The following is a 461373-nucleotide window of genomic DNA, read 5'->3' as shown; positions in this document are numbered from 1 at the left end:
TAACAAGCGGGTTGCGATCTCATATGCATCTGAACGGTTATCTGATTGAACCCTCGAAAAAACCGCAAGATCCGGCACACCGCGTTGTGCCTTCATACAATCTGCTTCCCGTTCCGTTATGCGTGACTTAGCTGGGTATACAAATCACCCAAGGTCTCCACATTTTTACGCATCATGTCCTCCAAATAACAGGACCATAATTGTGCAGTCATTTTGGAATCTTCCAGTGCATGGTGACGCCCATAGATCGGAATGCCTCTGGATTCCAGCAATTCATCCAGACCATACCCCGGCCTGCTCGGTTCAAGCCAGCGGGCCAACATCATCGTATCGATTAAACGATGTGTCAGCCTTACCTTTGAAGTCCGCCACAGAGCCGCATTCAGAAAAGCTCGGTCATGCGCACTTGCGTGCGCAATCAGAACATTTCCACCTACAAAAGACATGAAATCATGCAGCCCTTCCAGCAAAGTTGGTGCGTCCAGCGTCATCTCCTGCGTAATACCTGTAAGTTCAGTAATATGTTCCGGAACCGCAGTCTTGGACTGCACCACCGTATAGAACTGTTCTCCTTCCAGTACCACACCACCATGTATACGGACCGCACCAAATGAGATAATCTCATCCCCATGCTGGGGCGAAAAACCCGTCGTTTCCAGATCAAATACAACTGCGTCCAGCTCATTTAGAGGCGTATGCAGAACCTCAGGTCTGCGCTGTTCTCTCATCATAGAGCGGATAAACGCCATGTGTTGCGCCGTAGGGGCTCCCATAATGGAAGCGATGGCGGAAGGAACCCCTCCCTGACGCAGCGAATTCCAGAATCCTGTATTGCCCCTTGCCGGCTCTCTCATGGACGTCTCCTTTCTGCAAAACGCAACTGTCTTTGCAAAGCACGATGCACTCGTCGTACCAACCCGAGCGTATCCCTGAGCTCATAATGAATCTGCTTTTGTTTCATCTGTTTCTCATCCAGGAACCCGCTGCTATGTTGCAAATCTCCTTGGATGACAACCGGTGTACTTCGGCGAAACTTCAAAGCGGCTAAGAAGGCCCGCTGGCATGCATCCAGTAATGTAAACGGAACAGCTTCAAGTGAAGTCAATCTCTCCATTCTTTTTAACGTCGATGACTCCTTGATCCCATGTTGCAAAGCCAAATAACGTGCACTGTTCACCAGCGGAATGTACAAACCATACTTAACATCAAATCCGCCTGCATGTTCACCAAATCGTTCAGTAACCACACGTCCAAGTACATTTAATGTAGCTTTATGTTTAACCGTATTGCGAAGAACTGCATCCGAAAGTTCAGGAACCAGTCTGAACTGTTCATAAAAACTCGTGATCCATTCCTCCGCCAGACTTTGCTCACCTGCAACAAAACGCATGTCTGAAGCAATAATGAGATTACGAACGGGCTCCCAATTCAGATCCGAGCTCCAATCTGCTAATTGATGCTTCCATGACGCCAGCGTTTTTCTCCAGAGTGGCTCAGAGCACATGACTTTGCCTTCGCATTTGGCGTAACCAAGCTCTTCCAACATATCCGTCATTCGCTGTCCGAGCTGAGCAAAATATTCCTCTTTACCTTCATGCGGAGTATCGCTAATGATCATGCCATTATCCTGATCACTCCATAACGTTGCTTCTTCCCTGCCGGAACTGCCAAATACGATAAAGGCATAGGGGACGGGAGGTTGGCCGAAGCCTTCCTCAACCATCCCCTGAATGCATAACTCTACTGCTTTCCGTGCAATCCGGTCATGCAGTTCATTTACCGTTTGGTACCACTCGATCGGCGACAAGGAAGCGGACAACAATTCCTGGAGCTCGTTCTGTAATATCACACGTGCCTGGCGCAGTTCTTGAGAAGACACCGCACCATCGATTCCCTGATAAGACCAGGAATAGTTTGTATACGAGATGGGTTCCATCATGTCCAGCCTCCTTGAAGCATGATTCAGCATCATTCACCTCAGGAGCTGAACGTACCACCATTGGATTTAGAATCTACATTTTTCATTTGTTCAGGGTATCCGTAAGTACCGTGCTCACTGATATCCAGACCCATTGTTTCTTCTTCTTCAGTAACACGGATGCCCATGATTGCTTTCATTCCGCCCAGAATAATGAAGGACATTACCAGTACGAAGGCAAAAGCACCTGCCAGACCGAGAAGCTGTACGCCCAATTGGTGGAATCCACCGCCATAGAACAGACCCGCTTGACCTACACCAGCATTCTCGGCAAGTTCAGGAGTAGCGAACAAGCCCGTGGAGATCGCACCCCACATACCCGCAATACCATGCACGGAGAAAGCGTAGATTGGATCGTCAATTCCTTTACGATCGAAGTACTGTGCTGTGAAGAATGTGATGATACCCGCCAGAGCACCGATAACCAGCGCTGCCCAAGGTTCAACGAATGCACATGCTCCTGTAATTGCAACGAGTGCCGCAAGCACACCGTTTAACATGCTAGGAATATCAGACTTACCAAGTACTGCCCATGAGATCAACAGCGCAGCAACACCACCGGCTGCAGCAGCTACGTTAGTAGTTAATGCAACATAACCGAAGAATCCATCCCCCATGGCAGATAATGTACTACCTGGGTTGAATCCGAACCAACCGATCCAGAGGATAATAACCCCGAGTACGGAATACACTTGGTTGTGACCTGGAATGATGTTAGGTTTGCCGTCTTTGTTATATTTACCAATACGTGGTTTCAACAAGATGGTCGCTACCAATGCTGCAGTCGCACCAGTCAAGTGAACAACCGTCGATCCTGCAAAGTCTTGCATACCCAGCTCAGCCAACCAGCCGCCGCCCCATACCCAGTGAGCAACAACCGGATACATGATAATGGTATAAAGAGTACCGAAAACAATATATACGCTCATCTTTGCACGTTCAGCCATACCACCGCAGGCAATGGCCAGAGATACCGCCGCAAAGGCGAGGTGGAATACGAATTTAATAGTCAGTGGAACATCGGAGAAAGCCAGTGATTCGAAGGAAGCAGCCATCTTGTCACCACTCAGGAAGAATCCTGTTGTTCCAAAGAAGCTGTTACCATTACCGAAACCAAGACCGAAACCCAAAGCCCAGAAGGCAATAACTGAAATTCCTAATGTCAGGATGGTCTTACCCGCAATGTGTCCTGCATTCTTCATTCGTGTTGAACCCGCTTCGAGTAAAGCAAATCCCCCTTGCATCAAGAACACCAGTACAACAGCCAGAAACGTAAAGGCTGAGTTCAAACCACTTTGAAGTTCAATGTTAGTCGGACCCTCCGCAGCCGCAAATGCGCTGACCGGAAAAGCGAACAAAGTAAGCATTACTAACATGGAAACCAACCATTTCTTTCTCATATACCCCACTCCCTCTTATGTTAAGTTTCTTCACATAACGTGAAACTCTTAATGTCATTATAAGCAGAAGAGAGGAAAGTTGACAAGAGTATTTTCATCAAAACTGAAAATTATTTCTGGGAATAAAGTCATACGTCTTTTTCTTGCACTTAAGTACATAATCACATTCTATGAGTACATAGATATAGAAATGCAGTATGCTGATTGCCAAAGCATAACGTTTGACTGTACGGTTAAAGATCATGTATCATACTTATTAGTAAGAAAAATTGGGCGTAGTCTAGAAATTCACAAGTGGAAACTACAATTCCCTACATTTGAACTTGCAAGCGAGGTGAATATCATTGGGGATATGAAACTTTTTCGGATTGGCGAACTTGCCAAGACCGCTGGTGTTAGTGAACGGACGATTGATTATTACACAAAGCTTGGACTAATCGCTCCCGAAGAACGTACACAAAAAAATTATCGTCTCTATAGTAATGAAACTTTAACGAGGCTTGAACGTATTGTACAGATGAAACAAGAGAAGTATAGTCTCGACGAGATTAAGCAATCTCTTGAGAAGTGGCGTCTGGTTAGTACAGAAGAACAAGTTGCCAGCAAACTGACAACGTTGGAGCTTCATGTACAACAACTTGAGCGAGAGGTTAACGAACTCAAACCGCTACTTGGAGAGATGAAACCTGTACAAGCACGTAAAATGATGGCAGGACTCCTCACCAAAAGTGCCGGTACAATGGAGGCACTAAAAATCTTGCTTGAGAACACCATGATGTAGCTTATTTTTAGAAAGCGGAGGAATGAATATGAGTTTTAATAACGGTATGTTCGTATTGATCATTATCGCCTTTTTGCTCTCTTTATGGGCGCAATTTCGCGTTAAAGGTACGTTTAGACGTTGGTCGGAGGTACCGAACCAGAACGGAATGACTGGTTACGATGCCGCTCGCCAGATGCTTGATGCTAACGGCCTGCACGATGTTCCAATTGAACCTGTACGCGGCACGCTCTCTGATCACTATGATCCGATCAATCGGATTGTACGTTTATCAGAACCAGTATATTATGAAAACTCAATTTCAGCTGTTTCGGTAGCGTGTCACGAAGTTGGCCACGCCATTCAGCATAAAGAAAGTTATCCGATGCTGGCACTGCGTCACCGGATCTTCCCAATTGTGAACTTTGCATCCGGATTAGCTCCATTCCTGTTGATTGCAGGATTCATCTTCAATGCCATGAACCTTGTAGGTATCGGTATCATCTTCTTCTCCGTAACTGTAGCATTCCAACTCATCACTTTACCGGTTGAGTTCAATGCAAGTAATCGCGCTAGAGAGATTATGGTATCCGAAGGGTACATTCGTAATGAAGAAGAAAAAGGTGTTGCAAAAGTTCTGAATGCCGCAGCCTTGACTTATGTTGCTGCAGCGTTGATCTCACTGCTTGAGTTGATTCGTTACATCGGAATCTTCAACAGCCGCGATTAATCAGATACCTAATACAACAAAAACAAAAAACAATACCCCACCGTTAATCGGATGGGGTATTGTTTTGTTGTAAACCAAAATAATGAAGCAAAAATGAACGAAAGGACTGGGCAACCAGCGGCAGCTTGTCATCCGCACGGTGAATCAACCCAATGGTCCGTGTTACTTTGGGATGAGAGATGGCCACATGTGCCGGTTGCAACGGGTTCGTCTGGAATAACGCCATCTCAGGCAGCAGACTGACCCCCATGCCCGCAGCAACCAATCCGCGGATAGTGTCGGTCTCTTCCCCTTCAAAAGCAATCTTGGGTGTAAAACCAGCTTCCAGACAGGCATGCCACACAATAGGACGAAGAGAATAACCTTTGCTAAACAATACAAATTTATCATCCTTGAGCTGTTCAAGCGCAATTGTCTCTTCACCAGCTAACGGGTGATTGGGGGGAAGGATGGCATGTAATTCTTCCGTAAGTACAATATCACCATCTACTTGATCATGCTTCTCTGGAAAAGGAGAAATAAATGCCAAGTCTACCTCACCCGATAATACATCACGAATCAGTGTAGGGAACATCCCCTGCTTAAATCTGAATTTCACGTTGGGGTAGCGCTGACGGAAAGCAGCCACCACGGAAGGAATGAGATGAATCCCCAGGCTATGCGGAAATCCAATTCGAATCTCCCCATGCTCCGGGTCCAGAAACTCATGAACTTCCCCGACTGCCTTGTCCAAATCTTTCAAGATACCTTCAATTCGTTTGCAAAAAAGCTGCCCTACTGCAGTCAACTGCAGATTTCGTCCCTTTTGCATAAAAAGATCCACGCCCAGTTCTTCTTCCAGCTGATGAATCTGACGACTCACCGCCGACTGTGCCACATGCAACTCTTCAGCAGCCTGTGTTACATGTTCCTTCTGTGCCACTTTCAAAAAGTAATGCAACTGTCTTAATTCCACTCGCCTGATCGCTCCAATCTGTTATACCCTACTTATCCTTGATTGCATTCCATCTTGAGAACGTTCTGACTACCGCTTTAAGCTACGGGGTTTCCACAACCTGATCAACAGTCCGTAAATAAAGAATCCACCCAACAATCCTCCGAGGTGAGCCATCCAATTGATGCCCGACATGGCGAAGGAGAATATGATTCCGAACAAAAGCAATGTGTACATCGTTTTGCGCGAAGCCTCATCCATCATCGTTCGCTGGAACAGTGCTACATACAGGAATGCACCATAGACAGCATAGATCGCTCCTGAAGCCCCTACCGAGATGGTAATACTCCCAACGGAGTTGTACCACGCAACAGCAAGAATATTACCCAATACACCGCCACCCAGGTACAATACACCATACCTTACCGACCCGAGCAACCGCTCCATCGGTGGTGCAAATACGATTAACGCAAAGCTGTTAAACAATAAATGACTGAAGCCCGCATGCAGGAACATGGATGTAATGTAACGCCACCATTCATGTGCGAACAGTTCATGATTCGTGAGTGCCCCAAATTTCAGCAGCACCATATTGTTCGTTGATCCACCGTTCACCGTTAATACAATAAACATGACTACATTGGCAATTAAAAAAAGCGACGTCAAAGGGAAATACTTCAAATAACCTTTCCAGTTCTCATAGCGAATAAATATCATAAATTTCTTCTTTCACTCCACCCTGTTCAGATCGGACTTACATCTCTGATCCATCGTAATGGTACATGCCCGAATTGGACAATGCCTTTCATAAAAGATTATAATGGATTTTGGCACGGATCACCAATTTATAAGGAGGAACATTATTATGACACAAGAACGTACAGGCGCAGCCACATTTAAAGGCAACCCTATTACATTGATCGGACCCGAACTGAAAGTGGGCGATCAAGCACCTGATTTTACACTGAGCAAGAACCTGGTTGAGGATGCTTCCCTGAAAGACTTCGCAGGCAAAATCAAATTAATCAGCGTTGTTCCTTCCCTGGATACTGGCGTATGCGATGCGCAAACTCGTCGTTTCAACGTGGAAGCTGGAGAACTCGGAGACAATGTTGTTGTCTTGACAGTCAGCGTTGACCTTCCGTTCGCTCAGGCCCGTTGGTGTGGAGCAGCTGGTGTTGACCGCGTAGTTACATTGTCAGACTACAAAACACGTTCTTTCGGTGAAGACTACGGCGTTCTGATCAAAGAATTCCAACTCGACATGCGCTCCATTTTTGTTTTGGATGCCGAAGACCGGATTACATATGTGGAGTATTTGCCTGAAATGACAGACTCCCCTAACTTCGAACAAGCAATTGCTGCTGTAAAAGCTTTGCTGTAGAAGTTATCATACGTTCAGAACAAAAGCGAGGAAGGTTAACCTTCACTCGCTTTTTGTTATTTATCATCTATTTCAATCATTTGCTTTATACTTGCTTAGCTTTTTATCGAGTACAGAGAATAAATTCATAATCGTGCGATAATTGGAACCCAAGTCTCCAAGTGAACCACGTGAAGCTGAATACATATCCACCGCACTACGAACAGGACTTACCGAGATAATGGAAACTGTAATATCCATCGTCCGTCCAAAGGTAGTCCGCTTCTCCAGAATAACTTCTCCAACAGAAGGCACTTCATGCAGCACTTTATAACCCGGAATCTTTTTGAGTGTCGAAGAGACCTCTTCCCAGGCTCTGTCTTTGGATAAGTTATAATACCGTGTTTTTAATTTGGGATCCTTGGCTCGATCGCTGGTCCCCTCCATGCTGCGGATGATACCGACGAGCGTTCTCTTTAAGGTCAAGACCCTTCCTCCTTTGAATGTAACCGTTCCATTTATGTATCTTAGTGTAACATTGTTCAAGTAGTAACAAAAGGGCAAGCATCATATTTATCGTAAAACCAATCAAAAACATTCATTACAACTTAAAAACACCCTGAAATTCCTTCTGAAGAGGAAAAGTCAGGGTGCTGTACATAAGATTTAGGAACCCGCCTATGCCGTCCGGCTACATTGTCTTATGAACCTGCTTGGCAGGTGGGTGACCGCAAAAATGCTTTTTGAAGTCCCCATGTCGTATAGACAGGGCTTTTCAGCAACATTCTGTGTTGATCTCCCGAAGACATCATCATTGGTTCAAAACAACGAATAACCGAAACGTACATCGCAGGATGTACAATTATTATATCCCTAACTGTGTAAAAAGTAAATGGCGATCCATCATGTTTTATTTTTGCAATGTAATGTTTTTGTCGTCTGATGGCTCAGATGTTTCACCATTCTCTGCTGATTGTTCAGCCAGCGCAGCAGCTTCCTCTTCTTCCTTCTTGAGTTGCAACTTCTCCATCTGCTCCTGCATCTTGTTGAAGGTTGCGTAGAAGTTAAAGAAAGCGAACCAAGCAATGATGCTGATAATGAAGAAAACGAACAAGACCGGATAACGGAAACCGATGTAGAACAGCAATCCACTTCCCAGCAATGTGGAAAATACACGGAATGGTCTGATCAGCGTAAGCAATACCGCGTTTTTGATAATGAGTCCGATGGACATATGATAGTGTACAACCATCGAGAAAAAGTTAAAGAGTGATACAAATAACAAGAGAAGCAGTACTAACATGATGATTCCCACGAGCTGCATATTGCGGAACTGCGTCATGTACACTGTATAATCCAGATACATAATCGCGAACAGCAGTGTGTAAAAAATGCCCCCAATTAAACTTTGCTTGTAGTTTTCCTTGTAACCTACAAAGAAAGTACGGAAGATCGGTACATCCGTATCGCCCATATTCCATTTACGAACAACCGTAAACAGCGCCGAAGTCGCCGGGAACAGTGTAAGCGGTGCCACAATAGCTATAGCCCAGTTCATTTGCAATGATTCGTTTGCGAGGTTCTGCTGCATCACGAGCAGTTTCATAATCAAGAAAAACAAGAACGGAGACGAACAAATAGCCCACAACAGATTGGTTGCGGCCAGTCTCGTAATCCACTCTGTAAGCCGGTAGATCCCACCCATAGCTCCTTTAAATTCCAAACATTTCTCCTCCTCTGCAGCCTTGCGTATTACCTGAAGTCTAATATTAATATACCTTATTATAGATAGGAAAAGCCAGTACTTCCCGAAAAGAGATCGTCATTGTCCTTAACTAGCGCTTCTAGCCGCTTCTGGCAGTGAAATAAATGATGCAGTAATTTTGAAAATAAAAAAATGGAGCAGTTGCCCGCTCCATTTTTCAGATTATACGTTTATATTACTCGAAAGAAGAATCTTTGGCTGGACGACGTCCTTCGTTACTGCTTGGACGTGGTTTGCGGTCACGGTTGTAACCACCTTCTCTGCTTCCACCACCAGTGCTGCTGCCGCTGTTACGATCACGGTTGTAGCCACCACGTCCGCCACCACTGCTGTTGCGATCACGATTGTAACCACCACCACTGCCGCCGCTACCACTTGTGCGGTTACCGCTGTAACCTGATGGTTTACGTCCGCCAGAGCGAACATCCGGTTTACGACGTTTTGCACGGATTGGATCTTCAGGAGTCAGATCAACTTGAGCATCTTTCTTGTCACCTGTCAGGAGCTTCAGTGCAGCCGACAACAGTTGAACAGAATCATATTGCTCAAGCATTTGAATCGCAATACCTTTGTATTCGTTCAGTTCACCTGATTGTACGATTTCCAGCAAGCGCTCTGCTGTCAAACGTTGTTTACCTTCAACCGCTTCTGCCATTGTTGGCAGTGGTTTACGTGGAATACGGTGACGTGTTACACGCTCGATGAAGTGCAAGTGATCAATCTCACGCGGTGTAACGAAGGACCAAGCAGCACCCTCTTTACCCGCACGACCTGTACGACCGATACGGTGAACATAACTCTCCGGATCTTGCGGAAGGTCAAAGTTAACAACGTGAGTTACACCAGATACGTCGAGACCACGTGCAGCCACGTCTGTTGCAACGAGTACGTCAATGCTGCCGTCACGGAACTTACGCATTACCGCATCACGTTGATTCTGGGACAAGTCACCATGAAGACCGTCTGCAGAATATCCACGTTTTTGCAAAGCTTCAGCCAATTCGTCAACACGACGTTTTGTACGTCCGAATACGATCGCCAGTTCAGGAGATTCCATATCCAACAAACGGCTCAATGCTTCGAATTTTTGACGCTCAGGTACTTCGATATAGGATTGGTCAATCAATGGTGCACTAACATGTTTCGGAATCACAGAAATGTGTTCAGGATTGTTCAAGAATTGTTGTGCCAATTTTTGAATGTTAGGAGGCATTGTTGCTGAGAACAGCATGGTTTGACGCTCGTCTGGAACTTGTTTCAGGATGGATTGGATATCCTCCATGAAACCCATGTCGAGCATTTCATCTGCTTCATCCAGTACAACAGTTTGTACATCATCTAGTTTGATTGTTTTGCGGTTGATGTGGTCAAGGAGACGTCCAGGTGTACCAATGATGATCTGTGGTTTTCTTTTCAGTGCACGGATTTGACGCACGATATCTTGTCCGCCGTAGATTGGCAGGGAGCGAAGACCTTTGAAGCGAGTGAGTTTTTCGATCTCTTCAGCAACTTGAATGGCAAGTTCACGTGTAGGTGCCATAATAAGGGCGCGGATTTTCTCATCACTTTTTGTGATTTTGCTGATCAACGGAATACCGAATGCAGCTGTTTTACCCGTACCTGTTTGAGCTTGACCAATCAAATCTCTGCCTTCGAGTGCCAAAGGAATCGCTTTGGATTGGATCGGTGTTGCTTCTTCAAACCCGAGCTCAGTGATGGCTTGCAGCACCAGTGGTTCAAGATTGAAATCTGTAAAGTTTAAATTTGTCAAAATTATTCATGCTCCTTTTATATGGTGGACATGGTGGACAATCCACTTTGTTGTCTGTATTCTTAAGTAGCGTTAATATTTATAGGGTATCCCAACGGGACGAATTATTTTCATAACGAATATAATTCCATGAATGGGTCCCCAACATAAGACTAAAACTACATACATGTGTTTGAAACATTTCAAAATTTTATTGCTCCATTTAGGAAAAGTTTCCTACTCAAGAATATCCACAAATTATTATATCACAAAACAATTCAAGATTACCAGCAATCTGGTTTTAAATATAAATGAGGTGATTAAATTGCCCAAAATAATTTGGCACTCTTTAGTGATCATTTTGGGTGCTGCAGCTATTGCCTGCGGCTTTAACTGGTTTTTGGTCCCCCATCAGCTTTTAAGCGGCGGGGTGTCCGGTATTTCAATGCTTCTGGGTTATTTTACAACGTTGAATCTTAGTATAATGTATTTTGTTCTTAACATTCCCCTGCTCATTGCAGGTTGGTTTATTCTTGGACGACGCTTCATTACATTAAGTATTCTTTCGGTAGCAGCCACCTCCTGGTTCATTGCGCTTCTGCCTGTTTTTGCTGTGGCTACAGACCCTTTACTTAGTTCTGTATTTGGCGGTGTGCTTATTGGAATGGGCACTGGTGTTTCCTTCCGAGTCGGCGGCTCCACAGGAGGACTCGACATTGTTGGGTCCATTTTCACGCGTAAACGAGACTTTCCGATTGGTACAGTGATGGCCGGTATGAACGGTACGATCATTATGCTTGCAGGATACCTGAGTGACAATTGGAATACAGCCTTGGCCTCCATGGTATCCATCTACATCACAGGCAAAGTGCTTGATCTGATCCATATCAGTCACGTCAAAGTAACACTGTACATCATTACAAACGAAACCGAAGCCATGTTAAAAAAATTACTTGTTCGGCCTCGTGGAGTTACCAAAATTAAGACTCAGGGAGCATACACGGATATTGAAAAGGACATGCTCATGACCGTAACTACCCGCTACGAGTTGGTTGAAATTAAACGTATTATCAAGGATACAGATCCAAACGCTTTTGTTAACATTGTGGAAACGGTTGGTGTTATGGGTTCATTTCGCAGAAGTTGAGACACCTGTACGGTTAACAATTCACAACATTGTGGTATAATAACGGTGTACGGCTCCTAAATATGTTGTATAGCAGGTTCAACCCTTCAATTTCACAGGCCATATGCTTTCCCGAATCGCGCCGAATGACTTACCATTTTGGAATTCGAGTAGGAAAGGGTGATTATTGTGGATATGGAAACGGTAAAACTGTTTGAGATTGTCAACAGATGGTGCCCGGAAATGCTCCCTTTCTTGAAACCGAATGAACTCGACTCACTGATTGTCCTCCGGGATGGGCTGGGCATCCTGGAACAGGGAGACGCAATGGAAATCATTCAGTACAGTATTTGTGAGCATCAAAATGAGATTTACATTCAATAATTTTTTTCAGATTGATCACGCCGCTTCTTGCAGGGGATTTCCTCAGCAGGAAGCGGTTTTCATTTTTTCCATGTGTTTCATTACTTGATTAATATGGTTAAAAGCCCAGAGGCTTTAATGTATAATTCATACATGGAATGCACACATAAGGGAGTGGAAATGAATGAACATGTTTTGGGCTTTACTGGCTATGGCCTTTGGAAGCTTTGGTGGTGCCCCCGCAGTGGCAGACCAGGGAAACCCTAAATTCCAATCGTTAACCAACAGTTTTAACACCGCAATTATTCAATCTCAAAAAGATCAGGTTGTAATCGATGCCGATAACCCACCTGCCAAAATGGATCCTCAACCTGATGCACCTGTGGTCAAAGGTATTTATGTAACGGCCTACAGCGCAGGCGGCGCACGTATGAAAGAATTGCTGGAACTGACAGACAGTACAGAACTGAATGCCATGGTCATTGATATCAAAGACGATCTCGGATACATAACTTACCCCACAGAAAACAAAGCGCTTCAGAAAATGGGTAAATCCCAACCTTTTATTCGGGATATCGATGCCTTGATGAAACGATTGCAAAAACATGAGGTCTACCCGATTGCACGTGTCGTTGTATTCAAAGATACGATTCTTGCCAAGAAAAATCCGGAGCTCTCCTTCCGTAACAAGGATGGATCTGTCTGGGCAAATGGCAAAGGCGATAGCTTTGTGAATCCGTACAGCAAGGAAGTATGGGACTATAACATTGAGATTGCCAAGGAAGCTGCCAAGCTTGGATTTAAAGAGATTCAATTTGACTACGTTCGTTTCCCGGAAGGTTTCGAAAATCGAGCCGATGTACTGAAATATACCAAATCCGACAAGTCACGAGTGGATGTTGTGGCTGAATTCGTGCAATATGCACGCAAGGAGTTGGCCCCGCTAGGGGTCCGTGTCTCAGTTGATATTTTCGGTTATGCCGCTTCTGTACCTGCGGCTGAAGGCATTGGACAGGATTTTGTTAAAATATCCGAAAACGTGGACGTGATCTCACCGATGGTATACCCTAGTCACTATTCAACTGGCTGGTATGGGGTCAAGGACCCTGACAAAGATCCTTACACAACCATCAAGGGCTCAATGGAAGATACACACAAGAAACTAGACCCTACCAAAGAACTCAAACCCGTCATTCGTCCGTGGATTCAGGACTTCACAGCAAGCTGGCTGGGCAGTGGGCATTATATCAAGTATGGCAAGAAACAAGTGGAAGACCAGATTAGAGCGATGAAGGACATGGATGTGCATGAATATCTGCTCTGGAATGCGTCCAACCGTTATACATCAGGTGTACAATATAAGTAATCCGCACTCTTTCATACTTTTCATTTCATCCAACCTCGTTCTGCTTGAAGCGGAGCGAGGTTTTTTGGTGTTCATTTTTCTCTGTACACCCCTACTCTGCTTCTGTCCCTATTCAAATTGAACAAAATCCTCTACAATAAGTAGCTGTCCATATATGACACTTGGATGACATCTATTAAGAATAGCGAGGCACTGCCAGTGAACATGAACACAACAAGTTTTTCCCAAAAAGTGAAGCAATTCCTGATTATATTTTTGCCCATCTTCACCACTCAAATCGCCCTCTCTGCCATGTCGTTCTTCGACACCAATATGTCAGGCAAGTTTTCTCCGGCCGACCTTGCAGGAGTTGCAATTGGTACAAGTCTATGGATGCCAGTTCAAACTGGACTAAGCGGGATTCTAATTGGCATAACGCCTGTTGTTTCCCATCTGCTGGGTTCCAAACGTAATGATCAGATCGGGTATAACGTCATCCAGGCGTTGTATCTCGGGATTGCTGTCAGTCTCGTAGTGATCGGAGCCGGGGCGTTGTTACTTGGCCCTATACTGAACGGAATGCCTCTTGAACCCCGAGTTGCCCAAGTTGCCTTCTATTTTTTGTGCGCACTTGCTTTTGGCATTATCCCGCTCTTCGGATATACGGTGCTGCGCAGCTTCATGGATGCGCTGGGCCAGACAAGGACTACGATGTTCATTACGTTGGTTTCCCTGCCCGTTAACATCTTTCTAAATTATCTGCTGATATTCGGCCGCTGGGGCTTTCCACAATTGGGCGGTGTTGGTGCTAGTGTTGCTACAGCATGTACATACTGGCTGATCTTTCTTATTAGTCTCTGTTTTGTCCATCGGGTCGAACCTTTCGCTCAGTATGGCATTTTCCGTCAATGGACCCGTGTATCATTGTCCAAATGGAAAGAGTTACTTAAGATTGGAGTGCCCATCGGATTTGCGACTTTTTTCGAAACGTCCATCTTCGCTGCTGTGACTTTAATGATGAGCCGTTTCGATACCACAACAATTGCTGCCCACCAGGCGGCGCTGAATTTCGCTTCTACGCTCTACATGTTGCCTGTGAGCATATGTATGGCTCTTACGATCCTTGTGGGCTATGAGGCAGGTGCGGGACGTCTGAGAGATGCCAAACAATACAGTCTGCTTGGAATTGGTGGAGCCATCGGCCTCTCACTGCTGACAGCGATCGTGTTGATTGTGTTCGGCGAACAGATTGCAGGCGTGTATTCAAACGATCGAGAGGTCATTGCACTTACGCAGCATTTCCTCATCTACGCCATTTTCTTTCAGATCTCGGATGCGATTGCTACACCGACCCAAGGAGCATTGCGTGGCTACAAAGACGTTAATCCTGCACTGATCATCACGTTCGTAGCGTATTGGATCATTGGCTTGCCTGTAGGTTATCTAACTGCTACGTATACTTCACTCGGTGCCTTCGGATACTGGATCGGCCTCATTGCCGGCCTTGCTGTAGGAGCAACAGCGCTTCTCTGGAGACTCTTCCTGGTACAAAAACAAGCCGTACTCCGCAAGGCGTAGTATTAATATACTCACTCTGTGAAACAACAAAAAGAGCACAATCCACGTTAATGCGGGATTGTGCTCTTTGTTTTTGAATCGAATTATTGGGACAAACGTTGTGCGAGCTGGTACGTTTCCATATCGAAATCTTTTTTTGTGTTAACCACTTTATCAATATCTGTCAGGGTAAGTTCACCCTTAATAATGCCACAACCTTTGTCTGTCTCGCCTGCGATCAGACTACGAACAGCGAAGTCGCCAAGACGACTTGCCAGGTTACGGTCGAAAGGTGTTGGCGTACCCCCACGCTGAATGTGACCTAGAACGGTTACACGTGGCTCATACGTTGGGCAACGTTCCATCAGTTCTTTTGCTACATCCTCACCTTTGCCTACGCCTTCTGCAACGATGATAATACTGTGACGTTTGCCATGTGCAAAGTTAGCTTTCATCCGATCTGCTACTTCGTCCATGTCAAATGGAACTTCTGGGACAAGAATCGTTTCAGCACCGGAAGCAAGTCCGGCATGCAGAGCGATATCTCCACAGTGGCGACCCATAACTTCAACGATGGAAGAACGTTCGTGTGAAGACATCGTATCACGTAATTTGTTTACTGCATCAACTACTATGCTTACAGCTGTATCAAATCCGATGGTATAGTCGGTGAAAGAAACATCGTTATCAATCGTTCCTGGCAGACCCATGGTGTTAATGCCCAGCTTGCTCAGTTTATTCGCTCCGTTGTAGGAACCATCCCCACCGATAACAACCAGACCGTCAATGCCACGCGCACGCAGAATGTCCGCACCTTTTTGCTGACCTTCAGCGGTATAGAACTCCTTGCAACGTGCCGATTGAAGAACCGTTCCCCCACGTTGGATGATATCCCCTACACTCCGCAAATCCATTGGGAAAATGTCATTATTCAAAAGACCCTGGTATCCACGTTGAACTCCAAATACTTCGAGACCGTGAAACAGTCCGCTGCGAACAACCGCACGAACAGCCGCGTTCATCCCCTGTGAATCACCACCGCTCGTTAATACTGCGATTTTCTTTACTGCTGTCATGATGTTTCTTCCTCCTCTAGTTTCACTTCAGGCTCCGCAATATCACACCTGACTTACATATTTTTCCGTATCCAGCGACTGAAAATGAAGAAAAATATTCTTGTGATCGGACTATTTTTCAGCAGACGTTTGGATACAACGCGAACTTCCTGTTGTTCGCTGACTTTGGGATCAGACAGGTAAATGGCAATCAGTCCTTCGATGATCATCCGGTGAAAGGAGCTTCCCGGAATCTTCTGCACATCGCTGCGTGCCATCTCCACAATAAAAGCAATTCGGTCCAGCATTGTCTCTACATTCTCATAATAGTTGCAGAAGTTGAGATCTCCCCCGATGCGGTCCTCATCCTGATCAATTAAATAATCGAGCATAATGTGCAATGCGCATACATGTGGGAAATAGGCCGTGTGGATCGAGGCCGCTTGCTCTTCAGTCAACTGATCGTCACTCGCAGCCAGAAACAGCATGAAAACGCCCAGTGTAGAGCCAGTTGCAGCAGCAAATTCGTTCCAACGAAACTGAGGTGTGCGATGCCGATGCTCCGACCACCATTCGAGCAGTGCCGTTTCTCTCAGTTCCGGCTTGATATGCTTATATACCTGCAGGTCCGTGTATAGGCCTGCCAGATCCTGAATTTGGGGCTTGGCGGACGTATAGCCCGGTAACTGACGGGTCAGTTCCTGACATGTGGTCACCAGATTCCGCAGATATCCACCGTCATCTTGCTCCTCACGAAGGGCATAATAATTGACGGGAATTGCTTCGGGATCTACCGCATCAAGCATGGATTGATGGAGAAGACGAAAGTCATCCGGGTCCATCGACGTGCTGCGGTCGCACAGATTGTCCAAATAATCACTAATAGTTTGATATGAAACGATCAGCGGAATCAGAATGTGTCTGTTGGGCAAATCAGCTAATGCGTAGACGGTTCCGCCTTCACAGTGAAACTGTTTATCCTTCAGACTGGCAAGTGCCTGTGTACGCAATTCCTCATTCGGAATCGCCTCAGCTTGAGCACGCCATCCATTCAGTGCCTCCCGTGTTTCCGGAATGGTGTATTTGTACACCCCTCTCATCAATGCCAGCGGTCCACGCGGATATTGATGACGTTTTCGATTTGATTGGCTCAAAATAAATGTGCCTCCACTTGGTTGAATACGTATTAGAGCGATTTTTAACCATTCCTATTATAATATGATCCCCTTAATTGTACAAATGATCTGCCGCATATTCCGCATAAAAAATCGCATCGGCGTTCAATGCTTTGTGATATACTAGGCATATTTCATCCATCAAAGGAGTCGTTGACATGTCGTCAAGTGAATCACTTTCGTGGAGACGGTTATTTTCTTTTTTTGTGCCACTTGGCATTTCCGCCTCTCTCGTCACCATTTCTCACGTCATCATAAACAGCACATTAGCACGTTCCGCTCATCCCGAGACGGTTATTGCCAGCTATGCCATCGCCGGTAGCTTGTTAACCCTCACGGAACGCCCCTCCACCCTGCTGCGGCAAACCTGTTCCGCACTGGTTCGCGATCGCCTATCCTTTCAGGCCCTCACGTTTGTGACCAAAATATTTCTTGCCTGTGTGCTTCTCATTGGGTTTCTCATCGTATACTCTCCCGTTGGTACCGGGGTGTTCAAATACTTGTTTGGTGTAAGTCCGGATCTGCTGAACAAAGTCATCGACGTATATGAAATTCTCATGTATGTGAGTATCTTTTCAGTGATCCGCAACATCTATCAGGGGATCATCATTACGAATAACCGCACCAAGTGGTTAACAATCGGCATGGTATTCCGTTTAGCCGGCATGTACGGCCTATCCCTCTACTTCATATATACAGACAGCATTGACAGTGGACGTGTAGGCGCTATCATTTTTGCTGCTGGCATGATGATTGAAGCGCTGGTCAGCTTTCTGGAGGGAAACAGCATCAAACGCAAGATGCCAGCCAAGCTTGAGGATCATCCCGTCGAGAGCAAGGGAGACGTATTTCGCTTTTATAAGCCGCTGTTGTTATCCAGCTTTGTAGCGCTGTTCATAGGACCGGTTATTAACATCGTACTTGGCAAAACGACCGGGATCGCACTAGCCATTTCGTCCTTTGCCATAGCAAGCAGTCTGATGCAGTTGATGCTAAGCTTCTTTACATACATCCATCAGATCGTGCTGAATTTCTACCTTGTGGACGCCAAACTGGTACGGAAATTCGCACTTGTCACCGGATTTATTCCGTTTGCGATGATAGTGTCGATTGCCTATACCCCCTTGGGACCTTGGGTACTCGAAAATGTCATGAGCGTTCAGGGTGAACTGTTGGAACAAAGTCTGTGGACACTGCGTGCGTTTGTCTTATTTCCGCTGATCTTCCCTTTTCTGGATTTCAGCAATGGTCTTATTCTGCTTCGCGGTCAGACAAAAACGATGTTTCGTTCGCAAACGGCGAATGCAATCTGCACGGTAATTGTGCTGCTTATACTGGTTAGTATTTTCCCTGCGTGGAACGGTATGATTGGCGCTGTAGCCCAATCCCTTGGCCTGCTCGCCGAACTTATCATTGTCTGGCTTGTCATCCGGCGCACGAAGCAGGAACCTACGATGTCTGTGCCGAAAGCCCGTAAATCAACATCCCTGAAAGGGTAATAAAATCATTGAATTGTTATCAGGATTGGAGTCTCTCATCATGAAATTAAGTCACAACGCCCGCCCGGACCAGAACTGGTTGCGGGCTCTCATGTTCACCATCTTTGGTTCCACCGTTCTGGTGGTATCCTACTTCCAGCTTTACTTCAGTCATCTGGGCTTCACTCGGGCTGAGATTGGATATCTTTACGGAATTGGCCCCCTCATCTCCGTGTTCTCCAATATGTTCTGGAGCATGGCCAGCGACCGCTACCAAACGGTACGCAAAGTGATGATCATTCTGCTTGGTGGCCAATTGATCACAGGGATCATGCTTGCCAACGCAACAACTTTCGGTCAGGTATTTGTACTCGTAACCCTGTTTTACTTTTTCTATTATCCGGTCTATCCACTCTCCGATACGATGGCTATTACAACGGCCAGCAAGTACGGCCGAAATTTCACTTCCATTCGAGTCTTCGGATCGATTGGTTATGCCTTCTTTGCATTAAGTATCGGGTATTTCCTTGGATCTTTTGGTCCAGCATGGACGATATGGGTCTGCGTTGGTCTTGCTGCCACTACACTATTGATCAGTTTTCAATTGAAGGATCAACCTTCGGGGAGTAGTAGCAAAATGGACCTATCGGGGTTATGGGCTATTTTGAAACGCAGAGATGTGCTCACCTTTTTTGGCTGTGTATTTTTGCTTGCCATGGGACATCGCATGAACGAAGCTTTTCTTACCATCACGCTAAAAGATCTGGGTGCCAGCGAGGGGCTGATCGGCTGGTCTTTGCTGATCTCTTCCGTAAGTGAAATCCCTATATTTCTACTGCTCAGCAAGTATGGAAACCGTTATAAAGAACTGCCGCTAATCGCTTTTGCTGCACTGATGTATACGGTTCGTTTGCTTCTCATGTCCATCTCCGATACACCTGCAGCTGTCGTTGCAATTCAGACGATGCACAGTGTTACCTTTGGTATTTTCTACGTTACGGCGGTCCGCTACATCATTCGCCTAGTTCCGGACGGCTACAGAGCTACAGGTATGGCTTTGTTCACCATTGTCTGGTCCAGTGCTTCGGGACTTCTTAGTGGAACGTTGGGCGGACTGCTGCTGGAACATGCAGGCAGACAAACCTTCTATCTCACCGCTATGGCTTTCTCCCTGGCTGCACTGATCGGTTTCGGATTGAAGTTATGGTCCAGCATGACCAATCGTGTATCCTGAACACACAGGGAACATACACCATATTCAACCGTTATTTACACTTAAAATTTTAGAATCAAAAAAAGCACAGCCTCCCTTGGGGGACTGTGCTTATGTTCTTAATATTCAGCTATAAATTTATCATAATATAAGAAGTCCGTTGACCGGAAAAATTCTTACAGTTTGTTTACGTTAGCTGCTTGAGGACCACGGTTTCCATCAGTGATTTCGAATTCTACCGCTTGACCTTCTTCCAATGTTTTGAAGCCATCTCCTTGGATTGCGGAGAAATGTACGAATACGTCCTCGCCGCCTTCAACTGAAATAAAGCCATAGCCTTTTTCTGCGTTAAACCATTTAACTGTACCTTTCAAATGAAAAACCTCCTAAAAATATCGCCATCTATGGCGAATACCCTTATTATACTGTATGGGCTTCCATTTTGCAATTTATCTTTCCATAAATGTCGAAAAAATTTGCTTTGAATCGTAGGGTACGGTATCATTTTACCAAAACCGTTAGTTTGGAGACTACCTATGATAAAAAAACATGAAATATACAAAACAGACAAGTGGAATATGATGACCGTAGAAGTTCAAGGCAAATATCTCGTACTGCGAGAAATTTCGGAAGAGTGGGGCGAAGAATGCCATACTTTCCTAAGCCGTCCTGCCTTAATGCACTGGGCTGAACGCCGTTTCCCAAAAGCAGATTTTGAGAACCGTGAGGATGAATGGCGTCAATTGATGGCTGCCTTCAAAGGGGTCTAACCCATGCAGCTTGACTCAAGCAATGTCGTCATCTTTATTATCCTTGCCTTCTCTCTTGGTATTGTGCTAATTCTGGGACGCAATTCCATCCCGGATCGACTGAGACGGGGAATGGCGCTTATTGCTACCCTGCTCATTTGTTTCGCCTTTTTCCTGATCGTTTATTTTCTGTATAACATGGGAACCTAATCACGGGGACCCAGATGCTCAAATATTTCAACGTGCCTAAGGTCATACTATACGAGATTATTCGTATTGTAAGGAGGAAGGCCGTTGAAATACCAGAAATCGCTATCTGTTATCCTGGTACTTAGTCTGATTCCTTCGTCTCTCTCCGCACAGGCAAGCGAGACGAAGGCAGCTTCGTCCATACATTCATTAGATCATCAAAGGAGGATTTCCATGAGTCAATTATTGAAACGTTCCGAGGTGCCAGCTGAGCATAGCTGGAAACTGGAAGATTTATTTGCCGATCAGAAAGCCTGGGATCAGGAATATGAAGAAGTATCGTCTTTGACCAAGAAGGCCTCCGAATTCCAAGGCAAATTGAATCAACCTGATGTACTCAAATCTTGCTTCGAGTTCGAAGATGAGATCAGCCTCAAAATAGAACGCCTCTTTGTGTACGCACGTATGCATCAAGATGAAGACACAGCGAATCCTACATATCAAAACCTGTCCCAAAAAGCCCAGAAATTAGGCGTACGGGTTGGTGAAGCACTTTCTTTTGTCACACCGGAGATTCTTTCCCTGCCGGATGATCAGTTGGACGCATTTATTGCGAACGAAAAACTCTCTGCTTACACGTTTACATTGGAAGAGATGAAACGCGAAAAAGCCCACGTTCTTAGCCAAGCTGAAGAGGCTTTGCTTGCACAGGTAGGCAACCTTTCACAAGCACCACAGACAATCTTTAGCATGCTGAATAACGCAGATCTCAAGTTTCCAAGAATCAAGGATGAACATGGTAACGAAGTTGAGCTGACACACGGCAGCTACATTCAGTTCCTGGAGAATCCTAATCGTGAAGTTCGCGAACGTGCCTTCAAAGCGGTATACGAAACCTATGCCAAACAGAAGAACACAATTGCCGCTGCCTTGAATGCAAATGTAACCAAAAATATGTTCTATGCTAATGTTCGGAAGTACCCTTCCGTGATGGAAATGTCCCTATATGGAGATAACATCCCAACGGATGTGTATACCAATCTGGTAGACACCATTCACGAGAGCCTTCCGTTATTGCATCGTTATATGGACCTGCGCAAAAAGTTGCTGGGTGTGGATCAATTGCACATGTACGATCTGTTCGCTCCACTCGTAGACGAATACAAAATGGATATTACCTATGAGGAAGCGAAACAAACGGTCAAAGACGGTCTGAAACCACTCGGCAAGGACTATGCAGACGCATTGCAGACTGGATATGATAACCGCTGGATCGATATATATGAGAATGAAAATAAACGTTCAGGCGCATATGCCTGGGGCGCTTACGGCACTCACCCGTATGTCTTGTTGAATCACAAAGATAACCTGAACAGTATGTTCACACTCGCACATGAAATGGGTCACGCTTTGCATTCACATTACTCGGATACAACACTTCCGTATCGTGATGCCCAGTACACCATCTTCCTGGCTGAGGTTGCATCCACAACCAACGAAGCGTTGCTGATGGATTATCTGCTTAACAAATCAACAGATCCAAAGGAAAAATTGTATCTGTTAACCTATTATGCCGACCAATTCCGTACAACGGTATTCCGTCAGACCATGTTTGCTGAATTCGAGAAAATCATTCATGAACGTGCGGAACAAGGTGACGCATTAACACCACAATTGTTATCCGAGATCTATTATGATCTGAACGTTAAATATCACGGAGAAGGCATGGCTGTCGACAAAGAAATTGAAATGGAATGGGCTCGTATTCCCCACTTCTATAACAGCTTCTACGTTTACAAATATGCTACTGGCTTCTCCGCAGCAACAAGCTTTTCCAAGCAAATCCTGGAAGAAGGCCAACCGGCTGTTGACCGATATCTTGGCTTCCTGAAGAGCGGTGGCAGTGATTATTCCATCAACATTCTGAAAAAAGCCGGTGTGGATATGTCTACACCACAGCCAATTCGTGAAGCTATGAGTGTGTTCAAGGAATTGATTGAACAGATGGAGCAACTAACCAAATAAGGTTGTCTTTCCATGTGACCTGCATCCCTTGCCCGTTTGGGCAGGGGATTTTATCATCATTGCAAGATGCAACATACCCGAATATGGGTAATGCATATCTAGTTCTCAATTGTTCAACAAGGAGGCAACACCATGAAAATGCAATGGGCACTCATAGCAGGTCTTGTTTTTGCACTGCTCACGGGAATCTTTGCGGTCATTAATGTGGATTCCGTACAAGTCAACCTGTTATTTAACACGGTACAAATCCCGCTGATCTTGCTCATTCTCGGCTGTACCCTGATCGGTGGAATTATTGTAGGGTCATATGGCATTTATCGCCAATACAGACTGCAACGTGAAAATAAACAACTGAAATTGCGTGTATCTGAATTGGAAAGTTCCGCGACAAGCAACTCTTCGCTCGATTCTTTCAAAACGATGGATTCGCTTGACTCAAATGAATCCAACAGCCTATTGGAGAAAGATTCGATCCAGAGTCAGCGCAAAGGAAACCCTACGGGAACACTGTAACCAATCAGAGACAGCCTGCTGGCGAGTCAGGAATGGTAGTATCACATTCTCTCCCCCAGACAGGCTGTATTTTGTTTCACACCATACCCACGATCCGAGGAGGAAATTACACAATGAGTTTTACAATTGATGAATCATACGTTCTGTCTTTCCTGAAAAAATTGCTGGATACCCCAAGCCCAAGTGGTTACACACATCATATTATCGAGATGATCCGGAAGGAAGCAGCAGCACTGGGCATCGCCTGTGAGCTGAATAACAAGGGCGGTGCGGTACTTACATTGCCCGGACAGGACTCTTCCAAGACAATCGCTTTAAGCGCCCACGTGGATACGCTAGGAGCCATGGTACGCTCGGTTACATCCTATGGCACATTGAAGCTTACCTCTGTCGGTGGATTTTCGATGCAAAGTATTGAAAACGAATATTGCAGCATCCATACTCGGGATGGAAAAACATACACAGGCACCATTCTCTCCCTTCATCCATCTGTCCACGTTTATCCGGATGCACGTACCTTTGAACGGTCCGAGAGCCATATGGAAGTTCGAATCGATGAGGTCGTCTCCTCCAAGGAAGATGTGTTGAAACTCGGGATCTCTGTAGGCGACTTTATCTCCTTCGATGCTCGCGCAGTCATCACGCCGAGTGGTTATATCAAGTCACGTCATCTGGACGACAAAGCCAGCGTGGCTGCTCTCTTCGGCATCCTTGAGTCTGCACATCGTGAAGGCTGGAAACCATTACATAACGTCTCTCTGCTTATCTCGAACTATGAAGAAGTTGGACATGGCGCATCCTATATCCCTGCGGAAATCAGTGAAATGATCGCTGTAGACATGGGAGCCATGGGTGATGACCTGAGTTGTAAAGAAACCGACGTTTCCATATGTGCCAAAGATTCTTCTGGCCCGTATGACTACGATATGACCAGTCGTCTCATTGAACTGGCCAAACAGGATGGAATGGATTACGTCGTCGACATTTATCCCCACTATGGCTCAGATGGCAGTGCAGCATTACGCGGAGGAAACAATATCCGTGCAGCACTGATCGGTCCTGGAGTTCACGCATCTCATTCCATGGAGCGTACACATAAGGATGCTGTCCTGAATACGGCACGATTGCTCGCAGCTTACATTACAACCAAGTAAAACAGAATCATTGATCGACGAAATTATCATGGATAACATCCACATGTTCTTCTAAGCAAACGGCCCCTTCCAAGCACAGCAATTCGGTGTGCTTGGAAGGGGCCTTTGTTGTCATATCTCTTAATCTGCCTGTTCGACATATGCATGATATTTACGCTCCAATATCTCTAACTCTGCCTTATGGTCACGCATTTCATTTCTCAATACATGCATGGTTTTCCGAACCGCGCTCAGTCCATCCTTCACCTGACGTTCGGCTTTGCGAATTTTGTCCTGAACCATCCAGTCCACAAAGAGGTTATCGAAGAAATAGTCTGCGAATGAAAGCAGACCTCCCAGATGTAGATCCGCGTGTACAGCCATCTCTACATCCTCCAGTTCCTTCTGAAAACGTCGTAGACGCTTACCTGCATCCATGATGGCGACCTGAGCGTCATCCATTCTTCCTCGCTTGATATGCGTGGAGATGACCCCACCGCCCATCATGTCATATACACCCCAATTACCTGCCGAAGACAAAGCCTTCTCGGCACGTTCAAGGGCATAGAGCAGATATTCTCCCTCCCGGAAAGCTTCATCCAGTTCCTGTAGCTCGCTCGCCAGATGTTCCCGATTCTCAGCCATCTGTTGCAATTCCGCATCCTGGTCCAGCAGACGACCTTCCTTCTTCCCCCACAGCGCGTTGTAATCGCTTTGCCAGTACTGATACTGCCGGCCGCCCTCCAACTCCTGCTCCACATGAATTCTTTGCTCCTGTACGTCTTGTAACATGCGACAAGCGGTGTCGTATGCAGCCTTGCTCTCCATCAGTTCCAGCTCTTCCTTCTCCAGACGTTCTGTCTTCTTGCCAATCAGTTGATAGAAAAATGCTGACAATGTCATACTGTTCAGTCGATCAACATCCTTCTGTTCCTTCTGAAGATGCTCCAGACGACGCTTTACCTTTGCTTCCCATTCACTTTCCTCCGTTTGAAGCTTCTCCAGACGCTTGGTCCATTTCTCGTAAATTCTCCCCTTTTCCTTGAGCACTGCCAACTGTTGATTAATTTCCTTATACATAAGTGTGGTGTTCTCTCCCTTCTATGGAATTCTTTACTTATACAACGTAATGAACATACAGAACGTTTCACATAAAAGCGCAAATTCGCAGACAAAACTTCGCCCTTTCCTCCAATGCGACATAAAGTCACTATGGAAAAAAGGGCGATGTTTAGTTATAAATCAAGACTTGCTCTGTTCAATCTGCTCTGCAAGTTCATTCAGAACGGTCCAGCGTTCCATCAATTCATCCAGATGACGCTCAGCCTCAACCTGCTCCGCCATCAACTCCTGCAGACGGGCAGAATCACTAAATGACTCTTCCATCTCTTTGTTAATCCGGACAAGATTAGCTTCAGCCTTCTCAATATTTTCATCGATCTGGTCGTATTCACGTTGCTCTTTGAAGCTGAATTTCAACTTCGGTTTAGCCGCTGACACAGCAGGAGTCGTTTTCTCCGATGACTGCTTCACCTTCGCTGTTCCTGTGTCACTCTCTTGAGTAGCTCCAGGCGCATTTTTCAGCATCCATTCCGCGTACTCACTGTAGTCGCCGACGTGTACACGTACAGCACCGTTGCCCTCAAAAGACAGCACTTTATCCACAGTACGATCAAGGAAATAGCGATCATGGGAGACCACAAAGACAACACCCGGGAAATCGTCCAGGTAGTCTTCCAGTACAGCGAGTGTCTGGATGTCCAGATCATTCGTCGGCTCATCCAGCAGCAATACATTCGGCGCAGCCATCAGCACACGCAGCAGATATAGACGACGCTTCTCTCCACCAGACAGGCGGGAGATTGGCGTCCACTGGGATGCCGGGGTAAACAGGAATCGCTCCAGCATCTGGGATGCTGTAATCAGAGAGCCATCGGCTGTTTTCACATTCTCAGCCACTTCCTTGATGTACTCAATAACACGAAGAGATTCATCCATCTCCTGATGTTCCTGTGTGAAATAGCCCAGATTGACCGTAGGACCAACGTCAACCACGCCTGCATCGGGTTCCAACTTGCCAGATATCATCTGTAACAACGTGGACTTACCACTACCATTCGGTCCGACAATCCCTACCCGATCTCCAGGTACAGCAATATAACTCAGATCTTCGATCAGTTTGCGACCACCGACGGATTTGGAAAGATGCTCGATCTCCAGAATCTTTTTCCCCAGACGCGTGGAGCCAACCGATACTTCCAATGAACCCGAGCGCTGGATCCCTTGTTGGTCTTTAAGTTGTTCGAAGCGATCAATTCTCGCTTTTTGTTTTGTTGTCCGTGCCTTGGCACCGCGACGAATCCATGCGAGCTCCGTTCGAAGCAAGTTCTTGCGTTTCTGTTCGGAAGAGGCTTCCCGTTCTTCACGTTCTGCCTTCAGTTCAAGAAAACGTGTATAGTTGGCTTCATAGCGGAACAAACGACCATGATCCAATTCCAGCATGACATTCGCCACACGATCCAGGAAATACCGATCATGCGTAATCATAAGCAGTGCGCCGCGGCGCTTCTGCAAGTACTGCTCGAGCCATACGACCGAATCATTATCAATATGGTTCGTCGGCTCATCCAGAATGAGCAGTTCGCAAGGATGAATCAGTGCAGCGGCAAGTGCTACCCTTTTGCGTTGTCCACCAGACAATGTGCCCATCAGTGCATCGAATTGACGAATACCCAGTTTGGACAAAATGCTCTTCGCTTCACTCTCCATCTGCCAGAGTTGAAGCTGCTCCATTTGCTGATTCAAACGTAATAACCGCTCTTGCAATGCTGGATCGGACGAATTCAGTTCCAATAATTCCATCGTTTCCGTATATTCACGCACGGTTTTCATTTCCATGCTGTCACCTTCGAATACTTGTTGCAGTACCGTATTATCCGGATTGAAGTCCGGATTTTGCGCCAGGAACTGAATACGTACATCATTACCGATCGAGATCTGTCCCGCGTCTGCAGGCTCCATACCGGATATCACACGCAAAAACGTGGATTTACCGGTTCCATTTACCCCAACGACACCAATCTTGTCCTGATCAGCCATACCAAATGAAGCATCCTTGAACAATATTTTTTCGCCATAACTTTTTGCAATTTGTTCTACCGTCATTATGTTCATTGCTCGTACCCACTTCTCTGTAAATTAAAATTCAATATTACGTACATCCGCGCACTTACTTTACACTTGTAAAAAAGAACGGCATCCGTCCAGAAACAATGCTGCTGCAAAAGCAATTCGTTTGTTCAGATGTTCCTCATTAAACTCCGGATTCAACATGATATCCATCTTCAGCCGGTCCAGAATTCCGATATAGGCTTCAGCGAGCAATACAGGCTCAGGTACACTTGCACTCTCCAGTACCTCACACACCATACTCATGTATTGATTCATGAATGCCTTCATGAATTTCATCAGATCCGGATCATTATTGGGTGCCATAAAAAAGAGCTTGGTATGATTGCGACGCTCATAATAATACGTAAGGTGGGTCTTGGCTATTGCTCCAAGTTTATCACCTGTGTTCTCATGCGAGTTCAAAGCATATTCAAGACGGCTGATAAAACTGTTACAATCCCGCTTGGATACTGCGATAAAAAGTTGTTCCTTGCTTTTGAAATATAAATAAATGGTGCCTTTTGCGATGCCGGCTTCGTCTGCAATATCAGACATTTTGGTCTCATAAAAACCTTTCGAGCCAAAAATACCATAGGCCGCATCCAAAATAGCCTCCGATTTGTCTCCCTGTACAGTGCTCAAAATGTACTCCCCCCTACAACGCCAAAATGTTACCTAAACCAATCGCCACACATCCGCCGATCACCGAGCTAAGCACGTTCACCAGGTCGTTACTCATCCATGCCCAGCCACGAGCCCGAACCGTCGGATGCCCGCAATGTTCATGTACCTCAACTTCACGGCCACACACGGTACAACGATACATCATCTGCACCGTTGCGCCAAGATAAGAATCAGCAAAAGCGCCTGCCAATCCACCTACAAGGCCCACAAAAGTCCAACTAAACAGAACAAGCCCTTCTATCCCGGCGATCCAGGAAAACAAGAATGCTCCCGCACCAATCAGAGCCCCGCCTAAGGCTGCAGCCCCGGTGCCAAGAAGTGAGACACCTCCTGAAGCACCTGGCGTAAGTACCTTCCACGTGAGCACAGAGCGCGGCGGCTTGCGACTAAGACTCCCAATTTCGGTTGCCCATGTATCGGATGTAACGGTAGCCATTACACCAATGAAAGCATACACCCATGCCGGATGCGGAAATATCCAGTATCCCAGACATAGGAACATGCCCATTCCACCATTAGCCATCACTTGCCCGGCATCCCGATTTCCTGACTTGGCATAGGATTTCTCCAGCTCCTGCTTCCGATCTTTACGGAACCTGGAGAGCAACGTTGAAGTAATGAAAAACAACAATAACGTGCCAAACCAGAACAGGTTCCCCGCTCCGTAATATATCGTTCCCATCATGATTGCTGCCAGGCAGCCAGACAGGGTTAGCGACTTTTTCGCATAGGCAGCACCTGCCACCATAGAAGCGCATACGGCGCCAATAATCCAATCCATAATGTCTCCTGCATGCAGCGTATGTACAGCCCGCATGACGTTTATTGTATTTTTGAAATTCAATTATACCACGGTTTGATCCCAATGCCGAAACTCCTTACGCCAGCACACAAAAAACCTGTTTTGGCCTCGTGTAGAAGTGCCAAAACAGGTTATCGATCAAACGTCAAAACAAGATAACTTCCCTTTTCAAGTAACGTCTGGAATTCAATGTTCCTATGTTCTAATTCAGACCCGCTTCGCTCCGCCAATTACCCCATATCGGTAGAGTACTCTGCGACCAAACCAGTTGAACAATCGATCCGTCAGGAATCCCATAAAACCCAGGGAAATCAGCCCGACAAAGATCCAATCTGTTCGGAAAAAGAGTCTGGAATTCCAGATCAAGTAACCGACTCCCTCATTCGAGGCAATCATCTCAGCACCGATTATGGCCATATAAGAAGTTCCCATCGCCAGTCGCACACCCGTGAAGATATACGGGGTTGTCGCCGGAACAATCACATGCAGCAGAATCTGCCGTTCATTGGCTCCCATACTGCGGGCCGACCGGATTTTATCTTCTTCAACGGAGAGTACACCTGTCAGTGTATTCAATACAACAATGAAGAAGGTTGCGTACATAATGAGCGCGATCTTGGATTGCTCACCAATTCCGAACCACACCAGAAATAAGGTAATAAAGGCGATCGGCGGGATAAAACGTATAAAGTTAAGGAACGGTTCGGCGAACAGCCGGATGAGATGAACTTTGCCAATAATCAGCCCTACCGGAATAGCAATGATGCTTCCGAGTACCCAGCCGGCCAGTACACGAGTGAAGCTGATTCCGATATACTCCATCAGCGTACCGTCAGCTATCAGTTCGCGTGCTCCCAGGATCGTGTGCCACGGACCAGGGATTACGTCAGGCCCATAGATAAGGGCACCAAGCTGCCAGATTAAGATGACCGTTACCCATAGAAGCGGGATAGACACCCATTTTTTCTCCAACCATTTCATCTTGTATATCACCTCAATCATTCTTCAAAGTGGCCTTGAATTCGGTCATACAAAGTGTTGAACTCAGACGAGGCGATGTTCCTCGGGTAAGGTAACGTGTTGTGGTAAATATCCGTGATATTCGAAGACGGACCTACAGACATAATGCCTATGCGCTCACCAAGCAATAACGCCTCCTGAATATCGTGTGTGACAAAGATAACGGTTTTATGGGTTTCTTTCCAGATATTCACCAGTTCCTTCTGCATGGTCCGTCTCGTCATCGCGTCCAGTGCACCGAATGGCTCATCCATCAACAAGATCGCCGAGTCATTCGCAAGTACGCGGGCCAATTGAACCCGCTGCTTCATGCCACCCGAGAGTTCTTTTGGAAATTTTCCCTCATGAGCACTCAGTCCAACAAGCTGGATGTATCGATCAGAGATCTCACGTCGTTGTGTCTTAGGCACCTTGGACATTCGAAGTCCGAATTCAACATTTTCCCTCACAGTTAGCCATGGAAAGAGAGAAGAATCCGCCTGCTGGAATACCATTGCCCGATCCCTGCCTGGTCTTTCGATCTCCTTGTTGTCTACCTTGAGCTGCCCACCCGACTTGGAAATAAAACCAGCGATCATGTTCAGCAGCGTTGACTTCCCGCACCCACTGGGACCAAGCAGGACAAAGAACTCCCCTCCCTTGATAACCAGATCAACATCCTTAATGATATAATGCACATCCCCATTGGTCGGGGCATGATACGTTTTCCGAAGCTGTTCAATATGAATGGTATGCTGAGTTGCAGGTAAGGACATAACGGACACCTCCCATTTCAATAAGAATTATTTACTGTATGTCACTTTTTTCGGCAACGCCTGCTGGAGAGAAGTCAGATTGAGTTTGGTGTCGAGATCAAAATCCTGTTCGATGATTCCGGTGTCCACCATATATTGCTTCTGACCTGCCAAACTATCATAAGCGGCCTGCGTAAATCCAACTTCCCATGGATTGATCGGAAGGTCTTTCAAGGTGGCATCTTTAGGCTGTTTGGTCTCTTGATACATCAGATCCGCCACTTCTTCAGGATGCGCTTGGGCATACGTGGATGCCTCATCAAGAGCCGCGAGGAAGTCACTGATCTTTTCGGGGTTTGCCTGGATGAAGTCATTACTCGATACCAGCCCCATACCAAGGCGTATAGGCGTCTGAGACATATCCGTCAGCTGATGTACTCCTTCGAGTGCATCGAATTTATCGGTTAACGCTGAACCTATAACCCAAGCGGCATCAAGGTCTCCCTGTTTCAGTGCGATGTAGGCTTCATCAAAAGCCCCCTGACCAATTTGCGTCACATCACTCAGCGCCACCCCCTGATCTTTCAAATATTCATCCCATAGATATGGAATAAATGTACCTCGAATGAAACTCACTTTCTTGCCCTTCAAATCCGCTCCACTCTGAATATCATCCCTTGCATACAGTTTCCAGGCGGCTGCCGCTTCATCCGTAGTCTGACCTGCAGAAGCGATGACTGAATATTCCCCTTTAGCCAAAGCATTTAATACAGGAAAGTCCGCCCCGTACGCAATATCTACCTGTTTGATAAATAGTGCATTTACACCTTCAGCCGGTGAGCCAAAGGTAATACTCTCTGCATCAATGCCCCTGTTTTCAAAAAAACCTTTGGCAATGGCTACCCTGAACGTTGGGTTCGTACTTGTATCTGCGATGCGAATTTTTACATTATCGGCATTCTTGCCGGTAGTGTCTTTGGCTCCAGATCCTGCTGCATTTGAGCTGCATCCGGATAATAGGAGTGCCGTGGCCAGAAATAATATCAATACGCCAGTTACTATGGATGGTTTTCTCAAAATATACACCCCATTCGATCTAGTCATGATTCTTGACGCTTAACCGCCTGACTTGCCTTCATCCGACGTTGCCACACAGGCTGCACCCTCCACAAATGGAAGAGTTGTCTCTACGCTCACGATGGATGCAGAACCTTTGGGTGCTGCTCCCGGCACTCTGTAGTTGGAGACATCAATAGCTTCGATCGCAACTTCCTGCGGCTTCTCCAACTGCGGAACCCACTGATAAGGAACTCGATACGAGCGATAGACCATATTGGTATTCCGCCGATCGGTGTAAGGAGAGACATACTCCCATACCAGCTCATGCTCCGCTGTGACTTCGAACAATCTGCCATTGGAACCCTCGGTTATCAGGGTGTTGCCGTTAGGTAAACGCTGGGCGGAACTGATGTATGGGCTATAAAATTTATAAGAATCCGTCGGAACCGAGAAACCTGCTTCTGCCGAGGTATACTGCCAGACAATCTCCAGGGTGACCGGGTTAATCTCCAGTACACGGGAGTGATCCCGAATCGCATGTTTCAATCCAAATGGAGAAGCCGGATTGGGGAGGCCATAACCTGCCCAGCCGCCATTGTCGAATACAAGCAAGTTGCCTTCTCCCGGTAGACCTTGGGGAATGATATGTGCATGATGCTGCCCGATAATTGTGCCGATGTGTTTCACTTCAGGTGAAGTATAGTCTGGCCCTAATCTCCACACGATCTTTCCACTCTGTCTGTCTGTGATGGCGATTATGTTGGCCTCTCTGGCATCCCAGATAATATTGTCGGGGTGGAACCGTTCGTCTCCTTCTTCATAGAAGCGGTTGGGTCCAACATAAGAAGCAGAATTAATATGTAACCAGTCACCAACACCACCACCCAGATGACCGAAAGAGCGTGTATTCGGGTCACGGAACAGAACATTTCGAGCAGCTTCATCAAAACCTAATTCTTCAAAGTGTTCGTTAGGCAGCCACTCCCAGAGTACCTTCCCCTCCCAATCCACTTCGATAATGGCATCATCAAGCAATGGCTTATCTGAAATTTGCGGGTTACTCACATTTTTGTGTGCCAGAATAAGTGTTTTGCCACTCTTCGTCTTTGGCGCAAGGCCAGGTGCATAATAACCTACCGGATTTCCCTCACGCTGATAATCATGATGCTGGCGGGCATACCATAATGGCTCATACCCCGGATCTTCGATGTGTTCGTAGCTATTGTATTTCCATACAATGTTGCCGTCCCAATCCACCTGAACCAGATCGACATTATCCTGAATACCGAACTTCGGATCTCTCCGGCCTGTGCTGCCCAGCACGTAGCCGCCAGGTAATATTTTAGCCGGAAAACCTAACAATCCTTTCCACAGGTGAACCTCCTTGCCATTCATATCGATCAACACTACGCCTTCCTCACCTGCCTGATAAACGGTATAACCGCCCCAAGCCTTATCCGGATTGTATAACGTCGCTCCAGTTGGATATATTGTTGAGTGTCCCATTGATCATCTCTCCCCTAGAATGTTTGTGGTATATCAAATGTCCTTACTGTAACCCAACCTCAATAACTGAGATAGTTACTCTTCCCGGTATTGTCCCGCTGCTTCTGCTCAAGGTTACTTGTGGAGGACCGATCATGTTCTTGTATCCCGTTGTTCTCCGCCAATTCCAGTACCGTGTCCGAAAATCCCTCCAGATTCGCTACTACCCGCTCGTAGAATTGACTTTGCTGCTCCAGTTCCTCACTCGTAAAACCCTCAAACAGAAGCGTGATACATCGGGCACCGATATTACTGTTTCTCGCATACATCTCCCGCCCGCTGGATGTGATGTCCAGTAAAACCGTCCGGCGGTCGTCTTCCTTTCGTCTGCGGATGGTGAGTCCCTTTTTCTCCAACTTATCGGTCAGAGCTGTAATGGCACCCGATGTGAAGTCCAATTGTTCCGCCAAATCCCCAAGCCTCTGTTCTCCCTCACGAATGATCTTGTGCAGGATAAGCATGCCTGGCAGGCTGATGCCTTCTACAGAGATGCGATCCCGCTCTTTGACAAATCGTCTGACCATTTTGCGAAATAACCAATCCGTCCGCTCCAACGCTTCCCAGTCTCTATCACTCATTCCATAACCTCCTTGATCGTCTGAAACCCCAACAGCATAGGAAAAAGGCCCCCGAGGACATTCCTTAGAGGAGTAGTCCCGGGAGCCTTTGGTGGTCCAATCAGCTCAATGCAGTTTTCAGTTCAAATTATTTCACTGTTCATTTAATGAGTATTAAAATAATTGAGATTATCATATAACCAACTAACCCAACCTGTCAAGTGTGAATTATATTAGTGATCTTTTCTTTTTGCAGCCATTCTCCGCTAGGTTGAAATTACTTATCCTGTTTTAAGTTTCACTTCAGGTTTCCCGTTTACACTATTCTCAGATCGAAACATCTACAAATACATCAACGACAAGTTACGATTCAGTTCGTACTCAACTACAGAAATGAGGATTATCCATATGAATATGAAAAGAGTCATTATTATAGGCACAATGATTGTCACCATGTCCTTCGCCGGAACAGCATGGGGCCAATCCGCCATCTCTCCCATACCTACTGCTAAATGGTCCATCGTTGACTTGGACACTCGTGAGGGAAGTAGCGACGAGCTGCTCAGCGCTCTGAATCAGCCTTCAGAAGCGGATCTGTATCATGAACTGTACAACGGCAAATCACTGAGGATGATTACGGAAGAAAACAACGGGAATTTGGATGAGGTCATTGCTATACAAGTAAGACAGCTCAGAGAGCAGTTGGATGAACGGCTCGCAAGTGGAAGTATCAGCTCGGAGCAACATGCTGCACAACAAGCTGAACTGGAAGAGTTGGTCACACAGAGCGCAAATACAGCATACAGCTTGGCGTAAATTAGTAGCGTATCCGTACGATGAAGATATAAACATATATCCACGATAACACAGCAAAAAGGAGCGTATGCACGCCCCTTTCTTGTACCCTATTCATCTCAAGCAGGTATGATGTGTAATCCTTATTGCGCTGCCCCAATCGTGCAGGCACCCAAGGATTCGCCGTCCCATGCCAGTTCGAGCACATCTCCTGCTTGTGTTGGTCCAACACCTTCGGGTGTTCCTGTAAAAATGACATCGCCCGGCCCCAAGCCGTAATGGTGACCTACATATTCCACAATATCCTGTAAACTGAAGATCATGTTACGAATGTTACCACGCTGGACTTCCTCACCATTTTTGGTCAATGTAAAGTCTTTCTCCAGTAATGCTGCCGCACCCGGGAATGCCTGAAATGCAGTAACCGGAGCGGAATTTCTGAACCCTTTGGCCGCTGTCCACGGGTGGCCCTTTTTCTTAATCACGGTCTGTACGTCACGTAATGTAAAATCAATACCAAACGCATACGCATCCACCAGCTCATCTACCGCCATACCTGGCTCATAACTCCGGCCGATTTGCACGACCAGTTCAGCTTCATAGTGAACTTCACCCTTGGTAGCAGGCAATTCAAGCGTTTCACCATTCAGGGACACGACTGCATGAGAAGGTTTCATAAAGATCATTGGCTCATCCGGAACCGCGTTACCCAATTCTTCCGCATGAAGTTTATAATTGCGTCCTACACAGTATACATTGCGAATGTTAGTCAACATGGGTATATAACCACCTTTATTGGATTCATTAGTGTGTATGGTGTAAATTAGGGTCTGAAAAATCGGCTGCTCGTCTCCTGAAATGCCAGCTCCCATACGTCAGGACTGTTCGTACATAACATGAGTTCTGGATCAACTGCCGCCAGTTTCTTCATAATGGTCTTGTCATCCACTGTCCAAGCCATCACCCGAATGCCTGCACTCCTCATCTCGTTCATTAAGGATTTGTCCACATTGGTGTATCCAATCGAGAGGAATGTACAATTCATCTGCCGCAGGGCGGTTAACAGATCACCTGGTCGTGCATCGATAATCAGCCCCGTCTGGATCTCCGGTGCAAGTTTCTTCACTTCGATCAGAGCGGCTGGTTCAAATGAGGTGATCACAACATCATTTTGCATATGTCTTTTTCTCACTTCATGTATAACAGCCGCAGGCAGACCCGGGTACATGTCTCCCTGCGTTTTCAGTTCAATGTTCAAACGTACTCTGCCGCACGAGCGATCTAACAATTCACTTAGCGCCGGAATCCGTTCGCCTTTGTAAGACTTATTTTTCCACGATCCGGCATCCAGTCGTTGCAGATCTGCCCAATCGGTTTCCCGAACCAGGCCCTTGCCATTTGTCGTGCGATCCACTGTAAAATCATGAATGACCACCGGTACACCATCACGCGACAACTGCACATCCAGCTCCATCCACTGAACTTCAGGCCGTTCCATGGCCATCAGGAATGCAGCCATCGTATTCTCTGGTGCAATAGAAGAAAATCCACGGTGCGCTACACAAAGGTTGTTCATTCGATTCCCTCCTCAAAAAGGTTTTTAATTAGGTGAAGCGACTCCATTCCCATCATATCGAATACCCGGGGAGAGCTTTGCCATCTGTTCCAACAGCAGTTTGTTCGCCTCATCGATCATCGGAATGGCCTGACCTAGCCCGGCCTCATAAGGGATAACTTTCATGCTGCAAGCTGCATCTTGACTACAACGAGCCTGAAATACCGCCGTTTTCCATGTCTCTTCGGTTGTTGATCTGGAGAAAATGAAATTTCCCGTACTGTATGCAATCCACTTCCCCTTATAGTACTCCAACCCTTGCAACACATGAGGATGACCACCTATGACCAGATCAGCGCCAGCATCTACAAACTCATGAGCCAATCGGGTCTGGTCACTATTCGGGGTACTTACACGTTCCTCTCCCCAATGTGCAACCACGATCACCAGATCAGCCTTCTTACGGGCCTCCTGGATCGCTTTGACTGCTCCTGTGGAATCATAGGCTTCAGCCACGCCAGCCCGATTGCCTTCCGCCTTCCAACTCGTTTCCGGTACCACTCGGGAGAATCCAAGCAATGCAATCTTCATACCTTTGCGTTCCAGATATGCTGGTGCATAGGCCTCATCCCTGTTCATCCCTGCCCCGGTGTGAGCTATGCCATATTCCTTGAGATAAGTTAACGTATCCACCAAACCCTCTACGCCCTGATCCAGAATATGATTGTTAGCCAAATTGACAGCATCAAACCCCGCAGAGGCCATCGCCGCCAATGCTTTGGGCGAAGATTTGTATACATAGGTTTTGTCGACTGCACCAGTACCACCCAGGGTTATCGGTGTCTCCAAGTTGCCGATGGTAAGATCATCATCCTTGAATAATCTGCCGAGTTTGGCAAAGGGATAATCATAACCGTTCTTATCCAACAGCTCAGCAACTTTGCCCGAGAATTGAATATCACCCACAAAGTTAATCGTGACATCCTTCGCTGAATTGGAAGGTTTCGATGTCCCTGATTCCTGATCCACACCTGCATTTCCCTTGGTGCCGGACGGTGTAGAATCTGCCGCAGGTTTTTTCGTTCCGGATTCTGCTTTCCCACTATTGGTATTGCCTGAAGTGTCAGGTGTCGCTACTCCAGATGTCTTATCTGCATCCGCTGTTGTCTCTTCATCCGAAGCTTCGGGTTCTTCTTCCGAAGTCTCATCAGATTCCGAGTCTGGAGAACTTACTTGATCCCCGCCTTTGGCATCGTCTCCAATGGAAGGCTTATCCTGATCGACGATTTCTTGTTTCACTGGCTGGTCTGCCTGTTGCTGACGTGTATTAATAACATAAAAAATGCCCACCAGACCAATTGCCATGATCAATACAATATTAACTGTCCAGATGATTGTATTGCGCGTGCGTTTGCCTTTTTTCTTCTTTACACTTCGCTCTGATCTTGGGGGATACATAAGCAACTCCTCTTCTTCTTCACAGCCATACATACCATTATATCAGGCATATTCTGGATTTCCATCATTCCTTGGAACTGTATCGATTGAAAGGGTATTAACTCGGTTAGCTTCCAGATCTTCATATAAAAAAAGCCATCTCTCCAGTAGATAATTCTACGTTTGAGACAGCTCTCTTGCTGTACTTAATCTGCTGCAAGCTCTTGTGTAGCCTGGACAGACATTTCCTTCGCTTGTCTGATGCAATCAGGCAAACCTACACCCTCATAACCTGCACCCGCAATGTACACACCCGGTAATTTGCTGCCAAGCTCCTCACGGAGGGCGGCAATATGTTGGAGGTGTCCCACCGGATACTGTGGCATGGACTTACGAAGCCTTGTAATCTCGGAGAAGATTGGCACTGCTTCAATACCCATCGTCTCTCTCAGATCCTTGAGAACCAGATTCGTCAGCGCTTCATCCGGAAGCTCCACATTCTGTTCGTCACCGGAGCGACCAACATAACAGCGGAGCAGTACTTTATCATCCGGGCTGGTATGCAGCCATTTCGTCGATGTCCACGTGCAAGCCGTAATATTCCGCCCCTCTTTCCGCGGAACGAGGAAACCCGACCCGTCGAATACATGCTCCACCTCTTTTTTCTCAAAAGCGAGCACGACATTGGCTACAGACACATAGTTAATCGCATCCAGTGCCGCTGTGTCCACGTGAGGCTTCAACAGCTCCGACGCGACATAGGTCGGCACAGTAATCACTACATCATCGGCTTCAAGCATTTCGCCATTACCAAGTTCAACACTGTATCTGGTCTGCGCTCCATCAAGGCGTTGCAGCGACTTCACCGCAGTGTTCAGACGTTGATCCACATCCTGCAACTCATGGACGAGTGCATGAACAAGGCTCTGAAGTCCCTGGCGAAAGTTCAAAAAAGCGCTCCGTTTTGTTCCGGTATGCGTCTCAGCCGGTTTGCGACCCGTCATCATACCCCGGATCAAGCTGCCGTAATCGCGCTCTACTTCTCCGAACTGCGGGAAGGTAGCCTGGAGGCTCAATCGCCGCATATCACCTGCATAGATTCCTGCGAGCAGTGGTTCCGTCAAGTTCTCCAGCACTTCTGCTCCAAGACGGCGTTCAATCATATAACCGAGCGATTCATCCTCTGTTGTACGACGCGGCGGGATGACAAAATCCATCAACGCCCGCAGTTTGCCTGCCGGAGAGACCAGACCACTTCTCAAGAATGGTCTTAGTTCTGTAGGAATACCAAGAACAAGTCCTGCTGGCATAGGATGAAGTTTGCCACGCTGCATGATATACGTTTTCTTCGACTCCGGATTCTGACTGACCAGCTCATGATCAATCTCCAATTCTTTAGCAAGGTCAATCATTGCTGTTTTGCGAGCCAGGAAAGAATCGGGCCCTTTTTCAATCACAAATCCATCCCGGTGCAGTGTCTCAATCATGCCTCCCATGGACGAGCTTTTCTCGACCAAAGTAATCACGGGTTCAACTCCTGCTTCCCGGTAATGCTTGCGGATATAAAATGCCGCGCTGAGGCCGGTAAGGCCACCGCCGACAACAACAACACGGCGTTTCTTATCACCCATTACTCATCCGACCCTTGCTGCCATTGGCTTATAATAACGTCGCTTAACGTCTCCATGTATAGAGGATCGCTATTGAGAGAATCAATACGCATCAGGCGCATGTCGATCTCTTTGGCAATCGATTTGGCCTCAATATCGAGATCATAGAGCACTTCGAGATGATCCGAGACAAACCCGATTGGTGCCACTAGCACATCCTCTACCTGTTCACGCGAAAGCTCCTGTAACGTATCCAGAATATCCGGTCCAAGCCAAGGCTCAGCTGTTCGTCCGGCACTCTGCCACGTAAATTGCCAATTGGTTATGCCTACACGTGAGGCAATCACTTCCGAAGTCTCCAGCAATTGTTGCGGGTATGGATCACCCATCTCCACAATACGTGCCGGCAGACTGTGCGCACTAAACAACACCTTCACATCTCCGCGTTTTGCTCCAGCTTCTTCGAACGCATCCAACTTGGCACTGACACGTGTGGACAACGCCTGAATTAACTTCGGATGCAGATGATAACTCTCAATAAAGGACATATGAACGCCCAACTCTTCTGCTTTTTCACGCGCACGTTTGATATAACTGCCTACACTCATCGTGGAAAAATGAGGAGCCAGTACAATACCAATCGCTGTCTGAATTCCATCCTTCGCCATCTGCTCCACGCCATCCTCAATAAACGGATAGGCATGCTTCAGTCCTTGATAACAACGGAATTCCACATCCGTGCTACGCTCATCACGGTTTAATGTCTCTTGAAGGGCCTTGACCTGATTGTCTGTGTTCTCCCGAAGGGGGAAAACACCGCCAACAATGGCTTCATAACGATCCGTCAGTTCTTTCAATTGCTCCGGTTCAGGCGGACGTCCTCTGCGGATATGTGTGTAATACGCTTCAACACTCTCCATATTTTCGGGTGTGCCATACGACATCACCAGTACACCTACAGTATTAGTCATTAGTTACCGTCACCCCAGTCTTCATTGCTTCGGCAGAATATTCATGAATATACGCCGTTAGTTCTCTGAGCTTCTCTAGCGATGCTTCAGGAAACAATCCGTGTCCCAGGTTGAAAATATAACCCGGCTCCTTGATTCCTTCGTCAATAATCACTTTGGCTTGCTCTTTAATCAGTTCCATCGGGGCAGTCAGCACATATGGGTCCAGGTTACCCTGTACTGCAAACTTGCCACCAAGACGTTGACGCCCTTCTGAAATGGATACTCTCCAGTCCAATCCAATTACATCGACTTGCAGATTATGCAGTGCTGGCAACAACTCACCCGATGCAACACCAGGGAAATAAATCTTCGGTACATTCAAATCCGATAATTCGGTAAAGATACGGGTAATCGTAGGCAACACATATGTTCTGAAGTCTTTGGGAGAAAGTGCTCCAACCCAGCTGTCAAACAACTGGAATGCCTTACCGCCATTCGCAATATGCGCACGGACATATGTAATAACCATATCACCAAGCTTCTGCATCAGCTTATGCCACACCTCAGGCTCGCTGTACATCATCGTTTTGGTGCGGATATAACCTTTCGAAGGTCGGCCTTCAATCAGATAACTCGCAATCGTGAATGGTGCGCCCGCAAACGTAATAAGAGGCACATCAAGCTCCTTATCCAGAATTCGAATGGTTTCCAGAATATGTGACAGATCTCCTTCTACGTCGATGGGACGGAGCCGATCCACATCTGCAGCAGACCGAATAGGATTATCGATAACTGGACCAATATTTTTTACAATGTCAAAATCAATGCCCAATGAGGCAACCGGATTCATAATATCGGAATACAAAATAGCCGCATCTACACCAAGTTTGCGTACCGGCATAAGTGTAACTTCAGCCGCCAGCTCGGGTTGTTTGCAGATTTCTAACAAGGAGTATTTTTCTTTGATTTTGCGATATTCAGGATCGTAACGTCCAGCTTGACGCATGTACCACACCGGGACACGGTCTACCTGTTGTTTGAAACTTGCCCGAATCAGTCGATCATTATAGCTCATGTAAGAAGCCTCCAATAGTTTTTGGACTCATAATTACCATTATGCCCTTTTTAAACAGCCGTAACAACCACATGCAGATGCGTTCTACGTGACAATACTATGACATTCCTTACACCCATCCCTCATATGCCAATTATGTTATAATGAAAGAATGGTGTTTTTTTGAGAATTACAGAAATATCTTTGAAAGGAAGTGAAAGCACTTTGAAAACGTGGAAAGTAAACCTCATTGTGCTTTGGTTCGGACAATTTTTGGTCAATTCGGGCATGACCATGATTACCCCATTTTTGTCTCTTTATCTCGCAAGAGATCTGGGCGTTGTTGGCGAACATGAAATTGGCATATGGGCGGGATTTATTTTTGCAGCCAATTTCCTCACCTCATTTTTGTTCCAACCGCTCTGGGGCAAGTTATCGGACAAGTATGGCCGAAAAGTTATGCTGCTGCGTTCGGGATTCGGGATGGCCATCGTAATTGCCCTTATGGGTCTGGCACAGAATCCTTGGCAGCTTCTCTTATTGCGTTTGCTTAACGGTACCATCTCCGGTTTCAATCCTGCAGCTGTTGCGCTGATATCGGGTACCACACCGAAAGACCGCATGGGTTTTGCCATGGGAATCAGTCAGTCCGGGCAGGTTGCCGGCACAATCCTGGGTCCACTCATTGGTGGTTTGTTAGCGGATGCGGTAGGCTTCCGCCCCATTTTCTATATTACAGGTGGACTGATCTTTGTCGCTTCCATGCTCGCCATGTTCCTGGTGAGGGAGAAGTTCGACCGTCAAGAAGCAGCCAAACTGCCGGCACAATCCGTATTGTCCGGTCTGAAGGAATTGAATAAGTCACCTCAACTGCCCGCACTGTTTGCTGTGACGTTTCTGTTGCAGTTTGCGATGATTAGCCCCATGTCACTCTTGCCGTTGTATGTGCAAAAATTGCATGGTTCGGATGTAAATGTGGCCTTCTGGGCAGGACTTGTCGGTGCAGTTACGGGACTATCCAATATGGCGATGTCTCCGATTCTCGGGAAGCTGAGTGACCGGATTGGTCCTCACAAGGTGCTGACGTTCTCCCTCATAGGTACAGGACTCATGCTAATTCCGCAGGCATTTGTTCAGACCGTATGGCAACTCATTCTTGTTCGTTTCATGATGGGTGTGTTCATGGGTGGACTGCTTCCGAGCGTTAATGCCCTGATCCGTTCCTATACATCCGATAGCATGATCAGCCGTGCATTCAGCTTTAATACGAGTACTCTGGCGCTGGGCAACATGCTTGGAGCGATCATTGGAGGATTTATGGCAGGATTCATCGGAATCGAAGGTCTGTTTATCGTATCTGGCGGACTGCTGCTGCTTAATATGGTTTGGGTCCGATTCAAATTGTATAACAAACCTGCTTCTATTCGGGAATCCTGATTCCCTATCCATTTCTTAATTAGTACATCTTAACTTTTTCATTTGAAAAAGCCGCTTCCAGCGCCTAATTGGCCTGAGAGCGGCTTTTGTCATTCATGCGCCATTCATCATTTATTTATTAGATTGAATTGTATCGGATAATGTTTCACACCAAATACAAAAGCACTTTGTATCGGTTGCAGAGCCGTTCCCGGAACAAGTTGAATGTTTCCCATGTGCTGAAGCAATGTATGAAGAACTACCCTTGCCTCCAATCGAGCGAGTGGTGCACCCAGACAAAAATGAATGCCAAAACCAAAGCCCATATGCCTGTTCGGCTTGCGATCAGAGATGAAATCTTCCGGGTTTTCAAATTGGGCACTGTCCCGATTGGCTGCTCCAACCCAGGAAATCACCTGCTCCCCGGCTTGAATCATCTGACCATTCAACTCTACAGTTTCCTTGGCGACCCGCCCAATCGCGACAATTGGCGGATAATATCTCAGCGTCTCTTCAATCGCAGAAGTAATCCGTTCAGGATGTTCGCGCAACTCCTGTTGTAGCTCGGGTTGTTCAGACAGAATACGAACCGCATTGGTAATCAGGTTGGTTGTTGTTTCATTACCGGCAGCAAGTAAGAGAATACAGAAGCCCACGACTTCATCTGCGGTCAACTTCTGATCATCAATCTCCGCAGCAAGCAGTAACGAGATCAGATCATCCTTTGGCTGCAACCGACGTTCTTCCATAATGCCAGTGAAATAGATATGCAACTCCTGCATATTTCTTTTTTTCTCCTCCAATAACTCCTGGAAAGCCTGCTCACTATCATCACGTGCGCCTTTCACCAATACATCAGACCAGTCCTTGAACTTTTGACGATCCGCCGCAGGGACTCCGATCAATTCCGCAATGACAATGACGGGCAATGGTGTTGCAAGGTCATCAATAAGTTCCATATGTCCTTCTGACAGGTGTGGAGCAATTAACTCATCTGTGATTTCCTGAATACGTGGAGCCAATGCTTCAATTGCCTTGGGTGTAAACGCCTGGTTCACCAGATCACGTAGCTGTTTGTGTTTGGGAGGATCTGTCGTCAACATGCTCGTATTGGCACGATCACGTGCAGAAGAGAACAGTTTGGGATTTTTCAGAACGTACTTCACATCTTCATACCCGAAAACATCCCAACATTCTCGATGCTCATCATATCGGACTGGAGTGTTATCACGAAGTTCTGCATACACCTTGAAGGGAGATAACCTCTCTTCCAAAGTCTCCAGTTCCCGAATCGGAATGTAATTTGCATACTTTCTCGGTGCCTGTTTCATCGTTTCTCCTCCAATCAATTATTATATATTTATTTACATATGTTGACCCCCCTATTATAAACATAACTCTATAACGAAACCACTCTTTAGACCGTAATTGAGCCCCATTACCTAATATGCGTTACTATCATCCTCTCATTCTGTTACCTACTTCTGATATGAGTCCCAATTCGACATTCTTTTATTAAAATACATCGTTTTATCAGGACAAAAGACTCAATATGTAATATTAACTAACACAATGAAGGCGTATTTCTCTTCAAAACAACTAAAATCAACTCTTATATATCTCTATCAGACTGAATATTCTTTCGTAATTCCTCATAAATAATCATTTTACTCTCATTATCTACTAATGTAACCGATTACTCTACCATTATCTATGTTTGTCATATTACTTAACATGAAATACAATCAATTTGAAATGGTATACATATTCTTCTTAACAAACTTAACATCACATTTACTTGAAGGAGAGTGCTATTCATGAGTAAAACATCCAATCTTCGTCCCTGGGCCGTATGGAGTACCGCAGCTTTAACAGCACTAACCATCTCGTTGTCCCCCATTGGAACCTACGCTGCGCACGCAGCTACGGTAGAGGTGAAAGGCACAACAGGCGCTGTTCAGACAGCAACCACTACTCCGGCTCGCAATACTTCCATTCCTGCAATACCAGACTCTTCCAAACAATCTGCACTTCCTAATGTATTGGTGATCGGAACTGGCGGAACGATTGCCGGTCAATCCGAGGATGCCACCAGCTTCCAGAATTACAAGGCAGGTACACTTCCGATTGGAGAGATGGTAGACGCCTTACCGGATAAACAGAAGATTGCTGATGTTAGCACGCTCCAATTCGGAAACTCAGGTTCAGGTTCCTATAGCATGGCCGACCTCTATGACTTGTCGCAGACGGTAGACAAAGCTCTTGCAACGTACGACAGTGTTGTCGTTACCACGGGTACAGATACAATGGAAGAAATCGCTTATTTCCTCGATATGACTGTTCAGAGTGACAAACCGGTCGTGATCACAGGCTCCATGCGGCCATGGACTGTCATCGGTTCTGACGCTCAAGCCAATCTGTACAACGCAATCAAACTTGCAGGTAGTGGTCGTACCACTTCATTTGGCACAGTGCTCATGTTGAATGACACAATCCAGCTTGCTCGCGGTGTAACCAAGACAAATGATTATCGGACAGATACGTTTGAAACGCCGATGCTCGGCGCTGTAGGATATATTGATGAAGAAAACATCCGAATCTACCGCGCTCCTGCACGTGCCTTGAAACCTGAAGGCACAGCAAAGCCCGTATTTGATCTAAGTAAAATCACAAAGGCAGATCTGGCCAAAGTAGAAATTGCGATCTCATATCAAGAAGCTGGCGGCGGAGCCATCGAAGGATTCGTGAGCAGTGGTGCCAAAGGAATCGTGACTTCCGGTACTGGAGCTGGCGGTATCTCCAGAGCTATGGGACAAGCTCGTACCAAAGCCATTGAAGAAGGTGTTATCTTTGTGACCACCACTCGGACGGGTTCAGGAAGTGTGTACGGCGGTGGCAAAGGTATCATTGCAGGCGACAACCTGAGTCCACAACAAGCTCGTGTATTATTGATGCTGGGCTTGTCCTTCAGTGATGATTTTGACACCATCAAAAAATGGTTTGAAACGTACGGAACACCTGAAGTATAAATAGAACGACTACAACGATATCTGTAAATACAAAGAAAGAGACGACACATTTTTGATCATTCAAAATGTTGTCATCTCTTTCTTTGTGTGTTTTTAGAAAACTCCGTACAGAATCACGATCCCCCTCACAAACATAAAAGGTGAGATCGTGTTCCGTCGGAGTTTTATTTATCTTTAGGAAATTTTCACTTTCACTTCACCCAGGCAAGTACCAGCCCATCGTAATCCGGCAACATCGTCGTCACCAGACGCGGGTCACTTGCCATCTGTTCATTGAAACGGCGAACAGCAAGCACGGCCGGGCCCTGCTTGTCCGGATTCAGCGTACGACCACGCAGGAAACAATTATCACCTACAATGACCGCACCTGGCCGGGCCAGCTTAATGGCATAGTCAAGATATACCGGATAATTCTCCTTGTCTGCATCAATAAAGAAAAAATCGAATGTGCGACCTTCCTGCTCCAATTGCTCTAGGCTGTCTGCCGCCGGGCCAATGCGATACTCTACCTTTTCGCCAAAACCGCCTTCTTCCAGATGACCACGCGCCATTGCCGCATATTCCTCTTTCAGTTCCAGCGAAGTCAGGGTTCCATTCTCACGCAAACCTCGTGCAATGCAGATCCCACTGTAACCGCCCAGCACGCCGATTTCGAGCGCAGCTTCTGCTTTGGATGTCTTCGCTAGAAACGTGAGCAATCGTCCATATGCCGCCGCAACCGAAACCTCAGGCATGTCGTTCGAACGGATGGCCTCTTTCACTTTCAGCAAAAGGTCATCCTCTTGAAATAATTGATTTACATATTCATCAGGGGTCAGATTCACCACTAAAATCCTCCTTGGACACTTGGACTGCTTTCCATATGGATGCCAATGTTCTATAATAAATGTTTGTTATCAACACAGGCGGTTGACTGATGCATCACCTCGAAAGAGGAGTGCATACGTTCACCGCATTTCTCATTGTAAGTTTTTTCACGGAAAGCGGCAAGGCCGCACCGTTACTATACAGCAGAGAGAAGGATCTCCCTTCTCCAGCTTGAAATGGAGTTGAAATGAATCACATGGCTCAATTGCAATTGATTGCAACCTCGGCGATGGGACTCGAGGCTGTTGTTGCCCGGGAACTGAAGCAACTGGGGTATGAAGATGTTACGATCGACAACGGCCGGGTTTTCTTTACAGGAGATTATATTGATATATGCCGTTGTAATCTGTGGCTGAGAAGTTCGGATCGCGTATTGGTGAAAATGGGTGAATTCCCTGCCACAACTTTCGACGAATTGTTTGAAGGCACCAAAGCACTGCCTTGGGAAGAGTGGATTCCAGCCGACGGCGAATTCCCTGTAGAGGGTCGCTCTCAAAAATCCCAGTTAAGCAGTGTGCCTGCATCACAAGGAATCGTGAAAAAAGCAATCGTAGAGAAACTGAAGCTGACTTATGACACAGAGTGGTTCCCAGAGGATGGATCTCGTTATGTGATTGAGGTTATTCTGCTGAACGATCGCGCCCTGCTTACTTTAGATACAACGGGACCAGGTCTGCATAAACGGGGGTATCGTAAACTCGTCACCGAAGCACCACTCAAAGAAACACTTGCTGCCGCTCTTATTCAGCTCAGTCGCTGGAATGTATCCCGTCCATTCTATGACCCATGCTGTGGATCAGGCACAATGCTGATCGAAGCCGCTATGATCGGCTGGAACATTGCACCAGGACTTCGTCGTACCTTCAACTCCGAGGACTGGGCTGTCATTCCTGAAGAATTGTGGGAACAGGCGCGCGAAGAAGCATTCGATGCTGTACGTGACGATGTCCCGTTACAGATTTCAGGTAGCGATATTGATCCTGAAGCGATTGAAGTTGCTATGGCAGCGATTAAAAGTGCTGGCTTCGCCAAAGATATTGAAGTCAGCGTCCTGCCCGCTCATCGCGCAAGACCACAGGGTGAATATGGTGTCATCATTACCAATCCCCCATATGGTGAACGTTTGAGTGAAGAAAAAGAAGTTCAGAAGTTGCTCCGCTCATTAGGGCGCAGTTACCTCGACATGCCAACATGGTCCTTTTTTGCAATTACGTCGACCAAAGCTTTCGAGGAGTATTTCGGTCATAAGGCAGACAAACGTCGCAAGTTGTTTAACGGACGAATTGAAACCCAGTACTATCAGTATTTGGGCCCACTGCCCCCACGAAATAAAGCACCACAATCTTCATAATTATTTCGAATCTAAAGTGCTCCTGCCATTCATGGCCGGCGCACTTTTTTTATGCGCTTTTCTGGTCATAAGAATTCACCGACTTCGCTCTTCGCTTCAGCAGAAATCAATTCTTCTGAGGCATAGTTGAAAACACATGAGGCCACGCTATAATGAATGGAGCCCTATTTTACATTCCGATAACAAAACAACAAAAAGCAAGGGGGACATACATATGGTTGTCACTCGGCCTACGCGCAGTTCCATGCCACGCGGGCTTCTAAATCATCCATTAATGTTATATCTTATTTTTCTAGCACTTATGCTGCTCAAACTCATGTGGCTCCATCACAATCTTCACGCTTATAACATTACGATGGGACTGCTGGATAAAGTCATTGCCATTGGATCTTTACTACTCTTGTCCTTCTGGACCTGGTTGCTGCCACGTAGAGGCATGATCGTGTCTCTCGCCGTCCTTAACATGCTGCTTACCGCACTAATCTACGCCGATATGGTGTATTATCGCTATTTCCAGGATTTCTTGACCATCCCGGTATTGTTGCAGGCAAGACAAGTTGACGCATTGGGTGACAGCATCGCCACATTGATCTACACAAGCGATCTCTGGTTCTTTGCCGACTGGCTTGTCGTCATTCCGTTCGCAGCTATCGTACTGTTCAGCAGACGTTACCGTTCGAAGCACTCCAGCACGTCTATTACTGGTTACGGGAGTTATTCGTATAACGATGTCAAGGCACGGTTGCGCCGCCGTCTCACGGCTGGCAGCATTGCCCTTGTGCTGGGACTTGGCCTCGCCGTCGGCCCGATTTATTTTTATAGCAAAACATGGGCCAAAGGCCTGTTTGATAACAACTGGTGGAATGTATCCATGTACAATGTGACCGGACTGCTCGCTTTTCACGGTTATGATCTGTACAACTATGCCAAAGACCACATCGGCTCCGGGCCGCAGGCTGAACCCGCTGATGTTGAGCAAGCAAAGGCATTCTTCGCTGAAAGACAAGGAACTGCCCCGCAGAATGATGCCTTGTTTGGCAAATATAAAGACAGCAATGTGATCATTGTCCAGGGTGAGGCTTTTATGAACTTCATGATTGGCCAGAGCATTGGCGGTCAGGAGATCACGCCCCATTTTAATGAACTGATGAAGGAAAGTCAGTATTATAGTCACTTTTATCACCAGACCGGTCAGGGCAGAACGTCAGATGCCGATTTTGGCGCAAATATTTCCCTACATCCACTTCCGGTTGGATCAGCCTTTGTACGATATGCAGACCATACGTATGATTCCCTTCCTTCCATTCTGAAGGACAACGGGTACAGCACCAACGTATTTCACGCTTATGAGAGTGGCTTCTGGAATCGGTATACGATGTATCAGAACATGAAGTACGACAAGTTTTATAGTAAAAATGATTTTGCACAGGATGACCCGCTTGGCTGGTCCCTGTCTGATGAATCCTTTTTCCGGCAATCCGTTGAGAAAATGAGTAGTGAGGTGACCGAACCGTTCTATTCCTTCCTCATTACACTCAGCAGTCACCACCCATACGCCCTGCCAAAAGAGAAGCAGCAACTGGATGTAGGCGAGTTCCAGGGAACGATGTTCGGTGATTATCTGCAATCCGTTCATTACGTGGATTCGGCGCTTGGCAAGATGGTGGAGGATCTGAAAAATCGGGGATTATGGGAAAATACCATTTTTATGTTCTACGGAGACCACGACAACTCGATCAAGGAACAATCACAATACGAACAGTTCCTGGGACGTTCGCTGAACGAACTGGATATGGCACAAATCATGAACGAGGTTCCCCTGCTCGTGCATTTACCGGACGGAGCAGATGCCGGAACCATCGACGAACCTTCGGGACAACTGGACATCACGCCATCCGTATTGCATCTGCTCGGCGTGTCCGACCAGTCCTATTATCATATGGGCAACGACGTATATGACGGGTCTGCACGTACGGTTGTGCTGCGTAATGGCGCATTCTCGGATGGTTCTGAATTTTATATTCCATCGGATGATTATATCTACGAGAATGGCGCTTGTTATGACCTGTCAACACGTGACAAAACAGATATCAATGCTTGCCGTCCAGGTCATGATGAAGCAGCCAAGCGATTACATGTCTCGGACACCGTGATTACCTATGATTTGATTCAGCGCTTTCGAGAGGAAGACAGTGGAGCAGCAACATCTCAATGATTAATATCGTAATGACAAACTAAACAATACACGAAATGAATTGAATTTGTATTTGCATTTAAAAAGGGGAACTTGTATTACATGACATTACACACTGAACCACTTAATATGGAACAGAAATTGTTCGATGCAGCCGCAGAATTTGTGAAGCAACGTTATCCTCAGGGATGGGGTGGCGCAGGTGCCGTCTATACTGAAGCCGGTTCCCTACTGATTAGCGTAGCGCCAGAGGTCATCAACGATGCCACACATCTATGTATGGAAACAGGGGCTTATCTGGAAGCTCACAAATTGAACGAACGTGTCACCCACTCCCTCTGTATCGCTCGTGATGACGAGCATTCAGAATTTAAGGTCCTTACACCTTGCGGTGTATGCCAGGAACGATTATTTTACTGGGGCGAAGAAGTCAAAGCTGCCGTATACGACCCTTCTGGTCAACTGGTCTTCAAGAGACTGGATGAGATCCAACCGTACCATTGGTCCAAGGCATATCGGGATAAAAAGTAATCTCCTTGCGAATTATAGAAAGTGGCTTTATAATTGTAACCATATTGGTTTCAACTAAAAGGATGATGGAGGTTATAATAAAATGAATATTGAGATATGGTCTGATTTTCTGTGCCCTTTCTGTTATATCGGTAAACGCCGCCTGGAGAATGTACTGGAACAGTTTCCACACCGTGATGAAGTGAAGCTGCAATTCAAAAGCTTCGAGCTTGATCCAAACGCAGCATTGAACCCAGGCAAAACCAATTCGGAATATCTGGCTGCCAAATATAATATGAGCGTGGAACAGGCCAAAGGTATGAATGCCCAGATGAATGCCAATGCTCGTACGGCAGGACTGGAATACAATATCGATGCCATGATCCCTACGAACTCCTTCTCAGCTCACCGCTTGACACACTGGGCGGATACACAAGGCAAAGCGCTTGAACTGAGTGAACGGATATTCCAAGCTGTGTTCATTGAAGGTAAACACTCCGGCGACCCTGAAGTGTTGGCTCAGTTAGCAGAAGAAGTCGGCTTGGATCGAAATGCAGCTACGGCAGTGCTGTCCAGTGATCAATTCACCGACAATGTCCGCGCTGACCAAGCAGAAGGCGAGCAACTCGGTATCCGTGGTGTACCTTTTTTCGTATTCGACCGCAAGTTCGCTGTATCGGGCGCTCAGCCTGACGAGGTGTTCCTGGATGCCATTCAAAAAGCATGGGACGAGCGTTCCCCATTCACAATGGTTGAATCCAACACAACAGAAACAGACGGCAGCGGAGTCTGCACAGATGACGGTTGCGAAGTCCCGAAAAAAAATTAAGCCAAGTCACACACACAAAGCAGCAGGATCAGGGGATATTTCCCGATCCTGCTGCTTTTTTTATATGCTTCTTAATTACCCACCAAATCTAAAGATGGATTTATAATTTTCACGATAACGGAGTGGCAGAAAAAAGCTGGAGAAGCGGAGCGCTCGCATTTATCACCGGATTTTCCCCTTGATACAGGGAATTTCAAAAAAATTCGGGGATAACGGCGATCGAAAGATTGTTCTGCACAAGTAGTGTCTTAGCGTGACCGATTATGCTTACATCTTAAACCACAAAGAACGATCCGTAACCGGAACAAACACAAGTAGTTCATCAAACACTTATATTCAATTAGCGCCACCCACTTAATCCCAGAACAGTTGATCTGGATGTGGACCCGTCCGCTTATCCGAATCCAGTGCATCAATTTGTCTCAACTCATCCGGTGTCAATTCAAAGTCAAAGATGTCCGCATTCTCACGAATACGCTCCGGGGTAACGGACTTCGGAATCGTCACAATCTGATTCTGAATGTCCCAACGCAGAATAATCTGTGCTGGCGTTTTCCCATATTTCTGGGCCAGCGCTTTGAGGGTGGACTCTTGGTTCAGCTTGCCTTTCATGATCGGGCTCCAAGCCTCCAGTTGAATTCCCTGCGCCCCACAGAAATCTTGAAGTTCCTGCTGGATCAGACCCGGATGCAGCTCTACCTGATTTACCGCAGGCACCGTTCCGCCCTCATCTATGATATCTTGCAAATGATGTACTTGAAAGTTACTCACACCAATCGCACGGATGCTTCCTTCGCTATATAGACGTTCGAATGCTCTCCACGTCTCCTTATACTGGTCTCTGCCAGGCCAGTGAATTAAGTAAAGATCAATTACATTCAGTCCAAGTGCCTTCTGACTAGCTTCAAATGCTCTCAACGTTGAATCAAATCCCTGATCCTCGTTCCAAAGCTTGGTCGTCACAAACAGTTCGTTACGGGCAACACCACTGCTTGCAATAGCTTGTCCCACTTCTTCTTCATTTCCATAGATGGACGCGGTATCAATACTGCGATATCCAACCTCCAAAGCGGTCTCAACCGCCTGTTGTACTTCCTTACCTTTTGCTTTATATGTTCCAAATCCTAGCCATGGCATCGTTACTCCGTTGTTCAGAATCGTACAATCTGTAATATGTTTTGTCATTCTGTACCTCCCGTATGGAATTTTGCCCGCTCTTGTTCTATTAACCTTCTCACAGAATTTTAAGCGACCATTCGACATACTGTCGGAGTAAACCCATGGACCCAGAGTCTTTGCAAATGATATGAAAAACCCGCAAAGCATTGCTGCCCTGCGGGTTCTGATGTGACAGGAACGTTATAAATTCCCTTGACCGTGCTGACTCTGGATTGAATTCAATCTTCTCTTCTCCTCGATGAACATTTCCCCTGCCAACTCAACACCTTGCCCTCCGAGTGAAAGCTCTGCTTGTCGCATCGCCTGCTCCGTGTGTGCCAGACGACGTTCCGCCTGTACAATGGTCTGTGCCGTCGGATGAGACATGGCCTGAGATACAGCATAATGAAGCTTGTTCACCGCATTTTGCGCCTGAGATACGGTGGTATCTGCTTGCAAACTGGAATCATAACGCTTCGGCATGAGTATTCCTCCTTGGGATTATCATGTTCCTGTTACCCCTTTAGGATGGATAACACAAGCCTTCCTTATTCTTCTTTTGTGTTTTTATCGTAACTTTAGTTGATTTGGCTACGTTTATTAGATAATCATGCCGAATCAGGAGGAATTCATTTGAAGAAAATAATATTGACACTCTGCATGTTGCCCTTCCTCATTTGGGTGCAAGGCTGCGCTCCAGCAACATATGAGATAGAAGGATATACAGGGTCATCCATGAACCCAGACATTCCTGTTCCAACTAATGCAAAGCTTATTGAAAACATAACTTATTCGGATGATCCCAACCTTAAAAAAGGGGCTAAGTATGAACTGAAACATATTGGGGGTGAACAAGGACTCTACCCACCAATGGATTATTTTCAGAAGTTAGCGGATACAGGTTGGGTCGAATTGGAGGAAGAACGACTGGGGCATGTACATTTTCTGAAAAAGGATAATACGGTCATTGCCATTGAAATTCGAGAAGATTCCTTCCAAATTACTGAAATGGTCAAAGGTGCTATGGAGTAACACATCCTTTCACTGCTACCCAAACGCAAAAAAAGGAGAGGCACGCAGCCCCTCCTTTCTGATGTGTGGACAGTTTTCTCCACTCACCTTGTTATATCCTGTTACTTCACGAACTTTGCGACTTTGGCGAGCACTTCTTCTTCTGTCGGCGCACTGATGTACCGACCGTTGATAAAGACAAACGCACGTTTCGCGCAAGGACCGCAATAGGATTTGCACCCAATCTTGATCTCCGTGTCTGGAGCCATTTTTTGCAACTTGGGTACAATCGATTTCAGTCGGACATGATTACACTTTTCGCATACGCGGATATCGTTAGCCATGAGTTCCCCTTCTTCGCGCCCTTAGTGGTCGCCGTGATTACCTTGGGACGGATTCGTAATAACAAATCCCTCTTCCGGGAAGTAGAGGTAATCAATTTTAACACCGTTCAACAAAGGCTGATCATTCGCGAGAATGACATCAATCTCTTTATCCGTAGATACAACCGTATCATTTTCTTTTGGTGTGTCGAGATCAAGCCCGTAGTGAGCATGGTCACCATGTGCATGTGTGATGACAACGCGCAGTTTTTTTCCTTCGTTCTCCGGCTTGTCCAATTCAAGCTTCAATACTTTAGCAGCATTACGCGTAATTTTGCAGTTCATTCTCTTCATCTCCTATATTGTAATTGCAGGTTTCAACAATTTCAGCATTCTTAAACTACAGCATCTATTGTAAAGAAAGTTACCGCTCTTCGCAATAACATTGATGCGAATTCAATGTTAAAATGATCCATCGGGCTGCAAATTAAGAAGGTGTCCCCTCCTGAAGCACAGGATATTTACGTTCTGCCCGGCTTACAAACCAGTTCATCAGAATCAAAGTGACCCCGATATCATCGATGGGCATAAACGGCATGACGTCAGGAAGTACCCAGTATAACAGCGCCGGAATAATAAACAACAACTTTTCTCCCAAAGGAATCTGCGGAGCCCGGAGCAGCCGGGGGAGCCTTTTGAAAACTTGTGTCCATCGTTTGAACGATAGCAGTCTTCTCCACTTCATTTGAATCCCTCCGTAAAATAATATATGTCGCCGAAACGGCACATCCATCATTACCCGTTCAAAAAATTTCAGAACGAATGACGTAGAATGTCATTATAAAAAATAATAAAAACGGAACGTCGCTCATAGCGTCCGTTCCTGTTATACGAATGATCTACTGTTAAGTTTCACACCATCATAATTCGGGGTCTTGCCTCATTGTCCATTGGATAACAGTTCAGCCAGCAACATTCCCACTTCTATACAAATATCATCAAACTGTTCTACGGGAAGCGGATTAACACCTAATCCAACTTCTACCGTGAAGCCCGGTCTACCGAAATCTTGAATAAACCAGTCCTTGTATCCGGCATCACTGCCACCGAGCTTCACCGCCTTGTAGCCGGAAGCTTTGGCGAGTCTACGCGACAACGGTCCACTCTCTCTAGGTTCCAGATCACGGTAGTTCCAATAGATCTCCTGTCCCTGACTATGCAGGGATACAACCGCATCAAATGTATGTTGCTGCGTCCACTGCGCAAGGGCCTGTGCCTCCGGTTCTGTCAATGGCGCTGTCCCTGCATAATCCCTGGGGCCAGGTGAGGTCACACCTCTTCTCGCTGCCTCTTCATCCCAATGGGCTGGAAATTGATCATTCAGATCCACCCCTCTGATGTTGGCCTTCCAATGGGTAAAATGTGATCTGTCGGCATTCCAGGCCAACAACTGCTGTGCATGTGGATGCTGATTGACCACACCTTCCTGAACCAGTTCGACCCCGTCCGGATTAACCATAGGCACGGCCCAGAGTGTCGTCTCTTGCATCCAGCGTTCAGTCTGGTATTGATGCCATGTCCTATGCGCACTATACGCCTCGGCATACTCCTCGATAAACTTCATCAGAACTGCAGTTGTCAACCACTCATTAGCATGAACGGAAGCGTTAACATGGATATGTCTGGACCCTTGCCCAATACGCAAATAAGGCAGCGACTTCCCCATGACACTTGTTCCAATGGACCCCGTCTCGATAAACGGGTATTGATTCTCCAGCTTGTCTATATCCCTGATTAATTCTCGATAACCATACTCTCCCTGAATCTTCACAATAGTTTTTCCATTCGAAGCCGGAATATGAATACAGCGACCAACCCAGTCGGTTACATTGGTGATTTCGGGATTGGCCTGGCGCAATACCTCTTCGTCCAGACCAAATCTGCCTGCAATCTCCCCTACACTTTCTCCAGGTGGTACAGCGTATCTGCGACCTGTCCCGGGGACAATACGCAGCATCTGACCCGCCAGCAAGTATGGCTGGGCAGCTACTTCCGGGTTCAGTGCAGCAAGAAACTCTTTGGTCATATGATGTGCTGACGCAATTCGCGGCAATGTATCTCCCCGCTGAACGATAATCCACTGCAGATCCATGTTGTTCTCCTTTCCACAGGAAAAGACAGTTCTCCTGTCCAGTTCTGACCGATTTCGTGTCTGTAACATATGTATGCAGGTCAGGTTGTCCGTCATGTGACATGAATCATGTTTCTCTCCGGTTAATGCATAATGACGACAAAAAATCCCGGAACTTCACAGTTCCGGGATCGTCCACAACCAAAATACATTAATTAAAAGTCTTATTCATGCATATTTTGAGTATAACTATGATAATTGCGTTACCTGCCAGACAACAGGGGTCTTGGAGATCTGCTCCCCCAACCATCGACGGGTGATATTCTGGAACATTCGCGGGTCACCCGTGCAGAAAAATTGATGCACCGGAGTCTCATCCCCACTGGCCAGCTTTCGTTTATCATATAAAATCGTACTGATTTCACGTGCCGTTTCATCTGCTGAACTGATTAACTTCACTTCCTGCCCCATAACTTCCTGAATCGTGTCCATGAGAAAGGGATAATGCGTACAACCCAGAATAAGACAATCGATTGGCTGTTGTTTAATCTCGCCCAATGATTGTTCCACCGTATGTGTCGTGTGCTCGGAACGAAATTCACCTTGTTCCACCAACGGCACCAGCGCCGGACAAGCCTGACTGACCACATCAATATAGGGGGACAACTGTTTGAGTGCCGATGTATAAGCCCCACTACCTATGGTACCCGTGGTACCAATCACACCAATACGTCCTGTACGTGTCGCTGTGATTGCGGCCCGCGCACCTGGATGTATAACACCAATGACAGGCACATTCACCTTGGCACGGATATACTCCAGCGCGGCTGCTGTTGCTGTGTTACAGGCGATAACGATAACCTTCGGATCGAATTGGATCAAGAAATCAACGATTTGTTCCGTAAATTGTTTTACTTGTTCGGACGAACGGGGTCCGTACGGTGTCCGGGCAGTATCCCCAAAATAAATGATCTTTTCCCGCGGGAGCTGACGCATCACTTCCTTGGCGACGGTCAATCCCCCCACACCGGAGTCTAATATAGCGATTGCTTGCTGCACGAACACACCGCTTCCTTCTTCATTGAATTGGTTCTCAAAACGATTGTTTCTCAAAGCTTTCTTCCTACCGTATGAACATTCCGGCAAAAAGGTACCTACATCTTACCCGATTTCATCGCAGGGTTCAAATTAAATCCACGCGCTACGTCATCTATGTGTGGACACGCAACAAAGCAGGCTCTCCTCTAATAGAGGAAAGCCTGCTTATCAAGCTTTGCTTAGTTGTCGTCCTTGGACTCATCCGCAGGAAGCTTCGCTACGATGTCAATTCCGGGTTCATCCACTGCTTTATCGATATCGTTATCAACAATGGCTGCCGATATGCGAATTTCTTTCCCTTCAGCGCAATTGCGCCAGGATTGAATATCCTGAATCACGACATCTGCGGTCTCTTTAACTTTGGATACGATCTGCGAACTTTGTTCTCCCACGATACCAGCCAGTTCCTGACCTTTCTCCGATACCTGACGAGCACCTTCTGTAATATCCTGACGAAGTTCACGTCCCGATTTCGGCGCCAGCAATAATGCCGTTACTGAGCCAACCACGGAGCCAATTAGAGCTCCCCACAACAAACTTTTGTTAGAATCCTTCACGTCACATCTCTCCCTTTACTATTGTTTAAGTACCGGACTAGAAGCAACGGTCTGTCGCTCAGCCATCCGGGCGAATGCCTACTCTGTTGATGCATTATAAGCAGCACAGGCTTGACTTGACACTCCAGATGTTAAAAATAATCTGAACGCTCTTTTTGAATGGATGCAGATGACTTGGCTTAAACTCAATTCTGACGAGCCGGCTCGAGATCAGCCGCGGCATGCTCATCCCCCGGGTCCAAATCAATCACATATCGTCCCGGTGCAATCAATGCCGCCTGATGTTCACAACGCCAGCGACGTCCACCTGAAGAACCCAGCGTCTGTCCATCTTGCAGAACATCCCCCTGATCAAATATGTAATACGCTGCACCCAGTAAGGTCTGAGCCACCGTATCTGGATCAAGACCGACGAAGTGACACTGGACATCAGGTACACCCAGCGCAGATAATCCCACGGTATCCATGACCAACCCGCGTTGTTCCTCTGTACCTCCGGCTTGATACATTCGAACGTTCATGGCTGCATACAGATGTTCCTCACGTTCCTGAGCTTGCGTATATGCTTCCGGTTCAACCAGCTTATCACTGCCATACCAATACAGCGCGTCACAGGTGACACTCTCCATGATTGCCAGTACAGTCTTCTGAAACAGCTCCAAGCGCTGTTTACGAGGCATAGCAGCCGTGAACATATCATGTATCCGGATGGAGTAACGTGAAGCTTCTACAACTTGTCCCACTTCCGGCCAATGCCATGCTTGCTGCAGAGCCCCGCCAAAGCGTGCACGATCTGCAATTTTATTCACAGGGAGCATACAGGTCTGCGCAGGGATATTTCCTTCCTGGAAGGATACCTTATGGTCCAGATGATAGAAGACAAGCATCTCATGCTCTTGCTCTCCACTCCCTTGTTTCACATCCAGTCGGACTTGTCCTGTATGACGAATCATCGATTCCTGCAAACGCAGGCGATCCACCTCTGGACGTTCCCGGAACAAGAGTTCAACCATATACACCGGATGGAATCCGGAAGGTGTTTCATTCGTTTCGTTACTTTCAGTATTTACTTCATTAAATTCTTTTGATTCATTTGTCATGCGATTTCCCTCATTCCTTACGCTGTCCCTCGGCCTGTGCCGTATTGAAAGGACCAAGTTCTGTTTCCACGTAGGCGCTAACCTGAGTAGTAAAATGTTCAAGTATACTCGGCAACTCTACGCTAAGCGGATGAAGCTCAGACCGCTCCCAACTGTAATAATCCTGCACCAGTGGTTTGCGTAACGTGACAAGCTGACGCAATATCTCATAGGTCGAATGATCAAAAACCTTTTCTTCATAATTAATCTGAATAATATCATCATAACTGCTCGCATCTCTCATGATGAAGCCGTCTATCAGATAACTTCCCACATCGGTAACAATTTCGATCGCCAGGTGAAGACAACGTTCCTGTACCATCCCCAGCATGAGACCGCCATCCCAAGCCTCTGCTGCCCCACGAAGTCCTTCAGCTACTTCCGGTACAGCAGCAAGCCGGCGGGCAATCTGTTCTCTGTTCACATAATACATTCGTTCACTTCCCGTTCAGTGAGTTATCGGTTCCGTTTCCCTCTTCGCTTAAGCCAGAATACCATCACAGGACAAGCGATTAGAAACACAACAAAAATATATAGAAATTCCATAACGTCTCTTAAATCGCTCATGCAGAGTCCCCTTTATCTCAACGTAGTTTAAATGACAGATCAGATTTCGTAGTCCACTGCAATTGACTGTTCTCTGACTTCGTTCATGTACTTGATAACTTCCTGATGAAGCGGGTGTACCTGATACGCCTGAAGATCTTCCAGTGACGCAAACTCCGCCGTGAGTGAAATGTCGAACGATCTCTCCGAGCGAAGCACATCAATCCCAATTTCAAGTGAAACCAGAACATCAATTTTACCTTCCAGATTGCGAAGCACCTGGGCTGCAGCTTCAATACTTTCTGCTGAGCGATCTTTCATTTTGAACAGGACAATATGTTTTATCATCTGGGCAAGCACCTCGTTTAATATAATAGTAGAAATGAATGAATTTTCATGTATCCAAAATATATCATAACGTTCTCTATTACGAAAGGATACTTGGAAACGTTCTCTTGATAAGAAAAACTAATCCGAACCGTTTCCTTTCGATTCGGATTTCTTTTGCGATCCATCCTCCGTCTGTTTTGCTGAGTCATCCTCCAAAGTTTGTCCTGTTTCAGCCTGCTGCTTGATGTTGTCTGGAGTTTGCTGCGGTTTGGCCCATTCACGATTCATCAGATACTCCTGATCTTCCTGTTTCTTCAACACTGCAATGGCCTGTCTGAGCTTTGCAGGCAATGGAAGACCGATTTTGGCATAATTCTCGGTAATTGAAATGAGTTCATTCACCAGATAGAAATAAATAGCTCCGCCTTTGATAAAATCGGTTCCCATGATCAGATCAATTCGATGAGCAAGCAAAACAACGGTCAGCATGAGCCCTTTGCGAGCAATCCCCCAGAATCCAATGTTGCTATTCAACCCGGTACCTGTTCTTACCGCCGCTGCCAAACCTGTTATATAATCCACAGCCATCGCGACCGCGAGCAGGCTCAGTAACTGATCCCATCCGCCAAAAGCAAACGTAACAAATGCTCCCGAGATGGCAGCAAAGGTATTCACAGATAGATTCACGTCCCTCACCTCTCCCTTACACTTGAGTATCATACAATATATGTAAAAGTAAGAGATTTGACAGGTCACATGTCATGCTGAACATGCGGATTTATCATTTCAGATTTGTGCACATCCTCTTCATAACAGAAGAACGAAAATCACATGCTTTTGGGGAATTCAGGGAAATAAACCGCATCATATCAACAAAAAACAGATAAAAGTTCTTTAGACCTAATAATAAGTAATTAGAACTATATTATTTTTATTCCTGTTCAATTTCTCCCCTCATTTTTAGTGAAACATTGTAATCTAGGAATATACTAGGATGTGAATTGCGCATGGTCTAGTTCGTAGTTCCCTCTTTATCATGAATTGACGCATTGACGCATTTATAACCGGTAAACCCGGCACTTGAAAGTACCCCGTTGTTTATTGTAGTATTTGGTTAAAAAAAATCGGAGGAAATATGCCTAATCAACCAGAACAACATTCCATCCAGGCGTGGTCTCTGATCAACCGTAAATACTTGGGAAAAGGCGTCCGTGTTAAACGATTCCGAAAACCGACACGCTGTCAAATCCGCAATCGGGTTCTTCTTGCCGTGCTGATGGCCAATGATATCAAATTGTCCCAGCTTGCTGAAGACCTCTCCATCTCTTCACGCAGTGTCAGTGCGTGGGTATATGAAGGACGGATACCCGGCAGTACCAATTTGGACAAGACTTGCCAATTACTCGGCTACCCGCGTCATATTCTCTTCAATGAAGAAGTTGTGCGTAATAGCCCTGTCATATGTCAACCCGAGTCATCCCGCTTCATGAAGCGTACGGTGACCCGTTCTCCGGTTAGTAACCGTATTTTGACAGGCTTGTGTATGGTCCATGATTTGTCGGTGACAGATGTCAGCCACTGGATCGGGGTTCATCCCGGCACTTTCCGCAAATGGCTGCATCAGGGAACACTGCCTTCTGCTGCGTTTCAGGAACAAGCGGAGCAATTTTTCCGTATCCCGAAAACTATTTTGTTCGCAGATGTCATCTTGAAAGATCGTCGCAACAACTAAATAAGCGAACAGCCAAAAGGCTCTGACCTCCTCTTAGGAGGCCAGAGCCTTTTTAAAATGAAATGCATACCTTCTCTCTCGGACTTGAAGCACTGTTCTGGCTATTCCATCAGAAGTGTCAGGTAACCTACCCTTTTTCGCCTTTTGCTCCCAAGGAGAGCCATCACAGCCCGCTACAAGCTAAGTTTATGCATTTCATCATGACCATTCTCACTAAAAGGTCATCCTAACTTCGTGTTCAACACTTCATTGATATATCTCAACCCCGTATATCGAGGACGAAGCGTATGCGCTGTGTTGAACGCATGTTCCACCATCTCCGGGGTTACACCGAGTTGCTCAGTAGTCACAGGTCCACCTACTTGTTCCAACCATGCGATGAGCTGAGAAGCCTCCGGCAATTGGTCATATATCCCAAACACCGGTTCACCCGATGTCTGTGCAAGTTCTTTATATTTTACCGTAAGTAATGCACAAGCTACGCCAACTTTGGCACCATGCAAAACCGGTCTTTCTCCCGCTTGCATCAGATCCATCTCCAAGATGTGAGACAGATGATGCTCACCTCCGGATGCCGGACGGGAATGGTCAATGATCAGCATGGAGATACCGGAAACAATTAATGCATCCATTAATACAGCTACTCCCTCTGCTCGCCCCTCCGCAATAGCTTGTACATGATCTATGCAGGTATTCAACGCTTCTTCTGTCATCCGATAAGCAACTGGACAGAACGGTTCTCCGCCCAGTTCACGAGAAACAATCCAGTCTGCAAGTGAAGTATATTTACCAAGCATATCTCCGAATCCGGCAGCTGTCATCACTTGGGGAGCTTGCTCCAGAATATCCAGGTCGGCAAAGATAGCCTCCGGCGGAACCGCCTGAAATGTTTGTTTGACGCCGCTTACAATTAAGGGTGCACCCGCAGAGGTAAACCCATCCACTGAAGCCGCTGTCGGTATCGACAGAAAGGGCTTGTTCATTTTGGAACAAACAAATCTCACTAGATCATGAATGGTACCTGAACCCACCGCAATTACAGCCTGACTTTCCAGTTTCACACCCAACATGACCTGTACAATAGCTGCTTCATCCGCAATGATATCACCCGTACGTTTCTCCGGTAGAGCGATCTCATCCACATCCATTCCCGCTTCCCGAATACTGCTCAGCACATCAGATCCAGCGGCCAGAAACGTATGTCGATCATAAACAACCGTCACCTGACGATATCCTTGCTCAGACAAATAACCCGGTAACCTCTGAATGGCCCCAGCTTCCAGATGAATCAGCATATCCACCACCCGGTGTTGATGACCGCAAGCACACTGTTGTGCTTCCTCATTCCATGCTGTAATTCGTTCGTTCATATTCATTCGCTCTTACCCTCCCATATGAGATATCATGCATAATTAACGGGTTAAAACCACAAGATAAAAAAGGAAATAAAATGTGATGATTTTCCTGATCACACTTTACTGCCTGTACCCAATATTTGCAAATCCATATCTCACATTTCCAAGTAGGTGAAGCAATGAAATTAACCAAAGAATTAGGAATTTCGCTCGGATTTCTCGCTGGAACCACTTTTGGCAGTGGTATCGCTTTTTTGTTTCGTCTCCAGTCGGTTGAAGTGGTTGCCAGTGTTACGCTATTTGGTATTGCAGGAGCCATTGCCGGAATCATCATGGCAGTCATTCTGCGCCAGCGGCAACATTAGCATTAGCATGCTGGTAGCAAAATGTAGGCTTCACACGAATGATCCACAAAATAAAAAAAGGTTCGTGGATTGCCCTAGAGCAACTCACGAACCTTTTTTGTTAGATGCGGTCGAGAGGACTCGAACCTCCACGGGGGGTTAGCCCACACGGACCTGAACCGTGCGCGTCTGCCAATTCCGCCACGACCGCATAATATGTATCTCCTCATCCATCGATGAAAAGCGTTCCGGTGAAGCAATTCCTTGTTTTACCGTAATTCAGAGTATACATGCTCCAAAATAAAAATGCAACTTCTTTTTTATTCATTCAAGAATAGGACATATGTCCTTTTTTCTTAACTTCAAACACCCTATCGTAACATTAAACAAATATACCATCCATACGAATGCAAAAATGAAGGAGAGATCCACCTTGAAAACAACCCATCTGTGCTTTATCGGTGCCGGGTTTCATGCATCCACAAATATTTACCCTTCTGTTGTTGAAGCCGGAGCGCAGATCCAGGCCATTGCCACACGCAGTATGGAACGCTCTGAAGCAGCTCTGCTGCGATTTGGCAGCAACGGAAAAGCGTATGATAACGCTGGGCTTATGTTACAGCAGGAAACTTGTGACGGTGTCGTTGTGGTCGCACAGCCTGTAGATCAGACCGCTCTTGTCCTTGAATGCATTCGGGCTGGTAAGAATGTATACGTGGATAAGCCGCTCGGATGGAATGCAGCGGAAGCCGCCGCTGTAGCAGAAGCTGCCGAGCAGGCTGGCGTCATTGTCATGGTCGGTTTTATGAAACGTTATGCTCCGGTATATATGAAGCTCAAGGAGCTCATTGATAGTGGTTCGCTAGGTAAAGTACGTTCATTCCAGATGAAATTCGCTGTAGACAGTACCCCATTTTGCAAAGATGAGGAACAATTCATGAAGCTCGCTGCCATACATACGGTCGATCTGATGCGTTACTTATTCGGAGAAGTAATACGGGTTACAGGCACAACCGTGAAGGATGGGGAACACATTAATCAAAGCATTTCCCTTGTGTTTGAGAATAACGTAGTAGGCAGTGCTTATTTTACCGGCATGAGCGCTTGGTCACGGGAGAGTGAAAGTGTACTCGTCACCTTTGACAACGGATTTGCGTCATCTGAAGAAATCAACACACTTACTGTTCATCAATCCCGAAGCTCGACCAACCTTCCCTGGAAATCTCTCGAGGAGCAAGATACTGTATATACACCTTCCGGATCTCCCATGTCAGGAGCTTATCGCGACCTTTATCTACGCGGGTTTGTTGGTGAAATGGTGCACTTCATCAATTGTTGCCAGAATCAGACCGTCCCATATTCCAGCGCCAAGGATAATATTACAACGATGGCTCTATGTGACTCCATTCTATCATCACTAAAGTAGCGTAAATACGCTCATCATCTTATTTTATACATCCAGAGAAGAGGAACTAATCTCATGTTGGACACAGGTCTACTTATCATTCGTCTCGTGATTGGTTTCATTATGATTGGACATGCATGTAAGAAACTGTTTGGCTGGTTTGGAGGCGAGGGTATATCAGGGACGGCTGAATTCTTCGGAGCGATTGGCCTGAAACCCGCTAGACCCTTGTCAGTGTGTGCCGGACTTGCTGAACTGATCGGTGGGTTCCTGTTTGGAGTCGGTCTATGGATTATCGTTGGTGCCGTTCTGCTCATTCTTCCGATGATTGTAGCCATAGCCAAGGTACATGCCGATAAAGGTCTATGGAATCTGAACGGAGGATTCGAATATAACCTTGTGATGATCGGATCATTACTTGGTGTTGCTCTCGCTGGAGCCGGTGCATATTCCCTCGATGCCCTGATATAATGTACAAAATTCATCACATGGAGCCTCAATGTTTCGCAAGACGAAACCGGGGCTCTTTTTTTTTTATTATAGACATCAACACATCTGCCTTCGACTATAATTAGGGTTTATAATCTGCATCATAAATGATATGCTCTTTCATGAACTATACGTACTTTATGTAATGTAACCACCCAAATAGATACCATAGAAAATCACCCTTAAAGTGGAGGTGTACTATAATGAAAAAGGACGCAACCAAGCCATGTCCCGCGCCATACGGCTGTTCCGTAGAAGTTACCCTCAGCGTGATCGGAGGCAAATGGAAAGGTGCCATTTTGTATCATTTATTCTCCGGTCCTTTGAGATTTAACGAGATCCGAAAATTGTTTCCTGACATTACCCAGCGTATGCTCACCCTGCAACTTCGAGAGTTGGAAGGCAGCGGAATTGTTCATCGTGAAATATACCCCCAGATCCCACCTAAAGTGGAGTATTCCCTCACACCATTTGGTGAAACGTTACGGCCGATCATCTTCAGCATGCGAGATTGGGGAGAAACGTATACAAATGAGGTTCTGGCCAGATCCTCACAAGAGGTATAAAACACAAAAGAAGCTGTTCCTAGTTTTTAGGGAACAGCTTCTTTGCTTGCTTATTTAATAACCGTTTGGATCGTAACCGTACGGTTACGCCCCTCTTCCTTCGCTTGATACAGTGCATTATCCGCCAAGTGAAACAGTTCTGTGGATGTTGTGGAGTGTTTCGGATATTCAGCAATTCCAGCCGAGATGGTGACGGAACGATCTATAGGCAATACGCTTTCTTCGACCGTTATTCGGATACGTTCAGCAATCTCAAAAGCTACGTTAGACTCGGAATTTCTTAACAAGACTACAAATTCCTCTCCACCAAACCGTGCGCAGACATCTTCTGGTCGAACAGACAATTGAATGATATTGGCAATGTGTTTCAACACTTCATCCCCAGCATGATGACCGAATGTATCATTAATGGACTTGAAGCGGTCGATATCCAGAACAATAATGGAGAATGGCGCCTCATCCTGAATCCATTCCTGAATAACTTCTTCGAAGGTTCTGCGATTGTTCATACCTGTTAAAACATCTGTTCTGGCATCATAGACAAGCTGGTTTGTCTGTTTCCTAAAGTTCGCCAATGCGCCAACAACTGCTCTTGTTAGAAGGTCTGCCTCTCTATTCCAGTGAGGTTTCATCACCGGTAGATCCACTTGTCCCTTATCGACCTGATTCACCAAATCAGCCAGCATAGCAAAAGGACTGGCCAGCTTGCGTGCAACCCGAACCACAATAAGGGTCAGGATCAGGAAAGGAACTGAGGTGTACAGCAACAACATACGGATATGATGATTCAACTGATCGTACACCGTTTGGGTTGGAGACACGATTACGACACCCCAGTCTGTTGATGGAACTTTGTAATAACCTGCAAGCGAATCCACACCTGCCAGATTTTTGTATTGTTCTTTACCGTGCTTGTTTACTAGCAGCTTTTGCACCACTTCATTTTTACTGACATTTTCACCAATTCGGTTGGTGTTTGGGTGAAATAACAAAGTGCCCTTCTTATCCACAATAAAAAAGTAGGAACCATTACTTGTCTTGAGCTGACTGCCAAAAGACAGACTCAATATATTATTTTCCTGCAGAAAGATATTTCCACCGATTGTTCCTTGGTACTCCCCTGCCGAATCAAAGATCGGTTCACTGACAAATACAATTCTGCGTTTCGTTCTGGGTGTCTGGTACGCTTCGGAGATATACGAAGTCCTCAATTTAACCGCTTCTTTTGCTGCATGGGAACTAACATGGTGACCTACACTAGCCTGTGAGTAGGGTGAGGTAGACTTGATTACTCCCGCTTTATCTACCAAGGAAACGGAATTAAAAAAATTACTGCTATTGCGAACCAAATCCAATGTGGAATTCAACTCTTTTGTATTGGACTGATCCATATCCGGGAAATAATTGGCTGCATATTTCAAGCTCTCCTGCATGGAATAAAAAAGCGAATCCAGCGTTTGGCTCATTTGCACAGCGCTGGCATAGTTTAGCGAAAGGGTGTTATCAATGAGTGACTGTTTCTGAGATGTATAAGATGAGATGACCATGAGGGTCAATGTCATTATAACTGAAATAGTGACCAAACCGCCGAGTAAAGCCGTGAGGCTGATCTTCTTGATGTTTTTTATTTTTTTTCGTAATCTATATCTCTTGATCTGTGCAATCATCGTTTACTTCCCCCGGATTTTCATGAAAAGGCATATTCCTTCTATCTTATACGAAAGTTGTTAAGATCAAATAAAGAATTTGAGAAATCTTAACAATTACATCGTAAGATTGACGATTTAATGACATTTTACTTTCCCTGGAAGAATCACTGTTCAGGATCGCCCTAATCGACAATGATATATCCTTCTTCTGGCTCTTGTTCAACAAACCCTGCCATCTGACGAACCTGAAATTCGATCGGGTGATGACTACCCATTAAAATGCGATTTTGAACTTCATCCGCTGTTTCTGTAGGTAATGCGAATGCACGTGTATAGACAAACTGTGCCTGAAGTGTCGTATAGATCGCATTGACAAGCCGATCGTTGCCCGCACGCCCAAACACATTAAGGATCACAGCTCCGTCCGAGTCCAGCTTGTCCTTGACCATGGCAAAAAAATCACTGGATATAAACTGCTCGGGTGTACCCGTTGCCGTAAAGGCATCAATAATAATATAATCATATGTCGCAGCGGGTTCCTGGCCTAATAATTCACGACCATCCCCAATGAGCACAGGACTTCCCTCATATCCAAAAAAGGTTTGGCTCAACTCCACGACCTCTGCGTCAAGCTCAGCCACCTTTACCTGACGATCAGACAAGTAGGTTGGCAATGTGCCAATACCATGTCCCACCACAAATACGGTATCAAACTCAGGATCATTCCGTTCCATTAGATGCACCATCGCTCTCGGATACTCCAACACCATCCGGTTAGGCTCATCCAAATCCATGGCTCCCTGCACAGCTGCGTTGGAGAATTCTAATACACGAAACCGGCCCTTCTCTCCATAAAGCTTTTTGGTATCATATACCGTCAGCTCATGCTGTTCACTTTTATTTCGATACAGAACTCTCACTAACCGTTCTCCCTTCGTGCTTTCACACCTATTCGACATATACCTTCATTCTATTACACGGGATGACAACATACCACCCTATACTTGAAAGATCGTAGTACAACAAAAAAACCGTTCCGATCATTCGGAAACGGCCTTTTGATGAACCATACAACACCACTAAGACCCTATGGCCTCATGCAGAGCCTGGACATATGCTACGCCCAGATTAGAGAGAGAAGTACTTTTGTGGCTTATCCACCCTACATTAATCGATTCCTCACATTCCAGCGGTACAGGAATTATCTCGTTTCCGTTCAGATCAGCGCTAAGTACACCCGTAGAGATCGTATAACCATTCAGACCAATCAACAGGTTAAACAATGTTGCGCGGTCATTAACCTGTATGCTTTTGGGGTGAGATAACGTACTTAGGATTTCTTCGGAAAAATGAAAGGAATTGTACTCCCCCTGATCAAATGACAAGTACGGATAATCCTGCAGTTGCTCGATTGCAACCGACTCCTGCTTCGCCAGCGGGTTCTTCACACTGATAAAGATATGGGGCTTGGCTATGAACAAACTCGTGAAAACCAATCCCGCATCTTTTAACAATTTGTTAATGACCTTGGCATTGAACTCATTCAAATACAGGATGCCAATTTCACTCCGCAGGCTTTTCACGTCCTGAATAATCTCGTAGGTCTTTGTCTCCCGAAGCGCCAACTCGTATTCATCCTGACCATACTGCTGTACCAGACGAACAAAGGCATTTACTGCAAACGCATAATGCTGCGTCGATACGGAGAAGTGCTGAGGGGATGGCTTGGCGTTCAGATAACGATTCTCCAGCAGTTCAGCTTGTTCTACCACCTGACGTGCATAACTCAGAAACTCAACGCCTTCTTTAGACAGAGATATCCCCTTATTGGTACGTTCAAAAATAGTAATTCGCAACTCCTGCTCCAGATCCCGAATGGCGTTCGAAAGGCTGGGTTGCGAGATAAACAACCTCTTGGCTGCTTCATTCATGGAACCGCGCGTGGCAACTTCGATCACATATTTTAGTTGTTGTAATGTCACTGCACTATTCCTCTTTTCGTATCAATTGAACCTATTATATACCAAAAGAGGATCCAAGCTTAAGCCATGCTTGCTGTCGGTCTGACTACAATCTCATTTACGTCCACCTCTGCCGGCTGGCTAATGGCATACAAGATACTTTGCGCAATCGCCGAGGCGGGAATGGATATGCGCCGATACTCTTTCATGAGATCACGTGCTTCTTCATCAGAAATCGTATCCGCGAGTTCCGATTCCGTCACGCCCGGTGATACAAGGGTTACACGGATATCTCCGCCTACTTCCTGTCGCAACCCCTCCGAGATGGCGCGGACCGCGTATTTGGTTGCACAATACACCGCTGCCGTTGGTGACACGGCATAGGCTCCAATAGAGGCGATGTTAATAAACTGGCCGAAACCCTGCTTTTTCATGACGGGTAGTCCAGCCGCAATGCCATGCAGAACACCACGAATGTTAACATCTATCATGCGATTCCACTCATCTACTTTTAACGATTCAAGGGGAGATAGCGGCATGACTCCAGCGTTATTTAAAATAACATCGACACGTCCATAGCGAGTTTGAGCGAGGTCAACGATCGTATGCATCTCTTCCAATCTGGTAACATCCAGCGAATGATACTCCACCGATCCGCCTTCCATACGAATCGAGGAGGCCAATGCCTCCAAACGTTCCATACGTCTAGCTCCAATAACTACGTGTGCTCCATGCTGTGCAAGCAATCGAGCTGTTGACTCACCAATTCCACTACTCGCACCGGTAATGACAACAACTTTCCCTTTTACATTGGACATATTAAATCGCTCCTTATTTGGTTGTTATTGTACATTTTCTCTATACAAAACCATGCCTGCATGATACAAAACGCCGCCCCTGAAGTCTCCATCCGCTGTAAATCCCGTATCATCCACGTATTCTATATGTTTCTCATGAACAAAGTAGCGACCCTGATATGCACTTTGCCGATCTCCTCTCGCTTCATCATATCTACCGCAAGGAAGAAGTTCGTGTCTGATATATCCATCCTTCGTGACCCACATCCCCACATACGGGTGTTTTGGTTCCTGTTGGTCACCCATTGAATTGCGTCCCATCGTTTCTCACTCCTCTCTGCTTCAAAAGATTCCGTTGCTTATCTCCATTATGTAGAGGATCAGTCGTTGTGCGATAGAAAAATCCCACAGTATTCTTGCCTATTCCTCCAGAGCATTTTAAAATAATAGTAATAGCGGTTTACAAGGGGGGCTACCATTCATGCTTATCAAAACAAATGAAACGGATACGGGCATCACGGAGCAGCAGCAACAATTGGCTCAACTTATTGAGCATTTCACCCCAAATGATGGGATACATACAACAGCAATTCCATCCCTTGCCTTAATCCGTGCCTCCGAGATCTCACAACCCATATATTCCGTTCATCAGCCTGCCCTCTGCATTGTCGCCCAAGGTTCCAAATTAGTTATACTCGGCCGCGAGAGCTACACCTACGACTTGTCACAATACTTGGTAGCTTCCGTAAACTTGCCTATTTCAGGGCAGGTTGTAAAGGCTACAATCAAACATCCCTATCTATGTATTCGACTCGATTTTGATTCAGGACAGATTTTCGATCTGATTCAGGATACGCCTTCTGCACAACCCAAACCTGACCATTCAACACGAAGAGGACTGTTTGTTAGTTCAACCAAACCTTCCCTTCTTGAAGCTGTGATCCGATTGGTTCGGCTGCTGGATACACCTGAAGACATTCCCGTCCTTGCCCCTATGTTTATCCGCGAGATTCTATATCGTATTATTCAGGATGAACATGGACATTCCATCAAGCAGTTTGCGATTCAGGACAGTCATGCACAGCACATCGCCGAGGTGATCGAAGTCATCCAATCCGATTACGCCAAGCCACTTCGGATTGAGCAACTTGCTGCCATGATCAACATGAGTTCTTCCTCATTACATCATCATTTCAAAGCCATTACCGCCATGAGCCCTTTGCAATTCCAGAAACAAATTCGATTGCATGAAGCCCGGCGAATGCTGCTTGCAGGTTCAACCGATGCCGCCGACGCTGCGTTCCAGGTTGGCTATGAAAGTCCGTCTCAATTCAGCCGGGAGTATGCCCGCATGTATGGTCTCCCTCCCAAAAGCGATATCAAACGACTTCGTCATACACTCGATATTTAAAACTAGAAACAACAAAAAGACCCGCGTCATCATGACGTGGGTTTTCAGTTTTAAATAGGCAGCAGCGCCATCAAGAGAATATGTTCTGTTTTTCAAAAACAGACAACTGGTTCTCCCTGGTAATAGGACATTCATCAGGATACATACTTCGTTTCTCCAACTTCTCATCGATAAAATCAACGACTTGCTGTAGCGAAGCAATCTGTGCTTCAACTTTCTTTCGGTGATTCACCAGCATCTCCCGTTCATCCGGGAAATCTGCGAGATCGGAATCCATGGACATTTGTAAATAAGGCTTCATTTCCTCCAGAGACATTCCTGTTTTTTTCAGGCAAGTGATCAACTTCATCGTATGGATATCCTCCGAGCGATATACCCGATGGCGATTGGCTTTGCGTTCCGCTCGGGGAAGCAACCCAATCTTCTCATAATAACGAATTGTATCTTCCGATAATCCGGCCTGTTCTGACGTTTCTTTAATGGAGAATACTTCTTTCTCGCTCATCATATGGGCCTCCTCCACATTCATTTCTCTCCATATTACAACTTGGAGCTGACTCCAAGTCAAGCATGATCCATTCAATCCCAACACCTCTTGACTTGGAGTCGACTCCAAGTTATAGAATGAGCGCAGCATACAGATTCGTTCTGTAATCCCATTCTATCTGGAGGTATATATGAATATACAAAATCAGGTTCGCACCGCTCTCATCACAGGTTCAACGTCAGGAATTGGTCTTGAACTGACACGCAAGTTACTGGCTGAAGGATGGCAGGTAATCGGCCTCAACCGTTCTGCTTTCCCAGCCGAGGATACCGATATTCAGAACGCCTTACGTTCAGGAGAGCTTCGTTGGGTTCAGGCTAATCTGACCAACTACGACAGTCTGAGAACTGCACTGGATCAGATTAAATCCGATACCGATTCGATCGATGTCTTGTTTAACAATGCGGGTGGCAGCGCTTCGGAGCTTCGTTTCTCTGATCAGGGGCATGAACTGCACTTTGAACTTCAGACGGTAGTCCCTTACATCATCTACATGGAATTAGTGGAGCTATTGCTTAAAGGACAGATGAAAACAGTCGTCAATACTTCCACCACCGCGTTCAGTATGGTCAAACAATTTGATCTAAACATCCTGGAACGTCCAGCTGAATTCAAAAAGCTGTTTGGTCCCTATGCTGTCTCGAAGCTCGGTCTATCTCTGTGGACACGTGAGGTTGCCAAGTCTGCCAAAGCGAATGGCATACAACTGCTAAGCGTAGATCCCGGTGGAAATAATACGCTAAGGGGCAACAAAACATCCGGCCTGCCCTTCTATATCAAACCCATTATGAAATGGTTCTTTCCCCATCCAAGTCATGGCGCTTCATTACTCTACAGTGCGGCTTTATCACCCACCAGACATGAATCCGGTACATTTCTGGTGAAAAATAAAGCGACAGCACTTCGTTTTACAGAGCAAGGCCCTGCTGTTCTCCACCGGGTAAACGAGATTTATGAGCAGCGTTTTCGTACAACGAAGTCTGGAAAGCCCACAACCAACCCATCTTAACCATGATGGATGTTGGGCACTATATTATCAGTGCCTTTCCTCATTGAAGATCATCTTCAATTCGATCTGGAATTCTGCCTTCATTTGATTCGATAACCGGATTCATGGATTTTTCGACTTTCTCACATCCGTATAAAGACGTGACCGCATGCGGTCACGTCTTTATTTTTCGTTTGTCCCTCATATTATCCAGGCCCTGATTCATAGGTGTAAACATAACGATACAATGTCGCGTGTGACATGTTATTGAATCTGGAGGGATTACCTAATGACTAAAGGACAGCAACCTAACGAAAAACCATTTATCATCCCGCAACCCATTCGCAGTGATGGCGCTGGTGGACCTGATCTGGGACCAAGAGACGTCATGAGAGATATACAAAACCCCGATATGTTGGTACCTCCGGCAACCGATAACGGGTTATTGCCCAATCTGAGAGTGTCTTTTTCCGATACACATATGCAATTGAACCATGGGGGCTGGTCACGTGAAATCACCGTACGGGATCTCCCTATTGCCACTACACTGGCTGGTGTGAACATGAGCCTGACACCGGGAGGTGTACGGGAATTGCACTGGCATCAACAATCCGAGTGGGCCTATATGATCTGGGGAACGGCAAGAATCACTTCGGTAGATCAGAACGGACGTAATTTTATTGCGGATGTCGGGCCCGGTGATCTGTGGTTTTTTCCTAAAGGTCTACCCCATTCCATTCAGGGACTGGAGGATGGTTGTGAATTTCTGCTTGTGTTTGATGACGGGTCCTTCTCCGATCTGAATACGTTATCCATATCGGATTGGTTTGCCCATACCCCACCAGAGGTATTGTCTGTCAATTTCGGCGTGCCCGAATCCGCTTTTCAGTCGATGCCGAAGGAACAAGTGTACATTTTCCAAGATACCGTCCCGGGTTCCATCGAAAGCCAGGAAGTTCAATCCCCATACGGCACCGTTCCTCTCACATTCAAACACCGATTGCTGGCCCAAGAACCACTCATCACACCCGGCGGAAGCGTACGGATTGTCGACTCCACCAACTTCCCCATCTCAACTACCGTTGCAGCAGCACTTGTTGAGATCCGACCTGGCGCCATGCGTGAGCTGCACTGGCATCCCAATGCGGATGAATGGCAATATTATCTGACAGGACAAGGAAGAATGACAGTGTTTGGAGGCAATGGCATTGCTCGTACCTTTGATTATCGGGCTGGAGATGTCGGATATGTTCCTGTCGCTATGGGACACTATATACAGAATACCGGCACAGACACTTTATGGTTTTTGGAGATATTCCGAAGTGATCGATTCGAGGATGTATCGCTGAATCAGTGGATGGCGTTAACCCCGCGGGATCTGGTCCGTGACAATCTGAATGCGCCACCCGAGTTACTCGATGCCTTGCGTAAAATAAAATGGCCTGTCGTTTAATTTAATATGTATATCTATCATTTATGCTGAAATGGGGTAATTGTCAGAGAATCCCACTATATAAGGAGGAATATGAAAGATGAGAGCCGTTACGTTTCAGGGAATAAAGGACATTCAAGTCAAAGAGGTTGAAGATCCCCAACTGCAACAGAAGGATGACATTATCGTTCGTATTACTTCCACAGCTATATGTGGATCCGATTTGCATATTTATCAGGGAGCTCTGCCTGCTGCCAAAGATTATGTTATCGGTCATGAACCGATGGGCATTGTGGAAGAAGTAGGTCCGGAAGTGACACGTGTGAAGAAGGGGGACCGTGTGGTCCTGCCTTTTAACATCGCTTGTGGTGAATGCTTCTATTGCAATCATGACATGGAGAGCCAGTGCGATAATTCCAATGGCAATCCGGATATTCATACAGGTGGTTATTTTGGGTTCACCGAACGCTACGGAAATCACCCCGGAGGTCAGGCTGAATTATTGCGTGTTCCCTTCGGGAACTTCACTCCGTTTGTGATTCCGGAATCCTGTGAACTGGAAGATGAAGCCTTATTGTTCCTGTCCGATGTTCTTCCAACGGCTTACTGGAGCGTCGAGAATGCCGGGGTTAAACCGGGAGATACGGTCACTGTACTCGGTAGTGGACCCATTGGACTGATGACGCAGAAGTTCGCCTGGATGAAAGGTGCCAAACGCGTTATTGCTGTGGATCGCCTGCCCTATCGACTGGAGAAAGCCAAACGTTTGAATGACGCAGAGATCTTTAATTTCGAAGATTACGATGATATGGGTGAGCACATTCGTGAGATTACACAAGGCGGAACCGACGTTGTTATCGACTGTGTAGGTATGGATGGTAAAAAAACCACGCTGGAGGAGATCGGACAGAAGCTAAAACTTCATGGCGGTTCACTGAGTGCGATCGAAATCGGCATGAAAGCAATCCGCAAATTCGGTACACTCCAACTTACGGGTGTATACGGCTCTTCCTACAACATGTTTCCGTTAGGCAACCTGTTTGAACGCAATATCAATCTTAAAATGGGACAAGCTCCTGTTATACATTACATGCCTGAATTGTTCCGCAAAATCACTGCTGGTGAATTTGATCCAACGGAGATCATCTCCCATCGAATTTCACTGGAGAATGCAAGCGATGCGTATCGCATTTTCAACGATCATGAAGACGAGTGCACCAAAGTTATACTAAAACCCTGAACCGTTGCTTTGATTATAAATATGCAAAATAAAACAAGCAGATCTACCTGTTCAAGGTACTCTGCTTGTTTTATTTTATCGACATTCATCCATTAACTCTTTCATAAACTGCTCAGCTAAATCATTTGTTTTACCTAATCAGACATGAGTTGGTTTAATCGCTTGGATATACACACTTTCTCCTTGGAAGCTGTCGAGCTTCCCGTTCGTTGTCACTTCAAAATTAAAAAATTTTCTGATGATGGATGGTGCGCTCAACATGCTCGCTTCAAGTTCCCTTCTCTCCCGTTCCGGCAGTGCTGCACGGTTACACCACTCTTCAAACTTAAAGCGCTTCTGGAAGGAAACCATCGTTTCCATTCGGAAGCCGGCATACTCCAGCATATGAATCCATTCTGTCTTGCGCCATGCTCGAACATGGCTTGCATCTCGGCACTTCTCCACTTCATTGTAAAACTGGTCATTCTCATCACGTTCAGGTGCCACGTTGTCAATGAATAACAACCTTCCACCGGGCTTCATAACTCGTAATGCCTCATGAACAAACGAAGAAACGTCCGGAAAATGGTGAGCAGCGATTCGGCAGGTTACAAGGTCAAAGATATCATCATCAAACGGCAGCTTCTCTGCATCCCCGGCAACAAAATCTACATTACCGTGTCCATTCCCCTGGATAAATCGTTCAGCTGCCTGAAGCATTTCCTCCGTTAGATCGAGGGCTGTCACCCGCTGAACAAGTGGAGCCAATGCATTAGCGACATGCCCTCCTCCAGTGGCGATATCCAGCACGTTCATATCCGGAGTGGCTTGAGATGAAGCCACGAGCAACGCGAGATCCTCACCTTTGGCATGCCCCGCACTCGTCACGTATTTTCCTGCATTTTTCGCAAACTGCTTCTGCACCTGACTTTTAATTACATCAGACATTCCAATTCCTCCTGCATAAGTTTCATTAGACGAAACATAGTTTCAAAATATAATTATATTTAGTTTACCACACATGAATGTAAAATCTAAATAAGCATTTTACACAAATCCGGAGGCAACTTTCCACTACCTGACGAAAAAGCTGAAATAAAAAACATCCCCCAAGTGAGTTTCACCCAGGAGATGTTTCTTATATTTGTTACTTCACAAGCGTTGGTGACTTCTTCCACAGTCCCAGAATCAGACCGGAGATCACAGAACCAATCGCAACAGCGAGCAGGAACAATAATGCGTGGTTCGCCAGTGCTGCAACAAAAATCCCGCCGTGCGGAGCTGGTACATTAATGCTCCACAGTTGTGTCAATCCGCCAGCAACAGCGGAACCCAGAATACAAGAAGTCAATACACGCAATGGATCAGCCGCAGCAAATGGAATTGCACCTTCTGTAATGAAAGAGAATCCAAGTACATAGTTAGTCAGGCCTGATTTACGTTCTTGCTCTGTGAATTTGGATTTGAAGAACGTTGTTGCAAGTGCAATCGCCAGAGGAGGCACCATACCGCCTGCCATAACCGCTGCCATCCATGCACCGTCTGTGTTACCACTGGATGTGAATACGCCGATAGCGAACGTATAAGCCGCTTTGTTGAACGGTCCACCCATATCGATGGACATCATACCGCCAAGCAACAAGCCCAACAATACCGCATTACCTGTACCCAAGTTACCAAGTGCATCTACAAGCCATGTGTTCAGGGAACCAAAGATTGGATCAAAGACATAGAAACTGATGGCACCCACGATCAGCAAACCAAATACCGGATACAGCAAGATTGGTTTCAAGCCATCAATCGCTTTTGGCAATCCTTTGAACAACTTACGGAGACCAATAACTACATAACCCGCCAGGAAACCGGCAGCCAAACCACCAAGGAAACCGGCGTTTGAGTTAACCGCCATCAATCCACCGACCATACCAGGCATCAGGGCCGGGCGATCACCAATGCTCATCGCGATAAATCCGGCAAGTACCGGAATCAGGAAGTGGAATGCACCTGTTCCGCCACCGATCGTTTGAAGCAGTTGCACAATCGGATTCTCAGGGCTAGCAAGCTGTTCGAACAAGAAGGAGATTGCTAGCAGGATACCGCCACCTACAACGAATGGCAGCATATGCGAGATACCATTCATCAGATCTTTATAGATTTTGCTACCTACACTGATTTTGCCACCGCTTGCGCCCTCTTCTTTGGCATTTCCGCCTTGGCTGCGATAGATCGGTGCATCACCGTTAACGGCCTTGCGAATCAGCTCTTCGGATTTACGGATTCCATCACTCACCGGTCTTTGCAATACCGGTTTGCCATCGAAACGTGCCATCTCCACATTTTTGTCTGCGGCAACGATAACCCCTTTAGCCCGAGCGATCTCATCAGCAGTCAGAACATTCTGCGCTCCTTCAGAGCCGTTTGTCTCTACGCGAATATTGATGCCCATTTCCTGAGCTTTCTTTTTAAGTGCATCTTCAGCCATAAACGTATGCGCTATACCAGTTGGACAGGCTGTAACCGCAACAACAAAATCTTCCGAATTTGCATTACCTACAATCACACCAGAGGTATTCTGTTGCTGACCAGTAGTAGAAGTGGATGCAACATTTGCTGCTTTTTCAGCTTTTGCTTTTTCTTTGGCTGCTTCCTTCACCGCTGCTTCTGCCTGTTTGGCATCAAACAAGGCACTAACTTCGGCAGGTGTATCTGTACTCATCAATTGTGAGATGAAATCGCTATCAATCAACAACCTGGAAAGAGCTGCAAGCGTACGCAGATGGGTATTACCTGCGCCTTCTGGAGCTGCAATCATGAAGAACACATGAGCTGGCTGATCATCCAACGCTTCAAAATCAAGCCCTTTTCTACTTTTGGCAAATACAACTGTTGGTTCGTTCACCGCTGTTGTTTTGGCATGTGGCATTGCAATTCCGCCACCAATCCCCGTGCTGGACTCAGCTTCTCTTTTATAGATCATTTCCTTGAACAGGACCGGATCATTAATTCGTCCGCTTCGGTTCAGGCTTGCAATTAGTTCATCAATAGCCTCATCTTTGGTTGTGGCTTGCAGGTCCATGATCATCGTTTCCTGGATCATCAAGTCTGTTATTCTCATCTTGGTACACTCCCTTAAGTTCAGTCGGCCTGCATAGGCAGGCCTCACTACATTACAATTACAATGAAAACCTTTTATATGGCCTTTAGACTAGATTGTCGTAATGGTTACTTGATTGCGCAATTCATCAATCAATTCACGTGTTGCCAGATCATCCGAGAACGCAGTCGCGCTTCCAGATGCAACCCCTGTGCGAAAAGCTTCCAGCAAATCTCCGCTCTGTACATAGGTACCTACGAATCCGCCAATCATGGAGTCACCGGCACCAACCGAGTTTTTCACAATGCCTTTTGGCACATTCGCATGATGAACTTCCGCTTTGGTAATGAATAATGCACCCTCACCTGCCATGGAGATCAACACATGTTTGGCACCGGCTTCCAGCAACTTACGCCCGTATAACACCAGTTCCTCGCGAGTATCAATCGTTACACCGAACAGTTCAGCCAGTTCATGATGATTTGGCTTCACCAGCAATGGTGCATGTTCAAGAGCTTCCATTAACGCAGGGCCAGTTGTATCAATCACAAATTCAGCACCCGTTTGCTTGCAGACTTTAATGAGACGATCATAAAAATCCGTTCCAAGTGAAGGCGGTACACTTCCGGAGAGAATGACAATATCTCCTTTTTCCAACGAAGACAATTTGTGAAGCAACTGCTCTGCCTCTTCTGCACTTATTGCAGGTCCAAGACCATTAATCTCTGTCTCTTCTCCATGCTTCAGCTTGATGTTAATGCGAGTATCGTCTGCAATCGTGACAAAGTCTGTCCGAATGTTATCTTCTTGCAACTTGTCATTAATGAAACGTCCAGTAAATCCACCAAGGAAACCAATGGCCGTGTTATCTGCTCCAAGTTGATTCAGTATGCGAGAGACATTAATGCCTTTGCCGCCAGGGAGCTTCAAATCCCGATTCATTCGATTCAATCCGCCAAGCTTCAGCTCATCAATTTCCACGATGTAATCAATGGACGGGTTAAGTGTTATCGTATATATCATCGTTATCCCTCAATTATTTTAGTTTTCTGGGCGATTCCAGGCCGCCAGTGTTCTGGCATCTGCTCGGTAATCAAATCGGCCTCCTCCAAATCAAACAATTTGGCAAAAGTAATTTCCCCTATTTTGCTGGAATCAGCCAGCACATAAGATTTTCCCGACAATTGATGTGCACGCCTTTTAATCAAGGCTTCCTCTGGATCCGGTGTTGTATACCCCATTTCGGGATCTACTCCGTTGCTTCCAAGAAAACATTTATCAAAACGGAAATTATCCATGTTCTGTAATGCGATACTGCCAATGACTGCTTTTGTATGAATTTTCATCATACCTCCAAGCAAATAACTGCGAATACGTTTGCTTACCAAAGCTTCAACATGTGAAAGTCCGTTGGTAACAACCGTTACGTCCTTAGCTTCAATAAAAGGAATCATGGCTAACGTTGTCGTTCCTGCATCCAAATAGATGCATTCGCCATTTTCGATCTCCTGTGCAGCCAAACGGGCAATCGTCGTTTTTTGTTGAATGTTTTTGAACGTTTTTTCTTCCATGCCCGGTTCCAGCGTTTTTTCATTCACCAGTGCGGCACCGCCGTGGATGCGTTTGAGCATCTGACGACTCTCCAGATCAATCAAATCACGCCTAATCGTTGATTCAGAAGCACCCAACACATCAACAAGCTCTTGTAACTTCACAATTCCCTGTAAATGTAAGCGCTCTATAATTGCAGCATATCGTTCTTCAGTCAGCATCTTCATTCCTCCAACTGCTTCTATAGTATCATAATCCACTCAAAAAACAACCACTTTCATTCAAAATAATTTAAAAACATTCAAAAACACGCATCTTTCGACTTATTTCCTTGTCCAATTGTCCCTTTCTCTGACGCCTGAACGCACATCTGATATTTTAGTCCCTATTTTATCGAATGGTGGTAACCTGACTTACTTCATGTTCTTAAAGTTGCAATTCCTTGCCCTTCGTGTCTCCATTAAAAATCCTGCAGCCTCCAGCGCTTGATGCGCGGCGTTGCAGGATTTTGCTTATCATGGGAACTTTATGACGTTTATGAATCTACAAACATTGCATCCGGTTTGGGTTTAAGCCATTTTCCATCTTCATTAATAAAAGCCCCCTTGAAGCGGCCCATCTCCAATTGTTCAATCAGCCTCTCCTCATCCATGGCCAAAATTTCAGCGAGCTGCCCCGAGGTGTAATAATGAGCGGGGTTGTAATCGAGCAGCACAGGAACAGACGTATCATATAGTTCTTTGATCAGATTCTCAAAAGAATGCCGACCCAGGTTCTCCATGTCTCTATAAAACTGCAAATGTTGGGACACCATATTACGGAAAGATTTATTCTCCAGATGCATCCACAACGTATTGCAGGCCTGAACACTCATATGATTTTGTTCCACATCGTAAAATTGAACTTCTTCAATCTTCATGTATTTCTCTTGAAATGCAACGATCTTAATCAAAGGTACATTCCGTTTACGTGACGCTTTCTTCAAATGGGCTCTAAATTGTTCATAGTTCATTTCATTCATCTATTATCCCTGCCTTTAACATGTTCCAACCGACATTTTACAACAAATTAAAGGCAAGTGTAACCTTCATCATATGAAAAACAAAAAAACGTGCAGCAACAGATGCCACACGTTCACAATATTATAGAGTGCGATTACTCAGCGAGGGCACCACTTTTCACCCACGTAGCCGTAAATTCCTGTTCTTCATATGCATAGAATTGTTGCAAAATAACCTCCCGATCATCGAGGAACAACTGATCCGCTATGGCAGAGACCAGTTTGGGCACCGCGCTCTTGGTTCCCGATATTGCCGATGCCGACAGACCACAGCTGGCAAGTGCAGAGTAATTGAATACAAACAGTCCATGCAACTGCTTCTCACCCTGTTCACTCCTGCTTGTCATTGCAAACCCGGAACTCAGGTATGGATGTGCGTCCAGCAACGCATTGCGATGCTCTGGCGGAGCCTGGTAACAGTCCTCCCAGCGCGCGATGTATGGCTCCACAAGCTTCAGTTCAGGACGGAGTGCCGGATCACTGAGAAGACCTGTGCTAATAATTAGAAAATCAAACTCATATGCTCCCTGTGCGGTATGCACAATCGCGCCTTGGTCCGTCGCTTCTACACTCAGCCATGGAGCGTTCAGATGCAGCTCGAATCCTGGCCAAGCTGCCGCACGATTAAACGTATCGTTGGTTGGCGGTTGATTGAATTTGAAGAAATGAGAGATCACTTCATATTTATCAGCAACCGGAAGAGCGTGGTATCGCTCGATCATACCGGATTGTTCCATCTGGCGAATAGGATTAACACTAGGCAGCTGTTCCCGCCGCACAAATACATGAGCTTCTGCCACACCAGTGGCAAGCGCATAACTGGCATTATCAAAAGCAGAAGCGCCGCCGCCAAGCACAGCAACCCTTTTACCTTTTAACCGATCAAAATCAATCGCTTCCGACGTATGGGCATACCGATCCCGAGGTAATCTATCCGCAATCATGGATGGCACATGCCACTCTCCACCACCTTGTATTCCCGTAGCAAACACTACTTTGCGAGCAAGTATAACATCCATCTGAGTTCCTGCCTTGTTCACATGAAGTCGATGTATTCCGTCCTCTGTTGGCTCAACCAGTGTCAATTTCACCTCATTAAGCACAGGCAGCTTCAATACTTCCCGATACCAGCGCAAATAATTCATCCAGTCTCCACGCGGGATCTTGTCTACCTCTTCCCAACCTTCGGGCCCAACCTGTGCTTCCCACCATGAGCGAAAGGTTAACGAGGGGATCCCCAGATCGATGGAAGTCAGATGCTTGGGTGTACGCAAAGTAACCATACGCGCATATGTCTCCCAAGGTCCCTCAAGCCCCGATGTATTCTCGTCAATGACGACAATATTGGAGATCCGTTCACGAAGAAGTCCAAATGCCGCCCCTAATCCACTCTGGCCTCCGCCCACAATGACAACATCATAGACATGACCATCCGCATGTTCTCTTGGACGCACCCAATTCGCGCCACCAAATGACAAATAAGCTAGATCTTTCTTCACACGTTCATTCAAAGCCTCCAGACTCATGATTCATCAACCCTTTCGAGATACATATATGAACTAGTCTTTCTTTAATTATTTGATGTGAGTTTTTTGTCAGTTATATTGAGGGGAATTGTGCTTTTTGTTTGTTTTCTGAAATATATTAGCGTTATTATATGAGTTATCAGAGATCATTTGAAGTTCGCGGTAGCTTTATTGTCATCAACACTAAAAATATCTAACATGCTTGTTAATTCGCACGAAATCCGAACTAGATTTTTGATGCAGTTCGTGCTGAACGAATGATTTGCAGAAAAAAAAGACAGACCAAGATGTAACCTTGGTCTGTCTTATTAAAGGAATGCTATTGGCCGGCTTGTTCACGGCGCTGCAATTTTTCATTGGTTAATTTCTCAGGGGTCACATCATGCCCCAGTGGGTCCACAACGGATACTGCCAGCATGGTTGTCAGTACCTGACCTCGAATAGCCTGCAAATATTGTTTTCTAAGCTCCTGCTGCTCGCTTTTTTCTGCTTTTGTCAAGCCCACGCTGCTGCGTTGTTTTCGACTTAATTCATTGATGCGTCCCAAAATAGGAATCATGTAATCCACCTCACTTGTTAGTCCAATTTCCGAAGATATTTCGAATATCTTCAAACTAACTTATTACAACTTTACGAATTTGTCCATAGGCGCAATCCGTTGAGAAGTGTTTAGGTGATCTCATGCACAGACCACACAATGCCATTTGTAGCACCACTGCCCAGATTCAACGTAATCGTCAGCCCGTTTGCAGCATAGAACAGTCCAATCACATCTCCCGCATTCAATGCCACTTCTACCGCCAAAGTAACTGCACCGCTTCCCAGCACTGCCCGCAGTGTTAGTAGTGTAACTGCTATATTGAGTACGGGCAATAAACCACTAACTAGCGTTGTAACTGTCGGTGATGTCCTCTGGACTAGAAAGGCTGGGTTAACTCCAGCACCCAGTGATAGGGCGATCGCTGCGGTCGTTGCATAATTGATCGTGGCCACAATGGAATATCTCCCTGTCACCGGGACCGTATAATTTCCTGTTGTTGCATTGAAGTTGGCATTACCGTAATAAGGACTCGTTGTCGTCCAGTTGGTTAACTGTGCGCTCGTTGCTGTCGAAAGTGTAGCCAGGAAGGCCGAGAACCCTTGTGTTGCAAAATTGGGGCCGGTTGGTCCAGTGGCTCCTGTCAATCCCGTGGCCCCTGTTGTTCCTGTAATTCCTGTTGCTCCCGTAGCTCCGGTTGCACTAGTTACACCAGTTATGCCGGTAGCTCCTGTAAGTCCGTTAGCACCAGTTGGTCCAGTCGGGCCGGTTGGACCTGTGATGCCTGTAACCCCAGTAGTTCCAGTAGCTCCGGCAACCCCAGTGACCCCAGTTGCACCTGTAGAACCAGTAGCTCCCGTTATTCCTGTTTCTCCAGTTGCTCCGGTCGCGCCAGTTATACCTGTAACTCCTGTTGTGCCTGTGGCTCCTGATACACCTGTGAGCCCTGTAGCCCCAGCTGCTCCGGTCGCGCCGGTCGGTCCCGTTACACCTGTCGTGCCGGTTACGCCTGTTAAACCCGTCTCTCCTGTAATACCCGTGGTTCCTGTTGCTCCAGTCGTACCTGTTGTACCCGTAACACCAGTTACGCCAGTTGTGCCGGTGGCACCTGTAATTCCAGTAGCTCCAGTCACACCCGTAATGCCAGTTACGCCGGTCGTGCCGGTTGGTCCTGTTTCACCAGTAATACCCGTTGGACCGGTGGCCCCTGTAGCACCAGTCGTACCTGTGACTCCGGTTGTACCTGTCGTGCCGGTTACTCCAGTAACTCCCGTAGATCCGGTCGCCCCAGTCGTTCCTGCACCCCCTGTTATACCTGTTTCCCCAGTGGCTCCGGTCGCACCGGTTGTACCCGTAACTCCAGTTAAACCAGTCGTGCCGGTTGGTCCTGTGGAACCAGTGGGTCCCGTCTCCCCAGTGCCACCAGTTGCTCCCGTCGCACCGGTACTGCCCGTAAATCCCGTAATACCGGTCGTCCCGGTGGCGCCAGTGATTCCTGTGATACCCGTACTCCCCGATGCTCCTGTTACCCCAGTCAGACCTGACACACCAGTCGTACCGGTTGGTCCCGTTACACCTGTCGTACCTGTAACGCCTGTTACACCCGTTTCTCCTGTAATGCCCGTGTTTCCTGTTGCTCCAGTTAATCCGGTAACTCCAGTTGGACCAGTGATTCCTGTCAGACCTGTTTCCCCTGTGATGCCAGTTGTGCCCGTTACGCCAGTAGCTCCGGTTGTTCCAGTCACACCTGTGATACCCGTAGTTCCGGTTATGCCGGTTATGCCAGTGGCTCCGGTGGGTCCCGATACACCTGTCGTACCGGTTGCGCCTGTTACACCAGTCTCTCCTGTAATGCCCGTGGTTCCTGTTGCTCCAGTAGCCCCGGTGGGTCCCGTCACACCAGTCGTACCTGTGACCCCTGTTAGACCCGTCTCACCAGTTTGGCCAGTTGTGCCGGTTATTCCTGTTTCACCAGTAATACCCGTTGGACCAGTGATTCCTGTTAGACCTGTTTCCCCTGTGATGCCAGTTATGCCAGTTATGCCAGTTATGCCTGTTACACCAGTAGCTCCCGTAGTACCCGTACTTCCCGTTGCTCCAGTCGTACCCGTTTCCCCTGTGACCCCAGTGGCTCCGGTCGCACCGGTTGGTCCTGTGAACCCTGTTTCTCCAGTTGATCCCGTCACACCAGTCGTACCTGTCACCCCTGTTGGACCTGTAGCTCCAGTAGTTCCGGTTGCACCAGTAACTCCCGTGATACCCGTTGCCCCAATCGTACCTGTTGGTCCTGTTTCACCAGTAATCCCTGTTAGTCCAGTAGTGCCTGTCGGACCGGTTATACCAGTAACTCCAGTCGTACCTGTCACCCCTGTTAGCCCCGTCTCTCCAGTTGTACCAATTGTTCCGGTTGCGCCGGTTACTCCTGTGGCACCGGTACTTCCTGTTTCTCCAGTCGCACCCGTAGGACCTGTAATACCAGTTGCACCTGTACCTCCTGTTAGACCCGTCTCTCCAGTGACGCCAGTAGCTCCGGTGGTACCCGTAATCCCCGTCGTTCCGGTGTTTCCTGTAGCACCCGTACTTCCGGTTGCTCCAGTAATTCCTGTTGAGCCACTAACTCCGGTTGCACCTGTGACCCCTGTTGGACCTATATCTCCAGTAGCTCCGGTCTCTCCAGTGAGGCCTGTTGCACCGGTCACACCAATTGTACCCGTAACGCCAGTTAAGCCAGTCGAACCGGTTGGCCCTGTTTCGCCAGTGACCCCGGTTATGCCAGTAGCTCCGGTGAGTCCTGTCGCGCCAGTTACACCAGCAATTCCTGTTGTGCCACTAACTCCGGTTGCACCTGTAACACCAGTTGTTCCCGTCGCACCCGTAGGACCTGTAATACCAGTTGCACCTGTACCTCCTGTTAGACCCGTCTCTCCAGTGACACCAGTGGCCCCGGTTGCTCCAGTTGCTCCAGTCACCCCAGTCGGTCCCGTCGCTCCTGTCGTGCCTGTGAATCCTGTTAGACCCGTTTCCCCAGTGACACCAGTCAGTCCGGTAGCTCCGGTCACGCCTGTGATACCCGTGGTTCCAGTAAAGCCAGTTAGTCCAGTTGTACCTGTAATCCCTGTGGCTCCGGTCTCACCGGTGATTCCGGTTCCCCCTGTTGGACCGGTATCTCCAGTAGTTCCAGTTGCACCAGTAATTCCTGTGGCTCCTGTTACACCAGTATTGCCGGTTATGCCAGTAACGCCGGTTGAACCTGTACTTCCCGTTGCCCCTATTGCCCCAGTAGATCCTGTAGCACCTGTAACTCCGGTTGTACCTGTCGTACCTGTAATTCCTATTTCTCCAGTAGCGCCGGTCGGTCCTGTCTCACCTGTCGTGCCGGTGATCCCTGATAGACCCGTCTCTCCAGTGGCACCGGTATTTCCCGTTACTCCTATATCCCCAGTGAGTCCTGTCACACCAGTCGTACCTGTGACTCCGGTTGTGCCAGTGGCACCAGTTGCTCCGATCGCACCTGTGCTACCTGTAAATCCAGTAATACCTGTTGCACCGGTCACTCCAGTCGTTCCTGTTGTGCCCGCAATTCCAGTAACGCCAGTCAATCCGGTTGTACCTGTTGGTCCTGTTTCACCAGTGACCCCGGTGGGTCCCGTTAGACCAGTCGTACCTGTAACTCCTGTTAGCCCCGCCTCACCAGTACTTCCTGTCGCTCCGGTGAACCCTGTCAAACCAGTCGTGCCGGTCGCACCTGTACTGCCCGTAGATCCAGTAATCCCTGAAGCACCAGTATTTCCAGTAACGCCAGTGATGCCTGTCGTGCCTGTTTCGCCAGTTGCTCCCGTCACACTCTCACCAGTACTTCCAGTAGATCCGGTTACACCCGTAATTCCAGTAACTCCCGAAGACCCAATCCCCCCAGTGGCACCAGTTGCGCCGATCGCACCTGTAATCCCTGTCGTGCCGGTTATGCCAGTATTTCCAGTTGGACCCGTACTTCCCGTTGCTCCTATCGCCCCAGTAAATCCTGTAGCGCCTGTAACTCCGGTGATACCTGTTTCTCCAGTAGATCCAGTCAAACCAGTCTCACCGGTTGAGCCGGTCGTACCTGTAATCCCAGTTTCGCCTGTAGTCCCTGTCGGTCCCGTTACACCAGCCGGACCCATAGCTCCTGTAGTACCGGTTATGCCTGTTGCTCCAGTAGCCCCGATTGGTCCCGTCACACCAGTCGAACCGGTAATTCCCGCCACTCCAGTCACGCCCGTGATCCCTGTGAATCCAGTAATACCGGTTACTCCAGTCGGTCCTGTTAAGCCCGTTGCTCCAGTAAATCCTGTTTCACCAGTAGATCCTGTTAGTCCCATCACACCAATTCCAGTTGGACCAGTTGCTCCAGTGAACCCGGTAGCCCCAGCTAATCCTGCAACTCCAGTTGGACCTGTAACTCCGGTGCTGCCCGTAAAGCCGGTTATACCTGTATTTCCTGTAGCCCCGGTCATGCCTGTAACACCAAATCCGGTATTTCCAGTTGCGCCGGTTGTTCCTGTGACTCCAGTCGATCCAGTCCCAGTCGCACCTGTAACTCCTGTGCTTCCTGTAGATCCAGTTGCTCCCGCTTCACCCGTTGGACCGGTCTGACCTGTAGATCCTGTAGTTCCAGTCACACCTGTCGTGCCCATCAGTCCGGTAGCTCCGGTTAACCCAGTAGCACCTGTTGCTCCCGTGTATCCTCTCATTCCCCGATAACCCCGTGGGCCGCGAAGGAAAGGAATCCTGTGACTTTTCTTTTTTTTGCATTTACGTCTGCTTTTCTTACAAGACTTACTCTTCTTCTTTGGGATAGAGTGTTTTTTTGCTTTTTTTGCTTTCCGTTTACCTGTACTGATTGAGGAAATTTTGCGTTTCCTTTTGGACATACCGCTCACAAGAAAATCCCCCCTCCTTGTACACCACGTCAAATCCCCGCATTTTACAATAGTACACTCTATGCCCCGGACTAGCTTTGTGCGCCCCCAATTGAATATACCTATGAAACCTTCAAAGTTAGTGATCAATCAATTACTTTTCTCCAAAAAAATATATTCCCCTCTACTCCCCCCGCAACTCCAACTCCTTAATCGTCAACTTAATTCCTTCTTCAAAAGATGTTGCCACAACTGGGCCAATCCGTTCCACATACTTCTGTCTACTCAAGATCAGGGGTTCCTCGGTCAGATATAACATCTCTACAATTTCTTTCATAACGGGTACACCTAGTCCAATCAAAGACAATCCCACTCTTCCTAACGCCATCACAGGTTTGCTTCTTCCAGCAGCCTTCTGTGCCAATCGCACGATGTCATGACCCGAGATGATCCCCGATCCAGGAATGTTCCAGTTCTGTCCATACGTCTTCTCTCTGCTTGCCAGCTCCACCACCATGACCGCAGCATCCGGTAAATAGATGTACTCTCTGGGTACCTTCATATTCCCGATAAAAAAAGCCATCTTTCCTTTTGCTATTGCTTCAAGTGTTGAACCCAGATAGGAAGCTTGATTGGCCGATGGGCCATAATAGTCTGGCAAGCGAACAATCATCACCTGAGCTCTGGTCCATCTTGTGCTGAATAACATCTGTTCATATGCAAGTCGTGTCTTGCCTTTGCGGGTATGTGGCTGTTTCGGATGTTCTTCGGTTACTTCCTTCATTTGTCTTCTGCCATAAGGGTAGATTCCGTCTATTACCACCACATTCAGACCCAAGTGTTCTGCTGCCGCCATCACGGATTCGCCGAGCGGAATCAGCCTGCTCTCCATCTCGTTATAAGGGACATTCGCACAATGAAATATGACATCGCATTCCTGTGTAGCAGCAATAATATCATCCGACCGAAATGCATCTCCAACTCCGATTAACAGGTGATCCGGAGATCCCAATTTTACCGCAAGCTGCTCCAGTTTTTGACGGGAGCGCCCAAATGCGATCGTAGAAATCCCTCGTCTAATCAATTCCTCCGTAATCGCTGCACCTGTTCCACCTGTGGCTCCAATCACAATAGCTTTTTTCATCATATATCAACCTCTCTCACCCATTTAGTTATTGATCAATTACTTACCTGAAAACAATATAAACCATAATTAGTGATTGATCAATAACTAAAATTCAAAAAGGGACTTTCCCTCCCCCTCTATCGTTCCTTCAGCTCCGGCATATCCAGTGCATTAGATACATTACACAACATCCCGATTGCCAGAAAAATCATGGTTCTTTTCAGCGGTTCAGCCATTCCTGCAACGGTGAAAGCTTCCAGTACCATACTTCGTACATCACTAATGCCTTTTTGCATGGCCTGACGAATGACTTCCTCCCGGATCGTTTGCGCCTGCATCTGAAGCAAGATTTCGCTCTTGTGCGATTCCAGAATCTTATCATAGGCTTCTATGAGATCATTCTCTAACTGATCTGGCGTCGCCGTCTCCACCACAATTCGAAACGAATCAATCACCCGTGTCCATGAGACCTCAATTGCAGTTAATAATAAAGCTTCTTTTGTTTTGAAAAAACGAAATATATACGGCTGTGAGATCTGTGCCCGTTCAGCCACCTGAGCTGTAGTCGCACGATAATAGCCAATTTCCGCGAAGACGTCAATTGCTGCAGAGATAATATCATTTCGCCGGTTAACTGACGCTATTGTTTCCTTAGCCATGATAATCCTCCCTCCAATAGTTAGTGATTAATTGATCAATAGCTTGAAGTATAACGAATACTATCCCTCAATGCAAAGGTATCTTGACCTTGTACAAAGCCAACAAACCCGCAGACGCTGGCTCAAGCCGCTGCAGGTGTAGCTTGTCGATCATAGATTCTACCCACTGGAAACCGAAGAGAACATGGATTGTCTGAAACAGTTTCGTACCATGCATTACAAGAGTGTCTGTTCACTGATGGAGAAGTTTGCGCAATCGGGATTCCGAATCCAGCTTCGGACAACTATTACAATATCCATGTGCGTGACTGCCGCTCCCAACCTGATATGCCAAACAACAATATCGGCGTATCAGGAACGGCGGTCCCTGCCACTTGGGATGATCAAAGCGATGCAGCTCGAAGGCAAATGAAAATGCATTTTCATTTTGTTGTTTGTCAAGCCATATGCTTTGATCTTCCTTGATCTGTTCAAGCCGTTCATCTGTCTTCCAAATGCTCCGATCATTGATCATTCGTGCATACAATTGTTGCACATTATGGGCAACCAGAGACCACATGACCTTATCGCTCGCTCCTGTACTAACGGCTACTGCTCGCAGAACAGGTTCCAGATGTAACAGCATTCTCTTCTTGAGCAAGCCACTCTCTGATCTGCGCTGAACAGGATCTCCACCCTCCAGAAAGGAGCTCTTCAGCCGAGTCTCATATCGCATGCCACCTGCTCCATTCAATTCAAACCGAACATCATCGTCTGCAATGCTAAGTATAGTATCGTATAGACTGAATGCTGAGATTACGGACATAACAAATACGGAGTAACGTTTGGCAAAAAGTGTACCGACGGCCACACTTCCTTTGCCGCCCAGTTGAAGCCCTTGCTGCACAGCCTGTTCATGCAATATCGAGTTTCGTTTCTCATCATTCAGCACATCCTTCACACGAATAGGATACTTGGAATCATCGCAGTCCACTCGAATCGTCGTCACAAAAAATTGCTGTAATGCTTCAGACATCTCTGAAAAATCATGTCTTAGATAACGTCTCATCTATTAATCATGTCTTCAACTTCGTTGATAATCTCGCTTCGCCCAATTGCTCCCCAGCCCTTAAACAACCAGAACGAATCTGTCGTATAGACCTGATCTGCACCAACAGCCGGTACTCCCTTCCAGAGTGAGCTTGCATTGATGTTGTTTAAATACTCATCGGCATTCGGGTCAATCTCCAGAACTACGAAATCAGCATCCACATCTGCAATTTTCTCCATGGACAGGTCCTCACGTTGTTCGGCAGGTGTCACAGTCGTTGGCACAAATCCAAGATCATGATACAAAAGTGTGTTGGTTGGATGTCCTTTTGCCGCGTAAATCTGCAAGGTCTTCTCTCTTACACGCAGATAAGCCAGCTTTTTTTGATCCAGTTGTTCGATCTTCGCCTTTAGTTGCTGCGTCTGCTGCTCTACCTCGGCTATCTTTTCTTTTGCCAGATCCACTTTGTTGTACATCCCGGCAATGGTCAACAGATCCTGTGTCCAATAAGTTGTATCATCTGCATAATCCAGCCATTCAGTACCAAGTACAATCGTCGGAGCGATTTTCTCCAACTGTTCATACGTGCTCTCCGCAGTTCGACTCTCAACAACGATGACATCCGGATCAATCTGAAGGATAGCCTCCAGGTTAGGACTATCTGCCGACCCTACCGTTGCAACGCCGGCAAGCTGATCTGCAAGGTAAGGCAAATAATCTCCTCCGTAACGAACTTCTACATTAACGCCTGCTGGTTTCTCACCAATCGTCAACATGTGATCGATGTAAGCAGCAGATAATACCACCATACGCTCTATCTTTTGCGGTACAACCGCTTTTCCTTTAAGATGCTCAATCGTTTGCGTACCACTCTCTTCCACAGGTGTATCCTGTTGCGGAGGCGTTGCTTCCGTTACTTCTGATGCCTTGCTACATGCCGTCAGAACAAGCACAAGCAGGGCCAACAGTATCATCGTTGCTGCTCTCTGTCTTACCATTTGTAGTGAATCCCCTCTACTATTTAATAATAATAATCATTATCACTATAGTAGGGAAAAGCGTACAGGCTTACCATGGATTATTCCACTCTCTTCTCTTGCACAATATCACCGTAAGGTAACCCCAAGTTGCTCTGCCACATATTGCATGGCCCACATGCGTCCGGTTGGACCCAGCGTTTTGAAGAAAATATCTCCTGCATTATATACATGGCCTACTTGAACAGCCTTTAATGCCAACCATGCGCTGGATTGCTGCAATTGCCTCAGTTGAGCACGTGCCTCTTCTGTGGGATCGACCATTACAAACACATGATCCGCGTCGTATAAATGCAAATCGCGAACTTTACTCTCTACAGCCCACTGTTGTTCCGGAAAATCACGAGGCAAATAAAATCCCAGATCATCATACAACAGGGCCCCTGTCTGATTATTCAATCCATACATTCGGTAGAAATGAGAAGTCACCCGGATGAACATGGCACTCTGTTTCCCCCACCTCGATTGAATGCGCCCTCGAAGAACCCGGCTCAGTTCAGCATGTTGTTCTATCCACTGTACAGCCTGCTCGGTGCGGCCCATAATATCCGCCATATACAGGAGCCTCTCGCCAAAATGGTTGGTGTGCTCCAGCATGGTGGTAGGCGCAATACGATGCAGGGAGTCATTTGGCTCCAAACGATCACTTGTAATGATCAGGTCCGGTTGGACTCGCCTCAAATCATCATAGTTCTGATTGAAGCTATCCAGGATAAGTCCCTGATGACTGTGTGCTTGAAGCGCAGGTATGGCAATATGACGAGCCACCCTCTGACCATAGGATAAAGCGGATACTGGCCTCAAACCGAGCGTTATCACATAATCGTCCAACCCGTAATACAAGGTAGCAATGCGATTCACTTTATTTTTCATATACAACGTTGGGGCGATTCCTTCGTTTTTCTTGAAGACTCTGCTGAAATAGTGCTCGTCCTTATAACCCACTTGCTCCGCAATTTCCTTGATCTTATCTGAAGAAAATAACAGTCGCTTGGCCTTTGCCATACGTAGTTTCAGTATATATTCAATCGGGGTCATATTTAATTGTCGTTTGAATGTTCTTATAAAATGATTCACACTAAGCCCTGCCATGCGGGCCATCTGATCAATTCGAATGTCTTCCGTATACTGATGCGTCATATACTCAAGTGCCAAATCCATCCCTGCTACAGGGGGAGTTGCTTCTTTCACGTGCATCATTAACTGAATCAACAACTGATGCAAAAGATGTTTCCTGCGCGTCTTTTCCAGACTCGTGATGGAGTACTTTCCACTCACCAGGGTATCCATCATCTCCTGAATATCACGTGTATTGGAAGGAACATTAAGTTTGCCCGTCACAGGGAGATCAAATGCCCCGGTATGCCAAGCATTCTTACGCCGGGTAAGTGTAACACAGGAAAATAAAATGATCTGATATCGGACAGGTGCTTCCATATCCGTCTGAAACTCCACATGCATTCCTGGCTTCAACAAAAACCACTCGTCTTGAGACACTGTATGTACAATGTTATCCATAGACAAAGATCCCTTGCCAGCGATGACCCTGCAAATGGCGAACCTTTTCCAGATCCGACGCTGAACAGCCCCCGGATTGCTAGAGTAATGGCAGACGTGGACAGCAGAGAAATGTAGTTGCTCCAGTTGTTTGATCCAATCATTTTCCTCCATGATGACGTCACCTCCCTGTTTGGATCGAACCCTGTAATCGTCTGATTAAACCATATTTTTTGCCTTTCATTTAATTATAGATAGATTGATAACAATTCTCAATAACATAAACAATCAATATTAACTTATCTATTTGGACATCCTATACGGACTACAATGTAACGTAGCGGGATAATAACGCTAGAATCAGCAACATTTTCTAACCTGTTGCAAAATCATAAAAGGCATGATATATTAATTGAGCCATCAATGATTGACGCATCAAATATTGATACATCAATGATCGAGAGCATCCAAATAATCATTAGGCAATGGCATTGTATACTGCAACATTAATCATTGGTTAACATACGCCGTTGTTCATGATTCAGATTCACCCGGGAGGTCTAGTCATGACACGTATTGTTTCCAAAGAAGAACAAATCATCAATCTGTTGAACGTGTTGGGTAATAAAATCAGTCCCAAGTTTGAACGCTGTACAGGTATCAGTTCCTCTCGCTTTGAAATTCTGCATGAGCTGGATCAGGTGGATGAGATTAACCAATCCATGTTGCAGAAAATCATTAATATTGATAGTGCTGCGATTACACGCCACTTGAAACAGCTTGAGGCGGACCTGATGGTTACAAGACGTAAGAATCCCGATGATAATCGGGTCACTTTTGTTCGTTTGACGGACCACGGTCGGAAGCAGATTGAAGGCTACAAAGCAGAGAAGACCAATTTTATCAATCAGATTTTACAGGATTTTAGTGAAGACGAAGTTCAGTCACTCGCCGATTTCCTGGAACGTATGCAGAACAATTTCTAAACCCATATATATAGAGGAGAGATCCATTCATGAGTACAATTCAAAGCAAATTCCAAAAAACCAATGATTTTAACGAAATTACCTACGGCCGCCGTTCTGTTAAGCTTTACGATCCTGAAGTAAAAATCAGCCGTGAAGAAATGACTGAAATTCTGGCAGAAGCTTCCCGTGCACCATCTTCGATCAATTTGCAGCCTTGGCGTTTTCTGGTTGTAGATACGGCTGAAGGTAAAGAAAAACTTGCTCCACTTGCAAGATTCAATCAAAATCAAGTGTTGACTTCCTCCGCAGTCATTGGCGTATTCATTGACATGAAAAACGCGGAACATATGGAAGAAATTTTTGGTAAAGCTGTAGAACTCGGTTATATGCCACAAGAAGTCAAAGATATGCAACTCTCAAAAGTATTGCCTTATTATGAAAGTATGCCTGCTTCCGCTATTCGCGAAGTTAATATGATCGACGCTGGCCTTGCTTCCATGCAATTAATGCTTGTAGCACGTGCTCACGGTTATGATACCAACCCAATCGGTGGTTACGAAAAAGATCAAATTGCAGAAGCATTTGGCATGGACAAAGAGCGTTATCAAGCGGTTATGCTGATCTCGATCGGTAAATCGGCCAAAGAAGGTCACCCATCCTACCGTCTGCCTGTAGAAACAATCACAACTTGGGCATAATATCAGGGACGGTTTCCCTGTAAGTCACGATTTTACTAGTTAATAAGCATACATTCTTAACACATTCCAAACAAACACAATATGGAGGTTTTACATTATGATTATCATTCACGCTCATCTGCAAGTTAAACCGGATCAAGAGCAAGCATTCCTCGCAGCTGCGAAAGAACTGATTGCTGCTACACGTCAAGAAGAAGATAACATCAGCTACGATTTGGCAAAAAGCACAGAACGCGAACAACAATACACGATGATCGAGCTGTGGAAAGATGAAGCTGCTACAGCATCCCACAACACAAGCGCGCATTTCCAAGCTTTTGTTCAACAAGCAGCAGCATTCATGGCCGCTCCAATGAACGTTGAAGTATTTGCTGGAGAACAAGTTAAAGCTTAATAGCTCATTAACTGCCATGCGTATCTTGCATGTGAATAAGCTGCTCTTGGTCATATGACCGAGGGCAGCTTTTTGTATTATCAGGTTAGCCAGTAATTACTGGTTGGCCTTATAAAATGTTCTTTCAGCAAAACCAGTAATTCTACGATCCTCAGATTGACTAAGATAGCTGATTGGGAGCTAAATCATTTCCATTAGAAGATCATCCCCCGTGTATGACGTCGTTTAGTTCTCATGTTTGACCGTAATCACGACATTTCCCCTCTTTCGCCCTGTTTCCACATAACGATAAGCTTCCTGAATTTGCTCCAAGGCATAACGTCTGTCAATCACTGCTTGCATCTCACCAGCCTCCATCAACTCTTTAAGAAGTAGCAGATCCTTTGCAGTGACCCTTGCGATGCCTTGCCCCTCAACAGTGACATATGTGCCGTTAGGTGCCAATAGGTGCCGACACTGACCTTTCGAGACTTTGCCAACTGCATCCAATATCAGATCATACCGCTGACTTGTTTTTGTAAAGTCTTCCTTCATATAATCTATAACATGCTCGGCACCAAGTGACTTCGCGAACTCCACATTCGTTGTACTGCATACCCCCGTCACTTCTGCTCCAAAATATTTCGCAAGCTGTACAGCAGCAGTTCCTACGGCTCCCGAAGCTCCATAGATGAGCACTTTCATTCCCCGTTTAATGTTTCCTTTGCGCAGAAAATATAAGGCCGTAGTTCCACCGAACGGAATTGCTGCTGCTTCCTCATACGTTGCGTTGAGCGGTTTCAGAGCGACTGGATCCTCTTCGGATAGACATATATACTGAGCATGGGCACCAAAAGACAATCCATTGATGGCATACACCTGATCACCTAACTTAAATTGCTTTACTTCCTTGCCAATCGCCGTAACTTCTCCTGCCAACTCTACGCCCAGGACCGAATTTCGAGGTTTTCGGAATCCCAAAAAAAGACGCATCGGTACCCAGTACAGAAACGGAACATTGGAACCACGAACTCTGCAGTCCCCGGATGTTACAGTTGTTGCGTGTATTTTAATCTGAATCTCATGATCTTTGGGTGATGGCTTCGCTATGTCTCTAAGCTGCAACACATCTGGTGATCCATACTTCGTACATATGATAGCTCTCATATCTTTCCCCCCACATGTTCCTGTTTGCCAAGAGTATATCTGGAAGTGGGTTCGGCCCCTAGATACTAAAGTATCGTTTCAAAGATACACCCGTTACAGGAGTTTCCATTCACGTGCTTTTGCCACTGCTTCGGTTCGTCGCTTCACCTGCATTTTGTCAAAAATAATCCGGTTATGTCCTTTCACGGTAGGCAGTGCAATATGAAGTATCTCACTAATCTCCCGATTGGATCTTCCCTGCGCAATGAGATGTAATACTTCGAGCTCTCTCACACTTAACGGATCAATTCGCAGTTCAGAAACGTACGGATATACATCTGTCTCTTCCGAAATCATTTCTATTCTGTTGTCCTCAGCTTCATCAAATGCAGCCAGTAATTGAAGCAAATATAAACGTGAGTCACCGCGTGCTGTTATCCTCTTCAAAAGGCTGTACACAACAACACCTTCGTCTACAAATACACGAATGAAGCCTGCTGGCTCTGCCATCATCATTGCCTCAGTCAGGAGCTCCATACCTTGTGTTCTATTTCCATGTTCCTCATGGATAACCGCCAGAAGGATTGTTGCCTTGAGCTGTTCATCCTTGAAGCCTTTGGTTATGGCCAAGCGAAGACAGGATTCCATCATACCAAGTGCCTCCAAGGTGTTCCCCTGCTTCAGCAATACTCTGGCCTGACTAAGCGCATGATTTCTGTCCCATGATAATCGCATTGCTTTTTTCAGATCGCCCTGACGAAGGAGCACAAGAACGTATGCAGCAGTAATATCAGGGATCACCTTTGTAAAATTTAACCGTTGGGCCGTTTCGTTGATTCTATCTAACATGATAGCGGCTTTATGAAGATCCGCCTTCGCAAGCGTCACTCGGGCGAGCCATAATTCACTTGCAACAACCCTGTCCGTCTGGACAAATTGATGTGCCAACTGCACGCTCTGTTGAGCGTGCAACATCGCCACATCAAGGTTATTCCATTCATAATGAACTCGCGCCAGACCAAAATGGGCTTCACATGCAATGGGCAGCGGTGGCTTACCTGCCATATGTACCACCTGCTGATAGGCTTCAGCCGCCAGGTGTAGCTGATTGTTGGATTCCTGCATATTCCCCATGCCCAGTGTCGCCATCATCGTGATGATATGATGTCCGATCCTGGTACTGTTCGCTAATGATTCCTCGTAGGACAATTCGGCTTCCACACGTTTTCCCTGAAGCTGATATGCATATCCTAATGTCCAAGCTGTTGCTGCACGAATGGGCAGATTATGAGGATGCAAATATTTGAGTGCTCGAAGTGACTCCGTAATAATTGTATCCGCATCGTGCCGGCTGACAGCCAGCGTGGCTCGGATGGAAGCGATATGTCCGATGAGATCAGAATTGATCTTTTCAGGTTCCGTATTTTGTAACGCTTGTTCAGCAGACTGCAATCTGGGTTCCACGTCTATCATATGTCCTGACACTAATAACGCAGCCGCATGCATCACCCATAGGGAAGGTATTGAATCCTTTTCTGCTGAGGATAGAGAACTCAACCATTGCAAGGCAGGAACAGCACCCCCGCGAAAAAGAAGTGGTATACCTTTACCTTCCAACAGATTCGATGCCCGATGAGTATCTGCCGCAGCTACAGCATGATTGAAAGCCTCCAGCTCCATTTGGTGCTTCTCATACCAGATGCTCGCTCGCTTATGTATCTCAGTAACAGACAGATCGGTCTCAGCTGAGCCGGCGTAATTTGAATTTTGGTGTACTCTTGTACGCAATAAATCTGCAAACAGATGATGGTAACGATACCATCGCCTCTCATTATCTAGGGGAACGATGAAAAGATTGGCTTGCTCCAGCCACTCCAACATGTCCTGTCCGGTAAAATCAACGGATTCATGTTCCTTTGGTTCATCTATATCAAAGATCGCATCACACAATGAACCGCATAATCGATCCAACATGCACGTTTTCAACAAAAAGTTCTGTACCTGTTCGGTTAGCCCTTGTAATATTTCTTCCATTAGATAGTCCAGTACAAATGGGTCCCTGCCACTGAACGTTTCCATAAAGTGATTTGGATCAGAAGAACCCTGCATGGATAAGGCCGCTAACTGCAACCCGGCAACCCAGCCTTCTGTTCGTTTTTCAAGGAGAGCGACATGTTCCTCTGAAAGTTTCAATCCCATGACCCGATCCAAAAACTCACTGCTTTCGGCAGAAGTAAAACGCAGATCACTACCACGTATTTCAATCAATTCCCCCTTTGCCCGTAGTCGAGCCAAAGGTAACTTGGGTTGCTGACGCGTAGTCATGACGATATGCATATGCGGGGGCATGTGCCTCAGTAAGTAGACAAGCGCTTGATTGATCACTTCTGAAGTCATGAGATGATAATCATCCAGAACAAGTACAAAATGATTTGTTATTTCAGAAACTTCATTAAGAAGGTATGTAATAATGGTCTCGAGAGGTGGCGGCTCGGAAGATTGAACAAATCCCATGATTCCTTCAGCAAGTTGGGGGACAATCGTCTGTAACGAAGCACATATATATGTCAAAAAACGTGAAGGATCGTTATCCGCTTCTTCCAGCGAAAGCCAAGCTGTATCTATTGAAGAAGACTTAACCCATTGATTGACTAGTAGTGTTTTTCCTGATCCTGCAGGAGCAGAGACCAGTATAAGTTTAGCGTGCATCCCCTCGCCCAAACGGACATACAGGCGGGGACGATCGACTACATGGGAGCGCTGAACTGGAATGGTTAATTTCGTAGATAAGATCGGTGCATACATGAGCCAAACCTCCATTCAAGGGTCTCGAACAGCAACTGTATCGTTTCATATATCGTTTTGGCATCTATACTACCATAAAAATCAAAAAGACACGCCATAAAAGACGTGTCTTTATTATTAGTAGTACATCGATGAATTTAACTTCTGATTAGCACTAGCTGCTAGTATAAATGAATGGCTCTACCTTATACTCTCCGAGCCGGCGTGATGCTTTGCGGATTGTTAAACACATTTTTCGGGTCATACTTGGCTTTGACTCTCCGCAGTCTGGCATAGTTGGCTCCATAGTACACTGGACCGGAATTCTTGATCCCTTGGTCTGGAACGTTGATATAGGAACCCACAATGTATGGTTGCAATTTCTTGCGAGTATTACGAGCGAGTGCAATATTTTTGGCGGCATGGGATGGTTTGAGCCACGTACTGGTCCATTCCACATAGAACTTCTCTTTGCGCCAGAAGAACGCGGTAGATCTAGGTGATTTGCGACTTACCGCTCCGCCCCAGTTGAGGAAATAGAACCCGCCTGGTCCCTCTTCCAAGTTCTCCAAAAATGCGCGCATCGATTTAATCGCTTTGTCGGGGAATGGTTTTCGTCCAAAACCGGACGAGAACTGGTTGCTATACCGTTGAGTCTCGGTCGGATCAGGTTGTAATAAGAACTTCACAACTTCTGTGTAAGGTAACAAACGAACAATGGAACTTGTCGGTTTGCCAACACTCGTAATTGGCTGTAATAAACGGAGAGCCTCTGTTTTAGAGCCTAAGAACAGCCCTTCCATAAGGACGTTGCCACCCTTTTTCGGTCCGATGGACAACTCGCTGCCCAGTCTCGTATCCACAGAGGGAGCCCACCTCTGCCATACTTTAAGTACCTCCTCGAATTGAGACCATAGCCAGGTGATTTTAAATACAGTCGCCTTCGCTGGAGCACGGCGCACTTTGAATTTGTAGCGGGTGTATACTCCGAAGTTACCACCGCCTCCTCCCCGAGAGGCCCAGAAGAGATCTGCATTACGATTTTTATTGGCCCGAATCACTTTTCCTTTGGCGTCCACCATCTCTACCTCAAGCAGGTTATCACTGATAAGACCGATGGTACGCTGGAGAGGTCCAATTCCCCCACCTAATGTAATTCCACCGATCCCTACAGTAGGGCTGTCACCAAAAGGAGCTATGAAACCTTGCTTGGCAAGGGTATTCGCAATTCTTCCAACTCGGTTTCCTGTTCCAACAACAACCGTTCCATTTTTTTTATCAAGTTTGATGGAATTCAGATCACTCACATCAATCACAATTCCGCCGTTAACCTGTGAAAGATTAACCTCAAGTGCATGCCTGCCGCTTCGCGGCCTGATCGGTACATTATTTTCACGAGCCCATCGGATAGCGTTGGAAACATCTTTCGTCTTTTGGGCAAAAACAAAAACTTTAGGATATTTGTCGGTATGCGGGTCCCAGTTCTTGCGCGCGGCTTCATATCCTGGATCACCCTTGTAAATAACCCGTCCGGTAAGCTTTGTTGATGATTTCACACGTCCCACTCCCTGCTGAATAATCGTCCTACAGCCTCTACTGCATCAAGCACTTTATACTGTATGACGGACATTCGCGGAGGGAATGGGCTGGTGCCCTTAATTTCAAGGTTCGTGTTTCGGATTGAGTTAGGCCACAGAACAGCCTTGAGGAAAATCCCTTTTATCTCGAAACTAGTCGCTGCCCGAATCGGAATCAATTCTGATTAACTTGCGTGCTTCCTGTTCTTTTTCACCATACCAGACGAGCACGTCGGCAAATAAATCCATGATGCGAACAAAGTTCTGCTTATCCACTTCTGAAATCTGATCTGCATACTTGAAAATCTCATCAAAGCAAAGCTCCCTTACAAATTCGGTATACTTCGCATATACCTCGCGACCTTTCGGCGAAGGTTTGACGTATATGTCTTTGCGGTTACCGCTTAGATGAAATTTTTCGAGCAGGCCTTTTTCCGTCAGATTCTTCACGTTCTTGGAAAATGTACTGCGGCTTACGCCCAGGCGTGCCGCCATTTCCGACATCTTCTCTTCTTTGTCCTCGGCTTCCAGAATGTATTCCAGCGTCTGAATCTGTGAAGCCGAGAACATCATGTCTGTACCATAACTTCGCTGCAGCTTATAGGTATTCGAGTACGCATTACCGTATTTGATAATTTTCTCAATCAGTTCCCGATGGTCGCCCATCCAATCTAATTTCATGAGTAATCCCTTTCATATTCAGATTCTCTCTTACTCTACTGAAATCAGATTCGTTTTTCAATCCATGTAATTGCTTCTTCAATAACATCATCACGAGTTGGTTCATTAAATATCTCATGCATCAGATGAGCATATATTTTGAGTGTTTTATCCGTCGAAGCGATATCGCCGTAAAAATCACGGGAATCCTTTTCGCTGACCAGTCCATCATTGGCTCCATGCAGTACAAGCACGGGATCTGTAAACTGTTTGGCGTTCTCCTTGAGCCATGTTATGCCATTTCCCAGACTGTTAAATAAATCTACAGAGATCTGCTTTTCCACCAGCGGGTCATTTGCGTAAGCGGATACAACTTCAGGATCGCTGCATACACCGCTGCCCAGCTCATTTGGGAAATACGTGCCTGTAGGAAGATCCATCGGCAGTTCTCCGGCAACTTTTGTATTGTAACGAGTGAGCGCTCCGGATAGCACGATGCCTTTAACCTTGCCAGGATATTTCGTTCCAAAGGATGAGGTTGCAAAACCGCCCATACTATGTCCGATGACAAACAGCGGAAGATCTCCGCTCTCTTGCAATGCCGCCTCGACAATGACATGAACATCTTCAATAAGATGATCAAATTCTTTATAAAACGTTCGCTGTCCTTCCGATCTGGCATGACCGCGATGGTCAAACCGATATACGTTAAACCCGCGCTGGCTCAGCTTCTCTGTCACATAAACGTAGCGCCCTGCATGCTCAGCTAGTCCGTGTACAATAACGACAGCGGCTTTTGCATTTTCTACTGTATCCTTGCTGAAATAAAGCTGTGTACCGTCAAAGGATTGAATCTTTGTCTCAATTTTAGTCATCGTTTCCCCGTCCTTTTTGTGATGTCCAAGCTTAAGCTCCGAGAGATCATTTCCTCCGCCCTACCATGGACACGCTTATTATTATTTCACTTAAAAATGATATTGTTTCTCACAGAAACAATATATCATCCGACATAACTGTTGTCCACAGTAATTTTAAAGCGTTTTCAAACAAATAAGTATCACTGCTATGAATCATAAAAAAACCACTAAACACTCGAGAATCCTTGTGTTTAGTGGGAGGCTTTTAGTTCATTTCATCAACAGCAGTCTTACCTGCGATTCGTCCAAAAGTAAATATGTCTGTCAAGGCATTACCACCTAAACGGTTGCCTGCATGTATACCTCCTGCTACTTCCCCAGCGGCATACAGATGTGCAATCGGCTGACCGTTTTCATCCAATACGCGAGTTTGGGTGTCGATCTTAATTCCGCCCATGGTATGGTGAACCGCCGGTTTTCTAGGTGTGGCATAGAATGGAGACTTCTCGACTTTTAAGCTAAACGTATCCTTATGAAACTCCGGATCAAAGCCCGCATCCACATATGAGTTATACTTATCAATCGTATTTCTAAGAACTTCAGGTTCCATATTGATTTTCACTGCCAGTTCTTCTATGGTATCGGCTCTGAACAAGGTACCTGCTTCGACTTGACGGTCTATCTTTTCCTGACTTGTATTCGCTGCGGTTTTCTTGATCTCGTCATCCGCAATCAGGTAAAATAAACTTCCCTGCTCGATTGCCGCTTTTGTTAAGACATCTCGTCCAGAGAATTCATTAACAAATCGTTCTCCCTTTTTGTTCACAATGACAAAGTTCTCAGGTGGTACTTGCAGTCCACTGAAGAGTTCGCCCGTTTCCGGATCGGCTACCGGCATCATTTGAGTGAAGCCCATGCCTGTCAGTGCTGCTCCTGCACTCTTACCAAGCGATATTCCATCACCAGTCATCGCATAGGAATTTGTTGTTTTGATATCATCGTCAATATGGCTCCAGTACGTGTTATATTCCTTGAGCATCTGTGTATTTGCACCAAAACCACCACTAGCAAGAACAACCGCTTTAGCATGAATGGTAATTCTCTGTCCGTTAACTCCGGTTGCGATGACACCTGTTATTTTTCCATCTTCGATGATCAGTTGTTTGACCGGGCTATCTGTAATAATTTTTCCTGAATGCTCTTCTACATATTTGCTAAGTGCAATGATAAATGCAGAGCCATAACTTTTCACAGGTTTATGACCACGGCGCCAAAGGGCACCCACTGGAGCAAACACGATGCTTTTATCGTATTCAACACCGATATCCTCAAGCCATTGCACACTTTCCAAGGCATAGTCTGTAAGTACTTTAACCAGATCGTACTGTCCATAGATCGTGTTTCCATTCAGGTCCGTTCGTTTGCCCCCGAAATACGTTTGCATTCTGTGAAGCAGCGGGGAATCAAATAAATAAGCCTTTTCTGTGCCGAACTTATCCTGATACGCAGTAAACTCTTCTTTGAGTGCATGAAAATCATCGATATATTCCGGATGGATCAAGCTCTCATCGGTACTTAATAAATTCTCAATCGTCTGTCTTTCCCCTGGATTCTCAGTGAACTGTTGTTGCCATACAGGATCTGCAGCATTAACAGGACCACCTGAACGGATCGTGTTTCCCCCAACAGCAGGATATTTCTCAAGCACAATCGCACTTGCTCCATACTGTAAAGCTGTAGCAGCCGCACTGAGTCCAGCGCCGCCGCCTCCTACAACGACTACATCACAAATATATTCCTCATCATTCTTCATCTGACTGCTGGCAGGTTTTGGACGTCTTTTCAGAATATCCGGGTTAACTCCGGCAAGTTTAACCGCTTTGGATACACCGTTAATCACAGCGTTACTTGTTTCAGAAGCACCAGAGAGAGCATCCACATTCAGCGTCTGACCCTCGATAATTTTATTCGGAATTCTTACAAAAACAACATCCGCGATACCTTCGGTTTCTCCCGTGGAATCAATATCGATGCTTTCGATCCGATTTTCACTAAAGGATACCTTCATCGGCAGATTGCCACTATGACCTATGGCATTGACCTCATACACACCGGGATTATAAGTGAATTCTTCTTCTTCGTTCAGCTGATTTGAAATTTTGGCAAACCGAAGGAACCGCAGGAAACATGTTTCCAGGAAATCGATCGTTCCTTCATTGTTCAGGTTGCCTGATTCGTCAAATGCTTTATGTGCGCTGCCAAGCAAAAATTCATACCCTGGCATCACATTAGCTTCGACACCTGGTGCATCCAGAATTTGACGAAGATGCAGCTGTGCACGCGAGGAACCTTGTGTTCCCTGTGACGCACCTATGATCATCACGGGTTTTCCAGCCAGCGGATGGATTTCAAAGCTCAACCATTCCAGCAGGCTTTTAAGGGATGAAGGGATGGAATGGTTATATTCTGGAGTCGCAATAATGACACCATCACTTGCCATAATTTTTTCATTAAACGATTGTATAATTGCACTGTTTGTTTGGTTATCGGACTGATTAAACATCGGAACATCTGTAATATCGAGGATTTCAATGGCTGCTCTGGACTCAAAATGCTTTTGTATGAATTGAAGCAGCTTGCGATTATACGATTTCTTTGCATTTGTGCCAACGATCGCTATGATTTTCATTGTGATTAGCCCCCTACTCTTGCCAGGAAAATTTCTTCGTTTTTTTCTTCAACGTCCGTTTTGACAGCAGTTCCGTAGTGATCTCCGTAAACAAAACAAACTCCCTGAAGATTTCGTCAAGCTCCGCTACTTTGTCAGCGTCAATGAGATTACCACTGCTATCAAATGCACTCTGTGATTTTCCCAAAAGAAACTCGCTGCTAGGCATCATTCTCGCACCAAGCTCAGGCGAATCCAGGATTTGTCTAAGATGTGCTTGTGCCCTGGAAGAACCGAGTGCACCATGTGAAGCACCCACAATCAGAACCGGCTTGTCTTTCAAGGTTTGAGTGGTATAACTGATCCATTCCAGCGCACTTTTCAGAACGGCAGGAATCGCATGGTCATACTCAGGAGTAGCGATAATGACACCTTTCGCTCTAGAGATTTGATCTAATAAGTCTTGTACCTTCACAGGAATATCAACTTCAGCATCCTCTAATTCATCTTTTTCAATAAAAGCAGGCAAATCCTTAATTTCAAACAAGTCAATCTGGGCTTCACTAAAAAAATGCTTTTGCATAAATTGAAGTAACGTCCGGTTGGTTGACACATCTGAATTTGTGCCTACGATTGCTAAATAGTTCATCATAATCCCCTCTCTGTCATTCAAGATGATGTTCGTAAATGTCAGACTCGTTCTTTCGGCATAACTCTAACATTCAAAGCTCAAATGATCTAATAGTTATTCATTGCAGTTTGATAACTAATTTGTTATAATCACCTCAAATTCAAAGTTTGTTACTTTTTTCACAAAGGGTGAGGAACATGTCTAAGTTAGAATCTCAAGATATCTTGTGTTACATTGACAGCCTATTGAAATACAGTAACTATAGCAGGGCCGCACAATCCCTTTACATATCTCAGCCCTACCTCACTAAGGTTATCAAGAAAATCGAAAGTGAATTGGGCTGTGAGCTAATCACTCGCAACAAACTTCCGTACCGATTAACCGAGCAGGGAAAAATATATTATCAATACCTAACGTCACTCGAACATAGCTACGCCAAGCTTATGAGGGAAATCTCATATGTATCGGATCTCGACAATAAAGTGTTACGGATCGGCATTCTTCCGAGCCTCGGTGCGTACTTAACGCCCCTTTTTTTACCAGCTTTTCTGGAGCTTCATCCTGCTTATAAAATTAATCTTGTCGAGGATTTACCTGAAAAAAATGAGAAACGTCTCCAAAATAATGAGTTGGACTTCTGGATCGGGCAAAATTCAAGCAGTATCTCCCCTAACTTGAACTCGTTTAACTGGGGCAGGCACAGTTACCAGGCCATCATTCCGCGTTGCTGTGAATTATATCAAGAGAATGTTGCAATTATCCCGGAGGGCACGATTGAGATTAGCACCATTTTGAATCAACAGCTTATTCTAACGTCCAAGGGTTCGGCAATCCGAAAACAGATTGATCAATTGCTCAGTGTCTACAAGATACAGCCTAATATCGTGATGGAGAGCAAAGAAATTTACACGGTACTGAAGCTGGCAAAGCATAATTTAGGTCTGACCTTTGTGCCTGAAAGTATCCATATCAAGGAGTGCCCTTCGGAATACAACATCTATCCAATCCCTATAGAGAAGATGAGTCTGGATTATTTTATAGCCCATCATGGAGAAAAAAAGCTGAATAGCGTGGATCATGACCTCATCCATACTTTTCTCAATCACGGACAACAATGTGCAATATAGGAGGCTATCATGAAACCTTTTACGAGAACGATATCGCTTATGGGAACTAACATATCCCTCTATATCGAGGGGACAGATGCTGAAGAGCTTGCCGAGGAAGCCGTGAATATGCTCGTCCGTTATGAACAAGTGTTTAGTGCCAACAGTGAGCAATCGCAGCTTGCCATGCTAAAAAAAGAAGCCGCATCACATCCGCTTAGAGTAGACAAGGAACTGTATGATCTTATTAAGATAGGCAAAGAACACAGCCTGAATAAGGATTCTTTTCTGAATATTGCGATAGGGCCTTTGATCAAATTGTGGAGAATTGGTTTCCGCGAGGCACATGTGCCGGAGGATACAGAGATTAAAGCGGTGCTGGAGCTCTTGAATCCGGAGCATATACAGCTTGACGATGAGCAGCAAACGGTTCATTTATTCAAAAAGGGCATGGAAATTGACCTTGGAGCGATTGCTAAAGGTTATTTTGCCGATCAAGTTATGTCATTTTTCAAAAAAAACGGAGCTGCATCAGCTATGGTCGATATGGGCGGCAATGTTTTGGTTCATGGCGATTCTCCTACCGGGTCCAGTCACTGGAAGGTTGGAATTCAAAATCCCTTTTTACCTAGAGGAAATGCAGCAGCACTCGTTAGTATACGCGAGCAATCCGTTGTTACATCAGGAATATACGAGAGAGTTTTAGAGAAGGAAGGGAGTCAGTACCATCATATATTTAACAGCAGAACAGGTTATCCCATCAAAAGTAATATTGCTTCGTTAACGATTATTGCGGATAAATCGCTGGACTGCGACATATATACTACAGAATTGTTTGGGTTAGATGCGGTCTCGATTATTCATAAAGTAAATAATATGAAGGATATCGAAGCTGCCGTAATTACGACGGATGGAAATCTGGCCTATACCGATAATCTTAGGGGAAGAATTGAGCCTGTATTAAGGTAAGTTAACAGCTACTTCTTTAAGCCAGGATCTAACGGCTTTTTGCGTTATACATTACAAATATCGTGCCGTTCTTTTACAAAGAAAAAGCCCCCTGCAAAGCGGCAGGAGCCTCACCTCAATCCAGTTCAACATATCTCTCGTCAGCAACTTAGATATATTTAAACAGATAAATTTTGTAGGAATCGAATAAACTCTACTGCCGCTCCACTAATGAATACAAAGATAATAGCCCAAAACATAATGTCACCTTTAAACAAAGTCTTAATTGGTTGAAGAGGTTTGCTTGCTAGTATCTTATAGATTAATTTAAAGTAAGTAGCCAAATAGAATACTATCATTATTAATCCACCAATTTGAAACGTTAAAAAAAGTGATGCATTAGGGTTGCTATTATGAAGTTCCCATAATGTTTTAGGTGCAGAACTCACTTCAATTTGACTAAATTTACTTAATGCACTATCAAGTTGATCTGGTGGGTATATCGGATGATTCGATAGAATAATAAGCCCAGACAGGATAATCCAAACAAGCAGTATGTAAACTTTATACCCTCTTGAAAGAGAAACTTTCAGAGTAACTACTAACAAAGCTGTCAACACCCCAACTATCATAACTATAGAAGATATGTCGATAATAAAAGCTCTGTACTTAACATAATAAAATATCAGTATCGCTGACACAACTGATGCTGCAATTCCACCAGCAATTTTCATAGCTGAGTCATCTTCTTGATTTATTAGTTGGGGCTGAGCTATTGGGGTAACAGTAACATGATTATGATTTTCATACGTAGTCTTACTTTTATCAATGATCTTTGTCTTATTAAAACTACCATTAACATTACTATTATGACTATTCCTGTAACTTACTTTGTTTACTGTAACCAACAAACCAATACACGAGATAACGATACTTATTATACCTAACCACGTACTTAAATCCATTTGTGTCCCTCCGATTACTTTTTCGTCCGTTAGAAGTTATATAGTTATAGTATCCTATTCCCTTGGGGGAATCCAGAAATTATCCCCCCTACGCCAAAACCCCAGCACCTTAGGAGCCACTTTACGGCGTTAAATTAAACAGATAAAAAAGTGGACGGAAAAAGTTCTTCCGCCCAACTTTTTTTGTATCAAGTATTTATTAGAGCACCCACATTTCATATTATCAGAGTGAATCAATAGCAACTGCCCTATACTTAACGTGTCTACATCAAACCCAACACATTATAGATCATCACTGCTGCTTCTGCACGGCTAGCATTCTTCTTCGGTGCAAACTCATCGTTGCCTACACCGTTTATTATGCCCGCCCCCTGAATTGCCTCTACCGCTTGCTTCGCATAACTTGCGATGTTTGCTTCATCCTTGAAGGCTGTAACTTCACCACTTGCTAACGCTAGTTGCTTCATTTGGATCGCCTTGTATACCATAACCGCCATATCTTCTCGTGTAATGTTCTCATGAACTCCGAATCTTCCATTTGGTTTCCCATTCACAATCCCCAGCTTCTGCGCGGTTGCGATATTTCCATGGTACCATTCTCCTTGCTTCACATCACTAAAACTTGTCGTTGCGCTCTCATCCGATAACTCAAACATATTCATCAGCATGGTGATGAATTCTGCTCTTGTCACTTGACCATTCGGATTAAACTCGCCGTCACCTACACCCTTCACAATACCTCTTGCTCCCAATGCTGAGATTGCATCCTTCGCCCAGTCTTGGGTCACATCCTTAAAGCTCGTTGCAACATATGCTACCGTATACTTGCTTAGATACGTTGGCTTGAACTCTACTTTTCCTGTCGCTGCATTGTATTTACCATTCGTCACCACTCTTAACTCTCCGTTGTCCTTCACATCGTATACGACGACGTTGTTTGGATTTTCGTTAGCCTTTAGTGTGTATGGCAATTCAATCACGAGATCATCTCTGCCATCAAACTCTGTAAGTTTCTTACCATCCATCGTTAGCTCGATATCGTATACGACTTCACCGTTCAGCTGAGCTGAGGCGCCAGCTGGCAGTTGATTAGCTGCGATTTTCTTAATCGACAATCCTAACGTTTTCCCCGCATTTGTTCCTGTTCCAAGCAGTTCGGTTGCCACGGTTACGACTGCAGAGCCTGTGTTGATCTCGATGCGATCTACCGTAGAAGATCCACTTGTTAAACGCGGATCTACGGCTAGCTCAATCGTTAGCCCGTTCAAGCTTGCATCAGCTTCAACTCGCATGTGTAACTTACCGCCTGTCGTTTGATCAAGCGCACGCTTCATTGTATCCGCACTTAACTTCACTTCAGAAGTACCGCTCTCATTTACAACTGGCTTAATGTTTATTTGACCATTGTCCATGACCACTGGCTCACTTCCACCTGGAGCTGTTGGTACTGTAGGTGCAGGGATGTTACCGTCACCGCCACCATTTCCATTACCACTGCTTGGTGCTTGTGGTGTTCCATCAACCGATGATGTTACCGTTACCGTAGCGCTGGATGATAAACCACCATCCACTGTAGTTACTGTAATCCTTGCTGTTCCTGGTGCCACGGCTGTTACTTGACCTGTCGCACTTACAGTGGCTACAGCTGTATTGCTTGAGCTCCATGTTACTGCTTTTTTCGTTGCATTAGCTGGTGTTACCGTAGCTGTCAATTGCCCTGATTGACCTTCTACGATGGACAACGTCGTTTTGTCCAAGCTAATTCCGCTAACGGGTACGTTCTTCCCATTGAGTGCATCATACTCACTTTGTGTAATTGGAATTACCGTTCCGTGACGCGGACTAGCTGGTAAGTTGTAGTTAGAAGATAATGTCCAGGCACCTGATGCAAGATTGGTTGTCTCGAATGGAACATAACCTCTTCCACCAAACTCATCTACTAATAAATACCATTTTTCATCTGTATTCGATTTGAAGATCGTTGGACCCTCGACCCATTTGATGTTACCAACGCCTTGATTAATCATCTTGAAGGTTGGATCTAAGATCGAGTCACCCACCTCTTGGAAGATCATCTTGCCAAATGGAGCAGAAGCTCCGTTGTTTTGCTCATCCTTCGTAAAGCGATACACTTTTCCTTCATGCTCAATCATCGTTGTGTCAATGATGGAATATCCATAATCCAAATATACTTGCGGTTCCGTAAACGTATAGAAATCTCTTGTCTTGCTATACATCATTTTTTGATAAGCACTGCCTGTATGAGATGCATCCTCAAACATTCTTGATGCCCAAAATACGATATATTCACCCGTTGTCTTGTCGTACATAATTTCTGGTGCCCATGTATTACCCGCTTCTTCCGGTGCAACCTCTACCATGCGTTGATCTGTCCAGTTGACTAGATCATTCGATTCCCAAACCATAATGGAACGACTGCCCCATGTCTGTGCTCTACCCCAGTCACCATTGCCGTTAATTTTCAGATCGGTAGCGATCATGTAGAACTTATCACCTTCAGGCGAACGAATAATGAACGGATCACGTACACCCTTTTCCCCTAAGGTAGAGGTCAATACAGGTTTACCATTATTCAATTCTCGCCAGTCCAACGGATCATTACCGTTACTTAGTGCAAAGTAAACTTGCTCGCCTGTTGCAGTACCTTCTCCAGTGAAATATGTGAAAAAGTATCCCGCATAATTTTCATCAGCAGGCAGTTCCTTCACCTTTGCAATGAATTCCTTCGTAGTGGATGCTGAATTTAATGTAATCGTAGCTGTAAGCTTCACGTCTACATTTCCACTACCGTGTGCCGGACGTTTTACTTCTCCAGTAACTGAAACGACGTTTGTTTGTACAGAAGCCCAAGTAATTGTTGTTCCATATAGTCCGGATGTTGGTAATTCGATATGGCCTCTTACATCATTAATGTTATGAACGACTAGTGCTGCTTTTGCTTCATCTACAGAAGTGCCATCGTTTGGCAATGCCTTAACCGTCAACTGAAAAGTTTTGTTAACTGTCTCTGTACCATCTGTAAATACTGCTGTTAACGTTACAACTTGATCACCTTTTGCGTTAGCTGGTCTAGTTACGGCACCTGTAGTTGAGATGACATTCCCCTTATCTGAAGTCCAGCTTATTGTTGTGCCATAAGCACCTGATGTTGGCAATGTTACATTGCTTATAATCGTATCTTTTGATGCATTAGAAGCAAGAAGATCATTAATCGTTAATTTCTCTGTCGCAGCCGATACAAGCATGCCCTCCATTAAAGCAATCTTCTGATCTGAATGGGCCTTAAGTGATGTAATATCTGCCGCAGTCATAGCACCATCATAGATTTGGAAGTCTGCAATCATACCACCGAAGTATGGATCAGCTGGATAGAATGACTTACCGATATATCCACTACTGCCTGAAGTATTTTTTATTTGTTCTAGTGTCATTCCATTCGTTGAGCTTGATGCAACAGCAACACCATCAATATAAAGCGTTAGTGTACCATCCGTGCCTGAAACAACAGTTGTAACTACTTTCCATTCATTATTCTTTAAGCCCGTGGTAGAAGTTGATGACTCATTATTCCAAGCATTCGTCGCGATACCAAGGCGAGCTAGACCGTTAGCGTTATAACGTGGTGTGAAATACGTATAGTGCGTGTTATTGTCTGGTCTTCCTAATGCATACAACCACTCCGCAGCGTTTTTACCGCTCCAGTTCACAATGGATGAAACGGTCATATCCGTTAATCCATCGAGTACTCCTTGTGGTAGCTCTACATAAGAGTTAGTTGTGCCACCAGTAAAGCTTAGTACACCAGCATCTTGTGTACGAATCCATTCAGCTTTAGACGGATTCATCCATTTTCCGTTGAAGTTTCCTGTTTGGTCAATAACCATGGCACCATCGATATCATTCATATCGTAGTGAAGAATGAGCTCTGCCCCAGATGGCTGCTCTACTGGAGGAGTAACGTCTTCATCAGCTAATGTTGCAATCTCTTCAACGGATAATGCACGATTATAAATACGGAAATCATCCAATTTACCATCAAATAAACTATGAGAGCTGTTTCTCGATTTACCAATATAATTCATCGTTGTTTCCAGTAACATTCTCGGCTCAACGTTAAATGTCGAGCTACGTTTAACCTCTTGACCATTCACATACAATACTGCATCAAATTCATCCATTGTAATGGCAATATGCTGCCAAGTCTTCGTTGGTAATAGCCCGGAATTTCTCACCGCATATTTATATTCTGATCCCAGTCGCGTGCTGTCACTGCTAAATTTCTCTGTAAAAGGTGTTACGACAGCAAACTCCAGACTACCTGTATCCCCTTGTGTGCTCAAGTACATGGTATTGCGGTTAACCTGTCTGCCTGTTTCAGAAGCAAAATCAAATATTCTTTGATTTGCTTGATTTCTGTCCATTTGAACCCATGTAGAGAACGTAGCCTTCTCAAGATTCAAGGATTGAATCAAGTTATCTGGCAGCTTCACATATCCTGTTGATCCATTAAGTTCTAGTGCACCACCAGCTTTACCGATACGATCCTCTTCATTAATCGTTGCTCCACCTACTAGTGTTGCGTGATGACCATTACCAGAAATGTCATTCAACGTTGTACCATTCACTGTATTTGCATCAAATGAGTAATGTACAACCGGGTCTGTTGAAGGTGCTGGACCTTTCCATGCATACTTCTCTTGCAAAGCATCATACTCTGCACGTGAGATTGGAATTACCGTTCCGTGTCGTGGTCCTGGCGGAAGTGCATATTGATCACTACTTAATACATTGTTCATATATTGCGTGCTACTATCCAGATCTGTTGTATACCGGGCATGATATGGCCATGAATCAAGGAACAGATACCATTTGTCTTTATTATTATCCTTAAAAATCGTCTGCCCTTCGTTGTTTCCATTATTTCCGATCAAGCCAAGTTTATTATCACGTGTACCAGGAACAGCGTCGTATTGAAGGCCGTTAGCTGCAATATTGTCCTTGTCATCGTAAAAAGTTGGTGCTTTCTCCACATACACTTTAGTATTCACTTCTGACTTGGTGAATCGGTACAACATATCATTATGCTCAATAAACGTCGTATCAATGGTTGGAAGTGACTCATCAATCATGACCTTTGGCTCAGAGAAGTTGTAGAAGTCTCTTGTTGTTGCGTAATACATCACATTGTACTGACCTACAGGTCTTCCGTTATAATCACCATATGTCTCTGTGTTTTTCATCGATGATGCCCAAAATACGATATACTCTCCAGTTACTGGATCATAGATAGCTTCTGGTGCCCACGTATTTCCTCCAGTCTTAGGAGCAACCTCGATCATACGCTGCTCACTCCAATTTACGAGATCCTCCGACTCCCAAATCATCATGTAATGACTACCCGTAATTTGAGCTTGGTCGAAATTTGTACTTTCACCCATTTTCAAATCGGTTGCCAGCATATAGAATTTATCACCTTCTGGTGACCGAATAACGAATGGATCACGAAGTCCTTTTTCACCCATATCGGATTGAAGGATCGACTTACCATTATTCAGCGCTTTCCAGAACAATGGATCTTCAGCTGTAGCGAAGGATATCTCTTCACCACCCTCATATTCACCTGTAAAGTATGCAAAGAAGTAAGCATCATGCTGTACTGGCGCAATTGCTTGTTTAATCGTAACGTTAAACGTAAGCTCTTTAGAAGCTGCACCATTCGTAATTGTAGCTATTAGCGTAACGGGCGTATCCGTAGCTTGACGGCTTACCCAGCCTAGCTGTGTAGTATTACCAGCCGCTTCAGCCGTTCCTTTAACAACTGCCGGTCTGCTAGATACCCATGTGATTGCGGAGCCTTGTTCACCTGTAGTGACAAGACGTAAGTTACCTTTAACGTTGTCAGCATTGTAGATCTCTATCTGTTCAGCGTCTAAATCAACCTTCTGCTGATCATCGAATTGCTTCAAGATCGTAACAGGGAATATAGCTGTAGTCGATACGCCTTGATACGTTAAAGTAGCCGTAAGCTCTGCCTGAACATTACCTTCCTGAACAGCTGGACGTTTTACAGTGCCACTGTTAGAAATGACATCAGGATGACTAGAGCTCCAAGTAATGCTCACACCGTTTTTACCACTTGTCGGTAATGTAACGTTTCTCGTTATCTTATCGGTGCTCTTATCGCCTTCACCTAAGTAACGACTGATGTCAAGTTGATTCGCGGCATCATCAACAGTGAGCTGACGTATTTTTGAGATGTGAGTTGCTCCTTCTTGTTGATATAACTCGCCTACTTCTTGCTCCGTCAAGGCGCGATCATATACTTGAAAATCAGCTACGCTACCTTGAAGATACGGATCGTTCGAGAAGATTGACTTACCGATAAAACCAGAGAACGGAGCATCCGAATTAATAATTTCTGACAGCTTTAGTCCCTTCGCATTACCTGAAGCAACCTTAACTCCATCCACGAATAACGTTATCCTATTGCTAGCTTCGGACAAGGACACCGTTACATGCTTCCACTGCCCACCGATCAGGTTTGAGTTTGCGCTACCTGTAACTAATGCTTCGTTTGGCCAGCCATTTTTAGAGATACCTGTAGCAATCATATTACCTGATCCACTACCGTGACGTGGTGTTACGAAGAAATATTTGTTCGTTTCTGGTGTTAACACAGTACCCAAACCGAAGATCCAGCGATTCGTCCCATCATTCGTCCAGTTCACGATTGAAGATACTGTAATCTCATTCAGACCGTGTAGTAGATCTAGTCCATTTGAGCCCTTAGGAATCTCAACATGCCCACTATTAGATGTAGAGCTTCCACCATTGAAGGAAACAAAGCCAACCTCACTGTTTGAAATGAATTGTCCATTGTTTGGATTTCTAAATATTCCGTCAAATGTAACTGCCTTATTGGCAACATCCTTCAGTACGAGTTGACCGTCTACTTCTTCAGTTGTCTTCATGTTGTAATGAAGAATAAGATCATCTTTTAGCGATTTTCCCTTAACGGTAAGGGCTGATGAAGCTGTAAACTCTCCATCTTCCGTCTGTACCGTAATTGTGGCTGTACCTTCACTAACAGCTGTAACTTTACCCGTTGAATTGACAATCGCTACACTGGAGTCACTAGATGTCCAGATAACTCTTTTATTCGTTGCATTTGAAGGTGAAATAGTAGCCACTAATGTTTCGCTGTCCCCCACTGATAAAATAAATGTAGGTTCATTAAGCGAAACATTCTTAACGGCAATCTGCTCAATAGAGTCATCCTTAGGTAGTAAGGTAACAATAAACTCCTTCGTTGCCTGGCTTCCACCTAAAGAAATGGTTGCAGTTAACGTCACTTGTTGTTCCATTTCTCGTAAGAACACTTCACCAGTTGGACTAACCGCACTCTCATCACTAGAAGTCCATGAGATCATTGCGCCATTCTTATCTTCAGTAGGTAGTTCAAGAGATTCTGTAACTGCCGATATATCACCTAACGTTAGCTCTATTTTGCCTTTTTGTACTTGCTTGTCATTAAATGATTGTTCATATACTACAGCGATATCTTCATTATTTAGTGCCTCTCCGTAAATTCTTAAATCTTGAAAGCTGCCCGCAAAAGTAGCATCCCCTAAATAATTGGAGCGACCGATGTAAGCATGCAAATCCGTACCAAAACTTGCTGTTGTTTTCTCTTTGGCGGTCGTGCCTATATGAACACCGTTAATATAACCTGTAATAGAGCGTTCTGTAATAACCGTCGTATAGTGAACCCATTGACCTTTGTACTGTGACGTAGAAGTGCCTGATACCCCTACCTCAGTCGTCCAAGGCTGGTCAACATTATTGCTATTCGTAAATACTGACTTAAAATCACCACTTGGATTCGATGGATTCAACATCCAGTAATTTGTTGGCAAGTTATTGCCAGCTGCTGGCGTACCGTAGAATAATGCTGAGTAGTTCCCACTCCCCGTGTTGCTCTTGATCCATACAGAAATCGTTGTATTTTCTTGATGATCAAACAAACCCGTAGGAAGCTGAACGTAGTTCGTATTACTATCTGTTCCCCCAGGTAGAGTGAGACCATCGGTGTACGTAATATTTCCTACGGCCGTTCCATGCTTTTTATTACCTGATATATCCTGTACATCCTCAAGCAATGGATAATGCGCCAACATCGTTGGTGTTATTGTGTCCGCTGAAGCTTGATTGCTAAATGGCAGAACAAGACTAAAACAGCTACTAAAGGTCAAAAGAAAAGCTAACATTATGATTGATATTCGCTTCCGCATAGCATTCTTCCCCTCGTTTAATATTCAAAAGCACGTAATCCTTATTTCATCTTTAAAACAAGACCACCTCGTTTCAAGGAGCTAAAGAAACACCCTGAAATGAATGCGCTTACATTTCTCCTCATATTACGTCTTCAACACTTCTAATTCAATGTAGTTTCTTGTTAATAAGGTGGATTTTTTTATTGCAATTTGAAATGAATGCAGACTGCAACACTATTGATATGAAGCAATCTACATGCACAGATGCGTACAAGATTATCAAAACAATAAAACGGCATCTCTGCCGTTCTAGATGTTTACGTATGGTTTATGTGTAAATTAAAGGATTGAACCCCTGATAAACTTAATATATATAGTTGGGCGCTTGTCATATGGACAACGTGTCCGAAATCGATGCGGTAAGCCGTGGGCGCACCGGATCGAAAAATAAGGAGGATTTTCATTTATGCCAAAACGATTTAGCAGAATGCTCGCGTTCCTCTGTTGCTTGGTAATGGTGGCGTCGCTAATGCCTACCAGCTATGCCGCCGCCACTGACAACATCGAGAACGCAGAAGCGAATGAAACACCCACCGCCATTTTTGGAACTCCCGAACTCGGGTCAAACGACCCACTCTGGGGCCAGACCATGGAGCATCACATCAACAAAAGCACTGTGCCCACCGACCCAAGACCCCATGCCACGGGCACAGCCAGAATCCTTTGGGATCATGACTATCTGTATGCCCGCGTAGTTGTACAAGACAGTAATCTATATCAGGGAGCCGGTGGAGATCACCGATACGACAGTCTGGAGTTTTATGTTGGCACCGGAACCTCAGGCTCAAACCAATGGCGCGTCAGCGCGACGGGTGTGTTTTCAGGGCAGGCCGCTCCAGGCAGAGCTGCATGGACCCAGATCACGGAAACAGGATATATCGTGGAGATGAGAATACCCAAAAGAAATTTGATCTTACAGGAGGGAATGCTTACCTTTGAGGTTTACATTAATAACTCAACGGAAAAGGGCGGTGACCGCTATGAAGTCGTTTCCAGTTTCGGAGATCCGGACGCGGCTTATACCAGCTCTGTTTCATTTACAGACAGCCTGCAGCTCACCTTAGCCAATGAAGTGGACAACAGATTATCAATCACCGCAACTGCAGGACCGGGGGGCCGAATAACGTTGAACCCACCCGGCGATGTTCTGAGAATAGATCGAGGCTCTAACAAAGAAATTACGTTTACCCCCGATTACGGCAAAGTTGTGGATACTGTAACGGTAGACGGCGAGATCGTAACTCTATCTGCTGGCACGTATACCTTTACGAATATTGAAACAGACCATACCATTCATGTGACATTCAAAAATGATCCGGACGCGGGGATACTCCCCTTTATCGTATGGAATGACAACTTCGCCAGTGGCGAATACACAACGGCTGTCATCATTGACTTAGGCGAGGGGAAGGCTGCGTTAGGCTCCGAGCTTAATCCGGGCTTGTTTACTTTGTCAGCTAGGAACACGACTCTGAACGGCGAAGCGGTGACCTTTGAAGGACCACGCAAAATCACAAGGGTATACGCTAATGACGAGCCAAAAGTACGCGGCTATGTGGGGCAGGTTAACAATTCACCAGATTATCAAGACGGACTGGCGAGCGGTCGTTACATCGTCGTTGAGTCTGAGTTTTATTCAGAGAGCGGCGGCAATACAACGCTGGATGGCAGCAGTAACTCGACAAAGCAGGTTTACACCATTGTCCAAAAAGGCGAAATCATACTGACAGAAGGAAATCCGCTTCACAACGTGGTTTTTGAACAGGAAAAGGTTGCGAATCCAATCCTCGATAAGTTCACTACTTTCACGGACAATTCGGTCAATCGTTCGCTCTACCTTCACAGGGATGATGATGGTAAGGTGATGAAAGGATTGCCACTGTATGTTTATACTCACGGCATGTCACGCGGCGGCACAAACGCTGCGACAGACCAAAAAGCGGCCATGAAATCCGCCAACGGCTCAGTCGCTCTAATGAAAAAGATGGAGCAAAATCCCGATAAGTACGCCAGCCATGTACTGAATATTTCCTATAATGGCGTATCTGTTCCCTCAACAGAAAATGTTAAGAAGGTCATAGACGCCTTGATTGCTAGCGGCGAAGTAGACCCTAACCGTGTTTACGCGGCGGGCTTCTCCTGGGGCGGCCAGTATACCAACAACTTAGTTAACAGCTATCCTGGCTTCTTCGCTGCCGCTGCACCTATGGCCCCGGTAAGCGGTTCACCGAACGCTAAGGACAATGACGCTCACAACAACCTGGCCTATTGGATGTTTTTAAATGCTCATAATGTTGGAGGCTACCAGACTAACCTCAATAACTTCATCAATAACAATATTCCGAAAATGATCAACGCAAGGGCTTCACGCTTTGAGAGTAATGAGGCTCTTACGTGGCCCTACAATCAATTTGATCAGCCGAATCTGAGGCCTAATCCTGCCAATACACCTGTTATGGCTGATTATATAGCGCATGAAGTTGAAGCAGCGGTTCTTTACAATCAGATAACTATGGGAACTTGGAGTATAGCTCCCACGGCGCAGTCCTCTAACTTGCCGGCTTGGAACAATGACTACACAGATGTCTTTGATTGGATGTTCGCGCAGAGAAAACCGGTCGTACCCGGTGCACCGAGCGGCTTCAAGGCGACAGCCGGTGACGGACAGGTCACATTAAGCTGGACCGCCCCTGCTGACGACGGCGGCAGTGCGATCTTGGGCTACAAGGTATGGTATGGCAACGTGACGCCGGTCACACTGGATGCGGCGGAGACCAAATATACCTTCAAGAACCTGACAAACGGTCAAGGCTACAGCTTCACCATCATCGCGCTGAACGCAAAGGGCGACGGCGCGGAGATCAGTGCGACGACGACGCCGATGAAGACGACGAACCCCACTGTGCCTGATTCTGGCGGCAATACGGGCAACACCGGAAATACCGGCAACATCGGTAATACGGGCAACACTGACAATACGGCCACCGGGACAGACGCTGGAACGCCAAAGTCGACCTACACAGTGAATACACCGAAGGATAAACCCGCGGTCACAGACAAAAACGGCAACACCACCCTCCCCGGCGGCGGCGAGATTGCAACCAAAGGCGGGACGAAGATTAAGGTGCCCGAAGGCACAACGATAGACTCAAACGGTAAGGTAACCATTCCGGCAGACAAGAGCGCCGAAGTGACACTACCCGGCGGCGACAGCACAGTGACCATTTCGGGCGGCTCGACGATCGCGAGCGACGGTACGGTTACAGTAGGTGGCAAAGACGCGCATGTGAACCTGCCCAATGGCAACCGTGTGGATATCCACGGCGGATCGAAGATACGGAGCGGCGGAGCGGTTGTGATAGGACCGAGTGGCGCAAGAGTTGGCTTAGACAACGGCATCTCGCTGAACATCCGTGAGGCTACGGAGCTGGCGTTTGATGACGCCACCCCACTGGGCTTCCTCGTGATAACAGGCAATCCTTTCAGGGATGCCAACATGGACGACTGGTTCTACAACGATATAAATTTCGCCTACACATACGATCTTTTCAACGGCACGACGTCCACAACGTTCTCACCCGGCACCGCAATGACGCGTGCAATGTTCGTGCAGGTACTGGCCAATCTTGAGAACGTAAACCTCTCCAGCTATACGAGTTCCCGCTTTAGCGACGTGACGGACGGACAGTGGTACACGGCGGCAGCCGAGTGGGCGGCCGAAAAAGGCATAGTCAACGGTACAAACGCAGACCTGTTTGACCCCAATTCACCGATGACGCGCGAGCAGATGCTGGTGATACTGTACAACTACATGAAGTACAAGGGCTATGAGATACCTCAAAGACACTCTAAGTCCTTCACGGACGAGAGTGAAATTAGTTCCTGGGCGTTGGAGGCCGTTCAGGCACTGCGGGACATCGGCATTGTATTAGGCAAGCCGGACAACTTTTTTGCTCCCAAAACCACCGCCACCCGCGCCGAAGTAGCCACGATCTTTGTAAGGTTCGTCGAATATCTGGCTAAGTGAAAGCGTATACATAAAAATACAAACCCCTCCGGTTGGACAATATCCAGCCGGAAGGGTCTCCTTGTTTTCAAACTGTACTTTTTTGACAACTCTACGATCAGGACTTTAAACCCTCGATTTTTGCATCTAGAATATTCGTCCCCAAGCTCGACCCCAAGTCCAAAATTCTACTTCATTAATAAATGTTCTGATTTATTTCACCACAAAAAAACGCCATCGCAATAATGTGATGGCGTTCTTGATTATGGAGCCTAGGGGGATCGAACCCCTGACCTCATCGCTGCCAGCGATGCGCTCTCCCAGCTGAGCTAAGGCCCCAGGATATGAAATAGATAACTTGTCCAACACTGCTACGTTCCACAGGCGACTCCTATATCATATAAAATCCAGCTTTCGCTGTCAATCACTTTTTCATGATCCAAAGTGTTTGGAGAAGAACAACCGATTTCACTGGCACATACGGACTGGAACTCCAGACTGCTCTTCTCCCTTTACCCACTTCACTAATCCTCCAGATCGTCTTTGGACAACAGGGATTTCAGTTCTTTCATGAACATATTGATATCTTTGAACTGGCGATATACCGATGCAAAACGGACATACGCCACTTCATCGACTGGAAACAACTGTTCCATCAATAACTCACCAATCTGGCGACTCTCCACTTCAGCATCAGCTGTATTACGCAGAGATTTCTCCACTTCAGATACCATCATCTCCAAGGTCTCTACTGAGACTGGACGTTTCTCACAGGCACGAATAAGCCCGCGAAGGATCTTGTCCCGGCTGAACTCTTCACGACTGCCATCTTTCTTAATGACAATCAGTGGAGTCTCCTCAATCATCTCAAACGTTGTAAATCTTCGGGCACACTGCTCACACTCACGGCGACGACGAATGGATTTTGCTTCGTTGGCCGGACGCGAATCAAGCACTTTGGTACCCATATAACCGCAATAAGGACACTTCAAATCAGATCACTTCCCACGTTTTACTTTTTACCACATATTCCCTGTACTGATTTTGTAATGAAAAACGCATTGCCGACACATAATACTTTTACCAACCCGCGAGGAGGTGAACAGCAATGGCACAAAGCAACGGTAACTCCAACAACCTGGTGGTAACTAGAGCTTCCGCAGCCCTCGAACAACTGAAATACGAAGTTGCTCAAGAACTCGGAATCAGCATCCCACAAGACGGATACCAAGGTAACATGACTTCTTACGAGAACGGTTCGATCGGTGGATACATCACGAAGCGTCTGGTAACAATTGCAGAACAGCAATTGGCAGGTCAATACCAATAATATCTGCATCGTAATACGCTACAAGAGGAGCATGGAGCGGCCGGTGAATAACCGGCCTGCTCTGTGCTTCTACTTATATACTTAGAACGTATTATAGATCTTTACATACTGATTATAATAGTAAATGACTCTTTGTACATAGTGACGCGTTTCACCAAACGGAATATCTTTCACCGTATCGAACGAGCCATCCCATACACCATCTCTAAGCCAACTGTTCACTTTGCCTGGACCCGCATTATAGGCAGCGATCATAACTGCTTCATTGCCATCGAATTGATCGGACAGATTTCGCAGATACCATGTACCTAACTGAATATTGCGTTCAGGCTCGTGCTTTAATTCCTCCAGCGAAGTGTCGGGAATTTTGGCTTGTTCCAGTATCCAGTTGGCCGTGTCTGGCATCAGTTGCATGAGCCCAATGGCTCCTCGTTTGGATTCCTTGCTTGTCTTAAAATTGGTCTCCACCTTGATAATGGAAGCAATCAGAAACGGATCAACCTCATAGCTCTGAGATTGGGTACGAATCTCTTCCTTATAATGAATGGGATAGAACCATGCCATCCAGTTAGTATTCAGAAATAATACCAGTACAAAGGACACAAACATCAACAGCAGTACACGTTTCTTGCGTAATACTCTCATAACAAACCCTTACGCTGTAGAAATGAGTCAATTTGCTGCTCCGTCGCAGACCATAAGCCGCTGTTATCAATGACAATGTCTGCCAGCTGTTTTTTGCGCTCAATATCCATCTGAACATTCATTCGTGCCTCAGCCTGTGCTGCAGTCATTCCATCCCGACTCATCAAGCGATCTCGTTGGATCGACCTTGGAACATATACAACCATGACTTCCTCGAAACCATCTTCCAGACCTGATTCATAGAGCAAAGGAATATCTGACACCACAAGTTTATCCGGATGTTGCAATTCGTATGCAGCAGCCCGTTCACGCATCTCTCTTCGAATCGCCGGATGTGTAATAGCCTCCAGTGCCTTTCGTTCCTCGGGTTGTTGAAAAACAATGCTTCCGAGCTTTTTTCGATCCAGTGTTCCATCCTCGTTCAGTATGGCTTGTCCAAACCGCTTAACAGCGGCGGCCAACACGGGATGCCCGGGCATCATAACTTCCCGGGCAATAACGTCTGCATCGATGAGCAACGCTCCCTTACTGGCGAGATAGGCGGAAACACTGCTTTTGCCTGTCGCGATCCCGCCGGTTAAGCCTATATTCATCGTTTCACCTCATAACAGCTTCATTATTCCCATAATCATTAACAATAGTGCTGGCAATACAGACAGTCTTCGCATCCAGCGCAGAGCTGAGAATCGTAGGCCAACCTTCATGCCGAGTGACAGAAACGCCCCACTAAACAGTGCAATAATGAGTGCTGTCCATAGTGTAGGGAATCCCAGAAGTGCCGCTCCCAATCCTGCTCCAAACGCATCCAGAGACAGGGCAATACCAAGCCACATCGCTTCCTGGGCAGATATACTCCCCGAGTTATCCATATCCGCCTTGGAGGGACTGCGAAGGATCTGAATGACAACGCCCAGCTTGCGCAGCTCCAGTGTAAATACCATTCGTTCCAGTGATCCACTTGAAGCCGACTGTTCCAGATCCAGCGCGAGCACCTGATTCCTGCCCTTTGAATCCGACAGTTTCTCTTGTGCTTCTCCCATCCCAGTTACCGTTGCTTCTCTTCCCTCACCCGTTCCAGTGTCTGTTTCCAGCTGTTCTTTGCCTTGCTTTCGAATAAGTTGCAACAATGACCATGCGCCAATACCTATCAATATGACGGCTCCCACAATCGAAGCGATATCCGGTGACACCACATGGGACAACAACACACCTACTTGCATCGACAAGGCAATAACCAATCCCGAACAGATCGAAATAACAGCGATAGATAACAGGGGAATCTTAGTCCTCCGTAACCCATATGTAATCCCGACTCCAAAACCATCTAAACTAAGCGCCAAAGCAAGCGCCAGCAATGAAATAAAATGATGCAGCACCCCGGACTCCTCCTCTGTGCGGTACTCGTGCCAACTGAAGATGCCAGTATGGGTATACGCCCGCTTATTTCTGCCATATCAGTATATGGAGGGAGGAATCCAAGGGTGCTATGATTTCATCATTTCGTTCATTCAGTTCATGTTACAGCAGCTGACAGTTCGGACAAAAATGCGTGCCACGGCCACCAACCACCGTTTTTTCAATTAACGTACCACATGTTGTACAAGGTTCTGATTTGCGTCCATAGATTTTCAGTTGATGCTGGAACATCCCCATCTCACCCTGTCCATTCACATAGGACTTGATGGAAGATCCCCCTGCATTCACTGCATCTTGCAACGTAGCTACAATCGCTTCATGCAGCACCGTTAACTGAGTTTCGGTCAGTGTCTTGGCGATGGTCTCGGGATGGATACCTGCGCGAAATAGAGCCTCGTCCACATAAATATTCCCGATACCGACCACATATGCCTGATTTAAAAGCACTGCCTTGATTTTGGTTGTGCGCTTGCCAACCGCCTCACGGAATGCAGTTACCGTAAAGGCGGGATCAAGCGGCTCCAGTCCCAGCTTCAGCAAAGGTTTGGACACCAGTTCCTCACCTGCATTGAACAGATGCATCGTACCGAACTGACGCACATCCTTATAACGCAATTCCGTACCATCATTAAAATGGAAGATCACATGTGTATGCTTCTCCACATCTTCATGCTGCTCGTACACACCGTACCTTCCTTCCATCCGCAGATGAGAGACAAGCACCAGCCCGTCCAGCAAAATACGCAAAAACTTGCCTCGACGCTCCACACCAATGACGGTATGTCCCGCGAGTTCCATTGCAAATGCATCTATGTCGTCCGGCCGCTGAATAATCCGCGGCAAGCTAACGGTAACATGATCAATCGTTTTGCCCACAATAAGTTGATTCAATGTTCTTCTGACTGTTTCGACTTCCGGTAATTCCGGCATGATGTTCTCACCTCCCCTATATTATAACGGAAGATGGCGCTCAGCGGGACCCTTTTCTTATATCTCAAACATGGAAAGGCCTTTTGTAAAATACCGGAAAAACCGCGCAGCACTTGATTTATTTCGCTTCGTACCAGTTATCACCAAAGCTGACTTCGGCTTTCAGCGGAACCGACAGTGCCAATGCTTTTTCCATAACTGAAGGCACTAACTCTTTCATCAGTTCCAATTCATCGGCAGGAACTTCGAATACAAGCTCATCGTGCACCTGAAGCAACATACGGCTCTTCAGCTGGCGTTCCCGCAACGCTTCATCCATCTGTACCATGGCCAGCTTGATGATATCTGCCGCAGTTCCCTGAATCGGTGTATTCATCGCCGTACGCTCTGCGAAGGAACGCAGATTGAAGTTACTGGCGTTAATCTCTGGCAGGTAACGACGTCGTTCCAACAACGTTTTGACGTAACCATCCTGACGAGCTTCCTTCACAATGTCATCCATATATCGGCGGACACCCTGGAAAACTTCAAAATACTGATCAATAAACTGCGCGGCCTCTTTACGTGTAATATGCAGGTTCTGTGATAAGCCATAATCACTTATTCCATACACGATACCAAAGTTAACTGCCTTGGCGGAACGACGCATATCCCCATCCACATCCTCAGGCTTCACGCCGAATACATCCGAAGCGGTCTTTGTATGAATATCCATATCATTCACAAATGCTTCCTTCAAGCGCTCATCGTCCGAAATGTGTGCCAGAACACGCAGTTCAATCTGGGAATAGTCTGCTGCCAAAATGGACCATCCGGGATCGGAAGGAACAAATACCTTCCGGATTTTGCGACCTTCCTCCATCCGAATCGGAATGTTCTGCAAGTTCGGGAATTGACTGCTAAGTCGTCCCGTTGCAGCAATGGTCTGACGATAATACGTATGCACCTTGCCATCCCGATCGGATATCTCTTTGAGTAATCCTTCCACATAAGTGGATTGCAGCTTGGCAAGCTGACGATATTGCAGAATATGCTTGACCACATCATTATAAGGAGCCAATTTCTCCAATACTTCAGCATCTGTGGAATAACCCGTTTTGGTTTTCTTCACTACCGGCAAGCCCAGTCTATCAAATAAAATCTCACCCAGTTGCTTCGGTGAATTCAGATTAAATTCCGTTCCTGACAGCTTGTAGATCTCAGCCATCAACCTGCTGATCTGTTCTTCAAACTCACTGCCCAAAGCCTGTAGATCGGCTGTATTGGCCTTAATGCCCTGTTTCTCCATGTCCGCCAATATGCGTGACAACGGCATCTCCAGTTCATGGAACAGCGAATTCATCTCATCCGTTTCCAACACCTGCTCCTGAAGTGGAATAATGGCTGCGACAGCAGCAGCTTTGCGGCATAGGAAATCACCCAAGATCTCTACTTCCGGCACCTTGTACTTGGCCCCTTTGCCCATAACCGTGTCATCCTCCACAAGTGATGGCAGACCATACTTGGTCGTGAGTCCACTAATCGTCTGGTTGGATTCCGTTGGATCAAGCAAATAAGCTGCCAGTTGTACATCAAATGACGCACCAGCGAATTCAATGCCATGCGCATGCAGGGCCAGATCTACACGATGAAGATCATACCCGCGCTTGGGCTGCTCTGAATTACCAAGCCATGCCCGCACTGGAGCCGCAGCCTCGGAATGAAGCAATTCGGGAGATATGAACGTATACGTTCCAGCGGAACCTAGAGCTAGTCCAACCAATTTCGCTTGGTGCGGGTTATCCCCATGTGTCTCCACGTGGAGGACATCAATGGAATCCAGTGAACTGAACAGCTCACTGATGTTGTCCTCTGTTGCAATGGAGGATTCAACTTCGGCAGCAGGGACCGCTTCCTGTTCAGAACCAGTGCTGCCACTGAACGACAGGCGTTCGAGCAAGGATTTGAATTCCAGCTTAGCTAGTGCAGGGCCAGCATGTTCTTCTTGTAATCCAGCAAATTGCATATCCTCCCACGTCTGCTCCAGCGGAACTTCCCGGTGAATCGTCGCGAGTTGTTTGCTCATCCGGGCATCTTCGGCATGGGCCTCGATCTTTTCTTTCATCTTGCCTTTCAGCTCACTTGTGCCGTTCAGCACATCCTCTACCGATCCGAACTGGTGCAGCAGCTTCAAAGCTGTTTTCTCACCAACCCCGGGAATACCCGGAATATTATCGGACGCATCGCCCATCAGACCCTTGAGATCAATAATTTGCAGCGGCGTCAGACCATAACGCTCCTTAATCTGAGCAGGGTCATACAGCTCAATATCGGTTACACCTTTGCGCGTCAGCCCGATATGTACATGTTCGGAGGCGAGCTGCAACATATCTTTGTCACCCGATACAACGAGCACCTGTCTGCCCGCTTCATCTGCGCGTTTGGTTAACGTTCCGATGATGTCATCCGCTTCGAATCCAGCGAGCTCAAACTGAGCGATGCCAAGTCCTTTCAGCAATTCTTTGAGCAAAGGGAATTGCTCTGACAACTCTGGTGGTGTTTTCTCCCGTCCACCCTTGTATTCCTGATACCCTTCGTGGCGGAACGTGATTTTGCCTGCATCAAATGCAACCATGACATGTGTAGGCTTATGCTCTTCAAGAAGTCTCAGCAGCATCGTAGTGAAGCCATATACCGCATTGGTATGCAGACCTTTCGAGTTGGTCAGAGGCGGCATTGCAAAAAACGCCCTGTAAATAATGCTATTTCCATCTATGAGAATAAACTTGTCCATTCCAGCACCTCGCGTATTATATGGTCAACCTCTTCAAATTACATCTACTCTCATGATACCATACCCACCTGTCACATCAAAAAGAATAGCCTCTTTTCACTTCATTTTAATCGCAAAAAAAGAACCTTCTCCACAGACAGCTGTATACAGCCTACCTGAGAGAAAGTCCTTTCCATTCATATGATTGCATTACTTAATCAGTACTGATTCCCCAATTCCATAGCAATACTCTTCTATTGATTCAGATCCGGACGTTTACCTGTCACCAGGTATACCGTGCTCTCACCAATGTTGGTGGCATGATCGCCAATACGTTCAATGTAACGTCCAACCATCATCAGCAGCATAGCCTGTGAAGCCTGATTAGGATGCTCTGTCATTAACGTATAGAGATCACTGATCATGTGACTGTACAGTTGATCGACCTGATCGTCAGTCTGAGCCATTTTGTAGGCCAGGTCTGTGTTTTCTTTCAGGAAAGATTCGATGGATTCATCGATCATGGATTTCACGATTTCTGCCATTTGCGGGATATCCACCAGAGGTTTAATCAGCTTCTGTCCATCCATTCGGAGTGTCACCTTTGCCACGTCGAGCGCAAGATCTCCCATACGCTCCAGATCACTGGAGATTTTGAATGCCACGATAATTCGTCTGAGATCCTTCGCCACCGGCTGTTGTGTGATGATCAGTTTGGAGCCAAGTTCCATAATTTTGTCTTCAAGGGCATTCAGATTCGCATCATTCTTGATGATGACCTGAGCTTTCTCCGCGTTCATCGTTTGTAAACTCTCAATAGCACCATCCAATGCTGCTCCTACATGTTCACCCATTTGTTTGAGCAAGGTACGCAGCTCTTCGAGCTCCTGATCAAATTCTTTTCTGCGAATCATAGATTTCATGTCCTCCTTATCCATCATCTCCGGGTATGCCGGGATCATTCCAATTCAGCTCGCTTAACCGAACCTTCCAGATATATAATCCTCGGTCCGGGAATCTTGCGGTGTGGAGAATAACGTCTCCGTATCAGCTGCCTCCACCACTTCACCATTCAGGAAAAATACCGTGCGTCCAGATACCCGTGCCGCCTGGTGCATATTGTGCGTAACCATAACGATCGTGTACTTGTGATGCAATTCCTTCACCAGTTCCTCAATCTTCAATGTGGAGATCGGGTCGAGTGCAGACGTTGCTTCATCCATCAGCAGAACGTCAGGCTGTACAGCCAGCGCCCGTGCAATACAGAGACGTTGTTGTTGTCCGCCGGACAAACTAAGTGCCGACTTTTTTAATACATCCTTCACTTCATCCCACAGGGCAGCATGGACAAGACTTTGTTCCACCAACTGATCCAGTTCAGCCTTTTGGGTTACCCCGTGCAAGCGTGGTCCATAAGCCACGTTATCGTATATGGATTTTGGAAAAGGATTCGGTTGTTGGAACACCATGCCAACTCGTTTGCGCAGTGTCTCCACTTCAATCTCATTACTGTAGATATCGGAGCCATTCAGCATAACCTGTCCTTCCACACGAACACCCGGAATCATGTCATTCATCCGGTTTAACGTGCGAAGCAATGTCGATTTACCACAACCTGACGGCCCGATAAACGCAGTAACGGTTTTTTCCGGCAGATCCATCGATATATTTTTAAGCGCGTGATGCGTATCATAGTATAAATTAAGATTTTCAATGTGAATGAGGTCCTTCATGGATGTTCACTTCTCCTTCGTTGCAGGGACACGGAAACTCCCTTTACGTTGAGACCGATGCTGATAATCTTTCATCGCTGCTCGGCCATCTTTAATATCCTACCCTTTCATTGTAAAAACAGTATCACTTTCATGTTAACGGAATGTAAAAAAGACATCCTTAACCTTCATGATCTGCTTGATGGATCAATCTGATTGCTGATGCCTGCTTTATTGACTACTTTATATTACTCACTATTCGAAACCATCTCATCCAGCTTCGTACGAATGTGCTCTGCAACTTCTCCAGCTTTCCCGCCTTCCATGGCGATCTCCTCTGCTATCTGGGACAGATCTCTCACCGCACGGTTCAGTTGTCGGAACGTTGCTCCCCCTGCGGTGACATGCACCGAACTGTCGTCAATCTCCGCTCCGCTTGCCTTAACCAGTTCAACAGTCTGAAGGGTCAACCCACCAATATTCTCTAACAATGAAGACATGTTCCCCGCAACCTCACGGGTCTGTTTTGCGAGCGCTCGAATCTCGCCTGCAACAATCTGAAAACCTCGTCCATATTCACCGGCATGAGCTGCTTCTATGGAAGCATTCAGGGCAAGGAGACCACTCTGATCTGCCAGGGAGCGAATGGAATGTGCCATGCCTGAGCCTGTTTTGATCGAATTCAGCATGTGATCCGCATGTTGTCCTTGACTCTCCATATGCTGATGTACCCGGTTATAGGAAGCATCAACGTGTTTCAAACTCTCTTCGCCCTGCTTGGACAATGCCATGATCTCACGGGCCTCATGAACGGTCTGATTCGCTGCATGCACCAGCTTGGTGACCGCATCGTTGATTCTGGATATCTCCTGTCTGCTCTCGGACACCGTACGTACCCGTTCTGCTGAAGAAGCCTGTTGCAATCTGCGGGAGAGCGACATTACGTCACGCATCGTCAGCACACCAAGCAGTCTGCCTTGGTTCGTAACCAGCAGACAATCGTAGAAATGCTGTTCATCCCGTCCAAGTGCGATATCAATAATCGTAGTGGCTTCCATATGAATATCTGCAATAACCGGAGATGTATTCACTACTTGGATGACAGGCTTACGGTAGAATAAATCTGCGGCAAAACGGCCATTTAACATCCGATATAACGTCTCTCGCATTAACAATCCAGTAGGTTTCATCTGCTCATCACATAATACGATGCATGGGTGCTCCTGATCCTGATTCATCATCGTCGCAGCTTCTCCACAGGTCGTATGGACCCCGGCGACAGGAACCTGACGATAATAGTCTTGCAAATGGATTACAGGTTCTTCAGCAACAACCGTTTCTTCACTCTGCTTCATTTGGGATGTTATTAATTCTTCACTATGTAAAACAACATGAGGCTGGTCAGGTTTCACTTCGAGCAACATGGGCATAAATGCGCAATCTCCTTTACGTATTAGCTCCGTCTTGAGATAGATTATGTAGGTATAAAGTATCACCCAGATAAGTCCATGCTACTCCCTCTACGTAAAGTAAAATCCTCCTTTATGTTAAACAAACGTAAAATAAAACTCCCCGATCATTGCTAACTTGAATGATGGGGAGTTTTTCTTTTGACAACCAATTTATAACCTACACCGCGAATCGAATCAATGTGAACCGATTCCGGGTCCAGCTCCAGCTTTTTACGTAATGAGCTGACGTGTACGTCCACCGTTCGTTGACCTCCAATATAATCGAAGCCCCACACAGCGTTCATCAGATCATCCCTTGTCAGTACTACACCCGGCTTTTTAGCCAAATATAGAAGTACTTCGAACTCTTTCGGACGCAGACTGATGGATTGTCCACCCAGTGTCACTTCATATTTCAGAGGATAAATCTCCAGCTCTCCCAGAATAATTCGTGAGCCATCTTTGTCCTCAAGCTGTGGTAAATCTTCGCCATTGGAATAACGTCTTAATACCGCATCCACTCGGGCTAATAACTCAGATACACCAAACGGTTTGGTAATATAATCATCGGCACCTGATTTCAGTCCCTGTACAACCTCGGCTTCACCGTTCTTGGCCGTCAGAATGATAACAGGTGTACTGACACCCTGTATTCTTAACTTGTTCAGAATGTCCAGACCATTCATGCCCGGAAGCATCAAATCCAGCAAAATGAGATCAAATTCCTGGGATAAGGCCCGATCATATCCTGCAGATCCGTGATCCTCTGCCGTAACGTCGTAACCTTCCTGAGTCAGGTTATACGTGAGTAATCTTGATAATGTAGGTTCATCTTCAATAACTAGTAAACGCTGTGCCATGATACCCCTTCTCTCTTCATAGGTTGTCTGTTGCCACAACACTTTTTCTATCATAGCACTAATTTGTTAACGCGGTGTAAAACAATACACACTTTTTACATTTTGATACCAGACGCCTACATCTCTTCGTCTTGAATGAATGGAAGGATCACACGGAACGTTGTCCCCATGCCCAGTTCACTCTCTACAGACAATTTGCCATGATGCAGTTCCACCAGATGTTTTACGATGGAAAGTCCAAGGCCTGTGCCCCCTGAATTACGGGATCTGCCTTTATCAACACGATAGAACCGTTCGAAGATTCGCGGCAAATCTTTTTTCGGTATGCCAATTCCTGTATCTGACACCGCAAAGATGACTTCATCATCGTTATCCATCGTCACCTGTAACTTCACTCGCCCACCATCGGGGGTATAATTGATTCCGTTGGATAACAGATTGATGAATATCTGCTTCATCTTGTCCTCATCCGCTTCAATGTACAGTTCCTCCGGAACATGCATTTCCAGACGAATTTGCTTTTTCTCCGCCACCTTGGACAAGGTGCCCAGTACCATTTCGAAGAAAGAGTGTACATGAACAGGTGAGCATTGCAGCGGTGCGCGTTTCGATTCAATTTTGGATAACTCCAGAATATCCCCAATTAATCGGTTAAGTCGATCTCCTTCATCATAGATGATTTTCAGGAATGATCGCTCTGTCTCCTTATCCTGTACCCCGCCACTGAGCAACGTTTCGGCAAACCCTTTGACCGCAGCAACTGGTGTCTTGAGCTCATGAGAGACATTTGCAACAAACTCACTGCGCATTGACTCCAATCGGCGAATCGCCGTCACGTCCTGCAACAGGAACAACATGCCTCGATACCCGCCATCATCTTCGGACATCGGTACTCCATCAAGACGGATCAGTTTTTCCTCCGGGTTAAACACACTCACTTCTTCATGCATCCGTTCTTTCAGTGCAACACTCTCTTCAATGGTACGTGTTAATTCGTAGTGTCTTTTCAATTCAGTATAAGGCTTACCCGTAACTTTTCCTGCCTGAATACCAAGCATACGCTCCGCTTCCCGATTGACCAGTGCAATGGATTGCCCTGCGTCGATCATGACAATTCCTCCGGTCATGTTCGCGAGGACACTCTGTAGCAACGCTTCATTGTCACGAATCGTCTTCAGTTGGGACTGCAAGCTGTCTGCCATTCCGTTTATCGCAAGCCCCAGCTGTCCGATCTCATCTCTTCGCGTTACATCAACTCTCGCATCGTATTCCAGCTTGGTGATCCGATGGGCAACTTTTGTAATATGCTCAATCGGGGAGGTTAATCCGCGTGCAACCCGATAACTGACAAACGCGACAATTAAGAACAATAGCCCAAGTGCAGCAAACATAATCATCCAACCACGCTGAAGACCCTGATCAACCGCATGCAGACTCATGGAAAGGCGAATGTAGCCATCAAATTTGCCGCTAGGTATTTCAATCATGTCACTTTGATCCGAATTCACAGGTAGTGCTACATACAGCATGTCCTGTCCCAATGTCTCACTGTAACGTATGGATTGCCCGTATCCATCTCCGACGGCACCCTTAATCTCCTCACGGTTCAAGTGATTATCCATGGATGCCGGATCACTCTCGGAATCTCCAATGACCATGCCGTCTTTATTGATGAAGGTTACACGGGAATCCGTCAGACGATCCAGTTCCAGCGCCCGATCTGAATAATACTTTCGTGTGGCTTCCGAGGTTGGATCACTTGCATCATGGAATGGAAAAGTTGCTTTGAGCAAATTAATCTCGCGCACCATGGTTTGCTCCAATGCGGCTATATGCGTAGTCTTAAACACTCTGCCCATCGTATATCCAGCCACAATGACGGATACGCCGATCAGCACCATCATAATGATGGCAAGGCGAATTCGGAACGGTCTCATCTATCTCTTCCTTTATGATCAGAATAATATCTAATGAATTGCTCTACATTGAATCCAGTTCAATTCGGTTCCCACGGGTACCCGGATTGGAAATTACAAGAAACTCCACTTCTTCGTTGCTCCGATTCATCATCTGATGCGGCATTCCGGGTGCAATTTCTATTCCTTCATGGGTTTCCAGCACAAACGTTTCTCCATTAAGTTCCATACATGCTTCACCGCTGAGGATGAAAAAAAACTGACGGCTTACCGAATGATAATGTCGTATTTCAGCCGTTCCTGCGGGCATGCGTTCATGAATAATGCTCAGTGTTTCATTTTGAACGAGATGCCAACCGTCGCACTGTGCACCCCATATATAATGTGCTGCATTCTGTTTGCTCATTTTCATATGACTTGTCCCTCCGAGTATAATTGCTCGATCTATCATATCACAGATTAGGGAGTTTCCAGTCAGACATGGCTATTAATAAATTATCATAGTTGTATCAACAGAGATGCCGACTTTTGTAAACAGGTGCTAAACCGCATCTTTGACATACATATTCACCTGATATAAAAAAGACGCACCGCTCAGCCATGCTGAAAGCGATACGCCTCTTTATATAATCAATCTTATCCTGAGTCTAAATGTTCTTAACGTATTATCCGTTCACCACTTCGCCGCCATTCACATGTATCACCTGTCCGCTTACATACGAAGAATCATCTGAAGCTAGATATACATAGGCGGGAGCCAGTTCATCCGGTTGTCCTGGCCGCTTCATTGGCTGTGTTGCGCCGAACTCACTTACTTTTTTCTCATCAAATGTAGATGGAATGAGTGGTGTCCAGATCGGCCCTGGTGCAACGGCATTAACACGAATTCCCTTCTCAATCACATTCATCGATAGCGAACGAGTGAACGAAGTTATTGCTCCTTTGGTAGATGAATAGTCAAGCAGGGTTGGGCTGCCGCGATAGGCTGTGATGGAGGTTGTATTAATAATCGTACTGCCCTTCTTCAAATGTGGCAGGGCTGCCTGCGTCACATAGAACATGCCAAAGATATTGGTGCGGAATGTACGCTCCAGCTGTTCTGGCGTAATATCCTCCAGATTCTGCTGTGGATGCTGTTCTGCTGCGTTATTCACGACAATGTCCAGTTTGCCCAGTTCATCTACTGTCTGCTGAACCGATCTCTTCGCAAAGGCATCATCACCAATGTCACCTGCAATCAAGATGCACTTGCGTCCTTCCTGTTCGACCTGACGCTTCGTTTCTTTGGCATCTTCGTGCTCGCTCAGGTATACAATGGCGACATCCGCGCCTTCCTTGGCATACGTAACAGCAACAGCACGTCCAATTCCGCTGTCCCCCCCTGTAATAAGCGCCACCTTACCCGTCAGTTTACCTGCTGCCTTGTATTCAGGCTTCTCAAATTCCGGTCTGGGATGCATCTCTGATTCGATTCCGGGGCGTTGATCCTGGTGCTGTGCCGGCATTGTTTTTTGATTTTGTGGTGTAGTTGACATCTAACATTCTCCTCTCAAAATGTGAACATATTTGGATTACAGAAGACATGGACATAACTGCACACTTCCTTGTCTTTCGTTCTCTGAAAAAAGTCTCATTCTGTAGGATGGCAGTAACAGTCCAGATTATTCTTCTGCGATCAACAGCAACTCAAGCCTCAGCGCGCTGTCTCTAATCGTTATTTACCACGATCTTCGGACATCAAACAATCGATTTGCTTCAATACGTGTTTAGCCAAAATTCGAAATTTATTCGAAATTAGACTGTTTCATGATACAAAGTGTATTCCTATGCTGCTTGGGCTGATGTACAATGTACAGTATACTGATGTGCTTTAACTTTCATTTTTTACTGGTTTAATCATCCTAACCTAACATGGAGACCTGACAATGGAATCGCATATTAATTCATATATAACACTCGTAGCCACTTCAGCCGTGCTGAATGTCTTTTTGTGTTTATATACCTATTTCAGAAGATCCGAGATCCCCAGTTCCAGAATATTCATTCTCTACACAGCAGCACTCTCCATATACACTTTTGGTTATGCAATTGAGCTGGCCAGCAACACGTTGGAGCAGATGAAGTTTTGGACCACCGTGGAGTATATAGGCATGCCCTTCTCCGCTTCTCTTGGCCTCATGTTGATGATAAAGTACACAGGAAAAACGTTATCCAAAAAGGTAACTGCCGCATTGTTTGTAATCCCTTCCATTACACTATGTATGGTTGCAACCAATGACTTTCATCATCTTTTTTATAAAAAAGTATGGCTGAGAGAAGATAGTCCCGTTCCTCTGATGGATATCGCAGTGGGTCAATGGTATGTTGTGCACGGTGCATTCACCTTCTCCTGTCTGTTATGTGCCTGTCTCATTCTAATTGGACAATGGAGACACACCAAGAAGATGTATCGTCGTCAATTACTTACTCTGATTACTTCACAGATTATTCCTATGGTCGCAGCTTTTCTGTACTTGCTTGGTTTGACTCCTGGCGGAATGGACCCCGTACCCGTACTCATGTGTATCACATCTGCCATGTATATCTGGGCCATCCTATCCTCTCGTCTACTGACCATCGTCCCCATCGCCAAAGACAGTATTTTCGAGAGCATGCGTGAAGGTGTTATTGTACTGGATAGTTTCAATCGACTGGTCGATTACAACAGATCTCTGCGTGACATGTTGCCAGAGCTTAATACAACCATGATTGGCCAACCCTTGGATGATACCTGGCTTAATCTTGCTGGAAAGACGTTTCCCGTTGAATACGGCAGGGAAGGATTGCAAACCGATCTGTACTGGCAGTTAAATGGAGAGACCGTTTGTTATCAGGTCAGGACATCTTACGTGTATAACAAGGATGCACAGACTGTGGGCAGTCTAATTATGTTAATCGATATAACGGAACAACGCTTCTTGCAAGAACAGCTGAAACAACTGGCTTATTTCGATGGTCTGACCAAAATCTATAATCGCACTCAATTTTTGCATAGAGGACGGGAGATTTTGAGTGAAGCTCAGCTTAATCCGCAACCTGTTTCATTTATTTTATTTGATATTGATCACTTTAAACGCATCAACGATACGTACGGGCATGATGTTGGCGATCAGGCCATCATTCATGTGGTCTCCGTTTGTAATCGATATTTAAGCCCTGAGATGTTGTTTGCCCGTTATGGAGGAGAAGAGTTTGTCATCGCTCTTCCGAATACCTCGCTTCAAGAAGCCGAGAAACTTGCCGAACAACTGAGAGTTGCCTTGTTGAATGATCCCCTGGATGTTAAGGGAGTGCCTATTACGCTGACCTCAAGCTTTGGTATTGCCCAGTACAATGGAGGTTCCGATTCGCTGGAGTCCTTGTTACGCGACGCTGATACTGCCTTGTACGAATCCAAGCGTAATGGTCGAAATGCAGTTCATGCGTATACTGTGAGTACAACCTAACCAATGTAGACCGTGTCTGATGGAGTATGCATGCTGTTATGTATGATAGTGATCACTCTAGTTCCAGTTCAAATAAACCCAGGAATGTTGATTTTATCTTGGTAATAACAAAAAATAGACAGCCAATGAGGCTGTCTATTTTTTGTTTGTTTCAACGAAACACCATCTTACATATCATCCGGCTTGTCCTAATTCCGTCTGCAAACGCTTAACCAACGACTAACAATACATCTTTGTAGGGTGGATTAACCGTCCACAACGCACTTAGATCACCTGATTATTCACCATCAGGTACACCATGATTAGCAAGAATACAGCCAGAAGTGTACTGAACATACGGATCTTGCTTTGCTCAGGACCCACATCACGTTTGTTTTTCACACCTTCTGCAGCGAGTCGGAGCGGTTTACCCATAATTCCTCCAATAGCCGCAATAGCCAAGAGCAGAACAACAACGACAGCCATCCAGACATGAGAATACTCACCTTTGGTCATCAGGTAACCACCAGTAAGAAGTTGGATTACAAGTCCATACTGCGCGACTTTGTTCAAAGAACGAAGCGATGCAAAGGCTCCCTCTTGTGCTGCAGCATTCAAGGTACGGATTTTACCGACCACGAATGGCAGAATCAAATAGAATCCCATCGCCAGTGCTCCAACAATATGGAGCAGATACATAATCATTGTCAAAATTTTCATCCTCCTCAACATTTTCGGTGTGCTATACATCACATCCCATTATACTGGGGAACTTATCCAAAGAAAAGAAAACCTCCGGGTTTACCGGAGGTTTTCTTTTAGCTTCTGTTCAAAAAGTTTTCAAACTTACAGGTTTACTACCGAAATGACGTTGCGAACCGAATCAGCAGATTTGTCCAATCCTGCTTTTTCTTCCGCAGTCAGGTCAAGTTCGAATATTTTCTCAATGCCTTTACCACCCAAAATGGTTGGTACACCGAGGAACAGATCATTATAGCCATATTCACCTTCAAGATAAGCGATCACTGGAATGATACGTTTCTTGTCCTTCAAAATCGCTTCGGTCATCTGAACAAGTGAAGCCGCCGGTGCGTAATATGCACTGCCGTTACCAAGCAGATTCACAATCTCACCACCGCCAACACGTGTACGCTGAACGATGGATTCGATCCGGTCTGCCGGAATCAGCGTATCGATCGGAATACCTCCCACGCTCGAATAACGAACGAGGGGTACCATATCGTCTCCGTGGCCGCCAAGAACGAATCCACGAACATCTTCAACGGATACGTTCAACTCTTGCGCAATGAAGGTACAATAACGTGCTGTATCCAGAACACCTGACTGACCGATAACACGGTTTTTAGGAAAACCAAGGGTCTGATAAGCAGCATAAGTCATCGCATCCACCGGGTTGCTTAGAATAATGACGATGGAATCAGGGCAATATTTTTTCACATTTTCACAAACGGACTTCACAATACCCGCATTCGTATTGACCAGATCGTCGCGGCTCATACCCGGTTTACGGGCGATACCAGCCGTGATAATTACAATCTCAGAACCTGCAGTATCTTCGTAGTTGGAAGTACCGACGATATGACTGTCAAATCCTTGAACAGGACTTGCTTCCATCATATCGAGTGCTTTCCCCTTCGTCGGGTTCTCCAGTTGAGGAATATCAACCAGCACAACATCCCCGAGCTCTTTTTGGGCAAGCATTAATGCGGTCGTAGCACCGGTAAAACCGGCGCCGACTACTGTGATTTTTTTGCGCTGAATAGTCAAGATTCACATCTCCCCTTACAGGTTTTTAATGATTTGATCCGCGAATTCAGAACATTTCACTTCAGTAGCGCCGTCCATCAGACGTGCAAAGTCATACGTTACTGTTTTATTGTTAATGGATGTTTCCATACCTTTGTAGATCAGGTTAGCTGCTTCTTGCCATCCCAAGTGCTCAAGCAACATTACTCCGGACAGAATAACAGAACCAGGGTTCACGACATCTTTGTCCGCGTATTTAGGTGCAGTACCGTGAGTTGCTTCGAAGATAGCATGTCCTGTTACGTAGTTGATGTTCGCTCCAGGAGCGATACCAATTCCGCCAACTTGCGCTGCAAGTGCATCGGACAGATAGTCACCGTTCAGGTTCAATGTTGCGATAACATCAAATTCGCCTGGACGAGTCAATACTTGTTGCAAAGCGATATCGGCAATCGCATCTTTTACGATGATTTTACCAGCATCTTCAGCGGCTTTTTGTGCTGCATTCGCTGCATCTGTACCTTCGTTATCTTTGATGATGTCATATTGTGCCCAAGTGAATACTTTGTCAGCGAACTCTTCTTCAGCCACTTCGTATCCCCAGTTTTTGAAGGCACCTTCGGTAAATTTCATGATATTACCTTTGTGTACCAATGTAACACTCTTACGATTGTGATCAATTGCGTATTGAATTGCTGCACGTACCAAACGTTTCGAACCTTCGGAAGAAACTGGTTTGATACCAATACCGGAAGTCTCAGGGAAACGGATTTTGTTAGCACCCATCTCCTGTTGCAGGAATTGGATCACTTTTTTCACTTCTTCAGAACCTTCAGCATACTCGATTCCTGCATAGATATCTTCCGTATTCTCACGGAAAATGACCATGTCTACCAGCTCAGGACGTTTAACCGGAGAAGGTACACCGTCGAAATAACGAACAGGACGCAAGCATGTGTACAGGTCAAGCTCTTGACGCAGGGCAACGTTCAGGGAACGGATACCGCCACCGATTGGCGTAGTCAATGGGCCTTTGATCGCTACGATATACTCACGAATGGCTTCCAGTGTATCATTCGGCAACCACTCACCGTATGTATCGAATGCTTTTTGTCCAGCAAACACTTCATACCATGCGATTTTTTTGTTGCCATCATAAGCTTTTTCAACAGCTGCATCCAATACACGTTTGGAAGCTTTCCAGATATCACGGCCTGTACCGTCACCTTCGATAAATGGAATGATTGGATTACTAGGTACTTGAAGTGTACCGTTATCAATTTGGATTTTTTCGCCTTCAGTTGGGTGAGCAAATTTTTCTAATTTCATAGTTAAAATTCCTCCTAGGTTTCGTATATGCAGTATTCATCATACCACTAGTCTTGTTGAGAGAAGGGTCCTGAGAGCTTAAGCCAGTAACGCCTCTGCTTTCCAACCCTTCACCTCGTCTATATTATTATACTGTTTTTGCGGCTATTAGCGAAGTTCAATAGAAACGTATTTCTGTTCTGTAGGGCCAGTGTACTCCGCACGTGGACGAATGATGCGATTGTCCGCAAGTTGTTCCAGAATATGCGCAGTCCATCCAGACACCCGGCTGATGGCAAAGATCGGAGTAAACAATTCCTGTTCGATCTCCAGTTGGGTATATACAGAAGCAGAATAGAAGTCTACGTTAGGCTTCAGTCCTTTTTGTCCTGTTACCAGTTCCTCGATCTTCACAGACATCTCATACAAGCGCGTATCATTGTTCATCTCGCCAAGTTCCTTGGACATCTTCTGTAAATGTTTGGCGCGTGGATCACCGTTTTTGTATACGCGATGTCCAAAGCCCATGATCTTTTCACGGTTGTTCAGTTTTTCCTGAATAGCCGCTTCCAGACGATCAGGCGTGCCAATCTCATTCAACATTTTCATAACGGCTTCATTAGCACCGCCATGCAGTGGCCCCTTCAGTGCGCCAATGGCGGAAGTTACACCGGAATAGATATCCGACAGCGTAGCAACCGTTACACGGGCTGCAAATGTCGAAGCGTTTAACTCGTGATCCGCATGCAGGACAAGCGCTTGGTCCAATGCTTTTACTGCGGTCTCGGATGGTTCTTCACCAGTCATCATATATAAAAAGTTCTCTGCGATGGAAGCGCCTTCTTTTGGAGCCACAGGTTCTTTGCCCTGACGGATACGGGCGATGGCTGCCACAATCGTTGGCAACTGTGCTTGCAACTTAACGGCTTTGTTCTCATTCGCTTCCGTTGTCATCTCATCCGCTTGCTCGTCGTACAGTGCAAGTGCAGAGATCGCGGAACGAAGTGCTGCCATGGTACTGACGTTTTTCGGATACAATTGGATTTGTGCAATCAACTCGCTCGGAATCGGCGCGTAATCGCTCAGGCTTTTACGAAGGGATTTCAGTTCATCTGTTGTCGGCAATTTACCAAACCACAACAAATAGGCAACTTCTTCAAAGCTAGCATGTTCAGCCAAATCGTCGATATCGTAACCACGGTATGTGAGCACACCGTCTACAATAGAACTGATCGAAGAGGTTGTTGCAACGATGCCTTCCAGACCTTTGGTAGCTGTCATATACATCTCTCCTTTAATAAGCGAAATCAGGAACCATTCCAGAGTGTCATATAAGTGCCAAAATGCACCTATTCTCTTTTTGTAAACATTTTCATTTTAAAATTAACAAATATTTCAAACTGCGGTTTTCCTATCTGTCAATCGGTATTTACTTATAACATCATACTGGATTTTGTCGTTTATGTGAACATGATGAGAGTTCATTCGCACATCAAACTTCTTTATCGGACTGATAAAGCATTTTTGAAAGCCTTTACAAAAACAAGGTTGACATTTAATGTTTTTTAACCAATCCTGTCGTATGAGGAACTTTCTATTGCTATATTCTGTAATACTAAGGCATACTCTAGGCAAAAGAAAGAATCCCCGTAGATCTTGTTCAAAAGTCCACTTCTGAACAAGATCTGGTAACATCCCGGCGTTTCAAAACCTTGTAAATGCTCTATATTAATTAAGATAGCCATCTATTTCTAATACTGCTTCACGGATATACATAGGTCGGCTTAATTGAAATAAGGAGAGTTGATGCTTGGATAGAATTATAATGAAACGCCTGCTCCGTGGCTTATGGGTTATCATTGCGGCCGTTCTGATCGCCGTTGCCATATACTTGCTGTTCCCGCTTTTGTACCCTTTTGCGATTGCCTGGATTATCGCCTATGCCATGAATCCATTAGTGAAACTGCTTCAGCATCGAGCACGATTCCCGCGCTGGCTGGCTGTGACTCTTTCATTGATCCTTTATTTTGGAGCCATTGCAGTGGTGTTGTCTGCGGCGATTACCCGCATGGTGAAAGAAGTCATTTCACTTACGACAAGCTTTGATCTTCATGTTGATGAGATTAAGGACACGTTTGTGCGCTGGACCCAGAATGACACCATTCAAAGTTTGACTGCGCAGATCAATGAATTTTACAAGGAAAATCCCAACTACCAGGAAACTATTAACAGCAATATTAGTAAAACGACCGAAACAGTAGGTACAGCCGTGACCGATCTGGTCACCGGATTTTTCAACATGATTCTGAGTCTGCTGACTTCCCTGCCTAACATGGGCGCGGTATTAATCGTTGTGTTGTTGTCTACATTCTTCATTAGCAAAAGCTGGACCCGGCATGGCATTACCGTATCGGGCTGGGTGCCTTCTTCCATTCGCAAGCCAATATCAGACATATGGACTGACCTTAAAAAGGCTTTGTTTGGGTATGTAAGAGCACAATTGATCATGATCTCGATTACAGCACTATTCGTCATGATTGGACTGCTTATATTGCAAGTCAATTCAGCCTTCACCATCGCTCTGATGATTGGTTTGGTCGATCTGCTTCCTTATCTGGGTGTTGGCCTTGTCATGGTGCCTTGGGCAGCATATCTCTTTATGAATGGGGATCTGTATCTGGGTATTGGCATTAGTATTATCTATCTGATCTTATTGATCGCCCGTCAGATTATTGAACCGAAGGTACTTGCAAGTAGTGTAGGTCTCGACCCACTTGCCACGCTGGTTGGCATGTTTGTGGGTTTGAAGTTGTTCGGTGTTCTGGGCTTGATTATTGGCCCTGTCAGTCTCGTGATTCTCGATGCGTTCAATCGGGCTAACGTATTACGCGACCTTAGAACGTATATCATCAACGGACGTGTCCGATGAGGCATCATCTTATGAGCACCCAGGAAAAATAGAAAAGGCTTCGTTCAACAGAAATCATCTGCTGAGCGGAGCCTTTGCCACTATGCATAACAACTGGTGTTTCATTTCGGACGGCGATAAAACGTAATTTTACCACTTTTCATTTTTTTCTCCAGCCACCCCAGGAAGAACAGACGGTAAACCGGACGTGTTAATGGAAATACCAGTGTAAACCCGATCAGATCCGTTACAAAACCTGGAATCAAAAGCAGGAAACCACCGACAAAAATAAAAAGACCATCGACCATTTTTCTTCCAGGTACCTTGCCACGCTCCATCTCGGATTTGGCGTCCACAAGTACTTTTCGCCCTTCAAACTGCAACATTGCTATACCAATCAAGGACGTGAGAATCATGAGAAGCAATGTCTTTCCGGCTCCGATCCAGTCACTCATCAGAATAAAACCAAATAATTCAATCACCGGAATGATTAAGAGTAAAGCCCACATCCATTTTCGCATTGACGTATTACCCCTTTCCCGAAAGCCACACCTTTTCAAGCGCGCTGTATAGCTCAGAGGCTGCCTTATCCAGCCGAACTGGCTTCCAGTCCCCATTCACCCATACATGCTGGGTAGAACCTGTAACTAGCCGTTCACCAGGGAGTGATTCATCAGCTGACCATACCCGTTCTCCAAACGCCATATGCTCATCAGGTTCTTCAGACATGCGTCTTACGTCATACTCATAGTTCAGTCGCAGACCACTAAATGCAGCAATACGGGTGAAAATGATAATCTCATCATCATATCGGGCAGGCTTGTGATACTTCACATCCAGTCCGGTTACGGGAAGCAGTAACCCCTGTTCCTCCATTTTACGATATGTATACCCCATTTGGCGAATCATCTCAGTTCGACCGATTTCAAACCAATTCAAATAGTTCGCGTGGTAGACCACGCCCATCTGGTCACTTTCTTGATAGCGTACACGAAGACGTGCCGCATACCAGTTACCATTGCTCTGTTCTCGCACGTTATCGGCCTCCTTCGTTCTATCATTCATACGTGTTACATGGTTGTAAAGTGTCAATAAGATGGAAAAAAAGCAACGGGACAAGAACGCCCCATTGCTTCTTTCCTGTTGCTTCTCCATCCAAGACGCTATTAAGCGTTGTTTGGAATTTGGCTTACTTTAATCAGGTTGGTAGAACCGGAACGACCCAAAGGTACACCTGCTGTGATCACAACCAGGTCTCCTTCTTTAACAAGTCCGGATTTTACGCCGCCTTCAATTGCATTTTCGAACAAAGCATCCGTGGAATCAACCAGTCTTCCTTTAACAGGAGTTACACCCCAAGCCAGAGCCAAACGACGGGAAGTTCTATCTTCCGTAGTCACAGCGATGATTGGAGATTCTGGACGATACTTGGAAATCATGCGTGCAGTATGTCCTGATTCAGTCGAAGTAATGATCGCTTTTGCGTTCAAATCTTGAGCTTGGAGAGCAACCGATTGGCTGATTGCTTCTGTAACTGTTGTTTGTTGAGCAACACGTTGTTTCAGGTACAACTCTTGGTAAGGCAGAGCCGATTCTGCTTTTTCAGCAATACGGGACATAGTCAGAACAGATTCAACTGGGTATTTACCCGCAGCTGTCTCACCGGACAACATGATTGCGTCCGTACCGTCGAAGATCGCATTCGCCACGTCACTTGCTTCCGCACGTGTTGGACGCGGGTTACGTTGCATGGAATCCAGCATTTGTGTAGCTGTGATAACCGGTTTACCTGCAACGTTACATTTTTGGATCATGCGTTTTTGTACCAATGGTACTTCTTCCGCAGGAATCTCAACACCCAGGTCTCCACGAGCAACCATCAGGCCGTCAGACACTTCAAGGATTTCGTCGAGGTTATCGACACCTTGTTGGTTTTCGATTTTGGAGATGATCTGGATATGTCCAGCATTGTGTTTTTCAAGCAATTCACGAATCTCAAGTACGTCACTTGCTTTACGTACAAAAGAAGCCGCGATGAAATCGACACCTTGTTCGATACCAAATACGATATCGTTAGCGTCTTTTTCGGTGATACCCGGCAGAGAAATGGCAACGCCCGGAACGTTAACACCTTTTTTGCTTTTGATCGATCCGCCGTTAACGATACGGCATTTGATCTCGGTGCCTTGCACTTCCACCACAGTCAGTCCGATCAGACCGTCGTCGATCAGAATTGTAGATCCCGGTTCAACATCATTCGGAAGATCTGTATACGTAATGGAAAGACGTTCTTTGGTGCCCAGAATTTCTTCTGTTGTCAAAGTGATGTACTCGTCTTGAACCAATTCGATTGGTTCAACTTCGAGTTTACCTGTCCGAATTTCCGGTCCTTTGGTGTCCAGCAGGATCGCTACTGTTTTGTTCAACTCTTCGCATGCTTGGCGAATCGCAATGATCCGTCCGCCGTGCTCATCGAAATCACCGTGGGAGAAGTTCAGACGGGCCACATTCATACCGGCCATAATCAATTTTTTGGTGTTCTCCAGAGATTCACTGGATGGACCAATGGTACATACAATTTTCGTTTTACGCATTTTGGGTTTCCTCCGATTTTAAAGGTATTACTCTTTATCTATTTTTCTTTTTCCAACTATTAAATTTACTATACTTTTGCTCATTTGTATAGGAAATTCGTCACATTATTCAGCATTTCCCGACAAATTACTCGCAACATCGACTTCTACAAGCTCTTGAGGGGCTTCAATGGTTGCTTGAGGTTCAAACGTGACCGATCCAATTTTACGGAATTTCTCATAACGATCCTGTTTCAGCTGATCCCCGCTCCAACCCTTCATATCGTCCAGATGACGGACCAAGGCTTCACTGATGAAAGCAGCAGACGCTTCATAATCCCGATGAGCACCGCCGCGTGGCTCAGGGACAATCTCTTCAATGACTTCCATCTCGAGCAGGTCTTTGGCTGTTATTTTCATTGCTTCAGCCGCCTGATCTGCCTTGGATGCATCCTTCCAGAGAATCGAAGCAGCGCCGTTCGGAGAGATTGCAGAATAGATCGCATGTTCCAGCATCAACACACGATTACCCACAGCCATAGCGAGGGCACCGCCGCTTCCACCTTCGCCGATGACCACAACAATAACAGGAACCGATAGCTTCGCCATTTCCATCAAGTTGCGAGCAATCGCTTCCGATTGACCTCTCTCTTCTGCAGTATTACCCGGATACGCCCCTTTAGTATCAATAAACGTAATAATAGGACGGCCAAATTTGTTCGCTTGTTTCATCAGACGCAGTCCTTTTCGGAAACCTTCTGGATGAGCGCTGCCGAAAAAGCGGGCGATATTATCCTTCGTATCTTTCCCCCGCTGTTGTCCGATTACCGTTACTGTCTTTCCATTCAACTTGGCAAGTCCGCCAACAACCGCAAGATCGTCTCCGAACATGCGATCACCGTGCAGCTCAATGAAGTCTGTAAATATCAGCTGGATCAGGTCCAGCGCCGTTGGGCGCTGCTGATGACGGGCCAGATGCATCTTCTGAGCTGCTGTTATGCCAGTGTAGATCTCTTCTTCAAGTCTATGGTAACGTTCTTCCAGGCGGGCAATCTCGTCCGTAAAGTCGATGCCTTTTTCCTGTCCAAACTGCACGAGTTCATCAATCTTTTTGCGCATCTCAACCAGAGGCGCTTCATATGGCAACTCACCCGCCATTTAGACCCCTCCTTTTTCACTATGCATATCCAAAAGCTTGCCAAGAGTGGCCCGAAGTTCTTTCCGGTGCACAACCATGTCCAACTGACCATGTTGCATATTAAATTCAGCCGTCTGGAAATCATCAGGTAACTTCTGACGGATTGTCTGTTCGATAACAATTCTGCCGGCAAAACCAAATACAGCGCCAGGTTCGGCAATATTAATATCGCCCAAGCTCGCAAAACTTGCCGAGACTCCACCTGTCGTTGGGTCCGTAATGACCGAAATGTACAGCCCGCCCTGTTCATCCAAACGGGATAAAGCTGCGCTTGTTTTGGCCATTTGCATGAGGCTGAGAATACTCTCTTGCATCCGGGCACCACCTGATGTTGAGAAAATAATCAATGGCAACCGTTTCTCTGTGGCATGCTCAATGGCACGGGTAATTTTCTCCCCTACAACAGAACCCATGCTGCCTGTGAAGAAATCAAAGCTCATGACAGCCACAACTACAGGCAGGCCATCAATGGTTCCTTCCCCTGTAATTACCGCTTCCTTCAGACCCGATTTCAGACGCTGTTGTTCCAATTTGTTGCTATATCCAGGAAAGCCAAGTGGATCAACCGATATCATATCAGCATCAAACTCAACAAATCCTTGATCATCAAGTACCATAGCAATGCGCTCCATAGCGTTAAGACGCATATGGTAACCGCAGGCAGGACATACTTTCAGATTTTTCTCCAATTCCTTGCTATATTGAATGGTGCCGCATTTGCTGCACTTGTTCATAAGCCCTTCAGGTATTTCACGTTTTGGGCGTTCTAGGACTTCCTGGCCTTCGCCGGGAAGTGCACGCTCGGAAGGTATGGTAGCGTACTTCCGTTTCTTCTGGAATATATCTTTGAACACAACTACACCTCTCCAGCCGTTGATTTGATGGCCGCAACCTGCAGAGCGCTGCTTGTGGCAGCTTCATCCGCGTGTTACGGTAAACCGCTTACGACCCACACGCTGCCATGGGCCTTGTCCAGCATTCACAACAAAAAAATCCGCCGGTACAGGGCAAGGATCACCGGCTTCTGTCAGCACGATTGATGTTACCTGCAAAAACCGAAAGATTGTTGCGCCGATGTTTGAATCTATCTTGGTAGGGTCTCCGGGAGCAACCAGGTCGGTCCTTGTCCTAACAAAAAAAGAAGGAAGGACAGCAGCATACAATACATGCAAGTCGATTCCTCTCTCCGCTTACGCGATTAGTCCCTTATGTACCGATGGTACTTCTTCATCTGCCAAGGCACGTTGATGTCGAACGAATCAGGAATGCAGAATGGAATTCAGCACTTCCTGGACCTCTTCCAATTCCCCAGAAGGGACGCGAATCTCAAATTGCTGCTTGGATAAACTGATGGGACGGGTCTGTACCAGAAAACCTTCTTCCGAAAGCTTGGTCTTAATCTTGTCCGCAACCTTTGCTGTCGGCGCAATGTAAATCACCGTCCACATGCCTTGTCCGCCCCCTAAGCTAATGTTCAGAGCCCGTATATTGGACTAATGATAACATACCTCACTTTTTTTCTGCAAGAAAGGGTTCGGGACCTTTGGGGAGAATTTGGGATCATGAGGGACATTAGTCCCCCACGAATAACTCATATGGTTGACGAAATCTTCTTGTTCTTACCTCTTCCATAAGCAGCCGCAAGCTTATCAGGGCAGCCTCGGCCGCCCTTGATGACTTCATATGAGCCATTGGAGTGACAACAGCATATAAGCATGGAAATACAGGGGGTTACAGGTCTGAGGGGTATTTTTTGGCTTTAATATTTTTGTGTGCAATCCGGGCAGATGCGGCAGCCGCCACCCCTGCGACCAGATCATCCAAAAAGACATGAATGGCTGTTGTGTGTTCGTTCAAATCATGAATTACACCTATTTTTTCTTTATCCAGATAACCAAAGCTGGTTAAACCGATCATACCATACACATGAGTAATGCCGAGGGCCAGAGTCTCGTCCACTCCATACAGGGATTCATCCGCTTCCATAATAGCCTGTAACGGTTGGGGCAAGAGTTTTTTCTCCGCAAGTTCGTCGAGAGCAATACCGGTATAGAGCGTATATTGCACCTCTCGTTTCTGCAGAACGGATTTCACGCTGGTTACACAGTCGTCCAAGGTCAGTTCGGGGTGGTACCCTTTTTGCAGACGGTATACAATTGCTGCGATTGCATCAATCCGTACACCCCGCCGGGCCAGCATGGCTTCTACGATTTCATATGACATATCTCGACCTCCCGCATCAATCCCCCGAGGACCGCGAGGTCCTTCGGTGTTCTCAAGTGTATGCAGCAACCTGTTAAAATGTTCATAAAATGTGCGGATGGTTGAGACCAGTAACACCTTGGACTGATATAGGATTGTACATTCAGCGCTGAACTGTAGTGGTTCTGCAATTCGTTTGTTTAAATTATTTCGTCAGGGGAACCGTGCTAAAACAATCACAAAAAAACCTGTTCAGCATTGAGCCAAACAGGTTTCATATTATGGATAAGAACTATAACTTACGGGATAACCGCTTATTTAATTTTGACTGTACCTTCACCCAGCATCTTCTCCATATCGGAGAACAAGGTTGGTGATGGTTTAATCCGATAGGCATCACTCAGCGCTAGCAGCTTCTGTTGCTGCTCATAGAAGAGCACCGTTGCCACAGGGCCGGGGTGCTCCTGAAGCAGCTGCTTCAGACGTGCCAGAAGCTCAGGCTTCTCCGCATGCGGGGCAATCTTCACGAACACCCGCTGCTCCACCGCCCGCAGTTCGCGGCTCTGCGCCGGGCTGCCAGCCGCCTCAGCGGCACCGCCCGGCCGGGAAGCCGCAGCCGTGGCTGCGCCCGTACCCGCCGCATCGCTGCGCGTCGCTGCCGAGCCTTGGCTCCCGCTGCTGCGCGCACCGGAAGCATCCCCGCCTGCGCTGCTGCGCTGCGCTTCGGCTCCTGCGCCCGCTGGCCGCCGCGGCGAAGCCGACTGCGCCGGGCGCGAAGAGCTGCCGCTGCCGGGCTTGCCGCGCCGGTCACGGCTGCGCAGCTGCTGCTCCAGTGCCGCCGGTGACAACGGCACCACTTCCTCAGCCAGCAGCTTAAACCCTTCGTCCTGCTGCTGCACTTTGGCACGCACGACGAGCAGTTCACCTTTCCCGACATGCTGCTGGCTACGCCGCCATACCTCGGGAAAGAGAACGACTTCACAGCGTTCAATCTGGTCTTCCAGCTCCATGAACGCCATAGCCTTGCCCTGTTTCGTCGTGATCGACTTCACGGACACAACCATTCCTGCGGCGACGGTCATCGTGTCGTCTGCCGCCTCGGTCAGCTCCATGATCCGGTCAGCCCCACTCGATTCCAACACATCTTCATAGTCATCCAGCGGATGCCCGGAGAGATACAAACCTAACAACTCACGCTCTAGCTCCAGTTGCTGCCCTGAGGAATAAGGAGGAATTTCCGGGTATTCAATCTCCCAGTTTGGCGTCTCAACAAAGTCGAACAATTGAATCTGCAGATCCTCGCGTTCCTTGCGCCATTTCAACGCCGCCTCAACAGTTTCATCCAGCATCGCCAGCAATTGGGCCCGGTGACCAGGTAATGTATCAAAAGCTCCGGCCTGGATCAGCGATTCAATCACCCGTTTGTTGCATACACGCAGATCCACACGACGACAAAAATCGAGCAGACTGTCGAACGGTCTCTCCTGCCTTACGATCATAATGCTTTCCATTGCTTGGGTACCAACATTTTTCACAGCGGCAAGACCAAATCGTATTGCACCCGTTAATTTTTCCTTATCTTCATCCGCATTTGCATTAGACACTGCATCGTTTTTCTTCACAGAGTACAGTTCACCTTGCTCCGAGTGCGAAGAAGACGCTTCTTTCCCCTGGTCATTACCATTTTCCGTTGAAGCAGCCGTCACCAATCCCGGTTCCTTCCGGTTGTCGGATGCCTCAGGCATGGATGTCGCTGCTTGCCACTCATATCCGCCACTGTCCTCTTCCGGTCCAGGACCGGGATCATCCGGCAGAGGTGCTTCACCATATTCTGCTTGTCCCGAATGCCCATCATCCTCATGAACGCGATCTTCCCTGAAGGAGCTCTCATTACCGTTCGCGGCATGTTCTTCAGCCGAGCTTCCGGGGTTACTCTCTGCATCTGCTCCCGCATTCTGCTGCGATACATTGCTCTGATCCCCAGCTCCTGCGCGGCCGGACGGCACAAATACAGGTGTAAACAAAATACCGCTCTCATTCACATCCGGCGGAAGCACCTCCATGTCCATACGTCGACATTCCACCACGTACTCTGCCACTTTCCGATGACTGCCCATTACGGCTGTTAACATGGATGCCATAAAATGAACCGGATAATGCGCCTTCAGATACGCCGTCTGGAACGCAAGCACACCATATGCCGCGGCATGAGCACGCGGGAAGCCATAGTTGGCAAACTTGACGATCATATCGTAGACCAGGTCTGCCTCTTCTTCCCTATACCCTTGTTTCAGGCTGCCTTGTACAAAGTGTCCACGCTCCAGATCCAGCACTTCCCGTTTCTTCTTGGAGACCGCTCTGCGGAGCAAATCTGCCTCACCCAACGAGAAACCCGCCATCCGGGAAGCAATCTGCATGATCTGTTCCTGATACACGATGATACCGTACGTATCTTTCAGGATAGGCTCCAGATCCACATGGGGGTAATCCACTTCAATCTGTCCATGCTTACCCTGAATGTATTTGGATATGAACTCCATCGGACCCGGACGGTACAAGGCAAGTACAGAGATTACATCTTCAAAACTACTTGGCTTCATCTCTTTCAGCACACGGCGTACCCCGGCAGATTCCAGTTGGAATATGCCCATCGTGTCCCCTCGCCCAAGCATCTCGTACGTTAACGGATCATCATCGGGGATAAGGCGGAAATCCGGAATTTCTCCATGTTCCCCAATCCAGCGTACACACCGCTCAATGATTGAGAGGGTACGTAAACCAAGAAAGTCCATCTTAAGCAACCCGATCGACTCCAGGTTTTCCATGGAATACTGGGTTAACGCTGTCCCTTCACTGCCCTCCTGAAGGGGCACCGCATCGGTCAGCGGGTCACGGGAGATAACCACTCCCGCTGCATGCGTCGAAGCATGGCGTGGCATACCTTCGACCTTCATCGCCATATCCAGCAGTTCACGTGTCTTGGGCTTGGTTTCATACAGCGCCTTCAGTTCAGGTGTAGCTTCCATGGCCCGCTCGATGTTAATGCCAAGCTGCGCCGGAATCAGCTTTGCAGCCTTGTCCACTTCACCATAAGGCACATTCAGGGCCCGCCCAACATCACGTACAGCTGCACGGGCAGCCATCGTTCCAAACGTAATAATCTGGGCGACATGGGCTTTGCCATATTTATGCGCGACATAATCAATGACCTCATCACGCCGTTCATCACTGAAGTCAATATCAATATCAGGCATGGAGATCCGCTCAGGATTCAGGAACCGTTCGAAGAGCAGGTTGTATTTCATCGGGTCAACATCGGTGATGTGCAACGTGTACGCTACCAGACTTCCTGCCGAGGAGCCCCGGCCTGGTCCAGTAACAATGCCTTGTTTATGCGCATAGGCGATAAAATCCCAGACTATCAAAAAATAATCCGAGAATCCCATGCTGTCGATTATACCCAGCTCATACGCCAATCGTTGTTCGAGTTCGGATCGAAGCTCCGCATCTGTCCAGCGTGTGGACTGTGCATAACGATCCTCCATTCCTTCTTCGCACAGCTGACGCAGATACGCCGAAGGGCTGAGTCCATCAGGAAGCGGTCTGTATTCCGGCAAAATCGATTTGCCGAATTCCAGCTTCAACTCACAGGACTCTGCAATGCGGACGGTGTTTGCCAGAGCTTCCGGTACATGAGGAAACAGACGAGCCATCTCTTCTTCACTTTTCAGATAGAGCTGATTGGTTCCAATCCGAAGCCGATTCTCATCATCCACGGTCTTGCCTGTTCCGATACAGATCAGCACGTCCTGAAGCTCAGCATCCTCTTCCGACAGATAATGCGCATCATTGGTCGCTACAAGCGGAATCTCAAGCTCAGCAGCCAGTTTGATCAACTGCGGATTCACCCTTTTTTGCTCGGAAAGCCCATGATCCTGAAGTTCCAGATAGAAGTCGTCACCAAAGATATTTTTGTAGCGTAACGCCGCACGTCTTGCCTCTTCTTCTCGCCCATGCAGCAGATGCTGTGGTACTTCACCACCCAGACACGCGCTTAGACAGATAATGCCCTCATGATGGGCAGCCAGACTTTCCATATCTACACGGGGTTTGTAATGAAAACCCTCGAGATGTCCAATCGAGCACAATTTCATCAGATTACGGTAACCCGTCATATTTTTGGCCAGCAAAATCAAATGATGAATCGGTTGATCCTTGCGGCTTCCCCGCTCTTTGCGGGACCCTGCTGTCATGTATGCCTCGCAACCTATAATCGGCTTGATGCCTCTCTCCATACATGCTTTATAAAAAGGAATTGCACCATACATCACGCCATGGTCGGTCAGCGCAAGTGTCGTCATTCCGAGATCTGCAGCCTTATTCACGAGATCCGGAATACGCGCAGCGCCGTCCAGCAAACTGTATTCGCTGTGAACGTGCAAATGCACAAAAGAACTCATGTTTTTTTCTTCCTTTCGCCGCAGATAGTCGCAGCATCGATCTTCTGATCCGTCTGCTACCCTATCTATCTCATATATATATGAATTAAATAAATAAAAAAATGGAACCTCCTATTAAAATTCATGACAACCTCATAAAAAGGAGACTTTATTATTCTATTTTATCATAACGTTCGGGGGCACGCCCATACAATAGAAGTACAAGCCGCTCCCCCTGTGACAGACCGAAGACAGGAGGTGTGCTGCTAGGTCTGAAAGGGGTGTTGCCAGTGAGCACATTTTTGTCCAAAGCCATTCTTGATTTCTTTATTGCGTTTGGAATCGTGCTGGGCGGCGCGATGATCGGAGGTATTGGAGCGGTGATCTCTCTCCAGCCTCCAACACAGACGATGCTCGATATTTCTGGAAAAATAAAGATATGGGCACTCGCAGCCGCTGTCGGCGGCACAATAGATCCCATGCGTGTCATCGAGAGCAATTTCCTGGATGGTAACCTGTCTCCGGCGGTCAAACAAATCCTGTATTTGATCTCTGCTTTTATGGGCGCGCATATGGGAACCGAGCTGGTGAAATGGGTGTGCGGCGGAGGCCGGAGCTAATATGAGACAGGAACAGCGTTCATGAGAATTCCGCCATTTTCCCGTTACCGCCCCCTAATGCGAATGACCGCTGTGTTTGTTCTGGGAATGATCGCTGGATGTGTCGTCTACAACGGTGTATTTCACCTGAGTTACAATGCGTTGTGGCTGAATAATCAGGAGCTGCAGCTTCAGCTGCATCAGAATGAGGAGGATATCAAAACGCTGAAAAAATACAGTAAACGCCAAACCGTTATCAAGGAAATCAAGGTCCGTGCAGAAGAATCGGATAAGGGGCCAGATGAGGCTTCTCTGAAAGTGATGTTACAGAAGCTTGGAGACGAACTTGAGGTACTTCGGGGCAGAGATGTATTCAACATCGATGAGTATAGCAAAATGACGAGAATCATGCTGAATCAGAAAGTGTACTCGGTGAGGGAAAAGGAGTACACCGTTCAGGTCAAAACGATGCTGGTTATGGAAGGCGTACTGCAAGTTTGGGTACAGATTCGCATGCACGTTCCTGCGTAACAGCAAAAAACTGCCCTTGTCTACATCTCTCCATGGTACAATAAGGGCAGTAAATGCTTTCCAGAAAAGGAGCTGCGTCTTTGTGTTCATTGATGTACTCAAATATGCTCTAATTGCCATCTTTGCTGTTGCCATGGTTTTTGCAGCGTTAAACAGTATTCGTTCACACAGAAGTTCGGATGCTGCCAGAGCCGGTCTGTACCGTTCGTGGACAAATATCTGGATGGGTGGCATGCTTGTCGTGCTTGCGCTGATCCTGATGTTTGTCTTCACGGGTTCCACTTTATCTGTGGTTGTGGAAGCGCTATTTCTGATTATGGGTGCGTATAATGTATTTGCCGGAATACGTAACCGCAGTTATTATGCACGGCTTCAACAACGGTCCAGTAATGGATCAGGTACAACCTCCGGACAATCTGCATGATCCGTTGAATCGCTCGTTGTTTTTGCAAAAAGAGAGTACTTCCCCTTCGTTAAGCGAAGCCAGAACCGCGCGACAGCGCAACCCGGCAGAGCTTCTCGATCAGGGAGTACTCTCTTTGTTTATGCCCGAGGCAACGTACCCTATTAGGCATGGTCAATCGACTGCAATGTCATTACCGCTTTGCATACCACACTGCCTTCACGGGTAACCACAATGTCCATTTTGCATGTTCGACGGCTGGTTTCCAGAATTAACGGTCGAACCAGGATCTGATCCTCAATCTGTACCGGTCGAACAAAGTAAGTCGTTATATTATCCACCACATGGTCGTTCCCTGTAACATCCCAGGCTGCCCGCCGGCCAGCCTGGGTCATCACATTCAACAGAACACCTTCGGAGATCGTACCCAGATCCGTTGCCATCTGGGGAATGATGAATCCGTGAAATAACAATTCGTTCTGTTCACCACGCTCCTCGGCAAACCCGTTCCAGATCAGATGATCAAACGTCTCTCCCAGTTGTGGCTGCTTCTGTGCATCCCGCATCGCCTGAAGCACTTCCTTGCGTGTGACGGACGCAATCAGTTTGCGATTCCGATCCACAATGGGCAGAAAATCGATGCCTTCCCAGGTCATAATCTGGGCAGCAGAAGCAAGAGATGTCTGCAATGAGGCCGTAATCGGGCGGCGTATCACACATTTCTCAATACTTTGATCTTCTTTCAGCTCACTGACATCCTTCAGACTCACAATCCCGATGACCCGGTTCCATTCATCCACCACCGGGAAGCGATGTTCGCCCGTCTCCGATACCAACATATGAAAATCTGCAGCTGAACTGGTCACCTTCAGCACCTGCAAGCGAGGTTTCTGACCAATGATATCCTCAACAAGCATAATTTTTTTCTTAATCAGCCGGTCGAAGATCGCACGGTTAATCATCGAAGCCACCGTGAATGTATCATGTCTGGATGAAATAATCGGTAGCCCAAGCTCGTCAGCCATAATTCTTACTTCACGACTTGTCCCAAAACCACCCGTAATCAACACGCCCGCTCCCTGTTCGAGGGCAAGCGAGTGAGCATCTTCACGGTTACCTACAATCAGCAGACTCCCAGCGTCAATATAACGGGCCATTGCCTGTTCTTTCATCGCACCAATCACATACTTGTGCAGCGGTTTGGCGAGACCTTCGTTCCCCCCCAGCACATGGCCTTCCACAATGGTCACAACATCAGCAAAGGTCAACTGTTCCGACATGCCCCGAGGTCTCTTCTCGATCCGCACCGTTCCAATTCGTTCCTTGGTCACGACCAGCCCGAAGTTCTCCGCCTCTTTCACCGCACGATACGCTGTCCCTTCACTTACACCCAGCTCCCGCGCAAGTCCACGTACTGATATTTTGCTGCCAACCTTCAGTTGTTCAATATGTTGAAGTAACTGTTCATGCTTCGTGACGTTCTCTTCCTGTCCGTCCAACTGTACCACCCCCGAAGATGCATCTGTACTATACTGTATCTATTATAACACGGCTCTAGGAAAATAACCCCACCTCTACCCATTCTCATAGGCAAGTTCGCCATCTGAATTTAATCATCTGATTAACCTCTAATTCTGTATGTACCAAAAAAGACCGGCCCCCTTGTATCAAGGGATTCCGGTCTTCCATGTTGGATCTCATACTGTACCTTATACAGACTCGCTCCGCTCCTGCTTGTCCAGCAGTTTCATCTCCCACTGCCGCAGCTTCGCCCGGCGAACGGCTTCCAGTGCACGCTTCTTCTCTTCATCCACACCGAGAATAAAATGCAGATGTGCACCAACGATTAATAAGGAGAACAGCACCCATACGATGCCAAAAATATTAACCCAGTCCATTCCTCCAGCAAAGGAAATCCGCGGCAGTGCAATGACCAGCATCGACAACGCAATAAGCAGATAGATCACATGTTTTGCTTTTTTCAACCTCTTCACCATTCACAGCTCCTTCGTTCTTGATCGACTCTATATGTCTAGTCTATGAACGATAAGGAGCCAATATGAAAGGTTCAGGTAAAAAAACAAGACAACCTTTTAGTACGTGTTCAAAAAGATCAGTTTTCAGTACCGAGAAGATGGAATGAAGCTAGAAATGGAGCAGCGGAGCGTAGGACAACTACGTGAGCAACTAAAATGTTTCCAAAGGAAACAACCTTCGTAAGCCTCCCGCTTATTTCGGCTGAATTTCATATTCGATGCTGATGATGCCTCTAGGCATCCTTCGTAATCAAAAGTGGACTTTTTGAACTACCTTTTTACGCTTCAGCGCCACCGTACAGATGACCCAGGCTATCAGCAATAATTTTGTTCACGTCTTCAATGATGACACTGAGGCGACGCTCCGCATCGAACAAGCGACGGATGTTCAGATTCAAGCTCAGTACTTCAAACAGTTTCTCCATTTTCTCCATCTCATCCGGAGCTGGCATATCCCCGCTCATCATACGTTGTTGCAATTCCATTTGTTGATCACGGAAGTTATCCAACATTGCTTTTGCATCCGGATCAGCTTCAATCAGCTTCATCGCGGAAGTAATCTCTTCCACCTCGCTGCTTTCTCTCAGTGCTTTGGCCAAATCATTGGCTTTGTCATAAATGTTCACTATTATTCCTCCTCAGATTGGTTTGTTCATCCGTGTTAATACACGCTTTTCTCTCCTGTCAAACAAGGGCGATCTGAAACAGGTCATCAATAACCTGCCTCGAAATCAAATGCATTTAATCCATATGGGTCAATCACCAAGGGTTATATGTCCTCATATGATGAAGCACATGCCATGTTCAGATGCCGTTCAACTTCGAGATCAGACATCAAGTTGCCGCCCGGAAGGAGATCCGTGATGTCCACTAAAAAAGTAACGATTCAGGTTACCGGCTCGGGCATCCTGCAGGACGACGTCATCATGCTGGGCGAAGGGGTACTCAAGGCGCTTAAAATCCCTTCAGGAAGGCCGCTTCAGCTGCAATTTGGCTCTTTCCGCCGAGAAGTCACTGTCATTCCGGTTCCAAGGTATGACGGGCTACGCATCAATCAGACAGTTGCCAGCAAGACCGGTCTCGTTCCACGTTCGGTCCTGAGGGTATCCTATCGTTCAGCCAGCCGTACGCTTCGCCTTGGACCCTACATCAGTGTACTGGTTAGCCAGGATTATCCCGATCAGCCCGATCGGCCCTTTGGCTCCATCACGATGTTCTGTCAAGAACTGGTGAACGCCTGCCGTAAGCAAGGCGCCTATGTATCCTTTTTCACACCGGAGGATATTGGAGCGGTAACGGGTTATATGAAAGGCTGGGTGTATGATGACGGCTGGAAAAAGACTGTTCTGCCTGTAGCAGACGTCGTCAATAACCGGCTAACGTCCCGCAAGCTTGAGAACAAACCTAGCGTACAGCATTTTATGAAAGAAGTAAAATCGCTCTACGGCACGCAAACCTTCAATGAAAAGTTTCTGGACAAAAACGAAGTGTTTGACGCACTCAAGTCCATTTCAACGCTTAAACGAGTTCTTCCCGAGTCTCATTTGCTCAAGACGTCCGCCATGCTCAAGACGATGTGCAACCGACATCCGGTTGTATTTCTGAAGCCCGTACGCGGTTCTTTGGGTAAAGGGATCATCCGGGTCTCACGTCAGACTGACGGAAGCTTCCTGACTCTGGCGACTGGCGTCGGGGGTACCCGGAAACAAACGTATACTTCTCTGGATAAACTGTATGCCAGTATGTCTGGGAAAATGAAAACAACGCGTTATCAGATCCAACAAGGGCTGACTCTCATTGACAACAGTGGCAGACCCGTGGATTTCCGTGCGCTCGTGCAAAAAAACCGTACAGGTAAATGGAGTGTAACCTCCATCGTCGCCCGGATTGCGGGCGGGAGTCACTACGTATCCAATCTGGCACGGGGTGGAAGTCTCAGCACCGTCAAGGATGCTGTTGCCAAAACACAGTTGTCTGGATCAGCCAAAGCTTCCGCGTATGCAGGATTGCACACCGCAGCACTGGATATCGCAAAAGGGATCGAGAGTGCCATCCCTGCTCATTTTGGTGAACTTGGTATTGATCTGGCTCTGGACACCACTGGGCGCGTATGGCTGCTCGAAGTCAACTCCAAACCATCCAAGAATGATAATACACCACTGAGTGAGAGCAAGATCCGCCCTTCCGTCAAAGCCATGCTTGAATACTCTACGTACCTGGCGGGTTTTTGAAAAGTTATTTCATAGAGGAGAGGTGCAGCGTAATGTTTCCATCATCTCAGACCAAGACACTGGCCATTCTGGTACGTGCAACCGAAGGCTCACCTCCCTTTACAGATGAACTTTTCTGCCGTCGTCTCAGTTTGGGGAGCATGCGATACGCCCTTCAGATTATTGTGATCCCGATATCGAATGATGCAGTCCATCTCCCTCTTCAATGGGGATATGCCTATCATCAAGGGAAGTGGAATTCGGCACCTGTTCCTGCAGTCGATCTCATTATGGATCGTTGTCTTCGCCCTATCTCCAGGTACGTCAGACAACAGCTTAAGGAATGGATACCAACCAACGGCACAGATCAACACCGTTATTGGTCTGCTTCCCTTCCAGGAAAATGGGAGGTACATCGTGTGTTGTCCCGAAATCCTGAATTGAGGTCACAACTTGCTCCCACAACCCGGATAGGATCGCATATTCCTTGGGAAACATGGCTCGACCGTTGGCCCAGAGGACTGTTCTTCAAACCGGTATCCGGGACTCATGGCAAAAACACCTTTCGCCTGTCTCAGGGAGCGACTCCATCAACATGGGTCGTGGAGGGGCGTAACGAGGACAATGAACCCTTTCTTCTTACATTCAACCATACCCAGGCTGTATCTTCCTGGCTAGCATTACATCAGGCTGAGCGTAAGATGATCGTGCAGCCATATCTGGATCTTAGCCATCATGGAAGAGCATTCGACATACGGGCTCTAATGCAAAAGAATGGGCAAGGTCGCTGGACGCTTACCGGATGTATGGTACGGGAAGGACCCGAAGGTTCACTCACGTCCAATCTTCACGGTGGGGGTAAAGCATATCCTGCCCACGCATATCTGCTCCAGCGATATGGAACAATCCGCACGGAAACTCTGCTGAAGAGCATCCGGCAGACTGCTACTCTTATCCCCACCCTGCTGGAAAGCCGTTTCGGCAGGTTAGCCGAATTGGGGCTTGATTTCGGAGCAGATGCAGAGGGCCAACTCTGGCTAATTGAAGTCAACTCCAAACCAGGCCGCACCTCATTCGCAGAAGCGGGCGACCGACGCATGCATACCCTGACTTATACCCGGCCGCTTGCCTATGCCCGTTATCTGTTGCAACAACATGTTCTCACGGACGTCGTTCGTCCAATGAAATTGCCGAATACATCCAGCAAAGCTGGCCTGAAACCCATCCCGATTCACGGCGGCTGAGGCCCGCAGCGCCCGCTTGCCATGGAGCCCAAGGATCTTTTCAGGATAGGAGGATAAATCATGAGTTTGACCTTTTGCAATCTGCATTTCACCAAGCAACCGGATAAAGTGGTTTATGTATCCAACGCTTTAATGAAGAGCCTCAACCTGTCCGGCAAAAAAACGGTGCACCTTCGCTTCGGGCGTGACCGGGTACCTGCAACGATCAAACCAATCAAAAAAGCAGGTAAACATCTGTATCTCGCTTCAGGTATCCGTAATATGATGAACGTTCCCAAACGGGGCAGTATTTATCTCCGGAATTTGCAAAATGATGAGGTCCAGTTAGGTCCACTGATTGGCGTACTCTCTGATGGACCTGCGACGAGCACTAATCCATTCGGTTCCCGTACTGGTTTCATCAAACAGTTACTGCGTGAAGGCAGCCGAAAATCCTATATTTATGCCTTTACTCCCCGGGATATCAATTGGCAGAATGAGACGGTATCGGGTTTTTTTCTGAATGATAACGGAAGCTTCACACGCAAAACAGTACCTCTGCCCGATGTTGTCTACAACCGATTGCCGAGCAGACGCTCAGACTTCTCACCAGCAATCAACCAGCTGCGGGAACGATTTGTTCGCCGAAAAATTCCGTTCTTCAACTGGAGCTTCTTCAACAAATCGGATATCTATACGTTGCTGGAGAACGAGCCGGCAGCAGGACGTTATATCCCTGAATCGATTACCAATCCTTCCGTTGAACAGATGAAGGAAATGTTGGAACGCCATCAGTTCGTCTACTATAAGCCTACTGCTGGAAGTCTGGGGAACGGGATCTACCGCCTGACTTATTCGCCCAAACGCGGATATTTCGCACGTTATCGCAAAAAAGGCGGTAATGCACTCCTGCGTTTTGGGTCCTTCAACAGTCTGATGCGCATGCTTCAGGGAAGACATGGCAAACAGCTACGCGGATATGTTGTTCAGCAGGGAATACGTCTAATTGAGATTGATGAATGTCCAATTGATTTTCGTTTTCACATGCACAAAAATGGTAACAATCAATGGGTTGTTGTCGGGATTGGAGCCAAAAAGGCAGGACGTGGCAGCGTCACAACACACATCAAAAATGGCGGCTCCCTAATGACTCCTGAGCAGGCGCTCAGTCGCAACTTCGGCGATCGTGCGGGAGAAGTTCTTCAGCAGGCCAAATCCGTCGCTATTACACTGGCCCAGGCGATTGAAACCCAGCACCAGCATCTGATTGGTGAGATTGGCTTTGATCTGGGCATTGATCAGGAGGAACATGTATGGATGTTCGAAGCGAACGCCAAACCCGGGCGCTCCATTTTCCGTCACCCTTCACTCCGGGTGGAGGGCAAATCGTCGGTGGAGCACATCTTGGAACACTGCCTGTATTTGAGCAAGTTCCGGAAGAAGGAAGAAATTTGATGAGCCTTCATGATGATTTCAAACCTGTCATTGCTGTTTTGACCATGCATGATAAACAGCGCATGTTCAGGGGAAATCATCAAAATTTTCAGGATATCTTACAGACAGGCGAGAGCATGGGATACGTGGTGTACATTGTGACTGTGCGGGATCTGAACGTGAGTGGTCCCACCGTGAAAGGATATACGTACAACAAGGGGAGTGGAAAGTGGGTTTCACAACCTTTCCCCCTTCCCCATGTTCTGTACAATCGTATTCCCAACCGGGAAGACGAAGGAAAACCTTCCGTTCAGCGCAAGATTGACGAATGCATGCAATCAGGAATCGAACTGTATAACCCATTCTTTTTTAACAAATGGGATCTGTTCGAATGGCTTAAGAAGTCCAAATCGACTCAGCAACTGATCCCTTATACTCGGCGGATGCGAAGTGCTTCTTCTCTGGGTGCCGTTTTACGGGCGTATCCCTATCTGTACCTTAAGCCCGAGAGCGGCAAAGCTGGCAAAGGAATCATGATGCTTAAATTCCAGGAAAAAGAACGGCTTCCCTACCGACTCAAAATACAAACCACACGTAAAAGCACGACCTATAAAGCAGCTACACTCTCCAAGTTATGGGCACGAATCCGCAAAGAAACCGGACATACGCCCTATATCATGCAACAAGGCATTGAATTGGCATCCTCTCGTAAACGCCCCTTCGATTTGCGTGTTCTTGTACAAAAGAACACCAAGGGCCAATGGAGCGTAACCGGTGTAGGAGCGAGACTTGCTGGCTCCCGCAGCATTACAACTCATGTGCCACGCGGCGGGAGCGTAGAAGACCCTGAGAAGCTGCTGACTGAGCTTTTTGGCGAAGAAATGTCAACAACCCTGATGAAACGTGTGAAATCCACTTCATTAATGATAGCAAGACAGGTAGAACGGGGATCAGGTTACACGCTCGGAGAAATGTCCATGGATCTGGGCATTGATGACCTGGGGGAACTCTGGTTCTTCGAAGCCAATGCAAAGCCCATGAAGTTTGATGAACCACAGATCAGACGGCGGTCATTGGAACGTATATTTCACTACAGCGCTTATCTTGCCCGTCAGTCCAAACGATGACAGACAGGAATACTGCAAAAAGAAGGTGATTGTTTGTGTCCTCACCTGTTCTGGGCATTATGACGTTGTACTTAAATGAACATCGCGCTCTTGAAGAACGAAGCGTTTATCGCAGAATGATTCTTGAAGGGCGCAAGCGGGGACTCGATATCTATGTATTCACACCAGCCGACGTACACCCCGGCGGCAAACAAATTGAAGCCATGGTTTTTCATGAGGGAAAAGGCTGGTCCAGGGAGTGGCGATCATTCCCGGACCTGATCTTTGATCGCTGCCGGATTCAGCGTAATCGAAGGTTCCAGCAATTGCTTGCTTTTCGTGAGAAATATGGGCATCTGCTCTTTCTGAACAGGCCACTGCGCAATAAATGGACCATCCATCAGACCCTTTTACAAAAAGCAAACTTTCGTGAACATCTGCCGGAAACCGCTCTATTTCAGGATATGTCCGATGTAAACCGGATGCTCAAAGTTTCTTCTCTGGTCTATCTCAAACCCATTAATGGAACAGGCGGACGTGGTATTCTGCGCATTGAACGCAGCAGTAGCGAGGCTAATACGGTGCTTGTTCAGGGGCGGGATCAGAAGCGTCGTATCATCACTCCACGTAAAGTTCATTTATCACGACTTGGCGCGTTGCTCCAGCACTGGAACATGAAAGACAAGTATCTTGTACAAAAGGGCATTCAACTTCAGCTTCCGAATGGACGTGTGCATGATTATCGCATGCTCGTTCAGAAGAACGGTGAAGGACAATGGGAGCTTACTGGATGTGCTGGACGCATGGGTGCAGAAAAAAGCGTGACCTCCAATCTGCATGGCGGCGGTCAGGCAATAGCGATGAACCGACTCATGAAGCAATGGATCGAAGATGACGACCTCCGGGCAGAAATTAACACAACTGCAGAAACGTTTGGCATTGATGTTGCTTCGTTTCTGGAAGATACGTATGGGGACCTGTGTGAGCTGGCACTGGATTTGGCGATTGACAGAAGCGGACGTATCTACCTGCTTGAAGTTAATCCCAAACCTGCGCGTGAAGTATTCGCTCGTATCGGGGAGCGGGATATCTATTATAAAGCCATCACTCAACCGCTGGAGTACGCCTTATGGGTATATCGCAACAGACCTCCCGGAACGTCCAGAAAGCCAGCCATTCCCAAGCCCGTTTCGCAAAAAAACGCCAAAGTAAAAAGAAAAAGGAAAGTCAAGTGAATGGATAAGACAAAGCAGGAGTGTATGTTCGCCAAGTGCGAGCATCTGCTCCTGCTTCACTGTTTTTTATTTCTGTTCTTTCGTCCATTGCAGCGTGTCGTTGTCAATCACAATATACCCTTTTTCCTCACCTTGCACATAAGATAATGTCAATCTCATCAGATCAGGTTCTAATTGACATGTGGTAACACGTGTAACCTGGTCAATATGATCCGCAGGCAGGCACAACGTCAGAATACCCACTTTACCCGAGAAATCAGTCTTGCCCTGAATGACCGATGTTTCCGACTTGGAACCGTACACCTCAGATACCCAGCCGGGCTGCTCCGTCAACGCGAAGGCTCCCTTCCCGATGCCTGCCGTAACCCATTGCATCGTCAGCGTTATGGAAGATGCCTCATAGCTCATATCCGCCGTCATTTCTCCAGCTTCATTCATTCTCAACGCAATATCCGCTTGCGGATGCAAGTGAAAACGTTGCTCCAGCGTATGCTCTGCTTCTGCTTCCAGCCAATCCACAATTAATAGTATAGGGATCTCCACCCCTGCCAGCATCCACCGACTATGTGTAACTGGATCTGGCAAATGTGTATATCCATCCTGTGAAGCATCAATGAAGTGATAGCTGTCATTGCTCTCCCAACGTAGCGTTGTGGCCTGAGCCTCCGGTTCACCCCATTTCTGTGTGGAGAGATAAGGTGTCTGATCCAGACCATCCACCGTGACGGTATTGTGCGCCCGCGTACTTTTGAAATACCGCCGCCATTCCCCTTCTTCATACGTATAACGTCCGGTGTCCGTGAAGAAAAGCTGGTTCTTCCACATCCACTCCACATTCAGCGCATCCGCATGTCCGTGTGCTCCGCCCATGGCAGCCGCATCAAAAAAAAGATATTGATACTTGTCCCTCATGACATAATATCCTGTCTGCGGAAAAGCCCGACTCGGCAACGCCGGAGAAGAAGAAGCCTGTAATCTGAGGCATCGCTCATATTTCTCCACACCCAGCAACCAGAGACACTCCGAGCTATCTGTTCCGCGAGCCATCAAATCATCATCGTCCAGAATCGCTCCAAGCAGGGTCAGTCGTTGTCGTCCATCACCAACCCAATCCGAATCACCAATACCGGTAGACTGATGATCTGGTCGGATCAGCGCCTCGGTGAATGCAGCCATTTGGCGCAGACAGCGGGCATACCATGCCGAGAAAGGATGTCCTGATATCTCGCCCAACCGATAAGGCGTGCCAAACATTTCGATGCTGGCATTGTGGTAATGTGTTGTCAGTTCAACCTGTATTCCCTCTTCACCCAACTGATGCAGCAAACACAACTCAAGACGTTCCATCGCCACTTGACGCCAGTATGGACTTCGCGGATGCTGGTGGTAGAACGTAGCAATCATGAACAACCCTTGCATATGCATAATGGCATGATTGATTTCCGTGCTGCCGAGGTAACGGGTCAAAAACTCGGCGTGCTCGTTCAGACCTTGTCGAAACTCCGCTTGAAAGCCTTCGTCTATCAATGAACTTGCTTCCATATATTTATATGCCGATATCCAGGACTGCACACGTAGTCCCGTCTCCAGCAGGCGCCATGGACCGGGCTTTTGAAAGAACACGGCCTCGTCATAAACCGGATTTACAGGTACCGGGTTCTGTTGCCTCCAACTGCGAAAGTGGTCAATGAAAGCTGTCACATATAGTGGATTGCCCTTCATCAGATACGCCTTGCCCAGATCGAGCATATGCCAGTGTCGATTGATGCCCCATGTGAACTCCAGATCATTGGTCGGGTTGTGAAGCCAGTCCACAGGTGTCCCCATCGGAATCCAGCGATTCAGATCGTTGGTATAAGGAACGATAAATTCATTCAGGATGGCACGATTGGCTATCGTGAGCGAATTTCGGGCTTCTTCCGGAAAATGTTTTTCATAATATTGGGCAGCCCGTTGCAGATCCGTTGCCGAAAGGTAAAAATCGCTCATTGGGACGCCTCAAGGAAATCCTGACGGAACGGGGTAAAAACATCCAGAATGACGGAGTCCTCCAGTGCCTTGACCCCATGCGGGACGTTAAAACCGGCATAAAAGCTGTCCCCTGCTTTTAAGATGCGAGTTTCTTCACCGACCTGTACCTCAAAGCTGCCTTTGACGATATAGCTGACCTGCTCGTGCGCATCATGGGAGTGAACTTCTCCAATACCCCCTTTAGCAAAGGTAACCTCCACCATCATTAATGTACCGCCCATGCCCAAAATCTTGCGGGAACTCGTTTCGTTAATGATATGTGCATCGATAGACGCATGATTAATAATCATTTTGCTTTTCCCCTTTCCTTGTGAGTAAGCGACCGAAGTAGTTAAACCACGGCCGCTATGAACGTTTATTAGTCTTCTGTGGACAATTTGCCCTGAAGCTTGGAAGAATCAAACGATGGATCAGCAGTTATATTGGTCAGCCCTGCTGCTTTGGTTTTCTCCAGAGCTGCATTGTATCTCGTATCCAGATCCTTGATTACACTATCGAGATCACCACCCGTGAATACATAGATGGAGAATGCATCGCTCCATTTATTTCCTTCCAGTGAACTCTCGGTCACCACACTTGGATTTGCCGGGAAAATGGCATCATAACGTTTGGGCAGGAAACCTTCAATGCCCGGAATGCTTGGTTTTTTACCAGAGCTTAATACAGCAGGAATCAGTGAAATCCCATATCCTTTTTCGTAATACTCACTCTGAAGATCTGTGCTGTACACATACTCCATAAACTTCCATGCCGCTTCCTTGTTGGCAGAATCTGCATTGATGCCGATGTAGGAGCCCCCGATGACTTGCGAAGCGCCCTTGATCGTTCCATCATTTGTTGGCACAGGAGCCGCTGCCCATTTTTCTTTTGTAGGAAACTGATCTTTATATACCCCTGGTTCACCAGAGTGGTTAATGTACATTCCGATTTTACCTTGAGCAAACTGGGCTCTGAGCGGATCGATGTCCAGACTTTCAACACCTGGCAGCATGCTGCCATCCAGATTCATCTGACGAAGCGCCATTGCGATATCCTTGTACATCCCAAAATCAAATTGGCCAGTCTTGTAGTTGTAACCATCAATACCAACATTATTGCTTGCACCTGCAATCGTATTGGCTGCTCTCCAGAAACCGCTGCTGCTCTTGAACGGGCTGGCAAAACCATAGATGCCTTCACTTTTACCAACTTCGGTAATTTTTTTGGCATCCGCAACCATCTCAGCCAACGTTTTTGGCGGACTCTCGATCCCTGCCTTTTTGAAAATATCTTTGTTATACACAAGCCGCCAGACCTGCCCTGTATTGGGGAGGGAATATATTTTTCCATCAATTGTGTTTTTATTCTCAATCAAGCTGTCTTTAAACACGGCCTTCATCTCATCACTCATGTATCCATCGATCGGGGCGAGATACCCCTTCTGATAATACGTCTGAAAATCATTAACTTGCAGCACATCGGGTGCCTGCTTGCTGGCAAAAGCAATATCAACCGCCTGTGGATAGTTGTCCCCCATCACGGTCATCTCCACTTCAATATTGTCCTTGTTTGTCTGGTTGAACTCATCGATCTTGGATTTCATAAAATCAGCATCATGGCGGTCCGGTGTCCAATATATGATTTTGGTTTTCCCTCCGGCATTCTCCCCGCTGGTCCCCGATTCGCTATTTGCCGAAGTACCACTGTCAGCAGAACAACCTGCCAAACTTAGCGCCAGCAATGCACTTAGCGTAGTCACCATCCACTTTTTAACCATTGATATGCCCCCTTATGCTTGTCTGGACAACCCGTTTGGTTATCCGTTAACGTAATGATAATCGCTACGCTTTCATGGAGGTGAGGGACATTCTGACTTTGCATGGTGGGAAAAATGACGTTCCGTATCGGTTTCAATTCTCATACATTTGTCGGAAGCAGGTTGGCGTCATGCCGCAATATTTCTTGAACAAACCGCTGAAATAAGGCCTGTCCTCATAACCCAGCCTCTGGCAGATCTCTTGCACCTGTACACCTGCAACTAGCAATTCTTTGGCCTTTTCCATCCTCATCTTAGTAATATATTGAATCGGCGTTATGCCGGTTTCCTTTTTGAAGGCATTGGCAAAGTAACTCGGACTTAAATGTACGGATTGGGCACAGGCATGCAGCGTCAGATTCTCTGCAAGATTCAGACTGATATATTCCTGGGCTTTGCTAATCGCCTGTTTGACATCGGTGAGTCGTTTTTTGTCCATAATCTCGCAACCCATACTGCTAAAATGTTTGATATATCCCCTCCAGCCCTCAAACGTCAAGGAGCGCATCGCCTCAAGCACTGTCAGGTCGGCCTCCAGACGCAAGCGTTCCTCTGCTGTAATCTCATCACAAAAGGCACGGTAGATGGCAAAAGCCAGTCCAGACAGCAAACGAATCATCGTGAGCGGCTCGGGAAAACCTTCGGAGACCTGCCATTCTTCGAGAATTTCATCAATGATGCGGTGACAGGTGCTCTCATTACCACATTTGAGTGCGTAAAAAAGCTCTTTCTCCTTCTCCAAAGGATATACTGGAGCCACACAGGCCTGTTTTTCCAGTTCAGTATACTGGAGGATGCAATTTCCTTCTCTGTAAAAACGATAGGATATCGCCTGATCTGCATGTGCGTAGGACGTCCAGATTTCCTGTGGTCTGCGGGCAATCGTACCAACACCAATCGAGACTGTTTTTTTGCTGAATCGCTCCACATTTTGGCGGCATTGCTCCAGTAGCTCAGAGACGTCGATCTGGCTTGGTGTGTTAAATATGGCTGCAAGCCGGTATCGGTTTTCCCGTAAAACAACGCCTTTGGTATAGCGGTTTAAGGTTTCTCCCACAATATTTTGGACCGCAAAAGGAACGATTTCGGCATCCAGATGCATCGTGTATCCATATCGCGTATAACCATCCACCTCGATGACCATGACGAGAAGATTGGATGAATCGAGATCAATGTGCAGCTCGTTCCAGCGACTTTCATTCAGGTAGCCCCCGATTTCATGACGCAACAAGCCCAGGAGATAGCTGTGACGCTCGTACTGGCTGCTACTCTCCACCTTCTGCTCCAACTGTTCCAACTGTTTGCACTGTGCCTGCTCTTCCGTAATCACCTGTCTTACCTTCAACACCGCACCTAGTATTTCTTCAGGGGTAAACGGTTTGAGCAAATAATCGGATGCACCAAGCTTGATGGCCTCCTGTGCATATTGAAAATCAGAATAACCACTGATGAAAATAAATTTGGCTCGCAGTCCGGCATCCAATGCCCGCTTCATTAGTTCCAGCCCGCTCAGCTTGGGCATCCTGATATCACTAATCACGATGTCGGGTTGCTGCTCCAGCAACAAGGACCAACCGCGCTCTCCATTGCCCGCCGTGCCTACAATCCGAACCTGATGATCCTCCCACGGAATAGTTGAAGATATGCCCTTTACAACTGCCTGGATATCATCCATAACACACATCGTCAATTGGCCCATACTGCCCCTCCTCAGGTGATCGGAATCGTGATAACAACCGTTGTTCCCACATCTGTACTGCTATGAAATACAATTGAGGCCACATCCCCGTAGTGCAGGCTTAATCTGCCATGGAGATTGGATAGGGCATAACCTTTGCGTCCCCCGTCAGGAACATCCTCAGCATAGATGCCGGCTACATCCATACCACATCCATTGTCAGCCACCTCCAGCCGTAGTGTGTCACCCTGACGATCAATGCGGATCAGGATAACGCCCAAATCTTCTTTGTCATTGAATCCATGCAGGATGGAATTCTCGACCAAGGGCTGAAGTAATATTTTTAAAATATCAACAGCGTAACAAGAGGGGTCCCCCACCTCAATCCGATAAACGAACAGATCCTCGTAACATTTTTGCTGAAGCTGCATGTATTGTTCGACATGTTTGATCTCCTGCTCCACACTGGTGATGTCTTTACCATCATTCAGGCCCAGACGGAATAATAAGGATAAGGAGACGATCATCTCACTTACATCCTTCTTCTCTCCGCTCTCACTTTTCCAGAACATCGTATTAAGCGTATTGTAGAGGAAATGAGGATCAACCTGCGCCTGAAGCGCCTTGACTTCAAACCGCCGTTTATCTTGCTCCGTTGTCCGTACTTCTTCAAACAGAATCTGAATCTGGTCCAACATCCGGTTGAAACGATGCCCTACAGCGCTGACTTCATCGTCATACTTGCTGCGAAACCGTACATCCAGATCATTAGACTCCACCTCAACCATCAAGCGTCGCAGTTTGTTCAGTGGCTTCAGCAGAGCGGAGGCCAGCAGCCTGGACAACCCGAGTGCAAGCAAAATGCAAAACAACATGATCAGGATGATCAGCCAGCGTATCTTTTGGAGGGGGGACAACAAGTCAGCCTTGGACTGTACACTTACCATGACCCAATCCTCGTTCATCGACAATGCCGAATAGTTAACAAGCATGTCCTCCCCCTGATCGTTCCTGTAGGTGAAATCCCCAGCATCGTCACGGCTAAACTGTTGTGTAAAGTCAGGCTCCATAATGAAATCGTAATTTCGGGACCTGGGCCGAATGACTTCATTTCCGTTTTTGTTCAGCAAAAACAGTTGAATCTGGTTATTCATGAGATCCTGCGTCAGAATGTCTCGCATCGCCTCTTCCTTCATATTGACGACCATATATACATTCGAATAGGTATGATTATCGATCACAATAGGTTTGAGCAACAGAGATAACATATTTCCCTTGGATTGGAACAATTCACTCTGATGTGAACCAAACCACATCGTATTCCAGCCCTGCAGCTTCACGTAGCGTCCGTATTCCCTGTCGAACGAGTTGTTCCGATTCGGAAAATCTTTGGTCGAGAAAAAATCACCGATGGGTGTTGTCAGATATGCCGTATCAATCAGTGGCTCTACGAGCTTCAATTGAGCAAACGATGTTTGCAGCAGCGAGAGATTCTGATAATAATGAGATGTGTTATTTTTTCCCACGTCCTTCATGACCTGGGTGAACGTTTCATTGAGCATAAAAGAAAAAGAGGATACAACAATGTGCCTCAGATGTTCATCCATAACCTGCACTGATTTGTTCAGAATGCTTTGTTTCAGTTCAAGTGCATTCTGCTCAATGCTTCGTGCAGCAAAGAGATAAGAGCATATCCCGGTCACACTGATGCATAAGACAACGAGAAAAATGTACAGCAGCTGTATTCTTTTTTTCAGGGACATTTTATAAAAGTCGAATATCATCGGCGTTCGCTCCTTGAACACGGCTTGGCCCGTCCGCTGTGAATTAAAATGAGTATAGCACAGTGGAATAACCCGTAAAACCGTTTCCATGATTGTGCTCACGCCTATCCTTTCACAGCTCCCAAGGTCACTTGCATGAATGATTTGTTGGCAAAAATATAAACGATGAGCAGCGGCAAAATGGACAGACAGGCTCCGGCCATCATCAGTTGGACCTCAGCTGCAGCTCCGATGCCATATCGCAGATTAGCCAGCCCAACCGGCAAAGTCTGCAAGTCCGGATTGCTCATGGTGAACACAAAAGGAAGAATATATTCATTCCATGAACTCTGGAATACACCCAGACCTGCAACGGCGAGTCCGGGCCGCAGGAGCGGAAGAATAATGCGCCAGTATGTGGTGAAGAAATTACAGCCATCAATCATCGCCGCCTCATCCAGTTCGCGCGGGATGCTCTTGAAGAAACCAATGAGAATAAAGTATGTGGCAGCGTGTGCGCTGATCAGTATAATAATAACGCCCCACAACGTGGTATTCAGCCCCAGCTTGACCATGAGGTCAAATTGCGGACGCAGCACAACTGCGCCTATGGAAATAAACAGAGTAGATGCCATGAGCAGGGTGTACCCCTTTTTCCCTTTGAAATTCACTCGATCCACAGCGTAGGCTGACATCGAAGCTACCAGCAACGTGCCAACTGTTGTACTGATGCTAACAAACACGCTATTAATCGTAAAACCCGAAAAATTGGCGGTTCGCCAAGCCTGAGCATAGTTGGAGAACTGCCAAATCTTCGGCCAGATCGTAGCTCCTCCGGTCAATTCCTGGTTCGTTTTGAAGGAACCGAGCAATACAAGTATGATGGGGAACAGCGACAGCAGAGCGATTGCGATCAAAAACAGCCAAAGTACTGTTCGTTTGGTCCAGCGAATGAGTTGGGGAGACCCTGAGGGCGCAAGTACTTTTTGAGTCATCATCGTTTCCTCCTGATTAATTTTATACGTGTTCAAAAAGTCTGTTTTTCAGTTTAATAGACATCATTGAGCTTTTTGGATATCCGGAAATAAATGAGCGTCACAGCCCCTACGATGAGAGCCGTTGTAAAACCGACTGCACTGCCATAACCGAGCTGCTGGAGTGATTGTGTTTCAGCCGACACGGGAAACAACAGTTTGAACAAATACAGATACATCACCTCTGTTTTGCCATATGGCCCCCCTTCGGTCAGCACCATAATACTCTCGTAACCTTTCAGCGCCGTGGTAATTGCCAGCATGATGATCATCTGCAAGACAGGACCCAGCAACGGAATCGTTACATTCCGCAGTTTCTGAAACTCACTTGCTCCATCCAGCGATGCCGCCTCATAAAGCTCTTCAGGAATGCTCTGAAGACCCGCAATGAACAACAACATATAGTTGCCCACAGCCCCCCAGATGGCGATGATGATGGTTGTTAACATGGCATGTTCAGCCCCCAGCCAGCTAATGGATTCGGAGATCACATGATACTTAAGCAGCAATTGGTTCAATATTCCGTTATAGGAGTTGAAAATAATAAAAAATACAATCGCCATGACCGAAGCGCTGAAAATAGTGGGAAGATAATAGATCGCCCTAAAGAGGGATCGACCTCTCCATTTACGATTCAGAATAATCGCCAGAGTTAACGACAGTGGAATCGTAACGACGAGTTTGCCCAGGGCATACACACCCGTGTTGCCTACAGAATCCCAGAATTGCCCGTCACGCAAAATGCGTCCAAAATTGTCAAGCCCAATAAAGACAGGCGTCCCGATGCCTTGATAATCATAGAACATGTAACGCAGCGCCCATAACAGAGGATAGATCCCGAATACAACAGTTAAAAAAAGACTTGGAAAGATGAACATATAGGCATGTATTTTGGATGGTTTCACCAGAATCGGACCCCCTATAGCTTTTGAATGAAGTATAGAGGGAATATGAAGGAAAGCGGGATAGGGAAATCAACTTTCTACAGGGGAGAATGTGACTGCATGACCAAATAAAAAAACCTGTATTCAACGGATTTCCGTTGAATACAGGTTCATATCATGTGGTTCATAATCTTAAATCTCAGTATACGTATGCAGCGTAAAGGCTACTCTGCTTCATCATACAGACGCAGCAGTTCTGTAAAATCAGAGATGAGCACATCTGAGCCCGCAAGCTCCTCATCACGACCGAACCCGGCATAAGCACAGCCGATGACCGCCTGACCGTTCATTTTACCAGCTTCCACGTCAGAAGAGCGATCCCCTACCATCCATGCGTCCTGAATACGATGTTTCTCAAGCAGGATCTGCACCAGATTAATTTTGGAAGGAGTCTTGTACTGGCCTGCACTGTATACCCCTTCAAAGAAAGGCATGATCTCGTGTGCAAACGCCACACCCTTCACATAGTCCTCCAGCCCGTTACTTGCGACAAAAAGACGCACTCCTTGTTGTTTTAAGGCTTGCAGCGTTTCTTTCACACCCGGATACAATTGAGAACTTCCTTGATCAAGCCCCTCAATCTCCAGTTGAAGCAGCAGTTCGTCTGCACGGCGATGTGCCGCTTCCGATGCCTCAGGCATAACCACTTTCCATATATCTTCGAGCAACATGCCCAAACTTCCCAGCATCCGTTCCTCGGGTGGAGTTTCTCCTTCAAAGTGCCCTTCGGCACGCAATGTATCAAATAGTTGCTGGTATGCTGGCAACAACAGGGTCTCTGTCTGGAACAGCGTACCATCCATGTCAAAAATCATCGCTTCCGGTTTGAGCAATACCTTCTCTTTATTCATGTCCAATGTTCCTTTCGGATTGGGATATTGTATATGTAATTGGAATCGTTCCCTTCCCATGATAAACATAACGTTTCAACGTGTAAACCAACGATTGTAAAACATCATCATCCCCAACCTTATACAGCATTAATCAAACGTTATATTGTAGTTAAACAAACTATATACAAAAGAAGTTTCTTTACGTATAATACTAAAAAAATAGTGCTTTAGACACCTAATCTAAAGACCTATAATTATCACATTTCCGGTTTTTTCGACAACTACATATACCCCATAGAGAGGAATAACAAACATGAAAAAGCGTAAGACCTTTAAGATTTTTTATAAGATCGGATTAGGATATTTACTCGTACTGGCTGTACTGGCTGGTTGCATCCTGCTGATTCAGAACAGCACAAGTCAGCTCCAACGGGAACTGGATTTTCTGGTCGATCACGATATGAGGGTACACGCCCTCACCTATGAACTCGAAAGAAACATGGTAGATATGGAAACAGGTCAACGTGGTTACATCATCACGGGTCAGGACAATTATCTCGATCCCTACACCCAAGGAAAAGAGCAACTTATTACACTAAGAGATGAACTTGCTGCTTTAATTTCGGATAATCCGGCTCAACTTGCACTTTTGGAAGACATACATACTAATATGGAGAACTGGGTCCAAGTCGCTGGTGAACCTATGGTCGCCCTTCGCCAAGCCAATAATACGCAGGCCATTCGAGATTTTTTCGCAGATGATCCAGGTAAAAGAGACATGGACCAGATTCGGACTGCTCTCGATACGTTTCGAACCAACGAGCATACGTTAACCGATAACCGCACAGAAGCACTGAAGCAAAAAAACACACTACTAAACCTGGAACTGTATGGCGCACTTATCGTTGTGGCCATTATCTCGTTCATTACTGCATTGGTCCTGTCACGTGCCATTGTTAGAAACATTCGTACCGTAAAACAGGCATTAAATGACATCGGTTCTTCCAATGGTGACCTGACACTGAGAATCGCTACGCCAATGAAAGACGAAACTCGTGAACTTGCGGAGGCAGCCAATACAATGCTCACTGGTTTGCAGCAAATGATGCTGGACGTTCAGAGCAATGCCATGATTCTGAGCACAGCTTCGGATCGATTGGATAAAGGGGTTGCCGATAGCCATCTTGCAGGAAAAGAAGTTGCCACTGCCATGGAACGCGTCGCTGAAGGCGCTGATGAACAGGTTGCTCTTACGCAAACCATGGTAGCTGCGATGCAGCAATCCCTAAATGGCCTTAATCGTGTCGCCTCCTCGGCAAGTGACGTGGCAGGCCGTGCAGTTCGTACCGAATCCATTGCCGTGGATGGGCAACAGCGCATTGATAATGCTGTAGGTAAAATGAGTTCCATTGAGCAATCCTTCCTCTCTGTACAGGGAGCCATTAATGAAATTTCGAAGATGTCTGATCAAGTGATCAACATTGCAGATTCAATGTCGGGTATTGCAAGACAAACCAATCTGCTTGCACTTAACGCCGGAATTGAAGCTGCCCGCGCTGGGGAAAATGGACGCGGCTTCGCTGTCGTTGCCGCGGAAATCCGTAATCTTGCAGACCAAAGTGCAACATCAGCCAAAGAGATTACAAGTATATTGGAAACCGTGGTAACAGGTGTTCAAAGTACGGTGCAGGTGGTTGATGAGAGCACGCTACATGTGAATGAAGGATTGCGGACCATTGAGGATGCAGGTAATGCTTTTTCAACCATTACTCAGCATATTCATAACCTTAGTGGTGAAATTATGGAGGTATCTGCTGTTGTCGAAGAGTTAACTTCCGGTAGTGAGGCTGTGATGAAGTCCATCAATGAAGTATCGGCTGTTGTGGAGGATACTGCATCAGCCACGGAAGAAGTATCTGCGATGACGGAGGAACAGCTTGCTTCTCTGCAGGAAATGTCTGACACGTCCAAGCAGTTGAATGAAATGTCCGATGCACTTGATCAGCTGGTTAAGCGATTCAAGCTGGCTTGAACTGAATCAACATACCGATAGAATGTCTATATAGCTCTATCATGAGCATATATCAAAGGAAAGAAGCATCGCAGACAGACTCACCCGAGCCTCTGCGATGCTTCTTTGTGTTAAGGAGAGCTGAATCAGGAAAAGGTGCACCGGGCACCTCATATGAAAAAACCTAAGCACTCCTTTTCTTATCTCGATTGTTCCGTGTTCCGTAGCGCTTCAAGTATCAATTGTGCCTGATACCCATCGTTAAAATCATATATCTTAGCTGGTTTGCCTTGTATACGGGCAATGACATGTTTAAGAACCGGCAATTCACTGGCGGATTCAAGCACTTCTACTCGAGACAGTGGCTGTCCCACCATACCCGTCTTCAATTCCTCCCAATTTTCCAAGGCAATTGTACCTTCCGTGCCGTATACCACCATGGATACACGTTCTTCTCCTGCAAATTGAGAGATGCCGTTTAGCTGAATTCGAGTCCCGTCTTCCAGTTCCAGCGCAGCCTGTACTTCATGCTCACATTCTCCATTCTCAGGATATTGGACCTGGGTACTCACTACCCGGATGGGACCAAACACCTTTTGAATCATATGAATCCAGTGAATTCCCACTTCAAGAATAAATCCACCCTGTTCCCGGCTCGTAATCCATGCATTCTGTTGCCATGATCGTGGCCACTGCGGGAATTGCAGAATCAGATCCATTTTGCGAATGGCCCCCACAGTACCCTGCTCAATCATCTCTTGCAACTTCAGCACAGAAGGTTCATGCGGCATCGAGAAATGGATGGCATGAACAACGCCCGCCTGCTCTGCTGCATCCAGCATCTTTTTGGCTTCTTCTACACTATTGGCAAGCGGTTTCTCGCAGAATACATGAATTTTGCGCTCCAGCGCTTCCATGACAACCGGATAATGAAATTTCGGCGGAACTGCAATATACAACAGATCAATCTGATGTTCATTCATCAATTGCTTGTAATCCGTATACGTCCTAACTCCCCGATGAGAAGCTGCAAAAGACGCCAAACCGTCCTCATTCGCATCACACACCGCTACAATCTCAATCTTTGTATCCATCTTCGTATTCTCGATTAGATGAACCATATGTAGTCCCATTTTACCCAGCCCAATCAGAGCCATCTTGATGATTGTCATTCCATCCCCTCCCAATTCCTTTCCAGTATAGCAGAAAGCAAAGAAATGCGAATGCGATGATGCGTTGATACGAAAAAAGATAAATCTCAAGCTTTCAAGTCGCTATTTGTGGCTGAAATTCATCATTTACAGTCATCATTTTACATTATTTGTAACTTTGTTGCGATTGGGTAATTCGTTGCAGGGATATATAACCAATTATTTTTACTTTATCCAGCAACACTTAAAGCGTTACCAACTTAAGAATCAGGAATTTAGACTCACAAAAACAGGTTGACAAAAAACCACAAAAAAAGATACTCTTCCTAATAACAATGAATATTTCCTCTTACAACCTTAGACAGTAACTTGCATTCAACAAATGGAATATGCGTATGGTTCTAATAACCTATTTCATGAAGCGAGGTGTCCCGCATGAGAACAGTTGCGGACTATTTGGCAGAAACTCTGCGTAATCTAGGCGTTACTCATGTCTTTGGTATTATTGGTAAATCCATCTGTCCTGCTGTACTGAAAATGGTGGATTACGGATTAGAGTTCATTCCAGGCCGTCATGAATCCAGCTCAGGTTTTGCCGCATCCGGTTATGCATTACAGACGGGTAAACTCGGCGTTGCCTTTGCCACATCCGGTCCAGGCGGAACCAATCTGCTTACTGCAGCAGCCCATGCAAAGGCCAACAATCTGCCGGTACTGTTTATTACGGGCCATCAATCCATTCAGGAACTGGGGCTACCCCAGTGCCAGGATTCCTCTTCCTATCTGGCTGATCTGGCTGAGATGTTCAGGCCTGCTACGCTATTCAGCAAACTGGTTGAGCGTGGAGATCACTTCGGCACACTGCTGAATCATGCCCTTTCCATTGCACTCGGCCCTAATAAAGGCCCTGTTCACCTCTGTATTCCTTTTGACGTACAGACCGAGTTGTTATCCCAATGCCGGATTGTCATTCCCGAACCGGAACCTCTTCTTAGCGTATCTAATCTGAATCGCATTCTTCCTCTCATTGAGCAATCCAACCGTCCCTTAATTATTGCTGGTAAAGGTGTAAGTCGCGCCAGAGCCCATGATGAATTGCTTCATTTGGCCGAATCGTTCAACATTCCCGTCATTACTACTCCTGGTGGAAAAGGAGCGATTGCGTGGGACCATCCCCTATACCATGGACCTTGTGGTGTTGGAGGTTTCCCGCATGCAGACGACATCCTGAACCAAAGTGACCTTTATATCGTACTCGGTTCACGTCTAAGTGATATGACCCTCTGCAATCTGAAGCCTGAACATCATCCGGTACACCTCATCCAATTTGACGCTGATCCTACGTTTGTAGGCAAGATTCTGAGCGCTCAAACCTTACATATCACCGGTGATTTGAAGGACAACCTGCAATATTTGCTGGGCACATTAGAAGACCTCCCTACTCCTGAGAGAACCACGACACCCATGGATTACACTGTCCCATTACCAGATCTGCCCCGCCTGTCTCTGGCTTCTGTGCTGGACGGGATGAGCGAACTTCTTCCTTACGATCATAAGCTGTTTGTTGATGATGGCAGCCATGGATTTCATGCGGTCCAGCGATATAAAGTCAAAAAACCAGGCAGCTTTGTGTTTGACGCGTACTTTGCCTGCATGGGTAACGCCATTGGTATGGCGATAGGTGCAAAGGCCGCTTCACCTGAAGAGACCGTTGTATGTATCACCGGGGATGGATGTTTCATGATGCTGGGGACGGAGATCAATACCGCGGTATGCAACAATCTGAATGTCATCTTCATTGTCGTTAATAACAAACAACTGGACATGGCACTCAAAGGAATGGAAAAAACAACAGGCAGAATTGATGGCACATTATATGAAGTTCCTATGGATGCAGCCAAATTCGCCGAATCTCTCGGTGCGGTTGCGTTTCGAGCAGAAACCCTTGCTGAATTCTCATCTGCGCTGAACACAGCCCAGACGTTAAATCAGGTAACTGTTATTGAGCTTCTGACCGATCGAGATGAAATCCCACCCACGGCTCACCGCACCGTAACTTTAAATTAGGAGGAGTAGATCATGAGTGAACATGTAGCTCAGGGACTAGACCGTTTCGCAAAACTTTCTGGTGAGTACGGCGCAAGAGCCCTTGCACCCATCAAAGAACATTTTCCCGAATTGTCGGAATTTATTATGGGGACGGCATACGGGGATATTTTTCAGCGCACCACGATTACGGATCAATGGAAGGAAGTTGCTATCATCTCTTCGTTGATCACCCAAGGACAGTATGAACAATTAGGGGTACATTACACGATGGCTCTGAGCGTGGGAGTGACGGTGGATCAGCTCAAGGGAATATTGCTACATCTGGCACCCTGTGTGGGTGCTCCACGCATCATTAGTGCATTCAATATTTTGCTTGCTACCTTGGAAGAAATACAGTAATTCACTTTTCTACATTTTTATACATGATTCGACTTTTTTATTGATCTTTTTACATTCCTACCTTTATAATATGGTTAAATTATCCTTCGAACCAGCTCTCATCTTAGAAGCTTTCAACAGAGGTCCTATGGGGCTGTGTATCCATTAGCAGGATAGCCTTAACTCATTTAAAGGAGAGAGATCAAACATGGGAAATTTCATTCTTAAGACTGACGTTCCGAACAAGGTGTTAAACATTGAACTGGAGGGTTCTTTCTCTCAAGAAGACGGTTTGCGTTCCATCTCGGCATATCAGGATACGATCGCTCCTCTTAACACCAAGGAGTATGACCTGAACATCGATTGCAAAAAGTTGAATGTTACTGCTCCGGAGATTGTTCCTCTTCTGGAAGGCTGCCTTCAAATGTTCAAAAAAGATGAATATAAAAAAGTCGTGTTGACCCTCGAGAACAACGCGATTCTAAAAATGCAATTGTCCCGGCTCGGCCGGTCAGTCGGTCTGGACAATCTCGAAATCATATCTACCGTTACCACTTAATAAACCAGGCGGACAAGCTGTGAATTCAACCTTCCGCTCAAGAGGAGAATGAAGATGGCCGGAATTCGTATTGTAGATATCGATATCTATCATCCTGCAACCAAGGTGCACAATGATTTTTATATTGAACATTTTGACGCAAGAGGTGTAGATATTCGCGGATTGTTACAGGCACTTGGTCGTGATACACGTTATAAAATTGACAACGATGACGAAAACTCACTAAGCATGGCCTTTGAGGCAGCCAGTAACCTACTGGAGAAAACCGGACTCACCGGTGCAGATATTGATCTGATTGCTTATGCAAGCCAAACGCCGGAATACATCTTTCCTACGAATTCCTTGATGATTCATCGCCTGATTAACGGAGCTTCTCACACGATCTGTATTGACAGTAACGCGAACTGTGCAGGCATGACCGCTGCTTTCGAACAGGTTAGCCGGCAGATGCTGGGCAATCCTCGAATTCGCCGGGCATTAATCATCGGCTCGGATTACGTAGCTCCTCACGCCAGTCCCGATGATCCCGTATACTTCGCCAATTTCGGTGATGCAGCAGCGGCGGTTATTGTAGAGCGGGATGAACATGCTGTCGGTTTCATTGATTCCATCTATCAGACGGATACCTGTGTGTATGGTAATTCTCTTTTTCCTGCAGAAGGCTTGGCGAAATTGGGCAAAACAGGTGTGGATGCAGGTGCCTTTCATGTGAAATTCATCCCATTTGATGATTCGATCTGTGTGGACGCCGCTTCGGAGTCCATTCGTACCTTGCTGACACGCAACGAGATTGGACCAGACGAGATCAGAGCCGCCTGCTTCTCTCAGCTATCCATTAGTAACATTCGGGCTGTATCCGAGAACATCGGCATTGGTGACGATATTGCCGTCTATATCGGAGATGAGTTCGGATATACCTCAACCAGCAGTCCGTTCATCGCATTACATCGAGCGATTACAACTGGTCAGATTCAGCGTGGTGACAAAGTGTTGTTCTGGACCGTTGGAGCTGGATGGCAAAATGTTGCCATGGTGGTTGAATATTAGGCCATAATTCACCAAAATAATAACCAGGACGATCCCTTTTATTTTAAATTCAAAAAGGATCGTCTTTTTATTTGAAAGCAACCCTCAATACACCACGTACACTGCTTCGGGCTTTATTAACTCATAGCAATTAACTCAAAGCAAAAAGCAGCCCTATCGGACTGCCAGACTTCTGCTTTTATACCAAACGTTCAGAAAATCTTCTTTGTCTCCCGATCGTCTTTCAGGATCTCTACAGCCTCCCGGAAGCGCAAGGAATGAACGATCTCGCGTTCCCTTAGAAACTTCAGACTATCCTGCAGATCCACGTCATCGGTCAGGTCGATCAACCATTGATATGTAGCCCGGGCTTTCTCTTCTGCTGCAATGTCCTCGTACAGATCCGCAATTGGATCACCCTTTGCAGCAATGTAGGCAGCTGTAAAGGGTACACCGGAGGAATTGGTATAAAACAAGGCAGAATCGCGTTGAGCATAGTTCGGCCCAAGTCCCGCTTCTTCCAGTTGATCCACTGATGCGTCCTTGGTCAACTTGTAGATCATGGTGGCAATCATCTCCAGATGAGAAAATTCCTCTGTAGCAATATCCGTCAGCAGACCGATAATCTTGTCTGGAATTGTATAACGCTGATTCAGATATCGAAGGGCAGCGGCCAACTCCCCATCTGCACCGCCATATTGTTCCATCAGCAATTTCGCCATACGAGGATCACATTTACTAACCCTTACGGGATATTGCAGTTTTTTCTCATACACCCACATGTAAGACGCCTCCCTCTACGTTATCAAAATACAGCTCTTCTTCTAACCCTCGGGCTTCCTGTCCCTAAAGTCCTGCAAGGAAGCCTGAGGCTGATGTGTCACACTTGCCATGGCCAGGGCGTCTGAGACCATTCCCACGGATACTTGGAGAAGGCATGACCAAAGTTCATCAGGGGTCCATACAATTGTTGAAACTCCTGCGCCACCCGCGTACGTTCTTGCGTGAATTTGTTATATTGCTCTATGCTTTGATAATCCCCAGGATGGGTGTCCAGGTACAGATTCAACTCCACTAATACAAAATCCAGAGCCTGAAGCTCCTCCAGCAGCTCATAGTATTGGGTATCGCACGCTTTTGCTCCTTCAGGTTCCATCCACATCCACCTTCCTTCCCTTCGATCTTGCTGGTGTATAAGGGCTGTATAATGCAGGCCATAACGTCCCCACTCTTAATGCTTCTGCCGGACTGTACTGTGGCCAGCCCATAGGCTGAAATGGAATAAATAATTGCGGAGGTACCAGATACGTCCGAATCTCTACTGGCGGACAAGGATCAAACGGCCCCACAAAAGGGGCGTAAGCACGAAGTTGCGGATCTTTCACAGAACAACGCCTCCTATAATACATCATTGGTGCAACTGAATATTACTGAGGTCCTTCCAGTTTCCCGTCTATATAACCATATGACGCTGTCCCCAAAGTTAATCCGAAATTCGTTTCAACTATGTGCAGAATTTCTCCAAATTCTTCTTTAAAATAAAAAAAGACCTTCGGTTCGTTCCCCTTTCAGGTAACTTCCAAAGGTCTTATATCCTGGCAGATTTTCATAATCTGCGTCATTTCATACTTTTGCTCGTCTTATCTTGCTCCTGCAACGAGTTCTATTCTGCTGGATTTTCTTCCGAATTCATGTCTTGAGGAACAGATTGCTTGTACACTCGAACCCGAGTAATTCGCAAACGAGTGGACTCTTCCACTTCAAAGACGTATCCATTCAGCTCCCGAGTTTTGCCCTTGGCTGGAGTACCTCCAAGCTCTTTAAACAACCATCCGCCAATGGTATCCACTTCTTCATCCTCAATGATGGCTCCGGTCCACTTATGAACTTCTTCAATAAGCGAACGACCATCAATGGAAAAGGAATCTCCACTGCGTTCCATATGCGGACGCTCATCCTCAAACTCGTCATACAAGTCTCCAACGATCTCTTCCAGAATTTCTTCCGCAGTCAGCAATCCAGCTGTGCCGCCATATTCATCCACAACCAGCGTCATCTGAGAATGTTTCTTCTGCATGAGACGCAGCACATGGCTGATTTCCATGGATTCAGGAACGTTTAAGATTGGACGAACAAGTGAAGCCAGATCATGTTGTTGCTCCGGTTTAGCCAGCAACAGATCGGTGATGTGTATAAATCCAATGATCTCATCCTTGTCTTCTACTGCTACGGGATACCGGGAATGTTTGGTTGCATTAATGATCTCCAGGTTCTCTTCCAAAGACATATGCGTGTACAGACAATCCATGTCTGTACGTGGCAACATCACTTCACGTGCCAGCATATCAGAGAAATCAAAGATGTTGTCCATCAGTTTGATCTCATCTTTATCGATGACACCACTTTTGGCACTCTGCTTCATCAAAATTCGAAGTTCATCTTCCGAGTGAGCTTCTCCTTCACTGGCAGGTTCGATACCCGCCAGACGCAGCAATGCATTAGCCGATACATTCAGTACCCAGATGAACGGGAAGAAGATTTTGTAGAACAACAGCAAGGGCGCAGATAAAAACAATGCCACTCCGTCTGTTTTTTGAATTGCCAACGATTTAGGCGCAAGCTCACCCAGCACAATATGCAGAAACGTAATGATACAGAAACCGATAATGACCGACACGGTCGAAATAAGCCCTGTATCTCCTACACCGAGCTTAAACATGAGAGGCTCAACGAGCAATTCAGAGATGGCTGGTTCTCCCAGCCACCCGAGTCCAAGCGATGTCAATGTAATCCCGAACTGAGTTGCCGATAGATAGGAATCCAGTTTACTATTCACCTTCAGTGCATAACCAGCCAAACGGTTTCCTTCACTCTGCAATTGAGTTAAGCGCGTTTGCCTTACTTTAACAAGGGAAAATTCCGCTGCGACAAATACGCCATTCAAAAATACGAGCAAAAAGACACAGACCAGATTAAATACCAGCTGTCCAAGATGAAATTCGGTATGAATATCCAAGTTGAAACTCCCCTTTTCTATCTATTTCAGGAATACACCTGGAATATCAACGTGTGATTGCCTTTCTCGATTTGAAATCCACACCCTTGTAATACATATCTGCCACTAGCAGGTTTGGTCCGCAACAGGATGCAATATCGCAATGGCAATTGACCGTTTGATTCAACGGATGTTCAGCTGACCATTCATGGAACACATCATCCAGTTTACGATCACGAATGTTGCCAAATGCCGGGATGTCTGCAAAATCCGTCACATACACATTACCCGTGAACATGTTGACATTAACGCGGTTGCGTCCGTCCGGATCGTTACGTACCGTCACATTGGGTTCGCTGTATAAACGGTTGATCAGTTCCCGATCCTGCTCTGCTGCACTGCACGCGAAGAATGGCAGGGTACCGAAGAGCATCCACATATCCTTGTCACGCACATCAAGCAAACGATGAATGGCTGCTCTCATATGGTCCAGTGATAACACAGGCAACGACGAAGCAAAGTTCGAATTATACATCGGATGCACTTCATGACGGACACAGCCCATCTCACGAATTAATTGGTGAATACCATCCAGCTTGTCGTGCGTACGGAAGTTAATCATCGATTCCGCAGAGATAAACATGCCTGCCTCACTCAGTTTGCGTGAATTTTCAATCATTTTCTCATACATCTTTACCGCTACTTCACGTTTCACAGGTCTGCCACTATTCGCAAATCCAACTTGATGGAAATCGTCAGCATTCAGATAGTTGAATGAGATATGCATAACATCCAGATAAGGTAAAAGTTGCTCATACCGGCTGATATCCAGCGTTAAATTCGAATTGATCTGGGAACGAATTCCACGTTCCTTGGCATATTTGAGCAGCGGGATAATCATCTCATCCACTGTTTTCTGGCTAAAGCTTGGCTCGCCACCCGTCAGACTAATCGTCTGCAGATGCTCCACTTCATCCAATCGTTTCAGCATCAGAGGGAGCGGAAGAGCCGGCGCCTCACGCATCGTAAGCATATCTCCCACGGCACAATGCTCACACCTCATATTGCATAGATGTGTCACGGTCATTTCTACACTGGTCAGCACATGGCGTCCATATGTACGCAGAGAGCCGATCGGATCCCACGGATCATTCGTTGGCGATAAAGGCATCGGTTGTACCGATCCTGAGTTTAGCATGGTCATTGTTCTTCACCTTATTCCTTTTATTAACCTAAAAAGTTTTATTTACATCATACCTTGTGTTTCTCTTTTTGGAGTTATCTTTTATCATAGCACAATTTTGAATGCTCCGGCATACGCAGACCCTGTCCATTACATGACAAAAAACGCTCAGGCAACTCTGGACCGAATTACGAAACGGCCCGGATATTACGACATGAGCGCTAATCAACTTTCAATTAGTTCAGCTTTCCACCTGTTCACTTTGAGCCGCTGAAAGTGTATCCTCCACACCCTCTACACCTGTGATCATCACAGACAGAGCTGTCAGCAGGTTAATTTCATAAGGCGAAGATAAAGTCTGACCGTCCGCATCTTTTAGAACACGGATAAGTGGACGTTGAGGAACACGTGAATGAATTGATGCAACTACCCCGACCTCTCCCGTACTGAGCTTGACTGAAATACCTACTGGGTATATCGCGACACAATCCCTGAACTTTTCCAGCATCCGTTGTTCATAGAGGGTTCCTGAACCTGTATACAACACCTCTACTGCCTGATGTGGCAGCAAGGCTTGCTTGTACACCCGATTCGTTGTCATGGCATCATACGAATCAGCAAGCGCAATCCATTTGGCATATTCATGAATTTCCTTGTCTTTCAAACCAAAAGGGTATCCACTGCCATCAATTCGTTCATGGTGCTGCAATGCACAATGCGCGGATAGAAGCGGTATACCTGGTTCATCTTTGAGAATACGGTGTCCATATGTAGTGTGCTGCTGAATGATTTTGAATTCCTCGTCACTCAATCTGGAGGGTTTATGCAAAATTTCTGGTGCAATCTGTGTTTTGCCGATATCATGCAACAAAGCGCCCAGACCAATCTCCATTAATTGCTGGCGTGTGTAACCCGAAGCGACACCAAGAACCAGCGTGTACACACATACATTCAGAGAATGGTTATACAGGTCAAAATCGCTGGAGTTCATGTCCATCAGCATAATCATGGCTTCCTTCTGACTGCCGATGTCTTCCAGAATCGCATTCATCACACCACTAAGCGCTTTACCGAAATGAGGAATCTGATTTTTGGTTTTCAGCCCTGACATACTCTGAAATTGCTGTTTGATCTCGACCAGTGCCTTCCTCCTGGTCTCTTCCTGCAACATTTCAGGAACGATGATGTCCTCTGTCGCAGCATCTTTAATATACACATAACCGACTCCGAGATCCTTAAGGCGTCCAATCAATCGACTGGTTAGCTCTACATCCTCACTAAGTAATACAAGGCCTTCTTCACTATAAATACGTTTCCCCAGCTTCATGCCAGGCTGCAATAAGTTTATATGTACTAAACGCACAGCCTATCCTCTCCCGCTCCGTAGATGTAATTACCACTAGCCGCCGCTTCAGCAGAAGGCAAGTACTTTAAATTTAGCTTTGATGCCAGCGGGCTCGCAGGCTGTCGTCCAGAGCCCCTGGTCGTTTTATTTCCGTTTCCAGCAAATCGCGTATGAATTCCGGAAGATGATAGAGCGTACGGGTTCCATGAGCAAGAGGAGGATACCCCACATTGAACGTAAACATGTCCAGTGTCCCAACGATATACTCACATTGTTCGTCCATAGGCTCACCATTAATGGATATGGTCTGGATCTTCTCATAGGCTGGCGCATGTGGATTGTATTGAACTTCCATTCCGTCCATACATAACGTGCCTAGTATATGACCACGAAAACCAAATCCCACAATGGGCTTACCTGAAAACTCGTCCAACAAGGACTGCTCAAGTGCTTCACGAATATGACTTCCACTCAAGCATATTGTACAAGCATTTATAGGAGATGGACATAGGGAATGCAACATTCCTTTTGTAATATTACCTTGTGGAAGATCTCCCAGAAGCTGACCTGCATTCACCAGAGACAGCTGTGCCCCCGTGAAATGACGAACAGCTTGTGCAAGCAAGGTTGCAAACGGGGATTCCCGGTCATACGCGATGGGCAGCACCCGATCCGTTATCACTGCCGTCTGATTGAGTGTCCTTTCGGCTTCCGTACGATTCGTAGCGATTGCCAGCGCGACCTGATCATCCAGTAATATACTCTTGGCAGCCATACAACCGCTACTTACCAGTTGGAGAGGTTTTCCCACGCTTGTTCGTTCCAGAACCACTTTCCCAAGCCATTGGCCAAATTTCCCAGCTGCACCCAGCACGGTCTGACCAATCACTAATGGTTCTTCGAGAACATGATGGGTATGTCCACCGAGAATAACATCAATTCCAGTAATCTGCTCCGCCAGTCTCCGATCTGTCGAAAGTCCCAGATGCGAAAGAACAACCACCACATCCACTTCATCACGTAATGCTTCCACTTGAGCTCTTAGTGACTCCACAGGGTCCAGAACATCCCACCCGAGCAGTTCGTAAAACGTGGTAAAAGGGGCAGTTGCCCCCAGCAGACCAACGCGAAATGGACCTTTCTCCACAATCAGAGAAGGTTTCATCCACACTGGTGGAAGTCCAGTATCTTGCTCCACAACATTGCCGCATACCACAGGACACAGAAGTCCAGCGTAGGACTGCGAGAGCTGATCTGGCGTAAAGGTTAGTCCTTCGTTGTTACCGATTGTAATGGCATCGTAGCCCGTCAGGTTAATAACATCAACATTAGCCGTACCCAGTGTTCCTTCTGTTTCAACGGCCATCCGGTCCATATGATCGCCGATATCCAATACAAGGAAGTTGCCACCTTGGTCACGTTCCTCATTGATCATAGCGGCGATGGTGCTCATGGAGCCGAAGTGGCTATGGATGTCATTGGTGTGTAGAATCGTTAACGTTTGCTTCTCCCTGGTGCTCATCACACCGCCTCCCCTGCTCTTCAATAAACGTTCATTCTTCTAATGGATAAGCATAACATTTTCCGCGTCGTTATGATATATTTAAAGGGTTTAGAGATCAAAAAGAGGTGAGTCATATCTATGAAATTGACAATTCAACTATTTGCAGGCATTGCAGAACGTTTAAATACATCCCTCCTGGAGTTTGAGTACATTGGAGACCTTCCAACCTCTGCCAATTTAAAAGAAAAACTGAGTCTGGCCTACCCAGAGGCAGCTTCTCAGATAAGGACATCCTTTTTGGCAGTTAACCAGCAGTACGCTCCTGCCGATACTATACTTAGCTCAGAAGATGAACTTGCGTTGATCCCTCCCGTCTCTGGAGGCGATGGTACGGATATATCCGATGAGAAGCATCGCTCTACCTTTCCAGAGCATCGGACTGAAGATGGCTTATTTCTGATTACAGAGTCCACCTTGTCCGTGGAAGCAACAACGGCGCTAGTGATTACCCCGAATCACGGGGCAGCTCTTACTTTTGTAGGTACGACTCGTGAAATGACTGGTGAACAACGCACCGTTCATCTTGAATACGAGGCCTATGTGCCGATGGCTCTTTCTCAGATGGCAGCCATTGGTGTGGAAATCTCCGATCGCTGGCCTGGTGTGTTATGTGCAATCAGTCACCGAATTGGCAAAGTGGATGTGGCAGAGATTAGTGTAGTCATTGCCGTTTCCTCGCCTCATCGCAACGACTGTTATGATGCAAGCCGTTACGCCATAGAGAGACTCAAACAGACCGTTCCGATCTGGAAAAAGGAAATTTGGGAAGATGGATCTGAATGGAAGGGACATCAATTAGGACCATGGAACCCCATGGAGAACTAAATAATGAGCCTTTACACCTTTTAGACAGAGTGGGTTAATAGTAAATAAGTCGTTGTCAACCCATTTTTTTCTTGTTATTATAATTATATGTGTCGATATTAGTCGAGAAAAGGTGGTTTATACGTGAGAGTGCATGTTACTGATCTTAAACCGGGTGACCTGTTAAAAAATGATGTATACAACAGTTCGGGTCTCCACATGCTGATGAAAGGTTCCACCCTCAGTGAAGATGACCTATCCAAACTGTTGCAACATGGAATCGAGTACGCAGATGTAGAACACACAACATCCGACCTACACTCTGATGCACAAACCTTACCTTCCGATCAAACCCGTCTGTTAACTAACTTGTTTAACGATACGATCAAAGGTACTGAATCTCTATTTCAACAAGCGATGGAGAAGGGTTTTATTGATGAGACACAGGTCGACGAGATTTTGTTCACCCTAACAGAACAGTTGGAAAAACAAAAAGATGTTGTCTCCTTGTTGCTTATGCTGGACGGGGATAGCGATTATACGTACAACCATTCATTGCAAGTCGGAATGCTCGCTTTTTATATCGCCGGCTGGATGGGTTACAACCCCGAGGAATGTCTAACGGTAGCCAAAGCAGGATATCTTCATGATATCGGCAAGTCCAAGATTCCTTCTGAAATGTTACATAAACCTGGTAAATTGACCACGGAAGAATTTGACGAAATGAAGAAACACACATTCTATGGGTACGATATCATTAAAGAATCCACGCAGGATGAAATTCTGGCAACGGTTGCACTTCAGCATCATGAGCGCGAGGATGGAAGTGGTTATCCTCATGGACTGCGAGGAGACGAGATCCACCCATATGCCCGTATAACTGCTGTAGCAGACGTTTACAGCGCCATGACGACGAATCGGGTGTACCAGACCAAACAGGAACTGATCTCTGTTCTATGTGAACTGTACAGCCTCAGCTTTGGTCAGTTAAATGCTGAAGCAACGCAGGAACTGATCAAGCACATGCTGCCTAATTTTATCGGTAAAAGGGTTCTGCTCACCACGGGTCAGACGGGACTCATTGTCATGAATAATCCTGCGGATTATTTCCGACCACTCGTTCAGACCTCTACGGCCTTTATCGATTTAGCGAAAGAAAGAGATATTGCTATCGTTGAGATCTATGTACAGTAACTGTTCATTGTACACAGCATGTATACGAAGAACTCCATAGTAACTGAAATAGCCAACTCATAGGTCGGCATATGACAAAAGGGAAGCCGTAATCGGCTTCCCTTTTGTCTATTCCGATTCGATCATGTTGGAATTACACGCAGAATGCTTTTGTGATGATAACCAACAGAATGAACAGTACCAAGATTGCACCAGTGTTTGTGAACATATTGTATCCGCCAACGCCGCCTACTCCGCCTACGTTGCCACCACAGCCATATCCTACTTCGCTCATGTGATTGCCTCCTCTTCATCAGGTATACCCTAACATATGACGTTTCCGTTGGAATGAACCGGGCGAACAGGCAACATTCAATAAATGGTTGTCTGTCTGCATCTACCTGAGTGGATCAGCCTTTTGCTACTCCCTGTTCTTTGCAGAGATCTATATGTCGGAATCCGAATGAACCTGAATGCCTTTTTCCTTGCGGTACATGATAACAAGTAATCTCCAAAATTCATAACTGCCTTTGTCATTCATAATAAACGGTCGATAATAATCAAACGCTTGCTGCGCCCATGCGGGACAATCCATATTGGAAAGTTGCTCCTGTTGCTGAATCCATCCCCCTTGAATCTCCAGCGTTTTCTGCATGGCTTCAAACATTTTCTTCTGCTCAATGGTCATCGGCGGAGCCTCCTGTTCCTGGGATGCAGTTCCGTATTCGGCCTGTAGATACGCACCCGGTTCCGTCACACCATCTTCGCTGGCTGTATACCCGTAAGATGGTGCACTTGTTTTACGAATCTCATAATGTACGTGAGGGCCAGTACTCTGACCCGTGCTTCCCTGATTACCGATAAGCTGCCCTCGCTTCACACGCTGCCCAACGGTTACGGCAATCCGCGAAAGGTGAGCATAACAATGCAAGTAGCCACGATGATCTTGAAGGGCAACTGTAAGCCCGTAACCGCCGAATCCGGAGCCTGTAACTCCTTCGGAAGCAAAACGTACCCTACCTTCCATAAAGGCATAGACGGGGCCATTCCAGGGCTCTGTCACGAGATCAATTCCGCGGTGAAATGTCTGTCCACCATGAATAGGATGAATTCGATAGCCGAATGAACTTGTAATCCGATAGCCCTCGAAAGGGTTTACGCTCATACACTCACATCCTTTTCTATCATTAAATGCTTAAATCTACGAAATGGCTTGTGCTATTGGTCTTATTTTATTCCACAAAAATACCGCTCAGAATAGCATTGGGAAAACCTTGTGGTCTTTCCAACGTATATTCCAAGCGGCGCGCTATGTTACTATGATTACTCTATCAGTTACATATACTATGTTTTTAGTTCAACCACTACACACTCCTAATTCAGAGTTCTGTATATGACCCCTAACTGATCGAGTTCCTGTCCTGCTCTTCCATAAAATCCGGCTATATACCACCCTGCTGGTGCCTCAAGTTTAATTTGATCCGATGTCTTTTGTCCGCCTTCAATCTTATTTCCAAGATTGGTCGACAACTCCACGTAAAAGATTCGTTTATCTCCATTACGTGTCCCCTGACCAATTGTTGCCTGAGTTAAGTACTCTCCGTCTGCCAAGGTAAGTATGCCAATATTGGATTGACCACCATGTGCCAGGTTCGTTCCATCCCTGTACAACGTTGAAATGCCGTCTACACGGTTGCCCGAGTTAAGCACCACTGAGCTAGGTCTGGACTCCGGAATATGATTTAGATCATTATACCCAGTTCCTCCAGATCCTCCGATTGTTGAACTTAGTTGGTACTGAGAAGATGTGCTGTACACAAATTCCGCTGTAATCGGATAATGATCGGAGAGTTGCTTCCCACCCGGGTCAACAAATGTTTGATTTTCTAATCGATAGCTCTGTGCATTCAGGGACAATGCCTTGCTTCCACGATACAAAATTTTGTCCACTATCTCATAGTTTGGTCCATTTAAATTGGTTGCATCCATAAGGGCATCTCCATCAGCGGGAATACTCCCACCTCGAATCAAATCGATCCACGGATCTCTTAAACCATTCTCAGACATGAGCAACTCTATATTGTCAGCCGCACGGGTGTACCGTGTATTGGTATCCCCAAATACGATAACCGCGTTCCCGTCCGAGTGCTCCTTGATGTAATTGGAGAGTTGTCTGATATTATCTCGTCTGGCCTCAAGCGATTTATCATCGCTACCTGCGTCCGCATGCAAGTTGTACACGTCCACTTTCACCTGAGGTGTGATCTCATATGTAGCTGCTGTAAATCCTTTTGGAGTCAATTCATCACTTCCATTGTCAAAAAGACCAGATCGCTTATCCCAGGTTACACGCTTCAAGTCACGGAATGGATATTTGGACAGACTGTTCAACCCACTACCAAAACCCGCAATTCCGCTTGTTGTCGTCAAATACGGCAGAGTGACTTGGGATATCAGCTCATTATGATAATTAAAATCCTCTTGCACATTAATGATGTCATAGTCATTTAATTTTGGGGATATCTGAACGGTGTACTCCTTGGGGTTGGAACTGGATACCAGATCCGGAAGACCACCTACATTGTAACTAAGTACGTTGAATGAACCGGATACCGTACCACCTTCTGCTGCACTGGCCGAGGATAAAAATAAAGGAGAGCTCGTAAAGACAACAACAGCAGACAATACCAAGGCTGCTCCTTTTTTAATTGTACTTCTTCGCATTATATACCTCCTCATATTTGAATCAATTCAAATATATGTAATATTCGTTAATGGAAGAATAACTCTGGTCTATTCATTTGTAAATATACAAATTGGACTAAAGAATATTTTCACTCGCACTCCGATGACAGAACAACCTTCTGAACGCTGTTATCACCAGATTTTCGAAAAAAAAACACCCCCTAGAGAGACTTTTCAAAAGTCTGCTCTAAAGGGTGTTCGATCACATAAAACTATATCTACCGCTTAACATCAGCAACTTGCTTCAGCTTTGCGGCTTCGAAAGGCGCTGCATTGGATTAACCAATAGAGCCCTCCATTTCGAATTTGATCAATCTATTCATCTCAACGGCGTATTCCATTGGCAATTCCTTCGTGAATGGCTCAATGAAGCCCATGATAATCATCTGTGTTGCTTCTGCATCAGTCAGACCACGGCTCATCAGGTAGAAGAGCTGATCCTCAGACACTTTGGATACTGTAGCTTCATGCTCCAGCATGATGTTATCATTCATGATTTCATTGTAAGGAATTGTATCCGATGTGGACTCATTATCGAGAATGAGTGTATCACACTTGATGTTGGATTTCGCGCCCTCAGCTTGACGGCCAAAGGAAGCCAAACCACGGTACGTTACTTTACCACCATGTTTACTGATGGACTTGGATACAATCGTAGATGTTGTATCCGGAGCCAAGTGGATCATTTTCGCACCTGCATCCTGATGCTGGTTTTTACCAGCTACAGCGATGGAGAGTACGGAACCTTTAGCTCCACGGCCTTTCAGTACAACCGCTGGATATTTCATTGTCAGTTTGGAACCGATGTTACCATCGACCCATTCCATTGTTGCATTTTCTTCTGCAACCGCACGTTTCGTAACGAGGTTGTAGATGTTTGGTGCCCAGTTTTGAATCGTTGTGTAACGAACACGGGCATTTTTCTTACAAATGATCTCAACGACCGCACTATGCAGTGAGTTCGTGCTGTAGATTGGAGCTGTACAGCCCTCTACATAGTGAACGAAGCTATCTTCGTCGGCGATGATGAGTGTACGCTCGAATTGTCCCATATTCTCGGAGTTAATCCGGAAGTAGGCTTGCAGAGGCACTTCACATTTAACGCCCTTAGGTACGTAGATAAAGCTTCCTCCGGACCATACCGCACTATTCAATGCAGCAAATTTGTTATCTGCTGGAGGAATAACTGTTGCAAAATATTCACGCAGGATTTCCGGATGCTCTCTGAGAGCCGTATCCGTATCCATGAAGATTACACCTTGGTCTTCCAATTCCTTTTGCATGTTGTGATATACAACCTCGGACTCATACTGAGCCGATACACCTGCAAGGAACTTTTGCTCTGCTTCAGGGATACCCAATTTATCAAAGGTTTCCTTAATTTCAGAAGGGACCTCTTCCCATGTTTTACCTTGTTTTTCAGAAGCACGCACATAATACTGAATATCGTTGAAATCCAATCCGTCGAGATCTCCGCCCCATTTCGGCATTGGCATCTTCTCGAATTGTTTCAAGGATTTCAGACGGAATTCCAACATCCAATCCGGTTCATTCTTAATCTTGGAAATCTCGGTAACCACTTCTGCAGTCAGACCTTTACCGGTTTGAAAGATGGATTTGTGCTCGTCACGAAAACCATATTTGTACTCTTCCATTTCTGGTGCTTTTTTAGCCATCTTGCTCTACCTCCCTATCGTTATTGTACTTTGTTCTCTTCGTCAATCCCTTTGCGTAATGCATTCCAGGCCAGAGTGGCACATTTGATGCGTGCAGGGAACTTGTTCACACCGGATAGGGCTTCGAGATCTTCATAATCGTCGAAATCGACTTCTTCACCTTTCATCAGTGAGGAAAAACGGTTAGCGATATCGAGTGCCTGTTCCATCGTTTTGCCTTTGACAGCCTCCGTCATCATCGATGCAGAGGACATGCTGATGGAGCAGCCTTCACCCGTATATTTGGCTTCCTGAACGATTCCGTCTTTCAGCAAAATTTGCAGTGAAATCCGGTCGCCGCACGTTGGATTGTTCAAATTCACCGTGACAGCGTCATTATCAAATGTTCCGCGGTTACGCGGGTTTTTGTAGTGGTCCATTATAACACGTCTGTACAGATCATCAAGTTGCATCGCCAAAATACTCCTTTGTCTGGATTAAGGCGCTGACAAGCCGATCTACATCTTGTTCGTTATTGTATAGATAGAAGCTGGCACGAGCTGTTGAGCTAACTTCAAGCCAGCGCATTAGCGGTTGACAGCAATGGTGTCCGGCACGAATGGCTACGCCACTCGCATCCAGCACAGTTGCCACATCATGCGGATGAACATCCCCCAGATTAAAGGTAACAACACCCACATGCCGCTTGGCTGGGCCATAGATGGTTAACCCATCGATCTCGGCCAGTCGTTCTGTTGCATAAGCTGCCAGCACACTCTCATGATGTGCGATCTCATCCATACCAATCTGCTCCAGAAAATCAATGGCAGCTCCCAACCCTACCGCACCTGCGATAATCGGGGTTCCACCTTCGAATTTCCAGGGAAGTTCTTTCCAGTTGGATTCGTACAGACCCACATCATCAATCATTTCACCGCCGAACTCAATGGGTTCCATGGACTCCAGCAGCGCCTTTTTGCCGTAGAGTGCACCGATTCCGGTTGGTCCGCACATTTTATGACCGGATAATGCATAGAAATCACAGTCCAGATCCTGAACGTCCACCTTCATGTGAGGTGTGCTTTGTGCGCCATCAACAACGATGACAGCACCATTGCGGTGTGCAATTTCAGCAATTTGTTTCACAGGATGGATCAGACCCATAACATTGGATACATAAGCGATGGCTACAATTTTAGTATTGTTCGTAATCGTCTTCTCGACATCAGCCAATTCAATATGACCGTCAGGCTGAAGCGGGATGTATTTCAATGTTGCACCTGTCTCCTTGGCAACCTGCTGCCAAGGAATCAGATTACTATGGTGCTCCATTTGCGTGATAACAATTTCATCGCCTTCTTTGCAATTGGCGCGGGCATATGATGAAGCCACCAGATTCAGGGCTGTCGTTGTCCCGCGAGTAAAGATAATCTCCTGTGTACTACGGGCATTGATAAACTTGGCTACCTTCTCACGTGCGCCTTCGTAAGCGTCGGTTGCACGGCTTCCAAGGGTATGTACACCGCGATGTACGTTGGAGTTCTCATACTCATAATAATGTTTGACTGCTTCGATCACAGCACGAGGCTTCTGTGAAGTCGCAGCACTATCTAAATATACGAGCGGGTGTCCGTTAATTTCCTGGTGGAGGATCGGGAACTGCTCGCGAATGGACGGGTTCATTGTCCCAGCTTCTTCTCAATCAGGGACTGCAATTGGGTGCGCAGTGCTTCCAAAGGAATATCCGCCACCACCGGAGCCAGGAAGCCATAGATGATCAGGCGTTCGGCATCCGTACGGTTAATTCCGCGCGACATCAAGTAATGAATCTGCTCGGCATTGACTTGACCAACAGAAGCCGCGTGACCTGCTGTTACATCATCCTCATCAATCAGAAGGATTGGGTTGGCGTCTCCACGTGCTTTAGGGCTCAGCATCAACACTTTCTCTGTCTGCTGTCCATCGGCTTTGGTAGCGCCTTTCTCAATCTTCGTGATCCCGTTGATGATTGCAGAAGCTTCTTCACGCATAACTGCACGTGTAATCATCTGACTTGGTGTATTCTTACCGAAGTGACGAGCTTCTGTGGTGTAGTTGATTTTCTGTGAACCGGAACCTACAGCGATGACTTTGGAATCAGAACTTGATCCATTGCCTTTAAGCACAGTCATCGTGTTGCTCGCTGTATCGCCATTGTTCATTTCGCCTACAATCCACTCGATCGAAGCATCATTATCCAACACTGCACGACGGAATGAAACATCAGTTACATTCACACTCAGTTGATGAACCGAAGCGTAACGTACTTTAGCACCGGATTTTGCGAATACTTCCACAACACCATTATGGAAAACAGGTGCGGACAATTCGCCAGATACATAGTTATCAACATAAGTTACTGAACTGTTTGCTTCTGCAACCACCAGCACGTGAGGTGCAAACGTTGCAGATGCGTCATCCGTAAGCAACACTGCTTGCAGTGGTACTTCGATTTCGACATTTTTCGGAACATACAGGAAGACCCCGCCATTCCAAAGTGCCGCATGCAATGCAGCGAGAGAATGCTCATCCGCTTTCACCGCTGTGTTCAGATATGGTTTTACCAGATCGCCATGTTCCCGAACCGCTGTAGCCAGATCCGTGAAGATAACTCCTTTTGCCGCCAGATCAGCAGACACTTTAGAGTATACCGTACCGGAATTGCGCTGGATAACCAGACTGCCTTCAGCTTGATCCTGAACCAGATCTTTGATAGAAGCAGGTACTTCTGTCAAAGAAGAAATAGCTTCACTTGTTTTATATGTTCCGTACTCGCTGACATTCCAGCGTTCGATTTTTTGTTTTTCCAGTTTAGGAAGCGCAAGCCCGCTCGCAAGCTTTAAAGCTTCGAGCCGCTGTTCGGTCAACCAGCCGGGTTCATTGTTGCTTTCCGACAAGGCGCGAAGCGCTTCAGATTCAACCGGAAGAATTGTTTGTGTAGTCATTGATTAATCCTCCTCCGTTTTGTCTTTACGCTTCTTGACCTACAGTTTCGTCTGTAATTCCCAGCTCTTCCTTAACCCAGTCATATCCTTCAGCTTCCAGACGGTGTGCCAGTTCAGGTCCGCCCGATTTCACGATACGACCTTGCATCATAACGTGTACGTAGTCAGGAGTAATGTAGTTAAGCAGGCGTTGATAGTGAGTGATGATCAAGAAACCACGATCTTCGCTCTTCATTGCATTTACACCGTTTGCTACGATTTTCAGAGCATCGATGTCCAGACCGGAGTCAATTTCATCAAGTACTACGATTTTCGGATCAAGCAGCATCATTTGCAGAATCTCGTTACGTTTTTTCTCACCACCGGAGAAACCTTCATTCAGGTAACGGTGAGCGAACTCAGGGTTCATGTCGAGTTCTTTCATTTTACCTTCCATTTGACGAATGAACTTGATCAGGGAGATCTCGTTACCTTCGCCGCGACGTGCGTTAATTGCACTACGCAAGAAGTCGGAGTTTGTAACACCTGCAATTTCACTTGGGTATTGCATAGCCAAGAATAGACCTGCACGTGCACGCTCATCTACTGCCATATCCAATACATCTTCACCATCAAGTGTAATTGTACCGTCAGTTACTTCATATTTCGGATGGCCCATCAATGCAGAAGCCAGAGTTGATTTACCTGTTCCGTTCGGACCCATGATTGCGTGGATTTCTCCACCTTTCATTTCCAGGTTGATGCCTTTCAGGATTTCCTTACCTTCGATCGTCGCTTTCAGACCTTCAATGACGAAATTCGTAGCCATGTGTATTGTTTCCCTCCATTGATTAAATTGATGTTTACTGTCGAAAACGAAAAAGCGCCTATTATATCTGAACAGGGCTTCCCCTGAATTTCTCTTGTACTCGATTCCTTAAAGCAAGAACACTTTAGAATAATTCTAAACTGATTCTCAATGATAATCAAGCTATTTCCTCAGAGTGTATATTCCTTGCAGGAAACATTATTCTTTCTGATTCTATAATAAATACCAGATTGAATCAAATGAGAAAACATCTCCCGCCAAGATAGACAGTGAGAAAAATCACAGAAAATCAAGCTTTTATCTTATCTGCTATACACTAATCCAAAAAAGGACTTATCCATATTATGGACAAGCCCCTTCATTAATAATATTACAATTTGAGCATCTCGTTAATCTTCTGTACCTGTTCGTCAAAATCCGCAACGTCCACTACCGGCGTCATTTCGCGCGGCACCGGACCATTCGGAATAGAAATCCATGAACGACAACCGTTATATTCAGGCAGTACTGGGATTTCCATCGGATCTTTCAAAAGGTACACACGTAAAATCAATACATGGAGCGGATCTTTCCGTTTCCATTTCAAACGGTCTTCGGCAAAATCCGCTGTCCACATATGAAAGTCAAGAAGTCGATCCAGCATCTCCTGATCTCGTATCTCCAGATCCTGCGTTACTTCGGCATATGCAGTAATACGGATTGTCGAAGCTTCGGGCACCCATTCGGCCAGTGATTCTTCAACATAGGATTGATCCGAGGACTTAATCAGTTCTTTACGCTGATGTTCATAAGTCGGATACAGGTAAAACGCCGGACTTTTCAGCTCAAAATGTCGGGTTTCCTCTACAATACCACCTTTGCGCATCACCATAATTTGGCGACCCGTTTCCAGTGCTTTGATTGCAGAAGCCCATTCTTTTAAAGCCGGTATCGTTGGTTCTAACATAAGCGGTTCCCTCCCCTATCATTCTTGTCAGCAGTATAGACGCTCAGGGCGTTTCTGACAACAAAGATCCGAGCTCAGAAAGCTTACGTAAGAGAACCACTAGTATTAGGCAAAATCTTGGCTATATTAACCCAGGAAAGAGCGAAGCATCCACATGTGTTTCTCCAGGTCAGCCTTGAAGCCTGTCAGCATATCGGATGTTGGTTGATCTTCAGCTGCATCTGCAACTTCGATACCTTCCTGATATTCATTCGAAAGTGTAGCGAAGTCCTCGATGAGGTTTTGCACCATTGTTTTTGCGTCTTCTCCGCCTGCTGCTTCCTGAATAGAAGAAAGCTCCAGATACTCTTTCATTGTAGCCGCTGGGCTACCTTTCAGCGTTAGGATACGCTCTGCGATTTCATCCATTTGTACTGTAACTTCGTTGTAGAACTCTTCGAATTTCACATGCAACGTGAAGAAGTTAGGTCCTTTAACGTACCAGTGATAGTTATGGATTTTAACATACAATACGTTCAGGTTAGCTACCTGACGATTAAGTACTTGTTCCACCGATTTTGCTTGATCTGTTTTGTTTTTTGTAGCCATATTAATCCCATCCTTTATTTAAAATTAGTCTGTCATGGCATGATAAGCAGGTTGTCCCGCAATGCATAACAGAGAGTTAATAATGTGTCACCGCTTGCTAGCGGAGAGGCTTATGAACAGTGTTTCTCTCAACTGTCCGGCCTATTTGTTTTTACCCTGGAACAGGAAGTTCGAATCAGGATCAACTTGGCTTGTCTCAAAAAAAAGTTCAAAAACCACGCTATTTCCGATATACTGACATATACCAAGCAAAGAAGTGGGTTTTCCTGTTTCTTCATATATATGGAGGTGGCACCTTTGTCCCAATATCGCCCGTTTACCCCCCAGGATGCAATTGAACTGGCCAAAACATTACCGGGTCCATTTGCGGCAGATGCAAATCTGGATTGTCACGAGATCGGCGACGGCAATCTGAATTTGGTTTTCCACATCACGGATCTGAACTCCGATAAAAGTATCATTATCAAACAGGCGCTTCCTTATGCGAAAGTGGTTGGAGAATCATGGCCACTGTCTCTGGTACGTGCCCGCATTGAACGTGAGATTCTTCAGGAGGAGTATCGTCTGTGTCCAGGGATGGTACCCGAAGTGTATCATTACGATGATGACCTCGCGTTAACGGTTATGGAAGATCTAAGTGATCATGTGATCATGCGCAAAGGCCTGATCGAAGGTGTTTCCTATCCTCTTTTTGCACAGCATATTGGGGAATTCATGGCAAGAACGCTGTTCTTCACATCCGACTTGGGCATGGATCAGCAATTGAAGAAGGAACAACAGGGCAGATTCATTAATCCGGACCAATGCAAAATAACGGAGGATCTGATCTTTGATGAACCCTACCGGATCGCCGAGAAAAATAATTATGATGCTTCCATTGAAGACGAGGCTGAAACCCTTCGCACAGATGGAGAGCTTCACCTTGAAGTGGCCTTGCTGCGGGAAAAATTCCTGACACATGGGCAGGCATTGCTTCATGGAGATCTGCATACAGGCAGTATTTTTGTTACACCTGAATCGACCAAAGTCATCGATCCCGAATTTGCATATTACGGACCCATGGGATTCGATGTTGGTGCAGTCCTCGCGAACCTGCTCTTGAATTACGCATCCCTGCCAGGATGGATTCAGGATGAGACTGCTTTGCGTGAGCGTGAGACGCTTTTGCTGAACATGGTTCGTGATGTATGGACTGAATTCGAATCTCGTTTCCGTGCCCTCTGGGTTAATGATCTCGTTGATCCGATGGCAAAAACGCCAGGCTATCAGGATCTGTATGTACAACAATTGTTCAGAGATTCCATTGGCTTCGCAGGTGCCAAAATGGTTCGTCGTATCGTTGGACTCGCTCACGTGGCGGATATTGATACCATTCCAAATGCGACTGAACGTGAACATGCTCAGCGTAAAGCATTGTCCATTGGTAAAGCATTGATCAAGAACAATCGTCGCTTGAATACCATCGGCGAAGTACTGGATATTGTATCCACAGCTGTTACTACTACTAAGGCTTAACATAAGGAACGGAGGAACCACCCATGACAACCCCTGAATATCAGCCTCTGTCCTCTCTCATCTGGAAAAAGGACAAGCTTGAAATGCTTGACCAGCGTCTGCTGCCCGAAACGATCCTCATGTTGAAACTGTATACACCCGAGGAAGTATGGGAATCCATCCACTCCATGAAAGTACGCGGTGCTCCGGCGATTGGTATTGCTGCTGCATTTGGTGTTGTATTGGGTGCCAAATCATATGACGGAACGACCATTCAAGGTTGGTTGGACCACGTGAAATCCATATGTGCTCATCTGGCCACTTCCCGTCCAACAGCGGTGAACCTGTTCTGGGCATTGGATCGCATGATGCAAAAAGCAAATGAGGTCGTTGAATCCGGCCTGAGCCTGGATGAGGGCAATGATGCTCTTGAAGTAGAAGCTCTGTTAATTCAGAAGGAAGACGAAGAAGTATGCCGCATGATCGGCGAGAATGCACTGCCTTTATTCGAAGATGGCATGGGTGTTCTCACTCACTGTAATGCAGGCGGACTGGCTACTGCGAAATACGGTACGGCAACTGCTCCAATGTATCTCGCACAGGAACGTGGCATTCACCTGAAAGTATTTGCAGACGAAACTCGTCCTGTACTTCAGGGTGCACGCCTGACTGCATTTGAGTTACAGCAAGCCGGCATTGACGTCACGCTGCTCTGTGATAACATGGCAGGCATGGTGATGTCCAAAGGCTGGATTCAAGCTGTTATCGTCGGAACAGACCGTGTGGCAGCGAACGGTGACGTAGCTAACAAGATCGGAACCTACAGCGTAGCCGTGCTTGCCAAGGCTCACAATATTCCGTTCTATGTAGCAAGCCCATTGTCGACCATCGACTTGTCCACTCCATCCGGCGACCTGATTCCAATTGAGGAACGTGCCGCGGAGGAAGTGACCGAAGGATTTGGTAAACGTACAGCACCGCAAGGTGTTAAAGTATTTAATCCAGCATTTGACGTAACGCCTAACGAATATGTAACAGCTATTATCACGGAAAAAGGCGTTGTTCGCGCACCTTTCCAAGAAAATCTGGCTGCCTTGTTCGCGAAGGAAGAAGTTTAATTAAATGGAAAGCGTTCGTGTGTATAGAGGTGGGAGCTATGATGTGCCAGGCTCTGTATTCGACGCTAAAGAAGGGCTTCCCATATGGGGAGCCCTTTTGTTAGTGATTAGATCATTTTCAACAAAGCTTCTACACCCGTCATGCCAACCGTAATGCCCATGGCCTCGGCTTCTGTTGTCACCGACTCCATAGGTGCATGCAGCAACTGCTCCAGTGTACGCACACCAACCGCCCGAGCCGCAATAATCTTGCGATCCCCGAGCTTCTCATTAAGTAATCCCACGTCGAGTGCTCCGCACATGATATATCCTTTGGATGTATTAATGGTCAACAACGTTGTTTTGGGCAGCTTGACTTCTACCCCAACCAATACATGCTCTCCAACTACAATGGGCTCCATCGTCACCATAATTTCCCGATCCACCTCCTCTTCCACAGGTCACGATAATTGTATGCCTCATTCTGGATTGTCGTGTGGACACCTGCCGTGTTTGAGAAAATGTAGGTACTTACAGTTCAAATATATTGTTGCTAATTCTTCTTTCAGATTTAAATAGTAGAAATATGCTTAGTTGGAATATAAAAAGCTACCTCAGGAATGAGGCAGCTCTTATAATAATCGTTAATATTTTTGAGCGTCTATAAGTTCATCAAGGTCATACTTTAAATTATAATCTGTGTATATCACTCTAAGTCTTACAGCATCAGTAACTCTAGCCAACATCAAACTAATACTGTTTTTTTTCTTGTCAATTACCCAATTAGATTCAAGAGCAATAGCACCCGTGACTAAATCTTTTTCTACGTCCTCGCTATCATAAAGTACTCGTTTCCCACCTGGAGTTAAACCATCTTTGAAGTTAATTGAACCATCATATTCGTCAAAGAGATCACGTTTTATACTGAAGTATTTATAGTACTTATCCATAGTGGTTTTTTAGAATCATTAGGATAAATCTCGTATACTGCCCGTACTAATTTATTTTTATAGAATATGTATACTAGTTTTGCGTTTACTCTGAATCCCGTTGTTTTGTATTCCAGTAGTGAGATATCCTTGATTTTGGTTGTATCTAACAATTTCGACTTCTCTTTCTTTTTAATCTGATTAACTGTCATACCCCAATTTACGTTCTTAAAATCATACTTAGTAGCCGCTGTTGCTGGTGCCGGTGAATATGTAGTTGAAACGACAAACAATAATAAAGCTAAAAACGATAAAACCAACTTCTTCATATGTAGACCTCGTCTCCTAAATTATGGAATTATTATACCATGCCAAAAGGAGCGGGTCTATGGGATTCGATAGAAGGGATTAGAACGCAGGGAATAAACGCCATAATATAAAAACCACTCTCACCCAAGATGAGTTGAATTAGGCCTAATTTAAAACGTATGCTCATCATTCTTTAATTTCCTTATCTCCGTTAACTCTCTTCTAATTCCCAGTACACGTCTATGAAGTACACTTCGATCTATTGATTCAGCTACCGACTTTTTGAACTGGACATCCAATTCACTTAATTGCTCCTGAGCTAGTTTCTTTTTATGTATTGGTTTTACTTGAACTTTTGTAGTTGCAGGCTTGATAGGTTTCAATCTTTTCTGCTTCATAATCTGTTCAAATAGACTGTCCTCTTGATGCATGATCTTCATTCCTTAATGTGTGATGAGCATATTGTAACATAATAACGAGAAGACGGTTGTTAAACGTCAGAGTACAAACAATTAGAGTGGGCATGAGCCTATTTTGGAGATCAACATAATAAAGGGAAGTTAAGCAAAAGCACAGCCTTTACGGATCTCGTCATAAAATACAGTCACAATTGATTTCTTTTAGCATTCTCAACTCCTTTTAAACACTTTTGAAAACTAATGAATGTTGTCTCATACGGGTTGATTATTTACATATACCAGCACTTTTCGACTCTACTCCAAAATGAGGTACGATAAGTTGCTCCGCACATGCCGATACATGCTCTCCAACAATAATGGACTGCATCGGTCAACAAATTTCCCGTTCAACCTCCTCTTCCATAGTTCACGAATGTTGTTTTCCTCATTCTGGATTGTCTTGTGGACACCTTCTAAAAGACGTGAATAATAAGGTTTATTTGTGATATTCACCCATTTGTTTCGGCATATTTCTGCGTCTCTAGCACTATGATAATTTCCTTTTTAATGATATAGTGAATTGAAGCGTTTTTTTGAGCTGACATACTTTTTAACGGGGCTGGGATGAATGAAAGAAACCTTATCCAATCAAGAGGACATCGGCTTTTTATTTAATGTCGATATACTTATTAAGAGCCGCTCAAATGCATTGGCACTGCAGTCCCTGTTGGAGTTCATAAACAATGAAGAACAAATTGCGGACTTTCGGATTCAATCCGGCATAGAGCTAGGCAAAATTATTGAAGCGACACTCCAGTCCAAGAAGGACTCTTTCGTCACACTTCACAACGAACGCAAAAAAGCCAACGCAGCACAGAAGGCGTCCACTGCAGCTCAGACACCTGCCTCACCTGCTCCAGTCAAAACACAGAATCAGCAAGAAAAACCGGTTAGCGAGAAAAAGCCTGCCACCCAAACATCCAATGTTTCCGATGGAAACTCGTTTGACGCGTGGATTGACACGCTCATTAAAGAGAACAAACTCACCCGTATTGTTGTCAATAACAAGAACGGTAAACATCAGAGCATTCCTTGCCGCATTCTGAATTTTGATCGAGATACCAGTATTGTGAGCATCTACCATGTCGATGAAAAACAGGTGTATACGTTCCGAACCAATGAAATCGATGAGTTTCTGTAACTAACTTCATCGGATTAAAACAAAAAGCAACTTGCGTTAGAATGACGGGACATTCTAACGCAAGTTGCTTTTTTAGTTCTATGGTTCATGTAGGATTGAACCCTCCGAGATTTGTTTGGACCGATCAGGAGCGATCCTTACCTCGCTGCCATACATCTAATGCCAATAACAACCATCCGGCAATGAAGGCTACCCCACCAATCGGTGTGATGGCACCCAGAATCTTGATGCCAGAAATACTAAGCACATACAAGCTGCCCGAGAACACGATAATTCCGATAAACAACAGGCGCGCTGCCCACTTCAGTTTTGTAGATGCTCCAAGTTGACCAGCCGTCAAACCAATAATGAGCAGGCCCAATGCATGAATCATGTGATATTGCACACCCGTCTCATATGTAGCTATGGCCGCGGGCCCAATCGTATCCTTGAGCATGTGAGCACCAAAAGCACCTATCGCCACCGACAGCATGGTCATTACAGCTCCAAGCATCATCCATCTTCGTTGCATATAAGTTCTCTCCCTTAATTCAACTACACTTCACTCCTATTATTGTAGCGAATCCACTCCTCCTTTACCAGTCGGGGTGGAGCTTCACAGATCATATGTCTGTTTATACTTACTGATCCTATCTTTACCCTATATATCTTAGAAAACTGGCGTAAATCCTTGATTTTTATCGATAATTATGGAAAAGTAACAGGTATGTAATCGTTGTATTTTAAGTGCAAGTTCAAAAAGATTGGTTTTCAGTACCGAGTTTGAACAACCTCTAAAAGGAGAATCATTACTCATCGATTAGGTTAATAACACTCAGTACGATGATTAAGGGAGGTAAGTCAACATTATGGATAATCGCGATTCTTATAATTCAGGTTATAATAACACGGATCAAACCGCTGGCCATGCAGATCAATACAATAACAACAGTTATGATGCATACCCGTCAGATCATGAGAGGCAACCAATGGTACCACTGAAACATTCCGGACCTGGAATCGCCAGCTTTGTCATTGGATTGGTTGCAATCTTGGGTTATATTCTGATATTCTTTATTGCCACCATGGCTGTAAACGAGTCCATCGGAGTTCTAACCCCGTTGCAGACAGAAGAGATAGCCTTGCATCCAGCCGTGGTTCTGGCTTCATTAGCCATTCTGGTCTGCCTGATTCTCAATCTGGCCGGAGGTATCGTCGGAATTATTGGTCTTGTTCTCAAGAATCGAAAGAAAGTTTTTGCCATTATCGGAACCATATTAAATGGGATCATGATTCTGTTATTCGTTGGACTTATCTTGGTAGGCATGACGCTGATGTAACGCTTTGCACCAGCGTCATGTTTCCTTATAATTAAAATGAATGGGTTTACACATAAGTATAATCTATATTTTTTGCCAAAATCATTGTTTTCAAAGGAGATTGACATGTCACGAATCAAAATTTTTGCGGACAGCACAAGTGATCTGGCTCCAGAATGGATCCAGCAGCACGATATCGGTATCATCCCCTTATATGTCGTGTTCGGTGAAGAATCACTGAAAGACGGTGCTGAGATTAAGCCTGAACAGCTATATGAACGTGTCAGCCGAGATGGGCGTCTTCCCAAAACAGCTGCACCTTCCCCCGCTGATTTCATAACGGCATTTCAACCTTACATAGATCAAGGGGATGAGATTTTATATATCAGCTTATCTTCTGAACTTTCCTCTACCTATCAAAATGCACGACTAGCGAGTACCGAGTTCCCGGAAGGTCGAATTTCGGTCATTGACTCACAGAATCTCTCATCAGGAATTGCACTGATGGTGATGAAAGCTGTACATGCTGCTGATAAAGGGCAAAACCTGACTCAGATTACACACCTGATTGAGGCGATGAAATCAAATGTACGCACGGAGTTTGTCATCGATACACTGGAGTATCTGCATAAAGGTGGACGCTGTTCAGGCATGCAGAATCTGATTGGAAGCCTGTTGAAGATTCGTCCTGTCATCCGGGTAACGGATGGCAAGATGGCACCTGCCTATAAAGTCCGCGGCAAACGGGAGAAAGCTCTGGAACAAATGCTGAATAATACGCTCAGCCAGAAGGATCAGATCGATCCAGACCTGCTGATTGTTGTGCACACCATGGCTGAAGAGGATGCGCTTGACTTGCAGAAGTCTTTGCAGGAACAAACGGGTGCCCGTGTGGAACTGACCACTGCTGGTTGTGTAGTATGCAGTCACTGCGGCCCGAAAACGATTGGAATCATCTATAACACTGTTTTATAGTATTACACGTTACATTGTATCGTATTACCCAATCCTTTCTTCTTAATCTGTATGTGGTACATCCAATACTTGGATTGGCATACCGTTATAACTAAAAAGGGCATTCCGAGCTTAATCGCTCAGGATGCCCTTTAATATTTTGCCAAACTCAAGAGTAACCTTGGTCATTACGATACAGATCAATAATTTTTGATCCGCAGATCATCCAGACTTTTGAATGCGTATCCTTGCTTGCAGGCCTCATCAATGATGGAACCCAGAGCTTCCGTGTTATCTTTGGATACCGAATGAAGCAAAATGACAGCCCCCGGATGGAGTTGTTTCAACACCTGTTGATGAGCATATTGTGCGCCACGCTGCACATTGGTATCCCAATCTTTATAAGCAACAGACCAGAACACATTCACATAACCCTGAGCATGACTCTCTGCGAGCGTACGATTGTTAAAAATCCCGCGCGGTGGCCGTAAAAAGGTCGCTTGTTGACCCGTCAGCCGATTGACCTCCGACTTGACCTTCTCGAGTTCCTCTCTAAGCTTTTCATTGGAGATGCGGGTCATATCCGGATGACTCCATGAATGATTACCGACAATATGACCTTCAGCCGCCATACGTTTGACCAACTCAGGCTGATCTTTCAGATAATGACCTGTCACAAAGAAAGCAGCTGGCACCTTCTTGGTACGCAATACATCCAGTATGGCAGGTGTGAATCCATTCTCATACCCGTTATCAAACGTGAGATACAATTCCTTCTGTTTTGTATCCCCCAGGAAAATGGCATCGTTATGTTGTAAGATCGATTTAAAGCCTTCCTGATCAATGGAGGGCAGTTGACCGTTTTGACTTTTTTTGAAGCCAAAGTGATACGCTCCGGTAACCGGTGATGCTTCAGTCTGTGCCGGTATCATACTGATGGATAACAGTCCCAACAGTATATATAGAACCATTCGCTTCATTCTATCCGCTCCTGTTCCTGAAAAATTCGGTTAGTCGTTTGCACACACGAATACCTTCAGGTAATATGCCACAGGAACGGCTAATGTATGTAAATCATAAACGATCGAAACGTTTATTTTCAGGTTGTGGCGGAGATTGATGGAACAATTCAAGCAAGGTCTGAGGTTTGCCACTGGAAGCAAGCCATTCCCTCACGGTCTGTATGGCACGGGTCTGTCCATCTCCCCGATCACGCCATGTAAGCAGCTCGATAACTTTGATAATCAAGGCCGACATATTGTGATTATCCAGTTCAGACCGCTCTGCCCTCAGCTTGTGATACAAAGCCTCCTGCTCCCAATCCAGTAGAATCTCATCACCGATGGTTGGCTTCAAAAGTGTATACGCTCTGTCACAACCTTTACAACGAACCGTACTGACCTGTTCATCTATAAATTCCGCTCGGATATCCTGCTGGCAATCCGGGCATTTGAATCCAACTTGTATGTTTTGTATGTTTTCGTTCATGACATTGTTCCTCCTGCGATGTGGGCATTTGCATCATTCAATGCAAAATACTCCTTGGATATATGCATAATGCTTATGTATGTACTACATCTATACCCGATATTTTGTCGATTCACGCTTATTTTGAAGAAATCTGTAAGGTGCTATAATCTTGTAAATATGTTAAAATATTATACATATCATGGTAGGGAAAAGGCGGGATACTCATGTCGAAGGAAGAGCGCAATATAACCTGGCAATCATCCAGCATCAACAGACAAGACCGGGAGAAGCATAATGGGCACCGTAGTCGTGCCATATGGTTTACCGGGTTATCAGGTGCAGGAAAGTCATCCCTTGCATTTGCCCTGGAGCAGTATCTCTACGATCAAGGCGTACGCTGTTATGTTCTGGACGGGGATAATGTACGTCATGGCCTGAACCGTGATCTCGGTTTTACAGCAGGGGATCGTCAAGAAAATCTGCGGCGAATTGGTGAAGTATCGAAGTTAATGGTAGATGCCGGGTTGTTTGTACTTTCGGCTTTTATCTCTCCTCATGAACAGGATCGGGAGATGGTCAGACAGTTATTTGAACCAGAAGATTTCATTGAAATCTATGTGAGCTGTTCAATTCAAGAATGTGAGCGGCGTGACCCCAAGGGGCTTTATAAAAAGGCACGCAACGGTGACATCCCGCATTTCACAGGCATTTCCGCCCCCTATGATGTACCAAAATCTCCTTCATTCATCATTGATACGGAGCAATCTTCCATTGAGGAAGCCGTGCAAGAGATCGTACAACATTTGGAACAGATCGGCGCTCTCCAGCTTCCGCGCCCTTCCAATACAGAACTGGTCCATTAATTCTTGCTCATTATATTAACCTACTTACATGAAAGGCGCGCCCATAGTGGCGCGCCTCTTTACGTGATACATTGCTGGTTATACCAGCGATAAATGAATATACAGAAGAAGATACAATACTCTATCATCGCGGTTTAACGTCTTTTGATGTCCCCTCACTCACTCACTTTACTGCCCCACAACACCCGCTTGCATATTAAGAAGTTTGCTGAACGTCCCTACCGGATCAGTAGATAACTGCTGGTACCCGCCCTCTTGAATCACCCGGCCTTCATCAAGCACAATTACACGATCTGCCGTCCGAATTGTGGACAATCGGTGCGCAATCACGATAATGGTCACATGTCCTTTCAATCGTTCTAACGCCTCATGAATGTACTGTTCATTCTCACTGTCGAGTGCACTTGTTGCTTCATCCAGTACCAAGACCGAAGGATTACGCAGCATGGCCCGGGCGAGCACCAATCGCTGACGTTCACCCCCAGATAAACGAATACCCCGATCACCAATAATCGTATCCAGACCCTGAGGCAACCTCCGTACAAATGCCGCAGAGGAGGAAAATTGCAAAGCCTGCCACATCTGTTCTTCACTTGCATTTGGATCAACCAGACGCAGATTCTCACGAATACTCGTATGAAACAGGAATGGGTCCTGGGAGACATATCCGATGGAACTTCGCCAGCTCAATAATCGTTCTTCTGACAGAGGCACACCGTCAATCAGAATACGACCAGTTTCAGGCCTTACGAGGCCCATAATCAGATCTATCAGCGTGCTCTTGCCTGCTCCGGATTTACCTACAATTGCGGTCATACCCCTTGCTGGAATCGAAGCTTGCACATTTCTCAATGAGTACGTATCACTTCCCTCATAGCGATAGCAGACATCCTCACAGGTAATAGATTCCTTCAGTTCCATAGGTTGAATCCCATCAGTTCCAACGTCTCCTGCCGAAGCAATCTCTGCACTAATCTCACGACTTTTCGCCGTCTGCGCTTGCAGTTCTCTGACTATCCGAAATGCAGGCAGCATGGAGCTGATGTACTCCAGATTGGACTGAATTGCCGTAAATCTTGGCCATAATCGGGAAAAGATAAGGATGATGAGCAGCAAACTTGCTGGAGGCACCGTCATTACACGTAGAGAAAGATAGATGAATGCAGCGATAATGATTGCCGCGGACATCCGGTGAATCAGCTGTGTTCCACTGTTCAATTGACTAAATTGAATGACGTTGCGTTCAATCTGTCTGCACATACGCTCAAACCAGTTCATGTGTGAGCGCTCAAGCATGTTGCTCTTAATATCCTTAATGCCGTTAAAATGCTCGGTAATGCCGTTATAATAACTTTGCGAGAATTCAGAGGTCTGGTCTCCGATCTGCTTGGCCCGCTTGACGAATTTTCTCAAGACAAAAAATAATAACAATCCACAGACCAGCACAAGTGCCGTCAGCTTGGCGGATAACCAGAAAGCAAGACCGATCTGAATGCCCGTAAAGATCAGAGAGGCTGCCATTTGCAGCATAATGCTCGTTCCCTGGCTCACACGTGCAAGTTCAGTCGTTAATATATGGTTAAAATCGGATTTTCGTTTTTGGAGAAAAAATGACCATTGCGCCATAATAATAGCACCATAGGTTTCCATGCGCAGCGTTCGTACAAATTGCTGCTGGATTCGAGTATTACGGATCGTTTGGAGACGCTGCATCCAGGCCTGTCCGGAGACAATCAACACAAAGGTGAACAATACGAATAACAATTGGCTATTTTCAGAAAAACGATTCAACATTTCGCCAAGCCAGGGAATGTTTAAGCCTGTGGAGCCCATCTCAAATATGCCAATCAGACTCAGCATCGGAACAAGCATGTAGATACCGATCCCTTCCATGAGACTGATACAGATCATCCCTAGCAGATTCCAATATAAAATGGGCCCCGTGACATGATGCAACTTTCGCATGAAATACCTTAATTCCGAGATCATACTTTACCCCTTTCCGTCACCGTATACCTTTTAATTCGCCGCCAGAACCAGAGAAACGGACGTAACGGAAAGTACAGAAAAAACAAAGAACGCGGAAGCGGCAATTGATCCACATCCCATGTACTAGGATATAAACGTTCAATAAAGAAAAACCATTTCTGTTTTGTACTTCGAAGTTTAAACAAATACGATTGATAAGACTTCATATCAGCCGGACTTTCCAGCATGTCGTTCATGAACTTTGCGCCTTCGTTGGCTAATCTCTTGCCTGTACGGTCACTTAAGGACATCAAGGATCTGTACTCTACATCCAGCGGCGTGTTCAGCAGCTCCGAGGCCAGATAAAGAGCCTGTGAACCGATTGATAAACGTCCCTCCGCTTTCAGACGTCTCTCTACTTTCTTCACATCGAGTGGCATGCTGCGGATCATCTGGTCGATATCCAGTAACCAGCGCAGTCTGAACCAGCCGTGTCGTGCACCATGGGTTACGAGATAAGCCCATAGGTCTTCTTGTTCGAGCATACGGACAGGTGTCTGTGTGTATGAACTGAACCGGCTGCGTTTCCACAGCAATTCAAAATCGGTTTCTTTGCCCGAATCCGGGTTCAGGCGCCAATGGATCTCCACTTGAGTCCTTTTGACCGGATGGGTGTAACAGATATGATGTTCCCGCCATTTCCAGCTGCGCACCGTAGGTGCCCGCTCCCCTTCCTTGGATATATATCCGAGGGTAGCCAGAATGCCTTCAGCCGCTTCCACATCATCAAACGGAATCAGGATATCCAGGTCTTTGGAGGTTCGCATCGATACATCGCCATAGAGATCATGTGCGAGCGCTGGTCCCTTTAGTGTAATATTGCGGATGCCGCGTTCACGAAAAGCTCCGCACACCTGCTCCATTTCAGCTGTCAGATGTAACATGCGGAACGTATTGACCGTATATTGTTGTCTCAGACTCTCCATAACATCTGCAGGAATGATTGCAGAGTTCAATTCTTTCATTTTCAAATAAAGGACAGAGTATAAGCGGTGATGATAGACAAGCCGCAGAAAGAGCTGCCAATCGGTTCCTTGCAAACCCGCCTTAAGTTCTTCAGGGGATAGAGCCGTCAGATCACCTCTAATCATGCTCAAAATCAGCTTAAGCTCCTTCGGAAACCCTGATGAATAGAGTTCACTTTCATGTATCATAGACAATCTCCCCAGATCCCTTCTCCGGACACCGTTTGCCAAACACACCGACAACCGTATATTGGTCCATAGTATCAGCTCCGGTCACGATCAATTTACCACTTCGTAGCCAGGCATGAGCCATCATATGTCCTTGCTTATTCCGTGCAGTCCCCATGTATAACGTACTCTCTATCTTGCGTCGCTCAAGCATCTTCATCCCAGCAATCGCCATTACAAGGCAGCGGCTTTCCCATAACGTATATTTACTGGCGAGCGAAATCGCTTTGGAAATATTCCTTATAGTGATGACCTCGCTGCGTTCGAGTCCTGTCATCGGTGTTTCAACCATGGGTGTACCCAGCCCTGGCGCGATTTTGGCAAATGGCATAGCCTTCTGAATGCGTGCCCAGCCAAGGAGGATATAGGCCTCCCATACCAGTCGACGCATCGACCGCGGGAGCGAGAGATAAACCTTTATTTTTCGCAACATGATTCTACACTCCGCGAGTAACGTCGATTAAACCTTCACGGGACAGATGTTCCAGGAATTGCACCACCTGCTCACGACATACATCTGGCTCAATCTCATACTCCGCTGCAAGTACCTCAACAACCTCACCCAGCGTGCGTTCTTCTGCGATCAGATCCCAGATTCGTCCACCGGTACTCCCCAGATTATAGTATTTTCCAGAGCTAATGCTCATCATAACTTTCTCACTGCCCATATCACTGACCAGATTGCCTTCCTTCCGGGTTACCCGGTCTTCCACATTCATCGGCGTAGTCGCTGTCATTGTCCTGTATGCACTCCTTTACGTATATGATCTGTGATCCGATCCACCATCTCAAATGCTGTAAACTCCGCACCCGTTCTGACCAATCTGCCAATCTCCACACTTGCTGAAAGTCTTGAAGCCGTCTCGAACAACCACTGTGCCAGCCCCTGTCTTGCAACGAGTCCACCACGGAACGTATGCGAGCATAACAGATGCAGTCGTTCTAGCCCCGTCACTTCAACCAGTTGAACAGATGTATGGTTTTCCTCCGGTTGTGGAGCCAGTTCGAATATTCCACCTAGTGGCACAGCCATCTCATGAAAATAGTGCTGAACAGGTATCGCATACTTTGTAATCTCTGCGTGAACCGTTGCATAATCCTGCTCCTTCATGCCGAAGCCGTCCAGACTGGGCTGCCATAACTTCTGTTGCGGGTAACCGGGTGATACGATAGCTCTTCCTCCGGCATCCCAGGTCAGTGCAACAACATCATCGGTGAGAAGCGGATATCCGCGTGATGCCAGTGCGGCCGACAACGTCGACTTGCCTGCTCCCGAATGTCCGACAAATGCGTAAGCCCAGCCATCAATAACAACTGCACTACCATGCAGTGGAAGAATGCCACGCTGCATCATAATGACCGCCATACATGTGCCCAGAATGAATAATCTGACCTTTTTCTCATCTGCACCCGGTATAGGGGATACGACAATGCGCTTTCCTTGCTCCATTAGAAACAGACCTGTATCTTCGATTTTGAAAAAAAGACTGCCCTCTCGTGCCACAAAGTTGTCGTTGCCTACATCCCAATCCTCCCACAATAGAGCCAGATCTGAAGACTCGATGTGCACATCCACGACATCAAAATCAGTCTCTGCATCCTTGGGTGCGATCTGTAGTTCAGGCATTCGAATTTGGCTCGACCAGCGTAGACCATACGCCACATAATGCACAGGCAACAATGAACGACGCCTCCTTCGTAATAAAATGTAAAAAAAAGCCCTTATATTCATGTTGCTCAATATAAGGGCGGAGGCGAAAAGCTGGATTTGTTGCATTTCCGCCCTTTAAGTATGATGACACTTCATAAAACTTAACAACTTAGGAAGTTGGATCGTACAGATCCGCATCGTGAACCGTTACCCAGTCAATTTGTCTGTAGCCAGTACCGGCCATCGTTTGATTGACTTCCAACACTTCAAGAGCTGGTGCTTGCCATTCCTTTTTTTCCATTTGCATCGTATTCACCTCCTTTCATGTGCCCTCATTCAGAATTTCCGAATGAACCGATAGACAATCAGACTATGCATCATCAATCGCAGATCTGGATGTGAAGCAAGCTCTGGTCTCGGACTCGGAAAGTTCGCCAGGGCAGATTTGATACGCTCCGTGTTTAATATGCCAGCGACCTTGCTGTCAGAACACAAAGCACGCAACTCAGCCGTAAAGGCATCCCAATTCGGAATGATGCGATGCAGCCAATCCGCCGGTTGTACACCCCGTACCCGCTGATTCAGTCTGACCTTGTCAGGCAACTCCGGTGAAGTAGCCCGGCGAATCAATGAACGATCCGTCCCTTGTTTCACATATTGTTCAATCGGAACGGACAGACAGAACCGGATGACTCTGGCATCACTTGTCGGATCACGTTCCCAAGCCCGGTAACGGAGAGAACATTTCGTAGCTACAGCACCGTTTTTGTTGGCGATGGCCAGGTTATTGAATTTCTCGGCACGTACTTTGAGTGCATCAGCCTGGGCACCGCCCTGCAGAACAATAATGGATTTGAGTCTTTCCAGTACACCTGTTCTTTGCGCAAAATCAGGATGGATCAACTGCACGGACGCGGCCTGGCTTGCTCCTTTGGACTGAGCCTTGAACCATTCCGGATATGCCTTTTTCCCGGTGATCTTAGCTATACGGGAGAAGGGCATGCCGGTCCGCTCACTATACTGCTGCATCTCACGGAACCAGCGATACCAGCGGCCACTTTTCAGTAGACTGGCGTAATAATCCAGAGCCGGCCCCCAGGAGATGGTGAAATTACCACGTGCGCCTGTGAGCAGGATGCCTGCATCCTGCTGGCTCGCTTTTTCATAGAATCCGCGAATCCAGAATGAATTTTCAAAGTATTTATAAGGCATTTCCATAATGTCGAGCCAGGTATCTACTTCACTGAGTGGACTTCTGCCTTCAAAATCAAGGTAGTTCTCTGTGATATTGCCGACATGATTAATGGTTGAACGTATAAAGGGCCGTTCGTCTGCGAGCAACGTTTTCGACGTATAATCTGTGAAATCCGGTACGGGAACATAACTGTAGGCCTGCAGCCGTTTGCCCTGACTTCTCAATGTTCCGGAAGCAAAACCAACCACGGCTCCCGAGTCCAGCCCTCCACTTAAAGCAGCAGCCACCTGCCTGTGCGTTCGTAGTCGTGATCCAACCGCCTGCCCAAAGATCTCCCGAAACGCTTCTACATACTCACCATCGGATTTAAGCCTCAGAGGTTCGACTTCATTCCAGCGATGATATTGCTTCAGTTCCAGTCTCCCATCCCGGAAGACAAGTGTATGTGCAGAAGGCAGTTGGCTTATTCCCCGATATACGGTCGAATTGATATCTGCTGAATCATGCATGTCAGGAATGGCAAGGAATTCGGACAGCCAAGTCTCATCAAGTTCTTTATGTACCCCTTCAAGCCCAAGCAACGGATTCATGAGTGTGCAGAAAGCAAAACGTGAACCATCATGTCGGTAATAAAAAGCTCTCATACCTGTAATGTCTCTCGCTGCATACAGTTTGCGATTCCGCTCATCCCAGATGGCGAATACAAAATCGCCCAGTAATCGGACAGCCACATCGTCTCCCCAGCGCTGATAGGCACGCAAGATCAGTTCACTATCCGCCAACATAGCCAGTTCAGCTCTGGATATCTGTAATTGATCTGCCAGTTGTTCCCGGTTATCCAGAATCGCATCTGCCGTGATGGTCAGACCACTTTCCTCATCATATAAAGGCAACTTCTCGCTAACCGATTCCGGTGTAATCCATTGGGCGTGACAGCTAAGGAACGCCTCGTTGCCTTTCCACACCCCTGTTGTATCCGCAGGGACATGCCCCAGGCTTGCGTACAGACGCCAGCTGTCTTCCCATAGCGCCTGCTGACCATCGTTGTGAACAATTCCTGCTATGGCGCTCATGACTTGCCTCCCCGTAGAATCTTGCGCTGTGAAGCCCAGGCGCTGATCTGATGACCAAATGGTACCCATGATTTGATACGCTGTATTTTGCTTTGAGCAGAAGCCAGCTGGACTTTCAAGCGTTCTCGCTCACTGTAACCCCGTTCCAGACGATGATCTGCTGCCCGTAATGCGGCTTGCAGCTGTCTGATCGTCACCAGTGCAGCTAGCGTCGGGTCTGTCTTTTCCGGTTCTTCGGCAACTTGGTCATTAAGATTCCCAAGCGGATCATGAACGACAGAATCTGCCGGTTGCATTCGATATTGCGGTTGCCACTGGCAACCGGTCGCTGCTGTCAACTGATGCGTGATTCGGTCAATGACCTCTTGATCTGGACTTGCATCATAATGTACACCCGTCCATTGTTCGGCTTCTGCCAGCTGTTCACTGTATCCCATCCGGTGGAACAGATCTGCCCCCATCACACGGCAATACAGTTCAACTTCATGTGGTTCTAATATGTTTTTCCAGTTGTTAACAGAACCATGATGTGCCTCTTGATGCGAAGAGAGGAAAGGATCACCCACGCCCATACTGTAGAACATGTCAGACTTGGCACTGTCCAGAAACTGTCCATACTGCTCCATTCCCTGTTCATATCGAATTCCCAGAAACGCGCATAGTTTCTCAAGTTCTTCTTGAGGATTGGAAACCAATCGTTCATATTGCAATTCATACGCATTGGAGTGGGGTTTGGCAAAATACTCATTCAAGCGGAGCATACCCAGTGTAAGATCTACGGATTTCATATTTAATTTGGGGCTCTGCAGACTATGAATCAGGTCGAATCCTTCTCCTGTGTGGCGGTTTACCTTTTTGAATGATGCAGCTATGGCCAGAGGATTACGTTGGAGATGAATACGCTTGGACTGAGGGAACAGACGATCCAGCCATTCCAGCATGTAATAGTATCGTGGAGATTTATCAACGATGAAGTCTGCTCCGCTCCCTTCCAGGAATCCATTGTAGATCTCAAGAGCAAAACTTCTGCACGCCTTTTCGAAGACATCCTCGGATACCATGGCATTGTAGAACTGACGAATGATGGAGCTGCCACCATAAGCACGTGAATCAGCCTTGGGCAAATCGACAAGATTCATCAGAAACCACATTTCCTGGGTGGCAAATATACGACTATGATTTTGCAGCATTACGGTGGATAAGGAACTACCACTGCGGGGAACACATAGTAAGAAAACAAGTCCGTTACCTTGAGCATCGATCAATGGCAGCCTCTCCTCTGTTCATTAGTATAAATATGTAGCTGGGATAGACCAGACTCTACCTTTGTGTTTGGCAAAACGAGTAATATGCACGCTATAGGTCAGCATTTTGCAATATTCCGTCGGAAGTTCACCCGGGAATGAAGCAAAACACATGGTTACATTCGACAACTCTCAGATACAATATGTATTTATAGTTTTACTCTATGATACAAAATGTATCATGTCAATCTTTTATTTTCACCTTTTCATAAATTCATACTCTTTCACTGTATTCTGCTGTCTGTCATTTAAGCACTTATTCATGATCAATTATGTTCTGATTGCACAAACGCGAATAAGCTCCAGACATGTTCTGTGAGGAACAATGCCTGAAGCCATACGTAATCCGTTGAGAAACTTAATTTGAAAACGGGTGAACAAACATCAGGTAAACCTTACATCTGAACTTTTCCCAGGAGCTCCAACGCTCCTAGTTCGCTCTTCTTCCTGATCTGCCCGTGTAGCATCCTGCATCCCCTTCTGTACCTTCACGGTTAACAATACAGCAATTCCCGCGACGAAAAAGAAGATGAGCGACAGAATACCCCAACGCGTGGAACCCGTGATCTGCCCAACATAACCAAACACAAATGGACCAAAGATCGAAGAGAATTTGCCTGTAATATTCACAAAACCAAAGTACTCTCCTGTTCTGCCTGCCGGCATCAGATTGCTAAATAGTGAACGCGCTGTGGATTGACTCACACCCTGCACGACACCAACCAACCCGGCGAGCACATAGAAGTGGATCGCTTGTGTCATGAAATAACCGAGAATTACAATACATATGTAGACCGATAAACTAAAGATCAATACCCGCTTCGCTCCCCAACGCTGTGCCCAGGCTCCCAGTAACAACGTGCATGGGAAACCGATAAACTGGGTTAACAGTAGCGCGAGCATCAGGTCGGCTGTGCCTATGCCTATACTTGTCCCATAGATTGTAGCCATCAGAATGATGGTATTAATGCCGTCATTAAAAAACCAGAAAGCCACTAACATGCGGATTAACTGGGGAAAACGCCGCATCTGACGAAAGGTTTGCCGCAGTCTGCGTACGCCCACCGCAGCATACCCTGTCCACGTTCCGGGCAGATCCGGTGATGCAGGCCGTCTCGGAGCATGGCGAAAGATCGGTATCGAGAACAGCAACCACCACAACGAGACGGAGATGAAAGCAAGTCTTGTGCCTGCTAGTGTACTGCTCATCCCGAACCAGCCCGGTTGCTGAATCATCAGCAGGTTCACTGCAAGCAGCAAACCTCCTCCAATATAACCATAAGCATAACCTTTGGAGGATATCATGTCTCTTCGTTCCACGGGTACCAGATCCGGCAGCATTGCATCGTAAAAGGTGTTACCACCCGCAAAACCAATCGTGGATATGACCAGCAACGCGGAAGCAAGGAACCAGTCCCCTTCACCGATTGCGCTGAATCCCAATGTAGCAAGGACACCTATAATTGCAAATACACGCAGGAAGTCGCCCTTCCGTCCTGACAAATCAGCTAGCGTGCCTAACAACGGTGTTAGCAGAGCTACGCACAACATGCCAATGGAGTGTGTATAGGCCAGGTAGGAGGCGGCGGTATCCGTATCCAGCGTTGCTGCAGCCACCGAAGCATAGAATACAGGCAGTACTGCGGCCAGCACAGTTGTTGCATAAGCCGAGTTGGCCCAATCATACATAATCCAAGCCTTGATCGCCTTTTTATTCACATAAATCCTTCCTTTACATGCATCTCTATATTAGTGCGAGTTCAACAAGTCTAAGTGACTTTTTAAACAACCTCTATTAGATGCCAGATCGATGTCTTTCTCCTATTGTAAAGGAAGGATATCACACTTGTTCACTGTTTCTGTAAAAAATGGTGCAGTTCTGTTCTTACGACTCACCTCACCTCCGAGGTGAACTTGCGTAATTGTATCATTTTATATCCACTCTCATCACATATCGTCCTCGCCCGTGAATATACTTAATTACCGACAGGCCAAACTGTGCCGCGTAATCAATGGGGGGTGCCTACATGTCAAATTCACACCAGCCTTACTCGTTCGTCGTGTCGAAGGAAGATTGGTCGCTTCACCGCAAAGGGTACCAGGACCAACAGCGCCATCAGCAAAAGGTGAAAGATGTCATCAAGCAGAATCTGCCTGATCTGATTACGGAAGAAAACATCATCATGTCTGATGGAAAACAAATCATCAAGGTACCAATCCGCAGTCTGGATGAGTACCGTTTTGTGTATAACTACCAGAAGCAAAAACATGTCGGTCAGGGAGACGGTGACAGTCAGGTCGGAGACGTCATCGGTCGTGATCCATCTGCTTCGCAGAAACCCGGCAAAGGTGAAAAAGCTGGCGATCAGCCTGGTCATGATATTGTGGAAGCCGAAGTTAGTATTGAGGAACTGGAAGATATGCTCTTCGCTGAGCTGGAATTACCCGATCTGAAGCAGAAAGATAAAGACCTGATTGAGACACATACGGTAGTTTTCAACGATATTCGCAAAAAAGGGATGCAGTCCAATATTGACAAGAAACGTACCATTCTGGAGAATCTGCGTCGTAATGCAACGACCGGTACGCCAGGCATCCATCACATCAGTCCGGATGACCTGCGCTACAAGACGTGGGAAGACAAAATCATTCCACAATCCAATGCCGTTATTATTGCCATGATGGATACATCCGGGTCCATGGGTTCGTTTGAGAAATACTGCGCGCGCAGCTTTTTCTTCTGGATGACTCGTTTTCTACGCCGTCAGTATGAGAAAGTTGAGATTGTTTTCCTCGCCCATCATACGGAAGCCAAGGAAGTAACCGAAGAAGAGTTCTTTACCCGTGGCGAGAGCGGAGGCACCATCTGCTCCTCTGTATATATGAAGGCACTGGATATTATTGACAGTCGGTATCCACCTTCCAGCTACAACATTTACCCTTTCCACTTCTCTGACGGGGATAATCTGACCTCGGATAACGAACGGTGTGTGAAGCTGATCGGTGAGTTAATGAAGCGTAGCAATATGTTTGGATACGGCGAAGTAAATCAGTACAACCGCAGCAGTACACTGATGTCGGCTTATCGTCATATCAAGATGGATCAGTTCATGTATTATGTGATCAAAGAAAAAGGCGAAGTGTACAAAGCTTTGCGCAGCTTTTTCCAGAAACGGGAAGGAGGCAGCGTTAGATGACAGATGAGATCCGCGACCTAGAATACGCTATTGCCGAGATTATGGAGATTGCCAATGGTTTTGGTCTGGACTATTACCCCATGCGGTACGAAATCTGCCCATCGGATATTATTTATACATTTGGAGCCTACGGCATGCCGACCAGATTCAGCCACTGGAGCTTTGGCAAAACATTTCATAAGATGAAAATGCAATACGATTTTGGACTCAGCAAAATTTATGAGCTTGTCATCAACTCCAACCCTTGTTATGCCTTCCTGCTGGATGGCAATTCCCTGATTCAGAACAAATTGATCGTAGCCCACGTATTGGCACACTGCGATTTTTTCAAAAACAATGCCCGCTTCTCCAAATCCAACCGGAATATGGTCGAAAGTATGGCCGCTACGGCGGACCGAATCAGCAATTATGAGATGGAGTATGGTACCGAAGCGGTTGAAGCCTTTATCGATGCCGTAATCGCGATTCAGGAACATGTGGACCCACAACTCATTAAACCCCGTCATTTGGACAAACAACGCTATATGGAGATGAAAATGCGGGAGCAGCGCGGTGAGAAAGCACCACGGCCGGAAGGTCGCTATGATGATCTGTGGTCACTTGATGACGTGCAGACCGAAGAAGCACCCGCCGAAGGTATTCAGGTTCATCACTTTCCACCTGAACCGGAGAAGGATATCATGTGGTTTATTCAGGAGTTCTCGGAAGTGTTGACCGACTGGCAGCGGGATATCATGAGTATGATGCGTGAAGAGATGTTATATTTCTGGCCACAGATGGAAACCAAAATCATGAACGAAGGCTGGGCCTCCTACTGGCATCAACGCATTATCCGTGAACTGGATCTGAACAGTGAGGATACGATCGAATTTGCCAAACTCAACTCCTCCGTGGTGCAGCCATCGAAACAAAGTCTGAATCCGTATTATTTGGGACTGAAGATTTTCGAGGATATTGAACGGCGCTGGGATAACCCAACCCGTGAAGAACAGGAACGTTGGGGCCGTAAACCGGGGCAAGGTCGTGCCAAAATGTTCGAGGTGCGTGAATTCGATTCCGATACCTCCTTTATCCGCAATTACATGACCAAGCAATTAACCGAGGATCTCGACCTCTACGTATTTGAGAAAAAAGGCCCGGACTGGAAAATCACCGACAAGTCTTGGGAGAACATACGGGATCAGCTCGTATTTTCACGTGTCAACGGGGGCTCCCCTTACTTAGTCGTGCAAGATGCTGACTATCTTCGGACCGGTGAACTCGTGCTCAAACACCAATATGAGGGCATCGAGCTGGATCTGAAATATATGGAACGCACCCTGCCTTATCTGTATCGCCTCTGGGGACGTACCGTACATGTGGAGACACGTGTCGAGGATAAACCAATCTGGTTTACGTATGATGGTAAGAAACACCACCGCAAGTTTTTGTGAGGTTGTAAATTATCCTATTTGAAACTAAAATATAAATGCTCTTATCATGAGTGAGATTAGTGATTAATAAAAGATAAGACCTAAAAAAGCGGCAAGTTCCCGACATACACGGGAACTTGCCGCTTGGCATACATAAAATTAGGATGGTACCGGCGGTGTACCATTACCCTGCAATCGCAGCGGAACAAAAAAATCATGCTCCACTTCACTTGCTGGCAGTGGACGACTGAAATAATACCCCTGTATCTCCCGGCAATCATTCTGCATCAGAATATCCAGTTGGCCTTTCGTCTCAATGCCTTCCGCAATGACTTCCATCTTGAGATTCTGTGCCATCGATATAATGGTCGCCACAATGGCTTGATCACTGTGACTCTCTGTAATGTCCGTCACGAATGAACGATCAATCTTGAGTTTGTGAATCGGGAAATGCTTCAGATAACTCAGTGAACTGTATCCCGTACCGAAATCATCCAAGCTGATCTTGACACCCAGTGCTGTCAGTTCATTCAGAATCGCCGTAGATACCGTTGCATCCATCATCATGCTCTCTGTTATTTCCAGCTCCAGATATCGGGACTCAAGCCCTGTCTCTAAGAGTGCGTTCTTGACCTGTTCTACCAAGTTGGATTGGTGGAACTGCTGGCTGGACAAGTTAACCGATACCGGAATGAGCGGTCCGCCACTGGCGTGCCAGAGCTTCATCTGTCTGCAAGCTTCCCGCAGCGTCCAGTTGCCAATCTCATAGATCATGCCTGTCTCTTCTGCAAGCGGGATAAACACATTGGGTGCGAGCAGACCTTTGAGTGGATGATTCCAACGAATAAGAGCCTCCACACCAATCATGCGGCTATCCTCGGTACGAATCTGTGGTTGATAGTATAGGACCATCTCATCGCGTTCCAAAGCTTTACGAAGATAACCCTCCAGCTCAATGCGTTCATATAGTTCGGAATCCAGTTGGGCAGTGTAGAATTGGAAGCCATTTTTGCCGTTTTTCTTCACTTCATACATGGCGGAGTCCGCATGTTTCAGCAAAGCATCCACGCCCACTCCATGATCCGGATACATCGCAATCCCAATGCTGGCGGTCACATAAAAATCATTTTCCTTCAGTCGATAAGGTAACTGAATGGCTTCAACAATCTGTTTTGCAAGTTCTGCCACTCTTACTTCTGTCGCTTGATCCTGGGTCACAACGAGTGTGAACTCGTCACCGCCCATCCGGGCCAGCATGACATTCTCCATAGCCAAGGGATCAGAAGCTTCTATGGCTTTCATGATCCGGCTGCTGACTTCTCTTAGAAATACATCTCCAATGGAATGTCCCAGCGAGTCATTAATCATCTTGAAACGATCTATATCCATCACCATAACGGCAAAAGAATTCCCTTTTTCTGCTGAATCGTGAATCGTACAAGCCAGCACATCATCCAACTTGCGCCGATTGGGCAACCCCGTCAACGGATCATGCAAAGCTTGGTGACGAATCTTCTCCTGAGCCTGTTTCTCCTCCGTAACGTCTTTGATCAAAATGTGACTTCCCACATGTCTGTCATCAATGACAACAGGAACTACAACAATACTAAGGTCCAGAAGTTCACCCTGCACGTCTCTCATTTTGGCCATGTAGTGCGCCTGCTCCAGCCCATGATCATTCCAATCGATGGAATCAAATTCACTTATCCACTGGATATCGATTTGCTGAGCGATCTCATCAATGGAACGATCCATGACCCCTTTTTCAGGATATCCGGTGATTGTTGTTACAGCAGCATTAATCCCTTTGACAATACCTTCCTTATTCACTGAAATAATAGCATCCGAATGGTTATGATACAGGGCCTGATACCATTGCTCATTCTCATGAATCCGCCGATCTTTCTGTGACATTCGCTGATTGATAAATATGCCAAACAACGTCAAGCCCAAAGCAATAAATGTGCCCGATGCGATCAAGTAGGCGAGAATGCCTGGCTCAATCTGCATACCTGAACTTGCCATCGAGCCATGTGAGTGATGGAAATGTGCGGCTGACATCCCGGTATAATGCATGCCAGAGATTCCAATACCCATAATGAGACCGCTGCCCATCTTGTAAACCCAGGTATGTCTTGATTGATGATAACGGAAGAAAAACATAAGCCACAATGCTGCAAAGGAAGCAAGCGCTGCAATCAGAATGGATAACACCACTCTGCCTGGTTCATACGTAACCGGAGTTGACATCGCTGCCATTCCCACATAATGCATCGAGCTGATCCCCGCTGTCATCAGCACTCCAGCAATCATGAGCTTGCTTATCCTGCCCGATTGTCTACCCGCAATGTTCAAGGCCACCCCCGATGCGACAATAGCAAGTAGAACAGATAAAACAACCTTACCGGTGGAATAGGAGACTTGCGTAGGCAGAACAAAAGCCAGCATACCTACGAAATGCATGGACCAGATTCCCAACCCCATCGAGACTGCTCCGCAGGTAAGCCATACATTTCGCGCCATCCCGCTGGCCTGACTTACACGGCCTGCAAGGTCGAGGGCTGCGTATGAAGCTAACGATGCAATAATATAGGATAAAATAACAAGTTCTAAGTTGTACGTACCATGTAGGTGCTCCACTCACTCTGTCCTTTCAACCGGGAAATGCCTTGTATGTATGCAAAAATGTAAAAAAGAAGCGAGTGCGCTGTCTGGATGACAGGCACTCCCTCCGCATCATTTGACTCGTGACCACAGACTTAGTTTGAAGCCGTTGTCATACATTGGAACCCGTTTATTTGAATGTATATAGTCTAAACGTCCCAGCATTTAAAATCAACACTTATTTCCAGATATACGATGTCGAATAGCTAACATTCTCATATTCTAATTTACAACTGAATATTCTATTTGCGAGTCAGTAACAGACTGCCAAAACCGGAAGTATCTTGATAAGAATTACCTGATGAATCACTCCAGATGGACACACTGCTTCGCTTGCCATCCCCCGCGCCATCGTCATTTACTTGCAGATCAAATCCAATCCATCTTTGGCCTTCAGCACGAACGCTATCTAGTGGGATTGCCACTTCAACTGTATACCCTCCGCTTGTTAATCGGGTAGCTGATTCGAAACTTTCTTTCCGTGCATTTCCTCCAAAAGAAGCCTCATTATCAAAATTAACCCGGTACTGGGCGTCATCCTCCTGATAGAATGTTGTCTGATCTTTGCTCGGGTCGATAAAAATCTCGATCGAATCCTGCTCATGTGCATTAGAACTTAATTTGCTTCGCAAGGGATCCTTCACATCTGCCAATACGTACAGGTATTTCTCATCCCATAACAGTTGTGCAGTCGCCGTTGCACCTGAGTTTCCGACCACCCAGACATCCGTTTCAATAGATGCAGCCTTTTTCCAGACGTTATCCTTTTTTGCATCAATGACAGGTTTGCCATAAGTGACCTTGGTTTGTTTCAAGACAGAACCGAGCTTCAGTTTGCCCCGGTTGGCTGGTTTGTCGGGCTGCTGATTGGAAATATCATTCCAAACAATGGTCGCTGTCTTTCCAGCAGCATGTTCATCCGTAATCCTAAAATCCAGAGACAAGACCTGGCCTTCGGTAAGTAAAGCAGCTGACATAGGCAGTGATGCGTATACAACATACCCGGTTTTTGTCTCCTGTACGTTGTAAGTATTTTTATCTTTGCCTTTACCGCCATCCCGTTTAAATGTATATTGACCATTTGCAGACGACGGATTTTTCTTCTTGGCAGACAGATCAGCTTCAGAAGTTGCAGCGCCTGTCCCCTTGACTTCTTCCGCGAGGAAAACCTGCACCTGATCCCCTTTGCGACGTGTGGTATCCTTCACTTCCACTCGTAAATTCACCTTTTTGGCATCCCACATCATACGAGCCTCACCCGTAACCGCAGATGTACCATCTGCCAGATGATTAATTTCAAGTCCTTTCACAGCACCCCAAAGAATATCTTCCTGTCCTTTGTGATTCGGGAAAGAAGGGCTGGCCTTCAGTGCTGTCCATTCATTACGATAGATCGGAAGAGTGGTAGCATCCACCAGTGCCCAATAGGCCGGTTTCGCTTTCAATTTACGATCAAACAGCAACGGTGCATCTTTGCGTCCTTTGACTGGATGATTGTCAAGCCATGTACCATCATCCGCAAGTCCCCAGACCGTAACACTGTCCATTACACCGCGTTTTCCTAACTCGTCGAACAGGTCGAACAGTTCACGATAACGATAAGCCTGTTGCAGCATTAATTCATCTGTGACAGGCATCTCCAGTTCAGAATTACTTGAATAGATCGAAACGTCCAGCTCTGTAACCTGTACATTCACACCAAGAGCGATCACTTTCTCAAAAGCCTCACGAATGAGCTTTACATCCGGTCCGTACATGGATACATGCATCTGGAATCCAACCGCATCAATCGGTGTTCCTTTAGCAAGCAGCTTCTCTACAAGCTTCACCATATCATTCAGCTTGTTTCCATTGCCCTCCATTCCATAGTCATTAATCACCAATACCGCATCAGGGTCAGCCTCGCGTGCATATCGGAAAGCCAGCTCAATGTAATCACTGTCATCTCCGTCGCCATCCACATCCCCAATAATATCTTTCCACTTGGAATTACTGGCCCCATTCCGCAAGCCGCCTCCGTCTGAGATGACTTCATTGACGACATCCCATGTATGAACCTTTCCTTTGTAACGAGTCACGATGGTCTGAATATGAGTTTTCATCCGTGCAAGCAACTGTTCCCGCGTGGCAGGTTTTGAAGCATCATTCGGATCGGTAAAGAACCAGTCCGGCACCTGACTATGCCATAACAGCGTATGACCTCTTACCTCCATGTCATTTGCTTCGGCGAAGTTCACCAGACGATCCGCCTCTGACCAGACAAACTGCCCTTCCTTTGGTTGCATCGCATCCATTTTCATAAAATTGCCCGCTGTAATACTATTAAAATGTTTCGTTAACAACTGGGAATGTGGATCTTCTGCATCCAGTGCAGACTGGTCGATTGCCGCTCCCATTGCATAGTGTTGTCCCACAACATCCACTAGATTCGGAATGTTTGGCTCTATTTCAATTTTTTCGGCTTCCGTAATCAGAACATCATCCACGTAAAATGTAATTGTATCCGCCGGCGTCACTTCCGCTGACGTCTTCCAAGGTGTCTCTGCATACATGCGGAATCCAGTGATGCCGCTATTTTCACCAGGGATCACCACATCTGCCTCGATTTTTTTCCACTGTCCCTTGTTCAGAGTTGCAGAGGCAAACGTAGCATATTCACGACTTGAAGCATCGTTATTGTACTCTTTCTCAAGCGAACCGTTAATGACCTGACTGTCCGGTCCTTCATCGTACATGGCCCAAAACGAAATATGAACCGTGCTGCCCTTTTGTACATGGTCTATTACTTCAATTAAGGGTCCATGGAACGTTTCGGTACGGGAAGAGGTTCTCAGGCTGCGTGTACTGTCGTGACCTACTTGCGTTACGATATCTAGCTTTTCACTCGCACGTGGACGCCATTGTCCCAACACACCATCTTCAAAATTAGCCTCAAACAGTACTTCATCATCGCCAGTCTTAACGTCCGCTGCCGAAACATGTGTCCCTCCTGTTCCCACACTTGGGAACAAACTGAAGATCAATACAGCCGACAAGCACAAGCTCCACCATTTTCTCAAATGCATCCGATCTCCTCCTTGTTGGTTGGTTGTGAAGAGTAACCTTTGTTCTGTCATGCGCCAGCCCTTTACAAGATCGTTGTGCAGGATTGGATAGACGTTATTCAATAGAAATTGAAAGCACTTTCATTATACGATTGCCAGCGAACTTTGTTTACCCGTTAAACTATAGGACTTGCACCACTCCATAAACCATATGTTTCCAAATGAGATATAGAACGACAAAAAGCACAGCTTATTAGCTGTGCTTCGTGTAAACATCTTTACTATTTAGGCTTTTAAGGGTGCTGTCGTCTGACGAATGACCAGATTGGAAGGTTCCGTCACCACAGGAGGAGAATAAGATGGATTCTCGATCATGGCAATCAGATATTCGATGGACTTAATGCCGATGGAATAGATATTCTGATTCACCGTGGTCAACCCCGGTTTGAATACCTCAGCATAATACGTGTTATCGAACCCGACAACCGAGATATCTTCTGGTACACTCAGTCCATGCTTTTCAATTTCATGAATCGCACCAAACGCAGACATGTCTGATGCACAGACAATTCCCGTTGGTTGATCCTGAAGTGCCAGCAATCGTCGGGCAGCCTTGCTTCCTCCGTCGAAGGAATAATCGCAGATCTCCAGATATACCGTAGAATACGGGATGCCGCATTCTCGCAGCCCTTCCCGATATCCTTCCAATCGCAGATTGGCTACGGCAGGTCCAAGTGTCCCTGAGATATAGGCAATTTTGCGGTGCCCAAGCTCATGCAGATGTTTGACACCCATCGAGATCCCGTTCGCGTTATCCGTAGTAATGTAACCGGCACGCTTGCCCAACATGTCCGTATCGATAAACATCGTTGGAATCTCTGCATCCACCAGTTCCTGAATACTCGCGTTTTCTCTGCCTTCCCCGAATACCACAACCCCATCCACATTACGACTACGGCAATGTTTGATGAACGAGTACGCCGGATCATCAAATCGAGTAGACAACCGGACCAGATCATATCCACTGTTCTCCAGCGCTGTTTTGATCCCTTCCAGCAACTCCGACACAAAAGGGTTCGTAAACGGAACCGTTAACAGCACTCCCACCGTCCATGAACGGCGTTTGACAAGTCCACGTGCGACCACATTGGGTTGATATTTCAATAATTCGATGGCTATATTGACTTTTTTGCGTGTTTTTTCACTTACATCAGGATAATCGTTTATCACTTTGGAAACGGTTGCAACAGATACTCCCGCTTCCTTGGCTACATCATGGATAGAAGCCATCTGATCACCTCAACCTCTTTCAAATCCCCTGTCTCCGGCTGCTTTTCTATAACATCGGCAGGTTTGTCTACCCATTATAGCTTAAAACAGCCTGAAACGGTATGGAAGGTTCCTAATGCTTTTAAGCTCTATTCCTGCTGTTCCAGATTCTTCAAATCCAGAGACAGTTTCTCCATTGTTGTTGCAAATACAGCGAGTTCAGCCGAGCGTGAAGCTTGGCTACGTGCTCCGCGAGAGGTATGATCTGACTCCTGCTGCACACTGCTCAGTTTCTTCATGATCTGCTCCAGATTAGACTGAATTTTACCCTGGGCATCCCGAGAACTGGCTGCAAGCTTGCGCACCTCACTGGCAACCACTTCGAAGCCACGTCCGAACTCTCCTGCATGAGCAGCTTCAATCGCTGCATTCAGACCGACAAGATGACTCTGATCCGATATCTCCCGAATGAGTTCACCCATTTTTCCGATCTGCTGGATCTCCCCTGTTAATTCCGTGAGCAGAACTTGAGCCTGATCCTGAGAAGCCGCTGTTTCTTTGGCTACACTCGATATAGCCATTGCACTCTCATTTAATTCACTAATCATGCCTGTAAGCTCTTGGGTAATCTGCGTAATCGCCTGCAACGTATGTTGTTGGTCATCGGCAAGCTGATGTAACTTTTCTTTTTCTTTCTTCTCATAGGCTTCAAGGACAAGCTGTGAATCCAGATTAAACATTTTGCTGAGCGCCTGAATGACAAGATGCCAGGAATCAGGGATAACCTGTTGGAATATGCTCGTTGCAATATCTAGGTAGACCATATAGGTGCCCAGATAATAATCTTCGGACAGGCCAATACGGGAATGCACAAGCCCAATTGCAATCCGTTGCTCAATATATGCGTCGTCCACGATTCCATCCGTCATCGATAACCAGTACATCTTCTGTGTTTCTTTTAGACGATCAATGGTAGAGAATCGAGCGATCAGATCTACCAATTCAGGATAATTTCCCACATGATTGTAGAAATGATCTACCACTTCATTAACGACTTTTTTAAAAACAGGCCGATGATCGGCAAGCAGTTTTAGATCCTCTGCGGTTAATCCCATGTAATCAAGTTGCTTCTGTCTTGTTGCGGAAATACTGCTCATATCTGGTTCAGTCAGCTCCTTAATAAACACTAAATTACTTTAAATTGTAAATATATGTATTGATTATAGACTAAAATACCTAAATATACATATACCATTAGAACTAATTCTCTTTAAAATTAACCTTATTTGTCAGCTTTTTTAGATTAATATGACCTTCATGTAATTAAAAAGGCCCTGACCCTGCTGTGAAGGAGCCTCACAACAGGCATCAGGAGCCTGATCCGGAATGGTTCGTTGCCGATTAGCGGTTAAGAAGACTGCCCACATAACGTAACAGTTCATTCGCGCTGGCTGCGGTGTATCCATGTTCCTCAATTAAGCGTTTAATGACTTCATTCATACGTTTCAATTGTGTTGCATCCGGTGTTTTGGTTGAGGTTGTGATCTTGACGATGTCTTTCAGATCGGTGAACAACTTCTTCTCAATCGCTTCACGCAAACGGTCATGACTGCTGTATTCGAACTTGCGCTCCTTGCGGGAGTATGCCGAGATTCGGATCAGAATCTCTTCTCTGAACGCTTTCTTTGCATTCTCGGAGATCCCGATCTGTTCCTCAATGGATCGCATTAGACGCTCATCCGGGTCCATCTCTTCATCCGTGAGCGGGTCACGAATCTTGGACCAGTTGCAGAATGCTTCAATATTATCGAGGTAATTCTCGAATAACGTTCTTGCGGATTCCTCGAATGAGTACACAAAGGCTTTCTGCACTTCCTTCTTGGCCAGTTCATCATACTCCTTACGTGCAAGAGCAATGAAGTTCAGATAACGCTCCCGCTCTTCCTTTGTAATCGAGGCATGTTGGTCCAGACCGTCTTTGATGGCCCGCAGAATGTCCAACGCGTTAATGCACTGAAGATTTTGCTTGATCAAAGCACTGGAGATCCGGTTAATAACATACCGTGGATCAATGCCGGACATCCCTTCATCCAAATACTCATTTTGCATCTCGCGCAGATCGGCTTCTTTATAACCTTCTACTTCCTCACCGTCATACATGCGCATCTTTTTAACGAGATCCATGCCTTGTTTCTTCGTTTCCTTCAAGCGGGTAAGTATCGAAAAAATGGCTGCAGTCCGCAGTGCATGCGGTGCAATATGAACATGCTTCATGTCACTTTGCTGAATGAGCTTGGCATAGATTTTCTCTTCCTCGGACACTTTCAGATTGTACGGAATCGGCATGACAATCATCCGGGATTGCAGTGCCTCATTCTTCTTGTTGGAGATAAAAGATTTATACTCCGATTCATTTGTATGCGCCACAATCATTTCATCCGCACTGATTAAGGCGAAGCGTCCTGCTTTGAAGTTCCCTTCCTGCGTGAGCGACAGGAGATTCCACAGGAATTTCTCATCACATTTCAACATCTCCTGGAACTCCATCAACCCACGGTTCGCCTTGTTCAACTCCCCATCAAAACGATAGGCACGTGGATCGGATTCGGAACCAAACTCGGTAATGGTGGAGAAGTCGATACTACCCGTCAGATCGGCAATATCCTGTGATTTCGGATCGGATGGACTGAACGTTCCTATCCCCACCCGATTATCTTCGGAAACAATGACCCGTTCCACCGGCACCTTGCTGATATCACCACCATATTCGGTACGGAGTCTCATCTGGCAGGATGGGCAAAGGTTACCCTCAATACGGACTCCAATTTCCTTTTCCACTTCAGGACGAAGCTCCAGTGGAATCAGATGCAGCGGTTCCTCATGCATCGGGCATCCATCAATGGCGTATATGGCACCTTTCTCTGTCCGTGAGAACTGTTCAAGCCCCCGCTTCAGCAGCGTCACCAGCGTTGATTTCCCTCCACTTACGGGACCCATCAGGAGCAAAATCCGTTTACGTACATCCAGACGACGTGCTGCCGAGTGGAAGTATTCTTCAACCAACTTTTCAATCGAACGATCCAGTCCAAAGATCTCCTGTTCAAAAAACTTGTACCGCTTATGCCCACCTACTTCTTCTACGCCAAACGATTCAATCATCTCATACACTCTGGCGTGAGCCGTCATTGCCGGAGTCGGGTCCTCTCTCAGCAGTGCAATATAATCTTCAAATGTTCCGTTCCATGTCAAACGGTCACTCTCTGCCCGATGTTCCGCAACGCGTTCAAAAATATTCATGCTTGGTACCTCCCATGGCTCCTTTAGTGTGATTGTCAACCATTCCGAATGGTATGAAGAAATCAATAGAATTGCGGCTCCTGCTTGAATACCAATCTTGCGGTCCTGTGTAGTCCCGCCACCCTCTGTCCAAACGTCTTGTTTTGTTGTGAAAAGTGTATTACATACCTATGCGGCAATTCGGATAAGTTGACCTCTTTTTTTCAATCAACTGCTTCGAATTTTGGCTTTTCCCTGTTCTATCAGACATCTTGTGCCTTCAGAAAAAAAAGAACGAATATGATATAATGAGGGTTCTAAATTCAGGAAACCGGACAACACATGGTCAGAGACAGGCCACTTCTGGAAAGGAGCACGGACGATGGCAGTGAAATACGAAACCGAATTATATTCGCCTGTGAAGGCTTTCTTCGAGCAGCGTGGCTTCGACGTCAAGGCGGAAGTCAGACATTGTGACCTCGTCGGAGTCAGATCGGACCAGGACGAACCACTCATTGTGGAGATGAAAAAAACTTTTAACCTCTCCCTGTTGTTACAGGGTATGCAGCGCTTGAAGCTTAGCCCGTTCGTGTATCTGGCCGTCGAGCGCAATCGCAGTAAACGCGGAGCCGTGAACCAACGCTGGAGCGAACTGACCGCACTATGCAGACAACTCGGTCTGGGGCTGCTGACTGTCACATTTTACAAAACCAAAGCTCCCCTGATTGATGTACTGTGCGAACCTTCCGCTCAGACGCCCCGTACTAGCGCCAGTCAAGTTGCCCGCAAAAGCGGTGTTCGGCGGAAACGATTGCTCAAGGAATTCGATGAACGCAGCGGAGACTACAATACGGGAGGTAGCACACGAAGACAGCTGGTCACAGCATATCGTGAGAAGGCTTTGCGTGTCGCATCCGCTCTACGGACGAACGGAGAAGCCTCACCGGCCAACCTTGCCAGACAGACAGGTGTAGGTTCTGCAGCGGCGATTCTGCAAAAAAATTATTATGGCTGGTTTGAACGCCTCTCCCGCGGAAAGTATATTCTGACAATTAAGGGAGTACAGGCGTTAACCGAGCATGCACACATGCTTGAGGATAATGATATGATTGAACGAACCATTAATGAACTCGATGTAACGTATTCTGTATCTGGTGATAATAAGGACGACCTTGCACACATCGCTGAAGCAGCGGAGTTTTACTTGAAAAATACAGGCAAGATCTGAGCCGAATCATCTGAAGTAACGGATGTGAAAAAATGAGAATGCAAAAAACACCTGTAATCTCCACTGGAGACTACAGGTGTTTTGATGTGTTCTATATAGAAGATTGTTATTAGAATTTTACTGCTACTTCGGAAGCCAATTTCAGACCTGCAGTAACGATTTCTTCAGCACGATCTGCAGAAGCGTTATGTCCTTCAACGATAACCAATTCAGGGTTTTGAATGCCCCAGAAAGCCAATACGTTAGTTACATATTTAACAGACATTTCAACAGAAGCCATTGGCTCTACGGAATAAACGCCACCACGTGCGTTCAGCAATGCCACTTTTTTGTCGCCTACGAGACCTACAGGGCCTTCAGCTGTGTATTTAAACATTTTACCAGCTTGGCTCAGGTAGGAGATGTAGTTTACCAGTGGAGCCGGAACAGTGAAGTTCCAGAGTGGGAATGCAAATACCACTTTGTCTGCTGCCAAAAATTGATCTTGCAGTTGTGCAGCAAGCGCTGCAGCTTTTTGCTCTTCAGCAGTTGCTTCAATGCCGTTTGCTGCTTTATAGCCACCTGTAATTACAGTGTTGCCATAGTAAGGAATATCTGTATTGTAGAGATCCAGCTCAGTAACTGTGTCACCTGGGTGGGACTCTTTGTATGCGCTCAAGAATGCATCGTACAATTTAACGCTGACTGCTTGATCTGCAGGACGGTCATTTGCTTTTACGAATAAAATATTAGACATGTTGAATTTTCCCCCGTTAAATAAAATATATGAGTGCTTTTTCTGAACTGGCCACCATTGTAGCTTATATAAAGAAACCAACAACTCATTAATACATATTATATATAAAAATGTTAGTGGATGCAATAACGTAATCACTTTGGTCATGAACCAATTTTAATTTTTGCTACAATCTATTTGTTGATCTGACTTAGCTACGAGCCGTAAATTCGGAAATGGCTTCACTGATCAGGTTCATGCCAAGCAGCAATTCATCCCGGCCTGGATGGCTAAAGTTCAATCGAATGTAACGTTGATCCTGTACACCTGTGGAGCATAGCGATCCAGGAAGAAAAGATACACCTTTGGGCAAAGCCGCCTTAAGCAGAGCGCCACTATCCAAACCTTCAGGCAACTGTACCCACAGATACATTCCGCCCTGAGGGATGTTGTACTGACACCCTTTCCAGCCCGGTCTCTTCAACAGTTCAAGCATCAGTTTGAGTCTTGTCTTATACTCCCTATTCAACATGGATAGGTGATCACTCCAACGAAAAGGGGAATGGGCAAGCAATTGATACAACAGCCGCTGATTCATCGGACTGGACTGACCATCTGCAATTCGTTTAACCGAGGCCATTGCCTGAATCAGCGCAGGATGTCCAGCAGCCCATCCGGTTCGAAGAGCGGGCGCTACTGTTTTGCTGAATGAACCAATGTAGAGAACATGTCCACCCTGATCGGCAGTATCCAGTGCAAAGAGTGAAGGATATTTACGATAGAATTCCGTTGGCTCAAGGCCATCGAAATGGAGCTCTCCGTAAGAATCATCTTCCACAAGCAGTACACCATAGCGCGAACACAGCTCAAGGACAGCCTCCCGCCGCTCCATACTCCACAAAGCACCGGTCGGATTCGAGAAACTGGGTGCAGCAAAAAGCAGCTTCGGTCTAACCTGCTGCATGTGTTGCTCCAAAAGGTCTGGCAGTATGCCGTCCCGATCACCCATTACGGGCACAATCTTGGCTCCTTGCATCTCCAATACCTCAAGACAGCCTGGAGATGTGGGATGTTCAACCAGTACAGAATCTCCTGGCTCAAGCAATAGACGCATCACCAGATCGATGGCCTGCTGGGTACCAGTGGTCAACAGAATCTGCTCGGGTACCGTTCGTATGCCTTTGCGTGCATTCCAGTCTTTGTTCAACCACTCTCTTAGGGGCGTGTAGCCTGCTGGCTCTCCATATTGCAATGCGGAGGGGCCTGAACTAAAGACAGACACGGCTGCTTCTTCCAACAATTTGAAAGGAAACAACTCCTCCGCAGGCAATTCTTCTGCCAGAGAAATGAAATAATCCCTGCCAGACATCTCACGTATATCCCTCAGTGGTGATGACAAAAGCCTGTTGGTACGGGAAGCAAAGAAATATTTCATCGATCCGTTCCCCTTTCGTCCCTATTCCGAAACTGTAATCGCAGTCCGCAGCCCTACAACCTATTCCTGCGCGCCATCGAATATGACCGGATGCATACAGAACTGTTGTGATCATGGGAAGAACAAACCTGTTTCGTCAGGATCCCGTCTTCACTTGTCTTGCATACAAGGCATAACGTTCAATGGCCTGTGCTCTACTGCTTACTTCCAGCTTCACGTATATTTTACGCAGGTAATTATCAATGGAACGTCTGCTAACGTTGATCTCATTCGCTATTTTATCATAGGTTACACCCTGAACAATTCTTTCCATGATAAAAGTTTCGGTTTCTGTTAATTCAATGACACGTGCTTCTGTCGGAGACTCCACAGGTTGCGCCCACTCCGCACTGTTTAACCACGACAATGGAATGGACACATGGCCCTCACGTAATCCAGAGATCAGATGAATCAGCTGGCTAGGGGAAGCCTGTTTGGATAACATGCCGCTTGCACCAAGGCTCATCAGATGACGAAACAGCTTCACATTGTCTTCATCCGTCAAAATGATGATGTGACTGTGAGCTGACAGATTCTTCATCTGGGCAATATATTGATCTGCCTGGCCCTCTGGAAGACGATAATCCATGAGAATCAGATCAGGCTGGTGAATATTCACCAGATCGAGCCCTTCTGTTCCGGTCGAAGTCATGCCACGTACCGTCAGATCTTGCTGCTCTTCCAAAATCAATTTTGTACCGAGCATGCTGGTGGGGTGGATATCTATGATGACCACCTGCCATACTTTTTTCATTGTTGTTCCCCCTGTTATGTATTGGACAAATAACTTCTAGCTTCTATCATGATATTTCCATTGTCTATGCGACAGTCCGAGTATAGAAGAAGCATAGGTCGGATTATGTCGAAAAACAGAAAAATACAGGAGGCAGCCGATAAAAAAGCTCTATTTTCACTGTATTTTGTTATAAAAACACCATGACGTCCATCTTCCCATCCCCGGAAAGGTCAAAATATAGTATAAATTTCCTGCATTTCTATCTAAAAAAGTCGAAAAACCTGCCCAAAGTTCCTACTTATTGCATCTATAAGAAATTGTATCCTAGGACTTCCTTCCGATGCAATCTCTTTTTACTCTATTAAGTAAAGAATTTCATTTTTGCGTAATCAATAGGGGCATGATAGAATGAGGACTGGAAATTTTTTTGTACCTATTAATGACCAGGAGTGATGATATGAAACCATCTGCCCCGTCCTCTGACATCCATCACACCCGGAGCGCCAAAGGCAAGGCTGGATCTTCAATCAAGCTGTTTCTGGTAATGTGGATTGTCCTCATTGCACTAGGAGTCGTTGGAACCTACTATTATAGTAACCATCTCCAACAACAGATGATTAACCAGCTTCAAGCCCATAATCAGCAGCAGATTGCAGCGCTAAAAACCGACTACGAAAATCAGCTAACAACGATATCTAAGGAAGTAGAAGACCTGCAGGGACAGGTTCAATCCTTCAATGAATTGCTGACTTTCACCAAGGATAATGCAAGTGACAAAACGGATAACAGCAACAAACTGTATACCCAGCTGAGCGAAGTCAAAAAACAACTGGAGACACTCCAGAAAAAGATGGACCTGCTCAAATGATTACACCCGTCAAACAGGTTAATCGTTTTTTTATGCTTGCACTCGCTCCTTTTGTTGGATTGATATTATGCCTGCTGCTGCTTCGTCCTCCACTTGAACCCGGAGGTTTGATGCCTACCGAACTGTCAGAGGATACGATTACACCCCGGACCCAAGCAATTAGCCAAGAGCTTGCGGGGGCAAAAGATGCTGCTGTCCAGACTTCTTCTTCTATTAAAAGAACGACACAGCTCTATAATAAAACAACAAGTACGATGTCTACACTTGTGCAGAAGGCTTCCGCCCAAGCGGATCGTCCGGAAACGATCTACAACAAACGGATTTCATCCAAGCTTGGCGTTCCATTTGAACGGGTAGACAGTGACCGGCTAACGATTGAAATGTACAGAGTGAATCCTGGCAGCTATAAGGGCTATGCCATGAAGATCAAGTTAAAAGACCCTACGGCCATGCAGATGGCTCTAGACAGTGAACCTGGGCGTTCTGAGACGACCATGCAGGCTGTGAAGCGTAACGGCGCAATTGCCGGGATCAACGCAGGTGGATTTGCTGACAGTGGAGGCAAACGTTATCCACTTAGCACAACCGTCATGGACGGGAAATACGTGAACGGTTTCCAGGCCAGTTTCAAAGATCTGTTTTTTGTAGGACTTAATGATGCCGGCAAACTGGTTGGAGGCAAGTTCTTTGACAAAAACTCACTGGATCGCCTGCAACCACAATTTGGAGCTACGTTTGTACCCGTGCTGTTACAGAATGGACGTAAAACCGCAATTCCCGACAAATGGAAAGTATCACCAAAACGAGCACCACGTACAGTCATTGGCAATTATAAGGATGATCAGTTATTGATTATTGTAGTTGACGGATATAATGAGGGCGGAAGTTCCGGTGCTACCCTTGAAGAGTTGCAAGGGCGGTTGTACAAGCTTGGGGTGATCGACGCCTATAATCTGGATGGCGGTGGATCATCCTCGCTTATTCTGAATAATCGGGTCGTGAATAACCCTTCAGATGGCAGCCTCAGACCGGTGCCCACACACTTTTTATTTTACAAATAATAGGGTGAAGCATTTCTTTTCTACCTATAATGGTTATAATAGAAGAAAATGAGCTTGTGCAGGAGGTGCGAAGGGCATGTCATTTTCACTGACATTCTGGATTATTGCAATTGTATTGACTCTCTTCATTACAGGCATTCTCACTTCATCCTACAACAATGACAAAACAAAAGGCTTGTAAAGGCCAAGCCTCTCTCCGGAGAGGCTTTTTCTATTGCTTCATCCTCGAAATAGCAAGAGACAAGGCTTAAAAGAATGATTCGATTCTTCTAAGCCTTGTCTCTTGCTGTATTCGGGATCAATAGCTAACCGCCCGGTCATTCCGCATAGATATAACCGAATCAGACGAAATAGGCCCACTCACCGACCCACCCTCAACTAATGTCACATAAATTCGTTCATGATCAACGGGTTCTCCAGCAATAATTTTGATCAATTGTTCAGCAGCGAGCGATCCCCACTTGCGTTTGGAATAATCAATGCTTGCCAGTCTCGGCTGGACGTATTTGCTCAATTCAATATTGTCGAATCCGATGACGTCAATCTCCTGACCAACGCCAAGTGTACTGTCTGCCAGACGATCACACAAGCCAATAGCCATCTCATCATTGAGGCAGAATACCGCTGCGGGTCCATCATACACCTGCACAATCTGATCTGCGGCTTGTTCTCCACCACTCTTTTCAAAATCTCCCGTAATCTCAATCCATTCCACATCGGCTTCACGTTCAGCAACCTGTCTCACAGCCTTTAACCGCTGCACAGAGTCAAACGAACCTTCCGGTCCTGTAACCACGTAGATTTTCTTATGTCCCTGTTCAATAAGATGTTCCATCGCAAGTGTTGCCCCGGCCTTATTATCCAGCAGAACCTGATTAATGTTGGGATGATCCATCTCACGGTCCAATACAACGATTTTGTGCCCACGATCGGCATACTGCATTAGTTCCTCACTTGCAAACGTATGATCCAGAATGATCGCACCATCAATCATCCTCTCTGGAAGCATGCGATGGGATTGTTTACCACTGCACACGATCAGGTCATAACCTTGAGCATTACATACGGCTTTCATGCCACTCAGCAAGTCTCCGTACACATCTCCTCTAAAATCGGTCAAGAATACACCTAGAATTTTGGATTCCCTCTTCTTCAGTGTTCTTGCTGCGGCATTTGGAACATAGTTCAGTTCTTTGGCAATGGCCAAAATTTTGGAACTCGTCTCATCGGTCACTTTGTTGCTGCCATTCAGCGCATATGACACAGTAGAGATGGAAACTCCCGCCTGTTTGGCGATATCCTTGATACTGACCACATTCTTCGCTCCCCTGTTATGTTTATCAGGCCTTTCATAACAAAAGGCCTGACACATTACTCTTTCCATTCACCGGATTAAACAAGTCTGAATGATTTCTTCTGAGTATCCCGACTGTTTGCACCCACAAGAATATGGAACTCGCCTCGATCACTGCGGTGGCTTAAGTCGGAATGGTGATAACGAAGCTGTTCTTCATTTAACGTAAACGTGGCTGTACCACTCTCGCCTGGCGCCAGTGCAAGCTTCACATATCCTTTCAGCTCACGCATCGGACGAACGACTTCACCTGTTACATCACGAACGTACAACTGAACGGTCTCCACACCTGCACGGTCACCCGTGTTTGTAACACGTACCTGGATGCTCAGGGACTCATCTGCAGTCATCTCATTACTTGAGACTTCAAGATCACCATAAGAGAACGAAGTGTATGAGAGACCATAACCGAACGGAAGCAAAGGTTCATTCGGGCTGTCAATGTATTTGGATACGTAACGTTCTTCCGTCTTCTCCGGGTTCAGTGGACGACCTGTATTGAAATGGTTGTAATAGACCGGAATCTGACCTACGGACTGCGGGAAGGACATCGTCAGACGTGCGGATGGATTCACTACACCTGTCAGAACATCTGCGATCGCTGCTCCGCCTTCACTACCTGGGAACCAGGCTTCAAGAACGGCATCCGATTCATCGATTACACCATGCAGATCCAATGGACGGCCGTTGAAAATAACGGTGGCAATCGGTTTGCCGGCTGCTTTGAGCTGTTTGATTAATTCCAATTGGGCTGCTGGCAGACGGATATCCGTGCGTGAGCCACCTTCTCCGCTCATCTCAGAGTCTTCACCCAGAGCGAGAACAATCAGATCTGCTTTGCTTGCCACTTCCAGGGCTTCGGCAATCTGCTCAGCTGTAATCGTATGAACATTACTGCCTTGAGCAAATTGAACTTTTCCACCTGTCAGGCGTTCTTGCAGAGCTGTTCCCAACTTAACTGCATCTTCCTTAACTCCTTCACAGGACCACCAACCCAGAATGTCAGGACTCTGTGCAAAAGGACCAATGAGGGCTACATTAGCGTCAGGTTGAAGTGGAAGCACACTGTCATCATTCTTCAACAGGACAGCTGATTTTGTTGCCAGTTCGTACGATACCTGACGGTGCTCTTTGGAGAACACAATCTCACGTTCACGTTCAGGATCAGCTGCACGCAGCGGATTGTCGAACAATCCCAGCTTTTCTTTCAGTTGCAAAATTCGCAGAACGGCTTCATCAATGAGCTCTTCTTCCACTTCACCGCTCTCAATCAGCTCAGGCAAATGATGAACATAACAAGGTGTCATCATCTCCATATCTACCCCTGCACGAATGGCACGATATGCCGCTTCACGATCATCTTGTGCAGCACCATGTGCAATCATCTCGCGAATGGAAGCCCAATCCGAGATTAATACACCATCAAAGCCCCACTCGTCACGCAAAATGCCGCGCATTAACTTCTCATTGCCACTTGCCGGAATACCGTCAACCGTATTGAACGAAGTCATGACCATCTCCACGCCCGCATCCAATGCTGCTTTGTATGCTGGCAAATAGTACTCACGCAGGTTACGCTCAGACATGTCCACCGTATTGTAATCCCGACCACCCTCAGCCGCCCCATACGCCGCAAAGTGTTTAACACAGGCTGCAAGACGATCTGGCTCATCCTTCAAGTTATCACCCTGATATCCACGTACAAACGCAGCCGCAAACAAACTGTTCAGATAAGGGTCTTCTCCTGTCGTTTCCATCACACGGCCCCAGCGCGGGTCACGAACCAGATCCACCATGGGTGCAAAGGTAACATGCAAACCGGATACAGCTGATTCACGTGCTGCAATTTCAGCACTTTTCTCAGCCAGTTCTGTGTCCCATGAACAACCGATCGCCAATGGAATCGGGAAAATGGTTTTGAATCCATGAACTACGTCAGCCATGAACAAAAGCGGAATGCCCAAACGGCTTTTGTTCATATAAGCTTGCTGTACATCAATGATGGCCTGCGCACCGGACAACCCCAGAATGGACCCACTGGCATCCACGGACTGCTCCGTAATTCCCATCTCTTCCATCGGCCCTGTGATCTGACCTTCGACATTTGTTCCTTCATAAAAGTTGGCAGTCAACTGAAGAAGCTGAGCTGTTTTTTCCTCCAACGTCATCTGTTTTACCAGATCTAGCAACTGCTCGTTATTCATCTGATCGTATCCTCCACTATAAGTTGTTGAAATAAAGAACCCGGCTGCGTTCGGGGAGAGACCGCGCACCGGGTTCAAAATGAATTACTGAATGATTACTAGAATTTATCGTTTAGCTCATCCAGATAAGGTTGAACCAGGGACATTTTACTGTTTACCCATTCTTTCCAGTTCGCCTCTAGATCTCCGTTTTTGAGGATCAAGTTGGCATATTCGTTCTGGTAGTCGAATGAAGCCTGACTCTTAGCTTTGGAATCGTACAGGTTGACATCCCAATCGTATGGTGCAAGCGATTTGCCTTCTGTACCAAGTTTTGCTTTTTCTTCGAACAATTTCACGGCTCTATCACGGTAATCTTTTTTGATTGCAGGGTTTACAACACTGAAGTCGTCACCGAGCAGGTACAGACCTTCGAAACGTGCTGGGTATTTATCTTCCAATACCGTTCCTTCTGGCAACAAGCTAACAAGTTCGTTGTTTTCATCATATTTCCAATCGGTTCCTTCAAAGCCCATGTTGATGAGCAACTGTCCTTCTTTTGTTGCGGAGTAATCGATCAGATCCATGATCCGTTCGAATTTCTCGTCACTGATGTCCGGATTGAAGATCAATGCCGACCAGAAGTTGGCTTGCTCCATGTTACGGTATTTACCGTCATCGCCTACTACGATTGCTGTGTGTACCAGTTCATCACTATCTACACCCAGATTTTTTTTCATATCGGAATCCAGACCTTGTCTGTACGAAGCCAGTCCGCCCAGACTTGTTACAGCAGCTGTACCTGTTACTTTGAAGTTGTTTTGACCTTCATTGTTTTTCCATGTGTAGAACTCAGGATTGAGCAGTCCATCTTTATAGGCTTTTTGCATCAATTTAAGTCCTGTCAGCGTTTCAGGATCTGCTGGTCCCCAGTGGAATTGGCCATCTTCACCTTTGTAGAACGGAGAGTCAGTCATGGCATGCACACTGTTAGGCATAATCATGTTTGTCATGGCATCTGCCGCATTGTAGGACAGAGGTACAAGTTTGTTACCCACTTTGCCTGGATCTTTTTCTTTCACTAGCGCAGCATATTCGTTCAATTCGGTTGTTGTATAAGCATCTTTCAGTTCAAAACCAACCGCTTCAGCCCAGTCTTTACGAAGCGCAATGACACCAATTTGGTTCGTCAGTGGGTCAGCCGGTTTGTTCTCGAAATAGATTGGTCTAGGCAGGACATATGTTCCACCCGTCAATTCTTCCAATTTGTCTCCAAGACCCGTCAAATTGTAAGCTGCTGCCACGTTAGGCCAGCGTTCTTTCCAGTCATCCGGGAATTTGTAGAACAAACCTTGTTCAATACTGTTAATGGCATCGCCATGTACGTAGTTCCATACCGCTACATCCGGCAAGTCGCCAGAGTTGATCCACAGACGAAGCTTCTCGCCCCATGAATCCCAATCGATATAGTTGTAGTCCCAAGTTACATTGAATTTGTCTGTCCAGAACTTGTGGAAGTCATTATCCAGGTTCCCGTTTTTGATTTCTGTCAGGTTAGCTACAGAGATGGTCAGGTTGTCTTTGTAATTTCCCTCTGCATCTTTTTCGTTACCACCTGAAGCTCCTTGGCTGGAACAAGCGGTCACCATCAGCATAACTACACTAAGCGTGATGGCAAAGAGAGCTCGTACTGACAACTTTTTGTTCGTTTTCATGTTTTACCCCCATGTTTTTAGTAGAATTTTATTGCAAAATCCTATACGTATAATCAGGTCTTGATTGCCCCTGTTAATACCCCTTTGGCAAAGTGTTTTTGCAGCATTGGGAAGAAACACATAATTGGTACCATGGTGACAAATACGGCTGCCATCTTCATGCCCATTGAGAAGTTGCTTGCCTGGGCAGCATCCACACTGGATGCATTGGATGCATTCGTCGTAGATGTCACGATAATATTTCGGAGTACATTCTGGAGCGGTAACTGATCCGCTTTTCGAAGGAATATCATCGCATCATACCAACTGTTCCAGTAAGCTACACCGTAGAACAACGTGATTGTAGCCATAATTGGTGTAGCCAGCGGAAGAACAACAGAGAACAAAATTCTCCACTCTCCGGCTCCATCCAGTCTCGCCGATTCCATGAGTGATTCAGGCAAGGTGTAGAAGTAGTTCATCATCAGAATCATGTTAAAAGCACTAAAGCTTCCCGCCAGGATAACAGACCACAGCGTACCAGTAAGATGAAGTGATTTCATGATCAGGTACAGCGGTACGATACCACCATTAAAGATCATGGTGAACAGTACCAGGAAAAATATAAATTTCTTAAACGGAAATTTGTTGCGACTAAGGCCATATGCCATGCTTGTTGTCAGGAACAAGCTGAGTGGCAAGCCGATGACTAGCAAAATAATTGTATTTTTGTACCCCGACAGAATCGTTCCGTCAGCGAACAATGCCTTGTAGGAATCCAATGTCCATTCTTTAGGGAACATCAAAAATGGATTGTCAGCATATTCTTTTTGTGTTGCAAACGAGATCATGATGACATTCCAGAACGGAATCAGGATCATCAGGGCAAGCACTAGTAATACGGCAAAGATAATGTAATCGAGAAGTGTCATTTTTTCTGTACCAATTCTCGGTTTTTTGTTAGCTTTCTTGCTCATCTCATTTTTCCTCCTCTCTTATCGGAACAAACCGTCTCCGCCAAGCCACTTGGCAAATCTGTCAGCAAGAAGCAGCAAGGCCATATTCACCAGGGAACGGAACAAGCTGACCGCTGTCGAGAATGAGAAATCGGTAGATGACTGGAACGTAATCCGATAGATATATACATCGAGTACTTCCGATACATTTTTGGTAGCGGCATTTGCCAAGTTGAAGATCTGGTCAAACCCGGAAGACATCAATCCACCAACCGACAGAATAAACATGATTGTGATGGTTGGAAGGATGTTAGGTAAAGTAATTTTGAACATCTGTTGCATACGGGAAGCCCCGTCAATCTGTGCTGATTCATACTGATCCTGATCAATACCGGAAATGGCAGCCAAGAATATAATCGCGCCCCATCCACTTGATTTCCAAATATCAGTCAACAGCAACATTGGTACAAAGTTGGATTCAGACCCCAGGAAGTTAATCGTTGGCAATCCGAGTAATCCGAGCGCGCTGTTTACCAGTCCGTCATATGCCAGCACATTGATGACTACCCCGGATACGATGATCCAGGACAGGAAGTGCGGAAACGTAAGAACGGTTTGGAACAATTTTTTCCCTCTTCGCATCCGCAATTCATTCAACAACAGCGCCAGAATGATCGGGAATGGGAACTGAATAATCAGTTTTAGAATATTGATGTACAGCGTACGCCATACTGCGTCGATAAAGGTTGGATCACGGAAAACATATTTGAAGTTCTCGAATCCGCTCCATGGACTTCCCCAGATGCCCAGGTTGGCTTTGTAATCTTTGAATGCCAGAGACAGGCCACCCATCGGCATGTAGGCAAACAGGATTAGCCAGACAAGCCCCGGAATAAGCAGGGTGTATGTCATTCGGTGCTTCCAGATTTCAGTCCAGAGCGAATTGCCCTTCACGTTTCCCTTCAGCTTTTTGCTAGGTCCTTCGGCTGCAGGTTTCACATTGCATCTCCTCACTCTACTATGGTCTTGTCGTTGTACAGAAAATCAAACATCGTTCTCAGGTGGTGCTCCCAAAATCTCCATTCATGAGCCCCCGGCGTCTCCACATACCGAAAATCAAAGGCAGTCCCCTGCATGTATTTCGCATAGTCGCGATTCATCTCTACGAAGGGGTCACTATCGCCACAGCAACTGAGGATATCCGGTAAAGGAACACCCTGTTCCAGCAACTTGGCCGACAGTGCGTAAATATCCTGATCGGCTTTCACCTGTAAACGTTCTCCAAAAACCGCTTTCATTTCCTTGATCATGGTCGCTGGCATATGGGGATCATGAAGTCGTGTCTGGATATCCGTTACGCCGGATAGAGACACTACTTTGCGATATCGCTCTGGATAAGTTAGTCCACATTTCAGTGCACCATATCCACCCATGGATAAACCGGCGACGTATGTTTTCTCCGGATCAGGATTCAGATTGAGCAGACGCTTGCATATTTCAGGTAACTCCTGCGTGATGTAGTGGAAGTAATTCAGGCCGTATTCCATATCGGTGTAGTAGCTTCGATTCGCTTCCGGCATAATGATGGTACAGCCATATTGGGCTGCATACATCTCAATTGTAGTTAACCGCTGCCAGGTACTCGCATTATCGCCTGCCCCGTGCAACAGATATAGTGTACCGCCTGAAGTCTCTCCGGAGTCACTGGACACAACATGTATGCTGGTGTTCATGCATAAAGTTGGCGATCCAGTTTCGATCGTTATATGTGCCATAATGTAACCCCTCTCATCATCGCCTGCTGTCTTTACTCATTCGTTTCTCTGGCGTTGGATTGCAGGCTGTTGTAGATTCCCTTGTATTACGATGGGTTATCGAAACTATTTTCTCGAATCGTTTCAAAACATAGCCAACGTTGATTCACATGGACTTCATTACAACACTTTTAATGTGGAAGCGATTTCTTCGAATCGTTTCGAATAAATCATAAGCCCGATGAGTAAATCCTGTCAATAACCTTTTTACAAATTTCGCGTTTTTTTCTCGAAAAAATGCTTTTTTAAGTCTAAATTTGCATCGAAAGACACTATTATTACGAAAAAATGAAAATTTAGTAAGTGCTATTACAACTTTAATTGACACCAAACCAGGTTTATACTAACATGAGTTCTGATTTTGCATTCGAATTACGGAAACGTTTCACCAACCGATTTTACTCAGGTTTCACCTGATATTAGGGAGGTTAATATGTCTGAGCAACTCAAAGGTTTCATTCATACGATTACTGAGCAAAAATTGAACGTTTTTTCCATTCGCATATTACAAAAAGGGCATCTGCTTGCCCATTGGGACCGGGATAAGGATCAGCGCAGGGTACAACATTCCATCAGTAAATCCTTCACGTGTATGGCCGTTGGTCTTGCGCTTGAAGAAGGTCTGTTACATCTGGATGCGACACTTGGTGATTATTTCTCTTATGATCATGTACCAACTGCACAGCGCAATCTTCCATCGCCGCAGGAATTGAAACTGCGTGATCTTCTCCGAATGTCTTCGGGCCATGACTCTCCCCCTCTTTGGGCTGATGAACGAGCTTCATTGACCGAAAAGGACTGGGCGAAATATTACATGTCGCTGCCTCTGGACCGGCTACCTGGAGAACAATTTACATATAGCAGTGGGGATACATTTATGATCTCAGCCATGCTACAGGCTGCTACAGGCCAAACCGTGAAAGATTACCTGACTCCACGGTTATTTGATCCACTTGGCATTCATGATGTAGAGTGGGAAACCTCTCCATTGGGGGTAACACTTGGCTGTGCAGGTCTTTGGATAAGCAATGAGGAACTGAGTCGATTTGGACAGTTACTGTTGCAGGAGGGCTTTTGGGAAGGCAGACAGCTTGTACCTGCGGATTGGATTCGACAGGCTACGTCCCAGCAAATCGAAACGACTGGAGACGGTGATTGGGGAAAAGGTTACGGCTATCAGTTCTGGATGTGTTCTCATGGCGCTTATCGCGCGGATGGAGCCTATGGTCAATTGTGTATCGTAATTCCCTCAAAGGAAGCTGTCATATGTATTAATAGTGAGGAAGAAAATATGCAAGGCATCCTGAATGCCGTATGGAGTGAGGTTTTACCTATATGTATTCAACCTTAGATTTCATACTCTTCTTTTATTCATATGGAACTGAACCATGCACTGGATACTGAAAACAAAAAAAACGCCACGGGGTTAATAAACCCCATGGCGTTACTTCTTATCCGTGTTGTGGAAGCTGAGTCATTTCATCTAAACATTGTGCGCATATGTAACGCTCTTTGAACTCGTTGACTTCCTCGATGGATCCGCAGAAAATACATTTTGGACGATATCTCTCCAAGATAATATGGTCCCCTTGTACTAAGATTTCTACAGGATCTCCCTCATTCATTTGATACCTTTTACGCAAAGATTTAGGCAATACGATCCTACCTAATTGGTCAACTTTGCGAACTACTCCAGCTGGCTTCATAGCTACGGCACACCTCTCCTATCTTACTCTAAATTTCTAGGTACATTTGTACTATGTTTATAGATTCGCCAACATTTTGTCGAATCCTGCTGGAAATAAACATTTTTTGTCCTTTTTTTTGAAAAATGTTTTTTTACCGAATTCTAGCCGTCATTTATAACCCGGATTTATCCTTCTAACCCCGGAAAATTAAGCTGACGCAGTGCTTCATACACAATAATTGCTGCCGAATTGGACAGATTTAATGATCTAACATCACCAGTCATTGGCATTTTCATGCATGTATCGGGATTCGCAGCAATTAATTCAGGTGGCAGGCCTTTAGTCTCTTTACCAAAAACGAGGAAATCCCCATCCTGAAAATTAAAGTCACTGTATCGGTTCTTTGCCTTCGTAGTTGCGTAGAAGAAGCGACCTTCCGGATATTTTTCCTGAACCTCTGCAAATGAGTCGTGGTATTCAATATGAACGGCATGCCAGTAGTCCAGCCCTGCCCGTTTCAATGTAGCATCATCTGTTCGAAATCCAAGTGGACGCACGAGATGCAGATGGGTACCGGTTGCCGCACAAGTACGCGAAATATTTCCTGTGTTCGCCGGAATTTCTGGTTCAACCAGAACGATGTGTAAAGCCATATGTGTTCAATCTCCTTTTCATTTCATGTTGACGACAACCCTCTAATCTTAAAGAAAAGCCCTCCACACGTCAATGTGGAAGGCTCTGGTAAGGCACAGGATAAGACACGAAGGTCCATTACACCGTACCCTATACTAATTATCCATTTGTCTTCTGGAAGTGGCTCATAAAGTCTGTCAGTGCCTTAACACTCTCATAAGGAGCAGCATTATAAATGGAGGCACGGAGACCACCCACACTGCGATGTCCTTTCAGACCTACAAATCCTTCTCCCTCCGATGCCTTGATGAACTTTTTCTCCAGTTCCTCAGAAGCAAGACGGAAGGTTACATTCATCAGGGAACGATCTTCTGGTTCCACACAACCACGGTAGAAATCGCCGGAAGCGTCAATTGTGTTATAGAGCAATTCCGCTTTTTTCGTATTTTTTTGCTCAATACCAGCCAGTCCGCCCTGTTCTTCAATCCATTTCAATACTTCATTCACCATATATACCGAGAAGGATGGCGGCGTATTGTACAGGGAGTTGTTATCTACATGTGTGCTGTAACGAAGCATGGTTGGAATCGTTTTAGGCGATTCGCTCACCAGTTCCTCACGAGCAATTACAACCGTAATTCCGGATGGACCCAGGTTCTTCTGTGCACCCGCGTAGATCATGCCAAACTGATTAAGATCAAATGGTTTACAGAAAATATCACTCGACATGTCCGCAATCAGAGGTACTGAACCGGTATCCGGGAACGACTTGAATTGCGTACCTTCGATCGTTTCGTTGGAAGTCAGATGTACATAAGCCGTACGTTCTGGCAAACTCAGATTCGAAACATCCGGCAATTTCATGAACTTCTCTGCTTCTGAAGATGCAGCAACATGTGTCTCGCCAATCAATTTCGCCTCAGACAGAGCCTTTTTGGCCCAGCTGCCAGTCATCACGTAACTTGCAGTCTGCCCTGCACCGAGCAGGTTCATTGGCAACATCGCGAACTGAGTGCTTGCACCGCCCTGCAGAAAGAGAACCTTGTATCCTTTTGGATTGCCTAGAAGCGACAACAACCGCTCCTGAGCTTCATTATGTACAGACTCATACACCGCTCCACGGTGAGACATCTCCATAATCGACATGCCTGTATTACGAAAATCTACAAATTCCGCCTGTGCACGCTCCAGTACCTCAAGTGGTAACGCCGCAGGTCCTGCATTAAAGTTATACGCTCTTTTTGTCACAAAATCCCCCGCCCTTTCCATCCGTAACTCTGACATACAAACAGCATTTTGCACAATTCGATTAGAATCGCTCACGGGTATAAGATATAGACCAATCGAATCATTTTGATCTATATCTTACTTATTGAAAGTCGATCTATGGATTTGCGCAAAATGCACTCAAAGTGAATATTATCGCTATGATATCAGTATTCTCTATCTGCTTCAAGGGCAATATGCACTGAAGTGTTGAATTCAGGTCATCAAATTCCTTTATCACCCTGCAAAGTTAAAGCACTACATTGTTTAATTCAAGGAAAAGCCTCCGAGAACGTGTCCCGGAGGCTTTAAGTTGGAACAAGAACTGTTCCGACCCCAACCGATTAGCAGTCGAAGTAGAGGCTGTACTCGTGCGGATGAATGCGGATCGCTACTGCTTTTGCTTCATCACGTTTGAGGTTGATGTAGTTTTCAATGAATTCTTTTGTGAATACGCCGCCTTCAGTCAAGAACTCGTTATCAGCTGCCAATGCATCAAGTGCTTCTTCGAGAGAAGCTGGCACACTGCGGATGTTTTCTTTATCTGCATCAGACAGGTCATAGATGTTTTTATCGAGCGGACCATATCCAAGCTCAGTTGGGTTGATTTTGCGTTTGATTCCATCCAGACCAGCCATCAACATTGCGGAGAATGCCAAGTATGGGTTAGCTGTGGAGTCTGGTGTACGGAACTCGATACGACAACCTTTTGGTGTCACTGCTGCAACTGGAATACGAACTGCTGCGGAACGGTTACCTTTGGAGTAAACCAGGTTAACTGGTGCTTCGTAACCAGGTACAAGACGTTTGAATGAGTTTGTACTAGGGTTAGTCAAAGCGATCAGTGCCGGAGCATGGTACAAGATACCTCCGATATAGTGCAATGCCATTTCACTCAGGTTAGCATATCCCGCTTTGTCATAGAACAATGGGGAGTCGCCATCAAAGATGGATTGGTGAACGTGCATTCCGCTACCATTATCACCGAACAATGGTTTTGGCATGAAAGTTGCTACTTTACCATATTGACGTGCAGTGTTGTGCACGATGTATTTGTATGCAAGCAGGTTATCTGCTGTTTTCTTCAGTGTATCAAAACGGAAGTTGATTTCGGCTTGACCCGCTGTCGCCACTTCATGGTGATGACGCTCGATCGACAGGCCTGCTTCTTCCAAAAGGCGACACATTTCGCTACGAATATCTTGTTGTGTATCCACTGGCGCTACTGGAACATATCCACCTTTAGTGCGAACTTTGAAGCCCAGGTTTCCGCCTTCTTCTTTGCGGTTAGTGTTCCATGAAGCTTCTTCGGAATCTACATAGTAAGAAGAGCTGTTCGTGCCGCTCTCATAACGTACATCGTCGAAGATGAAGAACTCGGATTCAGGTGCGAAGAATGCCGCTGTACCTACACCGCTCTCTTGCAAATAAGCTTCTGCTTTAACAGCGATGCTGCGTGGGTCACGCTCATAACGCTCGCCATCCGGAGTGAAGATATCACACATAACATTCAATGTAGGGTGTGCAGTGAACGGATCGACATAAGTCGCTTCAGGATCTGGCATCATAACCATATCGGACTCTTCAATTCCGCGGAAACCTTGGATAGAAGAACCGTCAAAAGCTACTCCATTTACGAACGTGTCTGCATCAACAGCCGAAGCTGGCAACGAGATGTGATGTGCACGACCAGCTAAATCTACAAAACGAAAATCTACCCACTCGATGTTGTTCTCTTGAATTGATTTCAATACGTTTTCAACCGACATGTATTCGTCCTCCCAAATATTCCGAACATTAAACAACCCCACTAAGAAAATGTCTAAATTCGAATTTTTTTCTGTCGTCATTATAAATTTTAAAACATGACATCGTCAATACTTATGTAAGGTATTTTTTGAAGGGATGTTAGATATACTCACACTTTATAAATAACATAAATTCATATAACAACTAGTTTCATATACATTTAACTGGTTTAATGCGGTAAAGCGACCTCTATTTTAACCTAAATCATGGAAAAAACTTCACATCATAAATGTTTCTTATCACTATTGATTAATAAATACGTTCAAAACTGCAAAATATGCAAAAAACCGAGCATCTATCTGATTCCGTTGCAATGAACGAGATCGGAGGAGATGCCCGGATGATGATCCAGACCTTGACTATGAAATTCTTATTATACGCCTACACGTGCCGGGAAAAATTCTGCCGGTTGTTTGGCTGTGCTGAATGATTTACCCACGATTGGTGCCAATTTCTCCAGATCCTGCAACAGGTTGGCGAATTGGTCAGGGAACAAGGACTGCACACCATCTCCTGTCATGGAGTTATCCGGATCGGTATGCATTTCAATGATCAGTCCATTGGCGCCCGCAGCAACGGAAGCTTTTGTCATCGGCTCCACTAGTTCACGTCGTCCAGTACCATGACTTGGGTCAGAAATAACCGGCAAATGGCTCAGAGACTGCAGAACAGGGATCGCTGACAGATCCAGCGTATTCCGTGTGTAGGATTCAAACGTACGAATACCACGCTCACACAGCATGACATTTGGGTTACCACCCGCAAGAATGTACTCAGCCGCATTCAACAATTCATCGTATGTCGCACTGAAGCCACGTTTCAACAATACCGGTTTGCCACACTCACCCAATTTGCGGAGCAGATCAAAGTTCTGCATGTTACGTGTACCTACTTGCAGAATATCGGCGTACTCGGCGCAAATATCCACATACTCAGGTGTCATGACTTCTGTAATGGTCAGCAGATCATGTTTCTTGCCTGCTTCTGCCATCATGATCAATCCCTCTACGCCCGTTCCCTGGAAACTGTAAGGACCCGTACGCGGCTTAAATGCACCTCCACGTAACACTTGCCCACCAGCAGCTTTCACAAGCCCGGCAATCTCATCAATCTGGGCAGCGGATTCAACCGCACATGGTCCGCCCATGACAACAAGTTCTTTTCCGCCGATATCTACACCTTTGATGGAGATCACCGTATCTTCCGGATGGAAGTCGCGGCTTGCCAATTTGTAGGACTTCGAGATTTTAACGACATTCTCGACACCTTTCATTTGGCGAAGATGCTCTTGCATTTTAGGTTCAACTTTTCCAATCAAACCAATGATAGTACGATCCTCTCCGCGAGAGATATGCACCTGAAGCCCTTCTTTTTCAATAACTGCAACGATATCCTGAATCTGTTCCTCCGGCGTAGCCTTGCCTGCAATAACGATCATATTAATTCCCATCCTTCCTTGTATGAGAGCACCATTATTTCTTAATGTGCGTCTGATTAAATATAAAAACTCTGTCGCGCTTAAACGCTTGTTCGCTTTTAAGCTTTTATCCGTTAAAGTGAATATAACATAGTTCTCCTATTGCGTCAAGGTACACATTCTTTATCCCTATATCAAAAAGAACCCTGCTCCACAGGCTCCGACATTCGGATCTGCGTAACAGGGTTCTTCTCATTCACAACTCGTTTTTAATTCACATACACGTAGACTTACATTTTACATTTCTTTCGCCCTATGGTGTACGTGTTTTTTCTCGAACTGGAGGCAGCAGTTTGCTCATGTTCACGGTACGTTTGATCTCCCACGTCTCCGGCTTGTCATGTTCATACTGCTCCAGATAAAGGATGACTTCCTTCGTAATCGGTGTTGGTGTTGATGCACCCGAAGTAACCGCCACCTTATTTACACCTTTCAGCCATTCTTGCTGAATCTCGGAAACATCGGATACACGGTAGGCCGTAACCCCGGCGATCTCCTCCGACACTTGTGCCAGACGATTAGAGTTATTGCTGCGAGGATCACCCACCACGATAACCAGGTCCGCTTGACCTGCCTGTTCAGCAACAGCTTCCTGACGAACCTGAGTTGCGAGGCAAATCTCATTATGAATCTCTGCGCCCGGAAACTTCTCCAACAGACGGCTCATAATGTGTTTGATATCCCACTGGCTCATCGTTGTCTGATTCGTAATAAGGATTTTGCCCGGAGATACGCTCAGTTCTTCGATCTCTTCTTCCTTCTCGATCAGATGAACGAGATCTGGTGCAACACCTACGGCACCTTCTGGTTCAGGGTGATTCTTTTTGCCGATATAGATGATCTGATAACCCTCTGCCGTCTTCTCCCGAATGAGATCATGGGTCTTGGTGACATCAGGGCATGTTGCATCCACTGTTGTCAATCCTTTGTCCCGTGCCAACTTGCGCACTTCAGGAGATACACCGTGAGCTGTGAAAATAATCGTGCCACTCTCCACTTGGCTCAAAATATCCATCCGGTTCGGACCATCCAATGTAATAATACCTTCATCTTCAAAGGAATCCGTCACATGTTGGTTATGCACAATCATACCCAATATATAAATAGGTCGTGGTAAATCCAGATTGCGTGCCGCTTGACGCGCGAGCACCATCGCATCCACAACGCCGTAACAATATCCCCGCGGCGAAATTCGTAGTACTTCCACTTGGTTGCCACCCGCTTTCTTTCTCGGCAACGTTGCCGATGTAATTGCAGTCCTGTCTATTATACCTTTATTCGATAGGCGGAGCAAAGACAACCGGCAACCAGATAATAAAGGTGGTTCCTTCTCCACGTCTGGTCACAACCTCAACCGATCCATGGTGTTCCTCAATAATCCACTTCGCAATCGAAAGTCCCAGACCTATGCCCGGTGTAGCCCCGCGGGATTCATCTGCCCGATAGAAGCGATCAAAGATGAACGGCACTTCGTCCCGATCCATCCCAATACCGGTGTCGCTGATGCGTAATCCCACCTGGCCTTTGTATAATACGGCATCCAGCGTCACGGAGCCTTCAGGTGTGTATTTAAATGCATTTTCGATGAAGATAAATAACATCTGTTGCAGATAGTCCTTGCTACCGTTCACATAAATGCCGTTAAGGATGGAAAAATCTCCCGGAAGCCAATCTGCCTGACGATCCAGAAATTGTGCTCTGCGTGCTACTTCCTGTACGAGAATCTGCAGCGGGATCGGATTCAGTTCAATTTTCTGACCCGTATCCGCTCTCGCCAGCGATAACATGTCGCTGATCAGCCTGCTCATACGTTTTCCCTCGTCCGCCATGTCTTCAATGGCTTCCAGCGACATTTGTTTGACGGTCTCCTCATCCAGATTCGGTCGGTCGGTTCCCTCCTGATCCCATAACTTCTTCAGGAAGTCCACGTTCCCGCGAATGGTGGTCAGCGGCGTACGCAGTTCATGCGATGCATCGGATACAAAGCGGCGCTGGGCAGCATTCGTCTCCTCCAAACCGCGGAATGACAATTCTGTACGTTCAAGCATATTATTCACCGTTTCAATCAGACGCCCGATCTCATCCTTCGGCCCAGCATATTGAATACGTACACTTAAGTCATCTCCCGATTGAATCTGATTGGCGGCATCAATGACAGTCACGAGCGGACGCATCGACTTGCGAGCCAAGACGAGACCTGAGGTAATAGCGAGGGCCATCGCTACCAGCCAACCAAAAACCAAAATATTAAGCAACGCTTCCAACAGGCGCTCCTGTGAACTTACATTCGCACCAACCTGAAGAATTCCACGTACTTCATTGGTACCCTGAAGAGAAAGGGGAAGCTGATTCACCAGAAACGGTGTCCCATCCACATAGATCTTGGATATGCCACGCTTTTCAAGAATTTCATTGGTTTTTAATACCGGAAACTGAATCCCTAATTTCTTCATATTGCCGGAAATTATGCCCGAGCGGCTCTGGTAATCCCAGAGTTGAATATAGATTTGTGCCTCCTGAAGCTGACTCTCTGTAAATGGGTCCAGATCCAACGACTGTGAAAGAGGATTAACACCGATCTGCTCCGTAATCCGGGTACTCTTCACCTTCAATTGCTGTTCGACTTCCTGATAGGAGTTAAAATAAACAAAGGCATAAATTACAACGCCCCAAAAGATAAGAACAGCCGCCAAAATGCCAGAATACCATGCGGTTAGTCTTAACCGGATGGACATATCAGGAGTCACCTCTCAGGATATAGCCGGCTCCCCGGATGGTCTGGATTAGACGCTTGCCACCGTATTCTTCGGTCTTCTGTCTGAGCATGGCAATGTACACTTCAAGCACATTAGACTCACCGCTGTAATCATAACCCCAGATTTTATCCATAATCAGATCACGGGAAAGTACCCGTCTTGGATTTTGCATGAACAGATTCAACAGTTCGAATTCTTTGGCAGTCAGCTCCAGACGCTGCCCATCTCGCAATACTTCACGTGAGTCATTGTCCAAAATGATATCTTCATACATTAAGCGGTTGTCCGGCGTACCCCCACTATCTGACTTGCGGCGCAGCAATGCACGGACACGTGCCAATAATTCTTCCAGCGCAAAAGGTTTTACAAGGTAGTCATCTGCTCCCGTGTCCAGTCCGGTCACGCGGCTCTGCACTTCATCCTTGGCCGTCAGCATCAGCACAGGCACTTTACTGCCTGCTTCTCTCAATCTGCGACATACCTCAAATCCGTCAATCTGCGGCATCATCACATCCAGCACAACGATGTCCGGCTCCTTGTCCATCAGTTTGCTGAGGCCTTCAGCTCCGTTGGAAGCCGTCTGTACCTCATATCCTTCAAAAGCCAGCCCCCGGCGGAGCATGGATACAATTTTTTCGTCATCATCCACAATCAAAATAGTTGAGCGCATGGTCTTTCTCCTTTATCCTAACGTTTTATCCCATTGTAACAGGCAGAAGCACAATCTGCATCTTCAAGTAGGCGGACTCCAATCCGTACTAGTCCATTGAACCTTGCCCCATCAGGGCAAAAAAACGGAAGGGCCTTCAAACCCTTCCGTTCTGTCAATCCGTACCCGATATTTATGGTTGCTGCTGTTGTGTACCTGTTGTTTGTGAAGTATCAAAATCATTTTTGTTGCCGATTTTGATTTTCAGATCCATTTTCTTACCGTCACGCACCACGTTTAATGTCACTTCACTGCCGATTTCCTGTTTCTTGATAAAATCTATCAGATCTTGACTTGTCGCGTAAGGCGTACCGTTGGCACCTGTGATGATGTCATATGCACGAAGATCTGCTTGATAAGCCGGTGATTGGAAGATCGTGCTGGCTACGACAGAACCTTCGGTTACATCTGTTCCCATTTGTTTAGCAACTTCAGGCGTGAGAGCCATCAGAGATGCACCGATAAAGGGTACTGGCTCTTTGGGAACTTCTTTGTTCTCTTTAAGATATTTAACAGCTTCAGAAATGACGCTCGACGGGATTGCAAAACCAATCCCTTGTGCATCTGCACTTACTGCAACGTTCATTCCGATGACTTCCCCATTCAGGTTAAGCAACGGACCACCGGAGTTACCCGGATTAATCGAAGCATCTGTTTGCAGCAAATGGCTGTACTCACGTGTTTTTCCTGTTTCTTCATCTGGAATGCTGATCGTACGTTCTTTGGCACTCAGTACACCTGCTGTAACGGTGTGTTCAAATCCTTCCGGGTTACCAATAGCTACAAGCCATTCACCGACTTGAGTACTATTGGAATCACCCAGTGGAGCTACAGGGAACGCATCGTCACCACTGTTTTTCTCAATTTTCAATACAGCCAAATCCAGATCAAAGCTGCTTCCCAGCAGTTTAGCTTCATAAGGCTTGCTGTTGTTCTCCAGGGTTACCTGGATTACGTCTGCACCCTGAACAACGTGTTGGTTCGTCAGGATATATCCTTCTTTGTCAAAAATGAACCCGGAACCAATGCCCATAGGTACAAGCTGATTACCGCTTTGTGGTTGCTGGCTTTGGCCTTGATTGCCTTCCGTTCCGCCCCCATTACCAAAGAAGTATTGGTACAGCGGATCACTTGTATTTGATCCACCCTGACCTAATCCTGTACGTGAGGACTGCTTCGCGAGTGTTTCGATTTTGACGACAGCCGGACTTGTACTTGTTACTACGGAAGACACATCTTCTTTGCCTGTTGGCAGTAACGACGCTGTCACATTGTTGCCTCCGCCTGTGTTTGTGGACGCTTCCTGTCCTGAACTTTGATTGTCCGTGTTCGTAAGTGCCGTCTCCGGTGTGAACATGTTTGTTCTGTCAGCTGTGTACATGAGAACGGTGATGACCAGCATACCGGCAATAAAGGAAAATAGAAGTGATCTTACGGAAGAACGCGGCTTGCGGTTATTATAGTTCCAGTTGCCTTTGCCGCCATTCCCTTGATCTCCACCGTTACCTGAGCCGTTTCCACCGCCTGCTGATGATCTTTTCGCTTGTTCTGATGATTCACTATTATAGTAAGTAGGTACGGGTCTCACCGGATCAGGTTTTGTAATCTCTACATTTCCTTCTTCACGCTGATTAGTGCTTCCCATGTGATTTGCTGTATCTTCCTGATTCACGGACTGAAAAGGTCCATAAGAATAATAATAGGAGGATTCGTCCGTTCCGGAAGAATTGCGATTCTCCGTTTGTTTAGTTTCGTTTTCCTCGTCTTGACGGTTCGATCTATAGTTGCGTTCGTCCATGCCTCTCTACCTCCCAATCTCTTATTCCCAAGAGATATTCTTTAACTGTCCTTATTTTGTACTTTAAACCTTAACCGTACCTTAAAAACAATTAAAAAGGAGATAAAAGCACGTAAGAATAGACTCTTTTCCCCGTCATGACAGCATTTTACCCTTTCGTTTTCACCCAACCCTGACGATGCGCATAGATGGCCAATTGTGTACGATCGTCCATCTCACATTTCATCAGCAGGTTACTCACATGTGTTTTGACGGTTTTGATACTGATATGTAATTCTTCTCCGATATCTTTGTTGGTCTTTCCCTCTGCAATAAGCAGCAGCACTTCCTTCTCCCGCTCAGTCAGACCCGATTCACTCTCTCTCGCTGTACGTTGTCTGATTCCCCGGGTTAATGCCTGCGACACATCACCTGTCATAACAGGCATGCCTCTATAGGCCCCTTGAAGAGCATATATCAGTTCTTCAGCAGAGACTGTCTTCAGTACATAACTTACCGCACCCGCTTCAATCGCTTGTACAACCAAATCATCCTCCAGGAAACTGGTAAGCATCACAATTTTCATCCCTGGAAATTCAGTCATGATGGCTTTTGTTGCTTCAGCGCCATTCATTACAGGCATCATCAGATCCATTAGAATCAGGTCCGGCATTTCACTATCATTTAACTTACGTAACTGATCAAGCGCATCCTGCCCGTGGCCCGCTTCTCCCATCACATGAAAAGTAGGTTCCAGCATCAGATATGTTTTCAACCCCATGCGCACCATATCATGGTCATCCACAATCATCACGTTTACTTTACCACTCATTCCGTCTCCCCCTCTGGTTCACTCAGGAACGTTCGGGAATTTCGGGATCAATACCCGCACCGTCGTTCCCGCTCCCGGTTTCGATATAATCTGAACTTGCCCCCCAAGCTTCTCCGCCCGTTCACGCATGGTAGATAATCCGTATGAACCCGGACGCTCCGCTTGCTGTAAAAATCCCTGACCATCATCGCTGATGCTCATGCTGATCTGATGTTCACTCTCCCGTATGTACAGACTAACCACTCCCGCCTCTGCATGCTTCACAACATTGGCAACCGCCTCCTGAATAACAAGAAACAGCTGGTGCTCAATGGCATCCGAGATTCCGCCATCCAGTTCCAGCTCTTTCACACCTTTAAGACCATTCTGCCTGCAATAATCAGGAAACCAGCTATCCAGTGCTGCGGTGAGATCACGCCCTTCCAGCTCCACCGGTCGAAGTTGGGCAATCAGTCCTCGCATCTGACGCTGTGCAATATGTGACATCTGGATTAACTGGTCCAGTACTTTACCGCCATGTTCAGGATTCATCTCCAGCAGACGAGGTAAGGACGAAGCCGACATATGCATGGCAAACAGCTGCTGGCTAACCGTGTCATGAAGGTCCCTTGCCATTCGTTTGCGCTCTTCAAGCACAGCCCGCTCCGAGGCTTGCTCCTTCTCAATGACTTCCTGCTCACCGAGGCGCTGAAGCAGTCTCATCTTTTTCTCAATCGAATCCATCATGACATTGAACTCCTGATAGACACGACCAAACGAAGCGTCATCCGCTTCAGGCATGCGCACCGCCAGATTACCCTTGGAAACTTTCAACATGTTGAGATCTAGCAGGTCGATCTTACGCTGAAGCCGTAATGCAGCGATATATCCGGTGATAACGGTGGCCAGCACAACAACGGCAACATAGGTCCATGCCCGCTGACGACCAGCCCCCATCAATACCTCTCCATACAATAGATAGAATCCGCCCAGCGTAATCAGACCGGTTAGCGCAAAATACATCATCAGTTCCCATTTATTGGCCTTGAGAATTGTTCGAATCATGCGTTAACCCACCTTATTCACTTTGACGTCTCCGATAAACACACTTACAATAATCCGTACCTTTTTGCTTGCTTCATGGTAATGGGAAGTTTCAGCCTGGGCACTACTCAGGAATCCGCCGCGTTTCTGGTTCAACAGTGACATATCTCCAATGAAGGAATTTGTCGTCACCGTCACACCCAGATCCATATCTTCCGGCACAAATACTTTCACATCCCCAATAAATGAAGAAATGACAATCTTCGTCTCCCCGTAAGGAATCTGCGCCTTAGTCAAATCAATTACGGTATCTCCGATAAAAGCCGAGATGTTCATTGGTTTCAACGAGAACACTTCCTGCCCCATGTACAGATCACCGATGAACGCCGATTTGTTAATGGTATTGCCACTGCCATAATCCCCATAACCATTTCCGTAGCCATCACCATAATGTTCTCCATAACCGGTATCGTTAGAGTTATACGATTGATGTTTCTTCTTATATTGATGCCCTTGTGATGATGAATCCGTTGATCCTGTGAAATGAGGGCCATGTGGATCGTTCTTCTGTTCCTGTTTTGGTTTGCCAAATGTTTTCTCGAACTGTTCGTCAAACGACGACGGCATCTCCAGATCCTCCGGAGCCAACGGTTTATAAGGTTGCTCAGGTGCTGGAGGTGGCTGCATCTTGTCATGATGTTTCCGATCACGACGTCGTGGCCCGATCAGTACAAACAATCCTCCGCCAATCAGCATAACCGGGATCAGATAACGAATGAACTCCCCCATGGAGTAATCAATCCATCCCAGATTCCGAGCAAGAAAGTAACCACCAATCGCCAGTACAATTACCGGTCCAATAAAGGCGTAACCCCCGTTGCGACGAATCTCGGAGATTCCTTTGACCCCCCACCAGATTAGAAATAACGGCCAATATGTTCTGAAAATATATCCTACATCAATGTCATATCCCAATTGTCTGAACAAGATCATCGCACCAATAGCAATAAGAGGTATGCCAACCCACCAGCGGTCACGCGTCGATCGTTTCATCGCTCATGTCTCCTTTGTCTGTATTATGTATCCAGTGTAACTCAGACAAGACAATGAGAACAGCGGCGGCAGATGGAATTCATCTCGGTCTCGAGACTGAGATGAGAGGATATTAATGTAAAAAACTTCGCATATGTAAAACACCCCGGAGCTGCTGCTCCAGGGTGCTGAATCATCATTAGATTAATGAATCTTCAATTATTTTTTGTATTTTGATGCTTTGCCTTGACCTTGGCCAGTTTGGCCTGTGTTTTCTACACCGAACTCGGCATTGTATTTTTCATCAGGTGTTTGGAAATTATCTTGTACTTTGTTTTGAGCGGATTGCTTCACTTTTGCTGCTGCATTCTCTTCTCCAAACTCTGCATTGTACTTCTCGTTTGGCGTTTGGTACCCTTGTGATTTCTTAGCCACAACGAATCACCTCTCTCTTCATATTTACGATGCATTGCTGCACCGCGGGGTTCGTCCCCAGTCAATATTATGTGGAGAGAGCACTTCTGTTATTCATGTTCACATGTGAAATTAAATGGCCTTGTCCAGCCAGGAATCCGGTACAGATTTGTACACATCGATCGCATCGGCCAACTCGCTGAGCATCTTTTCTGTACACTTTCCAGCGCCTTGCCTGATCACCTGTACCTCCACATCCTTTTTGCCCCACTCTTTGTACACTTGCTTGGTTGTCGGGAAATACAGATCGATTTTATTACCTTTGATCGCCGAACCAGTATCTGCAACAATACCGTATCCATAACCCGGAATATACAGAATGGAACCCATCGGGAACAATTTTGGATCAGCTGCAATCGTGGAAACTGTTTCTTTATCACGACGTACTTTGACACCGGAATACGTAATTCCGTATTGAGGATGTTTAGGCCCTTTTCCTGTAGACTCCACTCCTGCCGTATATCCCGTTGCTGTAACCTTTTGTGTACCCAGGATTTGTTCTGAACGCGGAGCAAGCACCGGCATAGACGGATCCGCCACTTGTTTTTCTGGAAGCTCAGGTCTTGGAATGACCATTGGTTGTGGTGACCACAATAAAGCCATATACACCATGGTGGTCAGCTGGGCCTCATCGCTGTATTGATGGCTGACCTGTTCTGGAAATTCTTGATCAGACTGGCTCGAAGTTTCAATAATCGGACCTTCACTGCTGCTGCTCTGACTCTCGACATGCAGTACTGTACTTTCCTCTTCAAATGTATAGGCATCCGCCTGATTCAGGTTAATCATCATCCCGGCGAATATCACACAGCCAACCAATAAACCCCGTATATGTTTCTTTTGAATTGAGAATTGCTTTTTCATTGTATAACCTCCCCCTCACTGCAAAGGTTTTCCAAAAAGCAATTAATCTATACTTTTTACTGCAAACACTACGAAAAAACGCCTGAATAACATAGTCAATCCCATGTTATCCAGGCGTTATGCAGAGTGATCAGCGCAACTTATGCACTGGTTATCTGATAGATCATTTGTTCATTTATACCAAACGTGTTGCAATTTCTTCTTTCAATTGAGCGATAATTTCATCGACCGGTTTCATGCCCAGATCGCCTTCTCCACGCTTACGCACAGATACTGCTTCTGCATTGCGCTCATTCTCACCAACAACAAACATATAAGGCATTTTCTCAAGCTGCGCCTCACGGATTTTATATCCAAGCTTCTCATTCCGCAGATCGGCTTCAGCAGAGATTCCCGCACGTTTCAGCTTCGCTTCCACTTCACGCGCATAATCGTCGAAGTTGCCGGATACCGGGATCACTTTTGCCTGTACTGGAGACAACCACAGCGGGAAAGCTCCTGCAAAGTTCTCCAGCAAGAATGCTGTGAAACGTTCCATTGTACTAATTACACCGCGGTGAATAACAACTGGACGATGTTTCTGTCCGTCATCTCCCACATATTCAAGTTCAAAGCGCTCAGGCAACAGGAAGTCCAGTTGAACCGTAGACAATGTCTCTTCTTTGCCCAGGGCTGTTTTGATCTGTACATCCAGCTTCGGACCGTAGAACGCCGCTTCACCTTCTGCTTCATAGAATGGAAGGTCAAGCTCTTCCACAACTTCACGCAGCATGCGTTGGGACATTTCCCACATCTCGTCGTTCTGGAAGTATTTCTCGGTATCCTTCGGATCACGATAGGACAGACGGAAACGGTATTCGTTAATACCGAAATCCTTGTACACGGTTTGAATCAACTCGATAACACGAGCAAACTCTTCTTTGATCTGATCCGGGCGTGCAAAAATGTGTGAGTCATTCAGTGTCATTGCACGTACACGGTGCAGACCTGTTAATGCCCCCGACATTTCATAACGGTGCATCATTCCAAGCTCGGCAATACGGATTGGCAGATCACGGTAGCTGTGCATACTGGACTTGTACACCATCATATGGTGAGGACAGTTCATTGGACGGAGAACAAGTTCCTCATTATCCATAACCATTTTCGGGAACATATCTTCCTGGTAGTGCTCCCAGTGTCCAGATGTTTTGTACAATTCCACGTTACCCAGAACCGGTGTGTATACATGTTGGTATCCAAGGCTTTCTTCCAGATCCACAATATAACGCTCCAGAGTACGGCGCAGCTTCGCACCGTTTGGCAACCAGATTGGGAGGCCTTGGCCGACCAGTTGGGAGAATGTGAACATTTCCAGCTCTTTACCCAACTTACGGTGATCCCGTTTGCGAGCTTCTTCGAGGAAGTGCAGATGCTCGTCCAGCTGTGCTTTTTTCACAAAAGCCGTACCATAGATACGTTGAAGCATTTTGTTTTTGCTATCTCCACGCCAGTAAGCACCCGCGACATTCATCAGTTTGAACACTTTGATTTTGCTAGTTGATGGTACGTGAGGGCCACGACACAAGTCGAAGAATTCACCTTGCTCATAAATCGTGATCACACTGTCCGCTGGTAAATCACGAATCAACTCAAGTTTGTAAGGATCGCCCACTTCTTCGAACGTTTTGATCGCGTCCTCGCGGCTAACTTCCTTACGTACAATTGGCAAGTTCTCGTTCACAATACGTTCCATTTCCTTCTCGATCTTTTGCAGATCTTCAGGATTGAGCGCATGTTCGAGGTCCATATCATAGTAGAAACCATCTTCAATGACAGGGCCGATACCGAGGCGTACCTCTTGGTTACCATATAAACGTTTCACTGCTTGAGCCATCAAGTGAGCTGTACTATGACGCATCACTTCAAGTCCTTCTGGTGAATCCAGAGTTACGATCTCCACCAATGCTCCCTCATGAAGTGTTGTGGACAAGTCCACCACGATACCATCCAGCTTGCCGGCTACGGCATTTTTGCGCAATCCGCTGCTAATCGAAGCGGCTACGTCTTCAATGGTGCTGCCATCCGCGTACTCACGTACCGAACCATCCGGTAGTTTAATGTTCACTGCCATTTGTCTCATTCCTCCTGTTAATGTAACCTTCGTGTCCAGATATTTATGGACTGATTATCTATTGCTATTCCAGTCATTTTGCAAAGGAACGCAAAAAACACCCGTCCCGGCAAAGGGACGAGTGATATATACTCGTGGTTCCACCCTAATTCAGCTGATTCATCCATATTGGAAATACAGCCCTCATTGGCATGACGATAACGGGCATGACCCGGCAGATCCTTACTCGCGGATAATCCCCAATAAAGGCGATATTCTAACTCCACTTTCAAAATTGCAGCTACAAAGGGGTAAACCATACGTGATATCCGGAGGAAATTTCAGCCTAGGTTCCTCTCTCTGCACCGATCTTGCGTGTGGTTGTTGTCTTTGTCAACGCTTTTGGTTCAATGGTTCACATGATAAATTCATGGATCAACAGTTATTATAATTGCCGAGATCACTTGCGTCAAGACCTGTCAACAATCCTGAGCGCAGCACTTCGCATTCCGGGCAATGATGACATATTTGCACTTTGTCTTCGAAGATCTGGCATATGGTCGAGATGATTGGCAGATCCGGGGTGCGTGTATGGAGCATGACCTTCTCAGGAGAGATGGAGATGAGTGTACTTACAATCATATCTTCGATATCCATCTCCAGTTCCAGACCCGGCATTTCCACAACGACCTGTTCATCCTTTTGCACGGGTAACAGATTAAGTCCAGCATCCAGGACCTGAAATTCATGCATTCCCTTGTGTACAAGATGAACCAGAGGTACTTTGGCTTCTTGAAAAAACACAAAATATTTTAACAGCCCCATAAACTCTTCATACTGCCGATCCATCCAGAACTCATCGAGCGCATACTCCACTAATTCCTGAAGCTCCTGCTTATATGGCCGTATGCGGAAGTTGATAATACCTTCAAGGTGAAAAAAGTGAACATCCTCCAGATCCTGCCGTAGTCCACTGGCTAACGTAGTACGGCGGCGCTCCCGAAGTCCGGGCTGATCCAGATCACCATTTAATAGAAGTGGCATGCAGATTCGATTGACCTTTTCCACCTCATGCTCATCCATGACAGAACACGCCTTGGCGATCATATCCTCCACCATGCTCCGTTCTTGTGTCTCCATAATGAAGTCGGCGAGTCCAAGGGAGAGCAGATCACTAATCCGGGGAAGCCATTGCTGGAAGTCTTCGTGATTCTCATTCCCTCTGCAAACCCAGGTTGCTCTTCCATCATTATGTTTGAAGGTGAGCCGGAATCCTCTTTTACTTATATGTAAACCTTTGGTTTTTTCCTTGACACAACGATAAAATTGATCCGCTTCCTCTTGCCCTGATACATCGGTCCATACAGCAAACAGTTCCACAAGAATCACTCCTTTCCTTCCTGTTCAAAGTATATGGCAAGGCCGATGGGGATATACGAAGCGGATTGATGGAAAGCGTGTCATGATTTCTCAGTATATTATGAAGAGGTTTGGAGTTAAGACAAAAATGTGTTATTATTTTAATAACAGTATGTTTCACGGAAAAGGAGGGAAGCCAAAATGAGACAACAACCTAGAATACTCCACTATACTATCATTATCATTTTGTGCGTTTTCCAAGCCTTGTGCTTCCCTATTCCGATGCAGTCCGAATCTGCCGTTGGGGTGTCTGTAGAAGCAACTTCCAACAAAGAAGTGCTGTTGCAAATACCCGAATCCCAGCAGAAACCTGTCATTCGCAAATACCCACAAGTCATGTCCAAGCTGATTGCGGTTACGCATAATAAGCCTGTCTTTCTTATCCTCGCATTGTTATTGATGCTGCGAATCCCTACAACGGGTCTGTCCTTTAAACCGTGGTATTGTCTGTTTAAACGCAGATTATTTCTGCTACCTATTAAGTTTACCAGCATGTATGTATCCCTCACCCCTATAGCACCAAAATACGTGAACGCTCTTCACTAGCCGTTACGACGTATTTACAGGTTGCTTTTGCATGGAGACACCTCTGTATTTATAAGACGGTGTGCTTGTGCATAACTTATAACCCTTTTAGCACACGTTAGATAAACCCATGTTTATGACAGTACCTATTTTTGTTGTACCCACACCGACAAATTCAAATCATATGGCTGTGTCAGGAATTTCTGGCTCTGTTTACCCGCATCTTTTGATGTTCCTTTGAGCAGCAGATTAATCATTTTCGGGAAATAAGCCTATCTTCTGTGGCCAGCCCCTAATTATAAGGAGGCAACAATCCATGGATGTACGCGAAACAGACTTGCCGGGAATCGGCAAAAAATTTCAGATTGAAACAAGCAGCGGTGATAAAATTGTCATTATTATTCACGATGACGGTCGCCGGGAAATGTACCACTTCGAGTATGATGATCCCGATCAAAGCATCTCGATGATCACACTTGACGATTATGAAGCACGACAGATTGCTGCTATTGTTGGCGGATTAACTTACAAACCAAAGCAGCTTGAAAATATTGAAGTAACGTTTGACGACCTGATTATCGAGTGGTACAAAATCGAACCATCCTTCGGATGTATCGGCAAATCCATCGGTGAATTGGACGTACGTCAAAACTCTGGGGCAACGGTTATCGCCGTTGTAGAGAAAAATCACAAAAAACATATCAGCCCAGGTCCGGAGGTAGTTATCAGTGCAGAATCCACGGTGGTAGCCGTTGGCGAACGCAATCAGCAGAAACTGTTTAAATCCCTCCTCCTGACTGGAAGGGGGTAAATAGATGGATCATTTGATATTCGAAGTAGGTCTGGCCCTTGTGCTCATTGCGGCAGCCGGCCTTTTATCGGCAAAACTAAGATTTTCGGTCGTTCCGTTTTATATTCTGATCGGGATGGCCGTTGGGCCACATGCCATGAAAATCTGGCATCTGGACTTCCGTTTTATTGAGAGTCAGCCTTTTATTGAATTTATGGGTCGGATCGGTATCCTGTTCCTTCTCTTCTACCTTGGACTTGAATTCTCGGTAGGTCGTTTAATTAAATCGGGTCGCTCTATTGCAGTTGGCGGCTCGATCTACATCGGCATTAACTTTACGCTGGGATTAATATTTGGTTTTATGTCCGGTTTCCCCGTTGCAGAAGCACTTATTATCGCAGGTATAACTACCATCTCTTCCAGTGCCATTGTGGCCAAGGTACTCGTCGATTTGAAACGAACGGCCAACCCGGAAACAGAGATGATATTGGGTATTATTATGTTCGAAGATGTATTCCTCGCTGTATATATCTCGATCTTGTCCGGACTTGTGCTTAGTGATTCATCCTCCATCGGAGGCGTCATCATGTCCGCACTTATTGCCCTCGGATTCATGCTTATCGTGATTATCCTTGGACGCAAAGCAACACCGCTACTAAACAAATTGCTTAAAATCCGATCGAATGAGTTATTCTCTCTCGTAGTATTCGGAGCCTTGTTCCTGGTAGCCGGTTTCTCAGAAACCATTCATGTTGCCGAAGCGATCGGTGCATTACTGGTTGGACTGGTGCTTGCTGAAACAGAACACGCGAAACGGATTGAGCACTTGATTCTGCCGTTCCGTGACTTCTTCGGAGCCATCTTCTTCTTCAGCTTTGGATTGTCCATTGATCCATTGTCTCTGGGTGGCGAAGCCGTATGGTTAGCTCTGATTGCAGTTGTTATTACATTGTTCGGTAACTTCCTGGCAGGAATGATGGCCGGACGCAGTGCAGGACTATCGCCCAAAGCATCGGCCAACATTGGATTAACCATTGTGTCACGGGGTGAATTCTCCATCATCTTGGCCAACATGGGTAAAGCAGGAGGACTGCTGCCAATGATTCAACCGTTTGCCGCACTGTATGTCCTAATTCTGGCCATTCTGGGTCCTTTATTAACCAAAGAGTCCAAACATGTATTCCGTTTATTGGATAAAATATTCAAGTTCAAAGATCCTCGGAAAAAGAAAGAAGAACCGAAGGTTCTGCAGAAAGAAGGATAATCCCTATGTCTGTGCAGAACAGACATACTAACGTACTTCGCGGCTCTTACGCCGATCTTTCTGTGACTAACCCAGGGAGAATGGCTCGAAAGCCGCACTAAGGAGGATGACCTATGAAAGCACCTCTGATATCGGCTAATCCGGTGCCAAACACCGCCAAGACCAGAATCTCGTCAACCCGCCGCTGGTTAAACCTGTTGCTTGTGATTGTTGGTGGAATTCTGGCCTCCGTGGGACTTGAATTGTTCTTACACCCCAATAAGATCATTATTGGAGGCATTACAGGCATTTCCTCCCTGTTCGCCCACTGGACCGAAATGAGAATTGGATTATTCCTATTTTTATTCAATGTTCCGTTTATATTTCTGTCCTACAAGATTGTGCAGAAGAAATTTGTACTGGTTACTGTTCTGGGTCTGGTTGTCTTTTCGATCGGTGCCATTGTGCTTCATCCCATGCCGCCACTTGTAGAGCATCCGCTGGCTGCCGCCATGTTTGGCGGATTATGCCTCGGACTCGGAATTGGGCTCGTCGTGCGGTATGGTGGGACACTGGATACGCTGGAAATCGGTGATCCGTCTTCCCGCCCACCTGAACGTGTATTTAGCGGAAAACGGATGCTTATCGAAAAAATAATCATGCTGCTTAACTTGTTGATACTGACAGCCGCTGGTGTTGTCTTTGGCTGGGACCAAGCGATGTATTCCGTAATCGCCTACCTTATTGCTTATGAAATGGTGTACATTGCGTTCAGGGGTTTCTCTTCCAAACGCAAAGTATGCATTTTGACCACACAAAGCTCTCAAGTTGAAAAAGCTGTACGCAAACGGCTGCGCCGTGAACCTGGAACGCTGGAAGCCACTTCTGACTCAACACAACTCGCTATGGCTGAAGGATGGATCAGGCAGATCCCGGGTGCACTTTATTATGAGGTACATGTGCTGGAGATGATCTGGTTGAAGTCCATTGTTCGTCACATTGATCCACATGCGGGTATTATGACGAATCCGGAAAAATAAAAAAACGCTCTCTTACCCTATGGATGAACAGTTTTGTTCAACAAGGTCAGAGAGCGTTTTTTTCTGTTTTTATAATTAATTGATATTATAGTTCAACGATAGCTTTGACTACATGTGAATCTGGCAATAACCATTGGTCTATTGCAGTAGGTAACTCATCAAATTCCACTCGGTGTGTGATATACCCATCCATACTTAATTTCTTTTGACGCAAGGTGGACAGGACCTGTTCAAAATCTTCACGGGTTGCGTTCCGACTGCCCAGGATACTCATTTCCCGCTTGTGAAACTCAGGATCATGAAAGGTAATATCCGCTTTCACCAGTCCTACAAAAATGAGTTGACCACTATGCGCAACATATTGAATGGCCTCATTCATGGAATTCACGTTACCTGTTGCATCGAAGACAGCCGTAGCATAGTCGCCCCCCGTGATTTCAGCCACTTGTTGTACAGTATGTTCATTAGCTTGGACCAGGTCATCGGCTCCAGCCCAAGTCCGGCTAAGCTCAAGTCTGTCCAGATTACGATCAACAGCGATAACACGCGCCCCCGCCTGTTTGGCAAATGCCATCACGCCCAATCCAATAGGGCCAGCTCCAATCACAACCACATGCTCACCAGGTTTAATTCCTGCTCTTCTGACGGCATGGGCTCCAATGCTTAATGGTTCTACCATTGCCGTCTCATCCAGCGTCAAACCTTCTGCTGAGAGTAAATGTGAGACAGGCACGCTGATTTTTTCTCTCATGCCTCCGTCTACGTGCACACCCATGACTTGCATGGACGCACAACAATTGGTTTTTCCACTGCGACATGCAATACAGTGACCACAATGAAGATACGGAATAATACTTACCTGATCCCCTGGCTGTAGCCCTGCATCGTTCGGACCGATCTCTTCAATAACAGCCGCCAGTTCATGACCCAGAACACGAGGATAGGTAAAGAATGGTTGGTTGCCTTTGTATGCATGCAGATCCGTTCCACAGATCCCAATCCGCCGAATGGCAACCAACGCCTCTCCTTCTGCTCGTTCCGGTTGAGGCAGGTCCTGGAGCTTCAATTGATCTATTTCTTCACATACAATGGCTCTCATCGTTGTTCCCCCTTGGATGCTTTAGCTGTCGTGTTGCTTGGCTTAATATTATATTCGGGTCGTCCGCTTGACCACGTCTCGTTATGCAATGGAGCCAAAATGCGCAGCACTTCATCCAGCAGGCTCTGATCCAACGGTTCCTCTATCCAGGCTGCATTATTGAGGATATTGCGCTGGCTGGCACTGCTCACCAGTGTTGTTGGAATTCGTTCATTCGACGTGGAGAATTGCACGGCCAGCTTGGCAATGTCACTACCTTGTTCTGCACAGAAGCGGGCTGCCTTCAGGCAGAGCTCTTTCACCCGATCATCTGCCGGATGCCAGGCAGGAGCACCTCGGGTACTCAACAAGCCCATAGAAAGAGGCGAAGCATTGACGAGGCCAATTTCTTTTTTTTCCAACAAGGGCAATAACGATAATAATGAGGTATCATTCAATGAATAATGACAATACGAGATGATCGCATCCGCATCGATCTGCGGCAGAACCTTCTCGAACAACGGTAAGGGCAATCCACAAATGCCCGCATGTCGTATAACTCCCTGCTCTTTCAGTCGCAGCAACGTTGGAAAGGCTTCTTCTACGATGATCTCTGCTGGCACAAATTCAATATCATGCAGGAACAGAATGTCGATATAGTCTGTATGCAGTCGATCCAGGCTCTCTTGCACGCTATCCAGAATCCGCTGACGTGAAAAATCAAACTCATTTTCCCCGTACCGTCCGGCTTTGGTTGATAACATATATGAACTGCGCGGCAAGCTGCGGATCGCTTCACCCAACACTGTCTCCGCCTTTGTCAGGCCGTAGTAAGGTGAAACGTCTATGTAATTCATCCCCGCATCTACGGCCGCATGTACAGTGCGAATCCCTTCGTCCCGGTCAATGTCACGAAATACAGAACCGAGTGAGGATGCTCCAAAGCTCAATACAGGTACGTCCAGTTCCGTCTTGCCAAGTATTCTTCTCTTCATCGGTTTACCCCTTCCAGCGTGTCTGACTACACAAGTTCCCTTTCATTGTAACAGTTCAATTTCAATATAAAATATCGCCAATTGCGTAACATGTACTGTTTGATGACCTCAATCCGCAGAAACAAATCAAAAAGCCCGCCGTCTCTCCAAACGGAGTAGTCAGCGGGCTTGGTTTCATAAATACTTATCTAACGATCAGCATTTATGGGAGTAGTATTCAAATAATCAGGATTAGTTCTGCATTACGAAATCTTCATGCACGGAATTCTCTTCGTCGAACATGCGCACGATGTCATATCGCGTGTTACGTTGTGCCGGAATATAACCGGACTCCCGAATCAAACGCAGAATGGATTCAATGTTAACTTTATATGTTGCACCAGCAGCAGATACAACGTTCTCTTCAATCATGGTACTACCGAAGTCATTGCAGCCAAATTCAAGCGACTTCTTACCAATCTCCGGACCCATGGTTACCCAAGAGGATTGAATGTTCTTGATATTATCCAGCACCAGTCGGCTGATGGCTACAGTCTTCAAGTACTCTTCTGGAGTCTGACGCTCCAGCTTCAGGTTGGTATTGTCTGGCTGGAAAGTCCAAGGAATGAACGCCAGGAAACCTTCGGAATCATACTTGTTCGCAATACATTCGTCCTGAGCTTCACGTACACGCAGCAAGTGTAATGCACGCTCTTCCATTGATTCACCAAGGCCGATAACCATCGTTGCCGTGGTGTTCATGCCGATGCGGTGTGCAGTTTGCATAACGTCCATCCAATCGCGCCATGAACCTTTCAAGCGACTGATTTTCCGACGTGTGCGATCATCCAGAATTTCAGCGCCGCCGCCTGGCAAAGAATCCAGTCCAGCTTCGTGAATGGCACGAACAACCTCTTCCAACGTAAGACCATCGGAAACCTCAACCATTTTCATAATCTCCGCTGGGGAGAAAGAGTGCATCGTGATGTTCGGGAAACGCTCTTTGATGGCTTTCAGCAGGTCTGTATAATAGCTGAAAGGCAAGTTTGGATTTGTTCCACCTTGCATCAAAATCTCGGTACCATTCACATCTTCCGTTTCCTGAATCTTCTGGAAAATAACTTCGTCCGGAAGCACATAACCTTCATCCGAACCAGGTCTCCGGTAGAAAGCACAAAAACGGCAGTACACATCACACACGTTTGTGTAGTTGACGTTACGCCCAATTACAAATGTTCTGTATGGTTCAGGGTGCATGCGTTTCATAATAACATTAGCAGCTGCCCCGATTTTGTCCACTTCATTCGATTCAAATAGCTCAATCGTGTCTTCCAAGTCCAAACGTTCGCCCCGAAGGGCTTTATCTAAGATACGGTCTACCGTACTCATCGTAAAAAAGCCTCCCTCATGAAGAGAAATTATATAACGATCCGTCCCAACTTGTTCAAGAGAAGCAAGTTCTGGTGGCAACATCGTATTTCTGTACTCCACATATCGTAACACAGGTTACATGTGAAAAAAAGCACCTTATGTACAGGTGCTTTAAAAATAAGTAAAAATTTTTACATATGGAATGGAATTTATTCGAGATTAAGTGATACGCATCGGCGTATTCGGTCATCCACTTTTACTAGGATTCCTGAAGTGCTTGCTCCAAATCTACAATGAGATCTTCGATATCTTCCAGACCTACGGAGAAGCGCAGCAAACCATCTGTAATGCCACGGTCACGGCGAACCTCAGCTGGCATTGCCGCATGAGACATCATGGCTGGGTAGGATAGAATACTCTCCACAGCTCCCAAGCTTACAGCAACAATGGGTAGCTTCACCCGGTTAAGAACTGCTTTTGCGCGATCGCCTGAACCGACGTCAAATGAAACGACAGCTCCATATCCTGTGGACTGGCGCTCATGTGCCTCACGGCCCGGATGATCCTCCAGTCCAGGATAAAAGACAGCGGTAATATCACTACGCTCATTAAGCCATGCCGCAAGTTTGGCTGTGCTCCGTTCACTATGAGCCATGCGAGCCCCCAAGGTTTTCATCCCGCGCATCAGAAGCCAGGATTCTTGTGCCCCGAGTACAGTTCCAAGTCCATTTTGTAACTGTTTCAGTTGTACGCCAAGTGATTCCGTACGAGCAACGGCTAACCCTGCCAGTACATCACTATGACCTCCGAGAAACTTCGTAGCACTATGTACGACGATGTCCACACCAAGCTCAATTGGACGCTGATAGTACGGAGTCATAAAGGTGTTATCCAGAATCGTGATCAGGTCATGTTCCTTCGACCAGTCAGTTACGGCAGCGATATCCGTAATTCGCAGTGTAGGGTTGGACGGTGTTTCCATATAAACTGCCTTGGTGTTTGGCTTGAGTGCCGCTTTTACTTCATCAATGTTGGTCATGTCTACAAAGGTTGTCTCGATCTGCATACGGCTTAATATGGAAGTAAGCAAACGATACGTACCTCCATATACGTCTTCCGTTACAATCATGTGATCCCCTGCGGAGAACATCATGAACACGCTTGAAATCGCAGCCATCCCCGAAGAATAGGCAAAGCCTCGTGCACCGCCCTCCAGCAATGTGATGTAATCTTCCAAAGCCTGACGTGTCGGATTACCCGAACGACTGTAATCATGCTGAGGCGGATTGAAGATATCAAAATGATGGAAGGTTGATGCTTGGTAGATCGGTACACTGGATGCTCCAGTCGTTTTGTCAATTTCATCTCCAAAATGGAGCAATTTGGTATCAAATTTCAACTCGGAATTGGGTTTGTTATTGGACTCACTCATGAGTGCACGCCTCCTTCCACTTCCTGTTGTGCAGCTGTCAGCGCATTGCCGAGATCTGCAATCAGATCATCCGCATGTTCAATGCCTACGGAGAACCGGAGCAAACGGTCATCCACACCTACGGCGTCACGAATCTCAAGCGGAATATCCGCATGCGTTTGTACCGCTGGGTAGGTCATGAGTGATTCGACTCCGCCGAGACTTTCGGCAAAAGCAATGAGTTTGATATGACGCAGCAATGGTTCAACATAACGTGCATCCTTCACTTTGAAAGAGAAGATACCTGTGTTACCCGTGGATTGTTTGTTCTGTATCTCATACCCCGGATGATCGGATAGACCTGGATGATATACTTCAACCACCGCTGGGTGCTCAAGCAAGTATTTGGCAATAGTAAGTGCATTGTGCTCATGACGCTCCATGCGAAGAGCCAGCGTTTTCATACCTTTCATCAACTGGTAGGAGTCACTTGGAGACAATACCGCTCCAATGGAATTATGCAGGAACGCCATCTCTGCAGATAACGCTTCACCTTTGGTAATAATTAGTCCGGCCAACACATCATTGTGTCCGCCCAGATATTTGGTAGCGCTATGAATGATGATATCGGCACCCAGTTCAATCGGACGTTGGAAAAATGGAGTCAGCAACGTGTTGTCAACAATAGTCAACAGGTTGTAACTTTTCGCCCAGGAAGCAACGGCTTCCACATCGGTGATCATCATCAGTGGATTGGTTGGTGTCTCAATAAATACAGCTTTTGTATTCGGCTGACGAACCTTCTCCAGTGCTGCAATGTCATTCGTGTCCACATAACTTGCCGTTACGCCGAAACGGGACAGAATACGTTCCAGCAGACGATAGGTTCCACCATACAGATCCAGCGATACAATCAGATGATCCCCTTGACCAAACATGGCAAAGATCGTTTGCAGCGCGGCCATTCCCGAGCTACAGGCAAACCCTGCATCACCAGACTCCAGCGCTGCGGCGGCTTCTTCCAATACTTTACGGGTTGGATTAGTCGTACGAATATAATCAAACCCCGTGCTTTGTCCAAGCTTCGGGTGGCGAAACGCAGTGGATTGATAGATCGGAAAGTTAATGGCGCCTGTTACCGGTTCATTGATGGACCCAATTTGTGCTAAGCGGCTTTCGATTTTCAACTTGTTGTTGTCTTCCATTGCTGCATCCTCCTGTAATCTCGATTAGATTTGCGGGCCAATATCGTAAGGTGTTTCTTGATACACATAGTAATTGAGCCAGTTAGAGAATAATAAGTTGGCATGAGCGCGCCAAGTAGCCGGTGGCACACGGGAAGGATCATCATTCGGATAATAATGTCTAGGCAATGCGATATCCAACCCTTTGGCTGCATCCCTGTCATACTCCCACTTTAATGAGAACGGGTCATACTCGGCATGTCCTGTGGCAAAAATCTGTTTGCCGTCTTTGGTAGCAACCAGGAAAATCCCCGCTTCCTCGGATTCAGCCAAAATCTCTAAATTCTCATTCTTTTCAATATCTTCGCGTCTCACTTCCGTATGACGGGAATGTGGAACGTTGAATACTTCATCGAATCCACGCAACAACGGAACATGTGGTTTATTAATGGTATGTGGGAAAACGCCAAAACACTTTTCATCCAGTGCAACCTTGGGTACGTCAAAATGATGGTATAAACCTGCCTGGGAAGCCCAACATATGTGGAGGGTTGAAGTTACATTGGTTTTGGTCCATTCGAAGATCTCCTGGATTTCATTCCAATAGTTCACGTCTTCGAAATCCATCTGTTCCACCGGGGCACCCGTAATAATCATTCCATCGAAACGGCGGTGCTCAATCTCATCAAAGGTTTTATAGAACAGATCCAAATACTCCTGAGACGTATTCTTCGACGTATGGGATTTGGGATGTACGAGAACGACATCCACCTGAATAGGCGTGTTTCCCACCAGACGAAGCAATTGTGTTTCGGTCGTTTCCTTTGTGGGCATCAGGTTTAATATAGCGATACGGAGTGGACGAATATCCTGCTGATATGCAGAAGTTTCATCCATGACGAAGATATTCTCTCCTTCAAGTACTTCTTTTGCTGGTAGAGTATCGGGTATTTTGATTGGCATAGTAAGTCTAACTCCTCCTTTTGCATAGATAGATGCAGCCACCCCTGGCTTGATGTCTTCACATCAATACAGGTATAGACTGCCTTGAGCTTGTAAAAACATTGAATTGCTCTTTCATCCAACGTTACAAACAACCTCAAGTTCCTTAGCGAAAATCACTGCTGAGAAGTCGGGGCATATAACAAAGACCTTCCTCGGATTTCGAGAAAGGTCATATGTAAAAAAGATATGCGCCTCTCTCATCTCTCAGTTACAACAGTGCCACTTGACACTTAGTCGCTGCAAGAATTAGCACCGTGCGGTATACCGCCGGTTGCCGGGTTTCATCGGGCCAGTCCCTCCACCTACTCTTGATAAGATTTCGCTGTATTAGATTGTAATTAAATATGGTTCACCGTCTACTTTATTACATTAATGCCCTCACGTCAAGATGCAGTTCGATGTCTGCTTCCCAGATCGGAACCGTTCATCATCCGTTGTCATACACTGCCTCAGGGCGCGAAATAGACACATTTTTGCGCTTGAAAGCACCTTGTACCAGCGGTATACTAAACAAGGTGTTATAAACCCTTATGTGAGAGGTGACATATTAAATGGATGGCGACCCGAGGCCTGACTGGCAGCCGAATTCCGACAAACTGCATAGAGAATTGACATCAGCATGCCGGCAGCGGGACGTGACTTCCGTTTGATTATATAGTGAACGCAGCCCTGATCTCCAGGCTCCGCTGCCGACCGGCTGATTTGTTCTTTTTGCGCCCATAATGATAATATCCGCCAAGTTGGCGGGTGCAGAAGGAGTAGATTAACGATGAAAATCCGGTTGGTAAACAACGGTGTATTTATTCCGGTGGACGACATTCAGCAGGCGCTGACTCCACCAGCGGAAGGGTTTTACTGGATTGATGCAGACGTAGACGATTTGGCGGTACTTCAGCCGCTGTTCTTGATGCATGATCTGGCTGTGGAAGACTGTCTTAGTGACGAAGAACAACGTCCGAAGATTGAAATTTATGAGAACCATTATTTTATTGTGATTAATAGCATCCGTTTCGATGATGAAGAGATATTTCTACGTGCGGTGAACTTATTCCTCGGCAGACATTTCATTATTAGTGTTACGAAGCAAAAGGTCAGCGAATTGCGCACACTGAAACCAATCCTGTGGGAACAGGAAATCAGTACACCGGATCGTCTGTTGTATTTGCTGGTTGACTTGATCGTTGATAATTATTTCACCGTAGGTGACCGAATTGAAGCACGGATCGAGAAACTTGAGGAAGACATTCTGATGCACACCAAAAAGTCACATCTGAATGAAATTATCGGGCTACGCAGTGAGATTCTGTGGCTGAAAAAAGTCCTTGGACCTCAGAAAGAGGTCATTAACACCCTGAACAAAAAAGATCTGCGTCTCATCGATGATCAACTGCAAAAGTATTTCAGTGACATCTATGAGAATGCTGTAAAAATATCTGAAACCTTTGAGACTTATCGCGACCTGATGGGCAACTTGCGAGAAGCCTACCAATCCAGTATTGCGAACCGGGCGAATGAGATCATGCGTGTATTTACCGCCATTACCACGGTCTTCATGCCGCTGACGGTCATTACCGGTATATACGGCATGAACTTTACGAATATGCCAGAGCTTAACTGGAAATACAGCTATTTTGTTGTGATTGGTCTGATGGTTACACTGGGCCTGAGCATGTTCTTCATTTTCCGCAAGAAAGACTGGGTATGAACTGGTATGAAATAACAAAGACGAAGCGCTCCTCCGGGAAAAACGCCTCGTCTTTTTTCATTCTAATCATTAACCAACATTCTTCTCTGTCTCTGCGTGCCGACGGAAGCGGATTCGAATCATGCGCAGTCTTTCATAGACCTGCTCCAGACTTCCTCCATCGGGTTTCTCTCCTCCATACACCTTATGTAATACTGGCTTCAGGAACGTATCTCCCAGCTCCTCATACGCACTCCATACGGCCTCTTGTTCGTTCTCTGGCATCACTGCCAACTCCACATCAAGAAGACAATCGGTGTCATAACCTTCGTGATCCAGTGCCTCTAACAGCTCAACCAACTCGCGTCGAGATAATCCGGATCGATTAACAATCTCCTCTAACGTATACCCTTCCTTCATGCCTTCAAGCACCTGCTTACGCGTGGTGAACTTATCAAGTTCCTGCTTGTACTTCTGCTCTCTCTGCTTGTATAACCAACTCTCATACTCTTCTTCCTTCAGCGCCGTGTATACCCAGTCCAGCGGGAATGTCGTTGAACGCTCCAACCCGTTTGTAATCTCCATCCATTCCGTACCATACTCAGTTGCTTTGCTCTCTCCTACGCCCGGCAGTTGCATCAGTTCATCCAGCGATTGCGGAACAAAGGCACTAATCAAACGCAGCAGACGATTGGTTGCAATAAAATACGGTGCCTTCCGGTCAGACACAGCTCTCTTCCTGCGCCATGTGCAAAGATCCGTATATAATTGCTCATTGCCGTATAACTCACTGTAACAATGGAGGCGCTGTCCACCATAACTGCGTGACTTCAGATCATCATTCTCATGAAATAACCCCTGCAACTGCGGTCGATACCCCTCACTCATCTGTATGGCAAGCTGATGACGGTAAATATGAAGCAGCTCCTCCCAAGAAGTCCCTTCATACCAGATGCTGTCCTCACGCTCTCCTTCCTCGTAGCGACTCCATCCCAGCTGCCAACTATCTTCCTCTTCCCCAACCCATAACTGTGCATACTCTGCATTCTGATCTGACATTCTGGACAATCTGTTCATGAAAATGACTTCCATTTTCGTTCCCTCCCTTTGAATATTCAGCTTATACGAGTTAGAGATACTACCTATAGGCAGCACAAAAAAAACACCCCTCCTGCAAAATCCATGCAAGAGAGGTGCTTCCTCATTAACCGTACTATGCTGTTGCCCATATCATACCACAATGGTAAAATTCGTCAATCCCTTATTGCTCTACTTATTCAATGCCAATTTGGCAAGCGCCAGCGAACCACACAGCCCTGCATTGTCGCCAAGTCCTGGTGAGACAACATACTGGTCAATCTCGGATTGAAGTGCCGGATGCTGAACGTACCCTGCCAGCAACTCCTGCAGTTTGCTACGAACCATCGGGAACAGGTGCTCCTGCTTCATTACTCCGCCACCCATGACAATTTTCTGCGGAGAGAGAATCAGAACATAATTCATCAGTGCGTGTGCCAAGTAATGTGCTTCGATCTCCCAAGCTTTATGATCTGCAGGCAGTTCATAAGCCGGTTGCTCCCAACGTTTGTTAATGGCTGGTCCTGCTGCAAGGCCTTCGAGGCAGTCACCATGATACGGACAGAAACCTTCGTATGTATCCTCCGGATGTCTGCGTACAATGATATGTCCCATCTCTGGATGTGACAATCCATGGACCATTTTACCGCCAACCACAGCACCTGCACCAATACCTGTACCCACAGTGATATACAGACAGCTCTCAAGACCTTGTGCAGCGCCCCAGGTTGCTTCTCCAAGTGCCGCACCATTCACATCCGTATCAAATGTCATCGGTACATCAAAATGCTCCTTGAGCTTGCCAATCACGTTATACTGTCCCCAATGTGGTTTTGGTGTTGTTGTGATATAGCCATATGTTGGGCTTCCTTCAATCGGATCAATCGGACCGAATGAACCTACACCCAGAGCTTCAATGCCTTTGCCTTCAAAAAATGAAATCACTTGAGCCATTGTCTCTTCCGGTGTTGTTGTTGGAAAACTTACGCGTTCCAGAACTTCTCCGTTTTCTGTGCCAATACCACATACAAATTTGGTTCCGCCTGCTTCAATTGCGCCTAAGATCGTCATGTTAGTCACACTCCCAAGTTAGTTTAAAAAGGAATTCGAATTGCTTTACTTGATGACACTATAATTACCCTGCTACTTGTTCTCCAGCTTGGACAATCGTTTCATTAACGTTTGCCTCCAGCTGTCTGACAGTGCAGGAATGGCCAGCAAGGCCTGAATACCTTCGACATTTTCTTTCCCCTGATGCATAATTCGATTGGCTTCAAGAACCGTCATTAAGGCTGGATCGGTGCTGATCCGTCGAAATATCGATGAAGGCCCTACCTCACCTTCTTGCAGTACGCGAAAGTAAAAGCCAGTATATCCACTCTCCTGAAAATAAACAGGCAGCTCCTTATAGTCATACCTCGCACCCAGCTTGAAGCAAGGTTGTCTGGGCTGACTGACCTGCACTGTGGCTTCGCCCAACTCGTACACATCACCAATCCGGACGTCTTCTTCGGCACAGCCTTCAACCGTCAGATTTTCTCCACAAGCTCCCCAGTTCAGCTTGCGATCCATCAGTTGTTCCAGCGCCGGATAACGACTGTAATCGTATACACAAACGGCTTTGTCAGGGCCGCCATGATGCACCAGATCCGCCTGCGCGTCCCCTGTCATTCCAGTGAATGACAGGAAAACCGCGTCGGATACAGGATGTTTCACAATGCCGCTCAGCACTTCACGCTTCTGCCCAGGGAGCGGCTGCGGCAGTCCTACATTAATGGCCAGAACAGCTGTATTGCCCTCCTCTGGCTTTCGATCAGATGTGAGTGTCATTTGGCATCATACCTCCCATAATCACTTTCTTTTAACGCACAGAGCCGCCAAATACGAGTGTATTACTCAAGAGCCGACCTGGAGAAGTCAGCATTTTGCCCCCGGCATACATGCCTGAGGATGCACCACCATCCAGATTCATGGCCTGTTTGGCACCAAGCTTCTGCATCACCGCTGCCCACTCCTTGATTGTTGCTCCGGAAACGGTAGCCAGCATAACAGAACCGTCTGCCATGATCGCAATACCACTTCTGGCTCCGGAAGCATTAAGAATCTTGGCATCCTTGAAACCTTCGCTCGTCGGATTTACAGCTACCTTGCCGTCTTTCACCAGACGGGGTCCTGCCCCAACAGCAGTCACTACATCTTGCCAAGGGATCTCTTTGCCTGCTGCGTTCGTATACTTATAATTCATTTCTACGGTCGAACCAACGGTGAAACGATCCGAAGAAGACTTCTGATTACCTGTGAAGACCAATACCGAGCCATTCTTAGGAATCGCTACATTTGTATTGGGCACTTTTTTGGTCACGATACCTTTCTCCATGACAACCGCAGTGCCACCTTTGAACCCGACTGTGGCACCTCGTTCAGGCGTATACAGCATTGTTATGCTCGCGTTCGCTGAAGGTGTTCGATTAATAAAGGTTGCATACCAACTCCGTGATTTACCTTTTGTATCCATCACTTTACCTGTCAAACTCACCTGAAGTGAATCCATGATCGCCGAGCCGTCTTCCTTAAATCCGATGGATGTTCCGTATCTTCCAATATGTATGACCTTACCATTTGCTATTAACATGCCGTATGGATCTGGCGCTCCGTTGTATGCTTCAAAAAATGCTCCGTTAATGGCTGCTTGTGCACCATAGGCTTTCACAATCGATGGCAATGTTGCCGTCTGGCCAACTTGCTTCTTCGCGAGTCCCACAGTAACCGGTGTCCCCTTCGGAATCGAAACGGTCTGCACGGTAAAATTACGTCCTGCTGCTTTTACTTTCTGTACTTTGGTGCTAATTGCTGCTTTGGCATCCACTGTCTGTGGCGCACTTACTGCTCCCGAAAGAATTACGGGCAAGGCCAGGACGAGGGCCATAGCCCCTGTCCACCACTTTTTGCCTGTTCGTACGTTCTGCTTGTTGCTCACCCTATTGCCACTCCCATCCAAGAGCCAAGGCTCTTCATCTCAAGTTGTTCAAACTTGTCCATCACCATATCCGGATCAAGACGCAATTCACAGGTATCCAGCGCACAGGCAACCGGAACAGCACAATGAATCTCTGCCAGTTTGCGGGACAGATGAAGCATGTCCAGATCATTCTCAATCTTGTTACGCACCGAAGGGGTCAGTTTATCCATGTTGCTCAAAATCCCTTCAATGGAGCCGTATTCCTGTACAAGCTTCAACGCTGTTTTCTCACCAATTCCCCGCACTCCGGGATAATTGTCGCTGGCATCTCCCATCAGACCCTTCATGTCAATCACTTGACGAGGTGTCAATTGTTTCTCTGCCATGAGCGTTTCAGGATTATACACCATGTAGTTGCCATGGCCTTTTTTCATAATAATGATACTTGTGCGGTCATTGATCAGTTGCAACATGTCGTGGTCACCCGTCAGTACCATAACATTCATATCGGTCTCTTCGGTATAATACTTCGCAAGCGTCCCGATACAATCGTCGGCTTCGAATCCTTGTGCACCTATATTCGGAATACCCAGGCTATCCATCACTTCACGAATCAGGGCAAACTGGGGAATCAGATCATCCGGAGCTTCGGCCCGGTTGCCTTTGTAGGCTGCATATTCTTCACCGCGGAACGTCTTACCGCCCATATCCCAACAACATACGACATGACTTGGCCCAAAAGTCTGAACCGCATCCCAGAAATAACGGATAAATCCGTAGACTGCGTTGGTAGGCAATCCTGCCTTTGTACGTCTGATATATCCGCTTGCAGATGTCGCATAAAAAGCACGGAACAACACCGCCATACCGTCTACCAGCAACAAAGTAGGTTCATTACGTTGATTCACTTGAATTTGTTCTCTCCTATCTAAATCTAGCATATAAAATATCGAAACTAATTCTATCATTATAGCATAGTTCCGCCAACCATCGTTCAGCCAAAAAAGCCCTGAATTTTTGAACATTCAGAGCCCATTAAGTGTTAGTTCATTCGACAATCATAACAATCATCGAATGACCGATCCCACCAAAAATCTATTTTACGCGTTATTCCATTCCTGCTCGTACGTTTCTTCCTTGAATCCAACCGTCACCTTTTCTCCATCCGTAACGATCGGACGTTTGATCAGACGACCATTGGAAGCCAGTAAACGAATCTGTTCATCAGCTGACATGCCCGGAAGCTTGTCCTTCAGTTGTTGTTCTTTGTACACTTCCCCGCTCGTATTAAAGAACTTTTTCACTTCCAGTCCGCTCTTTTGGATGAGTTCTGTTAGTTCAGATTCTGAAGGCGGTGAGTCAAAAATAGGGATTAACTCCAGCTCATGTCCTTGAGCTTCAAGCCATTTTACAGCTTTGCGGCATGTGCCGCATTTGGCATATTGATATACTTTTAAGTTACTCATGGTATGTGTTCCTCCTGTGGCTCCGGTGTGGCTCCGGTTTCGACTTCTCGCTTCCCTTGGTTTGCTTCGCAAATCCAAAAGTCGCTCCAAATCGATACCATCGCCATGTAATTTTACTGACTTTTGCGAATGAGATCAAAAACACACATTCGGCTATATTTTTTGGATCAAAATCTTACAGCTTTTATATCCTTAAAAGCTTTTGAGATTTGAATTTTTGAAATATTTAACATGAAATTGGTAAACATCAATACATTAAACCATGAAACCGTAAGATTAGCCTACGGCATGTTGTTCGGGTGCATTAAGCCCCCCTCACATGGAATAGCCAATCATTGTTGCTCCCAAGCAGGACGGGCCGTGCAAGAGAATGCGACATAGGGTGCAGAACTAAGAGTCCCGTCGCAGCTTCCTACAGTTCTTCTCTGGGAGCTGCCTCATCATTCAAACGCTGCTCCAGCGCGGCCATATCTGCTGGAAAAGGAGCCTGGAACGTTATTCGTTCCTGTAGAATCGGATGTTCAAACGTCAACTCACAGGCGTGTAAGGCCTGGCGTCCGATCCAGCTGTCCCGTTCTTCTCGAACAGCCATGGTCTGCTCATCGATCTCGTGTACAGGTAGTGTCTTGTACATTCGATCACCGATTAATGGACAGCCGATGGACGTCATATGTACCCTGATCTGATGGGTTCTGCCACTTTCCAGCTTGAGGCTTATCGCACTAGCTCTGCCTTCTGCCCAACGTGTTAAGGTCGTGTACAACGTTCTTGCAGCGTAACCATCAGGTGTAACGATTCGGCGGTGCGGCTCTTCAGGATCACGATCAATCGGGCCATCCACTGCGCCCTGTTCCGGGACAGGGCTGCCGTGCACAAGTGCAATATATTTCTTATCCACTGTCCCTGCAATCATCTGTTCAGAGACATGCTGATGGACATAAGGATTCTTGGCTATCGCCAGCACTCCTGACGTTTCCTGATCAAGTCGATGAATCGGTCTGAACCGGAAGCGCTCGCCCTTGGATTTCCAATAATGAACAACGCCATTTGCCAAAGTACCCGTGTAATGTCCATGTGTCGGATGAACGATGATGCCCGCGTCCTTGTTAACAATAAGCAAGTGCTCATCTTCATACAGAACGGTAAATGGAATAGGTTCAGGCAAAATATCATCCGATTCCTCTTGCTCCATCCGAACTTCAACGACATCACCCGCAGCCACCTTGACGCTAATATAAACGCGCTCTCCATTTAGCATGACACCTTGTTCAGTCAGCTTAATTTTAGACAAAAGCTTACGCGACACCAGCAACCGGCGCTGAAGCACGGTCTTCAGCAGCCAGCCATCTTCTTGTTCGGTCACCGTGTAGACAATCGGCGAATAATATTGGCTCATTCTTTGCGGCGGAATACTTTTTTGCTCCGCACATATTCAATATCCGCCACCTGTTGTCTCGCGTTGGCCGTCCGTGCAACCACGAAGAAGTAATCAGACAGTCGGTTTAGATACCGTCGTACAGACGGATTAATATCTGTATGTTGTCCAAGTGTTACCGTGCGACGCTCTGCGCGACGACATACAGTACGGCACACATGAAGAGCAGAAGACAGCTGACTGCCACCAGGAATAATGAATCGTTCCACTTTTGGATTCTCTGCATCATACTGGTCGATCCATTGTTCCAAACGTGTGACCATTTCATCTCTCACCTTATATTTGGTCTCACTAATCTTCACAAAGGCCAGATCCGACCCACAATCAAACAGTTCCTGCTGAACTTCCAGAAGATGCTCACGCAGATCTTCAAATTCCCCTTGAGCAGAGTCAATAAGGCTGATCGCCTGGCCTACAAAACAGTTCAATTCATCAATCGTGCCATAAGCCTCAACCCGATCATCATCCTTGATGACGCGTCCACCGATGACCGAAGTCTGTCCTTCGTCACCTGTTCGTGTATATATGCCCATCGTTATCCCTCCAATTGGTAATATAATAATGAATACGGGAATGCCATTTTTTCAGAAACCCGTCTATCGCTTTACACGTATATAAGAATTGGTGTGCTCTGCCGAGTATACGACAAATCGAAGGAAACCAAAAGTAAAGGAGACGATTATGCAAAATTGGATAACCGATTTCATGGAACAATACGGCTACATAGGCATTGCACTCATTATTGCTCTTGAGAACGTATTTCCCCCGATTCCATCCGAAATCATTCTGCCGTTTGGCGGATTCATGACCACCTATACCAGTCTCACTCTTCCAGGAGTTATTATCGCCGCAACCATTGGATCCGTCCTTGGTGCTGTTCTCCTGTATGGTATTGGTCTACTCATTGACGTCGAACGCCTTGAGAAAATTGTGGAACGCTGGGGACATGTTCTGCGCATCAAAAAAGAGGATATTCACCGTGTCGATGCATGGTTTGACAAATATGGCATGTGGACCGTATTGTTCTGCCGAATGGTTCCCCTCGTCCGTAGTCTTATCTCCATTCCCGCAGGCATGTCCAATATGAAATTTGGTTTATTCCTTCTCTTTACAACCATTGGTACATTGATCTGGAATGTCATTCTGGTCTGCGTTGGTGCTGCGCTTGGCGCATCATGGGAGAGCATTTTGCACTTCATGGACGTCTATTCCATTGTAGTGTACGTCATTCTGGCCATCATTGTCATCGGATGTATCATCTGGTGGATCAGACGTAGCAAAAAGCAGAAATAAAAAGGATAACTTAATAAATAAAGCCTCCTCGTCACCAATTCGTGGTTAAGGAGGCTTCTTTATGTCACCCGTTTATGTCATCTCGCTATCGTTCATCTTCATTTCGCATGCCCTGACTCTTAAGATCGATAGCCAGACCAGATACCAGCAAGTACATCTTTTCAGCATGTATCTGCAACATCCGATTAACCGAAGCCATTCTCGCTGTAAATATTCGTTCTTCCTCGGTAGGATGCAATGTGCCATGCATTTCATTGGTAATCACAAGCAACTTCCCCTGATAAGACAATAAAGCATCAAGCAAAAGCTGTGTCTCTGAACGCTGATGATCCAGATCCTCTGTTGCCCTGAAACCGGCAGCCATCCAGGAGGTCAGACTGTCTACAATTACAATTCGCTGATCCGCCAAAAACAGATTGGATTCCCGATTAATCTGGGTGATCACCTCTGTCAGATGCTGACCGTTCCCGGCATGAATGGCACGATAATGAGCGGATGGCAATTCGGGAATAACGGGATCATGATCACCAGTGGATAAATATACACCCTCCCGGCTAATTCCGGCTGCGTACTTGAGGGCAAACCGGGTTTTACCACTACCTATGCCGCCTGTGACCGTAATCAGCAATCCGCTTCCCTCCTTCCATAGCCATTCTGAATTTTCTTTACTCTGTCAGCGCCTTCAGCACTTTTTTGGATTCTTCGACATTGGAAGATGACACTGGAATGGTGGCGAACAAATTGCTCGCAGCATATTCTACATCTTTAAACATTTTCATATCTTCGAGTGGAATGCCGTAAAGATGTGATTCTTGCTTGAGATCTGAACCTCCATCTCCTTCACCCTTCTCTACCAATACTCCACCCTCAAATACACCCCGTTCAAACTTCTTCGGATCAAAAGTATCATCCAGCGGAACATTGGAGCCATTACTTCCGTATTGTTTCATGTCGGACTCAGGCAAAATGAAAATATCATGTCCTCCAGCCGCATATTCTACCATAATTTTCTGAACATCATACATTGCACTGGTAATCACTTCCACCTTGGGTTCCTCACCCAGTTTCTGTTGCAGATTGGCCTGTAACTGCTCTGAGATTACAGATGGATTTCCTTGGTTATCAATGATGAATATGGAAAAACCATCTTTACCTCCACAACCAGCAAGCAGAAAAACGATAGAAATGATTGCAGTAAGCCCCCAAAATCTCTTCATTCCAGTTCCCCCTTTAGTCTCCTATGTCCAATATATCACAATTGTTCCACGCAAAAAAATAACCTAGTTTATCGGGGGATCACCTTGCCTTTTCACACAAAAAAAGAAGACCTTCTCAGGTCTCCCTTTCTAATTCAATTAATGAAACGTTTCACTCCAGCATAAACGTTATTTTCCTTTAATCGGGTTAGCCTTCATATATTCATTAATCTTTAAATCCAGCAAACTGCTGATTTCAATTACAATATCGGATGTGAATGATTTCTCTTCGAGGAAGATCTGTTCCATCTTGCGACGAAGCATATGAATTTCATCTTCCAAGGAAATGTCATGCAAAGATGCGTTATCGGGTTTCACCGACCATCGGTCGCCATGATCGCCTTCTGCCAGATAGTGCCCACGATTCGTCGGTAAATCATATTCAACACAAAACAAAGCTAACCCCTCCTTGGAAAAATGGTTTCCAAATTTATGAAAACTTATTTCAAATTGAAATTATATCACATTATTTTGTAAAAGAAAGTTATTTTTTTCCAATAATGAAAATGTCACATTTGTAAAAAGATTCTACTTTAGTATTAACCCTCTTTTTGCAGTTTGTAAACAAAGTTTCCGATTCGTTCCAAAGCTTCATTTAATTGGGTTACGGAAGTAGCATAAGAACAACGCAAGAAGCCTTCACCCTGAGGGCCAAAAACATTGCCCGGAACAGCAGCCACTTTATTCTCCGTTAACAATCGTTCAGCAAACAGGTCGGAACTCATACCCGTCTTTTGAATGCTTGGGAATGCATAGAATGCTCCCTGAGGTTCATGACAATCAAGTCCAATATCCCTGAAGCCCTGCACAATTAAACGTCTACGCTGATTATACGATTCTACCATCCGATCTTTCTCACCCAAACCATTTGTCAACGCCTCAAGTGCAGCAACCTGACCCATGGCCGGCGCACACATTACCGTATACTGATGGATTTTGAGCATGGCTGCAATAAGCTCAGGATGACCACACATGTAACCGATCCGCCAACCTGTCATTGCAAAAGCCTTCGAAAATCCGCTTACGAGAATGGTCCGCTCCTTCATGTCAGGGATAGCTGCAAAACTAACATGTTTTTGCGTATACGTCAATTCAGCGTAAATTTCATCCGCGATCACAATCAGATCATGCTTTTTAATCACTTCAGCAATAGGCAGCCACTCTTCATACGTCATGATGGCTCCAGTGGGATTACTCGGATAACACAGAATAACCACTTTCGACTTCGGCGTGATGCCAGCTTCAAGTGCTTCGGCCGTTAACTTGAACTGATCTTTCGCGTAGGTTTCAACACCAACCGGTATACCGCCACCGATTGAAGCGATGGGTGAATAAGCCACGTACGAAGGTTCAGGAATGAGAATCTCGTCGCCAGGTACGATTAATGCTCGCAAAGCCAAGTCAATCGCTTCACTGCCACCCACGGTAACAATAATCTCATCCTTGGGATCGTATTTGGTATCAAACTGAGTATCCAGATATTCACTGATGGCTTCTCTCAACTTCGGCATACCTGCGTTGGATGTGTAACTGGTCATACCTCTTTCCAGCGAGTATACACAAGCTTCACGCATATGCCAAGGTGTAACAAAATCAGGTTCACCCACACCCAATGTGATAATATCCTTGTTGTCTCCAACCAGATCAAAAAATTTACGAATTCCGGATGGAGGTATCTGCTGCACGAGGGGTGCCAGATAAGATGTCATTTTCTTGTTGTTCCCGGTTGTCTGTTCATTCACTATCATGACACATCTTCCTTTACGGCGAGATCATGAGACGGTTGTCTTCCTGATGGTCTTCAAAAATAATCCCGTCCTGCTTATATTTTTTAAGAATAAAATTCGTTTTGGTTGAAAGTACAGAGTCTATCGGAGACAGTTTCTCTGACACAAAATTAGCGACTTCACGCAGGTTGCCACCTTCCACTTCAACGAGCAGATCGTATGCACCAGACATGAGATATACGGACTTCACTTGCGGATAGAGATAAATGCGTTCGGCAATCCCTTCAAAACCACGACCACGCTCCGGCGTGATCTGCACCTCAATCAGGGCCGTTACTTTCTCATCATCTATTTTGCTCCAGTTCACGACGGTTGCGTATTTTACGATAACGTGGTCTTGTTCTAGCTGTGCCACGGCGTTCTTAATCTTGTCTTCCGACTCCCCCAGCAGCGTCGACAGCAGTGCGGGAGTCCTTCTCGCGTCTTCCTTCAGCAGATCCAGAACTTTTAATTGCAGATCGTTCAAATCTTTCATGGTTTTCCCTCCAGCATCATCCAGGTTCCTGAAAATGAATTAATACTTATATTACATGAATTTGACGTTGATGCATAGACAAAAGACCGCCTGCCCTGAATTCAGGCAAGCGGTGGTATGGTCCTGGAACGTTAGGTGCTTCAAACCTCTTTTGCAAAGGTTACATGTAATAAGGGTTACCGTTATTCGGTTGATGCTGAGGCACATTAGGAGCTTGGCTATATGAACTGTTCTGTGTATTCTTTTCCTGAATGAATTGCTGACACTTTTGTTGGGTCTGGTGGGCGGACTGAATTTGCTTGTCCACATCCTGACGAAGTGCCTTGGATGAGACAGAATACATGTTGTTTTGCTGCATCAGATTGAACAGTTCCCCTTGTAATCTTAGGGTATCGTTCGTCAGATCTGTGAACATTCGACGTGTCATGGGGCAGGAAGCTTCCGTTGTCGCAGTTGTATATTCGCGTGAGGTTCGTCTTAAATCTGCAAGAATCGACTTCAGCAGATCCTGCTCCTGCATAAAATTTCCACCAGATGACAAAGATTGAGTGTACACGTATTTTCCTCCTATACTTTGAAATAACTTGTCATGTTTTGAACTTTACTGTGATTGCGCTGGTGCAAGAGATTGATGTTGCTGTAACGTATTGACAAGAGTATTCAGATGCTGCTCATGTGAGCGAACATAATGATTCAGCGCCTGTTGAATTTGCGGATTATGTGTGATGGAGGCTGTGGCTGCACATTGTTTGATTAACATTTCCTCATTGGAAATTGAATCCGCAATATAGTTCAGTTCCTTGGGGCTCAGTGCTTGCATTTGTGAGTTTTGCATGTATATCTGACCTCCTTAATCTAAAGTTATTGCGAATTTATTGTTACCCTAACCTGAAAAAGTATACTTCAACTATATTCAACAGAGGTGATCAATTATGGAACTTATTAACGGAAAAACATTTTGGCCAACTACCTTTGCTTCCCATCCCCATTATCCTGTTTTGCAAGAAAACCTGTCCTGTGATTGTCTAATCATCGGTGGTGGAATGGGAGGCGCGTTGTCTGCTAAGCTTTTGACGGATCAGGGGATTGACACCGTTGTTATTGACAAAAGAGATATCGGTTATGGCAGTAGTATGGCAAATACGGGCCTGCTCCAATATACGAATGACAAAACGCTCACCTCTTGTATCCAGACATTTGGAGAAGAACGTGGTGTTCGATTCTACGAATTATGCCGGGATGCCATGCACCATCTCGAAAAAATTTCATCGAAGCTTGAGATAGATCCTTGGTTTGTGCCTCGCACAAGTCTCTATTGTGCCAGTCACGAGGAAGATGTATCGTTGCTGGAGGAAGAATATCGTAACCTGAAACATTATGGATTTGATGTGGAGCTGTGGGATCAGGAAAAAATTAGTGCATTATTCCCGTTCAGCAAACGTGCTGCATTATACACAAGCGGGGATGCTGAGGTTAATCCGTATCGTTTGGTTCACTCACTATTCCACTCAGCCTCACGTCAAGGAGCAAGAGTCTATGCTCATAGTGAATTCACCCATTGTGATTATGATGAAAATGGTGTCCTATGTTACACACCTCTTGGCACTGTACGTGCCAAACATGTTATTTTCTCAACAGGCTATGAAACACAAGAAATTAAAAAGGATAGAGGCGCATACCTTCAAAGCACCTATGCTATCGCTACCAAGCCACTACAGGATCTCAGCAGCTGGTACAAGCAATGCATGATATGGGAGACCGAACGACCTTATCTATATATGCGCACAACTCCAGACGGAAGAATTATTGCAGGTGGACTTGATGAGAATCGTCCTCGAGAAGAACAACGGGCTATCAAGGCGGTTCATAAAGGTGAGATTTTGTTACAAAAGATTGCCGAGTATTTCCCATTACCTGATCTCGAAGTCGATTACGCTTGGGAGGCTGTCTTTGGAAGCACCCATGATGGTCTTCCGTTAATCGGTCCACACCCAGACTATCCGAATTCGTACTTTGTAGAAGGGTATGGAGGTAACGGGACCGTATACAGTATGATTGCTGCTTCCTTAATTGTGGATGCCATTACGGGCAAACAAAACCCTGATATGGATCTGTTCTCTCTCACACGTACAAGTAAACCATCTCCTGTATAACCAACAACTGAACCAATACAACTACAAACAGGGTACAGCACACGGAAAGTTCTCTTTTCCCGCCGCTGTACCCTGTCTATATATTGGGAAGCCTGCTAAGCCGAGGGCTCTTGCCCTTCCGTTTGGTTCAATAACTTGCGCATAAAGATCCATCCAATTAGCGGAGAAGCACCGAGGACAATAATAAGCCAGGTTAACATGCGTAGAGACGGAGCATTTAAGACTGTCACAATAAATATGACCAACCCACATAGTCTGCCAAGCATCAGGCATAACTCTCTCAAAACGACAAGTTCAACCCTTTTCTCCACATTTTCGCCACTTGTGCCCATCATGTCGAATCCCGCTGATATCATCGGTAGTACATATAACGGCATCGCAACAGCACTCCCAATCCCCATGATTAACAGCGTTCCATAGGTCACTTTCCAGAGAAGAGGAAGAAGCACAACGAGCAGAATGAGGGCTCCGATGAACATGCCTTTTGATCTATACTGTGGTTTGAACCATTTCCCAGCTGCCCAATAACTTACTAGTGCCACAGCTGAAGTGATGAGTGAGAACTGCCCCAATTTGTACTCCTGTGCGGTAGCCAAATATACAAGCAGTGCAATCAGGAAGGCAAAGACACCTTCACGGGCACCCTGAGCGAATAACCCCAAGCCTAAGGTCCTCCAGGGACTATCCCGCTTGGATATCTGTATCCAAGGTTCTGACCAGCGGTATGTACCGCTCACCTTTCTTTTTTTCAGAAAAAAACTGAAAACTACCGCTATGACATAAATAACGAGTGATACCGTGAAGATGAGCCGATATCCTGTGTTGTCTGTCATGCGAGTAATAATCAGACCGGAGAACCATGGACCTATAATTCCGGTCATCGAACCAAGTAACCCAACCCAGCCATTGAATAGATCCCTGTTTTCCAGATCCGTTATTTCAAAATACACAACATTAAATGCGATCCAGAATAGCCCCAGGGAACAACCCAGTAGTATACCCAGAGGCCATATCCAGTCTACAGCTTTGGAACCAGCCCAGAGGACTATCATATAAAATATGCCGGACAGCGCAGTACCTAATCGTAGTGCACTCATTTTATTGTGTTCCTTGACCCATTTGCCAGCAAGCCAGAATGTCAGTCCAATGGACAGTTGCTGGCTGAGAGTGAACCACCCCAACATGGCATAATCCGGACGGCTTTTCCACAGAAACACATTCAAAAAGGTTCCCGACAACGCTCCGGCTAACGCAAACAATCCATTCACGCCCAAAAGCAGAATGGATTGTCGGCCTAAAGTAATCTTCATCTGCTCCTCCTTCATCCACCTGAAGTGAATTGTGTACAGGTAGGTCTTAGGGTTAACGTGCCCCAAGCAAGAGGAAAACATGATGAATCTTCAGGATTGCTATGAAATTGGTTAGAATCTTCCGAAATGTTTATTCCTGCGTACTCAGGTTCTTGATCAGACGCAGACGATCTTCCTCAGACAGACTGTATTGAACTTGGAAACATCCCGAACATACATAGGTCAATACTTTAAACGGTGGTGACAATAGTGATCCTTCGCCTGAAGCTGCGTTAGCAACTGGCATGAAGTTATCCTGCGTTGTAGCTTGCGTACCTGCGAGAATCATGAATTCCCGGCAATTCGGGCACTCAGGCACTTCTTCCTGATGATCAAGTTGCTTCTGAACACCTTGTTCATACTGAATGAGGTCATTACCTTCATCCGCATATTTGGTCAACGTTCGCAACTCCGGCAATTTGAGTTCAACTTCATCCCCCCACAGATCTGAAAGATCCGTAGTCTGCTCCTCATCCTTTACATCATCCACATCATAGATGTCGTCCTCAGCTTCATCGTTCTCTTCGTCACCGATGTTAATGTTGAGCGTTCGATATCCCTTTAATTCATTGTGGCAGTATGGACACTCTTCTTCAGGACCGAGTTCCTCATCCCATACAATTTCCGTGTGACACCAAGGGCATATTGTTGTTTCCATATTGAATCAACCTCTCTCTTCAAATCATCATGTATTCATTACATAGATCACACCGATGGCAAAAAACACGATCGATGCCGCAAACAGAATCCGTATCAATATCTTCATGACCGGTCCCCCTAGATAATGCTCGCGCCAATAACAAACGACAGCGAGACTGAAATAATCATGGATATCAATCCGACAGCTCGGTTATCCGATTCGATCTCCTTATCAATGGAGAACACGGGTGTCAGGAATTCGAACAAAAAATAGGCAATGAGCAGAAGGATAAACCCTACAAACGACCACGTCATGGCTTCATATACCGAAGATTTTGCTTGTATGCAGAACCGCAATACGTTGCAGATCCCGAAGATCTTACCTCCTGTAGCCATCGCAACGGCCACATTGCCCTTCTTGATCTCAGTCCAGCATTTATACTTAGTCACCAGTTCGAAGCAAGCCAGAAATACAAGCAGCTCCATAATCGCTACCGAGAAAAAACCGAGTACCATCCCCAAGGGATGAGACAGCAATTGGTCAATGCTTTCTATCACGCACCGTTCCCCTCTCCCCATCTGCGACCTTCATGAATAAGGTCGCAGAATATCATTGATTCATGGACCGGCTATTCCAATTCTGCGACGGTCACACCGTTCCCGCCTTCTCCGTAATTGCCCAGCCGGTAGCTTTTAATATGTTTATGCTTACGCAGGTAATCCTGAATACCGGAACGTAAAATTCCTGTACCTTTACCGTGAATAATATAAACTTGGCCCAGGTTGGCAAGGAAAGCTTCATCAATGAACCGGTCTGTCTCCATCAGGGCTTCTTCCAGGTTGGTACCACGCAGATCCAATTCACTTTTCACATTGTCATCACGTGTACGTTTCATACCCGTTACCGGTTTTTGTTTCGGTTTGGCTGCGGGAGCCGATTGCTGCAGTTCCAGGTCATCCAGGGATACTTTCATTTTCATAATCCCCAGTTGTACCATAGCGTCTTTGCTGCCCGCCATCTCTACAACATGGCCTTTTTGATTCAAACTGTAGACAAGCACTTCATCACCAGGACCGATGGCACGAGTCTTCGGCGTGGTTGCCGTCTTCTTGACCGTTTTCCTACGTTTCTCAGGTTCTGCCTCGTCCAGCTGTTTGCGGGCAGCAATGAGTTTGTGCTCCTTCACGGAAGCACCTTCTTCCATAGCCAACAGGCGAAGATCTGCTATAATCTTCTCCGCTTCCGCGCGAGCCTTTTCCACAATGCTGCGTGCATCTTCTTCTGCTTTTTCAATCCGGCGATCACGCTGCTGTTCCAGCTTCTCCAGTTCGGTCTGATGACGACTGCGTAATTTCTCCATATCCTGGCGCAAACTCTCTGCCTTCTCACGCTCTTGTTCAGCCGTAAGACGGTTCTCTTCAAGAGAAGCAATCATGTGCTCAATCCGTTGATCCTCTTCCTTCACTTCGCCACGGGCGTAGTCAAGAATGTAACCCGGCAGTCCCAGTCGCTCTGCAATGGCAAATGCATTACTTCGTCCAGGCACACCCACCAGAAGGCGATAGGTCGGGCTCAGTGTGTTGATGTCAAATTCCATGCTGGCATTAATGACACCTTTACGCTCATATGCGTATGCTTTCAGTTCACTGTAGTGAGTGGTTGCAACCATGCGACATCCCGTCCGGTGCATATGCTCCAACATGGAGATCGCCAGTGCGGAACCTTCAGCTGGGTCTGTCCCTGCTCCAAGTTCATCGAGCAACACCAAACTTTTCGACGTCATGTTTTTCAGAATGCGAATGATGTTGGTCATATGACTGGAGAAAGTACTCAGATTCTGCTCGATACTCTGCTCGTCCCCAATGTCTGCATAGATCGCATCAAATACACATAACTGACTGCCATCCTCAGCTGGAACAAATAAACCGGACATTGCCATCAGGCTCAGCAATCCAATTGTTTTGAGCGTTACCGTCTTACCACCCGTATTCGGACCTGTCACGATAATGGATGTGTAATCATTGCCCAGCTCTATGTCGATTGGAACCACGTTTTCGATCGCAATCAGCGGATGCCGACCTTTTTTAAGTTTGATGAACCCGCGGTCATTCATGCCAGGCAATGTTGCTTTCAGTTCACGAGCCAGACGTGCTTTGGCAAAGATAAAATCAAGTGATCCCAGCAGGTCGACATCATACAACAGCCACTCTCCCTGCTCACTGACAAGTGCCGTCAATTTCTGCAAAATAATTTCTATTTCGCGCTCTTCCCGAATCCGGGTTTCGCGTAATTTGTTGTTCATTGCAACAATCGATTCCGGCTCAATGAACAATGTCGCACCCGAACCGGATTGATCGTGCACAATCCCGCCAAAGTACGAACGATATTCAGCTTTCACCGGGATAACAAAACGGTCTCCTCTGATGGTGATGAGCTGATCCTGAAGCATCTTGGATACGGTAGAGGATCGAATCATGGAATCCAGTTTTTCGCGAATCCGCGCTTCTCCGCCTCGCAGTTCACGACGAATCTGCGCCAACGCTACGCTTGCACTGTCGGCAACCTCTGCATTATCGTCAATACAGATTTTGATGGCATCCTCAAGCGTTTTTTGCTCTGACAGTTGATCACTGATATAGAACAATGATTCGATGGGCTCATCTTCATGCAAAGTACCAATCTGACGTTTCAATCGCCGCGCCGCAAAGGTTGTATTGGATATTCCCAACAGTTCGTGAGGGTTAAGTGTGCCTCCAATTTCAGCACGTTTGATGGAAGCCGTAATATCTACAATTCCTCCAAACGACGGTGAGCCTTTTAGACGATCAAATGTGAAGGCTTCATCGGTTTGCTGCAGCAACCGTTTCACTTCTTCAAGTTCACTGCTTGGTTCAAGTTGCTCCGCTTTCTTTTTTCCCATGGTTGTCTGAGCAAAGCTAAGCAATGTATTTAAAATTTTGCGATATTCCAGTGTGTGTAAAATTTTCGTGTCCAAGTGTACAACTCCTTCCAAACTATATCTGTATTATAACGAAAGAAACTTTCTTACGCTATTTAACGAATCCTTCCACACATAACTTCAACCATAGCACCACAAACTACAGGTGTCAGGATTGTGCAACCTCTCCATCCCCTTGGAGTTGCCCTGCTCAGTTCAATCCGAATAAAAGGAGGTAAACACCATGAATTTTCTGGGACATGTCGTGCGATTTATCATCGCTGCAATTGTATTAATGGTGGTTAGCTGGATCGTTCCCGGATTCGCCGTTGGTGGCTTCTGGAGCGCCCTGTTGCTTGCTCTCGTCATTGCCCTGCTCGGCTGGATCGTTGAAGGTATCTTCGGCAAAAGAGTCAACCCGTTTGGTCGCGGTATTGTCGGATTTATCGTTAGCGCACTGGTGATTTGGCTTGGTCAATATGTTGTAGATCATGTTGAAGTCAGCCTGCTCGGTGCCATTCTCGCTGCGCTGGTCATCGGGATTATCGATCTCTTCATCCCGGTATCCACCCCTTTTGATGCCGGACGAAGCTCCAAAAGTTAATCTCCACTTCACCTTAAAGTCCCCATGAATTCTCCTAAACCTCTGAAGGCCCTGTGCCGGAAGGGGTTTATTTCATTCGGGCAGTACGCACGCTCTGCCGTACACGTTCAATTTTCAAAAAAACGACATACGCAGCGTGTACAGGCATCCACATATTGCGGTATGATGACTGGAGCAATCATTCAAATTTTATCCAAATCACGCTTTAAGGAGGCACATGATGAAGAAAGGCATAACATGGCTTGCTGCCTGTATGTTAATTCTGGTCCTCACTGCATGTGGAGGAGCGAAACAGTCCGCAGAATCTGGCAGCAATGGATCCGATGCTGATGCTGGAGTTACAGCCAGTGAAGAATTGGTCATCAAGGCGAGTAACTATGAATTCGATCAACCTGAGTACCATCTTAAAAAAGGCGTTCCGGTCAACATTGTTTATGAAAATGAAAACGGAAATCACGGTATCCTTGTGCCTGAGCTGAATCTTCAACTGGATACCAGAAATAGCTCCAAAGTCATAACCCCGGACAAAGTTGGTGAGTTTGAAATGTCCTGTTCCGTCTTCTGTGGTTCAGGACACAGCAGCATGATCTCCAAAATTATCGTTGAAGAATAGTATTCAAGACAAGGAGCCCCCGCAGCGACGGGAGCTCCTTCTTTAGTATAACAAATTGTACCAGAGTGCGTTGCCCACGAGCCAGTTCTGCTACATTCATTACGCTAGGTCTGGTCCTGTTCAATCAATTCAATCCATTCGTTATATTCCGTCTGCAATTTCGTATATTCATCATGCAACTGACGATATTCCGTGTTCAGCTGCTCTGCCTTCTCCTGCTCCATTTCACGTTCAACCTGTAACAAACGTAATTGATTGGCCGCTAGTTCGTAACGTTCCCCCATCTCAAGCAGTTCAGTTTCCATGATCTCTTTCTCTTGGGTCGCTTCTACACGTAACTTGTCCAGCTGCTGTCGTTCTTGCTCCAGTCCCTCCAGCAACTCACTACTTGCCGCACTTTCTCTCTTCCAAACCGTTAGTTCATTCTCAAGTGCAGCCCAGCGTTCCTGCCAGGATTGTTCCTGAGCCGCCCATTCATCTGCACGGCGTTGCCATACCTGGTCGTTCTGCTCTGCTTGTTCAACGCTTGAGCGAAGTTCTTCTTCACGTCTTGTCAACTGCTCCAGACGGGATGCCAACTCGGTCTGTTTGGCTGACAGTTCTTCGTATTTGATCTGCCACTCCAACGCTTCTTCCTCAGTCTGGGCTAGCCGGCTCTCTTGCTCCGAGTAGCGCTCGGAAAGTTTAGCTGAAGACTGTCTCGCTTCTTCAAGTGCGCTCACAATCTCTTGTTTCTCCTTGCTCAATTCATCCAGCTTGGAACTATAATTCTCTTCCCGTTGTAATGCATCACTGTAATCATTACGGATTTGTTTATAGTTATCCTGAAGTCGGTTCAGCTCTTCCCGAACAACATTTAGCTCAACTTCAAGCTGATTGCGTTTCTCTTCCAAAAGCTCTGCATCCTTCTGGTATTGCACAGCCTCTTCATGGTTGAAACGAGACTCTTCCTTCACCACGGACAATTCATCATGAAGGGATTGCACACCAGACTCCAACGTTTCATTTTGTTCAGCAACTTCAAGAATCTGATTCTCCAGGTCCCCGATCTCAGCCAATCGCTGCTCAGCAAGGTCCTTCCAGGACTGCTCACGTTCCGTAAGCGTGCCGATCTCATTCTGCAATGTACGCACCGCGGCATGAGCCTGTTCAAGCACCTTATGCAACCTACGCTGTTCCTCTTCCGACTTCACTTCAGCCTCACGAAGCTTTTGAACTTCCTGTTCAAGCTGTGCATGTTGCTCCTGAAGTTTGCGTAGCTGTGCTGTGAGAGAGGTTTCTCTATCCACAGTTTCATTATACTTCTGCTTCCATTGTTCCTGTGAATCACGGGATTGCTGGGCAGCCTGTTCCGTTTCACGCAGAAGCTCCTGCAACTGGGAACGGTCCTCTTTCAACTGCTCCAGTTGTTGCTCCAGTTCCGTGATTCGGCGAGTCTGAACTTCCTGCTCCTGTTTACGGACCCCATGCTCATGACGTAACGATTCCAATTGACCACGCTCGTGCTGAAGTTGCTGTTCTTGTTCAGCAACCATGTCCTGTGCACTGATGAGCTGGGTCATCACTTCTTCTAATTGCTCTTCGACATCTAATAGTCGAGTCTCTGCCTGTTTACGTTGTTCCTCAAGTTGCTGCTTGAGCTTGCCCTGTTCTTCTTGCAATAAGGCCTCTGCCGCCGCTTCGGCTTCTTTCGCCTGGGACGCTGCTGCTTCCTTGACTTGCTGTAATTGTTCCTCGAGGGCTGCTTCTTTCTCCATCCATTCGAGTTCCAACTGCTCGGATAACGCCTTAAACTCCGCATTCAACTGATTTATCTCAGTCAGGCGCTTCTGCTCCGCTTGTGCCTGCAAGTCAGCCCGTTCCTGATTCGCCTGATCCGTGAGCTCTTGTGTCTGTTGCAGCGCTTTTTCTTCAGCCTGTTGAAGACGAAGTTCCATCTGTTGCTGAAGTTCGTTATACTGTAGCGCTGCTTCTTCCTGAGCTTTCTTCAGATTGCTCTCTGCCTGCTCCAACTCGGACAGAATGGCCGACTCGGCTTCTTCCTTGGCTGTCTGAACCTGCTGCGCAGCTTTGGCTTCAATCTGTTGACGTTCTGCAACGGCACGGCTTTCGGCTTCTTTTAATTGAGCTGCAGTCTTGTCCTGCAGCTCTTTATATTGCGCCGCAGCTTTGGCCTGCGCCTGCTGCAATTCGGCTGCAGAACGGTTCTGAGCTTCTTTGAGCTGGGAAGCAGCCTGTGCCTGTGCATTTTTAAGCTGGTTAGCCGCTTTCTCTTCCATTTCCTTCAGCTGTTTCGTTCCCTTGGCTTCTGCTTCCTTCAGTTGTGCCGTCGCTTGGGCCTGCAATTTCTGCACTCGCTCCGTTGCTTGAGCGCGTTCTTGCTCCAGCAGCGTATTCAACTTGGCTATCTCTGAATTTTTGTCCGATTCGGACTTTTGCAACGCCTGCTCTGCTTCAATCTTCAGCTTTTGCAAATCAGCAAGAGCCTGGTCACGCCGTTCCAATTCTTGTTGATGTTCATTTTGTATGGCGTTTAACCGATTCAATTCGTTTCTCAGTTCTGTACGTTCTCCAGTAAGCATCTTCAGTTCATTACGGATTTCCTGAGTCTGAAGAGACTGTTCAGCCATATGTACAGCCGCCAGTACCGCAATACGCGGAGTATCCAGACGGGAATTTTGCTTGGAGATTGCGCCCATACGCTCATCTACCAGGTTAGCTACTTGTTTCATATAGTCGGCACTGCTGCCAACCAGTTTATAGGAAGTCCCGTAGATCTCTACGGTGACGCGTGTACGATCAGGTGTAGTCACAGTTGTGCCCTCCTTCAAGTCTGTATGTTGATTCTAAGCTGTAATCACAAAAAAGTCACATCGATCCTCTAATGCTAAGGATTCGATGTGACTTCAAACAATTCCTGCTAATCTTTGTTCAAAAAATCTTCTTTTGTCCTATTTACGCAATTCCGCTCCGAATTGCTCTTCCAGACGAGCCACTACACGGGCATGAACTTCAGTAACTTCCTCATCGGTCAGTGTACGTTCACGATTCCGGTATACCAGTGCCATCGCCACGCTTTTCTTGTTTTCACCCAGTTTACTGCCAGTAAACACATCGAATACCTGTACGTTTTGTAACAATTCACCCGCCGATTCACGAATGGCGCGCAGCATATCTCCAGCTTCAATATCCTCATTCACAACAACCGCGATATCACGTTCCATGGCTGGGAAACGCGGAAGTTCACGATAACGAATGTCAGCGTCTGCTTCGTTGTAGATTGATTCAAGTGCAATCTCTGCGATGTACACATCATTTAGATCATACTGCTGTTGCAGTTCCGGATGCAATTGACCCAATGTACCGATCAATGTGCCTTCCCCGCCATCCTTACCTTCCAGATAAACCGATGCGGAACGTCCCGGATGGAATCCTTCAGGGCTGTTTGCTACCAAGCGAATGCGTTGTTCAAGCCCCACATAGGCGAACAGATGCTCAAGTGCACCTTTCAGATCGAAGAAGTCTACTTTCTCTGCTCCAACATTCCACTGCTGGCTTGCACGATTCCCGGTGAGCAGCAAGCCCAGTACCGGAATCTCATGCGGTTGCTTGGTCAGCTGATCTTCTTCGGTGAAGAACACATTGCCCACTTCAAATACAGCCAGTGAATCCTGTTTACGGTTCATGTTATACACCGCTGCATCCAGCATTTGCGGCAAAATACTCGTACGAAGCACACTGCGGTCCTCACTCATAGGCATCGCGAGTTTCACGGCTTTACTTCCTTGTGTCAACGCCGGGAACAATGTCGCTTTATCCGGGTGTACAAAGGAGTAACTGATCATTTCCTGCCAGCCACTGCCGGAGAGCAATCCACGAATGGTGCGACGCATCGCTTGAGAGCGTGTATATGCCCCTGGAGTCGTCGGTCCTTCAATCCATGTGGTTGGAATGTTGTCGTATCCGTACAGGCGTGCAATCTCTTCAAACAAGTCTACGTCGAGCGTAATATCCCCTCTGCGTGTTGGTACTTCCACATCCAGCAATCCTTGATCAGCATCACCACATGCAAAGTGCAAACGAGCGAAGATGGTTTTTACCTCAAGCAAAGACAGATCGGTTCCCAGATAACGATTCAGTCTATCCAGCGACAATTGAATTACACGTTTCTCCGCAGCTTCAGCTCCAGCTTCCACGATTCCTTGGTGCACTTCACCTTCAGCATAACGCTGAATCAGTTCAGCCGCACGATCCAAAGCCGTAATCACCGCACCCGGGTCTACTTCCTTCTCAAAACGCATGCTTGCTTCGGAACGCAGCCCCAGTTGGCGCGACGTTTTCCGAACGGTTCCGCCGTCGAATTTGGCGGACTCCAAGAGCAGATTCACCGTGCCTTCCGATACCTCGGAATTCTCGCCACCCATAACCCCAGCGATGGCTACCGGTTTCACGCCGTCCGTAATGAGCAACATGTGCGGCTCCAGCTTACGCTCCTGTCCATCCAGTGTAACAATCGTTTCGCCTTCGTTGGCCATCCGCACTTCAATATGGCCCTTTTCCAGCTTATCCGCATCAAATGCATGTAGCGGTTGACCGTATTCAAGCATGACATAGTTCGTGATATCAACGATGTTATTGATTGGGCGAACACCTGCAGCCATGAGACGGTTTTGCATCCACAGCGGGGAAGCACCCAGCTTAATGCCAGTTACATAACGAGCTGCATAGTGGCTGCATTGCTCCTGTGCCTTAATCTCTACAGAGATATGATTTGCGGCTGCATTACCAACTTCAACCAGTTGGTCTTTGGGACTTGGCAGCTTCACTTCACGACCCAGGATTGCACCCACTTCATAAGCTGCACCACGCATGCTGAGACAGTCGGAACGGTTTGGTGTCAGGTCCAGTTCAAGCACATGATCGTCGAGACCAAGAACCTGGCTGATTGGCGTGCCAACCTCCGTTTGTTCTGGCAGAACGAGAATACCTTCCTGCTGATCTTTGGGCAGCAATTTGTCGTTCATGCCCAGCTCTTTGGCGGAACAGATCATGCCAAGGGAGACAACACCGCGCAGTTTGGCTTTTTTGATATCCAATCCACCAGGGAGCTTCGCTCCAACCAGGGCTACGACTACTTTTTGGCCAGCATCCACATTTTTCGCACCACACACGATCTGCAGATCTTCTTCTTGGCCGGCATCGATGACACATACATTCAGTTTGTCTGCATCAGGATGTTTCTCCTTGCTCTTCACATAACCTACAACAACTTTATTCACGCCCTTGTTGCGGTTCTCCACTACATCAATTTCGACACCCGCACGGGTGATTTTCTCCGCCAATTCCTGTGGCGTCACACCTTCAAGGGAAATATAATCAGACAGCCAATCTGTCGATACTCTCATGGACGTTCACTTCCTTCATCTATAAATTGGTATTCCCGGTTCATAACGCTTGCTCTATATACGTTAATCTATTTATTGTAAAGTTACAGCCGTCCGAATTGCTTCAGGAAGGTCAGATCACTGTTGTAGAAGTGACGTATATCATCGACACCATACTTCAGCATGGCGATACGTTCTACGCCCATACCAAATGCAAAACCACTGTATTTCTCCGGATCGTATCCACCCATTTCCAGTACTTTCGGGTGAACCATACCGCCGCCCAAAATTTCAAGCCAGCCTGTTTGCTTACATACGCGACAGCCGCTGCCGCCACATTGTACACAAGTTACATCCACTTCCGCACTTGGCTCTGTGAACGGGAAGAAACTTGGACGCAGACGAATTTCCGTATGGGAACCGAACATTTCACGTACGAATTGCAATAGGGTCCCTTTCAGATCGCTCATACGAATGTTTTCGCTGATAACCAATCCTTCAACCTGGTTAAATTGGAAAGAGTGTGTCGCATCGTCGTCATCACGGCGGTATACTTTGCCTGGGCAGATGACTTTGACAGGCACTTCGCCCTTCATGCTCTGCATGGTACGTACTTGAACCGGAGACGTATGGGTACGCATCAACAAGTCTTCTGTAACATAGAAGGAATCCTGCATATCCCGCGCCGGGTGATTCTTCGGCAGATTCAATGCTTCAAAGTTGTAATAATCCATTTCGACTTCAGGACCTTCCGCAATGCGGTATCCCATACCGATGAAAATATCTTCGATCTCCTGTACCACTTTGGTCAGTGGATGCAGTCCGCCTTGACGTCCACGACGTCCTGGCAGAGTTACATCAATTTTCTCGGATTGCAGACGCTTCGCCGTCTCTTCCTTCTGGAACTGATCCTGCTTGCTGTCGATAACTTCCTCAATGGCAGCTCGAACATCGTTGGCTACTTGACCAATAACCGGACGTTCCTCTGCACTAAGTGCACCCATACCTCGCAAAATCTCAGTCAATGCACCCTTTTTCCCCAAATACTTTACACGCAGATCACCGAGCGTCTGCGGATCATTCACACCAGACAACTGCTCCAGCGCTTCGATCTTCAATGCCTCTAAACGTTCTTTCATGTGTAATTGCCCCCTTTTTGTGGTGTTTTTGCAACAAAAAAAGGCCTTCTCTCCCCTGAAGGGACGAAAAGACCGTGGTACCACCCTTGTTAGACATCCATTGCTGCACGGACCTTCTGGCCTGCAACCGGTTTTGTCTCACTTTGTACGGAATAACGACCGTTAACCGTTTGCCCCTACTGTTGCCTCTGTGTCTGCACACAAACAGGTTCAGGGAACCGCTTCGGAGTGAATTTCGGCAGCCTTGTTCTACAGAAACGCTCTCAATCTACGGCGCTTCCTCCCTGTCCAGAGGTACTGCTTACTTGTCTCCATCATCACGTTTGCTTGTTAGTTAAACCTCTAGAGGTTGTCAAAAAGTCCGCTTTTGATTACGAATGATGCCTGGCGGCATCATCAGCATCGAATATGGCATTCAGCCGAAATGTCCGTTGCTCACGTAGTTTTCCCTACGCTCCGCTACTCCATTTCTATCTTCATCCCATCTTCTTGGTACTGAAAACCGATCTTTTTGAACACATACCCATATCGATGTAATCATCGATGGTCGTTCATAATTATATGCAAAATAGATCGAAATAGCAAGCCGTCCATGTTCTAATTTATGCTTGCACCCTTATCTTTCAATTGTTTCAGGCGCTGCTGGATTTCGCGAATCTCAGCTGCCTCGACTGCTCGCTCATTCGAATGCTCGGGCTGTGTCAGACTGTCTTTTCCAGCAGTGCTTACAGGAGACAGCAACTCCGATAGGCGCATCTCCAATCGTAACCGCTCATCATCGGATTCCCGGGTCTCCAGCGCCACCTCCCGAAGTTTGGTGGACTGCTCCCAATCCGACACACCTCCTTCAAACAGAGTTGCTGTGCCACCAGTCTCCAGATCGCATAACCGATTCGCGAGTGACTTCGTCAGCATCCGGTCATGGGATACAAGCACCAAAGCACCTGAAGCCTGTTTTAATACATTCTCCATGACTTCCTGGGTATCGATGTCTAGGTAGTTTGTCGGTTCGTCCAGCACCAGCAGATTTGCTCCGCCAAAATACAGTCTCAGAAATGCCACTCTGCACTTTTCCCCCATGCTCAAATCCCCAATGTGCTTGAACACATCATCTCTGGAAAATAGGAAACATCCCAGAATGGTACGTGCCGCACTTTGTGTCATGGATGGAAGAGTAAGCAAGCTGTCCAGCAGCGTCTGATTCTCCGGGAGCCCTTCCAGCTCCTGTGAAAAGTAACCGATTTTCAGCTGTGGATGCCGTGTGACCTTGCCTTGTGAAGGTTCCAGCTCACCAATCATCAACTTCAGCAGTGTTGTCTTGCCCGTTCCATTAGGACCTCGTACAGCAAGCCGATCTCCACGTTCCAAAGTAATCCGAAGATCCCGCAGCAATAGTTTGTCTCCCGTATATGAAAAACTCACCTCTTCCAGCGCAAGCAGCTGGCGTGCAGCCAGTGGATTCATATGTAATTCCATGTTCAATTTTGCAGCTTCACGAGGTTTATCCACCCGTTCCCGCTCCAAACGCTCCAGCTGTTTTTGTTTCGCATGGTATCGTGAAATATTTTTGTTGGCTTTGGCCTTGTAGAAGCTTTGGGTGATCTTCACCTCCACATCGGTTGCCGAATTATGCGCTTTATGGAACCATTCCTGATAATTTCGAATCGTTTCTTCCAGCGCCTTACGTTCCAATTCCTGCCTGCGGTAGATCGTTTCCTGTTCGCGTAATTCACGCTCTTTGTGGATCTTGTAGTCGGAGTATCCGCCCTTGTATTTGGTCAGGGCATCTGGACTGAACTCAATGACGCCTGTTGCTACCTGATCAATAAACGTACGATCGTGTGATACAAATAACAGCGTACCTTCATATGAGGATAACCACTCTTCAAGCCAGCGCATGCTTCCCTCATCCAGATGATTCGTCGGTTCATCCAGGATCAGGAATTTGGGTTTGCTGACAAGCAGCCCCGCCAAACGAGCCTTTGTTTTTTGTCCACCGCTCAAGGAATGATAGGGTCTATTCCAATGCTCTGCGGATAATCCAAGGCGAGTCAGTACTTTCTCTACCTCAGTCTCCCACATATAACCGTTCAACTGTTCATATTGCTCCATCACTTGTGTATAAGCTGCAAGCAGTTCTTCATCCGCTTCAGTGCTGATGCTCAGACGTTGTTCCAGTTCTTCCAAGTTCCGTTTTACTTCATAGATCTGACCGCTCTCACGCCGGACCGCATCCAGTACATTCATCCCGGCCTCAATCTCCGAGCGCTGGCGCATGAACCCCCATTCCTGCTGAGGGATATGACGTTCTATCCGTCCGCCACCATGCTCCTCGCCCAAAATGATACGTAACAACGTTGTCTTGCCACATCCGTTGCGACCCAAAATGGCGAGTCGTTCGCCCTCATTAATCTCCAAATTCAATCCTGTAAACAATTCATTACCGTTCCACTCTTTTGATACTTCATGTAAGCGTACCAATGTCATCATGAGGCCTCATCCTTCCTGCATCCTTTTTGCTGAACAAAAAAAACCGCTGGCATCAGCCGGCGGTTTGGCAATTCAGGGTTGGATCAAGCATTCAAAGACAGATCTAAGGTAAGCTACGGCATGAACAAAGAAACCCCAAACACAGGGTACACGTAAACCTTCAAGGCTTACTTGTTCCATACCTTTTCCCATAGCTGAATTTGGACACACGAATCCCCTCATTGCTCAGCCGCTCTGGCTGACTGCGTTATAAAACCGTCTGCAGTTAACTGGGGTTCAATTCATGTGTTTTACTTCATGGGACGTATGGTTACCTCTCATTCATGTGTAGTATCAATTTCTCCGTTATTGTACCAGATCATTGTAAAAAAGCAAAGGTTATATAAATTAATCTAAAGAATACTTACTTACTGGCCACTACGAAAACAGAACAACCTTCTGCTCGCTGTTACCACGGGATTTCCTTTAGCGCAATAAAAAAAGTCCTTGCATCGCAAGGACTCCGGTACTGCTTCGTTAAGCGGGTGATGGGAATCGAACCCACGCTATTAGCTTGGAAGGCTAAAGTTCTACCATTGAACTACACCCGCATGATTGAAGATTTTATTGTTAAGTTCCTTAGGAATTTAACAGTGATTTTACAAATAATAATATACCATGATCCTCTATAGCATGCAAGTCATATTTCCCATTTTTTTCATTACGCATCCATCAAAAAAAGCAGGAGCACCCTCGCGCCCCCGCTGTTCCCTAGCCTGTAGGCTTATCCACATCTCTCAAAAACTGCTTTTCAAATTCAGCTGCTTTAATCGGTTTGCTAAAGAAATAACCCTGAGCCTCGTGGCAGTGTTGATTGCGAAGAAAGACCATCTGATCTTCGTTCTCCACGCCCTCAGCTGTCACTTTCAGCTGTAAATGATGCGCCATTGAAGTAATGGTGGATACAATCGCAGCGTTATTGCTGTCTTCCATGACTTCATTCACAAATGAACGGTCAATCTTGAGCCGATCAATCGGCAGATCCTTCAGATAGTGCAACGAGCTGTATCCCGTTCCAAAATCATCAATACTGATATGCACACCAATTTCTTTGATTTTGCGCAACTGTTCGAATGACCGGTCTTTATCAAATGTCATGCTCTCTGTAATCTCCAGTTCAAGCCATACAGGCTCTAGTCCCGTCTCTTTGAGAATGCCATTGATATTGTCCAACAAATGGGAGTGCCTGAATTGTCTCATCGATAGATTCACCGAAACACACAGTTTACGATAACCGGCTTCCTGCCACTGTTTGTTCTGTGCACACGCTTCACGAAGCACCCATTCGCCAAGTGGCACAATGAGCCCACTCTCTTCAGCCAGAGGAATAAATTCCGCCGGAGATACCGAGCCTCGCTGCGGATGCTGCCAACGCACCAAGGCTTCCATGCCAACGATTAGCCCACTTTGCAGATTAACCTGCGGCTGGTAGACCAAGTAAAACTGACCTCGATCCAACGCCTTGCGCAGATCATTCTCAAGCTGCAAGCGCTCCTGTGCCTTCATCTGCATCGCATGGGCAAAACGATTCAGTTCCATTCCTTGTTCCTTGGCACTGTGCAAAGCCGTATCTGCATTCTGAATAATCTCCAGTGGTGACTCCCCATCATGTGGGAAAATGGCCATCCCGATTCCAAGTGTAAGATGATACTCATTGCCATCAACCAAGACGGGCTTCTCAAAAAGTTGCAAAATGGATCTTGTCCGACGCAACGCTGTATCGGTTGAACTGAAATCTGTCATCGTTAATGCAAACTCATCTCTTCCCAATCCAAAGACTTCTTCTCCTGGAAGTGACAGATGTTTCAGTCGTTGACCTACCTGACGCAAAACCCGATTAGCTGCTTGCTGTCCGAGCGAATCATTAATGGTTTTGAACCGATTAATATTCAGGACCAATACACCAACAAGCTGTTCCTGCACCACGGCATCATCCATCATCTTTTTCAACCGCTGGGAAAGGCGACGACGGTTGGGAAGTCCCGTTACATCATCATGATGAGCAATATAGTTCATCTTGGCTTCCGCGACCTGCTGTTGCAGGAAAGGTGTGTCCACAACGGACGTATATAGGCCTTTTTGAATGAAAAAATACGCCATGCAATTACTCAGCAATCCTAATAACAGATTGAGATCGTTCACCCCAGTTGCTGAAACAAAATAACATTCACCAAAAAAGAAACACAGAATGCCACATAGAATGGTTGGTAGATCACCATCTTTGGTTTTTTTCCACTGCACAAACAAAAGAACTGCAATAATGCCATAGAGCAATCCGACCATAAAATGAACTCGGGTGAAGATACCACCAAGCACTTCCCCATCAAGCATACTTGGTAACATGCTCCATTCCTGGATAGCCAGTATGTACAAAATAACAAAGGTACCCAATGTCCCACTGAACAGTAAGAATTTGCGTGGTAATGCAATTTCTTTCTCATTTAAGGTATACACGAGCAGTAAACCTACGGAACATACCAAAGATCCCATGGTTGACATCATTAAGGAGAACTCCGATTCCATCATGGCTCCATTTGGAATCTCTTCTGCAAATGAAACAATATGAACCAGTTCAAACAGACCAATCAATAAAAAGAGTGTTGTCAATAATGTCCTCCGAAGAGTTAGCTTCTGTGTCCGAAACAACCAGCTTTGATTGTAGATGCCGATACAAGCCGCTGCCGCAGCGAATCCACCCAAGAGTGTCAAAACCGGGTAACCCGATATGATCAGATCAGAGCTTGAAGAAGAACGAAACCATTGACTTGCGAGGAAACACAATAAGCCGCACACAGCGACCCAACTTATTTTTCTCTGATCTTGCAGATTAACCTTCATGCCGTGTTTTCCTTCCCGGGATCACCTATCCTGAATTACATTAACCAAACCTAACAACTTACTACACGATTCGACAAAAAAAAAATATTAACCAACGTTCAATTCACATGCATACACATGCTATCTGGTACATAATAACATTTAATTTTGTATACGTGAACTAAAAAATAGTTACTCCTAGGAATATTTATTCATAAATATAGAGAAAAACAAGGCATTAAGAACTAAAAAAACATGGATCTCCATTTAGAGTCCATGTTTTCCTATTTTACAACTGTATTTCAGACTATATTACTTATCAAAATTCACTTCTGGTGTTGTTAATTTATCATAGAAATCAACAACCTTATCCTTGTCTTCCGATGAGCGAATCGCCATCGCTGAACGTGGATGCTCGTCCAACGCACCTGTAATCATGTAAGGCAGAATGTAACCCCATTCTTCTTTTTCTCTCAGTGGAACCATCAGCTGTTCCAATACACCAAGTACTGGACGCAGATTGTATTTCGTTCCTTTCAGATGAGCTACGAGCAATTCGGTTGGACAGTTTCCTGCCGCACGTCCCATGCCATACACAGAAGCATCAAGCAGTTCGACGCCAAGTTCTGCCGCAACCAATGTGTTAGAAAACGCAAGCTGCATATTATTATGTGTGTGAACACCAAGACGCTTGTTAGGCAAGTGAGTCTTGAACTTCTCTACCAGGTATTTCACATCATTATGGTCCAAGCTACCGTAGGAGTCTACAATGTAAACAACATCCACAGCACTTTCTTTGATCAATTCAAATGCTTCCAGCAACTCATTCTCCATAACATTGGAGAGTGCCATAATATTAAGTGTAGTTTCATATCCACGATCATGGAATGTTTGAACCAGAGCAAGTGCCTTGTCCACATCTTTGCTGTAGCAGGCAACCCGGATCAGATCCAGCATGCTCTCACTGCGAGGCAAGATATCATTTTCGTCCACACGACCTACGTCAACCAGAGCAGACAGTTTGGTATTTCCTTTTTGAGGAATAACTTTACGCAGGAAATCATCGTTCAGGAAACGCCATGGTCCTGCTTCCTCGGCACCTTTAAGCAACTTCGGAGAGTTCTTATATCCAATTTCCATATAATCAACGCCAGCTTCATTCAATCCAGCATACAGCTGTTGAACAAAGTCCACGCTAAAGTCCCAATTATTCACCAATCCGCCATCACGGATCGTACAATCTACAATTTTGCAATGATTTGTCTTCATTAATGTCTGCTCCTTTTCTGACCAACTTGTGTATTCCTCTCATGATACTTGAACGTGACAAGAAAAGTAAAGGGATTCCGGACTTATTTACTTCGATAAGATCTCCAGATTCGGTCAATCTCAACCATATCGGAACGATCGGGAGCTTTCTCTCCATAACGAACGGCATTATACGTATCTGGCAGTCTCGCAGACAGCTCATCTTCTTCTACCTTCACACCATTCTGAATAATGGTCTGTGCAGCCTCCAGCGGAGTATGCGTCCCCTGTATTACCACGCCTCGATGAGCTGCTTTTTCAATCCATGTCCGATAGTAATACCGAACACGTTCGGCATCCTGTGCAGGGGGCGCTTCTTTCTTCCGAAACCAATTCTTTCGGACTTTTGCTGGCGCATCAAGCGTCTCACTGACATCGATATACTCCGTCCGTGGTTCTGCCTTCTTTTCACCGGGTTGTAACATCCCCTTGAATCGGTCCATAAGTCTGTTTATCGTTTTTTGTCCCAACCTCAGAAGCAGCCACAGAATTGCTCCTGCTACAGCACACATCACTACCCATCCGAGGATGTTCCAGAAGACTGAGGGCTCGGATGGCGGCTCTCTCCAGTCATTCGGTATATTTAACTGCTGATTGGGGTTGTCCATTGGTAATCGTGGCTCCTCGCCGGAAATCGGACCAAACCATCCCCTGATCCATGCGAGCAAGCGATCACGTAGCGGTCCCAGCCAGGCAGCCAGACTTGGGAAAGCACCAATCGCGACGATAACAATAAACATCCACATGAACCGCTGATGATTCGCACGTGCAAAATCTCTTAATACCAATCTTCTCTTGCCATCGTTGAGTATTGCCTGATCCAGTTGCAGCATATATCGTCCAACCAGCCAAAAGGCAAAGCTGATCACTCCCGCAATATAAATCCATAGGGTATAGGTTCGTATCGGCTGCATGAATTCCAACGAGTTCGAAGCAATCATAAGCACGATTGCACTGATTACACCCATAATCTGCAAACGCCATAACAACACAGAATGAAAGACTGGCTGGAAGGTCAGACCTGCATAAGCCGAGATGACTCCACACAGTACCAATGTGATGATATCCGGCAACGGGAGAATGAGGCTCATCCCAACAACGAGTGCAAAGAGAAATCCTATGACGAGTGCCGTTACTCCACGAATGAATGTACTCTTCTCGCTAAAACCTGGAATTTTATGTTGAATGAACTGTCCTAACCAACCTACAAGAATGACCAGGATGAATAATGTGAACGGCAAATGTTCCATTGCGTAGAATGAAGCAAGCGTAAATATCGGAAAAAGGTAGATGCCAGCCATCAAGACGGCAAGCATTGCTATGAGTCCTTTGGTCGTCGCTACCGGTCTGTTCCTCATGCACTCACCGCCTTTGTATTACCCTTCACGTCCTCTACCGGGAGAATCGTTACACGATGTCCTTGTTCGTGCAGACGTGCAATCTCGTGCTCCATAGCGGCAGATACATAGGATGTAATCAGCAGATAGCTGCGGATTTGCTGTGCTTCTTCATTCAGACGTACTTCATCATTCAGGAATTGCTCCATGGGCACCATGCATTTCAACTCTGTCTCAGCCATAGCTTCCAGTAACCGTTCCAGATGAGGCGTGCCATAATCCGGCTCAATCCGAAGTGTATCGCGGCCTCCACCCACATGATAACCATTATGGGCGAAGCCTGCCGGCAACCCTCTACCAATGGCATCCACTGCAGCCGTGGCAGCATAACGGAGTGCCCGTTCAATCTTTTCCGGTCGAGTGACTACACTCCACATATCTGCAGATTCTTGAATGTTGACTACAATCCAGGACTGCGGATCAGCTGTCCATCCCTGTTTGTAGACCTGTAATTCACCTGTACGTGCACTCGCTTTCCAGTGGATACGATTCATGGGGTCTCCTGCACCATAAGGCCGAACACCCAGGATCAAGAACGGATCTTCAACGATCCATCGTGATACTTCCACTTCTCCCTGCCATACCTGATAAATTGCAGGAAGATCCTCTGCATTCACTAATGAAGGATACACAATCATAGACATTTGCAAAGGAATCGGTTTGGTGGAACGCCACACGCCAAAGAGATCCCCACCTGTCATCGTTGCTGTATTTAATGGATAAATTCCACGCTGAGTACATGTAAAGGGATGCTTACGCGTAATACGAGTAAACGGTTTTAACGTAAAAATACTCTTATGGTTCTGATAGATTTCGCCTTGACTAATATCCATACCTGAGCCGGAACGAAATACAAACGACACTGGCATCATCGATTCAAGTCTGAGCCACGGAACAGAGACTCGTTTCTCATTCGATATCGTCTCCACCATCTCAAGTTCATCTCCAGCGTAACAACGCAGCTTGCTGAATTGTCTGCTGTACTTGAGTTTTCGCAGTGCAGGTCGTCCAAACCACACACCATGTATAACTACGACAATGCCTCCAACAAGGACAAGCCATAATAATGCCATAAGATTAACGCCCGCTTGTAGCGAGATTCTCCGTAGGCACTTCTGTCTGATTCAGAAGTTCCTGGATGATACGCTCAGCCAAGCCCTCTTGTTGTCTGATCCGGTTACGGAATACAAGTCGGTGGGCCAGCACAGGTTCCGCCAGCACTTTAATATCATCAGGTAAAACAAAATCTCTGCCATGCAGTGCAGCCCAAGCCTGACTTGCCTTGAGTAATGCCTGAGCCCCTCGTGGACTTACGCCAAGCGAGAGCTCGGGATGTTGCCTTGTCGCTTCGGTTAACTGAATGATATATCGCAGCAAATCTTCGTTGATTTGCACTGTTTTATACGTATCCTGCGCCTTCAAAAGTTCTTCACGACTGATCACTGCCGAGAGATCATCAACTGAACGACTGGCTACCGTACGTCTCAAAATTTCTACACTCTCTTCACTGCTTGGATAACCCATGCGAATTTTCATCATAAAACGATCCATCTGCGCTTCAGGTAGTGGAAAAGTTCCCTGGTTATCTACAGGGTTCTGGGTAGCGATAACGATAAATGGCCGTTCCAGCTGTCTCGTTGAACCGTCGATACTGATCTGGCGCTCTTCCATGCACTCCAGCAAGCTTGATTGTGTACGCGGTGTAGCACGGTTAATCTCATCAGCTAGTACAAGATTGGCAAACAAGGGGCCGGGTCGGAATTCAAAATCCCCATCTTTTTGATTAAAAAAATGAATCCCTGTTAAGTCAGAGGGCAGCAAGTCCGGTGTAAACTGTATCCGTTGGAATGTGCAGTCCAATGAAGAGGCTACCGATTTGGCAAGCATCGTTTTCCCGGTACCCGGTACATCCTCCAACAGCACATGTCCTGACGCTATGATGGCTGTCATCACCAGCTCTATGGTATGCTCTTTTCCCACAATCACTTTTCCCACGTGATCCATCAGTTGTTGATTCATTTGTTCCATTCCTTGGATTTCCATCTGCATCTCATCCTTCCGTTATGGAGCTTATGTATTCGCATTCATTACTAACTATAACCCTAATTGGCAACATAAAACAAAGGAGTTGGCAAATGGCCAACTCCTTGACTCCCCGCTTTTCTCAAAATACCAAGGGTAACATAATCATAAACTGCGTTCCTTCGCCCTTTTTGCTATCCACAGAGATGGTGCCTCCATGGTTCTTGATGATTCGGTAACTCACCGAAAGTCCAAGCCCCGTTCCGCTCTCCTTGGTCGTGAAGAATGGATCAAACAAACGTACAAGCGTATTATGGTCCATTCCATGACCGTTATCCGCGATGGAGATCTGCACAAACTTGTTTTCCGTAGCGGTAGATATTCGAATTAAACCCGTATGTTCTTCGCCAACTTCCTCAATGGCATCCATTGCATTTTTCACCATATTCAAAATAACCTGCTTAATCTGTTTGACATCAATGGACACATTCAGCGGGGCATCCCCTTCATCCAGTATGATCTCGCATCCCTTCATCAAACCTTCGCTTTCGGTCAGCAAGACCACCTCTTTGAGCAAAGAGTCGACGGACATCACGGTCTTCTGTGGAGCTGACGGTTTGGAAGAATTCAAAAATTCGTAGATGATGTCATTCGCCCGATCAATCTCCGTCAGTATGATTCGAGCGTACTCGTCTTTGCCGAGCTGCAGCAAATGGGGCCTGAGCAATTGGATGAACCCACGGATTGCAGTCAACGGATTACGAATTTCATGAGCAATAGATGCTGAAATTCGCCCCAGCATCGCAAGTTTGTCATTTTGATAAGCGGTCTGTTCAATTTGTTTATAATCAGATACATCTTTGACGCTGAACAAGAAGTCGCCATCCATCTGATCACCGTACGTCACAGTAACCAGCCAATGCCTTCCGTATTCATCAATCAACTCATGATAGCGCTTACGGTGAAAAATAGTTTCCCGATAGATACGTAAAATTTTCTTTTTCTTGAATCGGCTCATCTGCGGATGATGCAGCATTTGCATCAGGGTGCAGCCGCTCAACAGACTTCTTGGAAGTTCCAACAACTTTGCCATCTGAACGTTAATAAACGTCAATACACCGTGACTGTCAAACAACATAATACCGCTATCCAGATGTTCCAGTACATTCTCGTACTTGTTGTTATCCAGATGCACAGGCGGGAAACCATCCGTTGGTTGAGGCACTGTATCCTGAAATTCACTAATCATGTCAGGTTCCTCCTTTTCACGTAAATGATAAACTTGCCATTCGGACATCATATCATCACAGAAACAGGAAGGGCCGATTTTATTTTTCATTACCGGTGCCCTTTCGTTGGGGGGCTGAGCCGAAAATATGGATGGCATGGCCGGAACTCAAGCTGGTCTATTCCCGGTAACCAACAGTCGATCCGGAAAATCATATACGTTTGTCCCATTCTGACCTTCTCCTATTCCCAAACACGAACATTTTTTTGCTCCGCCTCTTTTGCAAGTCTGTTTTTATCATAGACAAGTTTATAGAAGAGAGTCAATCGGAGAAAGTGTCGAATGGAAATTATTTTAAAAAAAACCTCGAACTAGTTCCAGAATACAGAAAAAAAACGAAGCCATTTCACCCAATAGGCAAATCAGCTTCGTTTTTAATATCTTTAATTTGTGATATATCCGAGTTCATCTATAGTCCGGTCTTATTATGCTGAATTTTCAGTCTGCGCTGACTCATCACAGCTAATCGACGTTTAAGTTCGCTTTCCCACTTCTCGTCTTTGGTTTCCTTCGCGAGCCTGAGCAAATCCAGAGCCATATCAATCTGGCGCTGCACAATAACCATGGCATCCTCGCTCTCACGGTTTACACAGTTTTCAAAAATCGCATCCTCATCTTCTGTAACATAATCTTGAAAGTCGATCTCAGATGCACCGTCTCCATGCGCATATTCAGCCAGAATTTCATATTCATTTTCCACTTTATAATGCACCTCAACCCGGTGACACACCGGGCAAAACAGCAGGGGAACATTATGAACCTGGGTGCGGTAATGCTTCAGCGTGCCCTTCGTTCCAACCATACTTGCCCCACAACAGTAACTCATTTTTGTTCACCCTCCTTATTACGTGCCGGGACTTTTTTGTTAAAATGCCATCCCGTACACTTCCAGCACTTCCGAAAAGGAATAGTTCCATCAGTGTATCACATTCATGTACAGATTATAAATGCAGAGCACCGGAATATTTACCGGGTTTCCATACCCTATTCGCCTTAAAGGCCATCAATTCCTCTTTCAACAGATAAAAAGAAGACTTTCTTCTAATATATTATTAACACGCTTAGCTGCTTGTTCAAACACTTTTGATTAACTTCGTGATAACTTCCGGCAAAAGGGTGCAAAAAGCCCTCAATCCCTAACGGGATGAGGGCTTGAACAAAAAACGTTCAAGTTAATCTGGCTTACAGGTTATTGTCGCCTGGTTTCCAGTTCATTGCACACAATCCGCCGGATTGCAGTGCTTGCAGTACGCGAAGTGTTTCTTCAACACTACGGCCTACATCGTTGTGGTTAACCACTTGATATTTCAATTCGCCTTCTGGATCGATGATGAACAAGCCACGCAATGCTACGCCTTCTTCTTCGATCAGAACGCCGTAATCTTTAGCCACTTGCTTCGTGATGTCAGAAGCCAGCGGGAAGTTCAATTGACCCAAACCATTGCTGTCTACTGGTGTGTTGATCCATGCTTTGTGGCTGTGTACGGAGTCTACGCTCACGCCAAGGATTTCTGTATCCAAAGCTTTGAATTGCTCGGAAGCAACGCTCAAAGCTGTAATTTCAGTTGGGCACACAAATGTGAAGTCCAAAGGATAAAAGAAGAATACAAGCCATTTGCCACGATAATCGGACAGTTTAACGGAACCAAAGTCTTGTCCGTCTCCCGATACTGTTTCCATTGCGAAATCCGGTGCTGGTCTACCTACCAAACGTTCTGCCATAACTAAAAATTCCTCCTTTGGGATTATGTAAGCATCCTTGCGGATTGCTCATCATCAAGAAAAACGCGTACGCTTTTCCTGTAATTAAAATGATTTGATACTTGATAACAAGTACAAGTAAAATGTTATCATCCGGACTTCCCAAAGTCAAGATTATAAACATTATTTTTTTATAATCATTATAAATAAGGATTTTTCGTGGCAAAAATGATAAAGGAACAGCCCTCTGTACATTCCATAACTGGAAACAAAGGGCTGCCATGTTGTTGGTAATATAATTACGCCTGTTTCTGAATAGCCGCTACGATCAAATCGCCCATCTCGGTCGTGCTGATCGCTGTGCTCTTGTCTACAGCAATATCACTTGTGCGATGTCCTGCGTTCAATACATCCGACACAGCTGCTTCAATGGCATCTGCACCCTCTGCATAACCAAAGGTTGTGCGGAACATCAACGCCAAAGAAAGAATGGTTGCAATCGGATTAGCGAGGCCTTGACCTGCGATATCTGGTGCAGAACCGTGTACCGGCTCATAGAGTCCGAAGCTGCCTTCTCCCAGTGATGCAGATGCAAGCATACCGATGGAGCCAGTCAGCATCGCTGCTTCATCACTCAAGATATCTCCGAACATGTTTTCCGTTACGATGACATCGAAGCTGGACGGACGACGCAGCAATTGCATCGCGCAGTTGTCTACCAGTACATGCTCCAGTTCAACATCCGGATAATCTGGTGCTACCCGGTTCACGACTTCACGCCAGAGACGGGAAGTTTCCAATACGTTGGCTTTATCTACAGAAGCCAGCTTTTTGCGACGTCCTTGCGCAATTTCGAATGCCTGACGAACGATCCGCTCCACTTCTGTTACATTATACGCACATGTATCTACTGCCTCTTCGCCCTGTGCACTTTCACGTCTGAACTTCTCACCAAAGTAAATACCACCTGTCAACTCACGTACCACCATCAGATCTGTACCTTCCAGGACTTCAGGCTTCAGAGTTGAAGCATCCTTCAGGCAATCAAATACGACAGCTGGACGCAGGTTGGAGAACAATCCAAGTGCTTTGCGAATACCCAGCAGGCCTGTTTCCGGACGAAGCTCCTTGCTGTTGTTATCCCATTTTGGACCGCCAACTGCTCCAAGCAGGACTGCGTCTGCACTTTTACATACAGTCAGTGTTTCTTCAGGAAGAGGTGTACCCTTCTCATCAATTGCGATTCCGCCAAACAGCGCATGCTCTGTCTCAAAACGATAACCGAATACTTCCTCCGTACGTTTAAGAACTTTCTCAGCCTCAGCTACGACTTCAGGGCCGATTCCGTCACCAGCAATAACTGCAATTTTTTTCACATCTGCCATTGGGTTGTCCACTCCTTATATTTCATTCATTAATTATTCATAAAGTAACGTCTCATATTAACTCTCTCTTTTGTATCATATTCCAAGGTCATTTGACCAAGATATACAATCTATGACTTTAATAGATTTTACCTATAAGCCAATAGAGATTGGCCTTTCCAAGTTGTTCTGACCTCCCGGCTGGGTTAAAATATAGCTGAATTCAAATTAGGTACGCAGGAGGGATAAGCAACATGCAATATTCGTATTTGGGTAAATCAGGACTCAAGGTCAGCCGAATCTGTCTCGGTACCATGAATTTCGGGCCTGCTACAGATGAAAAAGAAGCTTTTCGCATTATGGACGCAGCACTCGATGCAGGCGTGAACTTTTTTGATACCGCTAACATCTACGGCTGGGGTGAGAATTCCGGTCTTACCGAAGAAATTATCGGACGCTGGTTCAACCAGGGTGGTGGCAGACGTGAGAAAGTGGTTCTGGCCACCAAAGTCTATGGCTCCATGCATGATGATACAGATGGTCCCAACAACGAAGCTGGCCTCTCCGCCTACAAAATCAGACGGCATCTCGAGGGTTCCCTCCGCCGCTTACAGACCGATCATATCGAACTATACCAGATGCATCATGTAGACCCTGCCATATCGTGGAATGAGCTGTGGGGCGCATTTGAAAATGCCGTTCATCAGGGTAAAATCGGTTATGTAGGATCGAGTAACTTTGCTGCATGGCAGATTGCAATCGCTCAAAGCGAAGCCAAGAATCGTCATTTCCTCGGCCTGGTTTCCGAACAACATAAATATAGCCTCAACTGTCGTTTGCCTGAGTTGGAAGTACTGCCCGCTGCCAAAGAGCTGGGCCTCGGCGTTATTCCATGGAGTCCACTGGATGGTGGTTTATTGGGACGTAACGCTCTGCAGAAGCTGGAAGGAACACGCAGCGGGGGCATCGCTGGACGGATCGAGCAGCAGCAAACTCAGCTTGAAGACTTTGCCGCACTGTGTCGTGATCTCGGTGAACCACAGGATACGGTGGCTTTGGCATGGGTTGCAGCCAATCCGGCAGTGACCGCCCCGATTATCGGACCGCGTACGCTGGAGCAGTTTGAGACCGCACTCAAATGTCTGGACGTGACTTTGGATGAAGCGGTGCTCAAACGTCTGGATGAGATTTTCCCGGGTCCAGGTGGACATGCCCCTAATGCATACGCGTGGTAATAGCTTGATAGCGTAAGCCAATGCAATAGGTAAGCGAAGAAAAGGTTCTGTGTTTCACTGCCATAATTATATAAATCAGCATTTTGCATAATTCGAATTATACCGCTCACGGGTACAAGATATAGACGAACAGAATCATTTCGATCTATATCTTGCTGATTGGAAGACGCTTAGAGGCTTTATGCAAAATGCTTAAATACAAGCAAAAGAGTCTGACCCTCCACAGGAGAGTCAGACTCTTTACGTACCTCACTAAACGTAACAAAGCAAGCCGAACGATCTTCTATATCCATTAAATTAAAGATAGATCATTCTAACAGCATACATATGCCTCAGCTAAAGTTCAGTTCAATGAAGGGTGCGTGCTTCTTGCATCGGAGCCTACAGGTTAACGTTTACACGGTTCGTGTATGTTTTACGCTTCTCAATCAATTGATTCAGACCGTCTACATAGGCACGTGCACTTGCACCCAATATATCTGTGCTTACGCCACGTCCTTGTACCGAAACCTGATTTTGAGTCAGCACAACATGTACTTCACCCAATGCATCCTTGCCATGCGTTACCGATTTGATGGAGTAGTCAGACAACGTTACGTCTTCCCCACTCACTTGGTCAATCGCATTGTAGATTGCATCTACCGATCCATTACCCTCTGCTTGCTTCTCAATCGTATCCCCTTCAAGCGTTGCAATGCGGACTTTGGCCGTTGGTACCGATTCATCTCCGTACGTTACGAAGATGGATTCCAGTTTATACACCTCAGGTGCATCCTGCAATTTCTCTTCAATTACGGCAAGCAGATCTTCATCAGTAACTTCTTTTTTCTTATCAGCCAGATCTTTGAACTGGGCGAAAGCCCGATTCAATGCTTCTTCTTCCAGCTCATATCCCAGATCAATCAACCGCTCACGGAAGGCATGACGACCAGAATGTTTACCCAGTACAAGCTTGCTTTCTTTCAGACCGATGGACTCTGGAGTCATAATTTCGTACGTTGTTTTTTCCTTCAGCATGCCGTCCTGGTGAATGCCGGATTCATGTGCGAAGGCATTTGCGCCAACAATGGCTTTGTTTCCAGGCACAACCATACCTGTCAAACGGCTAACCAAACGACTGGTCCGTGCAATCTCAGACAACTGCAGCGATGTTTTCGCCTGGAAAAATTCCTGACGTGTCTCCAGTGCCATAGCAATTTCCTCGATCGCCGTGTTTCCGGCACGTTCACCAATGCCATTGATCGTACCTTCGATCTGATCGGCTCCGTTGAGAATGGCAGCAAGTGTATTGGCCGTCGCCATACCCAAGTCATTATGACAGTGGGCACTCAGCTGTACCTTTTCAATACCGTGTACATTCTCCTTGAGATGTTTGAAAATGTTTCCGTATTCATATGGGCTCAGGTAACCAACCGTATCCGGAATATTCACGACCGCTGCACCTTCTTCAACAGCCATATTTACCATTTCCACAAGGAAATCATACTCGGTACGACCTGCATCCTCAAGTGAGAATTCAATCTTTGAGAATGTTTTCTTTGCATAACGAATCGCGGAACGAGCTGTATCCAGTACCTGCGCTTTGTCCATGCGCAATTTATGTTGGCGGTGAATAGGTGAAGTTGCCAGGAAAACGTGAATACACGGGTCCTGTGCACCTTTAAGTGCTTCTTTAACCGCATCAATGTCTTGCTCTCTGGAACGGGACAAGCCAATTACAGTCACATTTTTGACCGCATTTGCTACTGCATTGACAGCTGCCAGATCACCTGGAGATGCCGCCGGGAAACCCGCTTCCATCCGGTCAATGCCAAGCCGCTCGAGCTGATGGGCAATTTCCACCTTTTCACGAGTGTTCAGATTGACTCCCGGGGATTGCTCTCCATCACGCAGCGTTGTGTCAAATACATAGATTTTACGCACGCTTCGCACCTCCTGTACTTGTTATTATATGTTTCTCTGAACCAGCAATAGCGGCTCACGCATAAGCACGGCCGCTATTCCCAGTTAAAGCTCTAAGTTTACTTGAATACCTTAAAGTGCATGTTCTAGAAGTTAATGCTTACTTCTTGATCCAGTGCATCATCTCACGCAATTGTCCGCCAACCACTTCAATTGGGTGTTCAGCTTCGTTACGACGAGTTGCTGTCAAGAATGCACGTCCGGATTGGTTTTCCAGGATGAAGTCGCGTGCGAATTTACCTTGTTGGATATCCGTCAGCACTTCTTTCATTGCTTTCTTCGTATCTTCAGTTACAACGCGAGGTCCAGTTACGTAGTCACCGTACTCAGCTGTGTTACTGATGGAATCACGCATGCTTGCAAGTCCACCTTCATACATCATGTCAACGATCAGCTTCAGTTCGTGCAGACATTCGAAGTATGCCATTTCAGGAGCGTAACCTGCTTCTGTCAATGTTTCGAATCCAGCTTTTACCAATGCACTCACGCCACCACACAGGACAGCTTGCTCACCGAACAAATCTGTTTCTGTTTCTTCACGGAAGGAAGTTTCGATAACCCCTGCGCGTGTACAACCGATACCTTTAGCATAAGCCAAACCGATTTCTTTAGCTTTACCCGTTGCATCTTGCTCAATCGCGATCAGGCCCGGTACACCAAAACCTTCCACATAAGTACGACGTACCATGTGACCAGGGGACTTAGGAGCAACCAGCAATACATCGCTGTTTTTTGGAGCAACGATTTGACCGAAATGAACGTTGAAACCGTGTGAGAAGAGCAATGCAGCGCCTTCTTTCAGGTTTGGTTCGATTTCGTTTTTGTATACAGAAGCTTGAGTTTCGTCTGGCAGCAAGATTTGAACTACATCTGCGCGGCTTGTTGCTTCAGCCGGGGAAAGAACTTCAAATCCGTCATTTTTTGCAGTGTCGAAGGATTTACCTTCACGAAGTCCGATGACTACGTTCAATCCGCTATCACGAAGGTTTTGAGCTTGGGCGTGGCCCTGGCTACCATAACCGATTACCGCGATCGTTTTTCCTTTCAATACGTTAAGCTCTGCATCCTGTTCATAATAAGTAGTTACTGGCATGTTTATAAGTCCTCCTTTGTATTGTAAAGAACCCTTCATTAATGAGCGGGTGTCTCAAGGGACCGACTCGCTTGGAGTGTCAAAAGCATCTCTGGTCTGATCCGATCCGTTCAGACACCCGCCCATTAATGCGGGAATGTAGCTATATTTTCAAGCGTTACATCACTAAAATGTTAAATTACAACTGTTAAGGGACTGACACTCACATAAGATCAACTGTATATGTTAGCTAACCGTCGTCCCTACTTCATTCATTATAGCTTTATACGTTGCCGCGTACCAATGCAGTTATGCCTGTACGGGACAATTCGCGAATGCCATATGGCTTGAGCAATTCAATCATAGCATCAATTTTGTCCGTATCTCCGACTACCTGCACAATCAGGCTGCCTGGACCTACATCTACAACGGATGCGCGGAATGTTTCTACCACACCCAGAATCTCAGGACGCTCGGAAGGCTCTGCTTTCACTTTGATCAGGGCGAGTTCACGGGCGACCATCGGTTTCAGGCTGAAATCAACCACTTTAATGACATCGATGATTTTGTACAATTGTTTCTCAATCTGCTCCAGCGTTTTATCGTCACCAATGGTGACAATAACCATCCGGGAGAGTCCAGGTTCTTCCGATTGACCTACTGTAATACTCTCAATGTTAAATCCGCGTCGACCGAACAACCCTGATACCCGCTGAAGGACGCCAGGCTGATCGTTTACCAGTATCGAGATCGTATGTCTTATCATTCGTCAGCATCCCCCATCAGCATTTGATCAATTGTCGCTCCTTGCGGAACCATTGGATATACATTTTCTTCCTTGCGTACTACGAATTCAACAACGACCGGTCCTGGTGTATCCAAGGCTTCCTGCCAAGCACGCTGGGCTTCTTCCTTATTGGTTGCACGCAAACCTTTTACGCCATAAGCTTCAGCCAGTTTTACAAAATCCGGACTTCCTGCCAGATCAATATGGCTGTAACGGTTCTCATAGATGATCTCTTGCCATTGGCGAACCATTCCGAGTACCTGATTGTTAATGATCACAATTTTTACCGGTATATTGTTAATGGCACAGATCGCAAGTTCTTGGGAACACATCTGCATTCCGCCGTCACCGTTAATGGAGATAACGAGTCTGTCCGGATTGGCCATCTGAGCACCTATGGCAGAAGGGAATCCAAAGCCCATCGTTCCGAGACCACCCGAAGTTACCCATGAACGCGGTTGATTAAATTTATAATATTGTGCTGCCCACATCTGATGTTGTCCCACATCCGTAGTTACAATTGCTTCACCTTTGGTTGTATCATTCAGCATTTCAACAACCCACTGGGGTTTCAGCACTTCGTCTGAATCCGTATAGCTGTAAGGTTTCTCTTGTTTCCACTGTTTGATCTGGTCTCTCCATGCATCTGCACGCTCTGCACGTCCAACTTCTTTGTTGGCTATTTCCAGTACCGTCTTCACATCACCAACGATTGGAATATCGGTTGCAATGTTTTTACCAATCTCAGCCGGATCAATATCGATATGAACGATCTTGGCATGTGGAGCGAATCCATCCAGCTTGCCTGTTACCCGATCATCGAATCGAGCGCCGATATTAATCAGCAGGTCTGCTTTTTGAATAGCCTGATTGGAAGTGTACGTTCCGTGCATACCTGGCATACCCGTCCATAATTCATGACCGCTTGGGAAAGCGCCTAGACCAAGGAGAGTAGTCGTAATTGGAATGCCTGTCTTCTCAACAAACTCGAACAGTTCTTCATGTCCTCCCGAGTATACCACACCGCCACCAGCCAGAATCATTGGACGTTCTGCTTCCTGAATGGCTTGGGCCAAACGGTCAACCTGCAGTTTGTTTGGTACTGTCCGTGGATTGTACCCTCTCAATATAACAGGTTCAGTTGTCGGTTCAAACAATGTTTTGTTCGCTGATACATCTTTCGGGATGTCGATCAGTACAGGACCTTTACGACCGGTATTGGCAATATGGAATGCCTCATGAATTACGCTGGACAGATCTTTTACATCTTTCACCAGGTAACTATGTTTAGTGATTGGCATTGTAATCCCGGTAATATCCGCTTCCTGGAAAGCATCTGAACCGATCAGGCTTGAAATAACATTCCCCGTAATGACTACGAGTGGTACTGAATCCATATACGCTGTTGCAATACCCGTAACCAGATTTGTTGCTCCTGGTCCGGAAGTAGCGATGCAGACACCAACTTTGCCGCTTGCACGTGCATATCCGTCAGCTGCATGTATTGCACCTTGTTCGTGACGAGTGAGAACGTGTTTGAAATCCTCGAAACCATACATCGCATCGTAAATGTACAACACTGCGCCGCCCGGGTAACCAAATACGCACTCGACACCTTCAAGTAACAAACTTCTCAGCAGAATTTCGGATCCGCTAATGACCTCCGGCTTCATCCATTTTTCACGTAATTCATCTGTTGACCGTACTTCTGGAATTTGAGCTCCCATCAGTCATCCTCCTCTCGAAATTTACACCATTCTGACATTTAAAGTTACAAAAAAAACCTTCCATCCCTGCAAACAAGTTCATGCTTGCGAGGGACGAAAGGTTATCGCTTCCGTGGTACCACCCAACTTTGCCCGAAATTTCGCAATAACGGACCTTACCAGGTACAACAAAACGAATAGCTCAAACGAACATAGTCGTTTCCCATACCTGTTGTCTGTAACGCAGACATACGATTTTCCCTAATACGCGAAAGGAGTGACATCCAGTGCTTTTCAGGAAAACAGCTCCGAGGTGAGCTCGTATATAAGGGATAATGGTGGTGGTTTCAGCAATTCCAGCCACTCTCTGAGCAAAAGAGCCCTTAAAACTTCGTCCTCTTCATAGCCGATGAAATATTCTCGTTAAATGTTAGGAACATTATATGATTCCTCCAACCGATAAGTCAATACCTGTTTTGCATAAAAATTCAGAGAACCTTCCTTCTTCCCTCTTCAGCCTATAAGGTTGCCCTAATCCCAGCGCTTCATTCAGTCACCTTTTATCTTGCTTCGGGCATAGGATATACGAGCAGCACGACTGGTCCTGAAAGGAGGCTCCGCATGGTGATTCGGCAACGCACATCCAAGCTGGATGATGGCGCCATCATGAAGTTGATTGACACTCAACTTGTTCCTTTATCCCATATGAGCGAAAAGGAAATTAATAAAATCCGCAAAGAAATACCCCTGCGAATGAACAGGGGCATGACCTTTGTTGTCTCGCCGGAGCCAGACAAAGCTGCTGTGGCATTCATCCATTTTCTCATGCATGGGGAATTGCTCTATGTCGATATGATGGCCGTTAGTCCGAAAGAACAACGCAAACGTTACGGGCAAACTTTGTTGCTCAAAGCAGAGAGCTTTGCGGCATCTCGGGGTTGTCGAAGATCTAAAGTGATGGTGGATGAGGGCAATACCAAAGGGCTTCAGTTTTATCAAAAAAATGGATACAGCGCGATTCGATACATCATGATAAGCCGCTGCTACGAATTGGAAAAAACATTGTAGAATATCCTAGAAAAATCCTGGTGGGCGTGGACCTGGACCATAAGGGCCGAATCCAGGACCAGGTCCATATCCGCCACCAGGTCCTCCAGGTCCATATCCCGGTCCGTAGCCAGGACCATATCCAGGGCCTGGTTTTGGTCCAGGTCCATATCCGGGACCGAAGCCGGGACCACCTCCATAAGCATAAGGCAGTGTGGCAATAGCGAGCAGATCAAACAATACCAGTGGCAGAATCGCTTTTGTACGTACTTTTTTGCCATTCAAACGCTTGAGTACCAGTTTGTTGCCCGATACTTTCAACAGCTTTCCCGTAACCCGAGTGCCGTCTTTTTTGATTGCAACAATATTTTTGCCTATTAATTTCATCGCTTCATCACGCGTAACTTGTTGTTTCATACTTTCCCCTCCTCCTCGGATCGTTCAAAACAGTGTATTCGTCCATCACTGAATTCGCCTGTTTCTTTGTCCCTACCTGAAAATATGGGTATCTGCATGAGAACCAAAACAAACGTGAAAAAGTGGATTGGTGACGCTCAAGAAAACAAAAAAAGGCCCGCACAAGGCGGACCCTTTTATCAAGCTTTTGGATAGTAAATTGACATATTGCAAGTTTACCTTTTACCCGGGTCATACGCTTCACCGAGTGCAGACGGAGCCGAAGAACGTCCAACCGCTGCAACGAGAACGATGATGGTAAGCAGGTAAGGCAACATAAAAATAATTTCCTGGGGAATACTTTGTGACCATTCAAACAACTGTACATAGTTTCGGATCGCTTGTGAGAATCCAAAGAAGACAGCCGCACCAAAGGCACCAATCGGATTCCACTTACCAAAGATCATAGCTGCAATGGCAATATAACCTTGGCCGGAAACTGTATTGTGTGAGAATGTACCCGTAGTCGTCAACGTAATCGCAGCTCCACCAATGGCCGCAAGCGCACCACTGATCATAACGCCAATATAGCGATAACGAAGCACTTTAACACCAACCGTATCAGCCGCACTTGGATGTTCACCTACAGAACGAAGGCGCAGACCAAATGGCGTTTTGAACATAATGTAATACGTCAGGAATACGAACAGAATGGCCAGATATGTCGTTGGATATACGTTCTTGAAAAAGGCTTCTCCAAGCAAAGGAATGTCTTTCAAGAATGGCACATCAAACTTGCTGAAGCCTTGAACCAACGGTGAATCACCAGAACCTTCAAACAACAGTTTAACCAAGTACAACGTACTTCCTGCTGCCAAAAAGTTAATGACGATACCACTGATAATCTGGTCTGCCTTAAATGTGATAGACGCAACGGCATGAATCAGCGATACCAGTACGCCCAATACAATCGCAAGCAAAACCCCCATCCAGGCCGAAGTCGTTCCACCCATGCCCGCTTCTTGAGCATAATGCGCCCCGATTCCAGCTGCAAAGGCACCAAAGACCATAAAACCTTCAAGTCCAAGGTTTGTTACACCTGATTTTTCCGAAAAGATTCCGCCGAGTGATGCAAAAATCAATGCCGTAGCAAAGACAAGCGTCGTATTGATAATTTGCCCAATTGTCAACAAGTCCATCTACAACACCTTCTCTTTCTTACGCTTCGAATAGAACGGTTTGAGTATCCAGCGCACGATGCCTTGTGCCGCAATAAAGAAGATAATCGAACCGATCACAATCCGAATAATCTCAGGCGGAACATCCGCAGCAAAACTCATACCTGCAGATCCGTACGTGAGGGTACCAAACAACACTGCACCCAACAACACCCCAAACGGATGATTCAAACCAATTAGCGCAACAGCTATTCCGTCAAAGCCTGTACCTGGTGAACCCGACATTACGGTCTGGTAATGGAACACACCAAGAACCTGGAATGCACCACCAAGACCGGCAAGCATACCACTGATAAACATCGCTTTTACGATATTCCGGTTAACATGCATACCTGCATATTCAGCCGCATTAGGGTTGTAGCCTACCGCGCGGATTTCAAAACCTTGTTTTGTTTTCCACATATAGATATAAAAGAGCACAGCCATCACAAGGGCAATCAACGTCCCCATGTGTACACGGGAGTTGCCCATCAGTTCAGATAACCATGTGAGACTAATCGAAGCCGATTCGCTGATATCCACGGAGCGATTCTCGCCCTTCAACAGCAAGAATTGGCGTACGATAAGGTTGGCCAGATACAGACCAATCCAGTTCAACATGATACTACTGATAACTTCATTGACCCCACGTGCCGCTTTCAGATAACCAGCAATAGCTGCCCAGAGACCACCAAACAGTGCACCAGCAATCAAAGCCAGTGGCGCATGAAGGTAGATCGGCAACCCTGCAAATTTAACACCAACAAATGTCGCAGCTGTCATTCCGACGAGAAATTGACCTTCTCCCCCGATGTTAAACAGCCCTGCACGTGATGCAAATGCAAATGCAAGTCCAGTCATAATTAATGGTGTCATTTCCCGTACTGCTTCACCAAAGTTGTACATGTCTCCAAATACCTTGGTGAACAATGCTCCATAGGCTTCGATTGGATTGTAGCCACCAATCAGCATGACAACTCCACCGAGAATAAGACCCATAATAATAGCTACTACAGGCAAAATAAATGAATCTCGCGTAAACCATTTCAATACGTTATTCATGCGCAGTACCTCTCTTTTGAGTGCTGCCCGCCATCATCAAGCCGAGCTCCCTATCATTGGTTTCTTCCGGCAGCACCTCGCCAACGATCTGGCCTTCATAGATGACAGCAATTCGGTCAGATACATTGATAATCTCATCAAGCTCAAATGAAATCAGCAGAACAGCCTTACCTTGATCACGCTGTGCAATCAGTTGCTTTTGCACGAACTCAATAGCCCCTACGTCCAAACCACGCGTTGGCTGTGCAGCGATAAGCAGTTCAGGGTTTTTATCTACCTCACGGGCGATAATGGCCTTTTGCTGGTTTCCTCCGGACAAGGAACGAGCTTTGGTCTCGATGCTTGGTGTACGCACGTCAAATGCCTCAACAAGCCGCTTAGCCTGCTTTTTGATCGCATCGAAGTTAAGGAACCCTTTACGTGTGTATGGTGCTTTATAATACGATTCCAGAACGATATTTTCACTCACTGAAAAATCAAGTACAAGTCCGTGTTTATGTCGATCTTCCGGAATGTGGGCTACACCCGACTCCGAGATATGGCGCGGAGAATGATTGGACAGCTCCTTACCCTCCAAAAGAATCGAACCGCTCTCGACTTTACGAAGTCCGGTAAGGGCTTCAATCAGTTCACTTTGACCGTTACCATCCACACCTGCGATTCCGACAATCTCTCCTGCACGTACGTTCAGGTTAAGTTGGTTCAGAACCGAAATACCTTCTTTATTCTTGGCCGTTAATTTACTGACTTCGAGCACATTAGCTCCAGGTGTAGCCGGTTTTTTGTCCACTTTGAATGTGACATTCCGCCCCACCATTTTCTCTGCCAGCTCATTCGGATTGGTTTCCGATGTTTTAACCGAATCAATTACTTTACCCCGACGAATAATGGTTACCGTATCGGAGATTTCCATAATCTCTTTCAGTTTGTGTGTGATCAAAATAATGGACTTTCCTTCAGCAGCAAGCTTCTTCATGATGATTATCAATTCTTTAATCTCTTGAGGAGTCAATACGGCTGTAGGCTCGTCAAAAATCAAAATATCTGCACCACGATACAATGTTTTAACGATCTCAACACGCTGCTGCATTCCGACAGAGATATCATGAATCTTGGCATGAGGATTCACTTTCAGTCCATACTGTTCAGACAGACGCTGAACTTCAGCGGCTGCTTTTTTATAATTAATATTGAGACCCTTCGTTGGTTCAGATCCCAAAATAATGTTCTCTGTTACCGTGAACGGCTGTACAAGCTTAAAGTGCTGATGCACCATGCCGATGCCAAGATCGATCGCTCGGTTAGGACTGTCGATGATGACAGGCTTGCCATTCACTTCAATGGAACCTTCATCTGGCTGATAGAGACCAAAAACAATATTCATCAACGTTGACTTACCAGCGCCGTTTTCGCCCAGTAGCGCATGGATCTCGCCTTTACGAAGCTGAAGGCTGATGGCGTCGTTGGCAACAATGCCTGGGAAACGCTTCGTAATTTGTTTTAACTCAACGACGGGGGTTGCTGCACCCATGTAATCACCCTTATAACTGATATAGTGTGGTTCCGCAAACGTAAAAAAAAACGTCTATCGACGTACTTTCAAAGAAGACAGACCGCGCTTAGCTGAAGTTTTTCTTGCGATAATCGAATGGTTCAGCTCAATAAGAACATGTACATTCTATTATCTTAAGAAAAGCTCCTCCCGGAGCGTTGGTGCACAGTGACCTTGTACAATTGTTATGATGACTTGATCAAATGTTCCTGTTTTTGCAATCATAAGGCCGGTCAAGACCGGCCCCAATGATTATTCTTTTGCAACGAAGATCAAATTACTCTGTAGGAACTTTGATTTCGCCGCTGATGATTTTTTCTTTGTACTCGTCCACTTTTGCAAGTGTATCAGCAGAAACATTTTTCGTGGAAGTATCAGCGACACCTACACCGTTGTCTTTCAAAGTCAGATTCTCAGCTCCGCCTTTGAAGGTACCATCGATGATTTCTTGGTTTACGCGCTTAACAGCTTCGTCAACTTTTTTGATCATTGAAGTCAAAGTGATCTCATCACCAAACTCAAGAGATTGGTCTTTGTCAACACCGATAACCCATACATCTTGACCTTGTTTCTTGCGAGCACTTGCTTCGATAAACACACCGTTACCTGTTGCGCCAGAAGCGTGGAAGATAATATCTACGCCTTCATTGTAAAGTGTTGCTGCTGCTGCTTTACCCAAGTCAGGTTTATCAAATGCACCTGTGTAGTTAGAAATGAATTTAGCGTCAGGGTTAACTGCTTTAACACCTTCTCTGAATCCAACTTCAAACTTTTTGATCAGTGGGCTTTCCATGCCGCCAACAAAACCAATTTTGTTCGTTTTTGTTGTCAGACCAGCAACAACACCAACCAAGAAAGATCCTTCTTCTTCAGCAAAAGTTACGGATTTAACATTAGGAGAATCCACTACGCTGTCAATGATCGCGAGTTTAGCATCCGGGTTTTGGTCAGCAACCGTTTTGATTGCGTCAGCCAATTGGAAACCTATACCCCAAGTCAGATCATATCCACCTTTAACGAATTCGTTCAAGTTAGGAATGTATTCTTCATCGGATTTACTTTGCAGGTATTTAACAGCAGTACCTGTTTCTGTTTCAGTCGCTTGCAGAGCTTCCCAAGCGGATTGGTTAAAGGATTTGTCATTAACTCCACCTACGTCAGTAACCATACCGATTTTGAGATCGGATTTCGCTTCAGTGGAAGTGCCACCTGTATCTCCTCCGGCATTTGTTTCTTCTTTCGGTTTGCTACCGCAACCTGCGAGCATAACCGATACCGCCAGCAACATTACCAAAGACAAGCTGAGCATCTTTTTCATTTCTCTTTTTCCCCCTTAATGATATATCCCTCATTCCAATCCAGCCTACAATTGAACGGTTAACAGATAGCAGGAATGACTTTTATGCAGAATGTATGGTTTCTTCGACATTAAAAGCGCATTCTCACCCTTGTAGCATCCTATCATCTGTCGAAAAACCGAACATTATGACATGGAGAGAAAGATCTAGGACTAGCCTACTAGAGGTGATTATACAATCAACCAGTGTTAAAATCCAGATGTTTCATCACCAAATATCACATATTTTTGTTCTTTTTTTATTGAAAACGCTTAATAATTTAACGTTTTAACACACTAACGTTACAACGATGTGATGTTATATAACAAAAACATATCGCGAACTTTAGTGATAAGTGGGATTTACCTGTTTTTTTTTGTATTATTTCACCGTTCGTATTTTATGTATTCCCATGGGCCTTTATTCACCAGTTATCTGGTTTCATTGTTCCCTTCCAGACTTCAGCCTATTCGCTCTATTCATTCAGAGATTCATCTTCGAATTTCTTCCAAGCCGTAAAAAAAGCCGCCATATAGGTACGGCGGCTTGTATCATACAATTTAAGCGTTGATTTTGCCTTTAGCTACAGTAGCCAAAGAGTTGAACGCATTGATGTCGTTAACGGCCAGATCAGCCAACATTTTGCGGTTCATGTCTACTCCAGCAAGTTTCAAACCATGGATCAGTTTGTTGTAAGACAAACCATTCATACGTGCTGCAGCATTGATACGAACGATCCACAGTCTGCGGAAGTTACGTTTCGTGTTGCGACGGTCACGGTATGCGTATACCAGGGATTTCATTACTTGCTCGTTAGCTGTTTTAAAAATACGGTGTTTGGAACCGAAATAACCTCTTGCCAGTTTCAAAACCTTTTTATGACGACGACGTACTACAAAACCGCCTTTTACTCTTGCCATATTAAAGAACCTCCCAAATAAATATAAATGTATCCGTGGTATGTGTACGGCCGTAGCCGATCCCCCATACGGAATGTACTAATTAGAATTAGCCTTTCAAGTTAGCCAAACCTTGTTTCAAACGTCTAACATCCCCGGCAGCCATAACTGGGTTACCGTTCAGAACGCGCTTAGCACGTTTGGATTTGTGGGAAAGCAAGTGGTTTTTGTGAGCTTTGTAACGAAGGACCTTACCGGAACCGGTAATTTTGAAGCGTCCTTTCAAACTGCTGTGTGTTTTCATTTTAGGCATTTTGTGTTTCCTCCTCCAATGTTATCAGGCTTTAGGAGCCAAGATCATGATCATACTGCGGCCTTCCAATTTTGGTTGACGTTCAACAGTACAAAGTTCTGCAACTTCTACCTTAACGCGCTCCAAAATCCGTTGACCAATCGCGGCATGTGCAATTTCACGTCCGCGATAACGAACAGAACATTTCACTTTGTCGCCTTCGTTCAAAAACTTAACTACATTACGAAGCTTCGTTTGATAATCGTGCTCCTCAATATTGGAACGGAACCATACTTCTTTAATATCAACAATTTTCTGGTTCTTACGGGCTTCTTTATCTTTCTTTTGTTGCTCATAGCGGAATTTGCCATAGTCCATAATACGACACACCGGCGGTTTAGCCTGTGGTGCCACATTGACCAGATCCAAATTCAGGTCAATCGCCATTTGCAGTGCTTCGCGAATGGGCGTAATCCCAATTTGTTCTCCTTCAGCTCCGACAAGGCGTACTTCCTTCGCCCGAATCTCATCATTAATCATGTGATCTTTACTAATAATCGTCCACCTCCAGGTCATTTTGAATATCCAGTTAAACAAAAATAAAAGGGATGCCGGTCAAGCTACCGACATCCCTGTAATCAACACAATTCTTCATGAGTATACACTTCATAAATTATTGGGATCGTTGACCAGCCAACATGTTTGTTGATCAGGTGAGAAGTCGGACTTCTGCTTGTGATTCCATTTCTATTCGTTTTAAGGCACTTGAATACTATATCACCCACAAAACACATTGTCAACATTCTTCACAACTTTTTTTGTGAATTATACATTTGTTATATCAGATGTCAACAAAGTATCGCATGCATGTTCCTTACCCTTGTTTGCTCTGCACCTCATCCAACCGTACAACACGTGTATGTTGAGTGTGGCTCCACTGTTTGTTGTTCTGCGTAAAGAAAGCGTAGAACGTAATCGGGTACCAAGACAGCAGGTAGATCGGGAACAAAATCAGATATAGATAAACTTTGGCAAAGGTAACCTTCTCCAGCGCCATGGACAACAGGAACGTCAGGATGTTCAAACCAATAGCCACGAACCCAACCCATAACGGGAAGTATCCATAAATATTAGCAATGTGCGGACCACTGAATATAGCCATGTCTACCCACATCACAGCCGTCATCAGGAACGTAAGCAATACCACATAGACATTGGCTCCATAGATAGCAAGGTCAAATTTCACCAGGCTTCTTTCCTTAATGGACTGCCATAGCAGCGGGAAGAAGTATCTACGCGCAACTGTAAAGTGACCTTGCATCCAGCGCAGACGTTGTCTCGCTGAAGCTTTGAATGTCAATGGCTTCTCATCAAATACTTTGGCGTCATAGTTGAAAACAGGATACACATTACGTTGCACACTGCGCATCGTAAACTCCAGATCTTCAACCAGACTTGTTGCACCCCAACCAATTTCCTTCAACAGGTTGGTCTCGAAGCACATTCCGGTTCCTCCGAGGAAATTCGCCATATTCAAGTTATGACGAGACAACTGCCACAAACGGTTGATGTACCAGTAAGATACTCCGTAAGCTGCAGTAATCCAGGAATCCTCCGGATTTTTCGTATCAATGTATCCTTGGATAACACGCGAACCATTGTTCAAGTCATCATTCATCTCAAGCAAGAAGTTACGGTCAACCAGGTTATCCGCGTCAAACATAACAACTGCGTCATACTGACGCGGCAATTTCCACAGGTACTTAAGCATCCATTCGATGGCATACCCTTTACCTCTTAAATCGGCATTGGTACGTACACAGGCGTTTAATCCATGCTCTCTGACAATTTGAGCCGTTCCATCCGTACAGTTGTCACAGATGACAAACACATCGTACAGATCTTCCGGATAATCAAGTTGTTTCAAGTTCTCCATCAAGGCACCAATGACTTGTTCCTCATTGTGTGCTGCGACGAGTACAGCGAATGATTTTGTCGCCGGATAATGTTTCTTTTTCTTTTTCTTAATCAGACCGAACAGCGAAAACGTGAATTGGTACACGGCTAGCAGTGCCAGAATGACCTGCATCGTGACGAATATAGCGTCCAACATCGTTCTCTGTTACCCCCTTTTTTTCAAAACCCAGTTTACTCAAGCATTTCTCTTCCTGATTCTGCAATTTATTTTTTTTTGATCTGCAGAATATGACCCTGTTCTTTTGTGTACTACGTGAATATATCAGGCAATGTTTCAAAGCTTGGTTGCTATCAGTTGGCTGCTTTATCGATTCTGTATCCTTTTCAGTCATTTGTCAAAACCCCAATTCCACTTTCTGAAGCAGAAATGTGATCTTTAAACGCTGAATAGACACTTCGTGATACCACAACCTCGCATTCATGCCTGTTATATCTTATTTTCAGCCGTTTACTTGATTTTTATTTCTAAAGTCCCTGCTTTTTTCATCAGCATGTTATTCTTCGTCAGAGGCTCTATAACAAATAACGCAAACAGACCTCAAAAAGTTTGAAACAGAACTCACATTTTTTTACCTCATTTCAGCCATGTTGAATCATTGTATCTTTTTTGGCTGACTCAAGTCAAAAAGTTAAGATGGGTATATATCCACTCTTTAACATGAATTTAACGTTCTTTACATGGGTTCTTCTTGAAAAGGACAACATTTAAAAATATGATAAACATATACCTGAAATAACCTCAAGTTCATGAAAAACGGTTATATACTAATCAGGACGAAACCGGATGCAGAAAATCACCGGAAATAATGCCGCCATTACGGGCGGCCTGACTGGCAGGAGGCCAATATGAGCCGTTTATTCTTAAAGTTTCAAGATTATGATCGAAATGTTTTTATGTGGATCAACGGCCGACTTCATAATCGTTTTATGAATTTTTGGCTGTATTATTTCACCCATCTGGGTGGAGCAACTTCTTCTATTGCAATATCACTGTTAATCTGGCTGCTTGCTCCAGCTCCTTGGAGCACAACAGGACTCCAGGCATGTATCGCTCTTGCGGTCAGCCACATCCCTGTAGCCATCGCGAAAAAATTGTATCCCCGCATTCGACCTTATCTGGCATTGCCGGATACAATTACGTTCCGTAATCCCCTGACGGATCACTCGTTTCCTTCAGGGCACACAACTGCCATTTTTTCGGTCACGGTTCCCTTTATGACCACTGATCCGATCTTATTGCTAATATTGTTGCCTGTGGCCCTTATTGTCGGATTCTCTCGAATTTATCTGGGATTACACTATCCTTCCGATGTTCTGGCGGGTGCCACAATAGGTACTTTAGTCGCACTTGCAACAGTTGCATTCTGGTCTTAAAGCCGATATGTTAGACTCAGAAAAACCTAGCAGGAACAGGTGAAGCAAGCGTGGAGAAAAAAAGAGTATTACTATTATCTGAAGGCTTTGGTACGGGTCATACTCAAGCCGCTTATGCACTGTCCAGCAATTTGCGAAAGCTCTCGCCAGACGTGCAGACAAAAGTGCTTGAACTGGGAAGTTTCTTAAATCCCAAGGTTGCACCTCTGATTATAACAGCATACAAAAAAACGGTTACAAACCAACCCAAACTTGTCGGATACGTATACAGACACCAATATAAAAAATCATTGAACAGGCTGACGACACTGGCGCTGCATAAACTGTTCTATACACATACACGCAGCGTTGTGCGCCAGTTACGTCCCGATGCGATCGTCTGTACACATCCGATTCCAAGTGCTGTCATATCCAGACTGAAGCGTCTGGGTGTACAGGTTCCCCTATGCACAGTCATCACCGACTATGATGCACATGGGACGTGGATTAACCGTGAAGTAGACCTTTATCTGGTTTCTTCAGATGAGGTTAAGTCCAAACTAATGCTACGCGGCGTACCTACAGACAACATTCGAGTCACGGGCATTCCGGTACATCCAAATTTCTGGGAGCATCCCGGGCGAGAAGAGATCCGAAGCAGATTTAACCTCAAGAACATGCCTACTGTACTGGTGATGGGTGGCGGCTGGGGAATGCTCAGCGACAAGCTGGTCCATCCGCTGCTGACACGCTGGCATGAAGATATTCAGATCATTTTTTGTCTGGGTCGCAATGATAAAGCACGGATCAGCATGGAACAGAACCCCATGTATCGCAAAGAAAACATTCATATTATGGGGTACACCAACGAAGTGGACAAATTGATGGAAGTATCTGACCTGCTGATCACCAAACCTGGGGGAATGACATGCAGCGAAGGTTTGGCCAAAGGAATTCCTATGTTGTTCCACAACCCTATACCTGGTCAGGAAGAAGAAAACGTCCATTATTTTACGGCAAGAGGGTTGGGAGAACCCATAACTTCGCTCGACGTAGTGGTCAAATGGATGAACAAGCTGTTGCATCACTACCCGGATGTTGTACGTAAACGCAAACGTCATCTGGCGGAAATCGCCAAGGTTCATCCGATGCAGAGCGCTCAAAGTATTATCGATCTGCTGGAGGACGTCCGTCCTTCATCCGCAGAAGAGGCCCGTTTATGAATTTATCCAAATAAGGTGCTGCTTCCCGCATTCATCGTCAATCATGCCTCTAACCAACGGCTTCAAACAAGCCTGCAACCACATTGAAAAGGTGCCTTCGGATTTGAAGGCACCTTTTCTTTATGAAGGAAAGTACAAACTATTGAATGCCTGTTGACTTCAAGTACTCCTGCCACTGCTTGGTGTATTCTGCCTGAATTTTTTCCAATCCTGCTTGTTTAGCCTTCTCCATAAATGTGTTCAATCCAGCTTCTACGTCTGCCACCAAACCTACATTAAGCGGATACAAATATTGCTTTTCCACTTGCTCCAATGCAGCCTTCTCGGCTTGGTACGGAGTCCAATCTTCAGCAAATCCTGTAAAGATATCCGGCTTTTTGATTTTGTCTAGATCTTCAAACATGGTCAGGACATCATCAAAGGTTTTATCATAGAGCATGAATTCCGGATTACGCCAAGCCCAGCCATTCATGCCCTCACGCGGGAAGCCGTTTGTTTGTGCATCTCCCACCATTTTGTAGTATCCATTATCTACCTCGAAGTTTTTGCCTTCAACGCCGTATTCAGTCAACCAGTTATATCGTTTGTCTGTAACCAGTTTCTCATAAAATGCCAAGGCTTTTTCCGGGTTTTTACTGCTACGCGGAATCGCAAATCCGTTGTGGATCGGGTGAACCGGTTGTGCAAACCCTTTTGCATTTGGGTAAGGGAAATAAGCCAGTTTCCAATCTGGATGCGTAGACTGCACCTTGATTACATCTGCATTAAATTTGTTAGGGTTTTCCCCGGACAGAACAACAGCTGCTTTTCCATTTTGCAACAACGAGTTGGATGTATCTTTTACATTCAGTACGTTTTTCGGGAAAAATCCTTTGTCCATCCAACGTTTGTATGTTTTCAAGTCTTCCAGGTGTTGCGCGGATCCCCAGTAGGACGTCACGCTTGATGGTGTGTCATACATAATATCCAGTCCATATGGAAGTTGACCTGCTGTATTAACCAGCTTGGATGTCAATTGACGAATACCATGGGTATGGTTGGCATTGCTATCCGCAATCGGAATCATATTGGGTTCGTTGGCTTTGATGCCCTCCAGATACGCTTCGAGCGTCTCCAAGGATTCCGGTTTTGGAAGATTGTACTTCTCGCGCAAGTCCTCGCGGTACGCAATTCCCTCGGTTACATACTCAATCCAAGTTGATGGAACAGTATAGATTTTGTCATTGATTTTGACCGCATTCCACATGTCATCAGGTACATGAGCTTTCAGTGCTGGCGCTGCTGTAGGCAGCATTTCATCCAGTGGCAGGAACGCGCCCTTCTTGGCATAGGACTGGTAGAATGTCCAATCCGCTGTGAAGATCAGATCGATCGGCTGTCCGGAAGACAGCAGCAGTTTATATTTTTGATCCCAGTCGGTCCATGAGGTGTAGTTGAATTTCACATTGACGTTCAGATCAGCCTCAGCCAACTTATTGATCTCGGATTCAATAACAGGCAGATCTTTTGGAGCATCCCCAAGCATGTAAAATTGAAGCGTGACTTTCTCGCCTTTGTTCCCGGATGTTCCTCCCTGCCCGCTTCCTTGCGTCGATCCCCCCGAACCGTTATTACATGCGGCAAGCACCCCAGCGAACAACATCAGGGCAAGTACCAGAGACAGGTGCCGAATTGTTTTGTTACGCATACGCATCCTCCCTTTTTGTGGTGAACCTTTATATGTTAGCGCAGACTCGCCATGTTTCAGACCGGAAATGATGTCAATGGCCTGACACCCACAGCGTGTTCACGTTCTAACCTTTCACTGCACCAATGGTGAGTCCTTTGACAAAATAACGTTGTACAAACGGATATAGAAACAAAATCGGTCCCGTTACAACGATCGCCATTGCCATCTTGGTTGATTCGGTAGGCACATCCTGACTGAGCGTGATCCCTGTGCCAATCGCCATCTGGTCAATGAATGTAATCGTGTTCATCGTGTTGTAGAGATAAAATTGCAGTTGGTACATATCCGGGTTGTTAATGAAGAGGGATGAGGTAAACCAGTCATTCCAGTAACCGAGTGCCAGGAACAGACCTACGGTGGCGATACCAGGCATCGCCAGTTTCAACACAATGCTGAAATAGATGCGAAAGTCATTCGCTCCATCAATTTTGGCGGACTCAATCAATTCATCCGGCACTGCCGAGCGAATGAAGTTTTTCATCAGGATAATGAGGAATGGCGTCATCAACCCCGGAAAAATAAGCACGGTGTACGTATCTGTGAGATTGAAGTAGTTCGCCAGCATAATGTACCAAGGCACAAGTCCCCCACCAAACAGGGTTGTGAAGTAGATAAAAAACGAGAACGTGTTCCGATATTTAAAATCCTTACGCTGGAGCACAAATCCGGCCATCGTGATGAGGAACAGCCCTAGCGTAGTCCCCACCACCGTTGTAAAAACCGTTACCCCATAAGCCTTGAGTACCTGAGTCGGGAATTTGAACACCATTTTGTAACCTTCCAGGGAAAAGTCCGTTGGAAAGAGGTGATAACCATCCCTCACAATGGACTCGTTGCTGCTGAATGAACCGGATAGAATCAGCAGAAACGGTAGCAAGCACATGATTGATAAAATGATGATGAAGCTGTAGGAAATCAGTTGAAACATAAAAGTGAATTCCGAATCTCTGAGACGAGTATTCGTACGCGTGTGAGTATTCATTGGCGTGTTCATGATCGTTCTCCCTCCTGCCCTGCGGGCGTTCTAGAACAAGGCGTAGTCCTCATTTACTTTGCGAATAATATAGTTGACAGTCATGATCAAAATGAATCCGAATAACGACTGATACAAACCAGCTGCCGTTGCCATCCCGATATCAAACGTTACTTTCAGTGAACGATACACATACGTATCAATAATATCTGTAGCGTTGTACAGCACCCCGTTGTTACCTATCAGTTGATAGAACAGATCAAACTGCCCCTTCATAATGCTGCCGAGCGAGAACAACAACAATATGACAAAGGTTGGCTTCAGCATCGGTACCGTAATGTACCAGATCCGCTGAAATATATTGGCCCCGTCGATTCGGGCAGCTTCATAATACTCGTCACTGATACCCGTTATGGCGGCCAGATAAATGACCATGCTGTATCCAAGATTTTTCCACAGATAAAAGATGATGATCAGGAACACCCAGATCCAGGGTGTGTTATAAATGTCGACCGGGCCTGCCTCAAAACGTTTGAGCACCGTGTTCACAAAACCCGACTCGTAGTTAAACATGTTGTAAGCGATTACACTTAATAGTACAAATGAGATGAAATACGGCAAGAACATGACGGATTGCGTGATTTTTTTGAATAACCTGACCCGGATTTCGCTAAGCATGATCGCACAGAAGATCGCCAGACCGTTTCCTAATATAATGAAGGCGAGATTGTAACCCACGGTATTGGTTGTGAGCTTCAACAGCATTCCGGATTGCCATAGGAACTTAAAGTTCTCCAGACCGACAAATGGACTACCAAATAATCCGCCTTCAAAATCATACCGGGTGAACGCATAATAGATGCCGACCATCGGAAAATACGAGTTAATGAGAAAAAAGATCAGCGTGGGCAACAGCATCAGAAACATGATTTTGTTTTTGTTCAATTCTTTGAGCATGGCTCGATCCCTCCCGAATTTCTTGCGGTGCTGCGTGGTGGAGCTCTCTTTTTATTGTAGATGCTCTCTTCACTCACGAATACTGAAGCTTCCCATCAGAAAATGAACGATTCTGCGAAATGAACTATGAACAAAATGAACGAACCATGAAATGAACAGACATCCACACACATCCGTTCACAAATGTTGATATCGTGCATAGGCTACACCTAGTGAACAATCCAGCGAAAGTTGAACTTTATGTAGAGAAACAGGCAAAATGGCCTGTCCAGCATTGATGTAAACGCATACATAATATATAATTCAAGTTACTCTTGCTCTTCTGCTCATCCATATATGAAGCCTCACTTATGTATATGAAATTCTATGCTGCTCACCCAAAACAGGAGGTTCGAGGGGGAAGAAGAATGCGTAAACGTTCAGAGGACAGTCAGAAGGTCTTCACACGGATTCTGATCGGCATTATTATCAGTACCGTCGCTACCTTACTTGTGGCTTCTACTATTTTGTACGTCAACTATAATCGGATTGCTCTTCGCCAGGTGTATCGTACAGATATGAACAGTCTTACACAAACCAGCCGTGAAGTGGCGAAAATGACCGAGACTGCGAAATCATTGTCATATCAGATCTATCAGGACTACACCATCTCTTCATTACTGCTTTATTCCAAACCAAATATCTATGAGATCACATCGGCGATGGAGCAGCTAGACAACTACCGTATGTCCCTTCCCTTTATCGAATCCATCTATGTATATAACTCCAAAAGTAATGAATTCTTCATCAGTTCCAACGTGCGCAATGGGCAGCAGTCCATCTCGGAGATCGATGATCAGGGGATTACAAGCATCCTCCAACGCTTCCATGACTATAAACCTTTTGTGCCCATCCCGCGTACATATCAGGTCGGGTCTACCGAAGCAACAGAGGTTAACAGCTACACCTATCTCTGTTATGACACGATTAATGATAACGCGAAGCTAAACTATGCTGTCATCGTTAATATCAAGGATGATTGGCTCAGTCCGAATATGAATGCTGTGGATCAACCAGGCAAAACCTTTATCGTGAATGAGAATGGAGACCTTTTATCTGACTTTGGCGACCGTGCATTGATGAAAAATCTCTCCAGCGAAGCTTTTATGAAGCCAATTATGCAGGATACGGAGCAGTCAGCTTACTTTACCGAGAAGGTCGACGGAGAAAAATCTCTCATCACCTATACCGCTCCCGATGACTTGGGTTGGCGTTATGTGAGAATAACACCTTATGATCTGATTACCTCAGATATACGGAGTATGCGCACACATACCGTTCTGTTTTGTGTTGGACTTCTCTTGGCAGGGTTACTGCTCTCTTACCTTGTGTCCCGAAAACTATATCACCCTATTGATAAGGTGCTTGTTCGTTTACGTGTGATGGAAGCAGAGCGACGTGGCAGTCTTCACTTGTTGCGGCAGGATTTTCTGCGGGGGGCGCTGCAGGGCCGTGAAACAGTAACTGGAGGTATGCTGGAAGAACGGATGAAGTTCTACGGCTCCTCCATTGATGTTCACCGTGCATCCAGACTGGTATTGCTGCGTATTGACCATTTTACCGAATTCTGCGAAACGTACCGTGATGAGACCCAGCTTGTAAAATACGCCATGATGAACATATGCACTGAGACAGCCGATCTCCACTACAACGCAGAAGCTGTGGACATGGGCGGTGATCTGATCACACTCATCTTCAATGAAAAAGCGGAAAGCCATGAACTTGAGCAACCTGCTCATAACCGGATCGAAGAGCTGCTACGAATGATGCAGGCAGCTGTAATGACCCATCTGAGATGCTCCATCTCCTGTACGATCGGCACGGAAGAAGATTCATTGGAAGACAGTATTGCATCCTACACCAGATCAGCCGAAGCCTCACTGCATCGTTTGTTCATGGGACCAGGCTGTCTGATCTATACCGCTGACATCATGGCTTATCACACCAAGGAGTACGCATTTCCAGCAGGTAAGGAAAGACAACTTGTCGATCACTTAATGACAGGTAAGACACGAGAAGCAAAACAAGTCTATGCAGATATCGTCGGCGAAACAGCTGCATATCCGTTTACCGTCTTCCAGCTAGCCTTATCCCATCTGACGATGACACTGAACCATGTACGAAATACCCTCAAGAAGAATAATCAACTCACGCTTGATTCAGTCTCGGATGGTCTAATGCTGCCTGTCAAAGACGCGGAAGACATCAGTGAAGTACATGAACACTTCTATCGGATGTTTGATGAGCTTGGTTCCAAAGTTGAGGAGAAACGTACACTTAAGCACGAAGAGTTGATTCGTAAAATCAATGGCATTATTGAGCGGGACTATGCGGACCCCAATCTATGTCTAACTTCTATCGCAGATGAGTTGGGCATGTCGCCCATTTATGTAAGCAGGCTCTACAAGCAGCTCACCCTGAAAGGGCTCACGGACGTGATTAACGAAACCCGCATAGCCAAGGCCCAGCATCTGCTGGTGGAGACAGAAAACTCCGTTGCCGATATTGCCGAGAGAACCGGATTCTCCAACAGTTCATATTTCTATCGCATGTTCAAAAAGTTCAACGGTGTTACACCAAACGATTATCGCCGCAAAGAGTTTCATTCAGAGAACTTTTGAAATCATCCCTGACTTGAGTTTATGGAGTATTGCACATCGATTGTTAATGCAAAAAAAAGAGCGACCTATGAGAATGAATCATTCACCTCATGTGTCGCTCTTCTGTAATGAGTTTAAGTTAAATTTCGATTTATTCCTGTTCCTGATCTTCGCCGGACTCATCAGAAGCTTCACGAACTTTATACTTGTCCAGTCGTGTCTGCTGATACTCACGCAGGGCCTCTTCGCCCACGATCACTTCAACCCGGTGAATGTTCATACCTTTACCCATGAATTTCTGCTCGTACTCCGTCATCACATGTTCTTCATTCAAACCATCACGATGCAGATTCAAAGAAATATTGGTCATTTGCAGGCCGAAGTCGGCAATAGCATTGAGAGAGAAATCAAACAGCGTCTCCGAATCGGTTTTGAAATGAATCTGACCTTTGGGATTAAGCAATTCCGTGTATTTCTTCAGGAAGCGCGGGTGCGTCAACCGACGACGTGCATGCTTTGCTTTTGGCCAAGGGTCACTGAAGTTCAAATAAATGCGCTCCAGTTCTTCCGGTTCAAAAACTTCTTCGATCTGTTCGATATTTGCCAGCGCAAGCTTCAGGTTAGGGGGTGTCTCCACATCAGCCTGACTCCACGCATTACGAGCTTTCTCACTGGCACGACGCACCAGTTCATCATACATATCAATACCGATGAAATTAAATTCCGGATATTTAAAACTCATTTGGCTGATAAATTGACCTTTACCCATACCAAATTCCACGAAGATCGGGTGATCATTGCCAAACAGTTCAGACCATTTTCCTTTATGTTGCTTGGGGTCCAGTACAACAAGATCAACTTGTTGCTCCAGATTTTCTCTTATCCCTTTTCTGCCACGTAAACGCATTTTATTCCTCCGTTTGTCCCATACTTGTCTCAGACTTATTTTGCCGAAGAACTGGCAAATTGTAAAGAGCAATGAAAAGGGAATCTTCGGATCTGCCACTTTGGGCAAATCTCAAAGATTCCCTCTTCGATTTATTTGGAATTGGGGTCCAACTACTTTAGTAGTTCATAGTCTACCTTATCTTGGTGTGAAAAATCAAATGTCTTTTCGAAAGCATCGCGAACTTTTTGTCTTGCAGCCGCTTTCACTTTCGGATTTCCATTAAAACGAACACCTGTTAAAGCCAGTGCTTCTTCTGCTGTCAATTCAACAGACACATGATTCAATTCATTGTTTTTAACTTGGGAATTCATTCATATCACCTCACGGTATAGTATGGTCCATGACGTCAATCTTGATTCAAATGCTATGATGAATAATACCCACTAGATGGTGTCTGACGCTGATTTAAATATAACATAATGTGTAAACTATAGCAAGGAGAAAACCTTGATTTTACGGCCTATTTTTGCGTTTCGATTCCCTTTTTTTTTAGTTTTTTGATACAATGATAAAAGTTCATGAAGACACCTATAATCGCTATCAATCGTCTATGACGGAAATCGCATAGCGCTTCTTCTTTTGTTCACGTATGATTACTGTAATTCGACAGCCAAAGGAGTACCCTGAAGATGAATGCACCTGCATTACAGTCCCCTCTGTTGTGGGGAGATAAACGATTCCATACCTGGAATTATGAGATGCGCGATCAATTTAACAATAAGGTTTTCAAAGTGATGCTGGATGCTGGATTCACCTGTCCCAACCGTGACGGTTCCATTGCCAAAGGTGGTTGCACCTTCTGCAGTGCGCGTGGATCAGGCGATTTTGCTGGCAGCAGACGTGAAGATCTGGTCACCCAATTCAATACAATTCGAGATAAACAGCACCTCAAGTGGCCTACAGCCCATTATATTGGCTACTTCCAAGCCTATACGAACACGTATGCTCCGGTTGAGGAGCTGCGCGAATATTTTGAAGAAATTCTTGAGCAACCCGGTGTTGTTGGTTTGTCCATCGCCACTCGCCCGGACTGTTTGCCAGATGACGTTGTTGATTATTTGGCTGAACTGAACGAGCGCACCTACCTGTGGGTTGAGATGGGGCTTCAAACCATCCATGATTCCACATCAACATTGATCAATCGCGCGCACGACACGAAGTGTTACGAAGAAGCCGTTGAGAAACTGCGCAAACGGAATATACGTGTGTGTACACATATCATATATGGTCTGCCTCAAGAGACACATGAGATGATGCTGGACACTGGACGGGCAGTTGCCAATATGGATGTACAGGGAATCAAGATTCACCTGCTGCATCTGATGCGCAAAACGCCGATGGTGAAGCAATACGAAGCTGGTCTTTTACGTTTTCTGGATCAGGACGAGTATATCAAGCTGATCGTAGATACACTGGAGATGCTTCCACCGGAAATGATCGTACACCGCCTTACAGGCGACGCACCGCGTGATCTGCTGATTGGACCGATGTGGTCCATGAACAAATGGGAAGTTTTGAACTCCATTGATCGTGAGCTGCGAGAGCGGGATTCATGGCAAGGTAAGTATTGGAGGCGAGCATAGATGGGCTTTCTTTCGGTTCTCAGCTGTGCACATCAGTGGATTGCTTCCCGTCTGCAGCCAGGTGATTTAGCCATAGATGCAACGGTTGGTACAGGAGCAGACACACTATTTTTGGCACAACAAGTAGGCAGGCGTGGTCAAGTCATTGGATTCGATATTCAAAGTGAAGCCCTCACGCTGGCACAGGCCCGGATTCGAAAACAAAACGACGAAGCCAAGCTTGGCTCCATCTCCATGCTTCAACTCAGCCATGATCGAATGGTAGAAGCGGTGCCTGAGTCATGGCTTGGTGTGGTTGGTGCAGTAATGTTTAATCTGGGGTACCTGCCTTCAGAAAGTGCAGATTCCTCCATCATCACCGAGACAGACAGCACGATCGCTGCACTTGAGGCTGCACTCGCTTTATTACGCCCTCGCGGCATCATTACGGTTGTGCTCTACCCCGGTCATGACGGAGGGGAACAGGAAGCAGCAGCCGTATTGGAATGGTCCTCTGCCCTGTCGGTGGAACAGGCACAGGTTGTGATGTATCGCCAATTGCAGCGAGAAACTTCTCCTTTTCTGATCGGAATCGAGAAAAAATAATTTCCTTTGTTCACCAAATACAATAAACTAGACACAATCGCAAAACGATCTTTTAACGGCTTCTTCTTACTGCGATCTGTGTTCTACATCTACATATGCAAACGTATTCACTTGTTTGCTCATGGCGACTACATGCCCATGACTGATTAAAGCGATCCACCACTTCATATACTAGAGGAGAGATTACTGATGTCTACGCCATACCCATTACAATTCCAACCTGAATTCAAAGAACGTGTGTGGGGCGGTCGTGCGCTGGAGCAATTCGGCCTTACTCCCCCTGAAGGACATATCGGAGAAGGATGGATGATTGCGGATCATCCAAACGGTACAACCAAGGTATTAAATGGAGCACTTGCTGGCAAGGGTCTGGATGAAGTTCGTGAACAACTGGGCACCGAATGGCTTGGAACCAAAGGCGTTTCCGAAAAAGGCGGCCGTTTCCCCCTTCTGATTAAGCTGCTTGACTGCAACGATGACCTGTCCGTTCAGGTTCATCCAACAGACGAGTATGAGGCACTTCCTCCTGGCGAGCTTGGCAAAACAGAAATGTGGTATGTACTCGACGCAAAACCGGGCGCACATATCATCTATGGCTTGAATGAAGGCGTTGATCGGGCAACATTAAAAGAAGCATTGGAAAACGGCACGGTGATGGATACCCTTCGTCAGGTACCTGTTGAAGCTGGTGATACGTTCTTTATCCCTGCCGGAACAGTACATGCGCTCTGTGCAGGTGTCGTTGTTGCTGAGATTCAGCAAAACTCGGATACGACGTACCGGATATACGATTACAATCGTCCAGGGCTGGATGGAAAACCACGCGAGTTGCATGTTGAAGACTCCTTAAATGTCACCGCCTATGAGGGCGCAGGTGCCTCAACGATGAAAACAAATAACGCTACTCCTGGTGAATGGCTCAAGCTTGCGGAATGCCCTTATTTTGTGGTGGAAAAAGGGATTGTGACTGAACGGTGGGAACTCTCCACCAATCCTGACAGCTTCACGATTCTCGTTGTCTGTGAAGGAGAAGGAACTTTGGAGTGGGCACATGCTGAATCAGACAGTATTGAATTGAAAGCTGGACAATGTTATCTCTTGCCAGCCAATCTGGGTTCTTATACATTAGATGGAAATACCACTGTTCTTCGCTCTTATCTGCCATAAATCAAGCTTATATGTAACCTGTGAAGGAGGAATTACACGAGATGCAGGAATCTACCTTTGCCTTGGTCGCTAGTGAAGGTACCCGTATTCATGTGTACCGCTGGCTTCCCGATCCGGAATGCAACGTTAAAGGTGTAGTGCAAATTGCACATGGCATGGGCGAGACGGCAGCCCGATATGCCGAATTTGCCGACATTCTTACCCAAAATGGCTATGCGGTTTATGCCAATGACCATCGGGGTCATGGCAAAACTGTGGAGAATGCCAAGTTGCTTGGTAATGCTGGTATCGATGCCTTCCGCTGGATGGCGAGTGATATGATCAATCTGGGCGAAGTAGCCGCCAAGGAGAATCCTGGGGTGCCTCTGTTTCTAATGGGACATAGCATGGGCTCATTCTTGGTACAACATCTCATGTACGCTGGTCATGAGCAGTACCATGCCTTTATTTTATCCGGGACAAACGGCAGACGTGGTCTGCTCCGGTTTGGAGAGAAGCTCGCCTTTTTGCAATGCGGCATTCAGGGGGCTACTCATCCCAGCATGTTGCTCAACGCGATTGTATTTGGTGGATTCAACCGCTCTTTCCGCCCTGCGGCGACACCGTTTGATTGGTTGTCCCGGGACTCACAAGAGGTTCAGCGATTCATTGATGATCCCCTGTGTGGAGCAGTCTGTACAGCAGGCTTTTTCCGCGACTTCTTCAAATTGCTGCTTGAAGTCCATCTTCCACACAATATGGAGCGCATACCCAAACACAAACCCGTATACCTGTTCTCAGGTGAGAAGGACCCTGTCGGACTTCATGGCAAAGGCGTTCTTAATCTGGTCTCCCAGTATAAGAAGCTTCAACTGGAGAATATTGAGTATCGCCTGTATCCGGATGGACGCCATGAAATGCTGCATGAGATCAACCGAACAGAAGTGGCTCAGCACGTTGTGAACTGGCTAGAGCGGAATACCCCTGGCTCGAATACACACCCTAGTCCGTTGAACCCTACTGAGACGGCTGACTCTATATAATAGAGTCGGAGGCAACATACCAAGAGCAACAGCAAAAGAAACCCCTGAATCGGATGTGCAGCTCACGCTGCACTCCAGTTCAGGGGTATTCTTGTTAAGCGATATGAATAATAGCTATAAACAAGCTTTATGGATTAACCTTCAATTAACAGGGATTCCGGGTCTTCAAGCAGTTCTTTCACGGTCACAAGGAAACGTACAGCTTCACTACCGTCGATAATCCGGTGATCGTAGGACAACGCGATGTACATCATTGGACGGTTCTCCATCCGCTCTGCATCAATCGCCACTGGACGAAGCTGGATCTTATGCATCCCCAGAATACCCACTTGAGGTGTATTCAGAATTGGCGTAGACAACAAGGAGCCAAATGTTCCACCATTGGTGATGGTGAACGTTCCACCTTGCAGATCAGATAACGCCAGCGTGTTGGAACGAGCTTTGGATGCCAGGTCCGCAATGCTCTTCTCGATCTCGGCAAAGCCCAGACGATCGGCATCACGCACAACCGGTACAACCAGTCCTTCCTTCGCAGATACGGCAATGCCGATATCATAATACTTTTTGAGCACAACATCTTCGCCATCAATCTCTGCGTTAATTGTAGGGAATTTTTTCAAAGCTCCCACAACCGCCTTGGTGAAGAAGGACATGAAGCCCAGGTTGATCTCATGTTTCTCTTTGAACTTGTCCTTACGGCGTTTACGCACATCCATGATCGCAGTCATATCAACTTCATTAAACGTAGTCAACATGGCTGCTGTCTGCTGAGCCTCTACCAGACGTTTGGCAATGGTCGCACGGCGGCGAGACATCCGCTGACGCTCTACTGGTTTGGTATAGGTAGAACTTCCAGCTGCCGGAGCACTTGGTGCTGCTGGAGCTTTACTCGCAGGTGGAGCAGCAGGAGCAGACGCCTGATTGTTATGGCTCTTCACATCATCCTGGTATACCCGTCCAATCGGATCTTTGCTCTGAACCTGATCCAACTCGATACCACGTTCACGTGCAAGCTTACGAGCAGACGGTGAAGCCGTCTTGGCACTATCGGATGACTCCGGTGCTGCCGCAACAGGTGCTGGTGGTGGTGTTGGAGCTTCAGGTGCAGGAGTAACGGCCTTTTTCTCTTCAGCTGCTGGTTCGGAAGCGGGTGCACCGCTTCCTCCTCCAGAACCAGCTGAGAGTGTACCGATCGTTTCACCGATCTCGACCGTCTCTCCTTCCTGACGAATGATCTTCTCCAGCACGCCACTTTCTTCTGCGCTGATCTCAATATTTACTTTATCCGTTTCCAGTTCGAGAAGCACATCACCCTGATTAACGGTATCCCCTTCTTTAACCATCCATCTGGATACAGTTCCCTCAGTTATTGACTCACCCATTGCAGGTACTTTAATTTCACTCACAGCTGTTACCTCCCCAGTGGAATATTATTCTTCGTCGTTTGTTTCAACGCAGATGTAATAATCTGTTGCTGTTCCATACTATGCACAAGCTGATAACCGCTGGAAGGACTTGCGTGTTCCGGGCGACCTTCGTATCTAACGGTTGTGCCTTCCGGGGCAACTTCACGAAGACGAGGCTCCATGTATGTCCAGGCACCCATGTTTTTGTTTTCTTCCTGTACCCATACCAGTTCTTTTACATTGCTGAAACGTGCGAGTATACGTTTGATCTCTTCTGCCGGGAACGGATATAGCTGTTCCACTCGAATGATGTGAAGCCATGACCAATCTGCTTTATCTTTTTCAAAAGCATCTTCCAGGTCAATGGCAATCTTGCCACTGCACAAAATAATGCGCTCTACGCGATCCGGCTGTGTACCCAGTCCAGCTTGCTCCAGCACAAGCTCAAACTTGCCTTCGCTGAATTCGACTGCCGGTGAAGCAACACGCGGATTCCGAATGAGACTTTTCGGTGACATCATCACAAGTGGACGAGCATCTTCGGTTTCAGTCAACGAAGCTTGTCGACGCATTAAGTGGAAGTACTGAGATGCACTCGACAAGTTGGCAACCGTCATGTTGTCTTCTGCACAAAGCTGCAGGAAGCGTTCAAGGCGAGCACTTGTATGCTCAGGTCCCTGACCCTCATTCGCATGTGGAAGCAACATGACCAGACTGGATTTTTGAGACCATTTGGCACGCCCCGCTGATACAAACTGGTCAAAGATAACTTGTGCACAGTTGGCAAAGTCACCGAATTGAGCTTCCCAGATGACCAATGTATCGGGTGAATATACGTTATATCCGTATTCGAATCCAACAACGGATTCTTCAGACAACGGACTGTTATAGATTGCAAAGGATGCTCTTGCCTGTGGCAAGTGATGTAATGGGCAGAACTTTGCTCCATTCTCCGAATCATGCAACACCAGATTCCGATGAGCGAATGTTGCACGCTCTGCATCCTGTCCACTAATCCGAATTGGCTTGCCATCTGCCAGAATGGTTGCAAATGCGAGTGTCTCCGCAAGGCTCCAATCCACTTTTTCCCCTTCGTTCAGGGAAGTGCTCCGGCGTTGCAAAATTCGCTGTAACTTCGGATACACGTTGAAGTTCTCAGGCCATTTCAGCAGATCGGCATTAATGCTGCGCAGATTCTCCAGTGGTACCGCAGTCGGAGTAATCGTAACAGCCTCCGGCTCACTGATTTTCCGTTGGTAATATTCATGTACTTCGTTTTTCTTCATCTGGTCATAAGCTTCTTTTAATTTGTTCGTTACTCCATCGCGAATGCTCGTAATGGACGCATCATCGATAACCGATTCCTGTTTCAACTGATCCTGATACAAGTGACTTACCGTTGGATGGTTTTTCACCTTGTCATACACGATAGGTTGAGTTGTTTCGGGATCATCGGTTTCATTATGGCCGTAACGACGGTAACCAATCAAGTCGATCAGGAAATCCTTTTTGAAACGATTGCGATACTCTGCTGCCATACGAATGGCTGCAATACAAGCCTCCGGATTGTCCGCATTCACGTGTACAATCGGAATTTCGTACCCTTTAGCAAGGTCACTTGCGTAGTACGTTGAACGGGAATCACCGCTATCTGTAGTGAAGCCCAGACGATTGTTGACGATAATATGGATGGTTCCGCCATTCTGATATCCTGGCAGAGCTTTGAAGTTAAGCGTCTCTGCAACGATCCCTTCTCCAGGGAATGCTGCATCACCGTGCATCAAAATGGTAGCTGCCTTCGTCACGTCCTGCTTCGGATATCCTGGGTCACGACGGTCATCCTGAGCCGCACGTGCAAACCCTTGTACAACCGGATTGACGTATTCCAGATGGCTCGGGTTATTCGCCAGAGTAAGACGTGCCTGTACAGTTTCCCCGTCTTTCACAAAACGGTTGGCACCCATATGATATTTGACATCCCCCGTCCAACCGTAGTTGATTCCAGTCGAACCTTCCGATGGAACCAAATCTTTGTTCGGAGCATGATGAAATTCAGAGAAAATTTTGCTGTACGGTTTGCCCAAAACATGAGCCAGTACATTTAACCGTCCACGGTGTGCCATACCCATCAGAATGTGGCTTGATCCGGCTTCTGCCATGATGCGAACAGCTTCATCCAGCATCGGCACAAGCACATCGTTACCTTCGATGGAGAAACGTTTCTGCCCAACAAATGTTTTGTGAAGATAATCTTCAAATTGCTCAACTTCAACCAAACGTTCCAGCAAAGCCTTACGTTCTTTCGGCGTAAGCGGAGCCGGTGATGTCCGGGATTCCGCACGACGATTCAGCCACTCACGCTCTTGAACTTCGTGCACATGACTGAATTCGTAGGCCATGGGTCCAGTGTATATCTGACGCAAACGTTGGATTGCATCCCATCCGGTTGCTGTCTGCCCATCTGCACCTTCCCAGATCAGGGAAGCAGGCAAAGCTTTCAGATCTTCTTCGTTTAATTCAAAATGCTGAGGTTCCAGCAAAGATGTGTCTGTATCTTCACTGATTCCAAGCGGATCTATATCTGCAGCAAGATGACCATAGGTACGGATGTTCCATACCAGTTTACCCGCTGTAACCGCTTTCTGTAATAGTTGAATGTCTACGCTTCCGGAAGCCGATTGGGCGTTGCCGGAATTCAAGTTTGTGCGTGCATCCGTGCCAGACATTGGCGGTGCACCCCATTGTTCAAATAGTTCACGATAAGCTGGTGTAACCGAACCAGGGTCTTGAGTGAATAATTCATATTGTTCCTGTACGTATCCCATATTGGGGCCATAGTAACTTTCCCAGGGCTTCTTGTTGCCTTCCACGATCGTCATCGACGTTCCCTCCGTCTTGATTTAGTCATAAGTTTTTGACGGAAATCATTGACTAAGCCGTAATTTGCGTTCGTTCAACATTTTAAGCGAAATTTTTCATGAAGTCCAATAATCGTGCTGTTGGTGGTAGTAACGTTAGTCCGACGCTCCCGTCAAGGTTTGTCTGCGTTTTCAAAATCAAAGTAAAACAATGATTGTATATACCGTCGCACAGATGTCGAATACTGTCCTGATCCGTTCGAAGGTTACACTTTCTCCTCTTCTTCAAGTGAAGTCCATGTTCTAATATCTATTCTATAAACTTTTACGCTCAGGAGCATTTCCTATTTTTAGTTCAATTGATGCATAAATTAGATGAATCGAATAAATCGATCAATTTGAGCAGAACAACGAACGCTTAATTACAACAAAATAGGCATACGATCTCCCATTTTACCTCCTTAATTGAATTGTGGTCCATTATGTTCAAAAACAAACCGTCAAGTTAAACATTAACCATTTGACGTCACATTCAACAAATAATTGGGGTTTTCTTCAGGAGACCAACTGAAAAAGCTGGCCCAGACATAAATTATCCGAGCAGCTTCTTTGGATTCAGCAAATTTAAGTTAACAATAAAGTTGAGGATGCGCATCAAGATGTACTTTGGTTAATCATATACTCTGCAAACGGCGTTAAGGAAAGATCTCTAACCTGCTCCAGTGTAAACCAGTCCGCGCCCAGCGAATCTTCACCATCGGGTTCTTTTTTGATATGATCCGGCTGACTGGCTGTGGTCAAAACAACATCATACAACATCCCGATATGGTGCAGCTCTTCCGGCTCACCTTGATACACCCATTCCAGTACCGTAGACTCCGCAGAACGAATCATCACTTGTAGATGGGTCAGGCCCGTCTCTTCTTCAATCTCACGATGAAGAGCAGTCTCTGGCTGCTCGCCAAATTCCAGCCTTCCGCCTGGTAAATCCCATTGCCCCTGATATGCTCCGCGAGCCTTATGAATCAACAGGAATTGGTCCTCCCAAGCGACCAAGCCATATACCCCAATATGTGTATGCCGATTCACTTAAGGGCTCTTCCTTTCGTTTTCATCCTCTGTAACAGCATCCAGATCTATGGCCATACGGATCATATCCACACAGCGGATACCATCCTCTATAATCTCTTCCTCATAATGCCTCACAAAGAAGTCACGATCAACCCCGATAATGCGGAAACCGCAACGTTGGTATAACTTCAATTGATGAAAGCTGGAGTTGCCTGTCCCAATCTCTAGAATTCGACATCCCAGTCTACGTGCAGCTTCCATCGCTTCCTTAATCATGTGTTTGCCTACACCTTGACCCTGCAGTTCTTCCTGTACGGCAATATTAACAATCTCCGCAGTCTCCGGACGAGTCTTCAACAATACGAACTCCCCAACCATCTCTCCTTCATACTCGGCAATAAAACAAACACCCCGACTCAGGTACTCATCTACAATTGCTTTTGAAGGATCAGCCATCAATAAAAGTTCGTAGGGTCTCTCTTCTTCCCAGTCCAAAATCCGGAACGACAATTTCATGCCAATCTCCACCTTTTCATCGTACAATATTCATTTACGTCCTGTTTGCAGAAGCCTATGTATGGCAAATCCACAAATATATCATTCTTCATTTCGCCAAACTAGTTTACTCAATCTATTAATCACACACTATTACCCACAGACTAGTCATCTCCTATAAAAATAGTAAACTTCATTATATCATAATATTTGGATATAAATATATAGATATGGATGATACATTATGAGGCATTATTTTATATCCTAACCCAAGCTTAAATGCTCATGAATTAATTTCCATTCCCCATCAAACCCAGCAACAAATACATTCGTGGCCCGACCCTTTCCATAAGCAGGCTCTCCCTGATAAATTCCCTTCCAGTGGTAGATATAAATACAAACGGCCTGCTCTTTGCTAGTCGTAATCCACTTAACATCTTCAGCACTGTACACTTCTTCCTTGACTGTCTCCCAAGCGTTCTCAAAATAAGCCCGAATTTCGTTAGGGGTAGTACAGGACGTTCCCGTAAACCAATATACGGCTTGTGGCGATAACCATTTACTGACTTCATCAAACTGATGTGTATTTGTCGCCGCAATGTATCCTTGCAGGGCATGCTGGTATCCCATGATTTTTCCTCCTTCTGACGTTTTAACTTATCGGGTCCCACTCTGTTCAAGTACCGAATCGCTATACACCATAAATGTCTCTTGCAACGTACGTCCGGATGACTTCTCCCAGATCACGCTCCGCTCAAAAGTGCCTTTTTGGAAAAAACGCAGGAAACGTTCAGCAAACCAATCCTGCATAGGCAGCTCAAAAACCCGCTTCATAGGCACCCATAACAGTTCGCCTTCGGGCGGATCTTGCAATAACTGACCCTCGAATGAAGTCGCCAAATAGTTAAATACCATGTACCGCAATCCTTGTTCGGGATCACAGAACTCATCAAGCCCTTTATACGTAATCTCATTGACCGCTAGCCCCGTCTCCTCCAGAACCTCCCGCACGGCACCATCCACGATACTCTCCGGAAAGTCTACCTTCCCCCCAGGAGCGATGTATCCCGGAAATCCTTTGCGATCCGGCCGATTCATTAGCAACACCTGATCATTCATTTTGTCCCATACCATACACATCGTTAATATCTCAATTCTAGTATCCATATTCGTCCTCCTGCTAACATGCTCTTCTCTGCTGTACACTAACATTTCTGGGAATAACCTGTGTTTTCCTTCTTTATTCCCACTCTGTTTCATTGCAATTTTCACCGGTCTCACAGTATAGTCTATGATGATATATATGCATACGAAAGGCGGACGCCCTGTACACCTGTACATAGAAGCCCGCCTGTTTTGTGATATTCTATGCTGCTCTGTACTCAAGCTTGGAGTTTCCAGTTCTCAGTTCAATTCCGTAATCAACGCCCGGCGTTCCTTCCATTCAGCCCGGCGATAAGCCTGTTGCATACCAAATTTGCGGATACTTGCCTTTGGCACCGATTTATAAGGCAAAACGACCGTAAAGTCCTCATCAAACGGGAAAAAAGACAGGCCTACTTTTTCATTGGATAACCACTCTGCCTGAATTGGTTGTCTGGAACAGGCATCAAACGTACAACTGAGCCCTTCTGCAAAAAAATCATAACGCGCAGCAGGTGTTCCAGGTTCCTCCATACAGAGAAACAAACTGAGCTGATCACAGAAAAGCATGATCTCCACATCACTTTGCAACCTCTGTTTCAGTGCTTCAGCATCACCACCAAGCTGTTTCTCCCAATCCAGCTGACGTTCGTGTTCTTGTTGCAGATAATCTCGGATGTCATCATCATCCTGAGCATTGGCCCCCAGATTTTTCTGAAACAGTTCCGTATACATCAAGCTACACAATAATCCGGCGTAGAGGTTTTTCTGACGAACTTCTTCAATCCCTTTATGGTAGAATACAAAACGCGGACGCAATGGAAAATCACGAAACGAATACGGCGATTGACTGTAATCATTCCAGAATGGAGATGAATCCAGTTCAATCCAGCCACGGTCATGTTCCTTGGCCGCTAGAATCAATTCATCCCGATGCCCAGCATCGGCTAGTAATTCATTTTTCCAGTGGGAAGCCATCTCTCCGGCTACTAATCCATGCTCATGCTGTGCGGTCAAAACAAAATCATGCTCTCTCTCATATACGATCATGTGCTGTCACCCTTCCGCATGGTATACGTTGACTTTAACATAAATTGGGTTAAACTTTCCTATAAGTTGGTTTTCGCTCCATTTTGACGAAAGACATTATGAAATGCACAATGTAAAGGTGTTGTCAGTTTCCTGAAATTTGATACACTAAAGGTTGTGTCCACAATTATATTACATACAGAAAGCGGGATCTCATGAATTTATACTCTCCTTACATCGAGTTTAACCGCAAGGAATGGGCTGAACTTAAAGAACATCAGACCACTCTTCCACTGACGGAAGCCGAATTAGAACAGTTAAAGGGATTGAATGAAGAGGTATCGATTCAAGAAGTCGAAGATATATATTTGCCTCTTACCCACTTTATTGACCTATATGCAAGAGTTTCACGAGAGCTGAATCGACTGACGGCCTCCTTTATGAAAAAAGAAGCTCTCCCCACCCCCTACATCATTGGAATCGGGGGAAGTGTTGCCGTGGGCAAAAGTACAGCGGCCCGCTTGCTACAGGCACTGCTCGCCAGAGGCAAGAACAGCCCGAAGGTTGACCTTGTCACAACCGACGGTTTCTTATATCCCAACGCCGTGCTGCAAGAGAAGGGCATTATGAACCGCAAGGGATTCCCGGAAAGTTATGATATCAAATCCCTGATTCAGTTCATGGGTGATGTGAAATCTGGCAAGCCCGAAGTGAAAGCACCCGTCTACTCTCACCTCGCCTACGATGTCATTCAAGGGGAAGAGAAGCAGATCTGTCAGCCCGATATTCTCATTATTGAAGGTATCAATGTACTTCAGATCAAAAAGGAAACGCCTTTGCTGGTTAGTGATTTCTTCGATTTTTCCATCTACATAGATGCAGAAGAAGAGCATATACGACACTGGTACGTTGAGCGTTTCAAGCTGCTCCGCAATACAGCGTTCCAGAACACGGATTCCTTTTTCCATCAACGATTCGCCAATATCGATGAAGAGGAAACCGTGCGTACGGCCAACCAGATCTGGCAGGATATCAATGCCAAAAACCTGCATGAAAACATTTTGCCAACCAAAGGGCGTGCCAGACTGATTCTGAAAAAGGAAGCCGATCACTCCATTGGACAGATTCAATTGCGCAAACTGTAGACAACACTCGTGCAGTACACTTTGATGTTATATCTAATTACCCTTAAAAGGAGAGAAAAACACATTGCAAACCCTGATTATACTCGGCAGTATTATGATGTTCCTGGCTGTTGCATTGGGTGCTTTTGGTGCACACGCGCTCAAGCGCAAACTATCCGCTGACATGATCAAAATCTATGAAACCGGTGTTCAATATCACCTCATCCATGGACTTGGCATCATCCTGATCGGACTGCTGGCAGACCGTCTTGAATCCTCTTCACTCGTCATGCTTGCCGGATGGCTGATGTTCGCCGGGATCATCCTGTTCTCCGGCAGCCTGTACACTTTAAGTGTAACGGGGGTTCGCAAATTGGGAGCCATTACCCCACTTGGCGGAGTCGCATTTTTGGCTGGATGGGTTATGATCATGATTGCCGCATTGTAAATATGCCCCGTGGATAAACGAAAAGAGTGTTCTGGCTGATGTAATATCGCTGGAGCACTCTTTTGCTGTTTAATCTGTCCAGATTCTGCGAATGGTGGATAGCCCTGCATCTGGCCGTTGTCGCTCCAGCACATACACATCCGGGTTAGACAGTTTGGTCCACTCTTCATAACCAAAGGATGGTTCATACTCACGAATAAGCAGTGATAACAAGTTCCCATGTGTAACCACGGCCCCGTGCTGTTCCGGTCTGCTCCACAACTCTTCCAGTAGTGCCAGCCCCCTTGCAGCCGCGTTTCTCGAAGATTCCCCGCCTTCTTCCACCCAATCCACATCATCGTATGTACGTTTCAGTACATCCATCCAGTTTGGCAGATCAAGAGAGCTAAGTATCCTCTCCTGGAGACGTTCATCCGTATGTATATGTTGCAGCATTGCTATGCCCAGTGGCATAGCCGTCTGAACGGCCCTTTTCCATGGACTGGAGACAATATACGTTATGGAATGATGAGCCAGGATATCTGCAAGTTTTTCAGCCTGCCTGATCCCTTCATCTGTAAGCTCTGCATGGGGTTCTTGCCCTGTGGCCTTGGCGTGACGGATAAGATAAATGGACTGCATAGCTATCACCTCCTATGGTGTAACCTACTTGGAGTTCATCTCAAGATATTGAAGTGCACTGTACATCTTCTCCTGCTCTTCCGGTCGGCCTGATGAACTGAGGAAAGTGACCTGTTCCCCTGTTCTGTCTCCATGTTGAGCCACCAGTCCAAGCCGCTGCTTCAGATGGTTCACCGTACCTGTACTGCCATCAATAATCTGTATATGATCGGGCAGAACCGTGCGCAGAATGGACGTATAGTAAGGATAATGCGTGCAACCAAGCACCACTGTGCCATACATATGAAGATCGAGATCTGCCAGCTTGAACCGGAAATAATCAGCGATTTTGCCCGGATCAAAATCCAGCTGTTCACACCACTCCACTAGTTCCGGCAGCGCAATGGAATCCACACTGTGGTGATCATCAACACGCGATACCAGTTCGTTATACTTGGTTTGGCCCAAGGTGAGGGCCGTGGCAAATACAAGCACTCTCTTACCACTATCACGATTCATCTCCACGGCTGGTTTCACCGCAGGCTCCATGCCAATGATCGGGATATCGTACTTGGCGCGCAGATCCTTCACAGCCAGACTTGTTGCTGTATTACAAGCAATCACGATTGCCTGGACATCCTCCTGAACGATGGCTTCCACACAATCAAAAATATGTCCTCTAACCTCATCCGCAGACTTGGTTCCATACGGGACATGTAAAGTATCCGCATAATACAGAAATTTTTCTTCCGGAAACTGTTGTAATGCCTGATGCAAAACGGTCAAACCACCGATGCCTGAATCAAAAAAAGCAATTTTTTTAGTCAAGGATTTCACCTCTATAATGTATTCTTTCGGGTTCCAAGAACCTCTCAATGCTGCTCATGCTGACTGGAGGTGAGGTTTGTACTTCCGGCTCATCACACACTATGGATGATGAACCATTATTCTATGTTCATTTTATACTGCCTGAGCCAGTCCTTGCCACTATGCCACCCCTCTACGGGGTTATGCTCTCCAAGCAGTTCATTACTGGCCTGAGCCATGATCCATTCCTTGAGACCGTTATCCGGACTGGATTCGAGCTGCTGTAACAGGAGAAACAGTCCCGCCTCACCCGTACTCAGGATGTCCTCGTAAGCCTCCCGGTTACCAGCAATATAATCATTGGGATTACTGCTGGTCAGGAGGACAGGGTCGCTAACCATCTGCTGCAACTTGCTTTCAATGGTTGCTGATAATGCTTGGTCTTCTGTCCGAGTCGAACATGCTACTACCATCAATGCTGTGCATACGGATAACAAACCCAGAATCAGTCTTCTGCGATTCACTGTAACACTCCTTTCAACAACGAGTTAACGCAATATGCAGCTTTCATGCTCAAGCCCTCGGCCAACTACAGAACAAGTTCCCATTGTTCTTCGGTAAGCTCCTGACCAGACAACTTCTGCTTGCGGACTTCCTTCACTTCAAAGCCCACAGATTGATATAATCTACGCGCGCCGATCAAAGACTCATTGGTCCACAGGATCACGGATGTGTAGCCTTTTTCTTTTGCAAAAAGAACTGCCTGTTCGATAAGCTTCCTGCCCCATCCTGCACCACGTGCTTCCGGTTCGATCAGAAACCAGCGCAGTTGAGCCGTATTTTCATTCACCTGAGTAAGACCTATGGAGCCGGAAGCTGACTGATTCAACTCAACGATCCACAACATCTCCCTCAAGTGATTACCCGTCAGTCCAAACGAATTCACCGCATTCGTGATAAATTCAGCAAAGCTATGATCATAATTATACTCGTTTCGATAGATTCGGATATGCGCTTCAATGACATACTGCAGATCCTTTTGTACGAAAGTGCGGATCATCAGACATCACAGCCTTTCCTCAACTCCACAGTTGTGATACTGAAATCCACACCGAACTGAATTAATCCCAGTTTATGGGCAACTTGCTGTGAAGCGAGATTATCCCAAGATGTACTATAGATTGGCATGCGTCCACGCTCCTTGACATAATACTGCCAGCATTTTACCGTCTCTGCTGCATATCCATGTCCTCTATAACCGGGTGCCGTATATAGACTCGCTTCCGCCCCATAATCGGAGAGCCTTGCAGAGCAGCACACTGCCACAGCAGATTCACCAATAACATAAGCGGCAACAGGCCATTTTTCATGCAAGTGATCTGTTAATTCAGGGAAATGCTCTGCCAGCAAATAACGCTGCTCCTCACCAATCAACTGAACCTTCTGATTCCACTCGTGAGATAACTCAGGAAAAGCATAGGCAGGTCCCATCCACACACGGTTAACTGGCTCAAAGGTTTCCACCTTGCGAATCAGTTTTGGAATATCCAACGGAAGCTCGAAATCCTTACCCAACTCATTCATTAGATCCGGCGGTAACTGCTCATGATAATAGATCAGTGAACCGGCAGAAGTCATGCCAATAAAAATGGCTGGAGCCTGCCCACCACCCGGCTCGTTAATGCTTAATAGACGCTGCTGCTCATTGATTGTATACAACGTGCTCACCTGTATTTTCAACATTTCCATAGACGACAGGTTGGATTTTGGAACCATAATTATGAAGTTAACCTTTGCAATAATCGTTTGCCTACACTGCCTTTACCAGCTTCCTGCTGCTCCAGAAAATCGGATAATTCACGTAAATCAGACGGGCGATATCCAGCCCCGCACCCGCAATTATGATAGGTATAACCATGACGATACAACATCATCACTTTGGTCCATTGTTTGGTATCATTTTGCTTGGGTGCCTGGAAATCCTGTCCCATGCTAACCATGGACGTGGCACATTGGGGGCATTTATATTCAAGTTGTGCCACCACCTCAGGGCTTAGGTCATGTCTGGAAACTTGTTTAAATGATTTGCGACAATTAAAACATGCATAGATGTCTTTATATGGTCCTGACATGGCATATCTACACATCGTCTGCACCCCCCTTAATAATTTCCATTATACGGGATTTCACACACACATACGAATGGATTTTGCATATTTGCGAAAATTCCACCCACTCACTATTGACCTTTAATCGCGGCTTGTCTCCAGGCCTCACCAAGTTCCGCAATCGTTGCGTACCGCTCGGACCGATCATCGCTCACTGCACGCATCACAACCTGATACAACGCTTCTCCGGCATCCCATCTGGCATAGGAACGATCTTTCTCCCCGCCAAGCAACGCAAAAGCCGTTGCCCCCATGTTGAATACATTGGTAACCACATCTATGGGCGCGCCTAGCTCAAACTCTTCGGGAGACATAAAGCGGGAAGATCCCCACATACGACCCATGGTATTGGTAAAAGAGCCCTTCCGATACAAGTCGATATCACAAATTTTCATAAAGTTTCTGTCAAAATCATAGATCAGACTGCCATCATACAGATCTACAGCCACATAACCTCTTCGTTCCACCTCGATATGAAAATCCAGAATCTGTTCCATCGCCCGAATGCGTGTCTCCACTGGAAGCTGTCTGAACCGATAATAGGGCGAACGCGGATCTTCATACTTGGCAGGAGGTGGAAAATACCAGTGGGAGTGCAGACACTCCCCATCCACCCAATCGAATACACAGGTATAACCCTCATCCGTTGCAAAATGATCCGTTAGTCGAATCAACGTGTCATGCGCCAAATCTTCGTAAACGGAAACAGATGATTTCAGATTACTAATGGCTTCCGGGGGACTTCCCGTATGATTCGCATGAATTGTATGTGCTCCCGCATACTTTACAAACAATCTCTTTCCATCCTTTTGCACAATACCGAAGGAGAGATTCCCTGAATCTTGCTGATCGAATACGCGAAAGACCGTACCCAAGGGCCGTAACCAATCGAAAGAATGAGACTCTTTTAAGACAAAGGAAACACCATCGATCTCAAGTTCAACATGATCTGTCATCGGACTCCTCCTGTGGTGATATCATCATCCAATCTTGAGGGCTCTGTATAAAAGTAATTCATATGCGCCTCATCATATCCCTGACCGCAGACTTCCAATGCGTTACGCTCGATTCCGTAAACTTCAAATCCATATCGCTCATATAAACGTCGGGCTGATTCATTTGTTGTCACTACACTCAGATTAATCTGCTTGATACCTGCCAGATGTCTTCCCCGATCCAGCACCTCGCGGAGCAAGCGCGAAGCCAGCCCACTTCCCCGATATGGCGGAGCAACATAGACGCCCCAGATCATGCCTTTGTGCCTGAGTTTCAGGCCGTGTTCCCTTTTGAAACCCATCATTCCCGCCAAAGTTCCTTCTTCTGTATATGCGCCCAGAATATAATCATCCGGTTCATTATGTATGCGCTCCTGCACTTCACTCATGGGGAGTTGAATGGACAACTCGAACGAAGCCCCAAAGGCTTCAGGATGTGTTTTCAGTGCTTCCAGTCGCAAAGGCCAGTAAATGTCTGCTTCATCCCGCTGAATATTGCGAATGATATATGTCTCTTGCTTTCGATCTTCGTTCATTCTTCGACCACTCCCTGCATTTCATAAGGATAATCGATCTGAAGTTTTACATTCGCTGCCGCTTCCTGTCCTGCAAGCAACCCAACAACATAAATCCCCAGGTCAATGGACGTGGCTACTCCACCAGCCGTAATTACATTTCCATCTTTTACAATCCGCTTCTGAATCACCTCGGTGACATACGGCTCAAGCAAATTATATGCACGGGGATGTGTTGTTGCTTTTTTGCTGGATAAAAAACCAGCTGCACCCAGCAGCAGAGATCCTGTGCACACCGAAACCTTCAAAGGTACAGACGCAGCCTGTCTCAGCCAACCTACAAATGCCTCGTCATATCGAAGCTTGCGCGTTCCCATGCCCCCGGGGATGAACACGAGATCATATTCCGATAGGTCAGGCTTCACTCGATCCACCTTCATCGTTAAACCTGACTCATCCGTGACCTGATCTGTCATGGCACAGGTTTCCCACGTCGTTCCTTTGGTTGGTTCAAAGAAATTCAACCGATTGATCACATCATAAAACCCTGCAAAATCAAGGAAAGTCAGTCCATCAAACAAAACGAATGCAATTTTCATTGGTAACCTCCGCGTTTTAATTTGGAGCATCCTGATTAAGTTTCTCATTCCGATCCCGTTCCATCGCTTCCTTCACCCAATCACGTTCCGGCAGCTTGCTGTTGATTCGAAAGAGCAGAACCACAATCGCAAGAAGTAAAATAATGACGATGAATTCGAAGATGGTTAATCCCTCCCTTTCGGAAATTCTGCAATCGTGAATCGTACCTAATCTCTATTTTAAACCACGGGCGATAATCCGCTCCAGCCACTTCCACGGTAGCAGTGCTTTACCTATGATGAGCACACGCGAACCTTTTCCGAGCGCATATCGAAGTCTTGGTGCACGCATCCGCGCAATTCGGCCAATCAGATCTGCCACTTCCTGTGGATCAGGTGCCGTCTCGCTCGCATGTTTGGAATAACGAAGAACCGCATCCAGCTTATGCTTATATGGGGAGTTCTCGCTCCGGTGAATCTCACCCAAACCTTTATTCCAGATCGGCGTGCGATAAGCACCTGGTTCAACCAATACCACCCGAACGCCAAACGAAGACATCTCATGCCGCAGACTTTCCGTGAATCCCTCCACAGCGAATTTGGAGGCAGCATAGGGCGCATACCCTGGAAAACCGGACAACCCACTTACACTGGACAAGTTAATAATCAGCCCCTGCTTCTGTTCACGCATCACAGGCAGGACCGCACGTGTCACGGCGATTAATCCAAATAGATTCGTTTCCATCTGGCGCCGCCAATCCTCCATCGATACTTCCTCAATGAACCCGCCCACCGCAAATCCTGCATTGTTCACCAGCATGTCGATTCGGCTATTATTAAGAAGTACGGACCTCACAGCTTTTTGCACCGATTCAGCATCGGTCACGTCCAGTTGCACATATTGCAAACGTTTAGCTACCCCCGCCCGTTTAGCCAGTTTCACCAATTCTTCTCTTCGACTCAGATCACGCATTGTAGCAACAACGCGATACCCCTGCTTGGCAAGGGTGATTGCGGTGAGCATACCAAAACCACTGGAGGTACCTGTAATTAAGGCCACCGGAGCGTTATCTCTCTCCTTTGTCTTACTCACTGAATCAAGACCCGTATTAATTCGTCCTTGCTCGTCCTCTGTTAAGTGTTCATCAGCTGTCACGGTGTGTCCTTCTTTCCTCGGTAAATTACTTACTTCCGTTCCTACCTATACCGCACGGCCCCTGCTGCTTAATCCGCCACTCCGTTATCTTTTCTCTCCACCCTGCGCAGCTTCGTGATTCCCGGTTCGAACGTATACGGAACAAATCTGATCTCAGGTAAGGTGCATTCCAGACGCTCTCCCAGCTTCATCAGCTCACTCCGTACATCCGTCTCGACCTGCTCCAGCACTGCGCTCCCGCCAAGCCGAAGGGATACTTCCATTGTTCCGTCTCCTTGCTGCACCACACGATAATGTTCAATATCCGGCGAAGCCGCAATGACCGAACGGGTAACGAAATCCGGAAAGATCGGTACAGCCTCACCCGTATGTAGTTGTGTAAAATAAAGCGTGTCATCACAGCGGCCTTCAATCCGCTCAATGGCGGTAAACGGGGAACCACAGGCACATGGCAGCGCCGCCTCGGTCAGAATATCATTCAACCGATACCGGATGATCGGCTGTGATGTTCTGGAGAAGTCCGTAATAATGGGCACGAACCGCCGGGTGGCGGGATCAATGAACTCTTTTTCAATATGCACGATGTCTTCATTCAAATGCAGTGTGCCGTAGCGACAGGTCGCACCCAGAAATCCTTCTGTACACTGATAGACTTGATGAACGGTCTGTCCGAAGACCTGCTCCAGCACCTTGCGATCCAGGGGGTCCAGCACCTCGGCAACAGAGATGATTTTATCCGGTACAGCGGTCAGGTGGCCCGCCACATAGGCGTCCGCCAACAGACGCAGCATGGATGGGGGAGCCACCCACACGGTAGGTTGGTATTCTTCCAACCGCTTCACCAAGTTCTCCACACGCTCCAGCAGATCAAAGTACTGGAACTGTAACTTACCACGTTGCACCGATTCATACAGATTACTGTTGGCCCGCAGGAAAAACGCAATCTTGGCAGGTTTCCACAGTCCACCAGGCAGCAACTTGGCCAGCACCGTGCCCGTCCACGCATCCTGCTCCCGATCACTCACCAGAAATATACCCCGGTTCCCTGACGTGCCCGAAGACAATCCAACGGTCACGCCTTGAATGGAAGGTTTGAAATCACGTGTTTCTTCACTTTCGCCTGCAAGAGCCAGCGCTTCGTCCTTGGTAATGCCCACCGTGTTCAGTGTATCGAAATGTTCCATCATGATCGATTTGTCAATCAACGGAAATCTTCTCCAGTCGGATGCGTTCACGCCGTCCCACCACTTCCGGTAAAAGGGGGATCGGGCACGGATCTGATGGACATGCCGAATAATCCGGCGCTCTTGCCAGCGCTCCAGTTGTTCTCGCGTTTTCCATGTTCGCAGCCCACGTGCGAGTGCATAATGAACCACAATACGAAAGGTACTACTCATCGTTTCGTCCCTCCTGCACCCCAAGCGTCCAGTACCTCTCGGCAATGACTCGGCACAATACGAATTTGTTGAAACTGCTGATGCAGCTGAACCAGCTTGTCAAAGTTACGATAGTATTCCTGTCGATTCGACATAATGATCCCAGCAAGAATGTTCGGTCTGCGCTGTTCACGAAAAGCCCGACTCGACCACACCGCGTCCGCGCACAGGAAATAGTCATGTTCTTCCGTACGCAAAAGTAGTCCCATCATGCCTTCTGCATGACCGGATACATCCACCCCCAGCAGACTGCCATCACCAAAGATGTCGTAGACCTCATCAAAAGGGAACTCTTTCCCCGCTCTCGTCCATCGCTCAGGCTGACACATAACAGGCCATGATCTGGCCATAAAATCCTCGGGCAACAACCCGGCAAGAAAACCTGCCTTTACAGCCGCAATTGGACCGAGTGAGCGCACAGCATCATAGGCTCTTGGCAGATAGATGAATTGTGCCTCCGGGAAATCACGTACACCCGCGATGTGATCGCCGTGAAAATGCGAGAGGATGATATACCGAATATCCGAAGCTTTCAGTCCAATATGAGCCAAAAAATGAACGGCACTATCCTCTTCACGATAGACCACAGGTGTAATATGACGATACAGTGCGTTAGGCAAATGAGCCGTTTCCTCGAAAAAGCGGGAACTATATCCCGTATCCAGCAGGATCGGTCCATGTACGGGATGAATGATGCAGGCAAATCCTGCCGGGAAAGGCACCGGGCTCAACCGACCACCGCGCAACGTCAGAAACTCTGGATGTGTACAGTAACCCGCCGCACCCAAATATAGTTTCACCGGAGTTGTTGTCAGCATGATTCAGCCCTCCACCAGTCTGCAAATTGTTGCAATCCCTCTTCAATGGACACCCGAGGAATGTATCCCAATTGCTCCCGTGCATCCGTAATATCCAACGTCTGTGGGATGGATAAGGATCCGACTGTATACCGTGTCAACGCAGGTTCACCCAACGCAGGAATATAGCCATGAACTTGCTCCAGCAACGCTGCCACACCATATGCCATCCGATAAGGAATGTTTCGACGACGCAAGGGCATATCCAGCATACCAAACAGGCTGCTCACCAACTCACTGAACGCCCTTGGATCACCATTGGAGATATTGTAAGCTCTTCCGAGCGCTTCGTCAGAGGCATCGCGACACAATAATAGGGCATCCACCACATTATCCACACAGGTCAGATCGATTAAAGCCTGTCCACCACCGATCATGGGCACGCCCGATTTTGCGTTTGCTGCGACAATTCTGGGAAATAACGTCTGATCATACGGACCAAAGATCGCTCGCGGTCGAATCATGATCGACGGAAGTCCCTTCGCATGCCCCTCCATTACAACCTGCTCAGCGAGAAGCTTCGTGGCAGCATAATGATTGGCTGGTTTGGATGGCAACGGGTCATTCTCATGTACGTTATATCGCGGTATGTAGTTAAAATATATACTTGGAGTCGAGACATGTATGAATCGCTGCACCTCATGATGTAGGCAGCCATCAATGAGGTTTTGTGTCCCTTCTACATTGCTGCTGTAAAAGTCACGATATCTGCCCCATGGCGATGATAGTGCCGCACAGTGAAAGACCATATCCTGCCCCGCACATGCTTCGTTTACTGAAGCCTCATCCCGTATATCTCCATTCAGGAATCGGATTCCTGCCAACTCAAGTTCTGCCCCAACTTTGGGCTGTCGGCCCATGCCAGTTACTTCCCATCCCTCTTGTGCAAGCCGTATCGCGAGATGCCTGCCCAGACATCCCGTAGCTCCTGTAACCAGTGCTCTATTCATTGTTGTTCACCGTTCCATTCTATGTCGTGAGTCAAAGCTTCAGTCAGCGAGAACTTCTGCGATCTTGACAGACGCCATGCGGCTAGCACCACTGCAAATTGTTCAAATACAGGCTGGATATCCTGCCCTCCATAGACCACATCCCTGGCTCCACGCCACGCAGCTATCCATGCACGGAGTTTCCCTTTGCCAAAGATCTGCTGTACTCCACTTCCCAACATGGGAAGCATGAGCATGGCTTTGCTGTCCCGTGCGGGCGTGATCATTTTTCTTTCTTTGACCAACGTCTCCGGTTCAGTCAATGCACGCACCAAGTCATCTCCGGGGTGAAACAGATGAATCCCACTCGTTGCCCTCGGATTACACTCAATCGCGTACACTCGCCTGTCCTGACCTTCTATAAAATCAAACCCAATCTGTCCACTAAAACCCGTTGCCTCAACAAATTGTCTCACCCACGCAAGAGCACCTTCATGTTCCACCTGTTCAAAAAAAACACTGGCTCCCACACTACCTGTACGATAGCGGCTGTCGTAAGTGGCATGCGCAACCAGTTTCCCTTCATGCGCTATGCTGTATGTACATAACATCTGACCAGGAATGTAGGCCTGTGCAACCCAAGGTGAAATAGAGGATAATTCCCCTTCTTCCGGTGGGTCGTTACGGATATGTCGACGCTTCTTTTCACTTACGTTTCCTTCCTGATCCGTCCCTGCCCTAGCCTCATCGTTCATGAGTGTTGGCATGCGAACTTTGGCTGCGAAGCGGGAATACACCGGTTTCCACACCCAATCTCCTACTTTTTCTAGAACAGACTGGGCTTCCATCCATTCCTGCCGACTGTGGATCAGGTGTGTATCCGGAACCGAAAGACCGAGTGACCCTGCAAGCTGGATAAAATCATATTTATGGTGCAGCACATGCAGCTGCTCCAGAGTCGTAACCAGAACACGGCAAAATGCACGCAGTCTGTCTGCCCCTTGAGCAACATAGAATACTTCTTCACACATCGGAATCAACAGGTCGATCTGCCAATCCTGAACCAACCGTTCCAGCTCCGCCAGATACGCACGTGTGTCATGACGTGGCGACGGGACCACAGCGCACTGTTCCACTGCACTGGATAATCTGGTCAGATGCCGTGCAGCACTCTCCGCAACATAAACCCGATGGCCTGCCCGATGAAGCATGCGTGCCAGATCAAGCGTTACGGGAGCCCTTCCGCCTGTAAGCAATACACGGAGAGAAGCAGCTGTACGATGTCTGGTTTCCCCAGATCTAGTAGTCAAAAATGAGTCCTCCCAATGATAATCCGGCAGCCGTGCCAATCATCAACACCCGATCTCCACGCTGAATACGCTGTTGTCTAATCGCTTCATGCAGACCCATTGGGATCGATGCCGCAATTGTATTGCCGTGATTTCGTGTGATGTCCATAAACCGATCTTCAGGAATGCCAAGCTTCTTGCGAATCAGTCTCATCGCCATGGCACTTCCCTGATGAGGAATGACCAATTGGAAATCCTCCATTCGATTCCCGGTCGCTTGCAGCATATCACCAATAAATCCAGGCAGAAGTCTTGAAGCCATGCGGAAGATCGCCTGTCCATCCATATGAAATAGGTAGGGTTCAGGCTGATCTACCTTATAATTAGAAGCATGTAGCCGTGTACCTCCACCTGCAATCTCCGAGAAGCGAGCACCTCGGCTGTAGGTTCGAAGGGAAGCATGTACAATCTGTGAGGATGACCCTTCAGGCGAACGTTCAATAATAACAGCGGCCGCTCCATCTCCGAACAGGGCCGCACTCTCTTTATCAGACCAATTTAGTCCCGCGGAGGCAATCTCGGTGGCTACGAGCAGTACTCGCTGGTAACGTCCGGCGTCTACCATATAGGAGATCACATCGAGTCCGTTCAGGAAACTCAGGCAGGTTGCATCCATGTCAAAGGCAGGTACGCCTGAATCTTGCTGCCCCATGGCCTGCTGGATAAATACCGCCGTACTTGGCAATGGTTGTTCCTTCGTGCCACTGGTACACACCAGACAGTCGATATCACTGAATTGTAATCCTGCGTCCGCCAGTGCAGCTTCCGCAGCCCGCGCGCCCATGAAAGAGGAGGTTTCTTCACCCGAAGCATAATGGCGTACACCTACACCTGTGGCTTTGCTAACCCAGCCCGCAGGCACGCCCAAGCGGCGATCCAGTTCCTCATCGGTGACTTCCTGTTCCGGCAGGTACTTCCCTGTTCCCGCGATCCTTACTCTTCTAAGTTGCATTTCCCCAACCTCTTTCTGTTCATCTGACTGATATAAATGAAATTTACACCTCACCTTGAATGGCGAAACCCCAACAAATAGAAGCTTTGAAATATACAATAAAAGGGCAGATGCCTCTGCCCTCCCTGTTGTGTTTTATTATTTATACTGTGCTGTCATTTCTTCTTATTCAGAATCTCGGCAAGAGCGGTATCTAGTGTACCGTATGTGAAAGTGAATCCTTCCCTCTCCATTCGTTCGGGAATCACCCAACGACTCTTGATAACAAGTTCCGTCTCGGTCTGAATGAAACGTGCACCCAGTTCAAGCATCCAGCGAGGAGAAGGCAGGCCGATCCGAACACCCATCTGCTCTCTCAGACGTGCCATGAGCTCACGATTCGTAACCGGATGTGGAGAGGACGCATTGAACACACCATTTAAGTGCGGATGCTCTTGCAGATAAATCACCATGCGGAAGAGATCCTCGATATGAATCCAGCTGAACTGCTGTGTTCCTGCGCCTTGCGATCCTCCAAGGCCAAAACGGACGAGGTTTGTCATGGGCACCATCACACCACCCTCGCCCAGCACAATGGCAATCCGCAGTGCTATCTGACGCGTAGACGGCAGACTGAATTCAAAGAAAGCCTGTTCCCACGCCTTGGCAACGTCGACCGAGAATCCAGAGCCAATCTCGCCCTCTTTTTCCGTCATGGGACGATCTTCAGCATGTCTGTATATGGTTGCTGTACTCGAATTAATCCATAGTTCGGGAGGATGATTACAAGCCAAGACGGCTTCGCCGAGAATGCGCGTTGTCCGGGTTCTGGATTCCAGAATGACTTTGCGATTCTCCTCCGTATAACGGCAGTTCACCGATTTACCTGCCAGGTTAATCAACATTTCTGCTTCTTCCAGTGCCTCTATGATTCCTGCACGATCCTCCCAAGCAATATGACCGGGCTGACGCGAGATGATCAATACCTCATAACCCAGTTTCTTGAATCTTTGGGCAAAATCCTGTCCGACAAATCCTGTTCCACCAGCTAATACAACCTTCTTCACGGTATCCCCTCATTTCCCATACTGGGTAAAGAATTCGTAAGGTATAGATTGGAATGTTTCTATGCATGCAAAATGCAGATATTAGCTTAAACACCGCCGGTGACTCGTTGGTTTGATTTAATTCGCACCCAGGGCTGCGTACAAGCGATCCCGCTCTTCGATCGCCCAAGCGTTTGCAGGGTTTTGTTCCAGTTGATATCGGAGTTCATCATAAAAATCATGGATCATGAATCCGTCTGGCAGATTGCCAAGCATGGCTGTAAAGTTGTACTCGGGCAGTGTTCTCTTCCCTTCACTGATCTGCTTCAGCCAATCCATCCACTTTGCAAGCGTAAGCACTTCCTCCTGCCATAACTCAGCCTGTAACCCAAGCGCATCCTGAAGTTGCTCGTATGCCAATGGATCGACGAAGACGCGGCAGGCCTGAACAGCCAGTTCATACAACTCGGTCACTGCACGGCGTACCTCATGCTCAAGTTCGACCTCCAAGCCTCCCATGTAATCCTGAACCTGAATGATCTGTCCATCATCGTATAATAGCGGTGTCTGGGACAACAGGCGTACAATCTCTTCCATCTCATGCATTGAAACTCGCTTCTGCTCATAGAGAGCAGGTAATTGATATGCTGTAATGATCATTCACTCCTACATCGTTCTTCTATTAATGACCTATATTATAACATGGTTTGGCAATCATCTATCAGGATAACTTGACTATCTACTACGAGTTGTAGTAGTTTATACGTACTACGTAGTGTAGTAATACGATCGTTATGGACGCATAACGATGTTAAGGAGTGTTCACGGTGAACCAGATTCAAAAATTATCCGAAACAGAAATGGAGTTAATGGTCGTTATATGGTCATGCGATCCACCCGTCACTTCAACAGAACTATTAGACATATTCGCTGATAAGGGAAAAGCGTGGAAAGCGCAGACTATGTCTACTTTTTTGTCACGGTTGGTGGATAAAGGCGCACTTACCGTCACGAGACGTGGACGAACCAATGATTATGTACCTCTTCTACAGCCCGAAGATTACAAACTACAGGAAACGCAGCATGTTCTTGATGGACTCTATCAAGGTTCAGTCAAGAATTTGGTTTCGGCCATGTATGATGGCGACAAGCTTTCAGACGATGACATTTCAGAACTGAAAAAATGGCTTTCGGAAAAGTAGGTGCAGATGATGAACATCTTTTTTGAAATTCTGTGCAGCCTGACCGTGGCGGGAAGTATCGTTTCTGTTTGTATTTTGGCACTACGACTTATACCCGTATCTGTTTTTCCGACCAAGTGGCTCTACAGACTCGGTAAACTGGCTATCTTGTTTTATCTGTTCCCGGTATCTCTTGGCCTTTCATGGCTTTTGGATATTGCCTTCCAAACGACATCAACTATACCGGGTACGGAGAATGCAGCATCTTCGGGCGGACTTGCAGGAACGTTTATCCCGGAACAAACCATCTCGGTAACCACAGCCTGGTTCTTGTTATTCGTATGGGGCATTGGAGCCATAGGTTTTTCTGCATGGCAGGTGTACTGTTATCGAAGATTTTTGAATGAACTATCTCGTACACGTACGCCAGTCCTCCGTCATAGTGAGGCAGCTATACAGCTACCATTAATCCAAGAGGCTTTGGGTCTCAAACGCAATATCACGCTTGCTCACAGCACCATAGTACGAAGCCCTATACTGGTTGGCTTGTTTAAACCAACGATATATCTGCCACCCGAAAATACGGTGAAAATGGACATCAGCATGGTAATTCATCATGAGTTGGTACATCTAAAACATAAAGATCTGTGGGTCAAGGCTTTGACATTGGGCGTTAATGCACTGCACTGGTTCAATCCCCTGATTCATATGATTCGCGGGGACATTCATACCTGGAGCGAGTTGGCCTGTGATGAAGATGTGGTGAAAGAGATGTCCCATGAAGAGCGAAGACGATATGGTGAGACAATTTTAAATGTGATGGCGGGAACCAAGAAAATACCTGCTCAATTTTGTTCGTCCCTATCGGGTGAAGGCAAACAATTAAAAAGGAGATTGATAATTATGTTTAATGTAAAGAAACTGAAAAAGAAACATTGGATGATAGGTATGGGAGCCCTCCTGCTTATTACAGGTGTAAGTACGTCCACCGCAGTATGGGCATCAAACCATACGGTTAAAGTAGAGGCTGAAGCTTCTGAAACTGTGCCTGTTCCTTCTACTGATGGATCTTCTGAAATCGTAGCTTCTCCCAACAAGGTCGGAATTTCCGAAGCTGTAACTGCTCCTTCTACTTCCGAAACTCCTGAAATCGTGGCTCTCCCTGAGGATGAAGTTTCCGAAGCTGTGCCAGTTCCGTCTGCTACTGTACCTTCTACTACTAAACCTTCTGAGGCTAAAGTTGTAGAAGCAGCAACTGTTCCTTCTACGGGTGGATCTCCTGAAATCGTATCCGTCCCTTCCGAGGCCCAGGTCACCAAAGCTGTAGCTGTTCCTTCAGAAAAATAACCTATCTTTAAGAAGCAATAGCCACCTTATATGCAAACAAGACGAAGCATAGATCATAGATCTCCGCTTCGTCCTGTTTCCGTTTTTCTGTCATGTGCATTAGATAAATGTTTTGATCGTAGCAAAATATTCACGGATCATGTTGATGGGCTTCAGATATCCCGGTGACGGAGCCGATATGCCGTATTCTGCCGCATAACCGTTCTTGGCGGCGATGTATTTGGAACGGAACATATGATAGTCACTGGTGACAATCATGATCTCAGGGTGCTCTAACCCGGATTCAAGAATGATTTTTTTGGAAAAGGCCAAATTCTCCTGTGTACTTGTGGAGCGATCTTCCATAATGACTTGGGCGGGGGGAATCCCCTGTTCAATTAGATAGTTTTTCATGGCGAGCGCTTCGGGAATCGATTCCCCGGGTCCCTGTCCACCCGATACAATGACCGGTGTCTGAGGGTGACTACGAATGTAGTCCAGACTTGCATCTAACCTTTGTTTTAGGGTCAATGACAATTCCGTTCCACGGATGCCTGAACCCAGAATAATGACATAGTCCGCTTCTTCCGGATCATTCGCACCAAGCTGTGTGAATACAAGTGCTTCAATAATGACAAAAGAGACGGCAACCACGCCAAATCCGGTAAGGATAATCCGTTTCAAAATAACATGCTTCTGATAGTCAATCCGTCTTAGTACGATAAAAGCCACCGTGATCATTCCAAAAAACATGACTGCAAACCTTTGGCCCCAGAAGGCCAGAAATGCCACAAAACATGCCAACAGGACAAGATCAATGATCAGTCCATTTTTTTGTAAGAACTTTTTTATCAAATCCGTAGACACTCCTTCTTGTACCCACTATTCCGCAAATCACTTATTATTCAAGCTGTTATTATCGTTAGTTTCGGCCATTGTTCCTGCCAGCGCTTCTTCTGTACTCTCTGATTATAATAGTCAGCATCCGTGAAGAACGGACTTTTGCGGACTACGAGTTGATACAGATCATGCAAACCATGCGGAGCACAGATGTTCACCTGATCCTCTTCATCCAACTGTACTCCTATGGCAGTCACAACTTCTGGCCAATAGCGAAGCGCATCTTCAGTAGAATGATAAGGAACTGTGCCATTGCGCAGATGCATTCTCGCCTGATTTTTGACCGACCACTTGGCATTACCTGTCAACTCACGAAGCTGACGCTCCAACTGGATGTCTCGTTCCTCACGCAGGTCTGACGCATCATAATAAACAACATCAATATCGCTATGAAGTTCACGAAGAGCATATCCATGCAGAACATCCCAGATGTAATTACGAATATATCCTGCACCTATGTAACATTGTGGCAAATGGAGACTACGAACTCTCCGCAGGTCATGCATTAATTGCTCGTGTTTGATGATCGTCTGAATGAATGGGTCCTCATATAACATATCTGCCTCCTGCGGTTTACCTCATTGTCCTCTTATAGCTGTTAACCTTCATTCCAATATATCATGTTTACCTGGCTGCAATAAAATGAACAACGCTTGAACATCCTCTGTACAACTTCGAATCTCTGATTAATCACAACCAAATAACCCATAAACAGCTTCGGTTATCCGAGTGTTTACGGGCTACAATGATCGAGTTTGAAACGGTTAAAATTTATTTAATAGGTATCCAGATTTGCGGTGGTTGGTTCGGCCCAGGGTATACTTCCAGCTCTGGCATATACGCGTGCTCATAAGGATTGGATGGAAACCATTCCGAAATAATCTGTTTCCACAGAAGCTGCATGCTCTCCGGCATCGGGCCTTCTACTTCAAATATACTCCATTTGGAAGCAGGCATGGTGAAGCTTGATAATCCTTCCGGCACTTCACCGTCGTAAGCCGTAGCAATCCAGTATTCCATCTGCTTTTCCTTGATTTCGCTCTGATCCACAACGACGCCAAGTAACCCTGGAATATCCCCGTTGTTCAGTTCAAATAAACGCTCCTCTGTACCGCTCTTCCACGCTTCCTGCCACATTTTCCCGATCCCTTGCAAATGTTCTCCATCTACATATGAGAAAGCCTGCTTCACCCCCACTAATGTAAATTCGGGATGTTCAACAATTTTATATTTCATCGGTTCTGCTCCTTTTAGACTTACTTGAATAACCAGACGATTATACGATTGGACAGAGCTACTATTCTTGCGTGCCTCGCTTGGTGCGATGCCGTGTTGTCTCCGGAATGCTTTGGAGAAAGATTCGGGTGTGTCGTAACCATACTTGTGCGCCAGATCAATGATTTTGTGATCACTTTGCAGAAGTTCATGTGCCGCCAGTGTCAATCGTCTGCGTTTTATGTACTCAGCTACAGTAACATCTGTTAACAGGGCAAAGGTACGTTGAAAATGAAAAGGAGAGATATGGGCCTGCGCTGCAATCTGCTCCATCGTCATATTTTCGAGCAAGTGGTCTTCCATATATTGAATAGCGACCTGTAATGCGTTGATCCAGTTCATGTAATAATCACTCCTTGATGTCTAATATAACGGATAAACCACCCAAAAACCTGTCATGTTGTGCTCTCATATGTCCGGTTAATGTGCAAAGACGTTGTTCATATAACGCCCTGCCCAGGCTTTGAACTAACCAAAGACAAGGGAAGTCACAAAATTTGACAATGTAAACGATTTATTATAGCCTACGAGTATAATGATCGTTCTATCTTATTTTGAAGGGAGAGTATCATTGAATATGAGCAGCAAAAAAGAAATGCTTTTGAACGTGGCTGAAGAATTATTCTACCTTCACGGCTTCCATTCCATCGGCTTGAAGCGGATTATATCAGATGCCGGGATCGCCATCATGACGTTATATAACCATTTTGAGTCCAAGGATGATCTCATCGTCCAGGTGCTTCTGCGGCGCGAACAGCGTTATTTAGAACAGCTCAGGCAATATGCAAACAATACAACTCAACCCATGTTCCTCAATCTGGCTGAAGGACATGCAACCTGGCTGAAAGAACACGAATCAAGAGGGTGCTTATTTTTGCGCGCCAAAGAAGAATTCGGTGGTCATGCAGACCATATCATCGTGCAGACAGTGAATGCGCATAAAAGACATATGAGAACGTTAATCCAAACATTGGCGCCTGCTGCAAGTGATCGAGATCTATTGCAATTCTCCCTACTGCTGGAGGGTTCCACTGCACTCGCCGAGACAGAAAATGTAAATAACGTCTGCCGCGAACTGATCCATATGACGAAGAATAGTTTCAAGTAATGCCATTAAGGGTGAGTTAGTAGTTCAACTCACTTTTTTATTTAATGAGAAATATAATGATCGTTCTATCTAAAAGGCGGTGGATTTAATGAAAAAAATTATCTTTCCAGGCATTGCACTAATCGCTGTCTGTTATGCATTCGGGCGATTCAGTTATGGATTGTTTATGCCGGAAATTTCAGAAGCTTTACAACTGAACGATGCAGCGTCAGGTGCGATTAACTCCGGAACCTACATTGCTTATTGCTTGTCCCTTCTAAGTGCACCGCTGTTAATTAATCGCAAAGGGCATCATTATGTCATCCAATTGGCCGGGATCAGCGCTGTGCTCGGATTAATCGGGATTGCTCTTGCTCAGAATGCATGGGTCCTTGCATTCAGCGTATTTCTCGCCGGTTTGAGTACAGGATGGGCCTCTCCAGCACTCGGTAACACGGTTAACGCCGAGCTTGCACCCGATCTGCAAGCAAGAGGCAACAGCTGGATTAACACTGGAACCAGTTTCGGAATTATTATATCCGGTCCACTCTACTGGCTGTTCACGGATTACTGGCGTCTAACCTACATCCTGTTTGCTGTAATCGGTGTTGTGGTTCTGATGTGGAACAGACGTGTTATTCCACCTACAAAGACACTGCCTTGTACCAAATCCATCTGGACATGTATGAAACCAACCAGAGCGGGTTCTGCTTTGCTGATGGCTTGTCTGTTAACTGGTGTTAGTTCAGCGATCTACTGGACCTTTGCCCGAAACTTCCTCACAGACGAGAAAGGGGCCTCCGATTCGGAAGCCGTGTTGTTCTGGATTGTGATGGGGGTTATGGGGATACTCGGTGGATGTGCTGGTCGCATTATTGAACGTATTGAGATTGGGTGGTCCTACCGAATAGGCATACTGTTATTGGCGATCTCGCTGGGGGTAATCCTTCTTCCATCCATGACTGCCAGTCTCATCTCTGCGATCATATTTGGCAGCACATATATTTTCCTGACCAGTGTATTTATCGTTTGGGCAACGAGACTATTCAGGCCGAATGTATCCATCGGAATTAGTCTTGCCTTTCTTGCTCTGGGTGTTGGACAATTCCTTGGCTCATCCATGGCAGGTTACACGATTGAAATGTTCTCCAATACAACAGCATTTCTGGCCTTTGCTGTACTCGGCCTGTTCGGATTGCTAATTCGGGTGAAATAAATGACAGAACAACCTTACGGTCACTGTTATTCTACCCGGCGAACACTTCCGGTCACCCCATGTTGAAGCTGTACATCTGTAAAAATAACCGTGGTCCCTTGCCCAATGGGAGATTGGGCCACAATACCAACTTTGATCTCTTCCGGGCAGTCGAGGCCGAAATAACGAACCAGCTTCCACTTCTCTCCATCCTGAGAATAATGGAAAGCAAAGCTGTTGCCTGCCCGGGCTACACGTAAATAAGGCTTGTTAACGTCTACAGGTGCTGATACACAATCATCCGAGTTACCTCGAGTAACAACACTAAGAATAGAAGGCTGTTCTTCAAAATACTCAAAGCAAACTTTAGCCCAATTCGTATCGTCCACCCTCACCATCAGGCAGCCCGAATCATACTGTTCTTTCATGTCCACCTGTACTCGAGTGACGATGCTGAAATCTCCCTTGACTATCGTATGTAAAAATGGAGCTGAAGCTTTCACCGGCTCACCTCCCGGATCAATGAAAAAGTCACTGATCGCCGAAACGGTTATCGTTACTTTGCCGTCTTCAATGGACCAATCTGCTGGCTCGTTCAGCCATCCCAGGTTGGCAGATAATGTTTGACCTGAACAATGTTCGAATAGATTCGTCATATGGCACACCCTTTGTCTGTGATTTTGAATTCGCTGAGTTCTCTGTTGTATTCGTGAAATAACGGAATTATCCTTTCGGATCAGTAAAAGGAAAAAAGCGACTCACATGAGTCGCTTGTAATCCTTTCACATATACATAATCGTATTCGGTATGTCATATCAATAGCACGCTATACCGGCAATACATCAAATGCACATCTGAAACCGATATGTCCGGTGGATGTATCCGGTGTATTGGGGATCCGCGCTGCCACTCTGTACCGGTTGCAATAGGAACGGTGGCACAGGTATGAACCGCCTTTTAACACCTTGCGAACTTCATTGAAAGAAATAACAGTCTTAGCAAGTATAGACTTCTCGTGATCCGTAACGTAGTTGTCAGCGCACCATTCCCATACATTACCTGACATGTTGTACAATCCATATCCGTTGGCAGGAAAGGATCGGGAGGGAGCCGTGCCCGCATAACCATCAGCAGCATTATTTTGAGTCGGAAAGATACCTTGCCAGATGTTGCACTGGTGTTGTCCATCCGGCCGAAGAACGTCGCCCCAGGGATATTTCTTCTGGATTAATCCACCTCGTGCCGCATATTCCCACTCTGCTTCTGTGGGCAGGCGCGTACCTGCCCAGCCACAATACGCGTTGGCATCGTTCCAGGAGATATGAATAGCGGGATGGTCAGCCCTCTCGTTCACATCGGAGTCAGGCCCTTCAGGATGAGCCCAGTCCGCACCTTCGACAACCCACCACCATGGCGTTGACTGCACCACGGTACGAACATGTGCAGACGTTTGCGGAGAAACGAACAGATGAAAAACGAAGGACCAGCCGAATCGCTCGGCCTCTGTTCGGTATCCTGTCTCCCTTACAAACTGTCCAAACTGTGCATTGGTCACCGTGCATTCATCCAGATAAAAGGAGTCTACCTGTGTTTCCCTGACAGGACCTTCCCCATCTCCTGCAAAAGCTTCAGGATCATTGGTACCCATAAGGAACCTTCCACCGTCAATTAATATGCTGTTCCTGTCGTTTCGCCCGGAGATGTATCTATCGTCCCCCGCCAGCGCACTAGGTGGTAGACGTTCAACGGAAAGTGAAAGTGCATGGTCGGACGCTGCACTCCTCTCACGGGAAGCCGTCGATTCAGGCGTATCCTCTGATTGAATTTTCACTTCCATCGTGCCGCTCCGACTTGCAGAACAACAGCAGGAAGTTTCCTTTTCAGGTATCTGACCATGCATCTGAAGCATCCCCTTCCCTTGGTTTAAGATTCCTGATCCCCATTGTACACGACAGGAAGAATGTCCGGAACGGTTGGTGTTGTCATTCCTTCACCCAGATAATAATCCGTCAACAAGGATTGCATATATCCTTTTACCGCTAGCCCATTGCGGTAGGCCGGGTTATGCGGCAACGTGTAGATGCGAACATCGGATGGTATCGTTGTTGTATACAGACGCAATGCTGTGAAATCACTCGTTTCATAGAGAATTTCCTCTCTCCAATCCCCCAGCAGATCGCCATAGAGCACAGGAGCATTTCTGGAATTCACGCGAACATCATCGGCTGTAAACAGACGTGCCGTCGTGTTCTGCTGCCAGTCCCACTTTTCCACAAAGTTCTTATCCAGCAACTCGCCGAGCACATCACCATCCCACCAAATTCTGAAATTGGTCGAGGGCTGAACTGAACTAATCACTTCGCCATCCACATTGTAGATATTGCCTGAACTGGACCACATCTCAAGCCCATTGTGCGTTGGATCAATATCCGCCAGTGTTCCCCGTGCGACGTCCTGCGGGATTTCCCCTGTACGAATAATCTCGCCTGTCGCCGCATCGGCATAAAACCAAGGGAATTGATTGACGTTTCCGTTTTCCGCCTGCTGAATCCCGAATTGCTCCAACCCCGGTCGATCCGGATCAATGTCTGTAATGTGGAAACGATCCCCATGGACTACACCCGGCAGACTGTATAAGGTCTCTCCGTTATCATCCAGTGCCCAACCTCCGAATGACACCTCATCCTTCCCATCCCTGTCAAGATCAAGTATACGAATCTGGTGGAAAAACTCGCCATCCGCTCCAGCATGTCTCCAACGCTCGGTCAGGGCACCGTCTGCATAATCATAGGCTGACGTCACATATTGAAAGTTGCGGCTAAGCGCACGATTCTTGAGCGCCGTAATCAGGCTTGGATGTTCACCATCCAGATAAGCAATGCCAAAGTGCCCACTGAGGGGACCATCGACTGCATAATCATTGATTATCGTTGTGCGTGCCGCTTCTGTTCCGGTCCATCCATCCACGACGGACACATATTGAGCACGCTCCGTTGTCGCAGGAACGACCTGACCATCTGCAAACGTTACCCCTTCAAAGGTACGTAGCAGTACTTCAGCCTTCCCGTCACTATCCAGATCAAATACCGTTATATTGTCGTTGTCCCGCCAGCCCCCAAGTCCAGCCACTCCAAATTCACTGACAGAAGCAGGCGGCGCATTATATGTATCTATCGTTGTGACACTGTATGGACCCAGATCAATCCGCCACAGGAAACCTTCGGTCAGACTGTAGGCTTCCACATATTTATTGCCTCCGTTCACCGGAATGCGGGTGACCACGTATTCATATTCCCCATCACCGTCCAGATCCCCAGGCCAGCCATGCTGCACAAAATAATCCGACGGATTGGATGTTATATTTTGCAATGGAATACTGAAGTAATTGCGGATCTCGGGATTGGCTGCCAATACAACCTCGGCACTCTCATCCTGTAATCTACCGTCTACATAAGACTTCACGATATACGTATGGCTCTGGGTTACATCTACATTCGTGTCCGTATAATTGGTTCCCTGCGTCAAAGGCTGGTCATTCAGCTTCACCTCTTCTGTACCCGTCCTACGATAGATATCAAATGTAACCTGCTGCGATTCGGTCCCAAGCAGACGCCAGCTCAAATATACCTTGTTCTCTCCCAGATATACGGCAGTAAGACCTCGTCCCAGATTTTCAACCAGACGTGGTGCAGACCCTTCTGCGGCATCTGCCTGAAGTACTCCCCCTCCCGGTGAAACAATGCCTGTCCATCCAATAACTCCACTTAACAGCAATGTGAATAGTACTTTTGTTCCTCTGGCCACAGTCGTTTTGGTTTTCATTTACAATTCCCCTCCATCGATTGGTTAGTATATGCGTACAAAAAAAGCAAAGCCTGTTATCTCTGTCCCTACGAGCCAATCTAATGAGATCGACTGATCTGGTTCAGCAATAACTGCTTTGCCTCCGGTTGCCCGGTCAACATGGTCTATCTACCGCTCTAACGGCTTGGTTCCTCCACGATCATAGAAAAAGGGGCCTTTCGCCCAACTGACAGCCAGATGCATCAGCAGTTCGGTCTTTAATTGCTCCCGAATTACAGCATGCTGCTCCTCATCATACAGGTTCTTCCACTCATGAGGGTCAACCGTCAGGTGATACAATTCCCCCTTCGTTTCATGCACTCTGGATGCGGATTCCGCGACAGAGCCTTCCATGTACAGAATGAGCTTCCACTCCGCAGTCCGCCACATATAGGCTGGAGCCGAATGAGGTGCGGTTACCCCCTTCCCATGGAATTCACAGAACGTTCCGCGATGCCGGAGATCGCCCAGCAGATCGACACCAGGAAGCATCGGATTCGCTTCGAGTCCGGCTGCACGCGTCAATGTGGGCACCAGATCCACCAATTCCGCAGGCTCCTGATCAATCGTTCCGCGCTTCTGCTCCTGAATGTGGGTACCGGACAATATGAGCGGCACCCTCACACTGCTGTCATACAGATTATATTTGGTGAAGCGAAACTGTCGTTCCCCCAGCATCTCTCCATGATCCGAGACAAATACAATCAGCGCGTTCTCCAGCCTCCCATGGTTCTCCAACTTCTCCAAAGCGAGTCCAAAGTAATGATCGAGCCAGGAGCAATTGGCCCAGTATCTTAACGTGGTCCTCCTCCGCTCCTCCGAACTGCGCTGGTCCCATACCTTCTTCTTATCGAGGTACGACTGGCGACTACTCGAATTCAGTTCATCGGAAGCTGCCAGGTGAGTCTGCACTTCATCCTCCCACGGAGGTTGCGGGATATCCGGAATATCTTCCAGCCTGTACAGGTCTTCGAATGCTTTGGGCACATTGAACCCAGCATGTGGCTTCAGGAAAGACAGATAAAAAAATAACGGCCGCTCCGGGTCTACCCCTTCATCCAAAAATTGCAGCGCCTGTTCGGCTACCCAGCCATCCCGATGCTGATTCATCGGAATCTGACTCGTAAGCCCTGTATAACCATTGACATTTTCCTCACCGCCGCCAAAATCCTTGGTCTCCTGATGGTAGGCTTCCAACGCTTCGGGATGGGAGTCACCCATCATTGTCGCTCCCTGTTCATAATGACCACTTTGACGAGAAAGTCCGATGGATCTTACTTCGAACCCTCGCGTGGAAGGCTCCTCTACGCCCTCGCTATGGTTCCAATGCGTTTTTCCGAATCCGGCTGTCTGATACCCTGCCCGATGCATCAACTCCGGCAAAGGTTCAGAGGGCAGCTTGTCTTCCTCGAACAATCCGCCATAATTTGTTCTAACCCCAAGCTGTGACGGATAATATCCCATCATCATGGAGCTTCGACTTGGCGCACACATTGGCGATTGGCAGACCGCATCGCGGAAAGTGATTCCCTCGGCTGCAAGTTTATCGAGATTCGGTGTATGAATATGTTCATTGAACGTTCCAATACAGTCCCATCGCTGTTGATCCGTCATGAGAAAAATAATATTTGGCTTATCCTGTGACACGTCACATCCCACTCTCCTTTGGGCTGAAAACTAAGGCGTGATTTAAACGGAGCGGTTACCCCGATTGTGCCCGGTATGCTTGTGAATGTCTTCCCGGTAACGACTTGGCGTCGTTCCCTCACTTTTTTTGAACAAACGATTGAAGTAACTGGGCTGATAGCCCACCTGCTCCGCAATTTCACTGATCTTGACGTCTGTCGATTCAAGCAGCTCTTTGGCCCGGTGGAGCCTTACCTCAGTCAGATAGTCCACAAAGTTCTGCCCAAATGCCTGCTTGAATGCCCGGCTTAATGTGTAGGAATGAATTCCGTGAAGATCTGCCAATTCATCCAGCGATAACGCTTCTGCATACTGCTGCTCCGCATGCTCCTTCATCTGATGAACAGCCATCTGTATCTGCTTCTCTTCCTTGCCTGTGAATTCCTCTACGCATACGTGCACAATACGTTCTCTGAACCACAGGAACAGTTCATCCAGATCATGCAGTTGCAGCACCTCTTCATACATCCCTACCCCAAACAGTTCGACCGGATCTTCCCCTAATTGCAAAAGGGTATGTTGTATGCGTGCGAGCAGTTGGAATAAGGCCTGACGTACATGCTTCTCCGGCACTTCAGATCCCGCATACGTGCCAATAAATATGCTGAACTGTTCAAGGGCAGAGTCCTGTTCACCACTCCGTAATGCCGAGATGATGGCCTGCTCCAGCTCAAGCGGATATACTCCATGTTCATTCACATCCTGCTCTGCCTCCTCATTCATATCAATGATGGTCATATTGGGAGAGAACTGTCTTTTCCTCAACAAAGACCTTGATTCTCTAACCAGCTGTGGGATATGGGAGGCATCTGATGTAAGTTTGCTGATCGAAACTGTCATGCGAACGTTCCATTCCGACTGTACAGTTTCAAGCCAATGGTGGGCCATCCGAGATAATTCTTCTCTGAACTCAGGCGTTTCTGGCTCGATCTCTGGAGGGACAGCGAGCAACAGCGCAATGGACATGTCATGGTAATTGATTGTTTCGGCCCGGTAAGGAAGTTCCTCCAACTGCCTGTTCAGAATATCGGTTGCGGCAAAACTGATCCACTCCTGAGACTCACTCCGATTTCGCTCCTTAGCCCCATATAGAAGAACTGCACTCGGACGAATATGAGCAAAAAGGATGATGAACTGTTCATCCCGAAGAACCCATCCTAGCTGTGCAAGGCGTTCCTTCCATTCATGGTCGGATGATAGTAACAGATGACCTAGAGTAAGCTGAACCAGCAAGCTTTCCCGAGCGAGTGGAAGTTGCTCTTCCAACCGTTGCTGCAACGATTCTCTCTCCTGATTAACGCCAATCCAGCGCTGTTCAATATGCTTGATTTCATCCAGTTGTACAGACCCATTCGAGCGGACAGAAGCCATGGACAACACTTTAGGAGAGGATGACACTTCTGACGCTATAGCGTCGACCGATGCTCCAGTCACGGTAAACATTCGCAGTAATTTCGTAAACGGTTTATAGAGCTGGAGCGAACCAACCCAAGACAGGATCAGAGCCAACACCAGTCCCGATCCGTTGACGAGAAGAACAATTCGGGGTACGGAAACAATCGGAGCTACAATTTCATTGAGGGGAACCGCGGAAACGTAAGTCCAATCGGTACCCAGTCTGCGGAAGGTGCCCGATTGAACCGAGTAGGTCAGTCCCTCATATTCCATCAGGAATGAAGACAGATTCCCTTCCAGGTTCAACATATATTCACGGACAGCATGCTGTAATCCACCAAATTCTTGGGCTTGTGGAAGCATGGGCTTGCCCTGCTCATCCAGCAAAAAAGTCGTCCCGCCATTATACGGAGACAAGGTCTGAAGCATGTTGCTCAATTGTTTGTTATCCAGCGTGACTGTTAGTGCCCCCAGTCCATCGTCGCTTCCACCCGGTAGTCGATTCACCATCATCATGGATGTGCCCTCCATGGAGCGTGACCAATATGTGGTCTGGGGCCGATGAGTCAACCGTTCATACTTCTCGATCTCCCCAGCATCTTTGATAAAATCATATCGTTCAGAATCCATCTTCACGGCCTGCGGTTCCCCCAGATACAACTGAACTTTGCCGATCAGTGTATTGGAATTCTGAATCATCAGCAGCAATCGGTACAGTTCATGCACCTGTTTATACTTGAATACAAAATCGAGCTCTTTCAGACGATTATCGAAAACCGGATCGAAGGCCCACTGCGAGAAGGTCAATTCAAGCGCATCCAATTGATCGCCAACCCACACGGTACGCTGTTCAAACTGATGCAGGTGGGTTTGCTGCAAAATCTTTTCCATTTTGACGGTGACCCAGCCATACAGCAGCACCCCTGTAATAACTCCCGGAATGCAAGCGATAAACAGAATCATCATCAGGCTGCGCCTGAAATAACGCCCTTTGGGTAATGGGTCTGCTGTGCGCTTGAATATCATCTGTATGGACCTCCTTTCCGGGAATACCCGCCTAAATGCAGATTCATCCTTTGACCGAGCCGATCAGGGCTCCTTTGGCAAAGTGCTTTTGTATAAACGGATACACCACTAGAACTGGCAATATGGCTACAATAATCGCGGCCATCTTCAACATTTCTGTCGGCGGTGTCTCCACCTGCTGTCCAGGCGCAACCAGATCGATATTGGATGCGTTCAGCAACATGTTTTGCAATAATACTTGGATGGGCCATTTCGCAGAATCATTCAGGTATAACAGTGCCGCGAAGAATTGATTCCAGTAGCCTACAGCGAAAAACAATCCAAAAGCAGCAAGCGCAGGCATCGATAAGGGCAACACAATCGTGTACCAGGTTCGGATGGCACTACAGCCATCCATGGATGCCGCTTCGCTGATCTCTGCGGGCAGGCTGTCGAAGAAATTTTTCATCAGCAACACCGTCCAGCCATTGGCGAGCGCAGGCAGAATTAATGCCCAGATATTATTGATCAGCCCGAGTTCCCGCACCAACAGGTAATTTGGAATGATGCCCGGGCTAAACAAGATGGTTAGTACAATCAGGAACATCAGTATCTTTCTGAAGTGGAATCGCTTCTGGGACAGCGCATATGCCAGAGAGGATGATACAGCCAGGCTGCACACCGTGCCGACGGTTGCCAGAAATGCACTGTTCCCCAGCGAGCGTGCAAAGGCAGGCGTGGATAACAAATACGTATAGGCTTCAACAGACCAGCGTTCCGGGAAGAGTACAATTTTCTTTTGCAAATATTCTCCAGGGTCCGTGAATGAAACGACGAAAACATAATATAGCGGGAAAAACATGACCACAGCCAGTAGTCCAAGCGTAACCACATTCAGGGACTGTCCCATCCGCTCACTCCATTTCATGCGATGCATTCGAAGCCTCCTCTCCATTGATTAATGGCTGCCCGGGTATGGGTAAACTAGTAGACGCCTTCCTGACCCATGCGCTTAACCACACGATTTGCGACAACGACCAGCACCAGACCAATTACGGATTTGAACAGTCCAACCGCTGTACTGTAGCTAAAATCGCCCTGCTCGATCCCTGTGCGGTATACATAGGTGTCGAACACTTCGGCCACTTCAGATACAGCGCCGTTGTACATCAGGAAGATTTGCTCAAACCCCACCTCCATGATGTCTCCGAGTCTTAAAATCAAGAGTACGATGATGACACTGCGGATGGCAGGCAACGTAATATGCCAGATTTGACGCAATCGTCCCGCTCCATCCATTCGTGCCGCCTCATACAGCTGAGTATCCACACTCGCCATGGCAGCCAGAAACACAATCGTGCCCCAACCAGCTTCTTTCCACATCGCTTGCAAAGTGACCATGATCCAGAAGCTGTCCGGGTTCGTCAATATATCCACGCGGGGCCATCCCCATAAAGTGAATAACTCGTTAATCAGTCCCGTCCCTTTGGCGAACAGCAGCAGTGTTAACCCGGCAATGATCACCCAGGAGAGGAAATGCGGCATGTAGATAATCGTTTGAATCAGTCTCTTATACGCCACACTTCGCAGTTCATTGAGTCCCAGGGAAATCAGGATCGGAAAAGGAAAGAACAAAATCAGATTGAGCAGGCTGATTGCCAGCGTATTTCGGAACAACAAAGCAAAATCCGGATTACCAAAGAGTGCTGTAAAGTGCTGCAAGCCTACCCACTCACTGCCCTGAATCCCCCGAAAGGGCGAGTAATCCTGAAATGCAATGATGATGCCCCACATCGGGATGTATTTGAAAACGAGGAAGAACAATACGCCCGGCAATGCGAGCAAATATAACGACCGGTCACGCCGAAGTGCGGACAGCAGGTTTAACCCTTTCTTTTTGGATGAAGTCTGCCTCCCCTTAACCGTACTCATTCGTTGCTCATGGGTGCTCATGGTGTGCAGCTCCTTCCCTCAGATTCACTGTCCATTTCTTTTCTTGTAAGCTTCGGTCATCTCATCACTCATCGCCTGGAAATTCGGATCATTCCGCAGGGTTTCCACAAAGGCATCCCAAGCTTGAATCGGCTCCCGGCCCAAAATAATCTTTGCTTTTAGATCCTGGATCTTCTTGTTGAGTTCAGGTAGCACCTTCTGCCCGGTATCAGATTGAAGGCCAGCGGCCAGGTCCGCCACGCTCGTTTTGTCTCGCTCTGCCTCCACTTTTTTGAACAGTTCATTGGCCTGTGTCTCTTCATCCGTTTCACCCGTGGTATCCCAAGGCAGGTCGATGACGTTAACGATATGATTGAAATCCGACGCGTTATCCGCCGTCAACTTTTCACTACTCGCTACCTTTTTGCCATCGACCACTTCATAATGTGTACCTTCAATCCCGAACTGCTGGATTTCAAATACTTCCGGATTCATCCAGGTATCGACGAGTTGGAGAATTCGTTTCATCTTCTCTTCCGGCACACTGGCAGGGATCGCCAGAATACCGTTGTATCCCGAACCCTTCGGATTATATCCATTCAGATTGGTCAAAGGATAGAAATCCGTATATTTAAAAGAAGGATCGACCTTCTTCAGGTCATCGGCATAGATTTTGCGCATCGTGCCTGTCTTGTCTACGATAATACCCGCCTGATTGCGCTTGAACAGTTCTCTGGCCTGCGTCAGCTTGAGCGAAAGCAGATCTTCCGGCATCATGCCGCTGTTATAGGCTTTGGTTAGATATTGAAGGGATTCTTTCACCTCAGGCAACAGCTCCCTGTAGACCAGCTTCCCCTGAGACTCATCCCATTTCCAACTGCTATTGGTTCCGATAAAAGAACTCTCAATGGCACCCAGAACGGGGCCCAGATTACCTCCCCAGCCGAGATCATCGGGACTAATATACGCGGCAAGTGCTGTGGTATCTTTGGTTCCGTTACCATCAGGGTCCTGCTCTACAAAAGCCTCCATCACGTTGAACAACTCATCCGTGGTCTCCGGCACCTGCAAATTCAATCGGTCGAGCCAATCCTTGCGGATGATGAAAAAAGAATCTCCAGTGACTGGACGAGGCCGCGGGATACCATAATTGTTGCCGTCTGCTGCCTTGGTTGTATCCCAAGCTATATCGGGAATGCCTCCGCTGAGGTTCGAATAGTCCTTGATATAAGGGGTGATATCCCAAAAAGCACCTTGTTTGACCATCTTGGTGAAGGTACTTCCAAATGGATCATTAATCATGATGAGATCAGGTATATCCCCGGAAGCCAGGGTCAGATTGAGCTTGTCACCGTAGATATTGTTGGAGACCCATTGGATATTCATTTTGGAGTTAGTTGCTTCTTCAATGGCGCGTTTGATTACATTATCATCAGCAGCAGGGACGGCACTCGGCGTGATGGTCATAATGCTGACTTCCAACGGATCGTCGGCATTGCCGCTGTTGCCACTTACCTGTCCTTCTTCTTTATTTCCGCATGCACTAAGCACCACGGACATGACCATGACAACCGATATGATCCAGGCTAGATTACGGGTGTTGCGTTTCCCCACTTTTTGCATAGGCTTTCCCATCCTCCTTAGTCTATTAAACCTATAGTCTTAATCGGATTAACGATTAAAAAAGGGGCTTTGACAGGACTTTGAAGAAGATTCTTCTTGACCGGTCAAAGCTTTCACTCACTATAACGAACACCCGTATTTCCTGCAATTGCACTTTTTTGCACCTGTTAGAAACGTTAGAAAATGCGCCCTAAACGCCTTCGCTTCAACGATAAGGTCTGATAATGCGCTCGTCCCACACTTGTACTTCAATATATCGTTCGGTATCCAGATTCGTTAGTCATAGTGTACATCATGCCAACATTTATGGAAATATCTGTAGCGAAATATTACCCGTAGATAAAGTTACCCTTGGGCACTTCAATTGCAACGGGGGAAATTCACTATTATTAAGGAAATATTACCCAATAAGTGGTAGACTAATAAAAAGTATTTATCTTCAGCAGGCTTAAAAGGAGGTCGCATTATGTTAGGTGTTAACGTGAAAAAAATAGAAGATCAACTGGTCATCCGGTGGCAGTTTTCCAAAATTGAAATTCCCATCTCCAACATTACGTCAGTTACCCTTGACGATACATATGGTGGCAGCGAACTATCAGCCGTTCGAATAGGAGCAGCGTATGGTGCCTCCGAAACCATCCTGATCCGTACTACCAATCAATCCTACATTCTGTTCACTTCTAACGAAGCATTGTTTCCGAAAATTAGTGATTTGGTATCCAGCACAGCAAGTTAGCTCATTCATCGAGACTTGCATCCATTCGTAAGAGATCGTTTCATATAAAAAGCGTCAGCATTGGCATAATTCTCTCATGCCTTGCTGACGCTTTTTGTAAGTTGAGTATCCTTTCAGATGACAGCCCTATGTCCAACTCCACTTCGGTAACTGATCCAGCGTGATAACCTCTTCACTACGGTATACTTCCTTCAAAAAGGCGACTTCATTATGTTTACCATCCCTCAGGAATTCACCTGTCCAGGTACAGAACCAACTCCAGTGTACATCCTGCTCCTTCATCAACTTAGGGTCCGGGATGGAGCCGTTCTCGGCCAGAGCAATGATTTTGCTATCCTTCACAAGCTCACTCAGGTTGGTGTAACGCGCAGCCAACGGGCTGTGATCTCCTGCTTCAGGGTATACATCCACACTGACAATATCCACGACATCATCACCGGGATACCATTCCGGTTTTTCCGAGTTCCAAACCCAGATAAGATTGTGCAGCTGATGTTCTTGAACCAATCGATCATACAACAAACGATATAACTGTTTGGCAGGTTCAGGACCTTTCGCTCCCCACCAGAACCAGCCACCCTCCGCTTCATGAAGTGGTCGGAATAATACAGGTACACCCGCATCCTTCAACTCTTGCAAGTGGGCTGCAATCGCATCGATATCCCGAATCAATAACCGATATGCTTCCGATTCAGTATCAGCTAGCGCGGAGGCAATATCATAGGTTGTCGCATCCGTATAGAACCCCCGCCACCACTCTTTACCTGGTTCATCGATCAGATCCGTTGGTGCGTTCCAGTGCCAGCATAGCGTCACGATCCCGCCTTGCTGGTGCCATGCAATCGCATCCCGAATCTCCTGGGAGACCGCACCACGCTCTGTTCTTGATGGCGAATATTCCATGAGATCAAAGCCAATCACAGCTGGCTTCTGGCCTGTATTTTCATTAATCCAGTTCAGATTGCTGTAGTCCTGCTGACCTGACAACATCCCTTTTCCATAACGCTCAACCAGAAACGTCATTAGTTCTCTCGCTTCAGGTGTCGCTGCTTCATTCACCGGAACACTGCTGATCTCACGCACTGTCATCTCTACACCTCCAATTGGATTTACCATGTTAACCCACAACACCAGAACGTTCAATGCTCTCCACAAAATAACGCTGCACGAATAAGTACAAAATAATCAGCGGTGCAATCGCCAGTAAAATGCCTGTGTCCACGATCATGGCCACGTAATTCGGATCAGCCTTGATACCCGAGTTCGAGCCAAAGCCCATCAGTTGCGGAATTAATTGGTTCGCCTGAGCAGGCAAGGAAGCCACCTTCAGCGAGATCAGTGGACTTTCACTCATGAATAATGCCGAATAGAATGTATCATTGTACTGCCAGACAAATGAAAACAGAATAACCGTAATCAACGGTGAGATTGCATTGGGCAACATGATTCGGGCAAACGTTTTGAATCCGCCTGCGCCGTCAATCAGAGCAGCCTCCTCGATTTCCTTCGGCATTCCCTTGAAGAACTGACGGAAAATATAGATGAACAATCCCGCCTTAAGCCCTCCCGCTGTAGCGGCCGTAATCATAGAAGGCCAATACGTATTCAGCAGATTGATGCCATTCTTTCCCGTGAACAACTGGATGATGCCCATAAAGTCAAAGCTGCGGAAATGCAGATACATCGGCACCATAAGTGTGCTTGTCGGTACCAGAATCGTGAGAATCACCAGCACAAAGAGCACATTGCTACCCGGAAATGAAAACCGGGCGAAGCCGTAGCCGGCAAGCGCACAGGACATGGCTGTCAGAAGCGTTGTAATCGTAACGAACAATAAGGTGTTCGCGAGCAAAGGCAGGTAATCCATCACTTGCGCCGCAAGCCGGATATTATCCAATGTAACGTGCTGAGGAATCATATAGATCGTTGGATTATAGATATCCTGCTTATCCTTGAACGCAACTGACACTTTGAGAAATAAAGGGTACAAAATAATAAATGAAATGCCGATGACCAAAGCATATCTGAATATGGAATAGAGAAGGTCCGATGTCTTGTTTCGCACCCGCTGCATGTGATAATTCTGCTTAGGAACTACTACCATGCGATCTGTCCCTGATGCAGCCATAATCTGAAGCCTCCCTTAACCGTCAGTTGTAGTGAACCCGTCGTGACAACACCCAGCCCACTACGATCAGTACAAGACCAATCACAAGTGTGTACAGCCAGGACATCGCCGAGCTTAAACCAAAGTTCTGGGTTTTGAATGCAGTTTGGTAGATAGCCTGTGTGACCGGACTCCCGGCAAATGAATCAATGATCGTATAGATGACATTTGTCAGAATCAACGGACTAACCATGGGAAATGTAATTTTCCAGAATGATTCATAGGCTGTTGCCCCTTCGATCTTCGCAACCTCATACATCGATCCCGGCACCGATTGCAGAGCGGCGAGGAAGATCAGAATCTGAACGCCAGAGCTGCTAATGATCTCATAGATCCGCATGATGGCTTCTACAATGTAATCCACATAGGCCATCGGCAATCCCACATCCGCCAGCATCCGTACAATGGACACCACATTGAACGAAGCCCCGCCATCAGCAGACGCATCGACCGCACTTGCATCTCCCATCAGATTGATTAATCCCGCAGACTCAGCTGCTGCAACTGCACTGGAAGCCAGAATAACCGGTAAAAAGAAGATTGCACGTGCCATCGTTCTGCCTCTGAACTTCTGGTTGAGCAATGTCGCCGTAAACAGACTGAAGAACAAAATCATCGGCACATTCAGCAGCATCGCTCCAACGGAGTCGACCAGAATCCGGTTGAATGTAGCGTCAACCAGAAGTGCATCCTTGAAATTTTTAAAACCAACGTATTCCAGGACGTATCCGCCCGGAGCAACAGACAGATTACTCAGACTGAATCGAATTGATTGCAGGAGCGGTGTGGCAAAGAGGAAGATGAAGCCGACCAACCACGGCGATATAAATGCAAGTCCAAGCAAAGCTCTCCGTGACTTCAGCGATAATCGAATGGTTCTCATCGGCTCACTCCTTCCACCACATAATCCGTCCCGCCAACTGTTGTTCCATCCACGGTAACTGCATCCGCATTGTAATTCACAAGGATAGATGTACCGCCAGTATAGATGATCCGGACCACGCCATTCTGAATGCGTTCATGCTTGAGAATCTGCTCATTCGCCAGATTTCCCAGCACTTCATTGGCCTGCTTATACAAGGTAACGGCTTCATCCACCCAATAGCTGTACTCCGTTGCGTAGGCCGAATCATAATTCGTCAGCTTCAGCCTGGATGATGGTTCATAGGTCCATTGAAAAAATGGAGCTGCCCCAAGCTCCAGGCTGTGCAGCAACTGTTTGCGGAGATCCTGATCCCCCGATGTGTTCATCGGAGATGCCGCATAGTTCATGTATCCATGAATGACCATCGCATAAAACGGAACTTCTTCATCGGTAATATTGAACCGACTCGACCCTGCGGGTACATTCACAACATGTTGTGCACTACCCCAAGCGTAGCTATTTGCGGCAGATATCATCAGGTTCGGATAAGACTGTGCCAATTTTCCCAGCTGCTCCTTCACAATGTGCTTCGCCGTCTCCCGATGAATCACCCGACTATCCCGGTAATCTGAAGTCAGGGCCTGCCCGAGATCACGAAGGGATAATCCGCCGAGGTCCAGTTGATTGAATTTGTCAGCAAACTCACTCACTACATAAGGAAGCTTGGCCGCTGAGAGCAAATAATAGCTGTCCCTACTCTGATCCATGCGATTAAGCGCAGGATTGTATGGATACAGTTCTGCTGTCTCCTTCGTTACAAACCGCGCCGCATCCGAGGAAGGAGCAAAACGCATATCATCGTGATAAATGTGCTGGAAAGCCACATCCGGGAACAAAGCTCCCCCCGACTGCTCCAGCTTGGCGGACAACGCCTGAAGTTCGGAACGACTGCCTACTTCACTGTCCAACTTCACCTGGGTTGGCGTATGATGGCTGATGCCACCGCCGAACCATCCCTGATAGCGCATTTGAACGCGGTTCACACCTTCTTGCTGTAACTTCGCCGCCATTTCGGTGGCCTGTTCGTACGTCGTCATGGCTAAAGTGGTCCGATAAGGCACGCTTAGGAACGAAGCCTTTTTGTCCACTGCACCAAGTACATCCACATAGAACGGCAACTCCATCTGTTCTCCGAGCGGCTTCAATACATCCTGCTCTATCAACTGTTGCTGATATAGGCGGGCCATCCCCGAGTAACTGGCATCTTCTCCATGAAGGAAATGATAGCGGACCTGAATATCTCCACGGTAGGGCTCTTCGCTAAGCAGCTGAATCTCCTGCATTTTCTGCGAGGTGTACATCTCCAGCTCATCTTCACCCCGCAGGGAGAAGGTCGCATGCACGTGGTTGTAACTGTTCTGCCTGCCTCCAATATCTGCGGAAATACTGGCAATGCCGTCCCCTTTTTCAATCACCGCAAACCAGGCATTCTCCCCGTTTTTCAGACCAAACACAGGCATATACGCGGATTCACTCACCTGAGGACGACTGAGCGAATTATCATTGGGGTCTGCGCCGTATACGCGCTGTACATACTGCTCTTCTTGGGTTTTCCCATTGTTCAGGTGGATCAGGCTGCCGGAACCGTCAGGTACGAGCATATAACCCTCGTCCTTTGTATCCGCAGCACCAAAATAAGCGAGCAAATCAATGTTCCGAATGCGGTATTGCCCACTTTCCTCTACCTGGCTCAGAGGCACGGTCACAACGAGTGCCCCCTGCTCAAGTCGATATTCCACAGAAATGACAAAGCTGGGCTTATCTGATACAGCTCCGCCTTCGACCCCGTTCTCCTGATTGTCAAAAGCCAGATCGTCCGCCGTGTAACCCGCCGTCTCAAAGGCTCCCAGCATCTTGTTCAGCACAAGCTGCTTCGAAATCTGTCCATCCAGCCGTTCCAGAATATCCGGATTGTTCTTGGTTGGATAATAACGGGCAGATGTGTACCTTGCGACAGTAGCATCTAGCTTGGAAAGCACTTTCTCATCCAGACGCTGTTTGCTAATCAGTTTAGGCAGCGCGTCAATGCCAAGTGACGTATCACCAAGTGTATAGTTAACCCGAATTCCTTGATCGATCTGACCCACTGTGAATTGTTTGTTGCTTATACTCGAACTGAAGTTTGGAAAGTTCTCCAGTGTGCCCATCGAATCCCGGAAAGACACGTTCAACTGGGAGGACAGCACATCTTTTTCATATGCAGAAGCGAGACCATCCTCAGCCCGTTCTTTCGGATTGCTGTACCAAATCTCTCCACTTTTCCCATCCCGTACTGCAATTTCCGTTGTCTCCTCGTTATAGTACAGGGCCAACCCCTGATCCTCGGCGACCAACTGCATACCAGGTACACCCTGCGAAGAGTCGCTAAGGAACTGCAACGGGTCCTCCGTGACGGGCATGGCTCTGGTTGTCGTATCCAGATAAGCCGCGGCTTCTACGGCAGGAACCCCCCTGTTGTTTATATACAGCAGCCCGGCTGCAATCATGATCACAGCTGTACCACCAGCCAGCACCGTATATAATCGTTGCCTTTTGTTCACGGATGCCGCCTCCTTTAGGTCCGAAAAATCAACTCGCGGTAAATGTTATAACCGAATTCGTACAGCTGTTGCAGCATGCTGAAGACCAGTGCGCCAAGGAATACAATAATGCCCATCACAATGAGTGTCAGCACCATCGTAATGATCGTTCTAATCACCGTGTACTGGTGTACCGTCATCATGCCAATGAACAGAAGCAGTATAAACCAGAAAAACGCGATGCTATTGAACAGATAATAAAAAGCAGTCTCCTCCTGCACCATGAACCGGCTGATCACGATCATTGGGGCATAGATCAGAATAACCGGAATGAGCGAGTAACCTGTCGCCAGAACGATTTCCCTGAACTTGCCTTCCCCTTCCATCAAAGTCGTTACTGCCCAGTTGGCCATGCACCATAGAAAGAAAGGTACTGCAACCGTGGCGATCTCGATGATGCTGTTAATCGTACGAGGATCGATGTAATTGACGAGAAATCCTGCGTACTGCTTTTGCAGAATCATCATGACAATGGTAAGCGCCAATGCTGCAAAAGCAACAAGCAGCCGTCCCCGGTTATCCGACTTGAGGTCCCAGAATGCATCAATGGGGTGAAAAATGAGATGCAGCGGAAACTTAATGAAATCCTGCTTCACGATCAACCTGCCTCCTCCGTCTCCATTTAACCGCCACCCGGGTCAGGATCAGAATGACAATCAGCGCGATTGCAGCGGTCAGGAATGTACCAAAATGTTCCTTCATCATCTCCCGCCGATGCCTCTTGAACGCCACAGAATAACTCTTGCGATCCATTCCAAGTTCGAAGTAACCTAGCGCTTCCTCGTTTTTCTTCTCCATTAATAAGGACTTGCCGATACCGATATAAGCGATGTCATAGTTGGCATTCAGCTTCAGCACTTCTCTCCATATATTCACGGCCTCTGTGTCCTCGCCCCGATAGTGGAGTGCCACCGCTTCATTCACACGGGCACCAAAACGGGTTGGCTCATAGACGACAAGGTTGTTCTTGCCTCGATCCAGAACCAAGTGATGCTCACCCGATTGTTCAATCGCGACAGGTGTTTTGAGCGTGCCCACCTGATTTCCCTTGCCACCGTATATGTAGAGCAGATGACCTTCATCGTCATACGTGAACACCCGGTTCTGTGTCGCATCCAATACACTGTACATGCCATTGCCAAGCACTTTGACATCAATCAGCTTGGATGGACCCGGATTGTTACGGAACCGGATATCGCCTTTGACGTCGTAATAACCAAACCGCTTAAGTACATCTTCGCCAGACGGGTTAAGGCGTTTGATCGGTTCATTTGAGCCAGGATCAATATTCGTTGCATACACGAATCCTTTGTGGTCGATATCCGCATTGGAGAACTCCGTCGGGACAAACAGGACCATCTGTGCGCGCTGGGCTTTGGTTGATAACATGCGCCAGATATATTCGCCGTAGTCCCGCTCCACTTTGTTCGTACCGACGTATCCGATAAATTTCCCACTCTCGTCAAACTGCATAATGCCTTCGTAGACCCCCTGTGCCACAACGTAAACTCGGCCTACATGGTCCACCGTCAGTTTCAAAGGCTGAAACTGGAATTGGGTCGACAGGATATCCGACTCGGGCTTTGTAATGGTTTGAATCAGCGTCCCCTCTCCATCCAGGACAACCACACGACTGTTACCCGTATCGGCGATGTATATGCGTTCTTCTTCATCTACAAACAATCCACCTGGAAGGTTAAAGGTCTCCTTGCCACCATCCATCATGAATCCATCGATGACGCGCAGCAGCTTAAAGTCTGGTTCCAATACGATGATTCGATTGTTGCCGCTATCCAAAATATAGATCAACCCGGAGGGTGAAACGTTCACATCACCGGGGTCTTTGAACTCACTAATGCCGAGGTCACGGCCTGATAGAGTACGCTCGGGCAGATAGGCATCCGGTGAAGGTACAGCCTCTTTCCAGTAGTTGTAGTTATAACTCTCATACGGCGCCGGGGAGGCCGCCGCAGGCACGGCATTCACCAGCAGCAGAGATACTGCCGCCAGGAGAACAAGCCATCTTTTCACTGTGCGTGCCATATCGTTCCCCCTTAATCCTTCATGCCCGAACTCGCCATCGTCTCAATGATTCGGCTCTGAGAGAAAATAAATAGCGTGATCGGCACACTCATCAAAATCAGTGCTACCGCAGCACCCGCTCCTGCCCGGGATATTCCGCCCTGAATAATCTGACCTGCAGCATAATGCAGGGTCTTGAGCTGCTCGCTGTAGATGTATCCATTGCCATCACTGCCCCATAACATCTGGAACAGTAGAATGATCAATGTAAGCCAGGCTGGCTTCACATTGGGCATAACAATGGACCAGAAGATCCGGTATTCACTGGCACCATCAATTTTGGCCGCTTCCAGCAGCGCATCCGGGATCTGCTCCATGAACTGCTTCATCAGATATAACCCGAGTGAATAGGCAAATGCCGGAATAATAACGGCCCAGTAGGTGTCGATCCATCCGAGCCATGACATGATCATATAGTTCGGAATTGCCGTCACCGCAGGTGTGAACATCAGTGACAGTACGACCACTTGGAACATGAATACTTTGCCCGGAAACTTGTGTTTGGCAAGCGGGTAAGCCGCTGCGGAAGCTAGCAGCACATGGCCTACGATACCGATGCCGGTTATAAACACCGTGTTGAATATATAACGTGAGAACGGCACCCACGAGTCACTCAGCAGGTTCAGCAGATCTGTAAAGTTGCTGAACGTCGGATTTTTGACAAACAGCGTTGGTGGAAAGGTGAAAATCTCATCCAATGGTTTGAATGCATTGTTGATTGCATAGATCAGCGGCAGCACCATGAAGGCACCAAATACGAGCAGAAGGGCAAACAGGGAGAGACTTCCCGATAGCGAGCGATTCACCCGCTTTTTGCCTGTCGCAATTGCAGCCATAGCTATTCTCCCACCCTTCGAAGCAGTTTCTGTACCAGCAAGTTGGTGCCCACCATAATCATGAACAGTATGGTGGCAATCGCCGATGCGTAGCCCATCTCAAACCGTGTTGTACCGAAGTCGATCAAGTGGGTGACCACCGTCTCTGCCGCATAGTTCACGCTTGGGAACCCGGCCAGTGCGATCGACACATCGGCCACGGCAAACGAGGTTGTCAGCTGAATGACTGCGCCGAACATCAACTGTGGACGCATCGAAGGCAGGGTAATGTACCATAGTTCCTGCCAGCGATTCTTGATGCCATCCACCGCTCCCGCTTCGTACAATGTCCGGTCCACCGTCTGCAAACCGGCGATAAACGCCAGAAATCCGGTTCCGAGACTCAGCCATAGCTGCACGAGAATGAGAATAGGCATAATATAAGCTTCTGTCTTCAGCCATTGGATCGGCTCCAGCAGAAAACCCCATTTGATCAACAGCCCATTGGCAATACCATAACGATCTCCCGAAAAAATCATCAGCCAGATAAAATACACATTGCCCGAGATGGAGGGCGCGTAGAAGATCAGCGTCATGAACGCTCTCCATTTCGGTGTTAACTCATTAATGATCCACGCGAAGACAAAACAGGCAATATAACTGATCGGTCCGGTAATAATGGCAAACAGCAGCGTATTCTTGATTGCAATCAGGAATACATCATCCTCCAGAAACAGGCGAGTATAGTTCTGCCAGCCAATAAAACGTGGAAATTCCAGCATGTTAAAGTAGGTGAAGCTGAGTATGATCGAGATGACAACCGGAATCACGGTAAACATGAGGAACAGGAGCATATAAGGTGCAAGCAGAACATAGGAATGTTTGCTGGCCTTCATTTCCTGGAGCTTCCAGCTCCACCACGATTTCATGCCCATCCTTGACGCTTTCTCAGGAGGACTGTTTTGTCCGTCTCGGAGTGATATTTGTGGCACGATTAACCCTCCCTCTGCTTACGGAAGACCAAATTCATTACGTTTGACGCGAATCTCGTCCTGAATATATTGGGTATAATCCATAATGGATTCCCTGGCTTCCACTTGGCCAACAACGGTTTTGTAAAATGCATTGAACAGATGGCGGCCTGTAAAATAACCACCGGGTACTTCAGGAATGCCCTTCACCGTTTCGAATTGTGCCTTGAGATTGGCGTAATCCTCCGCAGGCCACGGCAGGGAATCCAGCGCCTTGATGTTGGCCGTTGGATAACGGGCAGCGGCACCCATCAGTCCTTCCATCTCCCGTCCGAATTCAGCCTGAATCGGTGTACTGGTCCACCACTTCATGAACTCCCACGCCGCATCCTGATCCTTGGCACCCTCCAGCATCATGACTGCGCTGCCTCCACCCGGTACGTCCCGATTCAAGGTTCCATCCGCCTGAACGGTTCCCGGGACAGGAACGAAGCCCCATAGTCCCCGAATCTCCGGTGCAAATACGGACAACTGGTTGTACATGGTGTAATCCGTTAGTCCAATAGGCATCTGTCCTGTCCGGAAACGGTTGGCAAAATCATATTCCCGCTCCAGCTTGTAATCGGTATAAAACTCCGTCCACTGCTTGAACGTCTCGATTCCAATCCGGGAATCCAGATCCGATTCCTTGTCATCATTCCGATAGAAGGCGCCACCGTTCTGGAGCAGCATCGTGGCATACTGTGAGTTCGGCGGAATATTGACACCCTGCATATTCGCCTGAGTCACGATCGGCATGCCAAATTCCATATGATTTTTGCTCAGAATCGCGAGTAGAGCCTCGACATCCTCCCAGTTCTGAGGCACTTCAAGTCCGAGTTCTTCGAGCACGTCTTTACGATAAAACAGCATGTTAAAGGTCTGTGTTTCCGGCAGGGCATATACACCTGAATCATAGGCATACGGCACGATCGCGCTTTCCCTGAACTCCTGTTCCACGGTGCTATAATCACTGAATTGCGTAAGATCTACAGCCGAGTTCCGCATCGCAAAGTTCACCGGCAGATCATTGCCGATCTGCATGGCAACATCGGGTCCTTCACCGGACAACGTCGCTGGTAGCAAGGTTCCCATGTTGACCAGCTTCAGATTCACGTTAATGCCACTGTCTGGTGTGAAGGTCTTGTCAATCATCGCTTTCATCGTATTCGCCTGGTCACGTCCGCTACCAATCCAGACGGTTACCGTACGCTGATCTTCCGATGTGGCTACATTGCCGATCTGGTTATAATCAATGAAGAACGAATGATAGAATATCTTCGCTTCATGACCAAGCTTGGCAAGTGGCCCCATACCTGTTCCGGGAATATCTTGGTCAATCGAAGTGACGTACAGTGCGTCAATCTCAAGAGGCTGCTCTCGTGCCTGTTGCACCCATGTGCCGAGACCGCCTGTGTTGGTTTTATAAGCCGCAAGCCGTCTTGGAATGGTATCCGGCTTGTCGATCATCTCGTCTAGTTGCAGCGCCATCGTATTGATCAGCGCTTCCTGATCACTGGACTGTCCTGACAGTAGACGAAGCTGTGCAGCCACGTCTTTGAGTCGTTTACTTTCCCCGCTGAACACTTCCAGCAGGTTCGGGATCTGCTTTTCCACCCGATAATCCCGGAATTCATCAGGCTTCGTACCTGTGATCATCAGAATGCGTCGGTACATGGAGTTCAAGTTGTACAGACTGTCCTCCACATTGCGGATAAGCGGCGCGAAGTCACCCAGGCTGTTCTCCAGCCGCAGTACATGTTTTCCTTTTTCCAAATGAAATTTGTATGCTTCCTTGCCGCCCATGACGTCAATGCGATAATCACTGTGATAACGGAAAGGGGCTTTGGCCATCTCTGCAAACGGAACTTCACCGTCAATGGTTAGTTTGCGTGTAGAATAGATGCCTTTAACAAAATTCTGTTGTGCGGTAAAACCGATATGATACAGTCCACTCTCCGGTACATCCACTTCCCATTCAATCCATTGTCCTGGCAGACGCCAGTTAAAGCCGCCAATCGTATTGATGCGTACCTGGGAAGCGCTATAAGGAGATACAGCAGAACTTGACCTTTCGCTCGTCGGGTATAACGTAGGTGAAGATTTGGCAACAGCGGCTTCTCCTTCAATGCGAATAAGTACATCCTTCGGCTGCCCGGAGGAATCCGATTGTTGTGCACCCGCAGTCTCTGCGTAAGGAACGGCTGTCTTCTCATTGAAAAGACGAATGGACCGGATCACCATGGGTTCACGCGATGATTTTAGCGTTAGCGTGTGTTCCCCTTTTACCAAATAAAACTTGAATGGAGCCTGTTCGTACCCGTCGGAGTCCTGAAACGTTTCTTCCATCCAGCGAGGTTTCTCCACTTGTCTCGGGCGTAAGTCATTGCCTTGATTGTCCTGCTCCACAACATCTTTCTCATTCGCCCATACCCGGTCAAACTGCAAATAGGCGGCTTCCGCAAAAGGAAGTTCACCATCAATGTACAATGCACGCTCAATGGCCGAACTCTTGCCTTCAACGGGAAAATAGATTGCGGACAGATTATACAGCCCGGTCTCCGGCACGCTAATTTTCCACTCGACTTGTCCTGTCTCTCCGGTATGGAGAGATACACCATCCATTCCCTCATAATTCGTCAGTTTGCGGACGTTTTCACCTTCGGCTTTTATGTAATCTCCTGCTTCAATGGTGATGTCCACACTCGGCTGTGTAGCCTGATCCGTTCCGGATCGATACTGTTCGTATCCCTTTTTCTGCCGGGTCTGCTGCAAGATTGCATCCACTTCAATGGCAGGCAGACTGCCAGGTGGAATGTCTGCACTCTTCCCATCAGCGCCGGAAGTTACATATAGAATGATGCAGGCTGCCGCCACGATGATTACTGTGGACAATACCCATGTCTTACGTTGTAGAATTCCAGCCATCCTACGAGTCCTCCTCATCAAGGCTGATGCCAGCAATGCCGATTTGGTGGTTCAGGAAAAGGGGCTCCGTGCAACATTGCCGACACGAGCCCCTGCCTGAATCGTTTGCTGGTGTTAAGTTCTTATTGTTTACCGAGTTTATCAATGGCAGCTTGTGCCTGTGCTTTGTATTTCTCGGCTGTTGCCGTCACGGAAGCATTGTTTTTGATGATATCGTTCACAAAATCCCCGAACGGGTATCCTGTGTAGGCATCATCCAGTAAAATGCGGCCCGTTCCAGCGATGTGCTCGCGAATGATGGCGATATCCTTCTCGTCGGTATAACGACTCTCCAGATAATCCTGACCTGGATACTCTTCAATCTGCGGGATGTCGAAGGTCTCTTCATAGATTTGGTAGACGATCTTTGGATCCTCCACACCTTTTGGAATGAACTTCGCCGATGCCGCGTTGTTTGCATACGTTACCTCTTTGCTACCCTGTGGCCCGTTCGGAATCGGCACAACACCAACTGCAAAGGTGAGATCGCCCAACTGCCATTCAGCAGCGGTGAACAGAGCTACATCTCCATCTTTGAACGTATTGCTTTCCTCCCAATTGGTTTTGTCGCCGGTTTTGACCTTCACGACATTTTCCACGTTATACAGGCGTTTGACGAATTCGGCAGCTTCAATCGTTTTCGGATCGGACAATCCTTCTTTGCTATTGGTATCATCCACGATCGTTCCACCATTGGCTGCGGTAAAATGGCGAACGACATCAAGCGCCCAGCCAGAAAATCCGTATACGTCAGTTTTGCCGTCGTTATTGGTATCTTTGGTTGCCTGTTTGGCAAGTTCCATGAATTTATCCCAATCCCATTTACCTTGGTTATACAATTCTTGAGGATCAGGCAAAGATAATTTTTTGAACAAGTCACGGTTATAGTGAAGTCCCAGACCAATGCTGGTTGGAGATTCGAAAGCGTATTCGTTGCCTGCAATGGCAGGAAATTTTGCAATCAGGTTAGCCTCTTGGTTGATGTTATTCTCAGGTGTAGTGAATTCGGAGATGGGCAATAGTTGCCCTTTGAGGATGGCAGGTAGTGCGGATTTGTACTCCATCTGAACGATGTCGGCGAACGGTTCGCCAGCCAGTGCAGACGTTGTGAATTTGTTCATGTATTCTTCGAAAGGTACGTTAACAAACTCCAGTTTCACGTTGTATTTCTTCTCGACCTCTGCAATTTTATCGAGTCTGGCCTTATCGGAGGCCGTCTCTCCCGCTGGTTTCAAGTCCCACCAGGCCGCAACCTTAATGACACGCCCACCCATATCAGGCACATTAACCACAGCTTCTTCCGCTCCGCCCTCTTTCTCTGTCTCAGCGACTTCGGTGCTGTTACCTGAGTTCGTTGTTCCCTCTGCTTCGGTCCCCGTCTGCGCTGTCCCCCCACCACTGCAAGCGGATACAAAAAGCATCACGGCCAATAACATCAGAGGTAGAACATTCCATCTTCTCATCATGATTTTAACAACCTCCCCGAATGTGTATACCAATCATGGTTCACCCTAAATCGTTAACCCCATTCACCAACCAATCGAAAATAAACAACCACCACCATTTGTTATTTTCTTGTTTGTTTTTGACAAACAAAATTTAACACAGCAAAATGTAAGCGTCAACATTTTTGTTGTTAACATTTTCTAATTATTCTGATAAAATGCTGATAAAGCTGTAATTTATCTGTATCACAGCTTATTCAATATCCTGGATTCTAAGTACAAACTTATTAAAACATGATTATAACTTTGTTTATTTTGTTATTTTTATAAAATAACAAAATAATAATTTAACAGACAAAATTCGTCATTCTATCTGAAAATATGCTTACCGTCACGTTGAACGTTCATCCTAAAATACTGTGCATCACTAACATTTTGAATTCTCTGTCCGTTATTAGATTAAGAGAAATACATCATGTTATACTAGGAACAGTTGGATATCGCTCCAAATAAGGAATACGGCAGAACTACGAGTGTAAGGATGGTATGATGAAGACAAAGGTAACAATTCAGGAGATTGCACATTTTACGGGTTTGTCGAAATTCGCGGTGTCACGAGCTTTGTCTGGAAAATCGGGAGTTAGCGATCAAACGAGGGATGTCATTCTCAAGGCCGCTGGCAAGCTTGGATATTTCAAAGATAACAGCATGTTGTCTGGTGAACTGTATAACAACAATGAATCTCAGGAACCGAAGAACACACGTTCAAGCGGAACGATCTTGATTTTGTTTCCCAATGTTCGGTACCAAAATCAAGACTCCGTATACTGGGGACCCGTCTTTAACGGGATCTCTTCCAAGCTGAACCAAAAAGGGATTAATATTCTGACCTTAACGGAACCCTCAGCAGACCAGCTATTTACCCTGCTCAACCCGGATGCCATTCGTGGAATCATTACCGTTGGCTCTATCTCGACCCCGATTCTGCTTGAAATCAAGCGTCTCAGTATTCCGGTTGTGATGGTGGATCACCTGGACCCTGTTTTTCACAGTGACAGCATATTCACCGATAACTTTGCATCCATGCGCGAGATCATGCTCTATTTGCTCCGCAAGGGCTTCAAAACCTTCCAGTTTGTTGGCAATATCGGGGATGCTCATAGCTTCTATGAACGCTGGATTGCTTATACTTCTGTGCTCATGGGCCATGGGATGGAAATACATCAGATTCCCGAGCTGAGTAATCAGGCATTGGATGAGTTCCGCCAGACGTTCACTTCGGTGATCAATGAGGATAACCTGCCTGAAGTGTTTGTATGTGCGAATGATTTCTATGGGCTATACACCATAGAAGCCCTTGAGAGTATGGGTATTCGTGTACCCGATCAGTGTGTTGTCACGGGATTTGATAATCTATACGACAATATCCCATTACTTGCCACAGTTAACGTGAACAAGGAGTTGCTTGGTGCGCGTGCAGTGGATCAGATGTTATGGCGCATTGCGAATCCAGAGAGCAACGTCGAGAAAAAATTAATTCTTGCTGACGTCATTATTCGTGAACAGTTTGGCAGGCATAGTGGATAAAAGCATATATGGAATAAAGCTTATGTCCACACAGAACAGCACGCCAAACACCCCTTTAACCGTATTCGTGCGGCTATAGGGGTATTTGCACTGTTGTATGTTGTGTAATTTATTGTCTATTACAATAGGCCGTTACATCATCCCGTTCTACGTATCTGTACGCACATCATCCCACGCCTGATCCAGATAACAGATCAGCCAGTTCAATGCACGGTGACGTTCATAAGCCACTCCACCATTCAGTCCAACGGGAGGTGTTTTGTCATTCACACGACTATCGACACAGACCCAGTTATAACGGTAGATCAGATCTGCTTCATCCAGAATCTCGCTCTTATTACGCAGAGATGCATCGGAGAGAAAGTCGGTAAAACTATCCTTCTGTTGCAAATAACCGACATCCTTCCCTACGTTACATAACTCCGCTGGTGCACCCAATTCCTTCACATAACCAAGCGCCCACAACATTACGTGGTAAGCTTCATATCCCCAGGAAAAGGAGATGATCTCCTGCTGCTCTGCTCCGTGCTGGTCGATAAACCTCTTCTCTACGGGTGAGAAAAAGGATTCAGCCTCATACTTGTCGATCACTTCCTGAACCAGTGCTGCGGTATCATCCGCACTTTCGCCTGCTCCCAGACACTCACCCTTAAGCGCGGCAAGACATAGGGCAACCGCACGGCGCGCAACTTCCTCTTTACTCCGAATCGTGATGTGCTCGTCTCCGGCCCTTGCGGGCAAGTTCGCATTATACGGAATGCCTTGTTCAGTCAACCGTTGCTCTGAACGCGCTTTACGTTGAATGCCAGACTCCGACTGGGGGCTGTCACCGTCAAGGAAACTGGTGTGCGCTGTCACCGTGTAATCCTCTACCTCAGATTCTCCATTCACATCCAGCAATAACTGGCCTTGTGCGTTCAGCAGAGATCCACCTCCCCAGAAGATAACAGCATCCAGAGCATCAGCCAATCGCAATAACTCGCCGAAGAATTCTTCCGAGATATCTTCTTCCGTCTCAATACCAATCACCATATTCAGTGTAGAACATTTGATCAATACCTTTTCCTGAAGCGAAGCATTGCGCCCTTTAATCTGACTCAAAAATCCAAGCATCCCCTGAATCATTGTCGTAAATTCCTCAGGATGTGTCTGGCTGGTCATGATATTAAAGCCTTTGGTTTTCTTATTGAGCCATTTCTTCTGAGTCACTTGAATATGGGTCTTGTCTTCCCGGCGTTCAATCGTACCCTCAGGATAAATGGATTGAATCACTTCAAACAGCTGATCCAGGTCAAACTGAGAGCTATATATCGCACAATTTCTCATGAAGTTCACCCTCTCTCTATATATAGTTCAACTAATGAATATTTACACTGGCACTCCGATGGCAGAATAACTTTCCGATCGCTGTTATCCCCAGATTTTTTTATTCCTTTTTTTGAAAGGGGAAATCCGGTGATAGCGTATGCTTCCGATGTAGCTTTCTTTTAGAAAGCTTTTAGGCGAACGCTCCGCTTCTTCAAGTTATTTCTGCCCTCTCCGTTATCGTGTAAATGTTCAGTTGAACATATATGACTAATCCTTATACGGATCGAATTCATTACCTCCGGCCATGGCGACACCAACGGGACGCAGCACATGGTTGATTTTCAGCGTATTCGCATGTGCGTTCAGCACGTCTTGCAGTTTCTTGTACACAAACGGACTTTCGTCTGTGCCCGCTCCCCGCAGCTCAACACCATAGGCACGAATCGCCTCATGCATCTGTGCTTCGCTAATCTCGCCACCCATGCGTGTGCGCAGCTTGTAATTCATTTTGCCAGCCGCCTGGGTTCGGCTCATCGTGCGCCCTGCCCCATGTACGGTGCTGCGGAATGACTCGGTATTCTCCTCGCTGTGGATCCCTTCCACAATTACCGAGATATCCCCCATACTGCCTCCAACAAAACCGAGTTGCCCGGGTGCCAATGGCGTTGCACCTTTGCGGACCACAACTACCTCTTCACCCATGTGTTGTTCCTTCCAGGCAAAGTTGTGATGGTTATGTACGGCGTATTCAGCACTTGCCCCCAGAATTCCGAGTACCTGTTCAATAACATAGTCACGTCCTGCATAGGCATATCGGCCCGCCAAAGTCATTCCATCCAAATACATATCACCCATTTCGCTGTTCAGGTCAAACAACGTAGGCGGTTGATCCATCGATTCGCCAGGAGCTTTGCCACTGAACTGACGTCCTGCCGCAAGGTTAAGGAACCCACTCGCCACTTTATGACCGAACCCGCGGCTGCCAAAATGATTTGCGATCCACACCTTTCCCGTTGCCTCTTCTACAAAAATATCCACGAAATGATTGCCACTGCCTACGGTTCCGAGTTGGTTGCGTGCAAGTGTCTTCAGCTTATGGTTTAATCCCGGTTCAATGGTATCAAACAGCTTCCAGCTCGCGTCGTCGAACAGTTCATGATCCACGGGTGTTGGATTGTTACGACCCACGCCGAAAGATATGGTCGAATTGATGTCATCCATAATCGTTACAATCTGATCCCGAATATCATCCCACATCAGATTTGTGCGCACAGCCTTGTTGCCACAGGCAATATCATATCCGACCCCTGATGGACTGATCATATTCCGATAAGCAACAACACCACCGATAGGCTGTGAGTAACCTTTGTGATGGTCGGCCATCAGAGCCACACCCAATACATCTCCATATTGCGAGCAAGTCACTGCCTGACTTACGGCGTTCTCCAGCGGCTCCCCCCAGACTTTAATGTTATCTACGATACGCATGATTGTGTTAACCTCCTATGTACTTTTTTTAACTCGTTTAATTTAATCCATTCTATCAGAACTCTGACTCTGAGACACGAAACCCGTATATGGGGAGTATAGGCCAGCTACAGAGAGCCAATTCCATATATATATATGGCCTGCTCCTATCATCCTAAATTCACTAGATAAGTCCCAACATTTGCAAAAATACAACATTAGTACTAATATTAAATATAGTGTAATTAAATCCATATATAGCCTTTATCTCAATCATTTTCATTTTATTCGCTATTAAAGGAGGTATTTATTTGTATCATTTCAGAAAAAGGAAAAGAGTTGCCGCTCTTACATTAACCACAGTTATTTTGGCTACTGCAACGTTGTTCCCCACAGGGCAAGTCCATGCCCAATCTTCCATCGAGACCATACAGGGTCATGTGACTGAAATACAGACAGCAAGAACATCAGATGAAAAAATTAAACTGTGGAAACAATGGGCCAGAGAACATGCTTACCGGATCAAGAGTATTACACCTGTTCATGAAGATATTGAGAGTAATAGCTTTACAGACTTGGATATGTTAAAACCACTGCTCCAGGATAAACGAATCGTATTTCTGGGTGAAAGTTCCCACGGAGTAGCAGAATTCAACTTAGCTAAAACCCGATTAATTCAGTTTCTACATAAAGAGATGGGCTACAATGTGCTCGCCTTTGAGAGCGGTCTCTCTAATACATCACTAGCTAACGCCATAATAAATCAAAAAAGCGCAGAGCAAACAATGCAAAGCTCCATTTTCGGCGTCTGGTGGTCCAAAGAAATTTTACCCTTGTTTGATTATCTCAAAACGAGTGCTCAAACTGAACAGCCATTAATTCTGACGGGTTTTGACATGCAACTGCAATCCCCCCTACTTGATGGTCACTGGCTGAAAGATCAGAAACTCGCCAAACAACTAGCACAAACAGAAAAACAATTGTCCGAGTTTTATATCGGGGCTGACCTTCAATCCTACCGTGCAAAGAAACAGGAAATGATTCAAACGTACAAAAATATTTTAAAATCACTGCAATCCAAAGAGAACCAAACCTATCTGCAACAAGAATATCCCAATCATCCGGAACTATCCAAGTTGCTGGAACGAAGCCTCGAAGATCGAATTCGTTTGGCTCAGGAGTATATTGAAATTTCTATCCGTTCCATGATTGAATTGGAGGAAGGGAAGATGGATGCATTTCTGGACTCCCTTGTTTGGCGGGATAAAGCCATGAATGACAATCTGATCTGGTTAGCTACGGAAGTATATCCGAACGAAAAGTTCATTGTGTGGGGTCATAACGATCATATACGTAAAGCAAACAGCAAAGTGATGGATTCTTCATATCCAGTTCCACTAATGGGAGAGATCTTCCCCGAGGAATTGAGAGAAATCAGCTATGTTCTGGGGTTATATGCTTCAAGTGGACAAACAGCGGATAATGCAGGCGAAGTTCACAATGTCGAACCAGCGTTGCCTGGTTCAATTGAAGCTATCATGTCTGCGACAAATACACCCTACAGTTTCCTTGATCTTCGTTATCAAAAAAGAGAGGCAGGGAACGCCTGGATGTTCGAACCTCGATTTGCTTATAGCTGGGGCATATATCCAGAGAGCTTTGTTCCAAAAGAGCAGTTTGATGGTATTCTCATGATCGACAATGTCCATCCACCTCAATATATGAGATTCAACTCGTCTAACTCGAAAGAGTAATTGTAAAGTAAGATCACAAAGAGAGAGAGCCACTGCCTCTCTCTTTTATGCGTCTTTAGTTAAAGTGTTTTCGGTAACCCTGCACCTTCTCATCCTTGAAACCTAATTTCTCATAAAATATATGTGCTTCCTTACGCTGATCGCCAGACACCAGAATCATGTAATCACAACCCATATCTTTTGCAATCCGCTCAATCTGGAGCATTAACCTCTGCCCAATGCCCTGCCTGCGTACCTGATCCGATACAATCACATTCTCTACAACCATGAACGGTTTGCATGGCCCTACCAGATCCATACACTCAATCCCCATAACGGACCCAACCAGTTTGCCATTGTAGAATGCCCCAAGGACATGATAATGGCCATTCTGCTGTATGTAATGAAACATCTTTTTCATCTGCTGTTCATTGGTAGGCATTCCCATCAACTCATTGTATAGCTGGCTTAGTGCCGGTAAATCTTCAAGTTCGATTCCTTTAATGGTAACCATGATAACCCTCCTGATTTTGTCCTATTTCGCTTGCTTTGTCTTAAGTGAGGTCCTTTTTAAAATAATAATGACTGTGTCCAGTCGGTGCATTCTCGATCGTTGTGATCAATTGGTAGCCATGTTTCTTGTAAAATTCCGGTGCTTGATAGGAGAAGGTGTTCAACTTGACAAAATCACAAGATTTCTCTCGTGCAATTCGCTCAACTTCAAGCAACAACTGTGAACCATATCCCCGATGCCGTTGTTCAGAATCCACCCAAAGAATATCAACCTCCAGCCAGTTCCAGCAAAGTGTACTAAGCACACCTGCAACAATCTCGCCCGTCTCATTTTTGATATTGAAATTCAGTTCTTCGTAACGATGCCTTAATTCCTCGCTCACATGCGCAGCATTAAATGCGATAAGTTGCTCGCGAACATACTCTGAATCCTCTGAAGTACTTGGATTAATATTTATTTGAGACATCCTCTTCCCCCCTGTCGTCATTACTCACAACCTCATTCATTTCTTGCATATTTTAACATAAAGTTATCCCTTACAAAAATAAAAAAACGCACCTTCCATAGAGGAAGGCACGTTGATGTAACTTGCATTAGTTCACATATGCTGTTTTAAAATACGCTACTCTATTTCTCTCAGATCCACGTACACGTGACCTACACCAACTCTGCCCAGAGGGTCCGTAGCCTTCACCTCAATCCGAAGAGGCTCACTACTCGTTCCCAGTGCAGTAACGTATAGTTTCTGTCCAACCATTCTGACATCTGCCAGTTGTGGATCAGGGGAGTCAGCCAGTAGAATGAGGGTAGATCTAGCGTCATCTTCATCCTCAAACATAAAGGCCAGGTCGATCTCAATCTCATCTCCATGAACATAAGCGGTAATACCCGCAGGTGCCTCCACCAGTACAGGGGGAGCATCATCAAAGTCATACATGTCCAAACGTTGCAGCAGCATCTGGTGTAGAGCGAAATCAGGCTCTTCTCTCAGGGGTATGGCATTGTTACTCACATCCAAGTATTGCAGATCAGACAACCCAGCAACTCCAATCGGTAGATGAACAAGCTCATTACCGTACAGATGTAGTTCTTGCAAGGAGTCTATTCCAGTCACATCCAATAAAGGAAGTCGATTATTCGCGAGATTCAGATACTCTAGCTGGTCCAGTCCTGTCACATTAATTTGCGTCAGTTCATTACGGGATAAATCAAGCCAATTCAAACGATCGAATCCAGAGGCATCCGCTTTGCTTATGGCGTTTCCGGACAGATCAATTTCGGTTACATTTAATCCTTTGAATATCTCGACTCCTGTCAGATCGGAAATACCCGCATTTCTCGCATACAATCCTCCATTGGTCTGAATGAGAGCTTCCACCAATTCATCTTTGGTCAGTGGATCATCCACATTCTTTTGCAACCAATAAGCAATAGCTCCAGCTAAATGTGGATCAGGAAATTGGCGACTTATCGTATTGGGCTGTACCTTAACCTTGAGTTGTGCCGTGATACTGGCGCCCTGGACGTCAACTGCTTTGATCGTCAGCATTGTTTCTCCAGCAGCCTGTGGAACAAGTCGAATCACTTTTTCTACCACAGTGGAGGATACAATGGTTTCCTCTCCGGCTATGACACTGAATTGCAATTCATCACCATCTGGATCACTAAAATACGTCGAGACGTTCAAGTTCAATCCGGCATGATCTAGTGTAAGTTCCTGATCAGGCAAACCGCCACTAATAACCAGTGGCGCCCTGTTCCCCGTACCTGGATTGGACGGAGTGGAAGGATTCGTCGGAGTAGTTGGCGTAGATCCACCTCCTCCACCCGTGCTTCCATTTCCATTTCCATTACCTGGTGCCGCCCCGGAATTGCCATTTGTGTTTCCTACACCGTTCCCTGCGTTATTACCGCCTGAAGTTGTACCCTGTACCTCAGTTACCTTTCCTGGCTCATCAGGATTGGATTCCGGATTGGTGCCCCCTTGACTCGCAGCTTCATCAAGCGCTTGAATGACTTCAGTTGCGCGTAATGCGATCACGGCCATTTCCTGTCTGGAAGTAGAACGCTTCGGCGCAAAGTTTCCATTGTCCCCTTTCAAGATTCCCAACTTAACAGCCTGTTGTACACTTGGCAAAGCCCAGGCACTGATGTCGGAAGTATCCTTAAATGACAACTCTTTGGTCAAATTTAATGTTTCATCATACCCTTTAGCCTTCAGAGCCCGGATAATCGTTGTTGCCAGCTCTTCCCTTGTTACCAGACCGGCAGGACGAAACGTACCATCCGGATAACCATTCATAATTCCAGCTAATTGAAGTGCACGAATATAGGAACCATGCTCAGCGTTACGATCCAGATCCCTGAATAACTGATCTGGAAGCTGGACGGACGACAGCACGTTCAATTCCAATAGTTGAGCCAGTGTGTACGCAAGATCCCCTCTTGTTAACGTTGCGCTCGGGTTGAAATTCCCTGCTTTGTCCGCCAGAATCATCTGTTGTTCGGCAGCCCTTTCAATCGCTTGTTTGGCCCACGGCGCTGCCTGCTGCAAGTCACGAATGTTTACTGCATCGGACGCTGCATGCACTGTCCCGGACACAGTAATGACGGATAAAGACAGAAGGGCTGCAAGATAAGGCGAGACCTTACGGATCTTATTTTTCGTATGAACTTTTCGTTTGGATATTCGTGTTGACATCTCTTAACGTTACCTCCCACGTGAACATAACTCTGGTGTCAGCAAAGACTCGTCAGCGTTATTTGATTATCTTCATTGTAGGAGAGACCTTGGCTTGAAAACAGTCTACAAAAGAGTAGACACTGTTTCACAAAATTATAATAATCCCCGTTGCTCCGCAATTTGAACAGCATGAGTACGACTACTCGCACCCAGCTTCGCGAACACTCGGCGAATGTGTGTATTAACAGTTCCGGGAGAGATACCAAACTCGGCAGCAATCTGTTTGCTGGTCAGGCCCTCAGCGATGTGACCGAATATTTTTTGCTCCATCGGGCTGAGTCCCACTTCCTTTGTATCCAGCTTTGCCTCCCCTGCAGATGAGGGGCCTCTCAATCGTTTGTCTCTTGCAAAAGCAGATAATAACTGCTTCACATAAGCCATTTTCACACCATCATCGTGTATCGCCTTTGTACGACGCAGATAGAGATAGTGCTGCAGCAACTGTTTCATCTGTTCACCTTCAGCAACAAATGAACGGATATATCCTTCGGGTCCTCCCAGCACCAGAGCACGGGATAACGCCACAACACTGGCATCTGTGAATCCCTGCTTGTGCAGCATGATTGACTCTAACAGAGCACACTCTACCTGTTCAGCAAGCAAGTCCCGTTCTTCAGCCTGTTTACGGAGTCGTCTCAGTTCCTCTCGTGCATAATCATACTGCTCAAGGATGATCATCGCACGTATGCGAACCATGGAACGGAAGAACTGATCACAACTGAACTCAGCAGCCACATCTCCTTCATTTGCAGGCTTAGCCAGAATGGTGTGGGCCGATTCCACCGGACTTATTTCAATTAAAATTCGGTATTGATGTGTTTCCAGTGCTGGCTGCCAGTACTCCATATCCTTCCCAGATAATATCCCTGAGAACTGTCGAAGCAGTTTCAAGCCTTCTTCAGGTCGACCCAGTGTAAGTTCAAGTCTGGCTTTGAGTACATAAGCTGGAACGAGCAACGCAGCCACCTTGATCTGCAAAGCCACTTCAAGCGCTCGGTCCGCATATCTGACCGCTTCTGCAATTTGATTTTGCTCCATTAAAATCTCACCATATCCAACACCATAGTAGGACGTTACGTAGGCATGTTCAGCATACCAACGTTCCGTAATCGCCCCGAAGCAAGCTTCCCCACGTCTCAAGTAGCCATTAACGCCATGAAAGCTGCGTAGGCGCATGCTCTCTCTCCGATCATAGTCCATATACTGAAAGGCAATATCATCAGGATAACCCTGATCGATGTAGGACACCAAATAATGAGCCAGCCCATCCAAATCTCTGTTCAAATAGGCCATGTATGCTCGCATCACACATATAACTTGCAACAAATACCCGATGATCTCAGGTTCCAGCTGCCCTTGAAGATGGACCCGAATCAGGTGTTCCAGTTCATCCAGCTGTTTTACCATCTGTCCATAAGGCATCTCACGTGCAACAAGGAACAGGTAAGACATATATAATTTTGGACGTGATTTCACGATCTCCAGTGGTAAAACATCAAAATATCGCCGGAGCGTCCACCACTCTCCCATAATAAAATGGGCAAACAGCTCTTCCAGCAGTCTCGCTGCATCCTGCATGTGTTGTCCGAGAATATAATGATCCAGCGCTTCTGCCGGGTATCCTTGTTGCTCATACCACAGTGCAGCAAGAGCATGTAATTCATTTACTTTTTCTGTACCACAACGATCCAGCTCACGCTTTAGAAATGCAGAGAACAAATGATGATAACGATACCAGTGTGCTTCCCGATCAAGTGGAACAAGAAAAAGATGTTCCTTCTCCAATTGCCTTAACAATTGTGGGGCTTCCTGTATATCACTTAATACCTGACATAAACTGCTGTTCATTCTTCTTGTGATCGCTGTTCGGAGCAGAAATTGCTGCATTTCCGGTGACTGACGCTGGAACACCTCTTCAAGCAGGTAATCCGAAATCGTCCTCTCGCCAGTTGGTCCATGATCTTGACGAGACAGAGCTGACGATATCGAATGCATAGGGCTGACCAACGCGTTGCCACCCCATGCGTGAGATAAAGCGAGCAGCTTCAATCCGGCAGCCCACCCCTCCGTCTGCTGTACCCAACCACGCGCATCTCCCCCGGCAATATCCAATTGCATGATCTCTTGGCAAAATTCAATGCCCTCTTCTGGCGTAAATGCCAGTTCCTGAAGCGTAAATTGCTTCAATTCACCTCTCAGGCGCAGCTTTTCAAGCTTGAATGGAGGGTATGTTCGACTAGAAAGGACTAGATGAATGGTAAGGGGAAGGTTTTCAATAAAGTATTGCATCTGTTCATGAATCTCCCGCTGGGTCACTGCATGATAGTCATCCAGAATGAGCAGCGTATGTTGATTGGTCTGGGCAACACGGTTCAACAATAATATCAATGCTGACCTGGGGTCTATCGGGTACCGTTGCAAAAAATGTGGCAGTACATCTCTGCAGAGTTCCTTACTCACTCGATCCAGTGCATGAATAATGTAGAGCCAAAACTGAAGCGGGTCCTGATCTTTATCATCCAGGCAGACACAGGCTGCATGAACAGCTTCACTTCTCACCCAGCTGCCTAACAGTGTTGATTTCCCTGAACCCGCCGGGGCAGTCAACAAAGTGACTTTGGATTGGAACAATTCTTTGCGTTGCAAACTTAGCCGTGGACGGTCCATTGTATCTGCTGGCAAGGGTGGAAGTTCCAGTTTGGTTGTTAAAATCATAAATTGAAGCCAGTCCCCGTGGAGACCAGCGGTATGTTCCTGTTGCATGAGATCCTCCCGAATCAGCACCGTGGTGCACTTTTTTCCGATTCATTATATGTACATTCAGATACCCTAAGTATACAAGGAACCATGACTAGGCCCCACATATTTTTGAACAGAAACAAACGATAAATAAACCCTGCACGTTGAATGCAGGGTACCATTTGCGTTGTGAAGCCATGATCCAATCGAAGCTTTCTATCTTCCTGTCTGTAGCAACTTATAGTTTACTACAATATAATTCAATCCCGATAACAGCGTAACTCCTGCCGCCAGCCACAATAAAATTACATCAACCCGCACCTCAGTCAGCAAACTAAACGGAACATTGTTCAACAAAATGGCAATGATGGCTGCCACCTGAAGTACCATTTTGATCTTGCCATATCGATCCGCTGCAAGAGCAATGCCCTGCTCTGTGGCTACCATTCGTAAAGCTGTAATCACAATTTCACGTCCTATAATGATTACAGCAATACATGAACTGATCATATTCTCCTGAACCATCATGATCAGCGCCGCTGCAATCAACAGTTTGTCCGCTAGTGGATCAAGCAACTTGCCCAGATTCGTAATTTGATTATATTTTCTTGCCACGTATCCATCCAGTTTATCCGTGCCTGCCGCTACTGCAAAAATAATTAGTGCAATCATCACGCTTTGCTGATTGAGAAAACAGATCATAAACAATGGAATCAACGCGATTCTAGCCAACGTGATTTTATTTGCCAGATTCATTAGATATCTCCACTCCTCTCATCCATGTTGGCTAACTGACCTTTTTTCCATTTACGTATCCGGGTCCGAAAGGATTTAAAAGGGGCTACCGAATTAATCTGGATCCACTTCACCATAGCCCACCCAGGCTTGGTACCCGTCCACTGTCTTATCCCCTGTACAAATAACTCCTCTTCACTAAGGGAGTCAATCCAGTTCTGCCACTTTTGTTCTGTCTCCCGAAACAAAGAGCGCAGCTCCTCCAGCGTATAACTTGAATATTTTTCGTAAAATGATTCATTTAACGCCCCCAATTGGTTCCATTTATATCCTGGTGCCGGCATATGACTTTCATGTCCCAACTGTTCATTTCTCTCCCAATCCATCACCAGGTTCATCCATCCCAGCTGATAGGCGATCATCTGGGCAGGCGTCTTATCCACACCTTCAACCCACTTATCTTTGTCGCTGTTATGGATGTCATTGAATTCACCCTCAAACAATTCATAGGTGCGTCGAATCGTCTCACTTAACTCTTTCTTCGATGCATATAGAACTCCAGGCACGCTACTCCGCTCCCCTCGTTTCACCGTTTTACATGAATCAAAAGCATGGACTCTATCATCATTTCGACCCAATTCCATTATCATCCTTTTTTTTCATGAGGCATTATACTTAGAAAAAGAAAAAAGAGCAGTCTGTAATCATTACAGCCGCCCTTTACTCAAGCTATTTTGCTATATCAGCATACTCCAGATCCCAATTCTACAAAGCTTCCTTAATCACCCGTTTATAGTACCACACAGACAACAGACCAAAAATCGAATATAACAATGTATAGACTATCATGACAATGACCGTAGGTGTCGCCAGTTCCGAACCAAAGAAGAACCAACCTGATTTCACGGCAAAGTAACTATGGCTCAATCCCACGATGAGTGGAATACCAAAGTTAAACAACTGCTTGATCTGAATTCCACGCAACAGATTGCCTTGCGTAAATCCGAGTTTTCGCAGAATGGTATAATTGCCCTTCTCCTCTTCACTCTCATTCATTTGTTTAAAGTACAGGATACATCCCGATGTGATTAAGAACGTCAGCCCCAGGAAACCAACAATAAACATAATCAGTCCCATCGTTGTACGCTGGTTATTTCTGAACTCAATCTGGGAGAAGCTTGGGGCTTCCAACTCCTGCTCCTTATATATGGCATATGCCTCTTCAGCCTGCCCCTCGTTCACAATACGTACACCATAGTAGTCAGCCCACTCGGATTTTTGCAGCTTGGGATCGATATCCTGCCTCAGTTGCTGATATACCGTCTCATCTACCACCGCTACAGGTGTGCCCCCAGTATAATACGCGGGAAGGACTCCACGTTTGGTTGTTCCGATCAGTTGTTGTGCCAGCGTATGTTTCAACCCGTGCAAGACGATTGGACCTTTCTCCTGAATGGAAATTAACTGCTGAATGGCATTTCCATATCCCATGAAGACCACTTCACCCGCTTGCAAATCAATGTTATCTACCATGTTGTCACTCACCACACTACTGAACAGGTATTTTTCCGTCATCGACTCATCCATCACTTCTTGAGCATCAATTTCAATATAAATCGGCTCTCTGTGATTCTCTTCATATGGAATCTGTTTGTTATCCAACTCCGCTACAAAGCGATTTTTTACATCCACCTGAGCAAAAGAAAAATCCTCCGGCAAACTTTCCTTGGCCTGCGCCTCTGCCGAGTAATACGAAATGTAACTGAGTGACAACATGCCAATAGCAAGCGCCGACACGGTTGTAATAATCGTGAGCAGCAATGCATTAGATTTCATGCGAAACATGATTGAAGATAAAGACAACACCTCATGAATGGATAGGTAGCCATTTTTACTTTTGCGAATCAGATTAAAAATAAAACTTACCGAACCCTTATAGAACAGGTATGTCCCCAGTATGACCGAGAACAGAATCAGGATCATTGTATACATCAACTGCTGCATATCCATTGCCTCACCGCTGAACAACCGTGCAGACATGAAGTATCCATACACAATCAGGGCAATACCCAAGACGCCAATAATCATCTGTCCAAACGACATCTTCTGCACCTGCTGCTCCGAAGTGGCAGACACCCGAAAGAGCGAGAGAATGCTCTGTCTCTTGATAAAGGTGTAGTTCATCAGCATGATGAGCAAATACATAATCGTAAAGACAATCACCGTTTGCATCAGTGCCATCGGAGAGAAATACAATCTCGTAATCGCGTCCACACCGAGAATTTTGAACAATATCATCAATACAAGCTTGGACGCAAGAAACCCAATTAACACACCAATGGCCATGGAGCCAAAATAAAGAATACTGTTCTCCGCACTCAAAATACCAAAAATTCTGCCTTTCGTCAGTCCGATCAATTGAAATAATCCAATTTCTTTGCTACGCCGCTTGATAAAGATCGTATTGGCATAGAGCAAAAAGATGCCGACAATGACGATTAACAGTACCGAAGATGCGCCTATAGCCGCCGCACCTTTCGTTGAAGCAGCCACCTCATCCATGGAAGGATCATACTGTAACGTCACAAAGGAAAAATACAAGGCCACACTGAACACAAGCGCAAATACATAGAGATAATAATTCTTTAGATTTTTCCTGAGATTGCGGAAGATAATATAATTCAAGCTCATTGCTGTACACCACCCAATACGCCCTGGGTTTTGATAATATCGTTGAAGAACGATTGCCGTGACTCGTCTCCTTTATTCAACTGGGTGTAGATCTGACCGTCTCGAATAAAAATCACTCTGCTGCAATAACTTGCGGCAACCGGATCATGGGTAACCATAATAATGGTCGCCTTTCGTGCGCTGTTCATATCACTTAACTTGCCGAGCAGATCCGAAGCGGACTTGGAATCCAGCGCCCCTGTCGGCTCATCCGCAAAAATGATACTCGGCTCGTGGACAAATGCTCGTGCTGCCGAAGTCCGCTGCTTCTGACCCCCTGAAATCTCAGATGGATACTTGTCTTTCAATTCGTAGATTCCCAGTTCACGCGCGATCTGTTCAAACTTCCGGTGTGCCTCCTGCTTTGGAATGCTCGTAATCGAGAGCGGTAATAATACATTTTCCTTCACCGTAAGGGTATCCAGCAGATTGTATTCCTGAAAAATAAAGCCCAGATGATGTTTGCGGAACTCAGCCAGCTGTTTCTCCTTCATTCCGGTGAATTCCTTGCCCTCAATATCAATCGTGCCCTGACTCACCCGATCAATGGAGGAAAGTACATTAAGCAGCGTTGTTTTACCCGAACCCGAAGGCCCCATAATACCAACAAACTCTCCCTTACTTACCCCAAGATCAATCCCCTTCAGCACTTCCTGTTTATTCAGTTTATTCCCATAGACTTTATGAATTTTTTTGGCTTCCAGTATCCACATATCCCACTCACTCCTCTTAGATCTTCTGCAAAATGCTCATGTCTATATCATAGGCGGAATGTGCAGTGTTATCGTGTGATTCACCGAACAAAACCAAAAAGCATGTGACATTGTTGTCACACGCCTGCAAGATGCACCATGTCGTTTTTTCGCGGAAAAGTAAGTGTGACGGTTGTGCCCTCGCCAAGAGAAGACTCTACATGAATCTTCATATGAAGGGTTTGGACCACCTGACGAACCAGATACAGCCCCATCCCGGTAGCCGCTCCATCCATTCTGCCTCGGGTAGACGTAAATCCTTTATCAAATATACGCGGCAGATCTTGAGCTTCAATCCCTCGCCCGTGATCCTGAATCATGAGTATGATGTGTCCATCCTGTTCCCGACTTTCAATGAGGATGTCCGATGAATCGCTATATTTCACCGCATTGCTTAACAACTGCCGGAGGATGAAACCTAACCATTTGCTGTCTGTGAGCACACTGGATACCATTAAAGACACATCAAAGCCAATGCCCTTGGATATGCACCACGATTTCAGCGCTCGAATCTCACTATTCAATACCGGTTCAAATTCCGTCTCTTCGATGAACAGATCATTATGCATGAACGGAATACGCTTCTGATGAAGCTGCTGATCCAGCAACTGATGAATTCGTAACCATTCATATGTCATTTGGCTCTGTAGCTTGTCATCTGGCAAGCGCTCGATCATCAGTTGCAACGCAGTCAGCGGGGTCTTCACCTCATGAATCCAGGACAACATCTCGTCCTTCTCCTGTTCCAGAGCGATAAAATGATGTGACGACTCCTTACGATACCGCTGTGTCTGGGAACTGACGGCCTCATGTACAATCTGCTCATATGGACTTTCGGCGATCTCGAGTTCTCTCAGATCATAGGTATGATCCCAGGTGCTCAATTTTTTATAGAAACGGGTCTCTTTCAGGTATCTCGCCCAGATAAAAACAAGACATACCACCACATTCAGTCCTACGATATACACCACAGATTGGAATGGAATGGACGAGTCCAGGTAGGCCACCAGTAAAATAATAAGTTGCATGCTTACCAGTAGCCATAACCAACTAGCCCTTTCTCGTATGTACTTTCCGATCATGCTTCTGCCTCTTCCGTTGCCATGTACCCCTGCCCTACTTTGGTTTCAATGTACCGCTCCAAGCCGATGGGTTCAAGCTTCTTCCGTAACCGATTAACGTTAACCGTTAGCGTGTTGTCACTCACGAAATGCTCGTGATCCCACAAGCTCCGGATGAGGTCCTCACGGGTAACAATCTGATTTTTGTGCTCGACCAGCACTTTAAGGATGAACATCTCATTTTTGGTTAACAGAACAGATTCATCCCCGCAGGTCAACGTATTTTTCACATATTCAATAGCAGCACCACGCCAGGTTCGAAGTTCAATATGCTCTGTATTATAGTTGTACACCCTCCGCAAAGTCGCTTGAATCTTGGCAATCAATACATCGAAGTGAAAAGGCTTCTGGATAAAATCATCTGCACCCAAATGCATGGACATAACCATATCCGCAGGATGATCCCGTGAGGACAAAAAGATAATCGGCACATTTGAGTGCGAACGAATTATCCGGCACCAGTGGAACCCGTCATATTGGGGTAACTGAATATCAATAATGACCAGTTGCGGCTGAATTACGCTGTATTCCTGCAATACCTTTCCAAAATCCTGCACACCATACACATCATACGACCACTGGGTTAAGCGTTCCTTGATTTCACTGAATAACGATTCATCGTCTTCAATGAGCATAATTTTAAACAAGAGACTTCACCACGTTTCTGATCTTCTAAGGTTGAATAAGTAATTAGACTCCGTTGTTACAGGGTCACCGTTACGACTACGAATCATTGCTCCGATCGCTGTTATCAGTGTACAGGGAAGTTGGGCTTATATCAAAAGGTATCCTTACTTCGTAAAGAAAACGATCCGAAATACATATATCACATTAGCTCTCAATGGTGTGTATAACATGGCTTGCATCACTGTTTTCGTCCATCCGCTCGATCAACTGCATCGCTACGTCTCGTGGCGATCTTAATTGTCCTGCTTCATATACTTGATTGAACATACCTGCAAGGGCGAACTCCTCTGTACTTTTGCCTCGTGCAACAGCCTGTAATTCCGTATCAACCATCCCCGGATCAAAAGCAATAATCTCAACAGGGCTCTGTTGGCCCGTTTGTTCCAAAGATACGCATTGGGTAAACATGTTCAAGCCTGCCTTGGATGTACAGTACACTGCCATTGAAGGCGCGGGATAACTTCCCGAACCCGATGAGAGATTAACTATTTTACGTCTGGCGGACAGGTGATTCGTTTGTTGAATAAAAGATGAACTTAATATCATTGGCGCTGCGAGGCTGATGTTGAGACTTTGACTTATCTCTGCCGCACTGCACTGATCGATAGGTCTTAGAGGTTCCAACATCGCTGCGTTATTAATAAGTCCAATCAATTCAGCTTCCTGAGAAGGTATTTGGTCCAATATACGTGTAATCAAATCATCGATCCCATTCAGGTCGGCAAGGTCATACTGAACATGGCGGTAACGCCCGCTCCATTCCTCGCCTGATTCCAACAGATCCGAACCCCCGCGTGAAATACCGTAAACGTAGTCTCCCTTAGCCAATAATAACTCTGCAAGTTGTAAACCGATCCCTTTGGATGTGCCTGTAATGATAAAGTGTCTTCTTCCTGTTTCTGTTCCCATTTCGATACCACTCCTCCTCTATTTTCAATCGATCATATCCCCATATAAGCTTATGAATCTTTCTTTCTCCACAACGTGGCCCACAGAAAAGGTACACCAAAACACGGTTCATGCTGCTCCATCGCCTTCATTGCACGGAACTCCACACATTCAAAGCCATCTTCCAGCATGTAGCGAAGCTTCTCCTCCGTGAATGCAAGACCACCTCGCATCGACTTCTCTTGATACACCTGCCAATCATTCATAACAATCTCAGGTCCACCAATATCGCCAAAACCAGGAGCAAAACAAGTCATTCCAAAGTATCCTCCAGGCCGGAGTGCATTGTGGACCATCTCTATGTAGGGAATGCGCTGATGTGGTAACAGATGATGCAGACAACCCGAGTCGTAGACAAGATCATATTCTTGCTCTGGGGACAATTCGAACACAGTGCGACATTCAAAGTGCACGTCCAGTTGCTCTTCTGCCGCCCTCTCTTTAGCCCAGGCAATCGCTGTCTCGGAAAGATCATAAGCATCTACCTGATATCCTTGGCGTGTTAGATACAGCGCATTTCTGCCCGGGCCACACCCCAGTTCCAGTGCCTTGCCGCCATTCAGCACACCTGTGTTCACATGCGCTACCAGATTTTCATCCGGTTTGTTTGGGAAAAAGGGGATTGGTCTGTTCCGATCCTCATAGAAAGGTTCCCAAAATTGCTTGGCAGATCTGAAGTCCGCATCGAGCATATCATATAGATCCTGTACACGTTTAATCGTCTTTTCCATAACTACATTCCTCCTTAATTCTCCGTTCCACTCCTCATTCTCCGCTATCAAATTCTTGTTATTTTCATTAAATCAGCCACACTCTATTATAACATTTTTACCCAGTAGTTCTCTATTTTTCTTGTGTTTTATATTCGAAAACATAAGCTTTTTCCCAACAAAAAACGACCGACATGGGATGTCGATCGCTTGCAATAGTGCTGTTTTGAGTTGTAATTTACTTCGCCCGTTCCAGTACAGCAAAGTAATTTCCTTCGTTATCGGCAAAGTTGAAGACACGCCCCGTCGGCATCTCGACAATCTCTCCAACCGTTACATGTTTACTAGACAAGTCGGCATATAATTGATCCAAATTTTCGGTGAAGAACATTAACGAAGGTGTGCCCAGATTTACACCCGCCGACATCCGCTCCACAAACGCCTTGTCATGAAGAATAATGCTCGTCTGCGAATTTGGGGTAGGCGCAATCTCAATCCATCTCATACCCTCGTCAAGGTTTACTTCATCCACAATATGGAACCCCGCAATTTCCGTCCAAAATGCCAATGATTCATCCTGATTGTTGACATACAACATAATCTGGCCGACTTTGCTAAACATGCATCCTTCACTCCTCTAATCATCTAATCTCTCAACATCCTGCTTATCATTCCTCAAATTCCAATAGAGTATAACATGCAAGACAGCTTTTTTATCATCTTTCTCTGCAAGTACATGCAACTTAAACTGAAGTACACTTTTATGCTTCCACTACAATAAGTTTTTTGAAGTTCCCTTATAGGGTTTTGACAAGGGAAAGTCTATGAAACCCCGCGGTATAATAATTCATATCGACACCTTCTTTTTGAAAATTCATTCGTTCATAAAATACGAGCGCTGCTTCATTTTCTTCATGATCAAGTGTGTACAGCATGACATCACTACAGCCAAATTCAGCTATTTTTAAACATATATTTGTAATTAGTGTACGTGCTACGCCCTGTCGAAGGTGTGATTTGCATGTAACAACACCAACGATTTCATACCGGTTAACAGTAGACTGAAAGATATAACCAGCATGACCTATGACAACATCTGCTTCGTCAACCATGACATAATAAGCACTGATACGTTCATCCGTCATTTTTAAAAATGAATCCCAGCGCGTAGGATACTGATCGCGTATAAACGAAGGAAATTGAAAATCATGATCCGTCATCATTTTCAGCACTGCTGGCTGATCAATCGCTTGAAAAAGGCGAATAGTCATCTTTTTATCCCCTACCTCTTAGTGTGCATGTAGACATCTTTTAAGTTACCAGCTTCATAATATGGATACTCTAGTTTTTGCTGAACTTGAAGGACGATCTCCGTAGACGTTAACATTTCGACCAAGTATAGTCCCAGGTCAATAGAAGCCGTAACCCCCGCACCCGTTACCGTATTACCATCACGCACTACACGCGCTGAAATTACTTCTGCACAATAAGGATTCAATAAATCATAAGCAGATGAGTTGGTAGTAGCCCTTTTTCCTTTAGGAAACCTGCTGCCCCCGCCAGTCCTTTCGTTCCCTGAATAATAAATAAAGTGTTTGATCAAAAGATCAAACACTTTGCCCAGGCGTACGGCATATAATATATGTGCTTCCTCGTGGTTCACTCCACGTTTACGCCAGTCACACACAACAGATATTTAACAACTAGTATACATGACATCTTTCATCACTGTATATATATGATGAAAATTATTGCGCGTCTTTTAACTTCTTCGTAAGATAAAGTACAACATCGTCGTCCATAATCGTTTCTTCACCCGGCTGAATGTAATGATCATGTTTGTGTACACCGTGACCGTCTGGTATGTACCCGCGATGGGCATATAGAACTTGCGCTTTGCCATAATCGGAAAACACACCTACACCAATGCCTGCTACATCCGTTCGTTCCAGAATAACTTCCTCTGCTCGGTCCATCAACCGTGAACCAATACCTTGGCGCTGGAACTTCATCAGCACATTAAAATCGTTAATTTCGGGAATGCCTTGTTCCCTGAAAGACGGGTAGCTGGAATACCACAATACATTCACGTATCCGGCAAATTCTCCATTTAACTCGGCTACCAAGGTTACGCGCTCCCCATTCTGTTGTTCAGCCAAGTAACGAAGATACTGCTCAGCGAATCTCCCCCAACCCTGCTCCTGAAACGCCTTTGATATGATTACAGGATCGCTCTCATTTAATAGTCTGATATGTACACTCAATGATGAATCCTCCTTAAAAAGATATTTCTCCTTGCTATATTCCCAGTCTCTCCCGAAGCGATGTGATGTGAGCAACATGGTGTTTGCCATGCCAAGCATACATGCCCAGATTATAATCCAGTCTTGTCGTTTCTTCCGATGAGGGATGATAAAATTGTTTGGCATAATCTGCATCTGTCAGCGCGTTTAACAGAAACACCCAACGACGATGGAGGGCATCCAGAATCTGAAGCGAGAATTCAACATCCAAGTCTCTTGAATCACTCAATTCAGCCCAGCGTTCTTCATAATAAGGCCGAATCGTTGGTGTATCCTCTGTCAGTGCCAACTTGAAACGAATCATACTGTTCATATGGCTGTCTGCCATGTGGTGAATGACCTGTTTGAGCATCCATCCACCTTCTCGATACGGCAGACTTAATTGCTCTTCACTTAGTCCCTTTACCGCTTCACGTGCGCGTTCAGGCAACTCAGCAATGTCCTGAATCCACTTCTCCCGCTGTGCCAAAGTAACTTCACCCGTGTGTACAAAAGGTCCTATCGGAAATCTTTCATCCATTCATTATTCCTCCTTGTTTCTATGATTCAAAATAACTTTTAACATTATCTAAGGAGCATATTCCATAAGCCAACAGTCTCGCATCTGTCCTTCATGCTGCTCATGTTTCTCCATCAGCTTAATCTTTTGGAAACCACATTTCTCGTAACAGGATATCGCTCGCAAGTTCCAGGATTGAGGGTCCATAACCACTTTACGGGCTTGTTTCTCATTAATCAGATAAGCCAGCATGGATTGTATCAATTGTGTACCCATGCCTTTATTCCAGTAGTCTACCTCACCAATAAACTGATCCGTTCCATAGATGATATCATCCGTATCTCCATAACCATACTCCGTTCGTTCTTCTTCCTCAAGCTCATAGAACTGAATGTATCCAATCGGATGTCCTCCATACTCAACGATACAACGAGTAGCATCATCTTTCTGATTGTAAAAATGTTCTCTCACTTGCTCCAAATCATGCGGCCGATCACGTCCTTCATAGTATTGAAGAACTTCCGGGTCTGACAGCCACTTCACCAGATGTCGTTCATCTTCTGTTTCCAAGAAACGTACGGTGATTTCATTCGATTCATATACATTCATCATTCTGATTACTCCTTATTGATCTCCAGATTCTCACCCGTAACCCAACTCAGATCCTTCCCTAACAAATGTTCGTTGTGAACATAATACACCATGGGATTCTCAAGCGGCTGAGTCGTTCCATCCAAAGATTTGAGCGTTAACCGCAACTTGTAGCTCCCTATCTCATCAGGTATCGCAAATCCTATCAGATTATCAGTTGATTTCATGGTTTTCCCCTGCGCCTTCAGATACTTTTCCAGAATGACTTGATCCAAATAGGAGCTGCCAACAGACGAAGGCATGTACCACGCATCATCTTGTTCCTCAGTGAATGTGACCCCTTCCCATCCAGGGACAACGGGATACAGCATATGTTGATCCTTGTCTTCTCTTTTTCGCGTTATCTCTAACTCTATCTCAACTGCATCCGTATCAATCTGCCTGATTGTGCCTGCCATCACAACATCCTGTGCACTCACACTTGGAATTACATAGCTGTATATGAGCAGAGTCACCAAGAGAATTATGGCTATTCCCGTAAGCCAAAATATTGTACTTTTACGCATCTGTCTGATCCTCCCCTCTGGTTAATCATACTTCTGGAGTAGCTTCTTCTCTGTTAAAGATTGAGTTAACCTATCCAACTCAGGTGATGCCATCCAATCACTGGAGGTGTTCAATCCATGCTTAATGGTATGTATCGCGCTATGTGCAGACATGTATATATTATGGTGGACTCCAGGTTGGACAATGATGTGCTCTCCTGCACGCATCACTCGAATCGAAAACATCTGATCGTCTCCATAACTGGCATACGCAATCCATCCGGTTTGCACCACATAAAACTCCGTTAGATTGATATGTACATGACTGTTTTGCCATGCTCCGTGGGAAGAGGCAACGGTTCTACAATAATAACTGCCATCTTCTGCTATCATTTTATATTTCTGTTCCCCGTTCGCCATCTGCTCGAAGCTGGTTTTGACACCCGTTTCACCATATTTCTGTTCTGAAAATTCTATGTTCACTCGGCTTCAGCTCCTTATGGCCTGCCAAATATACTTGCATTCTCTTACAGCAATTCTACCATCAACCTGGTTCTCCTTCAGCTTGACTTCCAGCTGTTCCCGGTACTCAGGCTGTGTATAATCCGGGTTACCGGGGATATCGGAGAGAAAGATGGCAAACTCTTTTTCATCCGAGAAAATCATAAGTGCCTCGTTATATTCCTCGATCTTGATCTCCTTAAATGCATTTCTTTCCAAACGCTCACGTACCTTTGTTATATCCGTATGAATACCAATCATAACTCCAGCCTTTTGCAGCAATCTCCCATGTTCAATAATGGAAGTTGGACCTCTGCGATCATAGATCAGACCAAATTGCTTATCTTCAAATGGCATCTTTTCTTTTGTGCTGACGCAGACAAATTCCACATTTGTTATCGTGCTTGAATAAAGACTGTTTTGGGCTATCTTTATCATCTCTTCCGAATTATCAAACCCCATAATGTGATCGGTATATTCCGACATTTTCAACGTAAACTCCCCATGTCCACAGCCTGCATCGAGCACGGATGTATACTGAGGCAGAAGCTTAATCAACCGCTCTTCAAAAATATCTTCAGCAGAGTTACCTTCCAGCGTAAACAAAGCTCTACCCTTGTAGCCCCCATTACGTCGTGCAATCATATCGTACCATTCCATGCTCATAGAGTTCCTCCTTACAAAAAATTCCTTTATTTAAACATTCGACATAGGTAAGTCGATTCTCCTGTTTGGATATGCGATATATCTTTGCTAAAATTTGAAACGCTTCTCTTCCAGTTTCCGTATTAAGGTCGAAGTCGTATTTATCCCCAAATAGTAAACCATCTGATCTGGAGGTTGAGCGCATGTCATTTTTCAAGAAAATGTTAGCCAGTGTAGGTGTTGGAGCAGCCAAAGTAAATACGGAATTGCATACACCAGAGGTCACGCCTGGAGGAATCATCTCGGGGGTTGTGTACATTGAAGGTGGAGATGTGGAACAGAATGTAGATCGAATCTATCTTTCAATTAAAACCCATTACATACGGGAGCGCGATGATCGCAAAGTAAAAGAAACAGCCGTTATAGCCAAATATTTGCTCACCGAAGGTTTCACATTACAGCCCGGAGCCAAATTGGAGAAAGACTTCTCATTTGACCTGCCAGAAAATCTGCCGATTACACTGCATCGTGCAGAGGTATGGGTAGAGACGGGCCTCGATATTTCAAGTGCTGTAGACCCCTCAGACCGGGACAGACTGCATGTTGTTCCTAGTAAAGACATGAACACCGTGCTCGATGCAATTGATATCCTTGGTTTCAAACTGCGTGAAGTAACCAATGACTACGCACCAAAGCTGGGCGGCAATCTGCCATTTGTACAGGAATTTGAATTTGTACCAACAAACAAATTCCGTGGGCATCTGGATGAGTTGGAAGTGCTGTTCTATCCGATGGGCGATTCGCTGGAGCTGCTATTACAGATCGATCGCCGGTCTCGTGGGCTCAGTGGAATATTCTCCGAAGCCATGGGTACGGATGAGAGCTTTGTCCGCCTGCATCTGTATGAAAGACATCTGGCGCGAGGGGCGCATTCTGTCGCTCAAGGACTGGAAGAAATCATTTCCAAACATATCTAATCTATAGTTTGTGTTAACGAATAAAAACCGTCCTCTATCAGACAAATCTGATGAAGGACGGTTTTTTGGTTGGTTCAGTTTCACAAGACAATACTTCAAGAACGCTGTGTCCAACGCTGCATTCCTGATCGAAGCCCGTAATATGCTGCGGCGAGCAAAACGAATCCGGCAACAGCCATGATCATGGATGTTGTATCCCACCGAACAATAGTTCCAAAAGCAACTTTGGATTGTAATGGGTTACCGTAGGTAGCGGTGTTTGTCAGATCAGGTACGTAATTCATAGTCATGATCATACCTTGGACGACATTCCAAGCTGCAAAACCGATGATGAATAACAGGGTAACCAGAACGGATTCCATTGCTAATCGTTTGTTCATGCTTGTCATTTACCTCCTCAATTATGGTTGTGAAGGATTGCTTTATACGAAGTCTCTTTCCATTTAATTGGACAAAATGTGCTGCATCTCCTGTTTTAGACGATCTTTATTTTCATCCACATACTGATACAGCAAGTCGAAGCTTTCTTCGTTATCCGATTGCATGCTCAAATTCGCGGCTTCCAGTTCAATCTGCTGTAATACCTCATGAATCTGTTCCCCGTGTGTTTGCAGGCTTGTCGTGATGTCGTTCTCGGACAGCCCATTCACATTATCTCGTAATTGCCCGTGCGTTACGCCGCTTTCGGACAACATCTGCTCTATCTTCTTCAAGATCACGGCATCTGCATCATTGCCGATCCGCTCCATAGCTGTTATCGTCTCACCCAGGTACTGCCCGCTGGCATTCTCAAGGAAACCGGTCATCCCGTTCATGGACAGCTCGGTATCGAGATCGGTGATCAGAATGATATCTCGCAATACTTGCGGAAGTTCCTGCCCACTTTCTCGAATTGTCGCAAATTCAGCCCGGTAAAGGTCCATGGCAACACTCCCCACCACTTCTTCACCTGACATCTCTTCAAGCTGATCGAGTGGTAACAACTCCTGCAATTCTTCTTGTAACTTGTTCATCTTTCTCTGCCTCCTGTATCTCTCTGTCTGAATAGTTTGAACGAATGTTACACTGGACCACTACGCGGTCAGAATAAACTTCCGATCGCTGTTATCCCCAGATTTTTTCACTCCCTTTATTAAATGGGAAAATCCGTTGATAAAGGCGAACGCTCCGCTTCTTCAGTTTTTTTCTGCCCTCTCCGTTTCGTGTAAATTTCAAGTTCAACTACGCCGACACGTTATTACATCATAGCAGAATACGCTATACAAGTTGAACTTATGGAAGTTTACATGTTCGTACCGAAGTCATTTTACAGGGAATATCGTCAAGTTAACGTGCACTTGACCTCTGGAAAATGTTCCGCTGTTATGATCTTGGCATCACGAGTCTTGGGAGGGGTAATGATGCGCCTGGTCTTGTTCACAGACACCTATCTTCCGGAAACCAATGGTGTTGCTGGCACGCTCCACCGCTTAAGTAACCATCTGAACCGCAGAAGAATTGAACATCTGCTGTTTACTCCGAACTCCGTCATTGAAGGAAGCCATGAGACTCAAGTCCGATCGGTTGCCAACATCCCTTTTTTTCTGTATCCCGAATGTCGCATCGCTCTACCCAACAGAGCAGACACGCACAAGCAGCTACAAACCTTCCAACCCGATCTGCTGCACATCGCTACGCCTTTTAATATGGGGCTGCTTGGCCTGAGGTATGCACTCAAACACCATCTTCCGCATGTTGTCTCCTACCATACCCACTTTGATCGTTATCTCGAATACTACCGGTTGAAAAGCATGATTCCTCTCTACTGGAAGTATATCCAGTGGTTCCACCGTGCCTGTGATGCAACCCTAACGCCATCGCAGGAAACGTTAAACACCCTGCAAGCCCAAGGCATTCAGCGTCTGAAACTTTGGTCTCGCGGGATTGATTGTAATCTGTACTCCCCTGATAAACGCAGCTCGGAGATCCGTGAACGATACCACATCACCGCTCCCCTTATTTTACTCTACGTTGGACGCATTGCCCCGGAAAAAGATATCGCTACACTCACGACTACCATGCAGCAGCTGCCCCAGGAAATGCAGTCCCGTGTACACTGGATCATCGTTGGTGACGGCCCATCTCTCCCGAAAATGCGTCTGCAATCCCCACCCAATGTCACCTTTACAGGTTATATGCATGGCGAGGAACTTGCTGTTATGTATGCTTCGGCAGATCTGTTTGTGTTTCCTTCCTCTACGGAGACATTTGGCAATGTGGTACTGGAAGCGATGGCTTCAGGACTCCCTGTGGTGGCGGCCAATGCCGGAGGTGTAAAGGATCTGGTGTCCCACCACCGCAATGGTGTGTTATTTGAGCCAGGTCAGGCTGATGCACTGATTCGGGAGATATGTCTCTGGGGAAATCACGTGAACCAATTGAGGATGATGGGACTGGAAGGCAGAAAGCTGGCTGAGCAGCGGTCGTGGGAGCATATTTTTGATACACTAATCGGGGATTATGAGGAGGCTATAGAACATCGGAACAGACGAACGAAAGATCGAATTATTACAGCGTAATCAGATGTCTTGAGGTTATTCCAACAACCCATAACAACCGCCACTGCCCTATGCAAAATTAAACCGGTTCGCTCGTTCAGGCTGCCATAGCATTCACAATCTGCTACGGTTAGCCTGAAACATGTCTCCAATACGTTTCATAACAAAACCTCCTTCTTGGATCGGGTTGAGCTATTCACACGGTATGCAGACATTTAGAAGCCTAAGTTATTGAATTTTTTTAAAATATTATGAATGATTGTATATATAGAAAAAAGACATGATCTCATTGACTGGATCATGCCTTTTATTGCATACCATCTATGTGTTGAATTTACTGAACGGGACTTTGATATCTACAAACCCTTTAGCGTAAGGTGCAACCTCATAAGGGTGGAATCGGACGACAATTCCTTTATCATATAAAAAGAATTCAGTTGTTTGATCAAGCTGAAAATCATAAATATTTTCTTCAAAAATAGAAACTCCTGCATTATACATGGCTAATAGACTGTTCGAGATTGATTTCTCTACCTTCTCCATCTGAGTATCGTCTTTGACATACTCGCTTAGCCTCAGTTCTTTCCCCGTTCTTAAATCATAGTTATATGATTTTGTCGCATCCATTCCATGTGCTCCGCCAGTGTATACATGATCTTCATATACCACAGATAACTTTTCTTTTGCATTGTATTTTACACTGGCCATGGTAATGTAGAAATAATTTTTGTTTGATTTCTTTTCTTCTTTGTCCAAGCGAGCTGCTTTCACTGCGTGGAGTTTAAATGTCTTGTTCAGCTTATCCGTCACAGATTTATTTCCACCTGTTAGATGTATGTATGGCTGTCCTTTGTAATATTGGACCTTCGTTTTCACTGTAATCGTGCTGCCTGCCTCTACATGACTACTCGGAAGAATGATAGCAATCAGTACAATGATCAACAGGTAATTTATCCATCTCAATTTTTTTCTTTCCATTCTATATTTCAACATTATCGATTAACCCCCTTTGGCTCAAATGATATCGTTTCCTGCATTCTGTTCCATATTACCTGTGGAGTGCCCTTTTGGTCTGTTCCGCTCTGAACGTTGCCAATCCAGATGTCCTCTGCTCCCGGATGTTGTAAATAGTGCCTAAGCGTTGCTTTGATCAGAATAGACGAATGTAAGTCCAACACCTCATCCAGCGGTATCCAGAATAACTCGCCTTCATCCGAGGGCACAAAATGTCGATGCCTGGTCTCTCCGAAATATACAAACTGCTGCCAAATCTCACCACCGTTAACTTCCAACAGAATATATCGAAGCCGAAAGTGTTCGACATCCTCTTGCGTGAACCCGGTCTCTTCTTCAATCTCGCGATAGCTGGCGCTCATGGGTACGTTCAGTTCCCCTTGTTCCAGATGTCCGCCAATGCCACCCCAGAATTCAAAGTCAAACAATCTGCTACCCGCCTTCTTCATCATCAGCATGTCTGAGCCATTGCTCAAAAACGCTGTAGCCATCTGTCTAATCTCCATATGTTCCTCGCTTTCCAAACTTTGTTTATAGTAATCTTTATCTATATAAACTGAACTAAAGAATATTTACACTAGCCACTCCGATGACAGAACAACCTTCCGATCGCTGTTATCCCCAGATTTTTTGATTCCTTTCCTAAGGGGAAAAATCCGGGGATAAAGGCGAACGCTTCGCTTCTTTAGGTTATTTCTGTCCTCTACGTTTTGTGTAAATGTTATATTCAATTTATATAACCGTCTTCTAAAGCAGTTTCTTCAACTCACTTAGATGCTCAATCGTATGTAAAGGACCCGTTGTAATGCTGTCCTGCCACGGCTGGTTGACCTTCATCCAGATGGTGCTCATGCCTACGCTTGCTGCTCCTTCAATATCGTTCACCGGATGATCGCCAATGTAAATGCATTGCTCTGGGCTTAGACCGAAATGATCCAGCGCAAGCTGAAATATGCGTGGATCGGGCTTTTTGACTCCTGCCTCTTCTGAAACAATAATATGGTCGTAATCCTCCCGGATACCGAGTTGATCGATTTTTCCATACTGGATATCGGTCTGCCCATTGGTAATTAACCCGGTTTGATATTTCCCCCGCAGATGCTGAACCACTTCTCGCGCCTGTTCCATCAGAACTGAACTTCGCACATACTCTCTGCCATAGAACTCCATTAGTTCTGCATGTGGCGGATGTTCTGCCCAAGGCAGTTCATGCAACAACTCGTTGAACAGGAGGGGTTTGTCCTTATAACCATCCTGGTCGAGTTCAATAATTCGTTTACTTATATCTTCGGTTGACTTAAGGTGACCAAAATATGTCTTAATTAAACGCTGTGTGAAGCCGTCAAAGGTCATCGTTCTGTTCAGAATCGTATTATCCAAATCAAAAATAACCGCTTTAATATGATCCATCTTCCTTCTCCCCCAATTCCAGTACATGCGTTATCTTCTCCATACTCGTCACTTCTCTAAATCCCAAGTTGTGATAAAAAGATCCAGCAACCGGTTGATCCGTGTACAGAACCAGTCGAGCGTAATGATTTTCCGCTTTTTGAATAACCGCATCCATCAGCCTACGCCCAACCCCATGTCTTCGAAATTCTCTCATCACATAAAGCCTGCGAATTCTTCCGGTATCCGTCACTTCAGAATAAGGATCTCTGTTCAAACCGCAGATCCCAACAACCTTATCGTGCATTCTGCATTCAAAAAGCGCTTCACCTTCTTGCTCAAATGTATTGATTCCTGTCTCATATTCATGGATTAATCGCTCGATATGTCTGAACCCCTCACTGGAGCTTTCAGCCAGCATCGGCACTAATTCGTCATGATTCCATACCGATATCTCCTGAATCCGCATGGTGTAACCGCCTCCAACATGTTAAATCAATGGTACACATGCAAACCCAACCATACATTGAACGATGGCCGGGTTTATCTTGTACAGCTCATTCTCATTTTTTCTTTTTGTGATAGTGATAACCCGTGCACAGACCCTTTTGTTTGGATTTGGCTGAACAGTTATGTCCACCGTTCTTATCCAGTCTGCCTGGATGAGCATAAGCGGAAGAGGATACACCAACAAGTACGACAAGAGACAGGATTACGATAACAACCTTTTTCATAAGTCACCCTTCGATCAACACCCTATGCTTTAGGGCTTAATACATGCTATATCATTCTACATGAAAATCCACATTTTGGATATCCTTCATCTTTTTAGCCGATCCATTCTCATAAAATCTTAAATTGCTTCAATGCATGTGTGACTCCATCTTCACTTGCCCGCAGGGTGACATAATTGGCGTTTTGTTTAATTCGTTCTCCGCCATTCCCCATCCCAATTCCGATTCCCGCATAATCTAGCAGATCCACATCATTCTCCCCATCGCCAAAGGCCATTGTATCCTCTCTGGATATCTTCAGGTAGTCGAGAACTTTCTCTGCGGCTATAGATTTGCTGACTTCGCTCGCTTCCAGCACATTAACTACATACGGATGGAATCTCACGAATCGTAAGAAAGGAAATCTGGACTGGAATTTATCCGTCTCCGCTTCATCTGCATATAAACAGATGCAATATACGTCCTGTTCCAACGTGCTGATTTTCTGCGGGGAATCCATGAGTCCAAGCGTATCTCTTAAGGCGTCAGTAACACGATCATCTGCTGTACACAACCCGTTCGTATCAAATGACTCTGTAAAATATGAAATACTGTGCCTCTGCAACTCGGCAAACTCACTGAATGCTCTAACCATCTGTGCTGAAAGTACAGACTTATGTATCACTTCATCACCCGCTTTGATCAATGCTCCATTAGCCGAAATGATCGTATCGATTCCGAGATTTCTGAATTCTTCGCATAAATTATAGGGCCTGCCTGTGACGAGTACGACTTGAACGCCTTTACGAATCAACTCCCGGATCGACTCAGCTGTACGCGGTGATAAACTCCGATCTATTTCGCTCAGCAATGTACCGTCCACATCAAAGAACACAGCTTTAATCAAATTATTCTTCCTCCTCTGTCTTCAATTAAAAAGAGCAAGTACAGAATAACCTGATGTAGTCTTCCTGCACTTGCTCTTGCGATTAACGGGTTTGAACATCTTGGGTACGTCCCATGTACCATAATTGAAATGATTCCGCCGTATCCAAGGGAATGTCATGTGCCCGATGATGCAGAACAGGTTTGGCGCGGTTTACCGTATGAATGGAAGCCACACCGAACCAACGCTGTAACACATTACGGGTGATCTGCACTTCAATGACTTTCTCACGTTTGGAGATGAAGAGTGTTGAAGTAAGTGCACCGGTTCGAAGTTGAATGAAATTCTGATGCAGAATGTATCGGGTATGGAAAAAGTCCATCACTCTGCATGTTGCAATCCACACAAGCAGAATCGCCGAAATCATCCACCAGGCATGCTTCTGCCCAAACACCAATGGTTTGAAATACCACAATAAACCTGTGATCATGATCCATCCCCAGCTAGGTTTGAGCAGGCGCAGCCATAGTGATATTCGTGGAAGTTTTTCCATCTCTTGCGTAACCCGATAGGATGGCAGGATCTCCTCTATCAGGGTATAGGCTTGCTTCACAGGCAAGAAGGGATAGAGCGAGTTCACCTCCTGCTCGGATTCTCCCAGACTACCTGCAGTGGTCAGTTCTACTTCCGCCAGTCCAAGCAGCCTTTTCATTGGCGACTGTGTAATTTTCACGGCCTGGACTCGCTCTTTCAGGATTGAAAATGACGTTTGCTCCATCATGCCCTTCGAGATATAGATCCGCTTGGAATCCGAGGTGATCTGGAAATTGCCATACTTTACGAAGGTTCTGACTATGCCCAGAGCAATAGATATGATCAACAAAACCAAAATCATCAAACCAGCAATCCACCAGGAATCAAGCCAGGTTAATAATATACTTTCCGTTACTTCTTCATCAGGGAAGAAGTCCTTCACCCAGGAATAGAGCGTAGCCAGGACCGGAATCAGTACGAGAAAGCTGAGCGAGGTAAAGGATGCTTTGAATATGTCCTTGCGGGTGGAATGATAATGAACAATCCGTTCCTGTTTTTCTTTTGCAGGTAGAGACATGGCTTCATCAGTTATAACAGGGTCGGATTGCGTCTCTCCCTCTTTCATAGCCTGAACTGCATCCAAAGTATCACGTTCCTCTGTTGCTCCTGCTGTTTCTGCATCTTCTGCCATATAACCCGCTACAATCTTCTCCAACTGCTCCGCTTCGGAAAGTGAAACAACGTGTAACTGGAAGGTAGCATCTTCTCCCTTGATTCCGGTCTCGAATCGAATCGACGTCACGCGGAACAACCGATGAAACAGCGTCGTATGTCGGTTCACGTTCTGGACCTTGGTATACGGTATCGTTCTTCGAGTACGGTTGAACACACCACTGTAGATGTGAAAGGCCTTATCGTCTGCTGTATAACGAGAAGTAAACCACTTCCAGATGATTGAGACGATGCCGATGAAAATCCCTGCATAAAAGGTGATCCTTCCATAGAAGAGCCATTGGGACTCTGAGCCCTGACGGAAAACAAACAAAAACAGGACGATGGCGAACGAATTCTTCACCAGTTTCCACAGACTCCACAGCATGGTTAATGGATGATGTCGCTTCATATCGATCATTCATCCACCTCATTAATTCGCGCATAGGACGCAATCTGATGCCGAAGTGCAAGCGCGACTTCCTCTGGCAAGGCGGGGATTTCATGTGATGAACCCATCGTGCCAACCGATACGGAATAGAGTCCATATTTTCGCATCAAAGGTCCCTGATTAGTTGTAACCGATTGCACTTTCGCCATGGGGATGATCTGATGTACCTTAGTTAGCGCCCCACGCTTCAGCTGCAGGAACTCCTCATTCACATCATAGTACCAATGCTTGTATAACCATGACGGCTGGATGAAAATATCCCACACCGCATAGAGCACCGATATGGCCGTAACGCCCCACAACAACCAACCGACCCACGTCTTCCATCCATAGATGGAGTCGAGTATTAACAGTACGGCAAGGATCAGGAAACCTATTACATTCCATAGGATGGCGCTAATTCTCCACAGGTTTACTGCATGAGGGGACAGCCGTTGCTTGGGTGTATTCCACTGCATTGACATATGTTCACTCCTTTTTTCCTCGGGTACATAAAAACACACATGGTACACTGTACGAACAATCGTTCACGATCGATGCAAAAAGATAAAGAGATGACCCCTATATAATACAGGTCGTCATCTCTTTTGTACGTTTCATTTTAGTATAAAATCCTGTACTTCACACAGCCAAACCATATGATCTGTTCCTTCGCCCCAGTAGTTCTTTGCCACGACATAGGGTTCACCGAATTTGCGTTGCCACTTCTTCTGTGCGATCTGGTAACCGCTATCCAGGCAGAATTGCTGGATTCCCAGCCGTTGCAGTTCAGTAACCAGTGCAAGAATGAGCGCCGAACCAACCCCCTGTCCTTGAACCTCGGGCAACACATACAGGCTACCCAGTTCTCCGATATCATTCAGCCGGCCCTCTGTACATTCTCGAATCTCCTTACCACACGGTCCATACGAGATAGTGCCTACAATAACATCTCCCATTTTGGCGACGAGGAAAAATACATTTGCTTCTATGTTGTCCTTTGCATGCAATTCCTCGTGAATCATCGCTTTTTTGTGTGTTATTTCATCCTGAATATCATCCAGAAGCGAGCCTATTCCCTCCTGATCAAATGCTGCGGGAATGGTTGTCTCGAACACCTGATACGCTCCATCTGCATCTGATTGCGTCAAAGGTTCAATGGTAATTTTGTCATCCACAGGTTCTTCTCCGTTCCATATACCTTCTTAATCAGTAAGTCGCTGGATCAGTCTTCTTAGTTGATTCGAATCCTCAAGGGATATGCTATATCCAGTGTTCGTGTCTTCATGGTTGACTAACAGGCCTTGCATCTTGGGATCCATTCCTAATGAAAAATCATACCGTGTTATCGAGCTGTCCGCATTTGTTATGCTCATGTCGTACTGTGTACCATAATCGAGAATGCCGGGCAAACGCTCAGCCTTATGTATGGCCTCCATCATGATCCGTATCTCATCAGATCGATCAAACTCAACATCTTGGCATGGTTCCAAAGTGAGGTCTGGATTACAGGTTAAGGTGATCAACAGAGGAAGTCCCTCTTCCGCGTTCGATTCATTTGGTTTACTGCACCCTGCAATGAACGTGGCAATGACAAAAACGAGCAACACTCCTACATATCTCACCATACTGCATGCCTCCCTGACTTAGTATTAAATAAACTAGTAATGAGTAGAGAAGTACTAAATACAGTATATAATGAAATGACTCAATTTCACTAACTATCTATATTCATATCAAGTTACGTAACTCCGGGTCCCATGAAGACAACATAGCGATCAGTCGCTCTACGGTCTCTTCCACAAATACCTGAACTCTCTCACCCGTGATGAACTCAGGAGTAATTCCCGGTTCTTCCCCATTAAGAAAAGAAAACGTGTGGTCCCGCCAGCGTACAATCTCATCCGCAGTTAAACGATCCGTCATGTCATAACCCGGTGAACTGTTGAGCACCTGCCATACCTCTTCGCTCCAACTTGAACCTTGATAGAGATTAAAATCGATCTGGTCCGTCTCCTGGTAATATAAACGCGCTAGTTCATCCTTCGATCTGCTACTGCCTGTATATTGATCTACCTTGTTGACCCGTTCGACGAATTCAGGATGCACACTACGAAACCAGTAATAGTCTGTCAGCACATGCATAAAGTATCCTCGCACAAACCACTTCCATCCTTCATCGGTAAGTTGTTGCATATAGCTTGAGTAGATATCCTTCAGTTCACCAACGTAATCTCCATGATCTTTCGGGTTAAAATGGGTGTATTCCTTATCATCTCTAGTTGTACCTTCGCGCATATGTATGGAATCCGGGGCGATATTCCCCAGATAGAATGAACCTCGATCAGCCTGCATTTGCAGCGAGTCTGCAATCAGATTAGCAATATTGAGATGAACCATAGGTAACGGCATAGAGTTGATCTCCTTTTATCCGGGAAGTATTCTACTATACTTAGGAAAAGAAACGATATAACCTACTGGTGCAACGTACAGATCACTGGAATAGTGAGACTTCGATGTTCCACCTTTTTTTCACCGTAGATGCGTGATTAACCCTGAATTCTCTCCACTTGCATTTGATCAAACAACTGCTCCAGATCCGTATGGTACTCCGGGTGCTCCTTCACAAGCAGACTAATATATTCCGACCCACACTCATAGAATACTAGACGATTAAACGGAGCTGTATCTCCAAAATGATTGCTCTCCTGCCCGAATTTTGCCCGAATCAGATTCTCAATATAACGCGCGTAACCCTCGTTCCACTCCAACCAGCTCCAGTACTCGGCTTGTTCTTCATTTAATGAGCTAAACAACGCCTTTCTAGCTGTGTGTACTAGTGTCAGGTCTTTACTCTTCAAAGCAGACAACAATGAGTTAATCCGCTCCATAACGATTTCATCTTCATACGGAAACTCATAATCCAGTTCCCATGTCACACGCTTCAGTTGGTCCATTTTATGTTTAATCTGAAGACGGTTCACGATCCGCTCATCATATTTCTCATATACATAACAATGAACATATTCGTGGAACAGATAAACTTTCTGCTCCAGATCTTTGAACGCTGTATCCGTTACAATCGCACACATTCGTCCGTCCATATGGTGCACCGGCATAGCGGCAAGGCATTCATCTGGAATATATAAATCGTCCGGAACCGTCTTCACCCACTCATATTGCTGCGTTTTGGACGAATAATCATAGATATATAATAAAGCTTCATAGGCTACAACCACTGGATAATGTTCTGCAAACAAAGGATGTAGGCTAACCAAGTCCTTCTGAAGCTCGTTTAACTCGTTAATTTGCTCTAAAAAAGCATCCATGTCATTAACCCTCTCTTTACTGGATTGATGCGTTAATCATACTAGAATAGGAAAGATAAAACACTGAGAGAAAAATGATAATTCTGTTCGAATGTGATCTGGTGAACGTTAGAACCGCTCTCCGCGTTTCTCATACAGGTAGATATCCAGTGCCTGAATCCCACGCCGGGCCAGCTTAATAAACAGGATCAGTGCATACACACCCAGTCCGTATAACAGCACATTAATCAACATTAGAAATATCGTAATCATAATTGTTATTCCTCCTATGAACCTATTAAACTACCACTCCCTATTCTAGCATATTTTTCCTCAGTTAACTTTTATGGTGGATGTAAAAGTCATTCGGTGTACTTATTGATTCAAAACGAAAAAAACTTCCACATCCGTAAGTGAACGGTGGAAGATTTATAATCCGGTATACAGTTTTCTAAGTTCGTTCACCACTGACTATATGCCAATGCTGATGCTTCGAGTCTTGATAACTGCCCAAGTTAGTTACAATCTTCGATGAGCCTGTCTGAGCTAACAAGTCAGCAGCTACTTTTTTAATGACCTGCATCATTTCTAAGAGTAGCTCATCATTATTCTCTTCCTCTTCTGAAATGAAGGACTGAATATGAATCTTGGGAATTACAACAATGTGATGCTTGTAGTATGGCCGAGTGTGATGATAAGCCATAACGTTATTTGTTTCCATGACAACTTTGACTTGCGTTTTACCACTCAGCACCTCATCACAATAGAAGTCCTGTGTCATAATATCCCCCCTCTTACTATTAAGTTCTGATATATCCTGCCTTCTTCAACACATATTCCGTAAACGGATTGATCTCAGGGATCGGCTGATTCAGATTAAAATATCGGAGTTCCAGACCTTCATCATCCATAATGGTTGGGCTGCCCTTGATGCCTGCAGCTTCATAAACAGCCATGACGTTGTAAACTTCATCACCATGTGGATACTGATAGTACATGTCCTCACCTGAAAAAATGCTAATGAGTTTGAACGATTCCGCTCTCAGTCCGGCCTCTTCATACAATTCCCGCGCAGCTGTTTCCTCCAAAGACTCCCCGGGTTCCATGGATCCCCCAAGTGTCCCCCAATCCAAGCTATCTGTACGTTTTTGTAGCAGCAGGTGACCTTCCTCATTGAACACGAGTACACATGAGCCCGCCATAATTAGAGGACGCGAACCCACCAGTTTTCTTAGCTCCATGATATATCCCATCCATGCTTCTCCCCCATCTTCAAAGTGCATACGTGAAAACGCATCCTTATGATTTGGTCAAGATTCCCTGATCCACGGATTTCTGAATAAGCTGCTGCGCATACTCCCACAATGTTTCGGAACCGTTTACAATCTCACGGTTTCTGTTTAACACCTGTTCACTTGTAATGTAATATTTCTGCCACGTATCTCCCTCATTCTGATGATTGTGGATAAGAGGCTGCAGCCGATCGAGAGATGAGGCAAATTGTGCTTCAGGCGTCTGCTTGGCTTCAAACTCTAACCATAACTGGAGTAATTCTTCAGTCTGTTCCTTGGGCAACATACCAAACAGCCGATGAGCCGCCTGGAGTTCACGATCATATTTATCCGTATTCCCCACCGTATCGTAGGCAAAAGTATCTCCCGCATCGATCTCAACCAGATCATGAACGAGAAGCATCTTAATGACTTTAAGAATATCCACATCCTTGTTGGCATGACTCTGTAAAACCAAAGCCATCATCGCCAGATGCCAAGAATGCTCTGCATCATTTTCAAGTCTCTCACCATGCATAATTCTCGTCTTTCGTTCAATCGTTTTGAGTTTATCAATTTCAATGAGAAATTGAATCTGATCCTGTAATGATTCGCTCACAGCACATCCTCCTTCATATCCGATACCCGTCTACGTGGATAGATCATACCAGTAAACTCTATAGTTAAAATCCAGTGACATGCCCACACCCTGTGCCAGACGAATTGAGCCAGCATTATCCGGTGAACAATCCCAATACGGATGTATGCCTACACGACCGCATTCTTCTACAAAAGCTTTTGCCACCATCGCACCATAATTTCTTCTTCTGTAGACTTCAACCGTTTCAATATCAACCGCATGTGTCTGATCTGCGATAAATGCAGAAAGGCAAACACTCGCGATATCATCATTATGCACTGCAATATAGCCAAAGCCATGTTGCAAAAAATCATCTATTGTCGTCCAGAAGTGAGAGATTTTATCCATCAGAAAAGGAGAATTGTTATATCTTTTCTCTCCTAATAGTACTTCATCTATCCTGAGAATTCTGACTTTCTCGTCCTGTGAATCACATATGTCGAGAGGTGCTTGCTGACTTATCAGATTTGGATTCAACTTGAATACATGCTGAATATCACTGGGGATATCTCTTTTCCCGGAGATGTGCCGAAGAACATCTTCCCAGGCTTCGTCCATCACACCAATTTCAACAGCATGAATATGTAAGTTTAATAATTCAGGTTCAATACGTTCCCGCATGTACTCTTTCAATTCATTCAGAAAGGGTTCACTTCGAGAATCTCCGATCAACTGAAAACCAGATTGTCCATGTATCCAAATTAGAGCTGCTGTTATATTCTCTGCATCATCTACATAGATCCGTCCCGGGTTCAAGCCATACGCCACCGCTTTGACTTCAATATTTTGACATGAGTCCGTGAGATGTTTTACTTTGTGGAAATCATGTTTATTAATCTCGGTAATCATAGGTTCATTCCTCCTATAACGACAGCTCAGGAATTATTACATCAAGCGTGTAATCAAACCAAGTATATATTAAGCAACTCTTGAATCCTAAGATTATGCTTTTCCAGCCAATTCATGTTCCTCTCAAACTGTTCAATCATAAATGTGAAGTTGTGTTCAATCGTTGCTCCGGCATAATACTGACCAATATAGAAATGAAGTACTGCTATATAATAGATTTTTGTAAGTAAAGGTAAGTAACTAAACTCAAGCGCTGAATGCTTGCGTTCACTGCCATATCCTTGAAGAAAGGACTCAATCATTTCCATTGATCCTTGGGATTCCTGAACCACATGATTGAAGCTAATGATAAACTCTATAAACGCAGTATCCATACCAATAAAATCAAAATCCAGTACGCCTGTGATCTCCTCATTCTGAGCCAGCAAATTATAAATCAACAAATCATGATGAACCAACTGTTGTGGTAACACCTCTAACTGCAGATTGGAACTCTCAATTTCTGTGATCATTTTCTGGTAAAAGGTAACCTTTGAGACTGATAATTCAAAAGGTGAATTTTTGTAAAAAGCCATAATCGATTGATGATTAGCTAACGGATGAATTTCGTACACTTTAGTAAATGAAATTCCCCTGTAAACTTGCTTGCCTATTGGGAACCCTTGCATTCGTGTCGAAAACTCACCCACCAGCTGCCCAAACTTCTTAGATTTGTCTACGCTAGACAATTGGGGTACAGTACCTTCCAGAAAGGTAGTAATAGCCGCAAGTGTCCCGTCTTCTAATAATAAATAGTGTTGGCCATCTATAGCATTATGAAAGAGTGGGATCTGAAACGAAGAATGAGTGCTCTCAAGGAAAGCTGTCACTTTACATTCCAGTTCAATATCATCGATCGTTTTGAGATGTTTGTTATAGATACGAACGATAAACCTCTGTCCTTGTATTTCAAGGATTTTGGTCGTATTCGTCAAGCCAAATGGAACGGCTGCCAAGGCATACTGGGTATCTTTGAAATAATGAAACATGATTTCATCAAATCTTATATTCATAGATTCTCGTTTCTTCATCATCAAGCAGATATCCTTTACCGATATAGGCCCAGTTATTTTTCTCATAATAATCAGTCAGATCAGTACACAAATACAGCTTGTCGTACCCTTTCGCTTTCACCTCATTCATCGCATGGGTCTGGAGTTGTCCGCCCAGGTTCTGGCCCCGATATTCTGGATCAACATGAAGACACGCAAACCAGGGAAAGAGATCCTGCCTGCTATTCAGATCACTTCGTAACAAAGCATACCCACCAATAATTTGGTCTCCGTCCAACATCACATAAAATCTTGGCACATCACTCTCTGTCTCCACAGAACGCTCTATACAATCCCGATAGAAATGGAAGCTTGCTTCCGAGCCCCATTGTTTCCAGAAATACTGTACTGCTTCTTGCAGCACGTCCGGCTTCTGCCGAATATCAAAAATTTGCAAAATGTTAATCTCCCTTCGCGCTTTTTGCTTCCGTATAGGATCAGGTATCCAATTCAACGTTCAGTTCACGCACAAAAACAGCTGTCCCCTTCATTCTGACATCCATATCCTCACCATCCCGAATCACACTCACTTGAACCTTTCCATCTCTTCCAATCTCATGTCCTTGCTCTACCAAAAACTTCACCTCATCAATCTCCGGTTTCAAATAGGTTAAATAATAAGCACCCATCACACCGGAGGCTGTTCCAGTCACTGGATCTTCCGTCGTACCTGAGTAAGGTGAAGAGAAATGTCTGGCATGCATCATCGCATCGGAATCACGGGTTTCGAAACAAAATGGATGTAGGGAAGCTTTCGGATTTTCAAGTAAAATACCAGGGAACAGGGAAGAATCCGGTTTCATTTTCATAAAAGAGTTCAGTTCACGAATCGGGATTAATAACGTCCAGGTTCCTGTACTTCCATAAACGATTGGAGTAGAAAGGTCAACATCATCCAGAGTTAGGTTTATGGCGCTTACCAGCTTCTCGATATCCCCCTGGAACGGTATAAACTGCGGCTGATCCTGTTTCATTTCCATGTAAATGGTGTTGGCAATGCGCTCAAATCGTATGGGTAATGTACCTACATTGGTTTCAATCGTGATTAACTCGCTGTCACTCAACATACCACGCGTCTTCAAACCATAGAGTGATGCCATTGTGGCATGACCACACAGATTAATCTCATGGCCCGGGGTAAAATAACGTAATCTGACATCAGCTACTTCAGAGTTCAACACAAATACCGTCTCATTAAAACCAACTTGATAAGCGATCTGCTGCATCGCGATCTCACTCAAATGATCAGCATCAAAAACCACTCCTGCAGGGTTCCCTTGGCCGGGAACTGTGGAGAAAGCGTCATAATGATAGACCGTAATATTACTCATCAACAGACCCACTCTCTCTGTAATCTACGAGACTCACATTTCCATATAACTCTACGCTTTCACCATCAATTACAAGCCCGCCACCATCTTGGCACACATAAACCGCCGTACGATTAACACGGGTATACTCTCTTAATGAATTCAGGGCGTCTTCCGAACCATCCCAGTGCGGTGCAAACTCAAAATCAACGAGCCCCAGTGCTTTCATATCTTTCAGATCTACATTGTTTTCATCTGCATCTTCCCCATACCCAGCTATCTCTATCGTAGGTGTAGTCAGAATACTGCCTGCGCTGACCCCAATCAGAATGCCACCACTCTTCACATAGGAACGCAGCAAACCAAGCACATTTCTCTTCTGTAATAAACTTAGAAAATAAAACGTATTTCCTCCGGATAGATGAATCGCATCACATTCGAAAATAGAGCCAAATGTGCTCTCCTCATACTCCAGATCAAGATCATAATATTGAATGTTATCGATTCCTACTTGATTATAATAACGTCTGGTGTGTTCAAAATATTTCCGCTCCGGATCGGAACACGAAGGAATATATCCGATGGAAGGCTGTTCACTGTTGAATAAGCGTAATATTTTCTGATCCAATTTATCGTTAGATTCGAATACCAAATCACTTAGCAGAACCAACGTAGTCATCTGATTTCCTCCCGTACCTATTAGACTGGCTTAAACTCTCTATCCAAAATCGAGAAAAAATACTGGTCTGTCCACTGATTGTTCCACCATAGTTCTTCCTGGAAAACGGCCTCGCGTGTCATTCCCACATGCTGCATCAGTGCTGCTGAGCGAACATTTTTTGAATTGCACATGCCGACGACCTTATGAGCTTGTAACTCTTGAAATGCAAATTGTAACAAAAGACGGGTAGCCTCGCTCCCATATCCGTTGCCTGCGCATTCTGAAAGCACACCGTATCCAAGTTCCCAACTTTTTCGGTAATCCACATAACTCCACATCTGAACGATACCAATGGGTGTATCTTCCGGATCATTCATGCGTCGTATAACGAAATCATAGGCATACGGTTTCTCATCTGCGACAGCAAAATGGCTGCGATATTTCTCACGGACCTTTTCCTCATCCGTTTCAACAGTTTCCTCAAAGCTCCATATGTTTGTATCACATTCAAGTTGACCTATGAAGTCGAGGTCCTGCTCTGTGACTGTTGTTATTCTGACCTTCTCTCCCACGAATTCCATGTGGATTCATCTCCGTTCTGCAAGGATCATTCCTTTTCCCCATAGTCCTTTAACAATATCGACCTGATAGTTTGACTTAATCACTTTGCCCTCAGTGACAACTGTCCACAACTTCTTACTATCTACATGAACCATACTAGAGTCCTCATGAAATAACTTCACCGTGTCAATGGCATACCTTTTATTTAACGAGTTCTCTTTATGATTATATCTCCCTTGGGGAATACCTCTGACATAACCATCCTCACACAGACCCAGAAAAGCAGTTCTTGGACAGCCTTTCCGTTGTCCCCAACTTCCCTCACCGAACAACTCTCCTGTTGCAAAATTCCAAGCCTCAACTGGGTTAACAAATTTCTTGTTCTGTACGTAATGAACTGCATTAATAGCGGCTTGAACATATTTGTTTTGAGACATACCAACATCCCCTTAGTGAAAGATCATTGTTTGGGAATCTCCCACTCTGTATTAAGCAAACCTCTACCAATATTCCATTTGGCGAGCAATACTCTCTGTTTATTTTCCAGATCAAGGTATGGTGCTGCAACACAGGATAATGTGTCGAACATTTGGATAAAATGAGGCCCTTCCTTGAAACGTCGAAGCCCGCCATATTCTTCATCATCTGCTGCCCATACAATCTTCTTAATCCCCGACATTAATATGGTGCACGAACACATGGGACAAGGCTCACAGGTAGTATAAAGCGTCAAGTCTTTCTTCTTCGAGAATTTCTTCTTCTCTACATCCAGCAAATGTTTTCCTGCCCGACGAATGGCATCCACCTCAGCATGTGCGGTGGGGTCGCAATCCGAGAAGACTCGGTTCCGGCCTTTACTCACGACAATCCCATCCACATCCACGATTATCGCACCAATCGGATACGTTCCTTCAGTAAATGATTGTTCTGCTTCTTCCAGAGCCAAAGTTAGATACTCATAATCCGATAACTTCATTGAAAATCCCCCTAAGTGCAGTTATAGTCGCTTATAAAGCAGATCCTTGTCTAATGTGTAGTAAAAGAGATTGTCGGGATCTCCTTTAAAAGTTAAAAGTTCTTGATCGTGTACTGCCCTGCTTCACCAAGAAAATCACTTTTGGTTAACCCTTCTTCTCCGAGTACCATCCTGTAGTTCGATATCGTACCATCATGGGAAATGATAAACGTATTGCCGCTCTGTTGCCTGCACCACTCAAGAAGCTGTTCAGCTAATATCTTGAATCGACATGCATCTATCTGATTAATACTTTCTCCCCAACAATCCAACCCCAGCTCAACCAATCTTATGTCAGTATACTGATGACTGAGCTCTTCCTTGGAATAGATCTGATCGCAGACGAAAGGAACAAACTCTGGATTCTGAGGAAATATTCTTGGGCCAACCAGCGGGCTGAAGAACACAAGATTTTTGTTAGGGGTTAGAAGGAGTGCTGTTTCGATCGTACGTTTCGTTGGACTAACCAAAATGACGTCTTCAGGCGCAAAAACCACTTGTTTACGCAACGCTATGACTTGACTTTTTCCCAATTCAGTGAGGCCAGGATGCAGACAATTTAATTGGTTTGGGTAGTCTTTCAAGTGTTCGCCATGACCATGACGAATAAATGTAATGTCCATAGACACCTATTCCTCTATTTCTGAATGAAGTGTTTGATGCCTTTTGCATCAAGAAGGTTACTCAGTTCCTTTTTCAAAAACACAGGATAGACTTCCATCCGCTCCAGTTCGTCCAAGAAAAACCATCGGAAGATTAACTTACCGTTATCCTCTAGACCTTTGAATTCTATTTCACTATAAAGTTTATGGGTTTCAGGCAATGTGATGACATAATAAAAGCCAACTTCATGATACTTCAGGCCATCATATTCAAAGAAATCTTCACTAACATATGCGAGCCTGTGCGCTTCTACATGAACACCCAGTTCCTCCATCATCTCTCGCACAATAGCCGCTTCTGTTGTCTCGTTTAATTCCACCCGACCTCCGGGCAGATTCCAGAAATCATCCTGTTCAGTCGTATGCAAAAGAACTCTTCCCGCATCCATCACAATACCTGCCACACGGAAGTTGAATTTGTTGTGATTTTGTTCATACGATATATTATTGTTATCTGCAGTGGTCATCTCGCTGACCATCCATCAGCAAATCCGTCCATGAATCCCATGATGAATGAGGGAATGATGAGTACGAGCAATAAAATTAAACTGGCTATGCCCCATCTAAGAATTACTTTCCGTTTGCTTCGAACACCTATAATAAGTAAGATTGCGGTTGTTGCAATTAAGGCTACTCCATAAAATGTCATAAAACTGACCTCCGGTATGTATTCGTATTTCATTAAGGTTACTGCAGAATCTTTTCTAGATTGTGCCTACAAGCCTCGCGGTCATAATCCGAATTATCCAGCCAGACCTTATCCATCTGAAGTAACCCATAGATTTCGGACTCCAGCTTCTTTCTTTCCTGCAAAACCTGTACCGTACCCTTAACACCCTTATAACCCTGTGCCTGCCCCAAACCCTGGTTCGTATAATAGTTAATGAATCCCTCTGACCATTCTTTTGGTCTTTCACTAACTGCCTTATCAAAGGTATAGGATATATCTTTCTGGTCGATATAGATGAGAAGCGGATTCAGAGCATGAATGATACGCCCCAGTTCCAATACATACTGCACGTTCTGCTCTTTGGATTGATTGCATTTTACAAGACCCATGGTTAGTGGATTCTGGATAAAACAACATTCAAATATCGTGATGCAGTCCTCATTCGTGCTTAACACATTTCGGGCGAAATCTTGCCACTTCTCGGTGATCAGCTTAACATTTTGCTCAAAAGGAATTTCGTAAATATCTCGGCTGAAAATATCCTGTACAATGTGATCGGGAAGCTCTGTTCCCCATTGTTCTTTCATCTTACGATAAGGAATCAAGAAACCTTGATCATGGGCAATCGCATTACTTTCCAGAACCTCTCTGTATTTTTCATGCGTTTTCAATAAAGTCTCGAAGTCTCCTGCATAATAAAAAGATACGCCCTCGTAATCAGCAGGGTGATCCAGGTTTCCTTCCTGAAATAGTTGTACCTTCTTGCCTTGTTCTATCAAAATTTCGGAAACCATCTCGGCAATCGTTGACTTGCCTGAACCCGGTAACCCTTCAATCAGTATTAATCGCCTTGTCATCATTACATCACCCTTTATGTTGTGTGAAGATATGGATCTTCCATGTGTCAGACACTATGTTATTAATCAATATCTGCAATAACCCATTGCGCAGAATCGCCATCTTCTTTCTTTTTCCAAAACACCATCGTATTGCTATACTCTTCGTCGTTCTCATTTAACTCGTTAATCACCACCACTGCCTGATAGAGCTTCCTTTGCTCCTGTATAGTTATGTCGCTCATGGAAGTAACCTTGAGAACTTTGTATCTTCCCATGCCTAATATAGGAGATTCAGGATCAATCAGACTCATATATGCTGCTTCATCCTCTTCGTATAAATAACGCATACGTGCATTCATAAGTTTGACAATTTCCAATTTGTCCCCGGTATAGCTTGTTTCATCGAGGTACTCTGGTGGGATGTCTTCCGTCTCTTGGGATGCCGATATTTCTTTATCCTGTTGTGTCTCTTTTTCTGTGACATTTTGAGGTGGGGAATCTATTGATTGTTGTGCATCGTCAGGTTTTCCTGGTTCTGACACGCCACCAGAAGTAGAAATAATAATGAAACTACAGTTAACTTTTTCATCATCAGCCCTCCATTTAATCATGGATAACACTCCCCTGGTAAAGACCTTAAATGCCTTTTATTTAGAACGAAGACTTCCTATGTTGTAAAATTTTCTCTCAAGGTACATCATAACCCATAATGTGGAATTTGCGAACGAACGAAATTAGCCATCTTTGCTTATATGGCATTTCACGCAAAAAAACACGCTTCTCTGCACAAGTTACATCATGTAAAGAGCGCGGATATCAGCAGAAATTCCTCCCAAATTTTGTAACTGTCCACAATCATTCTACCTATCTATTAAATAGCATATTCATTATGCCGACCGCTTTAATCTGGATCTCTTTTTCTTCATTATCCGAGAAAAGGTAACTATATGTTGAAAAAATCCCCATATGCTGTATATGTCCACCTGTATAATGAAGCGTCTTTTCCTCACCGTTGATCGTCTGCGTAAACGTCCTGCCTTCATTCATATCAAACGAAGAATGGATATCATGTTCACTTGCGAGCCATGCAACAAATTCTTCTTCGTTTGGATTGGTCATTACTAGAATAACGAACAGAACAACAAGCACAACAATGCCCGTTCTTAGTCCTGCTCCCCTCTTGCTACCATGCTGTGTGTACTCACGCCTCAACCCGTTCACCCCGTTTCTTGAACAGAAATCTCTACGTTCTTCGCCGAAACCCAACCACTCAATCCATAGGAGGATGAGATCACCATGTACTTGTATTTCTCTTCTATTAGCCAAGTTTGTAATTCCTCATAGGAAACATAACTGACAGGCCAACCGTAGCCCTTTCCCGACTCTAACAACTCTCGATTATGAGGGATAAAATGCTCTACGTCCCACTCATCGAGATCCAAAATAATACTGCCATGCAGCGGTGTATCAAACGCATGGGCCATTACACCAGAGAATAAGACATCCATATTTTTCGGCACATCATGACTCGAACGAGTACACATCCTTATCCTTTCGTTCTCTAAATCAACTTCGTAGCTTAATATGATGTTGTCATGCAAACTTGGCATATTCCCCCTCCTTCCAGTAAGCTGTATGCTCATATATCAAACACCATAATATTGTTTATAGTTTGAGACCCATTCCGTTTTGGAAAAATTAACAAAATCATACGGCTCGCACTGTCTAAGGTACAGCACCTCCTTGTGCGCCTGTTCCCCATTCATATTTTCCAGATAAAACAATGTCTCCTCATACCCTGCACCACATAATAATTGCACATCAATATAACTGCTCGTATCCTGATTCATTTGTTTGGCCTGCCAGATCAGTTCAGTGTCCTCTACATTTCCGATACAGAACAACATAATGCACAATAGTTTCAGAACTTCGTTATCCTCTAAGTTTTGATTCTCTATCTCTTGGTGAAGCAGCTGTCGAATGGCCTCCCGGTTTACCTCATCAGGATCCAATCCGTACAGCTCCAACAGTTCTTCCTCGTTCATACGTGTACTCCCTACCTACTTGAGAATGTTGTTTAACTCTTCCGCTTTTTTCCTGCTATCCATTCTAGCATAAAAATAAAAAGCGATGATGTGCAGCACAATGGATAACAACCACATGCCGGGGAACCAGGGAGCAATCATATGGAACATTTCCGTGGAGAATAACCATACGATCGCCATTCCTCCTGTGATACTCAAGGTAGAAGATATAACAATATTCCACAATGGTTTCAACGTAAAATGGTTCCAAAGCACATTGTACATCACGCCGTACAGCACAGCAGCAATAGTTGAAATTCCAGCAATATTCCAAAGGTAGCTCATGTGGATAGGTTGATCACTATAGAATAAGGTCAATAGCACAGTCACCCACAGTGAAGTAACGGTGAACACCTGGAAAAAGGAATGCCTAAGCTGAATGATCATGATAATTTCCCCCTAAAGTTTTTAATATAAAATCGGCTGACGAAGTAACTGGAGCTATCGCTCAGGTCTACCTTGATTCGGGCATGGTCTGTTGCAGAGAATGCGGTGATGTACCGCGTATTGATGATCGTTTGATTATTGATTTTCACAAAATGAACGTCATCGAGATCCTCTTCTACAAATTTCAGACGTTTATGAAGCAAGTACCTCTCACCTGAGATCACCCGGACACCGCACATCCGATCCTCTGATTCAAAGGCAACCACCGAGCTCAGTTGGATCTGTATATTGCGATTATTCTTGGCATGGATGACCGTTAATTGAGTTTCCGATTCACAGATTGCCTTCTGAATACGGTCCCACTTCGACTTCTCCGCCGGATGTGTTATGACCTTGGCTAACCTTTTTTCAACTGTCGTGTCCTCTTCAAAAATGACTTTCATGTGTTTGCCCCCCTCTCACAACTCATATTACAAGCATAGTTACGACTATCCCACTGTATTGCGTTTTGTTGCATGATTTTGCAGGTTTGTTGCATCGGCACTCCATAGATACGAAAAAGAACCACTCCATGGGAGCAGTTCTTCTATGTACTCATCCAGAGTATTCAAGGCATGAGCTATTCTTTTTTATCAAGGTGCTGCCTTAACCTACTCGACCTCCAGATACATCTCCTGATTTTGCAGGATTATCTTATTCATGTGTGCAATAGCTGCTTGCGCCACGGTCTGATAGGTTGCATACAACACCTCTGTTCTCTGTAGCAAGATTGGGTCCTTCTCCAGATCCGTTGCTAGCACCTCACGCCACTCTTCACCCACTTTATTTTTGTCCGTAATGAGACTTTCTATCTGGTCCAGTACAGTTACCATCTCATCTATACAAAAAAAGTGCATCCCTTTTTTAATCCCATGCCAACTCTTGATCTCAATGATGTTATATGCCGAAAACCAATAAAATTCTGCCAGACTCTTCGTATGATTATGATAGGAATAGAACAGAAATAAAGCTTGTTGCCCTTCGTGTAACTTTCGGTATATCTCTGTTTTGGCTGCCATATCTCTGCCCCGTACAGAAACAAGCATCGGTTTAATACACAACCAGCTAAGCTGCTTTGAATGTACATCTTCTGCTCGCACTCTAGCCTTCATAACATTCTCCTCTCTATTCAGCGCTTCAAGGATTCTCTGGTGCTTTCACTGCCGGGTCATTCTCTCCGCCCATTCTGCGTCTGGCTGTCTCCATCTTCCCTGTCGAAGGCACATGTTCAGACGCTTTAGCTAATCCGAATGTGGGCATGTTGGCGTATATGGTCTCGAAGGAACCTGACTGAGCCTTGTATGTTTCATGATAAATTCCTACTGTTCCGTCAGTACCAATGGATCGGTTGAATTTTTTCCAAGCTTCCAAGTGTAGTCCGCCCCGTGCGTATTTCTCCAATTGATCGTAAGAACGCCAGTATTGGAGTAGCGTCACCCCACGCCAGCTTATAAAATACTCTGTACTCAGAAATCCGGTCTCCGGATTCATATAGAGTTCTTTAATCATCGGGCCCATGGACTTTAAGACAGGCAACCATTTGTGTATAGCCCACAAACGATTGATCCTCATTCCGATAATAAAAACAACAAATTCTCCCTCAATCTGTGCTGAGTACCTTCCCTTATGTATGTTCGCCATGTCACTTCTCCTTCTCGTCAAAAACATTCGATTTCATCGGATCTGGACGACCCTTCCTATCCGCTCATAGGCATCCAGTGGGAAATCAAAACTCCACCGTTTGTGATACTCCTCCGGTTCCACAGCCATCCTCCTTTATGTGATTCTATGATGCAAGATTAACTGGAGACCATGGATGCCCATCTTTCGAACGCCCCTGTCGAGAAAACCCACTTTCAGATATAACTGTTTTGCCGCAATATTTCCTTCATTTACTGCTAAAATAATCTCATTGATCTCCGGATGGAGCTGGCGAACGAATTTAGGCAGTGCCTTCATTGCTTCCTTCGCATACCCATTTCCTTGGTGTTCCATCGAAATGGATAGAGCCCGTATCAGTATGGTATGAGATGCATCCTTCTCTTCAACGTATTCAGAATTTTTATGTAATATAAAGAATCCAACAGGTTTCTCTTCATGAAGGATAACCATCGGGTCTTTGTCCGGATTTTGAATCGCTTCATCAATCACATCCGCAGGCATTGCAGTAAACTGAAGCTGATCTCCATTTAGAGCGAAATCATCCAAATCTTGGTCATATTGCTCGTGATAAAGAGCCAACCGAATTGAGTTTTCCATTTCCAGACCCTCTCCTTTCATTACAATCATCTTCTAATGAGTCAGGTGGTAAAGCCACACCCCGATATCCCTACCAAAGGTATATACCAAATTTAGCACAACGATAGATAATAAAAATGCTGCACTTTTGGGATACTTCTTCATTAGATCAGATAGTTCTATTATTGTTTTTTGCATGATAGGATCTCCCTTCACGTAAATCTTTATAAACATCCCATTTCGTATACAATTGTTTTATAGCCAATCCGTTTGTATGTATAAACTCTTCCATAGCTTCAATGGATAAAATATTTAAATCAACCAAAGGTTCGTTGTCAGGATTAGCTAAAAACGCCAGTTTCTCTCCCCTATACTGATACACCTCAGATTCCAGCAATCCCCCTAAATTAAATGCTCTCCCCACTTTCAGCTCACTTAACCAATCGTTGGCCCCGTTCCAATTCTGTAGAATCATAAACTCCAGCTTCGTGACATCCTGTGTATACACACTTCTTCCATTGGGATGAACTTCATATGCAGGATAAATATCGAATGTCCACACGCGGTCCGTATAGATATGTGCGATATAACCGCACAGATATTGCATGAATTTGGGATCACTATAAGCTAACTGTTTGTTTAACTCAAAAAAGGCTTCAAGTTCTTCGTCTGTTGCAAATCTCCCTGCCTCTGGCATGAGGTGGGTTTTTGCCTTTTCGGTACGAAGATTGGTTCTTACATGGATGGAATCTGGAGCGAGGCTCCCCAATAATAATTCAGGGGATGGATCTGATATCACTTCCGAAGCAATTGCAAAATGAACCATAGGCCAAGGCAATGTAAAAACTCCTTTCTTTATTAAAAGGCTCAACTTTGATGTTCTATGACTTACAAAGCTAAGTG

429 protein-coding genes, 3 tRNA genes, 1 other RNA gene, 1 pseudogene and 2 riboswitches (2 of these 436 only partly in view) are annotated in these 461373 nt (G+C 46.1%); of the genes and pseudogenes, 97 read left to right on the top strand and 337 right to left on the bottom strand.

Annotation, left to right across the window (positions count from 1 at the left end):
- Positions 1-131: the final stretch of a M67 family metallopeptidase gene (locus QNO02_RS10120; protein ID WP_091032201.1), read on the top strand. It extends 361 nt beyond the left edge of the window; the window shows 131 of its 492 coding nt (coding positions 362-492); its start codon lies beyond the left edge, outside the window; the stop codon is at positions 129-131.
- On the opposite strand, the gene QNO02_RS10115 is transcribed toward QNO02_RS10120, so the two are convergent.
- From QNO02_RS10115 to QNO02_RS10105, 3 genes are read right to left on the bottom strand one after another with little or no spacing between them, the layout of a single operon-like run.
- Positions 117-854, bottom strand: a complete 738-nt coding sequence (locus QNO02_RS10115; RefSeq protein ID WP_091032202.1) for an exonuclease domain-containing protein — start codon at positions 852-854, stop codon at positions 117-119. The two genes, QNO02_RS10120 and QNO02_RS10115, sit on opposite strands and share 15 nt — an antisense overlap.
- A complete protein-coding gene (locus QNO02_RS10110; protein ID WP_165980264.1) occupies positions 851-1936 on the bottom strand; it encodes a DUF294 nucleotidyltransferase-like domain-containing protein in 1086 nt (361 codons plus the stop codon). The genes QNO02_RS10115 and QNO02_RS10110 overlap by 4 nt, the downstream gene beginning before the upstream one ends.
- Before the next feature lie 41 nt (positions 1937-1977).
- Positions 1978-3378 (bottom strand): ammonium transporter, encoded by a 1401-nt coding sequence (locus QNO02_RS10105; RefSeq protein WP_036609643.1) that lies wholly within the window; start codon positions 3376-3378, stop codon positions 1978-1980.
- Between the two features lie 352 nt (positions 3379-3730).
- Here QNO02_RS10105 and QNO02_RS10100 point away from each other — a divergent pair, with 352 nt between their 5' ends.
- Both QNO02_RS10100 and QNO02_RS10095 read left to right on the top strand, forming a co-directional pair.
- A complete protein-coding gene (locus tag QNO02_RS10100; protein ID WP_017689377.1) occupies positions 3731-4159 on the top strand; it encodes a MerR family transcriptional regulator in 429 nt (142 codons plus the stop codon).
- 28 nt (positions 4160-4187) lie between these two features.
- A complete protein-coding gene (locus QNO02_RS10095; RefSeq protein ID WP_289391919.1) occupies positions 4188-4868 on the top strand; it encodes a zinc metallopeptidase in 681 nt (226 codons plus the stop codon).
- Positions 4869-4911: 43 nt separating this feature from the next.
- On the opposite strand, the gene gltC is transcribed toward QNO02_RS10095, so the two are convergent.
- Both gltC and QNO02_RS10085 read right to left on the bottom strand, forming a co-directional pair.
- Entirely contained in the window at positions 4912-5823 is a 912-nt protein-coding gene (gene gltC / locus QNO02_RS10090) for a glutamate biosynthesis transcriptional regulator GltC (protein WP_062833647.1), read from the bottom strand.
- Between the two features lie 69 nt (positions 5824-5892).
- On the bottom strand, positions 5893-6519 hold the full coding sequence (locus QNO02_RS10085; protein ID WP_036609651.1) for a rhomboid family intramembrane serine protease: 627 nt from the start codon (positions 6517-6519) through the stop codon (positions 5893-5895).
- 148 nt (positions 6520-6667) lie between these two features.
- On the opposite strand from QNO02_RS10085, the gene tpx reads away from it, so the two are divergent.
- Positions 6668-7186, top strand: a complete 519-nt coding sequence (gene tpx, locus QNO02_RS10080; RefSeq protein ID WP_036609653.1) for a thiol peroxidase — start codon at positions 6668-6670, stop codon at positions 7184-7186.
- A gap of 72 nt (positions 7187-7258) precedes the next feature.
- Here tpx and QNO02_RS10075 read toward each other — a convergent pair whose 3' ends face one another.
- The 4 genes from QNO02_RS10075 to cshA all read right to left on the bottom strand — a co-directional run bounded on the left by QNO02_RS10075 (position 7259) and on the right by cshA (position 10701).
- Positions 7259-7651: a DUF1499 domain-containing protein gene (locus QNO02_RS10075; RefSeq protein WP_017689382.1), complete on the bottom strand. Its 393-nt coding sequence runs from the start codon at positions 7649-7651 to the stop codon at positions 7259-7261.
- A gap of 181 nt (positions 7652-7832) precedes the next feature.
- Positions 7833-8024, bottom strand: a non-coding RNA gene (ssrS, locus tag QNO02_RS10070) — 6S RNA.
- Positions 8025-8075: 51 nt separating this feature from the next.
- Positions 8076-8888, bottom strand: a complete 813-nt coding sequence (locus QNO02_RS10065) for a YesL family protein (RefSeq protein ID WP_091032212.1) — start codon at positions 8886-8888, stop codon at positions 8076-8078.
- Positions 8889-9105: 217 nt separating this feature from the next.
- Positions 9106-10701: a degradosome RNA helicase CshA gene (gene cshA / locus QNO02_RS10060; protein ID WP_091017518.1), complete on the bottom strand. Its 1596-nt coding sequence runs from the start codon at positions 10699-10701 to the stop codon at positions 9106-9108.
- A 304-nt stretch (positions 10702-11005) separates the two neighbouring features.
- Here cshA and QNO02_RS10055 point away from each other — a divergent pair, with 304 nt between their 5' ends.
- From QNO02_RS10055 to QNO02_RS10040, 4 genes are all read left to right on the top strand, one after another.
- Positions 11006-11827: a YitT family protein gene (locus QNO02_RS10055; protein ID WP_036609659.1), complete on the top strand. Its 822-nt coding sequence runs from the start codon at positions 11006-11008 to the stop codon at positions 11825-11827.
- Positions 11828-12001: 174 nt separating this feature from the next.
- Positions 12002-12190, top strand: coding sequence for a hypothetical protein (locus QNO02_RS10050; RefSeq protein WP_029880762.1), 189 nt, complete (start codon positions 12002-12004; stop codon positions 12188-12190).
- Between the two features lie 163 nt (positions 12191-12353).
- Positions 12354-13535: a putative glycoside hydrolase gene (locus QNO02_RS10045; protein ID WP_289391918.1), complete on the top strand. Its 1182-nt coding sequence runs from the start codon at positions 12354-12356 to the stop codon at positions 13533-13535.
- Between the two features lie 204 nt (positions 13536-13739).
- Positions 13740-15092 (top strand): MATE family efflux transporter, encoded by a 1353-nt coding sequence (locus QNO02_RS10040; protein ID WP_289392736.1) that lies wholly within the window; start codon positions 13740-13742, stop codon positions 15090-15092.
- Positions 15093-15175: 83 nt separating this feature from the next.
- On the opposite strand, the gene pfkA is transcribed toward QNO02_RS10040, so the two are convergent.
- Both pfkA and QNO02_RS10030 read right to left on the bottom strand, forming a co-directional pair.
- The gene (pfkA, locus tag QNO02_RS10035) at positions 15176-16147 is read right to left on the bottom strand and encodes a 6-phosphofructokinase (RefSeq protein ID WP_091032214.1); all 972 of its coding nucleotides are present in this window, start codon (positions 16145-16147) and stop codon (positions 15176-15178) included.
- Positions 16148-16200: 53 nt separating this feature from the next.
- Positions 16201-17280: a tetraprenyl-beta-curcumene synthase family protein gene (locus QNO02_RS10030; protein ID WP_176872705.1), complete on the bottom strand. Its 1080-nt coding sequence runs from the start codon at positions 17278-17280 to the stop codon at positions 16201-16203.
- Between the two features lie 179 nt (positions 17281-17459).
- Between QNO02_RS10030 and QNO02_RS10025 the strand changes: the two genes are divergently transcribed.
- Positions 17460-18800 (top strand): polysaccharide biosynthesis protein, encoded by a 1341-nt coding sequence (locus QNO02_RS10025; protein WP_289391917.1) that lies wholly within the window; start codon positions 17460-17462, stop codon positions 18798-18800.
- A gap of 40 nt (positions 18801-18840) precedes the next feature.
- Positions 18841-20013 carry an MFS transporter gene (locus tag QNO02_RS10020; RefSeq protein WP_289391916.1) on the top strand — a complete coding sequence of 391 codons (1173 nt, stop codon included), beginning with the start codon at positions 18841-18843 and terminating at the stop codon, positions 20011-20013.
- 155 nt (positions 20014-20168) lie between these two features.
- On the opposite strand, the gene QNO02_RS10015 is transcribed toward QNO02_RS10020, so the two are convergent.
- Positions 20169-20366, bottom strand: a complete 198-nt coding sequence (locus QNO02_RS10015) for a cold shock domain-containing protein (RefSeq protein WP_017689394.1) — start codon at positions 20364-20366, stop codon at positions 20169-20171.
- 162 nt (positions 20367-20528) lie between these two features.
- Between QNO02_RS10015 and QNO02_RS10010 the strand changes: the two genes are divergently transcribed.
- The 5 genes from QNO02_RS10010 (at position 20529) to QNO02_RS09990 (ending at position 24622) form a co-directional block, all read left to right on the top strand.
- Positions 20529-20762, top strand: coding sequence for a hypothetical protein (locus QNO02_RS10010; protein ID WP_017689395.1), 234 nt, complete (start codon positions 20529-20531; stop codon positions 20760-20762).
- A gap of 3 nt (positions 20763-20765) precedes the next feature.
- The gene (locus QNO02_RS10005) at positions 20766-20951 is read left to right on the top strand and encodes a hypothetical protein (protein ID WP_047842378.1); all 186 of its coding nucleotides are present in this window, start codon (positions 20766-20768) and stop codon (positions 20949-20951) included.
- Positions 20952-21164: 213 nt separating this feature from the next.
- Positions 21165-22955 carry an oligoendopeptidase F gene (gene pepF, locus QNO02_RS10000; RefSeq protein WP_036609671.1) on the top strand — a complete coding sequence of 597 codons (1791 nt, stop codon included), beginning with the start codon at positions 21165-21167 and terminating at the stop codon, positions 22953-22955.
- 132 nt (positions 22956-23087) lie between these two features.
- Positions 23088-23468: a LapA family protein gene (locus QNO02_RS09995; protein ID WP_133384233.1), complete on the top strand. Its 381-nt coding sequence runs from the start codon at positions 23088-23090 to the stop codon at positions 23466-23468.
- A gap of 113 nt (positions 23469-23581) precedes the next feature.
- Positions 23582-24622: a M42 family metallopeptidase gene (locus QNO02_RS09990; protein ID WP_133384232.1), complete on the top strand. Its 1041-nt coding sequence runs from the start codon at positions 23582-23584 to the stop codon at positions 24620-24622.
- A gap of 120 nt (positions 24623-24742) precedes the next feature.
- Here the strand turns inward: QNO02_RS09990 and QNO02_RS09985 are convergent, their stop codons facing one another.
- The 9 genes from QNO02_RS09985 to QNO02_RS09945 all read right to left on the bottom strand — a co-directional run bounded on the left by QNO02_RS09985 (position 24743) and on the right by QNO02_RS09945 (position 34194).
- Positions 24743-25681, bottom strand: a complete 939-nt coding sequence (locus QNO02_RS09985) for a hypothetical protein (protein WP_091032230.1) — start codon at positions 25679-25681, stop codon at positions 24743-24745.
- 162 nt (positions 25682-25843) lie between these two features.
- Positions 25844-27775 carry an ABC-F family ATP-binding cassette domain-containing protein gene (locus QNO02_RS09980; RefSeq protein WP_289391915.1) on the bottom strand — a complete coding sequence of 644 codons (1932 nt, stop codon included), beginning with the start codon at positions 27773-27775 and terminating at the stop codon, positions 25844-25846.
- A 60-nt stretch (positions 27776-27835) separates the two neighbouring features.
- Positions 27836-28414 (bottom strand): TetR/AcrR family transcriptional regulator, encoded by a 579-nt coding sequence (locus QNO02_RS09975; RefSeq protein ID WP_017689402.1) that lies wholly within the window; start codon positions 28412-28414, stop codon positions 27836-27838.
- A gap of 13 nt (positions 28415-28427) precedes the next feature.
- Positions 28428-29237 carry a DUF92 domain-containing protein gene (locus QNO02_RS09970; protein WP_249911823.1) on the bottom strand — a complete coding sequence of 270 codons (810 nt, stop codon included), beginning with the start codon at positions 29235-29237 and terminating at the stop codon, positions 28428-28430.
- Between the two features lie 228 nt (positions 29238-29465).
- Positions 29466-30239, bottom strand: coding sequence for an ABC transporter permease (locus QNO02_RS09965; protein WP_074094444.1), 774 nt, complete (start codon positions 30237-30239; stop codon positions 29466-29468).
- Between the two features lie 17 nt (positions 30240-30256).
- A complete protein-coding gene (locus QNO02_RS09960) occupies positions 30257-31033 on the bottom strand; it encodes an ABC transporter ATP-binding protein (protein ID WP_091032238.1) in 777 nt (258 codons plus the stop codon).
- 27 nt (positions 31034-31060) lie between these two features.
- Positions 31061-32089 (bottom strand): ABC transporter substrate-binding protein, encoded by a 1029-nt coding sequence (locus tag QNO02_RS09955; RefSeq protein WP_256332293.1) that lies wholly within the window; start codon positions 32087-32089, stop codon positions 31061-31063.
- A gap of 39 nt (positions 32090-32128) precedes the next feature.
- The gene (locus tag QNO02_RS09950) at positions 32129-33577 is read right to left on the bottom strand and encodes an aryl-sulfate sulfotransferase (protein ID WP_289391914.1); all 1449 of its coding nucleotides are present in this window, start codon (positions 33575-33577) and stop codon (positions 32129-32131) included.
- A gap of 59 nt (positions 33578-33636) precedes the next feature.
- Positions 33637-34194, bottom strand: coding sequence for a MarR family winged helix-turn-helix transcriptional regulator (locus QNO02_RS09945; RefSeq protein WP_133384229.1), 558 nt, complete (start codon positions 34192-34194; stop codon positions 33637-33639).
- 387 nt (positions 34195-34581) lie between these two features.
- Between QNO02_RS09945 and QNO02_RS09940 the strand changes: the two genes are divergently transcribed.
- Entirely contained in the window at positions 34582-34989 is a 408-nt protein-coding gene (locus QNO02_RS09940; RefSeq protein WP_289391913.1) for a hypothetical protein, read from the top strand.
- Positions 34990-35111: 122 nt separating this feature from the next.
- Here the strand turns inward: QNO02_RS09940 and QNO02_RS09935 are convergent, their stop codons facing one another.
- The 6 genes from QNO02_RS09935 to hemE all read right to left on the bottom strand — a co-directional run bounded on the left by QNO02_RS09935 (position 35112) and on the right by hemE (position 41598).
- The gene (locus tag QNO02_RS09935; RefSeq protein ID WP_289391912.1) at positions 35112-35744 is read right to left on the bottom strand and encodes a fumarylacetoacetate hydrolase family protein; all 633 of its coding nucleotides are present in this window, start codon (positions 35742-35744) and stop codon (positions 35112-35114) included.
- 47 nt (positions 35745-35791) lie between these two features.
- Positions 35792-36544, bottom strand: coding sequence for a glycerophosphodiester phosphodiesterase (locus tag QNO02_RS09930; RefSeq protein ID WP_289391911.1), 753 nt, complete (start codon positions 36542-36544; stop codon positions 35792-35794).
- 24 nt (positions 36545-36568) lie between these two features.
- Positions 36569-37981 carry a CapA family protein gene (locus QNO02_RS09925; RefSeq protein ID WP_289391910.1) on the bottom strand — a complete coding sequence of 471 codons (1413 nt, stop codon included), beginning with the start codon at positions 37979-37981 and terminating at the stop codon, positions 36569-36571.
- 185 nt (positions 37982-38166) lie between these two features.
- Positions 38167-39591, bottom strand: a complete 1425-nt coding sequence (hemY, locus tag QNO02_RS09920; protein ID WP_133384226.1) for a protoporphyrinogen oxidase — start codon at positions 39589-39591, stop codon at positions 38167-38169.
- Complete coding sequence (hemH, locus tag QNO02_RS09915) at positions 39591-40541, bottom strand: ferrochelatase (RefSeq protein ID WP_289391909.1); 951 nt, start codon at positions 40539-40541, stop codon at positions 39591-39593. Before hemH ends, hemY begins: the two co-directional genes overlap by 1 nt.
- Positions 40534-41598 (bottom strand): uroporphyrinogen decarboxylase, encoded by a 1065-nt coding sequence (hemE, locus tag QNO02_RS09910; protein WP_249911174.1) that lies wholly within the window; start codon positions 41596-41598, stop codon positions 40534-40536. Before hemE ends, hemH begins: the two co-directional genes overlap by 8 nt.
- Positions 41599-41802: 204 nt before the next feature.
- On the opposite strand from hemE, the gene QNO02_RS09905 reads away from it, so the two are divergent.
- Complete coding sequence (locus QNO02_RS09905) at positions 41803-43014, top strand: MFS transporter (protein ID WP_017689411.1); 1212 nt, start codon at positions 41803-41805, stop codon at positions 43012-43014.
- Between the two features lie 107 nt (positions 43015-43121).
- On the opposite strand, the gene QNO02_RS09900 is transcribed toward QNO02_RS09905, so the two are convergent.
- Positions 43122-44324 (bottom strand): cytochrome P450, encoded by a 1203-nt coding sequence (locus QNO02_RS09900; protein WP_289391908.1) that lies wholly within the window; start codon positions 44322-44324, stop codon positions 43122-43124.
- A 486-nt stretch (positions 44325-44810) separates the two neighbouring features.
- Between QNO02_RS09900 and QNO02_RS09895 the strand changes: the two genes are divergently transcribed.
- Entirely contained in the window at positions 44811-46022 is a 1212-nt protein-coding gene (locus QNO02_RS09895) for an asparaginase (protein ID WP_289391907.1), read from the top strand.
- Positions 46023-46213: 191 nt separating this feature from the next.
- Here QNO02_RS09895 and QNO02_RS09890 read toward each other — a convergent pair whose 3' ends face one another.
- Positions 46214-46846 (bottom strand): O-methyltransferase, encoded by a 633-nt coding sequence (locus QNO02_RS09890; RefSeq protein WP_133384223.1) that lies wholly within the window; start codon positions 46844-46846, stop codon positions 46214-46216.
- Positions 46847-47085: 239 nt separating this feature from the next.
- Between QNO02_RS09890 and QNO02_RS09885 the strand changes: the two genes are divergently transcribed.
- The 4 genes from QNO02_RS09885 (at position 47086) to QNO02_RS09870 (ending at position 51773) form a co-directional block, all read left to right on the top strand.
- Complete coding sequence (locus tag QNO02_RS09885; protein WP_074094429.1) at positions 47086-48240, top strand: THUMP domain-containing class I SAM-dependent RNA methyltransferase; 1155 nt, start codon at positions 47086-47088, stop codon at positions 48238-48240.
- Positions 48241-48454: 214 nt separating this feature from the next.
- Positions 48455-50455, top strand: coding sequence for an LTA synthase family protein (locus tag QNO02_RS09880; RefSeq protein ID WP_289391906.1), 2001 nt, complete (start codon positions 48455-48457; stop codon positions 50453-50455).
- Between the two features lie 81 nt (positions 50456-50536).
- Positions 50537-50965 carry a cytidine deaminase gene (locus QNO02_RS09875; protein ID WP_091032279.1) on the top strand — a complete coding sequence of 143 codons (429 nt, stop codon included), beginning with the start codon at positions 50537-50539 and terminating at the stop codon, positions 50963-50965.
- Between the two features lie 82 nt (positions 50966-51047).
- Positions 51048-51773, top strand: coding sequence for a DsbA family oxidoreductase (locus tag QNO02_RS09870; RefSeq protein WP_091032282.1), 726 nt, complete (start codon positions 51048-51050; stop codon positions 51771-51773).
- Positions 51774-52127: 354 nt separating this feature from the next.
- Here the strand turns inward: QNO02_RS09870 and QNO02_RS09865 are convergent, their stop codons facing one another.
- Together QNO02_RS09865 and QNO02_RS09860 are read right to left on the bottom strand one after the other, a co-directional pair.
- Entirely contained in the window at positions 52128-52958 is an 831-nt protein-coding gene (locus tag QNO02_RS09865) for an aldo/keto reductase (protein ID WP_036670089.1), read from the bottom strand.
- 174 nt (positions 52959-53132) lie between these two features.
- Complete coding sequence (locus QNO02_RS09860; protein WP_289391905.1) at positions 53133-53414, bottom strand: hypothetical protein; 282 nt, start codon at positions 53412-53414, stop codon at positions 53133-53135.
- 150 nt (positions 53415-53564) lie between these two features.
- Between QNO02_RS09860 and QNO02_RS09855 the strand changes: the two genes are divergently transcribed.
- The gene (locus QNO02_RS09855) at positions 53565-53963 is read left to right on the top strand and encodes a hypothetical protein (RefSeq protein WP_289391904.1); all 399 of its coding nucleotides are present in this window, start codon (positions 53565-53567) and stop codon (positions 53961-53963) included.
- 101 nt (positions 53964-54064) lie between these two features.
- Here the strand turns inward: QNO02_RS09855 and QNO02_RS09850 are convergent, their stop codons facing one another.
- From QNO02_RS09850 to QNO02_RS09805, 10 genes and pseudogenes are all read right to left on the bottom strand, one after another.
- Complete coding sequence (locus tag QNO02_RS09850) at positions 54065-54286, bottom strand: YuzB family protein (RefSeq protein WP_017689421.1); 222 nt, start codon at positions 54284-54286, stop codon at positions 54065-54067.
- Positions 54287-54307: 21 nt separating this feature from the next.
- Positions 54308-54610 (bottom strand): heme biosynthesis protein HemY, encoded by a 303-nt coding sequence (locus QNO02_RS09845; RefSeq protein ID WP_036670085.1) that lies wholly within the window; start codon positions 54608-54610, stop codon positions 54308-54310.
- 142 nt (positions 54611-54752) lie between these two features.
- Positions 54753-55010, bottom strand: a complete 258-nt coding sequence (locus QNO02_RS09840; RefSeq protein WP_036670081.1) for a hypothetical protein — start codon at positions 55008-55010, stop codon at positions 54753-54755.
- Positions 55011-55205: 195 nt separating this feature from the next.
- Positions 55206-56417 (bottom strand): M14 family metallopeptidase, encoded by a 1212-nt coding sequence (locus QNO02_RS09835; RefSeq protein WP_371129047.1) that lies wholly within the window; start codon positions 56415-56417, stop codon positions 55206-55208.
- A gap of 228 nt (positions 56418-56645) precedes the next feature.
- Positions 56646-57455, bottom strand: a complete 810-nt coding sequence (gene racE / locus QNO02_RS09830) for a glutamate racemase (RefSeq protein ID WP_076209504.1) — start codon at positions 57453-57455, stop codon at positions 56646-56648.
- Positions 57456-57673: 218 nt separating this feature from the next.
- Positions 57674-58051, bottom strand: coding sequence for a YtxH domain-containing protein (locus QNO02_RS09825; RefSeq protein WP_091032288.1), 378 nt, complete (start codon positions 58049-58051; stop codon positions 57674-57676).
- Positions 58052-58236: 185 nt separating this feature from the next.
- Positions 58237-59151 (bottom strand): DUF4261 domain-containing protein, encoded by a 915-nt coding sequence (locus QNO02_RS09820; protein ID WP_091032291.1) that lies wholly within the window; start codon positions 59149-59151, stop codon positions 58237-58239.
- A 10-nt stretch (positions 59152-59161) separates the two neighbouring features.
- On the bottom strand, positions 59162-59623 hold the full coding sequence (locus QNO02_RS09815) for a DUF86 domain-containing protein (RefSeq protein WP_091032295.1): 462 nt from the start codon (positions 59621-59623) through the stop codon (positions 59162-59164).
- Between the two features lie 173 nt (positions 59624-59796).
- Positions 59797-60084, bottom strand: a complete 288-nt coding sequence (locus tag QNO02_RS09810; protein WP_017689429.1) for a Dabb family protein — start codon at positions 60082-60084, stop codon at positions 59797-59799.
- A 285-nt stretch (positions 60085-60369) separates the two neighbouring features.
- Positions 60370-60786, bottom strand: a pseudogene (locus QNO02_RS09805) (phage holin family protein); the annotation flags it as partial.
- Positions 60787-61201: 415 nt separating this feature from the next.
- Between QNO02_RS09805 and QNO02_RS09800 the strand changes: the two are divergent.
- Positions 61202-61798, top strand: coding sequence for a helix-turn-helix domain-containing protein (locus QNO02_RS09800; protein ID WP_017689431.1), 597 nt, complete (start codon positions 61202-61204; stop codon positions 61796-61798).
- A gap of 221 nt (positions 61799-62019) precedes the next feature.
- Here QNO02_RS09800 and QNO02_RS09795 read toward each other — a convergent pair whose 3' ends face one another.
- A complete protein-coding gene (locus QNO02_RS09795) occupies positions 62020-63174 on the bottom strand; it encodes a sn-glycerol-1-phosphate dehydrogenase (RefSeq protein ID WP_289391903.1) in 1155 nt (384 codons plus the stop codon).
- Between the two features lie 158 nt (positions 63175-63332).
- Here QNO02_RS09795 and QNO02_RS09790 point away from each other — a divergent pair, with 158 nt between their 5' ends.
- Positions 63333-63518 carry a hypothetical protein gene (locus tag QNO02_RS09790; protein ID WP_076209053.1) on the top strand — a complete coding sequence of 62 codons (186 nt, stop codon included), beginning with the start codon at positions 63333-63335 and terminating at the stop codon, positions 63516-63518.
- A gap of 105 nt (positions 63519-63623) precedes the next feature.
- On the opposite strand, the gene QNO02_RS09785 is transcribed toward QNO02_RS09790, so the two are convergent.
- Positions 63624-63708 (bottom strand) — tRNA-Leu (locus QNO02_RS09785).
- A gap of 222 nt (positions 63709-63930) precedes the next feature.
- Between QNO02_RS09785 and QNO02_RS09780 the strand changes: the two genes are divergently transcribed.
- From QNO02_RS09780 to QNO02_RS09770, 3 genes are all read left to right on the top strand, one after another.
- Positions 63931-64923 (top strand): Gfo/Idh/MocA family protein, encoded by a 993-nt coding sequence (locus QNO02_RS09780; protein ID WP_289391902.1) that lies wholly within the window; start codon positions 63931-63933, stop codon positions 64921-64923.
- Positions 64924-64977: 54 nt separating this feature from the next.
- The gene (locus QNO02_RS09775; protein ID WP_249911185.1) at positions 64978-65373 is read left to right on the top strand and encodes a DoxX family protein; all 396 of its coding nucleotides are present in this window, start codon (positions 64978-64980) and stop codon (positions 65371-65373) included.
- 221 nt (positions 65374-65594) lie between these two features.
- The gene (locus QNO02_RS09770; RefSeq protein ID WP_091032309.1) at positions 65595-65957 is read left to right on the top strand and encodes a winged helix-turn-helix transcriptional regulator; all 363 of its coding nucleotides are present in this window, start codon (positions 65595-65597) and stop codon (positions 65955-65957) included.
- A 50-nt stretch (positions 65958-66007) separates the two neighbouring features.
- Here the strand turns inward: QNO02_RS09770 and QNO02_RS09765 are convergent, their stop codons facing one another.
- The 5 genes from QNO02_RS09765 to QNO02_RS09745 all read right to left on the bottom strand — a co-directional run bounded on the left by QNO02_RS09765 (position 66008) and on the right by QNO02_RS09745 (position 70685).
- Positions 66008-67624, bottom strand: a complete 1617-nt coding sequence (locus QNO02_RS09765; RefSeq protein ID WP_133384216.1) for a sensor domain-containing diguanylate cyclase — start codon at positions 67622-67624, stop codon at positions 66008-66010.
- A gap of 164 nt (positions 67625-67788) precedes the next feature.
- Positions 67789-68526: a spermidine synthase gene (locus tag QNO02_RS09760; protein WP_133384215.1), complete on the bottom strand. Its 738-nt coding sequence runs from the start codon at positions 68524-68526 to the stop codon at positions 67789-67791.
- A 159-nt stretch (positions 68527-68685) separates the two neighbouring features.
- The gene (locus QNO02_RS09755; RefSeq protein WP_091032319.1) at positions 68686-69588 is read right to left on the bottom strand and encodes a LysR family transcriptional regulator; all 903 of its coding nucleotides are present in this window, start codon (positions 69586-69588) and stop codon (positions 68686-68688) included.
- A 59-nt stretch (positions 69589-69647) separates the two neighbouring features.
- Positions 69648-70385 (bottom strand): SDR family oxidoreductase, encoded by a 738-nt coding sequence (locus QNO02_RS09750; RefSeq protein WP_091032323.1) that lies wholly within the window; start codon positions 70383-70385, stop codon positions 69648-69650.
- Positions 70386-70409: 24 nt separating this feature from the next.
- The gene (locus tag QNO02_RS09745; RefSeq protein WP_289391901.1) at positions 70410-70685 is read right to left on the bottom strand and encodes an Atu4866 domain-containing protein; all 276 of its coding nucleotides are present in this window, start codon (positions 70683-70685) and stop codon (positions 70410-70412) included.
- A gap of 160 nt (positions 70686-70845) precedes the next feature.
- Here QNO02_RS09745 and QNO02_RS09740 point away from each other — a divergent pair, with 160 nt between their 5' ends.
- Entirely contained in the window at positions 70846-71775 is a 930-nt protein-coding gene (locus QNO02_RS09740; protein WP_289391900.1) for an AraC family transcriptional regulator, read from the top strand.
- A 70-nt stretch (positions 71776-71845) separates the two neighbouring features.
- On the opposite strand, the gene QNO02_RS09735 is transcribed toward QNO02_RS09740, so the two are convergent.
- Positions 71846-72283: a MerR family transcriptional regulator gene (locus QNO02_RS09735; RefSeq protein WP_091032328.1), complete on the bottom strand. Its 438-nt coding sequence runs from the start codon at positions 72281-72283 to the stop codon at positions 71846-71848.
- Positions 72284-72452: 169 nt separating this feature from the next.
- Between QNO02_RS09735 and QNO02_RS09730 the strand changes: the two genes are divergently transcribed.
- From QNO02_RS09730 to QNO02_RS09720, 3 genes are all read left to right on the top strand, one after another.
- Entirely contained in the window at positions 72453-73331 is an 879-nt protein-coding gene (locus tag QNO02_RS09730; RefSeq protein ID WP_133384213.1) for an SDR family NAD(P)-dependent oxidoreductase, read from the top strand.
- A 268-nt stretch (positions 73332-73599) separates the two neighbouring features.
- Positions 73600-74763 (top strand): oxalate decarboxylase family bicupin, encoded by a 1164-nt coding sequence (locus QNO02_RS09725; protein WP_289391899.1) that lies wholly within the window; start codon positions 73600-73602, stop codon positions 74761-74763.
- 79 nt (positions 74764-74842) lie between these two features.
- On the top strand, positions 74843-75982 hold the full coding sequence (locus tag QNO02_RS09720; protein WP_091032336.1) for a zinc-dependent alcohol dehydrogenase: 1140 nt from the start codon (positions 74843-74845) through the stop codon (positions 75980-75982).
- A gap of 138 nt (positions 75983-76120) precedes the next feature.
- Here the strand turns inward: QNO02_RS09720 and QNO02_RS09715 are convergent, their stop codons facing one another.
- The 13 genes from QNO02_RS09715 to QNO02_RS09655 all read right to left on the bottom strand — a co-directional run bounded on the left by QNO02_RS09715 (position 76121) and on the right by QNO02_RS09655 (position 94151).
- Positions 76121-76909 (bottom strand): class I SAM-dependent methyltransferase, encoded by a 789-nt coding sequence (locus QNO02_RS09715; RefSeq protein WP_133384211.1) that lies wholly within the window; start codon positions 76907-76909, stop codon positions 76121-76123.
- 199 nt (positions 76910-77108) lie between these two features.
- Positions 77109-79076, bottom strand: coding sequence for a PTS fructose transporter subunit IIABC (locus QNO02_RS09710; RefSeq protein ID WP_289391898.1), 1968 nt, complete (start codon positions 79074-79076; stop codon positions 77109-77111).
- A 90-nt stretch (positions 79077-79166) separates the two neighbouring features.
- Positions 79167-80078 carry a 1-phosphofructokinase gene (pfkB, locus tag QNO02_RS09705; protein ID WP_091032342.1) on the bottom strand — a complete coding sequence of 304 codons (912 nt, stop codon included), beginning with the start codon at positions 80076-80078 and terminating at the stop codon, positions 79167-79169.
- 2 nt (positions 80079-80080) lie between these two features.
- Positions 80081-80827, bottom strand: a complete 747-nt coding sequence (locus tag QNO02_RS09700) for a DeoR/GlpR family DNA-binding transcription regulator (RefSeq protein WP_017689448.1) — start codon at positions 80825-80827, stop codon at positions 80081-80083.
- A gap of 314 nt (positions 80828-81141) precedes the next feature.
- Positions 81142-81627 (bottom strand): hypothetical protein, encoded by a 486-nt coding sequence (locus QNO02_RS09695; protein ID WP_091032345.1) that lies wholly within the window; start codon positions 81625-81627, stop codon positions 81142-81144.
- Positions 81628-81761: 134 nt separating this feature from the next.
- The gene (locus QNO02_RS09690) at positions 81762-83192 is read right to left on the bottom strand and encodes an NAD(P)-binding domain-containing protein (RefSeq protein WP_289391897.1); all 1431 of its coding nucleotides are present in this window, start codon (positions 83190-83192) and stop codon (positions 81762-81764) included.
- A gap of 319 nt (positions 83193-83511) precedes the next feature.
- Entirely contained in the window at positions 83512-83751 is a 240-nt protein-coding gene (locus QNO02_RS09685) for a DUF896 domain-containing protein (RefSeq protein ID WP_047842338.1), read from the bottom strand.
- Between the two features lie 110 nt (positions 83752-83861).
- Positions 83862-88460, bottom strand: a complete 4599-nt coding sequence (locus QNO02_RS09680) for a beta strand repeat-containing protein (RefSeq protein ID WP_502921860.1) — start codon at positions 88458-88460, stop codon at positions 83862-83864.
- A 352-nt stretch (positions 88461-88812) separates the two neighbouring features.
- A complete protein-coding gene (locus QNO02_RS09675; protein ID WP_289392728.1) occupies positions 88813-89772 on the bottom strand; it encodes an NAD-dependent epimerase/dehydratase family protein in 960 nt (319 codons plus the stop codon).
- A 119-nt stretch (positions 89773-89891) separates the two neighbouring features.
- Positions 89892-90413, bottom strand: coding sequence for a TetR/AcrR family transcriptional regulator (locus tag QNO02_RS09670; protein ID WP_206105726.1), 522 nt, complete (start codon positions 90411-90413; stop codon positions 89892-89894).
- Positions 90414-90645: 232 nt separating this feature from the next.
- Positions 90646-91428: a hypothetical protein gene (locus QNO02_RS09665; protein ID WP_143023575.1), complete on the bottom strand. Its 783-nt coding sequence runs from the start codon at positions 91426-91428 to the stop codon at positions 90646-90648.
- A gap of 29 nt (positions 91429-91457) precedes the next feature.
- Positions 91458-92441 (bottom strand): ABC transporter substrate-binding protein, encoded by a 984-nt coding sequence (locus QNO02_RS09660; protein WP_133384207.1) that lies wholly within the window; start codon positions 92439-92441, stop codon positions 91458-91460.
- A 108-nt stretch (positions 92442-92549) separates the two neighbouring features.
- Positions 92550-94151, bottom strand: a complete 1602-nt coding sequence (locus QNO02_RS09655) for an AraC family transcriptional regulator (RefSeq protein WP_289391896.1) — start codon at positions 94149-94151, stop codon at positions 92550-92552.
- A 392-nt stretch (positions 94152-94543) separates the two neighbouring features.
- On the opposite strand from QNO02_RS09655, the gene QNO02_RS09650 reads away from it, so the two are divergent.
- The 3 genes from QNO02_RS09650 (at position 94544) to QNO02_RS09640 (ending at position 96037) form a co-directional block, all read left to right on the top strand.
- Positions 94544-94963: a MarR family winged helix-turn-helix transcriptional regulator gene (locus QNO02_RS09650; protein WP_074094402.1), complete on the top strand. Its 420-nt coding sequence runs from the start codon at positions 94544-94546 to the stop codon at positions 94961-94963.
- A gap of 29 nt (positions 94964-94992) precedes the next feature.
- Positions 94993-95643 carry a nitroreductase family protein gene (locus QNO02_RS09645; protein ID WP_091032364.1) on the top strand — a complete coding sequence of 217 codons (651 nt, stop codon included), beginning with the start codon at positions 94993-94995 and terminating at the stop codon, positions 95641-95643.
- 97 nt (positions 95644-95740) lie between these two features.
- Positions 95741-96037: a putative quinol monooxygenase gene (locus tag QNO02_RS09640; RefSeq protein ID WP_289391895.1), complete on the top strand. Its 297-nt coding sequence runs from the start codon at positions 95741-95743 to the stop codon at positions 96035-96037.
- 225 nt (positions 96038-96262) lie between these two features.
- Here QNO02_RS09640 and QNO02_RS09635 read toward each other — a convergent pair whose 3' ends face one another.
- The 7 genes from QNO02_RS09635 to QNO02_RS09605 form a co-directional block, all read right to left on the bottom strand.
- A complete protein-coding gene (locus tag QNO02_RS09635; RefSeq protein WP_091032367.1) occupies positions 96263-97183 on the bottom strand; it encodes an NAD(P)-dependent alcohol dehydrogenase in 921 nt (306 codons plus the stop codon).
- Positions 97184-97276: 93 nt separating this feature from the next.
- Positions 97277-99967: a winged helix-turn-helix domain-containing protein gene (locus QNO02_RS09630; protein ID WP_289391894.1), complete on the bottom strand. Its 2691-nt coding sequence runs from the start codon at positions 99965-99967 to the stop codon at positions 97277-97279.
- A gap of 185 nt (positions 99968-100152) precedes the next feature.
- Positions 100153-101502, bottom strand: a complete 1350-nt coding sequence (locus QNO02_RS09625) for an FAD-binding oxidoreductase (RefSeq protein WP_289391893.1) — start codon at positions 101500-101502, stop codon at positions 100153-100155.
- Between the two features lie 174 nt (positions 101503-101676).
- Positions 101677-102204 (bottom strand): MarR family winged helix-turn-helix transcriptional regulator, encoded by a 528-nt coding sequence (locus QNO02_RS09620; RefSeq protein ID WP_091032375.1) that lies wholly within the window; start codon positions 102202-102204, stop codon positions 101677-101679.
- A gap of 44 nt (positions 102205-102248) precedes the next feature.
- Complete coding sequence (locus QNO02_RS09615) at positions 102249-103058, bottom strand: alpha/beta hydrolase (RefSeq protein ID WP_289391892.1); 810 nt, start codon at positions 103056-103058, stop codon at positions 102249-102251.
- 247 nt (positions 103059-103305) lie between these two features.
- Positions 103306-105729, bottom strand: coding sequence for a flavocytochrome c (locus tag QNO02_RS09610; protein WP_289391891.1), 2424 nt, complete (start codon positions 105727-105729; stop codon positions 103306-103308).
- A 13-nt stretch (positions 105730-105742) separates the two neighbouring features.
- Positions 105743-106360, bottom strand: a complete 618-nt coding sequence (locus QNO02_RS09605; protein ID WP_289391890.1) for an NADPH-dependent FMN reductase — start codon at positions 106358-106360, stop codon at positions 105743-105745.
- 176 nt (positions 106361-106536) lie between these two features.
- On the opposite strand from QNO02_RS09605, the gene QNO02_RS09600 reads away from it, so the two are divergent.
- Both QNO02_RS09600 and QNO02_RS09595 read left to right on the top strand, forming a co-directional pair.
- The gene (locus QNO02_RS09600) at positions 106537-107466 is read left to right on the top strand and encodes a LysR family transcriptional regulator (RefSeq protein ID WP_289391889.1); all 930 of its coding nucleotides are present in this window, start codon (positions 106537-106539) and stop codon (positions 107464-107466) included.
- Positions 107467-107475: 9 nt separating this feature from the next.
- Positions 107476-108414, top strand: coding sequence for an FAD:protein FMN transferase (locus QNO02_RS09595; protein ID WP_289391888.1), 939 nt, complete (start codon positions 107476-107478; stop codon positions 108412-108414).
- Positions 108415-108572: 158 nt separating this feature from the next.
- Here the strand turns inward: QNO02_RS09595 and QNO02_RS09590 are convergent, their stop codons facing one another.
- Positions 108573-109358 carry a hypothetical protein gene (locus QNO02_RS09590; RefSeq protein ID WP_289391887.1) on the bottom strand — a complete coding sequence of 262 codons (786 nt, stop codon included), beginning with the start codon at positions 109356-109358 and terminating at the stop codon, positions 108573-108575.
- 263 nt (positions 109359-109621) lie between these two features.
- Positions 109622-117670, bottom strand: coding sequence for an immunoglobulin-like domain-containing protein (locus tag QNO02_RS09585; protein ID WP_289391886.1), 8049 nt, complete (start codon positions 117668-117670; stop codon positions 109622-109624).
- 448 nt (positions 117671-118118) lie between these two features.
- On the opposite strand from QNO02_RS09585, the gene QNO02_RS09580 reads away from it, so the two are divergent.
- Positions 118119-121739 (top strand): S-layer homology domain-containing protein, encoded by a 3621-nt coding sequence (locus tag QNO02_RS09580; RefSeq protein ID WP_289391885.1) that lies wholly within the window; start codon positions 118119-118121, stop codon positions 121737-121739.
- Between the two features lie 245 nt (positions 121740-121984).
- Here the strand turns inward: QNO02_RS09580 and QNO02_RS09575 are convergent.
- Both QNO02_RS09575 and nrdR read right to left on the bottom strand, forming a co-directional pair.
- Positions 121985-122057, bottom strand: a tRNA-Ala gene (locus tag QNO02_RS09575).
- Positions 122058-122242: 185 nt separating this feature from the next.
- Positions 122243-122710, bottom strand: coding sequence for a transcriptional regulator NrdR (gene nrdR, locus QNO02_RS09570; protein ID WP_036609807.1), 468 nt, complete (start codon positions 122708-122710; stop codon positions 122243-122245).
- Between the two features lie 116 nt (positions 122711-122826).
- Between nrdR and QNO02_RS09565 the strand changes: the two genes are divergently transcribed.
- Entirely contained in the window at positions 122827-123048 is a 222-nt protein-coding gene (locus tag QNO02_RS09565) for an alpha/beta-type small acid-soluble spore protein (RefSeq protein WP_091032511.1), read from the top strand.
- A gap of 81 nt (positions 123049-123129) precedes the next feature.
- On the opposite strand, the gene QNO02_RS09560 is transcribed toward QNO02_RS09565, so the two are convergent.
- The 12 genes from QNO02_RS09560 to QNO02_RS09505 all read right to left on the bottom strand — a co-directional run bounded on the left by QNO02_RS09560 (position 123130) and on the right by QNO02_RS09505 (position 136265).
- Entirely contained in the window at positions 123130-123693 is a 564-nt protein-coding gene (locus QNO02_RS09560; protein WP_091032514.1) for a lytic transglycosylase domain-containing protein, read from the bottom strand.
- Positions 123690-124286: a dephospho-CoA kinase gene (gene coaE, locus QNO02_RS09555; RefSeq protein WP_289391884.1), complete on the bottom strand. Its 597-nt coding sequence runs from the start codon at positions 124284-124286 to the stop codon at positions 123690-123692. Before coaE ends, QNO02_RS09560 begins: the two co-directional genes overlap by 4 nt.
- Before the next feature lie 9 nt (positions 124287-124295).
- On the bottom strand, positions 124296-125069 hold the full coding sequence (locus tag QNO02_RS09550; RefSeq protein WP_240767968.1) for a manganese efflux pump: 774 nt from the start codon (positions 125067-125069) through the stop codon (positions 124296-124298).
- Between the two features lie 142 nt (positions 125070-125211).
- Positions 125212-126039, bottom strand: a complete 828-nt coding sequence (gene mutM, locus QNO02_RS09545) for a DNA-formamidopyrimidine glycosylase (protein ID WP_289391883.1) — start codon at positions 126037-126039, stop codon at positions 125212-125214.
- 118 nt (positions 126040-126157) lie between these two features.
- Positions 126158-128812, bottom strand: a complete 2655-nt coding sequence (gene polA / locus QNO02_RS09540) for a DNA polymerase I (protein WP_289391882.1) — start codon at positions 128810-128812, stop codon at positions 126158-126160.
- A 233-nt stretch (positions 128813-129045) separates the two neighbouring features.
- Positions 129046-129705, bottom strand: coding sequence for a phosphate signaling complex protein PhoU (phoU, locus tag QNO02_RS09535; RefSeq protein ID WP_017689478.1), 660 nt, complete (start codon positions 129703-129705; stop codon positions 129046-129048).
- A gap of 63 nt (positions 129706-129768) precedes the next feature.
- Positions 129769-130524, bottom strand: coding sequence for a phosphate ABC transporter ATP-binding protein PstB (pstB, locus tag QNO02_RS09530; RefSeq protein WP_036609821.1), 756 nt, complete (start codon positions 130522-130524; stop codon positions 129769-129771).
- Positions 130525-130751: 227 nt separating this feature from the next.
- Positions 130752-131933 (bottom strand): methyl-accepting chemotaxis protein, encoded by a 1182-nt coding sequence (locus QNO02_RS09525; RefSeq protein ID WP_289391881.1) that lies wholly within the window; start codon positions 131931-131933, stop codon positions 130752-130754.
- 152 nt (positions 131934-132085) lie between these two features.
- A complete protein-coding gene (locus QNO02_RS09520; protein ID WP_091032528.1) occupies positions 132086-132814 on the bottom strand; it encodes a response regulator transcription factor in 729 nt (242 codons plus the stop codon).
- Between the two features lie 116 nt (positions 132815-132930).
- Positions 132931-134751: a two-component system histidine kinase PnpS gene (gene pnpS, locus QNO02_RS09515; protein ID WP_133384192.1), complete on the bottom strand. Its 1821-nt coding sequence runs from the start codon at positions 134749-134751 to the stop codon at positions 132931-132933.
- Positions 134752-134794: 43 nt separating this feature from the next.
- Entirely contained in the window at positions 134795-135142 is a 348-nt protein-coding gene (locus QNO02_RS09510) for a cupin domain-containing protein (RefSeq protein ID WP_289391880.1), read from the bottom strand.
- A gap of 253 nt (positions 135143-135395) precedes the next feature.
- Positions 135396-136265 carry an SDR family oxidoreductase gene (locus QNO02_RS09505; protein WP_249911210.1) on the bottom strand — a complete coding sequence of 290 codons (870 nt, stop codon included), beginning with the start codon at positions 136263-136265 and terminating at the stop codon, positions 135396-135398.
- Between the two features lie 390 nt (positions 136266-136655).
- Here QNO02_RS09505 and QNO02_RS09500 point away from each other — a divergent pair, with 390 nt between their 5' ends.
- On the top strand, positions 136656-138215 hold the full coding sequence (locus QNO02_RS09500; RefSeq protein ID WP_289391879.1) for a histidine kinase N-terminal 7TM domain-containing diguanylate cyclase: 1560 nt from the start codon (positions 136656-136658) through the stop codon (positions 138213-138215).
- Between the two features lie 264 nt (positions 138216-138479).
- Here QNO02_RS09500 and QNO02_RS09495 read toward each other — a convergent pair whose 3' ends face one another.
- From QNO02_RS09495 to citZ, 4 genes are all read right to left on the bottom strand, one after another.
- Positions 138480-138905 (bottom strand): hypothetical protein, encoded by a 426-nt coding sequence (locus QNO02_RS09495; RefSeq protein ID WP_017689485.1) that lies wholly within the window; start codon positions 138903-138905, stop codon positions 138480-138482.
- A gap of 135 nt (positions 138906-139040) precedes the next feature.
- On the bottom strand, positions 139041-139982 hold the full coding sequence (gene mdh / locus QNO02_RS09490; RefSeq protein ID WP_289391878.1) for a malate dehydrogenase: 942 nt from the start codon (positions 139980-139982) through the stop codon (positions 139041-139043).
- Between the two features lie 15 nt (positions 139983-139997).
- Positions 139998-141290 (bottom strand): NADP-dependent isocitrate dehydrogenase, encoded by a 1293-nt coding sequence (icd, locus tag QNO02_RS09485; RefSeq protein WP_076330335.1) that lies wholly within the window; start codon positions 141288-141290, stop codon positions 139998-140000.
- 147 nt (positions 141291-141437) lie between these two features.
- Complete coding sequence (gene citZ, locus QNO02_RS09480) at positions 141438-142550, bottom strand: citrate synthase (RefSeq protein ID WP_091032543.1); 1113 nt, start codon at positions 142548-142550, stop codon at positions 141438-141440.
- 529 nt (positions 142551-143079) lie between these two features.
- Between citZ and ytvI the strand changes: the two genes are divergently transcribed.
- Positions 143080-144198 carry a sporulation integral membrane protein YtvI gene (gene ytvI, locus QNO02_RS09475; RefSeq protein WP_091032547.1) on the top strand — a complete coding sequence of 373 codons (1119 nt, stop codon included), beginning with the start codon at positions 143080-143082 and terminating at the stop codon, positions 144196-144198.
- A gap of 101 nt (positions 144199-144299) precedes the next feature.
- Here the strand turns inward: ytvI and QNO02_RS09470 are convergent, their stop codons facing one another.
- From QNO02_RS09470 to QNO02_RS09435, 8 genes are all read right to left on the bottom strand, one after another.
- Positions 144300-144698, bottom strand: a complete 399-nt coding sequence (locus QNO02_RS09470; RefSeq protein ID WP_036609835.1) for an FxsA family protein — start codon at positions 144696-144698, stop codon at positions 144300-144302.
- Positions 144699-144705: 7 nt separating this feature from the next.
- On the bottom strand, positions 144706-145242 hold the full coding sequence (locus QNO02_RS09465; protein WP_289391877.1) for an acyl-CoA thioesterase: 537 nt from the start codon (positions 145240-145242) through the stop codon (positions 144706-144708).
- A gap of 101 nt (positions 145243-145343) precedes the next feature.
- Positions 145344-146771, bottom strand: coding sequence for a pyruvate kinase (gene pyk, locus QNO02_RS09460; RefSeq protein ID WP_017689492.1), 1428 nt, complete (start codon positions 146769-146771; stop codon positions 145344-145346).
- 105 nt (positions 146772-146876) lie between these two features.
- Positions 146877-147908, bottom strand: coding sequence for an acetyl-CoA carboxylase carboxyltransferase subunit alpha (locus tag QNO02_RS09455; RefSeq protein ID WP_289391876.1), 1032 nt, complete (start codon positions 147906-147908; stop codon positions 146877-146879).
- A complete protein-coding gene (gene accD / locus QNO02_RS09450; RefSeq protein WP_036609844.1) occupies positions 147909-148802 on the bottom strand; it encodes an acetyl-CoA carboxylase, carboxyltransferase subunit beta in 894 nt (297 codons plus the stop codon).
- Positions 148803-149207: 405 nt separating this feature from the next.
- The gene (locus QNO02_RS09445) at positions 149208-149396 is read right to left on the bottom strand and encodes a hypothetical protein (RefSeq protein WP_017689496.1); all 189 of its coding nucleotides are present in this window, start codon (positions 149394-149396) and stop codon (positions 149208-149210) included.
- A 283-nt stretch (positions 149397-149679) separates the two neighbouring features.
- The gene (locus tag QNO02_RS09440) at positions 149680-150171 is read right to left on the bottom strand and encodes a phosphatidylglycerophosphatase A family protein (RefSeq protein ID WP_036609851.1); all 492 of its coding nucleotides are present in this window, start codon (positions 150169-150171) and stop codon (positions 149680-149682) included.
- 293 nt (positions 150172-150464) lie between these two features.
- A complete protein-coding gene (locus tag QNO02_RS09435) occupies positions 150465-154610 on the bottom strand; it encodes a DNA polymerase III subunit alpha (protein ID WP_289391875.1) in 4146 nt (1381 codons plus the stop codon).
- 269 nt (positions 154611-154879) lie between these two features.
- Between QNO02_RS09435 and QNO02_RS09430 the strand changes: the two genes are divergently transcribed.
- From QNO02_RS09430 to QNO02_RS09420, 3 genes are all read left to right on the top strand, one after another.
- Positions 154880-155209 (top strand): YtrH family sporulation protein, encoded by a 330-nt coding sequence (locus QNO02_RS09430; protein WP_026081169.1) that lies wholly within the window; start codon positions 154880-154882, stop codon positions 155207-155209.
- A gap of 21 nt (positions 155210-155230) precedes the next feature.
- Complete coding sequence (locus QNO02_RS09425) at positions 155231-155719, top strand: sporulation membrane protein YtrI (RefSeq protein WP_017689500.1); 489 nt, start codon at positions 155231-155233, stop codon at positions 155717-155719.
- A gap of 82 nt (positions 155720-155801) precedes the next feature.
- Entirely contained in the window at positions 155802-156143 is a 342-nt protein-coding gene (locus tag QNO02_RS09420; protein ID WP_249911216.1) for a YtpI family protein, read from the top strand.
- Between the two features lie 143 nt (positions 156144-156286).
- Here the strand turns inward: QNO02_RS09420 and QNO02_RS09415 are convergent, their stop codons facing one another.
- The 3 genes from QNO02_RS09415 to QNO02_RS09405 all read right to left on the bottom strand — a co-directional run bounded on the left by QNO02_RS09415 (position 156287) and on the right by QNO02_RS09405 (position 158784).
- A complete protein-coding gene (locus QNO02_RS09415) occupies positions 156287-157621 on the bottom strand; it encodes a DRTGG domain-containing protein (protein WP_289391874.1) in 1335 nt (444 codons plus the stop codon).
- Between the two features lie 210 nt (positions 157622-157831).
- The gene (locus tag QNO02_RS09410) at positions 157832-158116 is read right to left on the bottom strand and encodes a hypothetical protein (protein WP_085981456.1); all 285 of its coding nucleotides are present in this window, start codon (positions 158114-158116) and stop codon (positions 157832-157834) included.
- A 320-nt stretch (positions 158117-158436) separates the two neighbouring features.
- A complete protein-coding gene (locus tag QNO02_RS09405) occupies positions 158437-158784 on the bottom strand; it encodes a YlbF/YmcA family competence regulator (RefSeq protein WP_036609862.1) in 348 nt (115 codons plus the stop codon).
- Positions 158785-159021: 237 nt separating this feature from the next.
- On the opposite strand from QNO02_RS09405, the gene QNO02_RS09400 reads away from it, so the two are divergent.
- From QNO02_RS09400 to QNO02_RS09380, 5 genes are read left to right on the top strand one after another with little or no spacing between them, the layout of a single operon-like run.
- Positions 159022-160389: a YheC/YheD family endospore coat-associated protein gene (locus QNO02_RS09400; protein ID WP_074094376.1), complete on the top strand. Its 1368-nt coding sequence runs from the start codon at positions 159022-159024 to the stop codon at positions 160387-160389.
- Positions 160390-160421: 32 nt separating this feature from the next.
- Positions 160422-161612: a YheC/YheD family endospore coat-associated protein gene (locus QNO02_RS09395; RefSeq protein WP_289391873.1), complete on the top strand. Its 1191-nt coding sequence runs from the start codon at positions 160422-160424 to the stop codon at positions 161610-161612.
- Positions 161613-161672: 60 nt separating this feature from the next.
- Positions 161673-163046 carry a YheC/YheD family endospore coat-associated protein gene (locus QNO02_RS09390; RefSeq protein WP_091032558.1) on the top strand — a complete coding sequence of 458 codons (1374 nt, stop codon included), beginning with the start codon at positions 161673-161675 and terminating at the stop codon, positions 163044-163046.
- Positions 163046-164152: a YheC/YheD family endospore coat-associated protein gene (locus QNO02_RS09385; protein WP_091032561.1), complete on the top strand. Its 1107-nt coding sequence runs from the start codon at positions 163046-163048 to the stop codon at positions 164150-164152. The genes QNO02_RS09390 and QNO02_RS09385 overlap by 1 nt, the downstream gene beginning before the upstream one ends.
- 35 nt (positions 164153-164187) lie before the next feature.
- Complete coding sequence (locus QNO02_RS09380) at positions 164188-165366, top strand: YheC/YheD family endospore coat-associated protein (protein WP_133384185.1); 1179 nt, start codon at positions 164188-164190, stop codon at positions 165364-165366.
- A 66-nt stretch (positions 165367-165432) separates the two neighbouring features.
- Here the strand turns inward: QNO02_RS09380 and QNO02_RS09375 are convergent, their stop codons facing one another.
- From QNO02_RS09375 to QNO02_RS09340, 8 genes are all read right to left on the bottom strand, one after another.
- Positions 165433-167355 (bottom strand): alginate lyase family protein, encoded by a 1923-nt coding sequence (locus QNO02_RS09375; RefSeq protein ID WP_289391872.1) that lies wholly within the window; start codon positions 167353-167355, stop codon positions 165433-165435.
- Positions 167352-167687: a cupin domain-containing protein gene (locus tag QNO02_RS09370; protein ID WP_091032567.1), complete on the bottom strand. Its 336-nt coding sequence runs from the start codon at positions 167685-167687 to the stop codon at positions 167352-167354. The genes QNO02_RS09375 and QNO02_RS09370 overlap by 4 nt, the downstream gene beginning before the upstream one ends.
- Before the next feature lie 68 nt (positions 167688-167755).
- On the bottom strand, positions 167756-169153 hold the full coding sequence (locus QNO02_RS09365; protein ID WP_289391871.1) for an ABC transporter substrate-binding protein: 1398 nt from the start codon (positions 169151-169153) through the stop codon (positions 167756-167758).
- A gap of 133 nt (positions 169154-169286) precedes the next feature.
- Positions 169287-170891: a helix-turn-helix domain-containing protein gene (locus tag QNO02_RS09360; RefSeq protein ID WP_289391870.1), complete on the bottom strand. Its 1605-nt coding sequence runs from the start codon at positions 170889-170891 to the stop codon at positions 169287-169289.
- 11 nt (positions 170892-170902) lie between these two features.
- Entirely contained in the window at positions 170903-172744 is a 1842-nt protein-coding gene (locus tag QNO02_RS09355; RefSeq protein ID WP_289391869.1) for a sensor histidine kinase, read from the bottom strand.
- A gap of 14 nt (positions 172745-172758) precedes the next feature.
- The gene (locus QNO02_RS09350) at positions 172759-173628 is read right to left on the bottom strand and encodes a carbohydrate ABC transporter permease (protein ID WP_091032578.1); all 870 of its coding nucleotides are present in this window, start codon (positions 173626-173628) and stop codon (positions 172759-172761) included.
- A 53-nt stretch (positions 173629-173681) separates the two neighbouring features.
- Entirely contained in the window at positions 173682-174572 is an 891-nt protein-coding gene (locus QNO02_RS09345; protein ID WP_289391868.1) for a carbohydrate ABC transporter permease, read from the bottom strand.
- A 203-nt stretch (positions 174573-174775) separates the two neighbouring features.
- A complete protein-coding gene (locus tag QNO02_RS09340; RefSeq protein WP_047844222.1) occupies positions 174776-175462 on the bottom strand; it encodes an HAD family hydrolase in 687 nt (228 codons plus the stop codon).
- A gap of 295 nt (positions 175463-175757) precedes the next feature.
- Between QNO02_RS09340 and QNO02_RS09335 the strand changes: the two genes are divergently transcribed.
- Positions 175758-177476: a methyl-accepting chemotaxis protein gene (locus tag QNO02_RS09335; protein WP_289391867.1), complete on the top strand. Its 1719-nt coding sequence runs from the start codon at positions 175758-175760 to the stop codon at positions 177474-177476.
- Positions 177477-177655: 179 nt separating this feature from the next.
- Here the strand turns inward: QNO02_RS09335 and QNO02_RS09330 are convergent, their stop codons facing one another.
- A complete protein-coding gene (locus QNO02_RS09330; RefSeq protein WP_289391866.1) occupies positions 177656-178627 on the bottom strand; it encodes a Gfo/Idh/MocA family protein in 972 nt (323 codons plus the stop codon).
- Between the two features lie 414 nt (positions 178628-179041).
- On the opposite strand from QNO02_RS09330, the gene QNO02_RS09325 reads away from it, so the two are divergent.
- The 4 genes from QNO02_RS09325 to QNO02_RS09310 all read left to right on the top strand — a co-directional run bounded on the left by QNO02_RS09325 (position 179042) and on the right by QNO02_RS09310 (position 182639).
- Entirely contained in the window at positions 179042-180673 is a 1632-nt protein-coding gene (locus QNO02_RS09325) for a thiamine pyrophosphate-binding protein (RefSeq protein WP_091032586.1), read from the top strand.
- Positions 180674-180685: 12 nt separating this feature from the next.
- Positions 180686-181054 (top strand): carboxymuconolactone decarboxylase family protein, encoded by a 369-nt coding sequence (locus tag QNO02_RS09320; RefSeq protein WP_091032589.1) that lies wholly within the window; start codon positions 180686-180688, stop codon positions 181052-181054.
- Between the two features lie 187 nt (positions 181055-181241).
- On the top strand, positions 181242-181592 hold the full coding sequence (locus QNO02_RS09315) for a hypothetical protein (RefSeq protein WP_091032592.1): 351 nt from the start codon (positions 181242-181244) through the stop codon (positions 181590-181592).
- A 54-nt stretch (positions 181593-181646) separates the two neighbouring features.
- On the top strand, positions 181647-182639 hold the full coding sequence (locus QNO02_RS09310; RefSeq protein ID WP_289391865.1) for a 3-oxoacyl-[acyl-carrier-protein] synthase III C-terminal domain-containing protein: 993 nt from the start codon (positions 181647-181649) through the stop codon (positions 182637-182639).
- Positions 182640-182830: 191 nt separating this feature from the next.
- Here the strand turns inward: QNO02_RS09310 and QNO02_RS09305 are convergent, their stop codons facing one another.
- From QNO02_RS09305 to QNO02_RS09275, 7 genes are all read right to left on the bottom strand, one after another.
- A complete protein-coding gene (locus tag QNO02_RS09305) occupies positions 182831-183400 on the bottom strand; it encodes a manganese catalase family protein (RefSeq protein WP_036669914.1) in 570 nt (189 codons plus the stop codon).
- A gap of 98 nt (positions 183401-183498) precedes the next feature.
- Positions 183499-183774, bottom strand: coding sequence for a spore coat protein CotJB (locus tag QNO02_RS09300; protein ID WP_036669913.1), 276 nt, complete (start codon positions 183772-183774; stop codon positions 183499-183501).
- Complete coding sequence (locus tag QNO02_RS09295; protein WP_017689526.1) at positions 183764-184003, bottom strand: spore coat associated protein CotJA; 240 nt, start codon at positions 184001-184003, stop codon at positions 183764-183766. The genes QNO02_RS09300 and QNO02_RS09295 overlap by 11 nt, the downstream gene beginning before the upstream one ends.
- Before the next feature lie 278 nt (positions 184004-184281).
- Positions 184282-185634, bottom strand: a complete 1353-nt coding sequence (locus tag QNO02_RS09290) for a hemolysin family protein (RefSeq protein WP_091032598.1) — start codon at positions 185632-185634, stop codon at positions 184282-184284.
- Between the two features lie 46 nt (positions 185635-185680).
- Positions 185681-186817 (bottom strand): radical SAM/CxCxxxxC motif protein YfkAB, encoded by a 1137-nt coding sequence (gene yfkAB, locus QNO02_RS09285; RefSeq protein ID WP_091032604.1) that lies wholly within the window; start codon positions 186815-186817, stop codon positions 185681-185683.
- 220 nt (positions 186818-187037) lie between these two features.
- Complete coding sequence (locus QNO02_RS09280; RefSeq protein ID WP_091032607.1) at positions 187038-188159, bottom strand: HD-GYP domain-containing protein; 1122 nt, start codon at positions 188157-188159, stop codon at positions 187038-187040.
- 73 nt (positions 188160-188232) lie between these two features.
- Positions 188233-189663 carry a bifunctional metallophosphatase/5'-nucleotidase gene (locus QNO02_RS09275; RefSeq protein ID WP_289391864.1) on the bottom strand — a complete coding sequence of 477 codons (1431 nt, stop codon included), beginning with the start codon at positions 189661-189663 and terminating at the stop codon, positions 188233-188235.
- Positions 189664-189783: 120 nt separating this feature from the next.
- Between QNO02_RS09275 and QNO02_RS09270 the strand changes: the two genes are divergently transcribed.
- Positions 189784-190530: a molybdenum cofactor biosynthesis protein gene (locus tag QNO02_RS09270; protein ID WP_289391863.1), complete on the top strand. Its 747-nt coding sequence runs from the start codon at positions 189784-189786 to the stop codon at positions 190528-190530.
- A gap of 123 nt (positions 190531-190653) precedes the next feature.
- Positions 190654-191703 (top strand): HD-GYP domain-containing protein, encoded by a 1050-nt coding sequence (locus tag QNO02_RS09265; RefSeq protein WP_091032616.1) that lies wholly within the window; start codon positions 190654-190656, stop codon positions 191701-191703.
- Between the two features lie 133 nt (positions 191704-191836).
- On the opposite strand, the gene QNO02_RS09260 is transcribed toward QNO02_RS09265, so the two are convergent.
- From QNO02_RS09260 to QNO02_RS09215, 10 genes are all read right to left on the bottom strand, one after another.
- Positions 191837-191977 carry a hypothetical protein gene (locus tag QNO02_RS09260; protein ID WP_017689533.1) on the bottom strand — a complete coding sequence of 47 codons (141 nt, stop codon included), beginning with the start codon at positions 191975-191977 and terminating at the stop codon, positions 191837-191839.
- 150 nt (positions 191978-192127) lie between these two features.
- Positions 192128-192847 (bottom strand): M23 family metallopeptidase, encoded by a 720-nt coding sequence (locus tag QNO02_RS09255; RefSeq protein ID WP_289391862.1) that lies wholly within the window; start codon positions 192845-192847, stop codon positions 192128-192130.
- Positions 192848-193056: 209 nt separating this feature from the next.
- Positions 193057-194406: a jacalin-like lectin gene (locus QNO02_RS09250; RefSeq protein WP_289391861.1), complete on the bottom strand. Its 1350-nt coding sequence runs from the start codon at positions 194404-194406 to the stop codon at positions 193057-193059.
- Between the two features lie 299 nt (positions 194407-194705).
- Positions 194706-196103 carry a Fe-S cluster assembly protein SufB gene (sufB, locus tag QNO02_RS09245; protein WP_249911233.1) on the bottom strand — a complete coding sequence of 466 codons (1398 nt, stop codon included), beginning with the start codon at positions 196101-196103 and terminating at the stop codon, positions 194706-194708.
- Positions 196104-196123: 20 nt separating this feature from the next.
- Positions 196124-196555: a Fe-S cluster assembly sulfur transfer protein SufU gene (sufU, locus tag QNO02_RS09240; protein ID WP_017689537.1), complete on the bottom strand. Its 432-nt coding sequence runs from the start codon at positions 196553-196555 to the stop codon at positions 196124-196126.
- Positions 196545-197765, bottom strand: a complete 1221-nt coding sequence (locus tag QNO02_RS09235; RefSeq protein ID WP_091032625.1) for a cysteine desulfurase — start codon at positions 197763-197765, stop codon at positions 196545-196547. The genes sufU and QNO02_RS09235 overlap by 11 nt, the downstream gene beginning before the upstream one ends.
- Positions 197762-199066 carry a Fe-S cluster assembly protein SufD gene (gene sufD / locus QNO02_RS09230; protein ID WP_249911236.1) on the bottom strand — a complete coding sequence of 435 codons (1305 nt, stop codon included), beginning with the start codon at positions 199064-199066 and terminating at the stop codon, positions 197762-197764. Before sufD ends, QNO02_RS09235 begins: the two co-directional genes overlap by 4 nt.
- 25 nt (positions 199067-199091) lie before the next feature.
- Complete coding sequence (gene sufC / locus QNO02_RS09225) at positions 199092-199874, bottom strand: Fe-S cluster assembly ATPase SufC (protein WP_062833524.1); 783 nt, start codon at positions 199872-199874, stop codon at positions 199092-199094.
- A gap of 370 nt (positions 199875-200244) precedes the next feature.
- Positions 200245-200820 carry a DUF1802 family protein gene (locus QNO02_RS09220; protein WP_289391860.1) on the bottom strand — a complete coding sequence of 192 codons (576 nt, stop codon included), beginning with the start codon at positions 200818-200820 and terminating at the stop codon, positions 200245-200247.
- A gap of 126 nt (positions 200821-200946) precedes the next feature.
- The gene (locus QNO02_RS09215) at positions 200947-201408 is read right to left on the bottom strand and encodes a Dps family protein (RefSeq protein WP_017689542.1); all 462 of its coding nucleotides are present in this window, start codon (positions 201406-201408) and stop codon (positions 200947-200949) included.
- Positions 201409-201705: 297 nt separating this feature from the next.
- On the opposite strand from QNO02_RS09215, the gene mtnK reads away from it, so the two are divergent.
- Together mtnK and mtnA are read left to right on the top strand one after the other, a co-directional pair.
- The gene (gene mtnK / locus QNO02_RS09210; protein ID WP_289391859.1) at positions 201706-202923 is read left to right on the top strand and encodes an S-methyl-5-thioribose kinase; all 1218 of its coding nucleotides are present in this window, start codon (positions 201706-201708) and stop codon (positions 202921-202923) included.
- Positions 202924-202946: 23 nt separating this feature from the next.
- Positions 202947-204020, top strand: a complete 1074-nt coding sequence (gene mtnA / locus QNO02_RS09205; protein WP_091032634.1) for an S-methyl-5-thioribose-1-phosphate isomerase — start codon at positions 202947-202949, stop codon at positions 204018-204020.
- Positions 204021-204127: 107 nt separating this feature from the next.
- Here mtnA and QNO02_RS09200 read toward each other — a convergent pair whose 3' ends face one another.
- From QNO02_RS09200 to QNO02_RS09185, 4 genes are all read right to left on the bottom strand, one after another.
- A complete protein-coding gene (locus QNO02_RS09200; protein WP_017689545.1) occupies positions 204128-204430 on the bottom strand; it encodes a YunC family protein in 303 nt (100 codons plus the stop codon).
- A gap of 213 nt (positions 204431-204643) precedes the next feature.
- Positions 204644-204949 (bottom strand): hypothetical protein, encoded by a 306-nt coding sequence (locus QNO02_RS09195; protein ID WP_289391858.1) that lies wholly within the window; start codon positions 204947-204949, stop codon positions 204644-204646.
- On the bottom strand, positions 204919-205257 hold the full coding sequence (locus QNO02_RS09190) for a hypothetical protein (RefSeq protein WP_289391857.1): 339 nt from the start codon (positions 205255-205257) through the stop codon (positions 204919-204921). Before QNO02_RS09190 ends, QNO02_RS09195 begins: the two co-directional genes overlap by 31 nt.
- 150 nt (positions 205258-205407) lie before the next feature.
- Positions 205408-205668, bottom strand: a complete 261-nt coding sequence (locus QNO02_RS09185; RefSeq protein WP_091032637.1) for a hypothetical protein — start codon at positions 205666-205668, stop codon at positions 205408-205410.
- Between the two features lie 595 nt (positions 205669-206263).
- Between QNO02_RS09185 and QNO02_RS09180 the strand changes: the two genes are divergently transcribed.
- Complete coding sequence (locus tag QNO02_RS09180; protein ID WP_091014625.1) at positions 206264-206836, top strand: hypothetical protein; 573 nt, start codon at positions 206264-206266, stop codon at positions 206834-206836.
- 124 nt (positions 206837-206960) lie between these two features.
- On the opposite strand, the gene QNO02_RS09175 is transcribed toward QNO02_RS09180, so the two are convergent.
- Positions 206961-207347, bottom strand: a complete 387-nt coding sequence (locus tag QNO02_RS09175; protein ID WP_091032639.1) for a DUF423 domain-containing protein — start codon at positions 207345-207347, stop codon at positions 206961-206963.
- Between the two features lie 337 nt (positions 207348-207684).
- Between QNO02_RS09175 and QNO02_RS09170 the strand changes: the two genes are divergently transcribed.
- Positions 207685-208155: a hypothetical protein gene (locus tag QNO02_RS09170; RefSeq protein WP_289391856.1), complete on the top strand. Its 471-nt coding sequence runs from the start codon at positions 207685-207687 to the stop codon at positions 208153-208155.
- 105 nt (positions 208156-208260) lie between these two features.
- Positions 208261-209109: a DegV family protein gene (locus QNO02_RS09165; protein ID WP_249911239.1), complete on the top strand. Its 849-nt coding sequence runs from the start codon at positions 208261-208263 to the stop codon at positions 209107-209109.
- A gap of 179 nt (positions 209110-209288) precedes the next feature.
- Here QNO02_RS09165 and pdaA read toward each other — a convergent pair whose 3' ends face one another.
- Complete coding sequence (gene pdaA, locus QNO02_RS09160) at positions 209289-210068, bottom strand: delta-lactam-biosynthetic de-N-acetylase (protein WP_289391855.1); 780 nt, start codon at positions 210066-210068, stop codon at positions 209289-209291.
- A gap of 94 nt (positions 210069-210162) precedes the next feature.
- Entirely contained in the window at positions 210163-210576 is a 414-nt protein-coding gene (locus QNO02_RS09155) for a hypothetical protein (protein ID WP_249911240.1), read from the bottom strand.
- A gap of 206 nt (positions 210577-210782) precedes the next feature.
- On the opposite strand from QNO02_RS09155, the gene cysC reads away from it, so the two are divergent.
- Positions 210783-211421: an adenylyl-sulfate kinase gene (gene cysC, locus QNO02_RS09150; RefSeq protein WP_249911241.1), complete on the top strand. Its 639-nt coding sequence runs from the start codon at positions 210783-210785 to the stop codon at positions 211419-211421.
- 168 nt (positions 211422-211589) lie between these two features.
- On the opposite strand, the gene QNO02_RS09145 is transcribed toward cysC, so the two are convergent.
- From QNO02_RS09145 to QNO02_RS09105, 9 genes are all read right to left on the bottom strand, one after another.
- A complete protein-coding gene (locus tag QNO02_RS09145; RefSeq protein WP_176872847.1) occupies positions 211590-213407 on the bottom strand; it encodes an ABC transporter ATP-binding protein in 1818 nt (605 codons plus the stop codon).
- Entirely contained in the window at positions 213407-214540 is a 1134-nt protein-coding gene (locus tag QNO02_RS09140) for a nucleotidyltransferase domain-containing protein (RefSeq protein ID WP_240768101.1), read from the bottom strand. Before QNO02_RS09140 ends, QNO02_RS09145 begins: the two co-directional genes overlap by 1 nt.
- Before the next feature lie 52 nt (positions 214541-214592).
- On the bottom strand, positions 214593-215075 hold the full coding sequence (locus QNO02_RS09135) for a lasso peptide biosynthesis B2 protein (protein ID WP_074094340.1): 483 nt from the start codon (positions 215073-215075) through the stop codon (positions 214593-214595).
- A 4-nt stretch (positions 215076-215079) separates the two neighbouring features.
- Positions 215080-215379, bottom strand: a complete 300-nt coding sequence (locus QNO02_RS09130) for a lasso peptide biosynthesis PqqD family chaperone (RefSeq protein ID WP_017689560.1) — start codon at positions 215377-215379, stop codon at positions 215080-215082.
- Positions 215376-216323: a phosphoenolpyruvate carboxykinase (ATP) gene (locus tag QNO02_RS09125; RefSeq protein ID WP_133384154.1), complete on the bottom strand. Its 948-nt coding sequence runs from the start codon at positions 216321-216323 to the stop codon at positions 215376-215378. Before QNO02_RS09125 ends, QNO02_RS09130 begins: the two co-directional genes overlap by 4 nt.
- A gap of 139 nt (positions 216324-216462) precedes the next feature.
- Entirely contained in the window at positions 216463-216600 is a 138-nt protein-coding gene (locus QNO02_RS09120) for a paeninodin family lasso peptide (protein ID WP_017689562.1), read from the bottom strand.
- A gap of 29 nt (positions 216601-216629) precedes the next feature.
- Positions 216630-218561: an asparagine synthase-related protein gene (locus QNO02_RS09115; RefSeq protein ID WP_133384153.1), complete on the bottom strand. Its 1932-nt coding sequence runs from the start codon at positions 218559-218561 to the stop codon at positions 216630-216632.
- On the bottom strand, positions 218558-219826 hold the full coding sequence (locus QNO02_RS09110) for a sulfotransferase family protein (protein ID WP_289391854.1): 1269 nt from the start codon (positions 219824-219826) through the stop codon (positions 218558-218560). Before QNO02_RS09110 ends, QNO02_RS09115 begins: the two co-directional genes overlap by 4 nt.
- A gap of 423 nt (positions 219827-220249) precedes the next feature.
- Positions 220250-221584 carry an MFS transporter gene (locus QNO02_RS09105; protein WP_289391853.1) on the bottom strand — a complete coding sequence of 445 codons (1335 nt, stop codon included), beginning with the start codon at positions 221582-221584 and terminating at the stop codon, positions 220250-220252.
- Between the two features lie 308 nt (positions 221585-221892).
- Between QNO02_RS09105 and yhbH the strand changes: the two genes are divergently transcribed.
- Both yhbH and QNO02_RS09095 read left to right on the top strand, forming a co-directional pair.
- The gene (gene yhbH, locus QNO02_RS09100; RefSeq protein ID WP_036609998.1) at positions 221893-223062 is read left to right on the top strand and encodes a sporulation protein YhbH; all 1170 of its coding nucleotides are present in this window, start codon (positions 221893-221895) and stop codon (positions 223060-223062) included.
- The gene (locus QNO02_RS09095) at positions 223059-224495 is read left to right on the top strand and encodes a SpoVR family protein (RefSeq protein ID WP_289391852.1); all 1437 of its coding nucleotides are present in this window, start codon (positions 223059-223061) and stop codon (positions 224493-224495) included. Before yhbH ends, QNO02_RS09095 begins: the two co-directional genes overlap by 4 nt.
- Positions 224496-224633: 138 nt before the next feature.
- Here QNO02_RS09095 and QNO02_RS09090 read toward each other — a convergent pair whose 3' ends face one another.
- The 5 genes from QNO02_RS09090 to QNO02_RS09070 all read right to left on the bottom strand — a co-directional run bounded on the left by QNO02_RS09090 (position 224634) and on the right by QNO02_RS09070 (position 234748).
- Positions 224634-227114, bottom strand: a complete 2481-nt coding sequence (locus QNO02_RS09090; protein ID WP_289391851.1) for an EAL domain-containing protein — start codon at positions 227112-227114, stop codon at positions 224634-224636.
- Positions 227115-227380: 266 nt separating this feature from the next.
- Entirely contained in the window at positions 227381-230203 is a 2823-nt protein-coding gene (locus QNO02_RS09085; RefSeq protein WP_289391850.1) for an endo-1,4-beta-xylanase, read from the bottom strand.
- 264 nt (positions 230204-230467) lie between these two features.
- Positions 230468-231472 (bottom strand): LacI family DNA-binding transcriptional regulator, encoded by a 1005-nt coding sequence (locus tag QNO02_RS09080; protein ID WP_091032684.1) that lies wholly within the window; start codon positions 231470-231472, stop codon positions 230468-230470.
- A gap of 128 nt (positions 231473-231600) precedes the next feature.
- Entirely contained in the window at positions 231601-232608 is a 1008-nt protein-coding gene (locus QNO02_RS09075) for a globin-coupled sensor protein (protein ID WP_289391849.1), read from the bottom strand.
- A gap of 244 nt (positions 232609-232852) precedes the next feature.
- Complete coding sequence (locus QNO02_RS09070) at positions 232853-234748, bottom strand: PrkA family serine protein kinase (RefSeq protein WP_036610009.1); 1896 nt, start codon at positions 234746-234748, stop codon at positions 232853-232855.
- 361 nt (positions 234749-235109) lie between these two features.
- On the opposite strand from QNO02_RS09070, the gene QNO02_RS09065 reads away from it, so the two are divergent.
- Complete coding sequence (locus QNO02_RS09065; RefSeq protein ID WP_289391848.1) at positions 235110-235955, top strand: DUF2161 domain-containing phosphodiesterase; 846 nt, start codon at positions 235110-235112, stop codon at positions 235953-235955.
- Positions 235956-236064: 109 nt separating this feature from the next.
- On the opposite strand, the gene QNO02_RS09060 is transcribed toward QNO02_RS09065, so the two are convergent.
- The 3 genes from QNO02_RS09060 to QNO02_RS09050 all read right to left on the bottom strand — a co-directional run bounded on the left by QNO02_RS09060 (position 236065) and on the right by QNO02_RS09050 (position 238898).
- Entirely contained in the window at positions 236065-236691 is a 627-nt protein-coding gene (locus QNO02_RS09060) for an FMN-dependent NADH-azoreductase (protein WP_091032692.1), read from the bottom strand.
- 190 nt (positions 236692-236881) lie between these two features.
- The gene (locus tag QNO02_RS09055) at positions 236882-238105 is read right to left on the bottom strand and encodes an aminotransferase-like domain-containing protein (RefSeq protein ID WP_091032695.1); all 1224 of its coding nucleotides are present in this window, start codon (positions 238103-238105) and stop codon (positions 236882-236884) included.
- Positions 238106-238241: 136 nt separating this feature from the next.
- The gene (locus QNO02_RS09050) at positions 238242-238898 is read right to left on the bottom strand and encodes a response regulator transcription factor (protein WP_133384146.1); all 657 of its coding nucleotides are present in this window, start codon (positions 238896-238898) and stop codon (positions 238242-238244) included.
- Between the two features lie 439 nt (positions 238899-239337).
- Between QNO02_RS09050 and QNO02_RS09045 the strand changes: the two genes are divergently transcribed.
- Positions 239338-239748: a uroporphyrinogen-III C-methyltransferase gene (locus tag QNO02_RS09045; protein WP_017689578.1), complete on the top strand. Its 411-nt coding sequence runs from the start codon at positions 239338-239340 to the stop codon at positions 239746-239748.
- Positions 239745-240809 carry a phosphodiester glycosidase family protein gene (locus tag QNO02_RS09040; protein WP_091032697.1) on the top strand — a complete coding sequence of 355 codons (1065 nt, stop codon included), beginning with the start codon at positions 239745-239747 and terminating at the stop codon, positions 240807-240809. The genes QNO02_RS09045 and QNO02_RS09040 overlap by 4 nt, the downstream gene beginning before the upstream one ends.
- 298 nt (positions 240810-241107) lie before the next feature.
- Here QNO02_RS09040 and QNO02_RS09035 read toward each other — a convergent pair whose 3' ends face one another.
- From QNO02_RS09035 to QNO02_RS09010, 6 genes are all read right to left on the bottom strand, one after another.
- Positions 241108-242124 carry a LacI family DNA-binding transcriptional regulator gene (locus QNO02_RS09035; RefSeq protein ID WP_133384145.1) on the bottom strand — a complete coding sequence of 339 codons (1017 nt, stop codon included), beginning with the start codon at positions 242122-242124 and terminating at the stop codon, positions 241108-241110.
- 77 nt (positions 242125-242201) lie between these two features.
- Positions 242202-244367, bottom strand: coding sequence for a beta-glucosidase BglX (gene bglX, locus QNO02_RS09030; protein ID WP_289391847.1), 2166 nt, complete (start codon positions 244365-244367; stop codon positions 242202-242204).
- Positions 244368-244465: 98 nt separating this feature from the next.
- Positions 244466-246061 (bottom strand): type 2 periplasmic-binding domain-containing protein, encoded by a 1596-nt coding sequence (locus QNO02_RS09025; protein ID WP_289391846.1) that lies wholly within the window; start codon positions 246059-246061, stop codon positions 244466-244468.
- A 53-nt stretch (positions 246062-246114) separates the two neighbouring features.
- Positions 246115-247017, bottom strand: a complete 903-nt coding sequence (locus tag QNO02_RS09020; RefSeq protein ID WP_289391845.1) for a carbohydrate ABC transporter permease — start codon at positions 247015-247017, stop codon at positions 246115-246117.
- An 18-nt stretch (positions 247018-247035) separates the two neighbouring features.
- Positions 247036-247995: an ABC transporter permease gene (locus QNO02_RS09015; protein ID WP_017689585.1), complete on the bottom strand. Its 960-nt coding sequence runs from the start codon at positions 247993-247995 to the stop codon at positions 247036-247038.
- Positions 247996-248006: 11 nt separating this feature from the next.
- The gene (locus tag QNO02_RS09010) at positions 248007-248771 is read right to left on the bottom strand and encodes an alpha/beta hydrolase (protein ID WP_076318319.1); all 765 of its coding nucleotides are present in this window, start codon (positions 248769-248771) and stop codon (positions 248007-248009) included.
- Between the two features lie 472 nt (positions 248772-249243).
- Between QNO02_RS09010 and QNO02_RS09005 the strand changes: the two genes are divergently transcribed.
- Positions 249244-250161: a serine hydrolase domain-containing protein gene (locus QNO02_RS09005; RefSeq protein ID WP_289391844.1), complete on the top strand. Its 918-nt coding sequence runs from the start codon at positions 249244-249246 to the stop codon at positions 250159-250161.
- A gap of 100 nt (positions 250162-250261) precedes the next feature.
- Here the strand turns inward: QNO02_RS09005 and QNO02_RS09000 are convergent, their stop codons facing one another.
- The 16 genes from QNO02_RS09000 to QNO02_RS08925 form a co-directional block, all read right to left on the bottom strand.
- Entirely contained in the window at positions 250262-250516 is a 255-nt protein-coding gene (locus QNO02_RS09000) for an AbrB/MazE/SpoVT family DNA-binding domain-containing protein (protein ID WP_036610032.1), read from the bottom strand.
- Between the two features lie 167 nt (positions 250517-250683).
- A complete protein-coding gene (trmL, locus tag QNO02_RS08995; RefSeq protein WP_017689589.1) occupies positions 250684-251151 on the bottom strand; it encodes a tRNA (uridine(34)/cytosine(34)/5-carboxymethylaminomethyluridine(34)-2'-O)-methyltransferase TrmL in 468 nt (155 codons plus the stop codon).
- Positions 251152-251290: 139 nt separating this feature from the next.
- Positions 251291-252379, bottom strand: a complete 1089-nt coding sequence (serC, locus tag QNO02_RS08990; RefSeq protein ID WP_091035043.1) for a 3-phosphoserine/phosphohydroxythreonine transaminase — start codon at positions 252377-252379, stop codon at positions 251291-251293.
- A 362-nt stretch (positions 252380-252741) separates the two neighbouring features.
- Complete coding sequence (gene glnA, locus QNO02_RS08985; RefSeq protein WP_074094318.1) at positions 252742-254166, bottom strand: type I glutamate--ammonia ligase; 1425 nt, start codon at positions 254164-254166, stop codon at positions 252742-252744.
- 413 nt (positions 254167-254579) lie between these two features.
- On the bottom strand, positions 254580-255644 hold the full coding sequence (gene aroF / locus QNO02_RS08980) for a 3-deoxy-7-phosphoheptulonate synthase (protein WP_036610039.1): 1065 nt from the start codon (positions 255642-255644) through the stop codon (positions 254580-254582).
- 292 nt (positions 255645-255936) lie between these two features.
- The gene (locus QNO02_RS08975) at positions 255937-256890 is read right to left on the bottom strand and encodes a 4-hydroxy-3-methylbut-2-enyl diphosphate reductase (RefSeq protein WP_133385915.1); all 954 of its coding nucleotides are present in this window, start codon (positions 256888-256890) and stop codon (positions 255937-255939) included.
- 67 nt (positions 256891-256957) lie between these two features.
- Positions 256958-258418, bottom strand: a complete 1461-nt coding sequence (locus QNO02_RS08970) for a sensor histidine kinase (RefSeq protein ID WP_289391843.1) — start codon at positions 258416-258418, stop codon at positions 256958-256960.
- Position 258419: 1 nt separating this feature from the next.
- On the bottom strand, positions 258420-259109 hold the full coding sequence (locus QNO02_RS08965) for a response regulator transcription factor (protein WP_091014684.1): 690 nt from the start codon (positions 259107-259109) through the stop codon (positions 258420-258422).
- A 172-nt stretch (positions 259110-259281) separates the two neighbouring features.
- The gene (locus QNO02_RS08960; RefSeq protein WP_289391842.1) at positions 259282-260946 is read right to left on the bottom strand and encodes a S1C family serine protease; all 1665 of its coding nucleotides are present in this window, start codon (positions 260944-260946) and stop codon (positions 259282-259284) included.
- Between the two features lie 148 nt (positions 260947-261094).
- The gene (locus QNO02_RS08955) at positions 261095-261757 is read right to left on the bottom strand and encodes a response regulator (RefSeq protein ID WP_017689597.1); all 663 of its coding nucleotides are present in this window, start codon (positions 261755-261757) and stop codon (positions 261095-261097) included.
- An 18-nt stretch (positions 261758-261775) separates the two neighbouring features.
- A complete protein-coding gene (locus QNO02_RS08950) occupies positions 261776-262801 on the bottom strand; it encodes a HAMP domain-containing sensor histidine kinase (RefSeq protein WP_289391841.1) in 1026 nt (341 codons plus the stop codon).
- A gap of 3 nt (positions 262802-262804) precedes the next feature.
- The gene (gene liaF / locus QNO02_RS08945) at positions 262805-263833 is read right to left on the bottom strand and encodes a cell wall-active antibiotics response protein LiaF (RefSeq protein WP_289391840.1); all 1029 of its coding nucleotides are present in this window, start codon (positions 263831-263833) and stop codon (positions 262805-262807) included.
- Between the two features lie 198 nt (positions 263834-264031).
- The gene (locus QNO02_RS08940) at positions 264032-264247 is read right to left on the bottom strand and encodes a hypothetical protein (protein WP_036610057.1); all 216 of its coding nucleotides are present in this window, start codon (positions 264245-264247) and stop codon (positions 264032-264034) included.
- A 111-nt stretch (positions 264248-264358) separates the two neighbouring features.
- Positions 264359-264898, bottom strand: a complete 540-nt coding sequence (locus tag QNO02_RS08935) for a 3D domain-containing protein (RefSeq protein WP_081595013.1) — start codon at positions 264896-264898, stop codon at positions 264359-264361.
- Between the two features lie 427 nt (positions 264899-265325).
- Positions 265326-267263 carry a threonine--tRNA ligase gene (gene thrS / locus QNO02_RS08930; protein ID WP_253432841.1) on the bottom strand — a complete coding sequence of 646 codons (1938 nt, stop codon included), beginning with the start codon at positions 267261-267263 and terminating at the stop codon, positions 265326-265328.
- A gap of 414 nt (positions 267264-267677) precedes the next feature.
- Positions 267678-268631, bottom strand: coding sequence for a putative sporulation protein YtxC (locus tag QNO02_RS08925; protein ID WP_051447153.1), 954 nt, complete (start codon positions 268629-268631; stop codon positions 267678-267680).
- A gap of 171 nt (positions 268632-268802) precedes the next feature.
- Here QNO02_RS08925 and QNO02_RS08920 point away from each other — a divergent pair, with 171 nt between their 5' ends.
- From QNO02_RS08920 to QNO02_RS08905, 4 genes are all read left to right on the top strand, one after another.
- Entirely contained in the window at positions 268803-269207 is a 405-nt protein-coding gene (locus QNO02_RS08920; RefSeq protein ID WP_289391839.1) for a hypothetical protein, read from the top strand.
- A 295-nt stretch (positions 269208-269502) separates the two neighbouring features.
- Positions 269503-269997: a cation:proton antiporter regulatory subunit gene (locus QNO02_RS08915; protein ID WP_091032736.1), complete on the top strand. Its 495-nt coding sequence runs from the start codon at positions 269503-269505 to the stop codon at positions 269995-269997.
- 4 nt (positions 269998-270001) lie between these two features.
- Positions 270002-271240 (top strand): cation:proton antiporter, encoded by a 1239-nt coding sequence (locus QNO02_RS08910; protein WP_076289901.1) that lies wholly within the window; start codon positions 270002-270004, stop codon positions 271238-271240.
- 113 nt (positions 271241-271353) lie between these two features.
- On the top strand, positions 271354-272259 hold the full coding sequence (locus QNO02_RS08905; protein WP_091032738.1) for a YitT family protein: 906 nt from the start codon (positions 271354-271356) through the stop codon (positions 272257-272259).
- Positions 272260-272344: 85 nt separating this feature from the next.
- On the opposite strand, the gene QNO02_RS08900 is transcribed toward QNO02_RS08905, so the two are convergent.
- The 6 genes from QNO02_RS08900 to metA all read right to left on the bottom strand — a co-directional run bounded on the left by QNO02_RS08900 (position 272345) and on the right by metA (position 279240).
- Positions 272345-273358: a zinc-binding alcohol dehydrogenase family protein gene (locus tag QNO02_RS08900; RefSeq protein ID WP_133384136.1), complete on the bottom strand. Its 1014-nt coding sequence runs from the start codon at positions 273356-273358 to the stop codon at positions 272345-272347.
- Positions 273355-274332, bottom strand: coding sequence for an aldo/keto reductase (locus QNO02_RS08895; RefSeq protein ID WP_289391838.1), 978 nt, complete (start codon positions 274330-274332; stop codon positions 273355-273357). The genes QNO02_RS08900 and QNO02_RS08895 overlap by 4 nt, the downstream gene beginning before the upstream one ends.
- Positions 274333-274563: 231 nt before the next feature.
- The gene (mqnC, locus tag QNO02_RS08890) at positions 274564-275700 is read right to left on the bottom strand and encodes a cyclic dehypoxanthinyl futalosine synthase (protein WP_062835957.1); all 1137 of its coding nucleotides are present in this window, start codon (positions 275698-275700) and stop codon (positions 274564-274566) included.
- A 241-nt stretch (positions 275701-275941) separates the two neighbouring features.
- Positions 275942-277114: a trans-sulfuration enzyme family protein gene (locus tag QNO02_RS08885; protein WP_036669808.1), complete on the bottom strand. Its 1173-nt coding sequence runs from the start codon at positions 277112-277114 to the stop codon at positions 275942-275944.
- Entirely contained in the window at positions 277111-278298 is a 1188-nt protein-coding gene (locus QNO02_RS08880) for a PLP-dependent transferase (RefSeq protein WP_133384134.1), read from the bottom strand. The genes QNO02_RS08885 and QNO02_RS08880 overlap by 4 nt, the downstream gene beginning before the upstream one ends.
- Positions 278299-278322: 24 nt before the next feature.
- Positions 278323-279240 (bottom strand): homoserine O-acetyltransferase MetA, encoded by a 918-nt coding sequence (gene metA, locus QNO02_RS08875; RefSeq protein ID WP_036610071.1) that lies wholly within the window; start codon positions 279238-279240, stop codon positions 278323-278325.
- Positions 279241-279476: 236 nt separating this feature from the next.
- A riboswitch (SAM riboswitch) is annotated at positions 279477-279600 on the bottom strand.
- Between the two features lie 451 nt (positions 279601-280051).
- On the opposite strand from metA, the gene corA reads away from it, so the two are divergent.
- Positions 280052-280987, top strand: a complete 936-nt coding sequence (gene corA / locus QNO02_RS08870; RefSeq protein ID WP_062833460.1) for a magnesium/cobalt transporter CorA — start codon at positions 280052-280054, stop codon at positions 280985-280987.
- 69 nt (positions 280988-281056) lie between these two features.
- On the opposite strand, the gene QNO02_RS08865 is transcribed toward corA, so the two are convergent.
- The 8 genes from QNO02_RS08865 to QNO02_RS08830 all read right to left on the bottom strand — a co-directional run bounded on the left by QNO02_RS08865 (position 281057) and on the right by QNO02_RS08830 (position 288436).
- On the bottom strand, positions 281057-282058 hold the full coding sequence (locus QNO02_RS08865; RefSeq protein ID WP_289391837.1) for an HRDC domain-containing protein: 1002 nt from the start codon (positions 282056-282058) through the stop codon (positions 281057-281059).
- Between the two features lie 177 nt (positions 282059-282235).
- The gene (locus QNO02_RS08860) at positions 282236-283114 is read right to left on the bottom strand and encodes an ROK family protein (protein WP_017689617.1); all 879 of its coding nucleotides are present in this window, start codon (positions 283112-283114) and stop codon (positions 282236-282238) included.
- A gap of 72 nt (positions 283115-283186) precedes the next feature.
- Complete coding sequence (locus tag QNO02_RS08855; RefSeq protein ID WP_289391836.1) at positions 283187-283873, bottom strand: MOSC domain-containing protein; 687 nt, start codon at positions 283871-283873, stop codon at positions 283187-283189.
- A 31-nt stretch (positions 283874-283904) separates the two neighbouring features.
- Positions 283905-285020: a phosphodiester glycosidase family protein gene (locus QNO02_RS08850; RefSeq protein ID WP_289391835.1), complete on the bottom strand. Its 1116-nt coding sequence runs from the start codon at positions 285018-285020 to the stop codon at positions 283905-283907.
- The gene (locus QNO02_RS08845) at positions 285017-285910 is read right to left on the bottom strand and encodes a 5'-3' exonuclease (RefSeq protein WP_289391834.1); all 894 of its coding nucleotides are present in this window, start codon (positions 285908-285910) and stop codon (positions 285017-285019) included. The genes QNO02_RS08850 and QNO02_RS08845 overlap by 4 nt, the downstream gene beginning before the upstream one ends.
- 192 nt (positions 285911-286102) lie before the next feature.
- On the bottom strand, positions 286103-286468 hold the full coding sequence (locus tag QNO02_RS08840; RefSeq protein WP_017689621.1) for an arsenate reductase family protein: 366 nt from the start codon (positions 286466-286468) through the stop codon (positions 286103-286105).
- A gap of 412 nt (positions 286469-286880) precedes the next feature.
- Positions 286881-287864, bottom strand: a complete 984-nt coding sequence (locus QNO02_RS08835; protein WP_289391833.1) for an RluA family pseudouridine synthase — start codon at positions 287862-287864, stop codon at positions 286881-286883.
- Entirely contained in the window at positions 287861-288436 is a 576-nt protein-coding gene (locus QNO02_RS08830) for a cob(I)yrinic acid a,c-diamide adenosyltransferase (protein WP_036610088.1), read from the bottom strand. The genes QNO02_RS08835 and QNO02_RS08830 overlap by 4 nt, the downstream gene beginning before the upstream one ends.
- A 148-nt stretch (positions 288437-288584) precedes the next feature.
- Here QNO02_RS08830 and QNO02_RS08825 point away from each other — a divergent pair, with 148 nt between their 5' ends.
- Positions 288585-289196, top strand: coding sequence for a DedA family protein (locus QNO02_RS08825; RefSeq protein ID WP_091014720.1), 612 nt, complete (start codon positions 288585-288587; stop codon positions 289194-289196).
- An 85-nt stretch (positions 289197-289281) separates the two neighbouring features.
- Here QNO02_RS08825 and QNO02_RS08820 read toward each other — a convergent pair whose 3' ends face one another.
- The 7 genes from QNO02_RS08820 to QNO02_RS08790 form a co-directional block, all read right to left on the bottom strand.
- Positions 289282-289824 carry a bifunctional adenosylcobinamide kinase/adenosylcobinamide-phosphate guanylyltransferase gene (locus tag QNO02_RS08820; RefSeq protein ID WP_017689625.1) on the bottom strand — a complete coding sequence of 181 codons (543 nt, stop codon included), beginning with the start codon at positions 289822-289824 and terminating at the stop codon, positions 289282-289284.
- Between the two features lie 37 nt (positions 289825-289861).
- Positions 289862-290413 (bottom strand): type 2 periplasmic-binding domain-containing protein, encoded by a 552-nt coding sequence (locus tag QNO02_RS08815; protein ID WP_017689626.1) that lies wholly within the window; start codon positions 290411-290413, stop codon positions 289862-289864.
- A 168-nt stretch (positions 290414-290581) separates the two neighbouring features.
- Positions 290582-290803, bottom strand: coding sequence for an aspartyl-phosphate phosphatase Spo0E family protein (locus QNO02_RS08810; protein WP_176872852.1), 222 nt, complete (start codon positions 290801-290803; stop codon positions 290582-290584).
- A 188-nt stretch (positions 290804-290991) separates the two neighbouring features.
- The gene (locus QNO02_RS08805; protein ID WP_036610094.1) at positions 290992-292200 is read right to left on the bottom strand and encodes an aminotransferase class I/II-fold pyridoxal phosphate-dependent enzyme; all 1209 of its coding nucleotides are present in this window, start codon (positions 292198-292200) and stop codon (positions 290992-290994) included.
- Positions 292201-292213: 13 nt separating this feature from the next.
- Complete coding sequence (locus tag QNO02_RS08800; protein ID WP_024628343.1) at positions 292214-292714, bottom strand: Lrp/AsnC family transcriptional regulator; 501 nt, start codon at positions 292712-292714, stop codon at positions 292214-292216.
- Positions 292715-292874: 160 nt separating this feature from the next.
- Positions 292875-293270, bottom strand: a complete 396-nt coding sequence (locus QNO02_RS08795; RefSeq protein ID WP_249911269.1) for a spore coat protein — start codon at positions 293268-293270, stop codon at positions 292875-292877.
- A gap of 45 nt (positions 293271-293315) precedes the next feature.
- On the bottom strand, positions 293316-293549 hold the full coding sequence (locus QNO02_RS08790; protein ID WP_091032761.1) for a hypothetical protein: 234 nt from the start codon (positions 293547-293549) through the stop codon (positions 293316-293318).
- A 97-nt stretch (positions 293550-293646) separates the two neighbouring features.
- Between QNO02_RS08790 and QNO02_RS08785 the strand changes: the two genes are divergently transcribed.
- The gene (locus QNO02_RS08785; RefSeq protein ID WP_091032763.1) at positions 293647-294867 is read left to right on the top strand and encodes an NAD(P)/FAD-dependent oxidoreductase; all 1221 of its coding nucleotides are present in this window, start codon (positions 293647-293649) and stop codon (positions 294865-294867) included.
- A 95-nt stretch (positions 294868-294962) separates the two neighbouring features.
- Here QNO02_RS08785 and QNO02_RS08780 read toward each other — a convergent pair whose 3' ends face one another.
- The 4 genes from QNO02_RS08780 to QNO02_RS08765 form a co-directional block, all read right to left on the bottom strand.
- The gene (locus QNO02_RS08780) at positions 294963-296177 is read right to left on the bottom strand and encodes an MFS transporter (RefSeq protein ID WP_289391832.1); all 1215 of its coding nucleotides are present in this window, start codon (positions 296175-296177) and stop codon (positions 294963-294965) included.
- A 130-nt stretch (positions 296178-296307) separates the two neighbouring features.
- Positions 296308-296874: a hypothetical protein gene (locus QNO02_RS08775; protein WP_133384124.1), complete on the bottom strand. Its 567-nt coding sequence runs from the start codon at positions 296872-296874 to the stop codon at positions 296308-296310.
- 119 nt (positions 296875-296993) lie between these two features.
- Positions 296994-297434 carry a DUF350 domain-containing protein gene (locus QNO02_RS08770; RefSeq protein ID WP_082219034.1) on the bottom strand — a complete coding sequence of 147 codons (441 nt, stop codon included), beginning with the start codon at positions 297432-297434 and terminating at the stop codon, positions 296994-296996.
- Between the two features lie 50 nt (positions 297435-297484).
- On the bottom strand, positions 297485-299851 hold the full coding sequence (locus QNO02_RS08765) for an endonuclease MutS2 (protein WP_289391831.1): 2367 nt from the start codon (positions 299849-299851) through the stop codon (positions 297485-297487).
- Between the two features lie 187 nt (positions 299852-300038).
- Here QNO02_RS08765 and QNO02_RS08760 point away from each other — a divergent pair, with 187 nt between their 5' ends.
- Positions 300039-300398: a phage holin family protein gene (locus QNO02_RS08760; protein ID WP_017689637.1), complete on the top strand. Its 360-nt coding sequence runs from the start codon at positions 300039-300041 to the stop codon at positions 300396-300398.
- Between the two features lie 217 nt (positions 300399-300615).
- On the top strand, positions 300616-301011 hold the full coding sequence (locus QNO02_RS08755) for a cytochrome C oxidase subunit II (RefSeq protein WP_433583373.1): 396 nt from the start codon (positions 300616-300618) through the stop codon (positions 301009-301011).
- 104 nt (positions 301012-301115) lie between these two features.
- Here the strand turns inward: QNO02_RS08755 and QNO02_RS08750 are convergent, their stop codons facing one another.
- From QNO02_RS08750 to leuB, 14 genes are all read right to left on the bottom strand, one after another.
- Positions 301116-303824 (bottom strand): hypothetical protein, encoded by a 2709-nt coding sequence (locus QNO02_RS08750; protein ID WP_289391830.1) that lies wholly within the window; start codon positions 303822-303824, stop codon positions 301116-301118.
- Between the two features lie 138 nt (positions 303825-303962).
- A complete protein-coding gene (gene pheT / locus QNO02_RS08745; protein WP_249911274.1) occupies positions 303963-306416 on the bottom strand; it encodes a phenylalanine--tRNA ligase subunit beta in 2454 nt (817 codons plus the stop codon).
- A gap of 83 nt (positions 306417-306499) precedes the next feature.
- The gene (pheS, locus tag QNO02_RS08740; RefSeq protein ID WP_124113690.1) at positions 306500-307534 is read right to left on the bottom strand and encodes a phenylalanine--tRNA ligase subunit alpha; all 1035 of its coding nucleotides are present in this window, start codon (positions 307532-307534) and stop codon (positions 306500-306502) included.
- A 597-nt stretch (positions 307535-308131) separates the two neighbouring features.
- Positions 308132-310024 (bottom strand): ribosomal protection-like ABC-F family protein, encoded by a 1893-nt coding sequence (gene abc-f / locus QNO02_RS08735; RefSeq protein ID WP_249911275.1) that lies wholly within the window; start codon positions 310022-310024, stop codon positions 308132-308134.
- A gap of 519 nt (positions 310025-310543) precedes the next feature.
- Positions 310544-310614, bottom strand: a tRNA-Gly gene (locus QNO02_RS08730).
- 160 nt (positions 310615-310774) lie between these two features.
- Complete coding sequence (locus tag QNO02_RS08725; RefSeq protein WP_091032783.1) at positions 310775-312901, bottom strand: bifunctional diguanylate cyclase/phosphodiesterase; 2127 nt, start codon at positions 312899-312901, stop codon at positions 310775-310777.
- Positions 312902-313192: 291 nt separating this feature from the next.
- Positions 313193-314149, bottom strand: coding sequence for an aldolase catalytic domain-containing protein (locus QNO02_RS08720; protein WP_047842252.1), 957 nt, complete (start codon positions 314147-314149; stop codon positions 313193-313195).
- Positions 314150-314232: 83 nt separating this feature from the next.
- Entirely contained in the window at positions 314233-315546 is a 1314-nt protein-coding gene (locus QNO02_RS08715) for a DUF4129 domain-containing protein (protein ID WP_091032786.1), read from the bottom strand.
- Entirely contained in the window at positions 315543-316658 is a 1116-nt protein-coding gene (locus QNO02_RS08710) for a DUF58 domain-containing protein (protein ID WP_047842250.1), read from the bottom strand. Before QNO02_RS08710 ends, QNO02_RS08715 begins: the two co-directional genes overlap by 4 nt.
- A 4-nt stretch (positions 316659-316662) precedes the next feature.
- Entirely contained in the window at positions 316663-317628 is a 966-nt protein-coding gene (locus tag QNO02_RS08705) for an AAA family ATPase (RefSeq protein WP_289391829.1), read from the bottom strand.
- 121 nt (positions 317629-317749) lie between these two features.
- Positions 317750-318856: an ATP-binding protein gene (locus tag QNO02_RS08700; RefSeq protein WP_133384121.1), complete on the bottom strand. Its 1107-nt coding sequence runs from the start codon at positions 318854-318856 to the stop codon at positions 317750-317752.
- A gap of 448 nt (positions 318857-319304) precedes the next feature.
- Complete coding sequence (locus QNO02_RS08695; RefSeq protein WP_017689649.1) at positions 319305-319721, bottom strand: hypothetical protein; 417 nt, start codon at positions 319719-319721, stop codon at positions 319305-319307.
- Positions 319722-320077: 356 nt separating this feature from the next.
- Complete coding sequence (locus tag QNO02_RS08690; RefSeq protein WP_091032840.1) at positions 320078-320617, bottom strand: peroxiredoxin; 540 nt, start codon at positions 320615-320617, stop codon at positions 320078-320080.
- Between the two features lie 278 nt (positions 320618-320895).
- Positions 320896-321981, bottom strand: a complete 1086-nt coding sequence (leuB, locus tag QNO02_RS08685; protein ID WP_133384120.1) for a 3-isopropylmalate dehydrogenase — start codon at positions 321979-321981, stop codon at positions 320896-320898.
- A gap of 233 nt (positions 321982-322214) precedes the next feature.
- On the opposite strand from leuB, the gene QNO02_RS08680 reads away from it, so the two are divergent.
- The gene (locus QNO02_RS08680) at positions 322215-323195 is read left to right on the top strand and encodes an aldo/keto reductase (protein ID WP_133384119.1); all 981 of its coding nucleotides are present in this window, start codon (positions 322215-322217) and stop codon (positions 323193-323195) included.
- A gap of 381 nt (positions 323196-323576) precedes the next feature.
- On the opposite strand, the gene QNO02_RS08675 is transcribed toward QNO02_RS08680, so the two are convergent.
- The 4 genes from QNO02_RS08675 to ilvB form a co-directional block, all read right to left on the bottom strand.
- Positions 323577-325118 (bottom strand): 2-isopropylmalate synthase, encoded by a 1542-nt coding sequence (locus QNO02_RS08675; protein WP_091032848.1) that lies wholly within the window; start codon positions 325116-325118, stop codon positions 323577-323579.
- A 139-nt stretch (positions 325119-325257) separates the two neighbouring features.
- Positions 325258-326250, bottom strand: coding sequence for a ketol-acid reductoisomerase (ilvC, locus tag QNO02_RS08670; protein ID WP_062833429.1), 993 nt, complete (start codon positions 326248-326250; stop codon positions 325258-325260).
- 262 nt (positions 326251-326512) lie between these two features.
- On the bottom strand, positions 326513-326995 hold the full coding sequence (ilvN, locus tag QNO02_RS08665) for an acetolactate synthase small subunit (RefSeq protein WP_024628317.1): 483 nt from the start codon (positions 326993-326995) through the stop codon (positions 326513-326515).
- Complete coding sequence (gene ilvB, locus QNO02_RS08660) at positions 326992-328743, bottom strand: biosynthetic-type acetolactate synthase large subunit (protein WP_091032851.1); 1752 nt, start codon at positions 328741-328743, stop codon at positions 326992-326994. Before ilvB ends, ilvN begins: the two co-directional genes overlap by 4 nt.
- A gap of 603 nt (positions 328744-329346) precedes the next feature.
- Here ilvB and QNO02_RS08655 point away from each other — a divergent pair.
- Entirely contained in the window at positions 329347-329790 is a 444-nt protein-coding gene (locus tag QNO02_RS08655) for a GNAT family N-acetyltransferase (protein ID WP_237176231.1), read from the top strand.
- Between the two features lie 6 nt (positions 329791-329796).
- On the opposite strand, the gene QNO02_RS08650 is transcribed toward QNO02_RS08655, so the two are convergent.
- The 9 genes from QNO02_RS08650 to QNO02_RS08610 form a co-directional block, all read right to left on the bottom strand.
- Positions 329797-330186 carry a hypothetical protein gene (locus QNO02_RS08650; protein WP_047842246.1) on the bottom strand — a complete coding sequence of 130 codons (390 nt, stop codon included), beginning with the start codon at positions 330184-330186 and terminating at the stop codon, positions 329797-329799.
- A 215-nt stretch (positions 330187-330401) separates the two neighbouring features.
- Complete coding sequence (locus tag QNO02_RS08645) at positions 330402-331364, bottom strand: ABC transporter permease (RefSeq protein ID WP_062833426.1); 963 nt, start codon at positions 331362-331364, stop codon at positions 330402-330404.
- Entirely contained in the window at positions 331365-332444 is a 1080-nt protein-coding gene (locus QNO02_RS08640; protein WP_091032853.1) for an ABC transporter permease, read from the bottom strand.
- A complete protein-coding gene (locus tag QNO02_RS08635) occupies positions 332437-333975 on the bottom strand; it encodes an ABC transporter ATP-binding protein (RefSeq protein ID WP_091032855.1) in 1539 nt (512 codons plus the stop codon). The genes QNO02_RS08640 and QNO02_RS08635 overlap by 8 nt, the downstream gene beginning before the upstream one ends.
- Positions 333976-334273: 298 nt before the next feature.
- Positions 334274-335314 carry a BMP family lipoprotein gene (locus QNO02_RS08630; protein ID WP_091032858.1) on the bottom strand — a complete coding sequence of 347 codons (1041 nt, stop codon included), beginning with the start codon at positions 335312-335314 and terminating at the stop codon, positions 334274-334276.
- A 579-nt stretch (positions 335315-335893) separates the two neighbouring features.
- Positions 335894-336253, bottom strand: coding sequence for a 50S ribosomal protein L20 (rplT, locus tag QNO02_RS08625; protein ID WP_017689664.1), 360 nt, complete (start codon positions 336251-336253; stop codon positions 335894-335896).
- 88 nt (positions 336254-336341) lie between these two features.
- Entirely contained in the window at positions 336342-336545 is a 204-nt protein-coding gene (rpmI, locus tag QNO02_RS08620) for a 50S ribosomal protein L35 (protein ID WP_017689665.1), read from the bottom strand.
- Between the two features lie 24 nt (positions 336546-336569).
- Entirely contained in the window at positions 336570-337064 is a 495-nt protein-coding gene (infC, locus tag QNO02_RS08615; RefSeq protein WP_017689666.1) for a translation initiation factor IF-3, read from the bottom strand.
- 334 nt (positions 337065-337398) lie between these two features.
- Positions 337399-338637: a glycosyltransferase family 2 protein gene (locus QNO02_RS08610; RefSeq protein WP_036610177.1), complete on the bottom strand. Its 1239-nt coding sequence runs from the start codon at positions 338635-338637 to the stop codon at positions 337399-337401.
- A gap of 710 nt (positions 338638-339347) precedes the next feature.
- Between QNO02_RS08610 and QNO02_RS08605 the strand changes: the two genes are divergently transcribed.
- Positions 339348-339875 (top strand): phosphatase PAP2 family protein, encoded by a 528-nt coding sequence (locus tag QNO02_RS08605; protein ID WP_017689668.1) that lies wholly within the window; start codon positions 339348-339350, stop codon positions 339873-339875.
- A gap of 50 nt (positions 339876-339925) precedes the next feature.
- A complete protein-coding gene (locus QNO02_RS08600) occupies positions 339926-341077 on the top strand; it encodes an MGDG synthase family glycosyltransferase (protein WP_091032863.1) in 1152 nt (383 codons plus the stop codon).
- Positions 341078-341216: 139 nt separating this feature from the next.
- Here QNO02_RS08600 and QNO02_RS08595 read toward each other — a convergent pair whose 3' ends face one another.
- From QNO02_RS08595 to QNO02_RS08585, 3 genes are all read right to left on the bottom strand, one after another.
- Positions 341217-342770, bottom strand: a complete 1554-nt coding sequence (locus tag QNO02_RS08595; RefSeq protein WP_371129048.1) for an ABC transporter substrate-binding protein — start codon at positions 342768-342770, stop codon at positions 341217-341219.
- A 100-nt stretch (positions 342771-342870) separates the two neighbouring features.
- A complete protein-coding gene (locus QNO02_RS08590; protein WP_370511436.1) occupies positions 342871-343734 on the bottom strand; it encodes a carbohydrate ABC transporter permease in 864 nt (287 codons plus the stop codon).
- Between the two features lie 96 nt (positions 343735-343830).
- Entirely contained in the window at positions 343831-344736 is a 906-nt protein-coding gene (locus QNO02_RS08585; protein ID WP_289391828.1) for an ABC transporter permease, read from the bottom strand.
- Positions 344737-345143: 407 nt separating this feature from the next.
- Between QNO02_RS08585 and QNO02_RS08580 the strand changes: the two genes are divergently transcribed.
- Complete coding sequence (locus QNO02_RS08580) at positions 345144-347396, top strand: AraC family transcriptional regulator (protein ID WP_249911284.1); 2253 nt, start codon at positions 345144-345146, stop codon at positions 347394-347396.
- A 130-nt stretch (positions 347397-347526) separates the two neighbouring features.
- Here the strand turns inward: QNO02_RS08580 and trmB are convergent, their stop codons facing one another.
- Positions 347527-348282, bottom strand: coding sequence for a tRNA (guanosine(46)-N7)-methyltransferase TrmB (trmB, locus tag QNO02_RS08575; RefSeq protein ID WP_091032872.1), 756 nt, complete (start codon positions 348280-348282; stop codon positions 347527-347529).
- Between the two features lie 152 nt (positions 348283-348434).
- A complete protein-coding gene (locus tag QNO02_RS08570; RefSeq protein WP_036610190.1) occupies positions 348435-348635 on the bottom strand; it encodes a hypothetical protein in 201 nt (66 codons plus the stop codon).
- Positions 348636-348953: 318 nt separating this feature from the next.
- On the opposite strand from QNO02_RS08570, the gene mnmL reads away from it, so the two are divergent.
- From mnmL to QNO02_RS08550, 4 genes are all read left to right on the top strand, one after another.
- Positions 348954-349907 carry a tRNA modification radical SAM protein MnmL/YtqA gene (mnmL, locus tag QNO02_RS08565; protein ID WP_036610193.1) on the top strand — a complete coding sequence of 318 codons (954 nt, stop codon included), beginning with the start codon at positions 348954-348956 and terminating at the stop codon, positions 349905-349907.
- Complete coding sequence (mnmM, locus tag QNO02_RS08560) at positions 349908-350492, top strand: tRNA 5-(aminomethyl)-2-thiouridylate-methyltransferase MnmM (RefSeq protein ID WP_289391827.1); 585 nt, start codon at positions 349908-349910, stop codon at positions 350490-350492. It begins immediately after the preceding gene.
- 189 nt (positions 350493-350681) lie between these two features.
- Positions 350682-351659: a type I phosphomannose isomerase catalytic subunit gene (locus QNO02_RS08555; RefSeq protein WP_289391826.1), complete on the top strand. Its 978-nt coding sequence runs from the start codon at positions 350682-350684 to the stop codon at positions 351657-351659.
- 41 nt (positions 351660-351700) lie between these two features.
- Positions 351701-352681: an alpha/beta fold hydrolase gene (locus tag QNO02_RS08550; protein WP_289391825.1), complete on the top strand. Its 981-nt coding sequence runs from the start codon at positions 351701-351703 to the stop codon at positions 352679-352681.
- 134 nt (positions 352682-352815) lie between these two features.
- Here the strand turns inward: QNO02_RS08550 and odhB are convergent, their stop codons facing one another.
- From odhB to QNO02_RS08515, 7 genes are all read right to left on the bottom strand, one after another.
- Positions 352816-354087, bottom strand: coding sequence for a 2-oxoglutarate dehydrogenase complex dihydrolipoyllysine-residue succinyltransferase (gene odhB / locus QNO02_RS08545; protein WP_289391824.1), 1272 nt, complete (start codon positions 354085-354087; stop codon positions 352816-352818).
- A 5-nt stretch (positions 354088-354092) separates the two neighbouring features.
- Complete coding sequence (locus tag QNO02_RS08540) at positions 354093-356966, bottom strand: 2-oxoglutarate dehydrogenase E1 component (RefSeq protein ID WP_289391823.1); 2874 nt, start codon at positions 356964-356966, stop codon at positions 354093-354095.
- Between the two features lie 633 nt (positions 356967-357599).
- A complete protein-coding gene (locus tag QNO02_RS08535; protein WP_133384113.1) occupies positions 357600-358034 on the bottom strand; it encodes an NUDIX domain-containing protein in 435 nt (144 codons plus the stop codon).
- The gene (locus QNO02_RS08530) at positions 358035-358532 is read right to left on the bottom strand and encodes a GNAT family N-acetyltransferase (protein WP_036610208.1); all 498 of its coding nucleotides are present in this window, start codon (positions 358530-358532) and stop codon (positions 358035-358037) included.
- 243 nt (positions 358533-358775) lie between these two features.
- Positions 358776-359141, bottom strand: a complete 366-nt coding sequence (locus QNO02_RS08525) for a YybH family protein (RefSeq protein WP_289391822.1) — start codon at positions 359139-359141, stop codon at positions 358776-358778.
- A 27-nt stretch (positions 359142-359168) separates the two neighbouring features.
- Positions 359169-359678, bottom strand: a complete 510-nt coding sequence (locus tag QNO02_RS08520; RefSeq protein ID WP_289391821.1) for an 8-oxo-dGTP diphosphatase — start codon at positions 359676-359678, stop codon at positions 359169-359171.
- 237 nt (positions 359679-359915) lie between these two features.
- Positions 359916-360704 carry a DUF3891 family protein gene (locus QNO02_RS08515; RefSeq protein WP_289391820.1) on the bottom strand — a complete coding sequence of 263 codons (789 nt, stop codon included), beginning with the start codon at positions 360702-360704 and terminating at the stop codon, positions 359916-359918.
- Between the two features lie 194 nt (positions 360705-360898).
- Between QNO02_RS08515 and coaA the strand changes: the two genes are divergently transcribed.
- Both coaA and QNO02_RS08505 read left to right on the top strand, forming a co-directional pair.
- Entirely contained in the window at positions 360899-361828 is a 930-nt protein-coding gene (gene coaA, locus QNO02_RS08510; RefSeq protein WP_062833405.1) for a type I pantothenate kinase, read from the top strand.
- Between the two features lie 64 nt (positions 361829-361892).
- Positions 361893-362255: a DUF423 domain-containing protein gene (locus tag QNO02_RS08505; protein WP_017689687.1), complete on the top strand. Its 363-nt coding sequence runs from the start codon at positions 361893-361895 to the stop codon at positions 362253-362255.
- Between the two features lie 69 nt (positions 362256-362324).
- On the opposite strand, the gene QNO02_RS08500 is transcribed toward QNO02_RS08505, so the two are convergent.
- The 17 genes from QNO02_RS08500 to QNO02_RS08420 all read right to left on the bottom strand — a co-directional run bounded on the left by QNO02_RS08500 (position 362325) and on the right by QNO02_RS08420 (position 376282).
- Positions 362325-362876 (bottom strand): histidine phosphatase family protein, encoded by a 552-nt coding sequence (locus QNO02_RS08500; protein WP_091032896.1) that lies wholly within the window; start codon positions 362874-362876, stop codon positions 362325-362327.
- A gap of 24 nt (positions 362877-362900) precedes the next feature.
- Positions 362901-363683, bottom strand: coding sequence for a glutamate racemase (murI, locus tag QNO02_RS08495; RefSeq protein WP_289391819.1), 783 nt, complete (start codon positions 363681-363683; stop codon positions 362901-362903).
- A 116-nt stretch (positions 363684-363799) separates the two neighbouring features.
- Positions 363800-364186: a hypothetical protein gene (locus QNO02_RS08490; protein ID WP_289391818.1), complete on the bottom strand. Its 387-nt coding sequence runs from the start codon at positions 364184-364186 to the stop codon at positions 363800-363802.
- Positions 364187-364251: 65 nt separating this feature from the next.
- Positions 364252-364722: a GNAT family N-acetyltransferase gene (locus tag QNO02_RS08485; RefSeq protein WP_249911292.1), complete on the bottom strand. Its 471-nt coding sequence runs from the start codon at positions 364720-364722 to the stop codon at positions 364252-364254.
- The gene (locus QNO02_RS08480) at positions 364722-365381 is read right to left on the bottom strand and encodes a GNAT family N-acetyltransferase (RefSeq protein WP_249911293.1); all 660 of its coding nucleotides are present in this window, start codon (positions 365379-365381) and stop codon (positions 364722-364724) included. The genes QNO02_RS08485 and QNO02_RS08480 overlap by 1 nt, the downstream gene beginning before the upstream one ends.
- Before the next feature lie 59 nt (positions 365382-365440).
- Positions 365441-365809 carry a hypothetical protein gene (locus tag QNO02_RS08475; protein ID WP_249911294.1) on the bottom strand — a complete coding sequence of 123 codons (369 nt, stop codon included), beginning with the start codon at positions 365807-365809 and terminating at the stop codon, positions 365441-365443.
- Positions 365810-365901: 92 nt separating this feature from the next.
- The gene (locus QNO02_RS08470; protein ID WP_289391817.1) at positions 365902-366786 is read right to left on the bottom strand and encodes a serine/threonine-protein kinase; all 885 of its coding nucleotides are present in this window, start codon (positions 366784-366786) and stop codon (positions 365902-365904) included.
- Positions 366783-367361, bottom strand: coding sequence for a GNAT family N-acetyltransferase (locus QNO02_RS08465; RefSeq protein WP_289391816.1), 579 nt, complete (start codon positions 367359-367361; stop codon positions 366783-366785). Before QNO02_RS08465 ends, QNO02_RS08470 begins: the two co-directional genes overlap by 4 nt.
- A complete protein-coding gene (locus tag QNO02_RS08460) occupies positions 367358-367939 on the bottom strand; it encodes a DJ-1/PfpI family protein (protein ID WP_289391815.1) in 582 nt (193 codons plus the stop codon). The genes QNO02_RS08465 and QNO02_RS08460 overlap by 4 nt, the downstream gene beginning before the upstream one ends.
- Positions 367940-368153: 214 nt before the next feature.
- Positions 368154-369074, bottom strand: a complete 921-nt coding sequence (locus tag QNO02_RS08455) for an SDR family oxidoreductase (protein WP_289391814.1) — start codon at positions 369072-369074, stop codon at positions 368154-368156.
- A gap of 68 nt (positions 369075-369142) precedes the next feature.
- Positions 369143-370471, bottom strand: coding sequence for a F390 synthetase-related protein (locus QNO02_RS08450; protein ID WP_289391813.1), 1329 nt, complete (start codon positions 370469-370471; stop codon positions 369143-369145).
- A complete protein-coding gene (locus QNO02_RS08445) occupies positions 370468-371328 on the bottom strand; it encodes an MBL fold metallo-hydrolase (protein ID WP_289391812.1) in 861 nt (286 codons plus the stop codon). The genes QNO02_RS08450 and QNO02_RS08445 overlap by 4 nt, the downstream gene beginning before the upstream one ends.
- A complete protein-coding gene (locus tag QNO02_RS08440; protein ID WP_289391811.1) occupies positions 371322-372317 on the bottom strand; it encodes an NAD-dependent epimerase/dehydratase family protein in 996 nt (331 codons plus the stop codon). Before QNO02_RS08440 ends, QNO02_RS08445 begins: the two co-directional genes overlap by 7 nt.
- Complete coding sequence (locus tag QNO02_RS08435) at positions 372314-373606, bottom strand: ATP-grasp domain-containing protein (RefSeq protein WP_289391810.1); 1293 nt, start codon at positions 373604-373606, stop codon at positions 372314-372316. The genes QNO02_RS08440 and QNO02_RS08435 overlap by 4 nt, the downstream gene beginning before the upstream one ends.
- Entirely contained in the window at positions 373596-374597 is a 1002-nt protein-coding gene (locus QNO02_RS08430; protein WP_289391809.1) for a beta-ketoacyl-ACP synthase III, read from the bottom strand. The genes QNO02_RS08435 and QNO02_RS08430 overlap by 11 nt, the downstream gene beginning before the upstream one ends.
- A 155-nt stretch (positions 374598-374752) precedes the next feature.
- The gene (locus QNO02_RS08425) at positions 374753-375643 is read right to left on the bottom strand and encodes a TIGR01777 family oxidoreductase (protein WP_289391808.1); all 891 of its coding nucleotides are present in this window, start codon (positions 375641-375643) and stop codon (positions 374753-374755) included.
- Between the two features lie 117 nt (positions 375644-375760).
- Entirely contained in the window at positions 375761-376282 is a 522-nt protein-coding gene (locus QNO02_RS08420; protein ID WP_133384095.1) for a hypothetical protein, read from the bottom strand.
- Positions 376283-376449: 167 nt separating this feature from the next.
- Here QNO02_RS08420 and QNO02_RS08415 point away from each other — a divergent pair, with 167 nt between their 5' ends.
- Positions 376450-376824 carry a BlaI/MecI/CopY family transcriptional regulator gene (locus QNO02_RS08415; protein ID WP_133384094.1) on the top strand — a complete coding sequence of 125 codons (375 nt, stop codon included), beginning with the start codon at positions 376450-376452 and terminating at the stop codon, positions 376822-376824.
- A 6-nt stretch (positions 376825-376830) separates the two neighbouring features.
- Positions 376831-378150, top strand: a complete 1320-nt coding sequence (locus QNO02_RS08410; RefSeq protein WP_289391806.1) for a M56 family metallopeptidase — start codon at positions 376831-376833, stop codon at positions 378148-378150.
- A gap of 99 nt (positions 378151-378249) precedes the next feature.
- Here the strand turns inward: QNO02_RS08410 and QNO02_RS08405 are convergent, their stop codons facing one another.
- The 3 genes from QNO02_RS08405 to QNO02_RS08395 form a co-directional block, all read right to left on the bottom strand.
- Entirely contained in the window at positions 378250-378984 is a 735-nt protein-coding gene (locus QNO02_RS08405; protein ID WP_133384092.1) for a YdcF family protein, read from the bottom strand.
- A gap of 50 nt (positions 378985-379034) precedes the next feature.
- Positions 379035-379586 (bottom strand): nucleotidyltransferase family protein, encoded by a 552-nt coding sequence (locus QNO02_RS08400; RefSeq protein ID WP_289391802.1) that lies wholly within the window; start codon positions 379584-379586, stop codon positions 379035-379037.
- Positions 379587-379800: 214 nt separating this feature from the next.
- On the bottom strand, positions 379801-380646 hold the full coding sequence (locus QNO02_RS08395; RefSeq protein ID WP_091032940.1) for an AraC family transcriptional regulator: 846 nt from the start codon (positions 380644-380646) through the stop codon (positions 379801-379803).
- Positions 380647-380881: 235 nt separating this feature from the next.
- Here QNO02_RS08395 and QNO02_RS08390 point away from each other — a divergent pair, with 235 nt between their 5' ends.
- Positions 380882-381412 carry a TetR/AcrR family transcriptional regulator gene (locus tag QNO02_RS08390; protein ID WP_091032943.1) on the top strand — a complete coding sequence of 177 codons (531 nt, stop codon included), beginning with the start codon at positions 380882-380884 and terminating at the stop codon, positions 381410-381412.
- Positions 381413-381500: 88 nt separating this feature from the next.
- Positions 381501-382607, top strand: a complete 1107-nt coding sequence (locus tag QNO02_RS08385) for an MFS transporter (protein ID WP_289391799.1) — start codon at positions 381501-381503, stop codon at positions 382605-382607.
- Between the two features lie 26 nt (positions 382608-382633).
- Here the strand turns inward: QNO02_RS08385 and QNO02_RS08380 are convergent, their stop codons facing one another.
- From QNO02_RS08380 to QNO02_RS08345, 8 genes are all read right to left on the bottom strand, one after another.
- Complete coding sequence (locus QNO02_RS08380; protein WP_133384089.1) at positions 382634-383242, bottom strand: DUF1349 domain-containing protein; 609 nt, start codon at positions 383240-383242, stop codon at positions 382634-382636.
- Positions 383243-383412: 170 nt separating this feature from the next.
- On the bottom strand, positions 383413-384423 hold the full coding sequence (locus tag QNO02_RS08375) for a formylglycine-generating enzyme family protein (protein WP_289391796.1): 1011 nt from the start codon (positions 384421-384423) through the stop codon (positions 383413-383415).
- Between the two features lie 86 nt (positions 384424-384509).
- Positions 384510-386408 (bottom strand): rhamnogalacturonan lyase family protein, encoded by a 1899-nt coding sequence (locus QNO02_RS08370; protein ID WP_091032951.1) that lies wholly within the window; start codon positions 386406-386408, stop codon positions 384510-384512.
- A gap of 150 nt (positions 386409-386558) precedes the next feature.
- The gene (locus tag QNO02_RS08365) at positions 386559-388076 is read right to left on the bottom strand and encodes a sulfatase family protein (protein WP_289391794.1); all 1518 of its coding nucleotides are present in this window, start codon (positions 388074-388076) and stop codon (positions 386559-386561) included.
- 42 nt (positions 388077-388118) lie between these two features.
- The gene (locus QNO02_RS08360; RefSeq protein WP_289391792.1) at positions 388119-390536 is read right to left on the bottom strand and encodes a helix-turn-helix domain-containing protein; all 2418 of its coding nucleotides are present in this window, start codon (positions 390534-390536) and stop codon (positions 388119-388121) included.
- A gap of 43 nt (positions 390537-390579) precedes the next feature.
- The gene (locus tag QNO02_RS08355; RefSeq protein ID WP_502921859.1) at positions 390580-391452 is read right to left on the bottom strand and encodes a carbohydrate ABC transporter permease; all 873 of its coding nucleotides are present in this window, start codon (positions 391450-391452) and stop codon (positions 390580-390582) included.
- Between the two features lie 47 nt (positions 391453-391499).
- The gene (locus tag QNO02_RS08350; RefSeq protein WP_289392717.1) at positions 391500-392447 is read right to left on the bottom strand and encodes an ABC transporter permease; all 948 of its coding nucleotides are present in this window, start codon (positions 392445-392447) and stop codon (positions 391500-391502) included.
- Positions 392448-392492: 45 nt separating this feature from the next.
- The gene (locus tag QNO02_RS08345) at positions 392493-394070 is read right to left on the bottom strand and encodes an extracellular solute-binding protein (RefSeq protein WP_289391791.1); all 1578 of its coding nucleotides are present in this window, start codon (positions 394068-394070) and stop codon (positions 392493-392495) included.
- Between the two features lie 466 nt (positions 394071-394536).
- On the opposite strand from QNO02_RS08345, the gene QNO02_RS08340 reads away from it, so the two are divergent.
- Positions 394537-394806 (top strand): SunI/YnzG family protein, encoded by a 270-nt coding sequence (locus QNO02_RS08340; RefSeq protein WP_289391789.1) that lies wholly within the window; start codon positions 394537-394539, stop codon positions 394804-394806.
- Between the two features lie 126 nt (positions 394807-394932).
- On the opposite strand, the gene QNO02_RS08335 is transcribed toward QNO02_RS08340, so the two are convergent.
- The 10 genes from QNO02_RS08335 to QNO02_RS08290 all read right to left on the bottom strand — a co-directional run bounded on the left by QNO02_RS08335 (position 394933) and on the right by QNO02_RS08290 (position 408814).
- Positions 394933-395895, bottom strand: a complete 963-nt coding sequence (locus QNO02_RS08335) for a glycosyl hydrolase (RefSeq protein ID WP_353959107.1) — start codon at positions 395893-395895, stop codon at positions 394933-394935.
- 28 nt (positions 395896-395923) lie between these two features.
- Complete coding sequence (locus QNO02_RS08330; RefSeq protein ID WP_176872719.1) at positions 395924-396934, bottom strand: carbohydrate ABC transporter permease; 1011 nt, start codon at positions 396932-396934, stop codon at positions 395924-395926.
- A gap of 22 nt (positions 396935-396956) precedes the next feature.
- Positions 396957-397856 (bottom strand): carbohydrate ABC transporter permease, encoded by a 900-nt coding sequence (locus QNO02_RS08325; RefSeq protein WP_076327086.1) that lies wholly within the window; start codon positions 397854-397856, stop codon positions 396957-396959.
- Positions 397853-400438: a DUF5696 domain-containing protein gene (locus QNO02_RS08320; RefSeq protein WP_289391784.1), complete on the bottom strand. Its 2586-nt coding sequence runs from the start codon at positions 400436-400438 to the stop codon at positions 397853-397855. The genes QNO02_RS08325 and QNO02_RS08320 overlap by 4 nt, the downstream gene beginning before the upstream one ends.
- Positions 400439-400452: 14 nt before the next feature.
- The gene (locus tag QNO02_RS08315; protein ID WP_289391783.1) at positions 400453-401073 is read right to left on the bottom strand and encodes a YIP1 family protein; all 621 of its coding nucleotides are present in this window, start codon (positions 401071-401073) and stop codon (positions 400453-400455) included.
- Entirely contained in the window at positions 401054-402520 is a 1467-nt protein-coding gene (locus QNO02_RS08310) for an NHL repeat-containing protein (RefSeq protein WP_289391781.1), read from the bottom strand. The genes QNO02_RS08315 and QNO02_RS08310 overlap by 20 nt, the downstream gene beginning before the upstream one ends.
- 11 nt (positions 402521-402531) lie before the next feature.
- Positions 402532-403395 (bottom strand): carbohydrate ABC transporter permease, encoded by an 864-nt coding sequence (locus tag QNO02_RS08305; protein WP_017689719.1) that lies wholly within the window; start codon positions 403393-403395, stop codon positions 402532-402534.
- A 2-nt stretch (positions 403396-403397) separates the two neighbouring features.
- Positions 403398-404309: a carbohydrate ABC transporter permease gene (locus QNO02_RS08300; RefSeq protein WP_133385912.1), complete on the bottom strand. Its 912-nt coding sequence runs from the start codon at positions 404307-404309 to the stop codon at positions 403398-403400.
- Positions 404310-404384: 75 nt separating this feature from the next.
- A complete protein-coding gene (locus QNO02_RS08295) occupies positions 404385-407312 on the bottom strand; it encodes an extracellular solute-binding protein (protein ID WP_289391780.1) in 2928 nt (975 codons plus the stop codon).
- Between the two features lie 122 nt (positions 407313-407434).
- On the bottom strand, positions 407435-408814 hold the full coding sequence (locus QNO02_RS08290; protein WP_289392715.1) for an ABC transporter substrate-binding protein: 1380 nt from the start codon (positions 408812-408814) through the stop codon (positions 407435-407437).
- Between the two features lie 528 nt (positions 408815-409342).
- Here QNO02_RS08290 and QNO02_RS08285 point away from each other — a divergent pair.
- Positions 409343-410383 (top strand): LacI family DNA-binding transcriptional regulator, encoded by a 1041-nt coding sequence (locus QNO02_RS08285; RefSeq protein WP_289391777.1) that lies wholly within the window; start codon positions 409343-409345, stop codon positions 410381-410383.
- Positions 410384-410530: 147 nt separating this feature from the next.
- Here the strand turns inward: QNO02_RS08285 and QNO02_RS08280 are convergent, their stop codons facing one another.
- The gene (locus QNO02_RS08280; protein ID WP_289391776.1) at positions 410531-411709 is read right to left on the bottom strand and encodes a DUF4272 domain-containing protein; all 1179 of its coding nucleotides are present in this window, start codon (positions 411707-411709) and stop codon (positions 410531-410533) included.
- A gap of 249 nt (positions 411710-411958) precedes the next feature.
- A complete protein-coding gene (locus QNO02_RS08275; protein WP_289391775.1) occupies positions 411959-413179 on the bottom strand; it encodes an RtcB family protein in 1221 nt (406 codons plus the stop codon).
- A 290-nt stretch (positions 413180-413469) separates the two neighbouring features.
- On the opposite strand from QNO02_RS08275, the gene QNO02_RS08270 reads away from it, so the two are divergent.
- Positions 413470-414912, top strand: a complete 1443-nt coding sequence (locus tag QNO02_RS08270) for an erythromycin esterase family protein (protein ID WP_091032998.1) — start codon at positions 413470-413472, stop codon at positions 414910-414912.
- Between the two features lie 55 nt (positions 414913-414967).
- On the opposite strand, the gene QNO02_RS08265 is transcribed toward QNO02_RS08270, so the two are convergent.
- From QNO02_RS08265 to QNO02_RS08170, 20 genes are all read right to left on the bottom strand, one after another.
- Positions 414968-415405, bottom strand: a complete 438-nt coding sequence (locus QNO02_RS08265) for a GNAT family N-acetyltransferase (protein WP_289391774.1) — start codon at positions 415403-415405, stop codon at positions 414968-414970.
- Between the two features lie 40 nt (positions 415406-415445).
- The gene (locus QNO02_RS08260; protein ID WP_289391771.1) at positions 415446-415871 is read right to left on the bottom strand and encodes a GNAT family N-acetyltransferase; all 426 of its coding nucleotides are present in this window, start codon (positions 415869-415871) and stop codon (positions 415446-415448) included.
- A 156-nt stretch (positions 415872-416027) separates the two neighbouring features.
- Positions 416028-418106 (bottom strand): S-layer homology domain-containing protein, encoded by a 2079-nt coding sequence (locus tag QNO02_RS08255; protein WP_289391770.1) that lies wholly within the window; start codon positions 418104-418106, stop codon positions 416028-416030.
- 135 nt (positions 418107-418241) lie between these two features.
- Entirely contained in the window at positions 418242-420911 is a 2670-nt protein-coding gene (locus QNO02_RS08250) for a winged helix-turn-helix domain-containing protein (RefSeq protein WP_289391768.1), read from the bottom strand.
- Positions 420912-421103: 192 nt separating this feature from the next.
- Entirely contained in the window at positions 421104-421643 is a 540-nt protein-coding gene (gene pgsA / locus QNO02_RS08245; protein WP_289391766.1) for a CDP-diacylglycerol--glycerol-3-phosphate 3-phosphatidyltransferase, read from the bottom strand.
- Complete coding sequence (locus QNO02_RS08240; RefSeq protein ID WP_091033013.1) at positions 421643-422188, bottom strand: ClbS/DfsB family four-helix bundle protein; 546 nt, start codon at positions 422186-422188, stop codon at positions 421643-421645. Before QNO02_RS08240 ends, pgsA begins: the two co-directional genes overlap by 1 nt.
- A 199-nt stretch (positions 422189-422387) precedes the next feature.
- Positions 422388-424313, bottom strand: coding sequence for an FtsX-like permease family protein (locus tag QNO02_RS08235; RefSeq protein ID WP_091033016.1), 1926 nt, complete (start codon positions 424311-424313; stop codon positions 422388-422390).
- A complete protein-coding gene (locus QNO02_RS08230) occupies positions 424310-425065 on the bottom strand; it encodes an ABC transporter ATP-binding protein (RefSeq protein ID WP_036610294.1) in 756 nt (251 codons plus the stop codon). Before QNO02_RS08230 ends, QNO02_RS08235 begins: the two co-directional genes overlap by 4 nt.
- A gap of 116 nt (positions 425066-425181) precedes the next feature.
- Positions 425182-426186 (bottom strand): sensor histidine kinase, encoded by a 1005-nt coding sequence (locus QNO02_RS08225; RefSeq protein ID WP_289391763.1) that lies wholly within the window; start codon positions 426184-426186, stop codon positions 425182-425184.
- The gene (locus tag QNO02_RS08220) at positions 426183-426872 is read right to left on the bottom strand and encodes a response regulator transcription factor (RefSeq protein WP_289391762.1); all 690 of its coding nucleotides are present in this window, start codon (positions 426870-426872) and stop codon (positions 426183-426185) included. Before QNO02_RS08220 ends, QNO02_RS08225 begins: the two co-directional genes overlap by 4 nt.
- Positions 426873-427056: 184 nt before the next feature.
- Complete coding sequence (locus QNO02_RS08215) at positions 427057-427821, bottom strand: SDR family NAD(P)-dependent oxidoreductase (protein WP_091033023.1); 765 nt, start codon at positions 427819-427821, stop codon at positions 427057-427059.
- A 50-nt stretch (positions 427822-427871) separates the two neighbouring features.
- On the bottom strand, positions 427872-428591 hold the full coding sequence (locus QNO02_RS08210; RefSeq protein WP_289391760.1) for a class I SAM-dependent methyltransferase: 720 nt from the start codon (positions 428589-428591) through the stop codon (positions 427872-427874).
- 217 nt (positions 428592-428808) lie between these two features.
- Positions 428809-429192, bottom strand: coding sequence for a VOC family protein (locus QNO02_RS08205; protein ID WP_264930284.1), 384 nt, complete (start codon positions 429190-429192; stop codon positions 428809-428811).
- A gap of 175 nt (positions 429193-429367) precedes the next feature.
- Positions 429368-429841, bottom strand: a complete 474-nt coding sequence (locus QNO02_RS08200; RefSeq protein ID WP_289391756.1) for a GNAT family N-acetyltransferase — start codon at positions 429839-429841, stop codon at positions 429368-429370.
- Between the two features lie 340 nt (positions 429842-430181).
- Positions 430182-430263: riboswitch (ZMP/ZTP riboswitch) on the bottom strand.
- Positions 430264-430318: 55 nt separating this feature from the next.
- Positions 430319-430834, bottom strand: a complete 516-nt coding sequence (locus tag QNO02_RS08195) for a GNAT family N-acetyltransferase (RefSeq protein ID WP_091033036.1) — start codon at positions 430832-430834, stop codon at positions 430319-430321.
- A gap of 34 nt (positions 430835-430868) precedes the next feature.
- Entirely contained in the window at positions 430869-431393 is a 525-nt protein-coding gene (locus QNO02_RS08190) for a YfiT family bacillithiol transferase (protein ID WP_289391753.1), read from the bottom strand.
- 48 nt (positions 431394-431441) lie between these two features.
- On the bottom strand, positions 431442-431981 hold the full coding sequence (locus QNO02_RS08185; protein WP_289392713.1) for a GNAT family N-acetyltransferase: 540 nt from the start codon (positions 431979-431981) through the stop codon (positions 431442-431444).
- Positions 431982-431989: 8 nt separating this feature from the next.
- Positions 431990-432529 (bottom strand): hypothetical protein, encoded by a 540-nt coding sequence (locus QNO02_RS08180; protein WP_289391751.1) that lies wholly within the window; start codon positions 432527-432529, stop codon positions 431990-431992.
- Positions 432530-432550: 21 nt separating this feature from the next.
- Positions 432551-432991 carry a cupin domain-containing protein gene (locus tag QNO02_RS08175; protein ID WP_091033045.1) on the bottom strand — a complete coding sequence of 147 codons (441 nt, stop codon included), beginning with the start codon at positions 432989-432991 and terminating at the stop codon, positions 432551-432553.
- Between the two features lie 6 nt (positions 432992-432997).
- Positions 432998-433675, bottom strand: a complete 678-nt coding sequence (locus QNO02_RS08170) for a class I SAM-dependent methyltransferase (RefSeq protein WP_289391749.1) — start codon at positions 433673-433675, stop codon at positions 432998-433000.
- A 182-nt stretch (positions 433676-433857) separates the two neighbouring features.
- Here QNO02_RS08170 and QNO02_RS08165 point away from each other — a divergent pair, with 182 nt between their 5' ends.
- On the top strand, positions 433858-434631 hold the full coding sequence (locus QNO02_RS08165) for a sporulation protein (protein WP_091033048.1): 774 nt from the start codon (positions 433858-433860) through the stop codon (positions 434629-434631).
- A gap of 95 nt (positions 434632-434726) precedes the next feature.
- Here the strand turns inward: QNO02_RS08165 and QNO02_RS08160 are convergent, their stop codons facing one another.
- Together QNO02_RS08160 and QNO02_RS08155 are read right to left on the bottom strand one after the other, a co-directional pair.
- Entirely contained in the window at positions 434727-435011 is a 285-nt protein-coding gene (locus QNO02_RS08160) for a hypothetical protein (protein ID WP_091033063.1), read from the bottom strand.
- Between the two features lie 63 nt (positions 435012-435074).
- A complete protein-coding gene (locus tag QNO02_RS08155; protein ID WP_091033065.1) occupies positions 435075-435644 on the bottom strand; it encodes a DMP19 family protein in 570 nt (189 codons plus the stop codon).
- A 384-nt stretch (positions 435645-436028) separates the two neighbouring features.
- Here QNO02_RS08155 and QNO02_RS08150 point away from each other — a divergent pair, with 384 nt between their 5' ends.
- The gene (locus tag QNO02_RS08150; RefSeq protein ID WP_289391744.1) at positions 436029-437189 is read left to right on the top strand and encodes a glycosyltransferase family 4 protein; all 1161 of its coding nucleotides are present in this window, start codon (positions 436029-436031) and stop codon (positions 437187-437189) included.
- Between the two features lie 300 nt (positions 437190-437489).
- Here QNO02_RS08150 and QNO02_RS08145 read toward each other — a convergent pair whose 3' ends face one another.
- From QNO02_RS08145 to QNO02_RS07955, 39 genes are all read right to left on the bottom strand, one after another.
- A complete protein-coding gene (locus QNO02_RS08145) occupies positions 437490-438161 on the bottom strand; it encodes a DUF3298 and DUF4163 domain-containing protein (protein ID WP_289391742.1) in 672 nt (223 codons plus the stop codon).
- Entirely contained in the window at positions 438161-438673 is a 513-nt protein-coding gene (locus QNO02_RS08140) for an NUDIX domain-containing protein (protein ID WP_289391741.1), read from the bottom strand. Before QNO02_RS08140 ends, QNO02_RS08145 begins: the two co-directional genes overlap by 1 nt.
- Before the next feature lie 256 nt (positions 438674-438929).
- Complete coding sequence (locus tag QNO02_RS08135) at positions 438930-439592, bottom strand: HAD family hydrolase (protein WP_289391740.1); 663 nt, start codon at positions 439590-439592, stop codon at positions 438930-438932.
- Positions 439579-440040, bottom strand: coding sequence for a GNAT family N-acetyltransferase (locus tag QNO02_RS08130; protein WP_249911344.1), 462 nt, complete (start codon positions 440038-440040; stop codon positions 439579-439581). Before QNO02_RS08130 ends, QNO02_RS08135 begins: the two co-directional genes overlap by 14 nt.
- 94 nt (positions 440041-440134) lie before the next feature.
- A complete protein-coding gene (locus QNO02_RS08125; RefSeq protein WP_094030640.1) occupies positions 440135-440305 on the bottom strand; it encodes a YHYH domain-containing protein in 171 nt (56 codons plus the stop codon).
- 109 nt (positions 440306-440414) lie between these two features.
- Positions 440415-441191, bottom strand: a complete 777-nt coding sequence (locus tag QNO02_RS08120) for a Cof-type HAD-IIB family hydrolase (RefSeq protein WP_289391737.1) — start codon at positions 441189-441191, stop codon at positions 440415-440417.
- Between the two features lie 82 nt (positions 441192-441273).
- Positions 441274-442836 carry a PH domain-containing protein gene (locus QNO02_RS08115; RefSeq protein ID WP_289391736.1) on the bottom strand — a complete coding sequence of 521 codons (1563 nt, stop codon included), beginning with the start codon at positions 442834-442836 and terminating at the stop codon, positions 441274-441276.
- Positions 442833-443330: a PH domain-containing protein gene (locus QNO02_RS08110; protein ID WP_289391735.1), complete on the bottom strand. Its 498-nt coding sequence runs from the start codon at positions 443328-443330 to the stop codon at positions 442833-442835. Before QNO02_RS08110 ends, QNO02_RS08115 begins: the two co-directional genes overlap by 4 nt.
- Positions 443331-443462: 132 nt before the next feature.
- Positions 443463-444023 (bottom strand): GNAT family N-acetyltransferase, encoded by a 561-nt coding sequence (locus tag QNO02_RS08105; protein ID WP_289391734.1) that lies wholly within the window; start codon positions 444021-444023, stop codon positions 443463-443465.
- Between the two features lie 27 nt (positions 444024-444050).
- Positions 444051-444473, bottom strand: coding sequence for a YhfM domain-containing protein (locus QNO02_RS08100; protein WP_289391733.1), 423 nt, complete (start codon positions 444471-444473; stop codon positions 444051-444053).
- Positions 444474-444576: 103 nt separating this feature from the next.
- Positions 444577-445257, bottom strand: a complete 681-nt coding sequence (locus QNO02_RS08095) for a zinc dependent phospholipase C family protein (protein ID WP_133384054.1) — start codon at positions 445255-445257, stop codon at positions 444577-444579.
- Between the two features lie 137 nt (positions 445258-445394).
- Positions 445395-446174: a hypothetical protein gene (locus QNO02_RS08090; RefSeq protein WP_289391732.1), complete on the bottom strand. Its 780-nt coding sequence runs from the start codon at positions 446172-446174 to the stop codon at positions 445395-445397.
- A gap of 108 nt (positions 446175-446282) precedes the next feature.
- On the bottom strand, positions 446283-446426 hold the full coding sequence (locus QNO02_RS08085; RefSeq protein ID WP_165790066.1) for a hypothetical protein: 144 nt from the start codon (positions 446424-446426) through the stop codon (positions 446283-446285).
- Between the two features lie 178 nt (positions 446427-446604).
- Positions 446605-446934 (bottom strand): HIT domain-containing protein, encoded by a 330-nt coding sequence (locus QNO02_RS08080; RefSeq protein ID WP_176872724.1) that lies wholly within the window; start codon positions 446932-446934, stop codon positions 446605-446607.
- A gap of 19 nt (positions 446935-446953) precedes the next feature.
- A complete protein-coding gene (locus tag QNO02_RS08075) occupies positions 446954-447406 on the bottom strand; it encodes an NUDIX hydrolase (RefSeq protein ID WP_133384052.1) in 453 nt (150 codons plus the stop codon).
- A 46-nt stretch (positions 447407-447452) separates the two neighbouring features.
- Entirely contained in the window at positions 447453-448043 is a 591-nt protein-coding gene (locus tag QNO02_RS08070; protein WP_289391728.1) for an HD domain-containing protein, read from the bottom strand.
- A gap of 30 nt (positions 448044-448073) precedes the next feature.
- A complete protein-coding gene (locus QNO02_RS08065) occupies positions 448074-448913 on the bottom strand; it encodes a GNAT family N-acetyltransferase (RefSeq protein WP_133384050.1) in 840 nt (279 codons plus the stop codon).
- A 53-nt stretch (positions 448914-448966) separates the two neighbouring features.
- Positions 448967-449986 carry a phosphotransferase enzyme family protein gene (locus QNO02_RS08060; protein WP_289391723.1) on the bottom strand — a complete coding sequence of 340 codons (1020 nt, stop codon included), beginning with the start codon at positions 449984-449986 and terminating at the stop codon, positions 448967-448969.
- Complete coding sequence (locus QNO02_RS08055; RefSeq protein WP_289391722.1) at positions 449949-450401, bottom strand: GNAT family N-acetyltransferase; 453 nt, start codon at positions 450399-450401, stop codon at positions 449949-449951. The genes QNO02_RS08060 and QNO02_RS08055 overlap by 38 nt, the downstream gene beginning before the upstream one ends.
- Positions 450402-450441: 40 nt before the next feature.
- Positions 450442-451335 (bottom strand): PhzF family phenazine biosynthesis protein, encoded by an 894-nt coding sequence (locus QNO02_RS08050; RefSeq protein ID WP_091033107.1) that lies wholly within the window; start codon positions 451333-451335, stop codon positions 450442-450444.
- Positions 451328-451993, bottom strand: a complete 666-nt coding sequence (locus QNO02_RS08045) for a Type 1 glutamine amidotransferase-like domain-containing protein (RefSeq protein ID WP_289391719.1) — start codon at positions 451991-451993, stop codon at positions 451328-451330. The genes QNO02_RS08050 and QNO02_RS08045 overlap by 8 nt, the downstream gene beginning before the upstream one ends.
- A gap of 20 nt (positions 451994-452013) precedes the next feature.
- Positions 452014-452556: a GNAT family N-acetyltransferase gene (locus QNO02_RS08040; protein WP_289391718.1), complete on the bottom strand. Its 543-nt coding sequence runs from the start codon at positions 452554-452556 to the stop codon at positions 452014-452016.
- Between the two features lie 6 nt (positions 452557-452562).
- Positions 452563-452973, bottom strand: a complete 411-nt coding sequence (locus QNO02_RS08035; RefSeq protein WP_289391715.1) for a DUF6979 family protein — start codon at positions 452971-452973, stop codon at positions 452563-452565.
- A 23-nt stretch (positions 452974-452996) separates the two neighbouring features.
- Positions 452997-453512 (bottom strand): nucleoside deaminase, encoded by a 516-nt coding sequence (locus QNO02_RS08030; protein ID WP_289391713.1) that lies wholly within the window; start codon positions 453510-453512, stop codon positions 452997-452999.
- Positions 453513-453604: 92 nt separating this feature from the next.
- Complete coding sequence (locus QNO02_RS08025) at positions 453605-454174, bottom strand: phosphoglycerate mutase family protein (RefSeq protein WP_289391711.1); 570 nt, start codon at positions 454172-454174, stop codon at positions 453605-453607.
- Between the two features lie 14 nt (positions 454175-454188).
- The gene (locus QNO02_RS08020) at positions 454189-454680 is read right to left on the bottom strand and encodes an NUDIX hydrolase (RefSeq protein WP_289391709.1); all 492 of its coding nucleotides are present in this window, start codon (positions 454678-454680) and stop codon (positions 454189-454191) included.
- Positions 454677-454862 carry a hypothetical protein gene (locus QNO02_RS08015; RefSeq protein WP_289391708.1) on the bottom strand — a complete coding sequence of 62 codons (186 nt, stop codon included), beginning with the start codon at positions 454860-454862 and terminating at the stop codon, positions 454677-454679. The genes QNO02_RS08020 and QNO02_RS08015 overlap by 4 nt, the downstream gene beginning before the upstream one ends.
- A 38-nt stretch (positions 454863-454900) precedes the next feature.
- Positions 454901-455743, bottom strand: a complete 843-nt coding sequence (locus tag QNO02_RS08010) for an adenylyl-sulfate kinase (protein WP_289391706.1) — start codon at positions 455741-455743, stop codon at positions 454901-454903.
- A 59-nt stretch (positions 455744-455802) separates the two neighbouring features.
- A complete protein-coding gene (locus QNO02_RS08005) occupies positions 455803-456333 on the bottom strand; it encodes a hypothetical protein (protein ID WP_289391704.1) in 531 nt (176 codons plus the stop codon).
- A gap of 253 nt (positions 456334-456586) precedes the next feature.
- Positions 456587-456934 carry a hypothetical protein gene (locus tag QNO02_RS08000; RefSeq protein ID WP_289391703.1) on the bottom strand — a complete coding sequence of 116 codons (348 nt, stop codon included), beginning with the start codon at positions 456932-456934 and terminating at the stop codon, positions 456587-456589.
- A 5-nt stretch (positions 456935-456939) separates the two neighbouring features.
- Positions 456940-457332: a hypothetical protein gene (locus QNO02_RS07995; RefSeq protein WP_289391702.1), complete on the bottom strand. Its 393-nt coding sequence runs from the start codon at positions 457330-457332 to the stop codon at positions 456940-456942.
- 36 nt (positions 457333-457368) lie between these two features.
- Positions 457369-457767 (bottom strand): hypothetical protein, encoded by a 399-nt coding sequence (locus QNO02_RS07990; RefSeq protein WP_289391701.1) that lies wholly within the window; start codon positions 457765-457767, stop codon positions 457369-457371.
- A gap of 15 nt (positions 457768-457782) precedes the next feature.
- Positions 457783-458193 carry a hypothetical protein gene (locus QNO02_RS07985; protein WP_289391699.1) on the bottom strand — a complete coding sequence of 137 codons (411 nt, stop codon included), beginning with the start codon at positions 458191-458193 and terminating at the stop codon, positions 457783-457785.
- The gene (locus QNO02_RS07980) at positions 458190-458636 is read right to left on the bottom strand and encodes a LytTR family DNA-binding domain-containing protein (protein ID WP_289391697.1); all 447 of its coding nucleotides are present in this window, start codon (positions 458634-458636) and stop codon (positions 458190-458192) included. The genes QNO02_RS07985 and QNO02_RS07980 overlap by 4 nt, the downstream gene beginning before the upstream one ends.
- 207 nt (positions 458637-458843) lie before the next feature.
- Positions 458844-459344, bottom strand: a complete 501-nt coding sequence (locus tag QNO02_RS07975; protein WP_289391694.1) for a hypothetical protein — start codon at positions 459342-459344, stop codon at positions 458844-458846.
- Between the two features lie 25 nt (positions 459345-459369).
- Entirely contained in the window at positions 459370-459873 is a 504-nt protein-coding gene (locus QNO02_RS07970; protein ID WP_289391692.1) for a DUF4188 domain-containing protein, read from the bottom strand.
- 135 nt (positions 459874-460008) lie between these two features.
- Complete coding sequence (locus tag QNO02_RS07965) at positions 460009-460491, bottom strand: GNAT family N-acetyltransferase (protein WP_289391690.1); 483 nt, start codon at positions 460489-460491, stop codon at positions 460009-460011.
- A gap of 148 nt (positions 460492-460639) precedes the next feature.
- Positions 460640-461308: a hypothetical protein gene (locus QNO02_RS07960; protein WP_289391689.1), complete on the bottom strand. Its 669-nt coding sequence runs from the start codon at positions 461306-461308 to the stop codon at positions 460640-460642.
- A 50-nt stretch (positions 461309-461358) separates the two neighbouring features.
- A protein-coding gene (locus tag QNO02_RS07955) for a hypothetical protein (protein WP_289391688.1) crosses the window boundary here: on the bottom strand, positions 461359-461373 show its 3' end. Its footprint extends 366 nt past the window's final position; the window shows 15 of its 381 coding nt (coding positions 367-381); its start codon lies off the right edge, out of view; its stop codon occupies positions 461359-461361.

This window comes from Paenibacillus sp. PK1-4R, from assembly GCF_030369595.1.
In the GTDB taxonomy this organism is placed as follows: domain Bacteria; phylum Bacillota; class Bacilli; order Paenibacillales; family Paenibacillaceae; genus Paenibacillus.
This window is presented reverse-complemented; position numbering and strand designations above follow the sequence as displayed.

What these genes read in the sequence shown, in the direction of transcription:
- QNO02_RS10115 (WP_091032202.1), bottom strand. Translation starts at nt 854, where the DNA reads ATGAGAGAGCCGGCAAGGGGCAATACAGGATTCTGGAATTCGCTGCGT.
- QNO02_RS10110 (WP_165980264.1), bottom strand. Translation starts at nt 1,936, where the DNA reads ATGGAACCCATCTCGTATACAAACTATTCCTGGTCTTATCAGGGAATC.
- QNO02_RS10105 (WP_036609643.1), bottom strand. Translation starts at nt 3,378, where the DNA reads ATGAGAAAGAAATGGTTGGTTTCCATGTTAGTAATGCTTACTTTGTTC.
- QNO02_RS10100 (WP_017689377.1), top strand. Translation starts at nt 3,731, where the DNA reads ATGAAACTTTTTCGGATTGGCGAACTTGCCAAGACCGCTGGTGTTAGT.
- QNO02_RS10095 (WP_289391919.1), top strand. Translation starts at nt 4,188, where the DNA reads ATGAGTTTTAATAACGGTATGTTCGTATTGATCATTATCGCCTTTTTG.
- QNO02_RS10085 (WP_036609651.1), bottom strand. Translation starts at nt 6,519, where the DNA reads ATGATATTTATTCGCTATGAGAACTGGAAAGGTTATTTGAAGTATTTC.
- tpx (WP_036609653.1), top strand. Translation starts at nt 6,668, where the DNA reads ATGACACAAGAACGTACAGGCGCAGCCACATTTAAAGGCAACCCTATT.
- QNO02_RS10050 (WP_029880762.1), top strand. Translation starts at nt 12,002, where the DNA reads ATGGAAACGGTAAAACTGTTTGAGATTGTCAACAGATGGTGCCCGGAA.
- QNO02_RS10045 (WP_289391918.1), top strand. Translation starts at nt 12,354, where the DNA reads ATGAACATGTTTTGGGCTTTACTGGCTATGGCCTTTGGAAGCTTTGGT.
- QNO02_RS10040 (WP_289392736.1), top strand. Translation starts at nt 13,740, where the DNA reads ATGAACACAACAAGTTTTTCCCAAAAAGTGAAGCAATTCCTGATTATA.
- pfkA (WP_091032214.1), bottom strand. Translation starts at nt 16,147, where the DNA reads ATGACAGCAGTAAAGAAAATCGCAGTATTAACGAGCGGTGGTGATTCA.
- QNO02_RS10025 (WP_289391917.1), top strand. Translation starts at nt 17,460, where the DNA reads ATGTCGTCAAGTGAATCACTTTCGTGGAGACGGTTATTTTCTTTTTTT.
- QNO02_RS10020 (WP_289391916.1), top strand. Translation starts at nt 18,841, where the DNA reads ATGAAATTAAGTCACAACGCCCGCCCGGACCAGAACTGGTTGCGGGCT.
- QNO02_RS10010 (WP_017689395.1), top strand. Translation starts at nt 20,529, where the DNA reads ATGATAAAAAAACATGAAATATACAAAACAGACAAGTGGAATATGATG.
- QNO02_RS10005 (WP_047842378.1), top strand. Translation starts at nt 20,766, where the DNA reads ATGCAGCTTGACTCAAGCAATGTCGTCATCTTTATTATCCTTGCCTTC.
- pepF (WP_036609671.1), top strand. Translation starts at nt 21,165, where the DNA reads ATGAGTCAATTATTGAAACGTTCCGAGGTGCCAGCTGAGCATAGCTGG.
- QNO02_RS09995 (WP_133384233.1), top strand. Translation starts at nt 23,088, where the DNA reads ATGAAAATGCAATGGGCACTCATAGCAGGTCTTGTTTTTGCACTGCTC.
- QNO02_RS09990 (WP_133384232.1), top strand. Translation starts at nt 23,582, where the DNA reads ATGAGTTTTACAATTGATGAATCATACGTTCTGTCTTTCCTGAAAAAA.
- QNO02_RS09985 (WP_091032230.1), bottom strand. Translation starts at nt 25,681, where the DNA reads ATGTATAAGGAAATTAATCAACAGTTGGCAGTGCTCAAGGAAAAGGGG.
- QNO02_RS09980 (WP_289391915.1), bottom strand. Translation starts at nt 27,775, where the DNA reads ATGAACATAATGACGGTAGAACAAATTGCAAAAAGTTATGGCGAAAAA.
- QNO02_RS09970 (WP_249911823.1), bottom strand. Translation starts at nt 29,237, where the DNA reads ATGGATTGGATTATTGGCGCCGTATGCGCTTCTATGGTGGCAGGTGCT.
- QNO02_RS09965 (WP_074094444.1), bottom strand. Translation starts at nt 30,239, where the DNA reads ATGAAATGGTTGGAGAAAAAATGGGTGTCTATCCCGCTTCTATGGGTA.
- QNO02_RS09960 (WP_091032238.1), bottom strand. Translation starts at nt 31,033, where the DNA reads ATGTCCTTACCTGCAACTCAGCATACCATTCATATTGAACAGCTTCGG.
- QNO02_RS09950 (WP_289391914.1), bottom strand. Translation starts at nt 33,577, where the DNA reads ATGGGACACTCAACAATATATCCAACTGGAGCGACGTTATACAATCCG.
- QNO02_RS09945 (WP_133384229.1), bottom strand. Translation starts at nt 34,194, where the DNA reads ATGAGTGATAGAGACTGGGAAGCGTTGGAGCGGACGGATTGGTTATTT.
- QNO02_RS09940 (WP_289391913.1), top strand. Translation starts at nt 34,582, where the DNA reads ATGAATATGAAAAGAGTCATTATTATAGGCACAATGATTGTCACCATG.
- QNO02_RS09935 (WP_289391912.1), bottom strand. Translation starts at nt 35,744, where the DNA reads ATGTTGACTAACATTCGCAATGTATACTGTGTAGGACGCAATTATAAA.
- QNO02_RS09930 (WP_289391911.1), bottom strand. Translation starts at nt 36,544, where the DNA reads ATGAACAACCTTTGTGTAGCGCACCGTGGATTTTCTTCTATTGCACCA.
- QNO02_RS09925 (WP_289391910.1), bottom strand. Translation starts at nt 37,981, where the DNA reads ATGTATCCCCCAAGATCAGAGCGAAGTGTAAAGAAGAAAAAAGGCAAA.
- hemY (WP_133384226.1), bottom strand. Translation starts at nt 39,591, where the DNA reads ATGGGTGATAAGAAACGCCGTGTTGTTGTTGTCGGCGGTGGCCTTACC.
- hemH (WP_289391909.1), bottom strand. Translation starts at nt 40,541, where the DNA reads ATGACTAATACTGTAGGTGTACTGGTGATGTCGTATGGCACACCCGAA.
- hemE (WP_249911174.1), bottom strand. Translation starts at nt 41,598, where the DNA reads ATGAGCTATAATGATCGACTGATTCGGGCAAGTTTCAAACAACAGGTA.
- QNO02_RS09900 (WP_289391908.1), bottom strand. Translation starts at nt 44,324, where the DNA reads ATGAAACAGGCACCGAGAAAGTATGCAAATTACATTCCGATTCGGGAA.
- QNO02_RS09895 (WP_289391907.1), top strand. Translation starts at nt 44,811, where the DNA reads ATGAGTAAAACATCCAATCTTCGTCCCTGGGCCGTATGGAGTACCGCA.
- QNO02_RS09885 (WP_074094429.1), top strand. Translation starts at nt 47,086, where the DNA reads ATGGCTCAATTGCAATTGATTGCAACCTCGGCGATGGGACTCGAGGCT.
- QNO02_RS09880 (WP_289391906.1), top strand. Translation starts at nt 48,455, where the DNA reads ATGGTTGTCACTCGGCCTACGCGCAGTTCCATGCCACGCGGGCTTCTA.
- QNO02_RS09875 (WP_091032279.1), top strand. Translation starts at nt 50,537, where the DNA reads ATGACATTACACACTGAACCACTTAATATGGAACAGAAATTGTTCGAT.
- QNO02_RS09870 (WP_091032282.1), top strand. Translation starts at nt 51,048, where the DNA reads ATGAATATTGAGATATGGTCTGATTTTCTGTGCCCTTTCTGTTATATC.
- QNO02_RS09865 (WP_036670089.1), bottom strand. Translation starts at nt 52,958, where the DNA reads ATGACAAAACATATTACAGATTGTACGATTCTGAACAACGGAGTAACG.
- QNO02_RS09860 (WP_289391905.1), bottom strand. Translation starts at nt 53,414, where the DNA reads ATGCCGAAGCGTTATGATTCCAGTTTGCAAGCAGATACCACCGTATCT.
- QNO02_RS09850 (WP_017689421.1), bottom strand. Translation starts at nt 54,286, where the DNA reads ATGGCTAACGATATCCGCGTATGCGAAAAGTGTAATCATGTCCGACTG.
- QNO02_RS09845 (WP_036670085.1), bottom strand. Translation starts at nt 54,610, where the DNA reads ATGAACTGCAAAATTACGCGTAATGCTGCTAAAGTATTGAAGCTTGAA.
- QNO02_RS09840 (WP_036670081.1), bottom strand. Translation starts at nt 55,010, where the DNA reads ATGAAGTGGAGAAGACTGCTATCGTTCAAACGATGGACACAAGTTTTC.
- QNO02_RS09835 (WP_371129047.1), bottom strand. Translation starts at nt 56,417, where the DNA reads ATGGATCTGCAGTGGATTATCGTTCAGCGGGGAGATACATTGCCGCGA.
- QNO02_RS09820 (WP_091032291.1), bottom strand. Translation starts at nt 59,151, where the DNA reads ATGACAAATGAATCAAAAGAATTTAATGAAGTAAATACTGAAAGTAAC.
- QNO02_RS09815 (WP_091032295.1), bottom strand. Translation starts at nt 59,623, where the DNA reads ATGTATTATGTGAACAGAGAACAGATTGCCCGCCGGCTTGCTGCTGTA.
- QNO02_RS09810 (WP_017689429.1), bottom strand. Translation starts at nt 60,084, where the DNA reads ATGATAAAACATATTGTCCTGTTCAAAATGAAAGATCGCTCAGCAGAA.
- QNO02_RS09800 (WP_017689431.1), top strand. Translation starts at nt 61,202, where the DNA reads ATGCCTAATCAACCAGAACAACATTCCATCCAGGCGTGGTCTCTGATC.
- QNO02_RS09795 (WP_289391903.1), bottom strand. Translation starts at nt 63,174, where the DNA reads ATGAATATGAACGAACGAATTACAGCATGGAATGAGGAAGCACAACAG.
- QNO02_RS09790 (WP_076209053.1), top strand. Translation starts at nt 63,333, where the DNA reads ATGAAATTAACCAAAGAATTAGGAATTTCGCTCGGATTTCTCGCTGGA.
- QNO02_RS09775 (WP_249911185.1), top strand. Translation starts at nt 64,978, where the DNA reads ATGTTGGACACAGGTCTACTTATCATTCGTCTCGTGATTGGTTTCATT.
- QNO02_RS09770 (WP_091032309.1), top strand. Translation starts at nt 65,595, where the DNA reads ATGAAAAAGGACGCAACCAAGCCATGTCCCGCGCCATACGGCTGTTCC.
- QNO02_RS09765 (WP_133384216.1), bottom strand. Translation starts at nt 67,624, where the DNA reads ATGATTGCACAGATCAAGAGATATAGATTACGAAAAAAAATAAAAAAC.
- QNO02_RS09750 (WP_091032323.1), bottom strand. Translation starts at nt 70,385, where the DNA reads ATGTCCAATGTAAAAGGGAAAGTTGTTGTCATTACCGGTGCGAGTAGT.
- QNO02_RS09745 (WP_289391901.1), bottom strand. Translation starts at nt 70,685, where the DNA reads ATGGGACGCAATTCAATGGGTGACCAACAGGAACCAAAACACCCGTAT.
- QNO02_RS09740 (WP_289391900.1), top strand. Translation starts at nt 70,846, where the DNA reads ATGCTTATCAAAACAAATGAAACGGATACGGGCATCACGGAGCAGCAG.
- QNO02_RS09735 (WP_091032328.1), bottom strand. Translation starts at nt 72,283, where the DNA reads ATGATGAGCGAGAAAGAAGTATTCTCCATTAAAGAAACGTCAGAACAG.
- QNO02_RS09730 (WP_133384213.1), top strand. Translation starts at nt 72,453, where the DNA reads ATGAATATACAAAATCAGGTTCGCACCGCTCTCATCACAGGTTCAACG.
- QNO02_RS09725 (WP_289391899.1), top strand. Translation starts at nt 73,600, where the DNA reads ATGACTAAAGGACAGCAACCTAACGAAAAACCATTTATCATCCCGCAA.
- QNO02_RS09720 (WP_091032336.1), top strand. Translation starts at nt 74,843, where the DNA reads ATGAGAGCCGTTACGTTTCAGGGAATAAAGGACATTCAAGTCAAAGAG.
- QNO02_RS09715 (WP_133384211.1), bottom strand. Translation starts at nt 76,909, where the DNA reads ATGTCTGATGTAATTAAAAGTCAGGTGCAGAAGCAGTTTGCGAAAAAT.
- QNO02_RS09710 (WP_289391898.1), bottom strand. Translation starts at nt 79,076, where the DNA reads ATGAGAATAACAGACTTGATGATCCAGGAAACGATGATCATGGACCTG.
- pfkB (WP_091032342.1), bottom strand. Translation starts at nt 80,078, where the DNA reads ATGATATATACGATAACACTTAACCCGTCCATTGATTACATCGTGGAA.
- QNO02_RS09700 (WP_017689448.1), bottom strand. Translation starts at nt 80,827, where the DNA reads ATGCTGACTGAAGAACGATATGCTGCAATTATAGAGCGCTTACATTTA.
- QNO02_RS09695 (WP_091032345.1), bottom strand. Translation starts at nt 81,627, where the DNA reads ATGAATGAAATGAACTATGAACAATTTAGAGCCCATTTGAAGAAAGCG.
- QNO02_RS09690 (WP_289391897.1), bottom strand. Translation starts at nt 83,192, where the DNA reads ATGAGTCTGGAGGCTTTGAATGAACGTGTGAAGAAAGATCTAGCTTAT.
- QNO02_RS09685 (WP_047842338.1), bottom strand. Translation starts at nt 83,751, where the DNA reads ATGATTCCTATTTTGGGACGCATCAATGAATTAAGTCGAAAACAACGC.
- QNO02_RS09680 (WP_502921860.1), bottom strand. Translation starts at nt 88,460, where the DNA reads ATGAGAGGATACACGGGAGCAACAGGTGCTACTGGGTTAACCGGAGCT.
- QNO02_RS09675 (WP_289392728.1), bottom strand. Translation starts at nt 89,772, where the DNA reads ATGAAAAAAGCTATTGTGATTGGAGCCACAGGTGGAACAGGTGCAGCG.
- QNO02_RS09670 (WP_206105726.1), bottom strand. Translation starts at nt 90,413, where the DNA reads ATGGCTAAGGAAACAATAGCGTCAGTTAACCGGCGAAATGATATTATC.
- QNO02_RS09665 (WP_143023575.1), bottom strand. Translation starts at nt 91,428, where the DNA reads ATGTCTGAAGCATTACAGCAATTTTTTGTGACGACGATTCGAGTGGAC.
- QNO02_RS09660 (WP_133384207.1), bottom strand. Translation starts at nt 92,441, where the DNA reads ATGGTAAGACAGAGAGCAGCAACGATGATACTGTTGGCCCTGCTTGTG.
- QNO02_RS09655 (WP_289391896.1), bottom strand. Translation starts at nt 94,151, where the DNA reads ATGGAGGAAAATGATTGGATCAAACAACTGGAGCAACTACATTTCTCT.
- QNO02_RS09650 (WP_074094402.1), top strand. Translation starts at nt 94,544, where the DNA reads ATGACACGTATTGTTTCCAAAGAAGAACAAATCATCAATCTGTTGAAC.
- QNO02_RS09645 (WP_091032364.1), top strand. Translation starts at nt 94,993, where the DNA reads ATGAGTACAATTCAAAGCAAATTCCAAAAAACCAATGATTTTAACGAA.
- QNO02_RS09640 (WP_289391895.1), top strand. Translation starts at nt 95,741, where the DNA reads ATGATTATCATTCACGCTCATCTGCAAGTTAAACCGGATCAAGAGCAA.
- QNO02_RS09635 (WP_091032367.1), bottom strand. Translation starts at nt 97,183, where the DNA reads ATGAGAGCTATCATATGTACGAAGTATGGATCACCAGATGTGTTGCAG.
- QNO02_RS09630 (WP_289391894.1), bottom strand. Translation starts at nt 99,967, where the DNA reads ATGTATGCACCGATCTTATCTACGAAATTAACCATTCCAGTTCAGCGC.
- QNO02_RS09620 (WP_091032375.1), bottom strand. Translation starts at nt 102,204, where the DNA reads ATGAAATTAGATTGGATGGGCGACCATCGGGAACTGATTGAGAAAATT.
- QNO02_RS09615 (WP_289391892.1), bottom strand. Translation starts at nt 103,058, where the DNA reads ATGACTAAAATTGAGACAAAGATTCAATCCTTTGACGGTACACAGCTT.
- QNO02_RS09610 (WP_289391891.1), bottom strand. Translation starts at nt 105,729, where the DNA reads ATGAAAATCATAGCGATCGTTGGCACAAATGCAAAGAAATCGTATAAT.
- QNO02_RS09605 (WP_289391890.1), bottom strand. Translation starts at nt 106,360, where the DNA reads ATGATGAACTATTTAGCAATCGTAGGCACAAATTCAGATGTGTCAACC.
- QNO02_RS09600 (WP_289391889.1), top strand. Translation starts at nt 106,537, where the DNA reads ATGTCTAAGTTAGAATCTCAAGATATCTTGTGTTACATTGACAGCCTA.
- QNO02_RS09595 (WP_289391888.1), top strand. Translation starts at nt 107,476, where the DNA reads ATGAAACCTTTTACGAGAACGATATCGCTTATGGGAACTAACATATCC.
- QNO02_RS09590 (WP_289391887.1), bottom strand. Translation starts at nt 109,358, where the DNA reads ATGGATTTAAGTACGTGGTTAGGTATAATAAGTATCGTTATCTCGTGT.
- QNO02_RS09585 (WP_289391886.1), bottom strand. Translation starts at nt 117,670, where the DNA reads ATGCGGAAGCGAATATCAATCATAATGTTAGCTTTTCTTTTGACCTTT.
- QNO02_RS09580 (WP_289391885.1), top strand. Translation starts at nt 118,119, where the DNA reads ATGCCAAAACGATTTAGCAGAATGCTCGCGTTCCTCTGTTGCTTGGTA.
- QNO02_RS09565 (WP_091032511.1), top strand. Translation starts at nt 122,827, where the DNA reads ATGGCACAAAGCAACGGTAACTCCAACAACCTGGTGGTAACTAGAGCT.
- QNO02_RS09560 (WP_091032514.1), bottom strand. Translation starts at nt 123,693, where the DNA reads ATGAGAGTATTACGCAAGAAACGTGTACTGCTGTTGATGTTTGTGTCC.
- coaE (WP_289391884.1), bottom strand. Translation starts at nt 124,286, where the DNA reads ATGAATATAGGCTTAACCGGCGGGATCGCGACAGGCAAAAGCAGTGTT.
- mutM (WP_289391883.1), bottom strand. Translation starts at nt 126,039, where the DNA reads ATGCCGGAATTACCGGAAGTCGAAACAGTCAGAAGAACATTGAATCAA.
- polA (WP_289391882.1), bottom strand. Translation starts at nt 128,812, where the DNA reads ATGGACAAGTTTATTCTCATAGATGGAAATAGCATTATTTACAGGGCG.
- phoU (WP_017689478.1), bottom strand. Translation starts at nt 129,705, where the DNA reads ATGATTCGCAGAAAAGAATTTGATCAGGAGCTCGAAGAGCTGCGTACC.
- pstB (WP_036609821.1), bottom strand. Translation starts at nt 130,524, where the DNA reads ATGAAGGACCTCATTCACATTGAAAATCTTAATTTATACTATGATACG.
- QNO02_RS09525 (WP_289391881.1), bottom strand. Translation starts at nt 131,933, where the DNA reads ATGCCCATGTTGCTCGAAGTGAAACCTGACCAGCCTCATGTTGTTTTA.
- QNO02_RS09520 (WP_091032528.1), bottom strand. Translation starts at nt 132,814, where the DNA reads ATGGCACAGCGTTTACTAGTTATTGAAGATGAACCTACATTATCAAGA.
- pnpS (WP_133384192.1), bottom strand. Translation starts at nt 134,751, where the DNA reads ATGAGACCGTTCCGAATTCGCCTTGCCATCATTATGATGGTGCTGATC.
- QNO02_RS09510 (WP_289391880.1), bottom strand. Translation starts at nt 135,142, where the DNA reads ATGAAAATGAGCAAACAGAATGCAGCACATTATATATGGGGTGCACAG.
- QNO02_RS09505 (WP_249911210.1), bottom strand. Translation starts at nt 136,265, where the DNA reads ATGTCAACTACACCACAAAATCAAAAAACAATGCCGGCACAGCACCAG.
- QNO02_RS09500 (WP_289391879.1), top strand. Translation starts at nt 136,656, where the DNA reads ATGGAATCGCATATTAATTCATATATAACACTCGTAGCCACTTCAGCC.
- icd (WP_076330335.1), bottom strand. Translation starts at nt 141,290, where the DNA reads ATGAAATTAGAAAAATTTGCTCACCCAACTGAAGGCGAAAAAATCCAA.
- citZ (WP_091032543.1), bottom strand. Translation starts at nt 142,550, where the DNA reads ATGACAGCTACCAAAGGTCTGGAAGGCATCGTTGCAACAACCTCTTCG.
- QNO02_RS09470 (WP_036609835.1), bottom strand. Translation starts at nt 144,698, where the DNA reads ATGCGAAAATGGATGTGGGCTTTACTCTTAATCATTCCGGTGATTGAA.
- QNO02_RS09465 (WP_289391877.1), bottom strand. Translation starts at nt 145,242, where the DNA reads ATGAATGATAGAACGAAGGAGGCCGATAACGTGCGAGAACAGAGCAAT.
- pyk (WP_017689492.1), bottom strand. Translation starts at nt 146,771, where the DNA reads ATGCGTAAAACGAAAATTGTATGTACCATTGGTCCATCCAGTGAATCT.
- QNO02_RS09455 (WP_289391876.1), bottom strand. Translation starts at nt 147,908, where the DNA reads ATGGCGGGTGAGTTGCCATATGAAGCGCCTCTGGTTGAGATGCGCAAA.
- QNO02_RS09445 (WP_017689496.1), bottom strand. Translation starts at nt 149,396, where the DNA reads ATGTGGACGGTGATTTACATTGCGCCGACAGCAAAGGTTGCGGACAAG.
- QNO02_RS09440 (WP_036609851.1), bottom strand. Translation starts at nt 150,171, where the DNA reads ATGTCATATGAAATCGTAGAAGCCATGCTGGCCCGGCGGGGTGTACGG.
- QNO02_RS09435 (WP_289391875.1), bottom strand. Translation starts at nt 154,610, where the DNA reads ATGAGTTCTTTTGTGCATTTGCACGTTCACAGCGAATACAGTTTGCTG.
- QNO02_RS09425 (WP_017689500.1), top strand. Translation starts at nt 155,231, where the DNA reads ATGAGAATTCCGCCATTTTCCCGTTACCGCCCCCTAATGCGAATGACC.
- QNO02_RS09400 (WP_074094376.1), top strand. Translation starts at nt 159,022, where the DNA reads ATGTCCACTAAAAAAGTAACGATTCAGGTTACCGGCTCGGGCATCCTG.
- QNO02_RS09395 (WP_289391873.1), top strand. Translation starts at nt 160,422, where the DNA reads ATGTTTCCATCATCTCAGACCAAGACACTGGCCATTCTGGTACGTGCA.
- QNO02_RS09390 (WP_091032558.1), top strand. Translation starts at nt 161,673, where the DNA reads ATGAGTTTGACCTTTTGCAATCTGCATTTCACCAAGCAACCGGATAAA.
- QNO02_RS09385 (WP_091032561.1), top strand. Translation starts at nt 163,046, where the DNA reads ATGAGCCTTCATGATGATTTCAAACCTGTCATTGCTGTTTTGACCATG.
- QNO02_RS09375 (WP_289391872.1), bottom strand. Translation starts at nt 167,355, where the DNA reads ATGAGCGATTTTTACCTTTCGGCAACGGATCTGCAACGGGCTGCCCAA.
- QNO02_RS09370 (WP_091032567.1), bottom strand. Translation starts at nt 167,687, where the DNA reads ATGATTATTAATCATGCGTCTATCGATGCACATATCATTAACGAAACG.
- QNO02_RS09365 (WP_289391871.1), bottom strand. Translation starts at nt 169,153, where the DNA reads ATGGTTAAAAAGTGGATGGTGACTACGCTAAGTGCATTGCTGGCGCTA.
- QNO02_RS09360 (WP_289391870.1), bottom strand. Translation starts at nt 170,891, where the DNA reads ATGGGCCAATTGACGATGTGTGTTATGGATGATATCCAGGCAGTTGTA.
- QNO02_RS09355 (WP_289391869.1), bottom strand. Translation starts at nt 172,744, where the DNA reads ATGGAAACGGTTTTACGGGTTATTCCACTGTGCTATACTCATTTTAAT.
- QNO02_RS09350 (WP_091032578.1), bottom strand. Translation starts at nt 173,628, where the DNA reads ATGACTCAAAAAGTACTTGCGCCCTCAGGGTCTCCCCAACTCATTCGC.
- QNO02_RS09340 (WP_047844222.1), bottom strand. Translation starts at nt 175,462, where the DNA reads ATGAATAAAGAGAAGGTATTGCTCAAACCGGAAGCGATGATTTTTGAC.
- QNO02_RS09335 (WP_289391867.1), top strand. Translation starts at nt 175,758, where the DNA reads ATGAAAAAGCGTAAGACCTTTAAGATTTTTTATAAGATCGGATTAGGA.
- QNO02_RS09330 (WP_289391866.1), bottom strand. Translation starts at nt 178,627, where the DNA reads ATGACAATCATCAAGATGGCTCTGATTGGGCTGGGTAAAATGGGACTA.
- QNO02_RS09325 (WP_091032586.1), top strand. Translation starts at nt 179,042, where the DNA reads ATGAGAACAGTTGCGGACTATTTGGCAGAAACTCTGCGTAATCTAGGC.
- QNO02_RS09320 (WP_091032589.1), top strand. Translation starts at nt 180,686, where the DNA reads ATGAGTGAACATGTAGCTCAGGGACTAGACCGTTTCGCAAAACTTTCT.
- QNO02_RS09315 (WP_091032592.1), top strand. Translation starts at nt 181,242, where the DNA reads ATGGGAAATTTCATTCTTAAGACTGACGTTCCGAACAAGGTGTTAAAC.
- QNO02_RS09310 (WP_289391865.1), top strand. Translation starts at nt 181,647, where the DNA reads ATGGCCGGAATTCGTATTGTAGATATCGATATCTATCATCCTGCAACC.
- QNO02_RS09305 (WP_036669914.1), bottom strand. Translation starts at nt 183,400, where the DNA reads ATGTGGGTGTATGAGAAAAAACTGCAATATCCCGTAAGGGTTAGTAAA.
- QNO02_RS09300 (WP_036669913.1), bottom strand. Translation starts at nt 183,774, where the DNA reads ATGGAACCTGAAGGAGCAAAAGCGTGCGATACCCAATACTATGAGCTG.
- yfkAB (WP_091032604.1), bottom strand. Translation starts at nt 186,817, where the DNA reads ATGACCATGCTAAACTCAGGATCGGTACAACCGATGCCTTTATCGCCA.
- QNO02_RS09275 (WP_289391864.1), bottom strand. Translation starts at nt 189,663, where the DNA reads ATGAGCACCAGGGAGAAGCAAACGTTAACGATTCTACACACCAATGAC.
- QNO02_RS09270 (WP_289391863.1), top strand. Translation starts at nt 189,784, where the DNA reads ATGAAATTGACAATTCAACTATTTGCAGGCATTGCAGAACGTTTAAAT.
- QNO02_RS09260 (WP_017689533.1), bottom strand. Translation starts at nt 191,977, where the DNA reads ATGAGCGAAGTAGGATATGGCTGTGGTGGCAACGTAGGCGGAGTAGGC.
- QNO02_RS09255 (WP_289391862.1), bottom strand. Translation starts at nt 192,847, where the DNA reads ATGAGCGTAAACCCTTTCGAGGGCTATCGGATTACAAGTTCATTCGGC.
- QNO02_RS09250 (WP_289391861.1), bottom strand. Translation starts at nt 194,406, where the DNA reads ATGCGAAGAAGTACAATTAAAAAAGGAGCAGCCTTGGTATTGTCTGCT.
- sufB (WP_249911233.1), bottom strand. Translation starts at nt 196,103, where the DNA reads ATGGCTAAAAAAGCACCAGAAATGGAAGAGTACAAATATGGTTTTCGT.
- sufU (WP_017689537.1), bottom strand. Translation starts at nt 196,555, where the DNA reads ATGCAACTTGATGATCTGTACAGACGTGTTATAATGGACCACTACAAA.
- QNO02_RS09235 (WP_091032625.1), bottom strand. Translation starts at nt 197,765, where the DNA reads ATGAACCCGTCCATTCGCGAGCAGTTCCCGATCCTCCACCAGGAAATT.
- sufD (WP_249911236.1), bottom strand. Translation starts at nt 199,066, where the DNA reads ATGACTACACAAACAATTCTTCCGGTTGAATCTGAAGCGCTTCGCGCC.
- sufC (WP_062833524.1), bottom strand. Translation starts at nt 199,874, where the DNA reads ATGGCTACGAATTTCGTCATTGAAGGTCTGAAAGCGACGATCGAAGGT.
- QNO02_RS09220 (WP_289391860.1), bottom strand. Translation starts at nt 200,820, where the DNA reads ATGTTAGAACCAACGATACCGGCTTTAAAAGAATGGGCTTCTGCAATC.
- QNO02_RS09215 (WP_017689542.1), bottom strand. Translation starts at nt 201,408, where the DNA reads ATGGCTACAAAAAACAAAACAGATCAAGCAAAATCGGTGGAACAAGTA.
- mtnA (WP_091032634.1), top strand. Translation starts at nt 202,947, where the DNA reads ATGACAACCCCTGAATATCAGCCTCTGTCCTCTCTCATCTGGAAAAAG.
- QNO02_RS09200 (WP_017689545.1), bottom strand. Translation starts at nt 204,430, where the DNA reads ATGGTGACGATGGAGCCCATTGTAGTTGGAGAGCATGTATTGGTTGGG.
- QNO02_RS09195 (WP_289391858.1), bottom strand. Translation starts at nt 204,949, where the DNA reads ATGGATAAGTACTATAAATACTTCAGTATAAAACGTGATCTCTTTGAC.
- QNO02_RS09190 (WP_289391857.1), bottom strand. Translation starts at nt 205,257, where the DNA reads ATGAAGAAGTTGGTTTTATCGTTTTTAGCTTTATTATTGTTTGTCGTT.
- QNO02_RS09185 (WP_091032637.1), bottom strand. Translation starts at nt 205,668, where the DNA reads ATGCATCAAGAGGACAGTCTATTTGAACAGATTATGAAGCAGAAAAGA.
- QNO02_RS09180 (WP_091014625.1), top strand. Translation starts at nt 206,264, where the DNA reads ATGAAAGAAACCTTATCCAATCAAGAGGACATCGGCTTTTTATTTAAT.
- QNO02_RS09175 (WP_091032639.1), bottom strand. Translation starts at nt 207,347, where the DNA reads ATGCAACGAAGATGGATGATGCTTGGAGCTGTAATGACCATGCTGTCG.
- QNO02_RS09170 (WP_289391856.1), top strand. Translation starts at nt 207,685, where the DNA reads ATGGATAATCGCGATTCTTATAATTCAGGTTATAATAACACGGATCAA.
- QNO02_RS09165 (WP_249911239.1), top strand. Translation starts at nt 208,261, where the DNA reads ATGTCACGAATCAAAATTTTTGCGGACAGCACAAGTGATCTGGCTCCA.
- pdaA (WP_289391855.1), bottom strand. Translation starts at nt 210,068, where the DNA reads ATGAAGCGAATGGTTCTATATATACTGTTGGGACTGTTATCCATCAGT.
- QNO02_RS09155 (WP_249911240.1), bottom strand. Translation starts at nt 210,576, where the DNA reads ATGAACGAAAACATACAAAACATACAAGTTGGATTCAAATGCCCGGAT.
- cysC (WP_249911241.1), top strand. Translation starts at nt 210,783, where the DNA reads ATGTCGAAGGAAGAGCGCAATATAACCTGGCAATCATCCAGCATCAAC.
- QNO02_RS09140 (WP_240768101.1), bottom strand. Translation starts at nt 214,540, where the DNA reads ATGATTAGAGGTGATCTGACGGCTCTATCCCCTGAAGAACTTAAGGCG.
- QNO02_RS09135 (WP_074094340.1), bottom strand. Translation starts at nt 215,075, where the DNA reads ATGTTGCGAAAAATAAAGGTTTATCTCTCGCTCCCGCGGTCGATGCGT.
- QNO02_RS09130 (WP_017689560.1), bottom strand. Translation starts at nt 215,379, where the DNA reads ATGACAGCGACTACGCCGATGAATGTGGAAGACCGGGTAACCCGGAAG.
- QNO02_RS09120 (WP_017689562.1), bottom strand. Translation starts at nt 216,600, where the DNA reads ATGCAAATGGAAAAAAAGGAATGGCAAGCACCAGCTCTTGAAGTGTTG.
- QNO02_RS09115 (WP_133384153.1), bottom strand. Translation starts at nt 218,561, where the DNA reads ATGAGCGCCATAGCAGGAATTGTTCACAACGATGGTCAGCAGGCGCTA.
- yhbH (WP_036609998.1), top strand. Translation starts at nt 221,893, where the DNA reads ATGTCAAATTCACACCAGCCTTACTCGTTCGTCGTGTCGAAGGAAGAT.
- QNO02_RS09095 (WP_289391852.1), top strand. Translation starts at nt 223,059, where the DNA reads ATGACAGATGAGATCCGCGACCTAGAATACGCTATTGCCGAGATTATG.
- QNO02_RS09085 (WP_289391850.1), bottom strand. Translation starts at nt 230,203, where the DNA reads ATGCATTTGAGAAAATGGTGGAGCTTGTGCTTGTCGGCTGTATTGATC.
- QNO02_RS09080 (WP_091032684.1), bottom strand. Translation starts at nt 231,472, where the DNA reads ATGGCTTCTATCCATGATGTAGCCAAGGAAGCGGGAGTATCTGTTGCA.
- QNO02_RS09075 (WP_289391849.1), bottom strand. Translation starts at nt 232,608, where the DNA reads ATGAGCAGTATTTCCGCAACAAGACAGAAGCAACTTGATTACATGGGA.
- QNO02_RS09070 (WP_036610009.1), bottom strand. Translation starts at nt 234,748, where the DNA reads ATGAATATTTTTGAACGCGTTGCGGAACATCGGGCAGAGAGTGACCGT.
- QNO02_RS09065 (WP_289391848.1), top strand. Translation starts at nt 235,110, where the DNA reads ATGGCAGTGAAATACGAAACCGAATTATATTCGCCTGTGAAGGCTTTC.
- QNO02_RS09060 (WP_091032692.1), bottom strand. Translation starts at nt 236,691, where the DNA reads ATGTCTAATATTTTATTCGTAAAAGCAAATGACCGTCCTGCAGATCAA.
- QNO02_RS09055 (WP_091032695.1), bottom strand. Translation starts at nt 238,105, where the DNA reads ATGAAATATTTCTTTGCTTCCCGTACCAACAGGCTTTTGTCATCACCA.
- QNO02_RS09050 (WP_133384146.1), bottom strand. Translation starts at nt 238,898, where the DNA reads ATGAAAAAAGTATGGCAGGTGGTCATCATAGATATCCACCCCACCAGC.
- QNO02_RS09045 (WP_017689578.1), top strand. Translation starts at nt 239,338, where the DNA reads ATGAAACCATCTGCCCCGTCCTCTGACATCCATCACACCCGGAGCGCC.
- QNO02_RS09040 (WP_091032697.1), top strand. Translation starts at nt 239,745, where the DNA reads ATGATTACACCCGTCAAACAGGTTAATCGTTTTTTTATGCTTGCACTC.
- bglX (WP_289391847.1), bottom strand. Translation starts at nt 244,367, where the DNA reads ATGAATAACGAGCAGTTGCTAGATCTGGTAAAACAGATGACGTTGGAG.
- QNO02_RS09025 (WP_289391846.1), bottom strand. Translation starts at nt 246,061, where the DNA reads ATGAAAACGAACAAAAAGTTGTCAGTACGAGCTCTCTTTGCCATCACG.
- QNO02_RS09020 (WP_289391845.1), bottom strand. Translation starts at nt 247,017, where the DNA reads ATGAGCAAGAAAGCTAACAAAAAACCGAGAATTGGTACAGAAAAAATG.
- QNO02_RS09010 (WP_076318319.1), bottom strand. Translation starts at nt 248,771, where the DNA reads ATGGCACATATAACGATCGAAACTGGATCGCCAACTTTATGCATGAAC.
- QNO02_RS09005 (WP_289391844.1), top strand. Translation starts at nt 249,244, where the DNA reads ATGTCTGAGCAACTCAAAGGTTTCATTCATACGATTACTGAGCAAAAA.
- QNO02_RS09000 (WP_036610032.1), bottom strand. Translation starts at nt 250,516, where the DNA reads ATGAAGCCAGCTGGAGTAGTTCGCAAAGTTGACCAATTAGGTAGGATC.
- trmL (WP_017689589.1), bottom strand. Translation starts at nt 251,151, where the DNA reads ATGGCTTTACACATCGTTCTGGTTGAACCAGAAATTCCGGCGAACACA.
- glnA (WP_074094318.1), bottom strand. Translation starts at nt 254,166, where the DNA reads ATGTCGGTTGAAAACGTATTGAAATCAATTCAAGAGAACAACATCGAG.
- aroF (WP_036610039.1), bottom strand. Translation starts at nt 255,644, where the DNA reads ATGATCGTTATTGCAGGCAAGGCTACGCCGGAGGAACAGATTCAGGAT.
- QNO02_RS08970 (WP_289391843.1), bottom strand. Translation starts at nt 258,418, where the DNA reads ATGTCCATCCGGTTAAGACTAACCGCATGGTATTCTGGCATTTTGGCG.
- QNO02_RS08965 (WP_091014684.1), bottom strand. Translation starts at nt 259,109, where the DNA reads ATGCGCTCAACTATTTTGATTGTGGATGATGACGAAAAAATTGTATCC.
- QNO02_RS08960 (WP_289391842.1), bottom strand. Translation starts at nt 260,946, where the DNA reads ATGGACGAACGCAACTATAGATCGAACCGTCAAGACGAGGAAAACGAA.
- QNO02_RS08955 (WP_017689597.1), bottom strand. Translation starts at nt 261,757, where the DNA reads ATGAGTGGTAAAGTAAACGTGATGATTGTGGATGACCATGATATGGTG.
- QNO02_RS08950 (WP_289391841.1), bottom strand. Translation starts at nt 262,801, where the DNA reads ATGATTCGAACAATTCTCAAGGCCAATAAATGGGAACTGATGATGTAT.
- liaF (WP_289391840.1), bottom strand. Translation starts at nt 263,833, where the DNA reads ATGAAACGATCGACGCGTGACCGCTGGTGGGTTGGCATACCTCTTATT.
- QNO02_RS08935 (WP_081595013.1), bottom strand. Translation starts at nt 264,898, where the DNA reads ATGGTGTATATGGCTTTATTGTGGTCACCACAACCAATGGTCATTCCA.
- thrS (WP_253432841.1), bottom strand. Translation starts at nt 267,263, where the DNA reads ATGGCAGTGAACATTAAACTACCGGATGGTTCGGTACGTGAGTACGCG.
- QNO02_RS08920 (WP_289391839.1), top strand. Translation starts at nt 268,803, where the DNA reads ATGAGACAACAACCTAGAATACTCCACTATACTATCATTATCATTTTG.
- QNO02_RS08915 (WP_091032736.1), top strand. Translation starts at nt 269,503, where the DNA reads ATGGATGTACGCGAAACAGACTTGCCGGGAATCGGCAAAAAATTTCAG.
- QNO02_RS08910 (WP_076289901.1), top strand. Translation starts at nt 270,002, where the DNA reads ATGGATCATTTGATATTCGAAGTAGGTCTGGCCCTTGTGCTCATTGCG.
- QNO02_RS08905 (WP_091032738.1), top strand. Translation starts at nt 271,354, where the DNA reads ATGAAAGCACCTCTGATATCGGCTAATCCGGTGCCAAACACCGCCAAG.
- QNO02_RS08900 (WP_133384136.1), bottom strand. Translation starts at nt 273,358, where the DNA reads ATGAGAGCCATTGTATGTGAAGAAATAGATCAATTGAAGCTCCAGGAC.
- QNO02_RS08895 (WP_289391838.1), bottom strand. Translation starts at nt 274,332, where the DNA reads ATGAAGAGAAGAATACTTGGCAAGACGGAACTGGACGTACCTGTATTG.
- mqnC (WP_062835957.1), bottom strand. Translation starts at nt 275,700, where the DNA reads ATGAGTACGGTAGACCGTATCTTAGATAAAGCCCTTCGGGGCGAACGT.
- QNO02_RS08885 (WP_036669808.1), bottom strand. Translation starts at nt 277,114, where the DNA reads ATGAGTGAGTCCAATAACAAACCCAATTCCGAGTTGAAATTTGATACC.
- QNO02_RS08880 (WP_133384134.1), bottom strand. Translation starts at nt 278,298, where the DNA reads ATGGAAGACAACAACAAGTTGAAAATCGAAAGCCGCTTAGCACAAATT.
- metA (WP_036610071.1), bottom strand. Translation starts at nt 279,240, where the DNA reads ATGCCAATCAAAATACCCGATACTCTACCAGCAAAAGAAGTACTTGAA.
- corA (WP_062833460.1), top strand. Translation starts at nt 280,052, where the DNA reads ATGAAAATCCGGTTGGTAAACAACGGTGTATTTATTCCGGTGGACGAC.
- QNO02_RS08865 (WP_289391837.1), bottom strand. Translation starts at nt 282,058, where the DNA reads ATGGAAGTCATTTTCATGAACAGATTGTCCAGAATGTCAGATCAGAAT.
- QNO02_RS08860 (WP_017689617.1), bottom strand. Translation starts at nt 283,114, where the DNA reads ATGACGATCTTAGGCGCAATTGAAGCAGGCGGAACCAAATTTGTATGT.
- QNO02_RS08855 (WP_289391836.1), bottom strand. Translation starts at nt 283,873, where the DNA reads ATGACACTCACATCTGATCGAAAGCCAGAGGAGGGCAATACAGCTGTT.
- QNO02_RS08840 (WP_017689621.1), bottom strand. Translation starts at nt 286,468, where the DNA reads ATGAGTAACTTAAAAGTATATCAATATGCCAAATGCGGCACATGCCGC.
- QNO02_RS08835 (WP_289391833.1), bottom strand. Translation starts at nt 287,864, where the DNA reads ATGAGCCAATATTATTCGCCGATTGTCTACACGGTGACCGAACAAGAA.
- QNO02_RS08830 (WP_036610088.1), bottom strand. Translation starts at nt 288,436, where the DNA reads ATGGGCATATATACACGAACAGGTGACGAAGGACAGACTTCGGTCATC.
- QNO02_RS08825 (WP_091014720.1), top strand. Translation starts at nt 288,585, where the DNA reads ATGCAAAATTGGATAACCGATTTCATGGAACAATACGGCTACATAGGC.
- QNO02_RS08815 (WP_017689626.1), bottom strand. Translation starts at nt 290,413, where the DNA reads ATGAAGAGATTTTGGGGGCTTACTGCAATCATTTCTATCGTTTTTCTG.
- QNO02_RS08805 (WP_036610094.1), bottom strand. Translation starts at nt 292,200, where the DNA reads ATGATAGTGAATGAACAGACAACCGGGAACAACAAGAAAATGACATCT.
- QNO02_RS08800 (WP_024628343.1), bottom strand. Translation starts at nt 292,714, where the DNA reads ATGAAAGATTTGAACGATCTGCAATTAAAAGTTCTGGATCTGCTGAAG.
- QNO02_RS08790 (WP_091032761.1), bottom strand. Translation starts at nt 293,549, where the DNA reads ATGCAAAACTCACAAATGCAAGCACTGAGCCCCAAGGAACTGAACTAT.
- QNO02_RS08785 (WP_091032763.1), top strand. Translation starts at nt 293,647, where the DNA reads ATGGAACTTATTAACGGAAAAACATTTTGGCCAACTACCTTTGCTTCC.
- QNO02_RS08780 (WP_289391832.1), bottom strand. Translation starts at nt 296,177, where the DNA reads ATGAAGATTACTTTAGGCCGACAATCCATTCTGCTTTTGGGCGTGAAT.
- QNO02_RS08775 (WP_133384124.1), bottom strand. Translation starts at nt 296,874, where the DNA reads ATGGAAACAACAATATGCCCTTGGTGTCACACGGAAATTGTATGGGAT.
- QNO02_RS08770 (WP_082219034.1), bottom strand. Translation starts at nt 297,434, where the DNA reads ATGGGGAGAGGGGAACGGTGCGTGATAGAAAGCATTGACCAATTGCTG.
- QNO02_RS08760 (WP_017689637.1), top strand. Translation starts at nt 300,039, where the DNA reads ATGAATTTTCTGGGACATGTCGTGCGATTTATCATCGCTGCAATTGTA.
- QNO02_RS08755 (WP_433583373.1), top strand. Translation starts at nt 300,616, where the DNA reads ATGATGAAGAAAGGCATAACATGGCTTGCTGCCTGTATGTTAATTCTG.
- pheT (WP_249911274.1), bottom strand. Translation starts at nt 306,416, where the DNA reads ATGAGAGTATCGACAGATTGGCTGTCTGATTATATTTCCCTTGAAGGT.
- pheS (WP_124113690.1), bottom strand. Translation starts at nt 307,534, where the DNA reads ATGAAAGAACGTTTAGAGGCATTGAAGATCGAAGCGCTGGAGCAGTTG.
- abc-f (WP_249911275.1), bottom strand. Translation starts at nt 310,024, where the DNA reads ATGATGACATTGGTACGCTTACATGAAGTATCAAAAGAGTGGAACGGT.
- QNO02_RS08725 (WP_091032783.1), bottom strand. Translation starts at nt 312,901, where the DNA reads ATGAAGGTTAATCTGCAAGATCAGAGAAAAATAAGTTGGGTCGCTGTG.
- QNO02_RS08720 (WP_047842252.1), bottom strand. Translation starts at nt 314,149, where the DNA reads ATGAAGACAAATCATTGCAAAATTGTAGATTGTACGATCCGTGATGGC.
- QNO02_RS08715 (WP_091032786.1), bottom strand. Translation starts at nt 315,546, where the DNA reads ATGAGGAACAGACCGGTAGCGACGACCAAAGGACTCATAGCAATGCTT.
- QNO02_RS08710 (WP_047842250.1), bottom strand. Translation starts at nt 316,658, where the DNA reads ATGGCATTATTATGGCTTGTCCTTGTTGGAGGCATTGTCGTAGTTATA.
- QNO02_RS08705 (WP_289391829.1), bottom strand. Translation starts at nt 317,628, where the DNA reads ATGGAAATCCAAGGAATGGAACAAATGAATCAACAACTGATGGATCAC.
- QNO02_RS08700 (WP_133384121.1), bottom strand. Translation starts at nt 318,856, where the DNA reads ATGATTAGTGAATTTCAGGATACAGTGCCTCAACCAACGGATGGTTTC.
- QNO02_RS08695 (WP_017689649.1), bottom strand. Translation starts at nt 319,721, where the DNA reads ATGAGTTACTGTTGTGGGGCAAGTATGGTTGGAACGAAGGGCACGCTG.
- QNO02_RS08690 (WP_091032840.1), bottom strand. Translation starts at nt 320,617, where the DNA reads ATGGCAGAACGTTTGGTAGGTAGACCAGCACCGGATTTCGCAATGGAA.
- leuB (WP_133384120.1), bottom strand. Translation starts at nt 321,981, where the DNA reads ATGGCAGATGTGAAAAAAATTGCAGTTATTGCTGGTGACGGAATCGGC.
- QNO02_RS08680 (WP_133384119.1), top strand. Translation starts at nt 322,215, where the DNA reads ATGCAATATTCGTATTTGGGTAAATCAGGACTCAAGGTCAGCCGAATC.
- ilvC (WP_062833429.1), bottom strand. Translation starts at nt 326,250, where the DNA reads ATGCCAGTAACTACTTATTATGAACAGGATGCAGAGCTTAACGTATTG.
- ilvN (WP_024628317.1), bottom strand. Translation starts at nt 326,995, where the DNA reads ATGATAAGACATACGATCTCGATACTGGTAAACGATCAGCCTGGCGTC.
- ilvB (WP_091032851.1), bottom strand. Translation starts at nt 328,743, where the DNA reads ATGGGAGCTCAAATTCCAGAAGTACGGTCAACAGATGAATTACGTGAA.
- QNO02_RS08650 (WP_047842246.1), bottom strand. Translation starts at nt 330,186, where the DNA reads ATGAAACAACAAGTTACGCGTGATGAAGCGATGAAATTAATAGGCAAA.
- QNO02_RS08645 (WP_062833426.1), bottom strand. Translation starts at nt 331,364, where the DNA reads ATGGACTTGTTGACAATTGGGCAAATTATCAATACGACGCTTGTCTTT.
- QNO02_RS08640 (WP_091032853.1), bottom strand. Translation starts at nt 332,444, where the DNA reads ATGAATAACGTATTGAAATGGTTTACGCGAGATTCATTTATTTTGCCT.
- QNO02_RS08635 (WP_091032855.1), bottom strand. Translation starts at nt 333,975, where the DNA reads ATGGGTGCAGCAACCCCCGTCGTTGAGTTAAAACAAATTACGAAGCGT.
- QNO02_RS08630 (WP_091032858.1), bottom strand. Translation starts at nt 335,314, where the DNA reads ATGAAAAAGATGCTCAGCTTGTCTTTGGTAATGTTGCTGGCGGTATCG.
- rplT (WP_017689664.1), bottom strand. Translation starts at nt 336,253, where the DNA reads ATGGCAAGAGTAAAAGGCGGTTTTGTAGTACGTCGTCGTCATAAAAAG.
- rpmI (WP_017689665.1), bottom strand. Translation starts at nt 336,545, where the DNA reads ATGCCTAAAATGAAAACACACAGCAGTTTGAAAGGACGCTTCAAAATT.
- infC (WP_017689666.1), bottom strand. Translation starts at nt 337,064, where the DNA reads ATGATTAATGATGAGATTCGGGCGAAGGAAGTACGCCTTGTCGGAGCT.
- QNO02_RS08610 (WP_036610177.1), bottom strand. Translation starts at nt 338,637, where the DNA reads ATGTTGGACGCTATATTCGTCACGATGCAGGTCATTCTGGCACTGCTA.
- QNO02_RS08605 (WP_017689668.1), top strand. Translation starts at nt 339,348, where the DNA reads ATGAGCCGTTTATTCTTAAAGTTTCAAGATTATGATCGAAATGTTTTT.
- QNO02_RS08595 (WP_371129048.1), bottom strand. Translation starts at nt 342,770, where the DNA reads ATGCGTATGCGTAACAAAACAATTCGGCACCTGTCTCTGGTACTTGCC.
- QNO02_RS08590 (WP_370511436.1), bottom strand. Translation starts at nt 343,734, where the DNA reads ATGTTTCAACTGATTTCCTACAGCTTCATCATCATTTTATCAATCATG.
- QNO02_RS08585 (WP_289391828.1), bottom strand. Translation starts at nt 344,736, where the DNA reads ATGCTCAAAGAATTGAACAAAAACAAAATCATGTTTCTGATGCTGTTG.
- QNO02_RS08580 (WP_249911284.1), top strand. Translation starts at nt 345,144, where the DNA reads ATGCGTAAACGTTCAGAGGACAGTCAGAAGGTCTTCACACGGATTCTG.
- trmB (WP_091032872.1), bottom strand. Translation starts at nt 348,282, where the DNA reads ATGCGTTTACGTGGCAGAAAAGGGATAAGAGAAAATCTGGAGCAACAA.
- QNO02_RS08570 (WP_036610190.1), bottom strand. Translation starts at nt 348,635, where the DNA reads ATGAATTCCCAAGTTAAAAACAATGAATTGAATCATGTGTCTGTTGAA.
- mnmL (WP_036610193.1), top strand. Translation starts at nt 348,954, where the DNA reads ATGAATGCACCTGCATTACAGTCCCCTCTGTTGTGGGGAGATAAACGA.
- mnmM (WP_289391827.1), top strand. Translation starts at nt 349,908, where the DNA reads ATGGGCTTTCTTTCGGTTCTCAGCTGTGCACATCAGTGGATTGCTTCC.
- QNO02_RS08555 (WP_289391826.1), top strand. Translation starts at nt 350,682, where the DNA reads ATGTCTACGCCATACCCATTACAATTCCAACCTGAATTCAAAGAACGT.
- QNO02_RS08550 (WP_289391825.1), top strand. Translation starts at nt 351,701, where the DNA reads ATGCAGGAATCTACCTTTGCCTTGGTCGCTAGTGAAGGTACCCGTATT.
- QNO02_RS08540 (WP_289391823.1), bottom strand. Translation starts at nt 356,966, where the DNA reads ATGACGATCGTGGAAGGCAACAAGAAGCCCTGGGAAAGTTACTATGGC.
- QNO02_RS08530 (WP_036610208.1), bottom strand. Translation starts at nt 358,532, where the DNA reads ATGAAATTGTCGTTCCGGATTTTGGACTGGGAAGAAGAGAGACCCTAC.
- QNO02_RS08525 (WP_289391822.1), bottom strand. Translation starts at nt 359,141, where the DNA reads ATGGGATACCAGCATGCCCTGCAAGGATACATTGCGGCGACAAATACA.
- QNO02_RS08520 (WP_289391821.1), bottom strand. Translation starts at nt 359,678, where the DNA reads ATGGATACTAGAATTGAGATATTAACGATGTGTATGGTATGGGACAAA.
- QNO02_RS08515 (WP_289391820.1), bottom strand. Translation starts at nt 360,704, where the DNA reads ATGATCGTATATGAGAGAGAGCATGATTTTGTTTTGACCGCACAGCAT.
- coaA (WP_062833405.1), top strand. Translation starts at nt 360,899, where the DNA reads ATGAATTTATACTCTCCTTACATCGAGTTTAACCGCAAGGAATGGGCT.
- QNO02_RS08500 (WP_091032896.1), bottom strand. Translation starts at nt 362,876, where the DNA reads ATGCAGTCCATTTATCTTATCCGTCACGCCAAGGCCACAGGGCAAGAA.
- QNO02_RS08485 (WP_249911292.1), bottom strand. Translation starts at nt 364,722, where the DNA reads ATGATCCGCACTTTCGTACAAAAGGATCTGCAGTATGTCATTGAAGCG.
- QNO02_RS08475 (WP_249911294.1), bottom strand. Translation starts at nt 365,809, where the DNA reads ATGTGTAGATATGCCATGTCAGGACCATATAAAGACATCTATGCATGT.
- QNO02_RS08470 (WP_289391817.1), bottom strand. Translation starts at nt 366,786, where the DNA reads ATGACAGATCATGTTGAACTTGAGATCGATGGTGTTTCCTTTGTCTTA.
- QNO02_RS08465 (WP_289391816.1), bottom strand. Translation starts at nt 367,361, where the DNA reads ATGAACGAAGATCGAAAGCAAGAGACATATATCATTCGCAATATTCAG.
- QNO02_RS08460 (WP_289391815.1), bottom strand. Translation starts at nt 367,939, where the DNA reads ATGAAAATTGCATTCGTTTTGTTTGATGGACTGACTTTCCTTGATTTT.
- QNO02_RS08450 (WP_289391813.1), bottom strand. Translation starts at nt 370,471, where the DNA reads ATGAGTAGTACCTTTCGTATTGTGGTTCATTATGCACTCGCACGTGGG.
- QNO02_RS08445 (WP_289391812.1), bottom strand. Translation starts at nt 371,328, where the DNA reads ATGCTGACAACAACTCCGGTGAAACTATATTTGGGTGCGGCGGGTTAC.
- QNO02_RS08440 (WP_289391811.1), bottom strand. Translation starts at nt 372,317, where the DNA reads ATGAATAGAGCACTGGTTACAGGAGCTACGGGATGTCTGGGCAGGCAT.
- QNO02_RS08430 (WP_289391809.1), bottom strand. Translation starts at nt 374,597, where the DNA reads ATGCAACTTAGAAGAGTAAGGATCGCGGGAACAGGGAAGTACCTGCCG.
- QNO02_RS08420 (WP_133384095.1), bottom strand. Translation starts at nt 376,282, where the DNA reads ATGATCATTACAGCATATCAATTACCTGCTCTCTATGAGCAGAAGCGA.
- QNO02_RS08410 (WP_289391806.1), top strand. Translation starts at nt 376,831, where the DNA reads ATGATGAACATCTTTTTTGAAATTCTGTGCAGCCTGACCGTGGCGGGA.
- QNO02_RS08400 (WP_289391802.1), bottom strand. Translation starts at nt 379,586, where the DNA reads ATGTTATATGAGGACCCATTCATTCAGACGATCATCAAACACGAGCAA.
- QNO02_RS08395 (WP_091032940.1), bottom strand. Translation starts at nt 380,646, where the DNA reads ATGAACTGGATCAACGCATTACAGGTCGCTATTCAATATATGGAAGAC.
- QNO02_RS08390 (WP_091032943.1), top strand. Translation starts at nt 380,882, where the DNA reads ATGAGCAGCAAAAAAGAAATGCTTTTGAACGTGGCTGAAGAATTATTC.
- QNO02_RS08385 (WP_289391799.1), top strand. Translation starts at nt 381,501, where the DNA reads ATGAAAAAAATTATCTTTCCAGGCATTGCACTAATCGCTGTCTGTTAT.
- QNO02_RS08380 (WP_133384089.1), bottom strand. Translation starts at nt 383,242, where the DNA reads ATGACGAATCTATTCGAACATTGTTCAGGTCAAACATTATCTGCCAAC.
- QNO02_RS08375 (WP_289391796.1), bottom strand. Translation starts at nt 384,423, where the DNA reads ATGGAAGTGAAAATTCAATCAGAGGATACGCCTGAATCGACGGCTTCC.
- QNO02_RS08370 (WP_091032951.1), bottom strand. Translation starts at nt 386,408, where the DNA reads ATGAAAACCAAAACGACTGTGGCCAGAGGAACAAAAGTACTATTCACA.
- QNO02_RS08360 (WP_289391792.1), bottom strand. Translation starts at nt 390,536, where the DNA reads ATGATATTCAAGCGCACAGCAGACCCATTACCCAAAGGGCGTTATTTC.
- QNO02_RS08355 (WP_502921859.1), bottom strand. Translation starts at nt 391,452, where the DNA reads ATGCATCGCATGAAATGGAGTGAGCGGATGGGACAGTCCCTGAATGTG.
- QNO02_RS08350 (WP_289392717.1), bottom strand. Translation starts at nt 392,447, where the DNA reads ATGAGTACGGTTAAGGGGAGGCAGACTTCATCCAAAAAGAAAGGGTTA.
- QNO02_RS08345 (WP_289391791.1), bottom strand. Translation starts at nt 394,070, where the DNA reads ATGCAAAAAGTGGGGAAACGCAACACCCGTAATCTAGCCTGGATCATA.
- QNO02_RS08340 (WP_289391789.1), top strand. Translation starts at nt 394,537, where the DNA reads ATGTTAGGTGTTAACGTGAAAAAAATAGAAGATCAACTGGTCATCCGG.
- QNO02_RS08335 (WP_353959107.1), bottom strand. Translation starts at nt 395,895, where the DNA reads ATGACAGTGCGTGAGATCAGCAGTGTTCCGGTGAATGAAGCAGCGACA.
- QNO02_RS08330 (WP_176872719.1), bottom strand. Translation starts at nt 396,934, where the DNA reads ATGGCTGCATCAGGGACAGATCGCATGGTAGTAGTTCCTAAGCAGAAT.
- QNO02_RS08325 (WP_076327086.1), bottom strand. Translation starts at nt 397,856, where the DNA reads ATGAGAACCATTCGATTATCGCTGAAGTCACGGAGAGCTTTGCTTGGA.
- QNO02_RS08310 (WP_289391781.1), bottom strand. Translation starts at nt 402,520, where the DNA reads ATGGCACGCACAGTGAAAAGATGGCTTGTTCTCCTGGCGGCAGTATCT.
- QNO02_RS08305 (WP_017689719.1), bottom strand. Translation starts at nt 403,395, where the DNA reads ATGGCTGCAATTGCGACAGGCAAAAAGCGGGTGAATCGCTCGCTATCG.
- QNO02_RS08300 (WP_133385912.1), bottom strand. Translation starts at nt 404,309, where the DNA reads ATGGGCATGAAATCGTGGTGGAGCTGGAAGCTCCAGGAAATGAAGGCC.
- QNO02_RS08295 (WP_289391780.1), bottom strand. Translation starts at nt 407,312, where the DNA reads ATGGCTGGAATTCTACAACGTAAGACATGGGTATTGTCCACAGTAATC.
- QNO02_RS08290 (WP_289392715.1), bottom strand. Translation starts at nt 408,814, where the DNA reads ATGAGAAGATGGAATGTTCTACCTCTGATGTTATTGGCCGTGATGCTT.
- QNO02_RS08285 (WP_289391777.1), top strand. Translation starts at nt 409,343, where the DNA reads ATGATGAAGACAAAGGTAACAATTCAGGAGATTGCACATTTTACGGGT.
- QNO02_RS08280 (WP_289391776.1), bottom strand. Translation starts at nt 411,709, where the DNA reads ATGAGAAATTGTGCGATATATAGCTCTCAGTTTGACCTGGATCAGCTG.
- QNO02_RS08275 (WP_289391775.1), bottom strand. Translation starts at nt 413,179, where the DNA reads ATGCGTATCGTAGATAACATTAAAGTCTGGGGGGAGCCGCTGGAGAAC.
- QNO02_RS08265 (WP_289391774.1), bottom strand. Translation starts at nt 415,405, where the DNA reads ATGGTTACCATTAAAGGAATCGAACTTGAAGATTTACCGGCACTAAGC.
- QNO02_RS08260 (WP_289391771.1), bottom strand. Translation starts at nt 415,871, where the DNA reads ATGTCTCAAATAAATATTAATCCAAGTACTTCAGAGGATTCAGAGTAT.
- QNO02_RS08255 (WP_289391770.1), bottom strand. Translation starts at nt 418,106, where the DNA reads ATGTCAACACGAATATCCAAACGAAAAGTTCATACGAAAAATAAGATC.
- QNO02_RS08250 (WP_289391768.1), bottom strand. Translation starts at nt 420,911, where the DNA reads ATGCAACAGGAACATACCGCTGGTCTCCACGGGGACTGGCTTCAATTT.
- pgsA (WP_289391766.1), bottom strand. Translation starts at nt 421,643, where the DNA reads ATGAATCTGGCAAATAAAATCACGTTGGCTAGAATCGCGTTGATTCCA.
- QNO02_RS08235 (WP_091033016.1), bottom strand. Translation starts at nt 424,313, where the DNA reads ATGAGCTTGAATTATATTATCTTCCGCAATCTCAGGAAAAATCTAAAG.
- QNO02_RS08230 (WP_036610294.1), bottom strand. Translation starts at nt 425,065, where the DNA reads ATGTGGATACTGGAAGCCAAAAAAATTCATAAAGTCTATGGGAATAAA.
- QNO02_RS08225 (WP_289391763.1), bottom strand. Translation starts at nt 426,186, where the DNA reads ATGATCGGAAAGTACATACGAGAAAGGGCTAGTTGGTTATGGCTACTG.
- QNO02_RS08215 (WP_091033023.1), bottom strand. Translation starts at nt 427,821, where the DNA reads ATGGGAACAGAAACAGGAAGAAGACACTTTATCATTACAGGCACATCC.
- QNO02_RS08210 (WP_289391760.1), bottom strand. Translation starts at nt 428,591, where the DNA reads ATGGAAAAGACGATTAAACGTGTACAGGATCTATATGATATGCTCGAT.
- QNO02_RS08205 (WP_264930284.1), bottom strand. Translation starts at nt 429,192, where the DNA reads ATGTTTAGCAAAGTCGGCCAGATTATGTTGTATGTCAACAATCAGGAT.
- QNO02_RS08200 (WP_289391756.1), bottom strand. Translation starts at nt 429,841, where the DNA reads ATGACTATTCGCCTTTTTCAAGCGATTGATCAGCCAGCAGTGCTGAAA.
- QNO02_RS08190 (WP_289391753.1), bottom strand. Translation starts at nt 431,393, where the DNA reads ATGGATGAAAGATTTCCGATAGGACCTTTTGTACACACGGGTGAAGTT.
- QNO02_RS08185 (WP_289392713.1), bottom strand. Translation starts at nt 431,981, where the DNA reads ATGAATGTATATGAATCGAATGAAATCACCGTACGTTTCTTGGAAACA.
- QNO02_RS08180 (WP_289391751.1), bottom strand. Translation starts at nt 432,529, where the DNA reads ATGCGTAAAAGTACAATATTTTGGCTTACGGGAATAGCCATAATTCTC.
- QNO02_RS08170 (WP_289391749.1), bottom strand. Translation starts at nt 433,675, where the DNA reads ATGAGCATGGAATGGTACGATATGATTGCACGACGTAATGGGGGCTAC.
- QNO02_RS08165 (WP_091033048.1), top strand. Translation starts at nt 433,858, where the DNA reads ATGTCATTTTTCAAGAAAATGTTAGCCAGTGTAGGTGTTGGAGCAGCC.
- QNO02_RS08160 (WP_091033063.1), bottom strand. Translation starts at nt 435,011, where the DNA reads ATGAACAAACGATTAGCAATGGAATCCGTTCTGGTTACCCTGTTATTC.
- QNO02_RS08155 (WP_091033065.1), bottom strand. Translation starts at nt 435,644, where the DNA reads ATGAACAAGTTACAAGAAGAATTGCAGGAGTTGTTACCACTCGATCAG.
- QNO02_RS08150 (WP_289391744.1), top strand. Translation starts at nt 436,029, where the DNA reads ATGATGCGCCTGGTCTTGTTCACAGACACCTATCTTCCGGAAACCAAT.
- QNO02_RS08145 (WP_289391742.1), bottom strand. Translation starts at nt 438,161, where the DNA reads ATGTTGAAATATAGAATGGAAAGAAAAAAATTGAGATGGATAAATTAC.
- QNO02_RS08140 (WP_289391741.1), bottom strand. Translation starts at nt 438,673, where the DNA reads ATGGCTACAGCGTTTTTGAGCAATGGCTCAGACATGCTGATGATGAAG.
- QNO02_RS08135 (WP_289391740.1), bottom strand. Translation starts at nt 439,592, where the DNA reads ATGGATCATATTAAAGCGGTTATTTTTGATTTGGATAATACGATTCTG.
- QNO02_RS08130 (WP_249911344.1), bottom strand. Translation starts at nt 440,040, where the DNA reads ATGCGGATTCAGGAGATATCGGTATGGAATCATGACGAATTAGTGCCG.
- QNO02_RS08125 (WP_094030640.1), bottom strand. Translation starts at nt 440,305, where the DNA reads ATGAAAAAGGTTGTTATCGTAATCCTGTCTCTTGTCGTACTTGTTGGT.
- QNO02_RS08115 (WP_289391736.1), bottom strand. Translation starts at nt 442,836, where the DNA reads ATGATCGATATGAAGCGACATCATCCATTAACCATGCTGTGGAGTCTG.
- QNO02_RS08110 (WP_289391735.1), bottom strand. Translation starts at nt 443,330, where the DNA reads ATGTCAATGCAGTGGAATACACCCAAGCAACGGCTGTCCCCTCATGCA.
- QNO02_RS08100 (WP_289391733.1), bottom strand. Translation starts at nt 444,473, where the DNA reads ATGGTGAGATATGTAGGAGTGTTGCTCGTTTTTGTCATTGCCACGTTC.
- QNO02_RS08095 (WP_133384054.1), bottom strand. Translation starts at nt 445,257, where the DNA reads ATGCCGTTACCTATGGTTCATCTCAATATTGCTAATCTGATTGCAGAC.
- QNO02_RS08090 (WP_289391732.1), bottom strand. Translation starts at nt 446,174, where the DNA reads ATGGATGCTTTTTTAGAGCAAATTAACGAGTTAAACGAGCTTCAGAAG.
- QNO02_RS08085 (WP_165790066.1), bottom strand. Translation starts at nt 446,426, where the DNA reads ATGATTACGATATTTCTAATGTTGATTAATGTGCTGTTATACGGACTG.
- QNO02_RS08080 (WP_176872724.1), bottom strand. Translation starts at nt 446,934, where the DNA reads ATGACACAGGACTTCTATTGTGATGAGGTGCTGAGTGGTAAAACGCAA.
- QNO02_RS08075 (WP_133384052.1), bottom strand. Translation starts at nt 447,406, where the DNA reads ATGGGATATATCATGGAGCTAAGAAAACTGGTGGGTTCGCGTCCTCTA.
- QNO02_RS08065 (WP_133384050.1), bottom strand. Translation starts at nt 448,913, where the DNA reads ATGATTACCGAGATTAATAAACATGATTTCCACAAAGTAAAACATCTC.
- QNO02_RS08060 (WP_289391723.1), bottom strand. Translation starts at nt 449,986, where the DNA reads ATGATGAAGAAACGAGAATCTATGAATATAAGATTTGATGAAATCATG.
- QNO02_RS08050 (WP_091033107.1), bottom strand. Translation starts at nt 451,335, where the DNA reads ATGAGTAATATTACGGTCTATCATTATGACGCTTTCTCCACAGTTCCC.
- QNO02_RS08045 (WP_289391719.1), bottom strand. Translation starts at nt 451,993, where the DNA reads ATGACTACGTTGGTTCTGCTAAGTGATTTGGTATTCGAATCTAACGAT.
- QNO02_RS08040 (WP_289391718.1), bottom strand. Translation starts at nt 452,556, where the DNA reads ATGGAATTCGTGGGAGAGAAGGTCAGAATAACAACAGTCACAGAGCAG.
- QNO02_RS08035 (WP_289391715.1), bottom strand. Translation starts at nt 452,973, where the DNA reads ATGTCTCAAAACAAATATGTTCAAGCCGCTATTAATGCAGTTCATTAC.
- QNO02_RS08030 (WP_289391713.1), bottom strand. Translation starts at nt 453,512, where the DNA reads ATGAAGTTATCGGATTATGAGTATCTAACTTTGGCTCTGGAAGAAGCA.
- QNO02_RS08025 (WP_289391711.1), bottom strand. Translation starts at nt 454,174, where the DNA reads ATGGACATTACATTTATTCGTCATGGTCATGGCGAACACTTGAAAGAC.
- QNO02_RS08020 (WP_289391709.1), bottom strand. Translation starts at nt 454,680, where the DNA reads ATGACCACTGCAGATAACAATAATATATCGTATGAACAAAATCACAAC.
- QNO02_RS08015 (WP_289391708.1), bottom strand. Translation starts at nt 454,862, where the DNA reads ATGACATTTTATGGAGTAGCCTTAATTGCAACAACCGCAATCTTACTT.
- QNO02_RS08010 (WP_289391706.1), bottom strand. Translation starts at nt 455,743, where the DNA reads ATGATGACAAGGCGATTAATACTGATTGAAGGGTTACCGGGTTCAGGC.
- QNO02_RS08005 (WP_289391704.1), bottom strand. Translation starts at nt 456,333, where the DNA reads ATGATTAAATGGAGGGCTGATGATGAAAAAGTTAACTGTAGTTTCATT.
- QNO02_RS07995 (WP_289391702.1), bottom strand. Translation starts at nt 457,332, where the DNA reads ATGCCAAGTTTGCATGACAACATCATATTAAGCTACGAAGTTGATTTA.
- QNO02_RS07990 (WP_289391701.1), bottom strand. Translation starts at nt 457,767, where the DNA reads ATGAACGAGGAAGAACTGTTGGAGCTGTACGGATTGGATCCTGATGAG.
- QNO02_RS07985 (WP_289391699.1), bottom strand. Translation starts at nt 458,193, where the DNA reads ATGATCATTCAGCTTAGGCATTCCTTTTTCCAGGTGTTCACCGTTACT.
- QNO02_RS07980 (WP_289391697.1), bottom strand. Translation starts at nt 458,636, where the DNA reads ATGAAAGTCATTTTTGAAGAGGACACGACAGTTGAAAAAAGGTTAGCC.
- QNO02_RS07975 (WP_289391694.1), bottom strand. Translation starts at nt 459,344, where the DNA reads ATGAAGGCTAGAGTGCGAGCAGAAGATGTACATTCAAAGCAGCTTAGC.
- QNO02_RS07970 (WP_289391692.1), bottom strand. Translation starts at nt 459,873, where the DNA reads ATGGCGAACATACATAAGGGAAGGTACTCAGCACAGATTGAGGGAGAA.
- QNO02_RS07965 (WP_289391690.1), bottom strand. Translation starts at nt 460,491, where the DNA reads ATGGAAAACTCAATTCGGTTGGCTCTTTATCACGAGCAATATGACCAA.